Source organism: Janthinobacterium sp. 64, assembly GCF_002813325.1.
Classification (GTDB): Bacteria; Pseudomonadota; Gammaproteobacteria; order Burkholderiales; family Burkholderiaceae_D; genus Janthinobacterium.
On the sequence record NZ_PHUG01000001.1, the window covers coordinates 512,318 to 973,690 of the forward strand.

At 63.3% G+C, this 461,373-nt stretch carries 395 protein-coding genes, 4 tRNA genes and 3 pseudogenes (1 of these 402 running past the window's edge); 233 read left to right on the top strand and 169 right to left on the bottom strand.

Features of this window, described 5'->3' with window-relative positions; translation table 11 throughout:
* Positions 1-564: the 3' portion of a VIT1/CCC1 transporter family protein gene (locus CLU91_RS02235; RefSeq protein WP_071077573.1), read on the top strand. 135 nt of this gene lie to the left of the window's left edge; only the last 564 of its 699 coding nucleotides appear in the window; the start codon falls outside the window, past its left edge; its stop codon occupies positions 562-564.
* A 5-nt stretch (positions 565-569) separates the two neighbouring features.
* On the opposite strand, the gene CLU91_RS02240 is transcribed toward CLU91_RS02235, so the two are convergent.
* From CLU91_RS02240 to CLU91_RS02270, 7 genes are all read right to left on the bottom strand, one after another.
* The gene (locus CLU91_RS02240; RefSeq protein ID WP_100872800.1) at positions 570-1,415 is read right to left on the bottom strand and encodes a universal stress protein; all 846 of its coding nucleotides are present in this window, start codon (positions 1,413-1,415) and stop codon (positions 570-572) included.
* Positions 1,416-1,446: 31 nt separating this feature from the next.
* Positions 1,447-3,252 carry a PHA/PHB synthase family protein gene (locus CLU91_RS02245; protein ID WP_100872801.1) on the bottom strand — a complete coding sequence of 602 codons (1,806 nt, stop codon included), beginning with the start codon at positions 3,250-3,252 and terminating at the stop codon, positions 1,447-1,449.
* A gap of 62 nt (positions 3,253-3,314) precedes the next feature.
* On the bottom strand, positions 3,315-6,857 hold the full coding sequence (locus CLU91_RS02250; protein ID WP_100872802.1) for a PAS domain S-box protein: 3,543 nt from the start codon (positions 6,855-6,857) through the stop codon (positions 3,315-3,317).
* Entirely contained in the window at positions 6,854-7,999 is a 1,146-nt protein-coding gene (locus tag CLU91_RS02255; RefSeq protein WP_100872803.1) for an FIST signal transduction protein, read from the bottom strand. Before CLU91_RS02255 ends, CLU91_RS02250 begins: the two co-directional genes overlap by 4 nt.
* 14 nt (positions 8,000-8,013) lie before the next feature.
* A complete protein-coding gene (locus CLU91_RS02260; protein ID WP_100872804.1) occupies positions 8,014-9,072 on the bottom strand; it encodes an HD domain-containing phosphohydrolase in 1,059 nt (352 codons plus the stop codon).
* A gap of 51 nt (positions 9,073-9,123) precedes the next feature.
* Positions 9,124-9,639 carry a chemotaxis protein CheW gene (locus CLU91_RS02265; protein WP_100872805.1) on the bottom strand — a complete coding sequence of 172 codons (516 nt, stop codon included), beginning with the start codon at positions 9,637-9,639 and terminating at the stop codon, positions 9,124-9,126.
* A gap of 60 nt (positions 9,640-9,699) precedes the next feature.
* Complete coding sequence (locus tag CLU91_RS02270; protein ID WP_100872806.1) at positions 9,700-10,602, bottom strand: sensor domain-containing diguanylate cyclase; 903 nt, start codon at positions 10,600-10,602, stop codon at positions 9,700-9,702.
* A gap of 353 nt (positions 10,603-10,955) precedes the next feature.
* Between CLU91_RS02270 and CLU91_RS02275 the strand changes: the two genes are divergently transcribed.
* Positions 10,956-11,198, top strand: a complete 243-nt coding sequence (locus tag CLU91_RS02275; RefSeq protein WP_100872807.1) for a hypothetical protein — start codon at positions 10,956-10,958, stop codon at positions 11,196-11,198.
* Positions 11,199-11,203: 5 nt separating this feature from the next.
* Here CLU91_RS02275 and CLU91_RS02280 read toward each other — a convergent pair whose 3' ends face one another.
* The 8 genes from CLU91_RS02280 to CLU91_RS02315 all read right to left on the bottom strand — a co-directional run bounded on the left by CLU91_RS02280 (position 11,204) and on the right by CLU91_RS02315 (position 21,304).
* The gene (locus CLU91_RS02280; RefSeq protein ID WP_100872808.1) at positions 11,204-12,490 is read right to left on the bottom strand and encodes a DUF445 domain-containing protein; all 1,287 of its coding nucleotides are present in this window, start codon (positions 12,488-12,490) and stop codon (positions 11,204-11,206) included.
* Positions 12,491-12,550: 60 nt separating this feature from the next.
* Positions 12,551-13,948, bottom strand: a complete 1,398-nt coding sequence (locus CLU91_RS02285; RefSeq protein ID WP_100872809.1) for an amino acid permease — start codon at positions 13,946-13,948, stop codon at positions 12,551-12,553.
* A 211-nt stretch (positions 13,949-14,159) separates the two neighbouring features.
* Positions 14,160-15,947 (bottom strand): MFS transporter, encoded by a 1,788-nt coding sequence (locus tag CLU91_RS02290; protein ID WP_100872810.1) that lies wholly within the window; start codon positions 15,945-15,947, stop codon positions 14,160-14,162.
* Positions 15,948-15,983: 36 nt separating this feature from the next.
* On the bottom strand, positions 15,984-17,078 hold the full coding sequence (locus CLU91_RS02295; protein WP_100872811.1) for an N-acetylglucosamine-6-phosphate deacetylase: 1,095 nt from the start codon (positions 17,076-17,078) through the stop codon (positions 15,984-15,986).
* 3 nt (positions 17,079-17,081) lie between these two features.
* On the bottom strand, positions 17,082-17,849 hold the full coding sequence (locus CLU91_RS02300; RefSeq protein ID WP_096235221.1) for a DeoR family transcriptional regulator: 768 nt from the start codon (positions 17,847-17,849) through the stop codon (positions 17,082-17,084).
* 35 nt (positions 17,850-17,884) lie between these two features.
* Complete coding sequence (locus CLU91_RS02305; RefSeq protein ID WP_198521425.1) at positions 17,885-19,228, bottom strand: D-tagatose-bisphosphate aldolase, class II, non-catalytic subunit; 1,344 nt, start codon at positions 19,226-19,228, stop codon at positions 17,885-17,887.
* On the bottom strand, positions 19,228-20,181 hold the full coding sequence (locus tag CLU91_RS02310) for an ROK family protein (protein WP_100876540.1): 954 nt from the start codon (positions 20,179-20,181) through the stop codon (positions 19,228-19,230). The genes CLU91_RS02305 and CLU91_RS02310 overlap by 1 nt, the downstream gene beginning before the upstream one ends.
* On the bottom strand, positions 20,168-21,304 hold the full coding sequence (locus tag CLU91_RS02315; protein ID WP_100872812.1) for an SIS domain-containing protein: 1,137 nt from the start codon (positions 21,302-21,304) through the stop codon (positions 20,168-20,170). Before CLU91_RS02315 ends, CLU91_RS02310 begins: the two co-directional genes overlap by 14 nt.
* Positions 21,305-21,651: 347 nt before the next feature.
* On the opposite strand from CLU91_RS02315, the gene CLU91_RS02320 reads away from it, so the two are divergent.
* The 5 genes from CLU91_RS02320 (at position 21,652) to CLU91_RS02340 (ending at position 34,391) form a co-directional block, all read left to right on the top strand.
* On the top strand, positions 21,652-25,002 hold the full coding sequence (locus tag CLU91_RS02320; RefSeq protein ID WP_100872813.1) for a TIM-barrel domain-containing protein: 3,351 nt from the start codon (positions 21,652-21,654) through the stop codon (positions 25,000-25,002).
* Positions 25,003-25,097: 95 nt separating this feature from the next.
* Positions 25,098-28,043, top strand: coding sequence for a TonB-dependent receptor plug domain-containing protein (locus CLU91_RS02325; RefSeq protein ID WP_100872814.1), 2,946 nt, complete (start codon positions 25,098-25,100; stop codon positions 28,041-28,043).
* 504 nt (positions 28,044-28,547) lie between these two features.
* Positions 28,548-31,595, top strand: a complete 3,048-nt coding sequence (locus CLU91_RS02330; protein ID WP_100872815.1) for a TonB-dependent receptor — start codon at positions 28,548-28,550, stop codon at positions 31,593-31,595.
* Positions 31,596-31,661: 66 nt separating this feature from the next.
* Positions 31,662-33,053 (top strand): Gfo/Idh/MocA family protein, encoded by a 1,392-nt coding sequence (locus tag CLU91_RS02335; protein ID WP_198521218.1) that lies wholly within the window; start codon positions 31,662-31,664, stop codon positions 33,051-33,053.
* Between the two features lie 63 nt (positions 33,054-33,116).
* Positions 33,117-34,391 carry a DUF3472 domain-containing protein gene (locus CLU91_RS02340; protein ID WP_232730593.1) on the top strand — a complete coding sequence of 425 codons (1,275 nt, stop codon included), beginning with the start codon at positions 33,117-33,119 and terminating at the stop codon, positions 34,389-34,391.
* Between the two features lie 10 nt (positions 34,392-34,401).
* On the opposite strand, the gene CLU91_RS02345 is transcribed toward CLU91_RS02340, so the two are convergent.
* Complete coding sequence (locus CLU91_RS02345; protein WP_100872816.1) at positions 34,402-34,914, bottom strand: hypothetical protein; 513 nt, start codon at positions 34,912-34,914, stop codon at positions 34,402-34,404.
* Positions 34,915-35,342: 428 nt separating this feature from the next.
* On the opposite strand from CLU91_RS02345, the gene CLU91_RS02355 reads away from it, so the two are divergent.
* On the top strand, positions 35,343-35,984 hold the full coding sequence (locus tag CLU91_RS02355; protein WP_157814548.1) for a hypothetical protein: 642 nt from the start codon (positions 35,343-35,345) through the stop codon (positions 35,982-35,984).
* Positions 35,985-36,050: 66 nt separating this feature from the next.
* On the opposite strand, the gene CLU91_RS02360 is transcribed toward CLU91_RS02355, so the two are convergent.
* Entirely contained in the window at positions 36,051-36,428 is a 378-nt protein-coding gene (locus CLU91_RS02360; RefSeq protein ID WP_100872819.1) for a SirB2 family protein, read from the bottom strand.
* An 84-nt stretch (positions 36,429-36,512) separates the two neighbouring features.
* Complete coding sequence (locus tag CLU91_RS02365; RefSeq protein WP_100872820.1) at positions 36,513-36,959, bottom strand: GNAT family N-acetyltransferase; 447 nt, start codon at positions 36,957-36,959, stop codon at positions 36,513-36,515.
* Between the two features lie 282 nt (positions 36,960-37,241).
* On the opposite strand from CLU91_RS02365, the gene CLU91_RS02370 reads away from it, so the two are divergent.
* The 3 genes from CLU91_RS02370 to CLU91_RS02380 all read left to right on the top strand — a co-directional run bounded on the left by CLU91_RS02370 (position 37,242) and on the right by CLU91_RS02380 (position 40,637).
* Positions 37,242-38,486 carry an MFS transporter gene (locus CLU91_RS02370; RefSeq protein WP_100872821.1) on the top strand — a complete coding sequence of 415 codons (1,245 nt, stop codon included), beginning with the start codon at positions 37,242-37,244 and terminating at the stop codon, positions 38,484-38,486.
* An 8-nt stretch (positions 38,487-38,494) separates the two neighbouring features.
* Positions 38,495-39,880 (top strand): NarK family nitrate/nitrite MFS transporter, encoded by a 1,386-nt coding sequence (locus tag CLU91_RS02375; protein ID WP_100876543.1) that lies wholly within the window; start codon positions 38,495-38,497, stop codon positions 39,878-39,880.
* 61 nt (positions 39,881-39,941) lie between these two features.
* Complete coding sequence (locus CLU91_RS02380) at positions 39,942-40,637, top strand: carbonic anhydrase (protein WP_100872822.1); 696 nt, start codon at positions 39,942-39,944, stop codon at positions 40,635-40,637.
* Here the strand turns inward: CLU91_RS02380 and CLU91_RS02385 are convergent.
* Positions 40,623-40,994: a ribonucleotide reductase subunit alpha gene (locus CLU91_RS02385; protein ID WP_100872823.1), complete on the bottom strand. Its 372-nt coding sequence runs from the start codon at positions 40,992-40,994 to the stop codon at positions 40,623-40,625. The genes CLU91_RS02380 and CLU91_RS02385 overlap by 15 nt on opposite strands.
* Before the next feature lie 243 nt (positions 40,995-41,237).
* On the opposite strand from CLU91_RS02385, the gene CLU91_RS02390 reads away from it, so the two are divergent.
* The 9 genes from CLU91_RS02390 to CLU91_RS02430 all read left to right on the top strand — a co-directional run bounded on the left by CLU91_RS02390 (position 41,238) and on the right by CLU91_RS02430 (position 53,724).
* Positions 41,238-44,936, top strand: a complete 3,699-nt coding sequence (locus CLU91_RS02390) for a nitrate reductase subunit alpha (protein ID WP_100872824.1) — start codon at positions 41,238-41,240, stop codon at positions 44,934-44,936.
* 1 nt (position 44,937) lies between these two features.
* The gene (gene narH, locus CLU91_RS02395; RefSeq protein WP_034781611.1) at positions 44,938-46,488 is read left to right on the top strand and encodes a nitrate reductase subunit beta; all 1,551 of its coding nucleotides are present in this window, start codon (positions 44,938-44,940) and stop codon (positions 46,486-46,488) included.
* A gap of 21 nt (positions 46,489-46,509) precedes the next feature.
* Positions 46,510-47,166, top strand: coding sequence for a nitrate reductase molybdenum cofactor assembly chaperone (gene narJ / locus CLU91_RS02400; protein ID WP_035818394.1), 657 nt, complete (start codon positions 46,510-46,512; stop codon positions 47,164-47,166).
* Between the two features lie 34 nt (positions 47,167-47,200).
* Entirely contained in the window at positions 47,201-47,887 is a 687-nt protein-coding gene (gene narI / locus CLU91_RS02405) for a respiratory nitrate reductase subunit gamma (protein ID WP_100872825.1), read from the top strand.
* Between the two features lie 15 nt (positions 47,888-47,902).
* Positions 47,903-48,664, top strand: coding sequence for a peptidylprolyl isomerase (locus CLU91_RS02410; protein ID WP_100872826.1), 762 nt, complete (start codon positions 47,903-47,905; stop codon positions 48,662-48,664).
* Positions 48,665-48,766: 102 nt separating this feature from the next.
* Positions 48,767-49,753: a GTP 3',8-cyclase MoaA gene (moaA, locus tag CLU91_RS02415; protein WP_100872827.1), complete on the top strand. Its 987-nt coding sequence runs from the start codon at positions 48,767-48,769 to the stop codon at positions 49,751-49,753.
* Positions 49,754-49,797: 44 nt separating this feature from the next.
* Positions 49,798-51,684, top strand: a complete 1,887-nt coding sequence (locus tag CLU91_RS02420) for a type IV pili methyl-accepting chemotaxis transducer N-terminal domain-containing protein (protein WP_332870880.1) — start codon at positions 49,798-49,800, stop codon at positions 51,682-51,684.
* Positions 51,685-51,707: 23 nt separating this feature from the next.
* Complete coding sequence (locus CLU91_RS02425; RefSeq protein ID WP_100872829.1) at positions 51,708-52,370, top strand: response regulator; 663 nt, start codon at positions 51,708-51,710, stop codon at positions 52,368-52,370.
* A 130-nt stretch (positions 52,371-52,500) separates the two neighbouring features.
* Positions 52,501-53,724 (top strand): NnrS family protein, encoded by a 1,224-nt coding sequence (locus tag CLU91_RS02430; RefSeq protein WP_100872830.1) that lies wholly within the window; start codon positions 52,501-52,503, stop codon positions 53,722-53,724.
* A gap of 4 nt (positions 53,725-53,728) precedes the next feature.
* Here CLU91_RS02430 and CLU91_RS28665 read toward each other — a convergent pair whose 3' ends face one another.
* The 9 genes from CLU91_RS28665 to CLU91_RS02470 all read right to left on the bottom strand — a co-directional run bounded on the left by CLU91_RS28665 (position 53,729) and on the right by CLU91_RS02470 (position 65,899).
* The gene (locus tag CLU91_RS28665) at positions 53,729-53,854 is read right to left on the bottom strand and encodes a hypothetical protein (RefSeq protein WP_269800621.1); all 126 of its coding nucleotides are present in this window, start codon (positions 53,852-53,854) and stop codon (positions 53,729-53,731) included.
* Between the two features lie 26 nt (positions 53,855-53,880).
* Positions 53,881-57,294: a response regulator gene (locus CLU91_RS02435; protein ID WP_100872831.1), complete on the bottom strand. Its 3,414-nt coding sequence runs from the start codon at positions 57,292-57,294 to the stop codon at positions 53,881-53,883.
* 48 nt (positions 57,295-57,342) lie between these two features.
* Positions 57,343-59,052 carry a sensor histidine kinase gene (locus tag CLU91_RS02440; protein ID WP_232730594.1) on the bottom strand — a complete coding sequence of 570 codons (1,710 nt, stop codon included), beginning with the start codon at positions 59,050-59,052 and terminating at the stop codon, positions 57,343-57,345.
* Between the two features lie 159 nt (positions 59,053-59,211).
* Positions 59,212-61,455, bottom strand: a complete 2,244-nt coding sequence (locus tag CLU91_RS02445) for a hybrid sensor histidine kinase/response regulator (RefSeq protein WP_100872833.1) — start codon at positions 61,453-61,455, stop codon at positions 59,212-59,214.
* Positions 61,452-61,814 (bottom strand): Hpt domain-containing protein, encoded by a 363-nt coding sequence (locus CLU91_RS02450; RefSeq protein WP_157814549.1) that lies wholly within the window; start codon positions 61,812-61,814, stop codon positions 61,452-61,454. Before CLU91_RS02450 ends, CLU91_RS02445 begins: the two co-directional genes overlap by 4 nt.
* Positions 61,815-61,848: 34 nt before the next feature.
* Positions 61,849-62,475 carry a response regulator gene (locus CLU91_RS02455; RefSeq protein ID WP_100872835.1) on the bottom strand — a complete coding sequence of 209 codons (627 nt, stop codon included), beginning with the start codon at positions 62,473-62,475 and terminating at the stop codon, positions 61,849-61,851.
* 74 nt (positions 62,476-62,549) lie between these two features.
* A complete protein-coding gene (locus CLU91_RS02460) occupies positions 62,550-63,464 on the bottom strand; it encodes an HDOD domain-containing protein (protein ID WP_100872836.1) in 915 nt (304 codons plus the stop codon).
* Positions 63,461-64,108 carry a hypothetical protein gene (locus CLU91_RS02465; RefSeq protein ID WP_157814550.1) on the bottom strand — a complete coding sequence of 216 codons (648 nt, stop codon included), beginning with the start codon at positions 64,106-64,108 and terminating at the stop codon, positions 63,461-63,463. Before CLU91_RS02465 ends, CLU91_RS02460 begins: the two co-directional genes overlap by 4 nt.
* 93 nt (positions 64,109-64,201) lie before the next feature.
* Positions 64,202-65,899 carry a methyl-accepting chemotaxis protein gene (locus CLU91_RS02470; RefSeq protein WP_100872838.1) on the bottom strand — a complete coding sequence of 566 codons (1,698 nt, stop codon included), beginning with the start codon at positions 65,897-65,899 and terminating at the stop codon, positions 64,202-64,204.
* Positions 65,900-66,063: 164 nt separating this feature from the next.
* On the opposite strand from CLU91_RS02470, the gene CLU91_RS02475 reads away from it, so the two are divergent.
* On the top strand, positions 66,064-66,408 hold the full coding sequence (locus CLU91_RS02475) for a hypothetical protein (RefSeq protein ID WP_100872839.1): 345 nt from the start codon (positions 66,064-66,066) through the stop codon (positions 66,406-66,408).
* Between the two features lie 874 nt (positions 66,409-67,282).
* Here CLU91_RS02475 and CLU91_RS02480 read toward each other — a convergent pair.
* On the bottom strand, positions 67,283-70,756 hold the full coding sequence (locus tag CLU91_RS02480; protein ID WP_232730595.1) for a DUF748 domain-containing protein: 3,474 nt from the start codon (positions 70,754-70,756) through the stop codon (positions 67,283-67,285).
* 236 nt (positions 70,757-70,992) lie between these two features.
* Between CLU91_RS02480 and CLU91_RS02485 the strand changes: the two genes are divergently transcribed.
* The 3 genes from CLU91_RS02485 to CLU91_RS02495 all read left to right on the top strand — a co-directional run bounded on the left by CLU91_RS02485 (position 70,993) and on the right by CLU91_RS02495 (position 75,760).
* On the top strand, positions 70,993-73,137 hold the full coding sequence (locus tag CLU91_RS02485) for a TonB-dependent siderophore receptor (RefSeq protein ID WP_100872840.1): 2,145 nt from the start codon (positions 70,993-70,995) through the stop codon (positions 73,135-73,137).
* A gap of 51 nt (positions 73,138-73,188) precedes the next feature.
* On the top strand, positions 73,189-73,584 hold the full coding sequence (locus CLU91_RS02490; RefSeq protein WP_100872841.1) for a DUF2946 domain-containing protein: 396 nt from the start codon (positions 73,189-73,191) through the stop codon (positions 73,582-73,584).
* Between the two features lie 97 nt (positions 73,585-73,681).
* Entirely contained in the window at positions 73,682-75,760 is a 2,079-nt protein-coding gene (locus tag CLU91_RS02495; protein WP_100872842.1) for a TonB-dependent receptor, read from the top strand.
* A 393-nt stretch (positions 75,761-76,153) separates the two neighbouring features.
* Here the strand turns inward: CLU91_RS02495 and CLU91_RS02500 are convergent, their stop codons facing one another.
* Positions 76,154-76,501: a hypothetical protein gene (locus CLU91_RS02500; RefSeq protein ID WP_100872843.1), complete on the bottom strand. Its 348-nt coding sequence runs from the start codon at positions 76,499-76,501 to the stop codon at positions 76,154-76,156.
* Between the two features lie 305 nt (positions 76,502-76,806).
* Here CLU91_RS02500 and CLU91_RS28795 point away from each other — a divergent pair, with 305 nt between their 5' ends.
* The 4 genes from CLU91_RS28795 to CLU91_RS02515 all read left to right on the top strand — a co-directional run bounded on the left by CLU91_RS28795 (position 76,807) and on the right by CLU91_RS02515 (position 80,209).
* Positions 76,807-76,929, top strand: coding sequence for a DUF6891 domain-containing protein (locus CLU91_RS28795; protein ID WP_442906398.1), 123 nt, complete (start codon positions 76,807-76,809; stop codon positions 76,927-76,929).
* A 169-nt stretch (positions 76,930-77,098) separates the two neighbouring features.
* Positions 77,099-78,430: a D-serine ammonia-lyase gene (locus CLU91_RS02505; RefSeq protein WP_100872844.1), complete on the top strand. Its 1,332-nt coding sequence runs from the start codon at positions 77,099-77,101 to the stop codon at positions 78,428-78,430.
* Positions 78,430-79,353 (top strand): DNA-binding transcriptional regulator DsdC, encoded by a 924-nt coding sequence (gene dsdC, locus CLU91_RS02510; RefSeq protein ID WP_100872845.1) that lies wholly within the window; start codon positions 78,430-78,432, stop codon positions 79,351-79,353. The genes CLU91_RS02505 and dsdC overlap by 1 nt, the downstream gene beginning before the upstream one ends.
* A gap of 43 nt (positions 79,354-79,396) precedes the next feature.
* Complete coding sequence (locus tag CLU91_RS02515; protein WP_092716372.1) at positions 79,397-80,209, top strand: ferritin-like domain-containing protein; 813 nt, start codon at positions 79,397-79,399, stop codon at positions 80,207-80,209.
* Positions 80,210-80,215: 6 nt separating this feature from the next.
* Here the strand turns inward: CLU91_RS02515 and CLU91_RS02520 are convergent, their stop codons facing one another.
* Entirely contained in the window at positions 80,216-83,596 is a 3,381-nt protein-coding gene (locus tag CLU91_RS02520; protein ID WP_100872846.1) for a hypothetical protein, read from the bottom strand.
* A gap of 228 nt (positions 83,597-83,824) precedes the next feature.
* Here CLU91_RS02520 and CLU91_RS02525 point away from each other — a divergent pair, with 228 nt between their 5' ends.
* The gene (locus tag CLU91_RS02525; RefSeq protein ID WP_157814551.1) at positions 83,825-84,091 is read left to right on the top strand and encodes a hypothetical protein; all 267 of its coding nucleotides are present in this window, start codon (positions 83,825-83,827) and stop codon (positions 84,089-84,091) included.
* Here CLU91_RS02525 and CLU91_RS02530 read toward each other — a convergent pair.
* Positions 84,045-85,142: a DNA topoisomerase IB gene (locus CLU91_RS02530; RefSeq protein WP_100872848.1), complete on the bottom strand. Its 1,098-nt coding sequence runs from the start codon at positions 85,140-85,142 to the stop codon at positions 84,045-84,047. The genes CLU91_RS02525 and CLU91_RS02530 overlap by 47 nt on opposite strands.
* Positions 85,143-85,234: 92 nt before the next feature.
* On the opposite strand from CLU91_RS02530, the gene CLU91_RS02535 reads away from it, so the two are divergent.
* Positions 85,235-85,618, top strand: a complete 384-nt coding sequence (locus CLU91_RS02535; RefSeq protein WP_099664192.1) for a YkvA family protein — start codon at positions 85,235-85,237, stop codon at positions 85,616-85,618.
* On the opposite strand, the gene CLU91_RS02540 is transcribed toward CLU91_RS02535, so the two are convergent.
* The 4 genes from CLU91_RS02540 to CLU91_RS02555 form a co-directional block, all read right to left on the bottom strand.
* Positions 85,615-85,794, bottom strand: a complete 180-nt coding sequence (locus CLU91_RS02540; protein WP_100872849.1) for a hypothetical protein — start codon at positions 85,792-85,794, stop codon at positions 85,615-85,617. The genes CLU91_RS02535 and CLU91_RS02540 overlap by 4 nt on opposite strands.
* A 91-nt stretch (positions 85,795-85,885) precedes the next feature.
* Entirely contained in the window at positions 85,886-87,067 is a 1,182-nt protein-coding gene (locus tag CLU91_RS02545; RefSeq protein WP_100872850.1) for a serine hydrolase domain-containing protein, read from the bottom strand.
* A 122-nt stretch (positions 87,068-87,189) separates the two neighbouring features.
* Entirely contained in the window at positions 87,190-88,485 is a 1,296-nt protein-coding gene (locus CLU91_RS02550) for a cation:proton antiporter (RefSeq protein ID WP_100872851.1), read from the bottom strand.
* Positions 88,486-88,534: 49 nt separating this feature from the next.
* Positions 88,535-89,650 carry a mechanosensitive ion channel family protein gene (locus CLU91_RS02555; protein ID WP_100872852.1) on the bottom strand — a complete coding sequence of 372 codons (1,116 nt, stop codon included), beginning with the start codon at positions 89,648-89,650 and terminating at the stop codon, positions 88,535-88,537.
* 260 nt (positions 89,651-89,910) lie between these two features.
* Here CLU91_RS02555 and CLU91_RS02560 point away from each other — a divergent pair, with 260 nt between their 5' ends.
* The 3 genes from CLU91_RS02560 to CLU91_RS02570 are packed head-to-tail and all read left to right on the top strand — an operon-like array spanning position 89,911 to position 94,752.
* Positions 89,911-92,175, top strand: a complete 2,265-nt coding sequence (locus CLU91_RS02560; protein ID WP_100872853.1) for an alpha,alpha-trehalose-phosphate synthase (UDP-forming) — start codon at positions 89,911-89,913, stop codon at positions 92,173-92,175.
* Positions 92,175-92,948 (top strand): trehalose-phosphatase, encoded by a 774-nt coding sequence (otsB, locus tag CLU91_RS02565; RefSeq protein WP_100872854.1) that lies wholly within the window; start codon positions 92,175-92,177, stop codon positions 92,946-92,948. Before CLU91_RS02560 ends, otsB begins: the two co-directional genes overlap by 1 nt.
* Positions 92,935-94,752 (top strand): glycoside hydrolase family 15 protein, encoded by a 1,818-nt coding sequence (locus CLU91_RS02570; RefSeq protein ID WP_100872855.1) that lies wholly within the window; start codon positions 92,935-92,937, stop codon positions 94,750-94,752. The genes otsB and CLU91_RS02570 overlap by 14 nt, the downstream gene beginning before the upstream one ends.
* A 215-nt stretch (positions 94,753-94,967) precedes the next feature.
* Here CLU91_RS02570 and CLU91_RS02575 read toward each other — a convergent pair.
* Positions 94,968-95,159 (bottom strand): annotated as a pseudogene (locus CLU91_RS02575) (PepSY domain-containing protein); the annotation flags it as partial.
* Between the two features lie 184 nt (positions 95,160-95,343).
* Here CLU91_RS02575 and CLU91_RS02580 point away from each other — a divergent pair.
* From CLU91_RS02580 to CLU91_RS02595, 4 genes are all read left to right on the top strand, one after another.
* Positions 95,344-95,610, top strand: coding sequence for a hypothetical protein (locus CLU91_RS02580; protein ID WP_100872856.1), 267 nt, complete (start codon positions 95,344-95,346; stop codon positions 95,608-95,610).
* Positions 95,611-95,682: 72 nt separating this feature from the next.
* Positions 95,683-96,198, top strand: coding sequence for a hypothetical protein (locus CLU91_RS02585; RefSeq protein WP_100872857.1), 516 nt, complete (start codon positions 95,683-95,685; stop codon positions 96,196-96,198).
* A gap of 7 nt (positions 96,199-96,205) precedes the next feature.
* Positions 96,206-96,430 (top strand): hypothetical protein, encoded by a 225-nt coding sequence (locus CLU91_RS02590; protein WP_100872858.1) that lies wholly within the window; start codon positions 96,206-96,208, stop codon positions 96,428-96,430.
* A 202-nt stretch (positions 96,431-96,632) separates the two neighbouring features.
* Positions 96,633-96,881 carry a hypothetical protein gene (locus CLU91_RS02595; RefSeq protein ID WP_157814553.1) on the top strand — a complete coding sequence of 83 codons (249 nt, stop codon included), beginning with the start codon at positions 96,633-96,635 and terminating at the stop codon, positions 96,879-96,881.
* A 68-nt stretch (positions 96,882-96,949) separates the two neighbouring features.
* Here the strand turns inward: CLU91_RS02595 and CLU91_RS02600 are convergent, their stop codons facing one another.
* Both CLU91_RS02600 and CLU91_RS27705 read right to left on the bottom strand, forming a co-directional pair.
* Positions 96,950-98,167, bottom strand: a complete 1,218-nt coding sequence (locus CLU91_RS02600; protein WP_100872860.1) for an MFS transporter — start codon at positions 98,165-98,167, stop codon at positions 96,950-96,952.
* A gap of 240 nt (positions 98,168-98,407) precedes the next feature.
* Positions 98,408-98,692 (bottom strand): hypothetical protein, encoded by a 285-nt coding sequence (locus CLU91_RS27705; RefSeq protein WP_157814554.1) that lies wholly within the window; start codon positions 98,690-98,692, stop codon positions 98,408-98,410.
* On the opposite strand from CLU91_RS27705, the gene CLU91_RS02605 reads away from it, so the two are divergent.
* On the top strand, positions 98,691-99,149 hold the full coding sequence (locus CLU91_RS02605) for a DUF421 domain-containing protein (protein WP_100872861.1): 459 nt from the start codon (positions 98,691-98,693) through the stop codon (positions 99,147-99,149). The genes CLU91_RS27705 and CLU91_RS02605 overlap by 2 nt on opposite strands.
* Positions 99,150-99,158: 9 nt before the next feature.
* Here CLU91_RS02605 and CLU91_RS02610 read toward each other — a convergent pair whose 3' ends face one another.
* Positions 99,159-99,632, bottom strand: coding sequence for a DUF6328 family protein (locus tag CLU91_RS02610; RefSeq protein ID WP_100872862.1), 474 nt, complete (start codon positions 99,630-99,632; stop codon positions 99,159-99,161).
* A 174-nt stretch (positions 99,633-99,806) separates the two neighbouring features.
* Positions 99,807-100,019, bottom strand: a complete 213-nt coding sequence (locus tag CLU91_RS02615; RefSeq protein WP_034751103.1) for a hypothetical protein — start codon at positions 100,017-100,019, stop codon at positions 99,807-99,809.
* 260 nt (positions 100,020-100,279) lie between these two features.
* Here CLU91_RS02615 and CLU91_RS02620 point away from each other — a divergent pair, with 260 nt between their 5' ends.
* On the top strand, positions 100,280-100,699 hold the full coding sequence (locus CLU91_RS02620; RefSeq protein ID WP_232730596.1) for a YidB family protein: 420 nt from the start codon (positions 100,280-100,282) through the stop codon (positions 100,697-100,699).
* A gap of 53 nt (positions 100,700-100,752) precedes the next feature.
* Here CLU91_RS02620 and CLU91_RS02625 read toward each other — a convergent pair whose 3' ends face one another.
* Both CLU91_RS02625 and CLU91_RS02630 read right to left on the bottom strand, forming a co-directional pair.
* The gene (locus CLU91_RS02625; protein ID WP_100872863.1) at positions 100,753-101,850 is read right to left on the bottom strand and encodes a LacI family DNA-binding transcriptional regulator; all 1,098 of its coding nucleotides are present in this window, start codon (positions 101,848-101,850) and stop codon (positions 100,753-100,755) included.
* A 183-nt stretch (positions 101,851-102,033) separates the two neighbouring features.
* The gene (locus CLU91_RS02630; protein ID WP_157814555.1) at positions 102,034-104,121 is read right to left on the bottom strand and encodes an Ig-like domain-containing protein; all 2,088 of its coding nucleotides are present in this window, start codon (positions 104,119-104,121) and stop codon (positions 102,034-102,036) included.
* 177 nt (positions 104,122-104,298) lie between these two features.
* On the opposite strand from CLU91_RS02630, the gene CLU91_RS02640 reads away from it, so the two are divergent.
* The 5 genes from CLU91_RS02640 (at position 104,299) to CLU91_RS02660 (ending at position 108,809) form a co-directional block, all read left to right on the top strand.
* On the top strand, positions 104,299-105,549 hold the full coding sequence (locus CLU91_RS02640; protein ID WP_100872866.1) for an Hsp70 family protein: 1,251 nt from the start codon (positions 104,299-104,301) through the stop codon (positions 105,547-105,549).
* 52 nt (positions 105,550-105,601) lie between these two features.
* Positions 105,602-106,231 (top strand): 3'-5' exonuclease, encoded by a 630-nt coding sequence (locus tag CLU91_RS02645; protein WP_198521222.1) that lies wholly within the window; start codon positions 105,602-105,604, stop codon positions 106,229-106,231.
* Positions 106,232-106,407: 176 nt separating this feature from the next.
* Entirely contained in the window at positions 106,408-107,805 is a 1,398-nt protein-coding gene (locus CLU91_RS28670; RefSeq protein ID WP_100876547.1) for a tetratricopeptide repeat protein, read from the top strand.
* A gap of 102 nt (positions 107,806-107,907) precedes the next feature.
* A complete protein-coding gene (locus CLU91_RS02655) occupies positions 107,908-108,384 on the top strand; it encodes a DUF4262 domain-containing protein (protein ID WP_100872867.1) in 477 nt (158 codons plus the stop codon).
* Positions 108,381-108,809 (top strand): DUF6386 family protein, encoded by a 429-nt coding sequence (locus CLU91_RS02660; protein WP_100872868.1) that lies wholly within the window; start codon positions 108,381-108,383, stop codon positions 108,807-108,809. Before CLU91_RS02655 ends, CLU91_RS02660 begins: the two co-directional genes overlap by 4 nt.
* A 25-nt stretch (positions 108,810-108,834) precedes the next feature.
* On the opposite strand, the gene CLU91_RS02665 is transcribed toward CLU91_RS02660, so the two are convergent.
* On the bottom strand, positions 108,835-110,622 hold the full coding sequence (locus tag CLU91_RS02665) for a GGDEF domain-containing protein (RefSeq protein ID WP_100876548.1): 1,788 nt from the start codon (positions 110,620-110,622) through the stop codon (positions 108,835-108,837).
* 415 nt (positions 110,623-111,037) lie between these two features.
* Between CLU91_RS02665 and CLU91_RS02670 the strand changes: the two genes are divergently transcribed.
* From CLU91_RS02670 to CLU91_RS02690, 4 genes are all read left to right on the top strand, one after another.
* Positions 111,038-113,221, top strand: coding sequence for a prolyl oligopeptidase family serine peptidase (locus CLU91_RS02670; protein ID WP_198521223.1), 2,184 nt, complete (start codon positions 111,038-111,040; stop codon positions 113,219-113,221).
* 379 nt (positions 113,222-113,600) lie between these two features.
* Positions 113,601-114,776: an ABC-three component system protein gene (locus tag CLU91_RS27710; protein WP_157814556.1), complete on the top strand. Its 1,176-nt coding sequence runs from the start codon at positions 113,601-113,603 to the stop codon at positions 114,774-114,776.
* Positions 114,773-115,279: a three component ABC system middle component gene (locus CLU91_RS02685; RefSeq protein ID WP_157814557.1), complete on the top strand. Its 507-nt coding sequence runs from the start codon at positions 114,773-114,775 to the stop codon at positions 115,277-115,279. The genes CLU91_RS27710 and CLU91_RS02685 overlap by 4 nt, the downstream gene beginning before the upstream one ends.
* Entirely contained in the window at positions 115,280-117,244 is a 1,965-nt protein-coding gene (locus CLU91_RS02690) for a DUF3732 domain-containing protein (RefSeq protein WP_100872873.1), read from the top strand.
* A gap of 210 nt (positions 117,245-117,454) precedes the next feature.
* Here the strand turns inward: CLU91_RS02690 and CLU91_RS02695 are convergent, their stop codons facing one another.
* The 6 genes from CLU91_RS02695 to CLU91_RS02720 all read right to left on the bottom strand — a co-directional run bounded on the left by CLU91_RS02695 (position 117,455) and on the right by CLU91_RS02720 (position 123,229).
* The gene (locus tag CLU91_RS02695) at positions 117,455-118,342 is read right to left on the bottom strand and encodes an STM4011 family radical SAM protein (protein ID WP_100872874.1); all 888 of its coding nucleotides are present in this window, start codon (positions 118,340-118,342) and stop codon (positions 117,455-117,457) included.
* Positions 118,336-119,715 carry an STM4012 family radical SAM protein gene (locus CLU91_RS02700; protein ID WP_198521224.1) on the bottom strand — a complete coding sequence of 460 codons (1,380 nt, stop codon included), beginning with the start codon at positions 119,713-119,715 and terminating at the stop codon, positions 118,336-118,338. The genes CLU91_RS02695 and CLU91_RS02700 overlap by 7 nt, the downstream gene beginning before the upstream one ends.
* Complete coding sequence (locus tag CLU91_RS02705) at positions 119,712-120,560, bottom strand: STM4013/SEN3800 family hydrolase (protein WP_100872875.1); 849 nt, start codon at positions 120,558-120,560, stop codon at positions 119,712-119,714. The genes CLU91_RS02700 and CLU91_RS02705 overlap by 4 nt, the downstream gene beginning before the upstream one ends.
* Positions 120,553-121,629 carry an STM4014 family protein gene (locus tag CLU91_RS02710; protein ID WP_100872876.1) on the bottom strand — a complete coding sequence of 359 codons (1,077 nt, stop codon included), beginning with the start codon at positions 121,627-121,629 and terminating at the stop codon, positions 120,553-120,555. The genes CLU91_RS02705 and CLU91_RS02710 overlap by 8 nt, the downstream gene beginning before the upstream one ends.
* A gap of 6 nt (positions 121,630-121,635) precedes the next feature.
* A complete protein-coding gene (locus CLU91_RS02715; protein WP_100872877.1) occupies positions 121,636-122,562 on the bottom strand; it encodes an STM4015 family protein in 927 nt (308 codons plus the stop codon).
* A gap of 91 nt (positions 122,563-122,653) precedes the next feature.
* Positions 122,654-123,229, bottom strand: a complete 576-nt coding sequence (locus CLU91_RS02720) for a helix-turn-helix domain-containing protein (protein WP_034751403.1) — start codon at positions 123,227-123,229, stop codon at positions 122,654-122,656.
* A 200-nt stretch (positions 123,230-123,429) separates the two neighbouring features.
* Between CLU91_RS02720 and kbl the strand changes: the two genes are divergently transcribed.
* The 3 genes from kbl to CLU91_RS02735 are packed head-to-tail and all read left to right on the top strand — an operon-like array spanning position 123,430 to position 127,100.
* A complete protein-coding gene (gene kbl / locus CLU91_RS02725) occupies positions 123,430-124,653 on the top strand; it encodes a glycine C-acetyltransferase (RefSeq protein ID WP_100872878.1) in 1,224 nt (407 codons plus the stop codon).
* A gap of 20 nt (positions 124,654-124,673) precedes the next feature.
* Entirely contained in the window at positions 124,674-125,639 is a 966-nt protein-coding gene (locus CLU91_RS02730; protein ID WP_100872879.1) for an NAD-dependent epimerase/dehydratase family protein, read from the top strand.
* Between the two features lie 48 nt (positions 125,640-125,687).
* A complete protein-coding gene (locus tag CLU91_RS02735) occupies positions 125,688-127,100 on the top strand; it encodes an L-serine ammonia-lyase (RefSeq protein ID WP_100872880.1) in 1,413 nt (470 codons plus the stop codon).
* 136 nt (positions 127,101-127,236) lie between these two features.
* Here the strand turns inward: CLU91_RS02735 and CLU91_RS02740 are convergent, their stop codons facing one another.
* The 3 genes from CLU91_RS02740 to CLU91_RS02750 all read right to left on the bottom strand — a co-directional run bounded on the left by CLU91_RS02740 (position 127,237) and on the right by CLU91_RS02750 (position 130,005).
* Complete coding sequence (locus CLU91_RS02740; RefSeq protein ID WP_198521225.1) at positions 127,237-127,977, bottom strand: AAA family ATPase; 741 nt, start codon at positions 127,975-127,977, stop codon at positions 127,237-127,239.
* A 95-nt stretch (positions 127,978-128,072) separates the two neighbouring features.
* Positions 128,073-129,539, bottom strand: coding sequence for a hypothetical protein (locus CLU91_RS02745; RefSeq protein WP_100872882.1), 1,467 nt, complete (start codon positions 129,537-129,539; stop codon positions 128,073-128,075).
* A 52-nt stretch (positions 129,540-129,591) separates the two neighbouring features.
* The gene (locus CLU91_RS02750) at positions 129,592-130,005 is read right to left on the bottom strand and encodes a hypothetical protein (protein WP_071077491.1); all 414 of its coding nucleotides are present in this window, start codon (positions 130,003-130,005) and stop codon (positions 129,592-129,594) included.
* A 219-nt stretch (positions 130,006-130,224) separates the two neighbouring features.
* Between CLU91_RS02750 and thrC the strand changes: the two genes are divergently transcribed.
* The 3 genes from thrC to moaD are packed head-to-tail and all read left to right on the top strand — an operon-like array spanning position 130,225 to position 133,197.
* Positions 130,225-131,706: a threonine synthase gene (gene thrC, locus CLU91_RS02755; RefSeq protein WP_100872883.1), complete on the top strand. Its 1,482-nt coding sequence runs from the start codon at positions 130,225-130,227 to the stop codon at positions 131,704-131,706.
* On the top strand, positions 131,706-132,932 hold the full coding sequence (locus CLU91_RS02760) for a molybdopterin molybdotransferase MoeA (protein WP_100872884.1): 1,227 nt from the start codon (positions 131,706-131,708) through the stop codon (positions 132,930-132,932). The genes thrC and CLU91_RS02760 overlap by 1 nt, the downstream gene beginning before the upstream one ends.
* 10 nt (positions 132,933-132,942) lie before the next feature.
* A complete protein-coding gene (gene moaD, locus CLU91_RS02765; RefSeq protein WP_100872885.1) occupies positions 132,943-133,197 on the top strand; it encodes a molybdopterin converting factor subunit 1 in 255 nt (84 codons plus the stop codon).
* Positions 133,198-133,243: 46 nt separating this feature from the next.
* On the opposite strand, the gene CLU91_RS02770 is transcribed toward moaD, so the two are convergent.
* The gene (locus CLU91_RS02770; RefSeq protein WP_100872886.1) at positions 133,244-133,486 is read right to left on the bottom strand and encodes a hypothetical protein; all 243 of its coding nucleotides are present in this window, start codon (positions 133,484-133,486) and stop codon (positions 133,244-133,246) included.
* A gap of 155 nt (positions 133,487-133,641) precedes the next feature.
* Between CLU91_RS02770 and CLU91_RS02775 the strand changes: the two genes are divergently transcribed.
* On the top strand, positions 133,642-134,892 hold the full coding sequence (locus CLU91_RS02775; protein WP_100872887.1) for a TIGR03862 family flavoprotein: 1,251 nt from the start codon (positions 133,642-133,644) through the stop codon (positions 134,890-134,892).
* Here CLU91_RS02775 and CLU91_RS02780 read toward each other — a convergent pair.
* The 6 genes from CLU91_RS02780 to hpnC all read right to left on the bottom strand — a co-directional run bounded on the left by CLU91_RS02780 (position 134,879) and on the right by hpnC (position 139,941).
* Entirely contained in the window at positions 134,879-135,685 is an 807-nt protein-coding gene (locus CLU91_RS02780) for a head GIN domain-containing protein (protein WP_100872888.1), read from the bottom strand. The genes CLU91_RS02775 and CLU91_RS02780 overlap by 14 nt on opposite strands.
* Before the next feature lie 10 nt (positions 135,686-135,695).
* Positions 135,696-136,490: a DUF1700 domain-containing protein gene (locus CLU91_RS02785; RefSeq protein WP_100872889.1), complete on the bottom strand. Its 795-nt coding sequence runs from the start codon at positions 136,488-136,490 to the stop codon at positions 135,696-135,698.
* A gap of 31 nt (positions 136,491-136,521) precedes the next feature.
* Positions 136,522-136,677: a hypothetical protein gene (locus CLU91_RS02790; RefSeq protein ID WP_157814558.1), complete on the bottom strand. Its 156-nt coding sequence runs from the start codon at positions 136,675-136,677 to the stop codon at positions 136,522-136,524.
* Positions 136,678-136,801: 124 nt separating this feature from the next.
* Positions 136,802-138,172 carry a hydroxysqualene dehydroxylase HpnE gene (gene hpnE, locus CLU91_RS02795; RefSeq protein WP_332870881.1) on the bottom strand — a complete coding sequence of 457 codons (1,371 nt, stop codon included), beginning with the start codon at positions 138,170-138,172 and terminating at the stop codon, positions 136,802-136,804.
* Positions 138,173-138,179: 7 nt separating this feature from the next.
* Complete coding sequence (gene hpnD, locus CLU91_RS02800) at positions 138,180-139,013, bottom strand: presqualene diphosphate synthase HpnD (protein ID WP_099376923.1); 834 nt, start codon at positions 139,011-139,013, stop codon at positions 138,180-138,182.
* A gap of 46 nt (positions 139,014-139,059) precedes the next feature.
* Positions 139,060-139,941, bottom strand: coding sequence for a squalene synthase HpnC (gene hpnC / locus CLU91_RS02805; RefSeq protein ID WP_100872892.1), 882 nt, complete (start codon positions 139,939-139,941; stop codon positions 139,060-139,062).
* 289 nt (positions 139,942-140,230) lie between these two features.
* Between hpnC and CLU91_RS02810 the strand changes: the two genes are divergently transcribed.
* The 3 genes from CLU91_RS02810 to CLU91_RS02820 all read left to right on the top strand — a co-directional run bounded on the left by CLU91_RS02810 (position 140,231) and on the right by CLU91_RS02820 (position 144,749).
* Positions 140,231-141,394 carry an efflux RND transporter periplasmic adaptor subunit gene (locus CLU91_RS02810; protein ID WP_100872893.1) on the top strand — a complete coding sequence of 388 codons (1,164 nt, stop codon included), beginning with the start codon at positions 140,231-140,233 and terminating at the stop codon, positions 141,392-141,394.
* Positions 141,391-144,489 (top strand): efflux RND transporter permease subunit, encoded by a 3,099-nt coding sequence (locus CLU91_RS02815; RefSeq protein WP_100872894.1) that lies wholly within the window; start codon positions 141,391-141,393, stop codon positions 144,487-144,489. The genes CLU91_RS02810 and CLU91_RS02815 overlap by 4 nt, the downstream gene beginning before the upstream one ends.
* A gap of 177 nt (positions 144,490-144,666) precedes the next feature.
* Positions 144,667-144,749: transfer RNA gene (locus CLU91_RS02820), tRNA-Leu, on the top strand.
* A 58-nt stretch (positions 144,750-144,807) separates the two neighbouring features.
* Here the strand turns inward: CLU91_RS02820 and CLU91_RS02825 are convergent.
* The gene (locus tag CLU91_RS02825) at positions 144,808-146,352 is read right to left on the bottom strand and encodes a hypothetical protein (RefSeq protein WP_100872895.1); all 1,545 of its coding nucleotides are present in this window, start codon (positions 146,350-146,352) and stop codon (positions 144,808-144,810) included.
* Complete coding sequence (locus CLU91_RS02830) at positions 146,330-146,512, bottom strand: hypothetical protein (protein ID WP_100872896.1); 183 nt, start codon at positions 146,510-146,512, stop codon at positions 146,330-146,332. Before CLU91_RS02830 ends, CLU91_RS02825 begins: the two co-directional genes overlap by 23 nt.
* A gap of 600 nt (positions 146,513-147,112) precedes the next feature.
* On the opposite strand from CLU91_RS02830, the gene tig reads away from it, so the two are divergent.
* From tig to CLU91_RS28370, 10 genes and pseudogenes are all read left to right on the top strand, one after another.
* A complete protein-coding gene (gene tig / locus CLU91_RS02835) occupies positions 147,113-148,453 on the top strand; it encodes a trigger factor (protein WP_100876550.1) in 1,341 nt (446 codons plus the stop codon).
* 84 nt (positions 148,454-148,537) lie between these two features.
* On the top strand, positions 148,538-149,155 hold the full coding sequence (gene clpP, locus CLU91_RS02840; RefSeq protein ID WP_374106865.1) for an ATP-dependent Clp endopeptidase proteolytic subunit ClpP: 618 nt from the start codon (positions 148,538-148,540) through the stop codon (positions 149,153-149,155).
* Positions 149,156-149,355: 200 nt separating this feature from the next.
* Entirely contained in the window at positions 149,356-150,624 is a 1,269-nt protein-coding gene (clpX, locus tag CLU91_RS02845; protein WP_034751010.1) for an ATP-dependent Clp protease ATP-binding subunit ClpX, read from the top strand.
* Between the two features lie 275 nt (positions 150,625-150,899).
* Entirely contained in the window at positions 150,900-153,311 is a 2,412-nt protein-coding gene (lon, locus tag CLU91_RS02850; RefSeq protein ID WP_100872897.1) for an endopeptidase La, read from the top strand.
* A gap of 204 nt (positions 153,312-153,515) precedes the next feature.
* The gene (locus tag CLU91_RS02855; protein WP_010398442.1) at positions 153,516-153,788 is read left to right on the top strand and encodes an HU family DNA-binding protein; all 273 of its coding nucleotides are present in this window, start codon (positions 153,516-153,518) and stop codon (positions 153,786-153,788) included.
* A gap of 125 nt (positions 153,789-153,913) precedes the next feature.
* Positions 153,914-153,990 (top strand) — tRNA-Asp (locus CLU91_RS02860).
* 17 nt (positions 153,991-154,007) lie between these two features.
* Positions 154,008-154,084 (top strand) — tRNA-Asp (locus CLU91_RS02865).
* Positions 154,085-154,495: 411 nt separating this feature from the next.
* Positions 154,496-156,421: a SurA N-terminal domain-containing protein gene (locus tag CLU91_RS02870; RefSeq protein ID WP_198521226.1), complete on the top strand. Its 1,926-nt coding sequence runs from the start codon at positions 154,496-154,498 to the stop codon at positions 156,419-156,421.
* A gap of 129 nt (positions 156,422-156,550) precedes the next feature.
* A complete protein-coding gene (locus CLU91_RS02875; protein WP_100872899.1) occupies positions 156,551-157,519 on the top strand; it encodes an IS1595 family transposase in 969 nt (322 codons plus the stop codon).
* Positions 157,520-157,667: 148 nt separating this feature from the next.
* Positions 157,668-157,775 (top strand): annotated as a pseudogene (locus CLU91_RS28370) (IS1595 family transposase); the annotation flags it as partial.
* A 5-nt stretch (positions 157,776-157,780) separates the two neighbouring features.
* Here CLU91_RS28370 and CLU91_RS02880 read toward each other — a convergent pair.
* A complete protein-coding gene (locus CLU91_RS02880; RefSeq protein ID WP_100872900.1) occupies positions 157,781-160,225 on the bottom strand; it encodes an FtsX-like permease family protein in 2,445 nt (814 codons plus the stop codon).
* A gap of 12 nt (positions 160,226-160,237) precedes the next feature.
* Positions 160,238-160,918, bottom strand: coding sequence for an ABC transporter ATP-binding protein (locus tag CLU91_RS02885; RefSeq protein WP_100872901.1), 681 nt, complete (start codon positions 160,916-160,918; stop codon positions 160,238-160,240).
* Between the two features lie 299 nt (positions 160,919-161,217).
* Between CLU91_RS02885 and CLU91_RS02890 the strand changes: the two genes are divergently transcribed.
* Complete coding sequence (locus CLU91_RS02890; protein ID WP_232730598.1) at positions 161,218-162,618, top strand: sigma-54-dependent transcriptional regulator; 1,401 nt, start codon at positions 161,218-161,220, stop codon at positions 162,616-162,618.
* On the top strand, positions 162,608-163,849 hold the full coding sequence (locus CLU91_RS02895) for a sensor histidine kinase (RefSeq protein ID WP_100872903.1): 1,242 nt from the start codon (positions 162,608-162,610) through the stop codon (positions 163,847-163,849). The genes CLU91_RS02890 and CLU91_RS02895 overlap by 11 nt, the downstream gene beginning before the upstream one ends.
* Positions 163,850-163,852: 3 nt before the next feature.
* Here CLU91_RS02895 and CLU91_RS02900 read toward each other — a convergent pair whose 3' ends face one another.
* On the bottom strand, positions 163,853-164,542 hold the full coding sequence (locus CLU91_RS02900; protein WP_100872904.1) for an arylesterase: 690 nt from the start codon (positions 164,540-164,542) through the stop codon (positions 163,853-163,855).
* Here CLU91_RS02900 and CLU91_RS02905 point away from each other — a divergent pair.
* Positions 164,541-165,302, top strand: coding sequence for an ABC transporter ATP-binding protein (locus CLU91_RS02905; RefSeq protein WP_442906402.1), 762 nt, complete (start codon positions 164,541-164,543; stop codon positions 165,300-165,302). The two genes, CLU91_RS02900 and CLU91_RS02905, sit on opposite strands and share 2 nt — an antisense overlap.
* 42 nt (positions 165,303-165,344) lie before the next feature.
* On the opposite strand, the gene CLU91_RS02910 is transcribed toward CLU91_RS02905, so the two are convergent.
* On the bottom strand, positions 165,345-166,886 hold the full coding sequence (locus tag CLU91_RS02910) for an NAD(P)H-hydrate dehydratase (protein WP_100872905.1): 1,542 nt from the start codon (positions 166,884-166,886) through the stop codon (positions 165,345-165,347).
* A 130-nt stretch (positions 166,887-167,016) separates the two neighbouring features.
* Between CLU91_RS02910 and CLU91_RS02915 the strand changes: the two genes are divergently transcribed.
* Entirely contained in the window at positions 167,017-170,601 is a 3,585-nt protein-coding gene (locus tag CLU91_RS02915) for a hydantoinase B/oxoprolinase family protein (RefSeq protein WP_100872906.1), read from the top strand.
* Here the strand turns inward: CLU91_RS02915 and CLU91_RS02920 are convergent.
* Entirely contained in the window at positions 170,583-171,509 is a 927-nt protein-coding gene (locus CLU91_RS02920; protein ID WP_100872907.1) for an AraC family transcriptional regulator, read from the bottom strand. The genes CLU91_RS02915 and CLU91_RS02920 overlap by 19 nt on opposite strands.
* 178 nt (positions 171,510-171,687) lie before the next feature.
* On the opposite strand from CLU91_RS02920, the gene CLU91_RS02925 reads away from it, so the two are divergent.
* The 3 genes from CLU91_RS02925 (at position 171,688) to CLU91_RS02935 (ending at position 176,114) form a co-directional block, all read left to right on the top strand.
* On the top strand, positions 171,688-172,734 hold the full coding sequence (locus CLU91_RS02925; RefSeq protein ID WP_100872908.1) for an NAD(P)-dependent alcohol dehydrogenase: 1,047 nt from the start codon (positions 171,688-171,690) through the stop codon (positions 172,732-172,734).
* A 381-nt stretch (positions 172,735-173,115) separates the two neighbouring features.
* Positions 173,116-175,461 (top strand): membrane-bound PQQ-dependent dehydrogenase, glucose/quinate/shikimate family, encoded by a 2,346-nt coding sequence (locus CLU91_RS02930; RefSeq protein ID WP_232730599.1) that lies wholly within the window; start codon positions 173,116-173,118, stop codon positions 175,459-175,461.
* Positions 175,462-175,472: 11 nt separating this feature from the next.
* Entirely contained in the window at positions 175,473-176,114 is a 642-nt protein-coding gene (locus tag CLU91_RS02935; protein WP_100872910.1) for a TetR/AcrR family transcriptional regulator, read from the top strand.
* 162 nt (positions 176,115-176,276) lie between these two features.
* Here the strand turns inward: CLU91_RS02935 and CLU91_RS02940 are convergent, their stop codons facing one another.
* Together CLU91_RS02940 and CLU91_RS02945 are read right to left on the bottom strand one after the other, a co-directional pair.
* Positions 176,277-176,834, bottom strand: coding sequence for a hypothetical protein (locus CLU91_RS02940; protein ID WP_100872911.1), 558 nt, complete (start codon positions 176,832-176,834; stop codon positions 176,277-176,279).
* A 113-nt stretch (positions 176,835-176,947) separates the two neighbouring features.
* A complete protein-coding gene (locus CLU91_RS02945; RefSeq protein WP_157814560.1) occupies positions 176,948-177,205 on the bottom strand; it encodes a hypothetical protein in 258 nt (85 codons plus the stop codon).
* Positions 177,206-177,689: 484 nt separating this feature from the next.
* Here CLU91_RS02945 and CLU91_RS02950 point away from each other — a divergent pair, with 484 nt between their 5' ends.
* Together CLU91_RS02950 and CLU91_RS02955 are read left to right on the top strand one after the other, a co-directional pair.
* The gene (locus CLU91_RS02950; RefSeq protein ID WP_100872913.1) at positions 177,690-178,199 is read left to right on the top strand and encodes a MarR family winged helix-turn-helix transcriptional regulator; all 510 of its coding nucleotides are present in this window, start codon (positions 177,690-177,692) and stop codon (positions 178,197-178,199) included.
* A 108-nt stretch (positions 178,200-178,307) separates the two neighbouring features.
* Positions 178,308-179,357, top strand: coding sequence for a S41 family peptidase (locus CLU91_RS02955; RefSeq protein WP_198521227.1), 1,050 nt, complete (start codon positions 178,308-178,310; stop codon positions 179,355-179,357).
* Positions 179,358-179,550: 193 nt separating this feature from the next.
* Here the strand turns inward: CLU91_RS02955 and CLU91_RS28375 are convergent, their stop codons facing one another.
* Positions 179,551-180,396, bottom strand: a complete 846-nt coding sequence (locus tag CLU91_RS28375; RefSeq protein WP_232730600.1) for a hypothetical protein — start codon at positions 180,394-180,396, stop codon at positions 179,551-179,553.
* Positions 180,291-181,175 (bottom strand): response regulator, encoded by an 885-nt coding sequence (locus tag CLU91_RS28380; RefSeq protein WP_232730601.1) that lies wholly within the window; start codon positions 181,173-181,175, stop codon positions 180,291-180,293. The genes CLU91_RS28375 and CLU91_RS28380 overlap by 106 nt, the downstream gene beginning before the upstream one ends.
* Positions 181,176-181,499: 324 nt before the next feature.
* Here CLU91_RS28380 and CLU91_RS02965 point away from each other — a divergent pair, with 324 nt between their 5' ends.
* Both CLU91_RS02965 and purL read left to right on the top strand, forming a co-directional pair.
* The gene (locus tag CLU91_RS02965; protein WP_100872915.1) at positions 181,500-182,567 is read left to right on the top strand and encodes a GGDEF domain-containing protein; all 1,068 of its coding nucleotides are present in this window, start codon (positions 181,500-181,502) and stop codon (positions 182,565-182,567) included.
* A 196-nt stretch (positions 182,568-182,763) separates the two neighbouring features.
* Positions 182,764-186,801: a phosphoribosylformylglycinamidine synthase gene (purL, locus tag CLU91_RS02970; RefSeq protein WP_100872916.1), complete on the top strand. Its 4,038-nt coding sequence runs from the start codon at positions 182,764-182,766 to the stop codon at positions 186,799-186,801.
* A gap of 166 nt (positions 186,802-186,967) precedes the next feature.
* Here purL and CLU91_RS27715 read toward each other — a convergent pair whose 3' ends face one another.
* The 3 genes from CLU91_RS27715 to CLU91_RS02980 form a co-directional block, all read right to left on the bottom strand.
* Entirely contained in the window at positions 186,968-189,229 is a 2,262-nt protein-coding gene (locus CLU91_RS27715; RefSeq protein WP_157814561.1) for a UvrD-helicase domain-containing protein, read from the bottom strand.
* Complete coding sequence (locus tag CLU91_RS27720; protein ID WP_157814562.1) at positions 189,226-190,080, bottom strand: hypothetical protein; 855 nt, start codon at positions 190,078-190,080, stop codon at positions 189,226-189,228. Before CLU91_RS27720 ends, CLU91_RS27715 begins: the two co-directional genes overlap by 4 nt.
* 95 nt (positions 190,081-190,175) lie before the next feature.
* The gene (locus CLU91_RS02980) at positions 190,176-190,982 is read right to left on the bottom strand and encodes a lipid II flippase Amj family protein (protein WP_100872918.1); all 807 of its coding nucleotides are present in this window, start codon (positions 190,980-190,982) and stop codon (positions 190,176-190,178) included.
* Between the two features lie 320 nt (positions 190,983-191,302).
* Between CLU91_RS02980 and CLU91_RS02985 the strand changes: the two genes are divergently transcribed.
* On the top strand, positions 191,303-191,758 hold the full coding sequence (locus tag CLU91_RS02985) for a tellurite resistance TerB family protein (protein ID WP_100872919.1): 456 nt from the start codon (positions 191,303-191,305) through the stop codon (positions 191,756-191,758).
* Positions 191,759-191,793: 35 nt separating this feature from the next.
* On the opposite strand, the gene CLU91_RS02990 is transcribed toward CLU91_RS02985, so the two are convergent.
* The 5 genes from CLU91_RS02990 to CLU91_RS03005 form a co-directional block, all read right to left on the bottom strand.
* Positions 191,794-192,315: a hypothetical protein gene (locus CLU91_RS02990; RefSeq protein ID WP_100872920.1), complete on the bottom strand. Its 522-nt coding sequence runs from the start codon at positions 192,313-192,315 to the stop codon at positions 191,794-191,796.
* A gap of 93 nt (positions 192,316-192,408) precedes the next feature.
* Positions 192,409-192,846, bottom strand: a complete 438-nt coding sequence (locus tag CLU91_RS02995; protein WP_100872921.1) for a hypothetical protein — start codon at positions 192,844-192,846, stop codon at positions 192,409-192,411.
* A complete protein-coding gene (locus CLU91_RS27725; RefSeq protein ID WP_157814563.1) occupies positions 192,843-193,070 on the bottom strand; it encodes a helix-turn-helix transcriptional regulator in 228 nt (75 codons plus the stop codon). The genes CLU91_RS02995 and CLU91_RS27725 overlap by 4 nt, the downstream gene beginning before the upstream one ends.
* Positions 193,054-193,779: a hypothetical protein gene (locus tag CLU91_RS27730; RefSeq protein WP_157814564.1), complete on the bottom strand. Its 726-nt coding sequence runs from the start codon at positions 193,777-193,779 to the stop codon at positions 193,054-193,056. Before CLU91_RS27730 ends, CLU91_RS27725 begins: the two co-directional genes overlap by 17 nt.
* Before the next feature lie 26 nt (positions 193,780-193,805).
* A complete protein-coding gene (locus CLU91_RS03005; RefSeq protein ID WP_100872923.1) occupies positions 193,806-194,249 on the bottom strand; it encodes a hypothetical protein in 444 nt (147 codons plus the stop codon).
* A gap of 29 nt (positions 194,250-194,278) precedes the next feature.
* Here CLU91_RS03005 and CLU91_RS03010 point away from each other — a divergent pair, with 29 nt between their 5' ends.
* From CLU91_RS03010 to CLU91_RS03035, 6 genes are read left to right on the top strand one after another with little or no spacing between them, the layout of a single operon-like run.
* On the top strand, positions 194,279-194,485 hold the full coding sequence (locus CLU91_RS03010; RefSeq protein ID WP_100872924.1) for a hypothetical protein: 207 nt from the start codon (positions 194,279-194,281) through the stop codon (positions 194,483-194,485).
* Positions 194,486-194,524: 39 nt separating this feature from the next.
* Positions 194,525-195,208 (top strand): vWA domain-containing protein, encoded by a 684-nt coding sequence (locus tag CLU91_RS03015; protein WP_100872925.1) that lies wholly within the window; start codon positions 194,525-194,527, stop codon positions 195,206-195,208.
* A gap of 14 nt (positions 195,209-195,222) precedes the next feature.
* Complete coding sequence (locus CLU91_RS03020) at positions 195,223-195,981, top strand: PP2C family serine/threonine-protein phosphatase (RefSeq protein ID WP_100872926.1); 759 nt, start codon at positions 195,223-195,225, stop codon at positions 195,979-195,981.
* Positions 195,978-198,341, top strand: a complete 2,364-nt coding sequence (locus tag CLU91_RS03025) for a hypothetical protein (RefSeq protein WP_100872927.1) — start codon at positions 195,978-195,980, stop codon at positions 198,339-198,341. The genes CLU91_RS03020 and CLU91_RS03025 overlap by 4 nt, the downstream gene beginning before the upstream one ends.
* A 9-nt stretch (positions 198,342-198,350) precedes the next feature.
* On the top strand, positions 198,351-199,697 hold the full coding sequence (locus CLU91_RS03030) for a toxin-antitoxin system YwqK family antitoxin (RefSeq protein WP_100872928.1): 1,347 nt from the start codon (positions 198,351-198,353) through the stop codon (positions 199,695-199,697).
* Positions 199,682-201,043: a toxin-antitoxin system YwqK family antitoxin gene (locus tag CLU91_RS03035; RefSeq protein WP_100872929.1), complete on the top strand. Its 1,362-nt coding sequence runs from the start codon at positions 199,682-199,684 to the stop codon at positions 201,041-201,043. The genes CLU91_RS03030 and CLU91_RS03035 overlap by 16 nt, the downstream gene beginning before the upstream one ends.
* 121 nt (positions 201,044-201,164) lie before the next feature.
* Here CLU91_RS03035 and nadB read toward each other — a convergent pair whose 3' ends face one another.
* Positions 201,165-202,778 (bottom strand): L-aspartate oxidase, encoded by a 1,614-nt coding sequence (gene nadB, locus CLU91_RS03040; RefSeq protein WP_100872930.1) that lies wholly within the window; start codon positions 202,776-202,778, stop codon positions 201,165-201,167.
* 203 nt (positions 202,779-202,981) lie between these two features.
* On the opposite strand from nadB, the gene CLU91_RS03045 reads away from it, so the two are divergent.
* The 6 genes from CLU91_RS03045 (at position 202,982) to CLU91_RS03070 (ending at position 210,101) form a co-directional block, all read left to right on the top strand.
* Entirely contained in the window at positions 202,982-204,370 is a 1,389-nt protein-coding gene (locus CLU91_RS03045; protein ID WP_100872931.1) for a TIGR03013 family XrtA/PEP-CTERM system glycosyltransferase, read from the top strand.
* Positions 204,367-206,469 carry an XrtA/PEP-CTERM system histidine kinase PrsK gene (gene prsK / locus CLU91_RS03050; RefSeq protein WP_100872932.1) on the top strand — a complete coding sequence of 701 codons (2,103 nt, stop codon included), beginning with the start codon at positions 204,367-204,369 and terminating at the stop codon, positions 206,467-206,469. Before CLU91_RS03045 ends, prsK begins: the two co-directional genes overlap by 4 nt.
* A gap of 15 nt (positions 206,470-206,484) precedes the next feature.
* The gene (prsR, locus tag CLU91_RS03055; protein WP_100872933.1) at positions 206,485-207,855 is read left to right on the top strand and encodes a PEP-CTERM-box response regulator transcription factor; all 1,371 of its coding nucleotides are present in this window, start codon (positions 206,485-206,487) and stop codon (positions 207,853-207,855) included.
* A 90-nt stretch (positions 207,856-207,945) separates the two neighbouring features.
* Positions 207,946-208,389: a hemerythrin domain-containing protein gene (locus CLU91_RS03060; RefSeq protein ID WP_100872934.1), complete on the top strand. Its 444-nt coding sequence runs from the start codon at positions 207,946-207,948 to the stop codon at positions 208,387-208,389.
* Positions 208,390-208,424: 35 nt separating this feature from the next.
* Positions 208,425-209,336, top strand: a complete 912-nt coding sequence (locus CLU91_RS03065; protein WP_100872935.1) for a hypothetical protein — start codon at positions 208,425-208,427, stop codon at positions 209,334-209,336.
* Between the two features lie 207 nt (positions 209,337-209,543).
* Positions 209,544-210,101 carry a DUF1439 domain-containing protein gene (locus tag CLU91_RS03070; RefSeq protein ID WP_100872936.1) on the top strand — a complete coding sequence of 186 codons (558 nt, stop codon included), beginning with the start codon at positions 209,544-209,546 and terminating at the stop codon, positions 210,099-210,101.
* Positions 210,102-210,136: 35 nt separating this feature from the next.
* Here CLU91_RS03070 and CLU91_RS03075 read toward each other — a convergent pair whose 3' ends face one another.
* Together CLU91_RS03075 and CLU91_RS03080 are read right to left on the bottom strand one after the other, a co-directional pair.
* The gene (locus tag CLU91_RS03075; RefSeq protein WP_232730602.1) at positions 210,137-210,625 is read right to left on the bottom strand and encodes a hypothetical protein; all 489 of its coding nucleotides are present in this window, start codon (positions 210,623-210,625) and stop codon (positions 210,137-210,139) included.
* An 8-nt stretch (positions 210,626-210,633) separates the two neighbouring features.
* Complete coding sequence (locus CLU91_RS03080) at positions 210,634-210,864, bottom strand: DUF7661 family protein (RefSeq protein ID WP_100872938.1); 231 nt, start codon at positions 210,862-210,864, stop codon at positions 210,634-210,636.
* A 158-nt stretch (positions 210,865-211,022) separates the two neighbouring features.
* Here CLU91_RS03080 and CLU91_RS03085 point away from each other — a divergent pair, with 158 nt between their 5' ends.
* Complete coding sequence (locus CLU91_RS03085; protein WP_157814566.1) at positions 211,023-211,745, top strand: hypothetical protein; 723 nt, start codon at positions 211,023-211,025, stop codon at positions 211,743-211,745.
* Positions 211,746-211,864: 119 nt separating this feature from the next.
* Positions 211,865-213,910, top strand: coding sequence for a M13 family metallopeptidase (locus CLU91_RS03090; protein ID WP_100872940.1), 2,046 nt, complete (start codon positions 211,865-211,867; stop codon positions 213,908-213,910).
* A 34-nt stretch (positions 213,911-213,944) separates the two neighbouring features.
* On the opposite strand, the gene fdx is transcribed toward CLU91_RS03090, so the two are convergent.
* Together fdx and lpxO are read right to left on the bottom strand one after the other, a co-directional pair.
* Positions 213,945-214,277, bottom strand: coding sequence for an ISC system 2Fe-2S type ferredoxin (gene fdx / locus CLU91_RS03095; RefSeq protein ID WP_100872941.1), 333 nt, complete (start codon positions 214,275-214,277; stop codon positions 213,945-213,947).
* 180 nt (positions 214,278-214,457) lie between these two features.
* Positions 214,458-215,357, bottom strand: a complete 900-nt coding sequence (gene lpxO / locus CLU91_RS03100; protein ID WP_046685160.1) for a lipid A hydroxylase LpxO — start codon at positions 215,355-215,357, stop codon at positions 214,458-214,460.
* A 144-nt stretch (positions 215,358-215,501) separates the two neighbouring features.
* Between lpxO and CLU91_RS03105 the strand changes: the two genes are divergently transcribed.
* The 3 genes from CLU91_RS03105 to CLU91_RS03115 all read left to right on the top strand — a co-directional run bounded on the left by CLU91_RS03105 (position 215,502) and on the right by CLU91_RS03115 (position 218,392).
* Positions 215,502-215,927 (top strand): hotdog fold thioesterase, encoded by a 426-nt coding sequence (locus CLU91_RS03105; RefSeq protein ID WP_100872942.1) that lies wholly within the window; start codon positions 215,502-215,504, stop codon positions 215,925-215,927.
* A 253-nt stretch (positions 215,928-216,180) separates the two neighbouring features.
* Positions 216,181-217,761 carry a methyl-accepting chemotaxis protein gene (locus CLU91_RS03110; RefSeq protein ID WP_100872943.1) on the top strand — a complete coding sequence of 527 codons (1,581 nt, stop codon included), beginning with the start codon at positions 216,181-216,183 and terminating at the stop codon, positions 217,759-217,761.
* 94 nt (positions 217,762-217,855) lie between these two features.
* The gene (locus CLU91_RS03115; RefSeq protein ID WP_100872944.1) at positions 217,856-218,392 is read left to right on the top strand and encodes a CPBP family intramembrane metalloprotease; all 537 of its coding nucleotides are present in this window, start codon (positions 217,856-217,858) and stop codon (positions 218,390-218,392) included.
* Here the strand turns inward: CLU91_RS03115 and CLU91_RS03120 are convergent.
* Positions 218,374-219,873, bottom strand: a complete 1,500-nt coding sequence (locus tag CLU91_RS03120) for an MFS transporter (RefSeq protein WP_100872945.1) — start codon at positions 219,871-219,873, stop codon at positions 218,374-218,376. The two genes, CLU91_RS03115 and CLU91_RS03120, sit on opposite strands and share 19 nt — an antisense overlap.
* 109 nt (positions 219,874-219,982) lie before the next feature.
* Between CLU91_RS03120 and CLU91_RS03125 the strand changes: the two genes are divergently transcribed.
* Entirely contained in the window at positions 219,983-220,876 is an 894-nt protein-coding gene (locus CLU91_RS03125) for a LysR family transcriptional regulator (RefSeq protein WP_100876552.1), read from the top strand.
* 31 nt (positions 220,877-220,907) lie between these two features.
* Here the strand turns inward: CLU91_RS03125 and CLU91_RS03130 are convergent, their stop codons facing one another.
* Complete coding sequence (locus CLU91_RS03130; RefSeq protein WP_198521228.1) at positions 220,908-222,017, bottom strand: serine hydrolase domain-containing protein; 1,110 nt, start codon at positions 222,015-222,017, stop codon at positions 220,908-220,910.
* 209 nt (positions 222,018-222,226) lie between these two features.
* Here CLU91_RS03130 and CLU91_RS03135 point away from each other — a divergent pair, with 209 nt between their 5' ends.
* Positions 222,227-222,724 (top strand): VOC family protein, encoded by a 498-nt coding sequence (locus CLU91_RS03135; RefSeq protein WP_100872946.1) that lies wholly within the window; start codon positions 222,227-222,229, stop codon positions 222,722-222,724.
* Here CLU91_RS03135 and CLU91_RS03140 read toward each other — a convergent pair.
* From CLU91_RS03140 to CLU91_RS03150, 3 genes are all read right to left on the bottom strand, one after another.
* Positions 222,721-225,189, bottom strand: coding sequence for a TonB-dependent siderophore receptor (locus CLU91_RS03140; protein WP_100872947.1), 2,469 nt, complete (start codon positions 225,187-225,189; stop codon positions 222,721-222,723). The genes CLU91_RS03135 and CLU91_RS03140 overlap by 4 nt on opposite strands.
* A gap of 66 nt (positions 225,190-225,255) precedes the next feature.
* Complete coding sequence (locus tag CLU91_RS03145) at positions 225,256-226,224, bottom strand: FecR domain-containing protein (protein WP_198521229.1); 969 nt, start codon at positions 226,222-226,224, stop codon at positions 225,256-225,258.
* 8 nt (positions 226,225-226,232) lie between these two features.
* The gene (locus CLU91_RS03150; RefSeq protein WP_100872949.1) at positions 226,233-226,739 is read right to left on the bottom strand and encodes a sigma-70 family RNA polymerase sigma factor; all 507 of its coding nucleotides are present in this window, start codon (positions 226,737-226,739) and stop codon (positions 226,233-226,235) included.
* 175 nt (positions 226,740-226,914) lie between these two features.
* Between CLU91_RS03150 and purT the strand changes: the two genes are divergently transcribed.
* From purT to CLU91_RS03165, 3 genes are read left to right on the top strand one after another with little or no spacing between them, the layout of a single operon-like run.
* Positions 226,915-228,150, top strand: a complete 1,236-nt coding sequence (gene purT, locus CLU91_RS03155) for a formate-dependent phosphoribosylglycinamide formyltransferase (RefSeq protein ID WP_100872950.1) — start codon at positions 226,915-226,917, stop codon at positions 228,148-228,150.
* Positions 228,150-228,587: a DUF6678 family protein gene (locus CLU91_RS03160; protein ID WP_100872951.1), complete on the top strand. Its 438-nt coding sequence runs from the start codon at positions 228,150-228,152 to the stop codon at positions 228,585-228,587. The genes purT and CLU91_RS03160 overlap by 1 nt, the downstream gene beginning before the upstream one ends.
* Positions 228,588-228,596: 9 nt before the next feature.
* On the top strand, positions 228,597-229,334 hold the full coding sequence (locus CLU91_RS03165; RefSeq protein WP_100872952.1) for a hypothetical protein: 738 nt from the start codon (positions 228,597-228,599) through the stop codon (positions 229,332-229,334).
* On the opposite strand, the gene CLU91_RS03170 is transcribed toward CLU91_RS03165, so the two are convergent.
* Genes CLU91_RS03170 through CLU91_RS03195 form a run of 6 tightly spaced genes read right to left on the bottom strand, consistent with a single transcriptional unit; the run spans position 229,321 to position 233,998 of the window.
* Entirely contained in the window at positions 229,321-230,022 is a 702-nt protein-coding gene (locus tag CLU91_RS03170; protein WP_198521230.1) for an ABC transporter permease, read from the bottom strand. The two genes, CLU91_RS03165 and CLU91_RS03170, sit on opposite strands and share 14 nt — an antisense overlap.
* The gene (locus tag CLU91_RS03175) at positions 230,019-231,290 is read right to left on the bottom strand and encodes a glycosyltransferase (protein WP_232730603.1); all 1,272 of its coding nucleotides are present in this window, start codon (positions 231,288-231,290) and stop codon (positions 230,019-230,021) included. Before CLU91_RS03175 ends, CLU91_RS03170 begins: the two co-directional genes overlap by 4 nt.
* Positions 231,284-232,168, bottom strand: a complete 885-nt coding sequence (locus tag CLU91_RS03180; protein ID WP_100872953.1) for a hydrolase 1, exosortase A system-associated — start codon at positions 232,166-232,168, stop codon at positions 231,284-231,286. The genes CLU91_RS03175 and CLU91_RS03180 overlap by 7 nt, the downstream gene beginning before the upstream one ends.
* Positions 232,165-233,022, bottom strand: a complete 858-nt coding sequence (locus CLU91_RS03185; RefSeq protein ID WP_100872954.1) for a hydrolase 2, exosortase A system-associated — start codon at positions 233,020-233,022, stop codon at positions 232,165-232,167. The genes CLU91_RS03180 and CLU91_RS03185 overlap by 4 nt, the downstream gene beginning before the upstream one ends.
* Positions 233,019-233,264 carry an acyl carrier protein gene (locus tag CLU91_RS03190; RefSeq protein WP_100872955.1) on the bottom strand — a complete coding sequence of 82 codons (246 nt, stop codon included), beginning with the start codon at positions 233,262-233,264 and terminating at the stop codon, positions 233,019-233,021. The genes CLU91_RS03185 and CLU91_RS03190 overlap by 4 nt, the downstream gene beginning before the upstream one ends.
* Entirely contained in the window at positions 233,243-233,998 is a 756-nt protein-coding gene (locus CLU91_RS03195) for a GNAT family N-acetyltransferase (protein WP_198521231.1), read from the bottom strand. Before CLU91_RS03195 ends, CLU91_RS03190 begins: the two co-directional genes overlap by 22 nt.
* 186 nt (positions 233,999-234,184) lie before the next feature.
* Here CLU91_RS03195 and CLU91_RS03200 point away from each other — a divergent pair, with 186 nt between their 5' ends.
* The 3 genes from CLU91_RS03200 to CLU91_RS03210 are packed head-to-tail and all read left to right on the top strand — an operon-like array spanning position 234,185 to position 238,958.
* The gene (locus CLU91_RS03200; RefSeq protein ID WP_100872957.1) at positions 234,185-235,777 is read left to right on the top strand and encodes an acyl-CoA ligase (AMP-forming), exosortase A system-associated; all 1,593 of its coding nucleotides are present in this window, start codon (positions 234,185-234,187) and stop codon (positions 235,775-235,777) included.
* Positions 235,774-237,033 carry a pyridoxal-dependent decarboxylase, exosortase A system-associated gene (locus CLU91_RS03205; protein WP_100872958.1) on the top strand — a complete coding sequence of 420 codons (1,260 nt, stop codon included), beginning with the start codon at positions 235,774-235,776 and terminating at the stop codon, positions 237,031-237,033. Before CLU91_RS03200 ends, CLU91_RS03205 begins: the two co-directional genes overlap by 4 nt.
* Positions 237,030-238,958 carry an asparagine synthetase B family protein gene (locus CLU91_RS03210; protein ID WP_100872959.1) on the top strand — a complete coding sequence of 643 codons (1,929 nt, stop codon included), beginning with the start codon at positions 237,030-237,032 and terminating at the stop codon, positions 238,956-238,958. Before CLU91_RS03205 ends, CLU91_RS03210 begins: the two co-directional genes overlap by 4 nt.
* On the opposite strand, the gene CLU91_RS03215 is transcribed toward CLU91_RS03210, so the two are convergent.
* Together CLU91_RS03215 and CLU91_RS03220 are read right to left on the bottom strand one after the other, a co-directional pair.
* Positions 238,867-239,802, bottom strand: a complete 936-nt coding sequence (locus CLU91_RS03215) for a polysaccharide deacetylase family protein (protein ID WP_100872960.1) — start codon at positions 239,800-239,802, stop codon at positions 238,867-238,869. The two genes, CLU91_RS03210 and CLU91_RS03215, sit on opposite strands and share 92 nt — an antisense overlap.
* A complete protein-coding gene (locus CLU91_RS03220; protein ID WP_100872961.1) occupies positions 239,799-241,091 on the bottom strand; it encodes a putative O-glycosylation ligase, exosortase A system-associated in 1,293 nt (430 codons plus the stop codon). The genes CLU91_RS03215 and CLU91_RS03220 overlap by 4 nt, the downstream gene beginning before the upstream one ends.
* A 137-nt stretch (positions 241,092-241,228) precedes the next feature.
* Here CLU91_RS03220 and CLU91_RS03225 point away from each other — a divergent pair, with 137 nt between their 5' ends.
* From CLU91_RS03225 to CLU91_RS03255, 7 genes are all read left to right on the top strand, one after another.
* A complete protein-coding gene (locus CLU91_RS03225; protein WP_232730604.1) occupies positions 241,229-243,313 on the top strand; it encodes a glycosyltransferase in 2,085 nt (694 codons plus the stop codon).
* A gap of 15 nt (positions 243,314-243,328) precedes the next feature.
* A complete protein-coding gene (locus CLU91_RS03230) occupies positions 243,329-244,810 on the top strand; it encodes a lipopolysaccharide biosynthesis protein (RefSeq protein WP_100872963.1) in 1,482 nt (493 codons plus the stop codon).
* 2 nt (positions 244,811-244,812) lie between these two features.
* A complete protein-coding gene (locus CLU91_RS03235; RefSeq protein WP_232730605.1) occupies positions 244,813-245,886 on the top strand; it encodes a glycosyltransferase family 4 protein in 1,074 nt (357 codons plus the stop codon).
* A complete protein-coding gene (locus CLU91_RS03240) occupies positions 245,876-247,447 on the top strand; it encodes an MBOAT family O-acyltransferase (protein WP_100872965.1) in 1,572 nt (523 codons plus the stop codon). The genes CLU91_RS03235 and CLU91_RS03240 overlap by 11 nt, the downstream gene beginning before the upstream one ends.
* 2 nt (positions 247,448-247,449) lie before the next feature.
* Positions 247,450-248,640, top strand: a complete 1,191-nt coding sequence (locus CLU91_RS03245) for a hypothetical protein (protein WP_100872966.1) — start codon at positions 247,450-247,452, stop codon at positions 248,638-248,640.
* Between the two features lie 46 nt (positions 248,641-248,686).
* Positions 248,687-249,880 (top strand): hypothetical protein, encoded by a 1,194-nt coding sequence (locus tag CLU91_RS03250; RefSeq protein ID WP_100876555.1) that lies wholly within the window; start codon positions 248,687-248,689, stop codon positions 249,878-249,880.
* 87 nt (positions 249,881-249,967) lie between these two features.
* Positions 249,968-250,972, top strand: coding sequence for a 2-hydroxyacid dehydrogenase (locus tag CLU91_RS03255; protein WP_100872967.1), 1,005 nt, complete (start codon positions 249,968-249,970; stop codon positions 250,970-250,972).
* Here CLU91_RS03255 and CLU91_RS03260 read toward each other — a convergent pair.
* Positions 250,961-251,323 (bottom strand): TfoX/Sxy family protein, encoded by a 363-nt coding sequence (locus CLU91_RS03260; RefSeq protein ID WP_099763856.1) that lies wholly within the window; start codon positions 251,321-251,323, stop codon positions 250,961-250,963. The genes CLU91_RS03255 and CLU91_RS03260 overlap by 12 nt on opposite strands.
* Before the next feature lie 83 nt (positions 251,324-251,406).
* Between CLU91_RS03260 and CLU91_RS03265 the strand changes: the two genes are divergently transcribed.
* From CLU91_RS03265 to CLU91_RS03280, 4 genes are read left to right on the top strand one after another with little or no spacing between them, the layout of a single operon-like run.
* Positions 251,407-251,655 (top strand): hypothetical protein, encoded by a 249-nt coding sequence (locus CLU91_RS03265; RefSeq protein ID WP_232730606.1) that lies wholly within the window; start codon positions 251,407-251,409, stop codon positions 251,653-251,655.
* Complete coding sequence (locus tag CLU91_RS03270) at positions 251,652-252,110, top strand: MepB family protein (protein ID WP_100872969.1); 459 nt, start codon at positions 251,652-251,654, stop codon at positions 252,108-252,110. Before CLU91_RS03265 ends, CLU91_RS03270 begins: the two co-directional genes overlap by 4 nt.
* 17 nt (positions 252,111-252,127) lie before the next feature.
* A complete protein-coding gene (locus CLU91_RS03275; protein WP_157814567.1) occupies positions 252,128-252,928 on the top strand; it encodes a L,D-transpeptidase in 801 nt (266 codons plus the stop codon).
* Between the two features lie 57 nt (positions 252,929-252,985).
* Positions 252,986-255,550 carry a cation-translocating P-type ATPase gene (locus CLU91_RS03280; protein ID WP_198521232.1) on the top strand — a complete coding sequence of 855 codons (2,565 nt, stop codon included), beginning with the start codon at positions 252,986-252,988 and terminating at the stop codon, positions 255,548-255,550.
* A gap of 2 nt (positions 255,551-255,552) precedes the next feature.
* Here the strand turns inward: CLU91_RS03280 and CLU91_RS03285 are convergent, their stop codons facing one another.
* From CLU91_RS03285 to CLU91_RS03300, 4 genes are read right to left on the bottom strand one after another with little or no spacing between them, the layout of a single operon-like run.
* The gene (locus CLU91_RS03285; protein WP_198521233.1) at positions 255,553-256,509 is read right to left on the bottom strand and encodes an FAD:protein FMN transferase; all 957 of its coding nucleotides are present in this window, start codon (positions 256,507-256,509) and stop codon (positions 255,553-255,555) included.
* On the bottom strand, positions 256,493-258,712 hold the full coding sequence (locus CLU91_RS03290) for a PepSY domain-containing protein (RefSeq protein WP_100872971.1): 2,220 nt from the start codon (positions 258,710-258,712) through the stop codon (positions 256,493-256,495). Before CLU91_RS03290 ends, CLU91_RS03285 begins: the two co-directional genes overlap by 17 nt.
* A 10-nt stretch (positions 258,713-258,722) precedes the next feature.
* On the bottom strand, positions 258,723-259,193 hold the full coding sequence (locus CLU91_RS03295) for a DUF2271 domain-containing protein (RefSeq protein WP_071077411.1): 471 nt from the start codon (positions 259,191-259,193) through the stop codon (positions 258,723-258,725).
* Positions 259,190-259,531, bottom strand: coding sequence for a PepSY domain-containing protein (locus CLU91_RS03300; RefSeq protein WP_232730607.1), 342 nt, complete (start codon positions 259,529-259,531; stop codon positions 259,190-259,192). The genes CLU91_RS03295 and CLU91_RS03300 overlap by 4 nt, the downstream gene beginning before the upstream one ends.
* 341 nt (positions 259,532-259,872) lie before the next feature.
* On the opposite strand from CLU91_RS03300, the gene arsA reads away from it, so the two are divergent.
* Positions 259,873-261,669 carry an arsenical pump-driving ATPase gene (arsA, locus tag CLU91_RS03305; RefSeq protein WP_157814568.1) on the top strand — a complete coding sequence of 599 codons (1,797 nt, stop codon included), beginning with the start codon at positions 259,873-259,875 and terminating at the stop codon, positions 261,667-261,669.
* Here arsA and CLU91_RS03310 read toward each other — a convergent pair.
* On the bottom strand, positions 261,662-262,459 hold the full coding sequence (locus CLU91_RS03310; protein WP_100872972.1) for a sulfite exporter TauE/SafE family protein: 798 nt from the start codon (positions 262,457-262,459) through the stop codon (positions 261,662-261,664). The two genes, arsA and CLU91_RS03310, sit on opposite strands and share 8 nt — an antisense overlap.
* 79 nt (positions 262,460-262,538) lie before the next feature.
* Positions 262,539-263,420 carry an MBL fold metallo-hydrolase gene (locus CLU91_RS03315; protein ID WP_100872973.1) on the bottom strand — a complete coding sequence of 294 codons (882 nt, stop codon included), beginning with the start codon at positions 263,418-263,420 and terminating at the stop codon, positions 262,539-262,541.
* Positions 263,421-263,659: 239 nt separating this feature from the next.
* Here CLU91_RS03315 and CLU91_RS03320 point away from each other — a divergent pair, with 239 nt between their 5' ends.
* The 5 genes from CLU91_RS03320 to CLU91_RS03340 all read left to right on the top strand — a co-directional run bounded on the left by CLU91_RS03320 (position 263,660) and on the right by CLU91_RS03340 (position 266,705).
* Positions 263,660-264,991, top strand: coding sequence for a sigma-54 interaction domain-containing protein (locus tag CLU91_RS03320; protein ID WP_100872974.1), 1,332 nt, complete (start codon positions 263,660-263,662; stop codon positions 264,989-264,991).
* Between the two features lie 229 nt (positions 264,992-265,220).
* Positions 265,221-265,412 carry a YgaP family membrane protein gene (locus CLU91_RS03325; protein ID WP_071077404.1) on the top strand — a complete coding sequence of 64 codons (192 nt, stop codon included), beginning with the start codon at positions 265,221-265,223 and terminating at the stop codon, positions 265,410-265,412.
* 28 nt (positions 265,413-265,440) lie between these two features.
* Positions 265,441-265,791, top strand: a complete 351-nt coding sequence (locus CLU91_RS03330; protein WP_198521431.1) for a carboxymuconolactone decarboxylase family protein — start codon at positions 265,441-265,443, stop codon at positions 265,789-265,791.
* A gap of 52 nt (positions 265,792-265,843) precedes the next feature.
* The gene (locus tag CLU91_RS03335) at positions 265,844-266,275 is read left to right on the top strand and encodes a YeeE/YedE family protein (RefSeq protein WP_198521234.1); all 432 of its coding nucleotides are present in this window, start codon (positions 265,844-265,846) and stop codon (positions 266,273-266,275) included.
* Positions 266,276-266,285: 10 nt separating this feature from the next.
* Positions 266,286-266,705 carry a YeeE/YedE family protein gene (locus CLU91_RS03340; RefSeq protein WP_100872977.1) on the top strand — a complete coding sequence of 140 codons (420 nt, stop codon included), beginning with the start codon at positions 266,286-266,288 and terminating at the stop codon, positions 266,703-266,705.
* Between the two features lie 79 nt (positions 266,706-266,784).
* On the opposite strand, the gene CLU91_RS03345 is transcribed toward CLU91_RS03340, so the two are convergent.
* From CLU91_RS03345 to CLU91_RS03355, 3 genes are all read right to left on the bottom strand, one after another.
* Complete coding sequence (locus CLU91_RS03345) at positions 266,785-267,777, bottom strand: ATP-binding protein (RefSeq protein ID WP_100872978.1); 993 nt, start codon at positions 267,775-267,777, stop codon at positions 266,785-266,787.
* A complete protein-coding gene (locus CLU91_RS03350) occupies positions 267,774-268,505 on the bottom strand; it encodes a response regulator (protein WP_100872979.1) in 732 nt (243 codons plus the stop codon). The genes CLU91_RS03345 and CLU91_RS03350 overlap by 4 nt, the downstream gene beginning before the upstream one ends.
* Positions 268,506-268,571: 66 nt before the next feature.
* Positions 268,572-269,150 carry a hypothetical protein gene (locus tag CLU91_RS03355; protein WP_100872980.1) on the bottom strand — a complete coding sequence of 193 codons (579 nt, stop codon included), beginning with the start codon at positions 269,148-269,150 and terminating at the stop codon, positions 268,572-268,574.
* A 387-nt stretch (positions 269,151-269,537) separates the two neighbouring features.
* Between CLU91_RS03355 and CLU91_RS03360 the strand changes: the two genes are divergently transcribed.
* Positions 269,538-269,975 carry a hypothetical protein gene (locus CLU91_RS03360; RefSeq protein ID WP_442906592.1) on the top strand — a complete coding sequence of 146 codons (438 nt, stop codon included), beginning with the start codon at positions 269,538-269,540 and terminating at the stop codon, positions 269,973-269,975.
* A 438-nt stretch (positions 269,976-270,413) separates the two neighbouring features.
* Positions 270,414-272,900: an SIR2 family protein gene (locus CLU91_RS03365; RefSeq protein WP_100872982.1), complete on the top strand. Its 2,487-nt coding sequence runs from the start codon at positions 270,414-270,416 to the stop codon at positions 272,898-272,900.
* Positions 272,901-273,193: 293 nt separating this feature from the next.
* Here the strand turns inward: CLU91_RS03365 and CLU91_RS27735 are convergent, their stop codons facing one another.
* Positions 273,194-273,409 carry a hypothetical protein gene (locus CLU91_RS27735; protein WP_157814569.1) on the bottom strand — a complete coding sequence of 72 codons (216 nt, stop codon included), beginning with the start codon at positions 273,407-273,409 and terminating at the stop codon, positions 273,194-273,196.
* A gap of 41 nt (positions 273,410-273,450) precedes the next feature.
* Here CLU91_RS27735 and CLU91_RS03370 point away from each other — a divergent pair, with 41 nt between their 5' ends.
* The 6 genes from CLU91_RS03370 (at position 273,451) to CLU91_RS03400 (ending at position 281,840) form a co-directional block, all read left to right on the top strand.
* On the top strand, positions 273,451-275,109 hold the full coding sequence (locus CLU91_RS03370; protein ID WP_100872983.1) for an ATP-dependent nuclease: 1,659 nt from the start codon (positions 273,451-273,453) through the stop codon (positions 275,107-275,109).
* On the top strand, positions 275,087-276,286 hold the full coding sequence (locus CLU91_RS03375) for a UvrD-helicase domain-containing protein (protein ID WP_232730608.1): 1,200 nt from the start codon (positions 275,087-275,089) through the stop codon (positions 276,284-276,286). Before CLU91_RS03370 ends, CLU91_RS03375 begins: the two co-directional genes overlap by 23 nt.
* A 295-nt stretch (positions 276,287-276,581) precedes the next feature.
* On the top strand, positions 276,582-277,049 hold the full coding sequence (locus tag CLU91_RS03380) for a helix-turn-helix domain-containing protein (protein ID WP_100872985.1): 468 nt from the start codon (positions 276,582-276,584) through the stop codon (positions 277,047-277,049).
* A gap of 8 nt (positions 277,050-277,057) precedes the next feature.
* The gene (locus tag CLU91_RS03385; protein WP_157814570.1) at positions 277,058-277,582 is read left to right on the top strand and encodes an IS630 family transposase; all 525 of its coding nucleotides are present in this window, start codon (positions 277,058-277,060) and stop codon (positions 277,580-277,582) included.
* A 1,075-nt stretch (positions 277,583-278,657) separates the two neighbouring features.
* On the top strand, positions 278,658-280,217 hold the full coding sequence (locus CLU91_RS03395; protein WP_100872987.1) for a PA domain-containing protein: 1,560 nt from the start codon (positions 278,658-278,660) through the stop codon (positions 280,215-280,217).
* A 261-nt stretch (positions 280,218-280,478) separates the two neighbouring features.
* Entirely contained in the window at positions 280,479-281,840 is a 1,362-nt protein-coding gene (locus CLU91_RS03400) for a chitinase (RefSeq protein WP_232730609.1), read from the top strand.
* A 36-nt stretch (positions 281,841-281,876) separates the two neighbouring features.
* On the opposite strand, the gene CLU91_RS03405 is transcribed toward CLU91_RS03400, so the two are convergent.
* On the bottom strand, positions 281,877-282,461 hold the full coding sequence (locus CLU91_RS03405) for a TetR/AcrR family transcriptional regulator (protein ID WP_100872988.1): 585 nt from the start codon (positions 282,459-282,461) through the stop codon (positions 281,877-281,879).
* Between the two features lie 88 nt (positions 282,462-282,549).
* Between CLU91_RS03405 and CLU91_RS03410 the strand changes: the two genes are divergently transcribed.
* Both CLU91_RS03410 and CLU91_RS03415 read left to right on the top strand, forming a co-directional pair.
* Complete coding sequence (locus tag CLU91_RS03410; protein ID WP_100872989.1) at positions 282,550-282,948, top strand: nuclear transport factor 2 family protein; 399 nt, start codon at positions 282,550-282,552, stop codon at positions 282,946-282,948.
* Between the two features lie 165 nt (positions 282,949-283,113).
* Positions 283,114-283,542 carry a DUF2061 domain-containing protein gene (locus CLU91_RS03415; protein WP_100872990.1) on the top strand — a complete coding sequence of 143 codons (429 nt, stop codon included), beginning with the start codon at positions 283,114-283,116 and terminating at the stop codon, positions 283,540-283,542.
* A gap of 92 nt (positions 283,543-283,634) precedes the next feature.
* On the opposite strand, the gene CLU91_RS03420 is transcribed toward CLU91_RS03415, so the two are convergent.
* Positions 283,635-285,095 carry an amidase gene (locus CLU91_RS03420; RefSeq protein WP_100872991.1) on the bottom strand — a complete coding sequence of 487 codons (1,461 nt, stop codon included), beginning with the start codon at positions 285,093-285,095 and terminating at the stop codon, positions 283,635-283,637.
* A 101-nt stretch (positions 285,096-285,196) separates the two neighbouring features.
* Between CLU91_RS03420 and CLU91_RS03425 the strand changes: the two genes are divergently transcribed.
* The 3 genes from CLU91_RS03425 (at position 285,197) to CLU91_RS03435 (ending at position 289,643) form a co-directional block, all read left to right on the top strand.
* Positions 285,197-286,120 carry a LysR family transcriptional regulator gene (locus CLU91_RS03425; protein ID WP_100872992.1) on the top strand — a complete coding sequence of 308 codons (924 nt, stop codon included), beginning with the start codon at positions 285,197-285,199 and terminating at the stop codon, positions 286,118-286,120.
* A gap of 156 nt (positions 286,121-286,276) precedes the next feature.
* Positions 286,277-288,298 carry a c-type cytochrome gene (locus CLU91_RS03430; protein WP_100876560.1) on the top strand — a complete coding sequence of 674 codons (2,022 nt, stop codon included), beginning with the start codon at positions 286,277-286,279 and terminating at the stop codon, positions 288,296-288,298.
* 64 nt (positions 288,299-288,362) lie between these two features.
* The gene (locus CLU91_RS03435) at positions 288,363-289,643 is read left to right on the top strand and encodes an NRAMP family divalent metal transporter (protein WP_100872993.1); all 1,281 of its coding nucleotides are present in this window, start codon (positions 288,363-288,365) and stop codon (positions 289,641-289,643) included.
* A gap of 3 nt (positions 289,644-289,646) precedes the next feature.
* On the opposite strand, the gene CLU91_RS03440 is transcribed toward CLU91_RS03435, so the two are convergent.
* Positions 289,647-290,441, bottom strand: coding sequence for an SDR family NAD(P)-dependent oxidoreductase (locus tag CLU91_RS03440; protein ID WP_100872994.1), 795 nt, complete (start codon positions 290,439-290,441; stop codon positions 289,647-289,649).
* A gap of 70 nt (positions 290,442-290,511) precedes the next feature.
* Here CLU91_RS03440 and CLU91_RS03445 point away from each other — a divergent pair, with 70 nt between their 5' ends.
* The 6 genes from CLU91_RS03445 to CLU91_RS03470 all read left to right on the top strand — a co-directional run bounded on the left by CLU91_RS03445 (position 290,512) and on the right by CLU91_RS03470 (position 295,132).
* On the top strand, positions 290,512-290,904 hold the full coding sequence (locus tag CLU91_RS03445; RefSeq protein WP_100872995.1) for a MerR family transcriptional regulator: 393 nt from the start codon (positions 290,512-290,514) through the stop codon (positions 290,902-290,904).
* A gap of 3 nt (positions 290,905-290,907) precedes the next feature.
* On the top strand, positions 290,908-291,558 hold the full coding sequence (locus CLU91_RS03450) for an SMI1/KNR4 family protein (protein WP_100872996.1): 651 nt from the start codon (positions 290,908-290,910) through the stop codon (positions 291,556-291,558).
* Positions 291,559-291,658: 100 nt separating this feature from the next.
* Complete coding sequence (locus tag CLU91_RS03455; RefSeq protein ID WP_100872997.1) at positions 291,659-292,210, top strand: DUF4142 domain-containing protein; 552 nt, start codon at positions 291,659-291,661, stop codon at positions 292,208-292,210.
* 103 nt (positions 292,211-292,313) lie between these two features.
* Entirely contained in the window at positions 292,314-292,700 is a 387-nt protein-coding gene (locus CLU91_RS03460) for a hypothetical protein (protein ID WP_100872998.1), read from the top strand.
* A gap of 353 nt (positions 292,701-293,053) precedes the next feature.
* Positions 293,054-293,521, top strand: coding sequence for a cache domain-containing protein (locus tag CLU91_RS03465; RefSeq protein WP_232730610.1), 468 nt, complete (start codon positions 293,054-293,056; stop codon positions 293,519-293,521).
* A gap of 60 nt (positions 293,522-293,581) precedes the next feature.
* Entirely contained in the window at positions 293,582-295,132 is a 1,551-nt protein-coding gene (locus tag CLU91_RS03470) for a methyl-accepting chemotaxis protein (RefSeq protein ID WP_232730611.1), read from the top strand.
* Here CLU91_RS03470 and CLU91_RS03475 read toward each other — a convergent pair.
* A complete protein-coding gene (locus CLU91_RS03475; protein WP_100873000.1) occupies positions 295,129-296,169 on the bottom strand; it encodes a hypothetical protein in 1,041 nt (346 codons plus the stop codon). The two genes, CLU91_RS03470 and CLU91_RS03475, sit on opposite strands and share 4 nt — an antisense overlap.
* Positions 296,170-296,212: 43 nt before the next feature.
* Entirely contained in the window at positions 296,213-296,644 is a 432-nt protein-coding gene (gene cadR, locus CLU91_RS03480; protein WP_034787498.1) for a Cd(II)/Pb(II)-responsive transcriptional regulator, read from the bottom strand.
* 99 nt (positions 296,645-296,743) lie between these two features.
* Between cadR and CLU91_RS03485 the strand changes: the two genes are divergently transcribed.
* Complete coding sequence (locus CLU91_RS03485; RefSeq protein ID WP_100873001.1) at positions 296,744-299,029, top strand: heavy metal translocating P-type ATPase; 2,286 nt, start codon at positions 296,744-296,746, stop codon at positions 299,027-299,029.
* A 199-nt stretch (positions 299,030-299,228) separates the two neighbouring features.
* Here CLU91_RS03485 and CLU91_RS03490 read toward each other — a convergent pair whose 3' ends face one another.
* Positions 299,229-300,212, bottom strand: coding sequence for a formylglycine-generating enzyme family protein (locus CLU91_RS03490; RefSeq protein ID WP_157814571.1), 984 nt, complete (start codon positions 300,210-300,212; stop codon positions 299,229-299,231).
* Between the two features lie 210 nt (positions 300,213-300,422).
* On the opposite strand from CLU91_RS03490, the gene CLU91_RS03495 reads away from it, so the two are divergent.
* Both CLU91_RS03495 and CLU91_RS03500 read left to right on the top strand, forming a co-directional pair.
* The gene (locus CLU91_RS03495; RefSeq protein WP_157814572.1) at positions 300,423-301,511 is read left to right on the top strand and encodes a sensor histidine kinase; all 1,089 of its coding nucleotides are present in this window, start codon (positions 300,423-300,425) and stop codon (positions 301,509-301,511) included.
* A complete protein-coding gene (locus CLU91_RS03500) occupies positions 301,508-302,260 on the top strand; it encodes a LytR/AlgR family response regulator transcription factor (RefSeq protein WP_100873003.1) in 753 nt (250 codons plus the stop codon). The genes CLU91_RS03495 and CLU91_RS03500 overlap by 4 nt, the downstream gene beginning before the upstream one ends.
* Before the next feature lie 24 nt (positions 302,261-302,284).
* Here CLU91_RS03500 and CLU91_RS03505 read toward each other — a convergent pair whose 3' ends face one another.
* Together CLU91_RS03505 and CLU91_RS03510 are read right to left on the bottom strand one after the other, a co-directional pair.
* Complete coding sequence (locus CLU91_RS03505) at positions 302,285-303,763, bottom strand: MFS transporter (RefSeq protein ID WP_269800647.1); 1,479 nt, start codon at positions 303,761-303,763, stop codon at positions 302,285-302,287.
* Positions 303,764-303,891: 128 nt separating this feature from the next.
* Positions 303,892-304,476: a GNAT family N-acetyltransferase gene (locus tag CLU91_RS03510; RefSeq protein ID WP_157814573.1), complete on the bottom strand. Its 585-nt coding sequence runs from the start codon at positions 304,474-304,476 to the stop codon at positions 303,892-303,894.
* A gap of 97 nt (positions 304,477-304,573) precedes the next feature.
* Between CLU91_RS03510 and CLU91_RS03515 the strand changes: the two genes are divergently transcribed.
* The 3 genes from CLU91_RS03515 (at position 304,574) to CLU91_RS03525 (ending at position 306,242) form a co-directional block, all read left to right on the top strand.
* Positions 304,574-305,455 carry a LysR family transcriptional regulator gene (locus tag CLU91_RS03515; protein WP_198521235.1) on the top strand — a complete coding sequence of 294 codons (882 nt, stop codon included), beginning with the start codon at positions 304,574-304,576 and terminating at the stop codon, positions 305,453-305,455.
* A gap of 73 nt (positions 305,456-305,528) precedes the next feature.
* Positions 305,529-305,774, top strand: a complete 246-nt coding sequence (locus tag CLU91_RS03520) for a DUF6434 domain-containing protein (protein WP_100873007.1) — start codon at positions 305,529-305,531, stop codon at positions 305,772-305,774.
* A 9-nt stretch (positions 305,775-305,783) separates the two neighbouring features.
* Entirely contained in the window at positions 305,784-306,242 is a 459-nt protein-coding gene (locus CLU91_RS03525; protein WP_100873008.1) for a hypothetical protein, read from the top strand.
* A gap of 17 nt (positions 306,243-306,259) precedes the next feature.
* Here the strand turns inward: CLU91_RS03525 and CLU91_RS03530 are convergent, their stop codons facing one another.
* Positions 306,260-307,819 carry an FAD-dependent oxidoreductase gene (locus CLU91_RS03530; protein WP_100873009.1) on the bottom strand — a complete coding sequence of 520 codons (1,560 nt, stop codon included), beginning with the start codon at positions 307,817-307,819 and terminating at the stop codon, positions 306,260-306,262.
* Positions 307,820-307,910: 91 nt separating this feature from the next.
* Between CLU91_RS03530 and CLU91_RS03535 the strand changes: the two genes are divergently transcribed.
* From CLU91_RS03535 to CLU91_RS03560, 6 genes are all read left to right on the top strand, one after another.
* A complete protein-coding gene (locus tag CLU91_RS03535; protein ID WP_100873010.1) occupies positions 307,911-309,089 on the top strand; it encodes a citrate synthase family protein in 1,179 nt (392 codons plus the stop codon).
* Positions 309,090-309,128: 39 nt separating this feature from the next.
* A complete protein-coding gene (locus tag CLU91_RS03540; RefSeq protein WP_100873011.1) occupies positions 309,129-309,653 on the top strand; it encodes a MarR family winged helix-turn-helix transcriptional regulator in 525 nt (174 codons plus the stop codon).
* 72 nt (positions 309,654-309,725) lie between these two features.
* Positions 309,726-310,178 (top strand): PaaI family thioesterase, encoded by a 453-nt coding sequence (locus CLU91_RS03545; RefSeq protein ID WP_100873012.1) that lies wholly within the window; start codon positions 309,726-309,728, stop codon positions 310,176-310,178.
* Between the two features lie 82 nt (positions 310,179-310,260).
* Complete coding sequence (locus CLU91_RS03550) at positions 310,261-311,247, top strand: hypothetical protein (RefSeq protein WP_100873013.1); 987 nt, start codon at positions 310,261-310,263, stop codon at positions 311,245-311,247.
* A gap of 260 nt (positions 311,248-311,507) precedes the next feature.
* Positions 311,508-312,092 (top strand): LysE family translocator, encoded by a 585-nt coding sequence (locus CLU91_RS03555; RefSeq protein WP_100873014.1) that lies wholly within the window; start codon positions 311,508-311,510, stop codon positions 312,090-312,092.
* Between the two features lie 9 nt (positions 312,093-312,101).
* Positions 312,102-313,571, top strand: coding sequence for an aminotransferase-like domain-containing protein (locus tag CLU91_RS03560; RefSeq protein ID WP_100873015.1), 1,470 nt, complete (start codon positions 312,102-312,104; stop codon positions 313,569-313,571).
* A 712-nt stretch (positions 313,572-314,283) separates the two neighbouring features.
* Here CLU91_RS03560 and CLU91_RS03570 read toward each other — a convergent pair.
* Positions 314,284-315,312 carry a tyrosine-type recombinase/integrase gene (locus tag CLU91_RS03570; RefSeq protein WP_100873017.1) on the bottom strand — a complete coding sequence of 343 codons (1,029 nt, stop codon included), beginning with the start codon at positions 315,310-315,312 and terminating at the stop codon, positions 314,284-314,286.
* Positions 315,313-315,532: 220 nt separating this feature from the next.
* Between CLU91_RS03570 and CLU91_RS03575 the strand changes: the two genes are divergently transcribed.
* Positions 315,533-316,552, top strand: coding sequence for a DNA-binding protein (locus CLU91_RS03575; RefSeq protein ID WP_157814574.1), 1,020 nt, complete (start codon positions 315,533-315,535; stop codon positions 316,550-316,552).
* A 39-nt stretch (positions 316,553-316,591) separates the two neighbouring features.
* Here CLU91_RS03575 and CLU91_RS03580 read toward each other — a convergent pair whose 3' ends face one another.
* From CLU91_RS03580 to CLU91_RS03590, 3 genes are read right to left on the bottom strand one after another with little or no spacing between them, the layout of a single operon-like run.
* The gene (locus CLU91_RS03580; RefSeq protein ID WP_100876563.1) at positions 316,592-317,020 is read right to left on the bottom strand and encodes a GNAT family N-acetyltransferase; all 429 of its coding nucleotides are present in this window, start codon (positions 317,018-317,020) and stop codon (positions 316,592-316,594) included.
* Positions 317,021-317,041: 21 nt separating this feature from the next.
* Complete coding sequence (locus CLU91_RS03585; RefSeq protein WP_100873019.1) at positions 317,042-317,593, bottom strand: hypothetical protein; 552 nt, start codon at positions 317,591-317,593, stop codon at positions 317,042-317,044.
* A complete protein-coding gene (locus tag CLU91_RS03590) occupies positions 317,590-318,246 on the bottom strand; it encodes a hypothetical protein (RefSeq protein ID WP_100873020.1) in 657 nt (218 codons plus the stop codon). Before CLU91_RS03590 ends, CLU91_RS03585 begins: the two co-directional genes overlap by 4 nt.
* A gap of 188 nt (positions 318,247-318,434) precedes the next feature.
* Here CLU91_RS03590 and CLU91_RS03595 point away from each other — a divergent pair, with 188 nt between their 5' ends.
* The 3 genes from CLU91_RS03595 to CLU91_RS03605 all read left to right on the top strand — a co-directional run bounded on the left by CLU91_RS03595 (position 318,435) and on the right by CLU91_RS03605 (position 322,318).
* The gene (locus tag CLU91_RS03595) at positions 318,435-319,388 is read left to right on the top strand and encodes a VirK/YbjX family protein (protein ID WP_157814575.1); all 954 of its coding nucleotides are present in this window, start codon (positions 318,435-318,437) and stop codon (positions 319,386-319,388) included.
* Between the two features lie 36 nt (positions 319,389-319,424).
* On the top strand, positions 319,425-320,822 hold the full coding sequence (locus CLU91_RS03600) for a serine hydrolase (RefSeq protein ID WP_100873022.1): 1,398 nt from the start codon (positions 319,425-319,427) through the stop codon (positions 320,820-320,822).
* Between the two features lie 143 nt (positions 320,823-320,965).
* Entirely contained in the window at positions 320,966-322,318 is a 1,353-nt protein-coding gene (locus CLU91_RS03605; RefSeq protein ID WP_100873023.1) for a serine hydrolase, read from the top strand.
* 3 nt (positions 322,319-322,321) lie between these two features.
* Here the strand turns inward: CLU91_RS03605 and CLU91_RS03610 are convergent, their stop codons facing one another.
* The 3 genes from CLU91_RS03610 to CLU91_RS03620 all read right to left on the bottom strand — a co-directional run bounded on the left by CLU91_RS03610 (position 322,322) and on the right by CLU91_RS03620 (position 325,814).
* Complete coding sequence (locus tag CLU91_RS03610) at positions 322,322-322,675, bottom strand: hypothetical protein (protein ID WP_100873024.1); 354 nt, start codon at positions 322,673-322,675, stop codon at positions 322,322-322,324.
* Positions 322,672-324,225, bottom strand: a complete 1,554-nt coding sequence (locus tag CLU91_RS03615) for an EAL domain-containing protein (RefSeq protein WP_100873025.1) — start codon at positions 324,223-324,225, stop codon at positions 322,672-322,674. The genes CLU91_RS03610 and CLU91_RS03615 overlap by 4 nt, the downstream gene beginning before the upstream one ends.
* Before the next feature lie 92 nt (positions 324,226-324,317).
* Complete coding sequence (locus tag CLU91_RS03620; protein WP_100873026.1) at positions 324,318-325,814, bottom strand: MFS transporter; 1,497 nt, start codon at positions 325,812-325,814, stop codon at positions 324,318-324,320.
* Between the two features lie 63 nt (positions 325,815-325,877).
* Between CLU91_RS03620 and CLU91_RS03625 the strand changes: the two genes are divergently transcribed.
* The gene (locus CLU91_RS03625) at positions 325,878-326,774 is read left to right on the top strand and encodes a LysR family transcriptional regulator (RefSeq protein ID WP_232730612.1); all 897 of its coding nucleotides are present in this window, start codon (positions 325,878-325,880) and stop codon (positions 326,772-326,774) included.
* Between the two features lie 2 nt (positions 326,775-326,776).
* Here the strand turns inward: CLU91_RS03625 and CLU91_RS03630 are convergent, their stop codons facing one another.
* Positions 326,777-327,346: a helix-turn-helix domain-containing protein gene (locus CLU91_RS03630; RefSeq protein WP_100873028.1), complete on the bottom strand. Its 570-nt coding sequence runs from the start codon at positions 327,344-327,346 to the stop codon at positions 326,777-326,779.
* Between the two features lie 91 nt (positions 327,347-327,437).
* Between CLU91_RS03630 and CLU91_RS03635 the strand changes: the two genes are divergently transcribed.
* Positions 327,438-327,968, top strand: coding sequence for a GNAT family N-acetyltransferase (locus CLU91_RS03635; RefSeq protein ID WP_100873029.1), 531 nt, complete (start codon positions 327,438-327,440; stop codon positions 327,966-327,968).
* Between the two features lie 13 nt (positions 327,969-327,981).
* Here CLU91_RS03635 and CLU91_RS03640 read toward each other — a convergent pair whose 3' ends face one another.
* The 3 genes from CLU91_RS03640 to CLU91_RS03650 all read right to left on the bottom strand — a co-directional run bounded on the left by CLU91_RS03640 (position 327,982) and on the right by CLU91_RS03650 (position 330,958).
* A complete protein-coding gene (locus CLU91_RS03640) occupies positions 327,982-329,166 on the bottom strand; it encodes a low temperature requirement protein A (protein WP_442906593.1) in 1,185 nt (394 codons plus the stop codon).
* Positions 329,167-329,218: 52 nt separating this feature from the next.
* Positions 329,219-330,172 carry a 2-hydroxyacid dehydrogenase gene (locus tag CLU91_RS03645; protein ID WP_100873031.1) on the bottom strand — a complete coding sequence of 318 codons (954 nt, stop codon included), beginning with the start codon at positions 330,170-330,172 and terminating at the stop codon, positions 329,219-329,221.
* A gap of 114 nt (positions 330,173-330,286) precedes the next feature.
* The gene (locus CLU91_RS03650; protein WP_100873032.1) at positions 330,287-330,958 is read right to left on the bottom strand and encodes a hypothetical protein; all 672 of its coding nucleotides are present in this window, start codon (positions 330,956-330,958) and stop codon (positions 330,287-330,289) included.
* A 110-nt stretch (positions 330,959-331,068) separates the two neighbouring features.
* Between CLU91_RS03650 and CLU91_RS27740 the strand changes: the two genes are divergently transcribed.
* The 9 genes from CLU91_RS27740 to CLU91_RS03690 all read left to right on the top strand — a co-directional run bounded on the left by CLU91_RS27740 (position 331,069) and on the right by CLU91_RS03690 (position 339,755).
* A complete protein-coding gene (locus CLU91_RS27740) occupies positions 331,069-331,248 on the top strand; it encodes a hypothetical protein (protein ID WP_157814576.1) in 180 nt (59 codons plus the stop codon).
* An 11-nt stretch (positions 331,249-331,259) separates the two neighbouring features.
* A complete protein-coding gene (locus CLU91_RS03655) occupies positions 331,260-332,210 on the top strand; it encodes a hypothetical protein (RefSeq protein WP_100873033.1) in 951 nt (316 codons plus the stop codon).
* Between the two features lie 70 nt (positions 332,211-332,280).
* On the top strand, positions 332,281-333,408 hold the full coding sequence (locus CLU91_RS03660; protein ID WP_100873034.1) for a sensor histidine kinase: 1,128 nt from the start codon (positions 332,281-332,283) through the stop codon (positions 333,406-333,408).
* A gap of 184 nt (positions 333,409-333,592) precedes the next feature.
* A complete protein-coding gene (locus CLU91_RS03665; protein WP_100873035.1) occupies positions 333,593-335,062 on the top strand; it encodes a circularly permuted type 2 ATP-grasp protein in 1,470 nt (489 codons plus the stop codon).
* Positions 335,056-336,000 (top strand): alpha-E domain-containing protein, encoded by a 945-nt coding sequence (locus tag CLU91_RS03670; RefSeq protein ID WP_100873036.1) that lies wholly within the window; start codon positions 335,056-335,058, stop codon positions 335,998-336,000. The genes CLU91_RS03665 and CLU91_RS03670 overlap by 7 nt, the downstream gene beginning before the upstream one ends.
* Entirely contained in the window at positions 336,000-336,809 is an 810-nt protein-coding gene (locus tag CLU91_RS03675) for a transglutaminase family protein (protein ID WP_100873037.1), read from the top strand. Before CLU91_RS03670 ends, CLU91_RS03675 begins: the two co-directional genes overlap by 1 nt.
* 90 nt (positions 336,810-336,899) lie before the next feature.
* Positions 336,900-337,778: a peptidase gene (locus tag CLU91_RS03680; protein ID WP_100873038.1), complete on the top strand. Its 879-nt coding sequence runs from the start codon at positions 336,900-336,902 to the stop codon at positions 337,776-337,778.
* A 107-nt stretch (positions 337,779-337,885) separates the two neighbouring features.
* Complete coding sequence (locus CLU91_RS03685) at positions 337,886-339,226, top strand: alpha/beta hydrolase (protein ID WP_100873039.1); 1,341 nt, start codon at positions 337,886-337,888, stop codon at positions 339,224-339,226.
* A 103-nt stretch (positions 339,227-339,329) separates the two neighbouring features.
* Positions 339,330-339,755, top strand: coding sequence for a Fur family transcriptional regulator (locus CLU91_RS03690; protein WP_070218730.1), 426 nt, complete (start codon positions 339,330-339,332; stop codon positions 339,753-339,755).
* A gap of 6 nt (positions 339,756-339,761) precedes the next feature.
* Here the strand turns inward: CLU91_RS03690 and CLU91_RS03695 are convergent, their stop codons facing one another.
* From CLU91_RS03695 to zigA, 3 genes are all read right to left on the bottom strand, one after another.
* A complete protein-coding gene (locus CLU91_RS03695) occupies positions 339,762-340,280 on the bottom strand; it encodes a GNAT family N-acetyltransferase (protein ID WP_100873040.1) in 519 nt (172 codons plus the stop codon).
* A 68-nt stretch (positions 340,281-340,348) separates the two neighbouring features.
* The gene (locus tag CLU91_RS03700) at positions 340,349-341,347 is read right to left on the bottom strand and encodes a CobW family GTP-binding protein (RefSeq protein WP_100873041.1); all 999 of its coding nucleotides are present in this window, start codon (positions 341,345-341,347) and stop codon (positions 340,349-340,351) included.
* Positions 341,348-341,366: 19 nt separating this feature from the next.
* The gene (gene zigA, locus CLU91_RS03705) at positions 341,367-342,593 is read right to left on the bottom strand and encodes a zinc metallochaperone GTPase ZigA (protein ID WP_100873042.1); all 1,227 of its coding nucleotides are present in this window, start codon (positions 342,591-342,593) and stop codon (positions 341,367-341,369) included.
* 329 nt (positions 342,594-342,922) lie between these two features.
* Here zigA and CLU91_RS03710 point away from each other — a divergent pair, with 329 nt between their 5' ends.
* The 4 genes from CLU91_RS03710 (at position 342,923) to CLU91_RS03725 (ending at position 348,296) form a co-directional block, all read left to right on the top strand.
* The gene (locus CLU91_RS03710) at positions 342,923-343,609 is read left to right on the top strand and encodes a hypothetical protein (protein WP_100873043.1); all 687 of its coding nucleotides are present in this window, start codon (positions 342,923-342,925) and stop codon (positions 343,607-343,609) included.
* A 98-nt stretch (positions 343,610-343,707) separates the two neighbouring features.
* Positions 343,708-345,810 (top strand): bifunctional 2',3'-cyclic-nucleotide 2'-phosphodiesterase/3'-nucleotidase, encoded by a 2,103-nt coding sequence (locus CLU91_RS03715; protein WP_100873044.1) that lies wholly within the window; start codon positions 343,708-343,710, stop codon positions 345,808-345,810.
* Positions 345,811-345,866: 56 nt separating this feature from the next.
* Positions 345,867-346,559, top strand: a complete 693-nt coding sequence (locus CLU91_RS03720; protein ID WP_100873045.1) for a tetratricopeptide repeat protein — start codon at positions 345,867-345,869, stop codon at positions 346,557-346,559.
* 300 nt (positions 346,560-346,859) lie between these two features.
* Entirely contained in the window at positions 346,860-348,296 is a 1,437-nt protein-coding gene (locus tag CLU91_RS03725) for a catalase (RefSeq protein ID WP_100873046.1), read from the top strand.
* Between the two features lie 72 nt (positions 348,297-348,368).
* Here CLU91_RS03725 and CLU91_RS03730 read toward each other — a convergent pair whose 3' ends face one another.
* Entirely contained in the window at positions 348,369-348,704 is a 336-nt protein-coding gene (locus CLU91_RS03730; protein WP_157814577.1) for a hypothetical protein, read from the bottom strand.
* A 170-nt stretch (positions 348,705-348,874) separates the two neighbouring features.
* A complete protein-coding gene (locus CLU91_RS03735; protein ID WP_232730613.1) occupies positions 348,875-350,056 on the bottom strand; it encodes a S1 family peptidase in 1,182 nt (393 codons plus the stop codon).
* Positions 350,057-350,322: 266 nt separating this feature from the next.
* Here CLU91_RS03735 and CLU91_RS03740 point away from each other — a divergent pair, with 266 nt between their 5' ends.
* From CLU91_RS03740 to CLU91_RS03750, 3 genes are read left to right on the top strand one after another with little or no spacing between them, the layout of a single operon-like run.
* Entirely contained in the window at positions 350,323-352,287 is a 1,965-nt protein-coding gene (locus CLU91_RS03740) for a serine protein kinase (protein WP_100873049.1), read from the top strand.
* A gap of 2 nt (positions 352,288-352,289) precedes the next feature.
* Positions 352,290-353,480 (top strand): DUF444 family protein, encoded by a 1,191-nt coding sequence (locus CLU91_RS03745; RefSeq protein ID WP_100873050.1) that lies wholly within the window; start codon positions 352,290-352,292, stop codon positions 353,478-353,480.
* Entirely contained in the window at positions 353,477-355,024 is a 1,548-nt protein-coding gene (locus CLU91_RS03750) for a SpoVR family protein (protein ID WP_232730614.1), read from the top strand. The genes CLU91_RS03745 and CLU91_RS03750 overlap by 4 nt, the downstream gene beginning before the upstream one ends.
* A gap of 60 nt (positions 355,025-355,084) precedes the next feature.
* Here CLU91_RS03750 and CLU91_RS03755 read toward each other — a convergent pair whose 3' ends face one another.
* Both CLU91_RS03755 and CLU91_RS03760 read right to left on the bottom strand, forming a co-directional pair.
* Positions 355,085-356,290 carry an SDR family oxidoreductase gene (locus tag CLU91_RS03755; protein WP_100873051.1) on the bottom strand — a complete coding sequence of 402 codons (1,206 nt, stop codon included), beginning with the start codon at positions 356,288-356,290 and terminating at the stop codon, positions 355,085-355,087.
* Entirely contained in the window at positions 356,290-357,582 is a 1,293-nt protein-coding gene (locus CLU91_RS03760; RefSeq protein ID WP_442906404.1) for a nucleotide sugar dehydrogenase, read from the bottom strand. The genes CLU91_RS03755 and CLU91_RS03760 overlap by 1 nt, the downstream gene beginning before the upstream one ends.
* A 243-nt stretch (positions 357,583-357,825) precedes the next feature.
* Between CLU91_RS03760 and prsT the strand changes: the two genes are divergently transcribed.
* Genes prsT through CLU91_RS03775 form a run of 3 tightly spaced genes read left to right on the top strand, consistent with a single transcriptional unit; the run spans position 357,826 to position 363,887 of the window.
* Positions 357,826-360,609 carry an XrtA/PEP-CTERM system TPR-repeat protein PrsT gene (gene prsT / locus CLU91_RS03765; protein WP_100873053.1) on the top strand — a complete coding sequence of 928 codons (2,784 nt, stop codon included), beginning with the start codon at positions 357,826-357,828 and terminating at the stop codon, positions 360,607-360,609.
* Positions 360,610-360,612: 3 nt separating this feature from the next.
* Positions 360,613-363,108 carry a hypothetical protein gene (locus CLU91_RS03770; RefSeq protein WP_100873054.1) on the top strand — a complete coding sequence of 832 codons (2,496 nt, stop codon included), beginning with the start codon at positions 360,613-360,615 and terminating at the stop codon, positions 363,106-363,108.
* Positions 363,105-363,887, top strand: a complete 783-nt coding sequence (locus tag CLU91_RS03775; protein WP_100873055.1) for a S1 family peptidase — start codon at positions 363,105-363,107, stop codon at positions 363,885-363,887. The genes CLU91_RS03770 and CLU91_RS03775 overlap by 4 nt, the downstream gene beginning before the upstream one ends.
* 1 nt (position 363,888) lies before the next feature.
* Here CLU91_RS03775 and CLU91_RS03780 read toward each other — a convergent pair whose 3' ends face one another.
* Together CLU91_RS03780 and CLU91_RS03785 are read right to left on the bottom strand one after the other, a co-directional pair.
* Positions 363,889-364,635, bottom strand: coding sequence for an N-acyl amino acid synthase FeeM domain-containing protein (locus CLU91_RS03780; RefSeq protein WP_100873056.1), 747 nt, complete (start codon positions 364,633-364,635; stop codon positions 363,889-363,891).
* Between the two features lie 199 nt (positions 364,636-364,834).
* Positions 364,835-365,458 carry an XrtA/PEP-CTERM system exopolysaccharide export protein gene (locus tag CLU91_RS03785; protein WP_100873057.1) on the bottom strand — a complete coding sequence of 208 codons (624 nt, stop codon included), beginning with the start codon at positions 365,456-365,458 and terminating at the stop codon, positions 364,835-364,837.
* 252 nt (positions 365,459-365,710) lie between these two features.
* On the opposite strand from CLU91_RS03785, the gene CLU91_RS03790 reads away from it, so the two are divergent.
* The 15 genes from CLU91_RS03790 to CLU91_RS03860 all read left to right on the top strand — a co-directional run bounded on the left by CLU91_RS03790 (position 365,711) and on the right by CLU91_RS03860 (position 386,591).
* Entirely contained in the window at positions 365,711-367,240 is a 1,530-nt protein-coding gene (locus CLU91_RS03790; protein ID WP_100873058.1) for an XrtA system polysaccharide chain length determinant, read from the top strand.
* A 16-nt stretch (positions 367,241-367,256) separates the two neighbouring features.
* Positions 367,257-368,090: an XrtA-associated tyrosine autokinase gene (locus tag CLU91_RS03795; RefSeq protein WP_100873059.1), complete on the top strand. Its 834-nt coding sequence runs from the start codon at positions 367,257-367,259 to the stop codon at positions 368,088-368,090.
* The gene (locus tag CLU91_RS03800; protein WP_100873060.1) at positions 368,074-369,618 is read left to right on the top strand and encodes a TIGR03016 family PEP-CTERM system-associated outer membrane protein; all 1,545 of its coding nucleotides are present in this window, start codon (positions 368,074-368,076) and stop codon (positions 369,616-369,618) included. Before CLU91_RS03795 ends, CLU91_RS03800 begins: the two co-directional genes overlap by 17 nt.
* Positions 369,619-369,628: 10 nt before the next feature.
* Positions 369,629-370,789 carry a non-hydrolyzing UDP-N-acetylglucosamine 2-epimerase gene (gene wecB / locus CLU91_RS03805; RefSeq protein ID WP_100873061.1) on the top strand — a complete coding sequence of 387 codons (1,161 nt, stop codon included), beginning with the start codon at positions 369,629-369,631 and terminating at the stop codon, positions 370,787-370,789.
* The gene (locus CLU91_RS03810; RefSeq protein ID WP_100873062.1) at positions 370,786-371,637 is read left to right on the top strand and encodes an XrtA system polysaccharide deacetylase; all 852 of its coding nucleotides are present in this window, start codon (positions 370,786-370,788) and stop codon (positions 371,635-371,637) included. The genes wecB and CLU91_RS03810 overlap by 4 nt, the downstream gene beginning before the upstream one ends.
* A complete protein-coding gene (locus tag CLU91_RS03815) occupies positions 371,637-372,716 on the top strand; it encodes a FemAB family XrtA/PEP-CTERM system-associated protein (RefSeq protein WP_100876565.1) in 1,080 nt (359 codons plus the stop codon). Before CLU91_RS03810 ends, CLU91_RS03815 begins: the two co-directional genes overlap by 1 nt.
* A gap of 15 nt (positions 372,717-372,731) precedes the next feature.
* Complete coding sequence (locus CLU91_RS03820; protein WP_100873063.1) at positions 372,732-374,027, top strand: TIGR03087 family PEP-CTERM/XrtA system glycosyltransferase; 1,296 nt, start codon at positions 372,732-372,734, stop codon at positions 374,025-374,027.
* Positions 374,024-375,592 (top strand): exosortase A, encoded by a 1,569-nt coding sequence (xrtA, locus tag CLU91_RS03825; RefSeq protein ID WP_100873064.1) that lies wholly within the window; start codon positions 374,024-374,026, stop codon positions 375,590-375,592. Before CLU91_RS03820 ends, xrtA begins: the two co-directional genes overlap by 4 nt.
* The gene (locus CLU91_RS03830; protein WP_100873065.1) at positions 375,582-376,784 is read left to right on the top strand and encodes a TIGR03088 family PEP-CTERM/XrtA system glycosyltransferase; all 1,203 of its coding nucleotides are present in this window, start codon (positions 375,582-375,584) and stop codon (positions 376,782-376,784) included. The genes xrtA and CLU91_RS03830 overlap by 11 nt, the downstream gene beginning before the upstream one ends.
* Positions 376,785-376,794: 10 nt before the next feature.
* Positions 376,795-378,747 (top strand): XrtA/PEP-CTERM system amidotransferase, encoded by a 1,953-nt coding sequence (locus CLU91_RS03835; RefSeq protein WP_100873066.1) that lies wholly within the window; start codon positions 376,795-376,797, stop codon positions 378,745-378,747.
* 4 nt (positions 378,748-378,751) lie between these two features.
* Entirely contained in the window at positions 378,752-379,981 is a 1,230-nt protein-coding gene (locus CLU91_RS03840; protein WP_100873067.1) for a TIGR04063 family PEP-CTERM/XrtA system glycosyltransferase, read from the top strand.
* On the top strand, positions 379,978-382,413 hold the full coding sequence (locus CLU91_RS03845; RefSeq protein WP_100873068.1) for a glycosyltransferase: 2,436 nt from the start codon (positions 379,978-379,980) through the stop codon (positions 382,411-382,413). The genes CLU91_RS03840 and CLU91_RS03845 overlap by 4 nt, the downstream gene beginning before the upstream one ends.
* Positions 382,414-382,641: 228 nt before the next feature.
* Positions 382,642-383,676, top strand: a complete 1,035-nt coding sequence (locus tag CLU91_RS03850; protein WP_198521432.1) for a zinc-dependent alcohol dehydrogenase — start codon at positions 382,642-382,644, stop codon at positions 383,674-383,676.
* A 96-nt stretch (positions 383,677-383,772) separates the two neighbouring features.
* On the top strand, positions 383,773-384,477 hold the full coding sequence (locus CLU91_RS03855) for a hypothetical protein (RefSeq protein ID WP_100873070.1): 705 nt from the start codon (positions 383,773-383,775) through the stop codon (positions 384,475-384,477).
* 158 nt (positions 384,478-384,635) lie between these two features.
* Positions 384,636-386,591 carry a cytochrome c/FTR1 family iron permease gene (locus tag CLU91_RS03860; RefSeq protein ID WP_100873071.1) on the top strand — a complete coding sequence of 652 codons (1,956 nt, stop codon included), beginning with the start codon at positions 384,636-384,638 and terminating at the stop codon, positions 386,589-386,591.
* A 39-nt stretch (positions 386,592-386,630) separates the two neighbouring features.
* On the opposite strand, the gene CLU91_RS03865 is transcribed toward CLU91_RS03860, so the two are convergent.
* Positions 386,631-388,010 (bottom strand): amidohydrolase family protein, encoded by a 1,380-nt coding sequence (locus CLU91_RS03865; RefSeq protein WP_100873072.1) that lies wholly within the window; start codon positions 388,008-388,010, stop codon positions 386,631-386,633.
* 148 nt (positions 388,011-388,158) lie between these two features.
* On the opposite strand from CLU91_RS03865, the gene CLU91_RS03870 reads away from it, so the two are divergent.
* The 7 genes from CLU91_RS03870 (at position 388,159) to CLU91_RS03900 (ending at position 399,150) form a co-directional block, all read left to right on the top strand.
* Complete coding sequence (locus CLU91_RS03870; RefSeq protein WP_100873073.1) at positions 388,159-389,043, top strand: LysR family transcriptional regulator; 885 nt, start codon at positions 388,159-388,161, stop codon at positions 389,041-389,043.
* A 43-nt stretch (positions 389,044-389,086) separates the two neighbouring features.
* Positions 389,087-389,692 (top strand): TetR/AcrR family transcriptional regulator, encoded by a 606-nt coding sequence (locus tag CLU91_RS03875; RefSeq protein WP_100873074.1) that lies wholly within the window; start codon positions 389,087-389,089, stop codon positions 389,690-389,692.
* A 96-nt stretch (positions 389,693-389,788) separates the two neighbouring features.
* A complete protein-coding gene (locus tag CLU91_RS03880; RefSeq protein ID WP_100873075.1) occupies positions 389,789-390,598 on the top strand; it encodes an oxidoreductase in 810 nt (269 codons plus the stop codon).
* A 37-nt stretch (positions 390,599-390,635) separates the two neighbouring features.
* Positions 390,636-391,643 (top strand): NADP-dependent oxidoreductase, encoded by a 1,008-nt coding sequence (locus tag CLU91_RS03885; RefSeq protein WP_100873076.1) that lies wholly within the window; start codon positions 390,636-390,638, stop codon positions 391,641-391,643.
* A gap of 109 nt (positions 391,644-391,752) precedes the next feature.
* The gene (locus CLU91_RS03890; RefSeq protein WP_100873077.1) at positions 391,753-392,922 is read left to right on the top strand and encodes an ABC transporter substrate-binding protein; all 1,170 of its coding nucleotides are present in this window, start codon (positions 391,753-391,755) and stop codon (positions 392,920-392,922) included.
* Between the two features lie 25 nt (positions 392,923-392,947).
* Positions 392,948-396,613, top strand: a complete 3,666-nt coding sequence (locus CLU91_RS03895; protein ID WP_157814578.1) for a response regulator — start codon at positions 392,948-392,950, stop codon at positions 396,611-396,613.
* Positions 396,610-399,150 carry an EAL domain-containing protein gene (locus CLU91_RS03900; protein ID WP_100873079.1) on the top strand — a complete coding sequence of 847 codons (2,541 nt, stop codon included), beginning with the start codon at positions 396,610-396,612 and terminating at the stop codon, positions 399,148-399,150. Before CLU91_RS03895 ends, CLU91_RS03900 begins: the two co-directional genes overlap by 4 nt.
* A gap of 13 nt (positions 399,151-399,163) precedes the next feature.
* On the opposite strand, the gene CLU91_RS03905 is transcribed toward CLU91_RS03900, so the two are convergent.
* The gene (locus CLU91_RS03905; protein ID WP_100873080.1) at positions 399,164-400,669 is read right to left on the bottom strand and encodes an anion permease; all 1,506 of its coding nucleotides are present in this window, start codon (positions 400,667-400,669) and stop codon (positions 399,164-399,166) included.
* A 259-nt stretch (positions 400,670-400,928) separates the two neighbouring features.
* Between CLU91_RS03905 and CLU91_RS03910 the strand changes: the two genes are divergently transcribed.
* Positions 400,929-402,074, top strand: a complete 1,146-nt coding sequence (locus tag CLU91_RS03910) for an acyltransferase family protein (protein ID WP_100873081.1) — start codon at positions 400,929-400,931, stop codon at positions 402,072-402,074.
* 233 nt (positions 402,075-402,307) lie between these two features.
* Positions 402,308-403,081, top strand: a complete 774-nt coding sequence (locus tag CLU91_RS03915) for a ferredoxin--NADP reductase (RefSeq protein ID WP_100873082.1) — start codon at positions 402,308-402,310, stop codon at positions 403,079-403,081.
* Between the two features lie 64 nt (positions 403,082-403,145).
* Here CLU91_RS03915 and CLU91_RS03920 read toward each other — a convergent pair whose 3' ends face one another.
* Positions 403,146-404,795 (bottom strand): phosphoethanolamine transferase, encoded by a 1,650-nt coding sequence (locus tag CLU91_RS03920; RefSeq protein ID WP_100873083.1) that lies wholly within the window; start codon positions 404,793-404,795, stop codon positions 403,146-403,148.
* A 199-nt stretch (positions 404,796-404,994) separates the two neighbouring features.
* Between CLU91_RS03920 and CLU91_RS03925 the strand changes: the two genes are divergently transcribed.
* On the top strand, positions 404,995-405,579 hold the full coding sequence (locus tag CLU91_RS03925; protein ID WP_100873084.1) for a type 1 glutamine amidotransferase family protein: 585 nt from the start codon (positions 404,995-404,997) through the stop codon (positions 405,577-405,579).
* Here CLU91_RS03925 and CLU91_RS03930 read toward each other — a convergent pair.
* The 3 genes from CLU91_RS03930 to CLU91_RS03940 form a co-directional block, all read right to left on the bottom strand.
* Positions 405,576-407,021 (bottom strand): serine hydrolase domain-containing protein, encoded by a 1,446-nt coding sequence (locus CLU91_RS03930; protein WP_100873085.1) that lies wholly within the window; start codon positions 407,019-407,021, stop codon positions 405,576-405,578. The genes CLU91_RS03925 and CLU91_RS03930 overlap by 4 nt on opposite strands.
* Positions 407,022-407,106: 85 nt before the next feature.
* Positions 407,107-407,436 (bottom strand): immunity protein Imm33 domain-containing protein, encoded by a 330-nt coding sequence (locus CLU91_RS03935; RefSeq protein ID WP_100873086.1) that lies wholly within the window; start codon positions 407,434-407,436, stop codon positions 407,107-407,109.
* A gap of 7 nt (positions 407,437-407,443) precedes the next feature.
* Positions 407,444-407,824 carry a hypothetical protein gene (locus CLU91_RS03940; protein ID WP_100873087.1) on the bottom strand — a complete coding sequence of 127 codons (381 nt, stop codon included), beginning with the start codon at positions 407,822-407,824 and terminating at the stop codon, positions 407,444-407,446.
* 116 nt (positions 407,825-407,940) lie between these two features.
* Here CLU91_RS03940 and CLU91_RS03945 point away from each other — a divergent pair, with 116 nt between their 5' ends.
* The 4 genes and pseudogenes from CLU91_RS03945 to CLU91_RS03960 all read left to right on the top strand — a co-directional run bounded on the left by CLU91_RS03945 (position 407,941) and on the right by CLU91_RS03960 (position 409,969).
* Entirely contained in the window at positions 407,941-408,342 is a 402-nt protein-coding gene (locus CLU91_RS03945) for a GFA family protein (RefSeq protein WP_100873088.1), read from the top strand.
* 172 nt (positions 408,343-408,514) lie between these two features.
* The gene (locus tag CLU91_RS03950; protein ID WP_035818984.1) at positions 408,515-408,829 is read left to right on the top strand and encodes a hypothetical protein; all 315 of its coding nucleotides are present in this window, start codon (positions 408,515-408,517) and stop codon (positions 408,827-408,829) included.
* Positions 408,830-408,901: 72 nt separating this feature from the next.
* Positions 408,902-409,666: pseudogene (locus CLU91_RS03955) on the top strand (OBAP family protein).
* Positions 409,667-409,720: 54 nt separating this feature from the next.
* Positions 409,721-409,969, top strand: coding sequence for a DUF3297 family protein (locus tag CLU91_RS03960; protein WP_010398340.1), 249 nt, complete (start codon positions 409,721-409,723; stop codon positions 409,967-409,969).
* Between the two features lie 76 nt (positions 409,970-410,045).
* Here the strand turns inward: CLU91_RS03960 and CLU91_RS03965 are convergent, their stop codons facing one another.
* From CLU91_RS03965 to CLU91_RS03980, 4 genes are all read right to left on the bottom strand, one after another.
* The gene (locus CLU91_RS03965; protein ID WP_100873089.1) at positions 410,046-410,693 is read right to left on the bottom strand and encodes a hypothetical protein; all 648 of its coding nucleotides are present in this window, start codon (positions 410,691-410,693) and stop codon (positions 410,046-410,048) included.
* Positions 410,690-411,544: a hypothetical protein gene (locus CLU91_RS03970; RefSeq protein ID WP_198521236.1), complete on the bottom strand. Its 855-nt coding sequence runs from the start codon at positions 411,542-411,544 to the stop codon at positions 410,690-410,692. Before CLU91_RS03970 ends, CLU91_RS03965 begins: the two co-directional genes overlap by 4 nt.
* A gap of 81 nt (positions 411,545-411,625) precedes the next feature.
* Complete coding sequence (locus tag CLU91_RS03975; RefSeq protein WP_198521237.1) at positions 411,626-412,444, bottom strand: glutaminyl-peptide cyclotransferase; 819 nt, start codon at positions 412,442-412,444, stop codon at positions 411,626-411,628.
* Between the two features lie 25 nt (positions 412,445-412,469).
* Positions 412,470-413,378, bottom strand: coding sequence for a LysR family transcriptional regulator (locus CLU91_RS03980; RefSeq protein ID WP_100873090.1), 909 nt, complete (start codon positions 413,376-413,378; stop codon positions 412,470-412,472).
* A gap of 103 nt (positions 413,379-413,481) precedes the next feature.
* Between CLU91_RS03980 and CLU91_RS03985 the strand changes: the two genes are divergently transcribed.
* The 13 genes from CLU91_RS03985 (at position 413,482) to CLU91_RS04040 (ending at position 423,706) form a co-directional block, all read left to right on the top strand.
* Positions 413,482-413,940: a CidA/LrgA family protein gene (locus tag CLU91_RS03985; RefSeq protein ID WP_100873091.1), complete on the top strand. Its 459-nt coding sequence runs from the start codon at positions 413,482-413,484 to the stop codon at positions 413,938-413,940.
* Positions 413,937-414,626 (top strand): LrgB family protein, encoded by a 690-nt coding sequence (locus tag CLU91_RS03990; RefSeq protein WP_100873092.1) that lies wholly within the window; start codon positions 413,937-413,939, stop codon positions 414,624-414,626. Before CLU91_RS03985 ends, CLU91_RS03990 begins: the two co-directional genes overlap by 4 nt.
* Positions 414,627-414,692: 66 nt before the next feature.
* Positions 414,693-415,784 carry a tRNA 2-selenouridine(34) synthase MnmH gene (mnmH, locus tag CLU91_RS03995; RefSeq protein ID WP_100873093.1) on the top strand — a complete coding sequence of 364 codons (1,092 nt, stop codon included), beginning with the start codon at positions 414,693-414,695 and terminating at the stop codon, positions 415,782-415,784.
* 46 nt (positions 415,785-415,830) lie between these two features.
* Positions 415,831-416,886, top strand: a complete 1,056-nt coding sequence (gene selD / locus CLU91_RS04000; protein WP_100876568.1) for a selenide, water dikinase SelD — start codon at positions 415,831-415,833, stop codon at positions 416,884-416,886.
* A gap of 26 nt (positions 416,887-416,912) precedes the next feature.
* A complete protein-coding gene (locus CLU91_RS04005; protein ID WP_100876569.1) occupies positions 416,913-417,782 on the top strand; it encodes a putative selenate ABC transporter substrate-binding protein in 870 nt (289 codons plus the stop codon).
* Between the two features lie 76 nt (positions 417,783-417,858).
* A complete protein-coding gene (locus CLU91_RS04010) occupies positions 417,859-418,671 on the top strand; it encodes a phosphonate ABC transporter ATP-binding protein (protein ID WP_100873094.1) in 813 nt (270 codons plus the stop codon).
* The gene (locus tag CLU91_RS04015) at positions 418,665-419,495 is read left to right on the top strand and encodes a PhnE/PtxC family ABC transporter permease (protein ID WP_100873095.1); all 831 of its coding nucleotides are present in this window, start codon (positions 418,665-418,667) and stop codon (positions 419,493-419,495) included. Before CLU91_RS04010 ends, CLU91_RS04015 begins: the two co-directional genes overlap by 7 nt.
* Positions 419,492-420,283, top strand: a complete 792-nt coding sequence (gene phnE / locus CLU91_RS04020; protein ID WP_100873096.1) for a phosphonate ABC transporter, permease protein PhnE — start codon at positions 419,492-419,494, stop codon at positions 420,281-420,283. The genes CLU91_RS04015 and phnE overlap by 4 nt, the downstream gene beginning before the upstream one ends.
* 137 nt (positions 420,284-420,420) lie before the next feature.
* Complete coding sequence (locus CLU91_RS04025) at positions 420,421-420,849, top strand: hypothetical protein (RefSeq protein ID WP_100873097.1); 429 nt, start codon at positions 420,421-420,423, stop codon at positions 420,847-420,849.
* A 71-nt stretch (positions 420,850-420,920) separates the two neighbouring features.
* Entirely contained in the window at positions 420,921-421,415 is a 495-nt protein-coding gene (locus tag CLU91_RS04030; RefSeq protein ID WP_100873098.1) for a GNAT family N-acetyltransferase, read from the top strand.
* A gap of 27 nt (positions 421,416-421,442) precedes the next feature.
* Positions 421,443-422,030: a hypothetical protein gene (locus CLU91_RS27745; RefSeq protein WP_157814579.1), complete on the top strand. Its 588-nt coding sequence runs from the start codon at positions 421,443-421,445 to the stop codon at positions 422,028-422,030.
* Positions 422,031-422,170: 140 nt separating this feature from the next.
* Positions 422,171-422,905: a hypothetical protein gene (locus CLU91_RS04035; RefSeq protein WP_157814580.1), complete on the top strand. Its 735-nt coding sequence runs from the start codon at positions 422,171-422,173 to the stop codon at positions 422,903-422,905.
* Positions 422,906-423,220: 315 nt separating this feature from the next.
* On the top strand, positions 423,221-423,706 hold the full coding sequence (locus tag CLU91_RS04040; protein ID WP_100873100.1) for a hypothetical protein: 486 nt from the start codon (positions 423,221-423,223) through the stop codon (positions 423,704-423,706).
* Positions 423,707-423,839: 133 nt separating this feature from the next.
* On the opposite strand, the gene CLU91_RS04050 is transcribed toward CLU91_RS04040, so the two are convergent.
* From CLU91_RS04050 to cyoA, 7 genes are all read right to left on the bottom strand, one after another.
* Positions 423,840-424,376 (bottom strand): response regulator transcription factor, encoded by a 537-nt coding sequence (locus CLU91_RS04050; RefSeq protein WP_099377157.1) that lies wholly within the window; start codon positions 424,374-424,376, stop codon positions 423,840-423,842.
* Positions 424,366-425,715: an ATP-binding protein gene (locus CLU91_RS04055; protein WP_100873101.1), complete on the bottom strand. Its 1,350-nt coding sequence runs from the start codon at positions 425,713-425,715 to the stop codon at positions 424,366-424,368. Before CLU91_RS04055 ends, CLU91_RS04050 begins: the two co-directional genes overlap by 11 nt.
* Entirely contained in the window at positions 425,699-426,535 is an 837-nt protein-coding gene (locus CLU91_RS04060) for an SURF1 family protein (protein ID WP_100873102.1), read from the bottom strand. The genes CLU91_RS04055 and CLU91_RS04060 overlap by 17 nt, the downstream gene beginning before the upstream one ends.
* Entirely contained in the window at positions 426,532-426,918 is a 387-nt protein-coding gene (cyoD, locus tag CLU91_RS04065) for a cytochrome o ubiquinol oxidase subunit IV (RefSeq protein ID WP_099763722.1), read from the bottom strand. Before cyoD ends, CLU91_RS04060 begins: the two co-directional genes overlap by 4 nt.
* Entirely contained in the window at positions 426,915-427,553 is a 639-nt protein-coding gene (gene cyoC, locus CLU91_RS04070) for a cytochrome o ubiquinol oxidase subunit III (protein WP_034788486.1), read from the bottom strand. The genes cyoD and cyoC overlap by 4 nt, the downstream gene beginning before the upstream one ends.
* The gene (cyoB, locus tag CLU91_RS04075; protein ID WP_100873103.1) at positions 427,546-429,549 is read right to left on the bottom strand and encodes a cytochrome o ubiquinol oxidase subunit I; all 2,004 of its coding nucleotides are present in this window, start codon (positions 429,547-429,549) and stop codon (positions 427,546-427,548) included. Before cyoB ends, cyoC begins: the two co-directional genes overlap by 8 nt.
* Positions 429,550-429,633: 84 nt before the next feature.
* Complete coding sequence (cyoA, locus tag CLU91_RS04080; protein WP_232730616.1) at positions 429,634-430,617, bottom strand: ubiquinol oxidase subunit II; 984 nt, start codon at positions 430,615-430,617, stop codon at positions 429,634-429,636.
* 217 nt (positions 430,618-430,834) lie between these two features.
* Here cyoA and CLU91_RS04085 point away from each other — a divergent pair, with 217 nt between their 5' ends.
* Both CLU91_RS04085 and CLU91_RS04090 read left to right on the top strand, forming a co-directional pair.
* A complete protein-coding gene (locus tag CLU91_RS04085; RefSeq protein WP_100876570.1) occupies positions 430,835-432,181 on the top strand; it encodes an MFS transporter in 1,347 nt (448 codons plus the stop codon).
* A gap of 192 nt (positions 432,182-432,373) precedes the next feature.
* Positions 432,374-432,973, top strand: coding sequence for an energy transducer TonB (locus CLU91_RS04090; RefSeq protein ID WP_157814581.1), 600 nt, complete (start codon positions 432,374-432,376; stop codon positions 432,971-432,973).
* Between the two features lie 94 nt (positions 432,974-433,067).
* Here CLU91_RS04090 and CLU91_RS04095 read toward each other — a convergent pair whose 3' ends face one another.
* A complete protein-coding gene (locus CLU91_RS04095; RefSeq protein ID WP_100873106.1) occupies positions 433,068-433,520 on the bottom strand; it encodes an Hsp20/alpha crystallin family protein in 453 nt (150 codons plus the stop codon).
* A 285-nt stretch (positions 433,521-433,805) separates the two neighbouring features.
* On the opposite strand from CLU91_RS04095, the gene CLU91_RS04100 reads away from it, so the two are divergent.
* Genes CLU91_RS04100 through CLU91_RS04115 form a run of 4 tightly spaced genes read left to right on the top strand, consistent with a single transcriptional unit; the run spans position 433,806 to position 442,240 of the window.
* Positions 433,806-437,282, top strand: coding sequence for a response regulator (locus CLU91_RS04100; RefSeq protein ID WP_100876571.1), 3,477 nt, complete (start codon positions 433,806-433,808; stop codon positions 437,280-437,282).
* Positions 437,282-438,160, top strand: coding sequence for a CheR family methyltransferase (locus tag CLU91_RS04105; RefSeq protein ID WP_100873107.1), 879 nt, complete (start codon positions 437,282-437,284; stop codon positions 438,158-438,160). The genes CLU91_RS04100 and CLU91_RS04105 overlap by 1 nt, the downstream gene beginning before the upstream one ends.
* Positions 438,157-439,347, top strand: coding sequence for a hybrid sensor histidine kinase/response regulator (locus tag CLU91_RS04110; RefSeq protein ID WP_100873108.1), 1,191 nt, complete (start codon positions 438,157-438,159; stop codon positions 439,345-439,347). Before CLU91_RS04105 ends, CLU91_RS04110 begins: the two co-directional genes overlap by 4 nt.
* Before the next feature lie 7 nt (positions 439,348-439,354).
* A complete protein-coding gene (locus tag CLU91_RS04115; protein WP_198521239.1) occupies positions 439,355-442,240 on the top strand; it encodes a hybrid sensor histidine kinase/response regulator in 2,886 nt (961 codons plus the stop codon).
* Here the strand turns inward: CLU91_RS04115 and CLU91_RS04120 are convergent.
* Positions 442,237-445,437 carry a PAS domain-containing protein gene (locus CLU91_RS04120; RefSeq protein WP_232730617.1) on the bottom strand — a complete coding sequence of 1,067 codons (3,201 nt, stop codon included), beginning with the start codon at positions 445,435-445,437 and terminating at the stop codon, positions 442,237-442,239. The genes CLU91_RS04115 and CLU91_RS04120 overlap by 4 nt on opposite strands.
* A gap of 140 nt (positions 445,438-445,577) precedes the next feature.
* Here CLU91_RS04120 and CLU91_RS04125 point away from each other — a divergent pair, with 140 nt between their 5' ends.
* The 5 genes from CLU91_RS04125 (at position 445,578) to CLU91_RS28185 (ending at position 449,127) form a co-directional block, all read left to right on the top strand.
* Positions 445,578-446,483 (top strand): alpha/beta hydrolase, encoded by a 906-nt coding sequence (locus CLU91_RS04125; RefSeq protein WP_100873111.1) that lies wholly within the window; start codon positions 445,578-445,580, stop codon positions 446,481-446,483.
* On the top strand, positions 446,480-446,989 hold the full coding sequence (locus CLU91_RS04130; RefSeq protein ID WP_100873112.1) for a hypothetical protein: 510 nt from the start codon (positions 446,480-446,482) through the stop codon (positions 446,987-446,989). The genes CLU91_RS04125 and CLU91_RS04130 overlap by 4 nt, the downstream gene beginning before the upstream one ends.
* A 207-nt stretch (positions 446,990-447,196) precedes the next feature.
* Positions 447,197-447,367 carry a hypothetical protein gene (locus tag CLU91_RS04135; RefSeq protein ID WP_157814582.1) on the top strand — a complete coding sequence of 57 codons (171 nt, stop codon included), beginning with the start codon at positions 447,197-447,199 and terminating at the stop codon, positions 447,365-447,367.
* Between the two features lie 150 nt (positions 447,368-447,517).
* Positions 447,518-448,759, top strand: coding sequence for a hypothetical protein (locus CLU91_RS04140; protein ID WP_100873114.1), 1,242 nt, complete (start codon positions 447,518-447,520; stop codon positions 448,757-448,759).
* 194 nt (positions 448,760-448,953) lie between these two features.
* A complete protein-coding gene (locus CLU91_RS28185; protein ID WP_198521240.1) occupies positions 448,954-449,127 on the top strand; it encodes a hypothetical protein in 174 nt (57 codons plus the stop codon).
* A gap of 279 nt (positions 449,128-449,406) precedes the next feature.
* On the opposite strand, the gene CLU91_RS04145 is transcribed toward CLU91_RS28185, so the two are convergent.
* The 3 genes from CLU91_RS04145 to fusA form a co-directional block, all read right to left on the bottom strand.
* Positions 449,407-449,778 carry an SRPBCC family protein gene (locus CLU91_RS04145; RefSeq protein ID WP_157814583.1) on the bottom strand — a complete coding sequence of 124 codons (372 nt, stop codon included), beginning with the start codon at positions 449,776-449,778 and terminating at the stop codon, positions 449,407-449,409.
* A tRNA-OTHER gene (locus CLU91_RS27750) sits at positions 449,741-449,824 on the bottom strand. Before CLU91_RS27750 ends, CLU91_RS04145 begins: the two co-directional genes overlap by 38 nt.
* A gap of 205 nt (positions 449,825-450,029) precedes the next feature.
* A complete protein-coding gene (gene fusA / locus CLU91_RS04150) occupies positions 450,030-452,138 on the bottom strand; it encodes an elongation factor G (RefSeq protein WP_100876572.1) in 2,109 nt (702 codons plus the stop codon).
* 274 nt (positions 452,139-452,412) lie between these two features.
* On the opposite strand from fusA, the gene CLU91_RS04155 reads away from it, so the two are divergent.
* On the top strand, positions 452,413-453,531 hold the full coding sequence (locus CLU91_RS04155) for a phospholipase A (protein WP_232730618.1): 1,119 nt from the start codon (positions 452,413-452,415) through the stop codon (positions 453,529-453,531).
* A 63-nt stretch (positions 453,532-453,594) separates the two neighbouring features.
* Here the strand turns inward: CLU91_RS04155 and CLU91_RS04160 are convergent, their stop codons facing one another.
* The 7 genes from CLU91_RS04160 to CLU91_RS04190 form a co-directional block, all read right to left on the bottom strand.
* Positions 453,595-453,792, bottom strand: coding sequence for a hypothetical protein (locus CLU91_RS04160; protein ID WP_100873117.1), 198 nt, complete (start codon positions 453,790-453,792; stop codon positions 453,595-453,597).
* A 163-nt stretch (positions 453,793-453,955) separates the two neighbouring features.
* Positions 453,956-454,204 (bottom strand): hypothetical protein, encoded by a 249-nt coding sequence (locus CLU91_RS04165; RefSeq protein ID WP_100873118.1) that lies wholly within the window; start codon positions 454,202-454,204, stop codon positions 453,956-453,958.
* 100 nt (positions 454,205-454,304) lie between these two features.
* On the bottom strand, positions 454,305-455,228 hold the full coding sequence (locus CLU91_RS04170) for a methyltransferase domain-containing protein (RefSeq protein WP_100873119.1): 924 nt from the start codon (positions 455,226-455,228) through the stop codon (positions 454,305-454,307).
* 253 nt (positions 455,229-455,481) lie between these two features.
* On the bottom strand, positions 455,482-456,132 hold the full coding sequence (locus CLU91_RS04175; protein ID WP_100873120.1) for an ankyrin repeat domain-containing protein: 651 nt from the start codon (positions 456,130-456,132) through the stop codon (positions 455,482-455,484).
* Positions 456,133-456,148: 16 nt separating this feature from the next.
* Positions 456,149-456,928 carry a TatD family hydrolase gene (locus tag CLU91_RS04180; RefSeq protein ID WP_092708379.1) on the bottom strand — a complete coding sequence of 260 codons (780 nt, stop codon included), beginning with the start codon at positions 456,926-456,928 and terminating at the stop codon, positions 456,149-456,151.
* A gap of 65 nt (positions 456,929-456,993) precedes the next feature.
* Positions 456,994-457,626: a carbonic anhydrase gene (locus tag CLU91_RS04185; RefSeq protein ID WP_100873121.1), complete on the bottom strand. Its 633-nt coding sequence runs from the start codon at positions 457,624-457,626 to the stop codon at positions 456,994-456,996.
* A 56-nt stretch (positions 457,627-457,682) separates the two neighbouring features.
* A complete protein-coding gene (locus tag CLU91_RS04190; protein ID WP_100873122.1) occupies positions 457,683-458,069 on the bottom strand; it encodes a VOC family protein in 387 nt (128 codons plus the stop codon).
* A gap of 152 nt (positions 458,070-458,221) precedes the next feature.
* On the opposite strand from CLU91_RS04190, the gene CLU91_RS04195 reads away from it, so the two are divergent.
* Complete coding sequence (locus CLU91_RS04195; protein ID WP_157814584.1) at positions 458,222-458,581, top strand: hypothetical protein; 360 nt, start codon at positions 458,222-458,224, stop codon at positions 458,579-458,581.
* A 60-nt stretch (positions 458,582-458,641) separates the two neighbouring features.
* Here CLU91_RS04195 and CLU91_RS04200 read toward each other — a convergent pair whose 3' ends face one another.
* The 3 genes from CLU91_RS04200 to mltG are packed head-to-tail and all read right to left on the bottom strand — an operon-like array spanning position 458,642 to position 461,338.
* On the bottom strand, positions 458,642-459,670 hold the full coding sequence (locus CLU91_RS04200; protein WP_100873124.1) for a DNA polymerase III subunit delta': 1,029 nt from the start codon (positions 459,668-459,670) through the stop codon (positions 458,642-458,644).
* A gap of 15 nt (positions 459,671-459,685) precedes the next feature.
* Positions 459,686-460,327: a dTMP kinase gene (gene tmk, locus CLU91_RS04205; RefSeq protein WP_100873125.1), complete on the bottom strand. Its 642-nt coding sequence runs from the start codon at positions 460,325-460,327 to the stop codon at positions 459,686-459,688.
* Between the two features lie 24 nt (positions 460,328-460,351).
* Positions 460,352-461,338, bottom strand: a complete 987-nt coding sequence (gene mltG / locus CLU91_RS04210) for an endolytic transglycosylase MltG (protein WP_100873126.1) — start codon at positions 461,336-461,338, stop codon at positions 460,352-460,354.
* Between the last annotated feature and the right edge of the window lie 35 nt (positions 461,339-461,373).

Sequence of the window (461,373 nt, forward strand, 5' to 3'; positions counted from 1 at the left end):
GACAGCATCCTGGTGGCCGGCGTGGCCGGCCTGGTGGCGGGCGCCATGTCGATGGCCACGGGCGAATATGTCTCGGTGCAGTCGCAGGCCGATACGGAACAGGCGGCGCTCGAGCGCGAGGGCGGCGAGCTGCTCGACGATCCCAAGGGGGAGCTGCACGAGCTGACGCACATTTATGTGGCGCGTGGCCTGGAACCGGCCCTGGCCGCGCAGGTGGCCAGGGCGCTGACGGCGCACGATGCGATCGGCGCGCATGCGCGCGATGAACTGGGCATCACGGAGAGCATGCGCGCGCGCCCGCTGCAGGCGGCGCTGGCTTCGGCGCTCAGCTTTGCCGTCGGCGCGGCGTTGCCGCTGCTGGTGGTGCTGCTGGCGCCGCTGTCGATGCTGGCACCGGCCATCGTCGTGGCGTCGCTGCTATCGCTGGCCTTGCTCGGCGGCCTGGCCGCCAGGGCCGGCGGCGCGCGCGTGGGCCGGGGCGTGCTGCGCGTGGTGTTCTGGAGCGCGCTGTCGATGGCGGCGGCATCGGGCATTGGTGCGCTGTTCGGCGCCCCGGCAGCCTGACGCCGTCAGTGTGACACCAGCACCGGCAAGGTCATGTCCTGCAGCACCGTGCGCGTGACGCCGCCCAGCAGCGCTTCGCGCAGGCGCATGTGGCCGTAACAGCCCATCACGATCAGGTCGCACTGGCGCTGCGTCGCCATGGCCAGCAGGGCCGCGCCCACGTCCTGGCCGTGCGGCGTGTCGTGCTGCAGCACTTCGACGTTGACGCCGTGGCGCGCCAGGTACAGGGCCAGGTCGGCCCCCGGCTGCTCGCCGTGCGCGGCCGGCTGGGCGTGCGAATTGACGACGGCCAGGGTCACCTGCCGCGCGCGTTGCAGCAGCGGCAGCGCATCGGTGATGGCGCGCAGCGCTTCGGCGCTGCCGTTCCAGGCCAGCAGCGGATGCTGCGCGCTATCCGATAGCGTGGCCGCTGGCGCGTGCGGCACCATCAGCATGGGCCGGCCGCAATGGAGCATCAGGTATTCGGGCGTGCCGGCGATGACGCGCGATGGCGTGTCCTGCGCGTCCGTCTGGCCGAGGATCAGCAAGTCGCAATAGCGCGCCTGCAGCAGCAGCGCGCCTTGCGCGTCGTCGTCGACGAAGCGCGTTTCGTAGGTGCCCAGGCCTTCTTCGCGGGCGATGCGCTCGAATTCATGCAAGGCTTCGCTGGCCTGGCTGCGCAGCGCCTGCATCTGCGCCGGCGCAAACTGCAGCGCGTTGACGCCGCCGCCATATGCATAGCGCGAGATGCCGCTCATGGCCGAACCGATCAGGTGCGCGCCTTCGGCAACGGCCAGGCGCACGGCCAGGCGGATGCGCCGGGCGCAGTGGCGGGAATTGTCGACGTGGACCAGCAGGGTGGTGTAGGGCATGGCGTTTTCCTCGGTTGTCGGAAGTCGGTTGTCAAGTCTGCAGCACGTAGTTGCCCGGCGCGTCGCCCAAGTCGGGGCCCATGGCCGGCGGCGCCACCTGCGTGCCCGAGCGCTCTGCCAGCCAGGCTTGCCAGGCGGGCCACCATGAGCCGTCGTGGTGCGGCACGTCGCGCTGCCAGCTGTCGGCGTCGATGTAGGGCGCGTCGTGGCGGTGCGTGGCCAGCTGGTAGCTGCGGCGCGGCTGGCCCGGCGGCGAGACCACGCCCGCATTGTGGCCGCCCGAGGTGAGCAGGAAGGTGACGTCGGTGTCGGTCAGCAGCTGCAGTTTATACACGGAGCGCCATGGCGCCACATGGTCCGTCAGGGTGCCGACGGCAAAGATGGGGGCGGCTATGTCGGGCAGGGCGATATGCCGGCCTGCCGTGCGGTAGCGGCCTTCGGCCAGGTCGTTGTGCAGGAACAGACGGCGCAGGTATTCCGCATGCATGCGGCAGGGCATGCGCGTGGCGTCCGCATTCCAGGCCATCAGGTCGCTGTCCTGCTCGTCGAGGCCGAGCAGATAGTGGTTCAATCGGCGCGACCAGATCAGGTCGTTCGAACGCAGCAGCTGGAAGGCGCCCGCCATCTGCTTCGTGTCGAGATAACCCTGCTTCCACATGGCCGCTTCCAGGAAACTCACCTGGCTGTCGTCGATGAACAGCGACAGTTCGCCCGGTTCCTTGAAGTCCACCTGCGACGCCAGCATGGTGAGGCTGGCCAGGCGCGCATCGCCGTCGCGCGCCATGCTGGCGGCGGCAATCGCCAGCAGGGTGCCGCCCAGGCAGTAGCCGGCCGCGTGCACCTGCGGCGCCCCCGTGATGCGGGTAACGGCGTCGAGCGCGTCCATCACGCCCAGCTGGCGGTAGTCTTCCAGCGACAGCTCGCGGTCTTCTTCCAGCGGGTTTTTCCAGGAAATCATGAACACCGTGTGGCCCTGGCCCACCAGGTAGCGCACCAGCGAATTGTGCGGCGACAGGTCGAGAATATAGAACTTCATGATCCACGCGGGCACGAACAGCAGGGGCGTGGCATGCACCTTGGCGGTCGTGGGGGTGTACTGTATCAATTCGATCAGGTCGTTGCGGTAGACCACCTTGCCGGGCGTGACGGCCACGTTCTCGCCCACTTTATAGCGGCGCGTGTCGGGCGCATACGGCCCCATGGCGGCGCGGCGCCAGTCGTCGGCCAGGTGCTGTGCGCCGTTCGCCAGGTTGGCGCCGCCGCTTGCCAGGGTTGCCTGCTGCACCACGGGATTGGTCAGCATGAAGTTCGACGGCGCCAGCATGTCGAGCCACTGGCGCACGGTGAACGTGACGACGTCCTCGTGGTGCGGCGCGACGCCGCGCACGCCCGTGGTGGCGCGGTGCCACCACTGCTGCTGCAGCAAGAAGCCCTGGTAGACGAGGTTGTACGGCCAGCGCTGCCACGCTGGGTCCTCGAAGCGCCGGTCCTGCGGCAGCGGCGCGATGCATGGCGGCTCGGCGGCGCCGCCAGCCATGGCCGATTGCATGGCGTACTGTTGCCAGCGGCCGATCTTCTTCCACGCTTCCTGCAGCAGGGCCAGCTGCTTCGATGGCGCCAGCGCCAGGTGGCTGAGCCAGTCGGCATAGGCGTTGCCCAGCGCGGCCGGCGAAATGCCGCCCGTGAACTTGCCCAGCCAGGCGTTCAGCAGCAGGTCCAGGGTGGCGCCGTCCGGCGCGCTCTCCGGATAGTCGGGCGCCGGCACGCCTTGCCAGGCGCTGCCCAGGCGCTCATGTTCAAGGTTTTGTTGCGCATTGCCCGGCTGCGTCTTGCTCATTCAGCACTCCTGTCATTTTTTTACAGGATAGCAAGAGCTTGTTCAAAAAATTATGATCTACATCAAGTTTGCCCGGATGCGTGCAGCGTCCGGCTTGCCGCCTGGATGGCCGCGCCCGTTTCCTGCATGAACAGCCGCAACTGTTCCTCCAGCGCGGCGCAGTGCGCCAGCAACCCCGCTTGCTGGGCCTGTGCCGCTTCGCGCTCGATGGCTGCGGCGATGGCGACGGCGGGGCTGGCATGGAAGTTGGCCAGCAAGCCGGCCAGGGTATGCGCCTGCCGGCTCGCGCCGGGCCGGTCGCCCGCCTGCAGGGCTGCGCGCAAGGCGGCCAGCTGCTCCGGCAAGCCGGCCAGGAACGAGGCGCCGATGATGGCGACGACATCCGCATCGGCGTTGGCCAGCGCGGCGCCGTAGTCGAAGCGCGGCGCGCCGTTCGCTGCCGGCAGTGCCGCGTCAGGCGGCGTGGCGGGTGCCTGCTTGCTTATTCGCCCCACATGCTGTCCGATCAGGCTCTGGAAGGCGGCGGTGCGGAAAGGCTTGGACAGGTAATCGTCCATGCCGCCGGCGATGCAGCGTTCGCGGTCGCCTTCGAAGGCGCTGGCCGTCATGGCGATGATGACGCTCTTCGGCATGCCTTGCGCTTCGCGCTGGCGTATCTGCGCGGTGGCCTCGAAACCGCCCATTTCCGGCATCTGCAGGTCCATCAGGATCAGGTCGAAATGGCCGGCCGCATGGCAGTCGAGCGCTTCGCGGCCATGCGCCGCATGCGTGACCCGGTGGCCCGCATTCGACAGCAGCACGGTGGCCAGTTCGCGGTTCATGGCGTTGTCCTCGACGAGCAGGATGTCCAGGCTGGGCGAGCCTTCGCGCACGCAATGGCGCGTCACCACGGGTGTTGCGCAGGGCATGCCGCGGCAAGTACCCAGCACGCTCATGGTGATGGCCAGCAATTCCTCGGGGCTGGCCGGCTTGAGCAGGTAGCCGTCGATGCCCAGTTCGCGGCAGCGCGCCGCGTCGCCCAGGCTGCCGCTGGACGAGAGCATGACGATGGGCACCTGGCTCCAGTGGGGCAGGGCGGCCAGTGCCGAGGCGGTGTCGAAGCCATTCATGCCGGGCATGGCAAAGTCCATGATGATGCAGTCGGCCGGCAGGGCGCTGCGGCAGTGCTCCAGTGCCGCCTCGCCCGATTCGCAGGCGGTGACCGTGGCGCCGCTGTGCTCGAAGATCTTGCGCAGGATGGTCAGGCTGCTGGCATTGTCGTCGACCAGCAGAATGCTGCGTCCCGCCAGCGAGGCGCCCGGCGGCGGCAGGCAAGGCTGATGCTCGCCGATGGGCAGGGCCAGGTCGACGCTGAAGCTGCTGCCCTTGCCCAGTTCGCTCGACAGGCCGATGCTGCCGCCCATCATGCCCACCAGGCGGCGCGTGATCGACAGGCCCAGTCCCGTGCCGCCGAAGCGCCGCGTGGTCGAACCGTCTTCTTGCTGGAAGGCGTCGAAGACGGCCTCCTGCATGTCGGCGGCGATGCCGATGCCGGTGTCGCGCACGCCCAGCTGCAGCTGGGCCATGCCATCGCCGCTGGCGCGCAGCCGGGCACCGACGGTGACCTCGCCGCGCGGCGTGAACTTGATGGCGTTGCCCGCCAGGTTGGTGAGTATCTGGCGCAGCCGGCCAGGGTCGCCGAGCAGGGTGTGCGGCAGCGCGGGATCGATGTCGAGCACCAGTTCCAGGCCGCTGGCCCGGGCCCGCATGGCCAGTGCGCGCATGGTTTCCTGCAGCAGCTGGCGCGGCTTGAAAGGGATGCTTTCCAGGGTCAGCATGCCCGCCTCGATCTTCGAGAAATCGAGGATGTCGTTGATGATGCACAGCAGGGCGTCGGCCGAAGCCTTGACGATTTCCAGGTATTTGCGCTGGTGGACGTCGAGTTCGGAATCGAGCACCAGGTCCGTCATGCCCAGGATGCCGTTCATCGGCGTGCGGATCTCGTGGCTCATGTTGGCCAGGAATTCGCTCTTCGAGCGGCTGGCCGATTCGGCCACTTCCTTGGCCAACAGCAGCGCCCGTTCAGCCGCCTTTTGGCTGGAAATGTCGACGATGGTGCCGACCAGGCCGTGCAGGCTGCCGTCGGACTTCAGCAGGGCCGCCTTGCTGAACAGCACATCGACCTGGCGCGTCCCGATGGTCAGCCGCTCCTCATACGTCTGGTTGCCGCGGTCCTGCAGCAGGTCCAGGTCGTGCTGCCGCGCTTGCTGCGCCTGCTGCCGCGGCAGGATGTCGGCCACCGTCATGCCCGGGATGCGCGCCTGGTCGAGATGGAAGAAGGCGCAGAAGGCGCGGTTGGCGCGCAGGTAGCGGCCTTGTACATCCTTCAGGTACAAAGGGATAGGGATGGTCTCGATCAGCGCGTCGACAAAGTTGAGGTTGTGCCGCAGCTCGCGCGCCGCCAGGCGCCGCTCCGTGATGTCGGTCAGGCTGCCGGTGATGCCGGCCAGCCGGTCCTGTCCATCGCGCTCGGCGCGCGCACACACGTCGACCCAGCGCACGTCGCCGTCGCGGGTGAGGTAGCGCGCTTCATGGCGCATGCTGTCCACCTGGCCACTCAGCAGCTGGGACAGGCCGGCGGCGGCGCGCTCCCGGTCGCGCGCATCGATGAATTGCAACACATTCTTGCCCAGGCTGTCGGCGGCGTCGAAGCCGGTGATGGTGTGCCAGGCGGGGTTCAGGAAGGTCCAGGCGCCGTGCAGGTCGGTGCGGAAGACCACTTCATGGAGGCTGTTGACGACGTTGCGGTATTCGCGCTCGCTTTTCGCGATGGTCTCGGCCATGCGTTTGCTGTCGCTGATTTCCGTGCGGATGGCGATGTACTGATACGGTTCGCCGGCGGCGTCGAGGAAGGGCACGATGGTGGCGTCGACCCAGTATTGCCCGCCATCCTTGGCGTGGTTGCAGATTTCGCCATGCCAGACCTGGCCCGTGGTGATGGTTTGCCACATCTGCGCAAAGAAGGCGTCAGGATGCGTATGCGAATTGATCAGGCGGTGCGTCTTGCCGATCAGTTCTTCGCGCGCGAACCCGCTGATGGCGCAGAACTTGTCGTTGACGTAAATGATGACGCCGGCCGTGTCGGTGATGCTGATGATGGCATGCTGGTCCATCGCGAAGCGCTGGTTCTGCAGTTCGATGCGGCGCAGCTCCTGCTGCGATACCAGTTTGGCCAGCAGCACCGAGAGGCCCTCGATATCGCCTTCCTGCGGCAGGTGCAGGCCGGAATCGTCGTTGTCGAGCAGGCGCACGGCCGCCACGCGCAGCGATTGCAGGACGCGGTTGCGGCTGGCCAGTTCCGTGCGCAGCAGGTCATTGGTCATGCTCAGTTCCGTCGAACTCAGCTCCAGGCTGCGTGAGCGCAAGTCCAGGTCCCGTTCGGCCTGTTCGTAGCTGCCGTCGATGCGCAGCAGCAGGGCCGGCAGGCCGGCCAGGAAAGCGGCCAGTTCGGGCGGCGTGCCCGCTTGCGCCGCCAATGCCTGGGCCTGTTCCAGCATGGCGATGCAGGCGCTTTCCGAGTCGATGTCGCAGACGCGGCTCAATTGGCGTGCCAGGGTGCGGTTCATGTTTCGCTCAGCACAGTCACGGTCATCGTCTGGTTATGCAGCTGGCATGCGCCATGCGGCTGCGCGATGCCGATTTCGCCGTTCGAGTAAAAACCGGCGATACAGGTGGCGCCGCTGCCCAGCACGTCGGCCACCGCTTCGACCTCTTCCTCGACCCGGTCGCCCATCACCAGCTTGCGCCCCACGCAGCTGACCAGCAGGGCCAGCTGGTCGCCCAGCGTATCGGCGTGGCGCAGGACGCCGCGCGCGGCCATTTCGGCCCCGTCGATCAGCCGGTTGGTACTGGAATGCATCAATTTCAGGTAGCCGTCGGCGAGGATGTCGCCGGCCAGTGTCAGCGAACCCTGTTCTTCATCGACGGCGAGGATGGTGCGAAACACATTGCTTTTTTCATGCGCCGCCGTGAGCATTTCAAACGGGAACAGCAAGCCCGAGCCGGGCAGGTCGCGCGCATAGTCGCCCAGATACAGTTTGTAGATGTCCAGCGCGCGCGCGCCATCGAGGCCATACAGCACGTTGTCGCCGCAGCGCGTCACCTTGCGCGCGGGGCCGAACGCTTCCCAGCCCGCATGGCTGCCGTAGCCGAGGCGGATATGCTCGCCGTACAGGCCGACGGCGACGATGGTATTGTCGGCCGCGCCGCGCGGACCCAGGGTCCAGGTCTGGCGGAAGGCGCCGCCGTCGGCGGCCAGCCCGCCCGAGATGGTGACGCCCGGCGGCAGGTTCGCCTGCAGGCCGGCGATCAGGGCGCTGCCGTTGATGGCCACGCCCGTGCCCAGCATGAAGACCGCCGTCAGGCCGTCCTGCGGCAGCGCCTGCGCCAGGCGCTCGCCCGCCTCGTGCGAGTCCGCCATGTCGCAGATGATGGCGTCGGCAATCGCCACCGCCGTGTGCGCGAAGCCGATGGCGGTGATGACGCAGCTGTCGTCGTAGACGCGCTTGCCGGCGATCTCGCCAGCCGTGGAACAGCCGGCGATCACGGCGCCGGGCATCTGGCGGCGCAGCGCCGCCGTCAGTTCGGGGGTGGAAAAATAGGCGCAGGCGCCAAACACCAGCACCAGCTGCGGCTGCATGGCGGCCAGGGGCGCCAGTGCTGCATCGATGTCGGCACGGTTTTTCAGGATCAGTTGTTGCACGCGCATGGCAGGGTCCTCGCTTACAGTGGGTGGGCGTGATGCTGGACGGGGTCGGGCAGGCTGTTGCGGATGTCGAGCACCTCGTCCCAGGCGCCCAGGAAGGCGTCGATGCAGCACGGGCAGAAATGGCTGCCTTGGTTCTGTTGCAGGAACAGGCGCGCCTGCTCCACGGGCCAGGCCGGCTTGTACGGGCGTTCTGACGTGAGCGCGTCGAAGACATCGGCCACGGCGACGATGCGCGCCGACAGCGGTATCTGTTCGCCCGCCAGGCCGCGCGGATAGCCGCTGCCGTCGTATTTTTCGTGGTGGCCGCAGGCGATTTCCTCGGCCAGCTGGATCAGCGGCGAATCACTGCCGGCCAGGATCTTGCCGCCGATTTCCGCATGCTGGCGCATGATGGCCATTTCCTCCGGGTCCAGCCGGCCCGGCTTGAGCAGGATATGGTCGGGCGTGGCCAGCTTGCCCACGTCGTGCATGGGGGCCGCCTTGAGCAGCAGGTCCTGCCATTGCGCATCCATGCCCAGGTTCCTGGCGATCAGCGCCGAATAGCGCGCCATGCGCATGATGTGAGCACCCGTTTCGGGGTCGCGGAATTCGGCCGCCCGCGCCAGGCGCGTGACCAGTTCCATCTCGCGCGCCGTGACGTTGGCGATGGCCTGGCGCACTTCATGTTCGAGCAGCTTGGCGCGGTCGGCCAGCATGGTTTGCGCCATGCGCAGGGACAGCAGATTGCGCACGCGCAGGCTGAACTCTATGGTGTCGACGGGCTTGGTGAGAAACTCCGTGACCCCGAGCGAAAAGGCCTGCTTGCGCACGGCGCGGTCGTTTTCGGTGGTGACCATGATGATGGGAATGTCGGCCATGCCCCGCATCTTGCGGAAAATGCTGAGAAATTCATTGCCCGACAGGCTGGGCATCCGGTAGTCGAGCAGGACCAGGTCCGGCACATGCGACTCGCACCAGGTCAAGGCATCGATGGGGTCGTTCATGCAGACGGACTCGATGTTGCTGGCCTTGCGCGCCAGCGTCGATAGCAGGCTCAGGTTGGTGTCGTTGTCATCGACGATCAGGATGCTCATGGTGTCTCCGGCGGATGGCGGTCAGGTAGCGGACGCGATGGCGACGCTGCCTCAGGCAGCCAGTTTGCCCGTGCCGGGCATGCCCAGGCCCGACAGCAGGCTGTCCATGTCGAGCACGATCAGCAGCCGTTCATCGAGGCTGCCGATGGCCGTGACGTGGCCGGCCATCGCCGAACCATGCAGCTGCGGCGGGGGCTTGAGCTGTGCCGGCGTCAGCGGCACCACATCGGCCACGCGGTCGACCACGATGCCGGTGGCGCCATGTGCGAAGATGAGGATGATCACCACGGTCGAGGCGTCGTACGCGGGCTCGGCCTGGCCCAGTGCGATGCGCAGGTCGATCAGCGGCACGATGCTGCCGCGCAGGTGGATGAAGCCCATGAGGAAGGCGGGCGCATTGGCGATGCGGGTCACGGCCCCGATGCCGCGGATTTCCTGCACCAGGCCGATGTCGATTGCGTATTCCTCATTGCCAAGGCCAAAGACCAGCAATTCCCGCGCGCCCGCTGGCGCCGCTTGGCCCGTTACTGCGGCATGTACTGCGGCATGCGTCGTGGTGGTTTCCATGTGTGTGCTCCTGTCAGGTGTTGCGTGATGCGTGAAACTGCGAAAGTCCCCGGGTGCCGCTCAAGCCTGCTCGGTGCGGTTGCGGCCATTGTTCTTGGCCTGGTACAGCGCCGCGTCGGCCTGCATGAAGCCGGCTTTCCAGTCGCCGTTGTTGGGCAGCGGCGCCAGGCCGATGCTGATCGTCGCCGTGATGGGCGTGTGCTCGAAGTCGACGCAGGTTGCGGCCACGGCAAGGCGGATGCGTTCGGCCACGCGGTGCGCCGTGCTCATGTCCGTATGCGGGAACAGCATGCCGAATTCCTCGCCGCCCACGCGGGCGATGACGTCCGATGCCCGCGCCTGGGACTGCAGCACGGCCGCGATGGCTTGCAGCACGGCGTCGCCGGCCGCGTGGCCATGCCGGTCGTTGACCTTCTTGAAGAAATCGATGTCGGCGATGCCGATGGTCATCGGATTGCCTGCGCGCCGGTCCCGCGCGGCCGCACGCACGGCGTCAATCTCGAAGGCGCGGCGGTTCGGCAGGAGGGTCAGGGGATCGGTCAGGGCGATGCGCTGCAACTGCTGCCAGCGGGCCGCATTCTGCTGTTCGATGGCGCGTTCATGGCGCTGGTCGATGAAAAAGGCGCCCATGAAGTTTTCATCGTCCAGTTTGCCCAAGTCCATGGCCTTGAGCACGATGGGCAGCATCGAGCCGTCGCGGTGGCGTATGGCGAAATGGCGCTTGTGGCCCAGTACCTTGGACTTCTTGTAGCCGGCCAGATAGGCGCCGATCTGCGCGCCATGCTGTTCGCGCACGGCGTCGGGCAGCAGCGCCTCGATCTGCTGGCCCGGCAGGCTGCCCGCTGCATAGCCGCTCAGCGCATACATGGCGTCGTTCGCATAGCGGATGCGCGAGCCCGCATCGATGATGACGGCGGCGTCGTCGGCGGCGTCGAGCAGACGCAAGGCCAGGATTTTGTTCATGTGCGTGTCCCCTGCAAAGAAGGCGGAGTGGCCGGGCGGTCGAGGCTGCGATAGCCGTTGCACCGCTTTGACTTCTCCATGGAAATCATCATACACCGAATAAAATTGATTTCAACAAATATCTTGATTTAAATGATTTTGTTTGAATTTTTCGCACATGCGGCCGCATGGCCGGCCTGGATCAGGCTGGCCATGAGCCGTTTTCACTCTATGACTGGAAAGTTTTTTGCTTCGTGTCGCGTGGTTTTTGATGTAAAAACGATTTTTTCGTGAATTTATTTATTGTATTTGGTAAATTTATGTAGCAAAATAAAGCCAGACCAGCGCAGTCACTGCGGATAGAGGAGATGGACATGCATACGAAAATGTCGGCAAGGAGCAGCGCAGAGGCGGACATGGGCCATCCGCACAGGCCGGGCGGCCGTCCTGCGTCCGTGCGGCGCCTGAAGGCGATAGCCTACCTGGCCCTGCTGTTGGCCGTGGTGCCGGCCGCGGCCTGCATCGCCACGGGGCGCGCCGGCGTGCCGGTGCTGTTTACCACCATGTGCGGCGTGGTGTCGTGCGCGGCGTTGCCGGGCACGGTCCCTGGCTGGTAGTCGGCCTACCAGGCCTGGCTGACTGAATAAATCAGCAAGCCGGCCAGGCCGCCCACGATGGTGCCGTTGATGCGGATGAATTGCAGGTCGCGCCCGATGGCCAGTTCGATGCGCTCGCTCATTTCATCCTTGCTCCACAGGTCCAGGCGGGCGGCGATGAAGGCGCCCACTTCGCCCCGGTAGCGGCGCACCAGCGAACCGCTGCCGGCGACGATGGCGTCGTTCAGCCATGCCCGCGCAGCCTTGTCTTCCTCCAGCACCTTGCCCGTGTTGCGCGCCACGTTGGCGATGGCTTGCGCCAGCACGGGCTGGTCCGCGTGCAGGTCGGCCAGCAGACGCGTGCTGATGTTGGTCCAGACGTCGCCCAGCATGGCTTGCACGGTATCGCTGGCGATCAGCTGCAGCTGGTAGCGGCGCACCGTCTCTTGCCATTGCGGATCGGCCTTCAGGTGCAGGGCGCTGTCGGCGATCCAGCCGGCGATGCGCTGGCGCAGCGGGTGCTCGGGATCGATGCGCACGGCGAGGGCGAATTTTTGCAGCGAGGCGATCATGCGCGGTTCATACGCTTTCACGGCCTTTTTCACCAGCGCGTTCTCGATCTGGAAGGCGCCCAGCACGAAGTCGCCGATGGCTGCGTGATGCGCTTCGTCGTCGAGATAGGCGGCGCCGCGGTCGAGCAGGAAGTCCAGCAGTTGCTGCGGCTTGCCATCGGCGATCAGCGCATCGATGCAGTCGGCCGCCACGTCCGATACATTCAATTGTCCCAGGTAGTTGCTGGCCTGCTCGCGCAGCAGCTGCCCCAGCTGCTCGTGGTTGGCCATCGCCAGCAGCTGTCTGGCGACACCGGCGCTGGCCATGCCCAGTTGCCGCGCGTGGCCCTCGTCCGCCAGCCAGGCTCCCAGGCGCGCGGCGGGGTCGGCTTGCGCGATGCGTTCGGCGATGCCTTGCTCGGTAATGAAATGGTTTTCCACGAAGGCGCCCAGGCTGCGGCCGATGTCGGCCTTGCTGTTCGGGATGATGGCCGTATGCCACAGGGGAATGCCCAGCGGGTGGCGGAACAGGGCGACGACGGCGAACCAGTCGGCAATCGCCCCGATCATCGCCGCTTCGGCGAATGCCTCCACATAACCCCAGGCGGGGTGGCCGCCGCGCTGCGAGCGGGCCACGGCAAACACCAGCGCGGCCAGCAGCAGCAAGCCGACGGCCAACTGCTGCATGCTGCGCAGGCGAGCGCGCTTGAGCTGGTCCGTGCTCTGGTCCAGCTGTGCGATGAGGTCAGGGGAAGGTTGCATCGATGGCGGCCTGCGTTGTTTGCGAGACCGCCATCTTACTGCGATGGCGCAGTGGGAGGATTACTGTTGCGGGTGCAGCAGCGAACGGCGGCGCGCGTAGCCGAAGTAGATGACCAGGCCGATCACCAGCCAGATGCTAAAGGCCAGCCAGGTGACCCAGCTGAGGAAGGTCATCAGGCCCACGCACAGGATCACGGCCAGCGCCGGCACGTAGGGCACGCCGGGGCAGCGGAAGGCGCGCGGCAGATCCGGGCGCTTCTTGCGCAGCACCACCACGGCAATCGACACCATGGTGAAGGCGGCCAAGGTGCCGATGTTGATCAGCTCGGCGAGGATGTTGAGCGGTATCGTCGCGGCGATCAGGCCGAAGACGATGCCCACCAGCCAGGTGGCGAAGAACGGCGTGTGGAAGCGCGGGTGCACGGTCGACAGGCGCTTGGGCAGCAAGCCGTCGCGCGACATGGCGAAGATGATGCGCGTCTGGCCGAAAGCCATGACCAAAATGACGGTGGTCATGCCGAGGATGGCGCCCAGGTCGACGAAGCCGGCGATCCAGTTTTCGCCCGCATATTGCAGGGCCAGCGAGACGGGATGGTCGACGCCGAGGAATTTTTGGTACGGTACGATGCCCGTCATGATGGCCGAGACCACCACGTACAGCACGGCGCACACGGCCAGGGATCCGATGATGCCAATAGGCAAGTCGCGCGACGGCTTCTTGACTTCCTCGGCGGCCGAGGTGACGGCGTCAAAGCCGATGAAGGCGAAGAAGACGAGGGCGGCGGCGCTCAGCATGCCGTGGTAGCCGAAGGGCATGTAGGGCTGCCAGTTCGCGGGCTGCACATGGCGCGCGCCGAAGATGATGAACAGCAGTACCACGCCCACCTTGATGGCGACCATGATGTTGTTCAGGCGCGCCGATTCGCGCACGCCCCAGCCCAGCATGGCGGTGAGCAGCAGCATGATGACGAGGGCCGGCAGGTTGATGAAAGTCGTCACGCCGGGCAGCGCGCCCGGCGCCGCCGTCAGGGCCACGGGCAAGGCGATGCCAAAGCCCGACAGCAGCGACTGGAAGTAGCCGGACCAGCCGACGGAGACGGCGGCCGCGGCCAGGCCGTACTCGAGCAGCAAGTCCCAGCCTATCATCCAGGCGGCCAGCTCGCCCAGGGTGGCATAGCTGTAGGTGTAGATGGAGCCGGCCACCGGCACGGTGGAGGCGAATTCCGCATAGCACAGGGCGGCGAAGCAGCAGGCGATGGCCGCCACGACGAACGACAGCGACAGCGCGGGGCCGGCCGTCAGCGCACCCGTGCCGGTGAGCACAAAAATGCCCGTGCCGACGATGGCGCCGATGCCCATGAGGACAAGGTCGAACGGTCCCAGCACCTTGGCCAGACCTCCCGGTTTCTTGCTGTGGGCGATCATGTCATCCAAATTCTTGGTTCTAAATAAGCTCACTGTGTCTCCTGGTGGTTTTTGTCATGGCGCCATTGCCGCCTCGTGAGTAGCACGACGCAGCCAGATTCTAGCCCACGCGCCCGTGATTCCAGAAGGAAAACCGTACGGTGGCGTGCGCGCCAGCCCTGACAACTTGTCCAACAGGCAAAAAAACAGCCCCGGATGGTGGGCCGGGGCTGGAAAGGAGACTGCTACAGTTGGTTACTCTGGCTTACTTGGCAAAGTGCGCTTCGATCTCTTCGAGCGTCTTGCCCTTGGTCTCGGGCAGCAGAAACGCGGCCGCCAGGAAATACAGCACGGTGCAGCCGGCGCCAAAGAAGAACAGGGTCGAATAGCCGTGCAAACCCACGGTCGGCAGGAAAATGGCGGCGATCACCGTCGAGACGAACTGGTTCACCAGCAGGGCAATGCTCATGCCGTTCGAGCGTATGCGCGTCGGCATCAGCTCGGACAGGGCCAGCCACACGCACACGCCCGGTCCCACGGCAAAGCTGGAAACGAACACGCAGATGGCGATGGCCACCAGCCAGCCGTGTGTGGACGAGGGCACGGGGCCCAGGCTGGCCTTCTCGATGCGCAGCGGCGCCTCGCGTCCGGCGGCCGGGTCGGCGAACGGGTTCAGGTGCAGCTTGCGGAAGAACACGCCGATCACGCTGTCAGGCTGCACGGCGTCGTCGCGCGCGATCGTCACCTGGCGCAGCACGGGATCGTCGCTGCGCAGGCTTTTCACGTTCGTGAAGGGGCCGTAGGCGTAGGCGATGGTCAGCTGCTGCGGCGTGCCGTCGGCCGCCGCGCCCAGGGCCGTCAAGGCGGCCGCATCGAGGTGCAGGCGCAGGCCGTCCGCTTGCACTTGCGCGGCGATGGCGGGGCGCACGTCGGCCAGGTGGGCTTCGGCGCCGCGGAACAGCAAGCCGGCCGCCAGTAGCGAGACGACGATGCCGCCCGTGCCCAGCATCAGCAGGAACTTGCGGCCCTTGCGGTCCACCAGCAGCACGGCCACCACGGTCATCACGGCGTTCAGCACTTTCAGCAGCACGTCGGCCATGTTGGCCGAGGCGCCCGACAGGCCCGCCTGGTTCAGGATATTGACGACATAGGCGAGGATGGAATTGATGCCCGTCGCCTGTGTGCAGGCGAGGATCAGGCACGCGAGCAGGAAGGGCAGCACGTAGCGGCGGCTCAGCAGCGGATCCTTCGCCTTGCCGCTGGCCTTGGCAGCGTTTTCGGGCGTATCCTGCATCTCGCGCAGCTCGATGTCGGCGGCGGCGGGCAAACGCGTGCGCAGCAGCGACTGGCGCGCCTGCTCGATGCGGCCCCGTTGCGCCAGCCAGCGCGGCGATTCTGCCAGCAGCAGGGCACCGACGGTAAACACCAGGCCCGGCGTCAGACAGACCCAGAAGATGCTGCGCCAGGCATGGTCCTTGGCCGTGAAGATGGCGGCGATGCGGTCCGCTTCCGGCAACGCTTGCGCCGCCTGCGTGGCCGTTTCCACCGTCTGCGCCTGCAGCAGACCGATCAGGGCGGCGGCCACCAAGCCGATGGTCAGCAGCAGCTGGAACAGGGCGGCGCCCCGTCCGCGCTGTTGCGCGGGCAGACATTCGGCCAAGTACAGGGGCACGACGACGCCGATCAAGCCGCCGCTGATGCCTTGCAGCAGGCGGCCCAGCAGCAGCGGCGTGTAGCCGTCGGCCAGGGCGATCAGCGGGATGCTGGCGCTGAACAGGGCGCCGGCCAGGAACATCACCCAGCGCCGGCCGACGAGATCGGCCAGGGCGCCGGCGAACAGCGACGACAGGACCGAACCCAATAGCACGGCGGCGACGATAAAGCTCAGCTGCTGGGCCGTCAGTTTCCAGGCCACCGAGGCCGTTGATTCCAGGTAGGGCAGGGCGCCGGCGATGATGCCGATGTCTATGCCGTACAGCAATCCCCCCATGCCGGCAATAAATAGCAGGTAGCGCATGGCCCACACGGGGGCCTTGTGTGACGTGTCGTGCATGGTAACTCCGGGACGGGGTTGAGGTTGGGGGATGGTCTAGCGGGTGGAAAGATCGATGGCCGCGCCTTCGACGAAGACGGATACTGGCTGTAATTGGGGATCGAGGACGACGATATCGGCCCAGGCGCCCGGCGCCAATCGGCCCCGTTCGGACTCGCCCAGGTAGTCGGCCGGGTACAGCGACAAGCGGTTCGAGGCGTCGGCCAGGTCCAGGCCCAGGTCGACGAAATTGCGCAGGGCCTGGTCCATGGTCAGCACGCTGCCGGCAAGCGAGCCCGTGGCCAGGCGCACGCAGCCCAGGCATTTGTAGACGCGCTGCGTGCCCAGGCCGTATTCGCCATCGGGCATGCCGGTGGCCGAGGTGGCGTCCGTCACGCCGTACAGGCGCGGAATGGCGCGCAGGGCTGCGCGCAGGGCGCCCTTGGCCACGTGCTGCAGGTCGGGGATGATTTCCGCGTATTCGGCGTGCGCCAGCGCCGCGCCCACCATGCCCGGATCGTAATGCGTCATGCCCGTCATGCCGTTGTACAGGTGGGTAAAGCCGGAAACGCCAGCCTTCAGGGCCGCCACCCCTTCGTCATACGTGCCGGCGCTGTGGCCGATCTGCACGCGGATGCCGATGTCCGCCAGTTGCGGGATCAGTTCCAGGTGGCCGGGGATTTCCGGCGCCATGGTGAGTACCTTGATGGGCGCGATGGCGTGAAAGCGCTGCACCAGCGCCAGGCTGGCCTGCACCACGTCGGGCGGCTGCGCGCCCAGGCGGTGCACATTCAAAAAAGGGCCTTCCAGGTGCACGCCCAGCATGCGCGCGCCGTTGGCGGGGCGCTCGGCGATGACGCCGGCCAGGCCTTGCAGGGCGTGCACGATCGACGGCTCTTTCGCCGTCAGGGTGGTGCCCAGCAGGGCTGTGGTGCCATGGCGCGCGTGCACCTGCGCCACGGTGGCGCCCGCGTTGCCGCCTTCCATGATGTCGACGCCAGCCGCGCCATGCACGTGCAGGTCGATGAAGCCGGGCAGGATGGTCAGCGCGCTGTCGGCGGCAGGGTCTTCTTGTATCTGGACGATGCGCTGGTCAAAGGTGATGGTGCCCGTGATCCAGCCAGATGGGGTAAGGATTCTGCCGCTCAGCATGTGTTATTCCGCTATAAAAAGTTCGATGCCCAGCTTTTGCAGCCCTTCGCGGTACTCCTGGCTGATGCTGGCATCGGTGATGACGGTATCGACGCGGTCCAGCTGCACGATGCGGTGCAGGCTGACGCGGCCGAACTTGGAGGCGTCCGTGAGGACGATGATTTTCTTGGCCCGTTCCACCATCTTGTGGTTCAGGCTTGCTTCCGCTTCGTGGTGGGTGGTCACGCCAAACTGCAGGTCGAAGCCGTCCACGCCCAGAAACAGCTTGTCGAAGCTGTACGCCTGCAAACAGGTTTCCGCCTGGCTGCCCTGGATCGACAGCGACTGCTTGCGCAGCAGGCCGCCCGTGAGGATCAAGTCCACGCCGGGCGCGTCGGCCAGTTCCCACGCGATGTTCAGGCCATTCGTGGCCACCGTCACGCCCGTCGCATCGCGCAAATGGCGCGCCAGCGAGATGGTGGTGGTGCCCGAGTCGATGATGATGTTGTCGCCCGGTTCCACCAGCCGCGCAGCATACGCGCCGATGCGCTCCTTCTGCTCGTGGTTGATGGCATCCTTCTGGCGTATCGTGTGTTCAAGCGGGGGAGTGCGCGTCAGGGTTGCGCCGCCGTGGCTGCGCGTGGCCATGCCTTGCGCTTCCAGCGCATTCAAGTCGCTGCGGATGGTGACCGCGGACACGCCGAGCTTTTCCACCAGATCGGTCACTTGCACCGAGCCCTGCTGGGTAAGCATGTGGAGGATGGATTCACGGCGTTGGCTGGTATTTCGCATGGTGGCGGGCTCGGTAAAAAGTGAAAATACCGAGCTTAACAGATTGCCGCTTCGGCAATGGTGGGGACTGCCGCATTGCGGTTGCAGGCACGCGCATATTGCGCCAGCAAGCTGCCGATCTTGTGCTCGATCAGGGCCGGCGCCTGCGCTGGCAGGCTGCCCTGCACCACGGCCAGGTACTGCTCCGGCAAATGCTGGCTCAGCAGCGGCAGCGGAATGGCGACCGTGTCCAGGTTGGCCAGCAGCTTGGCGACGGCGGCCGCCACTTCCGGCTCGCCCCAGTAATAGCGGCAACGGTCGCTCAAGCCGTAGCGGCGCATCAATCGCTGCTCGTCCGGCGTGCCCAGGTAATGCTTGATCCAGTGCTTCGGCTTGGCCACCATCACGTCGTCGAGCACCTGCATCAGTTGCGAGGTGGCGTGCGCCGGCAGCAGTTCCTGCTCGATCTGGCACAGGGCAAACAGCGCTTCGCGCAGGGCGAAGGTGGCGGCAGGACCCACTTTCAGGATGGCGAAATGGTCGCGCACCATGGCGTGCAGGGCGGACTCGCGCTGGTAGTCGGTGGAATGGGCTTCGAACACGAGGCCAGGCTGCTCGGCGACAAAGGCCGACAGCTCGGTGGCGGCATCGGCGTCGTAATGCTGGATGCTGCTCTGGTCGAAATCGACGCCAGGCTGCACCACCATGGCGATGACCCGGCGCCAGGCGCCATGCAGCTCGTTTTCCAGAAACGCGCGGCGGTGCACGTCGAGGGTGCGGCGCGCGGCCTGCGGACTGGTGACGGCGCCCGCCTGCGCCAGCGACGCTTCGCCGCCGGGAATCGGCACTTCCGTGCCGATCACGTAGACGGGCGGCGCGAAGCCGGCGGCAGCCGCCGCTTCCTCGGCCACGATGCACAGGCGCGCCGAACGGGCCGCCACGGTTTCATCGTCGAGCTGCAAGGGATCGTCGGCGCAGCGCATGCTGCAATCGAGGTGGATTTTATGGAAGCCGGCCGCCGCATACGCGGCGATCAGGGTTTCGGCGTGGGCCATCGCGGTGGCCGCATCGAGGTGCTGCCAGGCGTTCGGGCCCAGATGGTCGCCGCCCAGCACGAGGCGCTCGGTCGGGAAACCCTGTTCGCGGGCCAGTGCCAGCATGGTGTCGCGGAAAACGGCCGGCGTCATGCCCGTGTAGCCGCCGAACTGGTCGACCTGGTTCGACGTCGCCTCGACCAGCAGCACGGTGTCGTATTCGCTGGCCACGCGCATGGCGGCGCGCAGCACGCTCGGATGGCTGCAGCAGACGGCGTACAGTCCCACGCGCTCGCCGCGGCGGTGCGCCTTGATCACTTGCTGGATCGGGGACAGGGTAAAAGTCGGGTTTTCCACTTGCTTCATCATGTTGACGCCTTGGTATGTTGTCGTATCAAAAGGGCCGCGCCGCGCGCGCCGCCGGCGTCGCCAAAGCGGGGCGGCAGTATCGGCGGCACGTGCACGCCGGGGAATAGATGGCGTTTCACGGCGGCCGGCAGCTTGTCGTACAGGTGCGGCAGCTTGGACAAGCCGCCGCCAAGCACGATCACGTGCGGGTCGTAGGCCAGCACCAGACCGGCCAGCGCGTGGCCCAGCACGTCGAGGTGCACGGCCACCGTGCGCTGGGCCACGGCGTCACCGATGTTGGCGCGCGCCACGATCGCCAGCGGCTCGGCGCCGTCGCCGCCAAAGTGCGCGTGGAGTTTGCGCATGGCGGGGCCGGAGACATAGCGCTCCAGGCAGCCCGCCTTGCCGCACGGGCAGGCGTAACCGGCCAGGCCATGCTGCGCCAGCAGGGTGGCGGGCAGGCTCCAGTGGCCCCATTCGCCGGCCACGCCGTTAAAGCCGCGCAGCAGCTGGCCGCCCACGCAATAGCCGCCGCCGGCGCCCGTGCCGAGGATGGCGCCGAACATGCTGGCGGCATTGTCGGCCGCGCCGCCTTGCGCTTCCGACAGGGCGAAGCACTGGCAATCGTTGCCGATGGCGACAGGGCGCTGCAAGGCTTGCTGCAACGTTTGCGCCACCAGGCGGCCGTTCAGGGCGGGCACGTTGGAACTGAGCTGTCGGCCGCTGGCGCTGTCGATCACGCCGGGCAAGCCGATGCCGACGGGCGCCGTCGTGCCCAGCGCCGCGTCGCCGCGCGCCACCAGGTCGACGATGGCTTGCACGAAGGCGTTGAAATCGTCGCCGGGCGTGGCCACCCGTTCGCGGAACACTTCCGCCAGCGCGCCATCGCGGTCGGCAAACGCGACCAGCTCGATCTTGCTGCCGCCGATGTCGATGCCGTGGTAGCCGGCGGTGGGATTAGAATTGGTCATGGCCATAGATGGTGACGCCCTGCACGACACGGTTGACGATGCCGCCGGCGAATGGATTGTCGGGGCGCAGTTGCAGCAGTGCGGACTGGTGTAGCGCATATTGCTGCGCCATCAGCAGCCACAGCGGGGCCAGCCAGGCGTCGAGCCATGCCGGCGCATCGGCAGAGAGGTCACCGCCGATACCGACGGTCAGACACGTCTGCGCCACGCTGTCGCGCTGCAGTTCTTTCAATAGGTCGTCCTCGTACTGGCGCGCCAGCGGCTTGCTGCTGCGCAGCAGGATCACCAAGGACTCCGTGGTGACGGCCGATTTCGGGCCGTGGCGGAAACCCAGCGCGGTATTGGCCATCGCCATCACCCGGCCGCCCGTCAATTCCAGGATTTTCAGGGCTGCTTCCTTGGCCAGCGCTTCCAGCGGGCCGCTGCCCAGGTACACGACGCGCTGCACGGGTGTCGAACCCAGGTCCGCCACGGGCGCCGACCAGTCGCGCAAGGCTTGTTCACCCAGCTGCGCCAGGGTGTCCAGGCGAGACAGATCCGTGTCCTTGCCCAGTACCGACAGGGCCGCCAGCAGCATGCTGCTGAAACTGCTGGTCATGGCGAAGCCGCGGTCGCAGCTGCCTTCCGGCATCAGCAGGTTGTAGGTGTTGGCATCGTTCGCGCCCTGGCGCGCCAGCTTGCCGTCCGCATTGCAGGTGATGTTCAAAAAGCGCGCGCCGGGCACGACCTGGCGCAGCAGTTCCACGGCCGCCAGGCTTTCCGGGCTGTCGCCGCTGCGGGCAAACGAGACCAGCAGGGTGGGCGCGTCCGCTTCCAGGTACAGCTCATGGTGCGTCAGCAAGGTCGTGGTGGCGATGGCGCGGATTTGCGCGGGCCAGGCCGCATTCAAGGTGTCGGCGACGATTTCGCCCACATAGGCCGAGCTGCCGGCGCCCGTCAGGATGACGCGTTGTTGCGGATTGGACAGCGCGTCGCCCAGGAAGGCGGCCAGCGCTGCTTGTTCATTGCGCAAGATGCCGGCCAGCGCGCGCCAGATGGCTGGCTGGTGGGCGATTTCCTCGGCCGTGTGCAGGCCGCCGATGTCGCGCCAGGTTTGAATGTCACGCTGAAGAAGGGTAGTCATGAGAGCTCAGTAAAGTGTTTGTTGGAGAAAGCATAAATACTAAATTTCGAAAAGTCAAATACGAAAGTAAAACGAAAGTAAATAGTTGGATGGCTTGCGAAATAATGTCGTTTTATCCCCATCCAATCGTGTTGCAGTGCCGCATGAAACCGTGTGCTGCTGCGGCCTGTCGCTGAAATGCGACGATAACGAAAGTATGTTTTGTGACTTTTTGGTGAAACGTAAGAAAAATGCGCCAATTCTGGGCATTTTATTAATAAATTGTCGCTTTATCTTTCTTTTGATTGACGATATTTATTTTTCTTCTTAAAGTATTTCCATCACTTCGATTTTCTGAAAGCCGCCAGATGAAACCTCTCCCGCTTCCCCGCCGCGCCCTTGCCGCCTGTGTCCTGGCCGCCCTTGCCACCCTGGCCGCGCCGGGCGCGCAGGCCGCGCCTGTCGGCAATCTGCAGTCGCTGTCCGCCGTGCACGCGGCCGACGTGGACAAGAGCGAGGCACTGGGCTGGGATCTGCGCAGCGATACGGGCATGCAGCTGCGTATCAGCCTGCCGCAGGCGGACGTGCTGCGCATCCAGGCGGGCGGCAAGGGCGGCTTGACGGGGCCAGGCGACAAAGCCGCGCCCATCGTCGTGGGCCAGCCGGCCGCACAGGTGGCGTACCAGATCCATGAACAGCCCGACCATATCCTGATCACTACCGAAGCCCTGAGCCTGCGCATCGACCGCAAACCACTGCGCTTTACCTTGTACCGCAAGGGCGATGCGGCGCCGCTGTGGCGCGAGGTGCAGCCGCTGTCGCTCGACGACAAGCAGGGCGTGCAGGTGCTATCGAGCCTGCCGGGCGAGCGTTATTTTGGTGGCGGCCAGCAGAATGGCCGCTTCGAATTCAAGGGCAAGCAGGTGCCCGTGTCGTATTCGGGCGGCTGGGAAGAGGGCGACCGCCCGAATCCCGCGCCATTCCTCATGAGTTCACGGGGATGGGGCATGCTGCGCAATACCTGGTCCGACGGGAACTACGATTTGCGCGATGCGCAGCAGATCTCGCTGCAGCATGCGGAAGGGCGCTTCGATGCGTATTTCTTCGTCGGCAAGGACTTGCGCGACGTCGTCGCCCGCTACACGGACTTGACGGGCCGCGCGCGCATGCTGCCCCGCTGGGCGCTGGAATACGGCGACGCCGATTGCTACAACGATGGCGACAACGTGAAAAAGCCCGGTTCCGTGCCTAAGGGATGGAGCGATGGTCCTACGGGCAAGACGCCGGACGTGGTGGAGACCGTGGCGCGCCAGTACCGCGAACACGACATGCCGGGCGGCTGGATATTGCCCAACGACGGCTACGGCTGCGGCTACGCGAATTTGCCGGAAACGGTGAAGGGCCTGGCCGGCTATGGCTTTCGCACGGGCCTGTGGACGGAAAACGGCGTCGACAAGATCGCCTGGGAAGTGGGCCAGGCGGGCAGCCGCGTGCAAAAGCTCGACGTGGCATGGACGGGCAAGGGCTACCAGTTCGCCATGGACGCGAACAAGTCGGCCTACGACGGCATCCTGAATAACTCGGACAGCCGGCCGTTTTTGTGGACGGTGATGGGCTGGGCCGGCATCCAGCGCTACGCCGTGGCGTGGACGGGCGACCAGAGCGCCAGCTGGGATTACATCCGCTGGCACATCCCGACCCTGATCGGCTCGGGCCTGTCCGGCCAGGCGTATGCATCGGGCGACGTGGATGCCATCTTCGGCGGCAGTCCGGAAACCTATCTGCGCGACTTGCAGTGGAAAAGCTTTACGCCAGTCCTGATGGGCATGTCCGGCTGGGCCGCGGCCGAGCGCAAGCATCCGTGGTGGTTCGACGAGCCGTACCGCGACATCAACCGCCGCTATCTGAAGCTCAAGATGCGCCTCACCCCCTATATGTATACGCTGGTGCGCGAAGCGGAACAATCTGGCGCGCCGCTGGTGCGCGGCCTGATGTGGGATTACCCGCAAGACCCGGCCGCCTATACGGAAGCGTATAAATATCAATTTCTGCTGGGCCGCGACGTGCTGGTGGCGCCCGTTTATCGCAGCCAGGCCGTCAGCGGCGGCTGGCGCAAGGGCATCCACCTGCCGCAAGGCACGTGGTACGACTACTGGGATGGCCGCCAGGCCACGGCCGACGCGAAGGGACGCGACCTGGACAGGCAGGTGACCTTGGACAAGTTGCCGGTTTTTGTCCGCGCCGGCGCCATCCTGCCCATGTATCCGGAAATGCTGTACGACGGCCAGAAGCCGAAGGACCAGCTGACCCTCGATATCTACCCGCACGGCGATTCCCACTACACCTTGTATGAAGACGATGGCAACACGCGCCAGTACCAGGGCGGCGCCTTCAGCCAGCAAGTCATCCGCATGCGCCAGACGGGCGGCGACGTGCAGGTCGATATCGGCGCCGTCGATGGCCAGTACCAGGGCCAGGAAGCGCGCCGTGGCTATGCGCTGCGCATGCTGGCGGGCCAGGCTCCGGCCACCGTGCGGGCTGGCGAACGGCTGATCACGGCATCGGCCGAGCGCGCCGCCTACGACAGCGCAAGCGAGGGCTGGTTCTTCGATGCAGCCGACCGCCAGGGCACCCTGCACGTGAAAGTGGCGGCGCAGGATATCCGCCAGGCCTTGACTTTGCAGGTCGCCGGCGCGCTGGCCGTGGCACGCACGGATGCCGACTTCCCGGCCGCCCCCGCGCCGGGCCGCGCCTTGCCGGCCGACGCCATGCAGGTGGTGGCGCGTCCTGCCGAAGAAAACGGCTATCCGCTGGAAAACGCCTTTGATGGCAAGCCGGAGACGTGGTTCCGCACCGTGCGCAGCCCGTCCGTGAAAAGCGGCCCGCACGAATGGGTGATCGGCTTTACGGAGCGCCGGCTGATCGACGGCATCGAACTGGCGCCGCGCAACGATCAGCACTGGAAACACGGCCAGGTGCGCGATTACGAAATCTACATCGGCGACAACAACGGCGAGTGGGGCGCGGCGCTGGCGCGCGGCACCCTCAAACTGCAGGAAGGCACGCAGACGATCAACTTCCCCGCCACGGCCGGGCGCTTGCTGCGCTTCCGCGTCATGAGCACGCAAAATCCGCAAGGCGATGGCGCCGCGTCCCTGGATCCGATGGTGACGGCGGCGCAAGGTGCGCCGGTGGCGCGTGCGTACGACGCGGCGCTGGCCACCGACGTGGCGCCCGTCACCCTGTCCGCCTTCCGCGTGCTCGAACATCGCGTGGCCGAAGGCGAGGAGGTGCAGCGCTATCTGTCGGACCTGGCGCTGCCGAAGCATATCGGACGCGACCGGCCGGCCGGCAAGGCGGCCGAGATGCGCATGAACGGGCTGTGGTTCCGCAAGGGCCTCGGCGTGGGACCGGCCAGCCGCATCGACTTGCAGCTGGCCGGCAACTGGAATCTGCTGCGCGCCGACCTGGGCGTGGACGATAGCTGCCGCAGCGCGGGCGGCTTGCAATTCCAGGTCTGGAGCGGTGAGCGGCTGCTGTATGACAGCGGCCTGGTCACGGCTCCCGGGGTGGTCAAACCCGAAATCGACGTGCGCGGCCTGAGCCAGCTCAGTTTGCGCACCCTGGGCGCGCGCGGCGCCCACCCGGCCCAGGTGTGCGGCAACTGGGCCAACGCCGTGCTGACCGGCACGGAAGGCGCGACAGTCAAGCAGCGCTAAGCAATCAATCATTTCACTAAAAAGAGCCCCTCTTCGGACCGGGGAGGGATTCTTGCAGCCTTGCGAAAACAAATCACTTATAAAAGGAGTTGGGAATGCACTTGAAAAAACTGATGGCCGCCATGGTGGCGGTAGGGTTGGCCTCGACGGCGCTGGCAGCGGAGGAGGAGAAACTGCAGCGTGTCGAAGTGACGGGATCGAGCCTGAAGCGCATCAACGCGGAGACGGCGTCGCCGGTGCAGGTGATCAACGCCAAGCAGATCGAAAACATGGGCGCGCTCACCTTGCTGCAAGTGCTCGACAACCTGCCTGCCGCCCGCCCGGCGCAGCAGGATTTCCGCTCGATGTTCACCGGTTCCGATGGCGGCTCGCAAGCGAACTTGCGCGGCCTGGGCGCGCAGGGCACGCTGGTGCTCTTGAATGGCCGTCGCCTGTCATTCTACGGTGCGCCGGCCGGCTTCCAGACCATGTTCGTCAATATCGACGCCATTCCCGCCGCCGCCATCGAGCGCATGGAGATTTTGACGGATGGCGCGTCGGCCGTGTATGGCTCCGATGCCGTGGCCGGCGTCATCAACGTGATCACCAAAAAATCGTATCAAGGCCTGGAAGCGCGCGCCAACGGCGAGTTTTCGCCCAGCGTGAAAGCCTATGGCGAACGCCAGGCCAGCGTGCTGTATGGCCTGGGCGACCTGGCCAGCGACGGCTACAACATCTATGGTTCCGTCAACGTCTACCAGCGCGACCGCATCGCGCTGGCCGACACCTGGCAAAAGCGTCCTGCGTATTTTTATGCGAACAATCCGAATTTCATCCCGAACATGCGCGTGGGCGTGGGCAGCGAACCGGGCACGGTGAATCCCGGGACCTTCTTTGTCTTCGACAAGGCGAAGAACAATGCGCGCACCCAGCGCGCCGCGCCCGGCTGCAACACCAGCATCACCGAGGCGTCGGGTAGTCGCTGCGTGTGGAATGCGCTGCCCAACCAGCTCGACACGGGACCTACCTCGGAGCGCGCCACGGCTTACCTGAGCGGCCGGCTGAAACTCGGTGGCGACATGGAAGCGTTCGCGGAAGGCGCTTTCACCCACATCAAGATGCGCGGCGAGAATGGCCCGTCCAGCTTCAACAGCGGCAGCACGAACAACTGGTTCGCGCGCAATACGGGCAATACGCTGAACACCTTCGCCACGCCGTTCCTCAGTCCCAACAACGTCTACCTGAAGGGCAAACTCGATGCCGACATGGTAGCCAGGATGGGCGGCGCGGCCGGCTTGAACTACCTGCTGCAGGATGCACAAGGCCACTTCGGCCAGAAGAATGTCGATGAAAACTACCGCGCGCTCGTCGGCCTGCGCGGCAGCATCGGCGGCGGCTGGGATTTTGAAACGGCGCTCAGCGTGGCGGGCAGCCATTCGACCCTGTTCCAGACGGCGAACATCAACATCTTGGGCTTCGAGCAGGCGTTCGGGCCGTTCACGAAAGACCCCGTCAGCGGCCGCACGTATATCTCGGACAATCCCGCCTACAAGTTCGGCGAAATCAGCGAGGCCAACGCGGCGCTGGTGCGCACCGCCTATCCGACGTTTGCCATCGAATCCTGGACCAAACTGATGACCTGGGACGCGAAAGTCGAAGGTACCCTGTTCAAGCTGGGCGAGCGCGAAGTGCGCGCCGCCGTGGGCACCAACATCATGCGCGAGAGTTTTCTCACGCCCGGCAACACCGATGCCGCCAATGGCCTGATCACGCAGCAGGGCGGTTCCTGGTTCGATGGCAAGCGCACCATCGCCGCCGTGTTTGGCGAAGTGGTGGTGCCACTCAGCGACACACTGGAAGTCAATGCGGCCGCGCGCCTGGACAAATACCCGCATTTCTCCGCCAACCTGGCGCCCAAGCTGGGCGTGATCTGGCGCGCGCGGCCCGACCTGATGCTGCGCGGGACGTATTCGGAAGGCTTCCGCGCGCCCAACCTGGCCGAATCGGGCACGGGCGGCGTCTTTGCACAGGTGGGCGGCATCCGCGACACGGTGCGCTGCGATGAAACGAATGCCATGGCGCGCGCCTTGCTGAAGTCAAAAGTGGCGACGGATGCGGACCTGGGCAAGAGCCTGCTCAATTCGAACTGCTCCACGACGGTGGGCGGCCTGACGCCGCCGAACCAGAATCTGCGTCCGGAAAAGGCGAAGATATCGACCGTGGGCCTGGTGCTGCAGCCGGCCAAGGACGTGAGCATTTCCATCGATTACTGGTTCATCAACCGCCGCGACGAAATCGTGCGCCAGGACTTCAACGAGCTGTTTACGGAACTGGTGGACAAGCACGGTCCGACCCTGGCCGGCACATCGAGCGCCATCCGCAACGACCTGACCGATACGGACCGGGCCAACGTGGCGGCGGTGGCAGCCATGTGCGCCAATCCCGCCAACGCTGGCGTGTGCGCGGGCGGCGCGCCTGGCTACTCGGTGGGCAACCTGGGCGGCTTGATCAACTCGTATTCGAACCGCGGCCGCACCCTGATGGACGGCGTGGACATCGACGCGCGCACGCGCTTTGCGCTCGGCGACTGGGGCAAGCTGAGTACCGGCATCGCCGCCACCATCCGCAAGCGCGACACTCACGACAGCGAAGACGGCAGCGACATCAAGGGCAATACCGTCGGCTACTACGATTCGCCGCGCTACCGCGCCACGGTCAACGCCGACTGGAGCTACCGCAACTTCGTCAGCAGCGTGTTCGTCAACTACTCGGGCAAGACGCGCTGGGCGTATGGCCCCTGGGACAAGGACAACACGCCGGAAAACTGCACCGCCGCCTCGGTATCGCTGCCGGCCGGCCAGTGCAAGGGCGCGCCGTCGTACACGACGGTCAACCTGGCCTTCAGCTGGAAGCCGGTGAAGAACCTGGACGTGGGCCTGAACGTGAAAAACGCGTTCAACAAGCGGCCATACTACGATCCGAACGGCTGGGAAGGCTACAACCATAGCCAGGACCTGTTCGGCCGCCAGTTTGCGCTCTCGGCCAGCTACAAGTTCTTTTAAGCCGTGACCTTGCCCCGGCCCGCCAGCCAGCATGGTGGCGGGCCGCGGTATTACCCGGAAAAAGAAAAGACAATATTCCGAAATGTACAATTCGAAAGATAAACGCAAGTGAAAGCAGCGCATCATGGCTGCTTTCGCGTTTTTCTCTGGGGATTTTTGGGCCATTTCGCCGTTCCTGCTCACCTCCTTGCCTGCGCGTGTATCTGTCATACCACGGTAACGAAAGTTATCTTCCGCTACGCTGATTTAAACGAAAGATAAATCGCATTTATTTACCCGTTTCAGCGATAAATTCGCGTTATAACTTTCTTTTTGTTGACGATACTTATTTTTCTTTTTAAAGTAATCGCAGGAAAACGAAAATCAGCCGATACGGACTGATTTCCCGAAAGGTGCGGCAGTCTGGCGCTACCTTCCGATGACCACCATAAAAATGGCGTCCCCCCGGCTCCGCCCTGGAGCGGGGAGGGCGCGCATAACCCTCGATATAGACGGAGACACAGCATGCATACCACCCGACTCAAATTGCGCGACATCAGCCGCGCCGCCGCGATCGTGATCGCCCTGGCGGCAGGCGTGCCAGGCCAGGCCTGGGCACAGTCGAATGCCACCAGTACCATTTTCGGCGAAGTGAGCGCACCGGCCGGCGCCACCGTGGTGCTGGAAAACCTGGCGACGGGCGTGCGGCGTACCCTGACGCCCGATACGTCGGGCCGCTATGTGGCCAATTCCATGCCGCCAGGGCGCTATGCGGTGCGCGTGCTGCGTGCCGGCTCGGTGGAAGCGTCGCAGGAAGTCGAAGCCCTGATCGGCGCCGGTGCGGAAGCGAACTTCGGTCCGGCCAGCGCGGCCGGTGCCGTGGGCCAGGAGCAAACCGTCGTGGTGAAAGCGTCGCGCAACACGATCGACGTGTCGAACACGAACAATGGCGTGATCTTCATGGCCAAGGAATTGAAAGCGCTGCCGGTCGGGAACGACGTCGCTTCCATCGTGCAGCTGACGCCGGGCGTGGCCCGTGGCACCAACAGCGTGTATGGCAATGCGCCATCGATCGGCGGCTCGGGCCAGTCGGAAAACGCCTTCTACGTCAACGGTTTCCCCATCACGAACATCCTCACCCAGGTGGGCGCGTCGGAACTGCCGTTTGGCGCGATCTCGAACCTGCAGGTGCTGTCGGGCGGCTACGGCTCGGAGTTTGGCCGTTCCACGGGCGGCGTGATCAACATCACGACCAAGAGCGGCGGCAACAAGGTCGAATTCGGCGGCAAGGTTTCCATCATCCCCCGTTCGCTGAAGGGGACTACGGAAAACCGGTACTACCCGAACACGGGCGCCAATCCGGGCACGGATGGCACCTTGAAGTACTGGAACCGCGATAACGGCAGCACCAGCAAGGTCGTCGGCTTGTATGGCAGCGGGCCGCTGATCGAGAACAAGCTGTTCGCCTTCGTGGCGCTGGAACAGACGCGCACGGACGGCGGCGCCGTCGCCGGTGCGCGCGACGACATGGTGAACAAGGTGTTGCCGAACGGCTGGCGCGAAAGCAAGAGCAAGGTTGACCGCATGATGGCCAAGTTGGACTACAACCTGACGGACGACCATCACTTCGAATACACCAAGTTGTATGACCGCACGACTACGGATAGCCAGAGCTATGGCTTCGACTATGCCACCTTGAAACGCAACAACGTGCCTGGAGGCGGCAGCGAGACCACTATCAACTGCTGCGGCTCGTCGGCCGCGCCGGGCGCGAATGTCGATATCTTCAAGTATACGGGCTACCTGACGGACAAGCTGACGGTGACGGCCATGATGGGGCAGTCGCGCACTTCGCACCGCCGTACCCCGGAAGGCTACAATCCGCTGCTGGCGCAAACGTCGTCGAATGAATCGACCCAGGTGCCTGGCCTGACGTACACCAATCCGCAAACGGTGACCGGTACTCTGGTCGACCCGTCGTCGGCAGACCGCCAGAAGGCCAAGCGCCTGGACCTGGAATACAAGCTGGGCAAGCATTCGCTGCGCGGCGGCATCGACCGCATCGACGTGGAATCGCAAGTGGGCCTGAGCCTGGCCGGCGGCTACCGCTGGAGGTACGAGAAGGTCAAGGATCCGACGCTCTTGATCAACGGCGCCTTTGAGACGCCGGCCCAGGGCAACGGCTATGGCAAGGATGGCTATTACGTCAGCAAGGAATTGAACGCCAACCTGGCGCGTCCGACCAGCGTGCAATCGGCGCAGTACATCCAGGATCACTATCAGGTCACGGAGTGGGTACTGCTGGACCTGGGCCTGCGCCGCGAGCAGTTCACCAACTACAGCACCGATGGCGTGGCCTTCATTTCTCAGCGCAACATGATCGCCCCGCGCGTGGGCGCTACCTGGGATTACCTGGGCGACGGCACCCTGAAATTCTTCGCCAACGGCGGCCGCTACCACCTGCCGGTGCCATCGAATTTGTCGAGCAACATGGCCAGCCCCTTCCTGGCCACCAGCGAGATGTTCACCTACACGGGCGTCGATCCCGTGACGGGCGCGCCGACGGGCCTGCATGCGATCAGCAAGCCGTATTCGGCCAACAACGCGTATGGCCAGAGCCGCGATGCGCGCGAAGTGACGGCCGTTGGCCTGAAACCGCTGTCGCAGGATGAATTCTCGCTGGGCTTCGAACGCGCCCTGAGCAAGAAGCTGGTGGTGGGCGCCAGCGTCCTGTACCGCAAGCTGAACGACACCAACGACGATACCTGCGACGCGCGTCCGCTGCAAGCCTGGGCCACGCGCAACGGCGTCGATACGGCTAACTGGAGCGGCTTCCAGTGTGCCATCATCAACCCGGGCCGCGACAACAGCCTGATGGTGGACTTTGACGATGGCAAGGGCCTGCGCCGCGTGGATATATCGGCGGCAGAGTGGGGCAACCCGCTGCCATCGCGCACCTACCGCGCCTTGAACATGTTCGTCGAGCACCCGTACACGAACGGCTGGTACGGCAAGCTGACCTACACCTTGTCCGGCCTGAAGGGCAATATGGAAGGCCAGACGGACAGCATCGGCGGCGGCGACGTGGGCTTGACGGTCAGCGACGACCACAAGGAGCTGATGTACAACGCGTATGGCTATCTGCCGGGCGACCACCGCCACGCTTTCAAGGCCTACGGCTTCATGCAGCTCATCCCGGACGTGATGGTGGGCGCCAACCTGTCGCTGATCTCGGGCGCGCCGCGCAACTGCATCGGCGCGCTGCCCGATAACCTGAAGTTCGAGGGCAATTACGGCGATTCCTACTTCTATTGCAACGGCAAGCCGGCGCCGCGCGGCAGCCAGGGCCGCCTGCCGTGGCAAGCCCAGCTGGACATGAATGTGGCCTATACTCCCAGCGCCGTCAAAGGCCTGAGCCTGAAAGTGGACGTGTTCAACGTCTTCAACAGCCAGACCGTCACCCGCTATACCGAAACGCGCGAAGACCATGGCGCCATCTCCCGCAATTACCTGCAGGTCGATGGCCGCACGGCGCCGCGTTCCGTGCGCTTCACGGCTGAATACACCTATTAAACTGCAACCGGCCTGCCGTGCGGCGGGCCGGTGACGATTCTTACCAACGGAAGCGAGAAGAGACCAATGACGACACAAATCAATCGACGCAATTTCCTGTCCGCCAGCGCCGCGCTGGCCGGTGGCGCCATGGCCGGCAGCGCCTTGCTGCCCGGCGACGCCAGCGCCGCACCGGCCGCCGGCCGCGACAAGGTTCGCCTGGGCCTGATCGGCACGGGCATGCGCGGCCAGGTGCTGCTGGCCGAACTGGTGCGCCGCGACGACGTGGAAGTGGTCGCCCTGTGCGATATCGAACCGATCATGCTGAAACACGCGCTGGGCCAGGTGGCCAAGGCCGGCAAGCCGCGTCCGCGCACGTATGGCGAAGACCGCGACGAGAAATCCTACAAGCGCATGCTGGACGCGGGCGGCCTCGATGGCGTGATCATCGCCACGCCGTGGGAATTCCACGCGCCGATGGCGATCGCTGCGATGCAGGCGAAGATCGCAGTCGGTTGCGAAGTGGTGGCCGGCATCACGCTGCAAGACCACTGGGATGTGCTCAATACCCAGCTGAAGACGGGCACGCCCTACATGTTGCTGGAAAATGTATGCTACCGCCGCGACGTGATGGCTGCGCTGCAGATGGTGCGCGCGGGCCTGTTCGGCGAACTGCTGCACCTGCAGGGCGGCTACCAGCACGACCTGCGCGCCGTCAAATTCAACAGCGGCAATCCGGCCAAGCCGTATGGCGGCGGCGTGGAATTCGGCGAGAAGGGCTGGTCGGAAGCCCATTGGCGCACGCAGCACTCGGTCGAGCGCAATGGCGAACTGTATCCAAGCCACGGCATCGGCCCCTGCGCCATGTACACCAACATCAACCGCGGCAACCGTTTTACGCGCATCAACGCCTTCGCCACCAAGGCGCGCGGCTTGCACGACTACATCGTCAAGCAGCCGGGCGGCGCGCAGCATGCGAACGCCAAGGTGAAATTCAAACTGGGCGACGTGGTCACCACCACGCTGGCGTGCGAGAACGGCGAAACCATCATCCTGCAGCACGATACGAGCCTGCCGCGCCCTTATTCGCTGGGCTTCCGCGTGCAAGGCACGGATGGCCTGTGGATGGACTTGAACAATTCGATTCACATCGAAGGCGTCAGCAAGCCGCATCAGTGGGACGACTTCAAGGTCTACCAGGACAAGTATGAGCATCCGGTCTGGCGCAAGTACGCGGCGCAAGCGGAAGGCGCGGGCCACGGCGGCATGGACTTCTTCGTCATCCACGCCTTTGTCGAAGCCCTGAAGGCCAACGCGCCGATGCCGATCGATATCTACGACGCCGTGACGTGGAGCGCCATCACGCCGCTGTCCGAGCAATCGATCGCGGCCAACTTCCAGACCCTGGACTTCCCCGACTTCACGGGCGGGCAGTGGAAATCGCGCAAGCCGATCTTCGCCCTCGACGGCAAGTACTAAGGCTTGACGACCCGCTACCGCGCCTGCCGCCGTAGCGGGTTTTTTCCATCCCAGGAGACGTTGATGAAACACACAAATTCATTGCTCTGCGCAGTCCTTGCCGCCATGCCTTTACTGGTCACCTGCGTGGCCGCCTGCGTGGCCGCGCCCGTGGCGCGCGCGACGCCCGCCACTGTGGAACTGGCCGGCAACGCCTTCATCACCAGCGGGCAGGAGGGCGCCGTCATCGGCGAGCATGGCCTGTCCGGCTGGAGCAATCCGGCTGCCGTCGCCAGCACGTATTTCCGCGTGGCCGAAGCGGGTCCCGTCCAGGTGGCGCTCGACGCCAGCCTGGCCGATGGCGGCAACAGCACCATCCGCGTGACGATCAACGGCGCGCTGTTCGACGTCAGGCTGGCCGGCAAGGCCCGCAAAACCTACGCCGTGGGCACGGTGAACGTGCCGGCGGCCGGTTATGTGAAGGTGGACTTGCAGGGAATCTCGCGCGCCAAGGCCACGTTTGGCGACGTCACGGCGCTGAAGGTGACGGCAGGTGCCACGCTGAACTATGCCAACGATCCCGCCAATTACTACTGGTCGCGACGGGGGCCGTCCGTGCACATGGGCTATACGGTGCCGGCCAATACCGAGTATTTTTATAACGAGATGACGATACCCGTCGGCCAGGACGCCATCGGTTCCTACTTCATGGCCAACGGCTTCGGCCAGGGCTACATGGGCATCCAGGTGAAGTCACCCGCCGAGCGCTGGATATTGTTTTCCGTGTGGGACGCCGACAATGGCGCCAAGACCACTCTGGTCAGCAAGGGCGCCGGCGTCATCGACAATGCGTTTGGCGGCGAGGGCACGGGCGGGCAGACCTATCTGTCGTATGACTGGGCGGCCGGCACCACGTACCGCTTCATCACGCGCGCGCGGCCCGACGGCAAGGGCGGCAGCGATTATTCGGCCTGGTTCTTCGCGCCGGAGACGGGCAAGTGGCGCTACATCGCCACCTGGAAGCGGCCGGCGATTTCCACGTATCTGACGCGCGTGCATTCCTTCCTCGAGAACTTCATCGATACGCGGGGCTATACGCAGCGCCGCGTCCAGTTCGGCAACCAGTGGGCCAGGAACGTTTCCGGTACATGGTCCGAAGTGACTGCGGGAAGGTTCACCGGCGACGCCACGGCCACCAATGCGCAGCGCATGGATTACGCGGGCGGCCTGGAAAACGGCAAGTTCTTCCTGCATAACGGCGGCTTTTTTGCCGGGTACGTGAAAACCGGCCAGAACTTCACGCGCCCGGCCACGGGCCAGGCGCCCGCCGTCGACGTGGCGGCCTTGCCGATGCAATAGGCGCGGGGTCTCAGAACGGCCGCTTGCCCACCATCGCCTCGATGCCGCGATAGTAGGTGAGCGGCTGGCGTATCGTCACGCCCATCAACGCCGCCGCCTGGATGATGTCGTTTGTATCGCGCCGGTACACGACCAGCGCATCCATTTCATCGGTGCCGTTATCGTCGATCTGGATCAGCTCATAGCCGCCTTCGTCCACGGCGCGCTGCGCCAGTTCCGTGTCCAGCCACTCGAAATAGGGCAGCGCGCTACCGCCGCTGTCCTCGAGCATTTCGTAGGGGAAGTCGGGGAATTCCTCGAACATGTCCTGTATCTGTTCGTGCAGTTCATCGAGCTTGTCGCTCGACGCCATATAGCCGGCCAGCTGCAGGAGGATCGCCACCGTGTAGGCCTGCGCATCGCTGTCGATCCACTCGTCGCGCGGAGCGGACGGCGCATCGCTGATGGCGGTGACGGCTTCGTCGAGTTCCTCGCCTTCCAGTTCACCACAGGTCAGCTTGGTCAGCAGTTCAGATAGCAGCATGTTTGCCTTTCAGAAGTGGATGCGGGGCCAGGATGGCCAGCTCGTGCATGATGTTGTTAATACTATCATCGCCGTGCAGCTTGCCGCGCTCTGCAGAAATCGTACTGTGTTCTTCACCTGTTTCGAGCCCATCCCGGTAGATGAATACCTCGCCGGGTGGCGCCCCTCAGAAGGGGGGGGGGGGGCGGCGTTGCTCGCCACGCGTCCTCCTCACGCCTTGTCCGCGCTCCTGATGAACTGCCAGCAGAAGACGCTCCCTACTGGGATAGGCTCTTGTCAACTAGACATTTTCCTGCCAAGCGGATACACTAAAAAATTCCCGTGTGGAAATATTTGTTGATGCCCAGGCAGGCACAGGTGCGCTTGTCGCCCTTGGCCCTTTGCCCGTTACTTGTTACCCATTTTCTTCATTTCATCCAGGATCATCCATGTTTGTCCGAACCACCATGCTGCGCGCGCTGGCGTGCGCCGTCTTGCTGCCTGCGCTGTTGTCCGGCTGTATCACCGGCCACAATAGCGCGCCTGCGTTTACCTATACGACCCCCGACCCGGCCAAGGGCGTAGTCGTCGGCACCGTGTTCGAGCGCGCCGTCTTCGAGGCGCATGGCGCCAGCTTCGCCATTGTCAGCAGCGACCTTGCTGGCAACAGGGACAACGATCTGTGGTTATCCAGCCATGCTCCCGCCGGCCAGGTTTCCTTGCGGAATGTCGCGCCCAAAGTGCCTACGGGCAAGGGCAGTACGTTTGCGCTGCAGCTGACGCCGGGACGCTACCGCATCCTCATCTGGCTGCTTGACTATGGAAGCAGGTCCAAGTACTCCGAATCGTCGCCGAAGCCGATCGAGTTTGACGTCGTCGCTGGCAAGGTCATCTACCTGGGACGTCTGGATGCCAACCGTTTCCTGGAAGTGGCTTCGATACACGACAATTTCGAGGAAGATATCGTCTACCTGAAGAAAAATCCCTTGCTGGCCAATGCCAGCATCGAGAACAAGGCGCTTGAGGTGCGTGAATGGTGGCTAAAGGACGCCACTGGCAAGAAACTTCTGGAAAGAAACAGCGCCAAATAAGCACGTGCAGGGTGCGCTCGGCACTTTGTACTGCCGGTGCGACCCTGCGCTACATTTTTTGCTGCATCAGAGCGGCCAGGCCTGTTTGGTGACGGCGACGGCGATGATGTAGGCGAAGACCAGCACGGCGAGCGCGAAGGCGGCGCCGCGCACGGCCGGCGTCTTGCCCCGTTTCAGGGCGATGGTGCCCAGCACGATGTAGGCCAGCAGCGCGCACAGCTTGGCGGCCAGCCAGGGCTGGCTACCGGGCGACTGGCCGCTCCACACGGCCAGGGTGATGGCGCTGGCCAGCAGGGCCGTGTCGACCAGGTGCGGCAGGATTTTTACCCAGCGCTGCTGCAGCAGCGGCGAGGCGCGCAGCATCCAGGCGCCGCGCAACAGGAACAGACAGCCGCTGGCAGCGGCGCAAGCCATGTGGAAATGCTTGAGGCTCAGGTAATCCATGCGGTGACTTTACAGGCGTTGACAATGGCGCCAGCATAGCCGCCTTTGGCGCGACGCGCCATACGCCGTCGGGATGATGTGTTCCTAACGCAGGAATTTGACGTACACGAGTTCCGGATCGCCCTCGTCGAGATGCTCGATCCGGCCGCTGCGCACGAAACCCGCGCTGGCGAACAGCTGTTGCGCGGCGCCGTTGGACTGGTTCGTCGACGTGAACAGTTTCTCTGTCCGGCATGCGGCTGCGGCGGCGGCCAGCAGGCGCAATCCCACGCCGCAGCGCTGATGCGCGGCCGAGACCATGACCAGCGAGACAAAGCCGTGACCGAAGAAGTCGTCGTGCATGAGCACATAGCCGGCCACCTGGCCAGCGCGGATGGCCAGCTGGCAGTGCCCCTTGCCGACGGCGGCGCGCACGGCCTCGCCCCGGCTGGCGTGCGCCTGCGCATACGCATCGCAGGCCAGCATGGCTGCCACATCATCAGCCTGGGCCAAGCGGGTAACGATGGGGTCTGTTGCGTGAATGTTCTGCATGCCGCTCCTTTTCTCCAGGCGCCGAGTGTGCCAAAAATGCGGCCGTTTGTAAAACACCCGCCATCCAGGCTAGGTCAATACCTCTTCATCTAGTCACTTTTGCCGATACGGCTATCCAGATTGCCTTTCCAGAATCACCCTGTGGCCGATAGTGCCTTTCCCCTCTGCCACGTAAGCTGGTCGGGACGGCTGGCCAGACGGCCAGTGCATTCATGGAGAAACATCGTGGCTACCCTAGATGGCACTAAGAACAACAGTAGTAACAAGGCAGTCGAACCCGGCATGCGGCGCAAGCAGGCGTCCGTGCTGATCAGCAGTACCTTCGCCTTCACCATCTGCTTTGCAGTCTGGATGATGTTTGCCGTGCTCGGCATCCCCATCAAGACCAGCCTGGGCTTGACTGAAACGCAATTCGGCCTGCTGGCCGCCATGCCCGTGCTGACGGGCTCTCTCGTGCGCGTGCCGCTGGGCATCTGGACGGACAAATACGGCGGACGCCGCGTCTTCTTTTGGCTGATGCTGGCCAGCGTGGTGCCGATCTACCTGATTTCCTACGCCACCGCCTACTGGCACTTCCTCGTGCTGGGCATGTTCGTGGGCCTGGCGGGCGGCTCGTTCTCCGTCGGCACGCCGTATGTGGCGCGCTGGTATGAAAAGGAGCGCCGCGGCCTGGCGATGGGCATCTTCGGCGCCGGCAACTCCGGTTCCGCGCTGACCAAGTTCGTCGCGCCGGGCATCGTCGCCGCCTTCGGCTGGCAGATGCTGCCCAAGGTGTATGCGGTGGCCATGCTGGCCACGGCCATCATCTTCTGGCTGTTTTCGTACACGGACAAATCGCACCTGGCGCCATCGGGCGAAAGTTTTTCGGCGCAGATGAAGGTGCTGAAGGACCCGCGCGTGTGGCGCTACTGCCAGTACTACTCGGTGGTGTTTGGCGGCTATGTGGCGCTGGCGCTGTGGATGACGAAGTATTACGTGGCCGAATACGGTTTTGATTTGAAGCACGCGGCGCTGCTGGCTGCCTGCTTCTCGCTGCCGGGCGGCGTGCTGCGCGCGTTTGGCGGCTGGATCTCCGACAAATACGGCGCGGCGAAAGTCACCTGGGCCGTGATGTGGGTGTGCTGGGTGTGCTTCTTCCTGCTGTCGTATCCGCAAACCCAGATGGTCGTGGAAACCGTCACGGGGCCGCTGGCCTTCCACATCGGCCTGTCGCCGCTGTGGTTCACCGTGCTGCTGTTCATCGTCGGCATCGCCATGGCCGTAGGCAAGGCGTCCGTCTTCAAGTTCATCGGCGATGATTTTTCCGACAATATCGGCGCCGTCTCGGGCGTGGTGGGCCTGGCCGGCGGCCTCGGCGGCTTCATCCTGCCCGTGATGTTCGGCGCCCTGGTGGATTTCACGGGCGTGCGTTCGAGCTCCTTCATGCTCTTGTACGGCACCGTCTGCGTCTCCCTCGTCTGGATGTATTTCTCGTTCAAGCCGCTGCGTGCGGCACCAACCACTCAACCTGCAGGAGTTACGCTGTGAGCAAATCAATCAGCCGCTATATGATCAATACCTGGGAGCCGGAAAGCCCCAGCTTCTGGCAAAACACGGGCAAGTCCACGGCCGCGCGCAATCTGTGGATTTCGATTCCCGCGCTGCTGCTGGCGTTCGCCGTGTGGATGGTGTGGAGCGTGGTGGTGGTCAACCTGCCCAACATCGGTTTCACCTACAGTAACAACCAGCTGTTCTGGCTGACGGCCTTGCCGGGCCTGTCCGGCGCCACCTTGCGCATCTTTTATTCGTTCATGGTGCCGATTTTCGGCGGGCGCCGCTGGACGGCCATTTCCACGGGCTCGCTGCTGATTCCCGCCATCGGCATCGGCCTGGCCGTGCAGGACGTGAACACGGGCTATCCGACCATGCTGATCCTGGCCCTGCTGTGCGGCTTCGGTGGCGGCAATTTCGCCTCGTCGATGGCCAACATCAGCTTTTTCTACCCGAAGGCAAGCAAGGGTTTCGCGCTGGGCATGAATGCGGGCCTGGGCAACCTGGGCGTGTCGGTGGTGCAGTTCGTCGTGCCGCTGGTGATCACGTTTGCCGTCTTCGGTGCCTGGGGCGGCGATTCGCTTACCTGGGTGAAAAATGGCGTGAGCAAGGACATGTGGCTGCAAAACGCGGGCTTCATCTGGGTGCCGTTCATCGCGCTGTCGACGTTGCTGGCCTGGTTCGGCATGAATGACCTGGCCTCGGCGAAAGCTTCTTTTTCCGAGCAGGCCGTGATCTTCAAGCGCAAGCACAACTGGCTCATGTGCTGGCTGTACACGGGCACCTTCGGCTCCTTCATCGGTTATTCGGCCGCGTTTCCGCTGCTGATCAAGATCCAGTTCCCCGACGTCAATCCGCTCGATTACGCCTTCCTGGGCCCCCTGGTCGGTGCGCTGTCGCGCGTGGCCGGCGGCGTGATTTCCGATAAACTGGGCGGCGCCCGCGTCACCCTGTGGTCTTTCCTGCTGATGATTGCCGCCGTGCTGGGCGTGCTGTACTTCATGCCGCAAGGCGGCGTTGGCGGTAGCTTCAGCGGCTTCTTCTGGATGTTCATGCTGCTGTTCGCCGGCACGGGCATCGGCAATGCATCGACCTTCCGCATGATCCCCGTGATCTTTTTGACGGAGCACCAGCGCGCTGCCGCCGGCAAGGGCAAGGCGGTGCAGGAGCAAGCCATCGTTGACGCCAACAAGGAAGGCGCGGCCGTCCTGGGATTCACGTCGGCCGTGGCCGCGTATGGCGCCTTCTTCATCCCGAAAAGCTATGGCACCTCGATTGCGCTGACGGGCAGCCCCGACGCGGCCCTGTGGTGTTTCATCGGCTTTTATGTCAGCTGCATCGCGATCACCTGGTGGTGCTATGCGCGCAAGAACGCGGCGATGCCTTGCTAGTTAGCGTCAGAACGCCGGGCAAGTCCTGCTTGCCCGGCGTTGAACACAGTAAGAGGTAGTCATGGAAGAACTGGAAAAATTCGTCAACGGCTTCAGCCTGTTTCAGCAGCAGTATTTCAGCGAGCCGCAGACCTTGTACGACAGCCTGCGCGACGGGCAACGGCCCACGACCTTGCTGATCGGCTGCTGCGATTCGAGGGTCGACCCCATGCTGCTGACGGGCAGCGACCCGGGTGACATGTTCGTCGTGCGCAATATCGCCAACCTGGTGCCGCCGTGTACCCCGGACGCGCCGCCTGGCGTCAGCTCGGCCATCGAGTTTGCCGTCTGCAAGCTCGAAGTGGCCAGGGTCATCGTGCTGGGCCATGCGCGCTGCGGCGGCATCCGCGCGCTGCTGGAACCGCAGCCGCGCGCGGAAGGGCAGGAAACGGACTTCGTGGGACAGTGGATGCGCATCGCCGAACCGGTGGCGCAGCGCGTGCGGCGCGAGCTGGCGCACCGCTCATCGGAAGAACAGCACCATGCGTGCGAGCTGGCCAGCATATTGCAGTCGCTCGACAACCTGCTCACCTACCCATGGCTGAAGCGCCGGGTGGAGCAGGGGGTGTTGAAATTGCATGGATGGTATTTCGATATCGACAGCGGCGCGCTGATGGCGTATTCGGCGCGCCAGCAGCAGTTTTTGCCGCTGGTCTGCCCAATTGAAAGGGCGCGCCATTTGCATGAGCGCCCTTGGCCGGACTCAGCTAAAACGTAACAAATCCCCGCTGCGGTCAAACGCCAGCAGGCCGTCGATGCGGCCTTGCTCGATGGCCGTCACCATGGCGCGCAGGGGCGCTTCGCATTCCTGCGCGGCGGGCGGCTGGCCGCCCTGGCCCGCCAGTCCCCCCACGAAGACCACGTCCCAGTGCGTCTGCATCTGTTTCGACTCCTCCATCAATGTCTCGAAGCTGCCCAGTTCATCGGGCAGCTTGTCGGCGCACATCACGGGCGTGAGGGACTTGCCCTGGCCGCCAGGCTGTGCCTGTGCCTGGGTAAAGGTGAACAGCAGGCGTTGCGGCTGTTCCTGGTCGCGGGCGCTGCGCAGCAGGCTGGCGTAATCGGTAATCGACATGGTGCTCTTTCTCTGTATTGAACGGTGACGACAGGTATACCGCAGCACGGTCGCGGCGCCCATAGGCAATAGTGACTATCCGGGTGACTACGCGCCTATGCATTCCTGGTGCCGGAAACCGACTTCTTGCCAATACCGCCGGGCACGGCGCATCGCTAGACTGTTTGTATCGACGCTTGAGCCATCCTGCTTGCAGCGTTTTTATGACCTGGCGCCGCTCCTGCGGCGCAATGTGGAGGTAGCATGAGTCACTTTCTGGACCGTCTTAAATTTTTTAGCAAGCCTGCCGAGCCGTTCTCGAACGGCCATGGCACCGTGGTCGACGAAGACCGCACCTGGGAAAACGCCTATCGCCAGCGCTGGCAGCACGACAAGATCGTGCGCTCCACGCATGGCGTGAACTGCACCGGCTCTTGCAGCTGGAAGGTGTACGTCAAGAATGGCCTGATCACATGGGAAACCCAGCAAACCGATTATCCGCGCACGCGGCCCGACCTGCCCAACCACGAACCGCGCGGCTGCCCGCGCGGCGCCAGCTATTCCTGGTACGTGTATTCGGCCCAGCGCGTGAAGTATCCGATGGTGCGCGGCCGCCTGATGGAAATGTGGCGCGAAGCGCGCAAGACCATGGACCCCGTCACCGCCTGGGACTGGATCAGCCAGGACCCCGTGCGCTCGCAGCAATACAAATCCATCCGTGGCCTGGGCGGCTTCGTGCGCGCCACGTGGGAAGAATCGAATGAAATCATCGCCGCAGCGAATGCGCTGACGATCAAGAAATACGGCCCGGACCGCATCGTCGGCTTCTCGCCGATTCCAGCCATGTCCATGGTCAGCTATGCCTCCGGCACGCGCTATCTGTCGCTGATCGGCGGCGTGGCCCTGAGCTTTTATGACTGGTACTGCGATTTGCCGCCGGCCAGCCCGCAAGTGTGGGGCGAACAGACGGACGTGCCGGAATCGGCCGACTGGTACAACTCGACCTATCTGATGGTGTGGGGCTCGAACGTGCCGATGACGCGCACGCCGGATGCCCACTTCTACACGGAAGTACGCTACAAGGGCACGAAAACCGTCGCCATCTCTCCCGATTACGGCGAAATGGTGAAGTTCGGCGACATCTGGCTGGCGCCCAAGCAGGGCACGGACGCCGCGCTGGCGCTGGCCATGGGCCACGTCATCCTCAAGGAATTCCACTCGGAAGGGCAGAGCGCCTACTTCCGCGACTATGCGCGCCAGTACACGGACTTCCCCATGCTGGTGCTGCTCAAGGAGCATAACGGTACCCTCGTGCCCGACTACTTCCTGCGCGCTTCGCACCTGGACAACAACCTCGACGAAACCAATAACCCGGAATGGAAAACCCTGGTCATCGACGAAACCACGGGCGCCATTACCGCGCCGGCCGGCTCCATCGGCTTCCGCTGGGGCGAGTCGGGCAAGTGGAATCTGGAACAGAAGGCCGGCGGCAGCGGCGAACCCATCGTGCCGATGCTGTCCATGATCAACGACAGCGACGCCGTCACGGAAGTGGGCTTCGCCTACTTCGGCGGCAAGGACGCGTCCGACATGCTGCTGCGCAAGGTACCGGTGAAAACCATCCGCCTGGCCGACGGTACGACGGCCCTGGTCACCACCGTGTTCGACCTGACCCTGGCCAACTACGGCATCGACCGTGGCCTGGGCGGTGAAAACGTGGCGGAAAGCTATGACGACGACGTGCCCTACACGCCCGCATGGCAAGAGAAGCATACGGGCGTGAAACGCGCCGACGTCATCACCGTGGCGCGCCAGTTCGCGGAAAACGCGGACCAGACGCGCGGCAAGAGCATGGTCATCGTGGGCGCCGGCCTGAATCACTGGTACCACATGGACATGACCTACCGCGGCATCATCAACATGCTGATGATGTGCGGCTGTATCGGCCAGTCCGGCGGCGGCTGGGCCCATTACGTGGGTCAGGAAAAACTGCGTCCGCAAACGGGCTGGACGCCTTTGGCCTTCGCCCAGGACTGGGTGCGGCCGATGCGCCAGATGAACGGCACTTCGTTCTTCTATGCGCACACCAGCCAATGGCGCCACGAAAAGCTGGAAACGGGCGACATCGCCTCGCCATCGGCGGCCGGTGGCACGGGCGACCTGACGCTGCTCGACTACAACGCCAAGGCCGAGCGCATGGGCTGGCTGCCATCGGCGCCGCAGCTGCAAACCAATCCGCTGGAAGTGGCCAAGGCCGCTGCCGCCGCAGGCCAGAAGCCGGCCGCATATGCGCTCGACCAGATCAAGGCGGGCCAGCTGCAGTTTTCGTGCGACGACCCGGATAACCCTGCCAACTTCCCGCGCAATATGTTTGTCTGGCGCTCGAATATCCTCGGCAGCTCGGGCAAGGGCCACGAGTACTTCCTGAAATACCTGCTCGGCACGCAGAACGGCTTGCTCAGCGACGAAGACGACTGCATCACGCCGAAACAGGTGAAAGTGCGCCCGGCCGCCGAAGGCAAGCTCGATCTGCTGGTGGTGCTGGACTTCCGCATGTCGACCACCTGCCTGTATGGCGACGTGGTGCTGCCGACGGCCACTTGGTATGAAAAAGATGACTTGAATACGTCGGACATGCATCCGTTCATCCACCCGCTGTCCGAAGCCGTGCAGCCGCTGTGGCAATCGAAGTCGGACTGGGAAATCTACAAAGGGCTGGCCGAGAAATTCTCGGAAATCGGCGGCGAGCTGCTGGGCACCCAGCAAGACATCATCCTCACGCCGCTGATGCACGACACGCCGGGCGAACTGGGCCAGCCTTTCGATCCCAAGGATTGGCGCGCCGGCGAATGCGACGCCATTCCCGGCAAGACCATGCCGAACATGACGGTGGTCGAGCGCAATTACCGCGACGTCTACAAGAAGTTCACTTCGATCGGGCCGCTGCTGGAAACCATCGGCAACGGCGGCAAGGGCATTTCCTGGAAAACGGGCCATGAAGTCGAGATCCTGCGCGGCATCAACCGCACGGTACTCGAAGAAGGCGTGTCGAAGGGCCAGCCGCGCCTCGATACGGCCATCGACGCGGCGGAGATGATCCTGACGCTGGCGCCGGAAACGAATGGCCACGTGGCCGTCAAGGCCTGGGCCGCGCTGTCGTCCATCACGGGACGCGAGCACACGCATCTGGCCAAGCCGCGCGAGCATGACAGCATCCGCTTCCGCGACGTGCAGGCGCAGCCGCGCAAGATCATTTCCTCGCCCACATGGTCGGGACTGGAAAGCGAAGAAGTCAGCTACACGGCTGGCTATACGAATGTGCATGAAATGATCCCTTGGCGCACCCTGACTGGCCGCCAGCAGTTTTACCAGGATCACCTGTGGATGCGCGATTTTGGCGAGGGACTGTGCGTCTACAAGCCGGCCATCAACACGAAGACGACGGAAGCGCTGCTGGGCACCAAACCGAACGGCAACAAGGAACTGGCGCTGAACTTTTTGACGCCGCACCAGAAGTGGGGCATCCACTCCACGTATTCGGACAATCTGCGCATGCTGACCCTGTCGCGCGGCGGACCGCACGTGTGGCTGTCGGAGACGGACGCGCAGACGGCCGGCATCGTCGACAACGACTGGATCGAAGTCTTCAACGTCAATGGCAGCCTGACGGCGCGTGCCATCGTCAGCCAGCGCATCCCGGCCGGCATGACGATGATGTACCACGCCCAGGAAAAGATCATCAACGTGCCTGGCGCGGAGATGACGGGCAAGCGGGGCGGCATCCATAACTCGGTGACGCGCGCCGTGCCCAAGCCGACGCACATGATCGGCGGCTACGCCCAGCTGGCGTACGGCTTCAATTACTACGGCACGGTGGGCTCCAACCGCGATGAATTCGTATTGGTGCGCAAGATGAACAAGGTCGACTGGCTCGAAGGCCCGTTGCAGGAAGAAGGAGCATAGTATGAAAATCAGAGCGCAAATCGGCATGGTGCTGAACCTGGACAAGTGCATCGGCTGCCACACCTGTTCCGTCACCTGCAAGAACGTGTGGACCAGCCGCGACGGCGTCGAGTACGCATGGTTCAACAACGTGGAAACCAAGCCCGGCATCGGCTATCCGAAGCAGTGGGAAAACCAGGACAAGTGGAACGGCGGCTGGCGCCGCACGGATGCGGGCAAGATCGAGCCGCGCCAGGGCAGCCGCTTGAAGATTCTGGCGAATATCTTCGCCAACCCGAACCTGCCCGCCATCGACGAGTACTACGAGCCGTTCACCTACGACTACGAGCACCTGCAAAGCGCGCCGCTGTCGCAGACGCCGCCGACGGCCCGTCCGATCTCCGTGCTGACGGGGAAAAAGATGGAAAAAATCGAGTGGGGTCCGAACTGGGAAGATGACCTGGGCGGCGAGTTTGCCCAGCGCAGCAAGGATAAACTGTTCGACAACATGCAGAAGGAGATGTACGGCACGTTCGAGAACACCTTCATGATGTACTTGCCGCGCCTGTGCGAGCATTGCCTCAATCCGACGTGCGTGGCGTCGTGCCCATCCGGCTCCGTGTACAAGCGCGAAGACGACGGCATCGTGCTGATCGACCAGGACAAGTGCCGCGGCTGGCGCATGTGCATCTCCGGTTGCCCGTACAAGAAGATTTACTACAATTGGTCGTCCGGCAAGGCCGAGAAGTGCACATTCTGCTTCCCCCGCATCGAAGCGGGCCAGCCTACCGTGTGCTCGGAAACGTGCGTGGGCCGCATCCGCTACCTGGGCGTGCTGCTGTACGACGCCGACAAGATCGAGGCTGCCGCCTCCGTGCCGCAAGAGCAGGACCTGTACCAGGCGCAGCTCGACCTGTTCCTCGATCCGCACGACCCGGCCATCATCGCCGAGGCGCGCCGCCAGGGCATTCCTGATCTTTGGCTGGAAGCTGCCGTCAAGTCGCCCGTCTACAAGATGGCCGTCGAGTGGAAAGTGGCGTTCCCGCTGCATCCCGAATACCGCACCTTGCCGATGGTGTGGTACGTGCCACCGCTGTCGCCGATCCAGGCGGCCGCCGAATCGGGCAAGCTGGGCGTGAATGGCATGCTGCCGGACACCCAAAGCCTGCGCATTCCCGTGCAATACCTGGCCAATTTGCTGACGGCCGGCGACCAGCCGCCCATCGTCACGGCCCTGGACCGCATGCTGGCCATGCGTGCCTACATGCGCAGCAAGACCGTCGAGAAGGTGGAAAACCTCACGGTCCTGAAACAGGTGGGCCTGACCAAGGCGCAGGTGGAGGACATGTACCACATCATGGCGATTGCCAACTACGAAGACCGCTTCGTCATCCCCAGCAGCCACAAGGAAATGGCCGAGGACAGCTTCAACGAGAAGGGTTCGTGCGGCTTCAGCTTCGGCAATGGCTGCTCGGACGGCACCAGCGAACCGACCTTGTTCGGCAAGAAAAAACACGGTTCGGCCATCTTCATGCAGATGCCGAAGTCGCGCAAAACGGCGCCAGGCGCTTAAGGAGCTGATATGGAACACGCTATGCATCACTACCAAATCCTTTCGCGCCTGCTGCTGTATCCGGAGCCCGAGCTGATCGCGCACCTGCCGCAGCTCGACGCCGCGCTGGCGGCCGTGCCGGAGCAGCACGCGCTGCTGCGGCCCTTGCTGGCGCACCTGGAAAGCAGCAGCCTGATCGACCTGCAGCAGCAGTACGTGGCCACGTTCGACCGCAATCCGTCGCACTCGCTGCATCTGTTCGAGCATATCCACGGCGAATCGCGCGACCGGGGCCAGGCCATGGTCGACCTGATGGAGGAATACAAGCGCCACGGCCTGCAAATGGTGGGCGACGACTTGCCCGACTTCGTGCCGCTGTTCCTGGAATTCCTGGCACAGCTCGACGAGGCAGTCTCGGCGCCGCTGCTGGGCGACGCCGTCCACGTGCTGGCGCACATCGGCCGCAAGCTGACGGCCAACGGCAGCCCGTACGCGCCCGTCTTCACGGTGCTTGAACGCCTGAGCCCCGTGGCGGCGGAAATGCTGGCCGAACCGCCGGTGCGCGACATGGATGAAGCGCTGGAAACCTTTGGTCCCGGTGCGGACGGCGTCGAGCCGTTGCTGCGCCAAGGTCCGGGCCAAGTTCCGGGCGGCGTCCATCCCGTGCATTTTCACCCGCAGCCGCGGCGCGCTGCTTAATTGGCCGCTTGCGCCCGCATGAGGAGAGTACATCATGAGTAATTACTTGCATCAATTTGTATATGGCATTTATCCATACATCGCGCTGGCCATCTTCTTTCTGGGTAGCCTGATCCGTTTCGACCGCGAGCAATATACGTGGAAGTCCGATTCCAGCCAGCTGCTGCACCGTGGCAGCCTGCGCCTGGGCAATATTCTGTTCCACATCGGCATCATCGGCCTGCTGTTCGGCCATGCGGCCGGCTTGCTCACCCCCGTCTGGGTGTGGGATACGCTGGGCGTGTCGCACAGCCTGAAGCAGGGCGTGGCCATGGCGGCCGGCGGCGTGATGGGCGGTTTGTGCCTGGTCGGCCTGCTGATCCTGCTGGTGCGCCGCTTTTCCAATGACCGGCTGCGCGCCGTCACCACGGCCGGCGACAAGCTGGTGATGCTGTGGATCTTGCTGACCTTGCTGCTGGGTCTGTCGTCGATCTTCGTCTCGGCCTCGCACATGGATGGCCACATGATGGTCTTGCTGATGAACTGGGCGCAGCACATCGTGACCTTGCGCGGTGACGCGGCCAGCTTCATCGTCGATGCGCCGCTGGTGTTCAAGCTGCACCTGTTCATGGGCATGTCGCTGTTCGTCATCTTCCCGTTCACCCGCCTGGTGCACGTGTGGAGCGGCTTTGGCGCCATCGGTTACCTGGGCCGCGCTTACCAGTTGGTTCGTCGCCGCTAAGAAAGGAGTCACATCATGGGAATCTCCGTCAATGGCATCGATATCGACGATGCCGACATCGCGCAGGAACTGCCGCATCACGATGGTGCCGGCAACCCTTTGAAACAGGCCGTGCATGAACTGGTGCTGCGCCGGCTGCTGCAAGACGAAGCCGACCGCCTGGGCGTGCAGGGCGGCAGTATTGATGACCGCATCGAAGCGCTGTTCGCGCAGGAAGTGCGCGTGCCGCCCGCCGACGATGCGGCTTGCCGCACCTTTTATGCGCAGCGCCCGCAGCTGTTTCGCAGCGGGGCGCTGGTCGAGGCCCGCCACATCCTGTTCCAGGTGACGCCCGAGGCGCCTCTGGAGCTGCTGCGCACGACGGCGCAAGCCGTGCTCGACGCCTTGAAACTGGCGCCCGAGCGCTTCGGCGAACTGGCGGCGCAGTATTCGAACTGCCCGTCGGGCGCCCTGGGCGGCAATCTGGGCCAGCTGTCGCCGGGCCAGAGCGTGCCGGAGTTCGATGCGCTGCTGTTCCGCCTGGAAGAGGGCGCGCTGGCCGGCCACTTGCTGGAAACGCGCTTCGGCTACCACATCGTGCAAGTGCTGCGGCGTGTCGAAGGCCAGGCCATCGCCTACGAGGCCGTGCAGGCGCAGATCGCCGACCGCCTGTCGCGCGCCGCGTGGCAGCGCGCCGTACACCAGTATCTGCACTTGCTGGTGGGGCGCGCCGAGATCGCGGGCATCGAACTGGAAGGTGCAAGCGTCGAAGGCACGGCCAGTCCGCTGGTTCAGTAAGTAGAAATGCGTAGGCCGAAAGGCGTAGGCCGCTAGGCCTTCTGGGGCACAGCCAGATCGTGTCCCAGCCTTTACAATCACGGAAGAATCAGGAGTAGCGTCATGGGTAGCGTCAAGTTGCAGGACCGTTTTGGCCGTTCGATCGATTATGTGCGGCTGTCCGTCACCGACCGCTGCGATTTGCGCTGCAGTTACTGCATGCCCAAGGGTTTTCGCGGCTTCGAGGAGCCGAAGGACTGGCTGACGTTCGACGAGATCGAGCGCCTGATGGGCATCTTCGTCCGCCTCGGCACGCGCCGCGTGCGCCTGACGGGCGGCGAGCCGCTGTTGCGGCGCAACCTGCCGCAATTGGCACAAAGGCTGTCCGCGCTGCCCGGTTTGGACGATCTGTCACTGTCGACCAACGCCACGCAACTGGGCAAGCACGCCGTGGCCTTGCGCGCGGCGGGCGTGGACCGCATCAACGTCAGCCTCGACTCGCTCGACCGTGCCTGCATGCAGCAGATCACGGGGCGCGACAGCCTGCAGCCGATTCTCGATGGCCTGATGGCGGGCAAGGCGGCCGGTTTCGACCCGATCAAGATCAATATGGTGGCCATGCGCGGCGTCAATGACGGCCAGATCGAGGCCATGGCGGCGTTTTGCATCGAGCAGCAGTTCATCCTGCGCCTGATCGAAGCCATGCCCATGGGCAGTACGGGCCGCAATGCCAGCTACATGCCGCTCGGGCCCGTGCGCGAGCGCCTGGCGGCCCGTTTTGGCCTGGTGCCGCAGGCGCAGGAACTCGGTGGCGGGCCGGCGCGCTACATGGCGACAGCCGATGGCCGTTCGAGCATCGGTTTCATTACGCCCATGTCGCAGCATTTTTGCGCCACCTGCAACCGCGTGCGCCTGTCTGTCGATGGTACCCTGTATCTATGCCTGGGCCAGGAAGAAAAATTCGCCCTTGGCCCCATGCTGCGCGGCGGGGCCACGGATGCGGAGATCGAAGCGGCGATCCGCGCCGCCATCGAACTCAAGCCGCAGCAGCATGATTTCAATACGCAGCCCGATAAAATCATCAGGTTCATGGCGCAGACGGGCGGCTGAGGCAGTTTGCATTTACATTCAAGGGCGGTATGAAATTCAAGGCGATGTTTTCCTCCTGGCAGAAGCTGTCGACCAAGATCGTCGGCGCGCTGCTGCTCATGCTGGTACTGGCCCTGAGCGCCATCGGCTGCACCCTGTTTTTGTCGTGGCAGCTCGAAGGCAGTTCTGCCGCCATCAATGAAACGGGCCGGCTGCGCATGCAGACCTACCGCCTGACCCTGCTGCTGGCCAGCGACGCGCGCGAGCAGGCGCGCCAGCAAGTGCTGCTGATCGACGAGACCCTGGCCAAGATCGGCCATGGCGACCCGCAGCGACCCCTGTTCCTGCCGCCCAGCACGGCCATCAAATCTGAATTCGAACGCATCGGCACTGCCTGGCGCGGCGCCTTGCGCCCGTCGGCCCTGGCCGCCGATTCCACGGCGCAGGCGCGCCAGTTCGAGCGCGACGCCGATACCTTCGTGGGCCAGGTCGATCAACTGGTGCGCCTGATCGAGCACGATAGCGAGCAGCGCACCTTCTGGCTGCGTGCCTCGCAACTGATCCTCGTCGGCATGGCCGTCATCGGCACGGTCAGCATGATTTACCTGATGTTCATGCTCATCATCGAACCGGTCACGCGGCTGCGCCTGGGCATGCAGCGCATGAAGGAGCGCGATTTCAGCGTGCGCCTTGCCGTGGAGAGCAATGACGAATTCGGCCAGCTGGCCAGCGGCTTCAACCAGATGGCCGACCGCCTGCAGGCGCTGTACGGCAACCTGGAAGAGGGCGTGCGCAGCAAGACGGCCACGCTCGAGTACCGCAACCGCGAACTGGCGCTGCTGTACGAAAGCGCCGCTTTCCTGCAGCGCCCGCAGCCCCTGGAAGACATCTGCGGCGGCTTCATGCAGCGCATCGTCGACTATTTCGAGGCCGACGGCTCCACCGTGCGCGTGCTCGACGCCGAGCGGGGCAACCTGCACATGGTCGTGCATACGGGCTTGTCGGAAGAACTGGTGGCGTCGGAACACTGCCTGAAGGTGGGCGACTGCCTGTGCGGCACGGCCGTCGAGATGAAGGTGGCGAAGGTGCACGACATGCGCCGCATCGACCGCGCGCATGAACTGAAATGCCACCGCGAAGGCTTTGCCACCGTCTCCGTCTTCCATATCCATGCGCACGAACAGCACCTGGGCTTTTTCAACCTGCATTTCCGCCATGCGCGCGTGTTTTCCGCGCGCGAGCTGGCCTTGCTGGAAACGCTGGGCCAGCTGCTGGGCATCGCGCTGGAAAACCTGCGTCTGGCCGCGCGCGAGCGCGAGATGGCCATTTCCGAAGAGCGCAACCTGGTGGCCCAGGGCCTGCACGACAGCATCGCGCAAAGCCTCAATTTCCTCAACCTGCAAGTGCAGATGCTCGACGACTCCGTGCGCAACGCCCGTTTCGACGAGGTGGCGGGCATCGTGCCGGCCCTGCATGCGGGCGTGAAGGAAAGCTATGAAGACGTGCGCGAACTGCTGGCCAATTTCCGCAGCCGATTGATGGAGGACGACCTGATCGGTTCCCTGCGCGCGGCGGTGGACAAATTCCGCCGCCAGACGGGCATCGAGGCCGATCTGCTGGCTGACGTCGACGGCGCGCCATTCCCCCGCGAGCAGCAATTGCAGTTATTATTCATCGTGCAGGAAGCGCTGTCGAACATCCGCAAGCACGCCCAGGCCAGCCACGTCGAAGTGCGCCTCGCCGATCACCAGGATTTTACCCTGACGATCAGCGATAATGGCGTCGGCTTCGATGCTGCCGCCGTGCTGGAAAAGGGCGACAGCCATGTCGGCATCCATATCATGCGCGAGCGCGCGCAGCGCATCGAGGCGACGTTCGACGTGCACGCCTGTCCCGGTGGCGGCACGACCGTCGAACTGCATTTGTCGCGCGAACAGCGCCGCGCCGCCTGAGTAACTACCTGAAAGTATAAAAAATGGAGACACCCGATACACCGATCACCGTCATGCTGGTGGACGACCACGCGCTGTTCCGCAGCGGCATACGCTCGCTGCTGCAGCGGCACACGGATTTTTCCGTGGTGGGCGAGGCGGCCGATGGCGTGGAAGGCATCAAGCGCGCCATCCAGCTGCAGCCCGACGTGGTGCTGCTGGATCTGAACATGGCCGGCATGTCGGGCGTGGAAGCGCTGCAGCTGATGCAGCACGACTGCCCCGACACGGCCATCGTCATGCTCACCGTATCGGAAGACGCGGAGGACCTGGCGACGGCCCTGCGCGCGGGCGCCTGCGGCTATCTGATCAAGAATATCGATGCCGATTACCTGGTGCGCGCCATTCGCCGCGCGGCGGCCGGCGAAGTCGTCATCGCCGAAGCCATGACGGGCAAGCTGGTGGCGCAGCTGCAGGCGGGTACGCGGCGCGAGGAACCCGTGTCGGAACTCGACAAGCTCACCCCGCGCGAAAAGGAAATCATCGATTGCCTGTCGCGCGGCGAGAGCAACAAGGGCATCGCGCGCACCCTCGACCTGGCCGAGAGCACGGTCAAGATCCACGTGCAGAACGTGCTGAAAAAGCTCAACCTCACCAGCCGCGTGCAGGCGGCCGTGTATGCGGTCGAGCACCGCCAGGGCAAGTAGCCGAGTAGTCGTGGTCTGACCCGCCGGGTCAGACCCCATGGCGAATATCTCCCTCTAGTCCTTTTTGCCGATGGATCTCCTTGCACTTTTAAAGTAGTATATTGAATATATCTTTAAAAGCGAGCCCATTATGGCCATTACCCCGATCAGCGAACCTTCCCCACCTTCCACGACGGCAGGCGCCGCGCCCTGGCATGCGCGCCATGCCGTCTGGCAGCTGGGTTTCCGCCCGTTTTATCTGCTGGCGGCCGTGTTTGCGACCCTCGGCATCCCCCTGTGGCTGGCCAGCTATGCGGGCTGGCTGACGGGCGGCTTGCAGGTGGGGCTGGGCTGGCATATGCATGAAATGGTGTTCGGCTTCGCGCTGGCCGTCGTCGTGGGGTTTTTGTATACGGCGGGGCGCAACTGGACGGGCTTGCCCACGCCGCACGGCGTGCAGCTGATGGCGCTGGCGGCATTGTGGCTGGCGGGGCGCGTGGCCATGCTGTGCGGCCCCGGCCTGCTGCCGGCGCTGGTCGACTGGATCTTCCTGCCGCTGGCCGCCTGGCCCCTGTACCAGGTGCTGCGCCGCTCGGGCAATACGCGCAACCTGTTCCTCGTCGGTCTGCTGGCCTTGCTGGCGCTGGCCAATGGCCTGTTCCACGCGGCCGTGCTGGGCTGGCTGACGTTCTCCCTATTCGTGCCTGTGCAGGCGGCCATCTTCATCATCGTGCTGATCGAATCGGTGATCGGCGCGCGCGTGATCCCCATGTTTACGCGCAATGGCGCACCCGATATCAATCCCAATCGCTCGCCCGTGGCCAGTCCGAAGCGGGCGCTGGTCGCCGTGGCCTGCATGGCGGCGGCGGCCATCGCGTGGCTGGCCGGCGCGCCGGCCTGGCTGACGGCGCCGCTGGCCTTTTGTGCTGCCGGCGTGTCGCTGGCCAATCTGCTGGCCTGGCAGCCGCAGCGCACGGTGCGCGTGCCCTTGCTGTGGATTTTGCACCTGTCGTATGCGTGGATAGGCGTCGGTTTTGCCCTGCTGGCGGCCGCCAGCCTGGGCCTGCTGCCGGCCAGCGCCGCATTTCACGCGCTGACGGTGGGCTCGATGGCGGGCCTGATCATCGGCATGATGACGCGCACCACGCTGGGCCATACGGGCCGTCCGCTCAAGGGCGGCCGGGCGGAAGCGGCGATGTACTGGCTGATCCAGTTGGGCGCGCTGGCGCGCCTGCTGGCCGCCGCCGGTCCCGCTACGCTGGCCATGCCGCTGCTGCTGGCCGCGGGCGCGTGCTGGTCGCTGGCCTTTGGCTTGTATGCATGCGTGTATGCGCCTTATCTGTGGCGCGCCAGGGTCGATGGCCGCGAAGGCTAAGCGGTCAGAAAGGGCGCCAGGCCAGCAGTTTTTTGAGTTCCGGCGCCCAGTAGGACAGCGATTCGCCCACGACGAAGAGCAGCATGCCCAGCATCAAGGCCCTCAGCAGCAAATCCCTGCACCAGATCATGGCATCCCCCCGAGTTTTCATATTGATCATTTTGTCATTGGCATGGCCGGCTGGCCGGGCGGCGTCTGTGCTGTGAAGGCGGCGGCGGCCTCGATGGCGCGCGCCAGCGCCTGTTCCAGCGTGTCGAGCGCGGCCGACGCATCGTCGCCGGCATGCAGCAGCTGTTCTGCTTGCTGCGCGGCTTGCAGGGTGGCGGGCAGGGCCAGGCTGCCAGCCTCGCCCGCCAGCTTGTGCGCCAGCGCGGCGGCATCGTCGCGCGCATCGGCTGCCAGCAGCGCGCGCATGGCGCCCACCGTATTGCGATGGCTGCTGCCAAAACGCGACAGATGCTGGCGGTAGGGCGCTTCATCGAGCCACTGCGCCATGCCTTGCGCCAGGTCGATCACGGCTGCGGCGCCGCACGGCGGCACGGGCATCGCCGCTTCGGTCACTGCCGGCGGCAGGGCTGGCAGAGCTTGCGCATGGCGCCGATGCGCGCGCGCGATCAGGGCGATGGTCTGCGGCACGTCGAACGGTTTGCTGATGAAATGGTTCACGCCCGCTTCCAGTGCCGCCGTGCGCTGCGTCTGGAACGCCCCGGCCGTCAGCGCCACCACGGGCAAGTCCTGAAACTGCGGCAGCTGGCGCAACGCGCGCGTCGCCTGCAAGCCATCCATGACGGGCATCTGCACATCCATCAGCACGATGTCGACGTCGGCGGGGTGGGCCAGCAGCCAGTCCAGCGCCTGCCTGCCATCGCAGGCGAACGATGGCACGGCCCCCTGGTCGCACAGGATATGCCTGACCACGTCGCGGTTGATGTCGCTGTCATCGACCACCAGCACGCGCACGCCGGCGAGCACGCGTTCTTCCAGTACACCCAGGCTGGCGTCCAGGCCGGCGGCCCGGGCGCGCTGCTGGCGCGCTGCCATCGTCGCGTTGTACAGGCTGGAAGCGGTCACCGGTTCGTTGAGGATGGCGTCGGCCGGATCGGCCGGGTCGGTATGGCGCCGCGCCGGCCGCGTGGCCGGCATGCCGCCCGCTGCCAGGATGACGACGGGGCAGTCTTGTGGCGGCAGGTATTCGCGCAGCGCGCGCGCCGTCGCTTCGCCGTCCAGCTCCGGCATGCGCGCGGCCAGCAGGACGACGCCGGGCCGCGCATCGTCGGCGCAGGCCAGCGCATAGTCGAGGGCCGCGCGCCCGTCGGACACGGCATGCACGCGCCAGCCCAGCCCCTGCGCCACGGCGGCAACGGCCTCGCGCGTGCCGGTATTGGCATCGGCCAGCAAGGCATGCAAGGCTTGCATGTCCGGCGAGGACAGGGCGCCGGCGGGCAGCAGTTGCAGCGGCACCGTGAAGCTGAATTCGCTGCCCTGGCCCAGGCGGCTTTGCAGGCGCAGCGAGCCGCCCATCAGTCTGGCCAGCTGGCGGCAGATGGTCAGGCCCAGGCCCGTGCCGCCGAAGCGGCGCGTGGTGGACGTGTCGGCCTGGGCGAAGGCGGAAAAGATCGTTTCCTGGACCTCGGGCGCGATGCCGATGCCCGTGTCGCGCACGCTGAAACGCAGTAGCGCGGCATCGCCGTCGCGGCTTTCCAATGTGGTCAGCAGCTCGACCGTGCCCTGCGCCGTGAATTTGATGGCATTGCTGGTCAGGTTGACCAGCACCTGTTCCAGCCGCAGCGCGTCGCCCAGCACCAGGTCCACGCCATCGGGCAGCGCCCCGATCCGCACCTCAATCGGCTTGTCATGCGCGGCCACGCCCATGCTGGCGGCGAGCTTCTCGGTCACCTCGGCCAGGCGGAACGGCGCCTGTTCGATGCTCATGTGGCCCGCTTCGATTTTCGACACGTCGAGCACGTCGTTGATGATGCCCAGCAAGGACTGGCCGGCGGCGCGGATCTTGTGCGTCATTTCGAGTCCTTCCCTGTCCAGGCTGCCCCGTTCCAGCAGCCATGCCATGCCGAGGATGGCGTTCAGCGGCGAGCGGATTTCATGGCTCATGTTGGCGAGGAATTCCGCCTTGCTGCGGTTGGCCGCCTGGGCCGCATCGCGCGCCAGCAGCATGGCCTCTTCGGCCTGCTTTTGCGCGGAAATATCCTGCGCAAAGATCAAGGTGGCCGGTCCATCCTTGAGCATCACGCGCGTGGTGGTCTTGAAGATGGGCACGGGCAGGCCCCGCTTGTCCAGGCCGATCGCTTCGAACACCTGTTCGCTGGGCGAGTCCGCCTCGATCAGCGCTTCGTTGGTGGCCAGTGCCGCCAGCGATGGCGCGGAAATCATGGAGGACCAGGGCAGGCCGTTCAGATCGTCTTCGAACGAGTAGCCATGCAGCCTGCGGTAGCGGGGATTCGAGTAGATGAAGCGGCCGTGGCGCAGGATGGCGATGGCCACGGGCGCATCTTCGATCAAGGTGCGAAAGCGCGTTTCGCTGTCGGACACGGCTTGCATGGCCTGGCGCTCCGTTTCCTGTTCCGCATGCCAGGCGGCCTGCTGGCGGCGCCGCCGCTGGCTCCAGAACAGCAGGCTGGCCCCGGCCAGCGCCAGCGTGGCAAAGCACAGGATGTAGGCCAGCGCCTGGCGCCGCAACGGGGCGGCGATGGCCGCTTCTTCGCGGCTCAGGCCGATGATGATGGCGCGGTCCATGTGCAGCGCGGGCGGCGCGATGGTCGCCATGGCCATGATGCGCGGTGCGGCGGCGCCGGCGATCCCGACGCCGCTCAGCACGCCGGCCTGATAGCCGCTGTCGCGAAAGCGCCGCAGGAAGCTGCCGGGCAGGTCCACATTGCCGCCATTCGCAGCCCTGGCGGGATAGTTCAGGAATTGCCGGCCGTCGCCATGCAGCACCACGGCCCAGACGTCGGGGGCATACATGGCGGTGCGGAACTTGGCCGTGAAGTATTCGGGATCGAGGGTAGCCAGTACCACGCCGGCAAAGCGGCCCTGCTGGTCCTGCACCATGCGCGACGCCGTGATGACCAGGTCGCCCTTGAAGGAATGGAAGGGCGCCGAGATGTACAGCGTGCGCGCATCAGGGGCGTCGCGCGCCGTCTGGAAGTAGCCGCGGCGCGAAAAATCCTGGTTGGCCAGTTCCGGGATATTGGTGGCGATCGGCTTGCCCTTCGCATCGACGACCAGCATGGTGCGCACGCCCGGCATAGCGTCGACCAGCGCGGCCAGGCGCCGGGGCAGGGCTTGGCCGGCGTCTGCCGTGGCGCCGGCGCCAAGATAGTCGCGGATCACGCCGTCGAGCACCAGGTTGGTCGCCGCCAGGTCGACTTCGATATTTTTTGCCAGCAGTGCCGTCAGCACGCTGAGCCGTTCACGCTCGGCCGCGTCGTGCCGCGCGGCTTCGGCCTGGTGCGCGTAGGCAAGGGCGGCAGCCGCGAGGAGCAAGCCGAGGAGTAGAAACAGCCATTCGATCCATTGTCTGCGTACCGCCGCCGCATCTGTGTGATAGGTCATGGGGCGATGCTATACCCGATAGGGATGGATAACAACTTTAGTGTACGACTATGCATGTGAAAGTGTGGTCAATTTGCCGTCCGCCGCCGTCGCGCGGGCCGTGCCGTCCAGCGGCAGCCGCAGGCGGAAGGCGGCGCCCTGGCCCGGCGCGGAGGCCACGCCGATGCTGCCGCCCATCAAGGTGACGAGCTGGCGCGCGATGGCCAGGCCCATGCCGGCGCCGCCATGGGCGCGGCTCGGCGAGTCGTCCGCCTGCGAGAATTTGTCGAAGATGTCGGCTTGCTGCGCTTGCGCGATGCCGATGCCCGTATCGCGCACCTCGATCTGCAAGTCCGCGCCACTCGCCATGACGTGGACATCGACGCGCCCTGTGTACGTGTAGCGGATGGCATTGTCGAGCAGGATATCGAGCACGCGCACCAGACGCACGCGGTCGCAATCGATGCTGAGCGGGGTTGCGGGCGCGACGTGCGAGGCCAGCAGCAGGCCCTTGTGCGCCGCGCGCTGCCGGTGCGGCGCCAGCGCCAGTTGCAGCAACTGGTCCAATGGCGCGGCGGCAGACTCCAGCCGCACCTGGTCGTTTTCAAGCGCGCTCAGTTCCATCGCCGCTTCCACCATGGCCAGCAACTGGCGGCCGCTGTCCTGTATCGTTTGCGCGTAGGCTGCCTGTTCCGGTTCGCGCAGCTGCTCGAGCAGCAGTTCGGAGAAACCGAGGATGCCATTGAGGGGCGTGCGCAATTCATGCGACATGTTCGACAGGAAGCGCGACTTGGCCTCGCTGGCGGCGATGGCCCTGGCGCGGCTGTGGACCAGGCGGCCGATCAGCAGCACCAGCGCCGCCCACGACAGCACGATCAGCACGCTGGTGACGGCGGCCATCAGCAAGGCCTGGTTGCGGCGCGAGACGTAGTCGGCCAATACCGTGTTGCGGTCCAGTCCGACCAGCATGTAGAGTGGATAGTTGGCCAGTTTTTCGAAGGCGTAAATGCGCAGGGTGCCGTCGACGGGACTGCGCTCGGTGAAGCTGCCCCGCGTGTTTCCTTGCATCAAGGAAAAAACCTTGCTGTCACCGACATCCTGGCCGATGGTATTGACGGCGCCGACCCGGCGCGCGCGCACCACGCCGTCACTGCCGACGAGCGTGATGGAGCTGTTGTTGCCCAGGTCGACTTCGTCGTACAGGCGCGTAAAGTAATACGGGTCCATCGAGACCACCACCACGCCCTTGAAGCGGCCATCGGCATGGTTGATGCGGCGCGTCATCTGGATCGACCATTTTTTCGATACGCGCCCCAGCACCGGCTTGCTGACATACAGTTCGCCGCTGTCGCGCTGCATGTGTACCCGGATGTGTTCGCGGTCGGCCAGGTTGGTCGGTTTGAAGGGATGGCTCGACAGTACCGTGTCGCCCCGTTCGTCGACGATGGTAAACAGGTTGTACAGGGGCCCGGGATTGAGGCCTTGCTGCAGGTCCGCCACGATGTCGAGGCGCGGGCCCAGCGCCTGGTAGCGGCCGCGCAGGTAGGTGACCGCCTGGTCCGCCGCCTCGATCGTGCGGATCGCGTGTTCGTCGAAGACGCGCGCCATGCTGCGCGCATCGCGCCCGGCATCGGTGATGGCGGCGTCGTGCGCGCGCTGCAATTGCAGCATGGTGATGCTCCACAGCCCCGTCAGCAGGACTGCCATGAAGAGCGACAGCAGGGTGCGCGTATCGCAGCGCTCCCAGGCCATGGCCTTCCAGTATCTGTACTGCCGCATGCTGCCTCCGCAAGGTCTGCCAGGTCCGCCAGGTTTCCGTCGGCGCGGAAGTCCGGCGTCACTGGCGCGTTGATTTGTCAATTATAGCGAATATAATTGATTTTATCGAATAAAATGATTTTTATGCGGAAGTGTTGTATTCAGCGCCGGCCCGGGTCGCTAGCGCGTCAGCCAGTGCTCCACCATTGCGCGCAGCTGGGCGGCCGTAAAGGGCTTGGACAGATAGTCGTCCATGCCGGCGGCCATGCAGCGTTGCCGGTCGTCCTCGGTCACGCCGGCCGTCAGGGCGATGACGGGCAGGCGCGGCGCACCGCTGGCCGCTTCGCGGGCACGCAGGGCCTGGCAAGCCTGGTAGCCATCCATGACGGGCATCATGCAGTCCATCAGGACCAGGTCGTACGCTTGCCCGGCCAGTGCCTGCAGGCCCAGTGCGCCGTTCTCCGCCGTGTCGATGTGGTAGCCGCTGGCGGCCAGCTGCAGGCACACGAGCTGGCGATTCAGCGCCGTATCCTCGACCAGCAGGATGCGTGCGCCCGGCCCTGATGCGGGCGCGGGCAGGGGGGCGGTCGCCGGTGCCGCAGCGGGCGCCGGTTCCTGTTCCTGCTGCGGCTCCTGCTGCGGCTGCGGCGTGGCGGCGCCTGGTGCCTGGGCCACCTGGCAGGGAATGCGCACGGTGAAGCGCGAGCCGGCGCCGGGCTCGCTGCTGCAGAAAATCTCGCCGCCCAGCAGCGCCACCAGGTGTTTGCAGATGCTCAGTCCCAGTCCCGTGCCGCCATACGCGCCGCTGATGCTGTCGTCGGCCTGGCAAAACGGCTCGAAGATGCGGCTCAGTTGCTGCTGGCTTATGCCGATGCCCTGGTCGTGGACACTGGCGACGAGGCAGGCGCTGGCGCCGTCCGGCCTGGCCGCTTCCAGGTGCAGGCGCACGGTCACCTTGCCGGAAGGCGTAAACTTGATGGCATTGCTGAGCAGGTTGCCGAGGATTTGCGCGATGCGCGTGCGGTCCGAGCACACCTGCTGCGGCACGCTGTCGCCGATGTCGCTGGCAAGGTGCAGCTTCTTGCGGTCGGCTTGCGGACGGTGCAGGGCCAGCACGTCATCGAGCAGCAGGCGCGGGTCGAAGTCGCGCAGTTCGATGTTCATCTGGCCTGCCTCGACCTTGGACAGGTCGAGGATGTCGTTCAGGATGCGCATCAGGTGCTGCACGCCATCGCCGATACGCTGCGCATATTGCTGCTGTGGCGCCTCGAGTCCGGTTTCCTGCAGCAGTTCGGCCATGCCGGCGATACCGGCCATGGGCGTGCGGATCTCGTGGCTCATGATGGCCAGGAAGCGCGACTTGGCGGCATTCGCCGTTTCCGCGCGCGCTTGCAGCGCCAGCGCCATGGCCGCGTCGCGCTCCTGGCGCCGCAGCAGGGCCATGATCAGCGCGATGGCCAGGGCCAGCACCAGCAGGCTGACCACGGCCGCGCCGCCCATGGTACGCAACATGCGCCGCCAGGCCGCCAGGTAGACGTCGTCCGTAATGGTCACGTTGATGGCCAGCGGATAGTCGCGCACCAGCCGTACGCCGGCCAGGCGGTCGACCCTGCGCCCCTGTTCGGCCGCGCGCGGCGAGTCCACCTGCAGCACGCCATGCGTCTTGCCCTGTTCCAGCAGGCGGTAGGTGCTGCCCGTCAGGTTGCGCTGGCCCATCATGGCGGGCACGGCCGGCCAGCGGGCCAGCAGCGTGTAGTCGCTGCGGTACAGCGAAAAAGCCGTGTGTTCGCCGATGCTGGCGTTCTGGAAGAATTTGCTGAAGAAGTCGCATGACAGGCCCACCAGCACCACGCCCAGGAAGCGGCCGTCCGGGCCGTTGATGCGCCGGCTGATATAGAAGGTCCAGGCGCCATTGCCCTTGTTTTGCACGGGCGCGCTGACATGCATGCCACCGTCCGGGTGGCGCCGGTGATAGTCGAAGTAATCGCGCTCGCCGAGGCGGATGGGCGGCGCGGGATAGGCGCGGCTGAAGGCCAGCACGCTGGCATCGCTGCCGACGATGGACACGACGTCCACTTGCGGCACGCCGCCGATCTTGTGCCGCAGCATCTGGTGCATGGCCGCGGTGCCGGCGGCGGCGGCCAGCGCGTGCGCGTCCGCGGGGGCGGCCGCCTCGATGTCGTTGCTGACGCTGTCGAGCACCAGGCGGGCCGCCGTCATGCTTTGCGCCGTGTTTTCCGCCAGCAGCAGCGACAGATTGGACAGGTCCTGTTGCCAGTCATCGACGGCTTCGCGGTACAGCAGCACGCCGGAAACGACGATGCGCAGCGCCAGCAGGCACACCAGCACCAGGCCCACCACGGCGGCCGTGGTGCGCGGGCGATAGCGGTGCGCCAGGCGCAAGATGGCCTGGCGCAGGTTCATGCCTGCGCGCCCGTGTACTCGCGCATGCTGCGGCAGACCTCCTGCTCCACTGCGGCGACCAGCACCGTCGTTTCCGCCAGCCAGTCCGGTGCCGCCACGCCCTGGTGGCGCACCAGCTGCTCGAGCTGCGCCAGGCGCGCCGTCAGGGCACTGGCGCCCAGCAGGGCCACGGTGCCGCGCAAGGTATGGCAGCTATGCACGATGGCTGGCGCCGCGCCGCTGCGCACGGCCTGTTCGATGCGCGCAAACATGGCCGGCGCCGTATCGAGGTAGGTCTGCGACAGGGCGCGGAACATCTCCAGGTCGTGGCCGGTGGCCTGGAACAGCACGGCTGGATCGATGTGGCGGTAGGCTTGCATGGCGGCTCCGTGGCGAAGGAAAAACGGTGGAGGGCTAGGCGGCCAGGCTGTTGCGCCGCGCATGGCCGGCGCAGCAGGCGCGCAGATAGCCACGCAGCTCGTCGTAATTGACGGGCTTGGCAAAGAACACCACGCCGGGCGGCACGCCACCGCGTTCTTCCAGCTCCTCCGGCGTCAGGCTCGACAGCATGGCGATGTGCATGTCCGCCAGCAGCGGGTCGGCCAGGATGGTACGGATCACTTCGTAGCCGTCGATGCCTTCCATGATGATGTCGGCGAGCAAGATGTCGGGCTGGTCGCGGGCGATTTCCATCAGCGCCTGGTAGCCATTCTCGCAAAAGCGCAAGCTTGCCTGCAAGCCCCATGAACCGATCTGCTTTTCATACAGCGCGCGTTCGATCGGATTGTCTTCGATCACCAGGATGGACGGCGGGCGGCCCGATGCTGCGGGGCGGCTGGCGCGCGCCGCGCGCTGATCCTGCCCTTGCTGGCCGGGATTGCCCTTGTAGGCCTCGACGGCCGCGAGGGGAATGCGCCGGTGGCCGCCCTTGGTCTTCCAGGCTTCGATAACGCCCGCCTCGACCAGTTGCTGCACCGATGTGACCGAGATGCCGAGGATTTCGGCCGCCTTTTGGGTAGTGCATACGTCTGCAGTGTGCATGATGGACTTTATGCTCGGGGATGAAGTTGAATGGAATGATACGCAATCACGCTCAAAAAATCAATTTCAACAAATTAGATGAATTCACTAAAAACCTGCCGCGCGGCGGGCCGCATTCCGCTGCGCGTGCGGCTCAGGGCAATGTGGGCGTGCGGTTCCACGATGGCGCGCCATTCGCTCCACTCCGCGTGACTGTGGCGCAGCAGGGTTTCCATGCGGTCCCCATCCAGGCCAAGTACCCGCGCGGCGGCCGTGGCCGGCCCGCGCGGCCCCACGCCATTGCGCAGTATCAGGTCGGCGAAACTGCTGGCCAGTTGCAGCAGCCAGGCCAGCTCCGTCATGCGTCCGGCCTGCCCGAAACCGGGCGGCGCGGCATGGCAGCGCACGGCGTCGCACAGGATGTCCGGCATGCCCCAGCCCTGCATGAGGCTGGCTGACAGCGCCAGTTGATGGTGGCCGAAGCGCCGCGATTCCTCGCACAGCAGCAGCGCCCTGGCAGCGCTGCCGTGCTGGCCCAGCAGTTGTCCATACGCTTGCGGATGCAGCACGGCCAAGGCCAGTTGGCCGATATTGGCCAGCAAGCCGCAAGTGTACAGCTCTTTGGCCGGCGCCAGCTGCAGCGCATCGCCCGCCACGCGGGCGGCGCAGGCCATGGCTTGCGAGTGTGACCAGAATCGCTGCGCGTCGAAGTGCGCACACGTGGCCGCTGGCAGGGCGACGATGGCGAACGCCTGGCGCAGGGCGGGCAGGCCGATGGCGGCCAGCATCGCTGCGTCGACTGCCGCATGCAGGCGCTCGCCCGGCGGCACGGCCCCATTCGCCAGGCCGATGAGCGTGCCGGTCAGGGCCGGATCGCAGCCCAGTTGTTCGGCCAGCTCATCGAACGGCACCCGTTGCTGGAACAAGGTCGCCAGCCAGTGGCGCCGCCAGGCGGGCGAGGGCAGAACAGCGCCGCCGAGCAGGCTCGCCAGATCGAGCTGCGCCTTCATGGCCGGCTCCCGATACCGCTGCAGTCATCCTCCCGCGCGGCGCCCGTTTGCAGGGCCGTGACCGCTTGCGACAGGGCATCGAGCGCCATCAGCAGGTCCGCATGCAGGCGGCGCAGCGCGCCGATATCGTTGGAAAAGCCCGCATGCACGGCCTGGCGCGCCAGTGCCTGCAAGGGAAGCAGACCCATGGCGTAGCTGCTGTCGACAATTTCCTGTGCCAGCACCCTTGCCGGGGCCGGGCGTTCGCAGCGCAGCGCATGGGCGATGCCGGCCAGCCGGTCGCGCGTCTCGGCCACGAAGAGGGCCAGAATCTCGCCCTGCAAGCGCCGGTCGTAGCCGAACATGGCGTCCAGGCGGGCCAGCTCGAACGGCGGCATGTCCGGCGCCTCGGGCCGTGGCGGCGGTGCCGTGTCTGCCGTGTCTGCTGTTTTGGCCGTCTGGGTGGCCTTGCGCATTTGCAGCTGCTGATGCAGATCGGCAGCTGTCGCGCTGGCGGCCGGCGCGCGGCCGGACTGGTGCCAGCGCAGGCGGCGCCAGAGCAGGGCGGCCAGCAGCAGCAACAGGCCCGCCAGCGCCAGCGCCGGCCGCATCAGCGAGACGTCGTCGCAACGAAGGTAAGGATGGACCGCGAGGAAGGAGTTCATGGCTATGCCTGCATGCAGTAAGAGTGGGTGAAAACGGTTGTCATGGCGATGCTCCGGGATGATCGATGCAGGTGAGCCTGCATGACGACGGGTTCAGAATTGTTCCCAGTCGCCGCCGGCATCGGCACTGGCCGTGCCGCGGGCAGGAGCGGGGGCGCGCCGTGCGACCAGCTTGAGCGGCGCCGCCTTGCGTGCTGCCGGCCGCTGGGCTGCTGCGACGGTGCGCGCCGGGGTGCCGTGTTGCGCCGCGCTGCCCTGACCGTGCGCCAGCTTGAAGGCGCCGACCACGCTGGCCAGCTTGCTCGCCTGCTCCTGCATCGATTGCGATGCCGCCGCTGCTTCTTCGACCAGCGCCGCATTCTGCTGCGTGACTTCATCCATTTGCGTGATGGCGCGGTTGATTTCGTCGATGCCCGTGCTTTGCTCGGCGCTGGCGGCCGAGATTTCGCTGACGATGTCGGTTACGCTGCGTACCGTGTCGACCACTTCCGTCATCGCCGCGCCGGCTTGCTGGACCAGCTTGCCGCCTTGTCCCACCTGCTCCACGGAGTCGCTGATGAGTGTCTTGATTTCTTTGGCCGCCGCCGCCGAGCGGTGCGCCAGGTTGCGCACTTCGGTGGCCACGACGGCGAAACCGCGTCCCTGTTCGCCGGCGCGTGCCGCTTCCACGGCCGCATTCAGGGCCAGGATGTTGGTCTGGAAGGCGATGCCGTCGATGACGCTGATGATGTCGGCGATCTTGTTGGACGCGCTGTCGATCGCTTCCATGGTGCGTATCACGTCGCCCATCACCTCGCCGCCGCGCACCGCCTTGTCCGAGGCGCTGACGGCCATTTGCTGGGCCTGGCGGGCATTGTCCGAGTTCTGCCGCACGGTGGCCGTCAGTTCTTCCATCGCCGAGGCGGTTTCTTCCAGCGAGCCGGCCTGCTGTTCCGTGCGTGCCGACAGGTCCAGGTTGCCCGCCGCGATCTCGCCCGAGGCCGTGTTGATGGTCTCCGTGCCCGAGCGCACTTCGGAGACGATGCGCACCAGGCTCTCGCTCATCTCGGCCATGGCTGTCATCAGTTGTCCCACTTCATCCTTGGAGGTGGCGTTGATTTGTACGCTGAGGTCGCCGCCTGCGATGGTGTGGGCCATGTCGATGGCGTTCTTCAGCGAAGCGGCGATGCGCCGCGCCAGCAGCAGACCCATGCCGGCCACCAGTACCATTACGGCCAGGGCCAGGCCGCTGGAAATCCAGCGCGCGCTGGCAGCGGTGGCGGCGCCTTCGGCCGCGCCCATGTTGCCCAGTTTTTCGTTGTAGCCGTGGTGGGCGGCAAAGGCGTCGACCAGTTCCTTGATGATGGGCTGGTTCTGCATCAGCAAGTCGCGCGCCGCATCGAGTTCGCCCGTCTTCGACAGGGCCAGTACCTTGTCGCGTACGCCATCGTAGCGCAGCAGGACCGCACGGTCGGCGGCCAGCAGCGCGCGGTCCTGTTCATCAGTGATAGCTTCTTTTTCATACTGGTCGAACGCCTTGCCGACTGCCGCGCGCGCTTCCTTGATGTTCGCTTCGAGCTTGTCGCGCACGGCGGCGTCTTTGCTCCCCACGTGCTGCCAGACCGCCGTGCGCATCTGTGTGAAGGGCACGAAAGCGTGGTTCAAGATCAGCAGGCTGGGAACGGTGTTGACGGTGGAATAGCTGGCCGCCTTGTAGACGCGGTCCATTTCATAGATGCTGAAGCCCGCCAGGGCGACCAGCCCCAGGACGACGGAGAGTATCAATGCATACAGGCGTTTGGCGATGGTCATGATGGGTGCCGCTCCAGGTAAAGGTTGAAAATCGGGAAATTCAGTTGCCGGACTTCACGTTTTTCATTTTACGGTAAGAATTTGATTTATTCGAGAAATTTGTTATTTATTTGATTTATTTTGTGTTTTATTGAAGTCGCAAGAAGAAGGGCGGGCTGGCAGGGATGGACTGTGATGAAAAGCAACACCGCGCGGGGAGCGGGTTCTCGCGTGTGCAGGGCATGGGCATGAAGACGCGGGACTTTTTGATGCCGACCTCGCCGCCGGCCGTGGCGCAGAACGTGGTGGTGATGGCCGGCGGCTACGGTTCGCTGGGCACGAAGATGGGCCTTTCAAGCGCAAAAGATGGCAGCAGGCACCATCAACATGTCGTCACCTGCATGAATGCGGTGGGCGCAAAGTTAAGAGCCGAAGATCTAAACATTCATGGCGAAGATATTGGCCATTGTGGCCGTGATTTTAAATCGATAAGGCATGGATACTATTTGTTTTTTTCTGAATTGGCTTGACAGTGCGTGCAATTGTGATAAATTTAACTGCCTGGCAACTTATATGCAAGGCAGACCGTCACTCTTGATGTGAATGGTGTTATTAGTATTTTTGGATGAGGTACCCAGGTAATTTCTACCGAAAGATTGCTGGCGCTATTTCTGTAACAACATGCCTGGCAATATCTGGCTGTCTCTTACGTCAGAGATCGTAATAAATATGGTCATTTATAAAATTTCAGGAGAAATAATGAACGAGTTAAATGCTGAGGAATTGGATCTGGTTTCAGGCGGATGTCAAAATAGTGCATTGACCAGTTGCGGAGGGGGCGATTGGCTACCCTATGATGGGCAGCAACCACTCCAGTCTGGTGGAGGACGTGCTGTCCTCATGCAAGACGACGGTTCCAATGGTGATGTGCCGCGGCCAACTTTCATTCCCTGATTTTACCCGTTACCCAAGTTAAGATATATCAGCAATTTTTCTGATTCATTGTCTGGTACGGCTTCAACTTGGGTTTCGTGGTTTTGAGAGATTTTCACGACCGCGATAGGATCGACCGAAAGTTAAGTCGGCTATTGCCGTCAGCAGCTTACCGAGCTTTCTGCCGATCCTTACACCAAGCAGAAGAGTAGGAATCAAGGAACTGGCACTCGCAGAATTCGTCGAGGTTGTGGCGGCGGAGAGCGTTAGGTCAGGCCTTGGCAAGAACAGGCCGAACAGGATCTGATCGGCCTGCGCAGCGCACTTGAAATGGCTTGCCCGCAGATGGAAATGCGCTGCCGAGGCGTCACCGGAGAGCAGCCGTAATTCACGCCAGCGCGGCGCAGTTTCGTTCGCGTCCCTCTTGTGTAACTTTGCATAGGGCGCCGCGTGCCGGTGCCAGCCCTTTCCTTATTGCGCCGCCAATCCCAGCTTCAGTCCCACCAGCTTGCCCGGTGCGGCCTCCGTCTTTTCCGGCGCGCCCGCGCTGACCCTGGCCGCCGGCGTGCCGTCCTGCTGCAGGGCGGCCAGAATCGCCGCGCTGCGCTGTGCGCCCAGTTTATTCAAGGCGTCGGCAGGCAGGGGTTGCTTGGCTTCCAGCTGCTCGCGCAAGCCCGTGTAGAACGCGCCCGTGTCGGCCACTTGCGGCTCGCCTTCGATCAGCTTGCCCAGACGTTGGAAGACGGGGATTTTTGCCGGAGCCGATGCGGCAGCTGATGCGGCCGCTGCCACAGGCACCGCCGACTCCGCCGCCTTTTTCTGCTTGTCCAGCTCGGCCTTGCCGAAGCGCTCGCCGTACAGCTCGCGCAGGGCGCCACGTATCTTGCGTTCGCCCAGATTCAACGGTCCCGGCTCTTCGCCCGCTTCCAGCTTGATGCCGGCCTTGGCGGCGACGGCGCGGCGCACGGCCTGGGCGCGCAGGGCGGCCGCATCCGTGTCGCTGTACTGGCCCGGCACGGCCAGCTTCAGCTGTTCGCGCTTGGCCAGGATGTGCGCCACCTGCTTGAGTTTTTCCCGCTCGGGCGGCAGCAGCACGGCGCTGCCCGCGTCGAAGTCGATAGCTTCGAGCTTGTCGGCGCTGATTCCCAGCAAATTGCCCAGCGCGCGGAACGGCGCCGTGACGATTTTCGTCAGCACGTTGCCGACGGCTTTCCAGATCAGCGCGCCATAGCTGAATTGCGGGTCGTTCATGTCGCCCGACACGGGCAAGCCCAGGTCGATGCGCCCGTCGCTATCCTTGAGGATGGCCAGCGCCAGTTCCAGCGGCAGTTTCAAGGCGTCCGGACTGTCGATGCGCTCGCCCAGGGTCAGCTTGTCGAGCACGATCTGGTTGGTGCCGTCGAGCTGGCGGTTGCGCACCTTGTATTGCAAGTCCAGCGAAATCTTGCCTTCAGCCACCTTGTAGCCGGCAAACTTCATCGTGTACGGCGAGGCGGACACCATGTCCACGTTCTTGAAGACGACGTTCAAGTCCGTGTTGTCGGTCGGGGCGAACGGATTGAGCTGGCCGCGCACGCGGGCCAGGCCGAACTCGTCGATTCGGCCGTCGAGTTCGATCTGGCTGCGCGCATCGCGCTTGGTCGACAGGCCCGTGACGACGCCGTTGAGCTCATAGATTTTGGCGGCGAACTGGGGCCGCAAGCTGAGGTCGGCAAAGTCCAGCTTGGCGTTTTGCAGGCGCACGCGGCGCACGCGCACGGGGAAGGCGGCCTCGGTCGCCGGCGTGGCGGTGGCAGCGGGAGCCGCCGCAGCTGCTGTCGCAGGCTCGGGCGTTTTCACCAGCAGGCGCTGGGCGTTCAGGCTGCGGTCGTTTTCGATGATCAGCTGGGCGTTCGGTTCGACCACGCGCAGTTCGGGGATGTCGACAAAATCGGGGCCCACGCTGGCCGTCAGCTTGTCGGTGCGCACGCTTTTCCACGAGGCGAAGCGCTTGCCATCCGTTTCGTTGAGCACGAGGCCGGCGATATCGACGCCGCCCTCATAGCGTACTTTCGGCGCTTTCGGCGCGCCGCCGCCCGTCGTCAGGCGGCCGCTGCCGGAGAGGGTGCCACCCGCCAGCTTCAGTTTTACATGCTGCGCCAGCAAGGGTTGCACGGGAGCCAGGGCCAGCTGTTTCAAATTCAGCTGTGCATCGACGGCGCCCGTGCCCGGCACGAACTTGCCGTTGGCAGTAAGCAAACCGCCTTCGCGCAGGCCCACGCCCAGCTCGAACGGCAGCGCCTGCTTCATATCGTTGCTGACGTTGTGCAGGGACAGGCGGGCATCTTGCAGGTTGCCCTTGATGCCCGTGCCCGCGTCATCGAAACGGGCGCCGAACTTGCTCAGTTCTACCTTGTCTACCTTGGTGGACCAGGGCGCGGACGGCACATCCTTGGCAGAGTCGGTTTTGCCGGAGGCAAACACGGGCAGCTTTTGCGCAATGGCGAATTCTCCCTGGCGGTTGCGCGCCAGGTCGATCTGCGCGCCGCTGGCCGTCACGGCGCCCAGGTGCACGGTATGCGCGGCCAGGTCGATCTTGCCTTCCGTAAAACCCAATTGGGCCAGCTTGAATGGCGTTTGTGCGCCGCGTTGCATGGTGAGGTCGGCCAGCGCGAAAGTGGCGCCGTCGATCACGGTGGCCATGCCCGCTGGCTGCTGCTGCAAACCCAGTTGCAAGTTCAGTTGCAACTGTTTCGCGCTCAATTGCAGGGCCGGCGAGACGGTTTCATCGATGGCGGACACGTCCACATTGGCCAGCGCCAGCTGTTTCAAATCCACTTTCCACTTGCCAGGCTTGCCAGGCTTGGCGGGTGCGGCGGGTGCTGTGGCGGCTGGTGCGGGATTATCCGGCAGCATCAGGTTCGCCACGTCGATCTCGCCCTTGCTGTCGCGGCGCACGGTTACCTTGGCGCCGTACAGATTGACTTTATCCACGGTGACGCTTTGGCGCGCCAGGTCCACGTTCACGCCGGCAATGCCCAGGGTGCTCAGCGAGGTAAACGGCGCACTGTTGCCGCTTTGCACCAGCGTCAGGTCGCGCAAGGCCAGGCCCGCGCCTTTGACGGTCGCTTCCAGTTTGCCGTTGGCATACGAAAAGGCGTAGGGCAGGCGCGCCGACAGCTTGCCGCTGGTCACTAGCGCGCGCGTATAGGCTTTCAAATACGCGGCCAGGCCGGGCAGGGAAGCGTCGTTCAGTATCAGTTCGCCTTCGCCCCGGATGGGGCTGAGCGAGGCCGTGCCGCGCCAGTGCAGCTTGCCGCCGCGCGCCGCGTCGGCACTGAGGCTGTAGCTGCCGTTGGCGTCGGGCAGGGTGGAAATATTGTCGAGCGTAAAGTTGATCGGCGTAAAGTTGTCCGCATAGCCGGCCTTCTCGTCGTGCCAGTCCACTTTGCCTTGTTCCAGCGCAAAGTGGGCGATGACGAGGCGCGGCATGCCGCCTTCGCTTTTTTCCGGATGCTTGCGTTGCCAGGTGGCCAGCACTTCAGCCAGGTTGAACTTGCCGTCCGGCGTGATCGTCAGTTGCGCTTGCGGCGCCGTGATGCGGATTTCCGCCAGGCTCCAGGCGCGGCGCACGATGGATTTCCATTCCAGCTGCACGGCCAGGGCGCCGATGGACAGCAGCGGTGCGCCGCCCTTGCCATCTGCGCCGGGCGCTTCCTTGAACGCGATCTGATCCGCTTCCAGGCGCAAGGTGAACGGATTGAAGCGCACGTCGGCGATGCTGGCCTGGCGCGCGAGTTCTTTCTCGGCAAATTTGGGCAGCTGGTTTTTGATGACGTAGGGCACCAGCCAGAAGCCGGCCGCGCTGTAGGCGGCCAGGGCGCAGCCTGTGCCCAGGGCCCAGCGCTGCCAGCGTTTCCAGCGAAATGTTTTCGTCTGCACGCTTTTGTTGTCGATTGTGTTCACGAACTGACCTTTTGATCTTGTTGGGCGGGCGTCTTGCGCGCCGTGACTGTCAGTATGCCTCTTTGCGGCCTCGTCTGCAAAATCCAAACGTGTTCAAGTGATAACAGGCGCCTGAGGGAGGTAGTTTCTTCTATAAAACTCACACAAACTCACCTTTTCTTGATAATGATTCTCATTACGAGTATCATGGCCGCTAACCGTAAGTTTCCACCTGTATATATTGAAAGCCCGATGTCATGCCTGTCGTCACTCCTCGTACCCGCTTGCTTCCCGTCGCCGCCGCCTTGTCGCTGGCCTTCGCTTCCCACGCCGTGCTGGCGGCCAATGCGGCCAGCGGCCAGGACGATCTGACGGTTGGCGATGAGAAAGTCATGCAAGCCGTGCAAGTGACGGGCGCCCGCGCGCAAGGGCTGGTGCCGCTCACCACGGAGGCGGGCAGTTTCCGTGGCGCCAGCATCATGGACGTGCCATCGACCGTCAACGTGATCACGCGCGAATTGCTGGAGCAGCAAGCCGTGTCCGGCCTGTACGACGCCGTGCGCAATACGGCCGGCGTGACGCGTCAGCAAAACGGGGGAGAGACGTGGGATCAACTGGTGATACGCGGCATCGCCGTGGAAAACCGCACGAATTACCGCCTCAACGGTTCCCTGCCCATCATGAACTTCTCGCAAGTGCCCATGGAAAACAAGGAAAGGGTGGAAGTGCTGAAGGGCGCCTCGGCCCTGTACTACGGTTTTACCTCGCCGGCCGGCGTCGTCAATTTCGTCACCAAGCGGGCTGGCAGCCAGCCCGTCACGAGCATGGGTCTGAGCCTCGACGACCGTGGCAGTGTCGTGGCGAACGTCGACGTGGGCCGCCGCTTTGGCGCGCAGCAGGAATTCGGCGTGCGCGTGAATGCCGCTGGCGGCACCCTGGGTTCCTACCTGGACCATGTCGGCAATGGCAACCGCCGCTTCCTTTCCACGGCGCTCGACTGGAGAGTAACCAACAAATTGCTGCTCAAGGCCGACCTGGAATACGCGCACCGCAGAGTGACGGAGCAGGCGGGCGTGGCCTTGCCCACGGCCGTGAAAGGCGTGATCCGCTTGCCGCACGCCGTCGATCCGCGCCAGCTGATCGGCCCCGACTGGTCGAATTTCGAAGCACAAACGAAAAACGCGCAATTGCGCGCCGACTATGCCATCGCCGATGGCTGGGCCCTGACGGTGGAGGCGGGCCACTCGGAAACGGCGCGCGACCGCCGCCTGGCGATCTTCCGCCTGAACAACGCGGCCGCGCTGGCCACGGGCGCGGGCCGCATCACGGGCAATATCCAGCACAGCGTGATGGCGTCGGACTTGCTGCGCGCGGAACTGGCCGGCAATTTTCATACGGGCTTCATTGCCCACGAGCTGACTCTGGGCGCCTCGCGCACGGACAAGTCGCAAGATGCTATTTACCAGAGCAATTACACAATCGCCTCGCAAAACCTGTACAACCCGCTCCCCGTGACGAATGTCGTGTTCGGTCCCAAGCCGACGTCGCCGACGACGGCTGCGCTCGACACGCGCGACACGGGCTTGTACGCGCTCGACCGCATGGTTTTCAGCCAGCAATGGCAAAGCGTCATCGGCGTGCGCCGCAGCAGCTATCAAAGCGACCAGGGCGCCAGCCACTACGACGTCAGCAAGACGACGCCGATGGCCTCGTTGATCTACAAGGCCACGCCCGAGCTGTCGTTCTATGCGTCCACGGCGCGCGGGCTGGAGGAGGGCGAAACGGGCCCGACGGGCACCGTCAACCAGGGCGTCAAGATGGCGCCGGGGGTGAGTCAACAAAAGGAACTGGGCGCGCGCTGGCTGACGCCTGGCGGCACCTTGCTCTCCGCCGCCTTGTTCGACATCACGCGCCCCGGCTATTACACGAATGCCGGCAATGTGTTCACGTCGGACGGCGAACAGCGCTACCGTGGCCTGGAACTGTCGACCCAGGGCAAGCTGACGCGCCAGCTGTCGTGGCAGACCTCGGCCCAGTTCCTCGACCCACGCTTTGCGCACATCAACGCCGACTACAACGGCAAGGCGCCGGAAAACGCGTCGAAACGCACGGCCAGCGCCTTTCTCGCCTACGCGTTCGACGCCGTGCCGGGCCTGTCCGTCAACGGCGGTGCGTATTACTACAGCGCCCGTCCCGTCAACGACCTGAACCAGGCCTTCCTCGGCGGGGTGAGCCTGTTCAGCGCGGGCGCCCGCTACGCGAGCCGCGTGCTGGACAAGGCCGTCGTGTGGCAGCTGAACGTGGAAAACGCGGCCGACAAGCGCTACTGGGCCGGTGCCGGCACACGCCTGGCCTCCGGTGCGCCGCGCGCCATCAAGCTGTCGATGAAGGTGGATCTGTAAGGCTTGACTTGCGCGCTGTCCACGGGTGATCGGCGCTGATACAATGTTGCCATGTTCATCAGCAAAAGCAAGGCCGGCATCGTCCTGTGGATCGCCTGTATCGCCATCTTCCTGGCCACGCTCGCCCCTACGGTGTCGCGCGCGCTGACGGTCGCCAGCGGCCTGGCCGTGCCCAGCCTGGAAATCTGTTCTGTGGCGGGGGGCATGAACATGTTGCCCGCAACATTCTCCACGGATACGGCCGATACCTCCAAGGGCAGCATGCGCGTGGGCGATTGCCCCTGCTGCAGCATGCACGCCGGCACCTTGTCGATGCCGCCCACGACACTCGTGCTCGCTTCCGGAGAAATCCTCACGGGCTTGCTGCCCACGCTGTTCTACCAATCCGCCACGCCCCTGTTTGCCTGGACGCCCGTCCAGCCCCGTGGCCCGCCCGCCGCTTTCTGATCTGTCCCTTTCCTGAACTACCTTGTGCCGCGCTGCAATGTGCTGTGCTGCGCTTGCGCCTGTTCGTTTTACCTCTACAGAATCTGAAAGCAGCACCATGAAACATTTACCGTTATTGATTTCCCTCGCCATCGCCATGCCCGCCGTGGCGCAAACGCGCACTGAACAGGTCCTGCCTGAAATGAAAGTCATCGTCACGGCCATCGGCGACGGCTACCGTCCCGCCGCCGACACGGCCTTAATGCTGTCGAGCACGCCCGGCTACAGCGTGGCGGCCGGTGGCGGCGTGTCCGGCTTGCCCGTCGTGAATGGCTTTGCTGATGACCGCATCAAGATCCGCATCGATGGCATGGAATTGACGTCCGCCTGCGCCAACCACATGAATGCGCCGCTGTCCTACATCGATCCGCAGCAGGTGCAGCGCATTCGCCTGATCGCGGGCGTGACACCCGTCAGCGCGGGCGGCGACAGCATCGGCGGCACCATCGAAGTGCAATCGAACGCGCCCGTGTTCGCCCAGCCCGGTGCGGGCCTGCTCACGCAAGGCAGCTTTGCCGTGTCGGGCCGCAGCGTCAACAACAGCGTGGCGACCAGCGTGAACGCCTCGGCTGCCAGCGACAGCTTGAGCGTCGGCTACAGCGGCGCCTATACGCGCGGCCACAGCTATGAAGATGGTCACGACAACAAAGTACTGGCCAGCATGTTTGAAAGCATCAACCAGGCCATCGTGCTGGCGGCCAAGCGCGATGGCCAGCAGCTGACCCTGCGCGCCGGCGTGCAGCACATCCCCTACCAGGGTTTTCCCAACCAGTACATGGACATGACGGACAACCATGGCCAGTTCGCCAATCTCGCTTACAAAGGCGAATTCGCTTGGGGCGTGCTCGACGCGCGCGCCTACTGGCAGCAGACGGACCACGAAATGGGCTTTTTCTCGCCCGAGCGCAAGGGTTCGATGCCGATGATCACGCACGGCCGCAATACGGGCTATGCGTTGATGACCAGCCTGCCGACGGCTGCGGGCGAGTTGCGCCTGGGCCAGGAGTGGCACGGTTTCCGCCTCGACGATTACTGGCCAGCCGTGCCTGGTTCCATGATGATGGGGCCGCGCACCTATCTGAACATCAACGACGGCAAGCGCGACCGCACCGTACTGTTTGGCGAACTGGAAACGCGCCATGATGCGCGCTGGACGAGCGTGCTGGGCTTGCGCGGCGAATCGGTGCGCATGGATGCGGGCGACGTGCAATCGTACGGCACCAACATGATGAACATGCCGGACCTGATGGCCGCCAGGGCCTTCAATGCGCGCAGCCGCAGCCAGCGCGACACGAATATCGATGCCTCGGCGCAAGCCACGTTCACGCCAGACGCGGCCAGCAGCTATGAATTCGCGCTGGCGCGCAAGGTGCGCTCGCCGAATCTGTACGAGCGTTATTCCTGGGGCCGCGGCTCGATGGCCATGACCATGACCAACTGGTTTGGCGATGGCAACGGCTATGTGGGCAATATCGACCTGAAACCCGAGACGGCTTATACGGCCGCGTTCACGGCAGACTGGCATGGCGGCGGCGAGGAGGGCTGGTTCCTGCGCGTCAATCCCTACTACAGCAAGGTCGACAATTACATCGACGTCGACGTGCTGGCGTCTTTCCACCCGTACATGAAAATGGGCGCCAACGGCAACTTGCTGCGCTTTGCCAATCACGACGCCAAGTTGTACGGTGCCAACGTAGCGTGGCAGTTGCCGCTGGCCAGCAGCGCGCGCTGGGGCAGCTTCATGGCGACGGGCAATGCCGCTTACACGCGGGGCAAGCGCAGCGATGGCGGTGACCTGTACCGCATGATGCCGTTCAACGCCTTGCTCGCCGTCGAGCACAAGCTGGGCGCCTGGAGCAGCCGCATCGAAACGAAGATCGTGGCCCGCAAGGACAAGATCGATGCGCGCCGCTTCGAACCGGAAACGGGCGGCTACGCGCTCGTCAACCTGCGCAGCAGCGTGGCATTGAACAAGATGGCCAGCCTGAGCGCCGGTGTCAGCAACCTGTTCAACCGCGCGTATGCGGACCCGCTCGGTGGCGTGTATCTGTCGGGCCTGAAGGCAAACGGCGGCGCGCTGCAAGCCTTGCCGGCCGAGGGCAGGTCGATTGATCTGGGGCTGCAGCTGAAGTTCTAAGCCCGGCAGTCAGAATTGGCGCCTTCCTGCTGCCGCTGCGGGAAGCGGAAGGCGTCCGCCGGTCTCGCCGGTAATTTGTTATGCTTTCTGGCGCCTGCTTCAGGCGTTTGGCGCACATGGGTGCGATAGCGGAGGCCGAAGGTTTTATCTGCTGAAATGACGTTGACTTAATCAAAAGGCGCACATGATCGCATTTAAAGATTTTCGTTCCTCCACGCTGGGCAGTCCGCTCTCTGACGGCATGGACCGGTCGCTGCTCGGGTATGGCATGAAGCCGGTTTTTCCCCCCTTGAAAGCATAAGTGGATTTACTGCTGGTTCATCATGAACAAATTAAACCAGGGTTCGCCATTTCGACATAACATCACCATGCCAATGGGAATTTACCTATAAATCATCGCAGCGAACCATCTCTGAATGCATCCTCCTCATAAGCCAGTTCCATAGAGAATTTACTGGTGTCAACATTTACCGTAAATTCGCAACGTGTCCATGCAGGCTGATTATTGGAAACCATAAATCTCTGATGTGCTTTAAATAAGTAATGGAGTTTCATCGTATCGGAATCACTGATGGAAAAATCGCTCTCATTGATGCCGTTGTTCGAATAAAATTCAAACTGACTGACATCGCCCTCGGGAGAGAGTGCGGCAATCATCAAAATTATTTTTGTATCCTCTGGAGCAATGCTATACAAACATTGTCCAATCTCCTTGGATATCTCAATATCCTTCGATTCCATGTTTACCCTTTTACATTATTTTAAAAAACGCCAGAATGCTTTATTGCCAACACTATACTCTACCACAAACGAAGTAGGTATCGGTCAGCCCGCAATAGACTATTGTGATATTGGGTGCGCCAAACTCGCTGCGAAAGCGAATGGATCAGTACTTCCCTGAGAGCAGCTATCTTGATGGATAAGGTGGAATAAACACTGGCTTGATAATGGGAGAGGGCAGGCGTGAACGACGATGAATTGTATCTCGCAGAGCAGATCAAAAGCTGGGTATGGTCCGGTTTCTATGATAGCCGCGCGGTAAATGAATGCCTGGACGATGTATTGTGCAGCGCCATGGTTTTGTGACCGAATGGAATGGCAGCGTCCAGACGCGGATCAACGTCCCCCACATCCTCTGGCAGCGCAGACTTGCTCGCCAGCGCGCCTGATGCCTGGCTGTTCGTACCCGCGCGAGTGCGGACAGCTATCCCTGGGTAGGTCACTGAGCCATCAGGGCTTCGATAGATGACGGTTGATCACCCATTGCCTGATCAAGCATCGTTTGCCAGCGGCGTCAGGATGCGGTCTAATCATGGCTTGTTCCTACACGAGCTTGCCATGCTGCCCACTTCCGCCATCGCCGCGCTGCGCGAAAAATTTCCCCTGATTACAGAACTGATGGCCTTGCAGCCCTTGAGCTGGTTCAATCCCGCCATCGCCCCCGCTGCCGAGGCCTTGAATGACGTGGGCTTGACGGCGGCTGACGTGGCCAACGCCAGCGCACGCCTGGCGCGCTTTGCGCCCTATCTGGCCAGGGCCTTTCCGGAGACGCAGGCCAGCGGCGGCATCATCGAGTCGCCCGTCGTGCCGCTGCCCGCCATGCAGGCGGCGCTGGATTTGGCATCAAGCATGACGAGCGGTCAGCTATGGCTCAAGCAGGACAGCCATTTGCCCATTTCCGGCTCCATCAAGGCGCGTGGCGGCATTTATGAAGTGCTGAAACATGCGGAAACGCTGGCGCTGGACGCCGGTTTGCTGAACGAGGGCGACGATTACAGCCTGCTGGCCAGCGACGCCGTGCGCGCCTTCTTTGGCCAGTATGCGATCGCCGTCGGCTCCACGGGCAATCTGGGCTTGTCGATCGGCATCATGAGCGCGCGCCTGGGCTTTCGCGCCACCGTGCACATGTCGGCCGACGCGCGGCAATGGAAGAAGGATAAATTGCGCAGCCATGGCGTCACCGTCGTCGAATACGCGACCGACTACAGCGTGGCCGTGGAAGCGGGACGCAAACAGGCGGAAAACGATCCGACCTGCCACTTCGTCGACGATGAAAACTCGCACGATCTGTTCCTCGGCTATGCGGTGGCTGGCCAGCGGCTGAAAGCACAATTTGCGGCGGCTGGCGTCGCGGTCGATGCGCAGCACCCGCTGTTCGTCTACCTGCCGTGCGGCGTGGGCGGCGGCCCCGGCGGCGTGGCCTTCGGCTTGAAGCTGGCCTTTGGCGATGCCGTCCACTGCGTCTTCGTCGAGCCGACCCACTCGCCGTGCATGCTGCTGGGCGTGCACACGGGCTTGCACGATGGCATCAGCGTGCAGGAAATCGGCATCGACAACCTGACGGCTGCCGATGGCCTGGCCGTGGGACGCCCGTCCGGCTTCGTCGGACGCGCCATGCAGCGGTTGATCGACGGCTACGCCACCGTCACGGATGAAGAACTGTACCGCTTGCTGGCGACGCTGGAGCAAACGGAGCAGCTGCGCCTGGAACCGTCCGCCGTGGCCGGTTTCGCGGGCATCAAGCCCGTGCTGGCCGCACCGCAATATCAACTGAATCTGGCCCAGGCCACGCATCTGGTGTGGGGCACGGGCGGCAGCATGGTGCCGCAGGTGGAAATGGACGCCTACGTGGCGCGTGGCCGCGCGCTGCTGGCGGCCGGAGCCGCCTGATGCCGGCCGGCGCGGCGCTCACGACAACGCTGACGGCCAGCCAGTTCGCCAACCTGCACACCTTTCTCGTGGCGGCGCGCCATGCCAGCTTTGCGCTGGCGGCGCAGGAACTGGCGCTCACGCCCAGCGCCGTCAGTCATCGCATCGCGCGGCTGGAAAGCAGCCTGGGTTTGCGGCTGTTCCAGCGCCTGACGCGGCAAGTCAAGCTGACGGCCGACGGCGAACGCATCTTCGCCGCCCTGCAAATTGGCTGGGATGGCTTGCAGGTGGCGCTGGCCGGCGGCGACACGCTCACGGGCAGCCTCACCGTGCATGCGCGCCCGTCCATCGCCCAATGCTGGCTGGTGCCGCGCCTGGCAGGGTTCGCAGCGCAATATCCGGACGTGTCGATTGACTTGCGCGTGGGCAATGAAAGCGTGGACTTTCGCGCCGGTCAGGTCGACCTGGCCCTGCACTATGGCGACGGCAGCTTTCCCGGCCTGGCCTCGCGCAAGCTGATGGGCGAATGGCTGGCGCCCGTGTGCAGTCCCGACTATGCGCGCGAGCACGGCTTGCTGGATGCGCCACACAACTTGCCTGGCGCGACGGTGCTGCACGACACCCTGGCCTGGCCCGCCTGCGCGCCCGATGCCGAGTGGCGGCTGTGGCTGGACGGGCAGGCGCCCGAGGTGACCTTGCCCACGCGCAGCCTGCGCTTTGACCGCGCCGACCTGTGCGCGCAAGCGGCCATCCACCACGCGGGCGTGGCCATGGGCCGGCGCCAGCTGGTGCAGCCGTGGGTCGACAGCGGCCAACTGGTTTTGCCGTTCGGCGATTTTTCCTTGGCCAGCCCGCAGGCGTATTACCTCGTGCACAGCGGGCGCGCCGCGCTGCCGGCAAGAGTGCAGGCCTTGTTCGACTGGCTGCTGGGGCAGGCAATTTGATACACTGCGCGCCTTACCAAGCAACGCGCCAGAAAGCAGTCCCATGCATCCACCTCCACTGACCTCCACGCCGCCACGAGAGCTGCGCGCATATGCGCTGGCCTGCCTGCTCGAACCGGACCCGGCAACCAAGGTGGCGATGGTGGCGGCCATGGCCGAAGCGCAGCTTGCGCTCGATGCGCAGGCGCCGCTGGCGCCCACCGGCCCCGTGCCAGGCCGCCCCGAGCGTCCGGAACTGGTGCCGCCGCGCCTCGTGGGGCGGCGTTCGATGATCACGCCGGAAGGGCGCGCCATGCTGGTCCACGCGCTCGCGCACATCGAGTTCAATGCGATGAATCTGGCGCTGGACGCCCTGTGGCGCTTCCCGGACTTGCCCTTTGATTACTACACGGACTGGCTGCGCGTGGCGAAGGAAGAGGCCACGCACTTTGCCATGCTGCAGGCGCATTTGCAGGTGCTGGGCCACACGTATGGCGACTTCCCCGGCCACGACAGCCTGTGGGAAATGGTCGACAAGACGCGCGGCGACGTGCTGGCGCGCATGGCGCTGGTGCCGCGCACCCTGGAAGCGCGGGGCCTCGACGCGATTCCGCCGCTGCGCGCCAAGCTGGCGCAGGCGGGCGACATGGCCGCCGCCGCCATCCTCGACATCATCCTGCGCGATGAAGTGGGGCACGTCGAGATCGGCAACCGCTGGTATGGCTACCTGTGCGATCAAAGGGGCCTGGAATTGCGCGCCACGTATGCCGAGCTTGCGCTGCGCTACGAAGCGCCCACCCTGCGCGGCCCGTTCAACCTGGAAGCGCGGCGCCGGGCGGGCTTTTCGGAGCTGGAACTGTCCGATCTTCCCGCCTGACCCTGCTCAAGGATGGGCCGTCAGGCTGATGTGCCAGTGGCTCAGGTGTCCCTTCTCGATGTGCACTTTGATCGGCTTGTTCCACTCGCCGGCGCCGGGGATCTTGTCGGCCGGCGCGGCGGAAAAACGCCCGTCGACGAGGGCCAGCTTGACGAAGCTGGGGCCGATGTAGATGACGCGCGTGCTGGCCGGCGCCGCTTCCTGGGCCAGCATGGCGCGGTTCGCCGCGATCCACGCCAGCAGGGTGGCCAGTTTCGGCTTTTGCGCGGGGTTGGCCGCCACTTCCGCCTTCGCGGCATTGATCAGCTGCTGAATGGCGGCGCCATCGTTCTGGCCGCCCAGCGCGTCCGTGTAGCCGCCCGCGCCGTCCGCGTAGCGCAAATCGATCTGCTGGCCGTCGCTGTGGCCGCTGTGGCCGAGGATGGAACGGCCCGTTGCCGTCTGCGTCACGTGCTGGCCGCTGATGTCGTCGAAGCGGTAGGGCTTGCCCGCCAGCCAGGCGATGGCCAGGCGTGTGGCCCACGAATCGCCGCCCGCATCGCGCGTGCCGTAGCGCCGCGCCGCCAGCGCCGCCTCGTCGTTGGCCAGGTACAGGGGGGTGTAGGCCGTGTCGCCCTTGAACTCCACTTGCCCCCCTTCGGCAGGGTCGGAGCTGGCATCGACATTGTCGATGCTGCCTTTCAGTCGCAGCGTGACGACGGCCTTCTTGTCGAGCTTGGCGCCGGCAAAGGCGGGCAGCACCAGGCTGGGGAATTTCACTGTGCCGGCAGTCTTGGTATTCGTCTGGGACAATAAATTCTCCGTGCTGAAGGCGGGATCGCCGCCGCCCGACGAGATGCCGATGTTGACTTCCGTAATCGTCGCCGCCGCTGGCGTGTAGTGCAATTCCAGCGGCAAGGTGTGCGTGGCCGTGGCCGCGCCTTGCGAGACGGATACATACGGCCCCGCCAGATTGCCCGTCAGCTTGATCGGCTGCAGCACGGGATGGGCGGCCTGGTTCGGCGAGCTGAACTTCGCCTGCGTCACCTTCAAACCCTTGCACGCGAGGCTCAGTTCCACCGTCGTCACGGTGGCCAGGGCGCTGTCGCCGATATTCGTGGCGCTGACGTTGCCGCCCAGGCTCAACGCCCCCTCCTTGGTTTGCTTGCTGACGTCGACGCATTCCGTCCTGACGATGCTGCCCTGCGTGTAGTGCGTCTGGTTGACGGCGCCCGTGGCGGCCAGGTTGACCCCTGGCAGCCCCGTCACGGCGTACGACCAGGTATCGTTGTACTGGCTTTGCGCCGTCGTGTAGACGGGGTACTCGGCCGTGCTGACGGTGATTTTCACGCCCACGTTTTTCGTGCCTTTTGGCACCGTGAAGCTGACGGGCGTGGTGATGGTCTGGTTTTGCGCGGCCGCCGTGGCCGTGAAGGTCTTGCTGTCCACGTCATCCTGCGGCGTGACGTCGCCGGCGGCACGGGATCTGGCGGGCACCTCGCGCACGGGTGGCCCGGCGCCATCCTGCGTGACGCTGCCGGCGGTATAGGTCTGCGCCGTGGCGCGCAGGGCCAGGCCGGCCCCGTACGGGTAGACGATGCCGACATTGACATTGCTGCTGTTCTCAAACACGACGGCGCTGACGCTGACCACGTTCGGGTGGACGAGGTCGTTCAAGGTCAGCTGGTAGGTATCGGGCAGCACGCCATCGAAGTGGAAAGCGCCCGTGGCGTCGACCACGGCCACCTGGCGCTGGTGGTGGTTGTAGCCAGCCAATAACATCTTCTTGCCGGCCAACCCCGTGGCATTGCCGCCTGCCGGCGTGCGCAACTGTCCTTGCAGCACGATGCCGGACTTGATGACGATCAAGGCATAGCTGGCCGTGAATTCGCCATCCTGCGAGACGACATTGAGGTTCAGGTCATAGCTGCCGTTGGGCAAGGATGCCAGCAGTTGCTGCATGGCCGTGGCGCTGATGCTGAAGGTGCCGCTGGCCGCATCGAACGTCCAGTAGGGCTTGAGGCTGATGGTCAGGCCATTAGGGACCGACAGCAGGCCGTCGCTGTCGTCCTGCAGCGCCATCGGGGCCGCGCCCATCAGGCGGAACGCCAGGGCGCCCGGCTGCAGGCGGTTGTTCGGCCCCAGTCCCGTGATGGCCAGCACGGGCGCGGTGGCGGGCAGGTTGCCATCGTCGTCCGCTTCCACATAGGTCTCCACGGCCGTGGGCAGTGCCGTCTGGATCAGCAGGTCCAGGGTGGTGGTCTTGCCGCCCTTGCCGAGGGAAAATTGCGCATGCTGGTCCACGCCCGTGTCGCCGGGCGTGGAAAAGCGCAGGCTGCCGTCCTGCAGCAGCACGTCCGTGACGGCGCCGCTGACCTTGACGCTGTCGGCGCCGTCCGTCAAACCCAGCTCGGCCAGCGACAGCGTCACCACTTGCGCGGGCCGCACGGGGTCGAGGACGATGCCGGCGCCGGTGCTGAAGGTCCACGTCAGACCGGCGCTCTGGAAGGGGATGTTGCGCTCGATGCGTACGGTGATGGTGTCGGTGGGCGTGACGGTGGCGCCCGCGCCGATGTTGCCGGCCAGCACCTCGCCATCGATGATGGTGCTGCCCGCCGGGGCGCTGGCCAGCACGGCTTGCACATTACTGGCCGTCTCGCCGCCATTGTTGCGGATGTGCACGCGATAGGTGTAGTCCCAGGCCGTGCGGCTGACGCGCTGCTCGGCCACTTTTTCCAGCAAGGTCACTTCCAGGTCTCCGGCGGCCTGGGCGGTGGTGCTGGTCGCGGCGGCGGCCAGCATGACCTTTGGCGCGGGTGCTTGCGTGGGATCGTTCGGCCCGCCGCAGGCGCACAGGCCCATTGCCAGCCCTGTGGCCAGCGCGGCGCACGCCAGTTGCCGGCGCCGCAGGCAGGCCATGGCCAGTATGCCCGCCAGCAACAGCCATGGGGTGGAGGGCAGGGCGACGGCGGCCGGCTGCGTGATGCCCGCCTCGAGCTCGATGAAGGAGACAGGGTCGAGGATGGAAAACGGCTGGGCGCCGGGGCTGCCCGCGCCCAGGTAATCGAAGGTGACGGAAAAGCCCGTGGCCGTGCCGCCGGGCGCGATGCCGCCGGCCAGCACCAGCGCGTCGAGGTAGCCGTCGCCTGGAATGGCTGGGTCTGGCTGCACCAGCAGCACGTCCCAGCCTGGCAGCGTGGAGATGCTGTGCAGGTTGGCGTACTGGCCCACGCTGAAGAACAAGGTAAATTCGGCGATGGGTACGGCCAGCGTGGTATTGCTGACCGTATAGTCGTAGCGCCACTGCGTGCCGCCCAGCGATGTTGCCGTGTAGCCAATGCTGGTGGCGTGCGCGGCAGACATCGCGCACAGCAGCAGCGCCAGCAGCGCCTGTTTGATGAAGCTCATGATCGTTCCCCTGTTGACTGGCGCCAAGCGTGCCCAGGCATGAGGCCAAGCAGGAAGCGTTCCCGTAAAAATTATGCTGTAAAAACAAGGGCTTGACTGATGCGGGCGGGAGCCGGTGTCAAATCTTCCGACACGGGACCTTATTGCTGAGCTTGTCAGCGCTGTCCTACCCGTCTTGTCGAAACTGTCTGATTGTATGCCTTGCGGAAACACGCGATGATCGTGTCCATGCTGCAACAATCAACCAGTCCGATGGAGTATGCGATGTCCAAGCCAGCCAAGCCCAGTCATTTGAACAAGCCGTTCCTGCTGATCTGCCTGTTCACCGTCTCAACCCTGGCGGCAACCTGGATGACTGCGGGCGAGGCGCAGAACAGCGATGCCGTACCGGCCCCCGTTGCCCGCGATGTGGGCCATGGCGCCTTGCCCATCTGCGGCAGCGATGCTCTTACACTGTCGGCACAGTGCCAGCGCCAGCCCGCGCGCCAGGCTTGACGCCAGCCTTCAGCCGCTGCTGCAGCAAGGCCAGCACGGCCGCTTCCTCCGGCGCCAGCGCCGGCAGCTCTTCCCGTAACCGTTCCCGCGCCCGCGCGCGCATGCCTTCCCATAAACTGCCATCCAGATACGATTCCAGCACGGCCGGGTGCACATAGCACTTGCGGCAGATCGTCGGCGTGTTGCCCAGCTTCTTAGCCACGGACTCGATCGCCTGCACGATGTTTTTCTTCGCTTGCGCATCGGAATCGACCTGTTCGAACGCCTGCAGGGCCAGCGCGGCCAGCAGGGTGCCGGACCAGGTGCGGAAATCCTTGGCCGTGTAGTCTTCGCCCGTTACCTCGCGCAGATAATCGTTGACGTCGCCCGAATCGACGCCATGGCGCGCGCCATCCTCATCGACATATTGAAACAGTTCCTGCCCCGGCAGTTCGCGCATGCGCTGCAGCACTGTGGCCAGGCGCCGGTCGCTGAGGCGGATAGCGTGGCGCACGCCGCTCTTGCCCTTGAAGTGGAAGGCCACGGCGCTGCCGTCGACCTGCACGTGGCGCGTGCGCAGGGTGGTCAGGCCGAACGATTTGTTGGCGCGCGCGTATTCTTCATTGCCGATGCGCATCATCGTCAATTCCAGCAGATGCACGATGGTGGCCAGCACTTTTTCACGGGGCAAACCGGGCAACTGCATGCCGCGCGCGACGGCGGCGCGGATGGCGGGCAGGGCGCGGCCAAAGCTGAGCATGCGCTCGTATTTCACTTCGTCGCGCACCTGGCGCCAGCGGGCATGGTAGCGGTACTGTTTTCGGCCGCGCGCATCGCGTCCCGTCGCCTGCAGGTGGCCGTTGGCGTGCGGGCAGATCCACACGTCCGTCCAGGCCGGTGGAATGGCCAGTGCCTTGATGCGCGCCAGGGTGGTGGCATCGCGCACGATATGGCCGTCCCCGTCGCGGTAGCGGAATTTGCCGGGCTTGCCCAAGCGGGCGATGCCGCGTTGATGGTCGCCCGTGTAGCGCAGGCCGGCCGCGCGTGCCGTGGTGGTGGCGGATATTTCCATGGCGAGAGCTTACCTTGCACGCCGCGCACCCGGCGCGCCGTTATGCTAAGGTGCGCATTCGTAACGCCGTGCGCGGCAGACAGGAGCAGCAGATGTTTGGCAGAAAAAAGAATCTGGAAGAAGACCACGCCCCCCAAGCCGACAAGCAGTATGAAAAGAAATACACGGATGACAGCTTCTGGGACAAGGTCGTCAAGTTCGCCAAGACGGCGGGACGCGAAGTCATCGAAAAAGCCCTGTGGCTGTACTACGCGGCGCAGCAGCCGAATACGCCGCTGTGGGCCAAGACGGCCATCTATGGCGCGCTCGGCTATTTCATTTCGCCCATCGATGCGATTCCCGACATCACGCCCGTGGTCGGCTATGCGGATGACCTGGCCGTGCTGGCGGCGGCCGTCGCCACGGTCGCCACCTACATCACGGCCGACGTCAAGGAACGGGCCGCCGAGAAATTGCGCGGCTGGTTCGGCGCCTAGCCAGCAGGAGCGGGCTGGCCCGGCTGGCCCGCTTGTCCCTTGACGGCGTTGCGGTATCTGGCCCTGGCCTCGGCCCGCTTGACCGCCTCGCTGGCGATGTTCTGCGCCTTGATGCGGGCTTTTTCACTCTTGCTGCGCTGTTGCGCCACGTCCTTGTTGCCGATGCGGTTCGTCATGCTGGTCTCCTCGTTGAGTGTCAAGTCTGACCAGCACAGCATACTTTCTTGCTTGTACGCTACCGTGCGCCCGCTCACACAAGGCGCATGCCTACCTCGCTTGCGCGCCGCTGCCCCCATGCGCGAGCAGGCGCAGCACGACTTCTTTCTGAAATGAACGAAATTCCTTGTCGGCGCTGACGTTGGCAAAAGCCAGCACGGCCGTCCTGCTGGCGCGGTCGACGCAGACGACGGACGCGGCGCCCGGGTCGCCGCCGCTGTGCGTGGCCAGCGGCTTGCCGTCGACATCGCGCAGCAGCCACACCAGCGCTTGCCGCACGGACGAATCGGCAGGCACGACGGGGGCCGTCTGCGGGGCAAAAAACAATTGCAGGGTGGCATCTTGCAGGTAGCGGTGGCCATCGACCCGGCCGCCATTGCTGAAAATGGCCAGGAAACGCGCAAAGTCATGCGCCGAGCTGCGCAGCAAGCCGGCCGGCCAGTCCGGATAGCCGACGGGCGGCAGCACTTGCAGGCCCGGTTCCTTGTGCGCGTACGGCTGGGCGACGACGGCGCGCCGCGGCAAGCCGGCCAAATTCCAGGCCGTGCTGTCCATGCCCAGCGGTTCGAACAGGTGCTCTTGCGCAAAGGCGTCGAGCCCATCGGGGTTCAGCCGGCCCACCAGATAGCCGAGCAGGGCAATACCGACATTGCTGTAGCGCCATTCCGTGCCGGGCCGTGCCGCAAACGACACATCCGCGTCATACCAGGCGCCGCCGCGCGACAGATAGCCCTTGACGAAGTCGCGCAGCGGCAATCGCGGGTCGCCCTGCACGGCAAACGCCGTCGTCTTGTCGTACACGGCATCGGAAATGCCCGAGGTGTGATTGAGCAAATGGCGAAAGGTGATGGGCACGTCGGGAAACTTCGGATGCATGAGCGGGAAATCTAGATAGGCCGCCACCTTGTCGTCGAGCTGGAAGGCGCCCTGTTCCAGCAGCATCATGACGGCCGTGGCCGTGACGAGCTTGCTGACGGAGGCGACATGGAACACCGTGTTGGCATCGGCCTTTTTGCCGCCCTGGATATCGGCCCAGCCATAGCCGCGCGCGAAGATGGTCTGTTCGCCCCGCACCACGGCCACGCTCATGCCCGGCGTTTCCGTGCGGGCCAGGCCATCGCGCATGAAGCCGTCAAATTCCGTTTCCCACGCCAGCCTGGCCGGATCGGTGGCGCAGCCCGTTTGCAGCAGGGCCAGTGAGACGCCCAGTCCCAGCACGCTTCTTCGTTTCATCGCTTCTTTCTTTTGCCATTTTTAATGATCTTAACAATATTTTCGCCCGTCATAGGGGCAATTGACAAAACATTGCTTTACAGCAATGGCAAAGGGGGCTGGCCGGTGCCTATTTGCACCCGTTATTTGCGCCAGTAGCGTTCCAGCAAAGGCTTGACCGTCAGGCCGTGCGCGACGATGGAGACGATGACGACAACCAGGGTGATGTCGGCCAGTTCGCGCGCCAGGGGGCGCGGCAAGCCGTGCGCGATGGCATAGCTGAGGTAGTACAGCGAGCCGATGCCGCGCACGCCGAACCATGCGGCCAGGCCCCGCAGGCGCACGCTGGTGCCCGAAGCCAGCAAGCCGAGCATCACGCTGGCCGGGCGCGCCACCAGCAGCAGGAACAGCGCCACGCTCCACGCCTGCCAGCTCCAGGCGGCGGCCGTGACGGCGCCACCGAGCAGCAGCACCAGGGTCAGTTCGGACAGGCGTTCCAGGTGTTCCTTGAAGACGAGCGATTCGCCGCTGACGGTCAGCGGCTTCTCGCTGTCGTGCGGCTTGGCGGCGGACACGGCATGGGTGTCCTCGGCCTGCAGCAAGCCTTGCCGGTCTTTCGGTGCGCCGGCCAGCCGCAGTTCCGTCTGGCGCAGGGCCACGCCGGCAAAGAACACGGCCAGAAAGCCCCACGCGTGCAGCCATGCGGCCACGCCATACACGAGCGCGATCAAGCCCAGCGCCGCCAGGTCGTCCAGCATGGCGTGTTTCGGTTCCTTGGCCCGCACCTGCCAGCCCAGCCAGGCCAGCAGCGCCCCGCCGGCCGCGCCCAGGGCGATGGCGCCCGCGCTGGCCCAGACCAGATCGCGCCACAGCCAGGTGGCGCCGTGCGGCCCCAGTTCATGCAGGCCCAGCAAGCCCAGGCCCAGCATGACGAAAGGAAAGCCGCTGCCATCGTTCATGCCCGCCTCGCTGGTCAGGATGAAGCGCAACTGCTCGCTGTCGCCCGCATGGCGCAGCTGCACGTCGGTGGCCAGCACGGGGTCGGTGGGCGCGAGGATGGCGCCCAGCAGCACGCCCGCGCCCAGGGGCAAGCCCAGCACCAGGCACGCAAAGGCCGCCACCAGGGCAACGGAAATGGCCATCGACAGCCACGCCAGGCGCAGTGGCGGCAGCCAGCGCGCCAGGCTGAACGGCACGGGCATCTTGACGCCGGCGGAAAACAGCGAGATGAGGACGGCGATTTCCGTCAGGGTTTCCAGCAGGGGCGCCTGCCGCACCAGGTCGAAGGCAAACAGGCCGAGGAACATGGGCCCTAGCAGCAGGCCCACGCCCAGGTAAGCCATGGCCGAAGTCAATGGCAGGCGCGCGATGCCGTCGGCGCCCAGGCCGCGCGCCAGCATCAGGCAGCCGATCAGGATGAACCAGGCGGTGGTGCTCATGCGCCTTATTCTAGCGGCGCACGGGCCAGGGCAGCGCGCCGCAGGTTTTTCAGGCTTTGTGCAGCGACACGCTGTCGTTCTGCGCCTGCATCGTGTGCAGTTCGATGGGGTCGTGGGTGGAGCGCAAGCGGGGCAGGCCGTGCGGGTAGTGGGTGGTGATGAAGGCCAGCATCTGCTCGCGCACGAGGCAGCGCAGTTCGAAGGCCAGGCCCGAATCTGCCGCGCTGATCAGAAAGCGCACGCGCACGGCCCGCTCGTTCGAATCCGTCGCCTGCACCGTGCAGACGCGGCCATCCCATTGCGTGGCGGACTCGCAGATGCGCGCCAGTTCCGCCCGCAGCGGTTCGAGCGGGATGCTGAAATCGAGCCACAGGAACACCGTGCCCAGCAGTGTGGACGAGCTGTGGGTCCAGTTTTCGAACGGATTTTCAATGAACCATTGCAGCGGCACGATCAGGCGCCGCTCGTCCCACACGCGCACGACCACATACGTGCCCTTGATTTCCTCGACCTTGCCCCATTCGCCATTGACGATCAGCACGTCATCGATGCGGATCGGTTGCGAAAACGCAATTTGCAGCCCAGCAATGAAATTGCCGAGCACGGGACGGGCAGCGATACCGGCCACCAGGCCCGCCACACCGGCCGAGGCCAGCAGGCTGGCGCCGATCTGCCGCGCGCCGGGCAGGGTCAGCAGCACGAAGGCCAGGCCCAGGATGACCACGATGGCGTGCGCGCTGCGCGTGAGCACGCGGGCCTGGGTGATCAGGCGGCGCGCGCGCAGGTTGTCGGCCACATCGACGGGATTGACTTCGGAAATCGTGATGGAGAGGGCCTGGATGCATTGCATGGCCAGCCAGGTCAGCGCGATGATCAGCGCCACGCTGGCCATGTGCGACATGGCGACCAGGCCAGGCGTGTCGTCGGGCGCGCCGGCCAGCACCATGCGCAGGCCGAAGACGATCACGCACAGTTGGCTGGCGCGGAAGGCCACGCGCGTGGCGTTGGTGGTGAACGGGCGGCCATTGGCCAGTCTTTTTAGCAAGCCGATGCCGGCCCGGTGCACGCCGATGGCGACCACGGTGACGAGCAGGGCGGAAACGAGCACGGTCAGCGCCGAGCGCAGCGGGCCTCCCATCAGCGAGTGGAACGTGCTGAGATCCATAGGCGAAAACTCCTTGTGTATTGGTGAAATGGATGTCGGAAGCGGGTATTTTACGGGCAGATGGCGTAACGGGGGCGTGCGTTGCCGTACGGATAAGACTTGCGTCAAGGTGGATACTGGACGAAATTGCTGCGCTGCGCCATGCCACGTTGACGTTTCAATACGCAAAGCAAGCGGGCGTCGCCGCAATGGAAACATAGTCATACTTGCCATGCTTTTTGTTTTTGCAAAGGAAAACGATGATAGTACGATCACTCCGAATGTCCTTGCGCTTCATCCTGCCGCTGGCCCTGGTGCTGGGACTGTTTGCTTATATCGTGGTACCCCTGCTCGACAACATCACCCTGCGCTGGTATGTGCGCGATCTCGACAGCCGGGCGGAATTGCTCGCTGGAACCCTCCGGCCCTCGCTCACCGAATACCTGCCCGCGCAAGACGCCACCCGCGTCAAAGAACTATTCCAGGGCGCCACGCGCGACGAACGCCTGATCGCCATCGGCTTTTGCGACAACGCGGGCCACTTGCTGTACCAGTCCGCGCAATACCCCGCTTCCATCGGTTGCTGGAGCACGCCTGCCACGGGCGGCTTGTACAAATCCCTGGCGCAATTACCGCAAGGCCAGGTCCACATCAGCGAAACGCCCGTGATGCAGGACGCATCGCAGCTGGGCCGTCTGGTGCTGGTGCAGGACATGAGCTTTGTCGAGCGCCGCAATACCGATACCAAACGTTTTATCTTTGCCTTCCTGGCCGTGCTGGCCGTGCTGATTTCCCTGATGACCGTGTTCGTTGCGCACCTGAGCTGGCGCGGCTGGCTGGCGGCCGTCAAGGATATTTTACGGGGCGAGTTGCTGCCGAAAAGTAATGGCGCAGTGGCCGCCGCCGCACCCGCCGCCGTACCCGCGCCGCCGCCGGAAATGCAGCCGCTGATCGGCGACTTGCGTGAATTGCTGCAGGAATACCACCTGGAACGCCAGGGCGATAACGGCTGGTCGTCCGACTGGACGCCGGACAAGCTGCGCGCCTTGCTGGAAGCGGACTTGCAGGGCGACCAGGTGCTCGTCGTGTCGAACCGCGAACCGTACATCCACACCAAAACGGAAGAGGGGATAGCGGTGCAGCGCCCGGCCAGCGGCCTGGTGACGGCCGTGGAAGCTGTGATGCGCGCGTGCTCCGGCACGTGGATCGCACATGGCGCCGGTTCCGCCGACCGCGAGACGGTCGATAAGCTCGATCACGTGCCCGTGCCGCCCGACAACCCCAGCTATACCTTGCGCCGCGTCTGGCTGACGGATGAGGAAGAGCAGGGTTACTATTATGGCTTCGCCAATGAAGGCATGTGGCCGCTGTGCCATATCGCCCACGTGCGCCCCGTGTTCCGCTCGTCCGACTGGGAGCAGTATGTGAAAGTCAACCGGCGCTTTGCCGACGCCGTGATCGCCGAAGCGAAGGCGGACAACCCCGTCGTGCTGGTGCAGGATTACCACTTTGCCTTGCTGCCGCGCATGGTGCGCGAAGCCTTGCCGAAGGCGACGATTATTACTTTCTGGCATATACCCTGGCCGAACTCGGAATCGTTCGGCATTTGCCCATGGCGGGAAGAAATCCTCGACGGCTTGCTGGGCAGCACGATTCTTGGCTTCCACACGCCATTTCACCGCAAGAATTTCCTTGAAACGGTGGACCGCTACCTGGAAACGCGCATCGAGCCAGAGGCTTCCACGATTTCCTACGGCGGCGAGATGACGCAGGTCGAGGATTATCCGATTTCCATCGCGTGGCCGGACGACAATCCGGACCAGCCCGACGTGGCCACCTGCCGTGCGCAAATCCGCAGCGAACTGGGCGTATCTGCCGACCACTTGCTGGGCATCGGCGTGGACCGCCTCGATTATACGAAAGGCATCGTCGAGCGCTTCCAGGCCGTCGAGCGCATGCTGGAACAGCAGCCCGGCATGGTGGGCAACTTTACTTTCGTGCAAATCGCCGCCCCCAGCCGCGCTTCGCTTGACGAATATCAAAGTTTCGACGCCCGGGTGCGCAAGATGGTCGAGCGCATCAACCGCCGCTTCGGCAGCGGCAACTATGTGCCCATCTTGCTGAAAGCCGAGCACCATGGCCAGGACGACTTGCAGCGCTATTTCCGCGCTTCCGAGGTGTGCATGGTGACGAGCTTGCATGACGGCATGAATCTGGTGGCCAAGGAATTCATCGCCGCGCGCGACGACGAGCTGGGCGTGCTGGTGCTGAGCCAGTTCACGGGCGCCGCGCGCGAGCTGCATGAAGCGCTGATCATCAACCCCTACCACATCGAGCAGGGCGCCGATGCGTTGTACCGTGCCCTCGTGATGCCGCCCGTGGAGCAGCGCGAGCGCATGAAGAGCATGCGGGCGAGAGTCAAACATTTCAATGTCTACCGCTGGGCGGGGCGCATGCTGCTCGATGCCGCCCGTCTGCGCCAGCGCGACAAGGTCATGACGAAGATCGATGCCCACAGCCGCATCAAGCGGCGCAAGGGGCTCTGATGACGCAGACTCTTGACGATAGCGCGGCCTTGCTGCAACTGCTCAGTGCGCCCGGCACAGCCGTCTTCCTCGACTTCGACGGCACCCTGGTCGACCTGGCGCCCACGCCTGACGGCGTGCGCCTGGAAGCGGGCGTGGTCGACGCGCTGATGCTGCTGGCGCGCTGGCATGGCGGCGCGCTGGCCCTCATTTCCGGGCGTCCCATCGCCCAGATCGATGCCATGCTGGCGCCCTTGACCCTGCCCGTGGCCGGCGTGCACGGCGTGGAGCGGCGTGGCGCCGATGGCCAGTTTCACGTGGCGGCCACGCCCGATGTATCTCCCATGCTGGCGCGCGCGCAGGCGCTGGCGGCAATATATCCCGGCTTGCTGGTGGAACACAAGCGCGGCGCCGTGGCCCTGCATTACCGGCTGGCGCCGGAACTGGAACAGCTGTGCTTGCAGGAAATGACGGCAGCCGTGCAAGCGTGCCCGGGGGTATTGCTGTTGCATGGCAAAATGGTTCTGGAAGCCAAGCCGGCCGCCACGGACAAGGGTGGCGCCATCGCCGCCTTCATGGCCGAGGCTCCATTCAAGGGCCGCCGGCCCGTGTTCGCGGGCGATGACACCACCGACGAGGCAGGCTTTGCCTTTGTACAACAAGCAGGCGGGCAGGGCGTGAAAGTGGGCAAGGGCCCCAGCGCCGCCACCCTGCGCCTGGCCAGCCCGGGCGCCTTGCGCACGGCGCTGCTGGCCGCGTCCCTATCCCCAGAAGGAGCAGATGATGACAACTGATGACATTCCCGGCGGCGCGCCCGCGCAAGCGTCCCTCAACTGCGGCGTGGTGGGCAATTGCGCCTTCAGCGCCCTGATCGACCAGGCAGGGCAAGTCGTCTGGTCGTGCCTGCCCCGTTTCGATGGCGACCCCGTCTTCAACGGCTTGCTGGACGCGACGGAAAACGGCAGCGTCTGGGCCATCGACATCGAGAATTTCGCCCGCAGCGAGCAATTTTACGAGCCGAACACGGCCGTGCTGCGCACGCGCCTGTACGATACGCAGGGGCGCGGCGTGGAAATCACGGATTTCGCGCCCCGATTCCTCAGCCGCGACCGCATGTTCCGCCCGCTGATGCTGATCCGCCGCGTGCGCCCGCTCGACCACGCCGTGCGCATCCGCGTGCGCCTGCGCCCCCGCTACGACTGGGGCAGGCTGGCGCCGCAAATCACGCAGGGCAGCCACCACATCCGCTATGTGGGGCCGGAACAGACCTTGCGCCTGAACACGGATGTTTCGCTGAACTATGTATTGAGCGAAACGTATTTCGTGCTGGGAGGCACGGCCAACTTCCTGCTGGGCCCCGACGAAACCCTGGCCGGCGGCATCGACGAGACGGCGCGCATCTTCGAAAAGGAAACCATCAACTATTGGCGTACCTACACGCGCCGCCTGGCCGTGCCGCTGGAATGGCAGGACGTGGTCATCCGCGCGGCCATCACCTTGAAACTGTCTTTATATGAAGACACGGGCGCCATCATCGCCGCCATGACGACGAGCATTCCGGAAGCGCCCGGCAGCAGCCGCAACTGGGATTACCGCTATTGCTGGCTGCGCGACGCCTTCTTCGTCGTGCGCGCATTGAACAGCCTGTCGGAAGTGGGCACGATGGAAGAGTATTTGCGCTGGCTGACGAACATCGTCGCCCGCTCGAAAGGCGGCCACATCCAGCCCCTGTACGGCATCGGCCTGGAAGAGCAGTTGCCCGAATCGACGCTAGCCCACTTGCCTGGCTACCGCGGCAACGGTCCCGTGCGCGTGGGCAACCAGGCGCAGGAACACTTCCAGCACGATGTCTACGGCAATATCGTGCTGGGCGCGGCGCAGGCTTTCCTCGACCACCGTTTGTTCCACCGGGCGGGAAAAGCCGAGTTCGCCGCGCTGGAAGCCGTGGGCGACCAGGCCTTCAAACTGCACGCGGAACCGGACGCGGGCATGTGGGAGCTGCGCACGCGCGCCAGGGTCCATACCTCGTCCATGCTGATGAGCTGGGCCGCCTGCGACCGCCTGGCGAAAGTGGCGCATAAGCTGGGCTTGCCTGACCGCGCCGACCACTGGAACAGCCGCGCCGTGCTGATCCGCGAGCGCCTGCTGCGCGAAGCGTGGAGCGAGGAGCGCCAGGCCTTCGCGGAAAGCCTGGGCGGGCGCGACCTCGACGCGTCCGTCCTGCTGATGGCGGAAGTCAACTTCATCGACCCCATGGACCCCCGTTTCATCGCGACAGTCGACGCGCTGGAAGCGTCGCTGTGCGACGGCCCCTACATGCGCCGCTACGAAGCGCCCGACGACTTTGGCAAGCCCGAGACCGCCTTCAACATCTGCACCTTCTGGCGCATCGACGCCCTGGCGCGCATCGGCAGGAAAGACGAAGCGCGCAAAATCTTCGAGACCATGCTGCTGGCGCGCAACCACCTGGGCTTGCTGTCGGAAGACACGCATCCCGTGACGGGCGAAATGTGGGGGAACTTTCCGCAGACGTATTCGATGGTGGGACTCATCAACTGCGCGGTCAGGTTGTCGGCGCCTTGGGATAGCGCTGTTTAAGTGCGGGCCTGGATCGCAGGCCTGAGAAAATGTCCAGGGCTGCGTTGCTTGGGCTTGCCGTACATTCGTACTGTCTGCGCCCGCGCGCCTTGCCCTGGGCATTTTTCAGGCCCGCTGGGCCCGAGGTGCCCGGGCTGGAGACTCGGGCCTTGGTTTGTTTTGCCATGGGAAATTTTGGAAAAACAGAGAAATCAGAGGCTTATGTCTGGACATTGCAGGGAAATGGCCGTCGAATCGCGCGTGTCCGTGATCCGCGCCGTGACGGGCTCGTTGTAGACGGTGTTGTAGTCGAGCACGAACGGTTCATGGTCCCACGACGTGACGGCGCCCGTGAGGCCTGCCACGATGAGGAAAAGGGCGATGGTGAGACCGGCCCAGCGGTGTATGACAGTCCAGAAAGCGCGCATGCGGTACAAACCTTCAACATGAAACCGGCTTGTTGCCGCCAGCAGGCGCCATGGCGGCGCACAGGGAACGCCAGGCATGGGCCTGGTATTCAGGCGTTTGTCCAGCGCCATTGGCGTTGGCCCGGGGCAAACCGCGCATGCTAAGATGTTGCTGGCAATAAGTTAATTTGCATTCCTGCTCGCCATGCGCCAGCTCGAAGTGCTGCGCCTGGAGCAACTGGACGACCCGCAGCTACGCTGGGCACGGGACGTGCTGGGCCGGCAAGTGGGCCACATGACGCACCTGGTCGACGATTTGACGGAAGTGTCGCGCATCACGCGGGGGCGCCTGGAGTTGCGCCGCGATTATGTCGTGGGCGATACGCGATTTACCAGGTGGATGGCAAGTATGATCTGGCGGCGAAGGCGGCAGATGCGGCAGATGCAGGGCAAGCGGGAAACAAATGCTTGAAACCCGGGTGTGCGATGAAGCTCAGGCCCGCTCGGGGACGACGCGGCCGTCAGCGGCATTGGATGGAAAGACATGGAACAATTGACAGAACTTGAAAACGCCGTTTTCCAGTTGCGCATGGGATTTGGGCATGCCGACCGCTGCGTGGACTGGGCCGTGGAGCGTTTGCGCCTGGACCAGGAAGGTGACGACCTCGAGGTCGTGCTGCTGGCCAGCGCCCGGGGGCGTGATGAGGCGCTGGCGCTGGCCGAGGTGATCATCGCGCGCTACCGGGGCGCGCAGCGGCTTGACGAGCAGTTCTTGGCCGGCAAATACATCGTCGAACTGCGCGCCGCCTATCTCGCAGGGCGGGAAAGCGCGTCGTCGCTCGATGCCATCCTGACCCGCTTGTACCCGGCGCTAGCTTATCCCGACTGGCTGGTCATGCTTAGCCGTAATTGCGAATATGCGACGGATGTGCCGAATTTCGGGCAGCCGTTCGAGGATGAATTTCACTATATCGCCAGCCTGTGGGCGCAGGCGGAGAGCCTGGCCGCGTTTGAGCGTGCATACCGCCGACAGACCTCCAATGAACATGACATCAGGTAAAGTGCGAATGATCGACAACAAAGTGCTGCATGCGCTGGGACTCAGCGCAACCATGCTGCGTCATCTCGATGGCGATAGCGTTGTGGCGCCATTCGACTACCTTTGCCAGGAGGCGCGCGCGTGGCGTGCCTCGGCCATTGCCGGGCGCGGCATCGTGGCCTTGTGGGAATGCGGCATGGTGCTCGATTACTTCAATCGCGCCAACGGCCGCTTCGAGCGCTGCAGCCTGTAAAATATTGACGAGGTGTGGTGTAGCTACGCCTCGCTGCAAGGCTTGCTGGCCGAGCTGTTTCTTAGTGTTTACGAGGATGAGGTGGAGCGCCTGCTGGCGGAGGCGGATGATCCCGGGATCGATTATCGCCGTTGGCGTGCAGCTTTTGGGGCGAGCTGTGTGGAGTGCCCCGGGGAGTAAGCATCGCACCTCGGCGCTCGGTATGGTATTGGCCCACCGCGTCCTGCTTGGTTTCGATATGGGGGCTCGCGTGGTAGCACATTGCGAAGTTTATATGCTGGACTCGCTGGTCGTGGCAGTCAATGGTGCATGTCAGGTTGAATTGTTGGACGAGCTGCGCCGCCACCCTCTGATTCCACTGTTGAAACAACGAATTGCCAGTCTCGATGTCCATGTGTTGGCACACGCAGACCTGGCAATCTTTGAACACTATATGGGCGCCATCTCGTAACGTTGCGTCTACATGGGCCGCATTTCCCGAGAGTGGCCGCCTGAGCAGGCCGCCACTCGCTTACACCATCAAGCCGGCTGTGCGCCGCCCACATTGCGGCTGCGGTTTTCCACCAGCACGGAAATACCGAGCACGACGATGCCGCCGCAGGCCAGCATGGCGCCGACCCAGCCCGTCGAGCGCAAGCCCATGCCCATGGCGATGGCGATGCCGCCGGCCCAGGCGCCCAGCGCGTTGGCGATGTTGAAGGCGGAATGGTTGAGGGCGGCGGCCACGGTTTGCGCGTCGCCGGCCACGTCCATCAGCCGCGTCTGTACGGCGGGAGCGACGGCGATGCCGGCGCCGATGGCAAACAGGTTGATCGCCGTCAGCCAGACATTGCTGCTGGTATAAGTAAACGCGGCCAGGGCGGCCACGTTCCACAGCAGCACGCCGAAGATGGTCCACAGGCGCGAGCGGTCGGCCAGCCAGCCGCCGATCAGATTGCCCAAGGTCATGCCGACACCGATGATGGCCAGCAAGATGGAAATGACCAGGGGCGACACTTTCGTGATTTCCAGCAAGGTGGGCGTGATGAAGGTGTAGACGGCGAACATGCCGCCGAAGCCGATCGCCACCATCAGCAGGGTCAGCCACACTTGCAGGCGGCGGAACACGCCCAGCTCGCGGCGCGGGCTCGAATCGCCGGCGGCCACCATGGGCACGAAGATGCGCACCATCAGCATGGTCAGCAAGCCCAGCGCGGCGACCAGCAAAAAGGCCGAGCGCCAGCCCAGGGTCTGGCCGATATACGTGGCCAGCGGCACGCCGAAGATATTGGCGACCGTTAAACCCATCAGGACGCGGGCGACGGCCTGGCCCCGTTTGTCCGGTTCGGCCAGGGCTGCCGCCACCAGCGCCGCCACGCCAAAGTAGGCGCCATGCGGGATGCCGGCCACGAAGCGGGCCACCACCAGCAAGCCATAATTCGGGGCGATGGCGCTGAGCAAGTTACCACCAGCGAACATCAGCATCAGGCAGATCAGCATCAGGCGGCGCGGCATGCGCGCCAGGAAAATCGTGATCAGGGGCGCGCCGATGACCACGCCCAGCGCATAGGCGCTGATCATGTGGCTCATCTGCGGCAAGGTCGTGCCCAGGTCGTCGGCGACCACGGGCAGGATGCTCATGGAGGCGAATTCGCCCGTGCCGATGGCCAGGCCGCCGATGGCCAGGGCCAGGTCGGCATAGCCGGCGCCAAAAGGCGCAGTGACGCGCGGAATCAATGGGTCTACGGAGGCGTGCATATTCTTGTTAGTTGGGTAAAGAATGACAGGGTGGAGAGGCGTGCTGTGGTCCGGCCGGAAATGGCAATGCGCCACCAGAGTCGGCGGCTGGCCGGTATTTTCGGGCTATAACAACTGCCCAAGGACAACATTGTAAAAGATTCGGGCAAGCTCTGCTGGGCGACGGCTAAAATTTGCTGCACTGCACACACCGATGATGGCTCTTGTTGTTAACGATAACACGGAATGCGCGCGATTCCGTCACGGGCTCAGCGAAGAAAAGCTGGCTGTGGCGGAAATGGTATGGCTTGCGTACTGCTGTGCTAATGATTGCTGCAGGGCTTGCAGTGCCGCCATATAGGCGCGGTGGAACAGGTCCGCCGGCGAGCACTCGACTTGCAGGGCGGGCGGGGGCCTGGCACTGTGTAAATTTGCGTCCGCTGGTCGGATTTTTCGGACAACCTTGCTGGAGCAGGCCAGCGGTGTGGTCATGCCGGAGTAAAAAGACGTATAAATAAGGCAATGATCTTTCGGGAGGATTGCCATGTTCGATCTGAATGTGCCGGTGTGGGAATTGGTGGTGCGCGCCGTCATCGTCTACCTTGCCTTGCTGCTGATGGTGCGCATGACGGGCAAGCGGACGGTGGGGCAATTTACGCCGTTTGACTTGCTGGTCGTCATGCTGCTGAGCGAAGCGGTATCGAACTCGCTGTCGGGCGGCGACGATTCGATTCCTGGCGGCCTGGTGCTGGCCTTGACCCTGATCTGTCTCAACATGCTGATCGCATGGCTGAGTTCACGCAGCCGCAAGTTCGCCGATCTGGTCGATGGCAAGCCCGTGCTGCTGGGCCGCGACGGCCACATTTTCGACGATGTCGTCAAGAAATGCAGGGTGGCAGGCGGTGATGTGGAACAGGCGCTGCGCGAGGCGGACTGTTCGTTGCAGGACATGAAATGCGCATTCCTGGAAGCCGATGGCAAGATCACCATCCTGCAAAAATAAGCGGCCCGATCACATTTTCCTGCTGCGCTTCAGGTGCAGGGGCAGCCACCACCACATGCAAATGATGAGTGTGCCCATCAGTACGCAGGCGATGATGCCGGCGATGTGGCCGAACACTTCCGACATCACCAGATTGGTACCCAAAATAAACGCCAACGCCAGCGAAAAGGCGCCGCACATCATGATGCGGTCGGCCACGCGCTTGAAACGTTCGCGGTCTTGCAGGGGGCGCATCACGCGGTGCTGGATGGCTGGCGCGCTGAGCAGCACCAGGCTGGTCATGGACAGGAAAAACGTCAGCAGGAAGACGACTTTTTCCGCCTGCACGATCTTCGCGAAGCCGCCGTTGAAGGGCAGGATGATGAGGAAGGCCGTCAGCATCTGCGCACCCGGCAGCAGGATGCGCAATTCGCTGAGCAGGTCGGACAAATCGCCTTCGTCGCCTGGCTGGCCATCTTCATCCTGGTGTTGCGCGTGTGGCATGGGGCCGTCCTCGTGGTGGTGATGGGACCAGTCTACGCACAAGCGACCAGGCCGACTGTGGGCGGGCGCACCTTCAGAAGCATTGCGTGATGCCAGCCGCCAAGCGGCCTGAATGAAAAAGCCCGCCGACGCGGGCGGGCTTTGCTGGCGGGAATGCCTGAGGCGTGGCGCCGTCTATTCTTCCGTATCGGCCAGGGTGACGATGGCGCGCGCCCACTTCGAGTATTTCAGGTTTGCCAGGTCGCGCACGGTCTTGATATTGAACGCTTGCTTGAGCAGCTCCGCATCCTTCTCGCTCACGCCTTGCAGCGCATCGACGGGGGCATCAGCGATTTCCTTGAACGTCTTTTTTTCGTAAGCCTTGTCTACCGCTTTATTGATGTTCATGTGTTGATACTCCTCAGTAAGTAGGAAAATTAATTCTACACGTTTTTGCGAAGCGTCAATTTACGCTTGCAAGTTGTGCCGAACTAAATATGATGGAGGTGGGCGCCTCGACAGTGAGGCCGTCTGTGCGTTCGCCTTGAAATTGCAATTATAGCATTTTTATTATTCATAGTATAATGATTTCCATGGCGGAGAATGGTCTGCGTCATGCCGGACGCCGCGGTCACGCGGCACGAATCGACAGCGTTCAGGAGAATACGATGAGTTTGCTAGATCAACTTGCAGGACAGGCGATGAGCGCTTTGGGCAACAAGGGCGCGGATGGGGAAGCGCCATCGGGGCTGATGGCCAGCGTGATGGAGCTGGTCAACCAGCATGGCGGCTTGCCGGGCCTGCTGCAGAAATTCCAGGAAAGCGGCCTGGGCGACCAGGTGGCCAGCTGGATCGGCACGGGCGCCAATGCGCCCGTCTCCGGCGAACAGATCACGGATGCGCTGGGCGCCGACACGATCACCCAGATCGCTGAAAAAGCCGGCGTCGCCCCGGACGCGGCCTCGGGTGGCCTGGCAGCCTTGCTGCCCCAGCTGATCGACAAGCTGACGCCGGACGGCCAAGTGCCAGAAGGCAGTGACCTCGTCAGCCAGGGCTTGAATATGCTCAAGGGCAAGATCTTCGGTTGATTCCTTGGTCTTGGAAGTAAAAAACCTCGCAGCGATGCGAGGTTTTTTTGTTTTCAGGCGGCGGCCATCATGCCGAAGTGGGGAGGCGTTCCAGTCAGCCGCGCCGTACTCCCCTCGACCAGATACGAGCAGTAGCGGCGCCGTTCGGCGTTGCCGCCGCGCCGTTCCATTAGCTCTCCCAGCATGGCGACGGCGTCGGTGGCCATCTTTTGCACGGGCTGGCGCAGGGTGGTGATGTCATAGCTGAGCCAGCCCGACGCTTCCAGCGCGTCGAAGCCGGCCACCGACATTTGCAGCGGCACCTGGATGCCCATCTGGTGGCGCGCCGTGTCCAGGCAGCCGATGGCCATGATGTCGTTGCCGCAAATGACGGCGTCCGGCACGCGGCCCAGGCGGTCGATGACCTTGCGCAGGCCCCGTCCGCCGCTGGCGTAATCATAGTTGCCGCTGACGACGATGGGAGCGGGCAAGCCCAGCGTAAACAACCTGTCCAGCACGCCGGCCTTGCGTTCCTGCGCCACGGCCGAGTCGCCGGGGCCGTCGATAACGGCGAACTGGCGGTGACCCGCCTCGGCCAGGCGCGACACGAGCAGGCGCGCCGCTTCGGCCTGGTCGCACAGCACGGCATGCACGGCGTGCTCGCGCGGGCTGCGGTTGAACAGCACCAGCGGCACGTCGCGGCGGCCAAACTCAAGCATCTGCTCGTCCGACAGGCCGGCGGCCACGACGGCGCCATCGACCTGGTATTGCCACACATCGCTCAAGACCTTGCCGATATCGGCTTCGCGCTCCAGCGTAAACAATAATAAACGCTTGCCCTGGCGGGCGATCTGCTGGCTCAGGTCGGACAGCACTTGCGGATAGTACAGATTGGCCAGGTTGGAAATGATGACGGCCACCAGGTTCGAGCGCCGCGTGATCAGGCTGCGCGCGGCCGCGTTGGGGATGTAGTCGAGACTGATGGCTGCCTGCATGACCTTGGCCTGCGTGGCTTGTGAGATGCTGGCGCCCGGTTTGAAGCAGCGCGACACGGCCGATTGCGACACGCCGGCCAGCAGGGCCACGTCATACGAGGTCACGCGCCGTCCGGCGCCGGGTACGAGGCGGGCGGTGGTGCCGGGTGTCCAGGCTACAGTATTCTTTTTTCGCATATTGGTCTGGCAAGCAATCTGTCTCAACGTATTCCTGCAGGCCCGGCCGCTTGTGGCGGCTTGGGCGGGAAAAATGAGCATAGCGAAAATATTTCCATGTGGCAAGACTGTTTTCTTATCCATGTTGCAAATAATTTGATTTAATGGCAAGTGGTATGCTTGCCCCTCAATCATGCTTGCCCCTCAGTCGGGGCTGTCGCAGGGGCCGCTGCCATAAGGACTGATGCGTCCTGGCGGGTCCACGCGGCGCGCGCTGAAGTCGCTGGCCAGCGTGGGCAAGGGCAGTTCCGTCGTGGCGCTCGCTTCCGTGCCGCTGACCGTGCCGCGCACCGTCAGGGCGACGTGCACCCAGGAACCATGGTTGCGCGGATAACTGAGGGTGACGGTGGTCATGCCCAGCGCGTCGCTCAGGCCGCTGGCGCTGACGGTCAGGGGGATGCCCGGATCGAGCACGCCATTGCCGTTGCGGTCGTAGGCGGCGTCAAAAATGCCGTTGCGCAAGACATCTTCATTGGCGCAGCTATAGTGGGGCAGGGCCAGGCGCCAGACGCCCGTGTCGGGGAACTCGGGCTTGTCTGCCTGCCACACATAATATCCCTTGGCATAGCGGCTGGGCCAGGCGGCAGCCGTGATGGCGACGCCGGACACGGCGTTGCCTGCGCTGTCGGATACGAACACGGTAAAGTCCTTTTGCAGCACGCTGGTCGAGTATTCGCGCAGCAGGCTGCCCGTGCCCAGCTTGATCGACAGCGCTTGCCGCGCCACCGTCAGGCGCACGAGGGCCGTGGCCGCCGCTTGCGGTGCGCCCTCGATGCGGGCCTGGATCAGCACGCCGTCGCGCCCGCTGTCTGCCGGTCCCGCCACATACACGGCGCGCGCCAGGCCGTCGCTGCCCGTCAGCACCCGGCCCGCCTGCCGCAGGTAACCACCGCTGGGGTCGTTCAAGATGCTGAACAGCACGGGCGCGTTCTTGACCAGGTTGTTCGCCGCGCCATCACGCACCACGGCGCTGATTGTGCTGATACTGGCGCTGTCGGCCGATGCGGTCGCAGTGGCCGTATTGGCGCGCAGCACGGCCGGTTCCGCCTGCACGGTCAGCTTGCTGGCAGGGCTCAATGGCGCGACGAATTCCAGCCGCGTCTGCGCCGAGGGCCCGCCCGCCACGGCCGCCGTGATGCTGGCCACGCCCGCGTTGGCCGACTGCACATAGCTGCGCGGCAAGTTGCCATTGCTGAAAATCAAGCTGGCAGGCAAGGCCTGACTGCAAACGCTGTCCGCAAACAGGCTGCCGCGCGAGGTCGACAGGCTGGCGCTGCCCGTTTGCGCCACGCCCGCCTTGTCGTAGCGCACGTCGATGGGCTGGCACGCCAGTGTGGCGATCTCCGGCAGCACGTCCGCGCCGCTGGCGTCCTGGCCCACGGCCGGACTCAGGCGCAATTCGCTGCCGGCCACGGCATACGCTTGCGTGGCGGCGGCGCCCAGCGCGCTGACGGACACGGCATCCTTGCCCAGGCTGCCTGCCGTCAGGCGCAGCAGCAGCTGGCCTTGCGCATTGCTGAGCGCCGCGCCGCCATCCTTGACGCGCAGGCCGTTGCCGGCGCCCGTGCTGTAGGCGATGGCGGCGCCGGCCACGGGCCGCTTTGCCGAGTCGCGCACGGTGACGGTGAGGTCGGCGCCCTGGCCCAGCATCAAGGCGGCCGGCCCCAGCAACTCTACGCTGCTGCCCGTGACGGCTACCGTACCCTTGCCGCTGCGCGCGCCCACATTGGCGGTCACGGTGATGCTGCGGTTGCTGTTGGCGCCTCCCGTGCCCAGCAGGGCGCGCGCCTGGCCATTCTTGTCCGTCACGGCGTCGACGCTGCCGAGGATGCCGGAATCGGCGGCAAAGGAAATCTTCGCGTTGGGCAAGGCGAGATTGGCGCCATCCTTGACGAGAGCCGTGACGGCCACTTCGCCGCCGGCCAGGCCCGCCGAGGCCAGTTCCGTGCTGGAAAACACCAGGTTGACGGCGCTGGCCAGGCTGGCAGGCTCGGGCGGCGTGACGGGCGGAATCACGGGAGGGGTGACTGGAGGTGTCACGGGCGGGGTGACAGGCGGCACGACGGGTGGCGGCGGGCTGCCGCCGCAGCCTGCCGTGCTGTGCAGCGAGCAGCCGGCGCCAGCCTGTGTATCGGTGCCGCCTCCGCCGCCGCAGCCGGCCAAGGAAACGAGGAAGGCCGCCAGCAAAGTAGCGGGCAGGTGGCGTGGGTGGCGCAGAGGGGCGAGGGGCACGATGGGTCTCCAGGAGCTTGCCGAGTTGCTCGGCGTCAATCCCAAGAGTATCTTTTGCGCGCGGCCAGTACTTGATGCAAAGCAAGCTTATGCTGTTGACTGAGCTGAACGGGTTTTGCTGGTGCAACGGCCTGCCTTCTGATAACATAACGCCCCTTTATTCAGGGAAGGGTCGACATGGCCAATGCTTGCGGCGTCGATTTCGGCACGTCAAATTCCACGGTAGGCTGGGCACGTCCCGGGCAGAGCACCATGCTCGGCCTGGAAGATGGCAAGACGACCTTACCGTCCGTGGTCTTCTTCAATGCGGAAGACGAGGAAGTCAGTTTTGGCCGCGCGGCGCTGGCCGGCTATCTGGCCGGTTACGAGGGCCGTTTGATGCGCTCGCTGAAAAGTTTGCTGGGCACGAGTCTTATCGATGGCCAGACGGAAGTCGGCGGCCGCGCCTTGCCCTTTCGCATGTTGCTGGCGCAATTCATTGGTGAAGTGAAACGCCGCGCCGAGCAATCCGCCGGCCGCGAATTTTCGTCCGCCGTGTTTGGCCGTCCCGTCTTCTTTATCGACGACAACACGCAGGCCGACCAGCTGGCGCAAGATACCCTGGCCGACGTAGCCCGCTCCGTGGGCTTCAAGGATGTCGCCTTCCAGTTCGAGCCGATTGCCGCCGCCTTCGACTACGAGTCGCAGATCGACAAGGAAGAACTGGTGCTGATTGCCGACATCGGCGGCGGTACTTCCGACTTTTCGCTGGTCCGTTTGTCGCCGGAGCGGGCAAAAAAGACCGAGCGCCGTGACGACATCCTCGCCACGGGCGGCGTGCACATCGGCGGCACGGACTTCGATAAGTACCTGAGCCTGTCTTCCGTCATGCCTTTGCTCGGCTATGGCAGCCGGCTGCACAACAATAGCGAAGTGCCGTCCAGCTATTATTTCAACCTGGCGACCTGGCACACGATCAACCTGGCCTACACCAAGAAGATATGGGTGCAGCTGGCCGACGTGTGCCGTGATGCGCGTGAGCAAGACAAGATGGGGCGCTTGCAAAAGCTGATCGACGAGCGCGCCGGCCACTGGCTGGCCATGAAAGTCGAAGAGGGCAAGATCGCGCTGTCCGACGCGGCCGAAGTGCAGCTGGAACTGGACCGTTTGTCGCCTGCGCAAAGCCTGTTGCTCAAACGCACGCAGTTCGACGACGCCATCGGCCATTTGTGCGGTTCCGTGGAAGACACCGTGTTGCGCTTGCTGCGCGATGCTGGCGTGGCGCCGGAAGCCGTCGACACCGTCTTCTTCACGGGCGGATCGAGCGGCGTGCGCTTGCTGCGTGAAAAGATCGCTGCCCTGGTGCCGGCCGCGCGCAAGGTCGAGGGTGACCTGTTCGGTAGCATTGGCGCAGGTCTCGCGCTGGACGCCGTACGTAAATTTGGTTGATAATCGTCACCCATTGAGTATCGCCCATTGCTGTAGCCACGAAAGAGCGCCCATGAATGTGTTTGACAAACCGATCGTCATGATCGACTTCGAGACGACCGGATTGTCGCCCGACATGGGCGACCGCATCACGGAAGTGGCGGCGCTGCGCATCGAGGGCGGGCGGATCACGGAGCGCTATGTGACCTTGATCAACTGCCATGCGCGCATTCCCTCGTTCATCACGGGCTTGACGGGTATCACGCAGGCCATGGTGGACAAGGCGCCGCCCGTGGCCGAAGTGGTGCCGCAGTTGCTCGATTTTATTGGCAGCGATGCCTTGTCGGCGCACAATGCCAGCTTCGATGAAAAATTCCTGCGCGCGGAAAGCGCCAGGCTGAACCTGACACCGGCGCACCAGTCGCTCGTGTGTTCCTTGAAACTGTCGCGCCGCGTGTTTCCCGGCATGGCCAGCTACAAGCTGGGCTTGCTGTCGAGCCAGCTGGGCATCGCCTTCAAGAGCGCCGCCCACAGGGCCGAGTCCGACGCGGAAGTGGCGGCGCAAGTGCTGATCCATATCGGCCGCCATTTGCGCAGCAGCTATGGCATCGCCGATGTCGATGCCGACCTGCTGGTGTCGCTGAACAAGCTGGCGGCCGCGAAAGTGCCGCAATTCCTGCAAAAACACCCATCACGCCGCTGATCTGCGCATCGCCTCTAAGCGGGCTCATCAAAACGATATAATTTTGTTATTTCGTTTGAGCCTGCTCAAGTCCCTCCCCCGCATCGAATTTAAAATTTAAGCAACACACGATTTCGCCGCCCTGGGCCGCCGTTTTGCGCGTGCTGCCGGCAAGCGCAATGTGGATGGGGGCGCACATGGACAAGCACCATACTGCCAGAGATAACCACCAGGCGTATATCTGGTTCCGCACGGCTGCCGAGCAGGGCAATGCCTATGCCCAGTTCAACCTGGGCTTGATGTACAAAAAGGGCGAAGGCGTGGCGCAGGACGATGCGCGCGCTTTTGTCTGGCTGCGCCTGGCCGCACTGCAAGGGCTGGCTTTTGCGCAGAATCACCTGGGCGCCCTGTATTACCACGGCCGCGGCGTGGCGCAGAGCGACGAGGACGCCGTGCTGTGGTTTCGCCGCGCGGCCGCCCAGGGCGATGCCTCCGCCCAGCAAAACCTGGGGCAGATGTACCGCAAGGGACGCGGTGTGTTGCAGAGCGACGAGCTGGCCCTGGCGTGGTTTTACCGCGCTTCCGAGCAGGGCGTGGCCAGCGCGCAATCGTTGCTGGGCGAAGCTTATGCGCAGGGGCTGGGCGCGAAAAAGAACGATGCGCTGGCCCTGGCCTGGTTCCGCAAGGCAGCCTTGCAGGGCGATGCGCAGGCGCAGCTGAACCTGGGACTCGTCTACAAGCGGGGCCAGGGCGTGGCGCAGAGCGATGCGCAGGCGCTGGCCTGGTTCCGCCAGGCCGCCGCCCAGGGCTTGGCCGTGGCGCAGCGGCAACTTGGCGTGGCGTATGCGGAAGGCCTGGGCGTGGCGCCCGACCAGCTGCGCGCCTACGCCTGGCTGCAGCGGGCGGCCGAGCAGGACGATGCCGACGCCCAGTTCAACCTGGGCCTGATGCTGGCGCGAGGCCAGGGCGTAGACCGGGACGAGGCGCGCGCCGTGGCCTGGTACCGGCGCGCCGCCCTGCAGGGCCACTGCATGGCGCAATACAATCTGGGCGGCATGTATGCGGGCGGGCGCGGCATCGCCCGCGACTTGCGCCAGGCGCTGGACTGGTACGCCAGGGCGGCGGCCCAGGGCGCGTCGAATGCGCAGTTCAACCTGGGCGTGATGTATGCCAATGGCCAGGGGGTGGAACGCGACGATGTCTGCGCCGTGCGCTGGTACCGTACGGCTGCCGAGCAGGGTGATGCCAGCGCGCAAAACAATCTGGGCGTCATGTACGCGAACGGCCATGGCGTGCCGCAAGACCACGGCCTGGCCGTGCAATGGTATGCACGCGCGGCCGGCCAGGGCCATGCGCTGGCGCAATACAACCTGGGCGGCATGTATAACAGCGGGCGCGGCGTGGAGAAGGATGTGCTGTGCGGCTATATGTGGCTGGCGCTGGCGGCCGAGGGCGGCGATAGCGGGGCGGCCAGGGCCAGGGAAGCGGCGGCCGCCAGGCTGGAACCGGCACAATTGTATGAGGCGCAGCAGCGCATGCGGCAATGGCACCAGGGGCGCTTTCCGCCGCAGCCGCCGCTGCCACCACCAGACTGAAGCGCCGGCACTGTGCGCGCACGGACGCGCGCTGCATGCGATAATTGCCGAAAAGCATGTCGCTAAGGCGGCGCGGGTTTTAGACACAGTGAAAGGTGGAGCATGGTAAGGCAGGCAGGCGAGGATGCATCCGAGCAAAAAGTCATCGACGACATCGCCACGCATGGCTGGCATGGCGTGCATATCAGTGCGGATGAAGAAGGCCCCGGCTATGCCTTCACGATAGGCGCTTGCCACAGCTTTGGCCAGCCTGAATTTCTCATCATGGGTTTGCCCCGTTCCATGGCCCACCGGATACTCGACGTGGCGCTGGACGCCGCACGCAGCGGCGCCATCACGGATTTCACGGCCACCACAGACGCCTTGCTGGAAGGCCATCAGTGCGCCTTCGTGCGCGTGCCCGTCGAGCAATACCGCGACTATGTCGGCTATGCGCGCTGGTATTACCAGGGCGATGATTTTATCTTGTACCAGATCGTCTGGCCGTCGCGCGATGGCCATTTCCCATGGCAGGCGCAAGCGAGCGCGCAATACGTGGAGAGCCAGCCCCTGCTGGGACCGGCGCCGCTGGCGGCATGACGAGTATTGTCACCGGCACGGCCACCGTGTGCGTGTTCGACCCGGCGCTGGTGCGTCACAAACTCGACGATGACTGCGACTGGTGGAGCATTCCCGGCGCGGAGCTGGCGGCCGTGAATGCGGGGCAAGTGGCGTTTTTCAACGTGGGTGGCGATGGCGCGTATGAATTCGCCTTGCACGCCGAACTTGCCGAGCCGCAGGTAGTTGTGCATCTGGCCGTCGTCTCGGGCCGCATCTTTATCGGCGCCGGCGAAGACGTCACGGGCGGCGGCCTGGAACCGGACACGGCCTGTGGCGGCCTGTTCGTGGACGTGCCCGCGGGCAACTACCGCGTGCAGGCGCGTCGCGATGGCCCGCACATCAGCCTGGCATTCGTGCCCGATGCCATCGGCAGCAATGCGTTTGGCGACCTCGTGCGTATTTGATTGCGCGTAGGCGTATTGCCCCAGGCTAGGCATCCATGCGCACCACGCCCGTGCCTTGCCGCCGGTCCAGGAACAGGCTGTTGCCGTGGATTTTCTTCGCCTGCTTCTTCGCTTCGGCCGCCTGCGTGGCAATCTGATGGTGCGTGTAGTACTGGTGCGCCTCGACCTTGATGACGCCCAGCGACAGGCTGATCAATGAGTAAAACACTTTCTTGCCTTGCCGGTCTTCGCTGATGTAGCCGCCCCGTTCGCAGTCGCCCGTGCTGTAATAGGCGAGGATGGCGGCGGCAAAGCGCTCCAGTATGGCCTGGCAGCGCGTTTCCCAGTCTTCGCTCTGGAACAAAATCATGAAATCGTCGCCGCCGATGTGGCCGATGAAGTCGCGGTTCGGATCGCAATGGCTGCTGAGGATTTCTCCCGTCAGCTGGATCACGTCGTCACCCTTGCGATAGCCGTACACGTCGTTGAAGGGCTTGAAGTGGTCGAGGTCGCAATAGCAGACCCAGAAGCGACTGCCGCTGTGCAATAGACGGTCGATATGCTCGTTGATGGGCACGTTGCCAGGCAGTTGCGTCAGCGGGTTGGCATAGCGGGCCGCATTGATCTGCATCTGCGTGATTTCGCGCATCAGGTCGTGTCCCGTGCCCATGCCCAGGTAACGGCCGTGCTCGGTGATGATGAAACCGTTGAACAGATGGTGGGCGTCGGACTGCACCATGGTGTAGCTGAGTTCCTGCAAGCTCGTTTCGTGGTCGGCGATCAGGGGCGTGCCATCCATGAACAGGCTGCACGATTTCTTGCCATACAGTTCGCGCTGGTAGGGGCGGGCGAAGTGGTCGATCATCTCGAAGCGGCTGATCAGGCCCAGCGGCACGCCGTCATCGACGACGGGGATGATCATCAGCTTCGGTTCCTTCAGGAAGATGTCGTACACCTCGTTGTTATTGAGTTGCGGCGAAACGGCCGCCACCTTGTTCAGCAGCTTGCGGATGCTGGCGCCATTCTTTTCCAGGCTGCTGCGCTGCGGATACACGGCCACGCCGTTGCGTCCCAGCGCCTGCACCACTTCGGCCGGCAGCGCGCGCGCCGGCACCGCATTGGGCCGGCCCAGGTGATAGCCTTGTCCAAACGCTACGCCCAGGTCGCGCAAGACCAGCAATTCCGTCTGCGCCTCGATGCCTTCGGCGATGACCAGGGTGCCCGACTTTTCCGCGATTTCCTGGATCGAGCGCACGAACTGCAGTTTCACAGGGTCATGATTGATGCCCTGGATGAAATGCATGTCGATTTTCACGTATTCCGGGCGCAGTTCCGACCACAGGCGCAGGCTGGAAAAGCCTTCGCCCAGGTCGTCGATGGCGATCTGGAAACCCATGTTGCGATAGTGCAGCACCGCTTCGCGCATCAGCTCGTAATCGTAGGTGGGCTGGTTTTCCGTCAGTTCGATGATGACACGGTCCGGATTGATGCCGATGTGCTCGATATATTCGAGGGTTTCGCCATGGCGGGCATTGCGCAGCAGCAGGCATTCAGGGCTGACGTTGAGGAACAGTTTGCCGGGCAACTGCAGTTCGGCAAAGCGTTCGAGCACCACTTGCCGGCACAGGTGTTCCACTTCCAGGGTCAGGTCATGCGCGCGCGCCACCTTGAACAGATTCATCGGCGCGTGCAGGGGGCTGTCGGACGGTCCCCGTATCAAGCCTTCGTAGCCGATGATGTCGCCGCTGTGCATGTGGATGATGGGCTGGAACAGGGCGCTGAGCTTGCGGCCTGCCAGGATCTCGTGCAAGGCATCCGTTCCTTCGATGGACATGGGGGCAAACGGCGGCTTCAGGTAAGCCACATTCGATGGCATCGCGCCGGGCGGCACGGTGGGGGTGGAAGGGAGGGCGAGTGTGTGCATAGGCGGACGTGGCGGCACGGCCTCTGGACGGGCCATGAACATGTTGCCTATAGTAAAGAAGATTTATGACGGCTTGATGAAACGTATTAGCTTTTGATAATGTTTCTTGCCTGTCCGTCAGTTTGCCGATTCTCGCCAAAAACGCGATTTATCACGGCGATTCATGCAAATTGCCCAAACAAAAGACGGCAAATTCACCAGATAACTGTGCTTTAAAAGTGGCAATCCGCGCTATGATTTCTCTTGGCGAAAGTCAACATGGGCAGCCGCAGCGTGAGTGTGAACGGCCTGCTTTCTTCGACATCCAACAATGAGACAACAATCCATGCAATTACGTAGTGCAACCCTCATATTCAGCTTGCTGGCCGCTTTCGGTGGCAATGCCCTGGCACAATCTTGCCCGGCCGGCGATGGCGCCCCCGTGACGTATCCGGTCAGCAAAAAAGTCGACCAGCAAGACAGCTATTTCGGCACCACCATCGCCGACCCCTACCGCTGGCTGGAAGACGCCAACAGCGCCGAGACGGGCGACTGGGTGGCGGCGCAAAACAAGCTGACGCAGTCGTATCTGGGCACCATCCCCGAGCGCGCCGCGATCAAGCAGCGCCTGACCAAGCTGTGGAACTATGAGCGTTTCTCTACGCCAACGAAGCAGGGCGGCCGTTATTTCTACAGCCGCAACGACGGCTTGCAGAACCAGGCCGTGCTGTACACGGTGAAAAAACTGACGGACGAGCCGCGCCTGCTGCTCGATCCGAACACCCTGTCGACCGACGGCACGGTGGCGCTGGCCGGCACATCGATCAGCCCGAACGGCAAGTACCTGGCGTATGCCACGTCTGCCTCCGGTTCCGACTGGAACGAGTGGAAAGTGCGTGATATCGAATCGGGCAAGGATTTGAACGACCACATCAAGTGGGCCAAGTTCTCCGGCGCCTCGTGGACCAAGGACAACAGCGGCTTCTTCTACAGCCGCTATGACGCGCCGAATGAAGCCACCAAGCTGGCCGATATCAATTACTTCCAGAAATTGTATTTCCACAAGATCGGCACGCCGCAAAGCGACGACGTACTGGTCTTCGACCGTCCCGACCAGAAGGAATGGGCGTTTGGCGGCAGCACCGTCAGCGACGACGGCAATTATTTGATCATCACGGCCACACAGGGCACGGAACGCAAGAACCGCGTCTTCTACAAAGACTTGCGCCAGAAAAACGCCAAGGTCGTCGGCTTGCTGGAAGAATTCGATGCTTCGTATTCCTTCATCGACAATGACGGTCCCGTGTTCTTCTTCAAGACGGACAACAAAGCGCCGAAATCGCGCGTGATCGCCATCGATACGCGCAAACCTGCGCCTGCCGACTGGAAGGAAATCGTGCCGCAAGCGGTGGAAACCCTGGTTGCCGTCAACCTGATCAACAACCAGCTGGTACTCGACTACTTGAAAGATGCGCAAACGCAAATCAAGATCGTCGACCTGAAAGGCAAGCTGGTGCGTGAAGTGGCGCTGCCTGGCATCGGTTCGGCCGGCGGCTTTGCGGGCAAGCGTGGCGATACGGAAACGTTCTACTCGTTTACCAGTTTCACGACGCCAGCGACCATTTATCGCTACGACATGAAATCGGGCAAGAGCAGCGTGTACCGCCAGCCGAAGGTCGATTTCGACCCGAATGCCTTTGAAACGCGCCAGCAATTCTTCACCAGCCGCGACGGTACCAAGGTGCCGATGTTCATCGTCTCGAAAAAAGGCATGAAGCTCGACGGTAGCAACCCCACCTATCTGTATGGCTATGGCGGCTTCAATGTGTCGCTGACGCCGAGCTTCTCCGTGGCTAACTTGGCTTGGGTGGAAATGGGCGGCGTCTACGTGATGGCCAACCTGCGCGGCGGCGGTGAATACGGCGAAGCCTGGCACCAGGCTGGTACCAAACTGAACAAGCAAAACGTTTTCGACGACTTTATTGGTGCGGCGCAATGGCTGGTGGACAATAAAGTCACCTCACCATCGAAACTGGCGATCGGCGGCGGCAGCAATGGCGGCCTGCTGGTCGGTGCCGCCATGACGCAGCGCCCGGACCTGTTCGCGGCAGCCATTCCGCAAGTGGGCGTGCTCGACATGTTGCGTTTCCACAAGTTCACCGTGGGCTGGGGCTGGGTGCCTGACTATGGTTCGTCGGATGACGCCGAGCAGTTCAAGGCGCTGGTGAAATACTCGCCGCTGCACAACCTGAAGGCGGGCGGTTGCTATCCGGCCACCATGATCACCACGGCCGACCATGACGACCGCGTCGTGCCCGCCCACAGCTTCAAGTTCGCCGCCGCCGCCCAGGCAGCGCAAGGCGGCCCGGCACCCGTGCTGATCCGCATCGACAGCAAGGCGGGCCATGGCGCCGGCAAGCCGACGACCAAGCAGATCGAGGAAGTGGCCGACCGCTGGGGCTTCCTCAGCCGTTCGTTGAAGATGACGCCGGTAGCAACGCCGGAACCAGCGAAAGTGGCAGCACAGTAATTATGTAGTTGCGGCAAGGTAAAAGCGCGGGAGCAGTTAGCCCGCGCTTTTTTACGTCCAACATATTCACACACAGATTCGTTAATTTTTTAGTTTTTTTTGACTTCTTTTGTATCGCAAGGCAACTGGATTACTATCGAACCTCTATTCTTGCTAGTCAGCAAGTATAAAAATCGCTTATACTTTTTTTGGTAAATTGCATGTCTTTCTGGAAATATGCGTGAAATATTGACTATTTGATAATATAAATTACTGTTTTTTGTAAAAGTGTCTTATTTTCTCGTAGCCATGATGGCTGATTTGGTTGGGATAATATTGAGATTGTGATTTTTTGAAGTTGATATGCTGTTGTAAGGCAAGCATTATAGGAATCGGAAGGATGGCGACTACTAAACGCACAAGCTCTAAGCACAACGCACCGGGACAGTACCTTGGATATACACTTCAACCAGTTCGACTGTTTTATCATCTCCTTTCAGCACCCAAAGGTGCGCAGGTTTCACTTGAATATGTCGATGATGTCGCAGTACATTACGCCGATGGCACCTTGTTACTTGAACAGACAAAAAGTGCGATTTCACATAATCCCCTGTCGAATTGGGCTGTTGATCTGTGGAAAACAATTGGAAACTGGATTGATGATATTAATTCTGGGCGAAGAGATGTAAAGAAAACAAATTTTCAATTATATGTCACACCAGCTTATTCTGGTAAGGTTAGTTCAAGGATCGCTATCGCCTCTTCTTCCGAAGAAATTAGTGCCTTACTAGCACTCATCGAAGATGAGATTTCAGTAGATCCCCCAGCAGATGCTTGTCTACTACATGTTAATAAATTCCTGCGGTTGGAACCAAGCATTAGACTGGAGTTTGTCGGGCGAATTAAAATCATATCTACCGATGACGACCCCATTGATGCGCTGCATTCATTGCTTAGCCCCACGATGGACGAGAAATCCCTTGGTTTTCTATGCGAGGCCGGAATCGGAATGGCCAAAGAGCGTGCGGACAATCTTATACGGAGAAAGAAAAGTGCGTTACTAGATTGCGTTGATTTTCGTAAGGATTTTCACGCCCTTGTTCGGAAGAGCACCATGTCGACTTACCTAAGTTCTTACAATCTTGAACCTGGTCAACAGGAGGTTGAGTCAGTTCTTATGAGTCGCCCTGATTTTGTTGCCCAGTTAGATCTCATTAATGTCAAAGATTCCCAGAAATTGAAAGCTGTCAGTGATTTTTTGCATACATCTGCAGATAAAGTTACTTGGGCTGAACAGGGAATTGTTTATCAAGGTAGCTTCGATGAACTAGAGAGCGATCTTCTACGGCAGCATGGAGCCATCGAGATGGAAGTCAGTGATGAGTATTCAGACAAAGATGAGGCCGTCCGAGGGCGTATCGCTTATGGTCGCTGCACCCGAATTACAGTACCATTAGAGGGGAAGCAGGTTCCAGGACATTTTACTCATGGAAGCTTCAACACCTTGGCTGATGAGAGACGGATCGGTTGGCACCCAAGATACTCTGAACTATTAGAGAAAGAAAGTGACGAATGACTATCGCTTCGAATCAATATCCCAATGAAATCGCGCTTGTTCAAAATCCGACTATGGGCGCCTATGCGCTCTGGCGATTTAGTTTGGCATTTCAATCACGAAATGATTCCGAGCCTTCCATTGCTCTTGCATTTATGGTACTTCCTTTAATACTACACGCGGCAACGCGCAGTATGATTCGTAGCACTCAGATAGGTTCAGGTTTGGCTTTGTTTGCTGGCAAGTTGGGCGAGCATCGAGAAGATTTGTTGGCGATTCATGATAGAACTCTTGAATTCAAAGAGCTGACGTTGGAATCAATTGTACTAGGTGAACAAGCTGGCTTGTTTACGCTTAACATTGATGCAGCATCTATCAAAGCCGTTCAGATCACTGGAGATGGACCGGTCCCGCCGCTGCCGAAAAGTTTGAAATGGTTGATTCCTGCGTGTGAAAAAATTGGAGTGTGGTTTGCGGAAATTTCGAGTGAGCAAGTGGCAAAAACTCTTTGTGTGGAATTCTAAATGTATTTTCAAATAAAAAAAGTTATACTTTGGCCAAAAAATAAACGCGAACCGAGAATTCTTCCATTTGAAATTGGTAAGGTTAATGTAATTAGTGGTCGTTCGAAGACTGGTAAGTCTGCTGTTATACCTATCATTGACTACTGTCTTGGTGCTGAAAAATGTGCCATTCCAGTCGGTGTAATACGCGAGAATTGCGTGTGGTTTGGTATCGTGATCGATACCGTCGAGGGAGAAAAGTTGTTGGCAAGGAGAGAGCCAGGTCAGCAGCAAAGTACATCCGATATGTTTCTATTGGAAGGCGGAAGTGTAGAAATTCCAGCGGAGATTATAGATAGAAACTCTAATCTTGAGTACGTAAAATCAATTTTAAATCGGCTAGCGGGTCTTTCAAATCTTGATTTCGAGCCTGGTACAACTGATAGCTTTAAGAGTAGACCTAGTTTTCGAGATCTTATGGCATTCACATTTCAACCACAGAACATTGTGGCAAACCCGGATGTGATGTTCTTTAAAGCAGATACAACCGAGCATAGGGAAAAATTGAAAACAATTTTCCCTTACATTTTAGGAACCATTACGCCAGAGTTGCTACAAGCACGGCACGAGTTAGAGCAATTGCATCGTGCGTTGAAACGGAAGGATGGTGAGCTGCGAGCTAGGCAGGCAGCAGGATCTCGCTGGCAACGTGAAGGGCAGATATGGCTTCGTCAAGCTATAGAGAATGGACTTTTGGCTACAGACATTGTACTTCCGTCAGAGTGGTCCGGTACCATAGAAGCGCTCAAACTGGTCCTGCAAGCCGAACCGTCAGCCGGCGAAGAGACCATTGGTTCGATAGATGCTGCTCTGGTTCGTCTGAAAGACCTTCGTTTGGTCGAGACGGATCTTACCTTGAAACTAAATGCTAGTCGACAGCAACTGAAAGAACTGAAAAGGTTGGAGGACAGCACTGACGCATATGCAGGGGCACTACAGGTTCAGCGTGATCGGTTATCGTTGTCCAAGTGGATTAGGGGGCTTGCGAACGACGGTCGAGATGTGGTGTTCGAGCCAAGCGAAGAGGGGCGTAACCGATTAGATAGGTTGTGCATTGCATTGGACTCCGTAGAGGTCCGATTACGATCATACCCACGTGCCGTTGAAAACCTTGGGAGGGAAACCTTAAGACTTAGAGAGGCTACTCAGGAAATTTTAAGTAGTCTAGTCAATGTTCGGAAAGAGATCACTTCAATTGAAGATCATTCTAAAGTTGGAAAACAGATCGCATTAAGGCGCGAAAGGAATGCACGATTCCTTGGTGGATTAGAGGAGGCTATTCGTCTTTATGAAATTGCAGAGCCTTCATCGGATTTAAGTGGGGAGATAGCAAAACTTCAAGAGCGCATTCAAGAGTTGACGCCAATAGTCGCAGAGCACGAGGTGCGGCGCAAGGTCCAGGCTGCCCTCACAGAAGTCGAAGGCTACGCAGCTAAGCTTGTTCCACAGTTAGATGGGGAATGGCCTGAAGCTCCAATTAAACTCATTATAAAAGAACTTACTGTTAAAGTTGCACGGGGATCAAGAGACGATTACCTTTGGGAAATTGGCAGCGGTGCAAATTGGCTCGCATACCACGTTGCAATGACCTTGGCACTCCAAGGTTTTTTCCTGAACCGACCTGGTCATCCAGTGCCAGGTATGCTTATTTTTGATCAGCCGAGTCAAGTTTATTTCCCGACTCGTCGAGCACGAAGTAGCTTTGACACGGATGAACATGATCCTAAATTTAGAGATGTAGATTTAGAGGCGGTTCGCAAAGTTTTTAGTTTATTTTCTAAGGTCATTAGTAAAAAAGGAAATGCATTTCAAATAATTGTACTTGACCATGCTGATGGGGAAGTTTGGGGGGGGTTGCCGAACGTAGAATTGGTTGAAGAGTGGCGTGGAAATGCTTTGGTTCCACCTGAGTGGATTATCGAATAAATCTGAACGTATTCGTTTTCAATGCGTGACCGGGGGTGAGATTGATTGTAAATTAACCTTACCTCCTCCTCTGCCTGTAAATATCAGAATCACCAATCATTATCGGCTTGTTCTTTTGCAGCAGGAAAAATTGCAGATGGCACTGGCCAGTAAATTAAAATAAAAATTCCGGGCTAAGGGTTCGTTGAGATTAGTGATGTGTCGGCGCTACTAACACCTTGTTAGTAAGTCAATCGGCGCAATTCTCGCCAGCACGCCGTTTTCAAACGTGGCCTGAAACGGCAAATCCTTGCGCTGCGCATAGCCGATATAGCAATCGCACTTGAAGCGCGGGCAGCTGCGTTCTTGCAGCATATCAGCCAGGTCGTCCTCATACAGATTCCCCAGCCGCTCGGGCACGAAGTGGCAGCGCGCCAGTTCGCCGTCGCCATCGACGGACAGCGACGCTTCGCCCGCCAGGCACGGTTTATTGCGCGAGGGCGATGGGCGGCGGTTCTGTGCGAACCACGGGTCGACGGTATCAAACCAGGCCACATCCTGTTCACTGTAGTAGCCGGGGCCGCGCCGGTCGTACGCGTTCAGCCACAGGTAGACGTGGGCCGGCAAGGCCGCGCGCAGGGCGCGGATGGCGTCCAGGTGTTCGTTCATGGCGACGACGCCGACGGAGTAGCGCACGCCCATCGTGTCCAAGCGCGCGCAGCGTGCGAGAAAGCGGGGCAAGGTCGTCTGGTCAGGGTGGTAGGTGCACCACAGGCCGATCTTCTCCAGCCCGTCCATGTTCTCCAGCCAGCCCAGGGGGCCGGACAGGTTCGTTTGCAGCGCCACCTGGCGCACATGTGGCAGCGCCGCCAGCGTCTGCATGGCCGTGCGGTAGTGGCGCCGCACCAGCGCTTCGCCCCACGGCGTAAACAGCACGCTGATGGCCCGGTCTTGCGCGGCCACCCAATCCGTAAAACGCGCCAGTTCGCGCGCATCGCGGGCCAGCGCGGCGCGGCTGTCGCGCTTCTTGGCGAAGGGGCAGTAGCCGCAGGCGTAGTTGCAACTGGCCAGGGTGCCCCGGTACAGCAGGGACAGCACGCCTGGCTGCGCGGTCAGCACGCCTGGCCCTCTTGCGCCATCAGCGCGCGCACCGTATCGGAGGCCAGCCACGGGCCGATGGTGTCGGCGTAGCTGTAGCCGCGCTCGTTCAGGCGCAGCAGCGGGCCATCCTCTTGCACCAGGGCCAAAGAGTGCAATTCGGCCAGCTGGGGCAGATCAAGCTCGCAGCGGCTGCCGAAGCGCGCCGCGTAGGCGTCGCGGTCCAGGCCCGGTTCCGTCAGCAGCGACTGGATCACGTAGCGCCGGCGCTGTTCTGCGTCATCGAGCATATAGCCGTGTTCGGCCTGTGCGAAGCGCGCTTCGTCCAGCGCCAGGTAGTTGTCGATGATGTTGATGGTATCAAGCCGCGCCACGGCGTACTCGCTCGAATAGTGCAGGCTGGTCGTGTACGAGCGGGCGCCCGCGCCCAGGCCCACCATGCCGTCATTCTGGCAGCAGTACGAGGGCCCGTTTTGTTCCGGCGCATGGGGTGCGCGAAACATGCGCATCGAGACCTGCTCATAGCCTTGCGCGCGCAAATGGTCGCGCGCGGCCGCGTACAGGGCCAGGCGGCTGTCGCCGTCCTGCGCCAGCATGATGGGGTTGAGCGATTGCGCACCCTGGCGCCGCGCCACCTTGCCCAGGCCTGTTTGTTCTCGCACGTACAGCGGATACAGATAGATTTCCTCGGGCGCAAACGCCAGCGCGCTGTCGATGGAAGCGAGCAGGCTGGCCACGGTTTGCCCGGCGATGCCATAGATCAGGTCCAGGTTCAGCGTCGGGAAGCCGGCCGCGCGTATCAGGCCGATGGCGTGATGGACGGTGGCGTTTTGCTGAGGGCGCGCCAAGGCGCGCATTTCGCCGGCGGCAAAGCTCTGGATACCGAGGCTGACCCGGTCGATGCCATGCGCGCGGCAGACGGCAAGCCGCTCCGCCGTGATGGTTTCGGGCGACGCTTCGATGCCGGCCGGCGTGTGCTGCAGGTCGATGCCGAGGATGTCGCGCGCGCCGCACAGCAAGGTGTCGAGCTGCGCCGGCGACAGATAGGTCGGCGTGCCGCCACCGAGCGCGAAGCGGGCGAAGCGCCGTTCACCGAGCGCGCCATCGAGTGCGCGCATCTGCACCAGCACTTGCTGCACATAGCGCTCGACCATGTCGGCGCTGGGGCGCGCCATGGCGAACAGGTTGCAAAAGCCGCAGCGCATCTCGCAAAACGGGATGTGGATGTAGGCGAACAGGGCGGAGCGGTCTTGCCGCGCCCACAGGGGCGCCAGCGGCGCCGCCTGCGGCAAGGCGCGGTAGGCCGCCTTGTGCGGATACGAATAGGAATACGCCTGGTAAGGCGTGTGGCGCATGCGCTGCGCCAGGGTGCCAGGCTGTTCGGCAGGGTTCACGGTGGGGATTCCTCGGGATGTGTATCGGTATCGGGGGCGATGAAGAAGTGCGCGTACGGCACGTTCCACACGCTGTCATGGGCCACTCTATGGCCCCGGTAGCCGTCTTCGCCATACGCGCTGCCGTGATCCGAGCAGATGATGGCAAACGTGGGCGCGCGCGCGGCGCAGGCGGCAAACAGGGGAGCCAGCGCGCCATCGACATAGCGCAGGGCGGCAGCGTGGCTTTCCAGGCAGTCGGCGCGGCAGCCGGGCAGGTAGGCGCGGTTCGGCGTGTGCAGGGCGGCCACGTTGATGAACAAGAAGGTGCGCTGCATGCCGTCCGCCAGGCGGGCCATGGCCAGCGCCACCTGTTTTTGCGTCGAGTGGCGGCTGGCCACGCCCATGCCGGCGCTCCAGTGGCTTTCCTGGAACAGTGACGGCAGCACCGTGCCCAAGGCGGTTTGCTTGTTGAAGAAGCCCACGCCGCCGATGCAGATGGTGCGGTAGCCGCGCGCGGCCAGCGCGGCGGGAAGGTCCGCTTCCTCGAACGCAAACGTGTGCGGCGAGGTGGTTTCGCTGCCCGCAAAAGCGCTGGCGAACAGGCGCGGATGGCGGCCCGGCGAGGCCGGCGTGGGCAGAAAGCCGGCAAAGAAGGCCTGGTGCGCCGCATACGTGAACGTGGCGGGCGAGTGGCGCTTGTCCCAGCCGCCCGGCGGCAGAAAACGTCCCAGCACGGGCAATTCACCCGCCGCATACAAGGCTTGCGCCACGTCGTAGCGCAGGGTGTCGAGCGTGAGGAAGACGATGTCGTGGCTGCCGACGATGGCGCGCATGTCGGGGATGGCAGGTGTGTCTTTAAACATGGGGCAGTTGCGCTGTGTAAGTGTCCGTACCTTGCCACAGCAGGCCTGGCAGCAGGTCGCCGAAGGCATTCGCTTCCAGCACATGGGCCTGGCCGTGGCGCACGACGAGGTCGTAGCCCGTCACGTGGCTGTGGGGGAAGGCGCGCGCGGCCTGGGCGCTGGCCGCTTCCAGCGCGGCCAGGTCGGCTGCGTTCAAGAGGCCGGCCGCATCGCCGCGCCGGTTGTCGAGGTGCAGATTCGTCATCATCTGGTCGCCGATGCGCGCCACGCGGTGCGCCGGCTGGCCGGCCAGGGTCACGACGCGCAAGTCGTAGTGGCCGTCGCCGCAGCGCGGCTTGTTCAGCCACGCTTCCGCATACAGTTCCTGCGCGGCCAGCGCGTCGACGAGGGCGGCGATGTCGTGTTCGGATTCGTAGCGCGCCATGCGCTTGACGTTGAACAGACGCGCCGCGCCGTCCGCATGCTGCAAGGCGGCCGAGGTGGTGGCTTGCTGGCGCCCGGCCTTGTTCCTGCGGTAGGCGACGACGCCCGACGCGGACGAGCCGTAGCGCGGTTTCAGATAGACGCGGTCAAGCTGGTGTTCGTGCAGCAGCGATTGCAGGTGCTCATAGCCGTGCACAGGGCCGAGCAGGGCGGGAATGGCGACGCCGTGCGCAGCCAGGTGGCGCTGGCACGCCAGCTTGTCCGTCATGAGACAGATTTCGGCTGGCGCATTGAAGACGCGTGTCTGCGGCAGGCAGGCCAGCTGGGCCGCCAGGGAAGCCATGGCGGATGCAAATCCTGCGAACCAGGCATCCATGGCCAGCAGTTCGCCATGTTCCGGTGCATGCACGGGCGCGCGATCAAGCTGTCGACAACCGTCATGCAGCAGCCGCAGGTGCGCCGCCGGGTCGTCGCCAGGCGGCTCGATCTTGAACCGGCAGGGCCGGCGCAAGGCATCCTCGAGCAGCGCCGGCTGCGCCAGCCAGTCGCGCCATTCCAGCACTTGCGCGGGCGGCAGGCGCAGTTGCGCGCGCGCCGCCTGCATCAGGCGCACGCGCTTGCTGCCGCTGGTGGCCAGCAAAAGCATCAGGTTTTATTCGCCGACGGCGACATAGCGGTAGCTTTCGCCGTCGTCTTCATCGGCTTCCTGCGGGTCGTCCAGCACCACTTCGAAGGGCAGCGCCTTCAGCTTGGCCTGGTTTTCTTCCGAGATGTAATGGTGCGACAGGTCCAGGCGCTTCAACTTGCCCAGCTGCGTGTGATTGAGCACGGCCACGGCGCCCAGGTCGCCGATGGTGCCCAGCGACAGGTCCAGCGTGTCGAGCTGCGCCACCAGCGGTTCCTCGGCCAGCCAGACGGCCAGGTCGTCGGCGATTTCCGCGTCGCGCAAGCCCAGGTAGCGCAGGGTGGGCACGGTCAGCTGCACCAGCACCTTGCGGTAGAGGTCCACATCGCCCGAGAATCCGTATTCTTCCGTGCCCAGCCACAGTTCCAGGTGTTCCAGCTGCGGCATGCTCGATTGCGCCAGCGCTTCGGCGATCTTTTGATCGAGGCCGCCCGCTTCGATAGTGAAGCGGCGCAGGTGCTGGTGGGCGAACGGCTCGATGACGAGTTCATTGCCGCCACGGATGCGCAGCTCTTCCAGCTGTGGAAAAGCGTCCAGCAGCGGCTTGTAGCTGCCTTGCACGATCCACGAGATTTCGCATTCCTCGTACGTCATGTCGCCGATGAACAGGGCCCGCAAGTTGGGCAGCTGTGGCGCGTGGGCGATCAGCGCGGCGATCACTTCGTCGGCGCCCGATTCGTACGGGTCGCCCCACATGCCGATGATCAACGCTTCGAGCGCGTTCTTGTCGGCCTTTTCCAGGAAGCCGGCGATCAGGTCCGGCATCTTGTGCTTGTCGTCATACTCGAGCGAGAGGCGGTAGACGCTATCCTGCCCGGATTGCAGCGCAATAGCAGGATCGTACTGGACGACTTTTTTTTGGTGGAAGAGGGTGGTGCTTTCGGAAATCGTCATTGCTAAGGCTCCATGAAAGACAGTGAAAATCTTGTCTAATCCAAAATCTTAGCATGGGTGAAAGAGCTTATTGCACACCGCAGAAAAGCAACTATCTATGGATGACCACCAATAAGGCCTTGCCCTCGGTCTTGCCCAGATTGCGTATCGTATGCGGCTGGTCCGCCGGATAGCGCGCCGTGCCGCCATTCTTGACCTTTTTCTTCGCCGTGCCCACTTCCAGCTCCAGGTTGCCGTGGATCACCGTCAAATGCTCGGTGGTGCCGGGGTCGTGCGGCTGCGACGCCAGTTCGCCGCCCGGCGCCAGGGTCACTTCATACCATTCGTATTTGCCGGCCAGTTCCATCGGCCCCAGGATGCGCAGCACGTAGCCTGCATGGTCGCCGGGCAGGGTGGGGGTTTCGTGGGCATCCGTGATGCGGATGGTTTCCACGGCCTTTTCCGCGCTGGACAGCAATTCGCCGATCTGCACGCCCAGGGCGTTGGCCAGGCGCCACGTGATGGCGATGGTGGGATTGGCTTTTTCGCGCTCGATTTGCGACAGCATGGACTTCGAGACGCCCGCGATGCGCGACAAATCCTCGAGTGTCAGGCCGCGCGCCAGGCGCAGCCGTTGCAGGGTGGCACCCACTTCGGGGGGAGAATTGGTCGAAACGCTGGTTTTCATCGGCAGGTGGCTTGCAAAGTTCAATAGGCTTGGGTAATATCCACTATATTGAATTTTAGTTCGAAATAGTGGATTTTGAGGAAAAGCACGGAAACGTGTAGACTTCAAACAGCGCTTCACGGTACAGCATATGGCGCGCGCCGGTCAAGCGGCGGCCCATACAGCCAACAGGCATACAACAGGGACACACAAGGATCATCATGAGCGAGCAAGCGAAGAACACCTTTTTCAGCGGTCTGCAACAGAATCTCGATCAACTGCGCCAGCAGGGCTTGTACAAGCCCGAGCGCGTGATCGCCTCGCGCCAGGGCGCCGAAGTGGTGTGCGACGATGGCCGTACCCTGATCAATATGTGTGCGAACAACTACCTGGGCCTGTCCGGCGACCTGCAGACGCAGGAAGCATCGATTGCCGCCACGCAAAAATACGGCTACGGCCTGTCGTCCGTGCGTTTCATCTGCGGCACGCAAACCGTGCACAAGGAACTGGAACAGGCGATCTCCGCTTTTCTGGGTACCGAAGACACGATCTTGTACGCGGCGGCATTCGACGCCAACGGCGGCGTGTTCGAACCCCTGTTCGATGAAAACGACGCCATCATCTCGGACGCGCTGAACCACGCTTCCATCATCGACGGCATCCGTTTGTGCAAGGCTGGGCGCTACCGCTACCTGCATAACGACATGGCCGACCTGGAAGTGCAGCTGAAAGCGGCGATTGCCGCCGGCAAGCGCCATAAAGTCATCGTCACGGACGGCGTGTTCTCGATGGATGGCACGATTGCGCAACTCGACAAGATCTGCGACCTGGCCGACAAGTACGGCGCGCTGGTGATGATCGACGAATGCCACGCTTCCGGTTTCATGGGCGCGACGGGCCGCGGCACGCACGAGCACCACAATGTAATGGGCCGCATCGACATCATCACGGGCACACTGGGCAAGGCCCTGGGCGGCGCCATGGGCGGTTTCACCTCCGCGCGCAAGGAAGTCATCGACACGCTGCGCCAGAAATCGCGCCCGTATCTGTTCTCCAACACCCTGGCGCCATCGATCGCCGGCGCCTCGCTGTCGGTACTGGAACGGCTGGCCAAGTCGACGGAACTGCGCGACCGCCTGCATGAAAACACGGCTTTCTTCCGCAGCGAGATCGAACGCATCGGCTTTACCATCAAGCCGGGCACCCATCCGGTGGTGCCCGTGATGCTGTTCGACGCGCCCGTGGCGCAGAAGTTCGCCGCCCGCCTGTATGAACTGGGTGTGCTGGTGACGGGCTTCTTCTACCCGGTCGTGCCGATGGGCCAGGCCAGGGTCCGCGTGCAGCTGTCGGCCGCCCACACCCGCGAACAGCTGGTGCAAGTGCTGGCCGCCTTCGAGCAGGCGGGCAAGGAACTCGGTCTGCTGACCACCGCCACTACTAATTAATACGAATTCGGGAAAATAGCATGGAACGCATCTTAGTCATCGGCGCAAACGGCCAAATCGGTAGTGAACTGGTGGGCGCGCTGGCGCAGCAGCACGGCGCGGACAACGTCATCGCCAGCGACATCGGCACGAATAATCTGTACCAGGCCAAGCGCTATGCGCAATTGAATGTGCTGGACAAGGACGGCCTGGCGAAGCTCATCGCCGACGAAGGCATCACCCAGGTGTACCAGCTGGCGGCCATGCTGTCGGCCACGGGCGAAGCGGCGCCGTTGAAGGCGTGGAGCCTGAACATGGATGGCTTGCTCAATATCCTGGAACTGGCGCGCGAGCGGGGCGAAGCGGGCAAACCGCTGCGCATCTTCTGGCCATCGTCGATCGCCGCCTTCGGCCCGAACACGCCGCAAGTAAACACCCCGCAAATGACGGTGATGGACCCGACGTCGATGTACGGCATCAGCAAGCTGGCTGGCGAACGCCTGTGCGAATACTACTTCAACAAGTATGGCGTGGACGTGCGCAGCATCCGCTACCCGGGCATCATCAGCTACAAATCGCCTCCGGGCGGCGGCACCACCGATTACGCCATCGCCATCTTCCATGCGGCCTTGCGCGGCGAGCGCTATGACTGCTTCCTCGACGCGACGACCACCTTGCCGATGATTTACATGCCCGACGCGATCCGCGCCACCATCGAACTGATGGACGCTCCCGTGTCGCAGATCAAGATCCGTTCGTCCTACAATGTGGCCGGCGTGTCGTTCAACCCCGAGCAGCTGGCGAAAGCCATCGTGCACATGGTGCCGGACTTCAAGATCAGCTACAAGCCGGACAGCCGCCAGGCCATCGCCGACAGCTGGCCGCAAAGCCTGGACGACAGCAAGGCCAGCGCGGACTGGGGCTGGAAGGCGCAGATCGGCATCGAGCAGATGGTCACCGACATGCTGGCCAATGTCGACGTGGGCCATGCCGCCAAGGCAGCCTGAGTCCCACGCAAGCATTCATAAAAACATACTAATATAAAGAGACACCATATGGACATGAGCGTATTTGACCTGTTTAAAATAGGCATCGGGCCGTCGAGTTCCCATACGGTGGGGCCGATGGTGGCGGCGCGGCGTTTTCTGGTCGAATACGGTCCGCTGGACCAGGTGGTGGGCGTCGAGGCGGCCCTGTATGGCTCGCTGGCGCTGACGGGCGTGGGCCATGCCACGGACAAGGCCGTCATTCTGGGTTTGATGGGCGAAACGCCGCAGGACGTGGCGCCCGATGAAGTCGACAGCAAGCTGGCCGCCATCGAGGCGGCCGGTGAAATTGCGCTGCTGGGCACGCACGTGGTGCCGTTTACGGCGGCCACGGGCTTGATCTGGCACAAGAGTGAATCGCTGCCCGAACACCCGAACGGCATGCGTTTTACCTTGACACTGGCCGACGGCAGCCGTGCCGACAAGGTGTATTACTCGATCGGCGGCGGGTTTATCCGCGAAGCCGAGGAAGTTCAAACCGCGGCCCAGGCCGAAGCGGCCGTGGAGCCGGCCGCCAGCGCGCGTGTCGTCTTCCCCTTCGACACCATGGAGCAGTTGCTGGCGCATGGCGTGGAAAGCGGCCTGTCGATCCCGGAAATGCTGCGCGCGAACGAGTGCGTCAAGCGCAGCGAGACGGAACTCAATGAAGGCCTGGACCGCATCTGGCACGTCATGCGCGACTGCATCGCGCACGGCCTGGAAACGACGGGCAACCTGCCGGGCGGCTTGAACGTCAAACGCCGCGCCGCCAAATTATGGCGCTTGGCGCAAGAGGCGAAGGCGTCGGACAACCGCGCCAACGACTTGCCGCACGACGCCGTACACCTGGTCAGCCTGTACGCGATGGCCGTCAACGAGGAAAACGCGGCCGGCGGCCGTGTGGTGACGGCGCCGACCAACGGCGCCGCCGGCATCATCCCGGCCGTGCTGCGCTACTACGCGCAGGATTGCCGCCCCAGCGATCCGGTAGGCGGCGTGCGCCGTTTCATGCTGACGGCAGCGGCCATCGGCATGCTGTGCAAGCGCAATGCCTCGATCTCGGGCGCCGAAGTGGGTTGCCAGGGCGAAGTGGGCGTGGCCTGCGCCATGGCGGCCGCCGGCCTGGTGGCAGCCCTGGGCGGCACGAATGAACAGATCGAGAACGCGGCCGAAATTGGCATCGAGCACCACCTGGGCATGACCTGCGACCCCATCGGCGGCCTGGTGCAGATTCCGTGCATCGAGCGCAATGGCATGGGTGCCGTGAAAGCGATTACGGCCGCCTCGCTGGCGCTGAAGGGTGACGGCACGCACTTCGTCAGCCTCGACGAAGTCATCGAAACCATGCGCCAGACGGGCGCGGACATGCAGGACAAGTACAAGGAAACGTCCTTGGGTGGCCTCGCGGTCCACGTCATCACGGTGAACCACGCTGCTTGCTGATGCGCCGGTGGTGTTGTCGGATTACGCGCTCACGCGCTAATCCGACCTACGGTAAGTGGCAATGTCGCAGGTGGGCGTAGGTCGGCTTAGCGCAAAGCGCGTAAGCCGACACCACCACGGTAGCAAGACACCATCCTCACTCCTCCTCAAACAACTGCTCCAGCCTTCGTGGATAGTTATTCAAAAAATCGCGCGTCACGGCATAGTGTTCCGTGTCTTCATACGCCACTTCATGGATGCCGCCGCCCGTAAACATGAGGATTTTTGCGTTCGGGTAGGCCAATAAAATCGGCGAATGCGTGGCGATGATCAGCTGCGAGTCGTCCTGCACCAGCTGGTGGATCACCGACAATGCCGCCATCTGGCGGCTCGGTGACAGGGCCGCCTCGGGCTCGTCCAGCAGATACAGGCCCTTGCCCCGCAGCTTGTTGATCAGGGTCGCCATGAACGCTTCGCCGTGCGACTGCGCGTGCAGCGACTTGCCGCCGTAGCTGCCCAGGTATTCAGGCATGTCGTCCATATAGGTGGCGACATTGAAAAAGCTCTCGGCGCGCAAAAAATAACTGTCCTCGGGTTTCTTGTAGCTTTTGCTCAGGCGCAGATGCGCATGCAAGCCCGATTCCTCGTCCGACGGCAGGGCAATGCGCACATTGCGCGTGCCGCCATCCTTGCCAAAGCCCAGCCCCACGGCCAGCGCTTCGAGCATGGTCGACTTGCCGCTGCCATTCTCGCCCACGAAAAACGTCACATCGGGGTGGAAGTCCATGTGCACGAAGTCGCGGATGGCGGGGATGGTGAACGGATAGTGATCGAGGTCGACGACGGTGTCGTGGCGCAGCGCGGCGCTTTGCAGATACGGTTTTTTACTCAGCGACATGGCCGGTTCCATGAATGACCCGGAAGCGGGCCGACAACCACCAGTGTGGCGCAAATCCGGCACACGCGCCAGCACGGGCGCCTGATTTTTTGATATTACAGGTCGTTCAGGCAGTTGCCGAAGTAGTTGTTATAAAATGCCGTGGGCGCGCCACCGTTGTCGAGCAATCCAAAATGCTTGCCTACATTGAGGCCTACACGATACAAAGTATTGGCCGAGTTTTCTGTTCCGGCATAGCCTCGCTCCACCAGTAATGTTTCGCGGGCATTGTCCGTCAAGTGGGCAACTCTGCCTGCAAGCAGTGCGTCAAAAAGACAAATATGTTCGCGCTCATCACTTTCCTTGTATGCATCTTTGCTACCGACAGCCATGTATAGGCCGGCTTCGCCGCCAGCGCTGATGCACTCGAGGTCTGCAACTGTGCGTTCATGGAGGTCGAATTCGCCCTTCGCCAATGGGAAACAATAGCTGTTTGCACTACTTTCTTTCAGCGTCTTCGTTTTATAGTTTTTCGTGAGCCACTTGGAAAATGCGGCAGAGCTTGGCTGACCGCCTTGGCGACGATAAGCAGTATAGTAAGTGAGTACGGTTGAAAAGGGATGGCCGCTAGGCACCGCCCCCGTCGTTCCCGATTTGGCTGCCGCAGTCATGGTGGCCGCAACCGTGTCTGTTTGGCCAAAACACCGCAAGTCATACCCCAGCATGAACAAACACGCTTCGAAGGCGTGGCAGCGGGCGGCCATGTCGGCGCTGTCCGCCTTGAACCAGTCGCACTGTTCCAGCACGGCGCGCAGGATCCAGCCCAGCTTGACCTGCCATTGCGCCCAGTCCTGGCACGACACGGCCTTGCCAAAGAATTGCGGTGCGCCGGCAAAGCCGCTGTCGATTCCCTTGGGATTGCGGATCTGCTTGCCGCGCGCGGCGCCCGAGGGGAAGGCCAGCCAGTGTTTTTTTGCCAGCTTCCCGCCTGCCTGGCTGCGGTACTGCGCATACAGCATGGCCATGGCCGCGCCCACGCGGCTGTCGTAGATGGGCGAGCCGCTGTCGTCAAACAGGGCGTGGATCTTGGTCAGGCCCGCGTCGAAGCGTTCCACGCTATCCGTATCGAGCGCGTCCAGCGAGGCGTCCGAGTCGAGCGACATCAATGGCGCCAGGCGCGTGAAGTAGGCGACCAGGCGGCCTTGTGCGTGCAGGCGCTTGAGGAAGACGATGGCGCCGCGCACGCCGCCCCATGCGAGGATGGCCAGGCAGGCGGCCAGCGTCTGGTCTTCATCCTGCCGCGCGATGGCGTCTTTCAGCCAGCCGCGCAGCTGGCCCAGCGAGGCGCGCGTCTCGTGCCAGTTGCCCGAGACGACAGCCTTGCCTTGCGCATCGGTCCAGCGCGTGCTCCACATATAGTGGCCCAGCACCGCTTCCAGGCCCGTCGCCTGCACGTCCAGGCCGCCCGGCACGAAGCGGCTGCGCGCCATCTTCAGGTGAAAGGGCCGGGCTGGCAGTTCGGCCGCCAGCCAGTCGATAAAGCCCCGTACATCGTCCTGCTTGAGAAAGTCGTCTCGTTTCATGTGGCATTCCTGTCAATTGCTGAGTCGAAAAAGTGGAGGAAACGGAGGCGGCCTACAGGTCTTGCGCCCAGCGGTCCCAGAAGCCGGGTTCGTCATGGGCCGCGTTCTGCATGGCGAGATCGAGGGTGAGCAGGTAGAAGCGCACGCCCGCGTGGCGCATGCTGCCGTCCGCATGCTCGAGGTAATCGCGCAGCTGGCAATACGCGGGCAGCGTTTCGTCATACGGCAGCTCGAAGCAGATCTGGCCGCGCCACGACGAAAAGCCCGACAGTTCGGCGTAGGGACCGCAAGGCTGCCAGGCGATCGCCTGCGCGTCAAACCAGTCGAGCATGCTGCTGCGCACGGCATCGTCGTCATGGCGGTAGAGGCGCGACTCTTCGTAGCTTTTTGGGTGGAACTCCAGATACAACACGGCACGCTGGCGCTGGCGTGCGATGGCGTCGATATGGTCGATGAGCTGTGGCATGGTCGTCGTGGGCGGGCTGGCGTGCCCGGCTAGTCTGTAAAGCGGCCATGATACAGTTGCCGTGCGACAAGGTGTGTCGTTTGACAACAGACGCTCCCTGCGCCGGGCGGGAGGCGCCCGGGCAAACGCGACGGATTCGCCTTGGACGGCGGCTGGCACTATAATATCCGCTGCCATTCATGATCAACCGCACTCAGCTCAACTGGACTCTTCAAATTTATGCATTACGTGTCTACCCGCGCTGATAAAGCGCCATCGAATCTGCAGCAATTCTCCGACATCCTCCTGGGCGGCCTGGCCCCCGATGGCGGACTGTATCTCCCAGAACACTACCCGCAAGTCACTGGTGCCGAGCTCAACGCCTGGCGCACATTGTCGTATGCCGACCTGGCATTCGAAATCCTGAAGAAGTTCGCCACCGATATCCCGGCCGCGGACCTGAAGGCATTGACGGCGAAAACCTATACCAAGGCAGTCTACAAGAATGCCCGCGCCGGCGAAAACGCGGCCGACATCACGCCGCTGCGCGTGCTCGAAGAAAACGTCGTCAAGGGCGGATCGACCACCCTGATGCTGCAAGCGTTGTCGAACGGCCCGACCCTGGCCTTCAAGGACATGGCCATGCAACTGCTGGGCAACCTGTTCGAATACACGCTGGCCAAGACGGGCGCCGAACTCAATATCTTCGGCGCCACCTCGGGCGACACGGGCAGCGCGGCCGAATACGCGATGCGCGGCAAGAAGGGTATCCGCGTCTTCATGCTGTCGCCGCACAAGAAAATGAGCGCCTTCCAGACGGCGCAGATGTTCAGCCTGCAAGACCCGAACATTGTTAACATCGCCGTCGAAGGCGTGTTCGACGACTGCCAGGATATGGTGAAAGCCGTGTCGAACGACTTGCCGTTCAAGGCGAAGCAGAAGATCGGCACCGTCAACTCCATCAACTGGGCGCGCGTCGTGGCGCAAGTCGTGTATTACTTCCGCGGCTATCTGGCGGCCACCACCAGCAATGAGCAAAAAGTGTCGTTCACGGTGCCGTCTGGCAACTTTGGCAATATCTGCGCCGGCCATATCGCCCGCATGATGGGCTTGCCCATCTCGAAACTGGTGGCGGCGACGAATGAAAACGACGTGCTCGACGAATTTTTCCGCACGGGCGTCTACCGCGTGCGCAAGTCGGCCGAAACGTATCACACGAGCAGCCCGTCGATGGATATCTCGAAAGCGTCGAACTTTGAGCGCTTCGTCTACGACCTGGTGGGCCGCGACAGCGAGCGCGTACGTGCCTTGTTTACGAAAGTGGAAACGCATGGCGGCTTCGACTTGTCGGGTAAACCCGGCAGCGATGGCGACGAATTCAAGCTGGTGGCCAAATACGGCTTCAAGTCGGGCAAGTCCACGCACCAGGACCGCCTCGATACCATCCGCGACGTGGCCGACGACTATGGCATCACCATCGACACGCATACGGCCGACGGCATCAAGGTGGCGCGCGAGCACCTGGAACCGAACGTGCCGATGATCGTGCTGGAAACGGCGCTGGCGGCCAAGTTCAACGAAACCATCCTCGAAGCGCTGGGCGTGGACGCCGAGCGCCCGGCCGGCTTCGACAACATCGAAGACTTGCCGCAAAAGTTTGTCGTGATGGATGCCGACGTGGAAAAAATGAAGGCGTATATCGCCGCCAACACGGGACTGTGATGACAGACGCCAGCACTGTACGCAAACCGATGCTGTCGGTGGCCGAGGCGCAAGCCTTCATGCTGGGCGCGGCGCGACCGGTGGCCGAAGTGGAGCTGGTCGATACCATGCGCGCCAACGGCCGCGTGCTGGCCACGGCGCAAACGTCGACCCTGAACGTGCCCGAGCGCGACAACACGCAGATGGACGGCTATGCCGTGCGCGCCAGCGATTGCGCCAGCGGCGCGGCCAGCCTGCCCGTGTCGCAGCGCATCGCGGCCGGCCACGTGGGCCAACCCTTGCAACCGGGGACGGCGGCGCGCATCTTCACGGGCGCTTTGATCCCGGACGGCGCCGATTGCGTGGTGATGCAGGAGCAGTGCGCCTTGGCGGACGGCGTGGTGACGATCAACCACGTGCCGCATGCGGGCGAATGGGTGCGCCGCCAGGGCGAGGATATCCGCGCCGGCGGCGTCATCCTCGGTGCGGGCCGGCGTTTGCGCAGCCAGGAAATGGGCCTGGCCGCCTCGGTCGGTCTGGCGCAAGTGCCCGTGCTGCGCAAGCTGCGCGTGGCCGTGTTTTTCACGGGCGACGAATTGGCCATGCCCGGTGAACCTTTGGCGCCGGGCGCCGTCTACAACTCGAACCGGTTTACCCTGCGGGGACTGCTGGAAAATTTGGGTTGTGACATCACGGACCTGGGCATCGTGCCCGACAGCCTGGACGCCACGCGCGCCGTGCTGCGCCAGGCGGCCCAGGGCAATGATCTGATCATCACCTCGGGCGGCGTGTCCGTGGGCGAGGAAGACCATATCAAGCCGGCCGTGGAAGCGGAAGGGCGGCTGAACATGTGGCAGATCGCCGTCAAGCCGGGTAAACCCTTGGCGTTTGGCGAAGTGCAGGATGCGTTCTTTGTCGGCTTGCCCGGCAATCCCGTCTCCAGCTTTGTCACGTTTTTGCTGTTCGTGCGCCCGTTCATCCTGCGCCTGCAAGGCGTGGCGGGCAATCTCGCGCCGCGCAGCTACCAGCTGCCGGCCGCGTTTGAACGCACGAAGGCGGACAAGCGCAACGAGTTCTTGCGCGCCAAGGTCAATGACGACGGCGAGCTGGAACTGTTTGCCAACCAGAGTTCGGGCGTGCTGACCTCCACCGTGTGGGGCGACGGTTTGATCGATTGCCCGCCGGGGCTGTCGATTGCGCGCGGCGACATGCTGCGTTTTATCCCGTTTAACGAATTGCTGTACTAAGGAAGCATCGATGAAGATCAATCTGCGATTTTTCGCCAGCGTGCGCGAGCTGGTGGGCACGGGCCAGGAAGTGCTGGAAGTGGCGGCGCCGCTGACGGTGGGCGAGGTGAGAACCCTGCTGATCGCCCGTGGCGGCAACTGGGAATATGCGCTGGCGCAGGGCCGCGCGCTGCGCATGGCGCATAACCAGGTGATGTGCGATGCCGATACCGTGATCGGCGAAGGCGATGAAGTGGCGTTCTTCCCGCCCGTGACGGGCGGCTGATCGCGCTTCCCAGTGAGACGGCCACTTCATCGAAGTGGCCGTTTTTTCATGACGATTTGGCTTTTGGTTTGCTGGCCATGGTATCGCTGCACGTGGCGCAGGCGATGGCTTTCTTGTAGCGCCAGTATTTCGAGCCGATGAAGATGGCCGACGCCACCAGCGACCAGGCCAGCGCGCTGAGGATGTCGGCGTTGCTGGTGGTGCCCTTGCTATATTCGACCACCGTCAGGATGATGAATAAGATCGAACTGGCCAGCAAATAACGGGAAATCCAGAATCCTGCACCCATGTGTTTCTCCTCTTGTCGTCGCGTTGTCTGGTGAAGTCAAAGTACTGATCGCTGCAGCATGTCCGCGCAGTATGCATCATTTTTCGGCATTCTTGCCATCCCCGGACCTTATCTCGACTAAAATGCCGGGGTTTTCACCGTCTTTCCAGCTTGCCATGACCCATTCCAGTTCCCCTCCGTTTCACATCGCCGTCATCGGCGGCGGCCCCGCCGGCCTGATGGCCGCCCAGGCGGCTGCCGACCAGGGGGCGCAGGTGGAATTGTTCGACGCCATGCCGTCTGTTGGCCGCAAATTCCTGCTGGCAGGGCGCGGCGGCATGAATATCACACACGCGGAAGGCTACCAGGCCTTCGTCTCGCGCTACGCCAGGCAGGCGCACCGGGTGAAACCGGCGCTGGACCAGTTCGGCCCGCAAAAGCTGCGCGACTGGGTGCACGGCCTGGGCGTGGAGACATTCGTCGGTTCCTCGAACCGCGTCTTTCCGACCGATATGAAGGCCGCGCCCCTGCTACGCGCCTGGCTGCACCGCTTGCGCGAAGCGGGCGTGCAATTTCACATGCGCCACCGCTGGACGGGCTGGCACGACGGCCAGCTGGTATTCGCCACGCCGGACGGCGAACGCCTGCGCTCCTTCGACGCCGTGATCCTGGCGCTCGGTGGCGGCAGCTGGGCGCGCCTGGGTTCGGACGGCGCCTGGGTGCCGCTGCTGCAAGGGCAGGGCGTGGCCGTGGCAGCACTGGCACCGGCCAATTGCGGCTTCGACGTGGACTGGAGCGAGCATTTCAGCAGCCGCCATGCGGGCGAACCGCTGACGACCGTGGCCATCACTGCGCATGACATCGACGGCTTGATCATCAAGCGCCAGGGGCAGTGCGTCATCACGGCGGGCGGCGTGGAAGGCAGCCTGATTTATGCGCTGTCGGCCGCGCTGCGCGAGCAGATCGCGCGCGACGGCAGCACCACCATCTGGCTCGACCTGGCGCCCGACCACAGTCATGCACGCGTGTTCGAGGAAGTCACGCGGCCGCGCGGCGCCCGTTCCATGTCCAGCCATTTGCAAAGCCGGCTGGGAATAAAAGGCGTGAAATCGGGTTTGCTGCGCGAATGCCTGAGCGCGGCCGACTTTGCCGACGAAGCCAGGCTGGCTGCCGCCATCAAGCTGCTGCCCGTTACCTTGCAGCGCCCGCGCCCCATCGATGAAGCCATCAGCAGCGCCGGCGGCGTGGAATTCGACGGCGTCGACGGCAGCATGCTGCGCGCCATGCCTGGCGTCTTCGTGGCGGGGGAAATGCTGGACTGGGAAGCGCCGACGGGTGGCTACCTGCTGACGGCCTGCCTGGCGCAAGGCAAGGCGGCCGGCGAGCAAGCGGTCAGCTGGCTGGAAGGGAAGGTCAATGCCAGGTGATATCGCCTGAGCCGCTCTTCTGAGTCTCGCGCTGGCGCGGGTTGCCGTGGACGTGGATGTCGCCGCTGCCGCGCAAGGTCAGGTTGGCGGCGTCGCGCACGAAGACGGTGCTCGTGCCCGAGCCTTGCAGGCTGACGCTGGCCTTGTCGGCGGCCAGGTGCTCGGCATCGATATCGCCTGAACCGCTCAGGTCGGCGCGCAGGAATTTCGTGTTGCCGCTGGCGGCGATGCGCCCGGAACCCACCATTTCCAGCACCACGCTGTCGCTGTTGCCGCCATTGATGTCGAGGTCGCCACTGCCGTTGACTGTCGCTTGCACCTGCTTGTAGCGTCCCGTGAAACTGACGTCGCCCGATCCCGTCAGTTCCAGAATAAAACTGTCGCCGGAAAACCCCGTGATCTTGCTGTCGCCATTGCCGTGCACTTCCACGCGCACGAGGGCCGGCAGCACCAGTTCCACCTGCAGCGGCTGGCGATGGTGGAACAGCATGCCTTTCGGGCCGATATGCAGGGTGGTGCCATCGGCCGTCGTGTCGACGTTCGACAGCAAGCGCTGCTCGCCGCTCACCTTCAGCGAGGGCGTGGCGCCGCGGCGCAGCACCAGGTCGATGGGGCCGGCCAGGTCGATGCTGTTGATGTTGGCGGCAATGGGGCGCGTTTCGCTGCGCACGGCGCGGCCGGCGGCGCTGCTGGGATTGCTGATCCCCTTGGCGCGCAGCGCCGCATACGACATGGCGATCAGGACCATGGCCAGCAAGAGCATGGACAGGCCAACTTTGAGCAAGCGTTTCATGGCAGCCTTTCTAGTGACCTTTGAGCAGGGAGACATTCATGGCGATGTAGCGCTTGATGCCGATCAAGGTATAGCGCGTGACCACCAGACTGAGCAGGAAGATGGCGATACCGCCGAGCAGCATGCCCACGCCGAAGACGGTTTGCGTGGTGCGCGCATCGCGGTCCATGTCGGTGGAGATGCGGATGCCGCCGCCGGCCAGCGCTTCGGCCCGCTCCATCATGCGCGACGAAACGCCCGGCGCCTTGGCCTCGGACTCGGCCGGTTCACGCTGCAAGGGGCCGGGCACGTGGTCGATTTCGATGCCCGTGTCGCCGATGGTGATGCGCGTTTCGCGCCGCTCGCCGCCTTCGCCGCCGTCATCGTCATGGATGAAGACGTGGCGCAAGGGGCCATCGAGCACCAGTTCGTTGGCGCCGGACAAGCCGCTGGCCGTGATGGCGATGCCGGCCAGGTAAAAACTCAGGCCGACGGCATACAGGGTGGCCAGCAGGGCCGCGTAGACGGCGGCAGGCACGACCATGAACAGGTTGAAGATGGCCAGGCCCACCAGCGAGACGAGCAGGCGCAGCAGGTTGACGGGGGTTTTCTTCTGTTCGAAAGCCTGGCGGTGGGTGCTGCTGCGCAAGGTGAGGGCGATTTTCTTGGGGTCGCCCAGGTCGTCGGCGATCTCGTGCTCGCTGCGGCCGGCCGCAGCGCCTTCAATGAAAGTCTGTTCGTAATAATCGAGGGTCTTGGCCACCAGGTCCGGTGGCAAGCCTGCCAGCGCGCGCCGCAGCGCATCGAGATAATCTTGCTTGTTCATTATATTCTTCCTGTGCGTCCGCTTTGCCGCTTCAGCCCATGGCCGGCAGCAACATGCTTGCCTGGCTCAGCAGCAACGGCGCTTGTGGCGTTTGCTGTCCGTGAATGACGATCACGGTGGCCAGCGCCACACACGCCAGCAGCGCCAGGGCTTTCAAGCTGTTTTTCAAGTGCAAGCTGGTGTGCATGGTATTTTCCGTGGCATGGCCGTTGTCGATGATCAGACTGTACCCAAGCGCGGCCTGGCGCACCAGCGCGGTGCGACAGAATGCAATTTCGCGGGGGCGAGCGACACCAGGGCAGGATGCACCGTCAAGTCTGTTTTGCCGTCTTGCCCGTGGTGACAACCCTGGCCGCCGCCACGCCGCTGCGCACGGCTGCCTCGATGGTGGCCGGATAGTCTTGCGTCCGGTCCTCATTGGCCGTGTAATCGCCGGCCAGCAGCAAGCCTGGCACGCCGCTGGCGTTGCCGGGACGCGCTAAGTCGGGCGTGCAGGCAAAGGTGGCGCGCTTTTCCGTGATCAGCTGGGTCCACGCGGGCTGCGCCAGTTCCGGACGCTGCAACATTTGCGCCAGTTGCGCCGCAATCGCTTGCGCCAGCGGCGCGTGGCCTTGCTCGGCGGCAGGACCGGAGGCGCTGATGACGACGGCCAGCAAGCCCGCCTGGGTGGCGTCGAGCTGGCCCCGGTCGAAGACGAACTGGCCCCAGTGATGTTGTTCTGGCGCATCGACGAGCGCGTAAAACGGCAAGTCCAGGCGCACGCTGGCGTCGTACTGCAGGTAGCAGGTGCTGATGGCTTCCGGCGTGAACGCCTGCATGCGATTGATGACGTCGGCCAGGCGCGGGTCGTGCAAGCCTTGCAGCAGGCTGGCGGCCTGCACGGACGAGGTGGCGACGATCACGCCGTCATAGTGCTCGCCATGATCGACGCCTTCATCAAGCTGCCAGCGGCCATCGGGCAGCGCGTGCAAGGCGGCCACCTTGGCGCCCATGCGCACTGCGCCGCCATGCTGTTCCACATAGCGGGCAGCCGCCTCGGGCAACAGGGCACTCAGGTTCGCCTTCGGGATCAGCATGTCGGAGGCGCGGCGGCGGCTCGCCCCCAGGCTGTCGCGCAGCACGTTGAGGAAGACGCGTGCCGAGGCCCGTTCGGGCGGGGTATTCAGTGCGGCCAGGCACAGCGGGTGCCACATCAGCCGGTTCAGCTTGTCCGTCTGGTCGAAACGCTGCAGCAACTCGGTCACCGAGCAGTCGTTGTACAGCTGCCAGCCCATCGTCCGCATGGCCGTGGAAAAGCGCATCAGGGCCAGCTTGTCGGCGCGTAACAATCCTTTGGCGCGCAGCAGGGCCCACGCCAGGTGCAGCGGCGCGGGCAGGCGTGGCGCGATGAAATCCATGCCTTTGGCACCGGCCGGATAGCGCATCTGCAGGGGCAGGGTGAGGATCAGCTCTGCCGGGTCTTGCCCCGTCAGCTTGATCAGGCGCAAGGTTTCCGTGTACGCGCCCAGCAAGATGTGCTGGCCGTTGTCGAGTACGGTATTTTCCCGTTCGACGCGGCGCGCGCGGCCGCCCAGGGTGCGCGCCGCCTCGAATACGCTCACCGAATGGCCGGCGCGCGCCAGTTCCATGGCAGCGGCGCAGCCGGCCCAGCCGGCGCCGATGACGGCGTAGCGTTGCTTCACCTTACTCTCAGCCACGAACCCAGGTCTTCCAGGCCAGCCACAGTTTGCGGATCGGCGTGAGCGAGATGCGCTGTTTCAGCACGTGGTAGCCGTCGCGCTCGACTTCATTGAGCACGGTGCGGTAGATGGCGGCCATGATCAGGCCCGGGCGCTGGGCGCGGCGGTCCTCGGCTGGCAGCAGGGCAAACGCTTCGTCGTAGGCCTTTTGCGCGCGCGCCACCTGGAAACGCATGAGGTTTTCAAAGTTCTCGCTGTGGCGCGCGTTCAGCAGGTCGGCTGCCGTCACGTTGAATTGCTGCAATTCGCTGATCGGCAAATAGATGCGCCCCTTGCGCGCATCTTCGCCCACGTCGCGGATGATGTTGGTCAGCTGGAAGGCATGGCCCAGTTTTTCCGCGTACAGCAGCGTTTCCGGGCGGGTCGCGCCAAAGATGCTGGCAGACAAGATGCCCACCACGCTGGCCACATGCCAGCAATAGCGGCTCATGGCCTGGTAATCGAGGTAGCGGGTCTGGTTCAAGTCCATTTCCATGCCGTCGATGATGGCCTGCAAATGCTTTTCTTCCAGTTGATACACGGCCAGGTGCGGCTCCAGCGCGCGCATCACGGGATGCGTGGGGATGCCCTCGTACATGGCCTTGACTTCCTTGCGCCACCAGACCAGCTTGGTGCGTGCCACGGCTTCGTCCGTGCAGTCGTCGACCGTGTCATCGACTTCGCGGCAGAAGGCGTACAGGGCCGTGATGGCCTTGCGGCGCTCGGCCGGCAGGAACAGGAAGCTGTAGTAGAAGCTGGAGCCGCTCTGGGCGGCCTTTTGTTGGCAGTATTCGTCGGGAGACATAGTCAAAAGAGCAAGGGTTGCAGATCGAAGCCGCTATTCTATCGTCTTACAGTGTGGGCGACGGGGGAAAAGCCGTTTTTACTTGTGTCTCTTGATGCAGGCTTTTGCGCGACATGCGCAGCGCGCGCCAGAAAATGATCAGCCAGTCGCGCTTTTCCAGTTTCGGGCGGCGCCGGAACACGTCGTAATTGACGGCTTCGATGGCTTCGAGGATGCGCAAGCCCCCTTGCACCACCAGACGCAGCTCCCAGCCGATACGCCCGCGCAAACGCAGGGCCAGCGGTGCGCCGGACAGCATCAGGGCGCGCGTGCGGGCCACTTCGAAGCGCATCAGGGCGCTCCACTTGCCGTGCGCCTCGGGCCGCTCGAAGGCGGCGGCGGACACGGCAAAGCGGGTCAAGTCTTCCATCGGCAGGTAGATGCGTTCTTTTTGCTGGTCGATGGCGACGTCTTGCAGGAAATTAATTAGTTGCAAAGCTGAACATATGGCATCGGAATCGCGTACATTCTGTTCATCGGCCGCGCCGTACAGGTGCAGCATCAGCAGCCCCACGGGGTTGGCGGAACGGGCGCAGTAATCGAGCACGTCGTCGTAGCTGGCGTAGCGCGTCGTCTGCACATCCTGCTTGAAAGCCGACAACAGATCGTAAAACGGCTTCAGCGGCAACTGGTGTTTGGCGATGACGGCCGCCAGGCGTTCGAACATGGCGGCGTTCTCGCCCCCATGGCCTTCGTCGCGCTCGATGCGGCCCAGCGCCGCTTCGTAGGCGTGCAGCGCGGCCAGGCGTTCGGCCGGCGTGGCGTCGCCTTCATCGGCCAGGTCGTCGGCGCTGCGGGCGAAGGCATAGATGGCTTCGACGGCGGGCACCAGGCGGCGCGGCAGCAAAAATGATGCAACAGGAAAGTTTTCGTAATGGTCTACAGGCATTGAACACGCTTCTCTAGTCTTGCGTTTGTCCGGCACCCCTCAAACGCTGGAATGTGGCGGACGTTGTACGGCTCAAGATTAATGACGCAAAAGTCACTAAAAACTTTTACGCACGATTATAATTAATAACCAGAAAGTCATTAGGGAAAGTCACTCCCTGTCATGATCAAGCTGATATTGTCACAAATTTAAGGATATCGCGTGCGAAAAAATTTGGCTTATCCCCATCGGCAAGCAAAAAGTTTCTCCGCATAAAAATATTACAGCCCGCATAGTAAAGGAAAATACCTTGTTTGCCCTGAAAACCCTGCGCCGCGAGACCGGCGCACCCGCATTGCCCGCCCTGCGGCTGATTGCCACCGCCGCCCTGGCGCTGACCCTGGCTGCCTGTTCCAAGCCAGCCGTCAAAGTGGAAGACGTGCGCCCCGTGCGCGCGATCGTGTTGTCTAGCAGTAACGTCGACGTGAGTGCCGAGCTGGCGGGCGAAGTCGTGCCCCGCGTGGTGTCACAGCTGGGTTTCCGCGTGGGCGGCAAGATCGTCGCGCGCAAGGTCGACGTGGGCGCCAGCGTGAAAAAGGGGCAAGTGCTGATGCAGCTCGATCCCGTCGACTTGCAGCTGTCGCAGGCGCAAGCCAAGGCCTCGCTGGTCAGCGCGGAAACGAGCCGCGACCTGGCGCGCGCGGAATTGAAGCGCTACCAGGATTTGCGTGAGAAGAACTTTGTCAGCCAGGCCGTGCTCGATGGCAAGGTTGCCACCTACAAGGCGGCGCAGGCAAACGTGGAAGCGGCGCAAGCCCTGTACCGTGGCCAGGCCAACCAGTCCGGCTATGCCAGCTTGCTGGCCGACGTCGATGGCGTCGTCACGCGCATCGAGGCCGAAGTGGGGCAGGTGGTGGCGCCCGGCGCGCCCGTGGTGCAGGTGGCCAAAAGTGGCGAGAAGGAAGTCGTGATCGGCATTCCCGAAGACAAGGTGGAGACCTTGCGCAAGGTCAAGGATGTCACCGTGCGCCTGTGGGCCGATCCGAAGCAAGGCTTGCCGGGCAAGATACGCGAAGTGTCGCCCGTGGCCGACCCCGCCACGCGCACCTACCTGGCCAAGGTCAGCATCCCGGACGCGCCGCAAGCGCGCCTGGGCATGACGGCCGTGGTGCAGTTCGCCTCGCAGACCACCACGCCGCAGATCAAGGTGCCGCTGACGGCCCTGTTCAATGAAAAGTCGCAAAGCTCCGTGTGGGTAGTGGAAAACGGCGCCGTGAAGCTCGTGCCGGTGACGGTGGGCGGCGTGGCGGGCAATGAATTGCTGCTGACCTCGGGCGTGAAAGCGGGCCAGACGGTGGTCACGGCCGGCGTCAACCTGCTCAAGCCGGGCCAGAAAGTCACCATCCTCGGCGCTGAACTGGCCAGCAAGCCCGATGTGGCCGCTGCCGCCGTCAGCGTGGGGGCCGCCAAATGAAGGGCGGCTTCAATCTGTCGCGCTGGGCCCTCGAACACATCCCGCTGACGCGCTATCTGATGGCCGTGCTGCTGATTGGCGGCATGCTCAGCTATGCCAGCCTGGGCCAGGATGAAGATCCCCCGTTTACCTTCCGCGCCATGGTCTTGCAAGCGTACTGGCCCGGCGCCACGGCCTTGCAGATGGCCGAGCAGGTGACGGACAAGCTGGAAAAGAAGCTGCAGGAAACGCCGTACATCAATGAAATCACCAGCTATTCGAAGCCGGGTGAAACCTTGATCTTGCTGGAATTGCGCGAATCGGCGCCACCGAAGGAAACGGCGGCCGCCTGGTATCAGGTGCGCAAGAAGATCGGCGACATCAAGGGCACCTTGCCGGCCGGCGTCGTGGGGCCGTTCTTCAACGACGAGTTCGGCGACACGTACGGCTCCATCTTCGCCCTGTCCGGCGACGGTTTTACCTACGCGGAAATGAAGGATTACGCGGACAAGGTGCGCCAGGAACTGCTGGCCGTGGGGCAGGTATCGAAGGTGGAACTGTTCGGCGTGCAGGATGAAAAGATCAATATCATCTTTTCGCACAAGAAATTTGCCCAGCTGGGCATTCCTTTCGATGCCATCGTGCAGCAATTGTCCGAGCAAAACAGCATCAACGCCACGGGCGTGCTGGTGACGCCGACCGATAACCTGCAAGTGCGCGTGACGGGCGCCATGGTATCCGTCAAGGACCTGGAAAACCTGGAACTGCGCGCCAACGGCACCACCTTCCGCCTCGGTGACTTTGCCACGGTGAAACGCGAATTCGTCGATCCGCCGAAGGACAAGATGCGTTTCAACGGCAAGGAAGTAATCGGCCTGGGCGTATCGATGGAAAAGGGCGGCAACATCATCGACATGGGCAAGGCCTTGCAGGCCACCGTCACGCGCATGAAGAGCGAGTTGCCAGTCGGCATAGAGCTGCAGCGCGTATCGAACCAGCCGGAAGCCGTGTCCGCTTCCGTGGGCGAATTCGTGCATACCCTGATCGAAGCCATCCTGATCGTGCTGGCCGTCAGCTTCATCGCGCTGGGCTTGCATACAAAACCGTTGCGCATCGACGTGCGCCCGGGCCTGGTGGTGGCGCTGACCATCCCGCTGGTGCTGGCCGTGACCTTCCTGTTCATGCGCCTGCTCGATATCGACTTGCACAAGATATCGCTGGGCGCCCTGATCATCGCGCTGGGCTTGCTGGTTGATGACGCCATCATCGCCGTCGAGATGATGGTGCGCAAGATGGAAGAGGGCATGTCGCGCTTCGACGCGGCCACGTTCGCCTACACCTCGACGGCCATGCCCATGCTGACGGGCACCCTGATCACGGTGGCGGGTTTCTTGCCCATCGGCCTGGCCAAGTCGGCCGCCGGCGAATACACGTTCTCGCTGTTCTCCGTCAATGCACTGGCCCTGATCATTTCGTGGGTGGTCGCCGTGGTGTTTACGCCCTACATCGGCTACGTCTTGCTGAAAGTGAAACCGCACGCGCATAACGACCATGAATTGTTCGATACGCCGAACTTCCGCCGCTTCCGCCGCGCCGTCACCTGGTGCGTGGAATGGCGCAAGACGACGATCGCCGCCACCCTGGCCATCTTTGCGCTGGGCATCTATGGTTTCAACTTTATCGAAAAGCAATTCTTCCCCGATTCCAGCCGTCCTGAACTGATGGTGGAACTGTGGTCGCCCGAAGGCACGACCTTTGCCGCGAATGAAAAGCAGGTCAAGAAATTCGAAGCCTTTGTGGGCAAGCTCGACGGCGTGGACAGCGTCACCAGCTATGTGGGCACGGGCAGTCCCCGTTTCTACCTGCCGCTCGATCAGATCTTCCCGCAGACCAATGTGTCGCAAGTGGTGATTCTGCCGAAGAGCCTGGCCGACCGCGAACGCTTGCGCCAGAAGATCATCGATGTCTTCAAGAAGGATTTCCCGGAAGTGCGGGGCCGGGTCAAACTGTTGCCGAACGGGCCACCGGTGCCGTATCCCGTGCAATTCCGCGTCACGGGGCCGGAAGTGGCGGGTGTGCGCGCCATCGCCGACCAGGTCAAGGACGTCATGCGCGCCAATCCGAACACCCTGGGCGTAAACGACAACTGGAATGAATCGGTGAAGGTGCTGCGCCTGGACCTGGACCAGGACAAGATGCGCGCGCTGGGCGTCACCTCAAAAACGGTGATGCAGGCGGCCAATACGATACTGTCGGGCACGGTCATCGGCCAGTTCAGGGAGGACAACAAGCTGATCGATATCCAGGTGCGCCAGCCACTGGAGGAGCGGGCGACGATTTCCGTGCTGAATGACACGAATATCCCGACGGCAACGGGCAAGTCCGTGCCCATCTCGCAGCTGGCCCGCGTGCATTTCGTGTGGGAGCCGGGCGTGGTCTGGCGCGACAAGCGCGAATGGGCCATTACGGTGCAGTCGGATGTGATCGACGGCATACAGGGCGCGACAGTCTCGACGCAACTGGCGCCGCAGCTCGACGCTTTACGGGCCAGGATGCCGGACGGCTACCGCATCACCGTGAAAGGCGTGGCGGCCGACAGCGGCGAGGCGGAAGCGTCGATTGCGACCAATCTGCCGCTGGCCATCTTCATCATCTTCACCTTGCTGATGTTGCAGCTGCACAGTTTCTCGCGTTCCCTGCTGGTCTTCCTGACGGGGCCGCTGGGCGTGGCGGGCGCCGCGTTTGCCTTGCTGGCGCTGGGCCGGCCACTGGGTTTCGTGGCCAACCTGGGCATCATCGCGCTGTTCGGCATGATCATCCGCAATTCGGTGATCCTCGTCGACCAGATCGAGCAAGACATCAACGATGGCTCGGCGCCATGGGATGCCATCATCGACTCGGCCGTGCGCCGCTGCCGCCCCATCGTGCTGACGGCCGCCGCCGCCGCGCTGGCCATGATCCCGCTGTCGCGCTCCGTGTTCTGGGGGCCGATGGCGGTGGCCATCATGGGCGGCCTGATCCTGGCGACGGCCTTGACTTTATTGTTCCTGCCAGCCCTGTATGCGGCCTGGTTCCGGGTCAAGAGGCCGGTGGAGGCAGCCAAGGTCGAAGGTTAAATAGTCACCCCAGGCCACTGGCATAAAAAAGGCGGCATTCCTCTGGGAAATCCAGTAGAATGCCGCCTTTGCTTTACCGAGCGCTTGCTCCCGGCTTGCTCAATGAGTCCACGGTAGCCAGATCGCTCCCGAGTTGTTAAAATCAAGGGAGCAAGCTAGCACAAAGTAGTACCAAATGCGGATGTGGTGGAATTGGTAGACACGCTGGTCTTAGAAGCCAGTGCTTCGGCTTGGGAGTTCGAGTCTCCCCATCCGCACCAATCCGGGTTGTTCCAGCCCGGAAGTGCAGCGCCATCAAGATATGTTCCGAGGTAGTCATCAACCGAGTGCGCCGAGCGCGGCCAGTTGCCGGCTCGATAGTTGCACCATCTGCGCAAGCTGCGCCAGCGCCTGCGGATAGACGCTTCTTTCCATCAATTTATCATCTTCAGTCAGCGGCCAGAGTGCCTGCAACACGCGCTGCCGCGCCTGCGGCCAGCTTTGCTCTTGCGCATGCGTTGCTGGCGGCAATTCCCTGTCCAGCAGGTGCAGCGCCTCGCGCGTCATCGTCAATTCTTGCTGCGCCTGCCGGCCCAGCGTGTCGCTACGGGGCGGCGGCTGTTGCGCAAGATACGTGTCGAGCTTGCGGCTCTGGCGCTCGTACAGGTCGAGCAGCAAGTGCAGGGTGGCGCCGCTGGGACGCCGTTGCGTGTCGAGCGTGTCGAGCACATCGAGCAGCCAATGCGTCATGTGCCGTCCCGCCTGTCGCAGCTCCGGCCAGGTCGTGCTGTGCAATTGCTCGCCCAGGTAGCGGGCGCGGTCGATGGCGCGGCGGCTGCCGCTCATGTGCTGGCCGATGGGGCCGTACTGTGGCGCCAGCGCCGCTTCCTGCCGCTCGGCCAGCAGGCACAGCAAGGCCAGGTGGACATACACATGAAAGGCGGCCAGGGTGCGGTGGGCATCCCAATAGTGATTGCCGTCATCATCGGGCGCATTCCACAGCGAACAGACCTTGGCGCCATCCTCGCGCGCATAATCGGGCGCCAGCAGGCGATGGCCGTGGCGGAAGTCGTACAGCTTCTGGTGCAGGGACTCGTGCAGCAAGTGCTCGGCCAGCCACCAGGGGTTGCCGATCAGTTCCTGGTTCAGGAAGACGCTGCCATTGACGCGAAATTGCGAGCTGGAGGCCTTGCCGCGCCACGTGCCCAGCTTGGGAAACAGCGCAATCAATTGCACGTGAGAAAGCGCGCTGGCCGTCAGGCGGGGCAGCAGTGTTTCCAGCAGCCGCAGGCCCCGGCGCAGCAGAGCCCGTTCCTGCGGCGTGGGCGTGGCCAGCGGCGCGCCGTAGTTATCTTCCATCACGGCAAGGAAGGCGCGCGCGTACGGTGTGCCTTCCTGCCAGGCATGCCATATATAAGTGTCTTCGTTCTGTGGGCTGGCTTCGTCGTGCAGGCGCGCCATGGGCGGCAAATGGGCCACCAGCGGGCCGCCGGGCAAACCCGCCCGCAGGTGCTCGCCCGCCGCCAGGAACAGCGCTGCGCATTGCGGCAAAGGCAAGCCGTAGTCGTCGCCCAGATGCAGTTGGCGCATGGCGTGTTGCACGGCGCAGCGCAGCACCGTGTCGCCCAGCAACTGGCGCTGGCGCTCCGGTGGCGCCGCATCGAGCAGCGTGGCCAGGCTTTCCGCCTCGGGCAGGGCACCACCGAGCTTGTGCAGGCGCCGCCGGTAGGCGACGGCCAGCTGGTCGCGGATATAGTTGCTGTCGCCAAAGGCGCGGTGGCTGGCCAGCGCCGTTTCCACGGCGGCCAGCACGACTGCATCCGGTGCTGCGGCACGCATGGCAAGCGCAGCCACTGCCGGCTCAGGCGGCGGTGGGGTGATCATGGTCGTGATGGCCGTCTCCCTTCATGCGCAATTCCATTTCATCGACTTCCGTCTGGATTTTTTGCAGGTCGTCGTCCGTTACCCCGTCGAGCAGGCGGCTGAGGACCATTTGCAGCTTGGCTTTGGCGTTGCTGGAAGTGCCGGGTGCGCTATCGCTCATGATATTTTCTCCATTAAATTCACTTGGAGAGAGGAACGGCGGCTTAGGTTTGCCTGAAAAATGGCCAAATTGAGGTAAATCAAAGGTTTTTTGACCGAAATCTTCGTCAAGAGCGCATTTCTTTGTTTCGGACGGAGCGACAGTTCGCATATACTAATGAACGAAGCAGGCTGGAAAGCCTGTCTCTGGCGAAATAAGAAAAGCCGGGGCAAGAGTAAAGACAGGGCAACCCAGGCTGTGGCGATTCGTTCGCCGCCGCTGGCATCCTCTGTGGCCGGGCCGCAAAGCCAGCCACTTTCCCGAAGTCCTTTGTTATAATGCCACGCTTTACCGAATGATGGCCGGCCTTGCATTTACCTGGAAGCAAGGCTGGACGCTCGGAGCCCTGTCGCAGTACTGGAAGCGGCGGATTGTTTGGTGCCTGGTGCGGGTTTTTCCCTCAGCCGGGTAGACCAGGTCCATCGTCCTGTTTTCAGTACTTTTACAGATGAATATGCGAGCGAGTGAAGCTGGACCCATGTCTTGCCGCCAGTGATGGCGCAAGGGGTCGGGTCTTCTTTTCTCGCACCAACAGTGTTTATTTTTTGGACGATTTTTTACATGGCAACTGCAGTCGAAACCTTGGGCAAACTCGAACGTCGTATCACGATCTCCTTCCCGCTGACGGACGTCCGCACGGAAGTTGAGAAGCGCCTGAAAGTGCAAGCCCGTACGGCTAAGGCACCGGGCTTCCGTCCGGGCAAAGTGCCGTTGAAAATGGTCGCAGCACAATACGGCTACCAAATTGAATCCGAAGTGCTGAACGACAAAGTCGGCCGCGCGTTCAACGACGCCGCCAACGAAAACAATCTGCGCGTGGCCGGTTTCCCGAACATCGTGCCGAAAGAAGAAGCAGCCGAAGGCCAACTGGCTTTCGACGCAACGTTCGAAGTGTATCCGGAAGTCGCCATCGGCGACCTGACGGCCGTTGAAATCGAAACCGTGCAAGCCGAGGTATCGGAAGCCGAAATCGACAAGACCATCGATATCCTGCGCAAGCAGCGCGTGCACTTCCACACCAAGGGCGAAGCTGGCGAACACGGCGACGGCGGTGAAGCTATCGCTGCCAATGGCGACCGCGTGACCGTCGACTTCGTCGGCTCGATCGACGGCGTTGAATTCCCAGGCGGCAAAGCTGAAGGCTACGCTTTCGTGCTGGGCGAAGGCCGCATGCTGCCAGAATTCGAAGCAGCTACCCTGGGTCTGAAAGTGGGCGAAGCCAAGACTTTCCCGTTGTCGTTCCCAGAGGACTACCACGGTAAAGACGTGGCCGGCAAAACCGCATCGTTCACCATCACCTTGCAAAAGCTGGAATGGGCGCACCTGCCGGAAGTCGATGCTGAATTCGCCAAGTCCCTGGGCGTTGCCGATGGCGACCTGGCCAAAATGCGCGAAGACATCAAAGTCAACCTGCAGCGTGAAGTCGCTGGCCGCGTGAAAGCGCGCAACAAGGAAGCCGTCATGGACGCGCTGATCAAAGTTGCTGAGCTGGAAGTGCCAAAAACGCTGATCGCTCAGGATTCCGAGCGCCTGGCCGAAATGACCCGTCAAGACATGGCGCAGCGCGGCATGAACGTCAAGGACGTGCCGTTCCCAGCAGAACTGTTCGCGGAAAAAGCCGAGCGTCGCGTACGCCTGGGCCTGATCCTGTCGCAACTGGTGGGCGACAACAAGCTGCAAGCAACGCCTGAGCAAGTCAAGGCGCAAATCGAAGATTTCGCCCAAAGCTACGAAGATCCACGCGAAGTGCTGAAGTACTACTACAGCGACCGTCGTCGTCTGGGTGAGATCGAAGCCCTTGTATTGGAAGAAAACGTCGTCACCTACGTGTTGGGCCTGTCGAAAGTCACGACGAAAGCAGTTGCTTTCGACGAACTGATGGGAAGCAACGCACAAGCGTAAACCAGTTGGTATCCGGATGCCGCTGCCGCCGCGAGGTAGTGGTGGCACCCTCTAACTGCTTCACAAGGAAATGAAATGACAGGTATGAACCGTAATCCGGCGCTGGACACAGAGATGCTCGGCCTGGTGCCGATGGTGGTGGAACAAAGCGGTCGCGGCGAGCGCTCGTATGATATTTACTCGCGCCTGCTGAAAGAACGCTTGATTTTCATGGTCGGCCCGGTCAATGACCAGATGGCCAACCTGGTTGTCGCCCAGCTGCTGTTCCTGGAAAGCGAAAATCCGGAAAAGGAAATCTCGCTCTACATCAACTCGCCAGGTGGTTCGGTCTCGGCCGGCATGGCCATCTACGACACCATGCAGTTCATCAAGCCGGACGTCTCGACCCTGTGCACGGGCATGGCTGCTTCGATGGGCGCTTTCCTGCTGGCCGCTGGTGCCAAGGGCAAGCGTTTCTCGCTGCCGAACTCGCGCATCATGATTCACCAGCCGTCCGGTGGTTCGCAAGGCATGGCGTCCGACATCGAAATCCAGGCGAAGGAAATCCTTTACCTGCGCACCCGCTTGAACGGCATCATGGCCGAGCGCACGGGCCAGTCGATCGAACAGATCGCCAAGGATACCGACCGCGACCGTTTCATGTCCGCCGACGAGGCCGTTGAGTATGGTTTGATCGACAAAGTGTTGACCAGCCGCGCTTGATGAGCCCCTACCGGTATTGCTAAGCTTGTAAGTAAACGCCCGGGCGCTCAAACGTTCGGGCGTTTCGCTTTTATTTCGGGTAGCATGGAGCTTGTGCACGTTGTTGACTTGCGCCATGGGTGGCTGCCTTTGCGGGCAACTGCCGCACTCCGGCTTGCGATTTTGCAATATTGTTAATGCAGTTCCAACCAAAATGCCTTATGTCAGACAAAAAATCCTCTAGCGGCGAAAAATTACTGTATTGCTCGTTCTGCGGCAAAAGCCAGCACGAGGTGAAGAAACTCATCGCCGGCCCGTCCGTGTTCATTTGCGACGAGTGCATCGACCTGTGCAACGACATCATCCGTGATGAAACGTCGAGCATCGAGACGGTGACTGGTACCAAATCGGACCTGCCGACGCCGCAAGAAATTGCCGCTTTGCTCGATCAGTACGTGATCGGCCAGCAGACTGCCAAGCGCATCCTGTCGGTGGCGGTGTACAACCATTACAAGCGCCTCAAGCACCTGGGCAAGAAAGACGACATCGAACTGGCCAAGAGCAACATCTTGCTGGTCGGTCCTACCGGTTCGGGCAAGACCCTGCTGGCACAGACCCTGGCGCGCATGCTCAACGTGCCGTTCGTGATCGCCGACGCCACCACCCTGACCGAAGCCGGTTACGTGGGTGAAGACGTGGAAAACATCATCCAGAAGCTGCTGCAAAGCTGCAACTATGACGTCGAGAAAGCCCAACGCGGCATCGTCTACATCGATGAGATCGACAAGATTTCGCGCAAGTCCGACAATCCGTCCATCACGCGCGACGTGTCGGGCGAGGGCGTGCAGCAAGCGTTGTTGAAACTCATCGAAGGCACGATGGCTTCCGTGCCGCCACAAGGCGGCCGCAAGCATCCGAATCAGGATTTCGTGCAGATCGACACGACCAACATCATGTTCATCTGCGGCGGCGCCTTTGACGGCCTGTCGAAAGTGATCGCCAACCGTTCCGAAAAGAGCGGCATCGGCTTCTCGGCCACGGTGCGCAGCAAGTCGCAAAGCTCGGCCAGCGAACTGATGCTGCAAGCGGAACCGGAAGACCTGGTCAAGTTCGGCCTGATCCCGGAACTGGTCGGTCGTCTGCCCGTCATCGCCACCCTGGCGGAATTGACGGAAGAGGCGCTGATCCAGATCCTCGTCGAGCCAAAGAATGCGCTGATCAAGCAGTATTCGAAGTTGCTCGACATGGAAGGCGCGGAACTGGAGATTCGTCCGGCCGCCCTGCATGCGATCGCCAAGAAAGCGCTGGCGCGCAAGACCGGCGCCCGTGGCCTGCGTTCCATCCTGGAACATGCTTTGCTGGACGTCATGTACGAACTGCCGAGCGAACAAAATGTGGTGAAGGTCGTCATCGACGAAAATACCATCACCAGTGGCGCCAAACCTTTGTTGATTTATCAAGAGACTGCCAAAGCCTCCGGAGAAAATTGATTACTGCTGAGACATTTGCATAAAAAGGATTTTGATTCCTTAATGCATGGCAGTACAATTTAAATCAATGGGTGCAGGCTTCAGTCGGAAAGCCACTCGCGGCGCTTAGCTGCGCGTGGCTTTTTTACTGTGAAAACTGCATTTATTACCGTCATGCGGGTGTGTTTTGCGAAATAGACAGAAAATGTTTGTTTCACAGAATTATTTATTCTCGCCGGTCTTGTGTTTTGGCAGCGAGCGCCAACATCGTAAACACGCTTTCTATAAGGTACGCCATGACAACTTCCAAATTAACTGAGCAAACTCAACTGCCGTTATTGCCGTTGCGGGATGTCGTCGTTTTCCCGCATATGGTGATACCGCTGTTCGTTGGCCGTCCAAAGTCGATCAAGGCGCTGGAAGCTGCGATGGAGCAGGGCAAGAGCATCATGCTTGCCGCTCAAAAAGCAGCCGCGAAGGACGAGCCGTCTCCTTCGGATATCTATGAAATTGGCTGCGTAGCCAATATTCTGCAAATGCTGAAGCTGCCCGATGGCACCGTCAAGGTGCTGGTCGAAGGCGCGCAGCGTGCCCGTATCAACCACATCAGCGATGCGCCGACGCACTTCATCGCCGACCTGACGCCGCTCGAGTCCGAGCCGGGCGACGAGTCGGAAGTCGAAGCCATGCGCCGCGCGATCGTGCAGCAGTTCGACCAGTACGTCAAACTGAACAAAAAGATTCCTCCGGAAATCCTCGCTTCGCTGTCGGGCATCGACGATGCCGGCCGCCTGGCCGACACAGTGGCCGCGCATCTGCCGCTGAAGCTGGAGCAAAAACAAGTCATCCTGGAAATTTTCAGCGTGGCCAAGCGTCTCGAACACCTGCTGGGCCAGCTCGAAGGCGAGCTCGACATCTTGCAGGTGGAAAAGCGCATCCGTGGTCGCGTGAAGCGCCAGATGGAAAAATCGCAACGCGAGTACTATCTGAACGAGCAAGTCAAGGCGATCCAGAAAGAGCTGGGCGAGGGCGAAGATGGTGCCGACCTCGACGAGCTGGAGAAAAAAGTCGCTTCGGCCAAGATGCCGAAGGAAGCGCTCGACAAGGCCACCAACGAGCTGAAAAAGCTGAAACTGATGTCGCCGATGTCGGCCGAAGCCACCGTCGTGCGCAACTACATCGACACCTTGGTCAATTTGCCTTGGAAAAAGAAATCCAAGGTCAATAACGATCTGTCGAATGCGGAAAAAGTGCTCGAAGGCGACCACTACGGCCTCGACAAGGTCAAGGAACGCATCCTGGAATACCTCGCGGTGCAACAGCGCGTCGACAAGCTCAAAGCGCCTATCCTGTGCTTCGTCGGTCCTCCGGGCGTCGGCAAGACCTCGCTGGGTCAGTCCATCGCCCGCGCGACGAACCGCAAGTTCGTGCGCATGGCCTTGGGCGGCGTGCGCGACGAAGCCGAGATCCGCGGCCACCGCCGCACCTACATCGGCTCGATGCCGGGCAAGATCCTGCAATCGCTGTCGAAAGTCGGCGTGCGCAATCCCCTGTTCCTGCTCGATGAAGTCGACAAGATGGGCGCCGATTTCCGTGGCGATCCGTCGTCGGCCCTGCTGGAAGTGCTGGATCCGGAACAGAACCACACGTTCTCCGACCATTACATCGAAGTCGATTTCGACTTGTCGGACGTGATGTTCGTGGCCACGTCGAACTCGTACAATATTCCGCCAGCCTTGCTTGACCGCATGGAAGTGATCCGTCTGTCCGGTTACACGGAAGATGAAAAGACCAGCATCGCGCAGCGTTATCTGCTGCCGAAGCAGATCAAGAACAATGGCTTGAAGGAAGAAGAAATCTCGGTGGCCGAGTCGGCCTTGCGCGACATCATCCGCTACTACACGCGGGAAGCCGGTGTGCGTTCGCTCGAGCGTGAAGTGTCGAAGATCTGCCGCAAGGTGGTGAAGATGCTGCTGCTGAAAAAGTCTGACAAGAAAGTCATCGTCAACTCGAAGAACCTGGATAAATTCCTCGGCGTGCGCCGCTACGATTTCGGCGTCGCAGAGAAAGAAAATCAGGTGGGCCAGGTGGTCGGTCTGGCATGGACGGAAGTGGGCGGCGATCTGCTGACTATCGAAGCCGTGTCGATGCCGGGCAAGGGTGGCATCATCCGCACGGGTACCCTGGGCGACGTCATGAAAGAGTCGATCGAGGCCGCCCGCACGGTGGTGCGCAGCCGGGCACAGCGCCTGGGCATCAAGGCGGACGTGTTCGAGAAGAGCGACATCCACATCCACGTGCCGGAAGGCGCGACACCGAAGGACGGTCCTTCGGCTGGCGCGGCCATGACGGTGGCGATGGTGTCGGTCTTCACGGGCATCCCCGTGCGTGCCGACGTGGCGATGACGGGCGAGATCACCTTGCGCGGCGAAGTGTTGCCGATCGGCGGCCTGAAAGAAAAGCTGCTGGCGGCCCATCGGGGCGGCATCAAGACGGTCCTGATTCCAGAGCAGAATGTGAAAGACCTGGCCGACATTCCGGACAACGTCAAGAACAAGCTGGAGATCGTGCCCGTGCGCTGGATCGATAAAGTGCTGGAAATCGCCCTCGAGCGCATGCCGGAACCCCTGGCGGAAGTCGCTGCTGTGGAGGCTGTCACGGCTGCCGCGGCCAAGCCTGACGCGGCTGGTGAGGTGGTAAAACACTAACGTTTTACCCCTGTTTTCCCCAAACAAGCGCTTTTAGAGCGCTTGTTTTATATTGAAACGTGAATTGCGCCCCCAAAGCGCTTGACACATATACAGTGTGGCTTGTTTAATACGCCTGCACATTTTTTTCGCCGGACAGCTGTGGTGCCAAAAGTGCCGCAACGATACGGTAATCGTTTTATACCTTTGTAATTGGGGATGCTAGTGAACAAGACTGAATTGATCGACCACATTGCTGAAAAAGCTGACATTTCCAAAGCCGCCGCTGCGCGCGCACTCGACGCTGTTATCGGCGGCGTGACGGAAACTTTGAAAAACAACGACAGCGTGACGCTGGTTGGTTTTGGCACTTTCTCGGTCAGCGAACGCGCTGAGCGTACCGGCCGCAATCCGCGTACCAAAGAAGCGATCACGATCGAAGCAGCAAAAGTTCCAAAATTTAAAGCTGGTAAAGCTTTGAAGGATGCTGTAAACTAACGGACTTCGGTGAGGTGACAATCACCGGAAACATTTGGCGGCGCTTTCGGGTGCCGCGATTTCAGGGTTGAAGTTCTGCGAATTGCAGCCCTGGATACAAATGCAAGCAGTACTGTGTATTTTTCGGAGTGGTAGTTCAGTTGGTTAGAATGCCGGCCTGTCACGTCGGAGGTCGCGGGTTCGAGTCCCGTCCGCTCCGCCAAAAAAATACGCTCTTAAGGAGTGGTAGTTCAGTTGGTTAGAATACCGGCCTGTCACGTCGGGGGTCGCGGGTTCGAGTCCCGTCCGCTCCGCCAGAATATAGAAGCCCGCGCTGCTGAATAAGTAGCGCGGGTTTTTCTTTTTCAGCGCCAGATTATCTCGGCGCGCCTGCTTTTTAAAATCCCGTCCTGCCGTTTTGAATAAAAACACCGGCGTTTAAATCCCCTTTAAGTTGCGTCCGGTTAAATGCCCGAGTCCGGCGCCTTGCCGTCCACGTGGCGCCAGGGCAGGGCGTGCGCCCTGATTTACTCTTGCTATAGCGCTATGGGCATTGTAGAATCAGGAGATAATGGCTTGGGCGTCAGAATCCTGCTTTAGTTCCAGCGCCAAGTTGTTGAATCTAAAGGGGAAGTGGACATCTGTCCCGTCCATTCCGCCGAAGAAATCAAGGCGAACGCATGTTCGCCTTTTTTTATAGTGATCCACTCATCCCGAATTGGCTGACCATGTTTGAATTTATTCGTACCCATCGACGCTTGATGCAGTTTCTCTTGATGCTGGTCATCGTCCCGTCTTTTGCACTGGTCGGTATCAGCGGCTACCAAAGCTTCGGCGATGGCGCGAACACCATCGCCAAGGTCGGCGACCAGGTCGTTACGCAGCAGCAATATGAAGAAGCGCAACGCCAGCAGATCGACCGCTACCGCCAGATGATGGGCGAGCAGTTCGACCAGAAAATGTTTGACACGCCGGAAGCGCGCCAGAGCATCCTCGACAACCTGATCGCCGAGCGCGCCGTAGCTGCCGAAGTGGGCCGCAGCCACCTGGTCATCAGCGATGCCGTACTGCAAAAGGAAGTGCTGGAAATCCCTGGCTTGACCTTGCCGGACGGTAAATTCGACCTGGAACGCTACAAGGCCATGCTGGCCGCGCAAGGCATGTCACCACAGCAATACGATGCGCGCCGCCGCAGCGACCTGGCCCTGCAGCAACTGGCCGGCGCCGTGCAAGGCACCGCCTTCGCGCCGAATACCGTTGCCAAGCGTCTGTCCGACATCACCTCGGAAGAGCGTGAAGTGCAGGAACTGCTGCTGCCGATCGCCCAGTACGTGTCGGAAGTCAAAGTGACGGACGCCATGATCAAGGCTTTCTATGACAAGAACAGCAAGTTCTTCGAAATCCCGGAACAAGCAAAGATCGAATACGTCGTGCTGGACGACAGCGCCGCCGGCGAGCAAGTCGACGTCACCGAAGCCGACGTCACCGCCTACTACGCGAAGAACCAGAAAGCCTACACGACGCCAGAAGCGCGCCAGGCCAGCCACATTCTCGTCGCCGTCAAGAAAGATGCATCGGCCGCCGACAAGGCAGCGGCCAAGGCCAAGGCTGAAGCGATCCTGGCTGACGTGCGCAAAACGCCTGCCAGCTTTGCCGCCGTGGCGAAAGCCAAGTCGGAAGACCCGGCTTCCGCAGAGCAGGGCGGCGACCTGGGCGTGATTGGCAAGGATGGTTTGCCAGCACCACTGCTGAGCGCGGTAAGCAAGCTCAAGCAAGGCGAAATCAGCGATGTCGTCGCTTCCGATTTCGGTTATCACATCCTGACCGTGACCTCGCTCAAGCCACAGCACGTCAAAGCACTGGACGAAGTACGCGGCGAAATCACGGCCGACTTGCGCAAGCAATTTGCTGCCAAGAAATACTCGGAAATGGCGGAAGCGTTCACCAACACGGTCTACGAGCAATCGGACAGCCTGAAACCGGTGGCCGACAAGCTGAAACTGAAAGTGGAAAGCGTCGCCAACCTGTCGCGCACGCCGTCGCCGGCACTGGGCAAGGCGCCGTTCAACAACGCCAAGTTCCTGACCGCCATCTTCTCGAACGACTCGCTGAAAGACAAGCGCAACACGGAAGCCGTCACCGTTGCACCGAACGTGCTGATCGCCGGCCGCGTGGTGGAATTCAAGCCAGCCAGCAAGCGTCCGCTGGCTGAAGTCGAAGCGATGATCCGTCAGCGCGTGACGATGGAAGAAGCGGAAAAGCTGGCCAAGAAAGCGGGCGAAACCAAGCTGGCCGCCTTGAAGGCTTCGGGTGACGCAACCGGTTTCGGCGCCGCGCAATGGGTCTCGCGCAGCAAGCTCGACGGCATCAACCGCGCCGCCATCGCGCAAGTCATGAAAGCGGACACGAGCAAGCTGCCAGCCTACGTGGGCGTCGACCTGCCAGCCCTGGGCTACGGCATCTACCGCATCGGCAAGGTGCAGCAGCCGGCACAAGTGGACGCGGCACGCCGCCAGCAAGAGAAAGACCAGATCAGCGGCATCCTGGCGCAACAGGAAATGTTCGACTACGTCGAATACCTGAAAGCCAAGGCCAAGGTGAAGATCGTCAAGCCGGTGACCGCGCCGGTTGCCGCAGCGCCGGAAGCACCGTAATCAGTTTTAGCCCATAAAAATAGCCGCTCTTGAGCGGCTTTTTTTTGGCTCTGTCATCGAAAGCGGTGGGAACGCGCCGCAGTTGCTGAGGTCTAACTGGATCAGGTATTTCCTTTCAAGGAGCCGATCATGGACGCCGCCCAGTGGCAGACCTTCGCCAGCCAATTCCCGCAACTGTCGCACCGCCAGCGTCTTGCCAGCAGCGAATTATTACGCACCAGCGCGCCACAGGCTGCGGCCGTCGTCCTGATCGAGCAAACAGCGCTGGCGCAACTGCATTGTCCCAGCTGTCGATCGACACATTTTCACCGTCACGGCCAGACGCACGGTCTGCAGCGCTATCGCTGCGTGCCTTGCCGCAAAACCTTCAACGCCTTGAGCGGCACGCCGCTGGCGCATCTGCACCACAAGGAACGCTGGCTGGCCTATGCCGATTGCCTGCTCAACTCGTTTTCGGTACGCAAGGCGGCCAGCAAGGTGCATATCCATCGCAACACCAGCTTTCGCTGGCGCCACCGTTTCCTCGCGCTGGCCAAGACCGACCGGCCACGCTGCCTGCATGGCATTACCGAAGCCGACGAGATGTATGTGCTCGAGTCGCAGAAAGGTTCAAAACACATGACGCGGCCGGCGCGCAAGCGCGGAGGCCGCGCCAGCCAGCGTGGCATTTCCAACGAGCAGGTGTGCGTGCTGGTGGCGCGCGACCGCACCGGCCAAACCGTCGACTTCGTTGCCGGCATGGGCCAGCTGAGCAAGGCCAAACTGCACGCCTGCCTGCCAGCGGTGATCGACCATGACATCTTGTTGGTGAGCGATGGCCATCCGGCCTATCCCGTGTTTGCCAGGGAGATCGGCATCGGGCATGCGGCGGTTAACTTGCGGGCCGGCGTTCGCGTGCGCGGCACGGTGCATGTGCAGAACGTCAATGCGTATCACAGCAGGTTGCGCGGCTGGCTGCAGGCGTTTCATGGCGTGGCCACGCGCTACCTGCCGAACTACCTGGGCTGGCGCTGGATACTCGACGCACGGAGAATATTGTCCCCCGAAAGCTTGCTCAGAGCCACTTTGGGGACATTCCCACATTTGACGGTGACATAGCCATTTTTTTGGCGCTGTCCCCGGCAAGCAGGGAAATTCCAGGAATCTGTATCTGCCCCTGCTGTCTGGCTCTGCAGGCCGGCGGGAGCCGTCCACGCAGCCAGCCCTGTGGAAAGCCTTCGTCGCCCAGTTGCCGCACTGATCCGCGCCGCTGGGTGCCACTGTGGCCCTGATCGACAAGGTGGCCCGGCAGCGCCTGCATTGTCCGGATTGCAATAGCAGTCATGCTCACCGGCATGGCCACGCGCACGGCTTGCCGCATCAACCGCGCAGCGCCTGCGCCGGGGGCAGGCGCATGGCCAGCCAGGCGTGGCGCGCCGCCGCCGCGCAGGTCACGGCCATGGTAGCGGCCAAGGCCAGCAGCATGGTCCACCAGCCCACCGGCGCCCGTTCGACAAAGCCGGCCAGGTAGCGCTCGATGGCCAGCGCTGACAGCGGCAGCGCGACGGCGGCCGACAGCAGCACCAGCGTGCCCGTTTCGCGCAGCACCAGCAGGCCGATGGCGACGCGGTGCGCGCCATGCAGCTTGCGCAGCACGATTTCCCTGGCGCGGCGCTGTACCGTATGGGCCGACAGCACATACGTGCCAAAGGCGGCGATGGCCAGCGCGATGCCCGTCGACAGGGTCAGCAGGCGCGCCATGCGCGCATCGTCCGCGTAGTTGTGGGCCAGGATGGCAGCGGCGGGCCGCAGCTTGATGATGGCTTCGGGAAAGTAGCGGGGCCAGGCCGCGCGCGCGGCCGCCTCCACGGCCGCCAGCGACCCCGTCGCGCGCACGCTGAGGACGCTTCCTGCCGTCCACAGCTCGTACGCTATCGCGCGCGGCGGTTCGCGCAGCGACTGGAAGCGCAGCTCCGGCGCGATGCCGATCACGCGCTTTTCGGTCACCTTGTTGTCAAAGCCCTTGAACAGCAGGATCTGGCCCAGCGCGTCGGCTGGCTCGGCGAAGCCCAGCTCGCGCGCCGCGATGGCATTGAGCACCAGCGGCACGCCATCGTCCTCCCTGTCCTGGCGCGGATCGAACAGGCGGCCAGCCGTGGCAGCGATGCGGTACTGCGCAAAGAAATTGGCGCTCACCGACTTCATGTCCATCGGCGCGCTGGCGCCGCCCGGACGCTTCAGGTCGCGGAACCAGGCGGCGTTCCTGCGGCCCACCGCATCTTCCGAGATGGCGATGCCCGCGACAGCCGGCTCGGCCTGCAATGCGGCGATGAAACCTTGCGCCTGCACGTTGCCGCGCACCAGCACGGGCAAGTCGACGATGAGCAGCGGACCCGGCTCGAAGCCGGGCGCCGCGCGCATGGCATAGCTGGCCTGCCAGGCGATGGCCACGCTGATGCTGGCCAGTCCCATGGCGCTGGCCACCTGCAGCAGCGTCAGCGCGCGCCGCAGCCGCAGGCCGCGCGCCGATTCGCCGCCGCCCCTGCCGCTCATGACGTGGCCCGGGCGCACGCCGATGGCGATCCAGGCCGGGTAGATGACGGTCAACAGACCCAGCAGCAGTCCCAGCGCGACGGCCGTGGCGATGCTGGCCGGCGCCAGCAGCGTTTCCAGCCTGCGGTCGACCAGTTCGGCAAACAGCGGCTGCAGCAGCCACGCCAGCAGCAGGCCCGCGGCCGCGGCCGCCAGCGATACCAGCAGGGATTCGGCCAGCAGTTGCAGCACGATCTGGCGCACGCCGGCGCCCAGCACCTTGCGCATCGCCACTTCCGTCTGGCGCCGCTGCATGCGCACGGTGGCCAGGTTGACGTAGTTGACGGCGGCCAGGGCGAGGATCAGCGCGGCCATGGCCGCCAGCGCGGCGATGGCGGCCGGGTGGGCCCGTTCACCGGCCCCCGCGATCTGGTTGTGCGCCACGTCGGCGTCGAAATACGCGCTGCCCAGCGGCGCGAGTACGATTTCCATCGCCTTGCGTCCTGCCAGGCGCTGCCGCGCTTCCAACGGCAGCGCCTGCACGGCGGGGCTGGCGTCGATGGCTTGCTGCAAGGCCCGCGCCACCGCGTCCGGCGCGCTGCCAGGGTGCAGCCGCAGCAGCAGCTTGCCCCACCAGCCGCGCTGTCCCGTGCGCATTTCGTCGCGCACGTCCGCATCGGCCAGCAGGGAATCGGTGCCGACCAGCGCTTCGAACGCGATGGTCGTGTTGGCGGGCGGCGTGGGCACGATGGCGCCCACGCGCAGCAGCTTGCCGTCGGCCAGCAGGGTGCGGCCCACGGCGTGGCTGCTGCCGAACAGGCGCCGCGCCGCGTCCTGCGTCAGCGCGATGGCGCCCGGCTGGCCCAGGGTGTGCGGCAGGTTGCCCTGCAGCGCGTGCAGGCCCAGCAGTTCCTCGAAGCCCGGCATGACCGTCAGGCTGGCCAGCTGGCTCAATTGCGCGCCGATGCGCACCGTGAGTCCCTGGCTTTCCGGGCGCGACGGCAGGTAGGCGGTGGCCGCGGCGACGCCGGGCGCGCTGGCGCCGGCCTGGCGCAGCAGTAGCGGCGCCTGGTCGAACCAGGGCGCCTTGGGGTCGACGTTGTAGCGCTGCTTGACCACGTACAGCTGTTCCACGTGCGCGATATGCTGGTTCGACTGCCAGGCATGGCGTACCAGTGCCAGCAGGAGCAGGGCGGCGGCGAAGCCGATGGCCAGGCCGCCCGTCACCACCAGTGCGTACGCGGGATCGTGGCGCAGGCTGCGCCAGGCCAGGCGTAAATGTGCGAATGTCATGCTGGGCGCTCCTCAGGCGGCATGCAGCGCATCGACGAGGATGCGCCCGTCGAGCAGGCGCAAGGTGCGCGAGGCCTGGGCTGCATGCGCGGCCGAGTGCGTGACCATGATGACGGTCGTGCCTTCGGCATTGATCTGGCGCAACAGCCGCATCACTTCATCGCCGTGGGCCGTGTCCAGGTTGCCTGTCGGTTCGTCGGCCAGCAGCATGGCGGGGCGCGCCACGAGCGCCCGGGCGATCGCCACGCGCTGCTGTTGTCCGCCCGACAATTGCGACGGCCGGTGCCGGGCGCGGTGGGCGATGCCCAGCTTGTCGAGCATGGCCGCCACGCGCGCGCGCCGCTCCGGCGCGGGGACGGGCAGGTATTCCAGGGCCAGTGCGACATTCTCGGCCACCGTCAATTCTTCGATCAGGTTGAAGTTCTGGAAGATGAAGCCGACCCTGCCGCGCCGCAAGCCATTCAGCTTCGTTTCGCTCCAGCCGGCCACATTGCGTCCTTCGAACCAGTATTCGCCGCTGTCCGGCGTGTCGAGCAATCCCAGCATCGCCAGCAAGGTCGACTTGCCGCAGCCGGACGGCCCGGTGATGGCCACATATTCGCCGGGATCGATTTCCAGGCTGATGCAGTCGAGCGCGGTTGTGCGCACGTCGCCGCCCTGATAGATTTTGCTGACATTCGAAAGCTTGAGCATGCCGTCCTTGTGCTGGGGAAGGGAAGTGGATCGGGTGGGCGCGAACGCGGTGCTTGTCATGATTGTGTCATCTCCTGGGGGCATTTTGTAAGGTGCGCGGCAAAATGCTTCCGCGGGTAGTGCCATCACCGCAACTTCCATGCCACCGAAGGCGAGCGCGTAGCGGCGCGGCGCGGGCCGGTGCCGTCACGCGCGCCGTCCGCAAATGGACGCTCCAGGTGTCCGCTTCCGGACACCTGGCGCGGCAAAGCGGAATTTGTCTGGAGGCGGCCCGCGCTGGCTGCTAGAATCGGCCCACCTTGACCTTTCCTTTTCCAATGGCCGATCCTGCCGCGCACGTGCTGATACTCGATGACGACGCCGATGTCGCCTATGCGGCGCGATTGCTGCTGCGCCGGCACGCCGACCGGGTGAGCGTGCTGTCGCATCCGCGCGAGCTCGCGCGCCAGCTGGAAGGCGAGGCCGGCGTGCCGGACGTGCTGCTGCTCGACTTCAATTTCACGCGCGGCCGCACGGACGGCGCCGAAGGCCTGCAGGTGCTGGCGCAGCTGCAGGCGCTGCCGCTGCCGCCGGCGGTGATCGCCATGACGGCATATGCCGACGTGGCGCTGGCCGTCGAGGCGATGAAGCGGGGCGCCTGCGATTTCATCACCAAGCCGTGGGACAACGCGCGCCTGGCCGCGGCCGTCGACGGCGCGCTGGCGCGGCGCCGTCCGGCACCCGCCGCGACGCCCGTGCAGCCCGCGGGCGATACCATGGACGGCGCCTGCGCTGCCCTGATGGGCGATTCGCCGGCAATGCGCGAACTGCGCGCGTTTATCGCCAGTGTGGGACCGACGCAAGCCAATGTGATGGTGCTCGGTGAAAATGGTGTGGGCAAGGAACTGGTGGCGCGCGCCATCCATGCGGCGTCGCGGCGCGCCGGACGCCAGTTCCTGGCGGTGGACATGGGCAGCCTGCCCGAAGCGATGCTGGAAAGCGAGTTGTTCGGCCACCGCAGGGGCGCGTTCACGGATGCGCGCGGCGACCGCGAGGGGCGTTTCCAGGCCGCTTCCGGCGGCACCATGCTGCTCGACGAAATCGGCAACCTGGCGCTGGGCGCGCAAGCGAAGCTGCTGACGGCGCTGGAGCGGCGCGAAGTCACGCCGCTGGGCGCGGACCGGCCGCAAGCCATCGACGTGCGCATCGTCAGCGCCACCAACCTCGACGAACGGCTGCTGTATGACGCGCAGGTCTTTCGCCCCGATCTGTTGTTCCGCCTCAATACCATCGTCATCCGCGTGCCGCCGCTGCGCGCGCGCCGCGCCGACATCGCGCTGCTGCTGGCGCATTACCTGGACCATTATGCTTGCCAGTACCAGCGGCCGCGCATGGCGCTGGCGCCCGGCGCGGCCGAAGCGCTGCACGCGCATGACTGGCCCGGCAACGTGCGCGCGCTGCGGCATGCGTGCGAGCGCGCCGTGATCCTGGCGCAGGCCGATGCCTACCGGCTGGAAGATTTCGGCCTGTTTGCGCCAGCTGCCGCTGTGCCGGCGGCCGTGCCGCCGCCGACCGCCGGCGCGCTGACGCTCGATGCGCTCGAGCGCGACGCCGTCGGCGCCGCCCTGGCGCAAGTGCAGGGCAATATCAGCCATGCCGCGCGCGTGCTGGGCGTGAGCCGCGCCGCGCTGTACCGCAAGCTGGAAAAGCATGGACTCTAGGCGCCGCGCGCGGCGCGCGCTGGCCGCCGGCGCTGGCATGCTGGCCCTGGCTGCCGGCGGCGCGGGCGCCATCGCTGCCGGCCCGGGCCAGGGCATGCCGCTGGCGCGCGGCGCGGCCTGCATCGCGCTGGCCGCCTGGGCCATTGCGCTGCTGCGCCAGGCCTGGGCCGTGCTGGCCGCGCCGCCACCCATCGAATGCCCGCCCGGCGCGCCGCACGACGCTGCGCGCCAGGCGCGGCACTTGCTGGCCCTGGAAACCCAGCTGGAATTCGCCCCCGTCGCCCTGTTTCGCGTGCACGGCGCGCAGGCGGGGGCGTGCGTAGCCGTGAATGCGCGCGCGCGCCGCCTGCTTGCGCCGGGACGCGCCATCGATGCGGACGACCTGGGCGCCACGCTGGCGGCGCTGGCGGAAGGCCAGCGCAAGGTGATCGATTTCCACACGGAGCGGGGCGCCGAACGGGCGCTGGCCACGGCCAGCGCCATGCAGGTCGAAGGCCAGCCGCAGCGCCTGGTGGCGCTGATGCCGATGGAAACGGAACTGGAAGCGGAAGCCATGCAGGCCTGGCAAAAGCTCGTGCATGTGCTCACGCACGAAATCATGAATTCGCTCACGCCCGTGGCATCGCTGTCGCAGACGGCGCGGGCATTGCTGGCCGGGGCGGACGGCACGCTGTCCGCCGCCACGCTGGACGACCTGGACCTGGCCCTGGAAACCATCAGCCGGCGCGCCGACAGCCTGACGCATTTCGTCAGCGGCTACCGGCGCCTGGCCAGCGTGCCCGAGGCGCGGCCCCAGGCCTTCAGCCTGGCCGCGCTGTTCGCCCGCCTGTCGGCGCTGGTGGGGCCGGCGTGGCTGGCGCGCGGCGGGCAGGCCAGTTTCGCCGCCGAGCCGCCGAACCTGGAATTGCTGGCCGATGCGGGCCAGCTGGAGCAGGCGCTGGTCAACCTGCTCTGCAACGCGGCGGAAGCGTGTGCGGAGCAGGCCGCGCCGCAGGTGCAGGTCAGCGCGCGGCTGTCGCGCGGCGGGCGGCTGCGCATCGAAGTGAGCGACAACGGCCCGGGCGTGCCGGAACATCTGGCGGCGGACATTTTCACGCCCTTCTTTTCCACCAAGGGCACGGGCAGCGGCATCGGCCTGGCGATGGTGCGCCAGCTCGTGCACCGCAATGGCGGCGCCGTGCGCCACGTCAAATCGGTGGCAGGCGGCGCCCGCTTCGTCATGATTTTCTAGCTGCTATCTGGCCTTCAGCAGCGGCGCCAGCTGCGGCCAGATATTTTTCAAAATCGTCGGATGCGCCTTTGCATTCGGGTGCATGCGGTCGGCCTGGAACAGCTGCGGCTGGTCGGCGATGCCTTCGAACATGAAGGGCACCAGCGGCGCCTTCCATTCCTTCGCCAGCTTGCCGTACACACCATAAAACTGCTCGCCATAGGCGCGGCCATAGTTGGGCGGCATGCGCATGCCCACCAGCACCACTTGCGCGCCCGATTTTTTGGCCGCCTCACCCATGGCGCGCAGGTTCGCTTCGGCGGCCGCCACGGGCAAGCCGCGCAAGCCGTCGTTGGCGCCCAGTTCGATCAGCACGACGTCGGGCTGGTGTTTGCTCAGCAGGGCGGGCAGGCGCGCGCGGCCGCCGCTGGTGGTCTCGCCGCTGATGCTGGCGTTGACGATGCGCGTGTCGTTCTTTTGCGCTTGCAGCCGCTGTTCCAGCAGCGCCACCCAGCCCGTACCGCGCGCCAGCCCATACTCGGCGGACAGGCTGTCACCGAGCACCAGCAGCGTTTTTGGTGCAGAATAGGCGTTCGTCATGCCTGATACCAGCAGCAGGGCTGCCGCAGGAAGCAAGGACAGGGTGCGCCGCCGCAGGCGGTTGCCGCCCTCGATACTTATTTGTTCACGAAATTTTTTAAGATAGATCAGCATGCCCGAATTCCCTAAAGCGACTTCCACCAGTTTTCTCCCGTCAGACGCGGCGGCCCAGCGGCCCGCCGCACCTATCAGCCAAACCGGCCAAAATGCCCGGCCGGCCATCGAAGTGGTCCAGCTGGCCAAGCGCGTACCCGATGCCGATGGTGAGCTGACCATCCTGCATCAAGTCGATTTTACCGTGCAAACGGCGGAGACGCTGGCCATCGTCGGCGCCTCCGGTTCCGGCAAGTCCACCTTGCTGGGCTTGCTGGCGGGACTGGACACGCCCAGCGCGGGCAAGGTGATGCTCGACGGCACCGATATCTTCGCCCTCGACGAAGACGGCCGCGCCGGTTTCCGCAAGGAAAAGCTCGGTTTCGTCTTCCAGTCGTTCCAGCTGCTGGTCCACCTGACGGCGCTGGAAAACGTCATGCTGCCGCTGGAATTACGGGGCGACCCGGACGCGAAGGAAAAGGCGCAAGCGATGCTGGGCAGGGTCAACCTGGGCAGCCGTTTGAAGCATTACCCGAAATACCTGTCCGGCGGCGAGCAGCAGCGCGTGGCCCTGGCGCGCGCGTTCGTGACGGAACCGCCGCTGCTGTTCGCCGATGAGCCGACTGGCAGCCTGGACGCGGCCACCGGCGAAGCCGTGATCCAGCTGATGTTCGAGCTCAACCGTGAACGGGGCTCGACCCTGGTGCTCGTCACGCATGACAGTTCCATTGCGGCCCGCTGTGGCCGCACCATCACGATTGCGGCGGGCAGGCTGGTTTAATGGGGTCAGACCCGCCGGGTCTGACCCCAGGCAGCTGCGTCATCAAGCCTCGGACAAGGCATTGATCAACTTGCGTATCGCCGGGATCAATTCCCCGGCCGTCAGCCCGATGGGGCCGCTGCCTGCCGCCACCAGCGCGTCGGCCGCCGCCCCGTGCAGCCACACGGCGCCGATGGCCGCTTCCCATTCTGGCCAGCCTTGCGCCAGCAGGCTGCCGCACAGGCCGGACAAAACGTCGCCCGTGCCGGCCGTCGCCAGCGCGGGGCCGCCCGTGTTGTTGACCACCACGCTGCCATCCTGCGCGGCGATCACCGTGCCCGACCCTTTCAATACGACGATGACGCCCAGCTGCGCCGCCAGCTGGCGCGCCGCGCCCAGGCGGTCGGCTTGCACCTCGGCCACCGTCATGTCGAGCAGGCGTGCCGCTTCCAGCGGATGCGGCGTCAGTATCGTTGCGCCCGCACCCGTGCGCACGGCCAGCGCCGATTGCAGTTCCGGCTCGGCCGCCATCAGGTTCAGTGCATCGGCGTCCAGCAGCAGCGGGCTGTCGCTCTCGAACGTGCGCTGCAGCAGTTCCACCGTATCGCCGTCGTCGCCCAGGCCTGGCCCCGCCACCAGGGCGGCAAAGTGCAGGCCCGAGAAATCCACGTCCTGCGCGCGGCGGCACATCAGTTCCGGCTGGCCGCTGTCAAATGCGGGCGGCGTGTCGGGAAAGGCGATATACACTCGTCCCGCGCCCGCGTGCAGGGCCGTGCGCGCCGCCAGGATGGGCGCACCGGCCATGCCATGCGCGCCACCGATGATGGCCACGCTGCCGTAGCTGCCCTTGTGCGTGTTTTGCTGGCGAGGTTGCAACTGGCGGGCGAACAGGTGCAGGCCGCCCAGCTGTGCCTTGGCGGGCGGCAGCAGGGAGGGATCGATGGCCAGCGCCGCCACTTCCACTTCGCCTGCATGGTCGCGGCCATGCGCCGTGTGCAGGCCCGGCTTGTCGCCGATGAAGGTGAGTGTCTGCGTGGCGCGGATGGCGACGCCATCGATGGCGCCCGTGTCCGGGTGCAGGCCGCTGGGCACGTCGAGTGCCAGCACGGGGCATGCCAGGTTGTTGACCAGCTGCGCCATGTCGCGGCATTCGCCGTCCAGCGGGCGCGAGGCGCCAATGCCGAACAGGCCATCGATGACGAGGTGCCACGGCGCCGCGCCCACCGCCGCCGACGCCATCGAGGTTGCCGCGTCCATGAAGAGCGCGGCGCTGTTGCGGGCGCGGCTCAGGGCCTGTTCGCGCTCGGGCGAGGTGGCTTGCGCCTCGGGCGCCAGCCATATCAGTACTTCGAGGCCGCTGCCGGCCAGGTGCGCGGCCGCTTCCAGCGCATCGCCGCCGTTGTCGCCGGGGCCGGCCAGCACCAGGACGCGCCGGTGGCCAGCGTCGTCGCCATCTTCCTGGGCGTGCAGCAGCTTCAGGGCGGCACTGGCGGCGGCCTGGCCCGCGCGCTGCATCAGCAGCCCTTGCGGCAGGTCGCGCATGGCCGCTTGTTCGATGGCGCGCAGTTCGGCGATGGAATACAGGGGGAGGGCGGTGGGGGTCATGGGGCGTTCCAATTATTGATATGCCTTCAACATACGGCCGATCCACGCGGAAGGCAAGGCGCGCACGCCTGAAACGCACCCCTGTTTGGCGGCTACAATAGCCATCTCACTTAAGACTGGGGGCGGGACGATGGACTGGCAATTCTGGATCGACCGGGGCGGCACCTTTACGGACATCGTTGCGCGCCGTCCTGACGGCAGCCTGGCCACGCATAAACTGCTGTCGGAGAACCCGGGCCAGTACCGCGACGCGGCGCTGGCCGGCATGCGCCGGCTGATGGACCTGGCGCTTGACGCGCCGCTGCCCGTGGAGCGGGTGGGCGCCATCAAGATGGGCACGACGGTCGCCACCAATGCGCTGCTCGAACGCAAGGGCGAACCGACCGTGCTGGCCATCACGCGCGGTTTTCGCGACGCCTTGCGCATCGCCTATCAGAACCGCCCGCAGCTGTTCGCGCGCCAGATCATCTTGCCGGAACTGCTGTACGGCGACGTGATCGAAATCGATGAGCGCATGGGCGCCCACGGCGAGGTGGTGGAGGAACTCGACGAGGATGCCGCACGCGCCGCGCTGGCATGCGCGCATGCGCGCGGCGCGCGCGCCATCGCGGTCGTGCTCATGCACGGCTACCGTTATCACGCGCACGAGGCGCGGGTGGCGCAGCTGGCGCGCGAGGCCGGTTTTACGCAGGTCTCCGTGTCGCACGAGGTCAGCCCCATGATGAAACTGGTGGCGCGCGGCGACACGACCGTGGTCGACGCCTATCTGTCGCCGATCCTGCGCCGCTACGTCGACCAGCTGGCGATGGAGCTGCCCGGCGTGCACCTGCAATTCATGCAGTCGAATGGCGGTTTGACGGATGCGCGCGCCTTCCAGGGCAAGGACAGCATTCTGTCCGGCCCCGCCGGCGGCATCGTCGGCATGGTGCGCGCCAGCGCGCTGGCCGGTTTCGATAAAGTCATCGGCTTCGACATGGGCGGCACCTCCACCGACGTGTCGCATTACGCGGGCGAATTCGAACGCGTGTTCGAAACGCAGATCGCCGGCGTGCGCATGCGCGCGCCCATGATGAGCATCCACACGGTGGCCGCGGGCGGCGGCTCCATCCTGCATTTCGACGGCGCCCGCTACAAGGTGGGGCCGGACAGCGCCGGCGCCAATCCCGGCCCCGCCAGCTACCGGCGCGGCGGTCCGCTGGCCGTCACCGACTGCAACGTCATGCTGGGCAAGCTGCAGCCGGCGCACTTTCCCCGCGCCTTCGGCCCCGACGCGAATGAAGCGCTGGACGCGGCCACCGTGCGCGCCCAGTTCGAAGCGCTGGCCCGTACGGTAGATAGCACGCCGGAAGAGGTGGCGCAAGGTTACATCGCCATCGCCGTAGGAAACATGGCCAACGCCATCAAGCAGATTTCCGTGCAGCGCGGCCACGACGTCACCGACTATACGCTCACCAGCTTTGGCGGCGCGGGCGGCCAGCACGCCTGCCTGGTGGCCGACGCGCTGGGCATGCGCACGGTGTTCATCCACGGCCTGGCGGGCGTGATGTCGGCCTACGGCATGGGCCTGGCCGACCAGAGCGCCATGCGCGAGCGCGCCATCGAGGCGGTGCTGGGCGCGGATCTGGCCGGTGATTTCGCGCAACTGGGCGAACTGGCGCGCGGCGACTTGCTGCGCCAGGGCGTGGAGCTTGACCGCATCGCGCTGGCGTCGCGCGTGCACCTGCGCTATGAGGGCACGGATTCGGCCCTCGTCGTGCTGTTCGATACGGTGGCGAGCATGCAGGCGCAGTTCGAAGCGGCCTACAAAAAACGCTTTTCCTTTCTGATGCCGGCGCGCGCCTTGATCGTCGAGGCGATCTCCGTGGAAGCCATCGGCGCGTCCGATGCGCCGCAAGTGGCTGCGCCGGTCCATGCGCCGCGCGCAGGCGTGCTGGCGCCCGTGCAGACGGTGGCCATGTACTGCGCCGGCGCGTGGCGCGACAGCGGCCTGTATGCGGCAGACAGCCTGCGTCCCGGCGACGCAATCGATGGTCCTGCCATCGTCAGCGACGCCAACGCTACCACCGTGATCGAACCGGGTTGGCGCGCGGACGTCACGGCGCACGGCCATCTGGTCTTGCGCAGGGTCGCTGCCTTGCCTGAACGGCACGCCAAGGGTTTGACAACAGCGACCAATGCCGACCCCGTGATGCTGGAAATTTTCAATAATCTGTTCATGTCGATCGCCGAGCAAATGGGTCTGCGCCTGCAAAACACGGCCCATTCCGTCAACATCAAGGAACGGCTCGATTTCAGCTGCGCCGTCTTCGATGCGCAAGGCCATTTGATCGCCAATGCGCCGCACATGCCCGTGCACCTGGGCTCCATGGGCGAGAGCATCCGCACCGTCATGACGCGCAATGCGGGCGTCATGCGGCCGGGCGACGTCTTCATGCTCAATGATCCTTATCACGGCGGCACGCATCTGCCCGACGTCACGGTCATTTCCCCCGTCTTCGATGAGGCGGGCGGCACCATCCTGTTCTACGTCGGCTCGCGCGGCCACCATGCCGATATTGGCGGTACCACGCCGGGCTCCATGCCGCCCGACTCCACGCGCATCGAGGAAGAGGGCGTGTTGATCGATAATTTCAAGCTGGTCGACGGCGCCACGGGTTTGTTGCGGGAGGCGGAAACCCTGGCCTTGCTGGCGGGCGCCAGTTGGCCGGCCCGCAATCCGCAGCAGAATGTGGCCGACCTGCGCGCCCAGGTGGCGGCCAACCAGAAGGGGGCCGAAGAACTGCACAAGATGGTCGCGCATTTCAGCTTGGCTGTCGTGCAAGCCTACATGGGCCACGTGCAGGACAATGCCGAGGAAGCCGTGCGCCGGGTCATCACGACCCTGAAAGATGGCAGCTATGCGCTGGACCTGGACAACGGCGCGCAGATCAAGGTGGCGATCAGGGTCGATGTGGCGCAGCGCAGCGCCGTCATCGACTTCACGGGCACGTCCAGCCAGTTGCCGAACAACTTCAACGCGCCGTCCGCCGTCTGCATGGCGGCCGTGCTGTACGTGTTCCGCACCCTGGTCGACGACGAGATTCCCCTGAACGCGGGCTGCCTGAAGCCGTTGACCGTGATCATCCCGCCCGGTTCCATGCTCAACCCGCAGTATCCTGCGTCCGTCGTCTCGGGCAACGTGGAAACCTCGACCTGCATCACCAACGCCCTGTATGGCGCGCTGGGCGCCATGGCCGCGTCGCAGGGGACGATGAACAATTTCACGTTCGGCAGCGAAAAGTACCAGTATTACGAGACGATATCGGGCGGTTCGGGCGCCGGCCCAGGCTTCGACGGCACGGACGTGGTGCAGACGAACATGACCAATTCGCGCCTGACGGACCCGGAAATCCTCGAGTGGCGCTTTCCCGTGCGGCTCGACAGCTACAGCATCCGTGCCGGTTCGGGCGGGGCGGGGCGCTGGTACGGCGGCAATGGCGGCGTGCGCCGGGTGCGCTTTTTGGAACCGATGACGGCGGCGATCCTGTCGAACAACCGCATCCATCCGCCTTTCGGCATGGCCGGCGGCGCGCCGGGCGCGCTGGGACGCAATTATGTGGAGCGGGCTGACGGCACGGTGGAGCACCTGGCGCATATCGGCAAGACCGCCATGGGGCCAGGCGACGTATTCGTGATCGAGACGCCGGGCGGCGGCGGTTACGGCAAGACGGAATAGGCGGTGGTACCGCTCAGCTGCGCGCGCACCTGGCCCACGTCGCGCATGGGCGCGCGGCCGAACTGGCGGCTGTATTCGCGGCTGAACTGCGATTCGCTGGCGTAGCCGACGCGGTAGCCGGCCGTGCCCGCGTCGATCTGCTCGACCAGCATCAAGCGCCGCGCTTCCTGCAATCGCAGCAGCTTCTGGTACTGCATCGGCGTCATGGCCGTAATCGCCTTGAAATGGTGGTGCAGCGACGACATGCTCATGTTCGCCATGCCGGCCAGTTGCTCGATGCGCAGCGGTTGCGCGTAATTGACCTTGATCCAGTCGATGGCTTGCGCCACCTGGTGCGACTGGCTGCTGGCCAGCGCCATGTGGCGCAGGCGCGCGCCGACGGGGCCATTGAGCAGGCGGTACGTCAGTTCGCGGCGGATCAGGGGCGCCAGCGCGGCGATTTCCCCCGGTTTGTCGAGCAGGCGCACGAGGCGCAGCATGGCGTCGAGCAGTTCCGCCGAGACGTCGCTGACGGAGATGCCGCGCGTGGCGGGCAGGAGTTTCTGTTGCGCCGCGCTTTCACTGTCGAGCAGCGCGGCCACGTCGGCGATGTCGATGCCCAGCACCACGCACAGGTGCGGCTTGTCTTCACTCGCTTGCGCCACGCGCACCTGCACCGGCAAGTCGACGGAGGTCAGCAGATACTGCATGCGGCCGTAGTGGAAGGTGTCCGTGCCCAGGGTGACGTCCTTCGCCCCCTGCGCGATGATGGCCACGCTGGGCCGCGCCGCATGGAACAGCGATTCCGTGACCGAGGACTGGCGGTGAAAAGTGAGGTTGCCGATGGCCGTCGCATAGTCGCCGTTGCGCGGCGCGTGGCGGCTGATCAGGACGGCGATTTCATCTTGCGGGGAGATCTGTGTGGACATGGCGTTCAGTATGGGGAAGACGGGGAAGGGCAGGGCCTGATCTTACGCAGATTTGGAGGATCGTGCAAAGGTCTTGCAGGATCGCGGTAACGGCGGGCGGGCTTCTCAGGCACACTTGTGCAATCGCCTGCAAGGCACGCGTCCCCTTCGTCACACACATCTAGATACAGGAGTTTTCATGACCGCCATCGCCAAAGGCTACGCCGCACTGGGCCCGACTTCCGCACTGCAACCGTTCACGTTCGAGCGCCGCGCCCCGCGCGAAGACGACGTGGCCATCTCGATCAAATACTGTGGCGTGTGCCATTCCGACATCCACCAGGCGCGCGATGAATGGGGCGGCGCTGCCTTCCCGATGGTGCCCGGCCATGAAATCGCCGGCGTCGTCACGGCCGTCGGCGCCAACGTCAGCAAGTTCAAGGTGGGCGACCACGTGGGCGTGGGCTGCTTCGTCGACTCGTGCACCACCTGCAAGACGCGCAACGTGGAACTGGAACAGTACATGCCAGGCCTGATCCAGACCTACAACGGTGTCGAAGCCGATGGCAAGACGGCCACGCAGGGCGGCTACTCGGACAGCATCGTCGTCAAGGAAGGCTATGTGCTGTCGATTCCAGACAACCTGCCGCTGGATGCCGCCGCGCCGCTGCTGTGCGCCGGCATCACCCTGTATTCGCCGCTGAACCACTGGAAGGCCGGCCCTGGCAAGCAAGTCGCCATCCTGGGCATGGGTGGCCTGGGCCACATGGGTGTGAAAATCGCCCACGCCATGGGCGCCGAAGTGACGGTGCTGAGCCAGACCCTGTCGAAGCGCGAAGACGGCCTGCGCCTGGGCGCCGACCACTACTACGCCACCAATGACGCGGAAACGTTCACCAAACTGGCCGGTACGTTTGATCTGATCATCTGCACCGTGGGCGCCTCCATCGACTGGAACCAGTACATCAACCTGCTGAAAGTCGATGGCAACATGGTCATCGTCGGCATCCCCGACGGCGCCGTGCCGCCCGTGAACGCCTTCGGCCTGGTCGGCGCCCGCCGCAGCCTGTCCGGCTCCATGATCGGCTCGATCAAGGAAACCCAGGAAATGCTGGATTTCTGCGGCAAGCACAATATCGTGTCGGACATCGAGATCATCCGCATCCAGGATATCAATGAGGCGTTTGAGCGCGTCGTCAAAAGCGATGTACGGTATCGCTTCGTGATCGACATGGCATCGCTGTAACGCTCGAGAAAAAGCCCAGGGCGTTGTTGCCTCGTCTCGCCGTACTATTCGTACTGTCTTCGACGAGGCGCCTAGCGCTGGGCATTTTTCGAGCGTTCCAACGGCGTTTGTTTAAACGTCAAAACCTGCAGCACCTCCTCCCATCCCCGCCAAAAATCAAGCTCCCACGTCAATTTTTCTTTCCTTGCGTCAAAAATCGGCATAAAATGAAACCGTACAGTACAGTTTCACTACGTAGATTTAAAAAATCAGCCATCCCCGGCGTGTTTGCCTGGGCAGGGGAGGCGTCATGGATAAAAAATGGACACTTCAACAAAGAATGGAGCGGCGGCGATCCCGGCGGTCTCCAGGGGCAAGCGCATTGCGCTGGCGGTTTTTGGCATGTTTCTTGGACTTTCCGGCCTGGCCCTGGTGGCCGGCGGCATCGAACTCATTACCCTCGGCGGTTCCTGGTACTACCTGCTGGCCGGTCTGGGCCTGCTCCTCGCCGGCGTGCTGTATCTGCGTCGCAAGCCCTTCGCCAGCGGCATCGTCGCTGCGCTGGTCATCGCCACCTTGCTGTGGGCCGTGTGGGAAATCGGCTTTGCCTTCTGGCCCATGGTGCCGCGCCTGGCGCCGTTCCTCGTCATCGGCCTGCTGGCCGCCTTGCTGCATCCGTGGCTGACGGGGCGTAGGCACACGGGCCAGTCGCGCGGTTTCGCGGCGCTGTTTGCCGTCGTGCTGGCAGCCGGTTTCGCCTCCATGTTCAAGCCGCACGGCGTGACGGAAGCGACTGTGCGGCCGCAGCAGGATACTGTTACGGCCATCAATGACGGCAGCGCCAACTGGGCGCATTACGGCTATGGGCCGAAGGGCACGCGCTTCGCGCCGTACACGCAGATCGACAGGCAGAATGTCGACCAACTGCAGGTGGCGTGGACCTACCGCTCGGGCGAGGTAGCCGAAGGCGCGTCCGAATCACAAAACACGCCGCTGCAGATCGGCGACACCATCTACACGTGCACGCCGACGAGCAAAGTCATCGCGCTCGACGCCGATACGGGCAAAGAGCGCTGGAGCTTCGATCCGAAGCCGGCCAACATCAAGACGTGGAACCGCTGCCGCGGCGTGGCTTACTACGAGCCGGCGAAAGTGACGAATCCGTTCCGTTTTGACGGCATGGCCCCGGCCAGCGCGCCGGTGGCGGGTGCGTGCGCCAAGCGCATCGTGCAAGTGACCATGGATGCGCGCCTGATTCAGATCGACGCGCAGACGGGCAAGCAGTGCGAGGGCTTCGGCGACAAGGGTTCCGTCGACCTCACCGTCGGCCTGGGCAAAGTGAAAATGAACGTGCCGTACTACGCTTACACGTCCGCGCCTACGGTGGCGCGCAACCTGATCATCCTCGGCGGCTGGGTCTTCGACGGCCGCTCGACCGACGAACCGTCGGGCGTCGTGCGCGCCTACAGCGCCGACACGGGGGAACTGGTGTGGGCCTGGGATCTGGGCAATCCGGCCATTACCAAGCTGCCGCCGGAAGGGCAGACCTACACGCGCAGCACGCCGAACATGTGGTCGGCGCCCGCTTTTGACGATGCGCTGGGCCTGGTGTACCTGCCGACGGGGAATGAGCAACCCGACTTCTGGGGCGGCAAGCGTCCGCCGCTGACGGAAAAATACGCGTCGGCCATCGTCGCCCTCGACATGGCCACGGGCCGCGAGCGCTGGACGTATCAGACCGTCCACCACGATATCTGGGATTACGACGTGGCCGCGCAGCCGGCCCTGTACGACGTCCCGGACGGCAAGGGCGGCACAATCCCCGCGCTGGTGCAGCTGACCAAGCGTGGCCAGATCTTCATGCTGGACCGCCGCACGGGCAAACCGATCGCCGATGTGGTGGAAAAAGCCGTGCCGCAGCAGCACGCGGCCGGCGACTGGGTGGCAAAGACGCAGCCATATTCCACCGGCATGCCGGCCCTCGGCGCGGAAACGCTGACGGAGCGCGACATGTGGGGCGCCACCTTCTTCGACCAGCTGGCGTGCCGCATCAGCTTCCGCAAGCTCAATTACCAGGGCGAGTTCACGGCGCCCAGCACCAAAGAGACCTTGATCTATCCGGGCTACTACGGCGGCTTCAACTGGGGCGGCGCGGCCGTCGATGAGAGCAATGGCTATATGTTCGTCAACGACATCCGCATGCCGCAAGTGGTCAGGCTGGTGCCGCGTGAAACGGTGGACGTGGCCAAGCTGACGTCGGGCCACGGCGTGGGCAGCACTTATCCGATGGATGGCACTCCGTTCGTCATCGACCACAAGGCCTTCAATTCGCCGCTGGGCATACCGTGCCAAAGCCCGCCCTGGGGCGTGTTTGCCGCCATCGACCTCAAGACGAAGAAAAAAGTGTGGGAGCGTCCGGCCGGCACGGTGCAGGATGCGGTGGTCAATGGCGTCAAGGCGAGGCTGCCCATCCCGCTGGGCATGCCGACCCTGGGCGGCGGCATGAGCACGGCGTCCGGCCTGGTGTTTTATGCGGGCACGCAGGATTATTATCTGCGCGCCATGGATATCGCCACGGGCCATGAAGTGTGGAAGGCGCGCATGCCCGTCGGCTCGCAAGGCACGCCGATGACGTATGTGTCGCCAGCCTCGGGCCGCCAGTACGTCGTGGTGGTGGCGGGCGGCGCCCGCCAGAGTCCGGACCGGGGGGATTACGTGATAGCATACGCGCTTCCCAAGACACAGTAAGAGTTTGCTTCATGCCCCAGTTGCGCACCGTTCCAGCTTCCCCGAGTACCCGAAGCGAGGAGCGGCGGCGCAAGCTGCTGGTGGCGGCATCCGGACTCTTTCTTGACTCCGGCTACGACGGCGTCAGCATGGACGCCATCGTGGCCGAGGCAGGCGGCTCGAAAGCCACCGCCTACCGCTATTTCGGCAGCAAGCAGGAGCTGCTGGTGGCCGTAGTCGAATACCTGTGCGCCGATTTCATCATCGCGCTACGCCAGCTCGATACCTCGCAAGCGGGCCTGGAGCAGGGCTTGCAGCTGATCCTCGATGAACTGGTGGCCGTCGTCACCAGTCCCCGCCACGTGGCTTTCTACCGCCTCGTCGTCACGGGCGCCGCCGCCGTGCCAGCCGTGGGCCTCACCTGGTACGAACACGGCCCGCAAGTGTGGCATGCCTTGATCTTGCGCCTGCTGGAGCAGCAGCGCACCCAGGGCCGTATCGCGCCCGACACCTCGTTTTCCAACCTGCCGCAGATCCTGTTCGACGCTGTTTTTTCGCACCTGACCACGCGCACCGTCATGCTGGGGCAGGGCGGCAGCGCGGCCACGTTCCGGCCGTTGATTGCGGAGTTGATTGAACTGGTCGTGGCGAGGGTGGAGCGCAGGGCGGATTAGGTCCGGCAGGGCCGTAATCCGACTGTGCTGAAAGGTAAGCAGCTGAAGCCATCGGGCAACATTGCTTTAGCCGTGGCGTTAGTCCTGCCAGGAAAACCTGCGCCATCTTATCCCTGGCCGTCGTGTACGTCTGCTTTGGCCCCAAAGCGGAAGTTGCCGCGCTCACTTTCCGTTGTCGACGCGGAGTTCGTTGATCGCCTTAACTGATAACTTCAAAGTATCGTTCTGAACATTGGATTGGCCGAAGGTATGAAAACAGTATCCTTCTTTGCCGAGTACGAGGAGGTACATTTCTCCTTGGGTCGGAATTCCATGGTAGCTGCCCGACCACTTGGCCCTTGCCATCGAATTCACTCCGACCTTCACCTGCTCAATAGACGAAACCTGCCAGCCTTGTACGTTCGTGCTAAACGTGTGCAGGAAGCCTTTTAGGAAATGCGTCGCAGCTTCATACCTAACCTTCTCAGTTATATCGGGACGCGCTTCTGGAGTAACGACTCTCGTTAGCTGGAGGATAGTCGGCGGTATACCTTTCTGCGAAAAGTAGACGTGCAGTTCAGACGAGGGATTGGGGGAGGTACGATCTGGCCCATTAAGCCCCATCGGCACATCAATGACGACCTGCCCGATACGAGCGGGCGCCGACTGCTGATCACTCGCGGCGGTCGAACAAGTGTGGACGGCGAAGGTAATGAGCAACACTATTAAACGAAGGATCATATTCAAACATTAAGAGTTTTAAGCGGCGTGGGAGAGGTGCTGGGAACCGCTCAGCCAAGATTCGTCCACGCTACTTTGAGCGTCTGCCTGTGGCTGGCAGCAGGCGGTGTAGGTCAGGCTTCCAGAGGCTTGCCGTCGATGAGTACGCGAAATCGCTCACCTGAAAACCCCGCCCGGTGGCTACCGTAAATGGCCTTTCCGATAGACTCATACCATTTGGAATCGGTGGCCTCGACAGAAACGGTCATGTCCGGGTTTTCGGCACCGATTTTCTCAAGAGCTTCCGCGACCTCACTTGTTGAGCGTAGTTTGACACCATTCAAGTCTACGCCGTCATTGTCGGAAATTCGCAATATAACTAGATTTTCCAAATCGATGCTCCAAAAATAAAAGAGGTGATGCTTCAGTTCTTACGTTGGCGAACGGCGGCAGATGGCCGGCTGCTACCATTGGCAATTCAGCTCGGCGGGTCACTCCGCAAGATGCAACACTCTACCCTAAACGCAGGCAAGCCAGGCACCTTCCAGGCTCAGCAAAGGGGACTTCGTCACCGTACTGCGCAAGCTGCTGCATGACGAAGCAAAGGCTGGCAAGTTCAGTGTGGACGTACGCGCTGCGAAGCTGCACACCGAGGTTGGCGTTTATCCGGCGCGCGGCCCTCGATGCCGACCTGTTGCACGGTGATGTATGAAGAGATGCCGCCGGGTGACGAGATACTGCTGACGCCACCCGGCGGCAAGGGACCTACGCTGCTGGTGCGGTATACACTCCCGCGCTGAAAATCTCGAATCAGAAGTTTTCAAATATGGAACAATTTTATATAAGCTCTTATGTAAATGGTGCTACCATGGCTACATGAAACCTGGACTCGGCACACAATTACGACATCTCATCGAACTGCTGGACGGCGCGGTCGAGCAGGCCTACGTGGAAGCGGGGCTCGATTACCGGCCCCGCTACACGCCGGTGATGCGGGTGCTCGCCGAGCAGCCGAGCGCGACCATTGGGGAGCTGGCGGCGGTGGCCGGCCTCACGCAGCCCGCCGCGACGCAGACAGTGGCCTTGATGGTGAAGAAGGGCCTGCTGACGGTGACCACCGGCGGCGAAGATGGCAGGCAGCGCGTGGTGCGCCTCAGCGCCGCTGGCGCAGCGATGCTGCCGCGCCTGCGGGTATGCTGGCAGGCAACCAAATCCGCGGCCGACAGCCTCGATGCTGAACTGGCGTTTCCCTTGTCCGACTGCCTCGCACAGGCGATCGCCGTGCTCGAGACGCGCTCCTTCGGCGCGCGCATCCGCGACGGCAGGCTGCGCCTGGATGCCGGCTCTGACGCAGGCATGGCAAGCCCTGACGCTCAATCCGAATGATGCCACCACGTACACTTTTTCACACAACAATCCATCGCTTCGTAGTCCAACTTGGAGGAATGTATGTCAGGTAGAAAGAAGTTTGTCGCGGCAGCCGTGTTGAGCAGCATGTTGTCGTTTTCCGCCTTCGCGGCAGACGATACGCCGTTGAACGCGTCCGCCCGCGCTGCGATCGTGCAGACACTGGTAACGAAAATGAACGCGAACTACATCGAGCCAGCGGTGGCTGAACGGGTCGGCAGTGCGATCGCCAGGAAAAATACCGAAGGAGGTTATGCGAGCGCCGCCAGCGTGAAGGCGTTCAGCGAGGCGCTGGCGAAGGACTTGCGCGAATTGAGCGGCGATTTGCATTTCGGCGCCGCGTTTTATGAAGGTCTTCGCGAGCGCAGCGCCACCCCCGAACTGCCCAGCCGCGCCAAGATGGAAGAATGGCGCGACCAGACCGCGCGGCGAGGCTATGACATCGAGAAGATAGAACGCCTTCCCGGTAACATCGGCTATATCGAGCTGCGCGGCTTCGGCGGCCCGGAATTCGTCGGCGCGGCGTACACGGCGGCGATGTCGCTCATGGCGGGGACGGATGCGCTGATCCTCGACCTGCGCCGTAACGGCGGCGGCAGCCCGGCCAGCGTGGCTTACCTGATGAGTCATTTCTTTCCGCTCGGCGACGAGCGCCACCTGATCGATATGTACGACCGCCCGACAGGTACGACGCGGCAGTTCTGGACCGTGAAGACGGTCACGCAGCGCTACGACAAGCCCTTGTACGTGCTGACCTCGGCCCGCACGTTTTCCGGCGGCGAGGATTTCTCCTATGGCATCCAGGCGCAGAAACGGGGCACGGTGGTCGGAGAAACCACCGGCGGTGGTTCCAATCCCGTGAGCTGGTTCAACGTGGGACAAGACATCATAGTCGCGATCCCGACCGCGCGCACGACCAATGCCGTCACCAAAACCAACTGGGAGCACGTCGGCGTGAAACCGGACATCGCCGTGCCCGCGGCGCAGGCGCTGCAGACGGCGCACGTCGCCATCCTGCGCAAGCTGGTGTCATCGGCCAAGGAGGGCAACGAGCGCAAGGAACTGCAGCGTGTGCTGGCGATGGCGGAGAAGGGGGAGTCCGAGAAGCCGGTCTACACGCTCAGGGGCGAGCGTTAATATCGCGGCGTTGATTGTGCTGGTGTTGGCACGTGTGGCGCGTCATCCGACACTGCGGAGCCGACAATGGTGTCGGATTACGCTACGCTAATCCGACCTACGCCGTCAAGAATGGGCTGTGCGTTTTTGACGCCAACGCACGTCACGACGCTTCTGCAAACCGTAGCAGCAGGTTTGCAGTGCGTCCTTCACATCAGGTCGCAATACCATACTTGTGCTGCGTGGCTTCGTATTGCTGCTTGAGCGATTCCAGCTGCGGATGCCTGGGGTCGATCTTGCGGATCACCTGCATCTGGTGCTGCGCCTGTTCGGCCAGCGGGGCTTCCCAGCCCAGCATGTTGAGCTGGCGCAAGATGGCGTCGACGGAGGCGAACAGCACGGGCAGGTTGCCTGGCGTCTTGCGCAAGGCCTGGCGCAGCACGAAGACGGCCCCCTTGAGCTCGCCGCTTTCCGACTTGCTGGCCGCATCCTGCATCAATTCCTGCACCTGGTGCGTAATCTGCTGGCCCATGCCTTGCGCCAGGTCATGCCGGCCCGCTTTTTCAAAGACGTCGACGGCCGCTTCCATTGTCACGTCGCTGTCCGCTTCGTTGACGAGTTTCATCATGACGTCGGATGCGGCCTGTTCCAGGTTGTTTTTCAGGCAGCTTTGCACCAGGCCTACCTTCAGCTGCGTCGACAGGCCGCGCGCCGTGTCCAGGGCGGCGGCGGCCAGTTGCAGTTCGGCGGCGGCGGCGATGTCGTTGCCGGATAATTCATGCAGCATCGCGGCCGAGATGGCGCGGCAGGCTTCCACGTTGGCGCTGCCCCGCAGGGAGCGCTCCATGTCGCGCAGCACGCCGCTCGCCTGCGGCGCATCGCCTTTCTTGACCAGCGTTTTCACCAGGTTGACGTGGTCCTCCGGGTCGCGGAATTCCGAGTACTTGGCCTTGGTCACCACCTGCTTGTAGGCCCGTTCGGCCGCGCCGATGTCGCCCGTATCGTAGGCGATGCCGCCCAGGTGGCGCAGGCGGCCCACCATGTGCGGCGAGATGGCCACCGCGTCTTCGAGGATTTTTTTGCCTGCAGCTGCTGGCCCATGGCTTCATGGTTTTGCGCCAGCAAGTCGTAGGCGGCCATGAAGCGGGGATAGGTTTCCACCAGTTCCAGCAGCGCCTCCTGCGCATCTTCATGGCGCTGCTGTTCGAACAGGGTGCGCGCCAGTCCCAGGTGGGCCCAGGCCATGGGCCGCGTGGCCAGCATGTCGGCGTACAGCTGTTCCGCTTCCTTCCATTCATCGAGGGCGATGTGCAGTTCGGCGCGCAGGCGGGTGAAATCGGCCGCCAGGCGCGGGTGCTGCAGTTCCGCCGCGCGGCAGCTTTTCACGGCTTCGCGCAAGTCGCCCTTGTCGATCAGCTGATACGTGGGCAGGAAAATGGCGCGCCGGTCGATGGCGCGCGCGATGCGTCCGCTCAGCACGTCGACGGTAAACGGTTTTAATATGTAGTCGGACGGTGTCAGTTCGGCCGCGCTGATCACCTTGCTGTGGATGGCTTCCGAGGTCAGCATGATGAAGATCGTCCACAGGCTGATCAGCTTGTGGTGGCGCAAGTCTTCCAGCAATTGCTGGCCATCCTGGCCGTCCGTGCCACTGCCAAGATCGTATTCGCACAGGATGATGTCGAACGGTTTCTTCATCAGCAAGCGGATGGCCGTACCGGCATTGACGGCATATTCCACCTTGGTGATGGCCGCCTGGTTCAGCATATTGTGCAGATTGCCCCGCATGCTGGGGTTCGGGTCGACGATCAGGACAGATAAGTCGCTAGTTTCTGGCATGGTTCAGCTCTCGTTCATCTGTTCGGTCATTTGCGGGAACTCTTCTTATAGGTATCTGCCTGGCAGCATTACTTTTTATCAGCATACTGCAAAGCCGGGCGACACTGCCAGCAAAATGCATGCAATCGGGCGCAGGGCAGGGCGCCGGAGGCATCCTGTGGCGCGCGGCGTTGTATTTCATGGCGGCACCGCATATTCCAGCATTTAGTTGACTAGCATGATAGTATCCTAATTACAACTAGTGTTGGATGCCGCGCAAGCTTGCGGCCAGGCATGCGCAAGGCTGTACCGGGCGCTCTTCTTCTTTCTGGTGTCGATACCCGTATGCGTGTTCCTGACCTTTCTTCCCTGCGGCGCATCGCCGTTCCCCTTGCCTTTGGCGGCAACAGCGAACAGCAGCATACCTATTTTGCGGAATTGCACCGCGTGGGCCTCGTCACGCAAGTGATGGGCATCATCGCCTACAGCCTGACCTGGCTGATGATGCCCGATCCCTATCATCCGAACCTGCTGCACGCCGTGCTGGCGCTGCTGGGCATGCTGGCCAGCCTGGTGGCGCGCTACCGCTGCACCACCTTGCCCGTGCTGACCATTTCCGGCGCCTGCGCCGTGCTGGCCCTGACTTTCGGTCTGCGCACCATGGCCGACGCCGTGCAGCACGCCAGCTTCTGGGTCTTGCCCGTAGGGGTCTTCCTGACCCTGGCCATCGCCTCCATCTTCAATGGCGGTCTCAGCTACCTGGCCGTGGTGGCAGGCATCTGGTGGAACGTGGGTCACGGCCTGTACCCCGTCAATGCGGGCTTGCCCGACCAATCCTGGGTGCCGTTGATGATCGCCGTCAGCGTGCTGTTCGGCCTGGCGCTCAACGTCAGCTTCAGCTTATTGCGCTTGCGAAACTATCACTCCAAGGTGGAATTGACGCGGCTGGCCTTTCAGGACAGCCTGACGGGCTTGAACAACCGCCGCATGTTCACGCAGCGCGCCCAGCAGATGCATGGCGCAAGCCATGGCGGCATGCTGCATTTCCTCATGATCGATATCGACAATTTCAAGATCATCAATGACCAGCAGGGTCACGATGCAGGCGACGCCGTGCTCGTGCGCACGGCTGCCATCATCGCCGACAAGGCGCAGGGCCATCTGTGCGGGCGCCTGGGCGGCGAGGAGTTCGGCATCGTGTATGCGGGCAGCCGCGACGATGCGGGCGCCTTTGCCGGCGCCCTGGTCGAAGCCGTCAGCCAGGCTTTCCATGCGGCGCAGTTCGTGTCGATTAGCGTGGGCGTGGCCGAACTGGACCGGGGCAAGGAGCTGGGCCACAGCTACCGGCTGGCCGACGAGGCGCTGTACCTGGCCAAGCGGCAAGGCAAGAACCGCTATGTGATCGCCGGATGATTGCTCGCACGGGTTGGTTGTTGCAAGTTGGCAAAAACTGCCGTTTTCAGGGCGGAAATGGCCGGAAAGCCATAAGTTCAGGTCATAAGGCAGGGGTAAAACGGGTATAATGCGCGCAAAGGAAATTTGCCGTACGAAAGATATTGTCATACCTACCTTTAACCCGCAGCCACGCTGCATCAACCACCTTCCAATCATGTTGATACTGCCGGGTTCCAATGCCCTGTCCCATTTCCGTAGCCACCGTCTGTTAAGCCAACTGCAAGCCGTCTCGCCTGCGATTGTTGCCGTACAAGCACGCTATGTCCATTTCATCGATGCCAGCGCGCCCCTCACGGCCGACGACAGCACGCGCCTTGGCGCCTTGCTGACGTACGGCGAGCCGGCCCAGGCTGACAATACGGAAGGCGCTGCCGAAGCATTCTTCGTCATTCCCCGTTTCGGCACGATTTCTCCGTGGGCTTCGAAAGCCACCGACATCGCGCACAACTGCGGCATGGCGCACATCAAACGCGTCGAACGCGGCGTCGCTTTCCGCATCAACCTGAAATCGGGCATCCTGGGCAGCGCGATTCTAGCAGGCAAACTGACGGACGAGCAGGTACAGGCCGTGGCCGACTTGCTGCACGACCGCATGACGGAATCCGTGCTGCGCAGCGCGGACGACGCGAAGGATCTGTTCCGCACCCTGGAAGCGCGTCCGCTCGAATCGATCGACTTGCTGGGGCAGGGCAAGGCCGCGCTGGAAACGGCGAACGTCGAGCTGGGCCTGGCGATGTCGGAAGACGAAATCGACTACCTGGACGCCGCCTTCACCAAGGCCGGCCGCAACCCGACGGACGTGGAACTGATGATGTTCGCGCAGGCGAACAGCGAACATTGCCGTCACAAGATCTTCAACGCCGACTGGACCATCGACGGCGTGGCGCAACCCAAGTCGCTGTTCGGCATGATCAAGAACACGCACGAACTGCAGCCGAAGGGCACCGTCGTCGCCTACAGCGACAATTCGTCCATCATGGAAGGCGCGACGGTCTCCCGTTTCTACCCGCGCGGTGCCAACCACGAATATGCGGCATCGACCGAGCTGACGCACACCCTGATGAAGGTGGAAACGCATAACCACCCGACGGCCATCTCCCCATTCCCAGGCGCCTCCACGGGCGCGGGCGGCGAGATCCGCGACGAAGGCGCGACGGGCCGCGGCGCCAAGCCAAAAGCCGGTTTGACCGGTTTCACCGTGTCGAACCTGTCCCTGCCGGATGCCGTGCGCAGCTGGGAAACGGCCGCTTCCGTGACGGCGCCACTGGCTGGCCGCACGGATGCGGACCAATATGGCAAACCGGAACGCATCGCTTCGCCGCTGCAAATCATGATCGAAGGCCCGCTGGGCGGCGCCGCGTTCTCGAACGAATTCGGCCGTCCCGTCTTGGGCGGCTACTTCCGCACGTATGAACAGAACGTCGGCGTCGACAAAGACGCCGTGTTCGGCTACCACAAGCCGATCATGATCGCTGGCGGCATCGGCAATATCTCGGCGCAGCACACGCACAAGAACGACATCCCCGTCGGCAGCCTGCTGGTGCAGCTCGGTGGCCCGGGCATGCGCATCGGCATGGGCGGCAGCGCCGCCTCGTCGATGACCACCGGCAGCAACACGGCCGACCTGGACTTCGATTCCGTCCAGCGCGGTAACCCTGAAATGGAACGCCGCGCCCAGGAAGTCATCAACGCCTGCTGGCAAATGGGCGCGGACAACCCGATCATCTCGATCCACGACGTGGGTGCGGGCGGCTTGTCGAACGCGTTCCCGGAAATCACCAACGACGCCAAGCGCGGTGCGATTTTCGACCTGCGCAAAGTGCCGCTGGAAGAATCGGGCATGGCGCCGAAGGAAATCTGGAGCAATGAATCGCAGGAACGCTACGTTCTGGCCATCGCGCCGGAAAGCCTGCCACTGTTCAAAGCCATGTGCGAACGCGAACGCTGTCTGTTCGCCGCCGTGGGCGTGGCCACCGAAGAGCGTCAACTGAAACTGATCGACCCGGAACTCGGCAACGAGCCGGTCGACATGCCGATGGATGTCTTGCTGGGCAAGCCGCCGAAGATGCAACGCGACGTGATCCACGTGGCCAACGATTTCCCGGCCATCGATCTGACGGGCATGGACTTGAAGGACGTGGCGCAAAAAGTGCTGCTGCTGCCGACCGTGGCCGACAAATCGTTCCTGATCACCATCGGCGACCGCAGCGTGGGCGGCATGACCGTGCGCGACCAGATGGTGGGACCATGGCAAGTGCCGGTGGCCGATTGCGCCGTCACCACCATGAGCTTCGAGGGTTATCTGGGCGAAGCGATGGCCATGGGCGAACGCACGCCGCTGGCCGTCATCGACGCCGCAGCTTCCGGCCGCATGGCCGTGGGCGAAGCCGTCACCAACATCGCCGCCGCAGCGATTGCCGACATCTCCGACATCAAATTGTCCGCCAACTGGATGGCCGCCTGCGGCCAGCCTGGCCAGGACGCAGCCTTGTACGACACGGTCAAAGCCGTCGGCATGGACCTGTGCCCGGCGCTGGGCATCAGCATCCCCGTCGGCAAGGATTCGCTGTCGATGCGCACGACGTGGAAAGACGACAGCACGGGCGCGGCGAAATCCGTCACGTCGCCGGTGTCGCTGATCGTCTCCTCGTTCGCACCAGTCACCGACGTGCGCAAGTCGCTCACGCCGCAGCTGAAAATGGACAAGGGCGACACGTCCTTGATCCTGATTGACCTGGGCCGCGGCAAAAACCGTTTGGGCGCTTCCGCCCTGGCGCAAGTCATGGGGCAGTTAGGCAATGAAACGCCGGACGTCGACAGCGCGGAAGACCTGAAAGGCTTCTTCGCCGCCATTCAAAAGCTCAATAGCGACGACAAGCTGCTGGCCTACCATGACCGTTCGGACGGCGGCCTGTATGCCACCCTGACGGAAATGGCCTTTGCCGGCCACACGGGCATGTCCGTCAACCTCGACATGCTGACCATGGAAGGCGAGCATTCCAGCGACTGGGGCGACGCCAAGAACTGGACGGGCCAGGTAGCGGAACGCCGCAACGAACTGACCCTGCGCGCTTTGTTCAGCGAAGAGCTGGGCGCCGTCATCCAGGTGCGCGCGGAAGAAAAATCGCTCGTCATGGACGTGCTGCGCACGTTTAATTTGGGCGCCTGCAGCCATATCATCGGCAAATTGAATGACCGCGACGTGATCGAATTCACGCGCGACGCCAAGCTGATTTACACCCAGCCGCGCGCGGACCTGCACCGCCTGTGGAGCGAAACGAGCTGGCGCATCGCCCGCCTGCGCGACAATCCAGCCTGCGCGGACGCCGAATACGACCGCCTGCTGGACGCGCAAGATCCGGGCATGTCGCCGATCGTCACGTTTGATCAGAACGAGAACATCGCCGCGCCATTCATCGCCACCGGCGTGCGTCCGCGTGTCGCCATCCTGCGCGAGCAGGGCGTCAACTCGCACATCGAGACGGCGTACGTCATGCACCAGGCAGGTTTTACGGCTGTCGACGTGCACATGAGCGACCTGATTGCGGGCCGCGTCAAGCTGGACGACTTCCAGGGCGTTATCGCCGTGGGCGGCTTCTCGTACGGCGACGTGCTGGGCGCGGGCGAAGGCTGGGCGAAAACGATACTGTTCAACGCCAGCCTGGCAGAACAGTTCGCGCGCTTCTTCAACCGCAAGGACAGTTTTGGTTTGGGTATCTGCAACGGCTGCCAGATGATGAGCAATTTGAAATCCATCATCCCTGGCGCCCACGCCTGGCCGAAGTTCACGCGCAACAAGTCGGAGAAATTCGAAGGCCGCTTTGCCATGGTCGAAGTGATGGATTCCCCATCGATCTTCTTCAACGGCATGGCCGGCACCCAAGCCGGCATCGCCATCGCCCACGGCGAAGGCTACGCCGACTTCTCGCAAACGGGCGACATCACCCAGGTCAGCAAAGCCATGCGTTTTGTGGACAACAAGGGTGCTGCCACCGAAGCGTACCCGTACAACCCGAACGGCTCGCCGGAAGGCATCACCTCCGTCACCACGCCAGACGGCCGCTTCACCGTGCTGATGCCGCACGCGGAGCGCGTGTTCCGCAGCGTGCAGCAGTCCTACCACCCTGAAGCGTGGGGCGAAGATTCGCCTTGGATGCGCATGTTCAGGAATGCACGGAAGTTTGTGGGGTAATTCAGCTATTTTCGGCGCGGCGCCTTGGTTCAGGGCGCTGCTGCTGGGGTAGGAATGAGAAAGCCGCTGTCGGGAGGCAGCGGCTTTTTTAATTATTGAAAATTCTGTTTTTAGTTTTGATAGAAGTGCGAATAAATCTGTAGAAGAAAAAACGTTTGAACGTAATTTAGTATGTGCTTGGAGTTTTTCGTTTCTTTTCTTTAGATTTTAAATTTTCACTCTTCACAATATTATTTGAGGTTATTGATAAATTCAATATCCCATTTGGCCCGCCTCGCTCTAGAGAACTTGCAATTGAAAGATGGCGAATTGCTCTGCTTGCTCCCAAATACATCCGTGACACATATCTGCGTCTTGCACCTTGACTTATGTGTTCGACAGAAAGTTCCACTTCATCACAATTTATGAGGAATACTGTATCAAATTGTAATCCAGCTACATACTCAGGCATGCTGAAAACACATCTGTTTTTTGCATAGCGTAAATCTTTCATATCTTCACGTGAGGTTATTGCTATAAATTTGTCTTGTATTCTTCCTGCGTCACGATAAATGCTAAAAAGCTTTTCATTTAGACATAACACGGCAACATCGTTTCCTTTTGCGGGGAGACTTTTTGCGGCATAAATGGCTTGTTCAAATATGGAATCCACCAGCTCAGTGTTATTTTTGAAAATTTGTAATGTTGGAATTTCCCCGCTAGGTTGAGCAGATTGTCCTATATATGTATTAAATTCACCTTCTAGGTCAATTGCTGGAAATGACCCGTCTAAATCACGAAGTAAAGCAGTAATTTGAGGTGATGATCGGTACACTGTTTTTAGGTCAACGGGGATTGATTCTCCTACGCCTGGGTTTCTAAATCTTGAAATTCCGTTGCCAAAGTTTGTGTCACGGGTACTTTGTTTTAGATCGTATGCCATGTATAGTGGCCAGCGACCTGAAACGCCTGCTCGAGATTTGAATAAATTTTGCAAAACCATTGTTTCGACGCGAGTAAAATAGTGATATTCATCTACAAATACCCGATCAAATCCATCTCGTTCTTTTAGTTGATTCCATTCATGTGTTGAAAGATATCTTCCGAAATCAGCTACCATCTGATCCATGCTAAGATATTTTTCTTTATGAAGCTCAAGGCAATATGCACTATGTATTTCTAAGAGAATTTTTCTGTGATTCATAGTAGGTAATGACATTTGCCATGCCTCTCGATCTTCTTTTATATATCGTTCAGCATCAGTGGTGCCTTTTCTAATATTCTCTGCATCAATTGAACAAGCAAACTCATTCATTATTTCTTCAATAAGTGCATCTCGGGCGTCTAAGTCCTCCATTCTATCTGAAAAATCAGGGCATTCATTTAGTAGTCCGAATTTAATTCTTGCATCTGAGTTGGTTTGATTAATTGAATCGTTAATCATTACTCGTTGATAATCCCGTCCTTCGATTCCATCTAATGAGAGCGGGCTTAGTCCCTTTTTCTCATACCCTAACTGTAATTGAGCCAGTTCATAAAGTGTGCCGATCCATAGCCTAGGTTTTCCATCTTCTGTAAATAGATTTGCCCACCTTTCAGATGGATCTAATGCATATAACATGCCTCGGACTACTTCATGTGCAAGGGCTGAGCTATGCGTTAAAAATGCGAATCGATAATCTAAATTTTTATCCGCAGCGTCATAAAGATCTCGCAAACACTTTACGACCATTGCTTGTGTTTTTCCAGTGCCTGCGGCACCTCGTAACCTGAGAGGCCCATCGGTCGACTTATTTACAAAATTTAGTTGTTCTGAGTTAAGTCGTTTTTCGTACCATTCTAACAAGGTCCCACTTCCTGCTAGACGTAGACCCAAAGGTTCACTTAGTACAATCCCGTAATTTCCTCCATTTATTATTGGCTGAATATCGGTGATTAATGCATCAACGATCTGCTCCATTGCAAAAGTGTAACACTCAATGTCGATAGGAACATTGTCCAGATCTAATGCTTTTGATGTTACCGCAAATGCATAAATATTTGCTGTTCCGGCCGGTGATCTATCAAAACATATTCGTTCAACATTTCCACGTAAATATGACTCAGCATAGACTGATAATCTTGAACCTGCATGAAATTTTTGCCATGGAACGGGTACTGAAATGCCACGATCAAACTGTGTTAGGGCAACCCGAATTATTCGTTCAAAAACATTTCGACTTCTAGCGCTAGAGGAAAAGACACCATTCTCACCAATATATATTACGAGATAACCGCTGTTTTCGTCTGCTGCTTCCGATAGGATGTAGATATTATCTCCTATTACAACTCGACGCAATTTCCCAGATGTTTCAGGCAATTTAAACTCGCGAAACCATTCATCTTCCACTAGGGCTGAATCAAGTAGAGGAAGAGAATATTGATCAATTACTAATATTTTTGGTTTCATCTTATTTCCTTTGGGAAAATCTTTTCAATTAAAATATCTGCAGCCTCACCAGAGACCTTTTCGAATGGAGCGGGCATGCCAATTCGAGAAAAAAGGAATGAGAATTTCTGAACAACTGCGTACCTTAAGTTGTCATTAAATCTACCTATTCTATGAAATGAATTTTTTTGGCCTACTATTTTTTCTTCTAGTTCTGAATTAAATATTAAATTTGATTTGGTCGTTGATATTGATCTTAAAAGAATAATGAAGCAAAAATCATCCTCGCCTGGAATTTCAGGTACCACAAAAAAATCTGGAAACCCGTCGCTAGAATTTAAATATTCACGAATTCTACTTTCTTGTGTTTTTTTATCTATTCCTACAATTTCCCAGCATTGGCATAGAGTGTGAAGTCTATTTTTCTTAGGCGGTCTGATCGATAGTTCGATTCCCTTCAGCGTGCTTTCTAATTTTTCTTCAATTTTTTTATCTTTTGGGTATATTAAATTGAGAATTTCCGAAGCAGATTTTTCTAGAAGCCACTCGCATAGATTTGAATGAGATAGTTCGGAAAGTTTTTGATGATTTTTTCTTATAATGGAATTTATTTTATCTAGGCAATATGTTGAGTATTTGGCACTAAATTTTCGCAATTGTTCTTCGCACCAAATATTTTCCAGATATTCCATTGCCGGTATTATTTCCAGCCATGAATAGTTGGTTCCTGACTTCTTTTGTGCTATGTCGCAATCCGCCGTTAGTACGAATCCCCATTGTGCTCTTTTATTTTTCCTATTTGGATTTTGCTTTATTATATCGCCCTGGCGTAGCTCTTGATTTGTTTCTACAGAGGTAAAAGATTCACTCATTTTTATTCGCATATCCTTTTGATGTTTGTTATTTTTCAGGGGCGTATGTTGTTGCTTTTATTCTATTGCTAATTAATTGAGAATTAATGTAAAAATTATATATTTTGCGCCACCCCCACAATCACCACCGCCGACGGCACCAGCAAAAACTGCGCAATCAGCGTCCCCGCCAATCTGCTCCCCACCAGCCACACCACCGCGCGCCGGAATTGCGATTCTTCGATCTTGCCCTCGATGACGTCATCCGTCATGCCCGACATGTGCGGGTCGATGAAGACGGCCATCATGATTGTGGCGCCGCCGTTGATGATTGATGACAGCGTGCTGGAGGTCACGCGCACGCTGGGGTCCAGCACGCCCGCGTACAGGGCCGCGAAGACGCCTACCGTCCACAGGGCCGTGGCGATGACGTTCATGGCTGTCATGGAAATCGATACGCCGGATTGTTGGCGCAGGCCCGTGACGTTGGCGGGCTTGGGCAGGCTGGCGGAGGTCTTGAGGTAGGGCAGGCCGCCCTTGAAGACGGCGTGCAGCAGCAGTTTTGGTACCGACCTGTGCACCTGGAAATGCTCGACGGCGCGGCAGAAAGCGCGCTGGAAGGTGGGGATAAGGATTGCGCCCAGTATCGTCGCCAGGCTGGCGGAGAACAGCAGCCAGCGGAAGTCGACCAATAAGGTGCTGGCGGCAACATGGTGGTCTATGCGCGTTTCCACGCGCTTGGCCAGGAATGGTCCAAGGAATGAGTTCGAAGTGCGCGACAGCAGCATCAGAATGCTGAACAGGGCCAGCGACACGGCGATGCGCCGCGTGCGGATGCCGGCGATGCGCACGGAGTAGGCGAGGGTGCCGATGATGTGGATGATGAACGTCAGTGCGCAAATCAACAGCAATTGCTTGTCCATCACAACCTTGCAGTAAAGAAAATGTCATTCCATGCTGCCATGGAGTTACTTATTTTTCAACTGCAAATAAGATAATTTTCTTATTAATTGGGTTTGGTGGTGTTTTGGGCGTTTGTATGCAGTTGGCGGTTTTTCACCCCAAAGGCAGAAACTGGGGTCAGACCCTTAGGGTCTGACCCCGGCCCTTGCTCTGGGTTTGGCTATGCTTTCATCGGAGGCAAGATTCGTTCCCGCCGCTTGCATTCCACCCCCGCGCCCTCATCTGGGTGGCAATGGTAGCCTGTAGCGCTGCCTCATTTGAACCAACCAGGAGAACCGCCATGAGTTTCGATTCCTTTCTGTCCAAACTGAAGACCAAAGCCAGTGAACTGAAAACCGAAGCGCTGAAGTACAAGAACAAGGATTTCCTGAATGCCGCGATGGCGGGTTCGGCCTTGATTTCCATGGCCGACGGCAGCGTCAGTGCGGAAGAGAAGCAGAAGATGGTCAAATTCATTGAAAGCAATGATGCGCTGTCGGTGTTTACCACCACGGACGTGATCAAGGCGTTCCAGGACTATGTCGGCCAGCTGGAGTTCGACAAGGATATCGGCGAAGCCAAGGCGTATCAGGCGCTGGGCAAGATGAAGTCGAATGTGGAGGCGTCGCGCTTGCTGGTGCGCATGATTATCGCCGTCGCTTCGTCAGACGGCAATTTCGACGCCAACGAGCAGCGCGTGGCCAGCAAGATCGCGCGCGAGCTGGGCTTGACTCCGGCGGAGTTCGAGCTGCAGTAACTGCCAGGCCAGCCGGCTCTGGCTTGCTGGCTAGCTTAGCTCTTGTCCCACCACGGCGGCGTGCCCGAAGACCAGGGGCACGCCATTTCCAATTCGTTGATCCTGTAGCGGATCTCTATCACCTGGCCATGGTGAAACGGACCGCGTCGCCAGTCGCCGGAGTCAAAGACGTAGCCTTTGCCCTTGATGCAGTGGTGGTTCGGATTGTTGCCGATGGGGCCGGTAGAGTGCAGGGTGACGCGCACTTCGCCGTTGGCGTCCAGCGGGGCGTCGCCGCCCATGAACAGTGGATCCGAGCCGACGTCGCAGACAGTGGTGCTACCTATCTTGCTGCAGTGCTTGATATACGTTTGCTGGCGCGCATTGGCCAGGTAATCGTCATGCCGCATCGGCTTGCCGTCATCATAGGTAAAGCGCAGGATGACTTGCGTGGGTTCGCTGGCCGGATGGCGGGTGGTGCTGGTGCAGGCGGCGCTGACCAGGGCCAGCAAGGGCCAGGCCAGCAGGCGCAGGGTGCGTCGCAGCAGGCGGGCTGGAATCTTTTCAGTCTGGGACATGGTGCTCCATGGAGAGTGGCTGCGGCGGCGTCGCGCCGAAGGCGGCGATCATAGCATGCAACTATTTTTCCCCGCAGCACGCCTGCGGCAACGCTAGCGCGCCGCGATCGGCAGCGCCGCCACCCGTTCCAGCTGCATGCTGCCGTCGGCAAGGCGCTGCGGCGGCACCATCATCACCAGTTCCCCTGTCACCGTGCCGTCGCTGCGGCGGTCGATGCGCACCTTGAGCTTGCGGTCGAGGGCGACAAATACGTTGGGCGCGGCGGCGACGATGCGGTGTTCCTCGCCGTCGCCCACCTTGGCATACTGCAAGCCGCCGTACTGGCGCAGGCGCAAGCTCTGGCCATTGGCCAAGGTGTACTCGCCCGCATATGGCTGGAAGTCTTCGCGGCTGAGGTAGCGGGGCTGGGCGGGCGGCGTGATGCGCAGCGACAGGGCCGGCACTTCGACCGTGCGCTGCGGCGGCAGCACCTGGGCCGTGGCCAGGGCGCTGGCGGCGATGACGATGATGGTAATCACGGTATTTTTCATGGTGAATACTCCTTTCTGATGGTTGGGCTGGCGCTCTGGTGGATCTTGGCGATCAGCTCGCCCTGGCGCGCCGTGCCCGTCTTGTCGTAGATGTGGTGCAGATGCGTCCTGACGGTGTTGATGGAGACGCCCGTATCGGCGGCGATGCGGTCGATGGCGGTGCCTTGCGCCAGCGCCTGGGCCACCAGCGCTTCGGCCTGCGTCAGGTCAAACAGCTGCTGCAATGCAGGGGCGGCGATGGCTGCCGCCAGCCGGGCAATGCAGGCTGCGTTCCAGGCCGGGACCGAACAGGGCCAGTGCGCTGGCGTTCGCGTAGAGCACGTCGAGCCGGCCATCGACCAGCAGCACGGCCGTGCCGAGCGCATCGAGCGCCGCGCGCGTGGTGCGTGCCTGCATGCCGCTCTGGGCCAGGCGGGAACGGATGTGCAGGGCGCGCTGCAGGTGGGGCAGCAGCGCTTGCAGTTGCGCCTGCACCAGTGGGCTGTCCGCAAACGGCCCCTGCGTGCGCTGGCGGTGCACACCCAGCTGGGCAGATTCCCCGGGCGCCATGGGCAAGATCGCGCAGATGACGTGGTAAAGGTCATGCGGGCGGCAAAAGTCGGCATAGAATTCCGTGCGCTCGAAATCGCGCGGACGAATGTGCTCTGCGCAGTCGTGAACCTGGCCCACGCCCAGGCGGTATGCCACTTTCGCCCAGATATCGTGCTGCCAGTAATACGCTTCATACGCGCTGCTGGCCTCCTTGCCGAAGTGGCCCGCCGGATTGAGCAGCTGCGCGCCGCTGTCGCTTTGCAGGATCAGGATGGTCTCACTGCCGCCGCCGAAGGCATCGGCCAGGTCGCGGCACAGCTGTGGCCACAGTGCATCGTCGAGCGCGGCGTCATACAGGCGGGCGATCAATCCCTGCTGCTGCGCTGTCATCGGCATGTCCATGGCGTCCGCCAGCTCATGCCATGCCGTCAGCGGCCGGGAAAGCCCAGCGTGGCCAGATGCTCGCCCTGCGCGCTGCCATCGGCCAACTGGCGTGCCGGCACCACCATCACCAGCTCGCCACCCACGCTGCCATCGTCGTGATGGTCGATGCGCACTTTCAGCTGACGGTCCAGCGCCACGAAGGCGTTGCGGCTGGTGGCGACGATGCGGTGTTCGGGCTGGTTGCCGATGCGCGCATACATGATGCTGCCGGAGCGGCGCAGCTGCAGGGTGTCGCCATTTGACAGGTCGTAGGCGCCTGCGAAGTTCAGGAAGTCTTCGCGCAGCATGTAATGGGGCTGGTCCGGAACGTCGATGCGCAGCGAGTGACCGGGCACTTCCACGGTCTTGTCTTGCGGCAGGGTTTGCGCACTCGCCGCCAGGCAGGTGGCTGACAGGCCCAGCAATGTGCTCAGGATGATGGTTTTCATGATGTCGTCCCTCGATGGTTGAGTGCCCCTTGCGCGTGGCCCGGTCGGGCGGGCGTGAGGCTGAAGCCAGTCTAGGCAAGGGCGCTGCGCGGCGCATCATTCATCCGAATGAGATGGGGATTGATATTTTGCGGGGTGCGGTTATCTGGCGTCAGGCAAAGCCGACCAAGGCGCCGCGCCGTCAAAAATCTTTCATCAACGCAATCTCGCGCGGCAAGTTGTGGCGCGTGATGTAAGATTCGCACTATGTCCGATTTCACATTTTCCGATTGCCCATGAGTTCAATAATGATCCCCGACGTCGCCCTGGTCGACAATACCGAACAACGCACGCCGCTGGTGCTCGTGCTGGACTGTTCCGGCAGCATGGATGGCGAACCCGTCTCGCTGCTCAACGATGGCCTGGCCTTGCTGGAGCAGGAACTCAAGTCCGACGTGATCGCCGCCAAGCGCGTGCGCATCCTGGTGATTCAATATGGCGCCCACGATGAAGCGGTGGTGGCCAGCAACTGGTGCGACGCCATGGATTTCACCGCGCCCCGCCTTGAGGCGAACGGCACCACGCCGACCGGCGCGGCCGTGGAACTGGCCCTGGCGGAAATCGAGCAGGAAAAACAGCGTTTCCGCGCCGCTGGCGTGGCGTACACGCGGCCCTGGCTGTTCTTGATGTCGGACGGCGAGCCGACGGACCGCTGGCAGCACGGCGCCGAACAGGCGCGCGCGGCCGAGCAGGCGAATAAAGTGGCGATCTTCCCCATCGCCGTGGGCGACCACGCGAATATCGATACCCTGGGGCAGTTTTCCAGCCGTGGCGAACGGGGCGTGAAGCAGCTGAAAGGCTTGCAGTTCCGCGAACTGTTCCTGTGGCTGAGCGCCAGCATGCAGGTGGTGTCGCAATCGCGTCCCGGCGCGCAGGCGCAGCTGGCCTCGACGGACGGCTGGTCCGTCGTCAATACGTGAAAGCCCGCTGATCCATGACTGCGGTACAGAATACCTGGCGCGTGTTCGGCGCGTCCGTCACGGGCAAGGCGCACCTGGATAAAGCCATCCCTTGCCAGGATGCGCACGCGCACGCCGTCGTGGGCGACGTGCTGGTGGCCATCGTCTGCGATGGCGCCGGTTCGGCCAGGCTCAGCGAACAGGGCGCGCAGTTTGTTGCCGCGCACACCGTGCAGGCGCTGGCTGGCCGTCTGGAGCAGGGCGCCAGCGTGCAGGATTTGCACGACGGCGCGCTGGCGGGCACCCTGGCGCAGATCCGCGCTGCGCTCGACGACATCGCCCGCGCCGCCAACGCCACCCTCGACGACTACGCGGCCACGGTCGTCGGCGTGGTCATGGGGCAAGATGCCGGCTTCTTTTTCCACCTGGGCGATGGCCTGGGCGTGGCGCAACTGGGCGATGGGGGCGAACTGATCTCGCTGCCCGCCAATGGCGAATACGCCAACGAAACCTATTTTCTGTCGGGAGAGCGCTGGCGCGAACAGCTGCGCCTGCTGCCGATATCCCAATCCGTGCGCGGCGTCGTGCTGATGTCGGACGGCTGCATGCCCTTTGCCATGAGCAAGAACAATGCGGCGCTGTACGCACCGTTCATGGATGCCGTGCAAGGCTATCTGCGCACGGTCGACAGCGTGGAGCTGGGCAACGAAGCATTGGCATCCACCTTGGCCGACCCGCGCACGCACCAGATCACGGGCGACGACAAGACCCTGCTGCTGGCCTTGCGCGCATGAGCCGCAAGCAAGGAGTTGCGCCCGGTCTGAGTCCGGGCGGCAAGATATGGCTCGACAAAGTCCGTAGCCTGGTGCTGGGAAAACTCGTCAAGAGTGGCGGCGCGGGCAGCGTGTATTTGCTGCCGGACGCGCCCGCGCAGGTGGCCAAGCTGTACCATCCGCACCTGGACCGGGCCGCCAACCGGCGCAAGCTCGAAGCGATGCTGGAGTTGTCGCCCGAGCTGCCGGACCAGCTGGAAAACGGCAAGCGCTACGTGCAGATTGCGTGGCCGCAGGCGGCCGTGTTCGACGGCCAGGGCGGCTTCGCCGGTTTCGTCATGCCCTTGCTGGACATGGCGCAGACGGCCGAGCTGGAACAGATCATGCAGGAGAGGCAGGCGCGCGCGGCCGGCTTGCCCACGGGACTCGGTCCCAAGCTGACCCTGGCTGCCAACCTGGCCGCTGTCCTCGATGCCTTGCACCAGCAGCAGCATTACGTGGTCGATTTAAAGCCCGTGAATCTGCGCTTTTACCGCGATTCGCTGTACATCGCCATGCTCGATTGCGACGGTTTCAGCATCCAGGGCCATGCCGAGCGTTTTCCTGCGGAGCAATTCACGGCCGACTACCTGGCGCCGGAATTCCAGCGCAAGGGCATGCCGGCGGGCACGGAAATGGCGCAAGACCGCTTTGCGCTGGCCGTCGTCATCTTCCAGTTGCTCAACTTTGGCATTCACCCGTACAGCGGGCGGCCCGGCAATGCGCAAGTGGCGACCGATATTCCCGGGCGTATCCGCGACGGCTGCTATGCGTATGGGATCAAACGCCACAAGCAGCTGGCGCCGAACGCCACCAGCGGCCATGCGCTGATGCCGCCAGAACTGCGCGCCATGTTCGACCGCGCTTTTTCGCAATCCCCCAAACCGCAGCGGCCGTCGGCAGCCGACTGGGCACAATTGCTGCGCGGCTATGCGCAGCGCAGCGGCGGCAAGTTGGTCGTGTGCGCCGCGAATCCCGAACATCAGCATTTTGCCGGCTTCGGCTGCGCCGCCTGTGCGCGCGACAAGGTCATCGTCGCGGCCGGGCAGGCGTCCGTGCAGGCGCAGCAGATGCAGTTGCAACAGCAATCGTTGCCACAGCAGCGCAGCCCGCGCGGCGCGCACGGCGCGCATCATACGGCGCCGGGGCAGACGCCCGTACGGCTGCCTGCAGGCGGTGGGCAGGCCAATGCGGTCGGCATTTCCGGCAAGGGCTGGGCCGTGGTGGTGCTGCTGATCGTGCTGTTCCTGATCGGCTTTACGGCCTGGATCTCGTCGTCCGATGAAGTCAAGGACAAGGCCGCCCTGCAGGCGCAGGCCGAGCAGGCGGCAGGCCTGGAAGTATTTGGCTGGCGCCCGCGCAAGGCGGCCGGTTTCCAGCCGTCCGATGCGCGCAAGGCCGTGCGCAGCCTGTCGCAAGCGATCAGCAAGGGCGACGATGACGCCGTCACGCGCGGCTTGCAACTGTTGTACCGTTCCGGCCAGGAAAAGCCGTCCGGCTACGGCATCGATCGCACGCAGGCGCAGCTGCGCGCCTCGTTGCTCGAGGGCCTGGGCTGGGTGCCCGGCTATGAGCCGGGGCTGGTCGCGACCTATCTCGACCTGCTACAAGCGAACCCGCGCGACCATCTGGTGGCGGCGGCCATGGGCCGCATGCATCTGAGCCTGAACGAACCGCAGGCGGCGCGCCAGTACTTCGAGCAAGCCGTGTGGGCACGCCCGACCGATGGCACGGCCTGGCTGGGCATCGCGGCCGCGGCGCAGCTGCGCGGCGGCGACGAGGGCGATGCCGTCAATCTGGTGGCGCTGGCGCAGCTGACGGCTTACCGCTACGCCGTGGAGCATGCCTTGCCAACCGAGCCGGGCCAGCCGGCCGACAATGGCGTGGCGCGCATGACGCAGCGCATGGACCTGAACGCCAAGGTGCTGCGCCTGGCGCAGCCGGGCGCTTACCAGAAACGCTGGGACAAGGTGCTGGCCGAGGGCGCGCTGCTGGCAGCCAAACTCAAGGCCATGCCGCCCTTGCGGGACCAGGTCGGCAGTGTACAGCGCGAGACGATGACGACGGTTGCCTATGGCGTGCTGGACGAAAAGCACGCAAGGGGTGAAAACCGCTTGACCCTGACCATTGCGGCCGACGGCACCCTGAGCTATGCGGCGGCCGAGTTGCCGATGGAGCCGATGCTCAACAAGGTGCTGCTCGACAGCGTCAAGCGCTGGACCTATTTGCCGGCCGTGCAGCACGGTCAATTGCAGGATGCCAAGGTGGTGGTGCTCGTGCGCTACCGCGATGGCCGGGTCAGCTTCGAGCCGGGCGGTGTGGCCGTCACGGCGGATAATTAAAGGAATAGCATGAAAATCAAGACGATATGCGCCGTGCTGGGCGCATCCTTGCTGGCCTCAGGCATGGCGCAGGCGGACATCGTGCAGCGCCTGGTGGTAACAGCCATGGCGGCCGAGCCAGATAGCGAAGGCGGCGATGTGTTCAGTATTGCGGGCAAGACGGCTTGCGGCGGCAAGCAGATACGCATGGATGCGCGCTCGGTGAACCTGGACGAGGCGCCGTACGAGGCGCTGAAAGCGGGGCTGGCCAAGCAGATCCGCAGCAAGACGCCCATGCTCGTCACCCTGAAAAAATGCCCGGACGATGTGAGCGTGCCCATCGTGCGCAAGATCGCCGACTGCACGCCCGGCACTTGTGCCGATGGCCAGGCGCGGCTGTACCTGCACGAGCGTTTCTACCCCATCGAGCAGGAAAAGGCGCCGAATGTGCTGATCTTGCCCTTGCCAAAAGGCAAGCAGCCTGGCACGTGGAAGGTGGAGATTTACAGCGTGGCGGGCCACAAGCTGCGCCTGTCGGGCCAGGTCAACCGCGCCGATTATGCATCCGGCGAGTTGGTGGGCGGCTATGTCTCGTATTACCCGGATGGCAAGATCGAGAAACAGGTGGCGCAGGATGGGCAGGGCCGTCAGCATGGCATCGGCAGCAAGTATTTTCCCGATGGCACGCTGGAGCTGCGTGGTGACTGGCGCCATGGCTTGCCAGAAGGCGAGCATCAGCGCTATCACGCGACCGGCAAGTTGAGTGAAACGAGCATCTACCGCGATGGCAAGCAGCTCGACGGGCCAGTGCAGACGTTTGATGAAAATGGCAAGCTGAGTAGCAGCTACACTTTGCGCGGCGGCAAGATGGAAGGCGAGATGCTCACATACTTCCCTGATGGAAAAATCTCCAGCCGCGCGGAAATGCAGAACGGTAAGTTCAATGGCGTGAGCACGAATTACTACCCGGATGGCGCCGTGCAAGCCAGGATGACGCAGGTTAACGACTTGCCCACGGGCGAGGCAATGGAATTCTATGCGGACGGCAAGGTGAAAAGCCGCCAGCAATATGGAGACAAGGGCGGGCTGCTCAGTATCCAGCGCTACAGCCCTCAGGGCGTGCTGGTGCTGGAACGGAAATGGGATGCACGACTGCGCGAACAGGGCACGTCGCGCTCGTGGTACGAGAACGGCAAGCCGGAACAAGCCATCGACTACGTGAACGACCGGCGCGACGGCTGGAGCCGCAGCTGGCACGAGGATGGCAGTTTGAAGGGCGAATGCCAGTACCTGGCCGGCAAGGCCCAGGGCGGCTGCGGCGAAGCGCCGCCAGCGCCGGAACTGCAGCGCAAGGAGCAGGCATGGCGCGCCTTGTGAAGCATGTGCTGCTGGCAACGCTGCTGTGGCCGGTACTGGCCCACGCCGAGATCGAACAGCGGCAAGTGGTCAGCGCGATCAAGGCGACGCCCGACGGCGATGTGCTGACCCTGGCCAGCGACAGCGGCTGCGGCGGCAGGGAGGTGCTGATGGATGCCGTGTCCGTGGGCCTGGACGCGCAGCAATACGCCGCCATGAAGCAGCAATTGGCCAAGCTGATACGTGACAAAACGCCCTTGTTGATGCGTATCAGATCTTGTCCCGCGCCAGGTGGCGCCGGACCGCTTGGCATGCCCGATGTCGGCAAGCTGGGCGGTTGCGAGCCGCAAGCCTGTACCGATGGCAAGGCGCGCCTGTACCTGAATCACAATCTGACGCGCGGCGAAGTCAAGGAACATGCGCGCTATGCGCTGGTCGTCCCGCTGCCGCCAGGCAAGACGCGCGCCACCTGGCAAGTCGAGATCTATCACGTGCGCGAAGGCGAGCCGAAGCGGCTGATTGGCGAGGTCAACGATCCCGATTACCTGCGCGGCAAGCTGGTGGGCAACTACAGCATGTACTACCCGCATGGCCAGTTGGAAATGCAGGTGGAGCAAGATGGCCGCGGCGTGCAGGAAGGTGTGCAGACCCTGTATCGTCCTGAGGGCCAGATTTCCATGCGCAACACGTGGCGCAATGGCGTGCAGGAAGGCGAACAGCGGACCTATCACGATACGGGCAAGCTGAACGAGGCCAGCCAGTACGTGAACGGCGCCCGCGCCGATGGCCTGGTGGAAACCTTCGATGAGGATGGCAAGTTGCGCACGCGCATGAATCAGATCAAGGGCCAGACGGAGGGCGAGCTGCTGCTATTTTATCCCGATGGCACGGTGGAAAGCCGCAGCCGGTACGAGAACGGCATCCAGTCAGGACCGAGCACCGGCTACTTCCCGGATGGCAAGGTGCAGCGTACAACGCAATACGTGGACGACAAGCCGGCCGGCGACAGCGTCGAGTATTACCCGGATGGCACAGTGGCCAGCAAGCGCACGCACAGCGGCCACTTCGTCTTGCGCAGCGAACAGCGCTTCAGCCGGGCCGGCATATTGATGGTGCAGAAACAGTGGAACGCGGGCGGCCGCGAGGAGGGCGCGCTGCGTTCCTGGCATGCGAATGGCAAGCCGCGTCAATTGATCGAGTATGTCGATGGCGAGCGCCAGGGCTGGACGCGGCACTGGCGGGAAGATGGTAGCCTGGAAAGCGAATGCCGCTATGTGGCGGACGAGCCGCATGGGGAGTGCACGGGGGCGTCCGCGAAGATGTCGTACACGGAAGATGGAATTGAGTTTGAGATGCCGGAGCAGTGAAGCATGTCAATTAACCCAAGACAAGGACTGGGGTCAGACCCGTCGGGTCTGACCCCGGCTCTTTGCCTGAGGGTTCGGTGATGCTATCGGCTTACAAATAGTCTAGGACTGCGGCGTAACATTACCGGTGCGGCGGCGTCAGCACACTGGCGATTGCCTTCGGCAAGGTTTCCGGATAATCGCGGCTGAAGTGCAGACCGCGGCTTTCGCGGCGCGACAGGGCGCTGTTGACGATCATCGAGGCCACGTCGACGAGGTTGCGCAGTTCCAGTAAATCGTGCGTGATGCGGAAGTTGCGGTAGTACTCGTCGATTTCTTCCTTCAACAGGGCGATGCGGTGCTGGGCCCGCTCCAGGCGCTTGGTCGTGCGCACGATGCCCACATAATTCCACATGAAGCGGCGCAGCTCGTCCCAGTTGTGGGCAATGACCACTTCCTCGTCCGCATCGGTGACGCGGCTTTCATCCCAGTCGGGCAGGTACGGCGTGCCCAGCTTTTCCTTGCTTTCGATATCCTGCGCGCAGGCGCGGCCGATGACGATGCATTCCAGCAAAGAGTTCGATGCCAGGCGGTTTGCGCCATGCAGGCCCGTGCAGGCCGTCTCGCCGACCGCATACAGGCCCGGCAAGTCGGCGCGGCCCGCCAGGTCCGTCACCACGCCGCCGCAGGTGTAGTGGGCGGCGGGCACGATGGGGATAGGCTGCTTGGTGATGTCGATGCCCAGTTCCAGGCAGCGCGCGTAGATGGTGGGGAAGTGTTCGATGAGGAATGCGGCCGGCTTGTGGCTGATGTCCAGGTGCACGTAGTCGAGACCGCGTTTCTTGATTTCGAAGTCGATGGCGCGCGCCACCACGTCGCGCGGCGCCAGTTCTGCCCGCTCATCGTGGGCCAGCATGAAGCGCGTACCCGCTGCCGCGCCCGCTTCAGGCGGCAGTTTCAGCAAGCCCCCTTCGCCACGGATGGCTTCGGTGATCAAAAACGATTTGGCATAGGGGTGGTACAGGCAAGTCGGGTGGAACTGGATGAATTCCATGTTCGACACGCGGCAGCCCGCGCGCCAGGCCATGGCGATGCCGTCGCCGCTGGCCGTGTCGGGGTTGGTGGTATATAAATACACCTTGCCGGCGCCGCCCGTGGCCAGCACGGTGTGCTCGGCGGCGAAGGTCAGCACTTTACCCGTTTGCTCATCCTGCACGTACAGGCCGTGGCAATGCGGTTGCGCGTTGCGCTGGGTCGGCTTCATGCCCAGCTTGTCGGAGGTGATCAGGTCGATCGCGCAATGGTGTTCGAACAGGCTGATGTTCGGGTGGGCGCGTACCTTTTCTTCCAGCGTCACTTGCACGGCATGGCCTGTGGCGTCGGCTGCGTGGATGATGCGGCGCTGGCTGTGTCCGCCTTCGCGGGTCAAATGAAACCCCAGCTCGGCCGTGGCGTCGCGCGTAAACGGCACGCCTTGCTCGATCAGCCATTCGATGGCTTCGCGGCCGTGCTCGACGATGTAGCGCGTGGCGCTCTCGTCGCACAGGCCGCCGCCCGCGATCAGGGTGTCTTCGATGTGTTGCTGGTGGCTGTCGCCCGAGTCCAGCACGGCCGCGATCCCGCCCTGCGCCCAGTTGCTGGCGCCATCGAGCAGCGCGCGTTTGGAAATGATCGCGACGGTGCGCGTCTCAGCTAAATGCAGTGCAACCGATAAACCCGCCAGGCCACTGCCGACAATCGCTACATCAAATTTCATGACATTCATCTCTTTTAGGGGAAGCATACTATATGCCATTTCCCCTCATTCGGTAATGTGTTGAGATAAATTATGCAAGCGAAAGATAGCTGGGGCCGTAGCTTGTGGCGCATCAATGTCTTCGCGGAACAGTTCGCCATCATGGCAAGACAGCCGCAAGCCGCCCCGTGCGCGGCGTGATGCTTTTTGCCGCAGGAGGAACCATGATCCGCATCTTCAGCCATTATGTCTCGAAAACAGCATTTATCTTGCTGTTGCTGGAAATCCTGATCCTGCTGCTGTCGGCCACCCTGACATCGATGCTGTGGCTGGCGGACGGCAGCCGCGTGCTGCGCGTGGGCGAGATCTACCTGTCGTCCACGATCTTTGCGCTGGTCATCGTTTTCAGCATGAGCGCGCTGGGCATGTACCAGCACCGCTCGCGCGAAGACATCCGCAATACGCTGTTGCGCATCCTGCCGTCGTTCGCGCTGGGTTTTGCCGTACTCAGTGTGTTGATCCGTTTTATCCCTTCCTTGCATTTCGGGCGTGGCAGCGTGCTGATCTTCGGCCTGGGCGCCATCGGCGTGCTGCTGGCGCGCCTGGTGGTGTTCAAGTCGTCACAATCGACGCTGATGGAAGGCCGGCTGATCCTGGTGGGCGGCGGGGCGCTGGCGCGCGAATGCATGGACTTGGCAGCGAGCAAGAGCGGTTTCCACCAGTTTACCGTCGTCGGCTGCATCGATGTGGCGGGAGAGCAATGCTGTGTGCCGGCCTCGGCCTTGCTGCCGGCCGAACCGTCGCTGCTGGCCATGGCCCAGCGCCATGCCGCGCATGAAATCGTCGTTTCCGTCAGCGACCGGCGCAATGGCGCGTTTCCTGCCAAGCAACTACTGGAATGCGCGCTGGGTGGGGTCAAGGTGATCGACGCGGCCACGTTTTTCGAGCGCGAAGCGTGCCAGATCCGCATCGATTCATTGCAACCGAGCTATCTGATCTACGGCGGCGGCTTCGACCAGAGCTTTTTCCGCGCTAGCTCGAAGCGGATGTTCGACCTGGCGGCAAGCAGCATCATCTGCCTGGCGGCGCTGCCCGTGATGCTGGCCACGGCCCTGTGTATTCGGCTGGAAGATGGCGGCCCCGTGTTTTACCAGCAAGAGCGGGTGGGGCGCGACGGCTTGCCCTTCAACGTGCTGAAATTTCGCAGCATGCGCTGCGATGCGGAGCGCGATGGCAAACCCATCTGGGCGCTGGCCAACGATGCGCGCATCACGCGCGTGGGCAATCTGATCCGCAAGCTGCGCATCGACGAGTTGCCGCAGATGCTCAATGTGTTTCGCGGCGAGATGAGTTTTGTCGGACCACGGCCCGAACGTGCCTATTTTGTCGAGCAATTGAAGGAACAGGTGCCGTACTACAACATCCGTCACAGCATCAAGCCTGGCATCACGGGCCTGGCCCAGGTGCGCTATCAATATGGCGCTTCCGTCGACGATGCCGTCAAGAAGCTGCAATACGATTTGTATTATGTGAAAAACAATAGCCTGTTCCTCGACTTGCTGATCTTGCTCGACACGGTGCAGGTGGTGCTGTTTGGCAAAGGCAGCCGATGATGCGGGAGCAGTCGGACTGGCTGGCGGCAGCCGATGCGGCGGCGCTCAGCCATGGCCTGGCGTCGCTGGCCTTCTTCGTGCTGGCGCTGCTACTCATCAGCAACTGGCGCGCGCGGCAAAATGTGCGCGCCTTGCTCGTGGCGTGCCTGGCGACGGGTGGCTGGGCCACGGGCACGGTGGTGCTGGTGCTGCTGGGGCAACGCACCGCGCTGGCCGGCGATGCGCTCGAATTGCTGCGCACCCTGGCCTGGCTGCTGTTTTTGCTGCTGCTGATCGAACCGTCGCGGCCCCGCCTGCGCCTGGTACTGGTGGGCATCGTCCTCACGGCGCTGGCGCCCGCGTTGTCCGCGCTGGCCTCGTCGTGGCTGGCGCTGCCTTTGCCTGCGCGCATCATCGCCAGCGTCAGCCGTTTGCTGCTGGCCGTGCTGGGCATGCTGCTGGTGGAACAGTGGTACCGCAACACGCCTCCCTTGAAACGCTGGGGCATCAAGTTTGCCTGCCTGGGCGTGGGCGGCTTGTTTGCCTACGATTTTTATCTGTACAGCGATGCATTGCTGTTTCGCGCGATCAACGACGATATCTGGTCCGCGCGCGGCATCGTCGACGCCCTGTGCGCGCCGCTGCTGGCCGTGTCGGCCGCGCGCAATCCCGGCTGGGCGCTGGGCCTGTCCGTTTCGCGCCAGATGCTGTACCGCTCGGCCGCCTTGCTGGGCTCGGCGATCTATCTGCTGGCCATGGCGGCCAGCGCCTATTACTTGCGCTATTTCGGCGGCACCTGGGGTTCCTTGATGCAGATGGCATACCTGGGCGGGGCGGCCCTGCTGCTGGCGGGCGTGCTGTTTTCCGGCAGCTTGCGCGCCAAGCTCAAGGTCTATATCAATAAACATTTTTACAATGCCATCTTCGATTACCGCGAAGAATGGCTGAGATTTACGCGCGCGCTGTCCGAAGACGGGCCAGCCTTGGGCGAACGCACGATACAGGCCATGGCGCAGCTGGTGGAAAGCCGCGCCGGCGCGCTGTGGATCTTGCGCGAACAGGGGCAGTTCGCTCCCGCCGCCAGCTGGAACTGGCCGCCTGGCACGTGGAGCGAACCGGCGTCCGGCCCCCTGTGCCAGTTCCTGGAGGCAAGACTATGGGTGATCGACGTGCCCGATTGTGTGCAAAATCCGGGCCAGTATGGCGGTTTGCGCTTGCCGCCGGCACTGCTGGCGCTGCCCGATGTATGGCTGCTGGTGCCCTTGATGCTGCATGGCCAGCTGTTCGCCTTTGTGGCACTGGCGCGGCCCCGCACGCACATCAGCTTGAACTGGGAAATCCGCGACGTGCTGAAAATTGCCGGCAGCCAGGCCGCCAGCTACCTGGCCCACCGCGAATCGCTCGACACCTTGACGGTGGCGCGCCAGTTCGATTCGTTCAACCGCATGTCCACGTTTATCGTGCACGACCTCAAAAACCTCGTGTTCCAGCTGTCCTTGCTATTAAGCAATGCGGAAAAGCACCGCGCCAATCCCGCATTTCAGGAAGACATGCTGGGCACGCTCGACCATTCCGTGCAGAAAATGAAGACCTTGCTGCAGAAGCTCGCGCGCGGCGAGGCGCCGGAAGCACCGGCGCCGCTGCTGCTCGACGGCTTGCTGCGCCAGGCCGTGGCAGCCAAGGCCAGCCTGGCGCCGGCACCCCGGCTGGAAATCGTCGATGGCGAGCTGACGGTGCTGGCCAACCGCGCGCGCCTGGAACGGGTGCTGGGCCATTTGATCCAGAACGCCATCGAGGCGACGGCCAGCGATGGCACGGTGGACGTGCGGCTGCGGCGCGTACAGCATACGGCCGTGGTGGAACTCGACGATACGGGGCAGGGCATGAGCGAGCAATTCATCCGCGAGCGCCTGTTCAAGCCGTTCGACACGACCAAGACGGCGGGCATGGGCATCGGCGTGTTTGAAAGCCGCGAATACCTGCGCGAAGTGGGCGGCAGCCTGGAAGTGCGCAGCGAGCCGCAAGTAGGCACGACGTTTCGCATGATCTTGCCGCTGTATGCGGCCATGGGGTCTGACCCGCCGGGTCATACCCCAGATTTCCGCTGTTCTACCCGTTGACTGGAGTGCATACGCATGGCGAAACAAAAACTGCTGGTCATCGAAGACGATCCCGGCCTGCAAAAGCAGCTGCACTGGAGTTTTGACGGCTATGACGTCTTGCTGGCGGGCGAGCGCGAAACGGCGCTGGCGCTGGTGCGGCGCCACCAGCCGGCCGTGGTGACGATGGACCTGGGCTTGCCGCCCGACCCGGACGGCGCCACGGAAGGGCTGGCCACCCTGCAGCAGATCCTTGCGCTGGCGCCGGACACGAAAGTCATCATCCTCTCGGGCAACCAGGAACGCGCGCATGCCTTGAAAGCGATTGCCCTGGGCGCCTATGATTTCCACCAGAAACCGTTTGACGCCGACATGCTGGGCCTGGTGATCGCCCGCGCGTTCTACTTGCACGCGATGCAACAGGAAAACCGGCGCATGCTGCAGACGCAGGCCGACTCGCCGCTGGCGGGCATCGTCAGCCGCGACCCCGGCATGCTGAAACTGTGCCGCAGTGTGGAAAAAGTGGCGCCCTCGTCGGCCAGCGTCATGCTGCTGGGCGACTCGGGCAGCGGCAAGGAATTGATTGCGCGGGGCTTGCATGCGCTGTCGAGCCGCCACGCGCAGCGCTTCATCGCCATCAATTGCGCGGCGATTCCCGAAAACCTGCTGGAAAGCGAGCTCTTCGGCTACGAGCGGGGGGCATTTACGGGCGCGGCGCGGCAAACCCTGGGCAAGATCGAGCTGGCCCACGGCGGCACCTTCTTTCTCGACGAGGTCGGCGACATGCCGATGGCCTTGCAGGCGAAATTGTTGCGCTTTTTGCAGGAAAGAGTCATCGAAAGGGTGGGCGGGCGCGCCGAGATCGCCGTCGATGTGCGCATCGTCTGCGCCACGCACCAGGATCTGAAGGTGCTGGCGGAACAGGGGCGTTTCCGCGAAGACCTGTTTTACCGGCTCAGCGAAATCGTCTTGCGCATTCCGCCGCTGCGCGAGCGGGCCGGCGATGCGGCCTTGCTGGCCCACCATTTCAAGAACAAGTTCTGCGCCAGCGAAGGACGCAGCAACCTGCATTTCAGCGCCGGTGCGCTGCAGCTGATCGAAAGCTATGGCTGGCCCGGCAATGTGCGCGAGGTGGAAAACTGCATCAAGCGCGCCGTCATCATGAGCGACGGGCCGCAGATCGCCGCCGACGACCTGGGCTTGCCGGCCAGCGCCCAGGCGGCGCCCGCGGACGAGGCCATCAATCTGCGCCAGGCCCGCGAAGCGGCCGAATACAAGGTGATGGTGCGCGCGCTGGCGCGGGCCGACGGCAATATCGCCAAGGCAGCCGAACTGCTGGGCGTGAGCCGGCCCACCCTGTACGACTTGATGGGCCATCACGGCATCAAGTCGCAGGTGAATAGCTGAGTGTATTAAAAATCAAGATTGTGTAAGGCGTCGCACATACGCTGGCGCCGCCGTGGCGCATCCTTGTCTCATCCACAACAAGGAGGCGCCATGAACGCAATCACATTATTGATGCAGGACCACAAGGCCGTCAAAGCCCTGTTTGCCCAGTATGAAGGCTTGAGCGACCGCTCATTTGCCACGAAGAAAAAGCTGGCCGACCAGATCTGCCAGGAACTCACCGTGCATACGCAGATCGAAGAAGAAATCTTCTACCCGGCCGTGCGTCGTCCCATCCACGACGGCGACCTGATGGATGAAGCCCTCGTCGAGCACGCGAGCGCCAAGGAGCTCATCGCGCAGATCGCCGCCATGGACCCGGCCGACGACCTGTACGACGCCAAGGTCAAGGTGCTGTCCGAGCAGATCGAGCATCACGTCAAGGAAGAAGAGGGCGACATGTTTCCCAAGGTGCGTGATACGGCCGTCGATCTCGACGCGCTGGGCCAGGAAATGGCCGCGCGCAAGGAGCAGCTGACGGGCGTGCCCGCTTGAGCGGCTTACAAAATCAACAAGCAAGGGAGAATTCCATGCAAGCTACACAACTGTCCGCGTCGGACCTGAACAATCCGGGCGTGTCCTGGGGCGCCGTGCTGGCGGGCGCTGCCGCTGCGGCCGCCTTGTCCTTCATCCTGCTGATCCTCGGCGTGGGCCTGGGCCTGTCGTCCGTGTCGCCCTGGTCGTTCAATGCGACGGCCATCGGCGTGTCGACCATCGCCTGGCTGGCCTTCATGCAACTGGCCGCGTCCGGCATCGGCGGCTACATGGCGGGCCGGCTGCGCGTGAAATGGAGCGCCATCCACACGGATGAAGTGCATTTCCGCGATACGGCGCACGGCTTGCTGGCCTGGGCCGTGGCCACCCTGATCACCGTGGCCGTGCTGGCCGGCGGCACGCGCGCCGTGCTCAGCGGCGCCATCGATGCGGGCAGCGGCGTGGCGGCGGCAGTGTCCCCGGCTGCGGCGGCCGGTGCCGGGGCAGCAGGCGCCAAGGCGGGCGAGGGCAGCGCCGCCAATCCGCTCGATTATTTCTCGGACATGCTGCTGCGCGCCGCACCCGCGGCTGCCACGGGCGAGGCGGGCGGTACTGTCGCCGAGCAGCGCGTGGAAACCGGCAAGATCTTCGCCATGGGTCTGTCCACGGGCAGCCTGGCCGCCGATGACCGCGCCTACCTGGGCCAGCTCGTCGCCGGCCGCACGGGCTTGACGCAGGCTGAAGCGGAAGCGCGCGTCGACGCCGTCTACGCCCGCGCCGCCAAGGCCGCCGCCGATGCCAAGGCGAAAGCACAGCAGGCGGCCGAGGCTGCCCGCAAGGCCGGCGCGCATACGGCGTTGTGGATGTTCGTCGCCTTGCTGCTCGGCGCTTTCGTCGCCAGCCTGGCGGCCACGTTCGGCGGCCGCCAGCGCGACCATGAGCGCGTGCTGCGCCACGTGACCATTTAAATCATCCATTTCAATTCAGGAGTCTGCCATGCGTTCCATCCTCTTGCTGCTGCTGGGCATTCCATTGCCCATCGTCATACTGATCGCCCTGTTCGTGCGCTGACAAGGCCAATACAAAAGCCGGCGCCCGCTGCAAGGTGGGCGCCGGCTTTTGCGTGAAAGCGGGCGCATGTGTAAGATGGCGCCATCTTTCCACCGAGACTAACCATGACCTTTCCCTTGCTGAAAACCGCCGCCATCGCCGCTTTTGCCTGCACCATGCTGGCCGCGTGTTCCACCCTGATCGGCCCGCGCGACGTGAATGTGTCGCTGAGCAAGATGCAGCAAGGCCTGGAACGCCGCTTTCCCATCGACAAGCGCGTGCTGTCCGTGCTGGACGTCAAGCTGACCCGCCCGCAGTTGTCGCTGCAGCCCGAGCGCGAACGGGTCGCCTTGAGCGTGGACGCCAGCGTCTTGCCGCCGTTCATACGCCAGAGCTGGCGCGGCAGCCTCGCCATGTCGGGCCGCCTCGTGCTCGACGCCCGGCGCAATGCCGTCTACCTGAGCGAGGCGAGCGTCGACAAGGTCAGCATCGACGGCATGGATGAAGCCCAGCAGCGCCAGTTCGCCAAGGTGGCTAGCCTGGTGGCCGACCAGCTCATGCATGAAACGCCGATCTACACCTTCAAGCCCGACGAATTGCGCTATGCGGGCGTGCAATTCGTGCCGACGCAGATCAGGACCACGGGCAATGGATTGACGGTGACGTTCGAGCCGGTGAAGTAGGGGCGCATTGCATCAGAATGCTTTATGGGCAAAATTTACGGGCAAAAGTAATGACGGCTATCGGCAGGCGGATCTATTCGCTCAAGACCCACCCGGGCGAGCAGCTTTTCGATGACTGCAGCGTCGCGCACATTCTGCTCTGACACTGCATAGCCATCATGCAAAGAAATTTTCACCACCCCGGCGTGGCACCAGATAAAGACCTCGATACCCGTGATGTTGCACTGACCTGGCTGTTGCCACGAGGTATCATCAATCAGCGATGGAAACTGCAAGAACACATCGCCCTGGTATGCGACGCCCGGCACGGGCTGCGGTGGCAGTGCGTCAAATTTCACCAGGCCGACGCCCAGGTCCGCCAAAAATGTGTCAAGTTGCGCCGGTTCCTTATAGACAAAGGAGACATCCAATGAGTCGCCGTCATTGGCATGTCCTCCAAGTGCCCTGAAAAAACGGAAGAATTTCAGCCGTCGTGCCCATCTGCGTAGCTTTTTTTCGCTATGGTCCCTGAACAGGTATTGCATCCATCTATTCACGGCGATCCCGCATCAAGCTGTGTCGTTGTGTTATTGCGCGGCGTCGCCTCTTCATGGAACAGGTCCGCCAGGTACTCGCACAGCGCATCTGCTTCAATATCGTCCGGAATAATGAAATCGGCGGGGCGGCGCTTGCCTTCCGCACCGAGATAGAATGCGCGCCATGCCCCTGGATCCCCGCGGACGGCAATCAGCGTGCCGAAAACATTGAATCTGCATTCCTGCATCAATCTGCTCCATTCCCTTGCTCAGGCTTGAGCATTTATTGTGCTATAGTAATATTTACTTATATAGTAACATTTACTGATCCAGGGGGCGGGCAATGGTGAATATCAGCACGGCGGGAATCCAACCCGGGGCACTGTCTGCCGCGGCAGGCAGCAAGGTGTCATCTGACAAGGCAGCATCGGACAAGGCCCAGACAACCCAGGCGCCGGCCGGCGCTGGCGCCGTGGCGGGAGAGGTCGTGATTTCGACCCTGGCCGGGCGTTTGTCGGTAGCTTCGACGGCCACCAGCGCCACCATCCGGGGCTACGATCATGCGGCACTGGGCGCGTGGGTGAATGACAATACCACTGATATCCTGTATCCGCTGGACGCCGAACACAAGGCAGCGGCCGCCAAACAGCTGCCGCAACCGAATGACGCGGCAGCGGCAAAGTCGGCCGCCGCCGCGACGGCGTTTGTCGACAGGAAGGGTCCCAATCCGTTTGCGGGCTTGTCGCGCGAGCAATTGTCCACCATTTCGAACGATGACAGCGGCACATTCACCATCAACGAGCGGCGCGCCGCCTTTACGCAGGCGTATCAGGAAGAAGAGGCCTGGCGCGCCCAAGTCGTGGCGCAAGCCATGCAGGAATACAATACCACTGGCAAGATGACCAATTTCTTCAAGTCGGTGCTGGGGCATTTCAATACATTGCCGCAGCTGGAACAATCGCAATATCCTGCCAATTATGCGAGCGACCTGGAAGACAAGATCAAGCTCGATTTTAATTATTTCAATCACGCGGCCGGCGATGGCGGGCCAACGCCGGGTTCGCTTGCAGACCTGCTGAAAAAGCAGGATAAAAAAGGCCAGGATCTGTTTGATCTGCTGATACGCTGATCTCTGGAATTGTTCAACTGTCATTGTTGCGCGGCAGGCTGGCGGACTATAATCCCGCCTTCCATGCCTGGACACAGCATGTTCCCCAACATGAAGTTAAAACAATTAAAGGAATCTTCGTGAAACGTTCACTCATCAGCGCAGCCTGCTGCGCCTTGCTCGCCTTGTCGTCGCCGTCGCTGTACGCCCAAGCCACCAATGCCGCCGCGCCCGTCTCCGGCATCGACCTGAAAACCCTGGACCCGGCCGTCAGCCCCCGGGATGATTTCTACGGCTACGTCAACGGCGTCTGGACCCGCAATACGGACATCCCGGCCGACAAATCCGTCTGGGGCACGTATATCGAATTGCGCGAAATCGCGCAAAGCCAGTTGCGCGGCCTGATCGATGCGACCGTCAAGAACCCCGGCAAGCGGGGCAGCGAGGCGCACAAGATCGCCGACCTGTACACGAGCTTCATGAATGACAAGGCGCGCGATGCAGCCGGCTTCAAGCCCCTGCGCGCCGAGCTGGCCCGCGTGGCCAGCGTGACAGACAAGAAAGACTTGCCGGCGCTGTTCGCCTACCTGCAGGGCAATGGCGTCGCTACGCCGTTTTCCGCCTATGTGGCGCCCGATGCGCAAGACCCCGAGCAGTACACGGTCAACATCAGCCAGTCCGGCCTGGGCTTGCCCGACCGCGATTACTACTTGAAGGAGGACGACGCCAAGCTGCAAGCCGTGCGCGCCAAATACCTCAAGCATATCGAAACCATGCTGGCCATGAGCGGCGACAAGGCCGCTGCCGAGCACGCGGCGCAGATCCTCGACATCGAAACGCGTTTGGCGGCAGTGCAGTGGACGCGCGTGCAGATGCGCGACCCCGTCAAATCGTACAACCGCGTCGACTTCGACAAATTTACGGCACTGGCGCCGGCCTTCGACTGGAACGCCTACTTTACGGCCGCCGGCCTGGCGCCGAAAGCTTCTTCGGCCGTGGTGCGCCAGCCCAGCTTCATGACGGGTTTTTCCGAGACCGTGGCCGCCGTGCCCCTGGCATCGTGGAAGAGCTATCTGAACTGGCGCATCATCGAAAGCTATGCTTCCTACCTGGACAGCGCCACCGTCAAGGAGCGCTTTGCCTTCGACGGCACGGTGCTGCGCGGTGTGCCGCAAAGCGAACCGCAGTGGCAGCTGGCGCTGCGCTTCACGGATGGCGCCATCAGCGACGCCGTCGGCAAGCGCTACGTGCAAATGTATCTGCCGCCGGAAACGAAGCCACGCGTGATGGCCATGTTCGACAATTTCGTCGCCTCGTTCAAGGATGGCATCGAGCAGCTCGACTGGATGGGCCCGGAAACCAAGAAGGAAGCCCAGCTCAAGCTGGCAGCCTTGAAGCCGAAGATCGCCTACCCGGACACCTGGCGCGACTACAGCAGCATGCAGACGCGGCCGAACGACCTGATCGCCAACGTGCGCGCCGCGCGCGCATGGAGCCGCCAGCAAAACCTGGGCAAGCTGGGCAAACCGGTCGACCGCGACGAATGGTCGATGACGCCGCAAACCGTCAACGCCAGCTACAGCCCGGCCCTCAATGCCATCACGATCCCGGCCGCCATTCTGCAGCCGCCGTTCTTCAACGTGAAAGCGGAAGATGCCGTCAATTATGGCTTGCTGGGTATCACCTTCGGCCATGAAATCAGCCATGCCTTCGACGATTCGGGCAGCCAGTACGATGCCAAGGGCCGTTTGCGCAATTGGTGGACGGCAGAGGACCGCACGGCCTTCAAGGCGCTGGCCGCCGGCCTCGTCAAGCAATACGGCGCCTACAGCCCCGTGCCTGGCTACCACATCAATGGCGAGCTGACCCTGGGCGAAAACATCGGCGACAATTCCGGCCTGTCGATCACCTACAAGGCGTACCAGCGTTCGCTCGGTGGCAAGCCGTCACCCGTCATCGATGGCTTGACGGGCGAACAGCGCCTGTACATCGGCTTTGCGCAGAAGTGGCGCGCCAAACTGCGTCCCGAAGCGGCGATTGCGCAGATCAAGAGCGACCCGCATTCGCCGGGCGAATTCCGCGCCAAGGGAACCGTGAAAAACCAGCCCGGCTTTTACGAAGCGTTCGGCATCAAGCCGGGCGACCCGATGTATCTGCCGCCCGAGCAGCGCGTGATCATGTGGTAAGCATGGTCAGGTAAGCAAGCCGCCGCGCCGGGGACTATTCCTTGGCGTGGTTGATGGTGTATCTGGGCAGCTCGACCGTCAGGTCTTCCTGCGCCAGGCGCGCCTGGCATGACAGGCGCGAGTGGGGCTGCAAGCCCCAGGCCTGGTCCAGCATGTCTTCTTCATTGTCGCCCAGTTCATTGAGCGAGTCGAAACCCTGCACCACGATCACGTGGCAGGTGGAGCAGGCGCCCACCTGGCCGCAGGCATGTTCTATCTCTATTTTATTGCGCTGCAATGCATCGCAAATGCTCATGTTCTCTGGCGCGTCGAACACGGCGCCGTCGGGGGCCAGCTCGGGATGGGGCAGGACGGTGATTTTTGGCATGCGGGATTCTCCTTGAGTTCCTTGAATACCGTCACCTTGGACCTTCCCGCCTTGGCAAGGTCAAGCGTTCATCGGCCACGTGATGCATCGTGGCACTCGTTAGCATTTGTTTGCGATCCCGTTCCAGCAGCGCAGAAAAAAACCGCCCGAAGGCGGTTCTCTTGTGCGGTAATGTAGCGCTTAAATGAAATAGATCAGCGCGATGATGCCCACCACCAGGGCCACGCGGGTGACCTGGTAGGCCGTCTTGTTCCACGCCTTGAAGCGGCGGCGGTACTGGCCCATGGTCCAGGAAATCTGGAACAGCTTGCTCACGCCGCCCACCTGGTCGCCCAGTTCGTTGGGCGAGGCGGCGGCCGTCATCAGGGTGCGGCCCAGCCAGCGGTTCAATCCTTGCGCCCAGCGGTAGCGCATCGGGCGCTCGATGTCGCAGAACAGGATGATGCGGTCGCTGTCGGCATCGTTGCGCGCCCAGTGGATATACGTTTCATCGAACATCACGGCCTGGCCGTCGCGCCAGCTGTGGCGTTCGCCATCGACGTCGATGAAGCAGCGGTCGTCGTTCGGCGTCTGCAAGCCCAGGTGGTAGCGCAGGGAACCGGCGAACGGGTCGCGGTGCGGGTTGAGCTTGCCGCCTTGCGGCAGTTCCGCAAACATGGCCGCCTTGATCGAGGGAATCGATTGCAGCAGCGCATAGGTTTGCGGACACATTTGCTGTGCCGACGGGTGATTCGCGTCATACCATTTCAGGTAGAAACGCTTCCAGCCATATTTGAAGAAGGAGTTGAAACCCACGTCATTGTTCTTTTCAGCGGCCTTGATCTTTTTCATTTCCTGCATGCGCAGCGCTTCATCGCGGATGATTTGCCAGTTCTGCTGCAGCGGCGCCAGTTCCGGAAATTGCTCTACGGAAAGATATGGCGTGGCCGGCACCTTGGAAAAGGTGTGCATGAACAGGTTCAGCGGCGCCATGAACGAGGAGTGATCGAAGATCTGGCGGCGAAACGGCAGGCGTACCTTGCCCCGAAAATGAATATGTAAAACAGAAAACACAAAAATGCCCAGCAAGGCCCACTTCATACACAACCTCGTTTTTTAAGAATGGGGCAATTATAACCAGTTAATGCCTTCGCCACCCCGTGCCACGGTGAAGGAAAGATGAAGCGGCGCGCAGGGCGCGGCTGCCCTACAATGGTTTTTTCTCTACACATATCCGAGGTAATCATGGAAATCTGGCACACACCGCTCGACCTGGCCACGCTCAACGCCGCCAGCGAGGGCACGGCCATGCGCCACCTGGGCATCGTCTTCACGGCCTTCGGCCCCGACTGGATCGAGGCGACCATGCCCGTCGACCACCGCACCATGCAGCCGTTCAAGCTGCTGCATGGCGGCGCTTCCGTCTTGCTGGCCGAAACCCTGGGCAGCATGGCCGCGAATGCCTGCCTCGATTCCAGCCGGCACGTGAGCGTGGGGCAGGAAATCAACGCCAACCACGTGCGCGGCGTGCGAGGCGGCCACGTGACGGGGCGCGCCACGCCGATCCACCGGGGCCGCAGCAGCCAGGTCTGGGAAATCCGCATCGTCGACGAGGCCGGCAAGCTGTGCTGCATCTCGCGCATCACCATGGCCGTCATCGACGCTCCTTGACTTGCATCAAAGCATTAAAAGTGAGCGCGTGGAATCATCCATAACGCTGTTCGCTTATAATGCGGTGTGCTGTTGTATGGCGTGCGGTGTCTCCCGCACGCCTGCATTGCCCGACATTAGAAGCTGACTGCCCAAAAAACGCCAGTTAGAAACCCATCCTGCGTCATGCGGGAAAGGCAACACGACGGCGAGCAGATCGCCCGGTTCTAGCGGAACCGGCAAAAATCAACTTTATTACAGGGTAATAACAACAATGATGTCATTCAATCGCTTGACGATAGGCGCGCGCCTGAGCGCAGGCTTCGGGCTGCTGGTCTTGCTCATGCTGGTGCTGGCCGCCTTCGCGCTGCTGCGCATCGGCGCCATCTCCGGCGCCATGGATGCGCAAGAAAAAGTCCAACTGGAAAAACTCGAACCGCTGTACGTGGCGCGCGAAGCGCTCGACCAGACGGGCCTGGCCGCCCGCAACGCGTATATCTTCCATGACCAGGCCGCGGCCGAAAAGGAGCTGGCCATCCTCGACAGCCAGAAGGCGCTGTACCTGGAAGCGCTGGCCCGCCTGGCGCCAAAGTTTACCGGCGATGCCCAGTTCGAGAAAGTCAGCACGGGCCTGAAAACCATGGCGCAGGAACTGCAGCGTCCGCGCCAGTTCCGCGCCACGGGGCAGATGGAGCAGTACGGCACCTTCCTCGTCGAGGAGTGCAGCCCCTTGCGGCGCCAGATCGTCGCCGACATCGACACGGTGCTGAAAAACGTGCAGCGCGAATCGGAGCAGGCCAGCGTGGACGCGCGCGCCATCTATGGCCAGTCGCTGCGCTGGATCGGCGTGCTGGCCGCGCTCAGCGTACTCATTTGCATTGCAGTGGCCACCGTCATCACGCGGGGCTTGCTGCGCCAGCTGGGCGGCGAACCCGCGTACGCGGCCTCGATCGCCGGGCGCATCGCGCTGGGCGAACTGGCCATCGACGTGCACACGCGCGATGGCGACGACAGCAGCCTGCTGTTTGCCATCAAGACCATGCGCGACAACCTGGCCGCCATCGTCGGCAAGGTGCGCCACGGTACGGAAAGCATCGCCACGGCCTCGACCGAGATCGCTTCGGGCAACCGCGATTTGTCGCAGCGCACGGAGCAGCAGGCCGGTTCGCTCGAAGAGGTCGCCTCATCGATGGAAGAACTGATTTCCACCGTGCGCCAGAATGCGGACAACGCGCAGCAGGCGAACCATTTGGCGCGCGAAGCGTCGAAGGTGTCGGAGCAGGGCGGCAAGGCCGTGGCCGAAGTGGTGCACACCATGGGCCTGATCAATGCTTCATCGAACAAGATCGTCGACATCATCGGCGTGATCGACAGCATCGCCTTCCAGACGAATATTTTGGCCTTGAACGCGGCTGTGGAAGCGGCGCGCGCCGGTGAGCAGGGGCGCGGCTTTGCCGTGGTCGCCACCGAGGTGCGCAGCCTGGCACAGCGTTCCGCCGCCGCCGCGCGCGAAATCAAGACCCTGATCGACGATTCCGTCAGCAAGGTGGGCACGGGCACGGTGCTCGTCGAGCAGGCGGGCGCCACCATGCATGAGGTGGTGGCCGGCATCGGCAGGGTGACGGGCATCATGGCCGAGATCAGCCACGCCACGCAGGAGCAGGGCGCCGGCATCGAGCAAGTCAACCGCGCCATCGTCGACATGGACAGGGTCACCCAGCAAAACGCGGCCCTGGTGGAACAGGCGGCCGCCGCCGCGCACGAACTGCAGCAGCAGGCGGCGCAGCTGGAACAGGAAGTGGGCATCTTCAAACTGGCCCAGCCGGCCAACGCTCCCCTGCGCCTGGCGGCCTGACGCCGCCCGCACTGCCGCGCGGCGCACCACGTGCCGCGCGCCAACCGCCATATAACGCGCTACAATGAGAGCTGGATCACCGCCAGGACTTCTCATGCAAGTGCGCAGCAGCCACGATCTATCCAGCCCGGACGATGACCAAGCGGCGCCGCCCGTGCTGCAGCTGGCCCTTGCCGGCCTCGGCTGGGGTCTGCTCACCTGCATGCTGTGCTTTGCCATCTTGTTCCTCACCAAATGGCTGTTGCCGCCCGCCTACTGGGGTGCGCACACGGGCCTGGCCAAGTTCAAGCACGAAATGTCGCTGCCCCTGCTGGTGTTCTGGGTGGTCATCTATTCTCCCATCCTGGAAACCTTCCTCGGCCAGCTGCTGCCGCTGGAAATCCTCAAGCGCCTGGGCGCCAGCCGCCAGCTGAGCATTTTTATTGGCGCCCTCCTGTGGGCCATCGTGCATTTCATCAGCGGCGGCTTGCTGCACGCCATCGTCGCGCTGGGCTCGGGCGCCATGTTCAGCTTTGTCTATCTGCGCTACCGCGGCCCCAGCGTGGCCGTTGCCTATGCGACAACGGCGTTTGCGCGCGCCTGCAACAATATTGCCATCCTCGTTGCTGTTTTTTACGGCCTCGACGCCTGAGTCGCACCATTTCGAAGCAAATACGGCACCAGCGCCGCCAGCGCCACGGCCAGCAGCGCCAGGCCGAGCAGTAACTGGCGGAAGGCGGCGTCATAGCTGGCGCGCAGCAGCGCTTCCTGGCCGCCCAGCAGCTGCGTCGCTTGCGCGATATCGCCGAGTGCGGCGCGGCTGGCAGCGGCCAGCACGGGCAAGTCGCCGGGCAGCTGCTGCGCCAGGCCCGTGCCGATCAGGCCGGCCAGCACGGCGCCTGCCAGGGCCAGCGCCACGCCATCTGCGCTGACGCGCACGGTATTGAAGATGCCCGTCGCCATGCCGGCCCGCTCCGTCTCCACCACGCTCAGGGCCATGCCATCCATCAAGCCCCACGGCAAGCCGATGCCCACGCCGATCAACAGCAGGGGCCCGGCCAATGTACCAGCGTCACCGCCACCCAGCACCTGCGCCAGCCAGGCCAGACCCGCCGCCGCCAGCAGCAGTCCCGCCGCGCACAGGGCACCGGTCTGAAACCAGCGCGACAGCAGCGCCGCCAGCATGGGCACGAGCAGCAGCGGCGCGGCCAGGGCGATCATCAAACGGCCCGCCGCCAGTGCCGACATGGCATCGATGCCGATGAAGCGCCCCGGCAGCATGACGATGAGCACGATGAACAGGAAGGCGGGCGAGGCGGCCAGCACTTGCACGGCGACAAAGCGGCGCTGGCGGAACAGCGATAAATCGAGCATGGGCCGCGCCGTCCGGCGCTCGATGGCGCCAAAGGCGAGGAACAGCAGCACGGATGCGGCGACGGACAGCAGCACGGCGCCGTTGCGCCAGCCGTGTTCGGGCACCAGCAGCATGCCCAGGGTCAGCAGGCCCAGCGCGGTGCTGAAGCTGATCGCGCCGGGCCAGTCCAGCCGGCCCTGGCCGCGCGCCGGATCGGCCGGCACGCTGGCCCATACCAGCAGCATGCCGATGCCGCCCAGCACGGCCGTGGCGTAAAAGATGGCGGGCCAGCGGGCCAGCGCCAGCATGGCGCCGGCCGCCAGCGGACCGAAAGCCAGGCCCAGGCCAAACGTCGTGCCCAGCACGCTCATCACGCGGCCGCGCGCCGCGCCGTGGAACAAGGGCGCCAGCGACGACATCGCGGCGGCGAACGCGGCCGCGCCGCCCAGGCCCTGCACGAAGCGCAGCGCGGCGATCCATGCCACCGAGGGCGCGATGGCGATGGCCAGGGTCGCTGCGCAAAACAGCGCCAGCCCGGCCAGCCAGACGCGGCGCCGTCCCAGTACGTCCGTCAGGCTGCCGGCCACCATCATGGCGCTGCCATAGCTGAGGATATACGCATTGATGACCCAGTTCAGTGCGGCGGCGCTGCCGTGCAATTCGGCGCCGAGCGCGGGCAGGGCCACGGCCGGGCCCGTGAAGCACAGGGGTATCAGCAAGCCCGTCAGGCAAGCGGCCAGCACTTGCAGGGGGAGTGAAAGACGTGAGGAATAGGACATGGGTGTCGGATATGAAAGAAGGAGCAGCGAGTATGGCGCGCCCGGCATTGAAGAAAAATGGGCTAAACTGATCAACATATCGGACATAAATGTCTTCAATGGAGCGCAAATGGATAGCTTGGGCGGCATCGCCATGTTCGTGCAGGTGGCCGACAGCGGCAGTTTTTCGGCCACGGGCCGGCTGCTGGGCCTATCATCGTCGGCCGTGGGCAAGAGCGTGGCGCGCATGGAAGCGCGGCTCGGCGCGCGCCTGTTCCAGCGCAGCACGCGGCATTTGGCGCTGACGGCGGAAGGGGAAAAATTCCTGCAGCGCTGCAAGCGCATCCTGGCCGAGGTGGAAGCGGCCGAGCGCGAGCTGGGCGAAGCGTCCGGCGCACCCAGCGGCCGCCTGCGCATCAGTCTGCCACGCTACAGCGGCCTGTTCGAGCCGGCCATCGGCGCCTTCATGCAAGCCTATCCCGACATCGAACTCGATCTCGATTTCTCCGACGCCATGGTCAACATCGTCAGCGACGGCTTTGACGCGGCCGTGCGCACGGGCGAGCTGGCCGACTCAAGCTTGATGCGGCGCAAACTGTGCACCTTCCGCCGCCTGCTGGTGGCGTCGCCCGCCTATCTGGCGCGCCACGGCCGGCCCGATGACGGCGCCGCGCTGCTGCGGCACGCGCGCCTGGACTACCGCTTTCCCGCCACGGGCCGCCTGGAACAGTGGCCGCTGATGGACGAGACTACCCAGCCGGTGCCCGGCATGGTCTGCAACAGCGTGGAAATGCGCGTTTTCCTGGCCGTGCAGGGGCAGGGCATCGCCTACCTGCCCGCATTCGCCGTGCAGCGCGAGCTGGCGGCCGGGCAACTGGTGTCGCTGCTGGACGCGCACACGCAGGCGCGCACGGCCTTCTGGCTGCTGTGGCCGGCCAGCCGCCACCTGCCGCCGCGCTTGCGCGTGTTCATCGATTTCCTGGTGCAGCAATTACAGGATCAAACTTTTGGCACTGTGCCATGACGGCTCTGGCGCCGCGCGTATCGTTGACGGCTTACTTCGTGCTTTCCAGGGATGCCACCGTGTCGAAAATAGACGCCAGCGCGCTTTCCATGGCGCCGGCGGTCGCGTCGCCGCTCTGGTTGGTGATGATGAAGACCCCCAGCTGATATTGCGGCACTACCCAGGCGTAGCTTTGCGCACGCGGCACGCCGCCGTGGTGTACATAATGCGTGCCCAACTGGCGATTGCTGCCGATGTTCCAGAAGTAGCCAATGCTGAAGTCGTCCTGAAAGCGCACCAGCGGCTGGTGCGATTCGATGACCGCGGGATGGGCGCTCAATTGCAGGCGCAGGTATTTCGCCATGTCCGGCATGGTCGACTTCAGGTTGCCGGCCGCTCCCCAGGGCAGTTGCGGCATCGGTGTTGTCATGACGGGATTGTCGCTATGGTAGCCGGGCGCCAGCCGGCCGCTATCCTGGGCTGCGATTCTGAGCCTGGTAGCGTGCATGCCCGCTTCGCGTGCGAAGAATTGCGTGAGCAGGACTTCATAGGGCATGCCGTAGATTTTTTCGAGCGTGTGTGCAATGAGTTCGGTGCCGGCGCTTGAATAGGCGTAGTCCTTGCCTAGCGGACCCGTGATGCTGACCGTGTGCAAGTCCTGCCAGAATTGCTGTTGTCCGTAGTTGGCATAGGCCGCATTGAGCTTTGCCGGCGTGGCGTGTGCTGTGAAATCCTTCAATATGGTGTTCACCTGCAATGGCAGCATGCCCGGCATGGTGCTGGTGTGCGTGATCAAATGGCGCAAGCGCACTGGCTGCCCTTGCGACTGCAGGTTCGGGTAGGCGTCCGGCAGGTATTTTTGGATGGGATCGTCGAGCGCGGCCTTCCCGTCAAGCACAGCATTTGCCAGTAGCAGGCCGGCAAAAGTTTTGCTGACTGAGCCGATTTCATACAGCGTTGTATCGTTCGGCGGATTGGCTTTGCCCGTCTCCAGTTCGCCTTGATGCAGCATGAATTCCTTGCCGCGATACACGACGGCAATCGAGGTCGCGTGCAGCAATGGTGACTGCAGCAGGGTGGTCGCGGTCTGGCGCATGGCCGCGGGAATGTCATGCGCAGGTGCCGCGGCTGCCGGCTTGCAAGCTGCCAGCGCGAGTGTCATTACAGTGATGCTTGCGGCGAGTTTGGTCATTATGCGCACCATCCAGGGGGGAAGGGCATTTTCGCACAATAACAGTGCCTGTCCCGATTGCGCGTCATAAGGCGTCCTGGACGGTCATAGGCTCAAAACCCGCGCTATCCGCGCGCCACGCCGGCGCAATAGTGACTATATTAGAGGCGCAAATCCACACACCGGACTAGGGAGACATCATGCACAGCGTACACAAGATTACCCCGTGTTTATGGTTCAACGGCAACGCCGAGGCGGCGGCCCGGTTTTATACGGAAATTTTTCCCAATTCGAAGATCGGCCAGATCCTGCGCTATGGCGAGGAAGGCAGGGAAATCCACGGCCAGGAGCCGGGCAGCGTGCTGACGGTGGCCTTCGAACTCGATGGCCAGACGTTCACGGGCTTGAACGGCGGCCCCCTGTTCCAGTTTTCCGAAGCGATCTCGTTCCAGGTCAACTGCGAAACCCAGGACGAGGTCGATCACTACTGGAAGCTGCTGTCCGAAGGCGGGCCGCCGGAAGCGCAGCAATGCAGCTGGCTCAAGGACAAGTTCGGCGTGTCCTGGCAGATCGTGCCCACCATCATGGTCAAGCTGCTGGGCGATCCCGACCCCATCAAGGCCCAGCGCGTGATGAAGGCCATGATGGGCATGAAAAAAATCGACATCGCCGAGATCAAGCGGGCGTACGCGGGCTAGAAACTGGCTCGCAAGGTCAGCTGCGCGTTGCGCGGATCGCCATAGTGGCCGCTGCCGTACAGGCCGTAGCCGCTGTAATAGCGCTTGTCGAAGACATTGTTGATGTTCAGCACGGCGCTGAGCCGCTTGCTGAACTCGTAGCGCGCCATCAGTCCGGCCACGCCAAAGCTGCCTTCGTCGGCGCGCGCCGGCACGTCGTCTGCCAGGACCGTGTGGTAATACGTCCGGCCTTGCCAGTTGATATTGCCACCCACGCTCAGGCGGCGCCAGTCGCCGCCCAGGCGGTAACTGGTCGCGAGCTTGAAGCTGCGTTCGGGGCGCGTCGTATCGATGCGCTGGCCATCCTTGTCGCGCGGGCGGCTGAACGTCGCTCCCGCCTGCACTTGCCAGCCGGGCAACAGCTGGCCGGCCACTTCCAGCTCCACGCCGCGCGTGGTGGTGCCGTCGATGGGCCGGTAGACTTCCCGTTCGTTGGCGTCCGTGCCCACGTAATCGGCCAGATTGTCTTGCTGGATATGAAACAGGGCCACGCTGGCGTTCAGCTTGCGCTCGAAAAACTCGCCCTTGATGCCGCTTTCCCAGGATTTTCCCGTAGTGGGCGGCAGTGCCCTGGCATTGGCGTCGCTGACCGATTGCGGCTCGAAGATGCTGGCATAGCTGAGATACGCGGAATACGTGCCGTTCAAGTCGTAGACGGCGCCCGCATACGGCACCAGCCGGTGCTTTTCCTTCGCGTCGTCGCGGCCCGTGCCGCCCCAGCCGTAGATCAGCTCGCCCGTGCGTTCATAGCTGTTCAGGCGGCTGCCGACGATCAGCGACCAGCCATCGGCCGGTTTGAAACGGGCCGCGCCATACGCTGCATATTCCTTGAAGCTGTATTGTTGCGTCAGGCTGACGGCCATGCTGGCCGGCAGGGGAACGTGGTTGTTCCAGTGACGGTAATCGATTTCCACATTGCCGCCGCCATAGGCCAGGTAGTCGGACTTGCGGTGACTGGCGTTGATGCCCAGCACCAGTTCATGCTGGCGGCCCAGCCACTGGAATGGTCCCGTGGCGTAGGCATCGAGCGAATTGCTGTCGATGCCATAGGTTTTTGCGCCGCGCTGCACCGTGGCCAGGCCCGTGGCCGGGTCCGGATAGGGACCCCAGCTGATGATGTTCGCTTGCAACTGGTCCGTATCGCCTTTCCAGTGGCTCGCTTCCGCCTTCACTTGCCAGCCATTGTCGAACAGGTGCTCGGCGGCGGCGAAGAGGCGCGTGCTGGTGCTGCCCGCGTTCGTCCAGCGCGCGGCGGGGTTGAAGGCGCGCTCGAAGCGCGTGCGGCTGCCATCCGTGTAGAACAGGGGATTCTGGCCGAAGGACGAACCCTTGGAATCGATTTTCTGGTAATCGATCCCGGCCAGCACGCGCGTGCGCGGCGTCAGATCGGCCTCGATGACGCCGTAGACCACGCTCTTGTCCTGCTGGTAATAGTCGATGTAGGAGCCGTGATCCTGGTGCGCGGCCACCAGGCGCGCGCGCACGGAGCCGTCCGCATTCAGGGGACCGGAGACATCGGCTTCCGCCCGGTAGCGGTCCCAGCTGCCGAGGCCCGCCTGCGCATACGCCTGGAACTGGCGCGTGGGTTTCTTGCGCACCAGGTTGACGGCGCCGGCCGGGCTGCCGGCGCCGCTCATCAGGCCATTCGCGCCGCGCACCACTTCCACCCGGTCGTAGATGGCCATGTCGCGGATGCCCAGGCCGTTCGAATTGGTGCTGAAATCGAAGGTGGGCACGCCGTCGTACTGGAAGCTGTTCAGGCTGAAGCCGCGCGCATAGTAGTTATAGCGCTCCGTATCGTCGTGCGAGACGGTCACGCCCGGCGTCTGCTGCAGCACGTCGGCCAGGCTGAGGACGCCCTGGTCATCCATCTGCTGGCGCGTGATGACGGTCAGCGATTGCGGCGTTTCGCGTGGCGACAGGGTAAAGCGCGTGGCCGTGCCGGCCAATGCCGCCGCATACGCGCCGCTGCCTTCCGTTTCCAGCGCGGGTACGCCGCCGGCCGTGACGGTGATTTCGGCCAGTTGCTGCGCGCCATCAGTGGCCGCGTTCGCCGGCCTGGGCAGCGGGCGCAGGACGAAATCGTTGGGCGCCAGCTGCTGCGCCGCCAGGCCGCTGCCGGCCAGCAGCGCCTCGAGGCCGGCCGCGGCACTGTAGCTGCCAGTCAGGCCAGCCGTGCGCAGGCCGCGCACCTCGCTCGCCTGGTAGGTGAGCGTCAGGCCGGCCTTGCGCGCCAGCTGTTCCAGCGCCGCATCGAGCGGGCCGGCGGCGATCTGCAGGGCGTGCATGGCGCTGGCGTTGCTGGCCTGGAGTGGATTTTGCTGGGCCAGGACGGGCGCCGCGCCGAGCAGCAGCAGGGCGCCGGCGACGGCGCCAGCGAGACGGGAACGGACGGGATGGGAGCAGGAGAGATAAGCTTGGGTCATATATCGGTATCATTTGAGTGGTATCAAGCTGTATGCCGTGCGGCCAGTCCGATCCCCTCATCTTTTTTACGCTTTTTTCAGCGTGACCCAAAAACGCGTGCGGTACACGGCCACGATAGGCTGCGTGTGCAGCAGTACGCGCAGGGCCCGCTCGGGATCGTCCAGCTGGAAGACGCCGGAAACGGGCAAGTGGGCGATATCGGCGTCGCACAGCAGCAAGCCATGCCGGTGGCGCGCCAGTTCGGCCACCAGCTGGCCCAGTGGCATGTCGCGCGCAGCAATCACGCCATCGAGCCAGGCGGCCGGATCGTCATGGGCCGGCTCGCGCCAGACGCGCACGCCATCGGTCAGGACGCTGTCGCCGGCCTGCACCAGCACGGGCCGCGCCGCGCCGGCTGCGGCCTGCAGCTGCACCGCGTGTTCCTGCACGGCCAGGCGCGTCAGCGTGGCATCGGCGCCATCGGTGCCATCGTCACCAGCGAGGCGGCGCACCGTGAAGCGCGTGCCCAGCGCCAGCATGCGCGCTTCGCCCGTGTCGACGAGGAACGGCCGGCGCTGCGGGTCGGCGTGCGTGGTGATGGCAATTTCGCCATGCAGCAAGCTCAGCAGCCTTTGCGTGCCGTCAAAGCGCAGCCTGACGGCCGTGCCCGCATTCAGGTGCAGCAAGCTGCCGTCCGGCAGGCGCACGGCCAGGCGCTGCCCCGTGCCCGTGCGGTAGTCGGCGCGCGTGTCGATGGCGAACCAGGCGGCCGTGCCGGCAAAACCGATGCCGGCCAGCACTTTCAGGGCCTGGCGGCGCTGGCGGCGGCGCGCCAGGCTGGCGTCGAGGGTGGCGCGGCTCGCTTCCGCCGCCAGACCGGACAATTGAGCGCCGATGCTGGTGATACGCTGCCACGCCTGTTCGTGGCCGGGGTCGGCCTCACGCCAGCGCTGCAGCGACAGCAGCGCGTCCGGCGAGGCGCCATGCATCTGCAGGCGCACGGCCCAGGCGATGGCTTGTTCCACGGGGTCTTCCGGCAAGGTGGCGGCCGTCATGGGAAATGTCATTGAAAATAGACGCGGTAGCAGGCGCGCCAGGCGCTGGCCAGGTCGCGCTCGACGGTGGCCAGCGATACCCCGAGCCTGGCGGCGATGGCGGGACCCGTCAAGCCGTCCAGCTGGGCCAGCAAAAAGGCCTGCCTGGCGCGCGGCTTGAGGGCGTCGAGCGCCGTATCGAGGCGCACCAGGGTGTCGATCACCAGCAGCCGTGTTTCGGGCGACGGCGCCGTCTGTTCGGGCAAGGCGGCCAGTGCCTGCAGGTAGGCGTATTCCACGTCGCGGCGCCGGTAATGGTCGATCACCAGGCCTTGCGCGATGCGCGTCAGGTAGGCGCGCGGCTCGCGCAGGGCGGGCTGCGGCCGTTCGCGCCGCTGCAGCAGGCGCAGGAACGTCTCGTGCGCCACATCGGCCGCATCGGCGCCGCAGCCCAGTTTATGCCGCAGCCAGCCCTGCAGCCAGCCGTGGTGGGCGCGGTACAGGGTGGCAAGGTCGGGCGGTGCGGCAGGGTTCATGGCGGCAAGGACGATGATGGATGATGGTTAACTGAGAATCATTCTCAATTATTGCATCGACTGCCTGCGCTGGCAAGTGCCGCCGCCAGCGGCCGCACCGTTGCCGCGCCCTGTCCAAGTTGGCCGGCATTTGTTATAGTCCCAGCCATCTTTCCATCCGCCTATAGATCCTGCCATGACCACTAGCACCATCACCAGCAGCACCATCGCGCCCCGCACCTTCGGCACACCGCTGTCGTCCACTGCCATCAAAGTCATGCTGCTGGGTTCGGGCGAACTGGGCAAGGAAGTGATCATGGCGTTGCAGCGCCTGGGCGTGGAAGTGATCGCCGTCGACCGCTATCCGAATGCGCCGGGCCACCCGGTGGCACACCGCTCGCACGTGATCGACATGAGCGACGGCGTGGCCCTGGCCGCCCTGATAGCCCTGGAAAAGCCGGATCTGATCGTGCCGGAAATCGAAGCCATCGCCACGGAGACCCTGGCGGCGCTGGAAGCGGCCGGGCAAATCACGTGCATCCCGAACGCGCGCGCGGCCGTGCTGACGATGAACCGCGAAGGCATCCGCACGCTGGCTGCCGAAACCCTGGGCGTGGCCACGTCGCCGTACCGCTTCGCCAGCAGCCTGCAGGAGCTGCAGCTGGCCTGCCAGGAAATCGGCTTCCCGTGCGTGGTCAAACCCGTGATGTCGTCGTCGGGCAAGGGCCAGTCCAGGCTCGATGGCGCCGCTGACGTCGACGCGGCATGGGCGTATGCGGCCAGCGGCGGCCGGGTCGACACGGGCCGCGTGATCGTCGAAGGCTTCATCGACTTCGATTACGAAATCACCTTGCTGACGGTGCGTGCCGTCGGCGCGTCGGGCCAGATCGAGACGCAGTTTTGCGAGCCGATCGGCCACTTGCAGGTGCACGGCGACTACGTGGAATCGTGGCAGCCAGCCCGCATGGCGCCCCTGGCCCTGGAGCGCTCGCGCGAGATCGCGCGCAAGGTGACGGACAACCTGGGCGGCCTGGGCCTGTTTGGCGTGGAGCTGTTCGTCAAGGGCGACATGGTGTGGTTCTCGGAAGTGAGTCCGCGTCCGCACGACACGGGCATGGTCACCATGGCCAGCCAGGTGCAGAGCGAATTCGAGCTGCACGCGAAAGCCATCCTGGGCTTGCCCGTCAACGTGGCGCTGCGTTCGCCCGGCGCCTCGGCCGTCATCTACGGCCAGCTGGAAGCGAAAGGCATCGCCTTCGAAGGCGTGGCCGACGCCTTGAGCGTGCCGGGCGCCGACTTGCGCCTGTTCGGCAAGCCCGAATCGTTCGCCCGCCGCCGCATGGGCGTGGCGCTGGCCACGGCCGACGATATCGACACGGCCCGCGCGCGCGCCGTGCTGGCCGCGTCCAAGGTCAAGCCGGTGGCTCGCTGATGGCAGAGGCCAGCCTGCCGCTGGCCGACGCCGGCGGCGGCGACATCAAGCGCAAGCTGCGCGGCCACATCGCGCGGCGCAACCTGGCGGGGGCCGCCAACGACTGCAAGTGGAACGAGCTGCTGGCCTTCATGCGCGGGCGCACCGACTGGGCGCCGTCGTACCGCTACGGCTCCGTGTCCGGCTACGTCTCGCGCTGGGACACGGAATGGGATTACCACCCGCCGTTCCCCTTCCTGGGCGTGGAATGGTTCGACATCAGCCTGTATTCCGAAGAACACGTGGCCATGCTGCTGCCAAAGAAAATCATCGACCACGGCGTGTGGATCGTGCCGGAACTGGAACGCATTGGCTTTGATTTCGAAGTGCAGGGCCGGGTGGCGCGCATCTGGGGTTATCTGCCCCGTTCCTATCACGATTTTCCACCCACCGACTAGAGTAATCGCATGCCTGAAAACGCTATCCCCCAAGTACCGCAACCGGACGACGTCGTCGTCGGCAAGGAAGCGGGCGCGCAGATGCTGGCCACGGCCTGCGCCGCGCGCGACGCCTTTTATGCCACCCTGGGCGCCATGGACGCCGACGTGCTGGCGCCGCTGCTCAATCCCGCCTTCATGGGAGGTCCGCGCTGGCCCTCGCTGCGCCAGGCCTGGCGGGTGATCCGCCGTGCCGATTCGATCGTCATCGCCAGCGACGGCTTGAGCGATCCGTTCGAAGATGACGACGACGTGTTCGTGCCGCGCGGCCACCTGCTGGAAGTGTGCATCGAGGCGCCGCTGGCCGCCTTCGACGGCGCCCCCGTGCAGGCATCGTGGCTCTTCGACGTGATCTATCAAGTCAGCCAGAACGTGGCCGACCACGGCTCCATCGACTTGCTGCTGCAGCGCCACGGCAGCGTGTCGATGGCGCTCGACTTGCAGGATGCGCCAGCAGGCCTTGAAGACGAAAACGAACAGGTGGGCGTGCTGCTGGCCCAGGGCGCGGCCACGATTCCCCCATCGTTCGCCACGCCGTATGGCGAGGTGATGCTGTTGACGCTTACCGTGCTGCAGCCGGCCGAACTGGCATACATCGGCGAGGCCGAAGACAAGGCGCAGTCGCGGCGCGACCTGGCCGCCGCGCTGGCCGCGTCGCCGACGGGGCAGTGGAGCGTGGCCGCGCGGCCGGCCGTCATTCCCCGCTAGGCGGTTCTGTCGGCGGCACGGCCGGTTTTTCCGGTTCGGCGGCCGACGCGTCAACAGCGACGGCGGGCGCGGGCGGCGGTTCTTTCCACTTGCCCGCCGCCTTCAGCTTGTTCTTCAGCCCCGGCAGGGGAAAGCCCAGCGCATAGGCTTTTTGCGCGTGCGCGCTGGCCTTCTCGTATTCCTTCTTTTTCACATACATCAGGCCCAGGTTGTACTGGATGGTGGCCTGCTCGGGCGCCAGGCGGCTGGCAGAGTCCAGCTGCTCCAGCGCCATGGCGTCCTGGCCCGTGGCCAGCAGGTAGCTGCCATATACCATGCGCACCGTCACGTCGTGCGGCGCGAAGGCGATCGCCCGTTCGAAGTAGCAGCTGACCGTGTAGCGGGCGCCGACCGGTTGCGCGCTTTTCTGGCGCAAGCCCAGTTTCGCCATCGACGCCAGCGCCCGGTGGTGGTTCGGGAAGTGTTCCAGGGTGTAGCTGATGTCGCCGCCCAGGCTGCCCGTCATGCCTTGCGTGAGCGTTTCCACGGCGCGCGAAAAATGGAATTGTTCGACCACGGACAGGCCCTTGCGGTCTTCCGCGCTCGTGTAGTCGCCGCCCGTGCTGCCCTTGACGTAGGGCGGGCAGGCGGCGGCGCTGGCGCTGGCGCAGCAGGCGGCCAGGGCGCAGGCAAGTATCAGGTGTTTCATGCTGTTCTCCTGTGGCTGACCTGGTCCAGCAAGTCGGCCAGGGCGTTGCTGCGGGCTTGCCGCGATTGCAGGGCGATGGCGGCGGGGCTGGCCAGCGGGGCGCGGCCCTGGCGCGCCAGTTCCAGGAAGCGCAGCAGCGCGCGCGCGCAGTCGGCGCTGGACGCCAGCTGGCCGATGGTGTCGATGCCGCAGTGGCGCAGCTTGGCCGCGCTGTCGCCCGCCAGGTCGGTCAGCGCCAGGATGGGCCGGCGGCAGCGCAGGTATTCATACAGCTTGGCGGGAATCTGCGCATTGCAATTGGCCGCCTGCAGCAGCAGCAGGCCATCGGCCGCCAGCATTTCCTGCAGCGCCGCGCCGTGCGGCTGCAACGGTTCCAGGCGCACCAGGTCGAGGATGCCGTATTTCGCCAGCAGGCAGGCCAGCCATGCGTCGTGGCCCGTGGCGCGCAGCACCAGCTGGAAATTGTGGGCGTGCAGCACGCCGTCGCGGCGCAGCCGTGCCAGCGCCTCGAACAGCGCTTGCGGATCGCGCTCGGACGGGTAGATCACGCCGCTGTGCAGCAGCAGGAAGCGGCTGCGGTGGCCCGTGCGCGCAGGGCTGCCGTCATGGCCGTCTTCGTCGTAGCCGTTCTCGATCAGGTGGAAGCGCTCGCGCCCCAGCTGTGCCAGGCGATGCCGGTGCGCATCGATGGCGCCCGGCGTGGTGCAGACGATGGCCGCGCTGCGCGCCGCGATGCGCTGTTCTATCCACGCATGCATGCGGTGCAAACGCGCCTCGGACGGATACGGCGCCAGCGGGTCGCTGTCATCGAGCATGGGGTCGCGCTGGTCGGCGATCCATGGCAGGCCGCTGAGTTTTTGCAGGGTCAGCGCGATCAGGTGCGCCGTGGCGATCGGGTACGTCGACCAGATGGCGTCGGGCCGGTATTGCCGGATCATGCGCAGGCCGGCCGGCACGGCGCTCAGCCACCAGGAACTCCAGCGGTCGGGCAGGGCCAGGCAGCGCGGATAGCGCCCGCCGATGGAGAAATGGCGCGCCGCGTCCAGCGCCAGGGTGCGCCGCACGGTGGCGCGCTCGCCGATCTGCTCCAGCTGGGACATGCCTTTCTGCGCATACGCGGCAGGGCTGGGACTGAGCACCAGCGGCTGCCAGCCGCAGTCGGGCAAATGGCGCGCGAATCCCAGCGTGCGCAGGATGCCGCTGCCGCCAGCGAACGGTGGAAAATGGTAGGCGACCATCAGCACGCGTTTTGTCGAGGGTTTTACCATGACTGCAGCCACCGCGCGCACAGCTGTTCCACTTCGCCGCGCCAGGCGGCGCTGGCGAAGGTGTGGTTGGCGCCATCGACCTGCGCCTGTGTCCATTGCGCGCGGGCCGCGACGGCGCGCCAGGCCGCGTCGCCCCGGAGCAGGGCTTGCCACTCGCGCGCGCCCAGGTCGTCGCCGCTGAGGATCAGCAGCACCTTGCCCTGGAATTGCGTCAAGGCCCGCAGCAGGGCCGGCGCGGGCGCATCGTCCAGCGGCTCGGCTTCCTGCGTGGCTGCCGCCACCTGCCGCAGCGAGGCCAGGCTGGCGCCCGGCTGCAGTGCGCCGCTGGCCAGCTTGCGCCAGAACGCGCCTTGCAGCAGGCGTGGCAAATAGTAATGGCGCAAGGTGGCGCGCGCCAGGCCGGCGCTGCTGCGCACCCACGGATTGAGCAGGATCAGGGCATTGATGCGCGCATCGCGCGGCGCATGGCAGGCGGCGGCCGTGGCGCCGTCGCACAAGCCCCACAGCGCCACTTCGCGCAAGGTCGGCACGGCGTCGAAGAATTGCGCCAGCGCGCCGGCGATGTCGGGACCGGCGGCGCGGTAGTCGCGCGCGCTGCCCTCGCTGTCGCCCATGCCGCGCAAGTCGAAACGCAGCACGGGCCAGCCTTGCGCGGCCAGGGCGCGGGCCAGCAGGACGAACTGGCGATGGCTGCCGACCCGGTACTGCGGGCCGCCCGTGACGATCAATATGCCGCGCGGTCCCGGTGCGGCGGGCAAGCTGAGGATGCCGACCATGCGCGCCTGCGCTTCACCGTCTTCGGCCGCGCTGCGAAAGCGCAGGGGCAGCTCGCGCACGCTGTGCCCTGCGAGGTGCTGCTGACTGCTGTCGCGCTTCATGGCGCCGTCCTTTCCTCGTCGAGCCAGTCGCGGCACACGGTGCGCGTGGCGGCCAGCAGCTGCGGACACGCCAGCAGCTCGCCACTGTGCCAGAACGGGCCGTCGCCGAAGCTGGCCACGTGCACGGCGGCGCCCTGTTCGCGCCATGTTCTCGCCAGCGGCGGCAACGCTGCGCCGGCTTGCTCCGGTGCCTGGTAATCGAGCCAATAGACAGGTACCGCGGGCAGCAGCGCCGCTGCGCTGACGCCGTCGATGGCCAGCGCCAGCTCGGGCGCCAGCAGGTAGCCGGCCACTTCCACAGGCTCGCTTTTCGCCAGCGCGGCGCGCGCGTGTCCCGGTGCTTCCTGCGTGCCGCCGGCCAGCATGCTTGTCGCCAGGCGCAGGCGCAGGAAACGGTCGATGCTGCGACGGCCATCGGTTTCCGGCTGCCATAGCAGCAAACGCGCCAGCGGCAGCGGCGCGCGGCTGGCGAAATCGAGGGCCAGCAAAGCACCCAGGCGCAAGCCCCACATGGTCAAGGGGCCGTCGACCCGCTGCGCCAGCCAGGCGCAAGCCAGGTGCAGGTCGTTGTGCCAGATGTCCCAGCGCGCTTCGTTAAAATCGCCGCTGCTGTCGCCGCAGCCGTACAGGTCGATCTGCAGCACGCTGTAACCCAAGGCGGCAAAGGCGCGCGCCTGCGCGGCGGCCACGTGGCGGCTTTTATTGAGTTCTTCGGCGAATGGATGGACGTAGATGATGCCGCCGCGCACGCTGCGGCCCGGCGGCGGCAGGTGCAGCAGGCAGTAGCGCTGGCCGCCGCTGGCGGGCAGAAAGAAGGGCAGCAGCGGCAGCGCGTCGAAGGCGGCGCTGTTCATGGCCGCAGCTGTGCAAACACGAAGTCGTGCAGGGTGCCGACGGTGGCGAAGTGGCGCGCGTGGATGTCGTCGTCGGCGACAGTGATGCCGAAATGGTCTTCCAGCGCGGCGATAACGCCGATCACGGCCATCGAATCGAGTTCCGGCACGCTGCCCAGAAGCGGCGTGTGCGCTTCCAGCGCGCGCCCGTTCAAGCCCAGCGTGGTGTCGAGGATGCGTTTTACTGCTTCAAGATGCGGCATGTCAGCTCCAGGGAAGGGTAGTGCGGCAGGCGGCTGGTATCGAAGGCCAGGCAGGGAATGTCGTCCGGGTGGCGCGACAGGTGGACATACGGCGGCAGGCTGGCGGCCATCCATTGCCAGCGCCCGCAGCGGATAAAGGTGGCCGTACCCAGCGCGTGCGTGCCCAGGCGCGCATGGGCGCCCAGCGAGGCGCGGTTGAAACGCGAAATGCGGCTGCACGACCAGCGCACGCCCTGCGCGTACAGCACGGCGTTGGCTTCTTCCCACAGCCGGGCGAAGACCAGGCCACCGCGCTGCCCGGGATGCACCCACACGTCCAGGTCCCACGACGACTGCTGCGAGGCCAGCGCATAGCGGGCGCGCACCTCGTCTTCCTGGCAGCCGTGGCGCTGCAGCCAGATCCAGCCGGCCATGCCGGACTTGTCACGCGCCACCAGGCATTGCGCGCCCTGGCGGTAGCGTTCGCCCAGTACGCCGGGGCGGCGCTCGGGGCCGGGCGGCAAATCCGCTTCCGTCAGGCAAGGGTTGACGGTGATGGCCTGGCCGCGCCCGCGGCACAGCGAACCGGGCGCCACGGCCTGCGCGACGAACTGGTAGCGATACAGCGCGCAGCGCCCGCCCGGCACGCTTTCCAGCAAGCGCGCCACGGCCAGCCAGGCGCTGTCGCGCCAGCCCAGCTGATTGAGGCTGGCGCTCAGCCGTTGCAGCAGGGGAAATTGTCGAAACAGGGCCATGGCGGTAAGGGATGAGGCGGCTATGCAGCCAACGCTGTCCATTAGAGCGCAGCGGCCAACGGCGGTCTTGCGCCGGCTCAAGCTGTGTTGCTGAAACTGTTAATTGATCAAAATCAAGACCGCTGTGGCCGTTTGTCTGAATCATAGGGGAATGCATGGCAATCATGGCAACCCGGGGGCGACACGATGGCGACACTGATACATGATCTGATCTTCGAGACGGCGCAGCGCGCGGCCCACGCGCCGGCCCTCTCGTGGCAGGGCGAGGAAACAAGCTATGGCGCGCTGGCGCAAGCCGTGCGCGAAGCGGCTGGCACCCTGCTGACCCTGGGTTTGCAGCGTGGCGCGCGCGTGGCCGTGTATCTGGAAAAACGCCCTGAAAACGTCAGTGCCATGTTTGGCGCGGCGGCGGCAGGCGGCGTGTTCGTGCCCGTCAATCCACTGCTCAAACCGGACCAGGTGGCGTATATCCTGGCCGATTGCAACGTGACCATCCTCGTCACCTCGCGCGAACGCCTGGCGCAGCTGGGCCCCGCGTTGGCCGCCTGCCCGGATTTGCAGACGGTGCTGCTGACGGGCGAAGGCGATGCGGAATCGATGCTGGGCAAGGTCCGCGTGCTGCCGTGGCGTGGCCTGTCCGCCGCGCCCGCACTCCTGTGGCATGCGGTGATCGACACGGACATGGCCGCCATTTTATATACATCAGGCAGCACGGGGCGGCCGAAAGGCGTGGTGCTGTCGCACCGCAACATGCTGGCCGGCGCGCTCAGCGTGTCATCCTACCTGCGCAACACGCCGGAAGACCGGATTTTGTGCGTGCTACCGCTCAGCTTTGATTACGGCCTGAGCCAGCTGACGACGGCGTTTGCCAGCGGCGCCTGCGCCGTGCTGATGAATTATCTGCTGCTGCGCGATATCGTCGAAGCCGTGGAGCAGGAAGCCATCACGGGACTGGCCGCCGTGCCGCCCCTGTGGGTGCAGCTGTCGCAGCTGAGCTGGCCCCTGTCCACGCCCTTGCGCTACATCACCAATTCGGGCGGCGTGATGCAGAGAACCACGCTCGACCGGCTGCGCCAGTCGCTGCCGCGCACGCAGGTCTACCTGATGTATGGCTTGACGGAAGCGTTCCGTTCCACCTATCTGGCGCCGGAACAGCTGGAGCGGCGCCCCGATTCCATCGGGCAAGCGATCCCGAATGCGGAAGTGCTGGTGCTGCGTCCGGACGGCAGCGTGTGCGATGCCGATGAGCCTGGCGAACTGGTGCACCGTGGCGCGCTGGTGGCGCTCGGCTACTGGAACGATGCGGCGCGCACGGCCGAGCGCTTCAAGGCGCTGCCGCCGCAGGCGAGCGGCCTGGTGCTGCCGGAACTGGCCGTCTGGTCGGGCGACACCGTGCGCCGCGATGCGGATGGCTATCTGTATTTTGTGGGACGCAGCGATGACATGATCAAGACGTCCGGCTACCGGGTCAGCCCGGCCGAAATCGAGGAAGTCGCGTATGCGAGCGGACTGGTGGGCGAGGCGGCCGCGCTGGGCTTGCCCCACGCCGTGCTGGGCCAGGCCATCGCCTTGCTCGTCACGCCCGCACCCGGTGTGCAATTGCAGCGCGACAGCATACTGGCCGCCTGCCGCGCGCGCCTGCCCAGCTATATGGTGCCGCTGTGGGTGGAGATCCGCGACGGCGTGCTGCCGCGCAATCCGAACGGCAAGATCGACCGTCCCTTGCTGGCCCGGGAACTGGCGCGCGCGTATGCAGTCCAAACAGGAGATGCGGCATGAAGGATCTGATCCGCTCGAATAGCACGGAATTGCCAACGCACTCGGCCCTGGGCCAGCAATTCGCTGTGGAAAACGACATGCTGCAGGTCGGCGGCGTGCCCTTGCGCCAGCTGGCTCAAAGGGTGGGCAGCACGCCGTTCTACGCCTATGAACGCGCGCACATCACGCACCGCGTGGCCGAACTGCGCGCCGCCTTGCCGGCCGGCGTGCACCTGCATTACGCCATGAAGGCCAACCCCATGCCGGCCGTGGTGCAGTGGCTGGCGGGCCTGGTCGATGGCATTGACGTGGCCTCGGGCGGCGAACTGGCGACGGCGCTAGATACGCCCATGGCGCCGGAATGCATCAGTTTTGCGGGGCCGGGCAAGCGCGATGGGGAACTGGCGCGTGCCGTGGCGGCGGGCGTCTTGATCAACGTGGAATCGGGCGCCCAGCTGGAAAAGGTGGCGCTGGCCGGTGAACGGCTGGGCCTGGCGGCCAGGGTGGCCGTGCGCGTGAATCCCGATTTCGCCCTGCGCCGCACGGGCATGCGCATGGGCGGCGGGGCGCAGCCGTTCGGCGTCGATGCGTCCCTGGTGCCGGCGCTGCTGGGCCGCATCGGCCAGCTGGGCCTCGATTTTCACGGTTTTCACTTGTATGCGGGCTCGCAAAGCCTGTCGGCGGCGGCCCTGGCTGAAGCGCAAGCCCTCTGCGTGCAACTGGCTCTGCAACTGGCCGACAGCGCGCCATCGCCCATGCGCACCCTGAACATCGGCGGCGGCTTCGGAGTGCCGTACTTCCCCGGCGACCAGGCCCTGGACCTGGTGCCCGTGGCTGCAGGCTTGCAGCGGCAACTCGATCTGCTGGCGCAGGCGGCGCCGGGCGTGCGGCTGAACCTGGAACTGGGCCGTTATCTGGTGGCCGAGGCCGGTATCTATGTGTGCAAGGTGATTGAGCGCAAGCAATCGCATGGGCAAGTGTTTCTCGTCACGGATGGCGGCTTGCACCATCATCTGGCCGCTTCCGGCAATTTCGGCCAGCTGATCCGCAAGAATTACCCGGTCGCCATCGGCAACCGCCTGGACGGCGGGGCGCGCGAAGTGGCGTCCGTCGTCGGGCCGCTGTGCACGCCGCTCGATTTGCTGGCCGACCAGATGGAGATGGCGCGCGCCGAGGAGGGCGACCTGGTGGTCGTGTTCCAGTCGGGCGCGTATGGCTTGACGGCCAGCCCGACGGCCTTTCTCGGCCATCCTTTGCCGGCCGAGGTGCTCGTATGAGCGGCCTGTGCGGTTGGCTGGCGGCGCACAGTGTTGCGCCTGCCGATGGCGCGGCGCTGGCCGCGCTGGCGGACATGGCCGCACCGCTGTCGCGCTTCGATAGCGCGCCCGGCGCCGCCAGCGTGAGCGAAGTGGGCAGCGTGGCCGTAGCCGCCATCGACGGCAGCCGCCATGTATATCAGCAAGATGGCTTGCAAGTGGCCATTTGGGGCCGCCCCGAGCTTGACGGCTCGGCCGACGACGTGGCGTCCCGCCTCGCGTCCCTGTGGCTGAGCCGGGGCGTGGCCGCCTGCGCCAGCCTGTCCGGGCCTTTCTGTTTGGCCATCCTCGACGCGTTTTCCGGCTCGGCCCTGCTGGCCGTGGACCGCGCCGGCATCCACCCGCTCAGCTATGCAAGCAATGCGCAAGGCCTGTTTTTTGCCTCCTCGCATGACGCCTTGCTGGCCCATCCGTCCGTGCGGGGCGCGCTCGATCCGCAAGCGCTGTATCACTATCTGTATTTCCACATGGTGCCCGGCCCGGCCACGGCCTATTTGGGCCAGCAGCGCTTGCTGCCCGGCGAATACCTGCATGTGCGCGGCGGCAAGCAATGCAAGGGCAGCTACTGGCAGCTGGCCTTCCAGGAGCCAGGCGCGGCGCGCGCGCGGGCCAGCTTTGCCAGCAACAAGCAGGAATTCCTGCGCCTGCTGCGCCAGGCCGTGGAAAGCAGCCTGGGCAACGATAGCGCCAGCACGGGCGCGTTTCTCAGCGGCGGCACCGACAGTTCCACCCTGGCCGCCATCATGGGGCAGGTGACGGGCCGCCCCGCGCGCACGTATTCCATCGGTTTTGACTCTCCCGGCTATGACGAAATGGCGTATGCGCGCCTGGCCGCCAGCCATGCGGGCAGCATCCACCACGAGCGCTACGTGACGCCGTCCGACGTGCTGGCCGCGATCCCCGCCATGGCGGCCATCTTCGACCAGCCTTTCGGCAATGCCTCGGCCATTCCCGCCTATTATTGCGCGCAGATGGCGCGCAAGGATGGAGTCACCCGCTTGCTCGGTGGCGACGGCGGCGACGAATTGTTTGGCGGCAATGAGCGCTATGCGCACCAGGCCTTGCTGTCGCAATATGAACGCTTGCCCGCCATGCTGCGCCAGGCCATCATCGAGCCGCTGCTGTTCCGCCAGCAAAGGGGCAAACCGTGGCGGCTGGGCGACAAGGCGCGCCGCTACATCGAACAGGCGAGCCTGCCGCTGCCGGCCCGCCTCGACAGTTACAATCTGCTGCTGCGCCATGGCCACCGCACGGTGCTGGAAGCGGGCTTTATCGACACCATCGACCCCGGCATGGCGCCCGGCTGCGTGAATGGCGCGTATTGGGCGCGCCAAGGCCAGGGCTTGAGCCAGATCAATGAGTTGCTGGCGCTGGACATGCGCTTTACCTTGGCCGACAACGACCTGTTCAAGGTGCGCAAGGCGTGCGAGCTTGCGGGCGTGGAAGCGGCCTTTCCCTTCCTGCACGATGCGATGGTAGCGTTTGCGGCGCGCCTGGCGCCGCGCGACAAGCTCGACGGCAGGCAGCTGCGGCCCTTCTTCAAGCGGGCGCTGGCGGAAATCCTGCCGCCAGCCATCGTGCGCAAGAAAAAGCACGGTTTCGGCTTGCCTTTCGGCCAGTGGCTGCACAGCCATGCGCCGCTGCGCGAGTTTGCGTTCGATAACCTGACCCAGCTGCGCGGGCGCGGCATCGTGCGGCCCGCCTTCATCGACGATCTGCAAGGGCGCTTGCTGGCGGAACACCCGGCCTATCACGGCACCATGGTGTGGCTGCTGCTGATGCTGGAACAGTGGCTCAGCCAGCACCCGGCGGCGCTGGGTGCGCTTGCCGGCGGTTTTGCCGCAAGCGCCACAGAAATGCCAGTCGTCCTCGATCCCACGGCGTAAAGCGGGGCAGCTGCAGCAAGTCCAGCCCCGCGCCGGGGCGCGCCACGCCCCAGTCCGTCGCCACGGCCGCCTTGAACCCGAGGCTGCGCACCATCGCCACGTGCGGTGCGCCATAATCGCGCCCGGCCTTGCCGTTAGGATAGGCAAACACGGTGACGGGCGCCTGTATCAGATTTTCCAGCTGATGCTTGCCGTTGGCGATGTCCAGCCGCGCCTCGCGCTCCGGCAAGGTGGACAATATCGGGTGGCTCATCGTGTGCGCCCCCAGCTCCATGCCGGCCGCCTGTAATTGACGCAGCTGCGCCGTGCTCAGCATGGCTGGCGCTCCGGCCGCCGCGCCGGCCTGGCGGCGGATCTGCATGGCCAGCTGCTGGCGGCGGTCGAACGGCAGGTACTTGAGCTGGCCCAGCAAGGTGGCGATGGCCGCTTGCCGCTGTGCCAGATCGGCGACGGGCAGGCAGTCTAGCCCGAGTGCGCGCAAGTCGAGCACGGGAGCTGGCGCCTGGCGCACGGCCTCGATCACCGTGTCATTCCACATCTGTCCACCGTCCAGGTAGCCCGTGGCGATAAAAAACGTGGCGTGCAAGCCATGGCGCTGCAGCAAGGGCAGGGCCACTTGCGCATTGTCGGCATAGCCGTCGTCGAAGGTGATGCAGGCGGCGCGCGCGGGCAGGCGGCCATCTTGCAGCCGCTGTATGGCCTCGCCGAGCGGCAGCGGCGTATAGAAACGTTTGATAAGGCGCAACTGGCGCTGGAACAGGGCCGCATCGACTTCGCCGGGAAACAGCGGGTCGGGCCGCGCCAGCACGCGGTGGTAGATCAGAATCGACAAGGTGGCGCTCATGGCTGCTCCGCGACGACGGCTTGGGCCTTGGCCCGGGCCTGGCGCGATGTCGGGGCCGGTGCCTGCCGCTCGACGATGATGCGCGTGCCGATCAGGGCGGCCATCAGGTAATACGGCATGTCAAAATACAGCAGGCTGAGGAAGGCACCGCCCACGGCAAAGCCGATCAGGCTGGCCTGGCTCATGGTTGCCAGGCCGTGCGCCCAGCGCAGTTCCGGCTGGCCCCGCGTGCGGCGGATGATGGCGGCGGCCGTGCGCCAGGTGGCGACGCCCAGCGCCAGGTAAATCAGCAAGCCGACGAAGCCGTGTTCACCCAGCACCTGGAAGTAGATGCTGTGCGCCGCGTGGACATCCATGGGGTTGGGCGCGTAGCGGGCAAAGATGGCGGCGTCGGACACGTCGAAGCCGCCGCCAAGAAAACGGTCGCGCGCCAGGTTCCAGGCCATGCGCCAGGCATTCAGGCGGCCCATGGCGGAAACATCGTCCTGGTAGGTATTGATGGTGTCCATGCGTTCGGCCCAGCGCTCGGGCATGAAGGCCAGCAGCAGCGGCGTGACGGCGCCGAGCAGCGCGCCCAGCACCAGCTTGCGGTCGCTTTTCAGCCACATGAACAGGCCCATGGCGGCGATGGCCAGCAGGCCGCCGCGCGAATACGAGCCCAGCGCGGCCAGCGCCGACAGCACTATCGCCGCCGACAAGCCATGGCGCTGCCAGCGCTTGTCCGTGTTTTGCTGCAGGTAATACATGAGGGGAATGGTGATGATCAGGGCCAGGGCCAGCGCATTGTTATCCCCGATAAACGTCTCTTCCGGCCCCCAGACCCGTTCCGTGCCGCCGCTGCGGATGGTGAAGATGCCGCCTTTCACGCCGTAATAGCCGATCGAGCCCACCAGCACCCAGACCAGGCGCACGATGTCGCGCCGCGTGCGTATCGCCATCATGATCACAAAGCTCATCAGCATGATCTTCATGACCTTGTTCCACTGTACCCACGACGCCGCCGGCAGCAGGGCGAACGGCGCCGTGACATTCATCCACAAGACGAACAGCAACAGCAGCACGCTGACGGGCGTGAGCGGCAGGCTTTTCGGCTCGCGCGTCATCATCAGGCTGAGCATGGTGGCGATGGCGATGATGAAGGCGAACGGCAAGTGGGTGGCAAAGCCCCAGGCTTGCGTGTGCGGATTCATCACGCTGACCCAGACCCACATCAGGCCGCCGATGGCCGGTGACTTCAGGATGAAGGGCAGCGAACCGAGGATGATGATGGTAATCAGTATGTCGCGCATGAAGGGGGACGCTCCTGGTTGTGTCCGGCTTGGCAAGGTCTTGATGCCTGTCAACGGGCTGGCGGGCAGGCTCAGTACACTGGATCAATACTGCTTGATGCATAGTTTTGTCATGGTAAGACCAAGGAGGCATGTCCTTGTTGACCGTTCTCATGGCGACCTACAATGGCGCCGGCACTTTGCCCCAGGTATTGCGCGCCTACATGGCGCTGCGTCCGCCCGTGGGCGGCTGGCGCCTGGTCATTGCCGACAATGGCAGCACGGACGCCACGGCCCAGGTGATCGACGCCTTTCGCGGCCGCTTGCCTTTGAGCTATCTCTACGTGGCGCGGCGCGGCCGCAGTCCCGCCCTGAATGGGGCCGTCGAGCACGCCTTGCGCTCAAGCGGCGATGGCAGCGAGCTGTTCGTGTTCGGCGACGACGACGCCATGCCCGCCTCCGACTGGCTGTGCCGGCTGCAGGCCAGCGCGCGCGCCCATCCCGGCTACGCCCTGTTCGGCGGCGCCATCGTGCCTGCCTGGCGGGAAAAGCCGGCCGACTGGCTGCTGCGCCTGACGCCGGTCGGCTTGACGTGGGGCATTACCAGTCCCGATTTGCGCGACGCGCCCATCTATCCGGGCCTGGTGTGGGGCGCCAACATGGCGATACGCCGCCGCATCTTCGAGGCGGGCGCCCGCTATGACGAAAGCATCGGCCCGCAGGGCGCCAACTACGCCATGGGCAGCGAAACCCGCCTGAACCTGGAAATGCATGCGGCCGGCAATCCTTCCTGGTTCTGTCCGCAAGCGAAGGTGGCGCACATCATCCGCCCACAGCAAGTGCAGCGCGCCTGGATATTGCGCCGCGCCATGCTGTTCGGCCGGGGCCAATGCCGTCTGGCGACCTTTGCACCGAGTGTGGAGTGGCTGGGCGTGCCGCGCTGGATGCTGGGCCGATACGTGCGCGAGTCGCTCGGCGCCGTGCGCGCCTGGCTGCGGCGCGACCGTGCCGAGCTGTTCCTGCGCCAGTGGGAACGGGCCTGGCTGCGCGGCTTCTTTCATGAAGCGTGGCGCGGACGGCGAAAACGCCTGCCGCGCATCGTCATCAGCAGTTACTCGGGCGAGCTGGGCGGCATGGAGCTGCGCATGGCGCAAGAGGCGACGATGCTGAGCGCGAGCGGCTATGACAGCGTGCTGGCGCTGCGGCGCTTTCCCGGTTTTACTGCCTGGGCGCAAGACTTGCGCGCAAGGCAGATGCAAGTGCGCGTGTACGAGCCGCCTTTGTTTCTCGAACACTGGGCGTGGCGCCGCTGGAATTGGCTGCGCGCCAGGGTCACGGGCGCCTGGCGGCTGCGGCGGCTGCGGCCGGACCTCGTTCACGTGGCGTTTTGCTGGACGGCCTATGGCGCCTCCATCCTGTGGCTGGCGCGCCAATGCCGCTTGCCGGCCGTGATCAGCGTGCACAACGCGTTTCCCCTGGAAACCTTCAGCGACTGGCAGCGGCCCCGGCTGGAAGAGGCGTTTCGCAGCGTCAAAGGCGTGTATGCCGTGTCGGACTCGGCCATGCGGCATTTCCTCGACCTCTATCGCGGCATGCTGGCGCCGCAGACGCGCCTGGCCGTCATTCCCAACGGCGTCGATACGGACACGTTCATCGTTTCGCCCGAACGCAGGGTGCTGGCGCGCAAGCTGCTGGCGCTGCCGCCAGACGCGCTCGTGCTCGGCTGCGTGGCGCGACTGTCCGCGCAAAAGCGCCCGCAAGCGCTGCTGGCCCTGTTCGCCAGGCTGGCCACGAAGTTTCCCAACTTATATCTGGTACTCGTGGGCACAGGGCCGCTGGACGCCATGCTGCGGCTGCAGGCGCAGCAATCGGGTTTGCAGGAGCGGGTCGTGTTTGCCGGTTTCCGCCAGCGCGTCGAGCTGCTGATGCCCGCCTTTGACCTGCACGTGTTGCTGAGTAAAAACGAGGGTTTCGGCATCGCCACGATCGAGGCCATGGCGTGCGGCGTGCCGGCCGTGGGGACGGATGTGCCGGGCACCCGCGATATCCTGCACGATAGTGAAGGCGGGCTGCTGCTGCCGCTCGACGACGAGCACGCCGCCTGCGCGGCCGTGGCCCAGTTGCTGCTCGATGCTCCACTGCGCGCCCGCATGGGACGGCTGGCGCGCGAAGAAACCGTGCAGCGCTATTCGATGCCGCGCCTGGAACGCCAGTTGCGGCAGTTCTATGCCGGCCTGGTGTAGGCGCGGGCGGCCCGCATGAGCGCCACCCGCCATTCGTTTCTGTTTTCGTTTGCCGAGAAATACACGGTGCTGCTGCTGGGCATCATCGCCACCATGGTGCTGTCGCGTTTGCTGACGCCGGCCGAGGTGGGCGTGTATTCGCTGGGCGCCGTGCTGGTGGCGCTGGCGCAAGTGGTGCGCGATTTCGGCGTGGGGCAATACCTGATCCAGGAAAAGCAGCTCGATACCGTGAAATTGCGGGCCGCGCTGGCCACCAGCCTGCTTGTCGCCTGGCTGCTGGCCGGGTTGGTGCTGCTGGCCAGTGCGCCGCTCGCGCATTTCTATGGCGAACCGCGGCTGACCCTGGTGCTGCGTTTGCTGTCGATTAACTTCCTGCTGATCCCGTTCAGCGCCTTGACCTTGCCGATGCTGCGCCGGCAACTGCGCTTTCGCGCCATTTATGCCATCAACGGTGCCAATAGCGTGGTCAACCTGCTGGTGGCCGTGCTGCTGGCGCTGCAGGGCTACAGTTATATGAGCATGGTATGGGCGGCGCTGGCCGGTTCCTGCGCCTCGCTGCTGGTGAGCCTGCTGGTGCGGCCCCGCGAACTGCCGTGGCTGCCGGGACGGCGCGGCATCGGCGATATCGCCCGTTTTGGCGCGTACGCGACGGGTGGCGGCCTGGTTGACGAGGCGGGCGTGGCGGCGCCGGACCTGATCATCGGCAAGCTGATCGGCATTGAAAGCCTGGCCCTGTTCGGCAAGGCGCAAAGTGTACTCAATATCTTCAACCAGGCCATCACCAGCGCGATTTCTCCCGTGGTGTTTCCCCTGTTTGCGGCGCGCGCTCGCGAAGGTGGAGGACAAGGGGAAAAGGGCGGGGCGGAGCTCGTGTATTTGCGCACGATCAGCTACATGACGGCGCTGGCCTGGCCGTTTTTTCTCTTCCTCGCCTGCATGGCTTTGCCCCTGGTCAAGGTGTTGTATGGCACGCAATGGCTAGGATGTGTGCCCTTGATCCGCATCATGTGCCTGTCCTCGGCCGTGTATAGCATGTTCAGCATGGCCCGCTACCTGTTCGTGGCGACGGGGCAGCTGCATGCGCAGGTGCGGCTCGATGCTTGGGCGGGCGCAAGCAAAGTGGCGCTGCTGCTGGCTGCGGCGCCGTTCGGCCTGGTGGCCGTGGCCTGGGCCGTGGTGCTCAGCAATGTGCTGCGCAGCTGGCTGGTGTATGGCTGCCTGCGGCGCTTGAGCGCACTCGACTGGCGCACCTTGGCGCGGGCCGTGCGCAAAAGCCTGCTGCTGTGCGGTTTCAGCACCGTGGCGCCCGTCGCTGCGCTGCTGTGGCTACCTGTTGATACGCCGGCGCTGCTGGCGCTGACGGGCACGGCACTGGTCACCTTGCTGTGCTGGCTGGCCGGTCTGTTCCTGTTGAAACATGAACTGGCCGGCGAATTCTTGTTGTTACAACGCAAGCTGGCCGGCCGCTGGCTGGCAGTCAAATGCACGAAAGGATGACCATGCGTGTCGGTATCTTGTCCTACCCGATGCTGTTCCAGCGCGACGGCGGCTTGCAGATCCAGGTACGCGAAACCATTGCCGCGCTGAACCGGCTGCCCCAGCAAGCTGCGCGGCCCCTGGAAGTGCAGCTGGTCGACGCCAACCACCAGCGGCTGGCCGATTTCGACGTGCTGCACGTGTTTTCGGCGAGCAATGGCACCTACCGCATCATGGAAATGGCTAGCGATCAAGGCGTGCCCGTGGTGCTGTCGCCGCTGCTGTCGCCGGGCTGGGGCCGTGCCAGCGCCTGGCGCGCGCGGCTGGCCGACCGGCTGGCAGGGCGCCTGACGGAGTGGATGGTGCAAACGAGCTATGCGCAAACGCGGCGCGCCTTGCAGCTGGCCGACGTGGTGATCGCCCTGGGCGAGGCCGAGCGCGATGCCATCGTGCAAGGTTTCGGCATGGGGGCGGACGCCATTCGCGTCTTGCCGAACGGGATCAATCCGCATTTCTTCACGGCCAATGGCGACTTGTTCTTGCGTGAAACGGGCATTGCCGGGCCGTTCGTGCTGATGACGGGCAGCATTTCACCGTATAAAAACCAGCTGGGCCTGGCGCTGGCGCTGGCGGGGGCCGGCTTGCCCCTGGTGCTGATCGGCGCCGCGCCGCGCGAACAGCAGCCATATCTGCAGCAGTTGCTGGACTTGCCGCACGTCAGCTGGCTCGGCGCGCTCGAGCACACCGACCCGCTGCTGGCCAGCGCCTACCATGCGGCGGCCGTGGCGGCCCTGCCCAGCCAGGGCGAAGTGTTTCCGTTATCCGTGCTGGAAGCGCTGGCGGCCGGCACGCCCGTCGTCATGACGGCGCAAAGCGCGCTGGACTTGCCCGATTCCGCGTTCGCGCTGCGCAAGGTGGCCTGGGACGATGGCCCCGCGCAGCGCCAGGCCATCCTCGACTTGCTGGCGCTGCCGCCCGAGCGCGCCCGCGTGCAAGCGCTGGTGGAACGTTTTACGTGGGAGCGGGTGGCGGCGCAAATTGCCGATTGTTACTACCTGCTGCAGTCCTTGCCTGCCAGGAGGCAGCATGCTGTTTAATTCCTTCGCCTTCCTGTTCGGCTATCTGCCCATCGTGCTGGCCGGCTATTTTCTGCTGGACCGATTGACGTCCTCCGCCAGCTGGCGCCTGGCGCCAGCCTTGTGGCTGGCGCTCGCCTCGCTGTTCTTCTATGCCTGGTGGGACGTGCGCTACCTGCCGCTGCTGCTGGCGTCGATCTGCGTCAATTACGGCGCCGGCCGCCTGATCGGTGCGCGCGCGGGCGCGGCCCGCAAGCGCGCGCTGGTGGTAGCCCTGGCCTTGAACCTGGGCTTGCTTGCCTACTATAAATATGCGAATTTCTTCATCGACAGCGTCAACGCCGTCGCCGTGGCCGCCGGAGCTGGCGCTGGCAGCCTGCCGTGGACCGGCCTCGACATCATCCTGCCGATCGGCATCTCGTTTTTCACCTTCACGCAGATCGCCTTCCTCGTCGATTGCTACCGGGGCGAGGTGCGCGAATACCGCTTCATCCATTACGTGCTGTTCGTCAGTTACTTTCCGCACCTGATCGCCGGCCCCGTGCTGCATCACCGCGACATGATGCCGCAGTTCGCCGACCCGGCCAACGCCCACCCGCGCGCCGCCAATTTCGCCATCGGCCTGTCGATCTTTACCATCGGGCTGGCCAAAAAAGTGCTGATCGCCGACAACCTGTCGCCGCTGGCCATGCCCGTCTTCGCGGCCGGGGCCACGCCCACCCTGATCGAGGCGTGGATCGGCGTGCTGGCCTACACCTTCCAGCTGTATTTCGACTTTTCCGGCTATTCGGACATGGCCATCGGCCTGTCGCGCCTGTTCGGCGTGAAATTGCCGCTGAACTTCAATTCGCCGTACAAGGCGGCCAATATCGCGGAGTTCTGGCGCCGCTGGCACATGACCTTGTCGCGTTTCCTGCGCGATTACTTATATATTCCGCTGGGCGGCAGCCGCCATGGCGAAGCCATGCGCTACCGCAACCTGATGCTGACCATGCTGCTGGGCGGCTTGTGGCATGGCGCCGGCTGGACCTTCGTCATCTGGGGCGGCTTGCACGGCCTGTACCTGGTACTGCAGCAGGCGTGGCAGCGGGTGTTTGGCGCGGCGCCGGGGTACTGCTGGCTGCGCTGGTGGCCCGCTTGGTGGGCCACCTTGCTGACTTTTCTTGCCGTGATGCTGGCCTGGGTCTTCTTCCGCGCACCCGACGTGGCCACGGCCTGGGACATTACCGGCGCGCTGGTGGGCGCGAATGGCGTGAGCTTGCCGCGCGGCCTGGCCAGCCATGCGGCCAGCCTGGCGCAGTGGGGCTTGCATCCGGCCTTCGACGGCATCCGCTGGATCGAACTGGCTGGTCCCGGCTTGCCCGTGCTGCTGGGCGCCATGTTGCTGGCGTTCAAGGCGCCCAACACGCAAGAAATATTCTTTCTCTACGAGCCTGCCATTGAAAGAATATTTCAACCTTCAGGGCGCTGGGCCTTCAGCTGGCGCCCCACGCGCCGCTGGAGCGTGGGCTTTGCCGCGCTGTTCGTCGCCTGCATCTTCGGCATGAACCGGGTCACCGAATTTCTCTATTTCCAGTTCTGAGCATGGACACTGCCGGCCGCCGCTATCTTGTCTGCTTCCTCGCCTGCGTCGGCCTGGCGCTCGGCGCCGTCTCGCTGTTGAACTATCAGGTCGATCCCTACCTGCTGCACCAGTGGGACAGTCCCTTGCTGCAGCGTCCGCGCCAGCTGAACGAAAAGCTCGGCGCCTGGGCCAAGACCTATGCCGTGGCGCGCTACCGGCCGGCCATCATCTACATCGGCAATTCGCGCACGGAAATGGGCTTGCCGACGAGGGTGCGTGCCTTGTTCGACGGCAAGAAGATCTTCAACAGCGCCGTCTCCGGCGCCTCGATCGGCGACGCCATCCGCCTGGCCGAGCATGCGGCCAGGGTCAGTCGCGTCGAGACCATGGTGTGGGGCATCGACGCGCCCACTTTTTCCCTGGACATGGGCGCGGCGCGCGTGGAAGACAGCCTGACGGGCGCCCGGCACGGCTTTTTCATCCAGCGCGCCCTGGTCAACCTGAAGCGCGGCCTCACCCTGGACATGACGCAGGACAGCGTGCGCATCCTGACAGGCCATGCAGGCGATACTTGCCGCTCCAACCTGGCCGTGTACGGGCAGCGCGACGAGACGTGCACCCTCAAGGGCATCAAGCACTGGCTCGGTACCAAGGACGCCATTCCCGTGCGGTTGCAGGAATTCGGCGCTGGCCTGGGGCCGACACCGGCCTCGACACCGGCGCTCGACGCCAGCATCGGCAAGCTGTGCCGGAGCGCCACGCGCCTGCGCCTGTACATCAACCCCACGCACGCGCTGACCTTGTACGCGCTGCACTGGCGCGGCAAGTGGGATGCCATGCAGGCCTGGCAGCGGGGACTGGTGCAGGTCATCGAACGCCACCGCGCGCAGGGCTGCGACGTGCGGCTGCATGATTTTTCCGGCTTTAACAGCATCACGAGCGAAGCGACCCCGCTCGTCAGCGGCAAGCCCGACATGCATTATTACTGGGAGGTGTCGCATTACCGGGACAATGTGGGCCGCTTGATCCTGGCGCGCCTGTTTGGTGGCGACACGCCGGCGCCGGCCGATTTTGGCGTGGAGCTGACGCCGGCCAACATCGACGCCCACCAGGCGGCCACGCGCGCCGCGCGCGAGCGCTATCGCGTGGAACATGCGCGTGAAGCGGCCTATGCGCAGCGGGTGCTGGACGGGCCGTTGATCCGGCGATGATGCAAAGCCACACAAATACGCCATTTTTCACCTTCCAATGCTGACCATGGATACCACCGCCCGCCGCTACCTCGCCATCTTCCTTGCCTGCGTACTGGCCGCGCTGGCCCTCGTTTCGGCCGTGAATTACCACGTCGATCCGTACTTGCTGCACCAGTGGGACAGCCCGCTGCTGCAGCGATTGCGCCCGACGACCGAAAAACTCAGCGTGTGGAGCAAGACGTATGCCGTGGCGCGCTACCGGCCCGCCGTCGTGTATATCGGCAACTCGCGCACGGAAATGGGCTTGCCGGCGAACAGTGCGCGCACTCTATTTGAAGGCAAGAGCGTCTTCAACAGCGCCGTCTCGGGCGCCTCCATCGGCGAAGCCGTGCGCCTGGCCGAGCACGCGGCCAGGGTCAGCCATGTCGACACCATGGTGTGGGGCATCGACGCCCCCTCGTTCTCGCTGGAACTGGGCTCGGCCGGCGTGGAACCGGGCTTGACGGCCGGCGGCCCCGCGTTCTTCGCGCGGCGCGCCTTGCTCAATATCAAGCGCGGCCTGACTGTCGACATGACGCGCGACACCTGGCGCATCCTCAACGGCAGCTATGACGGCGTCTGCCTGTCCAGCCTGGCCTTGCACGGCCAGCGCGACGAGTCCTGCCTCACCAGCCGCAACCGTACCTGGACCGGCACGGCGCGCGCCTTCACGCCGCGTCTGCAGGAATTTGGTGACGGCCTGGGGCCGACCGAACCTGCGCTGCGCGCCTTCGACGCGAGTGTCGGCAAACTGTGCCGGGGCGGCACGCGCTTGCGCCTGTACATCAATCCCACGCATGCGCTCACGCTCGACGCCCTATACTGGCGCGGCAAGTGGGACGCCATGGAAGCATGGCAGCGCGACCTGGTGCAGATGGCCGGGCGCTACCGGCGCCAGGGCTGCGACGTGCGCCTGGTGGATTTTTCAGGCTTCAACAGCATCACCAGCGAAGCTATCCCGCAAGTGACGGGCGCGCCCGACATGCGTTATTACTGGGAAGCATCGCACTACCGCGACAATGTGGGCCGCTTCATCCTGGCGCGCCTGTTCGGCGGCCCGGTGGCGGTGCCGGCGGACTTCGGCGTCGAGCTGACGGAAACGGGCATTGCGGCTCACCAGGCGGCCACGCGCGCCGCGCGCGAGCGCTACCACGTGCAGCACGCCGATGAAACGGCGTATCTGCGCCACGTGCTGACCTTGCCCCGCGAACCCAAATAGGGGGCGGCAAGCGCCAGGCGTACGCCGTGGGGCAGGGCGCTTGCGCTATGATGCTGTTTTGCCATTCAGCAAGTTCCAGAACTCACCATGAAAATCGCCTTCTTTGCCAGCCAGCCCTACGACCGCCGTTTCTTCGATGAAGCCTTGCCATCCCAACCCGAGCCGGACAGCATCGAACTGGTTTACCACAGCGCCTTGCTGAGCCAGGAAACCGCGATCCTGGCGCAAGGCGCCGAGGCTGTCTGCGTGTTCGTCAACGACGTGCTCGACGCGCCCGTGCTGGAAGCCCTGCACGGCTATGGCGTGCGCGCCATCTTGCTGCGCTGCGCCGGCTACAACAACCTCGACCTGGAAGCGGCCAAGCGCCTGGGCTTTTTTGTCGCCCGCGTGCCTGCCTACTCGCCGGAAGCCGTGGCCGAATACACGCTGGCCCTGGTGCAAACGCTGAACCGCCACACGCACCGCGCATATGCCCGCGTGCGCGAAGGCAATTTTTCGCTCGATGGCTTGCTGGGCTCCACCTTGCACGGCAAGACGGTGGGCATCGTCGGCACGGGCAAGATCGGCCTGGCCACGGCGCGCATTTTTAAAGGTTTCGGCTGCACGGTGCTGGGCCATGACCCGTATCCTGCGCCCGCGTTCGCGCAACTGGGCACGATGGTGGAACTGCCGCAACTGCTGGCCGAGTCCGATATCGTCTCGCTGCATTGCCCCCTGATGGACAGCACGCGCCACATGATCAGCGAAGCCACCTTGCCGCTGATGAAGACGGGCGCCATGCTGGTGAACACTTCGCGTGGCGGCCTGATCGACACGGGCGCCGTCATCGAAGCGCTCAAATCGCGCCAGCTGGGTTCCCTGGCCATCGATGTGTACGAGCAGGAAAGCAATCTGTTCTTCCAGGACCGCTCGTCCGACATCATCGACGACGACATCTTCCAGCGCCTGATGACCTTCCCGAACGTGCTCGTGACGGGCCACCAGGGCTTCTTCACCATCGAAGCACTGCGCGAGATCGCCGCCATCACCTATCACAACCTGCAATGCTTCCTGCTGGGCAAAGCGTGTGAAAACAGCGTATTAGCTGGCTGACGCCGGTTTTCTGGGCTTGGGCGGCGGCTTGGGTTTCGGCAGCGGCAAGGCGTCCGCCGTGCGCCGCGCCAGCTGACTGAGCCACTCACGCTCGTCCCACAGGCCGCCATCGATGAGGAAATACGGCTTGGCTTGCGGATAGGGCGGCGCCTCCTGCGGCGTGCTCATCGTACTGATCCAGGCGCGGCCCGCGTCCGTCGGCTTGATGAACAGCTGGTCGTCGGCGACGATGGCGAACATCTTGCCGTCGCAATACAGGCCATATTCGCCAAACATTTTTTTCGCATTGATGCTGCCCGCGCCCGCCAGTTGATCGAGTAAAAAATCCACCGTGCCTTGCTGTGATGCCATGTTGTCCTCCGTTTGAAACAGCAGTGTAGCGCACTGGTCAGGAGTCGCCGGCAAGGCTACACTACATCTATTGATTTTTTTGCATGACGTATTTTCTTATGACACCCGAGCCTATTATTCACCGCGGCATCAGCATCGCCACCCTGGCCGCCGGCCAGTCCATCGAAACCCATTGTGCGCCGGGCCAGACCGCCATCCGCGAGCAGGCCGATGGCTGGTGGCTGTACTTTGTCGACGAAGACGGCAAGGTCGACAGCTATGACAGCCCGTTCGCCAGCCACGCCGAGGCGCTGTGGGCGGCCAAGGCCGCAGCCGAGTTCAGCGCGCAATGAAGGCCGGTCCATGGGCCTTCCTGGGCTTGCCGCAAGCGCCCGTGCCGGAAGAAGAAAGCGCGGACTACGGCGCCTGCCGCGCCGAACTGCACGGCAAGCGGCTGGTCTTGCGCGTGGCCAAAACCACGCCGACGAAAACCGGCCAGTTCGTCACCGTCTGGAAGCGTCCCCATCCCGATGCCGAGATCGCCCCGCTCGATGAAGCGGACCCCGTCGATATCGTCATCATCGCAGTGGACGACGGCGCGCGGCACGGCTTTTTCATTTTTCCGCGCAGCGTGCTGCTCGAACGCGGCGTGATGTCGCGCGCGGGCAGCGGCGGCAAGCGCGCGCTGCGCGTGTATCCGCCGTGGTGCCTGCCAGAATCTACCCAGGCCCTGCGCACGCAACGCTGGCAGGTGGAGTGGTTTGTGGCGGCGGGGGATCAGCAAGGGCTGGATAGATTGTTTTATTGAGGAAACAAATGATTTGTATGAAAATTGATAAGTCTGTGTTGATGTTGTGTCTGGGCGTAGCGCTCTGGCCGCTGGCGGTGGTCGCGGCGCCGCCCGATCCGGGCGCCGACGCGTGGCGCGCGCAATTCGCGCGCGAAGTCGATCATCGGCTGGAGGTGCCAGCGGCCGACCAGGCGCGCTATGTGGCGCTGTTGAAACAAGCGCTGGCCGATGCCAATGTCACCGATACGTCAGCACAGACTTTGCTGCTGGTGGATCGCAGCCCGCAAGTACAGGCCGCCTTTGTGATCTTGCATACAGAGCAAGATGCATGGTCGTTCATCGGTGCCACGGCCGTCTCGACGGGCAAGGTGGGAAGCTATAATCATTTCTTGACGCCGTTGGGAGTGTTTCCACATACCTTGGAAAATCCCGACTTTCGCTCCGAAGGCACGCTCAACGACAATCACATTCGTGGCTATGGACGGCGCGGCATGCGCGTCTTCGATTTCGGTTGGCAACAGGCACAGCGCGGCTGGGGTACGGGCGCCATCAGCCAGATGCGCTTGCAAATGCACGCTACCGATCCGGATGTGCTGGAAGCTCGCTTGGGCAATGTTGCTTCTGAGGGCTGCATCCGCATTCCAGCCACATTGAATGTTTTTCTCGATTCACACGGTTTGCTCGATGCAGTCTATGAACAAGCCGTCAAGGACGGCCGCCATTTGTGGGTGCTCAAAGCGGATCGCGATATCATTGAATGGCCGGGGCAGTATATGGTCATCGTCGATTCGCTGACGGAAGTGCGGCCTGCATGGTCGCCCGCGCCCAAACCTTAATGCCGCAATCACGACCAGGACCTACTTAGCCACTACACGCTGCCTCTCAGGAAAAGGATGAATGCCATGTCGGAGCCGCAGGGTAGTGAAGGGCTGACAGCCGCGCAGGCTGCGCAGCGCTTGCTGGAAAACGGGCCGAATGCCTTGCCCGCCTCGCGTCCCTTGAGTGCCGGGCGCCTGCTGCTCGATGTCGTCTCCGAACCGATGTTTTTGCTGCTGGTCTCCTGCGGCGTCATCTACCTGCTGCTGGGCGACCGCAATGAAGCGCTGATGCTGCTGGGCTTTGTTTGCATCGTCATGGGCATCACTTTTTTTCAGCGCAGGCGCACGGAACGCTCGCTGAACGCCCTAAGCGACCTGTCCTGTCCGCGCGCCCTGGTGATACGCGACGGGAAACAGCAGCGCATCGCTGGCAGGGAGCTGGTGCTGGGCGACCTGGTGCTGCTGGCCGAGGGCGACCGCGTGCCCGCCGATATGGAACTGCTCAGTGCATCGAATTTGACGGCCGACGAGTCCATGCTCACGGGTGAGTCCGTGCCGGTCATCAAGCATGGCTGCGGCGAGACTGGCGGCAGTCCGGACAGCCTGGTGTATTCCGGCACCCTGATCACGCAAGGCACGGCCAGCGGCCTGGTGGTCGCCACCGGCCCGCACAGCGCGCTCGGCCGCATCGGCGCCTCGCTGGCCACCATGGGGAGCGAGCTGACGCCGATTCAATCGGAAACGCGGCGCGTCGTCAGGCATGTCGCCATCGGCGGCTTGTGTCTCGCCGCCGGCCTGGCATTGGCTTACTGGTGGCTGCGCGGCGACGCCTTGCAAGGACTGCTGGCAGGTCTCACGCTGGCCATGGCGATCCTGCCTGAAGAATTGCCGGTGATACTGACGCTTTTCCTTGGTTTGGGCGCCTGGCGTCTGGGGCGCGAAAGCATCCTGGCGCGCAGCATACCCGCAATCGAATTGCTCGGTGCGACGACGGTGCTGTGCGTGGACAAGACGGGTACGCTGACGGCCAACCGCATGGACGTGGCCCGGCTGTGCTCGGAGACCTCCGCCCATGATTGTCAGGGCACTCCTGCCGCTGCCTTGCAGGAAGAGCTGCACGGCTTGCTCGAATATGCCGTCCTGGCAAGCCATCGTCGGGCGTTTGATCCGATGGAGTCGGCCATCGGCCAGACCGGCGCCCGCTTGCTGGCCAATACGGAGCACCTGCATGCCGACTGGCAGCTGATCGACGATTATCCGCTGTCGCGGCAGATGCTGGCCATGTCGCGGGTGTGGCAATCGCCGGACCGTTCCGAGTTCCTGGTGGCGGCGAAGGGTGCGCCCGAGGCCATCATCGATCTGTGCCATCTGGCGCCCGAGCGTGCCTCCGCCATCGTGGCCCAGGTGCAGGCCATGGCGAACGACGGTTTGCGCGTGATCGGCGTCGCCCGCGCCACGTTTGCCGCACCGCCCCTGCCTGACAACCAGCACGTCTTTGATTTTGAGTTCCTGGGCCTGCTTGGCTTGCATGACCCGGTACGCCCGGAAGTGCCCGATGCGGTGGCGCAATGTCACGCGGCGGGCATCCGCGTGGTGATGATCACGGGCGACCATCCCGCCACGGCACTGGCGATTGCGCGGCAGGCCGGTATCGCCGGCGTGGCCAGCGGTGTGATGTCCGGCATGGACCTGGCCGCGCTGGACGACACAGCACTGCAGGCGCGCCTGGCCGATACCGACGTCTTTTGCCGCATCGCGCCGGAACAGAAGTTGCGCCTGGTGCAAGCTTTCCGTAGCCGTGGCGATATCGTCGCCATGACCGGCGACGGCGTCAACGACGCGCCCGCATTGAAGGCGGCCAACATCGGCGTGGCCATGGGCGCCCGTGGCACCGACGTCGCGCGCGAGGCGGCAGCGCTGGTCTTGCTCAAGGATGATTTTTCTTCGTTATTGTTGGCGGTGCAGCATGGCCGCCGCCTGTTTGCCAATCTGCGCAAGGCCATCGTCTTCATCGTCGCGGTGCATGTACCCATCGTTGGCCTGTCCATCCTGCCCGTGCTGCTGGGCTGGCCCATGCTCCTGATGCCCGTGCACATACTGTTTTTGCAAATGGTGATCGACCCCGCCTGCTCGATCGTGTTCGAGGCCGAGCCGATCGAAGCCGATGCCATGACGAGCAAACCCAGGAGGCCGGACATGCATCTGTTCGACCGTGAAATACTGCTGCGCGGCTTGCTGCAGGGGGCAGGGCTGTTGGCCATGCTGGTCGGCTTCCACGTGCTGGTGCGCTGGGCCGGCCATTCCGACGAAGTGGCGCGCACGACGACCTTCCTCAGCCTGGTGCTGTCGAACCTGGGACTGATCTATGTCAACCGCCAATGGACCCAGCCGTCATGGCGGAGGGGGATCAAGTCGAACCGGGCGTTCGCCTGGATCAGCCTGGCGGCCTCGCTGTTGCTGCTGCTGGTGCTGGGCGTGGCGCCTGTCCGCGAATTGTTTGCCTTCGCGCTGCCGGACATGGCGCTGCTGCTGCAGTGCGCATTCGTCGCCGTGCTCGGCATCGTCTGGTTCGAGTGCGTCAAGTGGGGGCTATCGACATGGCGATGGCCGCGCGGCCGCGCAGTGATGCGCGGCCATTGAGCTCAGACCGTCTTGCCGTCGATGAGCAGAATTTCTTCGAGCAAGCTGCCGTGACGCAGGACGAACAGTACATCCATGCCGCGTTTCCTGGCCAGCGCGACACCGTCCACCTCGCCCAGGACCATGAACGCCGTGGCCCAGGCGTCGGCCAGCATACAGCTGGGGGACAGCACGCTCACGGCGGCGAGACGGTTCGCTACCGGTTGGTGCAAGGCCGGATGCATGGTGTGCGCATGGCGCGTGCCGTCGATCTCGACCCAGCGGCGATAGTCGCCCGAGGTGGCGATGGCCACGTCGTGCAATTCCATCACCCCACCGACTTCACGCATGCCATGGGTCGGCTTTTCTATCGCCACGCTCCAGGCCTGGCCATCGGGTCTGGTCGAGCGCGCCCGCATTTCACCGTCGATGCCGACCAGGTAGCTGGCGATGGACCAGCCATCGAGGCAATGCGCCAGCTGGTCGACGCCAAAACCCTTGGCGATGCCCGACAGGTCGAGCGTCAGCGGCGCGCGCTTGCGCACCTGCAGAGCATCCAGATCCACGTCCAATGCCTCGGTGGCGGGGCAGTAGGTTTTGCCATGCCGGGCCGCGACCTGCGGCGATGGCGCGCATTGCGACGGACCGAATCCCCAGTCCTCCACCAGCTGGCCAACCGCCATGTCGAAGGCGCCGCCCGATTCGCCGCTGACCTGCAGCCCCGCAGCGAGCACCTGCGCCAGCTCCCGCGGCACAGCAAGCCAGGTGTTTTCCGGCGCCGCGTTCAGGCGGCACAGGTCCGAGGCGACATTCCAGGTCGACATCTGCCGGTCGACCCTGTCGACGGCGGCAAACAGGCTGGCGCCGATGGCGGCCAGGTCCGCTTGTCCGCCCGCATAGAATACGGCCGTATAGCGGCTGCCCATGGTTTCGCCATTCAGGCTGTAGCGCCGCAGCGCGGGTTCAGAAGACGTCTTCACGATACCTTCCTTTTTCCCTCAGCGCCGCTACATCGAGCTTGAGCGGTGCGAGTATCTGGTCCATGGCCTGTCTGACGCTGGCGGCCATGGCGCGGCTGCCGCAGACGAGCACCTGGCCATCGTCGGCGATCAGGCGGCGCATATTGTCGGCATCCTCCATCAGCCGGGTCTGCACGTGGACGCCATTCGTGACTCTTGAGAAGGCTGTGTGCAGCTGCGTCAGCCGGCGGTCGGCCAGATAGTTGCGCAGTTCGGGCTCATACAGGAAATCGGAGTCGGGATGGCGCCCGCCCCAGTACAGGTACATCGGATATTGGCCCGTATTGTTGCGGATGAAACCGGCCAGTGGCCCGATCCCGGTACCGGCACCGATCAGGATGACGGGCGCCTTGCCCAGGGCCGGACGAAATTGCGGATTGGGCTGGATAAAGGCTTCGATGCGGTCCCCCGGCAGCAAGTTGTGCAGGTAGCTTGAACACACGCCCCCGGGCTGCTTGCGCACGCAAATTTCCAGCACGCCGTCACCCGATCCGCTCGCCAGCGAATAAAAGCGCGGCATGGAACTGCCGGGCGCCATGACACCAGCGAGGTCGCCGGCCTCGAAGCGGGGCAGTCGGTGGGAGGTGAGCCGGCTTTTCAGCCAACCGGCGCTGGCCGGCGGCGGGGCGGCGACAAAGCGCAGCACCACGGTGGGATCGTGCTCCTCCTCGCCGTAGGCGATGCGCTCGCGTAACTGCAGCGCATGCGTGTGCGGATGTGGCGGCGCATAGTCGAGTACGAGCTCGTGGCCCAGCAGCGCGCCGACCTGGCTCCCCCAGCGCGCGAATTCCTGCGGCGACTGGCGGTCGATCAGGGCCAGTTCCAGCGACCGGCGCCATCCGCGCGCCGCCATCGCCGCATCGACCTCCTGTGCGAACTGGCAGAACGTGGGGAACTGGCGGTCGCCGAAACCGAGTACAGCGTAACTTGCCGCCTGGTTGGGGGCAACGCTGGCCAAATTGGCCAGAAAGTGCGTGGCGCAGGCGGGTGCATCGCCATCGCCATACGTCGCCGTCAGGATGAACAACTGGCGCGCGGCGTTGTGGCGCGACGAGAACTGGTTCATCGGCGCCGTGTGCACGCGTTGTCCAGCCTGTCGCAAGGCATCGTGCAGCGCGCGGGCAAAGCCCCAGGTACTGTTGTTTTCGCTCCCCACCAGGATCACGCTGTCGGCCGAAGCCGGGGCCGAGTTGTTGGCGATGCGCGGTTTGGCGCGCTGCCGCTGCCACCATACGGCGATGCCCGTCACCGCCAGCCAGGGCGCGCCGAGCGCACTCAGGCCGAGTGCCAGGCCCAGCCACCACAGGCCTTCGCCCGTATGCAACTGGTAGATCAGTTCAAAGGCTTCCCGGACATTGCTGTGCGCACGGAAGGCCAGCAGCGCGCCGCTGGACTGGTCGACATAGGCGTCGCCTTGCCGGGTGCGCAAGGTATAGACGGCGCTGCTGTCACCGGCAAGCGGAAAGGACAGCTCGCGCAGATCGACCAGTCTGGTGGCCAGCAAGGCTGGCAAGCGGGCAGCAGGCAGCGGGGTTCCGCCGGAGGTGGTGGCGGGGATATCGGGTTCGTCCTGGCTGCCATCGGAAATGAAGCTGAAGGTCGCCGCCGACATGTAGCTGCCGGTCACTGCGGACAACAGCAGGCCGGCGACAGCAAAGCGGGCCACCGCGGCGTGCCAGCGCTGGCTGCGGTTGCCATGCAGTGGACGTGCCAGCTGGCGCCAGCCGCCCACCCGCTTGAGCAGCAGGAAAATCCCGGAGCTTGAGACCAGCAGCATCAGCAGGGCGGTGATGCCGACCGCGGCGCTGCCTGGCGTGTCGAGGAATAATGACCTGTGCAACTCCTTGAACCAGCGCGCGTATGCCGGCGGCGCATAGGGCGCGATCGCCATGCCGCTGGACGGGTCGACCCGGTCGACGCCCGAGACGTCGCCGGCGCTGTAGTAGACGATGATGGTTCCGGAGGCCGTGCGCTGGATCTGCTCGGCTCCCGGATAGTGGCGCGCCACCCGGCCCGCGAGTTCGGCAACGCTGACGCCCGCCGGCACGCTGGTTGCCAGCCGCTCGAGCGCGGGGTTGATCGACAACACGGCGCCCGTCAAACCGATGAGCATGACCAGCAGTGCGCTGATCAGGCCAGCGAGCGAATGTATCTGTCGTAACATGCGTCGGTGGCTACATGTCGTAAATGAAGGACTTGACGTAGCCGCGTCCACCGACGGGTTTGCCTGCGCCCTGTTTGCTCAGTGGCGTGCGCACGTCGGCCGGATTGTCGCGCCCGTCCTCTGCCGCGCTGTCAACCCGGATCTCGTAGCCTGCATCAATCAGGGTATCGGCCAGTTCGACCGTCACCTTGAGGGTTTTGCCGCTGCCGACGCTCGCTCCGCTGATCCCGTCAAATTCGCGCGCGTTCAGGCCGCTACCGCGGGCCCAGTCGCTCAGGTGCTTGTAATACTTGGTCTTCTTTCCAGCTACCCATAACGTTTTCTTGTACTTGCCGGCGGCATCCGTGACATATACCGCCAGGTACGCGCCGTTGCCGGCGTAGTTCTTCAGTTGCGCGGTGAGTGTGACCGGGCGTGCCTGGACGAGACCGGGCAGCGCCAATGCACCTGCAAGGCAGGCGCAGGCTGTGATGTTTTTCATTTCTTTTCCCCTTGGGATGTCGGACCTGCAGGCCGCCTGACGGGAGCCTGTGGTACAGGGCCGAGGTAGTCGGAGGCGTCGCCGTTGTTGCCGAAGTCCACCGCCAGGCTGCGCATGCGCAGCGACGCCGGGGAGTATTTGGCCTTGACTTTGTTGCCGTTGCGATCAATGGCTCTGAGTTCGTAGCAGCCATCATCGATCTTGATGCGCTGGACAGTCCAGCCGCGCTGTTCGGCCTCCCGCTGCAATTGCTCGCGAGGTTTCCAGTCGGCAATCGGATCCGTGCAGTGGACATCCGCATGGACCGCATTGCTGAAAACCAGGGCAGACAGCGCCATGCATGTACGCGCTAAGAACATCGCTTGCTCTCCTTGATAACCACCTGAGCATGGCAGTTCATGCTGACATCATACTTACCCGAACGGCATCGCGCGATGACAAATCCGGGTATTTGCGGGTCAACCATCGTGAGATCAATTATTTGCAGAAACATGCGGCAGAATGCGCCGCTTCGCTTGTTTCCTGGCCATATCGGGCCTATCGTCTGGTAACAGGAACGACAGGAGAGCTTGCAAATGACAATCATTCAGGTATTTGAGCCCGCCATGCCCGACGCCCGTGCCACAGCCCCAGCTGGCGGCTCCTGCTGCGGCGGAAAAACATGCTAAGGAGTTCTTTCATGCCAGCCGCCTTCCACTTTCTCGAGCATCCTCCCGCCTTCATGTTTTTTACGGGCAAAGGAGGCGTCGGAAAGACCTCGCTGGCCTGCGCCCACGCCGTGCTGTTGGCCGACCAGGGCCGGCGCGTCCTGTTGGTCAGCACGGATCCGGCTTCCAACGTCGGCCAGGTGTTTGACATGGCGATCGGCAACCGGATCACTCCCATCCTGGCCGTTCCCGGCCTGAGCGCGCTGGAAATCGATCCGCAGGCCGCCGCCCAGCTGTATCGCGACAAGATCGTCGGGCCGGTGCGGGGCGTGTTGCCGGAAGCGGTGGTCAAATCCATCGAAGAGCAGCTTTCCGGCGCGTGCACCACCGAAATCGCGGCCTTCGACGAATTTACCGCGCTGCTCACCGACGCGCACATCCTCAAGGACTATGACCACATCGTGTTCGATACGGCGCCGACCGGCCATACCATACGGATGCTGCAATTGCCGGGCGCCTGGGATGCCTTCCTGGAGGAGGGCAAGGGCGATGCATCCTGCCTGGGGCCGCTGGCGGGACTGGAAAAGCAGCGCGACCGCTACCATGCGGCCGTCGCGGCGCTGGCCGATCCTGCGCGCAGCCGTTTGATCCTGGTGGCGCGGGCACAAGGCGCCACCCTGCGTGAAGCGGCCCGCACGCATGATGAGCTCGCCGCCATTGGCCTGACGCAACAATACCTCGTCATCAATGGCGTGTTGCCAGCGTCAGAGGGGGCAAGCGATCCGCTGGCCGCGTCCGTCGTGCAGCGCGAGCAGCGTGCCCTGGCCGCCTTGCCTGAGGCTCTGCTGTCACTGCCCCAAGATCAGATCCCGCTGATGCCGTTCAACCTGGTCGGCCTCGACGCCTTGCGCCGCCTGCTGCTGGCCGAGGGCGGCAGCGCGCCTGCCGCCGTCGCGGCGCTGCCGGAGATCGCCACGCCGGCCCTTGCCAGCCTGGTCGACGAGATCGCCAAGAACGGTCACGGTCTGATCATGCTGATGGGCAAGGGCGGCGTCGGCAAGACCACCATTGCCGCCGCCGTGGCGGTGGCGCTGGCCAGGCGCGGCCATGCGGTGCATCTGACGACGTCGGATCCTGCGGCGCACCTGTCCGAAACGCTCAGCGGCTCACTGGAGCATCTGAGCGTGAGCCGCATCGATCCGCGCGCGGAAACCGAGCGCTACCGCCAGGAAGTGATGGAGACAAAAGGCAAGAAACTCGATGCGGCCGGGCGCGCATTGCTGGCGGAGGACTTGCGCTCGCCCTGTACCGAAGAAATTGCCGTCTTTCAGGCGTTCTCGCGCGCGATACGCGAGGCTGGCAGACAATTTGTCGTGATGGATACCGCCCCCACGGGCCACACGCTATTGTTGCTGGACGCAACGGGCGCCTATCACCGGGAAGTCATGCGCCAGATGGCCGATACGCAGCTGCACTTCACTACGCCCATGATGCAGTTGCAGGACCAGGCCCAGACCAAGGTATTGATCGTCACGCTGGCCGAGACGACGCCGGTGCTGGAAGCCGCCGGCCTGCAGGCCGACCTGCGCAGGGCGGGGATCGAACCGTGGGCCTGGGTCATCAACAACAGTCTGTGCGCGGCCAGCCCGCGCTCGCCGCTGCTGCGCCAGCGCGCCCTGAACGAACAGGCGCACATCGCGACAGTGGCCCGGCAGCTCGCGCATCGCTACGCGGTAGTGCCCTTGCTGGCGGAGGATCCTGTGGGTATCGCCCATCTGGAGCAATTGAGCATGCCGGCTGTAGCGGTTGAACGCAAGGCCATCAGATAGCCTTGATAAACAGCGCCAGCGCGGCCAGGGCGGAAACCATCGCAAACGCTTTCTGCAGATGCTGCGCCGGCAGCCTGGAGGCAACCAGACGGCCACCGGCCATGCCGGCCAGGGAACCGATAGCGAAAGGCAGCGCAATGGCCCACTGCAAGTGACCGGCGGCGGTACTGGCGATGACGCCCGACAGCGATACCAGCGCAATGACCGCAAGCGAGGTCGCGACGATCGATTGCGTGGTCAAATCCGTGTAGCGTTGCAATGCGGGAACCATCACGAAACCGCCGCCCACACCCAGCAAACCGGACAGGATTCCCGCGACCACGCCCGCCAGGGCCAGCGCCCTGGCGCAAGGGGCCGTCCAGTGCAATTTGCCGCGCGTGGCGTCGAGCTGGCAGGGCGGCGCGCGTTTGCCGGACGCCGCAGTATCGGCAGCGCCGGAAGTGGCGCGCTGGTAGACGCGCAGCGCCACATAGAGCAGTACGAGGGAAAACAGGATCGCCAGCGGCCGATTCGGACTGCGCTGCGCCAGCCACAAGCCAAGAGGGGAGCAGATGATGCCCGCGCCAGCGATGAGCATCGCCGCCTTGTAGCGCACCGTCCCGGACTTCAGGCCCATCACCGCACCCAGGGCCGCCGCCAGGCCGACCGCCAGCAAGCCGATCGGCCCCGCCTGCGCCATGCTCAGGCCCGCGCCAAAGACCAGCAAGGGCACGGCAAGGATGCCTCCGCCCGCACCGGTGAGTGCCAGGATGATGCCGACTGTAAAGCCGAGCAGCAGGATGATGGTCATGCCAGGTTCCTGAAACACCGGCCGGGCGCCAGTGGATGAATGTGCATGCTTGTCTCCGTCCAGTCTGTGCTGTATGTTGTCAGACCGCGTTGAGCGGTATTTTCAGATAGCGTACGCCGTTCGCCTCAGGCTCGGGAAAGTGCCCGGCGCGCATATTGACTTGCACCGATGGCAGGATCAGGGTCGGCATTTCCAGCGACGCATCGCGTTTGGTACGCATGGCAACAAATTCTTCTTCGCTGATGCCGTTGCGCACATGGATATTGCTGGTGCGCTCCTCGCCGACGGTGCTGACATAGCGCACTTCGCGGCCGCCCGGCTGGTAGTCGTGGCACATGTAGAGCAGGGTATGCTCCGGCAAGCTCAGTACTTTGTTGATGGAGTGGAACAGGGTGCGTGCATCGCCGCCGGGAAAGTCGCAGCGTGCCGTGCCATAGTCGGGCATGAACAGCGTGTCGCCGACAAAGGCGGCGCTGCGGGCAGCGTCGTTGACGACGTAGCTCATGCAGGCGGGGGTGTGGCCGGGCGTGTGCAGGGCGCGGCATTGCAGCGCGCCGATGGAAAACAGCTCGCCATCGGCAAACAGATGGTCGAACTGGCTGCCGTCGCGCGCCATGTCGTCGCCGGCGTTGAACAGCTTGCCGAATACCTGCTGCACCGTGGCGATATGCTGGCCAATGCCGATCTTGCCACCCAGTTTTTCCTTCAGGTAGGGCGCGGCGGTCAAATGATCGGCATGCACATGGGTTTCCAGTATCCATTCAACCCTGGCGTCCAGGGCCGCGACGCGCGCCAGCAGGCGGTCGGCCGAGGCGGTGCTGCTGCGGCCCGACTTCGGATCATAGTCGAGCACGCTGTCGATCAAGGCGCAGCGGCGCGTGGCCGGATCGAGCACCAGATAGCTGACGGTGCTGGTGGCGGGGTCGAAGAAACCTTCTATTTGCGGTGATGTGTTGGTCATGATGCGTATATCTCCTGGGTGTGCAAGCCTGCCGTGCATGAGGTCTAACTGGTAATGCAAGACCTGTGCCAGTACGAGCTTGGGCCAGCTATCCCTCCCCAATGCCTGATTCCAGGCGTTTTTCTGCCGTCCACGCCGCAATGTAACGATGCGCTGCCTTTCTTTGGCACTGCCGCTGGCAGTGCCACTTGACGCATTGGCAGTCCTGCGACAGTATGGCTGCACAACAAGGAGCCAGCATGCCAACGCCAACGCCACCGGTCACCCGCATCGAGCCATTCCCCAGCGCGCCCATGGTGCAATCGCTGATCTCGTTTCTCGAACACGAGGTCCAGCCGATGATCGTGCTCGATCCCGATTACACGATTCTGGCCGCGAATGTCGCCTACCAGCGGCAATTTGGCAGCATCGGTGAGCCCGTGACCGGCCACAAGTGCTACCGCATCTCGCATCATTACGATGCCCCTTGCGACCAGGCCGGTGAACATTGCCCCATGAAGAAGGCGCAGGAACTGCGCGGACCCGACCGCGTGCTGCACATCCACCATACGCCGCGGGGCCCCGAGCATGTCGCCGTCGAACTGCGCCCGATCTTCGATGCCGGCGGCACCATTACCGCCTATGTCGAGCGGCTGGAAGTGGTGCGCAGCGCTTCGGCCAAGCCCAGCGAGGAGGGACTGGTGGGCCGCTCCGCCCCATTTACCCGGGTGCTGGAGGCATTGCAGCGAGTAGCGCCATCGATGCTGCCGGTGCTGCTGCTGGGCGAGTCAGGTACGGGCAAGGAACTGTTTGCGCGTGCCGTACACGAAAACAGCGCACGGGCCACAGGACCGTTCGTCGTGGTCGATTGCTCCGGACTGACCGAAACGCTGTTTGAAAGTGAATTGTTCGGACACGAAAAGGGCGCTTTCACGGGCGCGACCTCGCGCAAGCCGGGATTGGTCGATACGGCACAGGGCGGCACCTTGTTTCTCGACGAAATAGGCGACGTGCCCCTTTCCATGCAAGTCAAGCTGCTGCGCCTGATCGAGTCGGGCACTTACCGGCGCGTGGGCAGCGTCGAGACCCAGCATGCCAATTTCCGCCTGGTCGCCGCGACCCACAAATCGCTGGAGCACATGATGGCGCGGGGCGAGTTCCGACAGGACTTGTATTACCGCATCAGTGCCTTTCCCATCGCCTTGCCGCCGCTGCGCGCACGGCCCGACGACATCGCGTTGCTGGTGCAGTCATTCCTGCGCCGCGCGGGCGCGGGCAAGCGCACGCTGACGATAGACGCCGAAGCCATGGCGCAGCTGCAGCAACGCCCATGGCCGGGCAATATCCGCGAACTGCGCAACGTGCTGGACAGGGCCAGCCTGTTCGCCGATGATGGCGTGATCCGCGTCGAGCAACTGCTGGCGGCGCCGGTGGAGCAGGGGGCCGCGCCAGCCAAGCCTGTGCGCGGCGACAGCGTCCCGCTGGCCGAGCTGCACGGCAGCTTCGGCGGCACGCGCAAGGAACTCGCGGCGCACCTGGGCCTCAGCGAGCGCACCCTGTACCGCCGCCTGAAAGCGCTGGGTCTCGCCTAGGCCTCGCAGCACTGCCATGCTGCCAGTGTGGCAGTGCCACCCGTCGACTGGCAGCGCGCTGCTGCCTGCCACATCGCCCTAAGTCCCTGTTTTCTATCCTATCCTCACATGGTGTAACGCTGGCATGAAATATGCTTCGACAGAAGCATGACACGTACCTGAAACCTGGGCGTGTGTCTCGTGTTGTCATCGCAACGCTTAAGCAGATTAACCATTGAGGAGCAAGACCATGAACGCGAACGTCGGCAATATTGATCGTGCCATTCGGATACTGCTGGGGCTGGGCCTGATCGTGGCCACCCTGGCCGGTGCCATCGGCGCCTGGGGCTGGCTGGGCGTGATTCCCCTGGCGACAGGCATTTTCCGCTTCTGTCCCGCGTATCTGCCGTTTGGCATTCGTACCTGTGCGGTGAAAAAATGAGGCAGGCAACGGAGGCGACAACATGAGCATGCAAGCTGGCAGCTACCGCGCCTTGACGCAGTCGGTGTCGCAGCAACTGGCGACCCTGCGCGCGGATCTTCCCGACGTGATGAAAGGCTTTGGCGATCTGGCGCGCGCGGCAACGCGCGATGGTGCGCTGGACAAGAAAACCAAGGAGTTCATCGCGCTGGCCCTGGGCATCGCGGCCCATTGCGATGCCTGCATCGGCTTTCATGTGCAGGCCCTGGTCAAGCTGGGCGCCACCCGGGCCGAATTTGAAGAAACGCTGGGCATGGCCATCTACATGGGCGGCGGGCCGTCGGCGATGTATTGCGCCAATGCGCTGGCGGCATTCGAGGAATTCTCGGCCCCGGCCTGAGGCGCGTCGAGTTGGCACAGGATGAATAGCACATCAGAATTGGAGAAGTCGCGTGCAGATAGACTGGAATAATTTTACGCCATGGGCCTCATTGGCAGGAGGGATGCTGATCGGCTTGTCGGCTGCGGTGTTCGTCCTGTTTAACGGCCGTATCGCCGGCATCAGCGGCATCTTGGGAGGCTTGCTGGAATGGCCGAAAGGCGATGTGGCCTGGCGCGTCGCCTTCCTTGCCGGCCTGATTGGCGCGCCATTGCTGTACGGCGCAGTGCTGACGTTGCCGGAAGTACGGATAGACGCCGATTTCCCCACCTTGATCATTGCCGGCCTCCTGGTTGGCGTGGGGACGCGCTATGGTTCAGGCTGCACCAGCGGACATGGCGTCTGCGGTTTGTCGCGCATGTCGCCACGTTCGCTGGTGGCGACATGCGCCTTCATGCTTGCCGGCTTCGCCACTGTTTTTGTCGTCCGACACCTCATCGTATAAGGCACTGGTCATGAAAAATATACTGGCGGGGCTGGTGGGTCTGGTCTTCGGCATCGGACTGATCGTATCGGGCATGACGGATCCATCGAGAGTGCTTGGTTTCCTCGACGTGGCGGGGCAGTGGAATCCGTCGCTGGGCCTTGTCATGTGCGGCGCGATAGGCGTCGGCATCGTGGCATTCCGTTTTGCATCGCGCAGGGAGCGCAGCTTGTTGGGCGATGCGATGCGCTTGCCGACATCGAGGCAAATCGACCGGCGCCTGGTCTTCGGCGGCCTGGCATTTGGTGCCGGCTGGGGACTGGCTGGTTATTGCCCCGGCCCGGCCGTGGCGTCGCTGGCGTCAGGAGGGGCCAAGCCACTCGTTTTCTTCATCGCCATGCTCGCGGGCATGGGGGTCTTCGCGGTTGCAGAGCGTCTGAATTCACGATAGACAAGACTCAATTCTCGGTACTTGGCCGGACGCCGTATCCTGGTGACAAAGAACAGCACCTGGATCAGGCTGGCGCCGCTCAACATTTGTTCGGTCGCAACAGCACTGTGGCGACCAGGCCGCCTTCGGGGGCGTTGTATAAGGTGAGCGTGCCGCCTTGTCTCTCAATGGCTTCGCACGCGATCGATAATCCGAGGCCCACGCCACCACTGGCTTTGTTACGCGACGACTCCAGGCGGTAGAACGGCTGCATGACGGCGCTCAGTTCGGCGGCCGGAATGCCTGGGCCCTGGTCGTGGATCGTGATAGACAGTCCGGATGGGTGCATGGCGCACTCAACCTTCGTCACTCCGCCGTAACGCAGCGCATTTTCCATCAAATTGGCAAGGGCGCGCCGCAACGCGATCGGCTGCGCCAGAATGGGCGCGACTACGCCTGCGCATTCGATGGCGTGTCCCTGTTCCTGATAATCTTCAGTCATTGAACTCACCAGGGCTTGCACATCGAGCATGGCCGGGACCTCGACGGCCGCTTCGCCGCGCAGATACTCCAGTGTGGCGTCGAGCATGGCGGCCATCTCGGTGGCATCGGCGTGCAGTTGGGCGCGCACATCGGGCTCGGCCAACTGTTCGACGCGCAGCCGTATTCGCGTCAGCGGGGTGCGCAGGTCGTGCGAAACGGCGGCGAGAAAGTGGCCGCGGGCAGCCAGTTGCTGGCGCAGATCGGCTTGCATGCGGTTGAAAGCGCGCGCCGCCAACTGCGCCTCGACAGGGCCGCTTTCCGGCAGGGCCGAGCGGTTCACGTCGTTGCCGAGCTCAACTGCGGCGACGGCCAACTGCTGGATCGGACGCGCGATGCTGCGCGCGCCCAGCCAGGCGGCCGTGGCCAGTGCCAACAACTCCGTGACGACTCCAATGACCACGCCGCCCACCGGCGGCTGCGGGTGGCAGCGAGCCGCGTCGTGATAGAGCATGAAAAACAGGCCAAAGGCGATGGCGTGGCTAGCCAAGATGGCGCCCACTGCCAAGGCGAACAGGCGAGAGAACAGCGTGTCTACGAACTTGAACCTCATGCTTCGAATGCCACGTCGAGCAGATAACCCTCGCCGCGGATGGTGCGCAACAGCGGCTTGGCCGTGCTGTCGGTGTCGAGTTTCTGGCGCAGCCGGGACACCAGCAAGTCGATGGTTCGGTCGTACGCCTCCATGCTGCGCCCGCGTGCCGCACTCAACAGATAGCTACGGCTGAGGACACTTTGCGGCTTCTCGATGAACGCTGACAACAGCCGGAATTCACCGTAGGACAGGGGGATCAGCAACTGCGCGGGCGAGGTCAGTTCGCGAGTGGCGCGGTTCAGCCGCCAGCCACCGAAGCAGATGTCGTTGGCCGGCGGCGGCCTGCGCTCTAGCGTCGGCGCTCCCACGCCGCGGCCACGAATGCGCCGCAAGATGGTGTGCAGTCGCGCCACCAGCTCGCGCGGGTCGAACGGTTTAATCACGTAATCGTCGGCGCCAGCCTCCAGTCCGGCCACCTTGTCGCCGCGTTCGCCCCGCGCCGTGAGCATCAGTATGGGAATATCAGACAGGAAGCGGATGCTGTGACACAGAGACAGTCCGTCTTCACCCGGCAACATCAAATCCAGGATGATGATGTCGAAGCGCTGCCGGGCAAGAGACGAGCGCATCGCGGTGCCGTCATGGACCGCTTGGGCGCGGATGCCGAAATCACCGAGATAGGCGACTAGCAGGGTACAGATATCGGGATCATCGTCGACGATGAGCACTTCGGCAGTTGTTGGCATGGTCTACTTGAAACAGGAACGAAACGGTAAGCGGGAGCAGTTTAACTGATACCCGCCATTGTAGTATCAGGCCTGTGTCGCAATGGCGGACCGTGGTGGTTCGGCGAAGGATGCCGCGCCATTCACGTAGGCATCGACCGCGACCTTGACTTTTGCGTTGGCAGCGGCTTCGGGATGCTTGTTGAGATAGGCGTCGGTTTCCTTGTAGTCCGCGCGCTCCTGCTCGGTGACCTCGCCGTTTTCGTTCTTGTCTTCGGCTTCATAAGTCTCGCTGGAACTCGCCGTGGCGGTGAGGCTGGTGTCATCGCTGACGGCCGACGCGCCGGCCGCGCCGGCCTGTTCGGTGCCGCCAGCTTCGGCCGTGTCGGCGCTGCCGGTCTCAGTCTTGGCGGCGCGTCCATCGACGGCCGACGTGTCTACGCGCGAGGCGTCGTACTGGCTCTGCAGCGTGTTCGACAACGCTGCCGCGCCGTTCGGCGCCTTGCTGGCCGTCGCGCCAGCGACTTCCGCCTTGGCACCCGGCGGCGGCTCGCTGACCGGCGCGGCGATCTTTTGCTCTGCCGCACTCGCCGCGCTGGTGACGTCTTTTTTGCTTTGCGTAGGGATAAATCCCGTACCGCCGCTGACTGCTGATATTCCTGCCATACGATCTCTCCTGTTGGTGCGGCAGAACTTTGTTGTTCATGCCATGGATAGGTCAACGGCAGGAATCCGCGAAACTATTGAACAGCTTTGTAGCATGTTTGTATCATTTGAAATAAAGGGAGTTATTCACTCGCTCTGTCGAGTGGTCGGTCGGCAGAGGTATCAAGAATAGCTGGAACGATACTTACACGGCCAGACGCCACGTATTTCCAGATTGCGTCTTTGCTGCAAGCAAATCGACGCTGATCGCATGGTCACATTGCCCTACAAAGAAAACATGCCGGACCGCGAACTGGCATTAAAACACTGGAAGGCGTTTTGTTAAATACTTGTAAGCATAAACAATTTCATTATGTAGCGGTCATTGAGGAACAAGCCCGTGGTGCCTTGCATTTCCATGTGGCCGTCGCAGGGCGGCAAATGTACGCACTGCTGCGCTCGATCTGGCAAGGCATCCTGGGGCGTGGCCCGAACGGTGAACAAATGGGACAGGTCCACATCCGCGACCCGCACCGTTTCGGCTTCGGCGTGGCCGGGGCGCACGAGATCGCCAGCTACATAGCGAAATACTACGGCAAGGAAATGCAGTGCAGGGCGCTCGACCAGAAACGCTACTTCCGCCCCAGGGGCATCGTGGTGCCGGACGTCGATGTATGGCGGGTGCCGTTTTGTACAAACATGCTGCGCGCTGCACAGGTCGCATTCCAGGCACTTTCCGGCCACTGTATGGATGGCCTACAGACCTGGTGCAACAACAATCTCGGCGTTGTGTACCTGGCGACCGCTCCGGGACTGCCACAGGTGGTGGACGATTGTCCGTTCTGACATTCACTCCACCTTGATTGACGGGGAGGAGGGACGTGATATGGCAAATTTTGACGCTAATTCACTGCGGATACTTGAGCAAATTGAGGATGAGTTCCGCAATCAGTACTGGATCATTCGGAACTCCAGGCGGACCAACTGGCGGACGGTCAATTGCACAAGGATGCTGTGCGATCTTATGTACATGCTTGGGGTGCCGAAATGGGTTGTTCAACAAGCGAGATATTGTCTTCGCCTGCGGGTATGCTCTAAGTGCTACAACGATGAATTTAGGTGTCATGCGCTCTGCGGACAAGCAAGGCGAGGTGATTTTGATGAGTGAATCATACCATTGTGCGTCAATATGAAAAAATCAACTTAAATAATTATTTCGTCCATGGTATTGTTAGATGGATACAGAGTTATACTTCTATAATGATTACAACTAGAAGGTGACTTATGGACTATGATCGCGCGATTATTTCTGCTGCAAATGGTAAAGCCATATTATTTGTAGGTGCTGGATTTTCTGTTGGGGCTACTGCTTTAAACGGCAGTGGATTTCCAACGGGTTCGCATTTAGCTAGATTATTGTGCGAGGAGGCTAGTGCCCCCGTTAGTGACGATCTGAAGACGGCTTCAAGTCGTTACCTTAGAAAAAAAAGGCCTGACGAGCTAATTAAATTTCTTAGAGAGAATTATTCCTCTAAAGTAATTCTGGAGAAGCAAGAGATTGTCGCAAGCATTCCGTGGAAGGCAATTTATACTACAAATTATGATGACATCTTAGAGTTGGGTGCAAAAGCAAAGGGGAAAAAACTGTCGGCAGTTACGTTGGCAGACCATCCCCGAAGTCATCGAGATTCCAATTCATACGTTGTCCATATAAATGGCTATATTGACCGCCTTAATGAAAATACTTTATTAAATGAGTTTAAGTTAACTAATACTAGCTATCTCACCAACCAATTTCGCGAATCGGAATGGTGTGATTTATTTCTCCATCATTTAAGATCATCGCATGCTATATTTTTTGTCGGATACTCACTCTACGATATAGACATACAAGAGATATTTCACGCTGATAAGTCTTTGTATGAAAAAACTTTTTTCATACAACGGGAGAATATGACAGAAGAAGATATTTATTTTTCAGAACTCGCGGACTTCGGCACAATTTTACCTATAGGTATTGATAAATTTTCCAAAGATCTAAGCCAAATTGATCCATTGGCATTGAGTACTGATAAGTCCTTAATGCTCACGGGTTTAGAAGAGATGACATTACCTGAGGCTATTGCGACAAGCACTGCTGCAGATATTTATAATCTTTTGCTACGTGGGGATGTTAATTCTGATTTTATTTCAGAACAAATAATTTCCGGAGCGCAAAACTCCTACATATTCAACCGTGAAGGTGTGGATACCATAGACAATAAAATAGATAACTATATGGTTATAGGTGATATTGGAAATGGAAAAACCACAATGCTGCGATGCATATGTGCAAATTTAATTAAGATTGGAAAAAGATGTTTTTGGCTAAAAGATGAATCGTACGACAGTCATGATGAAATTGACGCCATATTGAAATTGGATGAGCCTAGTGTGATTGTATTTGATAATTACACCAAAAAATTAAATTTAATTGAATATGCCAACCTAAAACGCCGAAGTGATACCATTCTTGTTTTTTCAGCACGAACACTGCTCCATAAAAATTCGCAAGAAGATTTATATTACAAAAAAATTCGTATTGATGTGACAAAAACTTTCGAGATAAACTGCAACAAATTGACAGATTCGGAACTCACAAATTTAGTTGAATATTTTTTGAAATATGGTGTGTGGGGTGATATGACAGGAGGAAATAGTCATAAAAAAATTCGATATATTCGTAAGGTTTGCAATTCGGAATTGCATGGTGTTTTGCTTGATCTGCTAGCTTCTCCGGAGATGCAATCCCGATTTTCCAACTTGTTTAGGGAATTTAAAGGTTCGAAGCAAATAACAAAAGCCTTGGTCGCGACATTCACGTTGAATTTATTAAATATTACCCATCCGAATGCGCATATGATCGCAGCCATAACTGGTGATGGCACAATATTTACACCTTCGTTTAAGTCAAATGAAATATTAAAGCATTTCTTTAATAGTGAGCAAGATATCATAACGCCGAAATCAGCGGCACTTGCAGAGTTTTGTATGAAAAACTTTCCTGACCCTGTCTTGCTTGTTGAGTGTTTAATAGATATTTGTAAATCTACGCGAAAAAAAGCCGCAACTGAGAGAAAATTTGATATGTCCAAATTTTATTGGGATCTTTATCGCGACATGGCCAGTTTTTCTAGCGTTAAACGTATGCTGCCAGAAGTAGGAAAGCGAGAATTGCTTATTCAATTTTATGAAGGACTGCGAACCATTGATTTGGAGCGGGAAAATCCATTATTCTGGCTTCAATATGCTATGGCTCGAATGAATCAACCAATGAATGGCGACTTGGAGCAAGCGGCTATCTACCTTAGAACTGCGATGTCGATAGCTAAGTCAAAAAAAGGTTTTACTACTACAGATATTGAGACGCAACAGGCAAGGTTATATATTGAGTATGCGTTGCACTCGGCAGAAACGGCAACTGAGGCATATGATTTTTTTGTTCAAGCGGATGCGCGACTTGCGAAAATCACCAAAGACGAAATATATAAAACAGAGCCTTATCGCCCCATACATAATTACACTCAGTTATTTATTAAGTTTGGCAGTGATTTTAGTATTACGCAGTGCAGAGGAATTTACGATTCCTGTTCTTTTATTATGCATAATATTAAGGTTCTACCAATTCGAATTGCAGAAGAGCAGGTAATTGTTACTGCTAGGCGTGTATTGCAAGACATAATGAACAAATTGAGTTTGAGACTGGCGGGAGAGGAAGAAAAGTCTAAATAGAAAATTCTTCGATATTTTTTACTTAGCGGGGTACGGTAGAGTAAGTTACTTTACCCCGCATCTACAAGAAACGCGCTTACCTAAATGTCCGAACTAAAGAAATACCAAGTTTGCCCATGACGGACTCCAATACTCAATGCTTCCGTATCTCGCTTTAGGTAAAAACACCTTTACCTAAAACACCGTTCGCAATGTGTAAATTACCTAAATATTCAGACGAGTTGAAGGGGACGACGTGCTTACGTAAATGTCCGGACGAAAAGGCGAAACGAAACATTTTTACTTCTACGGTCTCAATCAACCGCAAAATCCTGAAATGTCCCGCGGCAGGACATCACCGCGTACATCGTCGGCTTCTGCAATACCGAACGATTGAATTCAGTATTGGGCAATCTGCCGCCCACCGTCTTCGAACGGAAAATGGCAGCAAAAAATCTATTGTTGTGTCCGAAATTACTTGACCACCACCGTAGACAGAACGTCCCTTCAGAGGTATCGTTTTTTTTCATGGCAATGTGCCATCATGAAGTAATGTTTAGAAGGGTTTAAAGTGCACGTTAAATCGATTAAGCTGATCAACTTCAAAAAATTTCGTGATGAGCTTCTTGAGTTCAATGACGACGTCAATATTTTCGTAGGCGATAACAATGCCGGCAAAAGTACGATTTTAGAAGCATTAGAAATTGTGCTAAATTACAACCATCGTGGACGGCCCTTCAATGGCGAATTTTCGCCCGATCTTTTCAATCAGGATGCGGTCAACCTTTTCCTCGCCTCTGACAAGACGTCGAAGTACCTACCCGTTTTGACCATAGAGGCCTATATTGAAGGTGTACCTGAGTACCGTGGCACGAATAATAGCCTCAAGGCAGATGCCCAAGGAGTCGTAGTACAAGCCTGTTTCGACGTGTTGTTAGAGGACGTTTATGAGAAATACCTGCTGACCAACCCTAGTATCACTAGTATTCCAATCGAGTTTTATAAGTTGGAATGGCTCGATTTTGGCTGGAACCCGATTAGGCCGATAGCAAAGAAGTTCAAAGCTCTGTACATCGATCCGACACGAATCCACCCCACCATAGGGAAGAATCAGTATATCTCTAGCATTCTCAACACGGCACTCGCGAAAGAAGAACTGGTAAAACTAACCCTCAATTATCGTGAAAACCTACAGGTATTTAACAACTCCGGAGAGGTCCTGACGGTTAATGCCAACCTTGATACGGCTCACCTCATCACGGATCGAAGGCTCACCATTGCAGCAAGTACCTTACCAGCGGGTGCTATCCAGACGGGCCTGCAACTAAAGTTGGATGATGTGCCATTTCATTTCATCGGCAAGGGAGAGCAAAGCAATGTACAAATCAAGCTTGCTATACAGAACAAATCCCACGATATCGATTTGGTGATGATGGAAGAACCCGAAAACCATTTATCCCACACTAATTTAAACAAGCTCGTGCACTACGTTGAGAACCAGAGGGCAGACAAGCAACTTTTTCTGACTACCCATAGCTCTTATGTGCTGAACAAGCTCAGCATCGACAAGATTTGCTTAGTACAGTCAGGGTACAAAAGGTTGCATACGCTTGACGCTCAAGTTGTGAAGACACTTAAGCGTCTTCCTGGCTACGATACCCTACGAGTAGCATTATCGAGCAAGGTGATCTTGGTTGAGGGACCGTCGGATGAACTGGTGCTCAAGAAGATCTACCAGCGAAAACATAATCGACTACCTGAGCAGGATGGGATAGATATTATTGTAGTGCGCGGAGTAGGCTTCAAGACGTTCATTGAGGTTGGCAAACAGATTGGTACTAGAATCCATGTGCTAAGGGATAATGACGGTGACTATCACGGTAACGTTGTGCAAGGACGTCTGGAATACGCTGAATTTCCCAATGTCAAACTGTTTTCACCAATTAACGACAACGAATTTTCGCTTGAGCCAGCGATGATTTATGCCAATGCGATCGATATCGAAACACTTGATGCGTTTGCAAAAGAGGTGCTATCGGCTCCGACCTACAAACTCTATGATGCGAATCTCACTTTACAAGACAGAAGGGAGAATTTGATTCAGTGGTTCAAGAGCGTAAAAGGCAACGGCAAAGGTGCTCGCAAGGTCGATTCAGCCATCAGGCTTTTTGATGGTCAGTTAGATTTCAAATACCCAGAATTCTTAGATGAGGTACTTAATTTTGCCTAATGAACTTTGGATCGCAGGCGCCGGATCGGGTAAAACGCATAAAATCATCACTGACGCGATTGGGGTCATCAATGGTGGGGGGAGGGTATTGGTAGTCACTTATACCACCAACAACCAAGCAGAACTGCGTGCACGCTTTGCCGAACTGTACGGTGGCAGCAGCGAACACTTTATTGTCAAAGGGCTTTTCACGTTTTATCTCGAAGATATGGTGCGCCCCTATCAGCGCGTAGTATTTCCTGATCGAATATCGACCATCTCATTCACTGAATCCAATCCTCACTTGATGCCGGATACAACTTTTCATATTAAAGGAAGAGGTGAAAAGAGGGCTGACGGAACGATCAATCCACTGCACTACCTTACACCTTGCAAAACCAAGGCCTACTCTGGATTGTTAGCAAAGCTTGCGACTCATATTGCGAAGCTATCCAAAGATGCAGCAGCCAAACGGCTGAATGAAGTTTATCAGAGGATTTTTTTTGATGAAGTGCAGGATTTGGTCGGTTGGGATTACGATGTGATCAAATCTATCAACAAGGTGATGATCAACTCGATCTGTTGTGTCGGGGACTTTCGGCAGACGATTTACACTACAACATTTGGGCATAAGGCTCCGCAGACGCTTCAGGAGAAGGTTGATTACCTTGTCGGCAAGCTGAAGTTTGAGAAAAAATCGATGCCTAAAAATCGTAGATGCGTCCAGGAGATCTGTGACCTATCCGATACGATACATGCTGGACTGTATGATAAGACGATATCCGGAGTTGAGAAAATTCCTGAAGATATCGCCCATCACTCTGGTGCGTTTATAGTAAAGCAGTCCCAAGTGACTGAGTATGTGACTGCCTTTCAGCCCCAAGTGCTCCGCTGGTCGGCGACAACTGGCCGTAAATACCTGCCAAGTAACCTCCTATGTTATACGTTCGGGTCTTGCAAAGGTCTCGGCTTTGACCGGGTCCTGGTAATTCCACCGGATAAGCACCTGAAATTTCTTGGTGGCGATCTTACAGTTTTCGAAAAGGATAAAACGGAAGAGTCGCGGAACAAATTTTACGTCGCGGTCACCAGAGCTCGCTACAGCCTAGCGTTTGTAGTTGCGGACAATTTAGCAAATGTTTTGCCTTACCCAGTGTGGGATGGCGTTGGCGTGCCCGAAGCGGCGATCAAAACTTGAGACAGGTTGCCTGACGACGAGGTGACGAAGTCATCGTCACCTCGGATGACATGCTGAATCTGCAGCAACCGCCAGCCCTTACGAAGATAACGATTATAGCCAGTGATTACTGCGTACACTACCTAGTTGCCGGGCCAATTGGGCAACGCATGCCCAAATGTGCGCTGGTGGGACAGCTCCCAGATGCGCAGTTTCCTCGACCGCCATCACGACTATCTGCAGGGGCGTTTCGTCTAAGTAATTCGTCAATTTTTGCTGTCAAAGCCTAATAGGTAACGACGCAGGAGTTGATGTGATGAAACTACTGATACTACAACAGGCTGAACAGCAAACATTGCGCGACATGGGTGTTTTTCATCCGCACCCACGTGTACGGATACGTGCCCAAGCGATAGTTCGATTAAGCCAGGGACTGACTTTGCAGCAAACTGCCAATGAATTCCATGTTCATCTGAACAGCATTGAAGCATGGCGGCAACGCTGGAACAAGCAAGGCCTGATGGGTCTTTATGAAGGCCATCATACCGGGCGCAAACGCAAGTGGACGGCCGAACAGCAAGAAGCACTACGAGCATTGGCGCAAACCGATGGGGGCAGCGCCAACAGTCTGCTACGGACCTTCGCGCAACGGGAAGGCTTACCCGCCATCAGCCAGGAAACGGCAAGGCGATATTTGCACGAGATGCAGTTCAGCTACAAGCGCTACCGCTATAGTTTAAAAAAAAGCATCCAGCGGAAGCGTTCGGCAAGGCCGCACGCATAATCGGCGAGTTGGATCAACAGGCACGTGCCGGGCAGTGCGAACTGCTGTTTTATGACGAGTCCGGTTTCAGCCCGAATCCGCCGATTCAGTCGGGCTGGTCGCGGATTGGACAGACGCGTGGCGTGGAACCGCTGTCGCATGGCGAGCGCGTTAATGTTCTCGGTGCGCTAAGTCATGACCACAAGCTGCACTGGCGAACGCAACGTAGGCCGACAGTATGCGACGACGTGATCGCTTTCTTCGACGAACTTGCGGCACAAAAACATACCGTGCCGCGCATTGTCGTATTGGACAACGCATCATTTCACAAGGGGCCGCAGATCGAGAAATGCCGACGAAAATGGATGGCACAGGGGCTATTTCTATATTACTTGCCCCCTTACAGCCCGGAACTGAATCGCATCGAGATCCTGTGGAAACAGGCCAAGTACTTCTGGCGCCGTTTCGCCGGGCTGAAAGGAAGCGAGTTGCTGACCGAAGTGGAATCGTTGATGAAAGGTTTCGGAACTGCATTCACAATAAATTTCGTCTGACTACTTAGAAAGTGTAGTAATTGCGATTGAAGGTTAGTCGGCACTTGACCGGTAGCCAAGGCCTGCCGCAGTTGCTCGCTGCTCATTTCGCCCTTGTAGCTGACACTCGCGTTTTTTGAGGCCATCCACAAACCTCGCTTTTTCGCCCTGGCCTTTGGCTTGACGCCCAAACTATTGACAGCATTGAGCTTAAACTGAGTTGATCTTTTGCGGCCTGAAACCCCAAAGTACTCAGAATGCTGTCGAGGGAGTACTCACAATGCTGTCGGCGTACTAAGACCTCAGAATGATGTCGGCGTACTGATTCTGCACTACTTAATCAATTTTACATAATATAAATTATGCGAAGTTATGGATGAATTCGTCAAATCCCCCTTTTTGCAACTTGTACAATCGCAAATGCGATTCTGGCCTTTTGCGCGCCGCCTGGCGCCCTGACTTTTTCGTCATGAGTTTGTGCAGTCCCTTTGCGCTTCGATACGCTGGCCAGCTCCAGGCTGGAGCGCAGGATTCCTGGTGTTTGCTGCCGCTCGCTGCGCTGCGTGCCTGTCTCCCGGTGCAATGCTGGCGGTTCTGCGTGCCTGCTGGCCTGTCACTCCGCAGCGCTGGTGTGCGCCGTGCCTGGCCGCAGGTCTGGCGCGTCCGTTCGGCTGCTCGTGTGGCCGCGCAACTTCGGCAGCGATCTTCCACGGCTACCGTGCACCGGCGTATTTGGCTGGCGTCGTGGGCCAAACTGTCCATGCGGACCACTGCGATGGATTTGACCAGGCATTGGCGGCCAGGCATGGCTCAACGGACGCGGCGCGTTGATGGCACAGCGGCTGCGCCACCAATCGCTTTCCGAACGGCTTGCGTCATGTTTACGCCCGGGCCGCAAGGCAGCGCACCGCGTTGCGGCTTGCCGCCGCCATCGTCCACGTTGCGCACGATTGCATTGCAAATCCATAACAATGTGTGTGCCGGGACGTGCTCGTGTAAGATTGCCCGCCTTATCTCTTTTGCCGGGCATGCCTTGACTTCCTCGACATTTTTTTCGGTGAAATACAAATATGAAATCAAGGGTTTACAGGCGATTATGAAGGCAAAGTCTCAAGATATTTCGCGCTATCTGCTGCGCGCGGGCGCCACGCTGGCCATCGCGGCAGCTCTGTCCGCCTGTGCCAGCAAGCCCGGTCCATGGCCTGCGCGCGCCCTGCCTGCAAACGCTGCCGTGACGGTCGACGCCACGCAATTCCTGTCCAGGAAGCAACTGGTAGACTGGCAATACGATCTGGACGAGCGCCTGTTGCGCGCCACGGGATCGCCCCGGCATGAAGCGTATATCGACGTGTTGCATGAGCGCCTGGCGCGCGCCGGTGTCAAACAGCTGCGCTTTGAACCGGTCAGCTTGCGGCAATGGTCGGTGGAGGCGGAACACTGGGGCCTGGAAGTGCTCGATGGCGAGCGACCCGGCGTGCTGCCTTCGGCTGGCTATATTCCGTACTCGGGCGTCACGCCAGCGTCCGGCATTACGGGACGCATCGCCTACCTGGCGCCCAATACCAAGCCCGATGCCAGCCTGGCGGGCAAGCTGGTGCTCGTCGAGATGCCTGAAGTGGCGTGGACGGGCCAGGTTTTCCACCAGAGGGCCGTGCACGTCCACGACCCGGAGCACGCCATGGGGCCGGACACGCCGTATGCGCGCCCGTTCCAGATGCTGGGGCCGTTCATTTCGCTGCTGGACAGCCTGCAGGCGGCCGGTGCGGCGGGCGTGATCGTCATTCTGGATACGCCTTCCTTGGCGGCGGACGGCCTGTATGCACCCTGCGACGGCGTGGTGCGCCAGTTGCCCGGCGTGTTTGTCGACCGCGGCCGTGGCCAGCGCCTGCGCGACCGGGTGCTGGCGGGCACGCCGCCTGTCTTGCGGCTGACCATGGCGGCCACCGTGCGGCAGGTGCAGACGCGCAACCTGGTCGGCATCATCCCCGGCAAGTCGGATGAATTGATGGTGCTGGCTAGCTACACGGATGGCACGAACGGGCTGGAAAACAATGGACCGAACGCCATCGTCGACATGGCTCAGTACCTGACGCGCCTGCCGCAGGACAGCTTGCCGCGCAGCGTCATGCTGCTGCTGACGGGCGGTCATCTCGCGGGCGGCGCGGGCATCGCGCAATTTATGGATCGCCACAAGGACGATGGCTTGACGCAGCGCATGGCCGCGATGCTCGGCATCGGGCAACTGGGCGCGCTGGAAGTGCTGCCCGACAGCAACGGCTACTTGCATCTCACGGGCAGGTCCGAGCCGGCCACCCTGTTTTCACCGCGCACGCCTGCCTTGATGGAGGCATCCTACGCCATGCTCAGGCAGGCCGGTGTGGCACCCGCGTTCGTGCTGCCGCCTGCCAATGCCGGCGGCGATGGCAGTGCGCAGATGGCCGCCTGGCCCGATGCGGGCCGGACGTTGCGGGCTGCGCAACGCCCACCCACGATAAATTATGTCAAGGCGCCGACCTATCAGTTCAGCTACGGCATCGGCACGGTGACCCAGGCGGACTACCGGCTGATGCAGCGCGAAACCGTGGCCTTGACGCAGATGCTGCTGGATCTGTCGCGCGTGCCGTATGCCGATTTGCGCAAGGAAACAGCGCCGTAGCCGTCGCGAGAGTACTCCGCCCTTCCCCGCCCTGCTCCCGGCGCTCTTCCGTACACCATACCAGCACCCTGGCAAACAGACACTGGTATGGCCCGCATCGCCCATCCTCTGGGGCAAGGCTGCAACTGGTATTGTGATCTTGCGCAAAGAATAAAACCAGTTGACTACCACTTGCAATGCCTGCACTCTGAAAAATCGGACGGTGTCCAGCCGCCCGGCCATACTAAAAACACACAAGGAGATGCGATGCACCGGACAGTCATGAATAGCCTCATCATTACCCTCTTCGGCGGTAGCCTGGCCGCTTGCGGCGGCGGCAGCGACGGAGCCAGCGCCAGCACAAGCCAGCTGCTGGCCGGTGCGACCACAGCGGTGGCCTGCTACACGCCGTGGAGCAGTGGCACCGCCTACAACGGCGGCGGCCAGGCCAGCTACAACAACGTCAATTACACGGCCAATTGGTGGACGCAAGGCAATAATCCAGCGACCAGCAGCGGCGGTGCCGGCAGCGGCCAGCCCTGGACGGTGGTGGGAGACTGCGGCACGCCGACACCGACTCCTACCCCAACGCCGACACCCACGCCTACCCCAACTCCTACGCCGACTCCCACCCCGACACCTACCCCGACACCTACCCCGACTCCGACTCCGACGCCTACTCCGACACCAACGCCCACCGGCCTGGCCAGGCACGCGCTGATCGGCTACTGGCACAACTTCACCAATCCCAGCGGCGCCACGTATCCGATCAGCCAGGTCAGCGACGACTGGGATGTGATCGTCGTCTCGTTCGGCGACAACGCGGGCGGCGGCAATGTCAGCCTGACCATCGATCCGGGCGCGGGCACGGAAGCGCAGTTCATCGCCGACGTGGCCGCCAAGCGGGCGAAGGGCAAGAAAGTCATCCTGTCGCTGGGCGGACAAAACGGTTCTGTTTCCGTCGGCAATACGGCCGAAGCGACGAATTTTACGAACAGCCTGTACGCCATCATCACCAAATATGGCTTCGACGGCATCGACCTGGACCTGGAAAATGGCGTGGCGCAAGGCGCGGCCATCCAGACCTATCTGCCGATCGCCGTGAAAAACCTGAAAACCAAGGTCGGCAGCAGCTTTTATCTGTCGATGGCGCCGGAATGGGTGTATGTGGAGGGGGGATATACGAGCTACGGCAGCATCTGGGGCGCCTACATTCCCATCATCAATGCCTTGCGTTCCGAGCTGACGGTGCTGCACCCGCAGTACTACAATAATGGCGACATCTACACACCGTACGCCACGGGCGCCATCAAGGCCGGTTCGGCCGACCAGCTGGTGGCCACGGCGCGCATGCTGATCGAAGGTTTTAACTATGGCGGCAACACCTTCGCGGGCCTGCGTCCGGACCAGGTGGGCTTTGGCGTGCCGTCGGGGCGCAGCTCGGCCGGCTCGGGTTTCACGACGAATGCCGACGTCAGCAACGCCCTGAATTGCCTGACGCGCCTACTCAATTGCGGCACCATCAAGCCGCTGCAGGCGTATCCGGACTTCCGCGGCGTGATGACGTGGTCGATCAACTGGGACCGCCACGACAACTATAATTTCTCCGTGCCGACCAAGAATGTGCTGAAGACCCTGCCGTAAGCGCCTTGACCCGACTGCGCATGGGAGCCGCGATGCTCACATGCGCAGCAGCGCCGCGCCCAGCACGCGCATCTGCAGCGCTATGCCCTGGCGCAACGCCTCCCCTCCCCCTTGCGTGTGCTTGATGCCATCCATGCTGGCCACCAGCAAGGCGGCCACTTGCGCGGCAGTCGCGCCCACTCGCCGCAGCGCGATATCGCCCGCCGCTTCGGCCTGTTCCAGCGCGCCGGCCAGCGAGGCCGCCAAGCTTGCCCGCGCGCTCAGGGTGATGTCGGCGGCCAGGGTCATGTTGGCATCGAACAATTCCTGCCCATGCGCGCTGGCCGAAATGTCCGCCATCAAGCCTTGCTGGAATGCCAGCAGCGCCGTTTCGATGCGCGTGAACACGGGGCCGGGTTCGGCCAGCGCCGCTGCCACTTGCGCCATGACGGTGGCATGCGCCCGTTCGGAGCCGGCGCGAAACACGTCTTCCTTGTTCTTGAAGTGCAGGTACAGCGCGGCGCGCGACATATCGGCCGCCTGCGCGATGTCGAGCATGGATGTCTTGCGGTAGCCGTAACGGCAAAACACGGCCAGCGCCGCATCGAGTATCCGCTGGGTTTTCAGGGTGTGGAGTGACATGCTGGCATATTGACACTATGGATATATAGTGTCAATATGACTTTTAGACAAATTGCGTCAAAGTGTCTACTTTACGGAGGATGGCAGCATGGAAGAACTGGACCCTGGCCGCCAGGCGGCCTTGCAGGAACAATTGCGCGATATCGAACGCAGCCGCCTGCGCGCGCTGGTCGATGGCGACCTGGTGGTGGCGCGCAGCTTGCACGCCGATGATTTTCAGTTGGTCACGCCCATCGGCAGCATGCTGTCCCGCGAGGAATATCTGGGCGCAATCGCGGCAGGCCACATGCGCTATCTGAGCTGGGAACCGGGCGAGATCGAGGTGCGCCTGCATGGCGACGCAGCTGTCCTGCGCTATCAGGCCCAGCTTGAAATCAATTTCGGCGGCCAGGCCGTGCCCCGGTCGCGCTACTGGCATATCGATAGCTATGAGCGGCGTGATGGACGCTGGCAAGCCGTCTGGTCGCAGGCGACGGCGATACGCTGACGGCGATGGCTGCAGATGGATGCGCCGGCAGTAGGGGCAATTGATCTTTCTCAATCCATAGCTTCAATCTATGGATTCAGTTGAAATATTTTACTTCCTTTTGTAAATGAGAATCGTTACTATCTAAATCAAGGATAAGCGAATTCAACAAAAAAGGAGTCTCCCTTGTTCACCGCCATCAAAACATTCAGCCAGGTCTGCACGCATATGTCGATCGCCTTCGGCCTCGCCTACTTGCTGACGGGGTCGCTCGCGCTCGGTGGCCTGGCCGCCATCATCGAACCGGTCATCAATGTGGGCTTGCTGCCATGGCATGAAAAAGCCTGGCACGCGATCCGCCGCCGCCATGCCGCCAGCCGCCTGGGCTTTGCCGCCTTGGCCGGCGAAAAGCTGAGCCAGACGGCCCTGCACATGGGCGTGGCGTTTGGCGTCATGTACTGGGCCACGGGTTCCATGGCTTTCGGCGGCTTGCTGGCCGTGGTCGAGCCGATCTGCAATGTGATTGTGCTGCCCTTCCACGACCGGCTGTGGGAAAAAGTCCGCTTTCGCCTGGAAAGCCGCGGTGCGGCGCCGCTGGCGACGTTGCCTACCTGATATTTTTCACCAAAGAACAAGGACTGGGGTCGGACCCGGCGGGTCCGACCCCGGCTTCTTGTCGCTGGCCACAGCCGATATGGCGGCCGGTTTCAGCCACCTGCAAGGCATGTTTGTTCCTTGCCGGCCCACACCGACGGGCGCCTTTGCCCCCACGGCGCCGCCCGCTCCAGTTGGCCAGCCAGGCGCAGCAAGATCCCATCGTTCGCATAGCCCGCCATGAACTGCATGCCGATCGGCAACCCTTCATTGGACATGGCCAGCGGCACGGACATGGCCGGCAAGCCCGCCACGTTGGCCAGCGGCGTGTAGGGCGAATGCTCGAACAGGCGCGCCGTCCAGCCCAGGCCATCGAGCTGTTCTTCCTTTTCTCCATAGCGCCCCAGCGGCCACGGCACATCCGGCATGGTCGGCGTCAGCAAGACGTCGTACTGTTCAAACAGGGCGCCGGCGTGGCGCGTGACGGTATTGCGCACGTCGAGGGCGGCGACGAAATCGACGGCCGACACCGTCTGTCCGTACCGGTAGCAGGCCAGGGTGGCCGCTTCCAGGGTCGCCAGCGACACGGCGCGCCCGCTTTCCTGCGCCAGGAAATTGATCCACGGCACCAGGTTGGCGCACCAGATGCCGGCATTGGCGTGCACGAACGCGTCCCACGACACGCCCAGCGCAGGCGCTGCTTCTTCCACGTGGTGGCCCAGGCTTTCCAGCAGGCGCACGGTGTCTTGCAGCGCGGTATCGACGGCGGGTACGGGATGGGCGCCATTGGTGGCGGCGCGCTGCACGCCGATGCGCAGCTTGCCCGGCGCCACGCTCACCTGCGACAGCCAGCTGTGGCTGGGTGGACTCGTCAGATATGGCTCGCCTGCCATCACGCCCTGCACGCAGTCGAGCAAGGCGGCGCTGTCGCGCACCGTGCGGCTCACGCCCAGCTGCACGCCCAGGCCGCTGAAAATCTCGTCCATGGCGGGGCCATTCGAGACCCTGCCACGGCTCGGTTTCAAGCCGAACAGGCCCGTCGAGGCGGCCGGCACGCGGATGGAACCGGCCGCGTCCGTCGCATGCGCCAGGGGCACGATGCCGGCCGCCACGGCCGCCGCCGCGCCGCCGCTGGAGCCGCCCGCGCTCAAGCTGACGTTCCACGGGTTGCGCGTGGCGCCATATAAAACGGCTTCCGTGGTGGTGGCGAATGCCATTTCCGGCGTGCTGGTGCGGCCAAAGGTGACTAGTCCCGCCTGGCGGAATTGCGTCATCAGATGAGAATCATGCGTAGCGACATGGCCGGCGCCCAGGCGGCTGCCCGCTTCGCTGCGCTGGCCCGCCATGGTGACGGCCACGTCCTTGATCAGAAACGGTACGCCGGCGAACGGCGCCGTATGGTCCAGGGTGGGAAAATCGGCCGGCCACAGCTCGACCACGGCATTGATCTGCGGGTTGACGGCGGCGCAGGCGCGCACGGCCGCGTCGTGCAATTCGGCCGCCGAGACGGCGCCAGTGCGCAGCAGCTGGGCCAGTCCCAGACCATCAAAGCTTATATATTCATGTAGTTGCATCAGTTAGCTCCTGTAAAAGGTGAAGAGTGGAAATCACAGGAACAACTGTAGGGCTTGCGCTATCATAGTGGAAATGAATAGTTGATATACAAGGTATAGCCATGAGTAATTTGCACAAGCTGGACTTGAACCTGCTGCTGACCCTGAACGCGCTGTTGATCGAGCGCAACGTCACGCGGGCGGCGGCGCGGCTGCACCTGAGCCAGCCTTCCGTCAGCGTGCAACTGGGCAAGCTGCGCACGGCCTTCGATGATCCGCTGCTCTTGCCCGGTCCGCGCGGCATGCTGCCCACGGCGCGCGCGCTGGCCCTGTTCGCACCGCTGCAAGCCGTGCTGGCCCAGCTGGAGCAAGTCTTGCAGCCGGAATCGGCCTTCGATCCGGCCACGGCCGAGGTGCGCTGGAATCTGGCGGCGGCCGACGCCACCGAATATGCGATTTTGCTGCCCCTGCTGCCTGCCTTGCGTGCGCAAGCGCCGTTGTCGCGCATGGCCGTGTTCGAAGCCGTGCCGGCGCGCATGGCGCACGACCTGGAAAGCGGCCAGGTCGACCTGGGCTTTCTGGCGCAGGAAGAAGCACCGCCCGGCTTACGCCACCGTACCCTGTTTAGCGAGCACTACGTGCTGGCGGGCCGGCGCGACCACCCGCTGCTGCAAACGGTTCCCGACCTCGACCGGTTCTGTGCGCTGGAATTCATCGTCGTCTCGCCGAACGGCGGCGGCTTCCGCAGCAACGTCGACACGGCACTGGAACAGCTGGGGCGCACGCGCAATGTGGTCCTGTCCGTGCCGCATTTCCTGATCGTCCCGCCCCTGCTGGCGGCCTCCGACATGGTGGCCCTGCTGCCGTCGCGCCTGCTGAAGAATGCGCTGGGTGGCCTGCGCACATGGGAGCCGCCCGTCAGCCTGCCCGATTACGAGATGGCGATGGTCTGGCACGAGCGCATGCACCTGGACGCGGCGCACCGCTGGCTGCGCGAGCGCATCCTGGCCAGCTTGCAGGCTGGCCTACACGATTTTCCAGTGTAAAACACTAGGGAAGATTACCTAGTTGCTCGAAAGAAATTCCCAATTTCCGCCGTGGCGACGAATGCGTAAGCTTGGCCCCAATAATAAAGGGTCACCATGAACGCCATTTCCATCCTGCACCGCAGCTTGCGCCGCCATCGCGCTTCTTCTTTCCCCATGTTCAGCTGGCTTGCCGCAATGCTGCTGGCCTTCTGCGCCAGCGCCGTGGCTGCGCCTGCGCCCACGGCCTCGCCCGAACTGATCAAGCGCGGCGAATATGTCGCCCGCCTCGGCGACTGCGTGGCTTGCCACACCAGCCCGAACGGCGCCGCCATGGCCGGCGGCCTGGAGCTGAAAACGCCGTTCGGCACCCTCTACAGCACGAATATCACGCCGGACGCGAAGACCGGGCTGGGCACGTACAGCTTCGCCCAATTCGACCGCGCCATGCGCAAGGGCGTGGCGGCCGATGGCCACAAGCTGTATCCGGCCATGCCCTACCCGTCCTACGCGAAGATCACGCCCGACGACATGCAGGCGCTGTACGCCTATTTGCAGCGGGGCGTGGCGCCCGTGGCGCAGCAAAACCGCGAAACGGACATGAAATGGCCGTTCAGCATGCGCTGGGGCTTGTCCTTGTGGAATGCCGTCTTCCTCGACGATGCGCCATTCAAGCCCGACAGTGCCAAGTCGGCCATGTGGAACCGCGGCAGCTACATCGCCCAGGGTCTCGGTCATTGCGGCTCCTGCCACACGCCGCGCGGCGTGGCTTTCCAGGAAAAAACCATGGGCCAGGAGGGCGGCAGCGGCAAGCTCTATCTGTCCGGCTTCACGTTTGACGGCTGGCATGCGGTGAACTTGCGCAATCTGTGGACACCGGGCGACATCGTGCAATTGCTGAAAACCGGCCGCAACAGCTTCGGCACGGCGGCCGGCAGCATGACGGAAGTCATCACCCACAGCACGCAATACTTCACGGATGCCGACCTCGATGCGCTGGCGTATTACCTGCACGGCTTGCCGGCCAGGGATGGGGCAGCAGCGCCAGCAAGGAAAACGGCGCCCGTCGTGGCGGCCAGCAACGATGCGCTGTACAACACGCGCGGCGGCCTCGGCTACCTGCAGTTTTGCGCCACCTGCCACCGCCGCGATGGCCGTGGCGTGGACAACATCTTCCCGCCGCTGGCGCAGAACGACTCGGTGCAGTCGAAAGACGCCACCTCCGTCATCCATATCGCGCTGACGGGCTGGCAATCGGCCGTCACGCAGCACTCGCCCCGCTCGTTCGGCATGCCCGCGTATGACCGCCTGTCGGACACGGAACTGGCGGAAATCCTCACCTTTGTGCGCGGCAAGTGGGGCAACCAGGGCGCGCCCGTCACGCCTGCGCAGATCGCCAGAGTGCGCAAGGAGCTCAAGCTCAAGACGCCGGACGCGGGCGGCTTCGTCACGCCCCGCTTCGCCGCCCTGACGGCCGATCCGAATGCCAATCAATTGATCCACGGCATGCAACTGATGACGGAAACGCGCGCCCGCCTGCCGCACAACGTGGGCAACGACCTCAATTGCAGCAGTTGCCACCTGAATGGCGGCACCGTGGCCAACGGTTCGCCCTTCCTCGGCATTTCCGCCTTCTTCCCGGCGGAAGCGCCGCGCGCCGGCAAGGTGATTAACTTGGGCGAGCGCATCAACGGCTGCTTCCGCCGCTCCATGCACGGCAAGCCCCTGCCCGTGGACGGCCCCGACCTGCAGGCGATGGTCGCCTATATCGACTGGATGAAGGGCGCCACGCAGGCGAACGACAAGGTGGCGGGACGCGGCGTGGCCAAGATAGACCGTGCGCTGCTGCCCGATCCCGTGCATGGCAAAAAAGTGTATGCCGAGCAATGCGCCGTCTGCCATGGCGCGAATGGCGAGGGCATCCGGGGCGCCAATGGCGTGCTGGCCTTCCCGCCGCTGTGGGGAGAGCGCTCGTTCAATATCGGCGCCGGCATGGCCCGCACCTATACGGCGGCCGGCTTCGTCAAGGCCAACATGGTGATGGGCCATGGCCAGAAATTCCCCCTGGGGCAAGGCAACCTGTCCGACCAGGACGCCGTCGACGTGGCCGAGTATTTCACGCACATGCCGCGTCCGGACTTCCCCGACAAGGTCAAGGATTGGCCGAAAGGCGGCAAGCCCAAGGATGCGCGCTACTGACAAGAGGCTGCAAGGCGCCGCCCGCCTGTGCTACGCTGCGCGCTCCACCACACAGGAGTGATGCATGCAGACCGACAGCGGCCACGAGGCCCCATCCGACACCTGGCTGGGCAAGCTGGGGCCCGGCCTGATCACGGGCGCGGCCGATGACGACCCCAGCGGCATCGCCACGTATTCGCAGGCGGGCGCGCAGTTCGGTTTCGGCATGCTGTGGACCGTCTGCCTGACGTTCCCCCTGATGCTCGGCATCCAGGTCATCAGCGCCAAGATCGGCCGGGTCAGCGGCCATGGGCTGGCGACGAATATCCGCCGCCACTACCCCCGCTCCCTGCTGTATGCCATCGTCGGCTTGCTGCTGCTGGCCAATGTCATCAATATCGCCGCCGACGTGGCCGCCATGGGCGATGCCCTGACCCTGATCATCGGCGGTCCCACCCATTTGTACGCCGTGGGCTTCGGCTTGCTCTCGCTGCTGCTGCAAGTGTTTATTCCCTATCAACAGTACGTGCGCATCCTGAAATGGCTGACCCTGGGCTTGCTGGCCTATGTGGCCACCGTGCTGACGGTGCACATTCCGTGGGGCGAAGTGGCGCTGCGCACGGTGTGGCCGCAATTCACCTGGTCGGCCGGTGCCGTGACCATGATCGTGGCCGTGTTCGGCACGACGATCAGCCCCTATCTGTTTTTCTGGCAGGCATCGCAGGAAGTGGAAGACTTGCAAGCCGATGCCGGCGCGCAAGCCTTGCGCCGCACGCCCGAGCAGGCGCCACGCCAATTCCAGCGCATCAAGATGGACACGGCCATCGGCATGGGCTTTTCCAACCTGGTGGCCTTCTTCATCATGCTGACGACGGCCGTGACCCTGGGCGCGCAAGGCATCACGCATATCGACACGTCCGCCCAGGCTGCCTCCGCCCTGCGTCCCATCGCGGGCGAGTTCGCGTTTGCCCTGTTCAGCCTGGGCATCATCGGCACGGGCTTGCTGGCCATTCCCGTGCTGGCCGGCTCGGCCGCCTACGCCATGGCGGGCGCCTTCCACTGGAAAAACAGCCTGGAACTGGCGCCCCGGGCCGCCAAGAAGTTCTACGGCATCATCGTCACGGCCACCGTGATCGGCGCGGCCCTGTGCTTTTCGCCGCTCGACCCCATCAAGGCCCTGTACTGGAGCGCCGTCATCAATGGCGTCATTTCCGTGCCCATCATGGCCCTGATGATGCTGATGGCGTCGCGTCCCGCCATCATGGGCAGCTTGACCATTTCGCGCCGCCTGCGGGCGCTGGGCTGGCTGGCTACCCTCGTCATGGCGACGGCTGTGCTGGCCATGTTCGCCAGCATGGCCTTCTGAACCCTACGCCGCCTTCGGCTTGAGCATGCCCTCCACGATGCCCAGCACGGTCTGACGCGGCAACAAGCGCGGCAGCCAGGCCAGCAGCCGGTTAGGCCGGCCCGCCACGTGGCTGCTACGGCCCCGGTCCAGCGCCAGCAGCGCTTCATCGACGACGTCCTGCGGCGCCATGCGCTTGCCCACGGCCGCTTCGGGCGCGGCGACCACATCGAAAAAGGCCGTTTCCGTGGCGCCCGGGCACAGGGCCAGCACGCGCACGCCGCGGCTGCGGTTTTCCGCCCACAGCGCTTCCGAAAACGACAGCACGAAAGCCTTGCTGGCGCCGTAGACCGCCATGTAGGGATCGGGCTGCAGGGCCGCCGTGGACGCCACGTTGATGATGGCGCCCCGTCCTTGCGCCAGCATGTGCGGCAAGGCGCAGTGCGTCAGTTCCATCAGGGCCGTGCAATTGACGGTCACCTCGGCCGCCTGGCGCGCCAGAGCGATGCTCTCGAACCTGCCATGCGTGGCGAACCCTGCGTTATTGATCAGTACGTCGGGCGGCATGCCCAGCGCGCAGGCCTCTGCATGGGCATTCTGGGCGGCGCCGGGCAGGCTCAAGTCGGCGACCAGCGCGTGCGCGCGGATGCCGTGCCGCTGGGAAAGTTCCCTGGCCAGGCTGTCGAGCACGGCGCCCGAGCGCGCCAGCAGCAGCAAATGCGCGCCGCGCGCGGCCAGGGTTTCCGCAAAGACGCGGCCGATGCCGGACGAGGCGCCCGTGATCAGCACGGTTTGGTTGGTATAGTTGAAGGCGGTCATGGCAGCGGTGTGTAGTTGAAAGTGTTTCTACTGTAAACTGTGGACTTTAGTCCACGGTCAACAGAAAATCATGCGCATCGGAGAAATCACCCGCCTGACGGGCGTCAGCAAGGACACGGTGCGCTTCTACGAGCGCCAGGGGCTGCTGGACGAAGCGCCGCAGCCGGGCATGACGAACAACTATAAAGAGTACTCGGCGCAAGCCTTGCGCCGGATCGAGCTGATCGGCCATGCCAAGGCGCTGGGTTTTACCTTGAAGGAAATCGCCGAAGTCATTGCCGTCTGGCAGGAAAACGCGCTCGATGCGGCCACCAAACGGGTCATGCTGGAAACGAAAATCGCTCAGATCGACGACAAGGCCCGCTCGATGGCCGTGCTGCGGGCCGGTCTCGTCGATGCGCTGGCGAAGGTGGAGACGGGCTGCGAAGATGGCGTCGCGGTCGCAAGAAACTTACAAGGATAATCAATGAGTTACTACACGCAATACCGCCACCTGGCGCTCGAGGGCGCCAAGCCTGCCCCCACGGCGCAGCAGATCGCCGCCATCGAAACCCTGCTGGAAGCACCGTTGCCGCCCACCTTTCTGGCTTTCCTGCAAGTGGCAAACGGCGCCTGGTTCGACTACACCACGGATGTGCCGGACGGTAACGGCGGCGTGGAAAAAATGGGTTTCAATACCTTCTTCAGCGCCGACGAGGGCGATTTCTGCGATGAAACCTTGGTGGGCGAGATCCGCGCCGCGCGCCAGCATACGGACATGCCGGCGCGCATCCTGCCGTTCGCCCGCGATGGCGGCAATTCCATGGTCTATCTGGACCTGACGGAAGACGGCGGCGGCCGCGTGCTGGCCTATGTACAGGAGTTGCCGGAGTGGACGGGCAAGCGCGCCCACGGTTTCATCGAACTGGCGCACTCTTTCGATGCCTGGCTGGACAGCCTGTATATCGACCGCGACACGGTGCTCGACGAACTCGAACACAGCGTCTCGGAGCCCTCCCACCTGGATGCGATGGAAGAATGGCTCGATATCGGCATGCCCGCCTGGCGCCGCGATGCGGGCATCGCCGCCTTGTTTGCGCTGAAACAAGTCGAATTGTGCGCTAACGAACAGGACTAGTCCTACCGGGAGAATCGAAAACGTCCTATGGGTGTGCGCGGGCTGCTGGCATAACATTGTCATCAGCTTGTAGAAAAAACCACACTTGAAAGGATTTCCCATGCGTATCTCCACCACCAGTTCCCGCACGCCCTCCCTGAAAAGCGTGGCCATCGGCGCCGCCGTGGCGCTGCTGAGCGGCATCGCCATCAACAGCATCGCCGCCGCCGCGCCGGGCGCGTACGACAAGCAATTCCTCAGCAAGGCAGCGGACGCGGGCAGTACGGAAATTGCCGCCAGCAAAGTGGCGCAAAGCAAGAGCAGCAATGCGCAAGTAAAGACATTTGCCGATGCCATGGTTGCGGACCACACCAAAGTGGCCGATGAGCTGAAACAGTTGGCCAGCAGCAAGCAGATCGAGGTCAGCGACCAGCCCGGCAAAAAGCACCAGGCGCAGATCGACAAGCTGAGCCGCCTGGAAGGCCAGTCCTTCGACAAGGAATATGCGGCCAGCATCGGCGTGGCAGCGCACCAAGAGGCCGTGAAGCTGTTCTCGGACGCCAGCCAGAAGGCCAGCGATCCCGATATCAAGGCTTTTGCCGCCAAAACCTTGCCCGCATTGCAGCATCACCTGGAAATGGCGAATACCCTGCACGCGGCATTGGCGAAATAGACAACCATACGCGGGGAAATGCTTGCTGTACATGCTGTACGGCAAGTATTCCCGCTCTTGACATACAATGCGGCAACTTCGTTTTCGGCCATGCCATGACCTCATGCAGCTACTCAAGAAAACCGGCCTGATCGCCGCCGCCTTCCTGCTCATCATTGTGCTCGCAGGCTGGCTGTTCATCAAGGTGGCGGCCGCCCGCAACGCCACCGTGTACGCGCAGCAATGGAACGAGCAGCGCACGTGCGTGATCAAGACCTATGTGCCCCACTATGGCAACGGCGTGCCGCAGAACATCGTGCGCGCCCTCAGCACTTCCGCCTTCTTCCGCGTCTACCATAAGGATGGCACCTTGCTGGAAAGCACAGAATGGGTGCTGGACATGCATGAAGACGGCATCCTCGACCATGCCCGCTGGGGCCAGAACCAGACTCGCGCCATCTATCCGACGGATATGGGCTACGAGGGCTGGACCTTGCCCGCATGCGCGTGACCCGGGAGCCGTGATGCAGAAACCTGCACCATCAGGTGCAGCGCGGCGCAGCACCTGGGGCGATATGTGCGCCGATCTGGCGCGCGCGGCGGTGGAAGGCCCGGCCAGCTGGTAGCGCGGCACCCGCGCGACACTATCGAGACGATAGCCCGTACTCTCGTCCCCCCTATGAAAACCAGGTTGCGGCATCGTGCACGCGACGTTGCAAAAAGACCCTATTCAAAAAAAATCTGTTGCACCAGCGCATGTCCGCTGGCATCGCGCTACTATGAACCGTCGGCACTTCGATAGGCGCCGCCTTACTGCACCGGTCCCCCACCGGATTTCCCTGCCGCACTGTGAAGGAGATTCTCATGCCCAAGTTCACCCCTGCCATTTGCCTGTCGCTCATGCTTGCCGCCGCCACCTTGCCATCCATCGCCAGCGCGGCCGAAGGCGGCGCCACGCGCGCCGATGCCGAAGCCATGGTCAAGAAAGGCGTGGCCTACATCAAGAGCGCCGGTGACGCCAAGGCGTATGGCGAGATCACGGCCAAATCGCCGCAATTCATCCTGCACGACCTGTACCTGGTCGTCTATAAACTCGACGGCACGGTCGCCGCGCATGGCGCCAACCAGAAAATGGTGGGCAAGAATTTGATCGAACTGAAGGATATCGACGGCAAGGCCTTCGTCAAGGAACGAGTCGACCTGGCCAAGAGCAAGGGTACGTTCTGGCAGGAATACAAATTCACGAACCCGGAAACCAAGAAGATCGAGCCGAAGGCCATGTACTGCGAAAAACTGGCCGAGACCGTCGTCTGCGGCGGCATCTACCTGTAACCCGCCGCCGCGCCACCAGCGCCGTGATGGTTTTTCGCTCTCTTGACGATATGGGTTCCGATGAAAATCGCACAGAAGATGTTGATCGTCCCGCTGGCCGCGCTGGCTTGCCTGCTGGCCATGGGAGCCTTGTCCTACTTCGCCATGCAGCAAAACGAAAGCCGCATGCGCGAACTGAAAGACGTCACCCTGGCGGCCGAGCGGCTTGCCAACCAGCAGGCCATAGCATTGGGCCAGGTGCATGCCGACGTGTATGCGAAGATCGCCATCGCCGCCAGCCTGACGGACGAGCAATTCAAGCAATTCGGCGCGCAAACGGATGGCCAGCTGAACGCCATCGCGCAAGGCTTGAAGGAACTGCAGAAATTCTCGGGCGCCACCACGGAGGCGGGCCAGGCGCTGCCCGGCGTCGAACGCTACCGGGCCAGCGTGGCGCAGGCGCTCGACCTGGCCTCGATGGACCCGAATACGGGCGTGGCAGCAATGCAAAATGCCGCCACGCACTACCAGCAAGTGCGCGGGCAGCTGCGCCAGGTGCTGCTCAATCTTGACCAGCGCACGGTTGTTGCCTTGCAGGAAACAAAAAATGCGGGCCAGCGCGCCGGCTGGCTGTCGCTGGGCACCATGGCCATCGGCTTTGCCTTGCTGGCCCTGATCGCCACCTGGGTGGCCCGTTCCGTCGTGCGTCCCATCGATGAGGCTTGCCGCGCCGCCGAAAGCCTGGCTGCGGGCGACCTGACCATGCGCATCGATGCCCGGGGCGACGACGAGGTGGGCAAGCTGTCGCGGGCGCTGGCCACCGTGGTGAAAAACTGGAATACTTTATTGGGCGAAATACGCCAGGCGGGCTCCACCATCACGGTGGAAGCGAGTGAAATCGCGCTCGGCAATGCGGACTTGTCGGCCCGCACGGAGTCGCAAGCTCATTCTTTGCAGGAAACGGCCACGTCCATGCATGCCTTGACCGATACCGTGCGCGAAAACGCCAGCCATGCGCACCAGGCCAACCAGATGGTGCTGTCGACCTCGAACGTGGCGCTGGAAGGCGGCCGCGTGGTGGGCCAGGTGGTCGAAACGATGGGCTCGATCAAGGCCAGTTCCGGGCGCATCGTCGATATCATCGCCGTCATCGACGGCATCGCGTTCCAGACCAATATCCTCGCCTTGAACGCGGCCGTGGAAGCGGCGCGCGCGGGCGAACAGGGGCGCGGTTTTGCCGTCGTCGCCACCGAAGTGCGGGGCCTGGCGCAGCGCTCGGCCACGGCGGCGCGCGAAATCAAGCAGCTGATCGAGGATTCCGTGGCCAGGATAGAAACGGGCAGCGAGCTGGCCGACAGCGCCGGGCGCACCATGGGCGATATTGTCGCCTCCGTCCACCAGGTGACGGAAATCATGAACGACATCACGGCGGCCAGCCAGCGCCAGAGCAAGGGCATCGAGGAAGTCAACAATGCCATCACGGAAATGGATGAATTGACGCAGCGCAATGCCGCCCTGGTCGAGCAATCGGCGGCCGCCGCGCAAAGCATGCAAGACCAGGCGCATGATTTATTGCGCGTGGTTGACGCCTTCCGCCTCGGTGATGGCGGCCCGCCGCTGCTGCCGCGTTAGCGCAAGTCGGGCCTGGCGGCCTTGGCGCAGGCGACCATCTTGTCGCCTGCTTGCGCCAGAGCCGGATCGGCGTCCGTCTGCAGGCGCGTGCCTACGCTGTACTGGTCGGCATAACTGCCGCGCATGGCGGCATAGGCATACACCTGGTCTTGTCCGCCCTTGCCCGCGCCGTAATCGACGGCCGCATAGCCGATGTTTAACAGGCTGTACAACGCGCCGATCTGCTGCTTGTGCAGCCATTCCATCAATTGCACGATGCGGTATTGTTCAAGGTAGCTCAGCTCGCTGACATTGCGACCGGCCAGCGCGTAATACAATTCGGTGCGGGCCATCCAGTTGCCCTTGGCGGCCGCCGCCACCAGCGCATCCCAGGCGGGGCCGCCGCGCTCAAGCTGCGATTGGCGCGCCGTGGCGGACCAGGCATCGACGGCGGCCTGCTGCGGCAAGGAGCCATAGGACGCAGGCGCGCGGCAGACGAACTGGCGTACATCGGCCCCGCCCGCCTTGATATCCTTGCTGATCTGGCCCTGGATCCTGTCGACCAATCCCAGCAAGCGCATGCCATAGTCATCCATCGACCAAGCGGCGGGCAGGCGCCCCAGCCAGGCCAGTTCGTCCTGGTTGGCCCTGGCCGCCACGGCATACGCCTCGGCCTTGACTTGCAGTTGCGCTTGCGTCTTCTTCAGCAGCAACTTGGCCGCATCCTGCTCGATATCGTAGCGGCTGGCACTCTGCATCAATTGCGCGCATTTCTGCAGGGCGGCTGGCTCGCCTTGCCAGCATTTGGCCGGCACGGCCATATTCCAGCGCATGCTGACTGTTTCCAGAACGTAATTTTCTTCGCCTTCGGCCGGCTTCACGAAGGCCCGCCCTTCCTCGTTCGTCAAGCCTTTGATCAGTTGCCGGCCGCCGGCCGTGCTCCAGGTATAGGGATCGTCCGTGCGCGGCACGCCAGGCACGCTGTACAGGGTCAGGTAGAAGGCGGATTGGGCTTGCTCGGCGGCATGAGCCAGCGGAGATAGCAGGGAAAGTGTCAATAAAGTACTTTTAGAAAACAATGCTGGCATGAAGGTAGATAGATTAGTGAAGTTCGGTATGACAGGCGCAGTCGTGGCCGCTGGCAGCTTCGGACAGGTTTTGCAAAATCGCGCAGTCTTGCGACGGCTGCGGCTGGTCGCACTGGTGGCGCAGGGTCACCAGTTGCTGCTGCAGGGTTTGCAAATTCGCCATTTGCTCGGCGATGCGCAGGATATGGTGGTCGAGCAACTCATTGACGCTCTGGCAGCCTTCGGCCGGGTTGTTCTTAAATTCCAGCAAGGCGCGGATATCGGTCAAGCCGATCTGCAGCGAGCGGCAATGGCGGATGAATTGCAGCCGTTCCTGGTGTTCTTCGCGGTACTCGCGGTAGCCGGCGCTGTTGCGCCCCGGTTCCTGCAGCAAACCCGCCTTTTCATAGTAACGCACGGTTTCCACGTCACAATCTGTCCGTTTGGCCAGTTCTCCGATACGCATGGCATCCCCTTTTCATTCTTTCGTGCACATTCCGCTTGACCCTGTAGCGGCTACAGGGTTTCTAATGGAAGCATACACGAAACCGGAAGGACGAATGCGATGCCGCACGATAGCCACGATCATACCCACGAGCACAAGCATGACCACAAACACGACCATGAGCACGCGCCCAAGGCCGCCAGTTGCTGTTCCAGCCAGCATGCGTGCTCGTCCACGCCTGCCGCCCCATCCAGCCCAGCCTTGCCCAGCGCAGCCATCGCCGGCGCGAGCACGGCCAAATACCGTATCGCCAACATGGATTGCCCCACGGAAGAACGGCTGATCCGCAACAAGCTGGGCAATATGGCTGGCGTCGTGGGCCTCGATTTCAACCTGATGAACCGCGTGCTCGACGTGCACCACACGCTGCCGACACTGGCCACGGTGGAAGCGGCCCTGCACGGCATCGGCATGGAAGCGATCCCCATGGCAGCGGACGCCGCCGTTGCGCGCGACCCGAACGAAGGCAGCCTGAGCACTCTGCAAAAAGGCTTGCTGGTCGTCTCCGGCTTGGCCGCCGCGGCCGCCGAAGCGCTGGCGTGGACGACGCATGAAGACAGTTCGCCCCTCGTCGTCGCCCTGGCCCTGCTGTCGATTGCCACGGGCGGCTGGCCAACCCTGAAAAAGGGCTGGATTGCCCTGAAAACGTTCACGCTGAACATCAATTTCCTGATGAGCCTGGCGGTTTTCGGCGCAGTCGCCATCGGCCAGTGGCCGGAAGCGGCCATGGTCATCTTCCTGTTCGCCATCGCCGAGCTGATCGAAGGCTTGTCGCTGAACCGGGCGCGCAACGCCGTGCACAGCCTGATGCAGCTGGCGCCCGACACGGCGACAGTGGCCGACGCCAGCGGCGCCTGGCAGCCAGTACCCGTCGCCACGGTGGCCATCGGCACCCTGATGCGCGTGAAACCGGGCGAGCGCATCGCCCTCGACGGCATCGTGCAAAGCGGCGAATCGTCCGTCAACCAGGCGCCGATCACCGGTGAAAGCATGCCGGTGGACAAGGCCGTGGGCGACGTCGTGTATGCGGGCACCATCAATGAACGGGGCTTGCTCGACGTCACAGTCACAGCCAACAGCGGCAACAGCACCCTGGCGAAAATCGTCAAGGTGATCGAGGAAACCCAGGGCAAGCAGGCGCCCACGCAGCGCTTTGTCGACAATTTTGCCCGCTACTACACGCCCGCCGTGGTCGTGTTTGCCATTCTGGTCGCGGTGCTGCCGCCTTTGCTGCTGGGCCAGCCCTTCATGGCCTGGGTCTACAAGGCGCTGGTGATGCTGGTCATCGCCTGCCCCTGTGCGCTGGTCATTTCCACGCCCGTGACCGTCGTCAGCGGCCTGACGGCGGCCGCGCGCCGTGGCATTTTAGTGAAAGGCGGGCAATTCCTGGAAACCGGTTATCGGATCAAGGCCATCGCCGTCGACAAGACGGGCACCTTGACCATGGGCAAACCAGCCGTGACGGACGTGGTGGCCTTGGACGGCAGCGAGCGTGACGCCATCTTGCTGCTGGCCGCCAGCCTCGACGCCAATTCCGCCCACCCGCTGGCCGCCGCCATCGTCAAGGCGGGGCCGCCCGCCGGCAGCCACTTGCCCGTGACCCAGTTTGCTGCCCTGCATGGGCGCGGCGTGCAAGGCACTATCGATGGCCAGACGTATTACCTGGGCAATGCCCGCCTGATGACGGAATTGAAGCTCTTGACGCCGGCACTGCAGGCGATTCTGGCGCGCTTGGAACAGCAAGCGTACACGGCCATGGTGCTGGCCAGCCCGGCCGGCGCGCTGGGCGTGATCGCCGTGGCCGACGTGCTGCGTCCGACGGCGGCGTCCGCCATTGCCAGATTGAATGCGCTGGGCGTCACCACCGTGATGCTGACGGGAGACAACTTGCTGACGGCGCAGCGCATCGGTGCCGAAGTCGGTGTCAGCCTGCTCAAAGCGGAGTTGCTGCCGGAAAACAAGCTCGATGAAATCAAGGCCTTGCAGCAGCAATTCGGCGTGGTGGCCATGCTCGGTGACGGCGTCAACGACGCCCCGGCCCTGGCGCAGGCCGACATCGGCTTTGCCATGGGCGCGGCCGGCAGCGACACGGCCATCGAAACGGCGGACGTGGCCCTGATGGATGATGAACTGGGCAAGTTGCCTGAATTCATCAGCCTGAGCCAGCGCACGCGCAGCATCCTCGTGCAAAACATCAGCTTTGCCATCGGCATCAAGGCCGTGTTCTTCGGCCTGGCCCTGGCCGGCATGGCGACCCTGTGGATGGCCGTGTTCGCCGACGTGGGCGCCAGCCTGCTGGTGGTGGCCAACGGCTTGCGCTTGTTGCGCAACAGCAAGCAGGTATAGTCTCGTCCAGAAATATTTCCATCTGGACAATTGCTGTAAAAAAACGCTACTTTGGCAGCTGTTCTCCACCGCCGCCAAAGTAGCCGATGACCTTCCTGCCCCGCCTGCTTTGAACTGGCCAGCCGGCGCTTTATCGCCGGGTATCCGCACAGGATTGCACGCCGTCATTCCCCCGGACGTTGCTGCGCTGAGCAAGCCATCAGTCTCGCGCTTGCCGCGCCGCTGCCAGCGCCGCGACAAAAGTGGCGTCGCCCTCGACGCACTGGCTGGCCGTGCAGCTACCCAGGTCCTCGGCAATGCGAAAACCTTCGCCCAGGCTGCTGGCATTGTCGCGCCCGCCATGCCCGCGCGCTGCGCTGCGCAGTACCTGGCGCGAGGACGAATAGCTGCCGCCCCGCGTGATGAAATAGTCGCCTTCCACCTCGCAACCGCTGCGCCAGGCCGACGCATCGGCGGGCGCGCCCCGGTAATCGGGATGCTGGCAATCGGCCACCCATTCCGCCACGTTGCCCATCATGTCGTGCAAGCCGTAGCCGTTGGGCGCATACATGCCCACGACGGCCGTGTACTCGGCGCCGTCGTCGCAATCGGTGACCAGCATGTCGAGGCCGTGATCGCGCTGCGCAGCCGCCTTGAAACGCCGGTCCTTCATGTTGGCGTACTTGCATAATTGTTCAGGCGCGTCTCCGGACGAGTATGTCGTGCGGGTGCCGGCGCGCGCCGCGTATTCCCATTCCGCCTCGCTGGGCAGGCGGAATGGGCGCCCCGTTTCCCGCGCCAGCCATTGCGCATAGGCCGCCGCATCGTTCCAGCTCACGCACATGACGGGATGATAGTCCGTTGGCGCATGCGCGGGGGCGTCCCAGCCCGACGCCTTGAGCGCGATGCCGTCAGTGCGGTCGAATTCCCAGCATTCGCCAGCCGCCCGATAGCCTGTGGCGGCAACGAATTGCCGGAACTGCGCCACCGTCGTCTCGTATTTTGCCAGTCGGAATGCGGCCACGCGCACTTCGCGGGGCGGCCCTTCGGCCGGATTGTGGCTGCCGTCGCCGATGCGCGGCTCCGTGCTGCCCATGATAAACACGCCGGCGGGAATACTGGCCATGGGCGGGAGGATGGGTGCGGCGGCGGCCTGGGCGCTGCAAAAGATGGCGCAGGCAACGATAAGTATGCTGTGCTTCATGTGGCTCCTGTAATCGGTGGGTGGGAACACAGATTGACAGCCCGGCCAGCGGATGGCCGCACGCATGCGACGAATCGACAATGGGGCCGATGAATGGCAAGCCATGTTCTGGTCAATCAGGCAAGGGGCCGCTACACTATGCCCATGATCAGAAAAACGACTTTGCTACAGGGCTGGCGTTCACTATGGGAACTGCGCCCCCGGCACGATGTGTCCACCCTGACCCGCCTGCTGGTCGTTTCCCTGATCGGTGTCGCCCTGGCATTGGTCCTGATGACCATCGTCGCCATCTTCGGCCGGGTCGACCGGCCGCTCTGGTGGTGGGCATCGTTGCTGCCGAACATCGGCATCTGCCTGTGCATCGTGCATACCCTGTTTGGCGTGCTGCGCCTGGCCGGGCGCTGCCTGCCGGCGCCGCTCGTCGAGCGCATGTCGAACGTGCGCGACCTGCGCGCCGGCATGGTGCTGGGCGCGCTGTCCCTGGCGGCCATCATCCTGGGCATGAGCATCGGCTTTACCATCGTGCCAATACTGGTCGGTTTCAAGCTGTGGGGCATGTTCGTCTCGCTGCCCGCCGCGCTGACCAAGTTTGCCGTGTTCATCCTGTTTGTGATGGCGGCTAACTGGGCCTGGTGGCGTTCGCGCCTGCGCCAGCAGCAGCTGCAAAGCGAGGTGACGGATGCGCGCCTGCGCTTGCTGCAGGGACAGATCGAGCCGCACCTGTTGTTCAATACCCTGGCCAACATCCAGAGCCTGATGGACTACGATCCGCCGCGCGCGAAACGCATGCTGGAAACGTTTTCCGGCTACCTGCGCGCCAGCCTGTCGCAGCTGCGCCAGGGCGACAGCACGCTGGATGCGGAACTCGACATGGCAAGCCAGTATCTGTGCTTGATGCAGATCCGCATGGAGGAGCGCCTGCGGTTCCGCATCGACGCCAGCGCGCAAGCGCGCCTGGCCAGCATGCCCACGCTGATGCTGCAGCCGCTGGTCGAAAACGCGATCCAGCACGGACTGGCGCCCAGGCTGGACGGCGGCAGCGTCGTCGTGCATGCCGAGGTACGCGCGGGCCGCCTGGAAATCCGCGTGCTTGACGATGGCGCGGGCTTGACGGCCCCAGGCAAGCCACCGCGTCCGGGCAGCGGCATGGCGCTGGCCAATCTGCGCTCGCGCCTGCAGGCTCAGTTCGGCGCCGCCGCCAGCCTGAGCCTGCGTGAACGCGACAGCGGGCCTGGCGTCGAAGCCGTGCTGGAGCTGCCGTACCTGGGCGCCGGCTCCACAGTGCCGGCGGTCGCATGATGCGCGCCCTGATCGCGGACGATGAACCGCACCTGGCGCTCTACCTGCGTGACCAGCTGCTGGCCCTGTGGCCGGACTTGCAGATCATTCATATGGCGCGCAACGGCGTCGAGGCCGCCGCCTGCATCGCCGAGCTGGAACCCGATATCGCGTTTCTCGACATCCAGATGCCGGGACTGACCGGGCTGGAGGTAGCGCAAGGTATCGAAGGCCCAAGCCGCGTGGTATTCGTCACCGCCTACGACGAATTTGCGCTGCAAGCCTTTGAGCACGCGGCGCTCGATTACGTCTTGAAACCCGTCACCACCGAACGGCTGGCTCGCACCGTGGCGCGCCTGCGTGCGGCGTCGGCCTTGCCCCCCGCCGGTGTGGCCATGGCGCAGGCGCTGCGGCAACTGACGGCCGCGCCCGGCCAGGCCCGCCCCCGGCTGCGCTACATACTCGCGTCCCGTGGCGAGCGCACGCACCACCTCGACGTGGCCAAGGTGCGCTTTTTCCATGCCGACGACAAGTACACGGTCGTTGCCAGCGTGGATGGCGAATTCCTGATCCGCACGCCCATCACGGAACTGGCGGCCCAGCTTGATCCGGAACAATTCTGGCAAGTGCACCGCTCCACCCTGATCAACCTGGCCTGGCTGGACGGCACGCGCCGCGACGACGCCAGCCGTCTGTTCCTGCGCATGCGCGGCCACGCGGGCGAGCTGCCCGTGAGCCGCGCCTTCGTGCACCTGTTCCGGGCCATGTAGCTCCGGCCACCAAGTCGCGCTGCATCAAGCCACGCGGCGCGCCCGCAGGTGCAAGTGGCGGATGGTGGCTGCGGCCGCCATCAGGATGGCGGAAGCCGTGGCCAGCACGACAATAAACGCCTTGTCGAAGGCCGAGCGGGCCAGTTCCGACACTTGCAAGCCCAGTTCGGCCGGCAATTGCTCGGCGGCCAGCAGCGCCGCATCGAGCGTGTCATGGGCATTCGGCAACAGGCCCACGCTTTCCGGGATCACCAGGGTGGCGCTGTAGACGGCCGACAGAATCGTGCCCAGCACCGTCACGCCGATCACGGCGCCCAGCTCGTACGATACTTCCTCGATCGAGGCGGCCATGCCGGCCTGTTGCGGCGCCACGTTGAGCATCACGGCGCTCGATGCGGCCGTCATGACGGCGCCCAGGCCCAGGCCCAGGATTACCAGGCTGGCCACTTGCGCCGAAACGGCGGCGTCATGCAGCGCCAGATACGCTGCCATGCCGATGCCGGACAGCAGCAGCGAACCCCACAATACCTTGGCCTTGTCGGCGCGCGGCAGCATGAAACCGGTCAGCGGGCCCGCAAACACGGACGCCAGCGGCAGTGGCAACAGCAGCAGACCCGCTTCCAGCGGAGACAATTCACGCACCAGCTGCATGTGCTGGCTCAGCGCCAGTTCCATGCCGATCAGGGCGGCCGAGGCCACCATGGCGGCGGCCACGGCGCTGGAAAACGGCAGTTCGCGGAACAGGGCGAAGTCGATCAGCGGCTTGGCTTGCCGCTTCTGGCGGCGCACGAATTTCAGCATGAAGAAGGCGCCTACGGCGAACGAGGCGGCGGCCAGCGCATACGACGGTTGCGACTTGCCCAGCTCCTTGATCGCATACACGCCACCAAGCAGACCCATCATGATTTGCAGGGAACCGATCAAATCCCACGGCTTGTCGCGGTTACCGGCCCGTTTCGGCAGGACGACGGCGGCCAGCACCAGGGTCAGCAGCACGATGGGCACGTTGATCAGGAAGACGGAACCCCACCAGTAGTGTTCCATCAGGAAACCACCGAGCACGGGGCCAAACGCGGCGCCGCCCGAGGCAATTGCCGCCCATACGCCAATGGCGAACGAGCGCTCGCGGTTATCCGTAAAGGTCAGGCGGATGATGGACAAGGTGGCCGGCATCATCAAGGCGGCGCCGATGGCCAGCAGGATGCGGGCAAAGATCAGCCATTCCGGCGCGGGCGAAAACGCTGCGCACAACGAGGCGATGCCGAACACGGTCAGGCCGGCGAGGAAAACGGGTTTGTGGCTCAAACGGTCACCGAGGGTGCCGAGGCCGGGCAGCAGACCGGAGACGACCAGCGCGTAGACGTTGATGATCCACAGTTTTTGCGAAGAGGATGCCTGCAAGTCGCGCGTCAGCGCGGGCAAGGCGGTGTAGAGCACGGTCATGTCGACCACGATGAGGAACAAGGCGCTGGAGACGATGGCCAGCGTCAGCCATTTTTTCATTGGATGCATAAACAACTCATTGATTTTAGTGTAACTTTTAACAACTATCGGTGTGAATAAAGCGGGTGCTGCGCAAATATTTACGTTCCAGGCTGCCACGGGCCTGGGCTTGTCGGGGGCGGCGGGCGTCAGCCACGGTCGCCATCCTTGTCATCCACTGCAGCGGAGACGGCAACTGTGTCGAGTTCGCGCAGCATGACGACGGACACTTGCTTGAAACCGCGTCCCTGGAAGAATTGTTGCGCCGTCAGGTTGTGCGCGCCGCATTCGAGGAACAGACGGGCGATGCCGTGGCCGCGTAGCTCGCTTGCTACCCACTCCACCAATTGGCTGCCGATGCCGCTGCCGCGCACGGAGGGCAGCAAGACCAGGTCATCGAGCGCGGCGAACGATTTGGAGGCGCGCTGGCGCGTGTCGATGGAAACCAAGGCCATGCCGACGATGGCCTCGCCCGATGTGGCGACAGCCAGCAGGGTCGAATCGCCATGTGCCCAGTCATGCGACAGGGCGGCGCGGATTTCGCCGCGTATCACTTCAGGCAAGTCCGCGCGCCAGTTGCCCGGTGCGTCGGCGCGTTCGCCTTGCAGCTCCGAATGGGAGATGTAGTCGGCGCTGACGTTATCAAGATATAACTGGCACAAGGCATCTTCGGCGCTGGCGTCGTGACACCAGTCAAAGCTGATGGCGGGTGAATTGGCTTGGGCGTTTTTCATGGCGGATCTCATGTTGTTGAAAATGTAAAGGCATTTTATGTCGCCCCTGAATGGCATTCAAGTTAAAATCCATCTGTAAAACAGATAGGTGGATGCCATGCAATGGACTTTGGAACAAATGCGCTACTTTGAAGCGGCCGTCGCGGCCGGTTCTTTCTCGGGCGCGGCGCGCCGGCTGGGCCGCGCCCAATCGGTGGTCAGCACCTCGATTGGTTTACTGGAAGCGGAATTCGGCGTGGAACTGTTCGACCGTTCGCGCCGCAGCGCCGTACTGACGGAAGCGGGCAAGGTGATGCACCTGGAAGCGTGCGAACTGCTGCGCCAGGCCGAGCGCTTGCAGCTGCGCGCCCAACTGCTGAGCGAGGCGCCCGAAGCGCAGCTGACCCTGACCCTGGACGAAGCCCTGCCCTACCTGGCCATCGGCACCCTGGTCAAGGAACTGGCGGCGCGCTACCCGGCGCTGGAACTGGTGATGCTCAACGCCACGGCCTCGGAAGTGGCGCAATACGTGGAGCAGCAGCAAGCGGACGTTGCTTTTCACTTCGACCGCGGCCCCATCTCGCCCATACTGGAACAGCAGCACATCGGCAGCGTGGCGCAAGGCGTGTTCGTGGCGAAAGGCCATGCCATGGCGCACGGCCAGGAAGTGAGCCGCAACGAGCTGACCCGCTACCGCCAGCTGATCATGGATTCCGAGCTCAACCGTGAACACGCTTTCAGCCCCGCCGTCTGGTTTTCCGACAGTTTTTACAGTATTGCCGAAATGGTCGCGGACGGGCTGGGCTGGGCGATTTTGCCGCTGAACATCGCCAATTACGACAATTACAAGGGTTACCTGCAGGAAGTGCCCTGCCCGGCGCTGGCCTTGTCGCGCTTGCCCGTGCGGCGCTTGTCGATCCATGGGAAAAAGCTCAGTGAGACGAGTTTGTGGCTGACGACGAGGCTGGCGGAGCTGTTGCTGGATGGGCCGAGGGGGTGAGACGGCTGGACAGTCGCCGAGCTGGCGCCCATGATCTAGAATGGTACGTTCTGGACATTCAAAGGAATACAGCATGCATTTCGATTGGCATGGCGGCGTCATTACCCGGAAGACCAGCGTCGACGCCCACTATAAAAACACGCAAAACGTCAGGCGCTTCCTGGTGGATCAGTGCGGCCCCGGATTCAAGCTCGACCGTGATCTCATGGCCTGGATACGCGACGGCGCCGCCAAAACCATGGGCGATGTGGCGGATGAATGGCAGCGTCGACATGTTCAAGCCGCCGATGCTTCAATAAAAAATACTGATAAGTACTGAAATCCTTACATGATTCAATCAGCTGTCCTCAACAACTGGCTCACCATGGCAAAAGACGATGCCGTGGAGATCGATCCCGACAACATCAATCACGAAGCGATGAGCAATATGTGGAGCTTCTCGCCCACGGACGAGGAAACGCCGCAGATCCATGCGGCCGAGATCGTTGCATTCATCGGCCAGGTGATCGCGGCACGCAGCAGCGCGCTCGCTGGCGAGGAGATGCTGTTCTACTGCTGGCATGATGCGCAATGCCGCCAGTTGCGGTTCAGTCTGGTGTCGCGCTCGCACGGGCGGTTGCCGTTTCGCTGCGAACTGCGCGAAACGCAGGATGTATCGTTAATCGCCGAGCGCGTGGTAAACGGGGACTGGCGCAACGAGCACTATATGCAGGCCCCGTCGGAGCAAGGCGATGAGGAGGAAGCCGCGCCGTTCGTCCTGCCCGTGTTCGTGGTCGCCGTGCCGTAGGAATCAGCACGCCCCAATCACGCCGGGAAACGCGCGGGCCGGCAAGCCTCCAGGGCCGATGCTGGCTCGCCAGTGATGATTTCTTCGCTGGCCAGCTGGCCCACGATGGCCGCCAGCACGACGCCCGGATGCATGGCGCACACGTACGCGCCTCCGACCTGCGGCAAGTAGCCGATGACGGGCACGCCGTCCAAGGGCATGGGACGCAGGCCGATGCAGGCGAACTCGGGCACGATAGCTTCGGCGCCCGCAAGTTCTTCCCGGATGGCGCTGGCCGTGCGTTGCGCGATGGCGGCGGGCTGCTTGTCCGGGGCGTCGTCCACGTAATCTTCCGCTGCCAGCATGGTGCCGTCTTCTGCTTGCCGCACTTCCATTGCATGGCTGGAAATAATGCCGCGCACCAGGCCGGGCGGCGCCTGGTAGCGCAGGAAGATGGCGGGCGAGGCGTGAATCGGCAGGCTGGCGCCCAGTTGCGAGGCCAGCTGGGCAGTGCCGGTGCCCGCTGCCAGCACGACCATGTCAGCTTCGATGACGCCAGCGGCCGTTGCCACGCCCGTCACCCGCGCGTCCCGCACCGCAAAGCCCAGCACGGGCGTGTGCGTGCGGACGGTTGCACCGAGTGCCTGGGCCGCTGCCAGCAAGGCGTGGGTCGCGGTAACGGCGTCGAGGGCGCCCTGCTCCGGCGCAAAGATCGCCTGTTGCGGCGGCTGCCGCAGCTGCGGTTCAAGCCGGGCGATGCGCGCGTGGTCTATCAAGATGGAGTCGGGCGACACGCGCCCATCCTGCGTGCCATACGACAAGGCGCCGTGCCAGCGCAGCGCCAGTCCGGGCACCTGCGTTTCCAGCTGGCGCCAGGCAGCGATGGCGCCGCCGCGCAGGGCCGCAATGGGGTCAATCCCCGCGCAGGACGTGTTAATCCACGCAAACGAGGTAGCCGTCACGCCGGACGCGATGCCGCCCGCCTCGACCACCGTCACTTGTGCGCCCTTGCTGGCCAGGTGGTAGGCGAGAGACGCGCCGACGATGCCTGCACCGATGACGACGATGCGTTTGGGGGCAGCCCGCAACGCCAGCGCATACGCATGGCCATCGACAACGTTACCTGCCACCATGGCAATATCGGGCACGGCCATTCCCTGCACGAAACCGCAGCGTTCCAGCACGCGGATCGAAGCCGCATTGCCGTCGATGGCATACGCACACAGGCTGGCCAGCCGCCACTCGTCTTGCGCCAGGGCGATCAGGTGGTGCAGCGCGGCCGTGGCCAGGCCCTTGCCCGCCTGCTGCTCGCCGATGCGGTAGCCGACTTCGGCCACGCCTTGCTGCCTGTCAATGTCCTTCAGGTTGGCGCGGCCGATCAATTGTCCGTGTTCGTCGACGATGACGCAGGGGTGCATGCGGCCCTGTGCGTGCTGGTCCAGGAATTGCGCAATGTGGGCCTGGATGCCGTCAACGCTGTAAAAATCGTCGGGGCGCCGGTCGATATGGCGCTCGAACCAGGCCCGGTTGGCTTGCTCGAAGGCCAGCAGCGGCGCGGCGTCGTCGGCACGCAGGGTGCGGATGGTGTATGTGCTCATGGAGACTCCTGGAAAGGCATGAGTCTAGTGATGTGTGCCCCGGCCCGTCAATCTTGATTCCGCGAATCAATATACAGATACAATCGCCGCCATGAAAAACGATCTGTCCGCTCCTGACGCGGCGCGCCTGCTGGGCGTCAGCCTGCCCACCCTGTATTCCTATGTCAGCCGGGGCTTGCTCGCTTCCGTCAGCAACGGGCAATCGCGCCACAAGCGCTATCCGCAGGAAGACGTGCTGCGCCTGGCGGCCCGCAAGAGCGACGCCAAGCGCGGCGGCCAGACGGCCACGGCCGCCATGCACTGGGGCTTGCCCGTGCTGGAGACGCAGATTTCCCACATTCTCGATGGACGATTGCTGTACCGCGGATGCGAGGCGACGACGCTGGCGCAGCACGCGACCCTGGAAGCGGCCGCCGGGCTGCTGTGGGACGATGGCGCGAGCGACTATTTCCAGCAAAACGCGCCGGCCCTGCCGCCAGGACTGGCCAGCGCGGCCGATGCGACGCCGCTGGCGCGCGCCATGCTGGCCATGGCCATGCTGGCGCCAGCGGACATGCCGCACGCGCTGGAGTCCGGTCCCGCCTTGATGCGCCTGCTGGCCGCCGCCCTGCTGCAGACGGCGCCGTCCGCCCTGCCGCTGCACCAGCAGCTGGCCCAGGCGTGGCAAGCCGATGCGGAGCAAACTGAATTGCTGCGCGCCGCCCTCGTGTTGCTGGCCGACCATGAATTGAATGCGTCGACCTTTGCCGTACGCTGCGTCGCCTCGACGGGTGCCAGCTTGCCCGCCGCGCTAGGCGCCGGGTTGGCGGCCTTGTCCGGCGACAAACACGGCGGTGGCAGCGCGGCGGCGCGCCGCATGTTGACGCAGGCGCTGGCCGCGCCGGATGCCAGGGAGGCCATCAGCGCTTTTTACAAGACCATCGCGCCGGCATTTGCCGGCTTTGGCCATCCGCTGTATCCAGATGGCGACCCGCGCGCCGCGTATCTGCTGGGCATTCTGTCGACAATGGCGCGGGACAAGCCGCAACTGGCAGCCATCCTGGCCGTTTGCGCGGCGGCGGGTCAGTTGCTCGATGCCAGGCCGAATGCCGACCTGGCGCTGGCCGCCATGGAGCTGGCGTTCGATTGGCCCGAGGGCGCAGCACTGAGCGTGTTTGCGCTGGCGCGGTCGGCCGGCTGGATCGCGCATGCCAACGAGCAAGCGGCCAGCGCGGCGCTGATCCGTCCCCGCGCGCGCTACATCGGCCGCCACCAGCGCGACTGGAAATAGTCTCTTGATTTATTACGCATACGTAGTAGTATACTTCGCATGCGTACCAATACCTCCCCTACTCCAGACGTTCCCGATGCCGTAGCCTGCCCGCTGGGCGAGCGTTCGCCGCGCCTGTTCAATCTGCTCAACCTGGCGCGCCAGAACCTGTTTCGCTCTGCCGATGCCGTGTTTACCAGCGAACTGGGGTTTTCCGGCACGCAAGTCGTCGCCCTGTTTGCCCTGAAGGGCGAGGAAGGCTGTCAGCTCAAGGATCTGGGGAGATTGTTGCAACTGAAAAACTCGGCCGTGACGGGCCTGGTGGCGCGCATGGAAGAAAACGGCCTGATCGTGCGCGGCCAGTCGGCGCTCGATGCGCGCGCCGGCACCCTGCACATGTCGCCCAGGGGCGGCGAAGTGCTGGCCGCCGCCCTGCCCCTGCTCGACAGCCTGAATGCACAACTGAAGCAAGGTTTCAGCGAGGAAGAACTGGCCGCCGTCGCCCGCTTCCTGCTGCACGCCTCGCGCCTGCGTTTTGCGCAAGATCAAGCCAACCCACAGACAAAAGCTGGGGTCAGACCCTGAGGGTCTGACCCCGGTCATTGCCGTTGGGTTAAGCATTTTCATACCCTCTTTCTAACCCACAGGAGTTACCCCATGCACCCCAACGACATGACCGGCTTGCAACTGATGCAAGCTTTCGCGCAAGGCCTGTTTCCCCGGCCCGGCATTTCCAAAACCATGCCCATGGATGCGCACACGGTCGAGTATGGCCGCGTGATCTTCACGGCCACGGCGAATGAAACGCACACCAATCCCATGGGCGGCGTGCACGGCGGTTTCGCCGCCACCGTGCTCGACACGGTCACGGGTTGCGCCACGCACACGGTCTTGCCGGCCGGCGAAAGCTATGGCACGACGGACCTGAACATCAAGATGTGCCGCCCCCTGCCCTTCAACGTGACGGTCTACGCCGAAGGCAAGGTCATCAATGCGGGCCGCAACCTGGTCATTTCCGAAGGCACCATCCGCGACGAGGCCGGTAAAGTGTACGCGCACGCGACAGCCACCTGCATGATCATCCGCCCCCGGGAGCAAGCGGCCGCCTGATACGGCCAGGCATGAGTTTGTGCAGTTTTTAGCTGTATCGACATTCAGAAAAATTGGAATTTCGCATGAAAGGCACCATCCTATGGATTTCCATGTAAGCGCTAAATCCTACAATTGCTACGGCGGACACACAACCTTGTCGCCGATCGGGGATTTTCTTCTGGCGGGAGGTGGCAATTTTGGAGACGCGATCACGGAAATTGCAGTCACGCTTCACTTTAGGGACTCTGGTCCGGCAAAGAAAACCTTGGAGTCTCTATTGGAGACACACAACAATTTCCGCTCAACGCTACCTAAGATCACTTATCGAAGAGCAAAGGGCAAGGTCGAGATCGATATCGCCAGCGAATTGATGGAAGGTCGGGACTGGACGCGTTCTTCAACATTGTCTTTGCCACTTTTTAAAGCAGGTGTTGATGAAGTCATCAATGCACTAGGGCTATTGAGAGCGCGATTGAAGCGCACTGATGATTTTAGCCTGGAGAAATTTCTGGACCATTGTGAAGCTGCCAAGAAACGCATCCCGAATTCGGAGGACGCTCTGCAACACCTTGCATCCGGGCTGGAGGCAGCAGCACAAGCCAAGCGTGATGGAATGTCACCTTGGGAGAAGTTGGGAATTGATTGGGAGGACTTTCATCCCAAAGCACGCGAAATTCTGGATGATCCATTTTTTTGGAACTGCGCGGATGATTTCTCGCCGAACGGCAATGATACTGGAGCCGATCTTCTGCAGAGCTATCGCGATTGGCACAAGACGCACAAGGACGTCATGCCAATTCGATTCCTTGAGAAACTGGCAAAGCAGTGGGGATACTCCGACATCAACGCCATGGACGATGATGTTCGCTGCGAAGCGTTGATTGCTCTCGCATTTGCGGACATAAAGTTAAGAGCGGCATGCAACCAACAGGCGCGACAACTGGCATTGGACTGTATCGGGCAGCAAAGAGCTCAGGCGCTGGCCGCTGGGAACTGGCCTCATCGGGAAGAAAGGCTCAATGCTTTGAATCAGATCGAAGCAAAGTTGAAGCAAATGGATAACGCCATGGTGCATTTGACGCGCTGAAGCGCACCGATCACTTCTATCGGGCCGCCGATGCGCTTAACGAGAGGCCCGCTGGACAAACGCATCAGTTCCCGGTGCTGACGGAGACGGTGTCCACGTCTGCCTGGTTTGCTCAGGATGTCTGAAATGGAGCTGCCTGTATCGCCGCTGTAGCAGTCGTCCGACTGATACAGCATGTGCTGCTACGCGGCGCCTTGTGTCTTGTCCCTGCCGTGCCGGGCTTCTAGACTGGGGCCTTCTCGACGCTGCGATTGCCTGCCATGACCGAACTCCTGCCCCTGATGAGCTATTGCTTTGTGATGTCCGCCACGCCCGGGCCGAACAACGTCATGCTGGCCACCACCGGCGCCAATTTCGGCTATCGTGGTGCGCTGCCGGTGATCCTTGGCATCCAGGCCGGCATTTTTGTGCAGACCATGCTCATGTGCGTGGGGCTGGGCAGCGTGTTCGTCGCGTACCCACTGGCACAGCAGGTACTGCGCATCGCGGGCGCGCTGTACCTGATGTTTTTGGCCTGGAAGCTGGCCGGCGCCTCGGTGGCGGGAAGCAGCGCACCGAAGGCCGTGTCGTTTGCGCAGGCGGCGCTGTTTCAGGCGCTGAACCCGAAGAGCTGGCTCAAGGCGATCACCATGGCGTCCGTCTTCATGCCTGCGCACAGCAACATGCTCGCCAGCGCGCTGCTGGTGTCCGTGACCGGCACCGTGGTGGGCATGCCGTGCAACGCCATGTGGGCGCTGTTCGGAGTCTCGATCCGCACCGTGCTGAAAGCGCCCCGCAACCAGCGCATCTTCAATCTGGTGATGGGTGGCATCCTGCTGGTCCTCGCCGTGATGTTTTTACGTTAAACTTCCGCCATGTTCGCCATCGACCGCTCCTCCCCCATCGCCCTGTTCAAGCAGATCGAGGCCGCATTGCGCCAGCAGATCGCGCAGCGCGTCCTGCCTGGCGGGACCAGGCTGCCGTCGATCCGCCAGCTCGCCACGCAGCTCGCGGTCAGCACCAACACCGTGGTGGTGGCATATGACAGGCTGGTGGCCGCCGGCGTCATCGATACGCACGGTACGACAGGCTTCTTCGTCTGCGCGCCAATGGACGCCAGCCGCACCATTCCCGACGAGGTGGCGCTGGAGGCGGGCCAGGAGCAGGAGCCGGTCTGGCTGAGCCAGCAAGTGAACGACCAGCGGCCGGGCGTGCTGCTGGCCAGCAGCGGCGCCCTGCCGCCCACCTGGCTGCAGGACGCGCTGCCGGCGGCGGCCGTGCAACGTGGTCTGGCGCGCAGCGCGGCCGGCATGGCCTCGCGCTGTCCGCCGCAAGGGCTGGCCGAACTGCGCGAGCAGATCGCGCTGCTGTTGCGCGGCATCGGCATCGCTGCGGACGCCAGCCACATCCTCACCACGTTCGGCGGCACCCATGCCATCGATCTGATTTGCCGCACCTTCCTGCAGCCCGGCGATACGGTGCTGGTGGAAGACCCCGGATACTTCCTGATGTTCGGCCGGCTGCGCCAGGACGGCGTGCGACTGGTGCCCATCCAGCGCCGCCCCGATGGCCTCGACCTGGACCAGCTGGAAGCGGCCTGCCGCGTGCACCGTCCGCGCCTGCTGTTCATGCAGACGGCGTTGCACAATCCCACCGGGTGGAGCAGCAGCGCCGCCAACCTGCACAAGGTGCTGATCATGGCGCAGCAGTATGGCTTCCTGATCGCCGAAGACGACGTGCACGGCCACTTCCAGCCGGGCCACAGCACGCGGCTGGCGTCGCTGTCCGGACTCGACGGCGTGATTTACTACTCCAGCCTGTGCAAGGCGCTGAGCCCGGCCCTGCGCATGGGCTACCTGGCCGCGGCGCCCGCCCTGCTCAAGCCGCTGATGCGCACCAAGATCCACTCCATCATGACCTTGCCTGCGCTGAACGAATACGTCTTGCTGGAAGTGCTCAAGGCCGGCAACCTGCGCAAGCACCTGGAGCGGCTGCAACGCAAGATCATGGTGGCGCGCAACGCCAGTACGCGGCAATTGAGCGCGGCCGGCGTACTGTTCGAGCAGCCCGGCGACGCCGGCATTTTCTTGTGGGGCAGCATGCCCGAAGGGCTGGACGTGGACTTGCTGGTGCAGGACGCCTACCGCAACAAGATCCTGCTGATGCGCGGCGCCGCGTTCTCGGCCAACGACACGCCCGACCAGCACATCCGCTTCAACGTCGCCTTCAGCCAGCATCCGCGCGTGAGCGCCTACCTTGAAGAACGCCTGCACGCGCTGGCTGGCGCGCGCTCCAGCCTGGCACGCGCCAGCGCCGCCGCCGGCATCGCGCGCAAGGATGCGTAAAAGGATCGCTATCCTCGGCTTCCTGGCCGGCATCGCCTTCGATATGCTGCCTCATGCGTTTGAGGTCGTTGCAAAGACCAACGTTTGTCGCGAATCATGCTCCAGCTTGCTGAAAGTCGTATCCGTCATCATCTATGCGGCCATGCCGATAATATGGGGCGGGCTCTTGGGCATAGTGATAGCAAAACCTCACGCAACACGCATATTGCTCACCAGTGCGCTATGTTCCCTGCTTGCCATGGCAGTATTGACCTGCTTGCTCTACAAGCAGCAACACCCATGATTTTCAATCTTCTCACAACATGGGAGGTCGAGTGAAACGTATTGGCTTGTCGGTCGGGTTTCTCATTGTTGGATTGCTGACAACCTGGGCTGCAATGTTCGCCGGCAGTCACATACCGTTCAGCTTTCGTATCCAGCTGCCACACAACGACTCCAGTGCTTGCTACGAAATAGGGCCGTGTTCGGTACCCTGGTGGGTCACTGCCGCGCTTGTCGCCTATCTTCTTGGGCCATCCTTCATTTTTATGGTGACGGGATGGCTAAGCGCACGTCCCGGCGTTAGCACATCTACAAAACTGAGCAGACTCTTGATGCTGTCAGTCCCTACCGCTCTACTGTATTTGCTAGGGTATGTCATCAGTTGAATGGTCAACGCAAGCCACTGTTCAAATCGTTGTTGGCGATCCGCCGCAAGTTGCTGTCGGGCGCCTCAGCCAGCCGGCTTCTTCTTCGCCTTCAATAAACTGCCGGCCGCATTTTCTTCAAAACGCCCCGCCTCTTCTATATAGCCATGCACGGTGCCGTCGTGGCGCCAGCCACCCTGGCGCTTGATGGCCTGGAAATCGGCGCCGGCCCGGTGCGCACTGGTGGCCATGCCGCGGCGCAGGCTGTGGCTCGATAGTTCCGGCACGTAATCAAGCGCCGCCAGCCGGGCGCAGCTTGCCAGGATGGTGTTGATGCTGCTGGCGTGCAATCCCTTCGCTCCCACATGGCCCCACTGATTCACTGTGCGCAAGAGCGGCCCGCTGGCAATGTCCGCCACGCCCAGCCACGCGCGCAAGGCCGTGGCCGGGCAGCAGACGCCGTCGCCGAACGGGATCGCCTTGACGATGCCCTCCCCCAGTTGGTCCGTTTTCGAGCGGGGCAAGGTGATCACCATGCCTTGCGGCTCCCAGCTCACGTCTTCCAGTGTCAATCCCGCCAGTTCGCTGCGGCGGAAACCGCCAAAAAATCCCAGTTGCAGCAAGGCGCTGTCGCGCAGGGCCTTGACGCTGCCCAGCGCGGCCAGCCTGGCGACGATCAGCTCCAGGTCTTCCAATGGCAGGGCCTTGGCCTTCTTCTTTGGCTTGCCGTGCAAGCGGGCGATGCCGGCCAGCGTCTTGCGCACGGTGGGCGTGGACGCCGGGTCGGCAAAGCCCTGGTAGACATGCCATTGCGACAGCGCCGTCAGGCGCAGGGCCAGGGTGCGCGCGTTCAGGCTGTCCGCGTAGGCCATCAGGTAACGGATGACGGTCGACTCATCGGCAGGCAGCGCCCCGCCCCAGGCCTGGAAGTGGCGGATGGCGGAACGGTAGGTGCGGCGCGTGTTGTCCGATGTGGCGGCGGCGAGAAATGCCTGGTGGCGCGCGGCCAGTTCGGCATCGATCAGGGCGCCGCGTAACGGCACAGGAGCCAAGGCGGCGCTTTTCGGCACTTTTGGCACGCCAACACGGCGTTTCGGGAGGGGCAATTCAAGCATGGCGGTGGCGAAATCGCGGTTTTGTACTGGGAGACACACAGAATACCATGCCAAACACCCCCATAACACGCGATAAGCGATCTTATCGCGACTTATATTTTAAAGAATCATTGAAATTTATATCGTAATATTATGCGATATTACGTATCATGTAATACGTTACTAAATTTCGCTCATAGGTGGTTTCATGGCCCGCACTGGTATTCTGTACTCTGATGTTATGAAAGCAGCCCACATCGTTGCGGCCGATGGACGCAATCCCACGGTCGACAGCGTGCGCGAAGCGCTGGGCAGCACGGGCAGCAAGAGCACCATCGCTCCTCTGTTAAAACGCTGGAAGGAAGAATTCCAGGGCGCGGGTGCCGTGAAAACGGAGTCCGGCTTGCCGGCCGAGCTGATGGAAGCGATGCGTGGCGTCTATGAAAAACAGCAGCGCGACGTGGCGCAGCAGCTGGAAACGGGCATGCAGCAGAATCGCGCCGAACGCGATGCGGCGCTGGACAAGCTGAAAAAGACGGAAAACGAACGACTGAAACTGACGGAGGCGCGCGCCGCCCTCACCCAGGAATTGCGCGCCACCCAGCATGCGCTGGCGCAACTGAAGGAAGAACATCATTTTCGCGCCGTCACCCTGGCCACCTTGCACAGCGACAACGCGGGCCTGACGCAGCGCCTGGCCGACCGGGGCGAGGACATCGCCGCGCTGAACCGCCAGCTGGCGCAGGTGCGCTCGCAGTTCGACCATTACCAGGAAGCGGCAGCCACGCAGCGCAGCGAGGAACGCGCGCAGGCGCAGCAACGGATCAGCCGGCTGGAACAGGACAACGCCCAGCTGCAGCAGCGCTTGCAAGGCCAGCAAGCGACTTTGGTGCAGCAAGACATGCGCCTGGCGCAGCTGCAGGCGGAGCAAACACGCTTATCCAGCGAAGCGGCCGCCGACCGCGACGCGCTGGCCACCGTGCGCCCCGAGCGCGACCAGTTCGAATTTCAGTATCTGCAGGCGGCCGCGTCGGCCGACGCCTTGCTGGCCAAGCTCGATACGGCCCTGCTGGCGCTGAACGACGCCAAGGTGGCGCTGGCCGCGCAAGACCGCCAGCTCGACATGCTGGCGGGACATGGGCAACTAACGCAGCAGAAAATGGACGCTTTGGCGCAGGAGCGCGACGGCTTGCTGCGCGATAATGCCGGCATGGCGGCGCGCATGGCGCTGCTTTCGGATGGCAAGGAGACGCGCGCGTAGCGCAATGGCTGCCTTGCACGCCTCGCTGAATCTGGCGCTTTACTGCCGGTAGCGCACCCGTAGCCACGCGCCGATGGCGTCCACGCCGCTGTCTGCCGCATCTTCGACCCAGCCCGCGCGCGCATAAAAGCGCCGCGCGCCCGTATTGCTCAGCTGCGTTTTCAAGCTCAGACGGGTACCGAAGCGCGCCACGACGGCCGCCAGCAGTTGCCCGCCGATGCCCGAGCCGCTGTGTGCCGGGTGCACATACAGATGGTGCAGGAAATAGTCGGGGGCATCGCCCGTGTACACGGCGGCAAAGCCGGTGACGATGCCGCCGCGTTCGGCAACAAGGATGGCTTCACCCTGCGTCGCGGCCGTAAAAGTAGCGCTGCCGGCGACAGGGCCGAAGGCGTCGCGCCCGGCCAGGGCCAGGATGGCGGTGCAGGGCTGCGTGTCCGCGCTGGCGAAAGGACGAATCAGGCACATGGCTGGCGCGTTATCCATTGCTTACAGGCGGCGGTTCAGCACGCTGTCGATATCATGGGTTTTCAGTTCCAGCTGTACTGCGCCGTCTTGCAGCCAGCAGGCGTCGGCTCCCTGTCGCAGCGCATCCATGTCAAGCGCGCCCAGGCTGGGCGCGATGGCACCGGCAAGCAAGGCCGCAGCGTCATCCCATTCCCTATAAAACAGTTTCAGATACCAGCCATCGTCGTGGGCAAAGGCGAGGAAGCGGCTCCCCAAGGCGGGCAGCGGGGTCAGCGCGCCATGGTGGCCGAGCAGCGCGGCCACCTCCGCATCGCCGGCGGCCGGCGGCGCGCCCCGATAATCGGCCCAGGCATGGCTGCCCCAGGCATGGATATCCTCGTGCGCCAGGGCAGGCAGCTGTTGCCGCATCAAGGTCTGCCAGGCGGCAGGCTTTTTGAGCGTCCCGGCACTGCCCTTGCGCAGCACGATGCCGTCCGCCTTGCCGAGGGCAGCAATACAATCCTTGAATTCGATGCCGGAAGCGACCAGCATGCGCTCGGCCGGGTCATGCCAGATATACAGATAATGTCTCAAGTAGTGGTACGTTTTGGTGTCGGCGACGTGTTCAGGGACACGGCGGGGGGCGCTGGGTTGGCCATGCAGGTGACCAGCGCGGCAAGGAACTGGTCGCGCAAGGCCTGGTACTGGGCATCAGTCGCGAATTCCCGTTTGTCTGCCGGCTGATTGAGCAGGTAGGCGGTGGCGACCGTCCCGCTGGCGGCATGCAGCAAGGTGTATAGACTGATTACGCCGGACGATTGCGTGATATAGGGGTTGTTCAACGCTAGCACTTCCACGCCCTGGCGCGTGTCCGTCTCCAGCGGCACCAGCTGGGGCGGCTTGCTGTTGGCCGACATCTGCTGCATCTGCGCCACGATGGTCTCGCGGTCGGCGGCAAACCGGCCGTCGGCGCTGCGTTCGATTTTCAGATTCACAAAGGGCAAGCTGCCCTTGTGGAACAACATCAGCCGATAGCCGTCGGCCACCGATACCCGGCCTTCTCCCGTCGCCAGCTTGACGCTGCGCGTCGTCACCTGCGCAGGCAAGCGGTCTTGCTGCCGGAACTGGAACTCGCTGCGGTTGATGCATTGCGCCAAGGGCCCCAAAGGATCGGCCGTACGGTCTTGCGCCTGGACGCCCAGTGCGGCGAGCAGTGCGGGGATGGCAAGCAAATGGCGGTGCTTCATGGGAGATACCAATCATCGAGTCAAGGTGCGGCGAGCATAACCGTCAGTATTACCAGAAGGCAAATGTTTAGTTGCCATCCTCTAAATGCCATGGGGATGGCGTCTTAAGATGAAATTCACCTTGCCTGCGTAGCATTCAGCTTGGCAAGGCTCTCATTGTGCAGCGCCTGCCCTTTTCCGGCAGAACCATGAATGACATCGCTTTAAGCTTGCGCCACGGCGCCGCCGTGCCAACACCTCCCGCCAGCGGCCACCGCCTGAAAGCGGCGCTGGGCGCCCTGTTCTTTCCCCGCCAGCGCACGCGCTGGCAAGCCTTCCTGTGCAGCATGCCCGGCCTGAATTCGCTGGCGCAGCTGCATCCCTGCCTGCGCTTCAAGATTTACCGGCCGTACGCCTCGCGCCAGCTCGGTTGCGCGGATCGCCTGGCCTTGCTGGAAGGGCATTACCGCTTCCTGTGGCAAGCGGGCGCGCGTGCGCTGGTCGAGCGGGCCGCGCGCGAACCCGTGGTGCTGGCCGCGTTCGACGGCAAGGATGGGGTGCTGTACCGTTTGCAGCTGACGGCCATCCACGACAGCTACCGCGAAGGCGAACTGTGCCTGCGCCTGACGCGCGACGGCCAGCCCCTGTATCTGGCCAGTTTTTTGTTCCTGCCGCGCGCCGATGGCGTCTCCTTGCAGCTGGGCGCGCTACAAGGCTTGCGCTCGGAGGCGGGCAAGCTGGCCGTCAAGGAAGCCACGCGGGCGCTGCACGGCTGCCGTCCGAAAAACCTGATGGTGGCGGCCCTGCGCGATTTCGGCGATTTTTTTGCCTGCACTAACCTGTTTCTGGTCTGCAATGACAACCGCATCGCCCTGAATGCGAGCAGGCGTCGCCATATCGCCGCCGACTACGACCATGTGTGGCAGGAATTGCACGCCCTGCGCATGCGCGACGGTAACTATCACTTGCCCTGCGCGGCTTACCGCGTGCCGGATCTGGCCGGCGTGCCATCGAAGAAACGCGCCGATGCGCGCCGGCGCGGCGCATTGCTGCTCAGCATGTCCGCCGACATGCGCGCGCAGCTGGCGCGTTTGCTGGATACGCCGGTGACAACACTGGCTGAGGTATCTTGCCAAACCAGTCAGTATTCAAGGATGCTATGATGCTTTCTTTTCGGCAACTATCACCTGACATCATTGATGATCCCCACACGCCTGCGCGCCCTGTTTGTGTCTGTTTTATCCCTGTCCGCCTGCGGCGCCATGGCCGCGCCCACGCTCGACGCGTCCATACGCGAACGGGCGGAAACCCTGGTACGCAACGGCCAGCATGCCAGCCTGCTCATCGCCGTAATCGACAGCAAGGATAGCGCCGTGTATGGCTTCGGCCGTGCACGCGACAACGATAGCTACCAGCCTGATGCCGATACCATCTATGAACTCGGTTTCGTGAGCAAGACATTCACGGCCTTGCTGCTGGCCGACGCTGTCGTGACGGGCAGGGTAAGGCTGGAGCAGCCGGTGTCCGAGTTACTGCCCGGCTATACGATTCCCGAATTCGGCGCACAGAAAATCACCCTGCGCTCGCTGGCAACGCACTTTTCCGGCCTGCCTGTCATGCCGGATAACCTGCACTCGGCCAATCCCCTGGATCCGTTTACCGACTATGACGAAGCGCAGCTGCGCACCTTCCTGGCTGGCTACGCGCTGACACGCAAGCCCGGCAAGGAGTTTGAATTCTCGATGCTTGGCTATGGCCTGCTGGGAACGGCGCTGGGAACGCAGGCAAAGATGTCGTATGAAGACCTGCTGCGGGCACGCATCACGGGACCACTGGATATGCCTTCGACGACCACGATACCTTCGCCGGAAATGCGCGAGCGCATGGCGCATGGCCACCTGGGCAATGGCGTGCCCGTGCCGATCTGGGACTTCCGGGCCCTCGAGGGCGCTGGCGCCGTCTTGTCAAGCGGGCGCGACATGATACGCTACCTGCAATCCTACATGCAGCCCGCTGGCGAGGCGCAAAAACTGGCCTTGCGGCCACAGCAGGTATTGGGTGGCGAAGGCCATGACCTGCGCGCCAGGACACTCGGCCTGGCGTGGACATTCGAGCGCGTCAACGGCAAAAACTACGCGTGGCACAACGGCATGTCGGGTGGCTACAGCAGTTTTGTCGGCTTTAGTCTCGATGGCAAGCGTGGCGTAGTGGTAATGAGCGGCACATCGCGCGAAGTCCAGTCGCTGGGCCAGGCCGTTCTGTGGCAAGGCCAGCTTCCGCCATTGCCGTTACCAGCGGCAATACCCCGGGAAATAGCCATCGCCCCGGCCGAACTGGCGCAATATGCGGGCCAGTATGCGCTCGCGCCCACGTTTGTCCTCAGCGTGCGCCAGGGCCCCGATGGCTTGCTTGCAGGTCTCTTGGAATCGGGCACAACGGAACCGGGTGAAGCGCTCATGTTCGCCAGCGCGCAGGACACGTTCTTCTCCAGGATGACCGGCGAGTACTTGGTGTTCCAGCGTGACGCCGAGGGCACCATTATCGGTCTGGTCTTGCACCAGCATGGCATAGCAAAGTTCGCCAGACGGCAGTTCTAGCCTTGTTGTTACTTATTCGATAAGCATGGCGTAAAACTCAGGATCTCTTCATGTAGATGGCCTATGCTCGGCATTCATCCCAGCCACTTTATCCGGCGGCTGGCGTGAACTTGCCTTTTCCATTGATCACTTGACAGGTTCCCATGACGTTACGCCTTGCCCTCCTCCCCCTTTGCCTCGCCGGCAGCGCCGCCTTGGCTGCCCCCATCCTCGACGACGCCGTGCGCCAGCGCGCGGAGGAACTCACGCGCACCGGCATGCACGCGAGCATCGTCATCGCCGTCATCGACGGCAAGCACAGCGCCGTCTACGGCTTTGGCAGCGTGCAGGCAGGCAAGAACATCAAACCGGGCGCCGATACCGTCTACCAGATCGGTTCCGTCACCAAGACCATGACGGGTTTGCTGCTGGCCGACGCCGTCGCCGAGAACAAGGTCAGACTCGACGAGCCGGTAGCCACTTTATTGCCGGGCTATACGCTGCCCGCCTTCGACGGCAAGACGATCAGCCTGCTCGACCTGGCCACGCATTATTCCTCGCTGCCGCGCCTGCCCGACAACTTCGCGCCGAAAGACCCGGCCAACCCGTATGCCGACTACTCGGAAGCGAAGCAGCGGCAGTTTCTCGCCGCCTACCATTTGCCCCATGCGCCGGGCACGGCATTTGACTATTCGAATATCGGCTATGCCGTGCTGGGCACGGCCCTGGCCGCACAAGCGGGTAGCAGCTATGAAGCGCTGCTGCAAAAGCGCATCGCCGTGCCGCTGGGCATGCGTTCTACTTCGAACAAGCCCACGCACGGCATGCTGGCGCGCCTGGCGCCCGGCCATTTGCTGTCGGGCGAGCCGACGCCGGCCTGGGAGCTGAACGTCGTGGCGCCGGCCGGCGGCGTGTATTCAAGCGCGCGCGACATGGTCGCCTACCTGCAGGCGTTCATGTTCAAGCCACTGCGCCCGTATGCGCTGGCCATCCAGCCGCAGCGGCCGCTGGCGGCCGACGGCGACACGAAAATCGGCCTGTCCTGGCTGCTGGAGCAGAAACAGGGCCACAGCTACGCCTGGCACAGCGGCCAGACGGGCGGCTACGCCAGCTATGCGGCGTTTACGACGGACGGCAAGCGGGGCGTGATGGTGCTGACGAATACGGCGCGCGATGTCGACGCCCTGGGCCTGTCCACCCTGCTGCCCGGCACACCGTTGCCGCCGTTGAAAAAGCCGCAGGCCGCCATCGCGCTGCCGCGCGCCGCGCTGGCCGAGTACGTGGGCCAGTATCCATTGGACAAGGATTTCACGTTGACGGTGACCTTGGGCAAGAATGGCCTGGAAGCGGCCGGCACAGGCATGGGATCGGCGCCCTTGTTTGCCAGCGCGAAAGACCAATTCTTCTTCCGCGCCATCGATGCGGACCTGGCGTTTACGCGCGATGCGGGGGGCAAGATCGCCAGCGCCGTGCTGACGCAAGGCGGGCAGGACGTCATCCTGCCGCGCAAGCCGTAACAATCAAGCGGCCGGGTCTTGCATGAATTGCTCGACCCGCGCGACAAATGCCGCCTTGCTGCGCGTGCGAAACTCACCGAGGAAGGCGTCGCTGCCCGGGACGATCTTGCCGTGGCGGTCATATGCCACCTTGCCCATCTCCAGCACGAATTCGCCATCGGGATCGTCCTCCGGTTCAAAATGCGAGTTGAAGCAGTAACCGCTGTCGTGGCAACTGCCCCACAGCAGCAATGCGCTGCTGAACCATTCCATCGTATCGGGGCCAGGTTCGACCTCGAACAGGGTGTTGACGGTGATGTGCCAGCCGCCCGGTACGCGCAGCGGCTGCAGGGCATAGGGAAAGCGCGGCTGTTTCATGTGGGCGAAGGCGCGCAGCGCGCCCGGTAAAAGGTGAGGAACTCTGCGGCTGGCAGCGCTTTGGCAAACAGCCAGCCCTGGCCGAACTCCACTTTACGTTCGCGCAAATAGTCGGCTTGCTGCTGCGTTTCGATGCCTTCGGCCACGATCAGCATGTTCAGGGTGCGGGCCATGGCGATGATGTGCGGCGTGACGCTGCTGGTGGCCGCGTCCGTGCCGATGGTGTCAACGAACGATTTGTCGATTTTGAGGGCGTCGAGCGGCAGGTTTTGCAGGCTCGACAGGCTGGAATAGCCGGTGCCGAAGTCGTCGATGGCCACGGCGTGGCCGCGTGCCCTGGCCTTGTCGATGGTGGCGCGCGCCGCTTCCACGTTGATGAAGCCGCGCTCGGTTGCTTCCAGCCAGATCTGCTGCGCCTCGATGCCCGTGCCATCGAGCGCGCGTTCCAGCACGTCGAGCACCCGGCCCGTTTCGATGTCGCTGGCGCACAGGTTGATGGCGATGTGCAGATCGCGGTCGGCCAGCAGCGCGGCGCGCATGTCGGCGATGACGCAGGCGATCACCTGGTCGGTGATGGGCAAGATGAGGTCGCTTTCCTCGGCCACGGGGATGAACAGGCCGGGCCGTATCATGCTGCCGTCGGGACGGCGCCAGCGTATCAGCGCCTCGGCTCCCACGCACACGCCCGTGTCGAGCGCGATGATGGGCTGATAGTGGACGAAGAACTCGCGCCGCTCGACCGCCGTTTCCAGTTCGCCGCGCAGCGACAGGCGGCGGCGCGACAGCCACACGACGATGCCGACGATGAAGGCGGCCATCAACAGGCCCAGCGGCAAGAGCAGCAATTGCTCGCGCCGCAGCCTGTCGCTGAGTTTGCTGCGCGGCTCGATCATGACGGCCGTCAAGCCATCGCGGTACAGCGTCGCATGGATGTGGCCGTCCGCCGCTGGCTGGCCGGCCAGCAGGGCCTGCACCACGTCCGGGTCGGGATGATGGAGGGTGTCGAGCACGCCCTGCTTGCCGATGGCCACGGCCATCTGGATATCGCTGTCGACGATGACGTCGGAAAAACGCACGGGATCGATCAGCACCTGATAGGCGCGGTAGGACAGCCCCACCATGCGTTTGCCGCCGCTGACGATGGGGCGCAGGTTGAAATCGAGGCCCATGCCATTGTCCAGCGTGAAGTCGGCGGGCGTGATGGCGATGCGCTCGTCCTCGATGCCGTTCGACGTGCATTTGAGCAAGCCGTTCTCCACATAGCCGATATCGTCGATGCTGCGCGTGGTGATGGTGATGCGGCGCAATTGCTGGACGTGCGCTTCCGAACACGGCGCCAGGTCCAGCGCATCGGCGCTGCGCAAGGCCATGCTGGCCGAGGCGATCGACCGGTGGGCGCGCTCGAGCGCGTAGCCTGCCAGCAGGCGCAGGCGTTCCTGCTCGCCCTGCTCGGCGCGCACGGACGACAGGTAAAAGGCCAGGCTCAGGGGAGCGGCCACGCCGATGACTGCCACCAGCACACTGGTAATGATGATCCGTTTTCTGCGCATGTGATTACCTGCGGTAGTTATATGATTGCCATGTATTGCTCGATGGCATCATATTACAAGCAGAGGCGGCGCACGCGGAACATACTGAACAGTTACACTTTTTCCTGCGGCCGCGCCAGCACGAAGACCAGCGCCGCCACCACGGCCGCCAGTCCGCCCGCCAGGTACAGCACGCTGGCAAAGCCGTCGATGAAGGCGTAGCGCGCTGTTTCCTGGGCCACGGCTTGCAGGGCGGGCGGCAGCTGGCCAAAGGCCTCGGCTGCGTTGCCGGCGACGATGCGTCCTATCATTTCAGGCGAGGCCTTCAGGCCGTGCAGCCACGCCAGCTTGTCGAACGAGGCCGCCGTGCGCATGGCCAGCACGGCGCCCAAGGCCCCCACGGCCAGCACGATGCCGACAAAGCGCGTGGTGGTGCTGATGCCCGAGCCCATGCCCGTGCGCTCGCGCGGGATGCAGGCGAGGATGGCCTTCTGGGTCGTGCCGTTGAGCAATCCGGCTCCCGCCCCCGTGACGATCATGCCCGCCGCCACCCAGCCATACTGCAAACTGGAAGCGGCCAGGGCCGTGGCGACGTTGCCCACGGCGACGATCAATAACCCCGTCACTAAAATGCCGCGGTCATCCAGATGGCGCATGGCGCGTGGCGCCAGGCGCGACAGCACGACCATGGCGACGGCAAACGGCAGCATGGCGCAGCCGGCCAGCACGGCGGAAAAGCCGAAGGCGTTCTGCAAATACAGCGGCAAAAACGTCATCATCACTTGCGCGGCGATCGCATAGCCGAACATGCCCAGCACGGCGCCGACGAAGACGCGCCGGCCAAACAGGGACAAATCGACCATCGGTGCGCGCTGGCGCCGCTCCACCAGCACGAACACCGCCAGCAGCGCCGCGCCGGCCGCAAAGCGCAGCACGGTAGCGCGGCTGGACCAGAGCGCCACGCTGGCGTCGATCAAGCCCCAGATGATGCAGAACAGGCCGGCGGAGAATAATGCCGCGCCGAATGGATCAAAACTGGCGTTGGAGGCATCCTTCGACTCGTCCACGTGCTTGCTTACCAGCCACATCAACATGGCGACGACGGGCAGGTTCAGGTAGAAAATCCAGCGCCAGTTGATGGCGCTCGTGATCAGGCCGCCCAGCAAGGGCGCCACCGTCATGGCCACGCCCATGGCCGCGCCCCACACGGACCAGGCGCGCGCCCGCTCCTTTTCCGCATGAAACGTGTGGCCGATGACGGCCAGCGCGGACGTCAGCAGCAAGGCCGCTCCGAGTCCCTTGATGGCGCGCGCCACGTTGAGCACGAACGGCGTCCACGCCAGGCCGCACAGCAAGGAGGCCAGCGCGAACACGGCCAGGCCATACAGCATGACCTTGCGCCGTCCCAGGCGGTCGGCGATGCTGCCGGCGGGTAGCAAAAACGAGGCGAAGGCCAGCATGTAGGCGCTGACCACCCATTCCACGTCGACGAAGCTGGCGTTGAGCGAGCGGGCGATCGAGGGCAGCGAGACGGCCACGACGTTGGTGTCGAGCATGATCAGCGCGCACACGCCCGAGCAGGTATAGAGAGTCCAGTTGGTATTTTTCATGCCTGTATTTTAAGCAGGCTTGTATTACTTCCTGTTATAAGATGATCGCCTTATAATTTACCCATGGTGAATACAGATAAAGAGATGGAATTGCGGCATTTCCGCTGCGTGCTGGCCGTGGCGCACAGCCTGCATTTCGCGCGGGCGGCCGCCGAACTGGGCATCTCTCCGCCCGCGCTAACCAAGCAGGTGCAGGAAACGGAACAGTTGCTGGGCACGCGGCTGTTCCAGCGCAGCAAACGCGCCGTGTCCCTGACTGCCGCCGGCGAACTGTTCGTTATCGAGGCTGCACGCGCGCTGAACCAGCTGGCGCAGGCGCAGGAGGTGGCGCGCCGGGCCGGACGGGGCGAACTGGGACGGCTGGAAATCGGCTACGTGGCCTCGGCCGCGTATTCCGGCGTGCTGCAAGGCCAGTTTGCCCGCTTTCGCGCCAGCCACCCCGGCATTCACATCGGCGCGCGCGAAACCGCGATGGATGCCCTGCCCGGCTTGCTGGACCAGGGCCGTGTCGACCTGGCCTTCGTGCGCCCGCCCCTGCACTTGCCGGACGGTATCGATATGGTGGTCTTGCTGCGCGACCGCTTCGTGCTGGCCGTGCAGGCGGACAGCCCGCTGGTCTTGCTTGATGTGGCGGCGCCGGCCGCGCTGGCGCAGCAGGCCTTCATCGTGCCGGAACAGGAATTGGGGACATTGGAAGTGAGCCGGCGCGGCGGCTTTGCGGCGCAGGTGGTGTCGCGCCCGGGCAGCCTGGTGGCCGTGCTGACGGAGGTGTCGCTGGGCGTCGGTTGCGCCATCGTGCCCCATTCCGTGATGGCCAGCGTGCAATTGCCCGGCGTGGTGTTCCGCGAGCTGCAAGGGCCGCAGATCAGCTCGGAAATCGCCGCGGCCTTCCGCCGCCACGAACAGGCGCCCGCCGCGCGCGCCTTCATTGCCCAGCTGCGCGCGGACGCGCTGGTTTAACTTCAGCTGTTCTTCAAGACTGCCACGGCGTAGGTGCAGGCGGTGGCCGTTTCATTCTTGAACACGCAGTCGGCCAGTGGCCCCAGTTCCAGGCAGTCGCCCTCGTCCAGCACGTGGCGGGTCTCCCCTTCGATAAACACGAGGCTGCCGCTGAGCGACCAGATGAGTTGTCGCCGCGACACATAGGCGGCGGCCGGCATGGCCACCACGGCGCCGGGCGGCAAGGTAATATGCACGAGGTCGAGCGGCATGTCGGACGCGGGCGACACATGGCGCCGCACATAGCCGCTCTGCGGGTCGATCCACACGGGCTGATCAAGCTGGCGCAGCAAGCGCCCCGCGCGCATCTCGGCGCGGGCGATCAGCTCGGACATGCTCAGGTCAAAGGCGCCCGACAGCCGCGCCAGCAAGGTGGCCGTGGGACTGCAATCGCCGCGCTCCACCTTGTGCACCATCGCGCGCGACACGCCCGAGCGGGCCGCCAAGTCCGTCAGCGACCAGCCCAGGTTTTCCCGTTCAAGGCGCACCCTGGCGCCGATGCGCTGATTCAATTCGTCTGGTTTAGTGGACATATATTAGCTTCCGTTCGGATTTTATTGGACAAGGCGTGAGCGGCAATCTATGATTTGTCCATTATAGTAGACGCCTTGCGAGGAGATCAACATGCAGATACGCGATGCCCATGCGGGCGACATCGAAGCCATACTGGCGATTTACAACGATGCCGTCAGCCATACCCTGGCCATCTGGAATGAGCGGACGGTCGATGCGGCCAACCGCGCCGCCTGGCTGGCCGACCGCGAAAAAGCCGGCTATCCGGTGCTGGTCGCCATCGATGCGCAAGGAACTGTCGCTGGCTACGCCTCGTTCGGCGACTGGCGCCCGTTCGAGGGTTTCCGCCATACGGTCGAGCATTCCGTGTACGTGCGCGCCGATCGCCGCGGCACTGGCATCGGCAAGGCCTTGATGGGAGAATTGATCGCGCGGGCGCGCGGCCTGGGCAAGCACGTGATGGTGGCGGGCATCGAGGCGGGCAATGCCGGCTCGATCGCCCTGCACAAGCAGCTGGGCTTTGCGGAAGTGGGCTTGATGCGGCAAGTCGGCACCAAGTTCGGCGCCTGGCTGGACCTGGCGTTTTTGCAACTGCAGCTCGACACGCGCAGCGATCCGGACGGCATCGCGCCGCCCGGTTGAGGTCAAACAGAAATCAAGGATCGATCTCCGGTGGCGGCCGGCGCAGCGCCATATGTTCCCACACGGCCACCAATACCAGCACGCAGCTGGTGATGCAGGCCAGGATCAAAGGTGAATACAGGCGGCCGTAGGCCATCGGGATCAGCGCCAGAATGATCAAAATGCCCAGCAGATGCGACAGCGGCGGCGCGGCGCGCTCGCTGCTGACCCATTTGAACAGCGCATTGCCCAGCAAATACAGGATCGGCCCGCCCAGCAAGGCGCTGATGCCGGCAAAACTCGCTTCATCCGGATGCACGAGGGCCAGTTCATCGGCCACGGCGCAAACGATCACGCCGCCCACGATCAGCACGTGGATATACGTGTACGCCTTGCGGGCGATGCGGCCCGGATCTTTCGAATGGGCGATGCGGTGGTGGCCCGCCTCGGCGCCCGTGTCGAAATAGATCCACCACATGGCGATGCTGCCGACCAGGGCCGACAAGAAGCCCAGCCAGTTGGCGGCCGTCCATTCCAGTCCGGCAAACGTGGCGCCCGTCACCAGCAACGATTCGCCGAGGGCGATGATGACGAACAGGCCGCAGCGTTCGGCCATGTGGCCGCCATCGACATCCCAGTCGGCCGTCGTCGAACGGCCCAGGCCAGGCAGGCCGAACTGCATCCACGGGCCGGCCAGGTCGATCAGCAGGGCCGCGCCCCACCAGAAGATGCGCTGCTCGGGCGACGCGAGGCCGCCGGCGATCCAGAAAAACCCGGACAACACGGCCCACAGGGCGATGCGCTGGAAATTGCGGCGGCGCGACAGCGCTTCATGGCGCACGGCCCACCAGGCGAACAGGGGCCGCCCCACCTGCATGGCGACATAGGCGCCAGCAAAGGCCAGGCCGCGCGTGCCGAACGCTTCGGGGATAGAGGCCGACATGATCAGCCCGCCCAGCATCAGCGCAAACAGGCTGATGCGTACGGGAATGCGTTCGGGATCAAGCCAGTTGGTGATCCACGACGTAAAGATCCACACCCACCAGACGGCCATCAGCAGCAAGCCCGTCTGCAGCCAGCCCATGGCGCTCAAATGCGCCAGCAAGCCATGCGACAGTTGCGTGACCGCAAACACAAACACGAGATCGAAGAACAGCTCGATCATGCCCACCTTGCCGCTGTCCTGCCCGCCGCGCGTGCGCAACAGCGATTTTCTCAATTCCATAGCTACTCTTTCATTCATGCTGGATTAAAACGGTTCTTCGTCGACTTTATAGCTTTACGGGTGTCAACAAGGGCAAGCCGGCGAAGTGCGCCGCGAGGTTATCGACCACCAGCTGGCCCATCGCATGGCGCGTTTCCACGGTCAGGCTGCCGACGTGCGGTGTCAGCACGACGTTTGGCAAGGCGCGCAAGGCGGCGGGTACGCGCGGCTCGTCGGCGAATACGTCGAGAGCGGCCGCGCCCAGGTGGCCATCCTGCAAGGCGGCGATCAGGGCCACTTCATCGATGAGGGCGCCACGGGCGATGTTGATCAGGGTGCCTTGCGGACCGAGCGCGTCGAGCACGCTGCGGTCGACGATCTTGCGCGTGGCTGGCGTGCCCGGCGCGCAAACAAAGAGGTAATCGCTTTCCTGCGCCAGGGCGAGCAAGGATTCGGCGCGCGGCACGGACGTGCCCGTGATGGCGCGCGGCTGGAAGTAGCGCACGTGGACGCCGAAGACGGCCAGGCGCAGCGCGATGGCCTGGCCGATCTGGCCGAAGCCGAAGATGCCGGCCGTCTTGCCGCGCAGGCTGGACGCTGGGGCGATGGCTACGCGGCGCTCCCAGCCGCCGTCGCGCACGAAACGGTCGAGCGACACGATATGCCGCGCGCTGGCCAGCAGCAAGGCCAGCGCCACGTCGGCCACGTCGTCCGTCAGCACGTTCGGCGTGGTGGTGACGGCGATGCCCCGCTCGCGCGCCACGTCGAGCGCCACGCCGTCGAGACCGACGCCGTTGACGGCGATGATTTCCAGCGCCGGCAGCAAGCCCATGTCGCTGGCGCTCAAGCCCAGCGCGCCCGTGGTGACGACGGCGCGGATGCCGGGTGCCCGTTCGGCCAGCCAGGCGTGGCGCTCGTCCGCCGGCACTTGCCAGGCGTAGTGGCAGGCGTATTGCCGCTCCAGCTGCGCGTTGACGGCAGCCGAGGGACTGGGGGCGAGAATGAGGAGTTCGGGTGGCATGGGCGTCCGGGTCGGTGTCGGCAAGATTTGCAGACGCAACTTAGCATATTTGAGACCTTGCGGGGGATGGCATCGCCTGTTAGCGCCCCTAAAACCCTGTCCGCCGCGCGGTCTTTAGCCCGGGCAAGGCACGCGTTTTACCTTGCCGCCCGTCTTGAACGGGTCGGCGCCCGCGCCCGGATTGGCATCCAGGCCATAGCAGGTGGCGCGGCCGGCGCTGACGACGCGCGTGGCGGGGCGGCCATCGGCCGTCAGGTATTCCTCCACGCGGATGATGGGGCCGCCACGCCAGGCGGAGGCGACCAGCTTCTGGAAGCTGCTTTCGCTCTTCAGGTCGGCTGCGGCCAGCCACGGTTTGTCTTGTTTCAGTTCGCCACGCAAGGCCTTGTCGGCAGCGCCTGCGGCCAGCCGGGCGCGCGTGTGCAAGTCGGCCGTGGGCGGCGCCGTGGCGGCTGCGGCGGGGAAATCCTCGGCGGGGGCCGTGATGGCTTCTGCAGCCACGGCCGGTGGCGCAACGATGACGGGCGGCACGCTGGCCTGCGCGCGCGGCAAGGGCGCCGGCATGGGCAGCGGCAAGGCCATCGGCGGCGCCTGCGGCGTTGGCCGGGGCGGCAGCAGTGTCATGAAAGCCACTTCCGTGTATTGCTTGAGCTGCCGCGCCGGCAGCAAGAGGAAGTACAGGCCCAGCACGTGCATGGCCAGGATCAGCGCGACGGCCGCGCCTTTCAGGCTCAAGCCATCCCGCATGCGCATGGAAGCGGACGGTAGATAGTGGTGCAATGGCATGCGGTTTCCTGTGGGCGCCGGGCGCGATGGCCCATTCTAGCGAAACTTGACCTTAGGCATTAATAAATCCGCAAGGTATCGTCTGGCGCGCCCTTTCCCGCCAGATTCCAGTGCCTGCTCCGGCAGTTGTTGTACGAAGGACGACTTTTTTCAACATTCTGGCCGGCCTGCTGCCGCGCCAGTTTGTCGCCTCCGAGTTGCTTGAGCGCGTGGAAGTGTTCCGTGGCGCGAATACCTACATCAATGGCGCGCCGCGCACCGTCGTCGTCTCCGCCTCGGTCGACTTCTAAACGCTCATTCCATGCCCGGCAAGGGCGCCGCGCCGCGTGCGCCCCTGTGCAATCGCTTGTGCCTGGGCGACAATGCGCGCATGACACTGCGCCCCGCCCTCCTCTCCCTGTTGCTCTTCGCCACCGCCGGCACCGCCCTTGCCCAAAAGCAAGCCGCCTGTCCCTACGCCGCCTGGAAGAGCGGCTTCAAGGGCGATGCCCGGGCGCAAGCCACGTGTTTGCTGCGTCCCGTGAAACTGTATGCGCGCCTGGGCGACAGCGCGCCGCTGCCAGACTTCCTTGCCGCCCGCATCGGCCAGCGCACGGGCATCGCCCCGGCCCGGCTGCGCGCCTGGCTGGCGCAGCAATCGGTCAGCGAGGCGGACGTGGGCGGCGCCGTCGACGCGCCATTGTCGCGCGCCGTGGGCCGGCTGGCCGCACCGATGGCCCGCTATTTCGTCATCCACGACACCAGCTACCCGAATTTCCTGCTGGAATCCATTCCTGCCCACATCAACGACGCCAGCTGGGATTTCAACAACTTTACCTTGCGCAATCCGGCGCTGGGCGGCGGCCCGAAGGGACACGTGTACGTCAACCGCCTCGGCGAGTCATTGTCGGTGCGCGACTTTGGCACGCCCGGCTACGCCAGCAAGCTGGAGAAGGACAAGCCCTCGCTGACGGGCCTGTTCCTGCACGTGGAACTGGTGCAGCCGCGCCACTCCGTGCCCGGCGGCGGCAGGGGCAACGATGGCCTGGCGCCCGATCCCGGCTTTACGCCCGCGCAATACGAGCGCCTGGCCCTGCTGTACATCGCCGCCAGCGTACGCAAGGGCACGTGGCTGATCCCCGCCTTCCACGCCGTGATCGACACAGGTTTTGCGAATGGTCATGACGATCCGCAGAACTTTTCGCTAGAGCTGTGGGATGCGGCCCTGGCCCATTTGAGCGCCGTCATGACAGGCGCCGACGCGCCGAATTGAACGCCACCCGCGCGCTGATTTGGAGGATACTTTAGCTCCCGCCGAAGCTTCGTGCGGATGGAGAGCTGCGATGACCTATGCCTCTGACCAGAAAATGCACACGCTGGACGTGCCCGCCCGCACGCGGCGGCTCTTCAGCATGCGCGACGCCGTGCTGACGCAGTGGGAACACGAAGTGCGCGCCAAGGTGCGCGGCGCCGACGCCTTGCTCACGCCCATCCTGATCAATACCTTGCCCGCCTTCTTCGACAATCTGGCCGAAGCGCTGACGCCAGGCTATCCGCGCGACAATGCCACCAGCAATACCAACGCTCCTGCCGTGCATGGCAACGAACGGGCGCGCATGACCAGCTATGGCCCGGAGCAAGTGATCCAGGAATACCAGATCTTCCGCGACTGTTTCGCCGACGCAGCCCTCGAGGCGGGCGTGCCGCTGCGGCGCCGCGACTGGAAGGTGATCAATGCCTCGATCGATACGGGCATCCGCGAAGCCATCCTGGAATTTACGGCCATGCACGACAGCTTTCAGCGGCGCATCGCGGCCGGCCTGTCGCACGACATGCGCAATCCCCTCTCCGTCATGCTCAACAGTGCCCAACTGCTGCAGCGGCGCGCGCAGCAGGTCGACGTGCCGGCCCTGGCGTCGAAAATTCTCGAACACGGCAAGCGCCTCGACGAGATGATCCAGGAATTGCTCGATACGCTCAGCTACCACCGGGGGCAAAAGCTGCCGCTGGTGCTGCAGCGCTTCGACATCCTGCCGCTGGCGCGCAAGGTGGGCGACAGCGTCAATACGGGCCACCCGGGCAAGTGCCTGGTCACGGGCGCGTCCGTCACCGGCTGGTGGTGCGAAAATTCGCTGCGCCGGGCCTTGGAAAACCTCGTGGGCAATGCCCTCAAGTACGGCGACGAAGGCCCCATCCATATTCACGTCAACACCCTGCGAGAACGCATGATACTCACCGTGCACAACACGGGCAGCAGCATCGCGCCCGAGCAGACGGAGCGCATCTTCGAATACCTGCGCCGCGAACACCAGGGCAGCGCGCCCGGCTGGGGCATCGGCCTGCCCTTCGTGCAAAACGTGGCGGAAAGCCATGGCGGCAGCGCGCTGGTCGACAGTGCGCCGGAGACGGGCACCACGTTTACCATCGACCTGCCCGTCGATTGCCGCCCCTTCGTTACGCCAGACGCCTGATTTCACGCGCCCGCGCCCCATAGCCCTGCAGCATCGACGCCGAATCGATGCAATAGCGCACCAAAGCGGTGCGGCGCATGGATTTCCGCCACAAAAATGGTCATATATACACGTTCGTTCGGCTGCCGTGTTGGCACGCTTCCTGCTGAGCTATACATAGACACGGCTCAAGGGAAATCACAACATGGCAAATTTTTTCAATGAAATGACTGCGGATGACGTGGGATCGGACAGCACCGTACGCGAACACTATCGTGAATTTGGCAACTGGCTGGCGCAGCAGTCTCCCGAGACCATCGCCCGCAAGCGGGCCGAAGCCGACCTGACGTTTCGCCGCGTCGGCATCACCTTCGCCGTGTATGGCGACGATGCCGGCACGGAACGCCTGATTCCATTCGACACCATCCCGCGCATCATCCCCGCCGCCGAATGGGCGCAGATGCAGACGGGCCTGGTGCAGCGCGTGCAAGCCTTGAATATGTTCATCCATGATATTTATCATGAGCAAAACATCATCAAGGCGGGCATCATTCCCGCCGAGCAAATCTACAAGAATGCCCAGTACCGCCCGGAAATGCAGGGCATTGCCGTCGCGTCCGACATTTACGCCCACATCGCGGGCGTCGACATCGTGCGCGCGGGCCAGGGCGAATTTTATGTACTGGAAGACAATCTGCGCGTGCCGTCCGGCGTGTCCTACATGCTGGAAGACCGCAAGATGATGATGCGGCTGTTCCCGGAACTGTTCGCGCGCAACCGCATCGCCCCCGTCGACCATTACCCGGACATGCTGCTCGACAACCTGCGCTCCGTCGCCCCGATGGGCGTCGATGACCCCACGGTCGTCGTCATGACACCGGGCATGTACAACTCCGCCTATTTCGAGCATGCGTTTTTGGCCCAGCAAATGGGCGTGGAACTGGTCGAAGGCAAGGATCTGTTCGTCAACGATAACTCGGTCTACATGCGCACCACGCGCGGCCCCAAGAGAGTCGACGTGATCTATCGCCGCGTGGACGACGATTTCCTCGACCCGCTGGCCTTCCGCTCCGATTCCTCGCTGGGCGTGCCTGGCCTGCTGTCCGTGTATCGCGCCGGACGTGTCACCCTGGCGAACGCCATCGGCACGGGCGTGGCCGACGACAAGTCGATCTATCCTTTTGTTCCCGACATGATCAAGTTTTACCTGTCGCAGGAACCCATACTCAACAACGTGCCCACCTACCAGTGCCGCAAGAGCGCCGATCTGTCCTACGTGCTGGCCAATTTGCCGAAACTCGTCGTCAAGGAAGTGCATGGCGCGGGCGGCTACGGCATGCTGGTGGGGCCGGCGTCGAGCGCCGCGCAGATCGAGGATTTCCGCCAGCGCCTGCTGGCCAATCCGGGCGGCTACATCGCCCAGCCAACCCTTGCCCTGTCCGCCTGCCCCACGTATGTGGATGCGGGCATCGCGCCGCGCCACATCGACTTGCGCCCGTTCGTGCTGTCCGGCAAGACGATTTCCATGGTGCCCGGCGGCCTGACCCGCGTGGCGCTCGGCGAAGGCTCGCTGGTGGTCAACTCCTCGCAAGGGGGCGGCACCAAGGATACCTGGGTACTGGAAGCCACATTATCAGAAGAAAAAGCAGCTTTTGCAGGAGAGAAAACATGCTGAGCCGCACCGCCGATCATTTGTTCTGGATGGCCCGCTACACGGAGCGGGCGGAAAACACGGCGCGCATGCTCGACGTCAACATGCAAACGTCCATGCTGCCGCAGTCCGAACAGGACGCGGAGCAAGGCTGGCGCGCCACCCTGGGCATTTCCGAGCTGCAAAGCGCCTACGACCACAAATATGGGCGCTTCCACACGCGCGACGTGCTCGACTTCATGGTGCGCGACCCGAACAACCCGTCGTCCATCCTGGCCTGCCTGACGGGCGCGCGCGAAAACGCCCGCGCCGTGCGGGGGACTTTGACGACGGAAGTGTGGGAAATCCAGAACGCCACCTGGCTCGACATGCAGAAACGCTTGAACAGCAATCTGCTGGAGACGGACCCCAGCGCCTTCTTCGAATGGGTCAAATACCGCTCGCACCTGTCTCGCGGGGTCACGTTGGGCACCATGCTCAAGGACGAGGCGATCCACTTCATTCGCCTGGGCACCTTTCTGGAGCGGGCCGACAACACGGCGCGCATCCTCGACGTGAAGTTCCACGGCGCGCGCGACACGTCGAAAGACATCACCCAGCGCGACTTTTACTACTGGGCGGCCCTGCTGCGCTCGGTGTCCGGCTTCGAGATCTACCGCAAGGTCTACCGCGACGTGATCACCCCGGCGCGGGTGGCGGAGTTGCTGATGCTGCGCGGCGACATGCCCAGGTCCTTGCTTGCCTGCATGGATGACGTGGTGGAAAATTTAAAACACATCCGCAACGATGTGTCGGCCGATACGGAACGGTTTGCGGGCAAACTGCACGCGGAACTGAAATTCGGCCATATCGACGACATCATGAAGGCGGGTTTGCACCATACCTTGACGGAGTTTCTGGAAAACATTTACGACCTGGGCAACCGGGTCAGCCGCGACTTCCTCGTTCCCTTGGCGGCCTGATGCAGCTCACCATCCGCCACGCTACCCATTACGCCTACAGTGCACCGCTGGCCTACACCATCCAGCAACTGCACCTGACGCCGCGTATCGAGCCGCAGCAGCGGGCTCTGTCCTGGCACATCAGCACGCCGGGCCGGTGCCACGCCTACACGGATGCCTACGGCAATCTGTCGCACATGCTGACGATTAACGGCAGCCATCAATCGCTGAGCCTGGTGGCGCATGGCGTGGTGGAAACCATCTACCCGCACAAGGGACGGCTGAACCTGGTCGACACGCTCTCGCCGCTGTTGTTTACCATGCCGACGGCCCTGACGCAGGCCGATTCCGCCATCCTCGACCTGGCGGCCGCCAGCCTGCCGGACCGCACAGTCACGGCAGGCACGGGCCATCTGCTGCGCCTGGCCGAGCACATCGTCGGCAAGGTCGCGTATGCAAGCGGCGCCACCATGGTCACCACCACGGCCGGCGACGCGCTGGCCCTGGGGCGCGGCGTGTGCCAGGACCATGCGCACCTGTTTTTGGCTTGCTGCCACGCCTGGGGCATCCCGGCCCGCTATGTCTCCGGCTATATCGATCCGGGCACGACGGGCCACGCGGCCAGCCATGCCTGGGTCGACGCCTGGGCCGAAGACCCGGATTTCGCGGGCTGGGTCAGCATCGATGTGACCCACGCGCGGCTGATGACGGATGCGTATTGCCGCCTGGCCATCGGACGCGACTACGATTCTGCCGCGCCCGTGCGCGGCGTGCGCCAGGGTGGCGGCACGGAAACGTTGAGCGTCGACGTGCAGATCGTGCCTGTATGACTGGCAGAAATGAGGCTGGGCGGGCCTTGCCGGCAGGTGGCACGGCCCGGCTGGTGTAAAATGCTTCCCCTTTTGATGTGATTTACGACGATGACTTATTGCATAGGCATGCGCCTCAACGAAGGCCTGGTCTTCCTGTCCGACTCCCGCACCAACGCCGGCGTGGACCAGGTGGGCACCTTCCGCAAGATGAGCGTGTTTGAAAACCCGGGCGAGCGCATGCTGGTCCTGATGACGGCTGGCAACTTGTCGATCTCGCAGGCGATCCGCCAGATCGTCTCCGAACACGTCGATGCGGATGGACGCAGCATCTGGAACGTGGCCAGCATGTACGATGCGGCGCGTATCGTGGGCGACGCCGTGCGCACCGTGCACTTGCGCGAAGCGAAGGCCCTGGCCGACTGCGGCATCGATTTCAATGTCAGCATCATCTTGGGTGGGCAGATCGGCGCCGAGCGTTGCCGATTGTTCCAGGTGTATTCGGCCGGCAATTTCATCGAATCGCACGATGAAAACACGTATTTCCAGATCGGCGAAGCCAAATATGGCAAGCCCATCATCGACCGGGTCGTCAATCCGTTCACGCGCCTGGACGAGGCGGCCAAGTGTGCCCTCATTTCCATGGATTCGACCCTGCGCTCGAACATTTCCGTCGGCTTGCCGCTCGACCTGCTCGTCTACGAGACGGGCAGCCTGGCCGTCACGCGCTTCGTCACCATCGATGAAAAGAACCAGTATTTCCGCATGATCCGCGACACCTGGGGCGAACAATTGAAACATGTGTTCGAAGGCATCGTCGATCCCGTATGGAATGCGGCGCCCGAGACGACGACGAACGTGCTGTCGTCCGCCAACATGCACAGCAAGCCCGTGCGCGTGGCCATCCCCGAGCACGTGAGCCGCGGCGGCCTGACCGTGGCGCCCCTGCAATCACTGGCGCAGCAGTTCAGCGACGACAAGCAGCATTGATCTGCCGCGCACCGGCTGCGCGCGGCGCTGGACAAGTCGCTTTTCGCGTGCTTTTATGGCAATATGGGTGACATTTAATTCAGATTGACCTGAAAGGCTGGTGGCGCATGGACTTGATCACTTCCGCTGTGGTGGCAGCCATCGAACATGGCGCGCCCGGCCACGCTTCCGAAGCCGTCGCCAGCCACTATGAGCGCCTCAAGCAAGCCATCGCCAGGTTCGACAGCGCCGCCGCCATCCTGGCCGCCATTGCCGCGCTGGAAGCCGAGCCTGAAAATACTCAGCTACGACTGGCCCTGTCGGCAGCCCTGTCCAGCGCGAAAGTGCCCGATGACATGGAAACCCTGTTTGCCGCGCAAGGCTTGCTCGATGCGCTGCAGCGCCCGCCTTCACCGCTGCCCGACGTGGCATCGGCGCCCGCGCCAGCCGACAAAAGCGCCGTCGTGTCGAATTATGCGGTGGTCAAAGTGTATTTCGCCACGGACCGCCAGCGCGATGTGGGCAAGCCGCCGGCGCAGCGTTTCAGCGGCGAACGCAACATCCTGAGCGGCAACGGTCCGCTCAGCTATGGCAGCTGCGATATCAGCATTCCCCGCGACCACCGCATGGGCCAGCTGGAATCGCCGTCGCTGTGGCGCCTGGAATTTCGCGACGACCCGGCCAAGCACGTGGTGCTGCTGTCGGCCGAGGTGCAAGACCGCGATAACTTCTTTGCCGCGCTCAAAACGCAGATCCGCGCCTCGGCCGATAAAAGCGCCTTTATCTTCGTGCACGGCTACAACGTGAGTTTCGAGGATGCGGCGCGGCGCACGGGACAGATGGCTTACGACCTCGGTTTCGATGGCGCGCCCGTGTTCTACAGCTGGCCGTCGCGCGGCGCGGTGGCCGGCTACACCATCGATGAAAACAATATCGAATGGAGCACGCCCCACATGACGGCCTTCCTGGCCGATTTTCTCGCCAGCACGGAGGCGGCGCACGTGTATCTGGTGGGACACAGCATGGGTAGCCGCGGGCTGGCGCGGGCCGTGGCCGACTTGCTGGGGGCGCAGCCGCAGCTGGCGCAAAAGATCACGGAGCTCATCCTGTCCGCGCCCGATATCGACGCTGCCATCTTCAAGCACGATATCGCGCCCAAACTGGCCGGTGCGCGCAACCCCGTCACTTTGTATGCCTCGTCGCAAGACCTGGCCCTGGCCGCCTCGAAAGCCGTGCACGGCTACGCGCGCGCGGGCGACAGCGGCGCCGGCATGCTGATCGTGGCGGGCGTGGAAACCATCGACGCCACCGGGGTCGACACGAGCTTCATGAAACACTCGTATTTTGCGGAAAAGCGCTCGGCCCTGTCCGACATGTTTTATCTGATACGCAACCAGGCGCGCGCCGACCAGCGCTTTCTCGACCCCGTCGATACGGCGGCCGGCCGCTATTGGACGTTCAAACCGTGACGCCGTTTCATCCGCAGCGGCACGCATGCTAAGATACGGCCCATAGGGAGGCAACGGGCACGGCGATGACGCCGCCAGCCGATCCCCCGCAAGCAGGCTTATCATGTTGACATCATCTTCTACACCGCACGCCGAATCGCTGATCCGCAACACCAACGCCCGCGTCACCAAGACGCGCGTGAAGGTGCTCGACTTTTTAATGGCGCAAAGCCGTTCGCTGACCCACCATGAAATCCAGCAAGCGCTGTCGCAGGACAGCGATATCGATTCCGTCACCCTGTACCGGGTGCTGGAATGGCTGACGGAAAATGAACTGGTGCACCGCATCGCGGGCGCCGACCAGGTATGGCGCTTCAGCGCGGGCGCCGGCCACCAGGCGCACGAACATGCCCACTTCCAGTGCACCAAGTGCGCCAACGTCACCTGCTTCAATGAAGTCAAGCTGCCCCCGCCCGTGCTGTTGCCGGAAGGTTTCAGCGGCGGCGAAGTCGATTACCTGATCAAGGGCCTGTGCCCGCGCTGCAAATAGCGGGCGTCACTTGAGCAGCAGGGCCAGGTGATGCTCGTCATAAAAGAGTTCGCCCACGCGCATCGAGCGCGGCTCCGTGCCATACGCGAGAAATCCCAGCGATTCATACAGCCGCAGGGCGGCATTGTTTTCCGCATTCACGCTCAAATGCACTTGCATGATGGCCGGGTCCGTCTCGGCCTGTTCGATGCAGGCGTTGACGAGGCGCCGCGCCACACCTTTCCCCCGCTGCGGCACATCGACGAACACACCCCATAGCATGGCTTTGTGCCACAGCTGGCGCATGGATTCGCGCCGCAAGCCGGCAAAGCCGACCAGGCGTGCGCCATCGAAGGCGCCAAAGCCGCGCTGCAAGGCGCCACCGGCGATGCGCTGCGCATGTTCTTCCGGCGTGCGCGCCAGTTCATCCTCGCGCGATGAGGAAAACGCGCTGGGCGAGTCAAGGATGGCGCGCAGGCGCAGCGCGCAAAAGGCGGCGGTGTCGGCTGGCGTCAGCAGGCGGATGACGATATCGGGTGCGGGCATGGTGGAATCCGGCAGTTTTTTCCATTATACCCACGCGCGCGCCAGGGCGGGCACGCCCGCTTCCACGCTCATGCCGCCGCCGTGGCCGGACTGTCCACTATACAGCGGTCCAGGCCCCGGATCAGCATATCCTGCGGCAAGTCGCGGCCAATAAAAATGATCTTGCTGGCGCGCGTTTCATCATCGCGCCACGGCGCACCCAGTTCCGAGCCCATCAGCATGTGCACGCCCTGGAAGACGGCGCGGCATGGCAGATCGGCCACGTACAAAATGCCCTTGTAGCGCATCAGCTGGGTGCCGAACAGCTGCACCACGGCATCGAGGAAATTTTCCACCTGCAACATATCGAGCGCCTGCGACTGGTGGTAGACGAACGATTGCACGCCGTCGCCATGGCGGTGGCCCAGTTCCCCCAGGAAATCCGGCTCCAGTTCGACGATGGCGTTCAAGTTGAAACCGCGGATGTTCAGGATGTCGCGCAGCGGCACATTGCCAAAGCGCACCTTTTGTATGCCGGCGCGGCCATTGATGGCGACCAGGCGCTGGCGCAGCGCGGCCAGTTCGTCCTTGCTGACCAGGTCCGTCTTCGACAGCAGGATGCGGTCGGCAAAGCCCACCTGCTCCTGCGCTTCCCTGTGCGCCGTCAATTGCTGCTGCGCGTGGCGCGCATCGACCACGGTCAATATCGCGTCGAGCATGTAGAACTCGCTGATGGACGGTTCCGCAAAGAAGGTTTGCGCCACGGGGCCCGGCGCGGCCAGTCCCGTCGTTTCGATGATCACATGGTCGAAATCGATGGTGCCCGCGGCGCGTTTCGCGTGCAGCTCGCCCAGGATGCGGATCAGGTCGCCGCGCACGCTGCAGCAGATGCAGCCATTGTTCATTTCCACGATCTGCTCGTCGCTGTCCTGCACCAGCAAGCCATGGTCGATGCTTTCGGCGGCGAATTCATTTTCGATCACGGCGATGCGCACGCCGTGATCGCCCTGCAATATGCGCTTGAGCAAGGTGGTTTTCCCGCTGCCGAGAAAACCCGTGATGATGGTGACGGGGATCAGTTCTGTCATGGTGTATTCCTGTTCAGGGTTAGTCTTCCAGTTCTTCCATGCGTTGCCACTGCGGGAACGGGTCGGGCAGCTTGCGCCAGGCGGCCATGCCCTGGCGCGTTTCCGTATAGTTGAGTTGGCATTTCTTCAAGTCCGCCTCGATGGCGGCCTGGTCCATGTCCTGGCCGATGAAGACGAGTTCCTGATAGCGGTCGCCATATGGCTCGCTCCAGCCCGCCGTCACTTCCGCCAGCGACTCGGCATCCGTGGGCCAGCGCTCCTTCGGCACGGACGCCCACCACAGGCCCACGGGCTCGATATTCATCAGCTTGCCCGCGCCGGACAGGCTGGCCACCCATTCGGGGCGGCTGGCCAGCCAGAAATATCCCTTGCTGCGCACCACGCCGGGTATCGGCTGCGAAATATAGTCATGCAGGCGCTGCGCGTGGAATGGTTCCCTGGCCCGGTAGACGAAGCTGCTGATGCCATACGTTTCCGTCTCCGGCGTGTGGATACCCGCCAGCTCCTGGGCCCAGCCCGGCATGGCGGCCGCCTGCTCCAGGTCGAACAAGTGCGTGCCCAGGATGGCGTCGAGCGGCACGACGGACTGGTTGGTTTCGATGATGCGCGCGCCGGGATTGAGGGCTTTTACAATGGCCAGCACGCGCAGGCGCTCGCCGGCCGCCACCATGTCGACCTTGTTGAGCACGATGACATTGGCAAATTCGATCTGTTCCGTGAGCAAATTGGCCAACTGGCGGTCGTCGCCCTCGCCCGCCGTTTCGCCCCGCTGCTCCAGACTGTCCTCGCTGTGGAAGTCCATCAGCAGATTGGCGCAGTCGACGACGGTGACCATGCAGTCGATGCGCGCCACGTCGTTCAGGCTGTCGCCGTGCTCGTCCTCGAAGTCGAAGGTGGCGGCCACGGGCATCGGCTCGCCCACGCCCGTCGATTCAATCAACAGGTAATCGAAGCGGTCTTCGGCTGCCAGGCGCCGCACTTCCAGCAATAAATCGTCGCGCAAGGTGCAGCAGATGCAGCCGTTCGACATTTCCACGAGTCTTTCTTCTGTGCGCGACAGGGCCGCACCGGCCGCTGCGGCGCTGTCTTGCACCAGGGCAGCGTCGATATTGACTTCGCTCATGTCGTTGACGATCACGGCCACGCGCTTGCCCTCGCGGTTGCGCAGTATGTGGTTGAGCAAGGTGGTCTTGCCGGCGCCCAGAAAGCCGGACAAGACGGTGACGGGGAGTTTGCGCTGTGACATGGGGATTCCTTCGGTGTGGAGTCAGGTATAGGGGGCAATGGCGCTTGCGCCATCCAATGCAAGTCGATTGCGTTTGAAATTATAATGCAACTCTCTTGCATTTGTGCGGCAATCGTAGACGGCTGCCCCGGCCCGCGTGCTGCTGCTCACGATCAGGGGGGACGCCGCGGAAGGCAGACTGTTGCCGTCAGGCCCATCGACATCGATCAGAATGGCGAACCATTAGCGCGGTATTTTTTAATAATGGCTGGGGTACAATCCCGGCGTAGTGAATAATCCTGCAAGCGGTTTCCTGGCCCTGCCAAAACGATGACAACATGAGAAACAAGATGAAATTAAACCTGATTGCGATGGCCCTGGTCTGTGGTGGATTATCAGCGTGTGGCGGCGGCGATAATGTCAGCGCGAACGATGGCGATGTCATTGCCAATATCAAGTCCAGCAATATTGAATTTTCAAGCGCAAATCGTCCTGCGGGCACTTGGCGCTGGCCCGGCACGCCGCAACAGCACGTCAGCGTGTATGTCACACCGCCGGCAGCTGGCAATGCCACCGAGCTCGATTACTCGGGCAAGACGCAAACCGCCATCACGCAGATTAATACGAAGTTGCGCGGTCTTTTAGTGCTCGACGCGGTCAATTCCATCCCGGCAAGCGGTAACTATATTCACGTCAGTTATGGCACCTCGTATGTGCCACCGAATTCCACGGATTACGCCAGTTACTGTGCCAATGTGGCGACAGGAAAAAATATGGGCAACCCGATTCAACCAAGCAGCCAGAATGGCATCGGCTCGAATCCCGTTTATCTGAATCTGGGGAATGGACATTGCAACGTCACCCAGGATATCGTGACACATGAGTTTGGCCATGCGCTTGGGCTGGCCAACCATTTCAATGGATTTGGCAATGGCCCTGCGATTTCCGCTGCCTATTGGGATGTGCTGGCGACGCTGTACGCGAATCCGCAATCGACCGCTGCGGCCAATCTGTCGGTTCGCCGGGTAACGGATTAATTGCCGCCCACCTGCAGCCATGCGCCCTGCACGGCTGTCATCGCCGCGTCATATGGCGGCGTTACAGTCGCGTCCTTTGAATCTTTCCGAGGGCGGTAATGAAAACAAATTGGGTCATGCTGGCGGCGCTGGCAAGTGTAGGACTGGTCGGTTGCAATGGCGGTTCAAATACGCCGGCGGCGCCGGCCATTCCCGAGGGCACGACGGTCACGGTGGCATTGCTGGAAACCACCGATATCCACTCGAACGTTCTCAGTTATAACTACTACGCGCTGGCCGAAGACACGAGTCTGGGCCTGGAGCGCACGTCGACCCTGATCCAGGCGGCGCGCGCGGAAAACCCGAACAATGTGCTGCTCGACGATGGCGACGTCATCCAGGGCACTCTGCTCGCCGATTTGCAGGCCGTGGCCGCACCCGTGCCCTGCTCCGGCACCTTGGCCGTGCACAAGGCCATGAACGCGCTGAAATACGATGCGGGCGGCATGGGCAACCACGAATTCAACTATGGCTTGCCTTACCTGAGCCAGATCACCAACACGGATTTCGGCATACCCGGCGTGGCCAAGCCGACCGGTACCTGCGGCGCGCCCGCCTTCCCTTCCGTGCTGAGCAATGTCGTCGGCGTGTCCAGCGGCAAGCCCATCTTCCAGCCCTACACCCTGCTGCCCCGCGATTTCGCCGCCACGGCGCCCGATGGCAGCAAGCTGACCGTCAAAATCAATGTGGGCGTGCTGAGCTTTGTGCCGCCGCAAATCCTCGAATGGGATCAAAAAGTACTCGCTGGCAAGGTCAGCGTGACGGGCGTGCAGGAAGCGGCGAAACAGTATGTGCCGGAATTGCGCAGCAAGGGTGCCGACCTCGTCGTGGCCCTGTCGCATGGCGGCCTGGACACGAGCGCCTACAGCCCGAAGATGGAAAACGGCAGCTATCACTTGACCAGCACGGGCATCGATGCCCTGATGATCGGCCATTCGCACTTGATCTTCCCGAAAGGCAAGGAAGAAGGCGCGGCCGCGCTGGACGCTTCGTTTGCCGCCTTCCCCGCCAGCGCGAAGATCGACGCCGTCAACGGCTTCGTGAACGGCGTGCCGACCGTCATGGCGCAAAGCTGGGGCCGCCGCCTGGGCATCATCAAGCTGACGATGGTGTATCAGGCCGGAAAATGGGTGGTGCAGCCAGCCAAGACGACGGTGGAATCGCGCGGCTTCAAGTACGCGGATGGCAAGACCCTCGTGAAAGCCGACCCGGCCATCGCGCCGCTGGTGGCCATCGAGCACGCAGCCACCATCGCCTACGCCAGGCAGCCGCTGGGCATCAGCACGGATTTCGAGATGTCGGCGTACTTTGCGCTGGTGGGCGACGTCAGCGCCATCCAGCTGGTCAACCAGGCACAGCTCGACTATGTAAAAAACTTCATCGCCACCAGCACGGATGCGACCTTGTCCAGCTACAAGAATATCCCCGTCATCTCGTGCAGCGCGCCATTCAAGGCGGGCCGCAACGGGCCATCGGACTTCACGGACGTGGCCGCAGGTGCGACGCCAGCTGCGCCGATCGGCTTGCAGGTGCGCAATCCGGGTGATTTGTATTTGTATAGCAACAACAACTTGCAAGCCGTGAAAATCAAGGGCGCGGACTTGAAGGCGTGGCTGGAAACGTCGGCCAAGCAATTTGGCCAGATCGATCCGGCCAGTACTGCTGAGCAAGACCTGGTGCCGTCGTATGGCACGATTTACAACTACGACGTGTTCTATGCGGAAAACAATGCGCTCACGTACCAGATCGACGTGACGAAAAAACCGGGCAGCCGCATCGTCAACCTCACGTACAAGGGCGCACCCGTGGCCGATGGCGATGATTTCATCGTCGCCACCAACGACTACCGCGCCGGTGGCGGCGGCGCCGTGCCGGGCATCGATGGCAGCAAGACCATCATCAAGTCGCCCGATGCGAACCAGGCCGTGGTCAGCAATTACCTGGCGTCGCTGAGCACCAAGGGCGGCAAGGTGACCCTGGCAAGCAATGGCAGCGCGCGCAGCTGGAGCTTCGTCAAGACGGCCACGGCCGGTCCCGTGATTCTGCGCTCGGCACCGGGCCACCTGGCATTGGCGCAAGGCAGCGGCATCGCCAACGTGGCATCCGAAGGCGGCCTCGACGCCAGCGGTTTTGCCAAGTACCGCATCGACCTGAGCAAATAAGGTCCATGGGCCGGAACTGCTGCAGTTCCGGCCCCTCATTCTGCAAGGTGATCCCGATGAAACATGCACTCTCCCTCCCCGCCGTCGTCCTGGCCACTGTCCTGGCAGCCTGCCAGTCGTCGCCACCGCCCACGTCGGCGGAAATCGAAGCCGTGGCCATGCATGCGCGCCAGGCGGGCGACCAGCAGGCCGAGCGCAAGGTCCGCAGCTGGGCCGGCAAGGACATGCCCGTCGCCGAGCGCGAACTGGCACTGATTTACCAGGCCCGTCCGGAACGCCGGGCCGAAGCGCTGAGTCTGTTCGAACAGGCGGCCCGCGCCGGCGATACGGAAGCCGCATTCGAGCTGGGCCAGATGCTGCGCGCGGCCACGCCCGGCCAGGCCTGGCTGTGGTACCGGCAAGCGGCGCAGCAGGGCCATGCCAAGGCGGCATTGATGCTCGGCCTGCTGGCAGCGAATGGCGAAGGCGTGCCGCAAGATCCCGTGATAGCGGCCCGCTGGCTGGACAAGTCGAGCGAACTGGGCAATCCACATGCCATGTTTTTGCTCTACAACGCCTACCGCGAAGGCCGCGGCGTGCCGCGCGACCTGGCCAAGGCCCATGCCCTGCTGGAAGAAGCGGCCCACCACGAATATCCGCCCGCCATCCAGGAGCTGGCCATGACGGTGCAGGCGGACGACGCGCTGCGCGCGGGCCACCTGATGAAGGAAGCGACGGAGCACCGGCACAATAACTGGAACAAGTTTTAAGCCAATCAAGGCCAAACCATATTGCACGATGGTCACATCTCGCCAGCGCGCCAGAAAATCACGCTGTGCTTTGCGCTGGATCAATCGTGTTGGACTAGACATTGCCGAGGGGCTATGATGGCCTAGCTGCGTTCCCGGACGCGGCGGGGCTGTCGCCAGCCTCGCAATCGCACGCTGAATTTGCTTTTTAGAAATTTGTTACTCTGGACCAGCCAAGGTGAGCGTCGCATACGCTCAGCCCAGCCAGTGTTTGGGCAGGCCCTGGCTCGTCCGTCGACCTCCCTATCAAGAAAGAGTCCAATGAAAAAGCTGACCACCGCCTTTGGCGCGCCTGTCGTCGACAACCAGAACATCCAGACGGCCGGCCCACGCGGCCCTGCCCTGCTGCAAGATGTGTGGTTCCTGGAAAAGCTGGCCCACTTCGACCGCGAAGTCATCCCCGAGCGCCGCATGCATGCCAAGGGTTCCGGCGCGCATGGCACGTTTACCGTCACGCACGACATCACGCGCTACACGCGGGCGAAAATCTTTGGCGCCGTCGGCAAGCAAACCCCCATGTTTGCGCGCTTTTCCACGGTGGCCGGCGAACGGGGCGCGGCGGACGCGGAACGCGATATCCGTGGCTTCGCCCTGAAGTTCTACACGGAAGAAGGCAACTGGGATCTGGTCGGCAACAACACGCCCGTGTTCTTCATGCGCGACCCGCTGAAATTCCCCGATCTGAATCACGCCATCAAGCGCGACCCGCGCACGGGCCTGCGCAGCGCCAACAGCAACTGGGACTTCTGGACCTCGCTGCCCGAAGCGCTGCACCAGGTGACGGTGGTGATGAGCGACCGGGGCTTGCCGCGCAGCTTCCGCCACATGCACGGCTTCGGCAGCCATACCTTCAGCTTCCTGAATGCGCAAAACGAGCGTTTCTGGGTCAAGTTCACCTTTAAAACCCAGCAAGGGATTGAAAACCTGACGGACGCCGAAGCCGAGGCGCTGGTGGGCAAGGACCGCGAAAGCTCGCACCGCGACCTGTACGAGAGCATCGAAAACAAGGATTTCCCCCGCTGGACGCTGTACGTGCAGATCATGCCGGAAAAAGAGGCAGGCACGTATCACCTGAACCCCTTCGACCTGTCGAAAGTGTGGCCGCACGGCGACTATCCGCTGATCGAAGTGGGCGTGCTGGAACTGAACCGCAATGCCGACAACCACTTTGCCGAAGTGGAGCAAGCGGCCTTCAACCCGGCCAACGTGGTGCCCGGTATCAGTTTTTCGCCGGACAAGATGCTGCAAGGCCGCTTGTTTTCGTATGGCGACGCGCAGCGCTACCGCCTCGGTGTCAACCACAGCCATATCCCCGTCAACGCGCCGAAGTGCCCGTTCCACAGCTATCACCGCGACGGCCAGATGCGCGTCGACGGCAACATGGGCGGCACCCTGGGCTATGAACCGAACAGCGAGCAGGAATGGGCCGAGCAGCCCGACTTCCGCGAACCACCGCTGAGCATTGAGGGCGCGGCCGACCACTGGAACCACCGGGTCGACGAGGATTACTATTCGCAGCCGCGGGCCCTGTTCCGCCTGATGACTGCGGCGCAGCAGCAAGCCTTGTTCGACAATACGGCGCGCGCCATCTCGGGAGCCTCCGAGCAAGTCAAGCAACGCCACATCGGCAACTGCACCCTGTGCGACCCCGCGTATGGCGCGGGCGTGGCCGAAGCGATAGCCCGCCTGAGCAAATAGGGTCGGCGCACGCAGGGCAAGGAAGGCACGCAAGCGGGCTTTTCTTGCCTTCCTCTTCTACGCCACCACGCCCTACCAGCGCTGGATGTCGATCTGGCCCGTGATGCTCGTTTCCACCGGATAGCCATCGACCTGCGATGGCACGCGCCGTTTGACGGAGGCATCGCGCAAATACACGACGAGGGCTTCGCCGCCGATGGCGGTTTGCCCCAGGCTGACGCCTTCGACGCCATCGATCGCCATCAGGGCCCGCTCGTTGCGCCGCTTTGCCGCTTCCAGCCGGCCCGGCGGCGGCGCCACATGCGAGAGGCCCGCCACCGCGTGGCCACTCGCCTCGTCCGGCAGGTACGGCATGGCCGCATCCTCGAAGACGGCGTAAGGTGCTGTTACAAATTTACTGTTTGACATGACACATCCTCCTGATGTTGCTCATGGCACGCGTGGAACAAGGCGGCGCGGCAGCGCCTCTTGCCCGCCAAGCCATGCATGGCAGCCACACCTGACCCTATCATCATCGTGCAAAAGGTGGCGCAGTGCAAGGAAGCATCACGGCGCCTCGCCGTTTTCTGTGACCATGCTCAAGTGTACAAATTGATGTCGAGCGCCACCACCACCCGGCGCATCTGGTTGGCAAACGTGATATTGCCGCCGCCGGCGAACAGCAGGCCAACCGGGTTACGCTGCTGGTTCCAGGTCCAGATGGATGAGCCGGAGTCTCCGCCCGCGCTGAATGCCCCGCTGACGCCCGTGATGGCGATCTGGTCCTGGAACAGCGCGATCCTGCCGCCGCCGTAATTGACGTTGATGGTGGCGCCCAGGCCCGTGATGCGGCCCTGCGTCAATTGCGTCGTGCGCCCGGACTTGCCGACCAGCATGCCCAACGCCGGCGCCACCAGCGCATTGCTGATGCGGAAGTACGCCGGCACGCCGCCGCTCAGGTAGACCAGTTCGTGACGTACGCGGTCTGGCCAGGCCCAGCCGGTGGCGCAATCGACGAAGTTGACGCCGCCGCCGAAATTGATGGGCACGAAGCGCTCGAGCACGGCCACCTGGTCTTGCGGGCAGCGCCCGCCATCGATGGGGCCCGGCTGCACGATGCAGTCGTTGAACACGCCGCCGTTGGAATTGGCCAGCACGTGATTATTGCTAAGAATCATCAAGCGGCTGTTGCGCGGCGCGCTGCGCCCCACGGCCAGGCAGCCGATGGTGCCGGCCGTGATGCGGAAATGCCCGACCGACACGCCGCCCGGCGCCGGGCGCAAGCGGAAACGGTGGGGCTGCGCATCGATCACGCCCGTGACGACGATATTCACGGGCACCCGGTCGCTGGCCACGGCGCGCACGCCCATGGCCCCCACGATGGCGGCCTTGGCGCGATCGACGGACGTCGGTTCGGCCACGTACAGGGTCAGGGCTGGCAAGCCCGGTTCGCCGGACGAGCTGTCGCTGGCGCCCTCGCCCAGACCGATGGACACGCCCTGGATATTGCCGCCGTCGCTGAAGGCATCGGCGGCGCGCACGCCGGCCGCCTGCGCCAGGCCCTGGCGCATGCCGTCTTCGATGCTGCGCTTGATTTCCAGCAATTCCATGCTGACGCCGCTCAAGGCGTCGGGCATGTCCGCGACGGATGCGCTCTCGATCGTATTGTCGTCTTCGCCGGGGGCGGAGAATTGGCCGATGGCCTCTTCATCGTCCGCGCTTTGCCCCCGGCCACTGCTGCCTGGCGGGGTGCTGAAACCGTTCTCGTTGCCGATCATCATGTTCTCCTCGTGGGTCGTTCCGAAACACCAGTGTGGGCTGGCCGCGCCGGCCGGTATTGATCTGGATTGAACTGCGCAGGCACGCGGCGGCCCTGCGCCAAAAGGGCCAAGCGAGGGCAAAAATAGTTCCCTCGTCAAGGTTGAGCGAGATCAGGCGTGCGGACAGAGGCACCGCCATATACTTGACTGACAGGCTGGAACCGGGCCTGCTCCACGGCAGCAACGCCGGCAACGGTATGGATGGGGAAACAATGACGAGCCCTGGCATGACACGCCACGACGACGCGCCCGCGGGCGAGCAAGCAGGTCAGCATGCCGGTTTTATGCACGGCATGGCGGCCTGGGCGGAAAAACACCGCATCAGCCCATGGCGCGGCAGTTTTGCCGACTTTATCGAGCAAATCCTGCCCGGCCGCGCGGCCCTGCTGACGCGCAGCGCGCACCAGTACCTGTGGGACATGATGCGCTGGAACGGCCAGACCGATGACAGCGGGCGCTTTCGCTGCCGCCTGTTCGACGACGAGCTGTTCGGCATCGACGAGGCGATCGACCGCGTGGCCGCCTATTTCAAGGCGGCGGCCGCCGGCTCTGAAGTGGGCCGGCGCATGCTGCTGTTGCTGGGACCGCCATCGGGCGGCAAGTCGACCCTGGTGATCCTGCTCAAGCGGGGGCTGGAAGAATACAGCCACAGCACCGAAGGCGCGCTGTACGGCATCGCCGGCTGTCCCGTGCACGAGTCGCCGCTGCACCTGGTGCCGCACAGCATGCGCGCCGACTTTCGCGCCAGCTATGACGCCGAGCTGCATGGCGAACTGTGCCCCCATTGCCGCGCCCGGCTGGAAGAACAGTACGCGGGCGACTTCCTGCGCATGCCCGTCGAACGCATCCACCTGTCCGAGGCGGGCCGCTGCGGCATCGGCACGTATGCGCCGCACGACCCCACCACGGCCGACCTGGCCGACCTGGTTGGCTCCGTCGACCTGTCGAAAGTGGCGCAGTACGGCGACGAAGGCGATCCGCGCGCCTGGTCCTGGTCCGGCGCCGTGTATGCGGCCAGCCGCGGCATGCTGGAAATGATCGAAATCCTCAAGGTCAAGCGCGAATTCCTCTATTTACTGCTCACCCTGACGCAGGAAAAAAATGTCAAGGTGTCGCGCTTTCCCTTGATTTACCTCGACGAGACCATCCTCGCGCACACGAATCTGGCCGAATTTCGCAAATTCCTGCAAGAAAGCGAAAACGAGGCGCTGCTCGACCGCATGGTCATCGTGCAAGTGCCGTACACGCTCAATTACCGCGAGGAAGCGCGCATTTACCGCAAGCTGATCCAGGCGGCCGCGCCCGCTTTCCGCGACGTGCACCTCGATCCGCACGTGTTGCATGCGGCGGCCGTGTTCGCCATCCTCAGCCGCCTGCCCGAAGGCGAGGCCAAGGAAGCCGAGCTGGTCAAGAAGCTGCGCGTGTATGCGGACGAAGACGTCGACGACTTGCAGCATGCCGATATCCGCCGCCTGCGCGAGCGCGACAAGTCGCCCGACGAAGGCTTGTCGGGCGTGTCGCCCCGTTTCGTCATCAATGCGCTGTCGCACGCCATCATTTCCGCCCAGCGCAACAGCCTCTCCACCATGGATGTGCTGCTGGCCCTGAAGGATGGCATCGAAAGCGATGCGCGCATCGAACCGCGGCGCAAGCGCCAGTGGGTCGATTACCTGGTGCTCACGCGCAAGGATTTCTATAACCGCTGGGTCAAGGCCGACGTGCACAAGGCCCTGTTCGTGTCATTCGAGCAAGAAGCGCAGGACTTGCTGAACAAATATCTCGATGAAGTCGAAGCCATGCTCGACAACCGCCAGATCCGCGACCCCATCACCAGCGAAGAGCGGCGTCCCGACGAGCGCTTCCTGCGCGCCGTGGAAGAAAAAATCCATATCAGCGACGCGGGCAAGCAATCGTTCCGCCAGGAAGTGGTGCGCAAGGCCATGAGCGCCTTCAAGCGGGGCGAGGCCTTTGGACTGGGCAGCCATGCGCAATTGCACGATGCCATCCAGCAATATCTGTTCGAGCAGCGGCGCGATGTGCTGCGCCTGGTCGGTTCGGCCAAGCGCCCCGACGATGACGTGCGGGCCAGGATCTCCGCCGTCGAGCAGCGACTGGTGGACGAATATGGCTACGACGCCCATAGCGCGCGCGAAGCGCTCAACTACGTGACCACCTTGCTGGCGCAGGAATAAGCATGGCCGCCACGACCTCGCCTGCTTCCGCCGCGCCGGCCCTGGCGCGACCCTGGTACGGCTTGTTCTCGCGCGGCGCGCGCGACTGGCTGCGCCACAACCAGAAGGTGCGCGACGCCGTGCAGGCGCACTTGCCCGAGCTGATCGCCACGCCTGACCTGATCGGTGGACCGCAGCAGCGCACGGTGCAAGTGCCCATGCGCCTGCTCGACCATGCGCGGTTCCGCCTGGCGCCCGCGCGCAACAGCGTGGGCGCGGGCCAGGGCGATGGCCAGCCCGGCGATATCGTGCGCGCGGCCCATCCCGCTGCCACGGGCGGGAGCGGAACGCCAGGCGAAGGCGGCGATGGCGAGGGGGAGGTGCGCCTGCTACTGGAGTTTCCCATCGACGACATCCTCGACTGGCTGTGGGACGCTTTCGAGCTGCCGCACCTCAAACCCCGCCACCTGGGCGCGATCGACGACCTGCGGCTGGTGCACAGCGGCCTGGACCGCCATGGCGCCCGCTCACGCCTGGACCGGCGCCGCACCGTCAAGGAAGCGATCAAGCGGCGCGCCCTGCAAGCGCAGCCCGTCCCCTTCACCAATGATGACTTGCGTTACCGCCAGGTGCTGGCACAGCCCCGTCCCAGCACGAATGCCGTCGTGTTTTTCGTGCTGGACGTGTCGGCCAGCATGGCGCAAGCCGAGCGCAAATTGGCCAAATCCTTCTTTTTCTTTGCCTTGCAGGGCTTGCGGCGCAGGTATGCGCGCGTGGAAACGCGCTTCATCGCCCATACGACGCGCGCCTGGGAATTTTCCGAAGCCGAATTCTTCCAGGTCAACGGCATGGGCGGCACCATGGCATCGACCGCCTTTCAGCTGAGCCGCGAACTGCTGCAGCAACACTACGCGCCGGGGCGCTACAACGCCTATCTGTTCTATGCCTCCGATGGCGAGAATTTCAGCGAAGACCGGGCGGCCGCCAGCCTGGGCCTGGGCGAACTGACCGCCTTGCTCAACTATATGGGCTACGTGGAAACCTTGCCCGGCATGCCGCGCAGCCTGGAAACGGAAATGCACAGCCTGTGCGCCGAGCAGGAACGGCGGGGCTTGCCCTTGCACAGCAGCATCCTCAGCAAGCCTGACGATGTGTGGGCGGCCATCCGCACGTTCTTCCAGCACGAAGCGGCCGACACGGAGACAGCATCATGACGCGGCCTGACGCCCTGAACCACGGCGGTGCGCCAGACCAGGCCAACAAGGCCGACAGCGTCGACACCATGAGCCTGGACGGCTACGCGGCCCACATCGAAGCACTGGCGCGGGAACTGGGCCTGGAATTTGCGCCCGTCGAGTTCGAGCTGGTACCGGACAATTTCATGAACGAGATCGCCATCTATGGCTTGCCCGTGCGCATGCGCCACTGGTCGTTCGGCGTGCGCTACATCCACCAGCTCGTGCATCAGAAGATGGGCAATTCGCACATTTTCGAAGTCATGTTTCCCGGCGACCCTTGCCATGCCTACATGGCGGAACACAATTCCGTGGCCGAAAACACCCTCGTCATGGCGCATGTGCTCGGTCACGCCGACTTTGCCAGCCGCAATGCCCTGTTCCTGCGCTTCGGCGCCATGGCGGGCCAGCACATCCTGCAACAAAGCGCGGCGCGGGCGCAGCGTCTGGAAATAGCGCTGCAGCGCCACGGGCAAGAGCAGGTGGAAGCCGTGCTCGACGCGGCATTGGCGCTGGAACAGCACGTGGACATCCATGCCGAGCTGCACCGCCCGCCCTATGCTGCGGCATCGGGGCCGGCCGGCGTCGCGGGCACGCTAGACCAAGCCGCCGCTGACGACCCGTTTGACCGGCGCTACCGGCGCTTGCCCGGTGAGGCAGCCACCCTGGCGGCGCGCGAGGCGGCACGGGCACGCGTGACGCAGCGCCCGCTCCTGCCACCACAAGCCGAGTACGATTTATTATGGTTCATCGCACAGTATGGGGCGGAGCTGGCCGACTGGGAACGCGACATTTTTTTGGCCGTGCGGGAAGAGTCGTTCTACTTCTATCCCGTGTACGCCTGCCAGATCATGAACGAAGGCTGGGCCTCGTACTGGCATGCGCGGCTGCTGCGCGAAGCCGACTTCCTGCCTCCCGCATTGTATCTGTCCGCCATCAAGTCGCATTCGGACGTGGTGCGCCCTTTTGCGGGCGAGCACCAGCAGGCGCTGGCCGTCAATCCCTATCACCTGGGCTTTTGCATGTGGGAGCACATCATCGAGCGCGAAGGACTGGCGCGGGCGCGCCAGATTTGCCGCGACGACGATGATTACAGTTTCATCCGCAACTATCTGGACGGGGAACTGGCTGACCGCCTGGGCCTGTTCGTGCATGAAAGCCGCCGCGACGGCGAAACGCGCCTGGCCAGCCGCGACTTGCGGGCCATCCGCGAAGCCATCCTGGCGCCCAAATACAACTATGGCGCGCCGTGCATCGCCGTCACCCTGCTCAACGACGACGGCAGCCTGGTGCTGCGCCACGATCACCAGCGCGATGGGCGCGGCCTCGACCTGGAGCGGGCGGAACAGGTACTGACATACATTGCCCGCATCTGGCGCCGCCCCGTCACCCTGCATACGGCTGATTTTCGGGGCACGCCGCGCGTTCTGCGCAGCAAGAGCGAGGGCATACCGGAACCACCCGCGCCGGCAGCGTCATCAACAACGTCAGCAACGCCGACAGCGCCGCCCGTGCAATATTGAACGCTCACGCACGGCCAGCGTGTCCGGCCAGCGTGTCCCTCGGCATGGCCGGCCCGTCCCTCAAGCCAGGCCCGCCTGCGCCACATACCAGTCGATGGTGTGCCGCAAGCCTTGCGCCAGGTCGTGCGTGGGCACATAGCCGAGCAGGCGCGTCGCCTTGGTGATGTCCGCCTGCGAATGGCGCACATCGCCGGCGCGAAATTCGCCATATTCGGGTGCCAGCGGCACGTGCTGCGGGACGGCGGCCAGCAACATCTGCTGCATGCTGGCGTGCAATTGGGTCAGACTGGTGCGGCCGTTGACGGCCACGTTGTAGACCTGGTTGACGGCTGCCGGGTCGGTGCGCGTGGCGGCCAGGAGATTGGCTTGCACGGCATTGTGCACGAAGCAGAAATCGCGGCTGGTGGCGCCGTCGCCATGGATGTGCACGGCCTGGCCGTCCAGCATGGCGGCGATCCAGCGGGGAATGACGGCCGCGTAGGCGCCCAGCGGGTCTTGCCTGGGGCCGAAGACATTGAAATAGCGCAGCCCCACCGTCTGCATGGCGTAGCAGCGCGCGTACACCTGCGCGTACAGTTCATTGACATATTTACTCAAGGCATACGGCGACAGGGGCGCGCCGATGTGCTGTTCCACTTTCGGCAAGGCCGGATGGTCGCCATAGGTGGCGCTGGACGCGGCATACACGAAGCGCTGCACGCCCGCGTCGCGCGCGGCGGCCAGCATGTTCAGGAAACCGCTGACATTGACGGCATGGCACAGCAGCGGGTCTTCCAGCGAACGCGAGACGGAACCGAGCGCCGCCTGGTGCAGCACAACATCGACGGTGACGGACCCGCCCGGATCGGCACGGCCGTGCTCGCCCAAGCTGCTGCCGCCATCTGCCTCGCCGTCGCCGTCGCCATTGCTGGCGGCCGGCGCTGGTGCGCCGCACGCGCGCGCGCACGTTTGCGGGTCGCGGATATCGCCTTCGATGAAGGTGAAGCGCCGCCATGCCGCTTCGCCCACGCTGGCGCGCACTTGCTCCAGGTTATGCCGGTGGCCCGTCATAAAGTTGTCCAGGCCGCGCACTTCCTGGCCCAGTTGCAACAAGGTTTCCAGCAGGTGCGAGCCGATGAAGCCAGCCACGCCCGTCACAAGCCAGCGGCGCGGTTCGCTGGCAAGCTGCGCGCACGCTTGCGCGTAGGTGCCGGCAGCCGGGCCCGCCACGCCACCGGCTGACCCCTGCGCCGTGTCTGCTGCGGCATCGAAAGCGCCGGCCGCCATCACAGCCGCCACACGTGCAGGCCGCCGTCCTCCAGCGGACGGGGGTCGAAATGCGACTTGATGTCGATAAAGCAGCCGTTTTCCAGCACCTTGGCCTGGAAGTCGGCCAGCGGACGGGCCAGCAAGGCCTGGTGCGAGACGGCGCTGATGATGGCCTCGGCCCGCGGCAGCTGTTCCCAGCTTTCCAGGGTCAAGCCATATTCTTCCAGCGCTTCGCGGCCATCGGCGACGGGGTCGTGCACATGCACCTGCACGCCGTACGATTGCAGTTCGTGGATCATGTCGACCACTTTCGAGTTGCGCAGGTCGGGGCAATTTTCCTTGAAGGTCAGGCCCAGCACATTCACATGCGAACCCTTCAGTTTGAAACCGGCGCGCACCATTTCCTTGATGGTCTTTTCCGCCACGAATTTGGCCATGCCGTCGTTGATGCGGCGTCCGGCCAGGATCACATGCGGATGGTAGCCGAGCATTTCCGCCTTGTGCGTCAAATAATACGGGTCGACGCCGATGCAGTGGCCGCCCACCAGGCCGGGACGGAACGGCAGGAAATTCCATTTCGTGCCCGCCGCCTGCAGCACTTCCAGCGTATCGATGCCGATGCGGTCGAAGATGATGGCCAGTTCGTTCATCAGTGCGATGTTCAGGTCGCGCTGCGTGTTTTCGATGACCTTGGCCGCTTCGGCCACGCGGATGCTCGACGCCCGGTGCACGCCGGCCGCGACCACGCCTTCGTACAGGGCGGCCACCTTGTCCAGGGTGGCGTCGTCGTCGCCCGAGACCACCTTGCGGATGCTGTGCAGGGTGTGGTCCTTGTCGCCGGGGTTGATGCGCTCGGGCGAAAAGCCCACATGAAAATCTTCCTTCCAGCGCAGGCCCGAATGCCGCTCGAGGATGGGGATGCAGATTTCCTCGGTGGCGCCCGGATACACGGTGGACTCGTAGATGACGGTGGCGCCGCGCCGCATATGGCGGCCGACGGCCGCGCTGGCGCCGGCCAGGGCAGAGAAATCGGGGTTGTGCGCGCTGTCGACGGGCGTGGGCACGGCCACGACGATGAAATCGGCCAGTTGCAGCTCGGCCGGATCGCAGCCCACGCTCAGCCACTGCGCCGCGCGCAGCTGTTCCGTGCTCACCTCGCCCGTGGGGTCGACATGGTTGCGGTAGCTTTCTACCTTGCGTGCCGACAAGTCAACGCCGATGGTGCGCTGGCGCATGCCGAACGCCACGGCCAGCTGCAAGCCGACATAACCGAGCCCCACCACCGCCACCACGCCGGCTTTGTGATTCACGTTGCCATCCACCTTGCTGTCCATATGCATGTGCTCCCAATGGTTGCGGCCTGAGCATCGCCGTCCGGGAAATTCTACGGTCGCCGGCCCGGCCTTTCTTGAGCAGGAACAAGAAACACGGAGCGGCGGCAGGCAGGCGCGCGGAGAATCGGCGGCTTGTTGATCGCAATCAAGGAGAGCGGCGCCCATCTTTTTAAGCTAGGCCATGCCCATCTTTCACGCACGCCGCTACCGGAGACGTCCATGGCCCGTACCCTGCCCCGCCCTTTTCCCGGCTTGCCGGCCGCCGCGCTGTGCTGCACCCTGCTGCTACCCTTGCTGACGGGGTGCCACGGCACGCAGAGCAGCGCATCGCTGCTGGCCGACGCACAGCAGTACCGCCAGAAGGGCGAGGCGCGCGCCGCCATCATCCAATTGAAAAACCTGCTGCAAAAGGAACCGGACAATGCAGCGGCGCGCTTGCTGCTGGGCAGCATTTATATCGACACGGGCGAAGCGCTGTCGGCCGAGAAAGAATTGCGCAGGGCAAAGTCGCTGGGGATGGCGGCGCAGCAAGTGATGCCATTGCTGGGCAAGGCCTGGCTGATGCAGGGCCAGTTCGACAAGGTACTGGCCGAGATCGCCGATGATGCGGCGCAGCCCGCCAGCGTGCTGGCCCTGCGCGGCGATGCCTTGCTGGCCCTGGGCCGCAAGGACGAGGCGCGCGCCGTGTTTGCGCACCTGCTGGAAGCCCATCCCGACCAGGTCGAGGCCTTGCTGGGCCTGGCGCGGCTGGCGGCGCTGGAGCAGCAGGTGGCGGCGGCCGAGCTGCTGCTGGCCCAGGCGTTGAAAAGCGCGCCCGCCAACCTCGACGCCTTGCGGCTGCAGGGCGACCTGCAGCGCCTGCAAGGCAAGAACGGCGCGGCGCGCCTCGCCTACATGCAGATCCTCAAGCTCAAGCCGGACAATACCCAGGCGCATATCGACCTGGCCAACCTCGATCTCCTGGAAAACCGCTACCTGGAAGCGGCGGCCCAGCTGGCCACGGCGCGCAAGACGGCGCCCAACAGCCTGGGCTTGCTGCAGACCCAGGCGATGCTCGATTTCCGCCAGGGCAAGAACAAGGCGGCCCTGCAATCGTTGCAACTGGTGCTCAAGGCGGCGCCCGAGCACATGCCGTCCATTCTGCTGGCCGGCGCCGTGCAGCTGAAGCTGGGTTCGCCGCAACTGGCGGAAAGCTATCTGCAGCGCTTCCTGGCCGTCTATCCCAAACATCTGTACGCGCTCAAGATGATGGCGTCGATCGAACTGATGCGCGGCAAGACGGATGCCGCCCTCGATCTGCTGCTACCCGTGCTATCCACCTTTCCCGATGACGTGGAACTGCTGTCGCTGGCGGGCGAGGCGCATTTGCGCGCGCGCCGCTACGACAAGGCCGCGGCGTATTTCGAAAAGGCCAATACCCTGGCGCCGGACACGGCCAGGCTGCATGCGGCGCTGGGCATCAGCCACCTGGGCTTGGGCGAGAACAGCCGTGCCATCGACGAACTGGAACGCGCCAGCATGCTCGACAAGAGCACGCCGCAGGTGGGCACCATGCTGGTGCTGACCTTGCTGCGCAACCAACAGAACGACAAGGCCCTGGCCACCGTCAAGATGCTGGAACAGCAGCAGAAAGGCACGAATCCCCTGCTGCTGAACCTGAAAGGCGGCGTCTACATGGCCTTGCGCGACGTGCCCGCCGCGCGCGCCAGTTTCGAGCAGGCACTGGCGATGGACCCTGTCTATCTGCCCGCGCTGAACAACCTGGCGCAACTCGACCTGGCCGGGAAAAAGCCGGAACTAGCGAAACAGCGCTTCGAGCGGGCGCTGGCGAAAGCGCCGAAAAATGCCGACCTGTGCGCGGCGCTGGCCAAGCTGGCCGCCTCGCAAGGCAAGACGGACGAGGCGCGGCGCTGGCTGGAGCGGGCCCACCGCGACAATCCCGACGCCGTCGCGCCGGCCCTGCTGCTGAGTAACTTTTACCTGAAGACGGGCGCGCCCGACAAGGCGCTGGAACTGGCACGCACCCTGCAGTCGGGCCACCCGGGCGACGCCGATGCGCTGGCCCTGCGGGCACAGGTCGAATATGGCGCCGGCCAGACGCAGGCGGCGCTCGACAGCTACAGCAAGCTGGCCAGCATGCAGCCGGCGTCGGCACCGCTGCAGATGCGCATCGCCAGCCTGCACCTGGCGCTGAACGACCGCCAGAATGCGCTGCAAGCGGCCAAGCGGGCGCAATTGCTCGATCCCACGCTGCTCGAAGCACGCGTGGTCGAAGTGGCGCTGCTGCTGGGCCTGAACCGCCAGCACGACGCGCTGGCCGTGGCGCGCCAGGTGCAGGAACAGCAGCCGAAGCTGGCGGCCGGCTACAAGCTCGAAGGCGACGTGCTGATGGCGCAGAAACTGCCGCAGGAAGCCGTCAAGCTGTACCAGCACGCCATCCAGCTCAGCAATATTGGCCCCATGCAGGTGCAGCTGTACCGCGCCATGCAGGCCGCGGGCCAGCTGCGCGAAGCCGATGCGCGCATGGCGGCCTGGCTGAAGGACAAGCCCGACGACCTGGGCGTGCGCACCTACCTGGCCGGCGCCAAGCTGGCGGCCAAGCAATACGGCGCAGCCATCGAACAGCTGCAGTACATCGTTGCCAAGGACACGGCCAATGTGGCGGCGCTGAACGACCTGGCCTGGGCTTACCAGCAAGAAAAAGATCCGCGCGCGCAGGCGACGGCCGAGCAGGCGCTCAAGCTGGTGCCGGACAACCCCATCGTACTCGACACCCTGGGCTGGATCGTGCTGGAACAGGGCGACGTCAAGCGCGCGACCACCGTGCTGCGCAAGGCGGCCGGTCTGGCGCCGAAGTTGCCCGAAATCCAGTACCACCTGGCCGCGGCGCTGGCGAAATCGGGCGACAAGCCGGGGGCGCGCAAGCAACTGGAACAGCTGCTTGCCGCCAACAAGGAATTCCCGCAGCGGGCCGAGGCGCAGGCCTTGCTGACCCAGCTCTAGGCCATGCTGGCGCACACGGCCCTGCCCGGTCTGGCGGCGCGGCTGCTGGCTCTGCTGGCTGGCGCGGCCTGCATGCTGGCCCTGCGCCATTATCCGCTGGGCCACGGCTGGCCCGGCCTGCTGTTTGCCGCCCTGCTGCCCGCCTATTTCCTGCTGCTGTGCTGGCGTCCCGCCTGCTGGCTGTTCTGCGTGCCCGCCCTGCTGCCCGTGCTCGACCTGGCGCCGTGGACGGGCTGGTTCTTCCTCGAAGAAATCGACGTGCTGCTGTTGCTGACGGTAGCCTGCGGCTATTGGCGCCTGGGCGGAATGCCCCAGGGTGCAGCGGCGCGGCTGTCGCCGGCCGCCCGCGCCTGCCTGCTGCTGTGCAGTCTGGCCTGGCTGGCAGCGCTGCTGCGCGGCGTGCTGCCACTGCCGCCCCCCGATGTTTATGCCTGGGATAACTACCTGAGCCCCTACAACAGCTTGCGAGTGGGCAAGGCCTGGGCCTGGAGCATGCTGCTGCTGCCACTGCTGCTGCGCGACGGGGAGCCGTCCGCCCTGCGCCGCTATGCGCTGCCAGGCATGCTGGCCGGGCTGGCCATGGTCTCGCTGTTCGCGCTGTGGGAACGGGCCGTGTTTCCCGGTTTGACGAACCTCTCCAGCGACTACCGCATCACGGCGCCATTTTCCGCCATGCACACGGGCGGCGCCGCGCTGGACGGTTACCTGGCCCTGAGCCTGCCATTTGCGGCACTGTGGCTGGCGCGCGCGCGCAGCCGCTGGCAAGCGGCGCTGGCCTTGCTGCTGCTGGCACTGGCCCTGCACGCGGCATGCACCACCTTTTCACGGGGCCTGTACGCGGCCCTCACGGCGGCCGTGCTGCTGGCCATGTGGCAGACCTTGCGGACAGCCCCCGGCGCGGCGCGGCGCCCGACGGGCCGGCGACCCATGCGCAAACCCTTGCTGATGCTGCTGCTGGCCGGCCTGGGCACCGTCCTGCTCGTGACCATGTTCAGCGCGGCCGGCTACCGGGGCTTGCTGGCCGCCGTCGTCCTGCTGGCGGCCAGCTTCGTGCTGGCGGCGCGGCCCTTGCCGTGGCGCCTGGCACCGGCCAGCCTGCTGTGTGCGCTGTGCCTGCAGGGGTTGCTGGCCAGCTGGTGGCCGGCAGGGGCCGGCCCGGAGGCTGCCGGCTGGCTGAAAGGCCCGTATTTCCTGTTCCTGCTGGCCGCCGTGCTGCTGGCGGGCGCGCTGCTGCCCGGCACCCTGTGGCCGGGCGGTACTGCCGGCAAAGGCCTTGCCAGGCCGGTCCTGGCGATGATGGCGTGGACCATGCTGGCGTGCAATCTCGTCTGGATAGGCTGGCACTGGGCCGGTGCTCCCGCCCTGGCGCCGGCCGCGCTGGTCGTGTTGCTGGCCATGCTGATGCTGTGCAATGGACGCTTGCGCGCGCCGCTGTGGCGGCTGGACCGGGCCAGCCTGAGCATCGCGGGCGCGGCAGGCATCCTGCTGTTGCTGGCCATCCCCGTCTCGGCCAGCTATTACGCCACCGAACGTTTCGCCACCACGGCTTTCGACCTGCAAGGCCGCCTGCGTCATTGGCGGCAAGTGCTGGCCATGCAGCCGTCCGGCTGGGGCGATCAGCTGTTCGGCATGGGCATGGGCAGCTTTCCTGCCACGTACTACTGGCACAATCCGGGGCGCGAAGTGCCAGCCAGCATCGCCTATGCAGAGGATGACGGCGCGCCTGGCAACTCCGGCAACACGTTTGTGCGCCTGGCCAGTCCCGGCTACAGCGCAGGCTATGGCGAACTGCTGCGGCTGCTGCAACGCCTGCCGCTACAGCCGGCCACGCACTACACGCTGGCGCTGGACGTGCGCCGAAGCGGCCCCATGCCCGTGCTGCAGGTGCGCCTGTGCCAGCGGCAATTGCTGTACGCACAAGGTTGCGTGCCTATCCCCCTGCGCCTGCAGGCGCCGCCGCCTGGCAGTCCCGTGCCGGCCTGGCAGCACTATGAAGTGCCGTTCGACAGCGGGTCGCTGGGCGCGGGCGCCTGGCTGCTGCGCCCGCCCGTGCAGCTGGAACTGGCGGCCAGCGGCACGGCCACCTCGTCCGTGATCGACGTGGACAATCTGAGCCTGCGCGCACCGGGCGGCGAGGAATTGATCGCCAACGGGCGCTTTACGCAGGCCAACAATTACTGGTTTTTCAGCAGCGACCACCATCACTTGCCGTGGCATATCAAGAGCCTGGCGCTGCATGTGCTGGTGGAAACGGGCTGGTGCGGTGCACTGTCCCTGCTGGCCCTGCTTTCTCTGGCCGGCCAGCGCCTGCTGCGCCAAGCCACGCGGGGCAAGCCGTGCGCGCTGGCCTGCGCCGCCGCCCTGCTGGGTTTTCTCGTCGTCGGCCTGTTCGACAGCCTGCTCGACGTGCCGCGTATCGCCCTGCTGTGCTATCTGATGCTGCTGTGCGCATTGCTGCAGCCCCCGCAACCTCCTTCCCCTGAAAGTGCGCCGCCATGAAAGCCCTGCCATGGACATACTTCTCTGCCCTGCTGTCCGGCCTGGTCCTGGCTGTGGCCAGCGCGCCCTGCCGTGCCGACCAGGCCCTGGCGCAAGTCATTGCGCGCGTGAAGCCTTCCATCGTCGGCGTGGGCAGCCTGCAAGCGACGCGCACGCCGCCCTTGAATTTCCTCGGCACGGGTTTCGTGGCGGGCGACGGCTTGAGCGTGCTGACCTGCGCCCATGTGATTCAAAAACTGCTCGATGCCAATCCGGACGAAGTGATCGGCATACTCACGGGCCAGGGCGAGGCGGCGCAATTTCGCCCCGCCAAAATCCAGTCGCTGGACACGGAGCACGACCTGGCCCTGCTGCGCCTGGCTGGCGCGCCCCTGCCGGCCCTGGCGCTGGGCGACGCGGCCACGGTGCGCGAAGGCCAGGCCATGGCCTTTACGGGGTTTCCGCTCGGTACCTTGCTGGGTCTGCACCACGTGACGCACCGCGCCACCGTATCGTCGCTGACGCCGGTGGTCAGGCCCAGCGCCACCGCGCAGCGCCTCGACACCCGGCGCCTGGCGCAACTGCAAAAAGCGCCGTACACGGTGTTCCAGCTGGACGCGACGGCGTATCCAGGCAGCAGCGGCAGCCCCCTGTTCGATCCCGAGACCGGTCTCGTCTACGGCATCGTCAACATGGTGTATGTAAAAGGACTGAAAGAGGCGGCCATCACCGCGCCCAGCGGCATCACCTACGCGATCCCGGGCAGCCACATGCAGGCGATCTTGCTGAAAAACAAATGAGTCAGTTGCGCCCCTGCCTGAGCCGGTCGGTAATGCCAGGCTCATCCCATGTCGGAAAAAAAAAGGGGTAAAACGACCGTTCACCCCCATGCTGTTCCATCATGCCGCCGTACTTGCGGATCTGGGCCCCCATGTAGTCGAGGTCCAGGCGCAGCAATACCGCCGGCGCGCCCACGCGCGTGCACTCTCGCTCGCCGCCGAAATCCTTGAAACCCAGCATGCGCTTGTAAAACACCACATGGCGGGGATTGACTTCGATCACGTAATCCGTAAAGCCGTGAATATTGTGGGCATAGATATAAGAAATATGAATCAGCGCGGCGAACACGCGCTTACTCACGCCCTTGTCGATGGCCAGGCGCGACGGTTCGCACAGGCGCCGGCCCTGCTCGCGCAGCACGTCGAGCTTGTCGCGGAAGTTTTCATCGGCGGGCAAGCCTGTCTCGTCATTGTCCAGGCACAGGGTCATGGTGCCGACGGTGGAGCCTGCCGTTTCCGCAAACAGGGTGATTTTATTTAACGCATGTGCGATGCCGGGATCGACGGCATAACCGCGCCAGCCGTACATCTTGCGGATCAGCAAACTGGCCGCCTCGCGCCGGCCACGCGAATTGGCCATGCGGATATGAAAGCGCTGCAAGTCGAGCTCGTGCTCCATCGCCGGGTCGATCTGGCCCTCGCCCACGACCAGGTCACTGAAAGTGCCAGGCGTGTCGAAGGAAATAATAGGTTCATCTTCAAAGCTCATCTTGTCCTCACGTTCATCGGCAGCCGTCGAGACGGACTGAAGCCAATGCCTTGTGACAAGATAAAAAGCAGAGAAGTTCCCGCCACTATCTAAAAAAACAGAAGATAGTGCCTATAGATGGCAAAATTGCACGCTGAAATTTGCAAAAAAGTACAAAATGGCAAATATAAATGCTGTTTTAGCATTGTTGAGATCGTTTCTAAAAAAAGCTCTCCGGTATCAACAGCACATCGCCCGGCCGCATCATGACGTTCGCGGAAATATCGCCACTCTTGAGCAGATCGTCCAGGCGCACGCCCAGCTGCTGCTGGCTGCCGTCGCGCATGCGGATGATGCTGGCCTTGTTGCCGGCGGCAAAGTCCGTGATGCCGCCCACGGCGATGAGCACGTCCATCAGCGACATGCCCAGGCGGTACGGCAGCGCCTGCGGCTTGGCCGCTTCGCCGATGACCCGGATCTGCTCGCCATACGGGCCCGAGAAATTGGTGACGATGACCGTCACCACCGGTTGCTGGATAAACTTGCCCAAGGCTTGCTCGATATCGCGCGCCAGCTGGGTCGAGGTCTTGCCGCTGGCGGCCAAATCCTCCACCAGCGGCGTGGTGATCTTGCCATCGGGCCGCACGGCCACCGTCAGCGACACTTCCGGATTGCGCCAGACGATGATGTTGACGGAGTCACCCGGGCCGATCAGGTAGTCGTGCATGGGGGCGCTGTCGTCGGCGGGCGCCAGCGGATAGCGTGTGCGGCAGCCCCCCAGCAAGCTGGCGGTGCACGCCAGGAGCAGCGTGTGGCATACAAAAGCACGGCGAAACGGATTCATGCAGGACCTCTTCGAGTCGATGGCGCGTCCATGGCAGGCCCCGCAGAACCAGCCTGGGCCGCGAACTTCCTATGATTATTAAAACCCGGCAAGTGAACCTTGAGGCGTATCAAGAAGCAATCATCTTGGGAAATTTTGCTTCACAGGCGCCCTATACTTTGCATACTCAACAGGCAATTATTTCTTGCAAGATGCCGTTGTCCGCGCCGCCCAGCCATCGACCGTGCAGCACCGTCACCTGAAGGAAGCGACATGGAGCAATTGATACAGCAACTGCTTTCCAGCCTGAAAGGCATCTGGAAGTACCGCTGGCATGCGGTGCTGGTGGCGTGGCTGGTGGCGATCGTCGGCTTCATCAGGGTCATTACGCTACCCGACGACTTCCAGACGTCGGCGCGCGTGTTTGTCGATACGCAAACCATCCTCAAGCCGCTGTTGGCCGGCATGACCAGCGTGCCGAACACGGAACAGCAAGTGGCCATCATGAGCCGCACCCTGCTCAGCCGCCCCAACGTGGAGCGCGTCATGCGCATGGTCGACCTCGACCTCGATTCGAAGACCGTGCGCGAACACGAAGCCCGGCTCGATGAGCTGATGAGCCGCATCAAGATCAGCGGCACCAACGCCTACGATATCTACACCATCAGCTACAGCGGGCGCGACCCCAAGCTCGTGCGCGACGTGGTGCAAAGCCTGCTGACCATCTTTGTCGAAGGCAGTTTCCAGGGAAAAAAGGGCGATTCGCAGAAAGCGGTGCAGTTCATCGACGAGCAGATCAAGAATTACGAGGACAAGCTGAGCGCGGCGGAGAACCTGGTGAAGGAATTCAAGATCCGCAACAACCTGCTGTTGCCGCGCCAGGGCATCGACTATGGCAGCCAGCTGCTGATGTCATCCGATAGCCTGAACAATGCCAAGCTGGAACTGGTCGAGGCCGAGCAGGCGCGCAAGGCCATCCTGAGCCAGATCGAAGGCGACGAACCCGTGCTCGACCTGGAGCCGAACGCGGCGGCCATCACGAACCCGGAACTCGATGAGCGCATCGCCTCGCTCAACAAGAATCTGGACAGCCTGCGCATGCAATTTACGGAGTTGCATCCCGACATCATCGCCTCGAAGCGCCTCATTGCCCAGCTGGAAGAGCGCAAGATCGAGGAAAGCAAGCTGAAAACGGCGTCCGGCGACCCGGGCAAGAACTACAGCCCCATGCTGCAGCAGCTGAAGGTGGCGCTGACGGACGCGGACGCCAAGGTGGCCGCCATCCGCGCCCGCGTGCAGGAATACAACGCGCGCAATGAGCGCCTGCTGGCGCAAAGCAATGCCGTGCCCGAGGTGGAATCGCAGCTGGCGCAACTGAACCGCGACTACATCATCAACAAGGAAAACTATGAAAAGCTGATCGGCCGGCGCGAAGCGGCCAAGCTGTCGGGCGAACTCAGTTCCACCACCGAGATGATGGCCTTCAAGATCATCGACCCGCCCACGGTGCAATTTGCGCCCGTCGGCCCGAACCGTCCGCTGCTGTTTTCCGCGGCGCTGGGCGCGGCCCTGGTGGCCGGCATCGCCACGGCGCTCCTGATCAGCCAGGTGCGCCCCACTTTCCTCAGCCCCTCCGAACTACGCGATGCCACGGGCCTGAATGTGCTGGGTACGGTATCGATGAACTGGACGCCGCTGCAGCAGGTGCGCCGCCACCGCGCCCGCTATGCCTTTGCCGGCTGCCTGGGCAGCCTGTTCCTGCTGTACGGCGGGGTCATGACGGCCGCGCTGCTGAAATTCTAGAGCCCAAGGAGCGACGATGAGCAGCAAGGACAGCGGCAAGCAGGAACCCACCATCCTCGGCGTGGCCGAGGCTGGCGTTCCCTATACGGTGAACGGTACGCAGGGCGCGGACGCGGCCCGCTCGCGCCAATACCGCCCCCTGAACCTGGACCGGCTGGCCGAGCAAGGCATGCTCACGCACGATGGTGGGCGCAGCGCGGTGGCCGAGGATTTTCGCATCATCAAGCGCCCGCTGCTGCGCCAGGCGCGCGCCAGCGGCGCCGACGCCATCCGCCACGGCAACCTGATCGTCGTCACCAGCGCCATGCCCGGCGAAGGCAAGACGTATTGCGCCGTCAACCTGGCCATGAGCATCGCCATGGAAATGGATATCACGGTGCTGCTGGTCGATGCCGACGTGGCGCGCCCGTCCGTGCTGAAAGTGCTGGGCCTGCCGCCGGAACCGGGACTGATGGACGTGCTGCTCGACCCGCAGCTGGCCATGGCCGACGTGATCCTGAAAACCAACGTGGCCAATCTGAGCATCCTGCCCGCCGGGCGCAGCAACAAGCACGCGACGGAATTGCTGGCCAGCCGCGCCATGAGCCGGTTGCTGGCCGAGATCGCCAGCCGCTATGGCGACCGCGTCGTCGTCTTCGATTCGCCGCCCCTCTTGATCACCAGCGAAGCGCACGCGCTGGTGGGGCAGATGGGACAGGTGGTGATGGTGGTCGAGGCGGAAACGACGACCCAGCACGCCGTCAAGGAAGCGCTGCGCCAGATCGAAGCGTGCGAACACATTCATTTGATCTACAACAAGACCAAATCGTTCCCCGGCAACGACTACTACGGCTATGGCCATTACGACTAGCCGCCGGGTGAAGCTACCGCTGGCGCTGCCGCCGTTGCTGCCTTTGCTATCTTTGCTGCTGCCTCTGCCGGCCAGCGCTGTCGACTGGCTGGTGAAACCGTCGCTGCGCCTGCGCGAAAGCTATACGGACAATGCGCTGCGCGCGCCGCCGGGCAAGGCGCAATCGGACTTCATCACGGAAATCGCGCCCGCCATCGCCCTCATCGGCACGGGTCCGCGCCTGCGCGTGAACCTCGATTACAGCTGGCACAAATACTTCTCGGGGCAGCGCGGCAACAGCGACAACCACGACTTGCACGCCGCAGCCGACGCCGAGCTGGTGCAGGACTGGTTCTTCATCGATGCCAACGCCAGCGTGAGCCGGCGCAACATCTCGCCGTTCGGCCCCCAATTGATAGCCGAGCTGCCCGACACGGACAATACCAGCACGGTACGCACCACTGGCATCAGCCCCTACCTGCGCCACCGCTTCCGCGGCCTGGCCACAACCGAACTGCGCTACACGCGCATTACGGTAGCCAGCGGCGGCGAATTGCTGTCCGTACACAGCGACGAGATGGAATTGCTGCTCAGCGGCGAACCGCGCGGCCAGGGCTGGACCTGGAACGCCAGCCACGATGTGCGCCGCACGCAGGACAGCAAGCTGGCGCCCGTGCGCATGCAGCGCAGCAGCGTGGGCCTGCGCTATCCGTTCAGCAGAAAATGGGCGGCCACGGCCAGCGCCGGCATGGAAAAGGAAGGCTATATATCGAGCAACGGCAAGGCGCCGGAAGGCCGTTTCTGGTCGCTGGGCGGCGTGTGGACGCCGTCGCCGCGCACCAGCCTGGCCTTCAGCACGGGCAAGCGCTTTTTTGGCCATACCTACAGCCTCGATGCCAACTTCCTGCAGCGCCACACCAACTGGCAACTGAGCTACAGCGAAGACATCACCACCATGCCCACGCAGTTTGCGCGCCTGGGCGACCGCGACGCAGGCCAGCTGCTCGATCAATTATGGAGCGGCCTCTTTCCCAACGCGCGCGACAGGCGCTTGCGCATCAATGCCTTCCTGCGCTACGCCAACAGCCTGGGGCCGGAACGGGGCGCCATCAATTACTTCAGCCACCGCTATTTCCTGCAAAAGCAGCTGAAGCTGACGATGGCGCGCGCCACGGCCAAAAGCACGCTGGTCGCCGGCGTCACGGCCGTCGACCGCACGGCGCAAACGGCCAGCGGCATCGACAGCGCCTTGCTGCCCGGCATGGAGTTCGGCAGCGAAGACCGCACGCGCCAGATCGGCGCCAACGTGGGCTGGAACTGGCAAGCCAGTTCGCGCACCAGCGTGAGCGTCAATGCCGGCTACGCCGGCGTGCGCTCGCTGAGCGTGCCCCGGCGCGACAACAACATTACCGTGACGGCCGGCTACAGCCGCATCCTGCAGCCGGACATGACGGCCAGCATCGATGTGCGGCACATGCGGCACGCCAGCAACCGGGGCGGCAACTACCGCGAAAACGGCGTCAGCGCCACGCTCACCATGCAATTCTAAGGAGCCCGCAATGTCTGACCCTTCGCTTGCGTCCGCCGCGCCCGCGCACCTGCTGTGCGTGGTGGCCGCGCGCCCCAACCTGATGAAAATGGCGCCCATCCTGGCCGCCCTGGCGCGCCGTGCGCCCGCCGTGCGCGTCACCCTGCTGCATACGGGACAGCATTACGACACGGCCATGAATGGCCAGCTGTTTGCGGACCTGGACATGCGCCCGCCCGACATCTGCCTCGACGTGGGCTCCGGCAACCATGCGCAGCAGACGGCCGAGATCATGCGCCGCTTCGACGCCGTGCTCGACGCGCACCCGCCGCTGGCGCCCGATGCCGTGCTGGTCGTGGGCGACGTCAATTCCACCCTGGCGTGCGCGCTGGTGGCGGCCAAGCGGAACATTCCCGTGATCCACGTCGAGGCGGGCCTGCGCAGCAGCGACCGGCACATGCCCGAGGAAATCAACCGCGTGCTGACGGATCAATTGTCCGATCTGCTGCTGACCAGCGAGGAAGGCGCGCGTGCCAACCTGCTGCGCGAAGGCATCGCCCCCGAACGCATCCATTTCACGGGCAACGTCATGATCGACAGCCTGCGCCAGCAACTGCCGCGCGCAGTAACGCCCGCCACCACCCTGCGCGCGCACGGCCATGCCTGCCCGCCCGCGTATGGCCTGCTGACCTTGCACCGGCCATCGAACGTGGATGATGCGGCGCAGCTGCAAACGCTGCTGCAGGCGCTGGGCCAATTGTCGCAGCAACTGCCGCTGCTGTTTCCCATCCACCCGCGCACCCTGGCCGGCCTGCGTCTGGCGGGCCTGGAACCGCTGCTGGCGCGGCATGGCATCGTCCGCCTGCCGCCGCTGGGCTACCTGGAAATGCTGGGCCTGATGCAGGGCGCGCGCCTGGTGCTGACCGATTCCGGCGGCATCCAGGAAGAAAGCACGGCCCTGGGCGTACCTTGCCTGACCTTGCGCGACAATACGGAGCGGCCCGTCACCGTCAGCGATGGCACGAACACGCTGGCCGGCACGCAGCCGGCAACCATTCTCGCGCTGGCGCGGGGCGTCCTCGACACAGGAGGCAAGCGGGGCCGCATTCCGCCCCTTTGGGATGGCCACGCCGCCGAGCGCATCGCCGCCGTCATCGCGCCCTGGCTGGCGGCGCACCGGGGGCCGCCATGACGCCGCCGGTGATACTGCGCAACGCGCTGACCATCGACGTGGAAGACTATTTCCAGGTGTCGGCCTTCGCGCCGCACATCGCGCGCGCCGACTGGCCCCGCCTGGAATGCCGGGTCGAGGCCAACGTCGAGCGCATCCTGCTGCTGCTGGAAACGCGCCGCATCCACGCCACCTTTTTTACCCTGGGCTGGATTGCCGAGCGCTATCCGGCCATGCTGCGCCGCGTGGCCGGCGCGGGGCATGAGGTGGCCAGCCACGGCTATGCGCACCTGCGCGCCTGCGACCAGCTGGCCGCGCAGTTCGCCGACGATGTGCGCCGCAGCAAGACCATCCTCGAGCAATTGACGGGGCTGCCCGTGCTCGGCTACCGGGCGCCCAGCTTTTCCATCGGCGCGGCCAATCTGTGGGCCTTCGACGTGCTGCAGGAGGCGGGCTACCGCTACAGTTCCAGCATCTATCCGATCCGCCACGACCATTACGGCATGCCCGATGCTCCCCGCTTCGCCTGGCGCCCACGCGGGCCGCACGGCATGCTGGAATTGCCCGTCAGCACAGTGCGCTTGCGGGGGCGCAACCTGCCGGCCGGCGGCGGCGGTTATTTCAGATTGATGCCGTATGCACTGTCGCGCTGGCTTTTGCGACGCATCAATTCGCGCGACGGGCAAGCTGGCATATTCTATTTTCATCCTTGGGAACTCGATCCCGGCCAGCCGCGCCCGCCGGGCCTGAGCGCGAAAACGCGCTTTCGCCACTACCTGAACCTGGGGCGCATGGAAGCGCGGCTGGCGCGCCTGACGGCCGACTTCACCTGGGACCGCATGGACCGTATTTTTTTGGAAAGCACATGATGCACGAGGCCAGCCTTCCTGCCGACCGGTCGCCGTCCAGCGCCGCCATTGCCGTACGGTCCCTGCAGGCACACGAGCATGCGCGCTGGGATGCCTTTGTCGAGGCCTGTCCCGACGCCACCTTCTTTCACCGCGCCGGCTGGCACACCATCCTGCAGCAAGGGTTTAAACACGACTGCCATTTCCTGTACGCGGAACAGGACGGGCGCATCGCCGCTGTCTTGCCGCTGGCGCATGTGCGCAGCCGATTGTTCGGCTCGGCCCTCGTCTCGCTGCCGTTTTGCGTGTACGGCGGCATCGCCGGCGGCAGCACGGCCGCGCGACTGGCCCTGGACGAAGCGGCGCTGGCGCTGGCGCGGCGCCTCGGCGTGGGGCACCTGGAATACCGCTGGCGCGAGGTGCCAGAAAGTGCAGACCCTCCCTGGCTGTACAAACCGCTGTACGCGACCTTCCGCCGTCCCCTGCTCCCGGATGCCGAACAGAACTTGCTGGCCATTCCCCGCAAGCAGCGCGCCGTCGTGCGCAAGGCCATGGCCGGCGGCCTGCACAGCGCCATCGACTATGATCTCCAGCGTTTTTACCCGATCTATGCCGCCAGCGTGCACCGGCTGGGCACGCCCGTCTTTGCGCGCCGCCATTTTGCCCTGCTGCGCGCGGTGTTTGGCAGCGCTTGCGAGATACTCACCGTCTACCACGGCCAGCAGGCGCAGGCCAGCGTGATGCTGTTCTATTTCCGCGATGAAGTGCTGCCGTATTACGGCGGCGGCACGCCGCTGGCGCGCAGCACGGGCGCCAATGACTTCATGTACTGGGAAGCGATGCGCCGCGCCTGCGCGCGCGGTTACCGCCTGTTCGATTTCGGCCGCAGCAAGCTCGGTACGGGGGCATACGACTTCAAGAAGAACTGGGGCTTTGCGCCGCAGCCGCTGCCGTATGCCTACCAGCTCGTGCGCGCCACGGCCTTGCCGGAAGTCAATCCTCTGAATCCCAGATACGCGCTGTTCATCCGCGCCTGGCGCCGCCTGCCGCTGCCGCTGGCCAACCTGCTGGGGCCGCATATCGTGCGGCAACTGAGCTAAGCGACGGGACCCACCATGCGCGAACTACTATTCCTCGCCCACCGCCTGCCGTATCCGCCCAACAAGGGCGACAAGATACGCTCGTGGCACATGCTGCAGTACCTGAGCCGGCATTTCCGCGTGCACCTGGGCTGTTTCATCGACGATGACGACGACTGGCAGCACGCGAAAACCGTGGCTGCCCTGTGTGCCAGCACGCGCTTCATTGAATTGCGGCGCGGCACGGCCCGCTGGCGCGCCTTGCAGGCGCTGCTGTCGCGGCAAGCCATGAGCGTGCAGTACTACCGCGATGCGCGCCTGCTGCAATGGGTCGACGGCTTGCTGTCGTGCGGCAAGGTGCGCCACGCGCTGGCCTTTTCCGGGCCCATGGCGCAATACATCGACGGCAGCGCGGGCCGCGCCCTGCACCGCGTGATCGATTTCGTCGACGTCGATTCCGACAAATGGCGCCAGTACGGCGACAGCAAGCCGTGGCCACTGTCGCTGCTGTACCGGCGCGAAGCGCAGCTGCTGCTGCAGTACGAGCGCCATATCGCCCAGCAGTTCACGGCCGCCAGCTTCGTCTCGCCCGCCGAAGCGGCCCTGTTCCGCCAGTGCGCCCCGATGGCGCGGCGCAAGACGGGATTTTTCAACAACGGCGTCGACACGGACTATTTCGCGCCGATGCCGGCGCAGAGCGCCTTCTATCCGCCCGGCGTGCAGGTGCTGGTGTTTACCGGCGCCATGGATTACTGGCCCAACATCGACGCCGTGCAATGGTTCGTGCGCCACGTCTGGCCCGCGCTGCGGCGCCAGTTTCCCCAGCTGCAGTTCTATATCGTCGGCAGCGCCCCCGTGCCCGCCGTGACGGCGCTGGCCAAGATACCTGGCGTGGTGGTGACGGGCAAGGTGCCCGACATCCGGCCCTACCTGGCCGGCGCGGCGCTGGCCGTGGCGCCCCTGCGCATCGCCCGCGGCGTACAAAACAAGGTGCTCGAAGCGATGGCGATGAGCAAGATCGTGCTGGCCACGCCGCAGGCGCTCGAAGGCATCGCCGCCCAGCCGGGCCTGGAACTGCTGCTGGCGCGCGATGACGCCGAATTCATCCACCATGCGGCGCGCGTGCTGCGCAACGCCCGGGGCGGCGGGGCCGAAGGCAGCGGTGCGGCCATCGGCGCGGCGGCGCGCCAGCTGGTTTTACAGGATTACAACTGGGAACGCAATCTGCGCGGCCTGGGCGCCATGCTGGGCCTGCCTGCCGGGACCGAAGCCGAGGCCGCTGCCAGCGGTCTCGCCGCGCCTTTGCTGCCCGTGCGGGAACCATCCACATGAGTGTTCAGCTCGACCAGGTGGCCCGCTTGCCGGATGCGGCCGTCTTGCCGCATGCGCAGGGCCAGCAGCAAGCCATGCTGCTCCTGCTGCTGGCCCTGGCCGCCATCGTGCTGCTGTACCACGCCACCTTCTGGTCGATGCTGGAACTGTGGTCGCGCTCGCAAACCTTTGCGCACGGTTTCCTGATCGTGCCCATCAGCTGCTGGCTGGCCTGGCGCCAGCGCGCCCGCCTGGCCGCGCTGGCGCCTCAGCCGTCGCGGCCAGGCTTGCTGCTGCTCGGTGCGCTGGGCCTGGCCTGGCTGCTGGCCGACGCCGCCAATGTGCCCGTGGTGGAACAATATGCGGCCACGGCCATGCTGCCGGCCTGCGTGCTGGCCATCCTCGGCTGGCCGGCCGTGCGCCTGCTGGGCTTTCCCCTCGCGTATCTGTTCCTGGCCGTGCCGTTTGGCGAAGTCTTCCTCGATCCCCTGATCGACTTCACGGCTGCCTTCACGGTCACCGCGCTGCAATGGACGGGCGTACCTGTGTTTCGCGATGGCAACAATTTTTCGCTGCCTACCGGTAACTGGTCGGTGGTGGAAGCGTGCAGCGGCTTGCGCTACCTGATCGCCGCGCTGGCCCTGGGCGCCCTGTACGCCCATGTGCATTGCCACAGCACGGGGCGGCGCCTGGCCGTCATGGCCGCCGCCCTGCTGGTGCCCATCCTCGCCAATGGCGTGCGCGCCTACCTGATCGTGATGCTGGGTCACCTGAGCAACATGCGCCTGGCCGTGGGCGTCGACCATCTGATCTATGGCTGGCTGTTCTTCGGCCTGGTGATGCTGCTGCTGTTCTGGCTGGCCGCGCGCTGGCGCGAAGTGCCGCTGGCGCGCGCCGTGCCATCGGCCGCCCGGCCCGGCGCCAGCCTGCAGGCCGTCGTGCGCGCCAGCCTCGCTTGCCTGCTGCTGGCGGCGCTGTGGCCGGCGCTGGCCCTGGGCAGCCAGCGCGACGATGGCGCAGCGGCGCCCGCTTCCCCCGCTGTGCTGGCCTTGCCCGATCCGCCCGCCTGGCAGCGCCTGCACGATGCGGCACCGGCCTGGCAAGCGCCGTATGCGGGCTCGCCCGCGCGGTTTGCCGCCACGTATGCACCCCAGACGGGCAGCGGCGCGCCCGTGGGACTGCAGCTGCACTGGTATGCGCGCCAGGCGCGCGATGCCGAACTGCTGACGCATCAATCGTTGCCTTACGGCCCGCGCTGGATGGCGCTGGCCCAGCGCGTGCAAGACATCCCCCTGGCCGGCGGCGCCCTGGCCGTGCGCGAAAGCGTGCTGGGGCATGGTGGCGAACGCCTGCTGGTGTGGCGCATCTACCGCCAGGGCGGCATCGTCACGGCCCGGCCCGTGCTGGTCAAGCTGCTGCTGGCGCAAGCCAAGCTGCTGGGCAGGCGCCAGGATGGCGCCGACATCCTCGTCTTTGCCGCCTACGATGAGCTGGCGCCGCCGCCGCGCGCGCGCCTGCAAGCATTCCTGCAGGCGGCGCTGCCCGTCATCGAACAACGCCTGCAGGAGCTGCCGCATGGCCCTTGACACCGATGCTGACCGCATACGCGAGGCCAACAGCGTCCCGCTGATCGTGCACGTGATCCACCAGCTCGACGTGGGCGGGCTGGAAAACGGCCTGGTGAACCTGATCAACCATCTGCCGCCGGAGCGCTACCGGCACGCCATCGTCTGCCTGAAGAACGCCACCGCGTTTCGCCAGCGCCTGACCACGCCCGGTGTCGATGTCATCAGCCTGGACAAGCGCGAGGGCAAGGACTGGCGCCACTACCTGCGCCTGTACCGCGTACTGAAACAGCTGCGCCCGGCACTGGTGCACACGCGCAACCTGGGCTGCCTCGAAGCGCAACTGCTGGCCTGCCTGGCCGGCGTGCGCCTGCGCGTGCATGGCGAACACGGGCGCGACATGAGCGACTTGCACGGCACCCGCCGCAAATACCGGCTGCTGCGCAAATGCATGCTGCCGCTGGTGCAGCACTTCATCGCCGTCAGCGCCGACCTGGGGCAATGGCTGGTGGACAGCATCGGCGCGGCGCCCGCCCAGGTATCGCACATCGGCAATGGCGTCGACAGCGTGCAGTTTCACCCGCGCCTGGGGCCGCCGGCCGCCGTCGGGCCGCCCGGCTTCCTGTGCAACGGCGCCTTCGTCATCGGCAGCGTGGGCCGCATGGCCGCCGTCAAGGACCATGCCTCGCTGGTGCAGGCGTTTTTGCTGTTGCTGGCGCAGCCGGGTGCCCGCGCGCGCCTGCGCCTGATCATCGTCGGCGACGGGCCGTGCCGCCAGGCTTGCCTGGAGCTGCTGCAGCAAGCGGGCGTGGCCCATCTGGCCTGGCTGCCCGGCGCGCGCGACGACGTGGCGCAGCTGCTGCGCGCGATGGACCTGTTCGTGCTGCCGTCCTTGGCCGAAGGCAGCTCGAACACCATCCTCGAAGCGATGGCGACGGGGCTGCCCATCGTCGCCACGCAGGTGGGCGGCAATGCGGAACTGGTGCAGTCGGGCTGGAGCGGCACCCTGGTGCCGCCCGGTTCTGCCGAAATGCTGGCCGACGCCATGCTCGACTACTACAGCATGCCCGAACTGGGCCCGCGCCACGGCGCGCGCGGGCGGCGCCAGGTGCTGGCCGAGCACAGCCTGCCCGCCATGGCCGGCGCCTACCTGGCCGTGTACGACCGCCTGACGGGCGCGCGCCAGCCCTCTCCCCTGTCCACTTATCCCTGAAAGGCCTCCCATGTGCGGCATCAGCGGCATCTTTGATTTGCAGGGCCAGCGCGACATCGACGTGCTGCTGCTGGCGCGCATGAACCACAGCCTGCACCACCGGGGGCCGGACGAAGGGGGCTTGCACCGCGAGCCGGGCCTCGGCCTGGCGCACCGGCGATTGTCCGTGATCGACCTGGCCAGCGGCCAGCAGCCGCTGTTCAACGCCGACCGCAGCATCGCCATCGTCTTCAATGGCGAAATCTACAATTACCGCAGCCTGATGGCCGAACTGCGCCAGTTCGGCCATCGCTTCCGCACCAGCAGCGACACGGAAGTCATCGTCCACGCCTGGGAACAGTGGGGAGAACAATGCGTGCAGCGCCTGCGCGGCATGTTCGCCTTCGCCCTGTGGGACCGCCGGCGCCACCTGCTGTTCCTGGCCCGCGACCGCCTGGGCGTCAAACCCCTGTATTACGGCGAGGCGCAGGATGGCACCGTGCTGTTCGGCTCCGAACTCAAAGCCCTGCTTGCGCATCCGGCCATGCCGCGCGTGCTCGATCCGCTGGCCGTGGAAGAGTATTTCGCCTACGGCTACGTGCCCGAGCCGCGCAGCATCTTCCAGCACGCGCGCAAGCTGCCGCCCGGGCATACCCTGTCGATACGTGCGGGCCAGCCGCTGCCCGCGCCGCAAGCGTACTGGGACATCCCCTTTACGCCCAATCCCCCCGCCAGCGAAGCGCAGGCGGCCGACGAACTGCTGGCGCGCCTGCGCGAAGCGGTGCGCATCCGCATGGTGGCCGAAGTGCCGCTCGGCGCCTTTCTGTCCGGCGGCGTCGATTCGAGCGCCGTCGTGGCGCTGATGGCCGGGGCCAGTACCACGCCAGTCAATACCTGCTCCATCTCGTTCGGCGACCCGGCGTACAACGAAACGCGCTACGCCGACCTCGTGGCGCGCCGCTACGCCACGGCGCACCACGCGCGCCAGGTCGGGCAAGACGACTTCGAACTGATCGACCTGCTGGCCAATTTGTACGACGAGCCGTTCGCCGACAGTTCCGCCATGCCCACCTACCGCGTGTGCCAGCTGGCGCGCCAGCGGGTCACGGTGGCCCTGTCGGGCGACGGCGGCGATGAAAGCCTGGCCGGCTACCGGCGCTACCGCCTGCACACGCGCGAAGAAAAAGTACGCAAGGCGATGGACCCCTTGCTGCCGGCCGGCTTGCGCCAGTCGCTGTTCGGCACTCTGGGGCGGCTGTATCCGAAGGCCGACTGGGCGCCGCGCTTCCTGCGCGCCAAGACCACCTTCGAAGGCCTGGCGCGCGACACGACGGATGCGTATTTTCACGGCGTCAGCCTGCTGGGCGACGCCATGCGCGCACGTTTGTTCAGCCCCGAACTGCGGCGCAGCCTGCACGGCTACCGCGCCGTCGAAGTGCTGCGCCGCCACGCGCTGGCCAGCCCCGCGCAAGATCCGCTGTCGCAGGTGCAGTATCTGGACCTGAAAACCTATCTGCCTGGCGACATCCTCACGAAAGTCGACCGGGCCAGCATGGCGCATGCGCTGGAAGTGCGCTCGCCCCTGCTCGACCATGAGCTGGTGGCGTGGATGTCCGGCCTGCCGCCGCACTTCAAGCTGCGGCGCGGCGAAGGCAAGTATTTGCTGAAAAAAGCCCTGCGCCCGCTGCTGCCCGACACCCTGCTGTACCGCCAGAAGATGGGCTTTTCGGTGCCGCTGGCCGACTGGCTGCGCGGCCCGCTGCGCCAGCGCCTGCAACAGCGCCTGCTCGGCCCCACCCTGGCGCAATGCGGCCTGTTCGACATGGACTACGTGCGCCTGCTGCTCGACCAGCATGCCAGCGGGCGGCGCGACTACAGCGCGCCCCTGTGGGCGCTGCTGATGTTCGAGGCCTTTTTGCGGCAGGTGCTGCCCGTCGATGGCCGCCTGGCGCCGGCGCCCGCGCCAGCCATGGCCATGGAGTAGATCCATGCGCATCCTGCACATCCTCGACCACTCGCTGCCCCTGCACAGCGGCTACACGTTTCGCACGCTGGCCATCCTGCGCCAGCAGCGGATGCTGGGCTGGCACACGACGCAACTCACCAGTGCCAAGCAGGGGCCGTCCGACAGCGCGCAGCAGCTGGTCGACGGCTGGCATTTCTACCGCACGGCGCCGAATGCACGCTGGTGGGCGCGCCTGCCCGTGCTGCGGCAAGTGGCCGTCATCATCGGCCTGGCCGTACGCCTGCGCCAGCTGGCGCAACGTCTCAAGCCCGACATCCTGCATGCGCATTCGCCCGCCCTGAATGCCATCGCCGCCCTCAATGCGGGCCGCGCGCTGGGCATCCCCGTCGTCTATGAAGTGCGCGCCTTCTGGGAAGACGCGGCCGCCGACCATGGCAGCAGCCGGCCCGGCGGCTTGCGCTACCGGCTCACGCAGGCGCTGGAAACCTATGCGCTGCGCCGCGCCGACGCCGTCACCACCATCTGCGACGGTTTGCGCCGCGAGCTGTGCGCGCGCGGCGTGCCCGCGCATAAAATCACGGTGATCCCGAACGCCGTCGATGCGGGCGCCTTTTGCGTCACGGCGCCCGGCGACCTGTGGCTGGCGCATAAACTGGGCCTGCATGGTCACCTGGTTATCGGCTTCATCGGCTCGTTCTATGCCTACGAGGGACTGGCCCTGCTGCTGCGCGCCATGCCGCGCCTGCTGGCGGCGCAGCCGGCATTGCGGCTGCTGCTGGCCGGCGGCGGGCCGCAGGACGCGGCGCTGCGCGCGCTGGCGGCGCAACTGGGCCTGGAACACGCCGTGGTCTTCGCGGGCAGGGTGCCGCATGCGCAGGTGGCCGCGTATTATCAGCTGGTCGACATCTGCGTGTATCCGCGCCTGCCCATGCGCCTGACGGAGCTGGTGACGCCCTTGAAACCGCTGGAGGCGATGGCGCAGGGCCGCCTCGTGGTGGCGTCCGACGTGGGCGGCCACCGCGAACTGGTCGAACATGGCAAGACGGGCATGCTGTTTCGCGCCGGTGACGCCGAGGCGCTGGCACAGGCGGTATTGAACCTGCTGCTGGCGCCCGACAGCTGGCCGGCGCTGCGGCGCCAGGCGCGCGCGTTTGTCGAGACGGAGCGCAACTGGGGCGCCAGCGTGGGCCGCTATGCGCCCGTGTATGCGCGCGTGGCCGCGGCGCGCAGGCCGGCGGGAGGCGCGCCATGATCTTCACGGGCTTGCGCATCGCGCTGGTCGGCCCGCTGCCGCCGCCGGCCGGCGGCATGGCGAACCAGACGGCGCAACTGGCGCGCAAGCTGCGCGAGGACGGCGCGCAAGTGCAGCTGCTGGCCGTCAACGGCCCCGTGCTGCCGCCCTGGCTGGCGCGCATCCGCTACCTGCGCGCGGCGCTGCGGCTGCCCGTGCACTTGTGGCGCCTGTGGCGCACGGCCAATACGGTGGACCTGTTCCACATCATGGCCAATTCCGGCTGGTCCTGGCATCTGTACGCGGCGCCGGCATTGTGGATCGCCAGCCTGAAAGGCAAGCCGGCCCTGCTCAACTACCGGGGCGGCGAAGCGGCCGCTTTTTTTGCCCGGTCGCCGCGCCTGGTGGCATTGAGCCTGCGCCACGCCAGCGCCATCGTCGTGCCCTCGGCCTACCTGGCCGGCATTTTTGAACAATATGGCCATACGGCCCACATCGTGCCGAACGTGGTGGACTTGCAGCGTTTTACACGGGCTGCGCCGCGTGCGACTGGCGATGCTGGCCCGTGCATCCTCGTGGCGCGCCACCTGGAACCGCTGTACGACAATGCCAGCGCCGTGCGCGCCTTTGCCATCGTGCGCGAGGCTTTTCCTGCGGCGCGCCTGGTGCTGGCCGGCGGCGGACCGCAGCGCGCGGCGCTGGCGCGCCTGGCCAGGTCGCTCGGCGTGACCGACGCCGTGCGCTTCGCCGGCCCCGTCGACAATGCCGCCATGCCGGCCCTGTACCAGGCCAGCGACATCGTCCTCAATCCCAGCCTGGCCGACAACATGCCCAATTCCGTGCTCGAAGCGCTGGCCTGCGGCGTGCCCGTCGTCAGCACCAACGTGGGCGGCATCCCGGCCCTGCTGCAGGACGGCGTGACGGCGCTGCTGGTGCCGCCCGGCGATCCGGCCGCCATGGCGCAGGCCATCCTGGCCCTGCTGCGCGACCCGACCCGCGCGCAAACGCTGGCAGACGCGGGCCTGGCGCACGCCGCCACCTTCGGCTGGCCCGACGTCGCGCCCAGGCTGGCCGCCCACTACCTCCGCATCCGCGCCGCGCCGCGCCCCGGCGCCTACACGCGCTGCGTGGCCCGCTGGCTGTTTCCCCTGCATGAATGGCTCAAGGGCCACCACAGCGCGCGCCTGCTGCGCCGGATGGAACGCTCGCAGTGGTGGAGCGCGCAGCAGCTGCAGGAATGGCAGCTGGCGCGCCTGCGCGCACTGCTGCGCCACGCGGGCGATCACGTGCCCTACTACCGCGCGCTGTTTTCCCGCAGCGGTTTCGACCCCGAGCAAGTCAGGCAACTGGCCGATTTATCGCGCCTGCCGCTGCTGAGGAAGCGCGACATCGCTAGCGCGCGCGACAGCTTCAAGTCGGCCCGCGCCGTGGGCCTGCGCCCGTTCGCCACGGGCGGCTCCAGCGGCGAGCCGCTGCAGTTTTTCCTGGGGCGGCGCAGGGTCAGCCACGACATCGCCGCCAAGTGGCGCGCCACGCGCTGGTGGGGCGTCGATATCGGCGACCGCGAAGCCGTCTTGTGGGGTTCGCCCATCGAGCTGCAGGCGCAAGACCGCCTGCGCCGCCTGCGCGATGCGCTGCTGCGCACCACCCTGCTGCCCGCGTTTGCCATGTCGCCCGCGCGCCTCGATGGCTACGTGCAGCTACTGCGCCGCTGGCGCCCGCGCATGCTGTTCGGCTACCCGTCGGCCCTGTGCCGCATCGCCAGCCACGCCGGCGCGCGCGACTTGCCGCTCGACGGCCTGGGCGTGAAAGTGGCGTTCGTCACGGCCGAGCGCCTGTACGACGAGCAGCGCGCGCAGATCGCCGCCGCCTTCGGCTGCCCCGTGGCCAACGGCTACGGCGGGCGCGACGCGGGTTTCATCGCCCACGAATGCCCGAACGGCGGCATGCACATCACGGCCGAAGACATCATCGTGGAAATTGTCGATGGCCAGGGCCAGCCGCTGCCCTTTGGTGCCACGGGCGAGATCGTCGTCACCCATCTGGCCACGCAGGACTACCCCTTCATTCGCTACGCCACGGGCGACGTGGGCGCGCTGGGCACGCAGCCTTGCGCCTGCGGACGCGGTTTGCCCCTGCTGCACAAGATCGAAGGGCGCAGCACGGATTTCCTCACGGCCGTCGACGGCACCGTCATGCACGGCCTGGCCCTCGTCTACATCGTGCGCGAACTGCCGCAGGTGCGCAGTTTTAAGATCATCCAGGAAAGCCTGCTGCGCACGCGCGTGCTGCTCGTCTGCGTGGCGCGCCTCGATGACGCCACGCGCAGCGCCATCGTGACCGGTTTTCAGGCACGGCTGGGTGCGCAGGTGGACATCGCCATCGAAGAAGTCGACGAGATCGCGGCGGAAGCGTCGGGCAAGTACCGCTATGTGGTGAGCGAGGTGGCGTAGGCGCACGCCACGGATCGTGGATAGCAAGCCGGTCTGGCTGGAGATTCTCGCACGCACGTCGCTGCTCTGGAAGTTTTAGGCACCGTGCGCTCACACATTGATGTAGATCAATCAATTTTCGTATCGCATGCAGCAGAATATGATCATTCGCAAGTGTCGGTTGACCAGACTATGGCATAGCGCTGGCGCCCTGCACTACGCATGACCAACCTCATAAGGAATAACATGATCCCCACTACCATGCAAGCCGCCGTCGTCGAACAACTGGGCCAGCCCCTGGTGCTGCGCGAGGTACCCGTGCCGGTGCCCGGTCCCGGCCAGATCCTCGTCAAGACGGAAGCTTGCGGCGTGTGCCACACGGACTTGCATGCGGCGAGCGGCGACTGGCCCGTCAAGCCTGCACCGCCGTTCATTCCCGGCCACGAAGGCATCGGGCTGGTGGTGGCCATGGGCACGGGCGTGACCGAAGTACAGCTGGGCGACCGGGTCGGCGTGCCCTGGCTCTACTCGGCTTGCGGCCATTGCGAACATTGCCTGGCAGCCTGGGAAACCGTATGCGCCGAGGCGCAGTTCGGCGGCTACACCAAGAATGGCGGCTTTGCCGAATACATCCTGGCCGACCCGCGCTACGTCGCGCATATCCCGGCCGGTCTTTCCGCCGTGCAGGCTGCACCCATCATCTGCGCCGGCGTGACCAGCTACAAGGGCATCAAGGAAACGGGCGCGCGGCCGGGCCAGTGGCTGGCCGTGTCCGGCATCGGCGGCCTGGGCCACCTGGCCATCGAATATGCGGTGGCCATGGGCTTGCGCGTGGCGGCCGTCGACATCGATGAAGGCAAGCTGGAGCATGCGCGCGCCCTCGGTGCCGAAGTGACCATCAATGCGCGCCAGGGCGACCCCGTGGCGGCCCTGCGCGAAGCGACCGGGGGCGGCGCGCACGGCGTGCTGATCACGGCGCCGTCGATCGATGCTTTCCAACAAGGCGTGGCGATGACGCGCAAGCGCGGCACCTGCGTGCTGGTCGGCTTGCCGCCGGGCGACTTCCCGACGCCGCTGTTCGACGTCGTTGCCAATTGCGTCACGATACGCGGCTCTTTCGTGGGCACGCGCCAGGACATGGCCGAGGCGCTCGCCTTTGCCGCCACCGGCAAGGTCAAGGCCGGGATCGAATTGCAGCCGCTGTCGGCCATCAATGAGATCTTCCACCGCCTGGAGCATGGCAAGGTGGCCTCGCGCGTGGTACTCGATTTCAGCGGCAATTGAGTTACGCCTGAGCAGCGCGCCAACTGCGCCGGTGTGTCGTGCGACGGCAATGATATTTTTATTGCCATAATTGCATATTCTAAAAAGGACACACCGATGAAAATTTCTCTTGCTTGCTGGCTGGCCTGCGCCGCCCTCGTCTGCTCCGCTCCCGCCAGCGCGGCCGAACCGGCTGCGTCCGCCTTGCCCGGGCACTATTACCTGCAAGGCGTCATGGAAACGGGCTCCGAACTGCTGCTGAAAAAGGATGGCACGTTCGAATGGATGCTCAGTTATGGCAATACCGACGAGCAAGCCAGCGGCGAGTGGCGCGTTGCCGGCGACACGGTGACCCTGGTGGCGGGCAACGGCGGCAAGGAACCGCAGTTCCGCGCGTTCGAGGAAGCGGAAATGCGCATCCAGAAACCTGCCGAAGCGGGACTGTGGGTGGCCATCGTCGGTTTCCCCCAAGTGGGGCCGATGCCCGGCGTGGAAGTCAAATTCGAAGCGCACAGCGGCAAGACGGCCACGGCCGTCAGCGTGGCGAACGGCGACGCGATCGTGCGCATGCCGGCGTCGGAGCGCTGGGTGCGCGCCGGCTTGCGCCGCCAGGACTCGAAAGCCGACTATCAGTGGCTGGCCGTGCCGCCCGAGCGCGCACAGCAACGTCTCGCCGCCTTCGCCGTCACCGACGCCAGGTGGCTCAGGGGGCAGGCATTCCAGAAGCTGGCCTTGCGCGTCGTCAAGGGCGGCCTGCAAGTCGACGCTGCGGACAGCAGCCTGGCCAGGGGTTTGTACGCCAAACCGGCATCGAATCAGTAGCCTTCAATCTATCTCATTCCCTTCCACAAACACGCCGCCCTGGTCGATATGCCTGACCAGGGCGGCGCCGTTTGCGCCCACGCGCAGCCGTGCGCCGTTGACACCCCGCACGGTCTGTCCTATAGTCGCCGGGTTAACAAGAAATGAGAATGAGAATCATGTTCATTAAAATACGAAAATGGCTCGTTTGCTACCCGCTCGTGGCAGCAACCCTCAGCCTCAGCATGCTGCTGGCCGGTGGCGCGCACGCGCAAGCGACCGATCCTGGCGCCGGCGCCAAGCAATTGTGGCAATTGATTGATTATGTGGCCGTCGATTACAGCGGCGCCGTCGAGCACGGCAAGGTGGTCAGCGAAGCGGAATACGCCGAAATGCTCGACTTTACGGACAACGCGACGACACAGATCGCCGCCCTGCCCGCCCACGCCTCGCAAGCGGCCATCGCCGCCGCCATCGCCGACCTGCGCCAAGCCGTCGTGGCCAAGGCGGACGGCGTGGAAGTCAAGCGCCTGGCGCACCATGCGAACGGCTTGCTGATCGCCGCCTACCCGATACCCGTGGCGCCGAAAGTGCTGCCGAACCTGATGCGCGGCGCGGCCCTGTATGCGGCCCAGTGCGCTTCATGCCACGGCGTGGCCGGCGGCGGCGATGGTCCGCTGGCGGCCAGCCTGGAACCAAAACCGATCGCCTTTACGGATGGCGAGCGGGCGCAGTCGCGCAGCCTGATGGCGCTGTACCAGGTCATTTCGCAAGGCGTGGCGGGCACGTCGATGGCCAGTTTCGGCCAGCTGTCCGAGAACGAGCGCTGGGACTTGGCCTTCTTTGTGGGCGGCATGTCGCACGACGCGGCGGCGCGCACGCACGGCGAAAAGCTGTGGCAGGACGATCCACGGGCCAAGAAACTGTACGCGGACCTGGCCGCCGTGACGACCGTGACGCAGGAAGCGGCGGCCGCCAAGCTGGGCGCGGACGAGGCCAAAGCGCTGACGGCGTACTTGCGCAGCCATGCCGACAAGGCCGAGGCGCACAAGCCCACGGGCCTGGCCCTGTCGCGCCTGCGCCTGGCCGAAAGCCTGGCCGCCGTGCACGCGGGCGACCGCGCGGGCGCCACGCGCCTGGGCCTGTCGGCCTACCTGGACGGTTTCGAGCCGATCGAGCCGATGGTCGGCGCGCGCAACAAGTCCTTGCTGCTGGCCGTGGAAAACGCCATGCTGGCCTACCGTTCCGCCGTGGCCAAGGGCACGGTGGCCGACGCCGACGCGGCCGGTGAAAAGCTGCAGCAACTGTTTACCCATGTGGAAGCGGAACTGGGCGACGCCAAGGCCGAGCCGATGACGACCTTTATCGGCGCCCTGACGATCTTGCTGCGCGAAGGCGTGGAAGCGCTGCTGATCGTGATCGGCATCATCGCCTTCCTGCGCAAGGCCAAGCGCAAGGACGTGCTGGCCTACGTGCATGCGGGCTGGGCCAGCGCGCTGGTGGCGGGCGGCCTGACGTGGGTAGCGGCAACGTACCTGGTGACCATCAGCGGCGCCAGCCGGGAAGTGAGCGAAGGACTCGGCTCCGTGTTCGCCGCCCTCGTCCTGCTCAGCGTGGGCTTGTGGATGCACCAGAAGAGCAGCGCCGGACGCTGGCAGGAATACCTGCACGAGAAACTCACGGCGGCCATGACGCGGCGCTCCGCCTGGGGCCTGTTCGCCCTGGCCTTCATCGCCGTCTACCGCGAAGTGTTTGAAACCGTGCTGTTCTATTCCGCCCTGGCGGCGGACGGCAATGGCGGCGCCCTGCTGGGCGGCTTCCTGGTGGCCATCGTGCTGCTGGTCGTGATCGCCTGGGCCTTGCTGCGCACGAGCGCCCGCATGCCGATTGGCAAGTTCTTCTCGTGGACGTCCGCTTTCGTGGCCGTGCTGGCCGTGATCTTGATGGGCAAAGGCGTGGCCGCGCTGCAGGAAGCGGGCTGGGTAGGCGTCACTCCCGTCGACTTCATGCGCATCGACCTGCTGGGCATCCTGCCAACCCTGGAAACCCTGCTGGCGCAGGCAGCGATCGTGGCCATCATCGTCATCGGCTACGGCTGGAACCGCGTTTCCGCAGGCAAGCACAAGCCGGCCTGATCCTGCAGTCGCGGCACGGCAGCGTCCAGCGGGCGCTGCCTACGCCTGGTGAATCGGCGCGAACGACTCGGCAAACGGATCGGGCTGGTAACCGGCGGCACTGAACAGGTGGCCACAGGATTCGTCGATCACGGCGCGCAGTTGTGCCTGATCGACGCCCAGCACGACGCCACCCCGTTTGCGCACGCGCCCGCCAATGATGACGGTATCGATATTGCTGCGCTCAGCCGCATGCACGACGGTACCGATGGCGTTATTGACTGGGTAAAGGTTGATGTCGCCGGTGCGTATCAGCACCAGATCGGCCTGCTTTCCTGGCCTCAAACTCCCGATGCGCTGTTCCAGCCCCGCCACTGCGGCGCCGTCGATCGTGGCGGCTTCCAGCAAGCGGAAGGCATCGGTGGGCGCGGCCGCATGGCGATGCCCCTGGCAATTTCCCATTACCCGCTGCAGGTAGAACGCCACGCGCATTTCCATGAACATGTCGCCGCTATACGAAGTCTCGTTGTCGACACTGAGGCCGGGGCGTATGCCGTGCCGGTGCGCCGCTTGCCAGGCGTTCATGCCATCTTCGATGCCGTAGTGGGCATCCGAACGCGGGCATACGTTGACGCGCACGCCCGCCTCGCGCAAGATGCCCCAGCCCGATTCCGGCAGACAAGTGCAGTGATTGAAGATATTGTCGCTGCCGAGCAGCCCCTGCCGGTGCAAGCTTTCCAGTTCGGCCGCCATGCCGCCGCCAAAAAACTCGGTCACGATGGGAATGCCCAGTGCCCGCGCGACGGCCCACTGCGCCGGGTCCAGCTGCGCCATCATGGCCAGCGTCACCAGGCTGTCGGGATTCGTAAAATACCTGGCCTGCAAGCGCGCCAGGTTGCCCGGCCAATGCGCCTTGTCCCAGTCACCCGAGACGGGCGCCCCCGAGGCGTGCACGGCGCGGATGCCCGCATCGCGCAGCGCTTCGACCGCCGCGTCGGAATGCGCCGCCGTGCGGCTGTTGTGGGAATTGTCGATCACGGTCGTGATGCCGGCATCGATGCAGCCCAGGGCCGTGAGCAAATTGCCCACGTAAATGTCGCGCGGCCGGTAGTATTTGGCAAACGAGAAATGCGTGGCGTTGCAATAGTCCTCGAGCGTTGCCGCATTCGGGTTGATGCGGCGCAGTTGGCCTTCCCAGGAGTGGCGGTGGGTATCGACCATGCCCGGAATGGCGATCATCTGCGCGGCATCGATTACTTCGGCGCCGTCGGCTTGCAGGTTCTGGCCGATGGCGGCGATGACGCCGTCGGCAATCAGGATATCGCCCCTGGGTACATTGCCGACCTTGCCATCCATGCTGATGATGGTGGCGTCTTTGATCAGCATCTTGTGCGGGGCCGGGGCCAGCGGAGCCAGCAATGGAGAGGCTTGTTCAAACATGCTTGATTCCTGCGGTGGTTAACGGATTGCACGCAGTCTAGGGCAGGCAAGCACGGGGAAAAAGTGGCGCCCCGCGTTTTCAGCATGCGGAAAATCCGAACAATGTTGGGTTATAGTGCCGTTTCCCCTACTGCAACGAAGACAAGACATGGACCGCGTACAAGCAATGCAGGTATTTCTCCGCGTGGTCGAGAGCAAGAGTTTCGTGCGCGCGGCAGAAACCCTGGGCTTGCCCGCGTCATCGGTCACGGGCATCATCAAGCGGCTGGAAAAGCACTTGCAGACGCGCCTGCTCAACCGTTCCACCAGAAACCTCAGCCTGACACCGGAAGGCGAGCGCTACTTTCACCGTTGCCGCGAGATCCTCGACCTGATCGCCGACACCGAAGCGGGCCTGCAAGGCTCCAGCGAGCGCCCGCAGGGACGCTTGCGCGTCGATATGCCTGGCGGCATCGCCCATGCCGTGATCCTGCCCCAGCTGGCGCAATTCCAGCGGCGCTACCCGGACATCTACCTGATGATCAGGGTCAATGACCGCCAGGTGGACTTGATACAGGAAGGCGTCGATTGCGTCATCCGCACCGGCAGCCTGGAAGACTCGACGCTGGTCGCGCGCCGCCTGGGCGAGCTGCGCTGGATCACCTGTGCGGCGCCGTCCTACCTGGCCGAACACGGCGTTCCCGCAAGCCTCGCTGATTTGCCGGGACACCGTGCCGTCCACTACTTTTCCAGCACGCCGCGGCGCGGCAGCGAGCTGCATTTCATCGACGCGGGCGTCAACGTCGCCGTGCCCCTCCCCGGCACGGTCGCCGTCAACGAGACGGGGCTGTACATCGAGCTGGGCCTGGCCGGCCACGGCTTGATGCAGCTGGCCGAGATCCTCATAAGCGGCCAGCTGCAGGCCGGGGAACTGGTCGAGGTGCTGGCCGACAAGCGGCCGGCGCCCGTGCCCGTATCGCTGCTCTACCCGCATCAGCGCTTTCTCTCGCCGGCGATGCGGGCGTTCACCGACTGGACGGCCGGGCTGTTCTGAGTTGCCCCGCGCATCACGCGTGCACGCTGCTGAAAATTGAGATATGATGACCGTCATGCAGAACTCATCCAAAAAAGCGTCGGCGCAAAGCCGCAAGGAAGCCACCCACGAACGCATCGTCGAGGTGGCCACGCGCGCCATCCGCCGCAGCGGTTATGCGGGCACGGGCGTGGCCGACATCATGAAGGAAGCGGGCCTGACGCACGGCGGCTTTTACGCCCACTTCGCTTCGCGCGACGCGCTGCTGGCCGAAGCGGGCGACCGCGCGGGCGCCGAAGCGGTGGCGCTGGCGGCCAGGGTGGCCGCCGCCGCCCCGCCTGGCCAGGCGCTGCAGGCCATGCTGGCCGCGTATCTGTCGCCCGAACACATCGCCGCCATCGAGGTAGGCTGTCCCGTCTCGGCGCTGGGTTCGGAAATGCCGCGCCAGGCGCCCGAGGTGCGGCGCGCCGCCACCATCCACATCAAGGAAATGATCGACCTGTTCGCGCGCCAGATGCCGAACTGGGGCCAGCCCGAAGCGCACGCGCAAGCCATGGCGACGGTGTGCGCCATGATCGGCACCACCATCCTGGCGCGCGCCGTGGACGAACCGGCCCTGTCGGACGCGCTGTGCGCGGCCACGCTGGCGCAGTTTAAAGCATCAGACTAGCCGCAGCGCCCGGGGCCTTGAACCGTCCCGGGTTTTTTTTGAAGCAACAATATGACGATCATCATATTTCATACTATCAACCACTGAAGGACTGCCATGAAGAACAACAAGATTGCCCTGGTCACCGGCGCCTCGTCCGGCATCGGCGCGGCCACGGCCCGGCGCCTGGCGCAAGCGGGCTACACGGTGTACGGCACCAGCCGCCGCGGCGCGCAGCTCCCAGGCCAGCAATACGCCATGCTGGCGCTCGACGTCACCAGCGAGGAGTCCGTCGCTGCCTTTGTAGCAGAGGTGATACAGCGCGAGGGCCGCATCGACCTGCTGGTGAATAACGCCGGTTTCGGCGTGGCCCCGGCCGGCGCCGAAGAAAGTTCCATCGCGCAGGCGCAAGCCATCTTCGACACGAATTTCTATGGCGTGCTGCGCATGACCCTGGCCGTGCTGCCGCACATGCGGGCCCAGGGTGGCGGACGCATCCTCAATATCGGTTCCGTCGTGGGCTTCTTGCCCATGCCTTACGGCGCGCTGTATTCCGCCACCAAGCACGCGATCGAGGGCTACACTGAATCGCTCGACCATGAAGTGCGCGGCTGGGGCATCCGCGCCAGCGTCATCGAGCCGGCCTATACGAAAACCACGTTCGAAGCCAACCTGCTGGCGCCCGATACGCCGCTGTCCGCCTACCGGCAAGTGAGCGCGGCCGTCACCAGGCGGCTGCAAGCGCTGATGGCCGGTGCCGATGACCCGGCCATCGTGGCCGACACGGTATTGGCGGCGGCGCAGGCAAGCCGGCCGAAATTGCGCTACACGGCCGGTCCGCTGGCGGCGCGCCTGCGCCTGATGCGCCGTTTCCTGCCCGCCGCGCTGCTGGACGCAGGCTTGCGCAAGGATCTGCGCCTGGCGTGAACGCGGGCATTTCATTCAACCTGACAAAGAGAACAGCATGCAAGCATTGCAATTGACAAAATACGGCAGCCCCGATCACGTGGCGTTTGCCGAACTGCCCCGCCCCACGCCCGGCCCCGGCGAACTGCTGGTGCGGGTGCACGCCGTGGGCCTGAACCCCATCGACAACCTGATTCCCAAGGGCGACTTCAAGCCTATCTTGAAAACGCGCTTGCCGGCCACCATGGGCAGCGACTTGGCCGGCGTGGTGGTGGAAGTCGGCAGCGGTGTCACGCGTTTTACAGTAGGCGACGCCGTGTATGCGAGCATTTTCGACACGCCATACGGCAGCCTGGCCGAATTTGCCGTCGTGCCGGAGCAGGCGGCCGCGCTGAAACCGGCCAACCTCGATTTCGTGCAGGCGGCGTCGATACCGATGGTGGGCTTGACGGCGTGGCAAGCCATGCAGGAACGCATGCAGCTGCAGCCGGGGCAGAAAGTGTTCATCCCGGCCGGTTCCGGCGGCATCGGCACGTTCGCCATCCAGTTGGCCAGGCACCTGGGCGCCCGCGTGGGCACCACCACCAGCACGGCGAACGTGGAACTGGTGCGCAGCCTGGGCGCCGACGAAGTCATCGACTACAAGCAACAGCCGTTCGAAGACGTGCTGCGCGACTACGACGCCGTGCTGGGCACGCTGCGCGGCGACGGCCTGGAAAAGGCCATGCGCATCGTCAAGACCGGCAGCCGCGTCGTCTCGCTGGTCGGTCCGCCGGACGCCGCCTTTGCCCGCGCGCGCGGCATGCACGTGGTGCTGAAACTGGTGTTCGCTTTGCTCAGCCGTAAGATCATCGGCCTGGCGCGGCGGCGCGGCGCCAGCTATGCCTTCCACTTCGTGCGTCCCGACGGCAGCCAGCTGGCGCAGATCGCCGCTTTGCTCGACGCGGGAAGCATCCGGCCCGTCATCGACCGGGTGTTTCCTTTTCTTGAGGCGAAACAGGCGCTGGCCTACCTGGCGCAGGGCCGCGCACGGGGCAAGGTGGTGGTGCGGATGCCCGTTCCCTGAGTCGCCTTTGGAACTGTGACTATGTGTGAGTTTTGCGTTGGCAATTTCCTCCATACTCATTGTCAACCCCGTACCTGTTGATACCGGTCAACCTCAATAAAGGTAGCTCATGCGCTTTTTTCCGCGCTTTTTTCCGGAATGCTGCTGGTTCGCTATCACCGTCGCGGCCGGCGTAGTGCATGCCGCCGAACCGGGCGTAAGCGATACGCAGATCCGGCTCGGCATGGTCAATGCCCAGACCGGGGCGGCCTCGGGGCTGGGAAAAGCCATGCTCGACGGCGCGACGGCCGTGTTCCAGGAAGCCAACCAGCGCGGCGGCATCCATGGCCGCAGCATCGAGCTGGTGGTCGCCGACGACGGCTACGATCCGGACCGCGCCATCAGCGAAACACTCAGGCTGGTCGAGGAAAAACAGGTATTTGCCCTGTTCGGCAACGTGGGCACGCCCACCACCAACGCCGTCATCCCGATCGTCCAGGAAATGCGGGTGCCGCTGGTGGGCGCGTTTACGGGCGCGATGACCTTGCGCCGCCCCGTGGTGCATGAAATCATCAACTTCCGCGCCAGTTATGACGATGAGTCCGATGCCCTGGTGCAGTATTTTGTCAGCCGCGGCGTCAAGCGCTTCGGTGTGCTGTACCAGGACGACGGTTTCGGCAATGCCGTGCTCGACGGCACCGTGGGCGCCCTGCAACGGCGCGGCATGGAACTCGTCGCCAAGGGTTCATTCCAGCGCGGCACCACGGCCGTCAAGGCGGGACTGGCGGCCCTGATCGGGCACGACTTGCAGGCGGTCATCATGGCCGGCCCCTACACCCCGGTGGCGGCATTCGTGCGCGAAGCACGCGAGGCCGGGCTGAAAGCGGCGCTGGCCACGGTGTCCTTTGTCGGCACGGACAGCCTGCTGCAACTGCTGGGCACGGACGGCAACAACATCCTGATCTCGCAGGTGGTGCCCCTGCCCGGGGAACGCACGCTGCCCATCGCCGCCGAATGCGCCGGCCTGCTGGCCAAACATGTGCCGGCGGCCAGGCTGTCGTTCGTCAGTTTCGAGGGCTGCATCTCGGCCACGCTGATGGTGGCGGCGCTGCGCCGCGCGGGCGCGGACCTCACGCGCGAGCGCCTGGTCCGGAGCTTCGAAACGTTCGACCGGCTCGATCTGGGCGGCTTGCGGGTGACGCTGCGGCCCGACAATCACCAGGCGTCGACGGCCGTTTTCCTGACCCGCATCGCCGACGGCAAGATCGTTGCGGCCGACCTGGCGCCTGGCGCGAAGTGATGCGCACCCTGCCCTGGAGCATGGCGTGAAAATCAAGACCAAGCTGATCGTCAGTAGCGCCGTCCTGCTGGCGGGCGTGGCAGCCATGGCGGCGACCGGCCTGCTGCTGGTGAAGGGCATCGAAACCCATGTGCACGGCTTGACCGACGAGACGGTACCGCTGTACACGGACGTGTTGCGCCTGCGCTATACCGTGCAGGATATGGCCTCGGACTTTTTCGAGCTGGGCAAGGCGGAAGACCTGGCGCAACTGGAGCAGGTATCGAACAAGATCGTCGCCAATATTCAGGCCGCCGAGAGCATCAGCCAGCAATTGCGGCGCCATGGCGAGTCGCAAACGCCCCGCTATCACGCAGCCTTCGAACAGGAATTCCAGCGCATGCGCGTCGCCGTGCGCAAGCGCCTGGAAAACGAAGCCTATTACAAGGCGCAGGCGACGCAGATGCGGCAAGTGCTGGCGCAGATCAAGGCCGCCGCCAAGGGGGCGCGCGGCAAGATCCGCCTGGTCGACAGCCAGGCCCAGGCCACGGCCGCCGAGGTGCAGCTGCAAAGCCAGCGCCTGAACGAGAACGCGCGCTACCTGACCGACTTGCGCAAGAGCATCCTCGACATGCAGATTGCGCTGGCCGAAACGGAGGCCGTGAAGAACCGTTTCCGCATCGCCCCCTTGCGCGAACGGCTGACGGCGGCCGTCGCGCATCTGGCGGGAAGCGGCGAGCGCGACATCAGCCCGGCCCAGCAGGCGCTGCGGGAAAAGCTGCTGGCCACGGCGCGCCAGATGCTCGATCCCGCTGCCGGCTTGCTGGCCTTGCGCGCCGGCTTGCTGGCCGAAGGCGGCGCCAGCACGGCGCAGCAGACGCAATATGCGGCGCTCAAGGGACAAGTCAGCGCCACCCTGGCCAGCGCCCACCTGCGCCTGGCCGAGGAACTCGATCCCATCGAATTGCAACTGGCCATCGGACGCGACCGCCTGGCGCAGGCCAACCGCTATATGCGCACCTCGGCCCGCATCGAAGATGCCAGCGGCGAAATCAACCTGGCCGTCGATGCCATCAGCATCGACGTGGGCGAAGTCATGCTCGCCACGGCCGCGCGCGACGTCATGCGCCTGGGCGACGATATCGCGCTGCACATCGGCGCCCTGCACCGCGACATGGGCGCCATGCAGACCCTGCTGCAAAGCATAGGCCAGCTGGGTTTGCTGGCCGAAACGCGCAGCGTCAACACTTACCTGGACGCGGTCGAGCGTGCGGGACTGCGGCTGGTGCAAGCCAAGGGCCAGGTGCTCGACAGCGAAAAGGCGCTGGACGAGGTCATCGACCACGTGCGCGCCTTCGAGCGCGAACAGGCCGCCTATTCCGCACAGCAAGTGGCGCGCATCACGGGCCGGCAGCAGGATGCGGTGGCCACCGTGCGCGATGGCGTGCGTCATGCCTTCGTGCTGATCCTCGGCATCGCGCTGGTGCTGCTGCTGGCCTGCGTGGCCATCACCGGCCTGATCAGCGCGTCCATCGCCAGGCCGCTGGCGCGCCTGTCCTGGGCCATCGCGCATATCCGCGACGGCAAGGCGCTGTCGGTGCGCGTGGCGCAGCACGGCAGCGATGAACTGGGGCAGCTGATCACGGGCTTCAACGGCATGCTCGAACACGTGGAACAGCGCGACCAGGCGCTCACGCAGGCCAAGGCCGAGGCCGACGCTGCGAACCGCGCCAAATCGGAATTTCTGGCCAAGATGAGCCACGAAATCCGCACGCCGATGAATGGCGTGCTGGGCATGACGGAATTGCTGCAGCGTACAGAACTGAGTCCCAAGCAGCAGCGTTTCGTGCACACGGTGCACCGCTCCGGCGAAAGTTTGCTGAGCATCATCGACGACATCCTCGACTTTTCCAAGATCGAGGCGGGCAAGCTGGTGCTCGAACACATCTGCTTCGACCTGCGCCAGGTGATCGACGATGTCGTGGCCCTGTTTGCCAACGGCATCCAGCGCAAGGCCATCGAATTTACCTGCCGCATCGCCTCCGACGTGCCGCAGCACGTGCGCGGCGACCCCGTGCGCCTGCGCCAGATCCTCACCAACCTGCTCAACAACGCCACCAAGTTCACCGAACGGGGTGAGATTTCCGTCGATGTCAGCTGCCCCGCCGCCGGCCAGCTGCGCCTGGAAGTGCGCGACACGGGCATCGGCATGGCGCCGGAAGCGGCGGCGGCCGTCTTCCAGCCCTTCCGCCAGGCCGACAGCACCACTTCGCGCAAATACGGCGGCACGGGACTGGGCCTGGCCATCATCAAGCAGCTGGCGGAGATGATGGGTGGCAACATCGTGCTGAAATCCGTGGCAGGCCAGGGGTCCAGCTTTGCCGTCACCGTCGCCGTGGGCACGGTGGCGCCAGAGGACGCGCCGCCGGTGCCGGCGCCGCGCGTGGCGCTCGATGCCTTGCACGTGCTGATCGTGGACGACCATGCCACCAACCGCAGCATCCTGCTGCAGCACGCCATCGAGTGGCAGATGGCCGCCTCCAGTGCCGCCGACGGCGCCGAGGCGCTGGGCCTGCTGCAAGGCGCGCTGCGCAGCGGGCGCCCATTCGACCTGGCCATCATCGACATGCGCATGCCCGTCATGGATGGCGCCGAGCTGGTGCGCGCGATCAAGGCCGACACGCGCATGAGCGCCCTGAAAATCATCATGCTCAGTTCGCTGGACGCCTCGGCCGAGCTGCGCCAGGTGACGGCGCTGGGCGTGGCATACTGCCTGACCAAGCCCGTGCGGGCGCTGGAACTGCGCCACTGCATCGAAGCCATCGGCGGCTTCGGCACCCTGGCGCCCACGCTGCCTGCCATGCCGGCCCTGCCCGCCGCGCCCGATACCGCAGGCGCGGACCCGGGCCAGGCGCCGCTGCGCATGCTGCTGGTGGAAGACAATGCGATCAACCAGGAAATCGCCCTGGCGATGCTGGAAGATAGCGGCTACGACGCCACGCCGGCCGACAACGGGCGGCGCGCGCTGGCCCTGTGGGAGCGCTCCCCGTTCGACGTGATCCTGATGGATTGCCAGATGCCCGAAATGGACGGCTTCGAAGCGACGCGGCGCTTGCGCCGCATGGAAAACGAGCAAGGCCGCAGCCGCACGCCCATCATTGCCCTGACGGCCAATGCCATCCTGGGCGACCGCGAACTGTGCCTGGACGCGGGCATGGACGACTACCTGGCCAAGCCGTACACGCGCGCCGCCCTGCTGGCCGTGCTGGCCCGCTGGCGCCCGGCGTCCGCCGCGCCGGCTGCAGCGCAGACGCCGGCAGTGACGGTGCAGGCCGTCCAGCAGGCGCCGGCCGAAACGGCTGCCATCCTCGACGCGGCTGCCCTGCAAAACCTGCGCGCCATGCGCCGCCCCGGCCGTCCCGACGTGCTGGGGCGCATCATCGAGCTGTTCTACAGCGACGCGCCGCGCCTGCTGGGCCAGCTGGAAGTGGCCGCCGAAGCCAGCGATGCCGCGGCGCTGCAGCTGGCCGCGCATACGCTCAAGTCCAGCTGCGCCAACGTGGGCGCGCTGGGCTTGTCGGCCACCTGCCGTGAAATCGAACAATACGCGCGCGGCAATGACGTCGCCAGCGCACTGCAGCATATCCGCGGCATCCAGCAAGAACTCGACCGTGTCCTCGCCGCCCTGGCCATTGAAAAGGAAGCCATATGAATACCGCACTGCCCCCGCAAGCACGGGTCCTGGTAGTCGATGACGACACCATGACGCGCTTCCTGGTGACGGAAGCACTGGAGCCGGAAGGCTTCCGCATCGAGGAAGCGGCCAGCGGCCTGGAAGCGCTGGCCGCCTTCCAGCGCGGCGTGCCCGACCTGATCCTGCTCGACGTCGCCATGCCCGGCATGAGCGGCTTCGAATGCTGCGCCCAGCTGCGCCGGTTGCCCGGCGGCGCGCACGTGCCCATCGTCGTGCTGACCGGCAACGATGACGATGATTCCATCAAGCAGGCGCTCGAAGCGGGCGCCAGCGATTTCATCTCCAAGCCGATGCAATGGCGCTTGCTGGCGCACCGTCTGCGCTACCTGCTGCGCGCCAGCAGCGCGCTGACCGAGCTCAATCGCATCCAGGCAAGCCTCAGCCACGCGCAGGCGCTGGCCCGGCTGGGCAACTGGGAATACCGGCTTGCCGATGGCGACGGCTATTGGTCGCCGGAACTGCTGCGCATCCTGGGCCTGGATGCCGGTTCCGGCCCCACCAGCTTCGAACGCCTGCTGCAATGCCTGCCGGAAGACCAGCGCCCCCTGCTGCTCGATGCCTTCATGGAACTGCATGCCAGCGGCACGAGCTACGGCCTGGAACACAAGGTGCTGCAACCGGGCGGCGGCGAGTGCGTCGTCTTCCACCAGGCCGAGGCCGTCCGCGAAGGCCGGCAGGTGCTGCTGATGCGCGGTACGATGCAGGACATCACGGAGCGCAAGCGGCAGGAATGGCGCATCGAATACCTGGCCAACCATGATGCGCTGACGGACTTGCCCAACCGCCAGCTGCTGAACGACCGCATCGGCCAGGCCATCGCCCATGCCCGCCGCACCCGTTTGCACCTGGCCACGCTGATGCTGGACCTCGACCGTTTCAAGTTCGTCAACGACAGCTACGGCCACCCGGTGGGCGACGCGCTGCTGCAGGAAGTGGCGCGGCGGCTGCAGCACGCGGTGCGCGAAGGCGACACCGTGGCCCGCCAGGGCGGCGACGAATTCGTCATCCTGCTGACGGACTTGCCCGACATCGACACGGCCGAACAGATCGTGCAAAAAGTGCTGGCGGTGTTCGCCGAGCCCTTTTTGCTGGGCGAACATACCCTGCACGTCAGCACCAGCATCGGCGCCAGCGTGTTTCCCTCCGACGGCGACAGCGCCGACACGCTGCTCAAGACGGCCGATGCGGCCCTGTACAGCGCCAAGGACAAGGGCCGCAACGCTTGCCAGTTCTACAACCACAAGATGGGCGTGCTGGTGGAAGAGCGGGCCGAGATCGAACACGCCTTGCACCAGGCGCTGGCGCAGGGCGAGCTGGAATTGCACTACCAGCCCAAGGTCAACCTTGTCACTGGACAAATCTATGGCATGGAAGCGCTGCTGCGCTGGCGCCGGCCCGGCATCGGCCTGGTGCCGCCGGACCGCTTCATTCCCCTGGCCGAGGAAACGGGCATGATCATTGCCATCGGCGAATGGGTGCTGCGCACGGCCTGCGCGCAGCTGGGCGTCTGGCATGCCTACGGCTTTGCGCACCTGACGATGGCCGTCAACGTCTCGGCGCGCCAGTTCCGCCAGGTCGACATGCCGCAACTGGTGCGCGCAGTGCTGGCCGACAGCAGCCTGCCGGCCCACTGCCTGGAACTGGAACTGACGGAGAGCGTGCTGATGCAAAACCGCGACCTGGTGGTGCGGGCGCTGGAACAGTTGAAGGAAATCGGCGTCACCCTGGCGCTGGACGACTTCGGCACCGGCTATTCCAGCTTGTCCTATCTCAAGCAATTCCCCATCGACGTGGTGAAAATCGATCAATCGTTCATCCGCGACGTGAGCGACAGCGTGGACGGCGCTTCGCTGACCCGCTCCATCATCGCCATGGCCAAGTCGCTGCACCTGACGACGGTGGCCGAGGGCGTGGAAACGGAGGAACAATTGGGGTTTCTCAATACCAATCACTGCGACGCCATGCAAGGCTATTACTTCAGCCGCCCCCTGCCCGGCGCCGAGATGGATCTGATGTTGCTTGCCGGCACCCATTTGCCGCCCGAGAGCTGCCATGCCGTGGCGCCGCAGCGCGTGCTGCTGCTGGTGGACGACGAGGAGCATATCCTGTCCGCCCTGCGCCGCTCGCTGCGCAAGGAGGGCTACCAGATACTCAGCACCACCAATCCGCAGGCAGCGCTGGAACTGGTGGCGGCCCATGCGGTGGGCGTGATCCTCACGGATGCGCGCATGCCGGGCATGTCCGGCAACGAGCTATTGCGCCGCATCAAGGGCGTCTACCCGGAGATCGTGCGCGTGATGCTGTCCGGCTATCCTGAGCTGCATTCGGTCACGGCGGCCATCAACGAAGGCTCGGTGTACAAGTTCATCACCAAGCCGTGGGACGAAACCCTGCTGAAAGAGCACTTGCTGGAAGCGTTCCTGCGTTTCGAATCTGGCGTGCAACGGCCGCCACGCAGTCCCCTTGGCATCGAGATCAGCAACCGTGCCGCCTAGCCGCCCTCGCCACTTACCAGTAGCCGAGCACCTTCCACCAGGTCGTGCCAACGACGGCAAAGATCAGCAGTTCCACCACGCACATGATGAAGCCGACTCTCCACCAGTTACCCATCGTCACGAAGCCGCTGCCGAAGATGATGGGCGAGGTGCCCGTGGCGTAGTGGGTCAGGGTCATCATGATGGCCGAGCCAGCCGTCATCATCAGCATGAACGGCACGTGGTATTGGGCGGGAATCAGGTGCAGGCCCACCGTCAGGAAGGCCAGCAGCATGGCGCTGATGTGGGCCGTCGTGCTGGCGAAGAAGTAATGTGAAAAGACAAACACCAGCACCAGCACGCCGGCGATCGGCAGCCAGTCCATGCCGCTGGCGACGATGGCCGCCTTCATGCCGGCCGAGAACCAGGCGATCACGCCCGTCTTGTTCAACTGCTCGGCCATCATGACGAGCGCGCCGAACCACACCAGGGTATCCCAGGCGCTCTTTTCGGACAGCACGTCGTCCCAGTCGATGGTGCCCGTAATGATCAGCACGAACAAGCCGACGAAGGCCACCACCGTCGCATCGAGCGAAAACGCCGGACCGAACAGCATGGCGGGCACATTGGCCCACAGCAGCAGCAACAGGGCGAAGGTGCCCAGCATGACTTTTTCCGACGGCGACAGCGGTCCCATGCTTTTCAGCTCCGCCTTGGCGTAGGTGACGGCATCGGGCGTGGCTTTCAGTTCCGGCGGCGACAGCCAGTAGATAATCAGCGGCATCACCAACAGGCAGACCAGGCCCGGCAGCAGCATGCACAGGGCCCAGGTGGTCCACGTCAGGTGGAAACTCTGGCCGCTGGCCTTGGCCACGAAATCGACCACCAGCGGATTCGGTGCCGTGGCCGTGAGGAACATGGCCGACGTGATCGGGTTGGCGTGGTAGTTGACGAGGGCCAGATACGTGCCCACTTTACCTTCCGTGCCCTTGGCCGGGTCCGAATCGAAGGCATTGGCGATCGATTTCATGACGGGGTGGACAATGCCGCCGCCACGCGCGGTGTTACTCGGCGTAAATGGCGCCAGCACCAGTTCGCAAATCGCCAGGCCATAGCCGATGCCCATGGTGCGCTTGCCCAGCAGGGAGATGAACAGCAGGCCGATGCGGCTGCCCAGCCCCGTCTTTTTCAGGCCGCGCGATATCAGAATCGCCACGACGATCAGCCAGATCAGGGGATTCGAAAAACTGCTGAGCGCATCCGTGATGGCGCCCTTGGACGAGGTCGACGTCACTTGCGACAATGACACGATGACGATAGCCATCATGGCCATCACGCCGATGGGCATGACTTTCAGGATAATCGCCAGAATCGTGGTGAGGAAGATCGCCACCAGGCCCCAGGCCTTGGGCGTCAAGCCATCGGGCGCCGGCAGCAATAGCATGCTCACCAGCAAGGCCGTGCAGATCAGGGCGGGAACGAGGCGGAATGGGACGGCTTCCTTGAAATGCAGGAACATGTCGCGCACTGTTTTATACATCTTTATTACCTTTCGCTGTGGGTCAGGCATCCTGGCGGCCGGAATCGTGCACGCAGATTCATGGGCCGGCAGGCACGAAAAACCGCGCCTGCAAGATGACAGATGCCCAACAATTCTGTTCGGCAATATCATACACGCAAGGCGTCCCCGGCCCCGCTTTCCTTTGGCGCGCCGTTCCAGGCAATTGCAAAAACGTTGACCTGCGCGCGACATCTCTCACATAATCGCCCCTCATGCTGCCAAACCGACAAGGACGCCATTGCAAGCCCGCAACCATCATATCGACGCCCTGCGCGGCGCGGCCATCCTGTGCGTGCTGGTGCTGCACTTCGCGCTGGCCTATGGCTTGAAGAACAGCCCGCTCTCGGCCTTGCCGGGCTGGCTGCTGAGCGCCGCCTACCAGGGTAATTACGGCGTGACCATGTTCTTCGTCATTTCCGGCTACCTGATCACCTCGACCTCGCTGCGCCGCTGGGGCGACCTGGCGCGCATCGACCTGGCGGCGTTTTATGCCTACCGCATCGCCCGCCTGCTGCCAGCGCTGCTGCTGGCCCTGTCCCTGATCGTGCTGCTGGGCGTGCTGGACGTGCCCTTCTTTGCCAATTCGGACAGCGGCAAGGATTTGCCAGCCAGCTATTTCGTCATCGCCATCGCCTCCGTGCTGACCTTCTGGCACAACGTGCTGATGCAAAGCGCCGGCTATTTCAATTACTGCCTGAACGTGTACTGGTCGCTGTCCGTCGAGGAAATGTTCTATCTGCTGCTGCCGCTGTCGTGCCGCCTGCTGCGCCGGCGCCAGGCGATCATGCTGCTGTGCGGCGCCGCCATCGTGGCAGGCCCCGTCTACCGCAGCCTGCACGCGGACAACGAAATCTATTTCATGTACGGCTATATCGCCTGTTTCGACGCCATCGCCATCGGTTGCCTGACGGCCCTGCTGACGCAACACTGGCAGCCGGGCGCGCGTGCCGGGCAACTGTTGCGCTGGGCGGCGGGCCTGGCCCTGGCGGCCGTGTACGTACGCGGCATCGGCGGCCATGAAGTCTTCGGTTTTACCCTGATCGCGCTGGCCAGCGCCGCCTTCATCGTGGGTGCCACGGCGGGCCAGACGGCCAGCCAGGGCCGCTACGGCCCGCTGCAATGGCTGGGACGCCATAGCTACGAACTCTACCTGTTCCATATCATCGTACTGGCCGGCATGCGCAACGTGGTCGACAAGGCGGGCCTGGGCTACGCGGAACGGCTGCCATGGCTGGCGCTGTTCCTGACTGCAACGGCGCTGGCGGCCGCCCTCGTGGCCCGCTGCGTGTCCGAACCGGCGAATGCGGCCCTGCGCCGGCGCTTCCTGGGCGCCGCCGCACCCGCGCCTGCACGTGCTGCCGGCAGCCCTGGAGCGGCGCCTTGAAAAAGTGAGCCAAGTCAAGAGAGCGCATGCCCACCGCCCGTTTCCGGGCAAATTCCCGCCCCGCCTTGCCATTCGCACTATAATGTCGGCACCGCGTGCGGCAGCAATGGCGGCGATAGACGGTAACAATTTCGTGTGGACGCCAGTACAATAGCGTCTGGGCCTACACAGGGTTTCACTTTTGCCAGCAGTTGCCAGCAACTAACCATTTTTTTGACCAGCCAACAAATACTATGAGTTCGATGAATGAAGAGCGCGTTTTAAGCGTGCACCACTGGACGGATACCCTGTTCTCCTTTACCACCACGCGCGATCCGTCGCTGCGTTTCTCGAATGGCCATTTCACCATGATCGGCCTGCGCGTCGATGGCAAGCCCTTGCTGCGTGCCTACAGTATCGCCAGCGCCAATTACGAAGAGCACCTGGAATTTTTCAGCATCAAGGTGCCGGGCGGTCCATTGACGTCGCGTTTGCAACACTTGCAAGTGGGCGATACCGTCATCGTCGGCCGCAAGCCGACGGGCACCCTGGTGTCCGACTACCTGCTGCCAGGCAAGCGCCTGTACATGCTGTCGACGGGCACGGGCCTGGCGCCATTCCTCAGCATCGTGCGCGATCCGGACATCTACGAGCGCTTCGACCAGCTGATCCTCGTGCACGGCGTGCGCCAGGTCGACGAACTGGCCTACCGCGAGCTGCTGGAAGAGCACCTGCCGAAACATGAATTCCTGGGCGAAATGGTCAGCGACAAGCTGCGCTACTACCCGACCGTCACGCGCGAAGATTTCCGCAACATGGGCCGCATCACGGCACTGATCGAGAACGGCAAGCTGGCCGAAGACCTGGGCTTGCCGGCGCTGAACCCGGCCGAAGACCGCGTCATGATCTGCGGCAGCTCGGACATGCTGCGCGACCTGAAGGAAATGCTGGAAGCGCGTGGCTTCAAGGAAGGCAATACCTCGACGCCTGGCGACTTCGTTGTCGAGCGCGCATTCGCCGAGAAGTAATCCATCGTGTTCTCCAGGGGCCCGGTCCCGCCGCACCTTGCGGCGGCGCCGGGCCCCTGGCGTTTCAGCGCACCAGCGCCGGCGTGCCGCGCTGGTATTGCAAGCCATTCATGAAGCGCTGCACGGGTTGAAAGGCGCTGCTGAGGATATCGTCATGCGCCGCGTAATAGCGCGTCTCGATCTTCAGCAAGCCCAGCACGGTCGCATCGAGCTTGTCCGTCTGGTATGGCCGGCTTTCCAGCGCGGCGCGCGCGGCACTCGATTGCGGCGCCTGCTGGTTGTTCCAGATTAACATGGGGATTTCATAACCGCTCTTGTCGGAGGCGGAATGGCCCGCGTGATTGCGGCTGTAGCCCACTTCCTGTCCATGGTCGGAGACGAACAGCAGCGAGGCGGCGCGCCCGGCCTTGGCTGTGTCGGCCATGCCGATCAGGGTGCCCAGCACGTAATCGCCATAGCGGATGGCGTTATCGTACTCATCGCGCTGGTTGCGTATCGAGCTCGACCTGCCCTGGCTGGCCATCTGCGCGCTGACGGCGTCCTGCACCTGGTTGAAATGCGCAAAGCGGCGGGGATAGCGCATGTCATAGCTGGGATGGGCGCCCAGCAAATGCACGACGATGAGCTTTTTCGGCGCCGTATCGGCCAGCGCGTGGGCGAACGGCTGGAACAGGTTGCCGTCGAAATTGTTTTCCCCGCGGCCAGTACCGTAGTTGATGAAATCGCTTTCATCGGCCTGGCCCGCCAGCAGGCCGATCCAGCCGTCGTTGCGCGTCTGGTTCGAGACCCAGAACGTCTTGTAGCCGGCCGCCTCGGCCAGCATCAGCAAATTCGGCTTGGCCATCCACGCATCGGGGTTGCCGATATCGGCCGGCGTGAGCATCGTCATCATCGATTCCACCGTGCTGGACGCAGGCGAAATCACATCATTGAACACCAGCAGTTTTGCACGCATGGCATCGAGCCGGGGCGTGGTGGCACGCGGGTAGCCGTACAGCGACATCGAGGCGCGATTGGTGCTCTCGCCGATCACCAGGATGACGGTGCGCGCATCCTCGCCCGCATAGCGCACGTTCCAGTCGCGCGGCGCGGCCATGGCCGCCGTCAGCGCCTGCTGCATGGATTTCATCGCTTCCAGCTGCGCGCTGTACTGCTGGTAGCGCAGCGGCCAGAACAGGGCCGGATTTTCGCGCCGCATGGTGGTATTGACGTGCAGCAGTACCAGAAAGACGGCCATGCCAACGGCAAAGCATTTTTGCGCCAGGCCCGGCGCGCGACTGGCGCGCGCCGCTTGCCGGCGCAGCAGCTGGCGGTCGGCTAGCAGCACGGCCGCCGTCACGAGCACAAACCAGCCCGCCGCTTGCGCCAGCGCGATGCTGTTGTGCAGAAAAAATTCCCCCGTTTCGGCTTGATCTGTCGCAAACATCGCTTGCAAAACGGCATTCGGATTCGGCCGCATGCCAAAATAGCCACGCAAGAAGCCCTTGATGGCGGCGTCAAAGTAAAACACGGGCACAACGATGCGCAGCAGCACGGTGACCGCGCCAGCGCTGGCAGCGCCACGCCACGCGTGCAGCACGCCGCCCATGCCCAGCAAGAAGGCCGCCAGCAAGACGCACAATTTCAGGCATTCGTTCGCGCTTAACTGATCGAAGAGGAAGAACAGCAGCAGGCCAGCTATGCTGAACAGGACACGGCAACACAGAATCAGCATGGAGGCGACAGGGGGTAAGCATTGAACAGGGGCAAGCCCGTGCGAACGGGCCAGCGATTGTAGCGCAGTCCCTTGCAACTTGTACCATTATTTCCTGCGTGCTACTGACAGAAATTGTCAGTATTTTTTATTATGATTTCGGCACCAGCAGGCTAGCCAGCCTGTAACATTGATATATCCACCTGCGACAGGACTTTTCATGACACGTGCCATCACCATACTGACCGAGAACTTTGCCGATTGGGAAACTGCCCTGATCAATTCCACGGCGCGCCTGTATTACGGCTTTTACACGCAGTTCGCCACGCCGGGCGGCCTGCCCGTCACCTCGTCCGGCGGCATGCTGGTCACGCCGCAACTGGCGCTGGAAGAGATTGTGCTCGGGGAACTCGATCTGCTGATGGTGTGTGGCGGCAGCCACTGGCAAAGCGGCAAGGCGCCCGACCTGGGCCCCTTGCTGCGCGCCGCCCGCGACCACAATATTGTGCTGGCCGGCATTTGCGACGGCACACGCGTGCTGGCGCAGGCAGGCGTGCTCGACACCGTGCGCCATACTTCCAACAGTGCGGACAACCTGTTGCAAACGGGCTATGCGGGCGCGGCCCTGTACCAGGACGTAGCATGGGCCGTGGCCGACCAGCGCGTCGTTACGGCACCGGGCACGGCGCCCGTCAGTTTTACGCGGGAAGTGCTGCGCAGCCTGGGCATTGACGACGACAACCTGACGTCCTATCTGGCCATGCACGGCGCCGAGCACGGCCAGGCAGCCCAGGCAGAACGCTAGTCGGAGGCCAGCGCGCGCAGGCGCGCCACGGCGTGCGTGTTGCCCGGGTCCAGTTCCAGCGAACGGCGGTAATGCGTGACGGCCTGCGCTTTCGCGCCGTCGGCCTCGTACGCTTCGGCCAGGCTGTCGTGGCCATTCGCCCCTTGCGGGTACAGTTGCACGCCCAGCTCGAAGACGGCCACCGCCTGTTTCGGCTGCTGCCGTCCCAGCAGGCGGTAGCCCCAGGCATTCAAGTCGTCTTCGGTGGGCGCAGACAGCCCATGCTGGCGCCGGATGGCCGCCAGTTTATTGTCCAGCCCGTTGAAACCGGTGCTGGCCGCCTTGTTGCGCAGCAAGTGCGCGGCATACGCGCCGCCGCGCTGCTGGCGCAGGGCGGGAAGATAAAAGCCGGCGACGGTATCGATCAGTTGTTCCGGCTGGCCGCCGGCCAGGTTGCTGAGGATGATGACGGTCAGGCCATCATCGGGATACACATAAAAGGCTGAGCGGGCGCCGCCGATGCCGGCCACGGCGCGGTGACCATCGCGGCCGATGCTGGGCCAGCCCAGCGCCCACGGCGCCGGCTTGCCGTCATTCAAGCTGGTCGGCTGCCACAGCCGTGCCACACTGGCGGGTGCCAGCAAGCGTCCCGACTGCAGCGCGATGAGCCAGTTCGCCAGTTCGCCCGCATTGCTGTTGATGCCAGCGCCAGCGCGCATGAACACGGGAAAGTCTTCGATCACGTTGCGATAACCGTTGCCGCCCCGGTCCAGCACGTAAGAACTGGCCTTGCCCACGACCACGTCCTTCGCGTCGCCAAAGCCGCTATGCCGCATGCCGGCCACGTCAAACTGCCCGCGCTGGACGAAAGTGGTAAAGGGCTGGCCGCCCTGCCGCTCGATCAACTGCGCCAGCAACACGTAATTGGTCTGGTTGTAGCGGAAGCGCTGGCCAGGCGCAGCTTCCACGGGCAGCGCCTGCACGGCTGTCCACGCCGCATCGGCAGCGTCCGGCTGCGGCCCCACCAGCTTGCCGCTGCGCTGGTCCAGCACGTCGGGCAAGCCCGAGGTGTGGTTGAGCAATTGCGTCACCGTCACGGTTTGCCAGGCGACAGGCAGCCCCGTCAGGTACTGCCCGATGGGCGCGGCCAGGTCGATCTTGCCCTGTTGCACCAGCTGCAGTACGGCCACGCCGGCAAACGCTTTCGTTGCCGAATTGATGGAAAACAGGCTGGCGTCCGTCACAGGCACCTGGTATTGCAGGCTGGCCAGACCGAAATTGCGCTTCAGCATGACCTTGCCACGCTGGATCACCGTCAGTTGCAGGCCTGGAATCTGGCGCTCCCGCATTTCACTGCGCACGAAGGCGGCAATGTCGTGTTCCGCTGGGGACGCCTGCACATGGCTGGCGGAGGCGGCGGCAAGCGCCAGGGCGAACAGGACAGACGGCAGGCGTGGCTTCACGATGCGGCTTTCGACAGTGGAAAACGGAACCGCAGCATCCCATACCTATTTATCAACGTCAACGACAATCTTGCCGGTCGGAAAGTTACTCTTCCAGCCACACGTCTTCATAGCCGTCGCGGTCGAGGATGAACCTGGCGCCGCTGGGCAAGGCCAGGTAATCGACCACTTGCGGCAGCATCTCGTGCAGGTGTTCCGCGTGCAGCGGCTGATAGAAGCCGCTGGCGTCGTCGTGTTCGCCGCAGTGGATGAACCAGCTGATGGTGCCGTTTTCCGGCAGCACGATGCGCGTGCCATAGATGGGCGACTGGTCCAGGCTGCCGATGGCCAGGGCCACCATGGGTTCGGGCGCCTGCGCCGGCAAGCCGAATTTGTCGCAGATGCGCTGCTGTGTTTCGCTGATCGCTTCAGTCATGCTGCCCTCAGGATCCTATGTATTGATAATGGAGGCGCAGCGCGCCATCGTCGCCGGACATTTCCAGGTGCAAAACCGCTTCGCCCGGCTTGCCATCGGCCAGCAACATGCATTCCAGACCCAGCGGCCCGCAATCGGTGGCATACACGTCGACGGCGGGACGGCCGCCCTTGCCCGGCACAAAGGCCTCGGCCAGCGGCGCCAGGGACAGCGCCTGGTTCGCCGCAAAATAGCTGTCGAGCATCTCGATGATCTCGTCGGCCACGCCCGGCGACAGCGCCCAGTCGCGTTGCAGCGCAAGCCGATCGCGCCGGTCGAGCGTGTGCACGAAGGCTGCCGCCTGTGCATAGGCCTGTTGCCGCAGGCTGTCGGTCATGCGCATGTCCATGCTGCGATTCCTCTCTCTTGAACAGGCGCCATTATAGTGCGCGGGCTGGCCGATGCCGCACGGTCGCTATGCAAGCAGTTGCATGACAGTACGGCAACCCTGTAAAGTGGGCTACGATGAAAAAAACCTACCATGGCAGTTGCCACTGCGGCAGCGTGCGCTTCGCGGCCGAAATCGACCTGGCGGCCCCTAGCCTGCGCTGCAATTGTTCCTATTGCCTGAAAATCCGCTGCTGGGCCAGCCTGGTGCCGCCCACGGCTTTCCGCCTGCTGGCCGGAGAAGCGGACTTGAGCGAATACCGCTTCGGCGCCGGCCGAGAGCGCCATTATTTTTGCCGCCATTGCGGCGTGCGTCCGTTCGGTCGCGGCGATTCTCCCCGCAGCGGGCCGTTTGTCGGCATCGGCGTGAACTGCCTCGACGATGCCGCCGTGGCCGAACTGGCCCAGGTGCCCGTCACCTTTGTCGACGGCTGGCATGACGCGTGGGAGACGCCGCCGCTGGAAACGCGGCATCTGTAAATAATGCGATGTTGAAATAGTTGTCTGCTACGCCGGAGTTTTCCTACGTGGCGACAAGTGGTGTCCCTATGGTTAAGCCCGACGCAGGCAGCGAGAATGGTTTCAACGGTGCAGCCTATGCTGGACCGGATGATCATGCAAACTGACCAAACCAACCATAGGGGACACGACCATGACTTCGAACAGCAATGACAAATCCGGCAGCCAGTCGGACAAACAGCAATCGGGCCAATCGGGCAGCCAGCAGTCGGACAAGCAGTCCGGCACCCGCCAATCGTCGGGCGGCACTCAGGGCGGCACGCACGAGCAGCACGTCGAGGCAGGCCGCCAAAGCCACAAGAATGACGGCGACAAGCAGTCGGGCTCGCAGCAATCGGGCCAACAGTCGGGCCAGCAATCGGGTTCCGGCACCGGCACGCGCGGCGGCACGCATGAGCAGCACGTGGAAGCGGGACGTCAAAGCCACAAGAATGACGACAAATCCTGATCCCGCAGGCATGGCTAGACGCGCCTTCTCAACATGAAAGCACTGACGGCCATGCTGTGCGCGGGGCTGGGCATGGGCCTGGCCGCCTGCGGCGCCAGGAATACGGCATCGAACGTGGAGGCACCCGGCACGCCGGCCGGGGTTTCCACGCGCGTGCTCGATGCGGGCGCCGACGCATTGCAAGCGCGGCCGCCCGTCGCGGCACTCAATGCCTATCTTGACGGTTTTCATTTTTACAATGGCAATCTGCGCGGCCAGATGGAAGCGCACCACTATTGCGCCATCGTCAATGAAGAGCTGATCCAGTGCGTCATTTACGACGGCAACGTCAAGGATGCCAAGCTGATGGGTGTCGAATACATCGTCAGCGCCAGGTTGTACCAGGGTTAGCCGGCGGCGGAAAAAGCGCTGTGGCACAGCCATGTGCATGAAGTCAAATCAGGCCAGCTGATCGCTCCCGGCATTCCCGCCGTGGCCGAAAAGGCCTTGATGCAAAAACTCGTCGCCACGTATGGCAAGACCTGGCATACCTGGCACACGGATCTGCACAAGACCTTGCCGCTGGGCGTGCCGCAACTGATGATGGGTTTTACAGCCGATGGCCAGGCCGACGCCGCCATGGTCGCCGCACGCGACGGCCGCTTCCGCATCGATTCCGCCGAAAAACGCCGCCAGCGGGCCGACATCGCCGCGCCCGCCATCATCGCCGGCGCCGATGCCTGGCAACATGGCACGACCATCCAGCTGGCCGACCCGAGCGGAACGCAGCACGGGGCTTCATCGCCGCCACCCTCCCCGCACACGGCCACGCCCGCCATTTCGCGCCCGGCCAGATAGACGGCGCGCGAAAGGCCGTTGTCTGGATCGGCATTCTGGGCGATAATTACGCACATGAACGATACCACCACCTTACCCCCATTGCCCGATCGCCTGTCGATCGACCCTAGCAGCCCTTACCACGTTGCAGCCGTGTTCGAGAACGACGTCGGCATCCGCTTCAACGACAAGGAGCGTCTTGACGTGGAAGAATATTGCATCAGCGAACGCTGGATCAAGGTCGCTTCCACCAAGTCGCTCGACCGCCGCGGCCGTCCGCTGCAGATCAAGCTGAAGGGCAAAGTCGAAGCGTTCTACCGCTAAGCAATACCTACAGTTGTCATCGAGGCCGATTTCCATCGGCCTTTTTTACGTCCGCAGGTATTGCCCGGCAGGCCGGTCAGGCTGCCGGCGGCGGCTGGAAGGCGCAAAAACCGGGCCACTGGTCGCGGCTGTCGCACACTTTCAGGCAACCTTTGTCCTCCTTGAAGGTGGCGACGACCTTGATGGGGAAGCCATAGAGTGGCGTGGTGGCCAGGAAGGCGGACGGGCAGCTTTGCTCGTTGCTGAAGCGGAAAGTGATTTCTTCGCGGCGGCCCTTGCGCTCAAAGCTCAGCATGAAGGTTTCATTGCTGTTCCACTGCGCCTTGCCCGGCACGCGGAAACGGTAGCGCGGGTTGCCCTGCTGCTGACCCTCAAGTTTCTGGCCGAAGACGCGGCTGCTGGCCGTGGCCGTCTCGACCTTGGCAACGGGATACACGACGCCAAAGATATAGGTGCCGGCAAACCCCTGGTCGAAGCCGAGTCCCTTCTGGTAAAACGGCACGACGATATGCGGCGCGCCCGCGTATTCCACGCTGTTGCGGGCCGTCACGCGCGACGTCAGCTTGTCATCGGGCGCTTTGCCGAAGACCACGTCCAGTTCCAGCAAAGCTTGTTGCTTGTCAATATCTTGCGCCAGATAATCCTGGGGGAACGTTTCGCCGTGCACGCAGCCGGCCAGCAAGGAGGCGGCGAAGCAGCCGGCGATCAGTTTGGGTAGTGTCATGGCTGTTTTCCTTCCGGCGGCGCGGAAATGAGGCCCAGCCCCGTCACTTGCAAGCCGTTCTTGCCTTGTTTCCATTGAAATTGCTGGCCGAACCAGGCCAGTTCCAGCTCGCGCCGGATGCGGATCGAATCCGTGCGGCCCTGGCGCGCCTTGATGGCGGCGCCCGCCTGCGCGGAAGCGGCGTCCGACAAGGGCTTCAGCCACCGTTGATAGGTGTCCGGCGGCAAGGCCAGCTCACCGGCCACGCCGTCGTCGCGCGTGGCAACGATGATGCCCACCTTCGTCAGCGTATTCGTCAGATAGGCGCCGCGCCGCCCGTCGGGCGAGACGGAGACGAGCATGGCATGGGGATAATCGCCCCTGACGTTGTCCGGCACGTCAAACCACAGCAGTTCGCCCGTGCCCGTATCGAGCGCGCGTCCGTCGCGGGGAAACAGCAGCACCTCGCTGTTGCCCGGCTGCGGCACGCCCCATTCGGGGTCGCGTTCCGTGCGCACCATGTTGTCGCGTTGCATGGGACTGATGGGGCGCATCAGCGGCTCGCCATTCTGCACGCCGATCAATATCGTGCCCTGGCCCGTATAACCCTTGGTAAAGGCCAGCAGCATGGGCTGGCCTTCGCGCGTGGCCTTGATCGGCCGCACTTCCACCACCTCGCGCGCGCCGCCGGGCCAGTAGCCGTGCCGGCGGAAAGTCAAGGTAACGAGCGGGTCGTGGCGGTCACGCGTGACGACAAAGTCGCCGTATTGCTTCATCACCGGCACGTAGGATGTTTGCGCCTGCGCGCAGGGCACGATGGCGGTGGCCAGCGTGGCGGCGGTCGCCAGGCGGCATAAAGAGAGGGACAGCATGGCATCCTATAAAGGTCGCACGGGGCGAAGAATCAGAATTCTAAACGATTACTCGCCAGCAACACTGCCCAATTGGAAACATCAGCGGCGCTGGATTTCAATTAGTTCGATCTCGAACAGCTTGGGCCACAGTTTTCCCGTGACAAACAGGCGCTTGCCGCGCGCATCCCAGGCAATGCCGTTGAGCACGGCGTCGGGATTGGCCGTGCCCCGCTGCTCGGGCGGCAGCAAGCCCGTCAGGTCGATCCAGCCCACCACCTTGCCGCTGGCCGGGTCGATGCGGGCGATCACGTCGGCGCCCCACACATTGGCAAACAATTCCCCGTCGACCATTTCCAGCTCGTTCAGGCGCTCGATGGGGCGGCCCTCGGCCTTGACCTCGAAGCGGCGCACTTCCATCAGGGTTTTCGGATTGAGCACGCGGATGGCGGAGCTGCCGTCGCTCATGTAGACAAATTTGCCATCGCTGGCCAGGCCCCAGCCTTCGCCCTGGTAGGTAAATTTGCGTTTCAGTTTGAACGTCTTCTGGTCAAAGACATAGCCGGTCTGCGAAATCCAGGTCAGTCCCAGGATTTCATCGCCCACATCCGTGATGCCCTCGCCGAACACTTTTTTGTCCAGCATGCTTTTCTGCAAGACCTTGCCCGTCGCCAGCTCCACCTTGCGCAAGGAGGACTGGCCGTTCTGGCCCGTGCTTTCATACAGGTGGCCATCCTTGAACAGCAAGCCCTGGGTGAACGCCTGGGGGTCGTGCGGATAGGTATTCTTGACGAAATAGCCATACACGGGAATGGCGGCCTGGGCATAGCCCATTTCGCTCATCAGGCCCACGGTGCACAACAATCCCAGCAGCAGCGAGCCTGCCGTACGTTTCAGTCTGGTTTTACCTGTGTTCTTCATATGCTTGGCGGTGGTTGGCGAGCGCCTATTGTAAACGGGCCGCGTCCGCCATGCGCGCCCTGACGAGGTCCAGCCAGGCACGTGCCGCAAACGACAGCCGCCCGCCGCGGCGCCAGGCCAGCATCAGATTCCACTCCACGGGCGGACCGTCGAGGGGGATGACGGCAAATTGCGTTTGATCCAGCGTGTCGCAATACATCTTCGGCAGCAGGCAAATGCCCACGCCCAGCCGCACCAGCGAGGCGATAAAATCCCACTGGCCGCTGCGGCCCGTGATGCGCGGAGCGAAACCGGCCCGCTGGCATGCGTCCAGCACGATGTCGTTCAAGGCAAACGCGGCGCCATAGAAGATGAAGGGGCTGCCGGCCAGCTCGGCCAGGGCCACGGAAGCGCGTCCCTGCCACGCAGAACCGGGCGCCGCCAGCAGGCACAGCGGTGAGCGCACGAGGGGCAAGGCTTCGAAATCCTGCCAAGTGGCCGCATTGCCCGGGTAGTCGAGCATGGTACCCAGTTCCACCGTGCCCGTGCGCAAGTCGCGCTCGATCGCCTGCGTGCCGCTTTCATACATTTTCAGTTCGATACCGGGATAGCGCTGGTGGTATTCGGCCAGCCACGGCGCCAAGGTCGAGTGGGTTTGCGGCGACACGCCAACGCGCAATTCTCCCCGCTCCAGCTGCTGCAAGTCGCGCAATTCCACTTTTAACTCTGCATGCAGGGCCAGCAGTTCATGCGCGCGCGACAGCACCACCTTGCCCGCGTCCGTCAGGGTAAAACGCTTGCCGGCGCGATCCAGCAAGGCCAGGTCCAGCGACTGTTCCAGCTGGGCGACCATCTTGCTGACGGTGGGCTGCGTCACGTGCAGCCTGGCGGCGGCACGCGTAAAACTGGCTTGTTCGACCACTTCGACGAAGTAGCGCAGGGAGCGGATATCCATGATGCATTCCAATTTCGAATGATAATCATGAGTTTAAGTCATTTTATCTTTTGATGCGGGGTCACTACAATGAAAACTTCCCCCAGCCGTTTGAAAGCCCGCCGTGAAAGCCTTGCACTGTTACACCGCCGCCCTGCCCTCCATCTCTGCCTGGCGCCAGCCCGCGCAGACCGCGTGGCAAGTGGGCATACTGATTGCCGCCTGGTGGCTGGCCGACGAGGCCGCTTCCGCCCTGCACTTGCCGTTTTCCGGCGGCGTGGTGGGCCTGTTCGTGCTGGTGGCCCTGCTGCTGTCGGGCTGGGTACGGCCAGCCGCCATCGAACTGGGCGCGAACTGGCTGCTGGCCAACATGCTGCTGTTCTTCATTCCGCTGGTCGTGTCCGTGGTGCAATTCACGCAGTTATTGAAGTCGCAAGGCTTGATGCTGTTCGTGAATATCGGCCTCGGCTTTGCCAGCGTGATGCTGGCCACGGCATTGACCGTCGAATGGGTATGCCGCTATGAGCGCAAGCTGCGCCTGCAACAACTGCTGCGCCAGCGCGCAGCCAGGACGGCAGCATGAGCACCCTGGTCCTGTCCCTGCTGTTTTTGCTGCTGACCCTGGTCTTGTTCTACGCCAACCAGGCCGTGCACCGCCGCCATCCGCATTTCTTGCTGACGCCCGCCATCTGTACCTCGGCGTTACTGATCGTCATCGTGCAAGCGACCTCGACGCCCTTCGCCACGTATTTCGGCGAGACGCGCTGGCTGCCGTGGCTGCTGGGGCCGGCCACCATCGCGTTTGCGCTACCCATCTTCCAGGAGCGCAAGCTGATCCGCAAGCACTGGCTGGCCTTGTCGCTGGGCAGCTGCGCCGGCATCGTCGCCTCCGTGGCCGCCACCCTGCTGCTGGACCGGGTCTTTGGCGTGCACGGCGACATGGCGCGCAGCCTGCTGGCCCGTTCCGTGTCGACGCCGTTCGCGCTGGAAGCGTCGCGCCACATGGGCGGCTCGGCCCAGCTGACGGGCATCTTCGTGGTGATGACGGGCTTGTTCGGCTTGATGCTCGGTAAACCGCTGTTAAAACTGCTGCCCTTGCGCATGCGCATCGCCCGTGGCGCCCCGTATGGCGCGGCTGCGCACGGTTTTGGCTTGTCCGTGGCGCGCCGCGTGGGCACGGAAGAAGGCGCCGTGGCCAGCCTGACGATGATTTTTTCCGGCGTCGTGACGGTGTTGCTGGCGCCTCTGCTGGGGCATCTGCTGGGCTAAACCGCCACGCCAGCGGCGTTTATCGGGGATAATACGTCTTTCCCCATTCCCAGCAGCCGCGCCACGATGAAATACCCCGCAGTCCTGCCCTTCAGCGACCTCCTGCCACGCTTGCATGAATTCGACGCCATCATCGACGTGCGCAGCCCGTCCGAGTTCGCGGAAGACCACTTGCCGGGCGCCATCAACCTGCCCGTGCTGGACGACGAGCAGCGCGTGCGCGTCGGCACCTTGTATAAACAGACGAGCGCCTTTGAAGCAAAGAAGCTGGGCGCGGCGCTGATCGCGAAAAACATTGCGCGGCACATCGAAGACGGTTTTATCGCTCATCCGCAGCATTGGAAGCCGCTCGTCTACTGCTGGCGCGGCGGCAACCGCAGCGGCGCCATGGCGCACATCCTGGCGCGCATCGGCTGGCCCGTCACGCAGCTCGACGGTGGCTACAAGGATTACCGGCGCCACGTGAATGCCGAGCTGGCCACCCTGCCCGAACGCTTCGACTTCATCAACGTGCTGTGCGGCCCCACGGGCAGCGGCAAGAGCCGCCTGTTGCAGGTGCTGGACAAACAAGGCGCGCAAGTGATCGACCTGGAAGACCTGGCGGCCCACCGTGGCTCCGTGCTGGGCGGCTTGCCGGACGCGGACCAGCCTTCGCAAAAGGCGTTTGAAAGCGCGCTGTGGCAACAGTTGCGCACTTTCGACCCGGCACTGCCCGTCTTCATCGAGTCGGAAAGCAAGAAAGTGGGCCGGCTGCGCGTGCCCGATGCGCTGATGGAAAAGATGCGCGCGGCCGCCTGCACCGACGTGCGCCTGGACATTGGGGAGCGCGTGCAATTGCTGATGCAGGATTACGAACATTTCGTCGGCGACCCGACGCGCCTGAACGTGCAGCTGGCCCTGTTGACGCAGCTGCATGGCAAGGAAAAAATTGCCCACTGGCAGCAACTGGCCACGGCGGGCCACATGGCCGAGCTGGTGGAAGAGCTGCTGGTCCAGCATTACGACCCCGTCTACCGGCAATCGATCGCCCGCAACTTCAGCCGCTACGCCCAGGCGACGCCGCTGGTCTTGCCCGATATTTCAGAACATGCCTTTGAGCAAGCCGCGCGCGCATTATGTGCTATCGTCGGCGAACCGCGTACCGCCAGCGCCGCGTAAGTGCCGGCGCAGCTTCCCATGACCTTTTTTGAGCAGGATGACGACCATGTCCGATAGCATTCCCACCCCCATCCGATTGACCGAATTTGCCCATGGCGGCGGCTGCGGCTGCAAGATTGCGCCCGGCGTGCTGGCCGACATCTTAAAGGGCAGCGGCGGCTTTCCCCTGCCGAAGGAATTGCTGGTCGGCATAGAAACCTCGGATGACGCGGCCGTCTACCAGCTCAACGACGAGCAGGCGCTGATCGCCACGACGGATTTCTTCATGCCCATCGTCGACGACCCGTTCGACTTTGGCCGCATCGCCGCCACCAACGCCATTTCCGACGTGTACGCCATGGGCGGCACGCCCATCATGGCCCTGGCCCTGGTCGGCATGCCGATCAACAAGCTGCCGGTGGAAACCATCGGCCTCATATTAAAAGGCGGCGAAACCATCTGCGCCCAGGCCGGCATCCCCATCGCGGGCGGCCACACCATCGATTCCGTCGAACCGATCTATGGCCTCGTCGTGCTGGGCCTGGTCCACCCTTCGCAAGTGAAACGCAACGCAGGCGCGCGCGCCGGCGACAAACTGGTATTGGGCAAACCGATCGGCGTGGGCATCCTGTCGGCCGCGCTGAAGAAAAATGCACTCGACGCGGATGGCTACGCTTCCCTGATCGATAACACCACCAAATTGAATACCCCGGGCAAGAAACTGGCCCTGCTCGACGGCGTGCATGCGCTGACGGACGTGACGGGCTTCGGCTTGCTGGGCCACACGCTGGAACTGGCGCGCGGCGCTAAGTTGCAGGCGCGTATCGCCATGAGCGAGGTGCCGCTGCTGCCGCAAGTGCAGCAACTGGCGCACAACGGCAACATCACGGGCGCCTCCGGCCGCAACTGGCAAGGCTATGGTGCGCAAGTGGCGCTGGCCGACAGCCTGAGCGCCATCGACAAGGCAATTTTGACGGACCCGCAAACGGCCGGCCCCCTGCTGGTGGCCTGCGCGCCGGAAGCCGTCGAGCAAGTGCTGGCGATTTTCCGCGCCGAAGGCTTTGCCGACGCCGTCGTCATCGGCGAGATGCAGGATGGCAGCACCGGGGTTTCCGTATATTAATGAACAATTTTTTCAAAGGCACTCCCATGATCACGTTCTCCAACAAATTCCCCGCCATCCTGGCCACCGTCGCCGCCACCCTGGCCATCCACAGCGGCCTGGCGCAGGCGCAGCAAGTGTTGCGCGTGTCCGCCATTCCCGACGAAGCGCCGACGGAATTGCAGCGCAAGTTCAAGCCGCTGGGCAGCTACCTGGAGAAAAAGCTGGGCATGAAGGTGGAATTTACGCCCGTCACCGATTACGCGGCCTCCGTGGAAGGCTTGATCAATCACAAGCTCGACATGGTCTGGTTCGGCGGTTTTACTTTCGTGCAAGCCAACGTGCGCAGCGGCGGCAAGATCGTCCCGCTGGTGCAGCGCGAGGAAGACACGAAGTTCCGCTCGGTTTTTGTGACCACCAGCAAGGACATCAATCAATTGTCCGATCTGAAAGGCAAGAATTTCACCTTCGGTTCGGAATCGTCAACCTCCGGCCATTTGATGCCGCGCTACTACTTGCTGGCCGCCAAGATCAACCCGGACACGGACATGAAGCGCATCGCGTTTTCCGGCGCGCATGACGCCACCGTGGCAGCCGTGGCCGGCGGCAAGGTCGATGCGGGCACCTTGAATATCTCCGTCTGGGAAAAACTGGTCGAAGCGAAAAAGGTCGACCCAAGCAAGGTGCGCGTGTTCTACACGACGCCTGGCTACTACGACTACAACTGGAGCGTGCGCGCCGACATGAATCCCGTCGTGCGCAAGAAGCTGACGGACGCCTTCCTGGCGCTCGATCCTTCCACGCCGGAAGGCAAGGAAATCCTCGAGCTGCAGCGCGCCACGAAGTTCATCCCGACCAAGGCCGAGAACTACAAGGATATCGAAGCGGCCGCGCGCGATGCGAAGCTGTTGAAGTAATTTTCGACAAGCAGCAGAAATCAGGGGTCAGACCCGGCGGGTCTGACCCCAGCCCTCATTTGCACCGACACATAGCATGACACTCCAACTTCACAAGGTCTGCGTCCACCACGCGGGCGCCGCCGGCAATGCGCTGGCCCTGCGCGAGCTGGACCTGGACGTGGCCCAGGGTGAACAGATCGCCCTGATCGGCCCTTCCGGCGCCGGCAAGACCAGCTTGCTGCACACCTTGGCGTGCGCGCTGCGCCCGGAATCGGGCAGCTTGCGCATCCTGGGCAGCTCTCCGTGGCAGATCGGCAGCGCCGCGCGCCACGCCTTGCGCGCGCGATTGTTCCTGGCGCCGCAAACGCCGCCGCTGCCGCCGCGCCAGCGCGTCGTCAACGCCGTGCTGGCGGGCCGCTTGCCGCAATGGAGCTTGTGGACGGCGCTGCGCTCGCTGGTCGCGCCCGTCGATCCGCGCGCCGCGTGGGAAGCTTTAGGCAAGTTCAACCTGCAAGACAAACTGTATGCGCGGGTCGACCGCCTGTCCGGCGGCGAACGCCAGCGCTGCGGCATGGCCCGCGCGCTGGTGTCGAATGCGCAAGTGTTCCTCGTCGACGAACCACTGTCCGCGCTCGACCCCACACTGGCTTTGCAGACGATCCATGTGCTGCAAGCCGAAGCGACGGCGCGCAACGCCACGCTGATCTGCAGCCTGCACCAGGTCGAGATCGCGCGCGCCTGCTTTACGCGCATCGTCGCCCTGCGCGACGGGCAAATCGTCTTCGACTTGCCTGGCTCCGAGGTCAGCGACGCCATGATCGCCGAGCTGTACCGCAACAAGGCCGATCCCGCGCCGCAGTTCGAGGCTGTGGCAACGAATCTGGATGCCGCGAGGCCCCTTTGCTGAAGAACACCGCCCTGCCCCGCGACCCCGCCTGGCGCGGCCGCCTGACCGGCGCCGCCATCGTGCTGCTGGTGCTGTGGCCGATGCTGGTGCAGGCCGAATTCAAACCGTGGATTTTATGGGATGCGCAAAGCCTGGCGGCCACCTGGCAGTTTATTGCCAGTTTCGTGCCGCCCGGCCACTCGCTGGAATTTTTGCAACTGGTGGCTGTGTCCGCCTGGGAAACCATCGCCATGGCCACGGCCGGCATGGCGCTGGCCATGCTGGGGGCCATACCGCTGACTTTATTGGTGACGGAGCGCTTGTCGATTTCGCGCATCGGTTCTGGCCAGGTATCGCCGCTGGCCGCCAGCGTGCGCCACGCCGTGCGCGCCGTGCTGGTGCTGCTGCGCAGCGTGCCGGAACTGGTCTGGGCATTATTACTAGTGCGCATCGTCGGACTGGGGCCGACGGCCGGCGTGATCGCCATTGCCCTCACGTATTGCGGCATGCTGGGCAAGGTGTATGCGGAAATCCTCGAATCGTCGGATGCGTCCGCCTGCAACGCGCTATTGCACAACGGCAGCGGCAGATTAAAGGCCTTGCTGTACGGCGCCTTGCCCGAATCGGCCGCCGAACTGGTGTCATACACGATCTACCGCTGGGAATGCGCGATCCGTGGCTCCGTCGTCATGGGTTTTGTCGGTGCGGGCGGCCTGGGCCAGCGCATGGATGAATCGATGAAGATGATGGCGGGCAATGAGCTGGCCACCATGCTGATGGTGTTCGTGCTACTGGTGGCGGGCGCCGATGCGGTCTCGGCCATGCTGCGCCGGAGGCTGGCATGAAAAACGATATGCCCATCGCGGCCCCCGTGCGCTGGTCCACCTGGGCCTTGCTGGCCGGCTTGCTGCTGCTGGTCGTCGCCAGCTTCGCCACCCTGCCCCTGAAATGGGGAGAATTTTTCAGCGCCGATGCCGTGCGTACGAGCGCCGACTTCCTGCACGGCTTCGCGCCGCCCGAACTGGCGCCCGCGTTTCTCACCAAGGTCGGCGTGGCCACCTTTGAAACCCTGGCCATGTCGGCCATCGGCACGGTGATCGCCGCTCTCCTGGGTGCGCTGCTGGCCCTGCCCGCCAGCGGCCGTTTCGGCCACCTGGCGCGCAACGCCACGCGCGCGCTGCTCAACGTGCTGCGCTCGATCCCCGAACTGGTGTGGGCCTCGATCTTGCTGATCGCCGCCGGCCTGGGCCCGTTCGCGGGCACCCTGGCGCTGGCGCTGCACACGGTGGGCGTGCTGGGCCGATTGTTTGCCGATGCGTTTGAAAATTGCCCGCCCCTGCCCGCCGCCACCTTGCGCATCAATGGCGCGCGCCCGGCCGTGACCTTCCTCTACGCCACCTTGCCGCAATGCGGGCCGCAGATGATGTCGTATACGCTGTACCGCTGGGAAAACAATATCCGCGCCGCCGCCATCCTCGGCGTCGTCGGTGCGGGCGGCCTGGGGCAGATGCTGAAATACCATCTGTCGCTGTTCCAGATGCAGAACGCCGCCACCGTCATCGTCGCCATGCTGCTGATGGTGGCCGCCGTCGATGGCCTCAGCTATGTGCTGCGCCGCGCCATGACCCGCTGATTTTTTCACTTTTGCACCGGTACAGATGGCCGGCCCTGGCCTGGATCACGCAACGATCGCCGCCGTGACACTGCCGTTGCAGAGCAGGTTGATGTAGCTTAGTATGACGTTTCCGATGCTAAAAACTAAAGCTTGCCATGCCCAAGATCGAAGTATCACTGCCACAGAATGGCACCCTGCTGCTGTCCCTGTATCGCCACGACGCTAGCCCCGCGCTTGACGTGGCCTTGCCCATGGCCGAGCTGTACAGCGAGGGTGCCGATGGCGCCGCCCGGCAACTGGGCAAGAAAATCCTGCAAACCCTGGCCATCTGGCATGGCGCGGCGTTTGCGGCGCCGCCCTTCCCCGCCGCGCCGCCAGACGATCAGCGCCCGCCCGGCAACTTCGAAGCGGCCCTGATCCTGTTCGACCTGTCGCTGCAACAGCAGACGGCACAGCATGTGGCCGCCATCGAAGCCCTGTTGCGACAGGCGCAGGCCGACGGGCTGATGGCGCAGCAGGAAGACTTTCTTCTTGAAACCTGGCCCGCATTGCGCGCACGCCTCGACGCCTTTCCTGATGCCTGACGTAGCTGACGGGATCCATCAAAAAAACAGCGTCACCGACCGCCGCGCCGCACAGTAAGGAGTTGCCTGGTTTGAACAACATCGTGATCCGCCCCACCACCGGCGCCGGCTGGCCCGCCCTGAAAGCCACGCGCCTGGCCGCCCTGCTTGACGCCCCGACGGCCTTTGGTGCCAGCCACGCCAGCGCCGCCGCTTTTTCCGATGCCGACTGGCAGCAGCGCGCCGTCAGCACGCCGCAGCGCACGTTTTTCCTCGCCTTCGATGACGAGCAAGCCATCGGCCTGTCCGCGCAAGTGGTGGCCGGCAATGGCGAGTGCCACCTGATCGCCATGTGGGTACGGTCCGACTATCGGGGCATGGCCGTGGCGCAAGGCCTGGTCGACGCCGTGAAACAATGCGCCGTGAACAATGGCCATCGTCGGCTGGTGCTCGACGTGGCGCCGGAAAATGCGCGCGCGGCCGCGTTTTATCAGAAACAGGGCTTTGTCTTTTTGCCGGAATGGGAAGCGCTGGAAAGCCATCCGCATATCCAGGTGCAGAAGATGGAGTGGCGAGAACCTGTCTAGACATTAACAATGGAAAGAAGAAACGCGATGCGACGATCTATTTCGACACTTCTGCTATTCATAACCGCCCTTGCCGGCAAGGCGAATGCTGGCAATATTCCAGAACTCGTTCTTGAATATGCGCATGCGTTTGCGCAAACACAGGCGGCGGACAAGCAAGCATCCACGCCGCCAACCGAATATGCGCAGTGGTTCTTTCAAGGATTGACTCATCCATACGGTGGAATTTTCACGCAATCAGACGTCATGCGTGATGCCTACACGAATGGTCAACGCTATTGGCGCGATCATCCATCCGAACACGCCAATATCATGGCAGCCTATGGCTACCGTGCCATTGAGCGTGATGGCGTCTGGTCGACAGGCTTTGAAAAGAGCATGTTCCAGCCAGCCCAGGTTGACCCTGGCGTTGACGCCGGCCCATGGTGGCTAAATTCCTTCGGCGGTGTTGCATGGCGGGACGTTGGCCTGGTGGCGCCCAATTCAGCCTATGAGCAGCCGCTTGTGCATATTGTCGCTTATCTCAGTCCCAAAGGTCATTATGGCCATCTGGGCGCCTATGAGCATGAGGCATTGGTCATTTCGGGCACCGCCATTAAAGCCGCAGATCATTGATGGCGAATCCGGAAAACAGCAATTTCAAGCACTCCATTCATCCCGATTGACATCCTGTCTCAAAAACCACCTGGCGCCTGGTTTTTTTTCTACACTCCGCCAAGGTGCGATTACTTGGGATTCAAATGAACAGGATGAATATGCGTGCAATCGCTGGTCTTCTGCTGTGTTTATGCGGCGCTGCGGTCCAGGCCCAGGCGGACACGGCGCCAGCCGTGGAGCCAGCCGGCCAGGAGGCGGAGGCCTCCGTCAATGTCAAAGGCATCCGCGACCCGGACTGGAAGCCCTACAGTGCCATGCTCAAGGGTGTCAAACGGTTTGAGGAACAACATGCGCTGGCGCCCGGCGCGCAGTTGCGCTTCATTCTGGAGCCGCGCCGTGCCGACGTCGACATGCACGCCATCGCGCTGAGGCTGGAGAGTGACGAGGCCGGCATGGCGATACCGCTGGGCGAGCGCAATATCTTTACCTTGCCCGTCGAGCCAGGTCCGCTGTATGAAAAGGCCGAGCTGACCGTGAACCGCAAGGCGGGCTCGGTCAGGTGGATTCCCTACATCCGCAGTGCGGCGAGCAGCGACACCATCCGCCGCCTGGGCGACCTGCGGCTGGCCTGCGAAGTGCATTGGGCCATCGACAAGGACACCTTGCCTTTCGCCATGCGCACGGCGATGGGCGCATTGGGCGGCCCCTGCAATTTCGTGTCGCAAAAAGGCACCTACAGCTTTACAGAACCGCGGCGCATCACGGCTGCGACGATCAGCCACAACGGCAAAAGCGCGCCCGTGCCCTTCAGCGGCGCGTCGTTCACGCCGCCGTTGCGGGAGCAGGACTGGAGCGACGACAGCGTGCTGGAACTGTCGTTCGAAAACGACTAGCTTGCTCGGCACATACCGATTTACTTCTCACGCGCAACCTGGATGTCGGGACCGCAAATAGCCCAATACGGCAGTGCCACCTTCGCCGTACGCGACGCCCCGCCTGCCGGAGGGACCTACCCGGTGGTGATCTACGCGCCCAGCTTCGCTGCCCCGCACACGAAAACCTGGACTTGTGCGAATACCTGGCCAGCCCAGCCGCAGCCTGGGCGCCCGCTATGTCACTGCAACTTGCTGTGCATAAGGCGCGCCCAGGCTCAGGTCTTGTACAAATGGCAGAACTGCCCCTGTTGCCAATAGGAAATGTGGCTTATCATGCAGGTTTTCATGCAAAGAAATAAAGTCATGCGTTTGATACCAAAGCACTTGATCGCCATCGCTTCACTGCTCACCTTGCCATTACACGGCGTGGCCGCCAAGGAGCCACTGCCATTTGAAGAGTTCCGGGCCGGGCTTATCGACACGGTCATGAACAGTTGCATGCGCTCCCAAACGGAACCGGCCATCAAGATATACATGGACAAAGCCAATACCCAGGGCGCCAATTTCAGCGATCATGCGCAAACGCTCGCGCACCTGGAAAAGATGCCGGAATGGACCCAGAGCATCGTGCCCAAGATGAAAAACCTCTGCGCCTGCGCTTTGGGGCCGAGCATCGAGGAAATGCGCGCGACCACGTCGCTGGACGAACTCGAAGCCGTGGTGCGTGCCACCAAGGCCGCAGGCAACAAGCGCGGCGCCGATAGCGCGTACATGAGCAACTGCCTGCAGGCACGGAAGACCTTGCGGGACGCGGGCTAAGCAGGGCTTTGTCTTTTTGCCGGAATGGGAAGCGCTGGAAAGCCATGCGCATATCCAGGTGCAGAAGATGGAGTGGCGGCTGCTTTATTGGCGGGGGCGTTATTCAGTGTCAGCACAAAAAGTTAAAGCGTTATCACTTCACCCGCTGCTTCTCCAGCTTCCTCGCCAGGGTGCGCCGGTGCATGCCCAGCCTTCTCGCCGTTTCCGAGATATTGAAATCCGTTTCGGCCAGCATTTCGTGGATGCGTTCCCATTCCAGGGTCTTGATGTTGGTGGCGCGGTTCGTCAGTTCGATGTCGGCGTTGCCGGCCACGTGGCCGAAGGCCGCTTCGATGTCGTCCGTGTTGGACGGTTTCGCCAGGTACTGGCAGGCGCCCAGCTTGATCGCTTCGACGGCCGTGCCGATGCTGGCGTAGCCGGTCAGCACGACGATCAGCATCTCCGGGTCGTGCTGGTGCAGCATCTGCACGCAGGCCAGGCCCGAGGTATTGCCATTGAGTTTCAAATCGACGACGGCGTAGTCGGGGCAATGCTGTTCCAGCAAGGCGCTCGCTTCGTCGAAATTGGTGGCCAGGATGACCTGGTAGCCGCGCCGCTCGAACGAGCGGCCCAGGGTGCGGGCAAACGCGGCGTCGTCTTCGATGATCAGTAACAGACGGTCATCCTGCATGGTGGTCGCTTTCTCTTTCCAGTTTGATGGCCGCCAGCGGCAAGGCCAGGTGCACCACCGCCCCGCCCTGCACCCGGTTGCGCGCCGTCACCGTACCGCCCAGGGTACGCGCAACATTCACCACCAGGAACAGGCCGAGGCCGCCACCGGGCTTACCCTTGCTGCTTTGATACGGTTTGCCCAGGTGCGTCAGCATCGACGGCTCGAAACCGGGCCCGGCATCCGTAATGACCAGGTGCAAGGCATCCGCTTCGCGCGTCGCTTCGAAGCGCAGCCAGTCGGGCGATGCTTCCAGCGCATTGTCGAGCACATTGCAAATGGTTTGTTTCAGGGTCGAATCGAAGACGACGGGCACGTCGTGCTCGATGCGGTTATCGTACTCGAAACTCTGGATCGGGCGGCTGCTGCGCCACTCATCGACCAGGTCGTTGAGGAAGGTATTGATCGTTGTTTTGACGGAAGATTCCCCGCGCGCCTCGCCCGCCGACAACAAAATGCCGCTGACGATGCTCTTGCAGCGCCGCAACTGCGCCTGCATTTCCGTGATTTCTTCCAGCAGTTCGCTGTTCTTGCTCAGTTCCGGCATGCGGCGCCAGTCGCCGAGGATGACGGACAGCGTTGCCAGCGGCGTGCCCAGCTCGTGCGCGGCGCCCGAGGCCAGTAAACCCATGCGGATGATGTGCTCTTCTTCCGCCGCGCGCTGGCGCAAGTCCGCCACCTTGGCGTCGCCGGCGCGCTGGTTGCGGTTGATGCGCGTGATAAACACCACCAGCAAGGCGGCGTTCAGGATGAAACAGATCAGCAAGCCTTGCACGTACAGGCTGGCAAAGCCCCGCTCGGGGTCGATCGGCAGGATCAAGGGGCCGGGCAGCAAGGCCAGGCCGGCCAGGCACAGGCTGGTGATGGCCACCATGATCCAGGTCGACCACACTTCCAGCAGCACGGCGCTGAGGATGACTTGCAACAAGTACAGGAAGGCAAACGGGTTGCTGATGCCGCCGCTCAGGTAGAGCTGGGCCGTCAGCACGGTGACGTCGACCAGCAGGGCGAGGAACAGGGCCGTGTTGGAGACGGGCTGGCGTTCGTGCCAGCGCAGCAGGCTGGCAAGATTAAAAGCGATGAGGCAGGACAGCACTTCGAGCATGTAGGGCACGGGCAAGGCGATGCCCAGTCCCACGCCCACGCCGAAGATCGTGCTGATCTGGCCGATCACGGCCAGCCAGCGCAGCTGGATCAGCAACTTCATGTTCTGGTGGCCGGCCGGATGTTCCATCTCGGCCGCCACCGCACCGCGCTCTAAGACTTCGCGGTTGGGCAGGATCTCAATCCTGCCCGGCATGGTCGCTCTCTTGCGTGCCGGCACGACGGCGCGCACGGCGGCGCTTGTCTTCGCGCACGATCCACCAGCTGATGCCAGCGACCATCAGGGCCAGCGCAAACCACGTCAAGGCGTACACCAGGTGGTTGTTGGGGAAGGAGATCACGGTCAGGCCGCCGACGGGTGCATCAACGGCCGTTTCCGATTTGGCCTTCGCATCGACAAAGTATGGCGCCACGTTGGTCAGCATGTGCGAGGCGCCAATGGCGGCCACGTCGCGCGAATACCAGTGCTGCGTGGCAGGACTGTTTTCGCGCAAGAAACCGCCGCCCGTCTCGCTGATGCGCAGCAAGCCGTCGACGTGGACGATGCCGGCAGGTGTGCTGGCGGCGATGCCTGCGCGTTTCGGCACAAAGCCGCGGTTGACCAGCACGGTGCTGCCATCGGCCAGGCGCAATGGCGTCACCAGCCAGTAACCGCTGCCCAGTGCCGTCGTTGCCTGCACCAGGGTATTGAAAATGGGGAGATAGGTACCGGAGAGTCGCACATGGCGGTATTCATCCGTTTGTGGCGTGATGCTGGCCCAGGCTGCGGGTCCAGGGGCGTCCGTTGCGGGCGCATGTACGCGTTGTTCGACGCGCTCGATCAGGTCAAGCTTCCAGAACAGGCGCTTGACTTGCCAGGTGCCCAAGGCACAGAAACCGGCAAAAACGATCCCCGCCAGCACGGCCAGTGCAATTTTTGAATAGTGCACAGCCATGCCGCGTGGGCCTGGCGCAGCATCTTGCGATGCGGCACCAGGGGCGCGCCCGGTGTTGCTTGGGCGCGGTTGACTCATCATGGAGCCGTTTTGGTATGCATGTACTCAGGCATCAGATCCGGCATCATGTTGTGGTTCATGTGGTACATGACCCACAGCGAACCGGCCATGGCGATGCCCACGATCATGATCGTGAAGATCAGCGCCATCATGTTCCAGCCGCCTTCGGACTTGGTGTTCATGTGCAGGAAGTACACCATGTGCACCACCACTTGAACCGCCGCGAACGCCAGCAGAACCAGGCCCATGGTGCCCGAATTGGTGATGACTTTCGCCATCACCAGCCAGAAAGGAATGGCCGTCAGGATCACCGACAGGATGAAGCCGATGGTGTAGCTTTTCAGGCTGCCATGATCGTGATTGTCATGGTGGTGGCTATCGCCGTGTGTGTGGTGGTCGCTCATGGCAGCACTCCCATCAGGTAGACAAAGGTGAAGACGCCGATCCAGATGACGTCCAGGAAGTGCCAGAACAGCGACAGGCACATCATGCGGCGGCCGTTTTCCGGGGTCAGACCATGCTTGTTCAACTGGAACATCAAGGTCACGAGCCAGATCACGCCAAACGTCACGTGCAAGCCGTGGGTGCCGACCAGGGCGAAGAACGACGACAGGAACGCGCTGCGCTGCGGACCGGCGCCTTCGTGGATCAGATGAATGAATTCATACATTTCCAGCGACAGGAAGGCCAGGCCGAACAGGCCCGTGATGCCCAGCCAGACCAGGGTGCTGCGCAATTGCTTGCGCTGCATGGCCAGCATGGCGAAGCCGTAGGTGATCGACGACAGCAGCAGCATGGCCGTGTTGACGGCCACCAGCGGCAGGTCGAACAGCGCGGCGCCCGTCGGGCCGTCCGCGTAGCTGCGGCCGACCACGGCGTAGGTGGCGAACAGACAGGCGAAGATCAGGCAATCGCTCATCAGGTAGAGCCAGAAACCGAGCAAGCTGCCGTTTTCCGGGTGGTGCTCGCGCACAAAGTAGCTGCGCGTGCTTGGTGCGGCGCCAGCGGCGCCGGTGTTATGGGCGATGGTATCAGACATGGCTGCTCAGCAATTTAGTATAAGCGTCTTCGGTACGGACCACTTCTTCCGCAGGAATGTAGTAATCGCGCTTGTAGTTAAAGGTATGGACGATGATGGTGACCATCATGATCACGAAGCCAACGCTGGCGACGAGCCACATTTGCCAGATCAGGCCAAAACCAACCAGTGCGGACAGTGCGGCGATCACGAAACCAGCCCAGGTGTTCTTCGGCATGTGGATCTTCGTGAAACCGGACGTCGGACGCTGGTAACCGTGTTTCTTCATGTCAGTCCATGCATCGAGTTCGTGCACCTGTGGCGTGAAGGCGAAATTATAGTCTGGCGGTGGCGACGACGTCGACCATTCCAGCGTACGGCCACCCCATGGGTCACCGGTCACGTCGCGCAGGGCGTGACGGTTGCGGTAGCTGACATAGAACTGGATCAGCATGGAAGCGATACCGAGCGCGATCGAGACGGCGCCAAACCAGGCGATGATGGTCCAGATTTGCAAGGATGGATCTTCAAAGTGGTTGACACGACGGGTCACGCCCATCAGGCCCAGCACGTACAGCGGCATGAAGGCCAGGTAGAAGCCGACGAACCAGAACCAGAACGAGCACTTGCCCCAGAACGCGTCGAGCTTGTAGCCGAAGGCTTTCGGGTACCAGTAGTTGATCGCAGCGAACACACCGAAGACCACGCCGCCGATAATCACGTTATGGAAGTGGGCAATCAGGAACAGGCTGTTGTGCAGCACGAAGTCCGCTGGTGGTACGGCCAGCAATACGCCGGTCATGCCGCCGATGGTGAAGGTGACCATGAAGCCGATCGTCCACAGCATAGGCAGTTCAAAGCGGATACGGCCGCGGTACATGGTAAACAGCCAGTTGAAGATCTTCGCGCCCGTCGGGATCGAGATGATCATCGTCGTGATGCCGAAGAAGGAGTTGACGCTGGCACCCGAACCCATGGTGAAGAAGTGATGCAGCCATACCAGGTACGACAGGATCATGATGACGCAGGTGGCGTACACCATCGAGGCGTAACCGAACAGACGCTTGCTGCTGAACGTGGCGACCACTTCCGAGAACACGCCGAACAGTGGCAGGATCAGGATGTAGACCTCTGGGTGGCCCCAGATCCAGATCAGGTTGACGTACATCATGGCGTTGCCGCCCAGTTCCGTCGTGAAGAAGTTAAAGCCTGCAACGCGGTCCAGCGACAGCATGGCCAGCACCGCCGTCAGTACCGGGAAAGCAGCGACGATCAGGATGTTGGTGCACAGTGCGGTCCAGGTGAAGACGGGCATTTTCATCCAGGTCATGCCTGGCGCGCGCATCTTGACGATGGTGGCGATCAGGTTGACGCCGGACAAGAGCGTCCCGACCCCGGCAATCTGCAAGGACCAGATGTAATAGTCTACCCCCACGTCCGGACTGCCGACGATGCCCGACAGCGGCGGATAGGCCAGCCAGCCCGTGCGGGCGAATTCGCCGACGAACAGCGAAGCCATGACCAGGGCGGCGCCCATGGTGGTCATCCAGAAGCTGAAGTTGTTAAGGAAAGGGAAAGCCACGTCGCGCGCGCCGATTTGCAGCGGCACCACGTAGTTCATCAGACCCGTCACGAAAGGCATCGCGACGAAGAAGATCATGATCACGCCGTGGGCGGTGAAGATCTGGTCGTAGTGATGCGGTGGCAGGAAGCCGGCATTGTCGCCAAAGGCGATCGCCTGCTGGGTACGCATCATCAGCGCGTCGGCAAAGCCGCGCAGCAGCATGACGAGGCCCAGGATCATGTACATGATACCGATTTTTTTATGGTCGATACTGGTGATCCAGTCGCGCCACAGGGTACCCCAGACGCGGAAATACGTCAGTGCCGCAACGAGTGCGATACCGCCCAGGGCAACCATCGCAAAGGTCGCCAGCAGGATAGGTTCGTGAAATGGAATTGCATCCCAAGTCAGACGGCCGAAGATAAGCTTCGTCAGATCAATATGGTCTAGCATTGTTACTCTCAGAGAAAAAAGGGAGGCGCCAGGCAAGCGGCGCCAGTATCTGCAGCGCAATGCGCTGCGGGATTCATGCAGTTGTTACTTGGCTTGAACGCCCTTTTCAACCACTGCAACGCTAGCAACTGCTGGCGTGACAAGCGCTACCGGGCTTTTTGCCATCGACAATTTGTATGGCTCGACCGGCGTCACGCACAGGGCGTCGGAAACGATGGTGCGGTTCAGGATTGCCTTGTACAGATCGTTAGGCACGGCGCTGTAGCGGCGCACCGGATCGCGTTCGCTCGGCTGGGCCAGCGACAGGTAGTCGTCGCGGTTCAGCGCGCCGCCACCGGCACGTGCCGATTCCACCCATTTGTCGAAGTCCGCATCATTGACGCCGTGGAACTTGAAGCGCATGCCCGAGAAACCGGCACCGCTATAGTTCGCGGAGAAGCCCTTGTAGACACCAGGCTTGTTGATGACGGCATTCAACTGCGTTTCCATGCCCGGCATGGCGTAGATCTGACCTGCCAGTGCGGGGATGAAGAACGAATTCATGACGGACGAGGCGGTGATCTTGAAGCGGATCGGACGATCGACGGGCGCGTACAGTTCATTCACGGAAGCGATGCCTTGCTCCGGGTAGATGAACAGCCATTTCCAGTCCAGCGCCACGACTTCGACGATCATCGGCTTGTGGCTGGCAGGAATGGGGCGGTTGGCGTCGATACGGCTCAATGGGCGGTATGGATCGAGGGTGTGGGTGCTGATCCAGGTCAGCAGGCCCAGCACGATGATGATCAGCAGGGGTGCGCCCCAGATGATCAGCTCGAGGCGAGTCGAGTGGTCCCAGTCCGGCTCGTATTTGGCCGCGGTATTGTTTTTTCTATAGCGCCATGCAAACAGCAGGGTCAGGGCGATTACCGGAACGATAATCAACAGCATCAGCAATGTCGAGATGACAATCAGATTGCCTTGCTGAACTGCGATGTCACCAGACGCATTCAGTACCACCGTATTGCAACCAGCCAACAATGCGAGAGGTAAGAGTAGCAGTCCGCGACGAACTTTTAATGAAAACATACAGGAAAGTCCAGTACAGGGGATGAAGATATGGTACTGTATTCTCACTGGAGCGCGTTGGCAATTGGACGTTTTGTCCTACCCCTTGCTCGGATTTTCACTCGGTAGTTGAGGAGTTTTCCTACAGCTATCTATTGAATAGTCCTACTCCGGGCGTGAGACACCCGGAGTATGTTACGCGTTGGCCGAACTCGAAACTATATTGGAGACGATCATCATGTCCAGCACGCGCACACACAGCGGGGATGTACCCGCCGACTTTTCCCCTCACTCCCTGCGCGACGCACGCGGGGCCGGCACGGTCGAATCGCATATCGACCCCGGTGAGATCGCCGTCGGCGTGATCATCGGCCGCGCTTCCGAATACTTTGACTTCTTTGTCTACGCCATCGCTTCGGTGCTGGTGTTTCCGCGCGTCTTCTTTCCGTTCGAGGAACGCCTGGAGGGCACATTATATGCGTTCCTGATCTTCTCGTTCGCCTTTATCGCCCGCCCGTTCGGCACCGTGATCTTCATGGAGATCCAGCGCCGCATGGGGCGCAGCGCCAAGCTGACGTTCGCCCTCTTCCTGCTGGGCGTGTCGACGGCCGGCATCGCCTTCCTGCCGACCTACGCCCACCTGGGCTTTGCCGCCATCGTCTGGCTGTCCGTGCTGCGCATCGGCCAGGGCGTGGCCCTGGGTGGTTCGTGGGATGGCTTGCCTTCGCTGCTGGCCCTGAACGCGCCGGAAAACAAGCGCGGCTGGTATGCCATGCTGGGCCAGCTGGGCGCGCCCGCCGGCTTCCTGATCGCCGCCGGCCTGTTCTGGTTCATGCTGACCACCCTGACGGACGAAGAATTCCTCGATTGGGGCTGGCGCTATCCTTTCTATGTCGCCTTCGCCATCAACGTGGTAGCCCTGTTTGCCCGCCTGCGCCTGGTGTCGACGAATGAATATGCGCGCCTGCTCGACGAACGCGAACTGCAACCCGTGAGCGTGTTTGAAATGAGCCGCGGCCAGGGCCGCAACGTGCTGATCGGCGCCCTCGCCGCGCTGGCCAGCTACGCCCTGTTCCACCTCGTCACCGTGTTCCCGCTGTCGTGGATTTCCGTCTACCAGACGCGCTCGGCTTCGGACTTCCTGCAAATCCAGATGCTGGGCGCCGTGCTGGCCGCCGTTGGCGTGGTGATTTCCGGCTTGCTGGCCGATAAAGTGGGACGCCGCACCACCCTGGGCGTGCTGGCCGTGCTGATCGCCATCTTCAGCGCCTTCGTGCCGACCCTGATGGGCGGTGGCAACTTTGGCCAGGACGTCTTCATCCTCGTGGGCTTCAGCCTGCTGGGCCTGTCCTACGGCCAGGCCGCCGGCGCCGTGACGGCGAACTTCCCTGCCCGCTTCCGCTACACGGGCGCGGCCCTGACGTCCGACCTGGCCTGGCTGGTCGGCGCCGGCTTCGCTCCGCTGGTGGCGCTGGGCCTGTCGGCCAACTTCGGCCTCGCCTATGTCAGCTTCTACCTGCTGTCGGGCGCCGTCGCCTCGCTGGCTGCCCTGAGCCTGAACCGGGCACTGGAAATACGCGACTGACAGATAGCGCCAGTGTCGATTAGCTGCTGCAGGCAAAGAGCGCCGGATTCGTCCGGCGCTCTTTTATTTTCATTTCAAATTAGAAATAATTCTTTTTGACAACTATCCATGTTAAGATGAATCACGATTAACTATACTGGATGATTTGTGCGCGTCCCTACTCTTGCCGGCATAGGCTTGTTGTCCCTTCTCATGTCCCAGTTGTGCCATGCGGGTGCGCCCTCGGACACGACGCCCATTAAGGTAGAAGGCTATCAAATTATATGGGCCTCGAAATATTATCCGTCTGAAGCCAAGGCCAGACATGCCCAGGGAAGCACCGAGGTGCAGCAAAGCTTCCTTAATGGCAAAGCCATCGGCGAGGCCAAATTAGTGCTGTCGTCCCGAGAGCCGGAACTCGACGCCAAGGCGCTGGAAATCATACACAGTCTGAGACTCAAGTCGACGGGAACGGACGAGGCGCCCGAAGCGCTGACCTATATTTTCCCCGTGGACTTCGTGCGCGACACCGTTCGTACCATCAGTAGCAAGCCATGCTCGGAAATCACGGAAGACATCGCCTACTTCAAGGCAAGCAATCCCGGCGCCGAGATCGGCAGCCGCCCCTTCGACAAGATGGTTCTGGGCATGCTGGCCATTCAAAGCATGGGGATAGGTAATAATGCAAAAAGAATGGCCAACCTCGCCAAGGCCTTCAAGCTGGCCAATCCTGCAACCGCAGTGGAGTGCGAGCAACATCCGGAAACGCTGTTTATTGAGGTATTACAAAAGCAACTGCGCAACTTCTCCTGATACCTGCCCACTACAGCAAGCAGGTGCCGCCAACCACCAAAGTGCCGGATTCGTCCGGCGTTTTTTCATGTCCCGGCCCTGGTGCCGCCCGCGGTCACTGTATCGCCAGTTGCCGCCCGCCCGTGCCTTCCTTCTTCGGCAAGTCCAGCAGCAGCACGCCGTTTTCATAGCGGGCTTGCGCGCCGGCCTCGTCCACATCTTGCGGCAGCACGAAGCTGCGGTACTGCTGGCCGTACTCGCGCTCGCTGCGCACGGTCTTGCCGCCGCCGTCGCGGGTCACTCTTTCATCCTTGAGTTCGGCGCTGATGGAGACGCGGTTGCCGTCGATGGAGACCTTGATATCGTCCTTGTTGACACCCGGAATGTCCGCCTGCACCTGATACGCTTGCTCGGTTTCGGAAATGTCGACACGCATGCGTGTCGAACCCCCATCGCGCAAGCGCAACGCTGGCGCGAAAAAGTCGTGCATGAATTCTTCCATGTCGCTGAACGGGTCGAAACGTGCCAGCGGGTTTTGCGGATCGCGACGGATCAGATGATTGGCCATGATGTCCTCCTCCTGCAGGGGATGGTTTGCACACGGCGGCCGTCCGCACGGACGCCGCCACCTCCTGCATCTTAGAATGCGAACCGCCAATCTCGTTGATCTGCCTCAATCGTGGCAAGCTTGATTTTTGCGTTACTTTCATCTGTGCGCTGGCGCGCTTTGCATGAGCTTGCGAGTCGGCAATTGAGCGCAAGACTGTTATGCTAGCGCACGCTATGCTTGACCACCAAAAAACTTGCATTTCAATTAAAATTGTTTTTTTCGCGACAGCCTACCACGGACATGATGAATACCAAGACCCCGATCGACTCCTTCAGCTTTCGCCGCATCCTCGCCCGCAACGTGACCTTGCCGCTGGTCATCGGGGTCGTCACCGCTCTCGTGTTCGTCGCCCTGATCGCCTACCTGCTGTCGGCCCTGCGCTCGGTCGAGCATTCGGAACGGGTGATCGGCAATGCGAACGAAGTCATGAAACTGTCGGTCGACCTGGAAACGGGCATGCGCGGCTATCTGCTGACGGGCGACGAGACTTTCCTGGCGCCGTATAAATCGGGCAAGGCCAAGATCGCCGTGGAAATGACGACCCTGCTGGACCTGGTGTCCGACAGCCCCATCCAGGTGGACCGCTTGCGCCGCATCCGCGCGCTGCAAGGCCAGTGGCTCGATTACGCCGAAACCGTGATCGCACAGCGCCGCAACAACCAGGAGTTCCTCGCGCGCGTGCGCCAGGGCGAAGGCAAGCTGGAATTCGATGAAATCCGCCGTGAATTCCTCGCCTTCCTGTCCATGGAACAACGGTTGCGCCAGGAACGGGCCGATACGGCCGAAAGCCGCACCATGCTGGCCGTGGTCGTGTTCCTGATCCTCAGTCTGGGATTGTCGGGCTTGCTCGCCTACCTGGGACGGCGCGAACTGCTGCGCCTGTCCGACATCTACAACGATGCGCTGGAGCAGCGCGGCAAGGATAACGAGGTGCTGCAGGAGCAAGCCTGGCTGCGCACAGGACAGACGGAGCTGGCGGCGCATACGAGCGGCCAGCTGGGCTTGCCGCAACTGGGACGGCACGTGCTCGATTTCCTCGCCCACCGGCTGGAAGTGGCCGTCGCCACCCTGTACGTCGTCGACGAGGATGGCAGCCTGCGCCGCACAGCCGTATACGGCTTCAATGAACAGGGCGTGAAGGAAAAACAGGTCTTCAAGCTGGGCGAAGGCCTGGTGGGCGAGACCGCGCGCGAAAAACGCCTCAAGCATGTGCAGCAAGTACCCGCCAATTATCTGACCGTGACATCGAGCCTGGGCCACGGCGCGCCGCTGGAACTGGTCCTGGCGCCCGTCAACAATGAAGGCGTCGTCAACGGCGTCATCGAACTGGGCTTTACGCATCCCGTCAGTGCCCGTACCAAGGAATGGCTGAACCTGATTGCGGCCAATATCGGCACGTCGCTGGAAGCGGCCCTGTACCGCCAGCGGCTGCAAAACGTGCTGGAAGAAACCCAGCAACTGAATGAAGAGCTGGAAGTGCAGCAGGAAGAATTGCGCACGGCCAATGAAGAGCTGGGCGAGCAGTCGCGCGTGCTGGAACAGTCGCAAGCCCACCTGGAAGAGCAAAAAGCGGCGCTGGAGCAGTCGAACGAACAGCTGGCCGTGCAGGCGCTGTCGCTGGACCAGAAGAACATGGCGATCGGCCAGGCGCACGCCCAGCTGGAAGCCCGCGCGGAAGAGCTGCAGCGCGCCAGCCGCTACAAATCCGAATTCCTGGCAAACATGTCGCACGAACTGCGCACGCCGTTGAACAGCTCGCTGATCCTGTCCAAGCTGCTGTCGGACAACAGCAGCGGCAACCTGACGCCGGAGCAAGTGACGTTTGCGCAAACCATTTATTCGGCCGGCAACGATTTACTTACCCTTATCAACGATATCCTCGACATTTCCAAGGTCGAGGCAGGCAAGCTGGAATTGACGCCGGAAGCCGTGCCCTTCGACGAGCTGCTCAGCAGCATGAAGATGCTGTTCGGCGCCCAGGCGCAGCAAAAGAAACTGGTGTTTGACGTCAAGGCGGCGCCGGACGCACCGCCGTCGCTCGTCAGCGACCGCCAGCGCCTGGAGCAAATCCTGAAAAACCTGCTGTCGAACGCCATCAAGTTTACCGATGCGGGCACCGTATCCTTGCACGTCAGCGCCGATGCGGCGGGCCAGGTGCGCTTCCAGGTGCAAGATACCGGCATCGGCATCGCCGACGACCAGCAGCAAAAGGTGTTCGACGCATTCCACCAGGCCGACGGCACCACCAGCCGCCGCTATGGCGGCACGGGCCTGGGCCTGTCGATTTCACGCGACCTGGCCGCCTTGCTGGGCGGCAGCATCGAGCTGGCCAGCACGCCAGGCCAGGGCAGCACGTTTACCCTGGTGCTGCCGGCCGTCATGCCGGAACGCGCCGTGGCAGCGGCAAGCGAGCCCGTCGCCGCGCCGCAGGCGCCCGCCGCGGCCACCACGCCCAAGGCGGCGCCTGCCGCCCAGCCCGTGCCGCTGCCCACCTTCGAGGATGACAGGCATAGCGCGCCGGCCGTCAAGACAGGCCAGCGTTCCGTGCTGGTGATCGAGGATGAGCCATCGTTTGCCGGCATCCTGTTCGACCTCGCGCATGAAATGCAGTACCGCTGCCTGGTGGCGCACGGCGCCGATGAAGGCTTGCGCCTGGCGCAAGAGTTCTTGCCCGACGCCATACTGCTCGACATGGGCTTGCCGGACCGCCCGGGCTTGCTGGTCTTGCAGCAATTGAAGGAAAACCCGCTGACGCGCCACATTCCCGTGCACATCGTCTCCGGCAATGACCAGATGCAGGAAGCCATGCAGCTGGGCGCCATCGGCTATGCCACCAAGCCGCGCACGCGCGATCAGCTCAAGGAAGTGTTCCGCAAGCTCGAATCGAAGTTTACGCAACAGATGAAGCGCATCCTGCTGGTCGAGGACGACGAACGCCAGCGCGAAAGCGTGGTGCACCTGATCAGCGACGACGACGTGGAGATCACGGCCGTGGCGCTGGGCGAGCAGGCTTTGGCCCTGCTGAAAACGCAGATTTTCGACTGCATGATCATCGACTTGAAGCTGCCCGACATCCAAGGCAACGAATTGCTCGAACGCATGGAACATGAAGAGCTGTGTTCGTTCCCGCCCGTCATCGTCTACACGGGGCGCAACCTGAGCCGCGAAGAAGAAGCGGACCTGATGAAATACTCGCGCTCCATCATCATCAAGGGCGCCCGCTCGCCCGAACGCCTGCTCGACGAAGTGACCCTGTTCCTGCACAAGGTGGAGTCGGAACTGTCGAGCGAGCGCCAGGGCATGCTGCAGCAGGTGCGCAGCCGCGAACGCGTGTTTGAAGGGCGCAAGATCTTGCTGGTGGACGACGACGTGCGCAATATCTTTGCGCTGACGAATGCGCTGGAACAGAAAGGCGTGGTGGTGGAAATCGGCCGCAACGGCTTCGAAGCCATCAGCAAACTCAACAGCGTGGACGATATCGACCTGGTCTTGATGGACGTCATGATGCCAGGCATGGATGGCCTGGAAGCGACGCGCTTGATCCGCGCCGATGGCCGCTACAACAAGCTGCCCATCATCGCCATCACGGCCAAGGCCATGAAAAATGACCAGGAAGAATGCCTGCAGGCAGGCGCGTCCGATTACCTGGCCAAGCCTATCGACCTGGACCGCTTGTATTCGCTGCTGCGCGTGTGGATGCCGAAGATGGAACGCATCTGATGTCCCTGCGCACCACGGACGCGCAACTGCAAGCGCTGATGGAAGCGATTTATCAGCGCTACAGCTATGATTTTCGCGACTATTCCCTGCCCTCGCAACGCCGGCGCCTGCACCAGGCGCTGGAGCGCTTGCATTGCGCAGACTTGTCCGCCCTGCAGCAACTGGTGCTCGACGACGCGACCGCCTTTGGCAAGCTGCTGCAGATTTTGACCGTGCCCGTCACGCAAATGTTCCGCGATCCGGCGTTTTTCCGCGCCTTGCGCGAACAGGTCGTGCCCGTGCTGAAAACCTACCCGTCGCCGACGATCTGGGTCGCCGGCTGCTGCACGGGCGAAGAGGCGCTGTCGCTGGCCATCGTGCTGCACGAGGAAGGCTTGCTCGAACGCAGCACGATTTACGCCACCGACATCAATCCGCAAGCGCTGGCCACGGCCGCGCGCGGCGTGTATCCGCTGCACCGCATGGCCGACTACGGCGACAACTACCTGGCCGCAGGCGGCCTGGGCCAGCTGGCCGAGTACTACACGGTTGAGCATGCCACCGCGCATTTCCAGCAGCGCCTGCTCGACCGTATCAACTTTGCCGACCACAGCCTGTCCACGGACAGCGTCTTTATTGAAACGCAATTGATTTGTTGCCGTAACGTGCTGATTTACTTCAATAAAACCTTGCAGGAACGGGCCCTGGGCCTGTTCCACGACTCGCTGTGCCACCGGGGCTTCCTGGGCCTGGGCAGCAAGGAAAGCACGCACTTCACCCGCTTTGCCGCCGACTTCGAGCCATTGCCGGGTCCCGAAAAGCTCTACCGCAAGCGTGCGCCATCGCACGCCGCTTCCCACTACGCTGGACGGCAAAGCCATGCCAGGAATGAAACATGATGAATGAAACAAGCACCAAACTGCTGATCGTCGACGACTTGCCGGAAAACCTGCGCGCGCTCAATGCGCTGATCCGCAAGAGCGACCGCAGCGTCTATCAAGCCTCCTCCGGCGAAGAAGCGCTGGCCTTGCTGCTGGAACACGATTTCGCGCTGGCCATCCTCGACGTGCAAATGCCGGAAATGGATGGCTTTGAGCTGGCGCAATTGATGCGCGGCACGGAAAAGACGCGCCACATCCCCATCGTCTTCGTCACGGCAGCTGGCAAGGAAATGAATTTCGCCTTCCAGGGCTATGAAAGCGGCGCCGTCGACTTCCTGCACAAGCCGCTCGACATCAATGCCGTGCAAAGCAAGGTCAACGTCTTCGTGGCCCTGCACCAGCAGCGCAGCGAGACGCGGCGCCAGGTGCAGGCGCTCGAGCACAGCCGCCAGCAGCAGGAAGCGCTGTTGAAAGAATTGCGTGCCACCCAAGCGGAGCTGCAGCGTTCGCTGCGCCTGCGCGACGAATTCATGTCCATGGTGGCGCACGAACTGCGCACGCCCCTGAACACCTTGTTCCTGGAAACGCAGATGCGCACCGTCAACCTCGAACGGGGCAACCTGGCCGCCTTCGAGCCGGACAAGCTGAACAAGATGGTGGCGCGCGACGGGCGGCAAATCCGCAGCATGGTGCGCCTGATCGACGACATGCTCGACGTGTCGCGCATCACCAGCGGCAAGCTGTCGATCCGCCGCGAAGCCGTCGACCTGGCCTGCCTTGTGCGCCGGGTGGCGGACGATCTGGCGCCGCATGCGGCCGCCACGGGCAGCGTGCTGGAAGTGATGGCCTTCGAGCCGATCCACGGTTACTGGGATGCCTTCCGCGTCGAGCAGATCGTCGTCAACCTGATCAGCAACGCCGTGCGCTACGGTCAGGGCCAGCCCGTGGAAATCAGCCTGGCGCACACGCAGAACAGCGCCGTCATCGAAGTGCGCGACCATGGCATCGGCATCAATGCGCGCGACCAGGAACGCATTTTCGACGCTTTCGAGCGCGTCATGCACCAGGACCGCACGGGTGGCCTGGGCCTGGGCCTGTTCATCACCAAGCAGCTGGTCGATGCGCATGGCGGCGCCATCACCCTGCAAAGCCAGCCCGGCAATGGCGCCCTGTTCAGCGTCACCCTGCCGCTGGCCGGCAGCTGAGGCCCGCATGAGCAGCACTCCCGCCCCCCGCAGCCAGGCCGGCGCCAGCGGCGTGGCTTTTTTGCTGCAACTGGAACGCCGGCTGCGGCTGCTGCAAGACACGGGCGACATCCTCTCGCTGTCGGCGCAGCTGCTGGGCCAGCGCCTGGGCGCCCAGCAAGTGGCCTGTTTCGATATCGACCAGACCCTGCAATGCCCCACCCTGCAGCATGCGTGGAGCGATGGCCTGGCGCCGGGCGCCGCCGGCGAGTATTTCCTCGGCGATTACGCGGCCGGCCTGGCCGATGCGCTTGCCGCCGGCCAGGCGCTGGCCGTCAGCGATGTGGCCAGCGACCCGCGCACGGCCATGCCCGCCGCGCTGGCCACGTTCGCGCGCCTGGGCATCCGCGCCTTCCTGAACATTCCCATCGCCAAGGAGGGCCAACTGGCGGCCCTGTTCGTCGTGCACAGCCGCGCTGCGCGCCTGTGGCATGCGGACGAGATCGAACTGGCCGTGCAAGTGTCGGAACGGGTCTGGTCGACCATTTTGCGGGCGCGGGCGGAAGCGCGTTTGCGCACCCTGACTGCCAGCATGGAAATGCAAGTGGCCGAGCGCACGCGCGAATTCGGCCGTACCTGGAACGTCAGCCCCGATCTGCTGGGCGTGCTTAACCTCGACGGCTATTTCGAACACTCGAACCCCGCCTGGCAAGCCACCCTGGGCTGGTCGGCCGAGGAAATCCGCACGACGAAATTTTTTGAACTGATCCACCCGGACGACTTGCCGCGCACCCATGCGGCCTGGGAGGCGGCCAACCAGGGCCAGCCAGCCTTGCGCTTCGAAAACCGCTACCGCCACAAGCTGGGCGGCTGGCACTGGCTGTCGTGGGTGGCCGTACCCGAGGGCGAGAAGGTGTATTGCAGCGCGCGCGACATCACCGTGGAAAAGAAGCTGGAAGCGGACCTGGCCGCGCGCAACAGCGAGCGCGAGCGGCTGTGGCGCAGCGCGCAAGACCTGATGGTGGCCATCGATGCGAAGGGCTGCTTTGCCGCCGTCAACCCGGCCTCGGCAGCCATCCTGGGCTGGCTGCCCGAGGAAATGCTGGGCCGCAGCCTGTTTGACTTCGTGCTGCCCGAGGATGCCGCCGCCACGCGCCTGGCGCTGGCGCACGTGACGCAGGAAGCCATGCCCAGCTTTGAAAACCGCTACCGGCACCGCGACGGCGGCCACCGCTGGCTGTCGTGGGTGGCGGCCCCCGAAGGCGACCTGGTGTTTGCCACCGGACGCCACGTCACCGTGGAAAAGGAAGCGCAAAACACCTTGCGCAGCATGCAGGAATCATTGCGCCACAGCGAGATGGCCCTACTGCAATCGCAAAAACTCGAAGCGCTGGGCAAGCTGACGGGCGGCGTGGCCCATGATTTCAATAACGTGCTGCAAATTATCTCGGGCAATCTGCAACTGCTGCAAATGACCCTGGACGACGACCCGCTGGCCGCCAGGCGCATCGCCAGCGCCTCGGCCGCCGTGGAACGGGGCGCCAAGCTGTCGGCCCAGCTGCTCGCTTTTGCTCGGCGCCAGCCATTGAAACCGCTGGTGACGGACCTGGCGCAACTGCTGCGTTCGACGGAAGAGCTGCTGCGGCGCGCCACGGGCGAAAGCATCGAGACGCGCTTGCTGCTGGCCGACGACTGCTGGCGCGCACTGGTCGACCCGCACCAGCTGGAAAACGTCATCCTCAACCTGGCCATCAACGCGCGCGACGCGATGGCCGGCCAGGGCCAGCTGACCATCGAACTGGGCAACAGCGTGCTGGGCAGCGACTACGTGGCGCGCCATGCGGATGTGGCGCCCGGCGACTACGTGCAGCTGGCCGTCTCGGATACGGGCTCGGGCATTCCAGCCGACTTGCTGGACAAGATTTTCGAACCGTTCTTCACGACGAAGAAGGAAGGCGAAGGCACGGGCCTGGGCCTGTCCATGGCGTACGGCTTCCTGCGCCAGAGCGGCGGCCACCTGACAGTGGACAGCGTACCCGGCCATGGCAGCACCTTCCGCATCTACCTGCCGCGCTCGCTCGAAGCGGAAACGGAATTGCCGCTGCAACTGGACGGCCCCGTGCTGGGCGGCAAGGAAACCATCCTCGTCGTGGAAGACGACGTGCAGGTGCAAACGACGGTGGTCGACATGCTGCGCGGCTTGGGTTACGTCGTGCTGCGCGCCAGCGATGGCGAAAGCGCGCTGGCCATCATCGGCAGCGGCGTGCCCATCGATTTGCTGTTTACGGATGTGGTGATGCCGGGCAAGGTCGCCAGCACGGAACTGGCGCGCCAGGCCCGGCTGCTGCTGCCCCAGCTGGCCGTGTTGTTTACCTCGGGCTACACGCAGGACGCCATCATGCAGGGCGGCCGCCTGGAGCCGGGCGTGGAGTTGCTCAGCAAACCCTACCGGCGCGAAGACCTGGCGCGGCGCATCCGCCACTTGCTGGCCAACGGCCGCCACGTGACGGCCCTGCAGCAGTACCGCGCGCAGCTGGCGCCGCAACCGGCCACACCCGCGCGGCCGGCGGGACGATCTATTCTGCTGGTGGAAGACAATGCGGATGCGCGCGCCATGACGGGCGAGCTGCTGGCCATGCTGGGACACACGGTGCAGGCCGTGGGCACGGCCGAGGCAGCCTTGCCCCTGCTGGGCACGCCGGGACTGGAACTGCTGCTGACCGATATCAGCCTGCCGCGGATGTCGGGCGCCGAGCTGGCCGAGCTGGCGGCGCGCGACCATCCACAGCTGGAAGTGGTGTTTTCCACGGGCCATGCACCGGCCAATTCCGGCGTGCAGGACCCGCAAGCGCGCTTCCTGGTGAAACCATTTACCGTCGAGCAATTGCAGCATGCCTTGCTGCCGCCAGTCTAATAAACGTCGAGCTGGCGTGCCTTCAGTGCGCCGGCCAGCTCTTCCAGCCCAAACGGCTTGCGCAGGAAGCGCGCGCTGGCGTCCTGCATCAGGCTGGCACCCCAGTCGTGCCCGGACGCAAACACCACCTCCAGTTGCGGCCAGTGGGCGCGCGCATGGCGCGCCAGTTCCAGGCCGGACATGGTGGGCAGGCTGATGTCCGTCACCAGCACTTCCAGGCCCGGCATGGACAGCAGGGGCAAGGCTGCCTCGGCGCTGGCCACGCCATGCACGGTATGCCCCAGCATATTGAGCATTTCCGTCGTCATTTCGCGTGCATCGTCATTGTCTTCCACCAGCAGGATGCGCCGCCCCGACGGGTCGGGCGCGCCCACCAGGCGGCGGTCGGCCAGCAAGTGGCGGATGCGCCGCGCCAGGTCTTCGCGCTGGTAGGGTTTGCTCAACAATTCGACGCCCGGGTCCAGCCGCCCGCCCTGCATGATGGCGTTGTGCGTGTAGCCCGAGGTAAACAGCACGGCCAGCTCCGGCAGCAACAGCCGGGCCTGCTGCGCCAGCTCCTTGCTGCTGACGGGACCGGGCATGACCACGTCCGTAAACAGCAGGTCGATGGCCACGCCCGTGCCCAGCAGGGCCAGCGCCGAGGCGCCGTCGTCCGCATGCAGCACGTCGTAGCCGAGGCCGCGCAGCATGTCGACCACCGTATGTTGCACAGGAGCATCGTCTTCCACCACGAGGATGGTCTCGCCGCCGCCCAGCACGGGGCCCGTCAGCCCCGCTGGCGGCTCGGCCAGCTTTTCCAGTGAACGGGGCAGGTAAATTTTAAACGTCGTGCCGGCGCCCGGCGCGCTGTGCACCTTGATGTGGCCCGCGCTCTGGCGGATGAAGCCGTAGGCCATGGACAAGCCCAGGCCCGTGCCCTCGCCTTCGCGCTTGGTGGTAAAGAATGGCTCGAAGATCTGGTCGATCACGTCGCGCTCCATGCCATGGCCCGTGTCGGTGATGGTCAGCAGCACGTATTGCCCCTCCAGCACATCGGCATGCAGACTGGCGTAGGCCGCATCGAGCGTGACATTGCTCAAGGTGAACGTCAGGCGCCCGCCCTTGTCCATCGCGTCGCGCGCATTGATGGCCATGTTCAGCAGCACGTTTTCCATCTGGTTCGGGTCGACCAGGGTATGCCACAAGCCTTCGCTGATGAAGGTTTCCTCGGTGACGGCCTCGCCCAGGGCGCGGCGGATCAGCTCGTGCATGCGGCGCAGCAGGCGTCCCAGGTCCGTCACCAGCGGTTTCAACGGTTGACGCCGCGCAAAGGCCAGCAGTTGCGAGGACAGCTTAGCGCCCCGCTCGACAGCCGAGGCGGCCGAATCGAGGCGCCTGGCCGCCTGCGGATTATCGGCCACCGTCAGTTTCAGCAACTGCAAATTGCCCGAGATAATCTGCAGCACGTTGTTGAAATCGTGGGCCACGCCGCCCGTCAGCTTGCCGATCGATTCGAGCTTTTGCGCCTGCAATAACGCTTGCTCGCTGCGCACCAGCGCCAGCCGCGCCTCTTTTTCATCGGTGACGTCGCGGCCGATGGCGTGGATCAGCTTTTGCGCCGGCACGGCCGTCCAGGAAATCCAGCGGTAGCCGCCATCGCGGCGCCGGTAGCGGTTTTCCATGCGCAAGGTGGGCGCGCCATGGGCCAGGCGCGACAAATCCTGCAAGGCCGCCATGCGGTCGTCTGGATGCACGAGGCTGATGAAATCCATGCCCAGCGATTCGATTTCCGGACGCTCGAGGATCTGGCTCCAGGCGGGATTGACGGCGATGATCATGCCGGCCAGGTCCGCCACCAGCATGATGTCGGTCGACAGCCGCCACATGCGGTCGCGGTCGGCCGTGCGGTTGGCCATTTCCACTTCCAGCGAGGAATTCAGATAGGCCATCTTTTCCAGCACGTTCTTATGTTCCTGCACGTCCGTATTCGTGCCCACCCAGCGCAGCACCGTGCCCGCCTCGTCGAACAGGGGCAAGGCGCGCGCCAGGAACCAGCGGTAGGCGCCGTCGCTGGCGCGGCGCATGCGGAACTCGTGTTCGTAGGCGCTGGCCGTGGCGACGGCCCGCTCCCAGCTTTTCTGCGTGGCTTGCACGTCGTCCGGATGCACGCAGTGGCGAAAGCCGCTGGTGACGAGCGCCTTCAGCGATTGCCCCGTGTAGTCGCACACCTGCTCATTGACCCAGTACGTGGCGCCGCTGCCATGCGCCAGCCAGGCCTGGTTGGGCATGGTCGAGGCGAGCGAACGGAATTGTGCCTCGCTGTCGAGCAGCGCATTGCGCGCCTGCCAGTGCTCGTCGATGTCTTCGCACGAGCCATACCATTTCACGGGCTGGCCCCGCTCGTCGAGCCGGCAATACGCGCGCGAGTGCACCCAGCGGTAGCAGCCGTCCTGGCGGCGCACGCGCATTTCCTGGTCCAGCGGCTGGCCGCTGCCCAGCGCTTCGCTCCAGGCCGCCAGGGAATGGGACACATCGTCGGGGTGGATGGCGTCCAGCCAGCTGATGCCCAGGCCATTGCCGCCCGTCCATTCGCGCCAGCGCTGCGCCACATAGTCGAGCTTGCCGTCAATGTCGGCCGTCCACAGCACTTGCGTGTTCAATTCGATGGCGTAATGAAAATGTTCGCGGCTGTCGTGCAGCGCCTGTTCCAGCTGGCCCCGCTCGATGACATGCGCAGCCACGCGCGCAGCCAGCGCCAGCAGTTCGATCTCGGGTTGCGTAGGATGGGATGACGCGGGGAAGAACAGGCCCAGCACGCCCAGGATATGCCCCTTGGCGCCGAACACGGGGGCGACCCAGCAGGCGCGATAGCCGTGCAGCATGGCTTCCTTGCGGCCCGCGCTCCAGTGCACGTCACGCGTGATGTCGCCGCAATACACGGGCGCGCCGGAAAAGGCCGCCGTGCCGAACGGCGACGGCTGTTCGCCACCGTGGCGCAGGGCAAGGCACAGGTCTTGCGGCAGGCTGGGCGCGGACAAGCCGCAAAAGCGGTCGGCCTCGTCGATGAGCACGAGGCAGGCATGCGCGCCGCCCTCGGCCAGGTCTTGCAGCGCCAGCAACAGGTGTTCCAGTGCATGGGCCAGGTCGGCGCCGGCCGCGATGCTGCCCAGCGCACTATGCTCGGCGTCCAGCAAGGAAAGAATGTTGTTTGCGTGCACCGTGTCGATAAGGGGAAAACTGATGCCCGGAATATACCATGGGGCACCCCTCTTGCAGGAGGAAAACAGCGTACCACTTGATCCCTGCGCCTATGCGCCCCTATGCTACAGTGTTGCTCTCTTCTCAAGCGAAACCCAGCATGCCTACGTCCCTGCCATCCTCCCTGATCGCCACCGCCCTGCTCGCCTGCGCCCATGGCGCCGTCGCCGCCCCCATGAGCCTGGACGACTACCTGGCCCTGAACGGCCCCGCCCCCACGGCGCAGATCGCGTATGGCGCCGCGCCGTCGCAATACGCGCAGCTGTTCCGGCCCGAAGGCAGCGGCCCGTTTCCCGTCGTCGTGCTGGTCCATGGCGGCTGCTGGACGGTGGCCTTTGGCGGCATCGGGCAGATGCGCAACGTGGCCGGTGCCCTGGTGGCGCAAGGCATCGCCGTGTGGAATGTCGAGTATCGCCGCGTCGACGAGGAAGGCGGCGGTTATCCGGGCACCTACGAAGACATGCACGCGGCGCTGGACAGCCTGCAGCAGCACGCGGAACAGTACCAGCTGGACGTGAAGCGCATCGTCGCCATGGGCCATTCGGCCGGCGGCCAGTTGGTGCAATGGATCGCCGGCAGGGACAAGCTGCCGAAGTCCAGCCCCCTGTACCGCGAACAGTATCTGCCGATCAAGAATATCCTCAGCCTGGGCGGCCTGGCCGACCTGCGCCACGAGCAAGCCTTGATCAAGAGCAGCTGCGAGCGCGACATCGCGCAACTGGCAGGCAGCGCCAGCACTGAGCGTCCCGACATCTACAGCGACACCAACGCGGCCGACCTGATGCCCAACGGCAGCCGCACCGTGCTGGCCACGGGAGAGCTCGACACCATCTCCCCGCCCAGAGTCGCGCACGACTATGCAGCCAAAGCCAAAGTGGCCGGCGACCATGCGGAAGTGCTGATCTTGCCCGGCGCCAGCCACTATGACGAGATTGCTGCCACGTCGAATGCATGGCGGATGATCTTGCCGGTGATCAAACAGATGCTGGCAATGGAGGCGAAATGAAGCGCGCCCTCGCCTGCACCCTGCTTGTCGCCTGCTCCGCCCTGGCGTACGCCGCCGATACCGTGTCACTCGAACGCGGCCTGCTGCATGCCATGCAGCTCAAAAAGGGCACGACCGAGCGCACGGGCACGTCCGGCCAGGCCATCCGCGCCTACCAGCACGCCGGTCTGGTCAGCAAGACGCCGCGCCAGCGCTTCGACTACACCGACTACTACCTGCTGGACAAGCCAGCGCCCTTCATGGGCCACGAACTGGTTCTGATCGAAGAAGAATACATCGACAAATACATAGGCTGCTGCGTCAGCCCCGGCGTCGGGATCACGCTGAAGGTCCATGGCAGCATCAAGAAGCTGCAACAGCTCGCCCGCGCCAGCCGCTGCACCCTGACCGATCATATTGATTTTGCACATTACCTGCGCGAAGTGGCGATCAAGAACAAGGTGCCCAAGGCGCACTATGCATCCCTGAGCTGCCGCGAGCGCGATGCCGAGCGCGATGAGTCATGACGCCAGAAGCGGCCAATCGCGTTAACGTGACAATGCGTGACAATGCGTGACTTTTCTCGCTCACTAATTCGTTATGCTCATTGCCGCAGTCGGCCAATACCCCCCCACACGAGGTCGTTGCCAAATTCTTGCGCTTGGAGTAGTACACCTGCGGCAGCAGTGTGTATTGAAATAGTGGCGATGCAGATCGCATCATTGAGGGTATATATGAAAAAAACATTTCCACAGTTCATCAGCGTTGGTTTGGGCGTTGCGACTGGAACATTGCTTTACACGCGCTTCCTTGGGGAAGCTCATGAGTTCGATTGGGGGCGTGCTGCCTTTGTCGGTATATTTTGCGCAACGATAGCTTTTATCTGGCCATCAAAAAAGAATTAAGTTCAAACCTCACTTCGCGCTATAGCGTATCAATACGCTTCAGGGCAGAACCAGCCAAGGACGGCAAGCGGCCAGGATCCGACGTTCCTGGCTAGCGACAGTTCACACTGTCGACTCTCTCACTGACCGCCCTGACCGGCCCACACTACCATGCTCTTCCGTCTCGCCTTCCTTGCCGCCACCCTGACGCTCGGCTTCGCCGGTTCGGCCGTCGCCGATACCGCCGTCCTTGAAAAACTCACCGCTGGCCGGCTCGCTATCACCGTTGACAAAGGCACGTTATCGGGACCCGGGGCGGCACTGCTGCTGCAAGCTTCGCGCCAGGCGCAGTACGTCCTCCTCGGAGAGAATCACGGTGTCGCCGAGATCGCCCAGTTTTCATCCGCCTACTTCAATGCCTTGCCCCCTGCAGGCTTCACGACCTTGGTCACTGAAAATGGTCCAGCCGTGACGAGCGCGCTCGAAGCGATGCTCAAGGGTCCCGACGCGGTTGCGGCCATCGCCAGATTCGACGCCACCTATCCGGACTCCATTGCTTTCTACACCATGCGCCAGGAAGCAGAAATGCTCGCCGGCTTTGCCCGGGCCGCAGGACCGCGCTTCGAGCACTGGGGCATCGATCAGGAATTCATCGGTGCGGCCAAATACCTGATCACCCTGATGCTGGCCCAGCCGGTTAATCCGGCCGCCCGCGCGAAGCTGGAAGCCTTGCGTCAAATGGAAGCTGTCGCGTCTCAAAAGGCGGCAGCCACCGGCAACCCCTTAGAGTACTTTATGCTGTCGGCCTCAACCGAGGAACTGACCTCGTTGCGCCCGCTACTTGCCGGCCCCAAAGAGCACACCGCGCTAGGCCTGCTCGATGCATTGCTGGCCACCCGCGCCATCTATCAGAAAAGCGCCTCGAAAGTGCCCGGTGATCGCGCCCTGTCGAACCGCTTGCGTTTGACGCTGTTAAAGCGGACCCTGGAAACCCGGCTCGGCATGCAAGAGCAAAAGCTGCTGGTCAAGGTCGGCGCCAATCACGCATACAAGGGTATTAATCCACTCAACAATCGTGACATTGGCAACTTTCTGGCTGAACGCGCCGAAGGCCAGGGCCACACCTCGCTGCACCTGATCGTGCTGGCGGCGAAGGGGACGCAACTGAGATTCGCGGGAGCGGGCAAACCATATCAGCCGGCACAAATCGAACTTGACAGCCCGGCCTTCAAACTGCTGGCCAGTGCAGGCGCCACCGACGGCAGTTGGTCTCTGTTTGATCTGCGCTCACTGCGGCCAGACTCGCGCAAACTGGCGGGGGGCGACATTGAAATGTTCAACCTGATCAACGGCTACGACTTCGCCCTGCTTATCCCCGAAGGCAGCGCTTCTGCGCAGCTCGTGACACCGTAGAAGGGGTGGAAGGTATTATTAAACTGATTCCCCGCTGCCAAACGGCCACGCGTGCACGGAAATGCGGCCCTTTCGCTTCAGGGCGGCGCCAGACTGGAGTGAGAATCAGTGCGTTTTACAGATGGGAAAACCGCTATGCTCTGGTGCAGCTACTGGCCAGTAGCGGCCTTTCGGTCCCTTCATAAAAGGATTCTATGAGCGATTCACCCGACAAAAAAGATGGCAAATTCATAGGCGTTGGAATTTGTTTTGGAGTATCGATTGGATGTGGAATTGGCGTCGCGATCGGCAACCTTGCTTTAGGCATTGGTCCGGGCATCGCAATTGGAGTTGTTATCGGCGCCTTAATGTCGAAGTCCCGGCGATAACTTATTTGCATTTGAGCATCGAAACAACTTCCTTGTTCAGCTCAGAGCTGAAGTGCCACTCTGGGGCGCAAGCAGACATCCCTCAACCGCCAACTGGCAACGATAGCAAGAACAGGCCCGCGCCTCAAACCAAGGCTCCCCGGGCCCAGCGGGCCTGAAAAATGGCCAGGGCAAGGCGCGCGGGCGAAGACAGTACGGTTAGTACGGCGAGCCCAAGCAACGCAGCCATGGACATTTTCTCAGGCCCGCGACTCCGGCCCGCCGTTCAAAACAATACGATCACTGAACACGCGCCAGGTACTGGGCCAGCTGGCCAAACGTCGCCTTGAACCCCTGCTTCATCGACTCATGCCCTTCCAGGAAAGTCCGATGCTGCTCATCCGTCGCCTTGTGCGGCGTCGACCGTAGCGTCATGGTCGTCTTGCCATTTTCCTCGGTCAGGGTCATGACATTGAACGATTCCAATGGCCAGGTGGCGCTGACGGGGTGCTGCACGGGGTTGCCTTGCTGGTCGGCAAACGACAAGATGGAAACGATACGTTCCGGCGCTTCGATGGCCTGGTAGGTAAACTTGCCCCACATTTCGTAGCCATTGTCGGCGCGCATGCCGTAGTGGAAGACGCCGCCGGGTTTGAGGTCCAGCGCCAGCACGCTCAATTCGAAGCCGACGGGGCCCCACCACTGGGCCAGGCGCTCCGGCTCGACCCACGAGCGGAACACGAGTTCGCGCGGCGCGTCGAAAGTTTGCGTGATGACAAAGTCGCTGCTGTCGCGGTGCTGTCCGTCCTGCTGCTGTTCTGCGGTGGCCATGCTCTCTCCTGTGTTGGTGAACTGGCAGTGAATGTAACAGGGGCGCCGAAAATGGGAAAGCCCTGTACGCCGCTTGACGGAGATAAGCGTCGCTACTTCGCCTTCCCCGCCGCCGCCACCTGGTCGAGGATATGCTTGGGCACGGCCGCATAGTGCTTGAATTCCATCGTGTAGGTGGCGCGGCCCTGGGTCAGCGAGCGCAAGGTGGTGGAGTAACCGAACATTTCCGCCAGCGGCACCAGGGCCTTGACGATGCGGCCCGCGCCGCCGGGGATGTCGTCGACGCCCTGCACCATGCCGCGCCGGGCCGTCAAGTCGCCCATGACGTTGCCCATGAACTCTTCCGGCGTTTCCGCCTCCACCTGCATCATCGGCTCCAGCAGCACAGGGTGGGCTTTGCGCATGCCCTCCTTGAAGGCGATGGAGCCGGCCATGCGAAACGCGTTTTCGTTCGAATCGACGTCGTGGTAGGAGCCGAAGGTGAGCGTCGCCTTGACGTCGACCACGGGATAGCCGGCCAGCACGCCCGCCTTGAGGGTTTCGGCGATGCCCTTGTCGACGGCGGGAATGAATTCGCGCGGCACCACGCCGCCCTTGATGGCGTCGACGAACTGGTAACCCGTGCCCGGCTCCAGCGGTTCGAGTTTCAGCACCACGTGGCCGTACTGGCCCCGTCCGCCCGATTGCTTGACGAACTTGCCCTCGATATCATCGACCGCGCGCGTGATGGTTTCCCGGTAGGCCACCTGCGGCTTGCCGACATTGGCTTCCACGCCGAATTCGCGCCGCATGCGGTCGACTAAAATTTCCAGGTGCAGTTCACCCATGCCCGACATGATGGTCTGGCCCGATTCCTCGTCCGTATGGACCCTGAACGACGGGTCTTCCTGCGCCAGCCGGTTCAGGGCGATGCCCATCTTTTCCTGATCCGGCTTGGTCTTCGGTTCGACCGCCTGGGAAATCACGGGTTCCGGGAAAATCATCTTTTCCAGCACGATGATGTGGTCGATGGCGCACAGGGTGTCGCCCGTGGTGACGGCTTTCAGGCCCACGGCGGCGGCGATGTCGCCCGCATACACTTCCTTGATTTCCTTGCGCTCGTTCGCATGCATCTGCAGGATGCGCCCCAGCCGCTCGCGCGCGCTCTTGGTGGGGTTGTAGACCATGTCGCCCGAGTTCACCACGCCCGAATACACGCGGAAGAAGGTCAGTTGCCCCACGAACGGGTCCGTCATGATCTTGAAGGCCAGCGCGGAGAAATGCTCGTCGTCGGCCGGATGACGCTCCACTTCGTTGTCATGCTCGTCATGGCCCATGATGGGCGGCACTTCCGTCGGCGACGGCAGGTATTCGATGACGGCATCGAGCATGGCCTGCACGCCCTTGTTTTTAAAGGCGCTGCCGCACAGCATGGGCACGATCTCGTTGCGGATGGTGCGCGCGCGCAAGGCCTGTTTCAGTTCCGCTTCCGTGAACGTGTCGCCATTCAGGTAGCGTTCCGTCATCTCGGTGGTGGCCTCGGCCGCGTGTTCGACCAGGTGCTCGTGCCATTCCTGCGCCTGTTCCCGCAGTTCGGCGGGAATCTCGCCATAGCTGAACTGCACGCCCTGGCTGGCGTCGTCCCACGTGATGGCGCGCATCTTCAGCAAGTCGATGACGCCCGTGAAATGCTCTTCGGCGCCGATGGGCAGCTGGATGGGCACGGCGACGCCTTTCAGACGGTCGCCGATCTGCTGGCGCACGCGCAGGAAATCGGCCCCCACCCGGTCCATCTTGTTGATGAAGGCGATGCGCGGCACGTGATATTTATTCGCTTGCCGCCACACGGTTTCCGACTGCGGCTGCACGCCGCCGACGGCATCGTAGACCATCACGGCGCCGTCGAGCACGCGCATCGAGCGTTCGACTTCAATCGTGAAATCCACGTGGCCGGGCGTGTCGATGATGTTGATGCGGTGTTCCGGGAAATTGCCGGCCATGCCTTTCCAGAATGCCGTGGTGGCGGCCGAGGTGATGGTGATGCCCCGTTCCTGCTCCTGCTCCATCCAGTCCATGGTGGCGGCGCCATTGTGCACTTCGCCGATCTTGTGATTCACCCCCGTATAAAACAGGATGCGCTCGGTGGTGGTGGTCTTGCCGGCGTCGATATGGGCGCTGATGCCGATGTTGCGGTAGCGCTCGATAGGTGTTTTGCGGGTCATCACAATCTCCATGGCTAGCTCCGGTGCCCGGCTTTCCAGTGTAGCAGACATCGATTTGGAGGGCTGCGCGTAACCATTTTTTACCATGCATACAACACTGACATTAGCGCGCACGCGCGTTGCACAGGACAAACAAGAGATTCCGCTATACTTTCAACTTTATTAATCCAACAAAGATTAATCAAAATCAACACGCACCGTAAATTATCGTGCAAGGCGACGCCGCCGGCATGCCTGCCCAGGTGCGCACCGAATGACATGCCCCACTCAGCCTATGACTATCCGACTAAGAAAAATAATCCTCTCCTCCCTGCTGGCGTCGCCTGCGCTGGCCATGGCCGGCGAACTGGAACAGCAAATGCAGCGTTGCGCCGTGCTCGGTGACGCCAGCGCCCGTCTGGGCTGCTTCGACACCCTGGCCAAGGCGGCGGAAAAAGCCACCATCGCGGCCGGCGGCGATCCCGCGGCAGCCGCAGCGACCCTGGCAGTGGCGGCCGATGCCGCTCCCCTCACGTTTGTCAGCCCGCCTGGCGTGGCCACGCCGGACGCCGTCAACGCCGCCATTCCCGCCATCGCCCAGGCTGGCGCGGCGCCGCCGGAAGCGCCTATTTCGCGCACGCAACAATCGTGGGAACTCAACGATGCCTCGAAGCGCGGCCTGTTCAACTTCCGCCCGCACCGCGACACCTATCTGCTGCTGGCCAACTACAGCGACGCCTCAAACGACGAGCCGTTCCAGGATTTCACGCCAGCCGGTATCAAGAGCCAGCACGTGGAATTGACCTTCCAGCTGAGCTTCAAGATGAAGCTGCTGGAAGACATCGCCGGCACGCCCATCGACATGTGGTTCGGCTACACGCAGCAAAGTTTCTGGCAGGCGTATAACCGCAAGGCATCGAGCCCGTTCCGCGAGACCAACTACCAGCCGGAATTGATGCTGGTCATGCCGATCAACAAGAATTTCGCGGGCGTGGAATTCAATTACCTGAACTTCGGCCTCGTGCACCAGTCCAACGGACAGACGTCAACCCTGTCGCGCAGCTGGAATCGCGTGTATGCGGAACTCGGCATGGAAAAAGACAACCTGGCCGTAACGGCCCGCGTCTGGCACCGCCTCGACAATAGCGCCGTCGACAATGACAATATCGACATCACCGATTACCTGGGCCATGGCGACTTGCGCGTGAGCTATCGCAACAAGGGTCACGAGTATGCCGTGACGGCGCGCCGCAATTTCAGCAAGAAACATGGTTCCATGCAGGCCAGCTGGGCTTTCCCATTGAAAGCCAACCTGAAAGGCTATCTGCAACTGTTTTCCGGCTATGGCCAGAGCTTGATCGACTACAACTATTCGCAGAAATCGATCGGCGCCGGTTTCATGGTCGACCTGTAAGCAGCATCGTCACACAAACAACAATGGCGCCGAGGGCGCCATTTTTTATGGGAAATATCTGCTTTATCGCCGCCCGCCGCCCAGCACGCGGGCCGGCAGCATGACGATGGCGCGCAGCAGTTCGAACACGCCTTCCACGCCGATGCCGATCAGGCGCAATGGCAGCAACAGCAACCAGGCCAGCGGATACAGCACGAGCGCCAGCAAGGCCAGGGGCCAGCACAGCATCAGCAAAAGCAGCCACAGCACAAATCCCAGCATCGCGTTCCCCTCGAATGAAATGTGCGGAGCAAGCCGTGCTTGCCCCGCTACCGTGACAGCACTATAGTCAAGCGTCGCCGGGGCGGCAACGGCCATGCGATGAACTGCACCATGCGGGGATGGACTGGATAAAAACGGGGATGAGCGGTAGTTGGCGAGCAGCTTACTGGCCGACGCAAATCACTTTCGTGATGTACTCATGCGCATTCGGCTTCTTGCTGCTGGCCCATTTGATGGCCTGGTTGGCCTCTTCGATGGTCAGGATGCTGGCCTTGTCCTTCGACTTGATGAAGGACACGCCTTCAAACACGCCTTCCTTGCTGCGCATTACCTTGGCAAACACGGGCGGCTTGGTCTCGCCATCGCTGATTTTGTTCTGTTGCACGAGGTAACGCTGATCGATCTGTTCCATGATAATAAAGCTGTCCAGTGGGTAAAACACGGAATATACCCTGAATGGACAAACGCCGCAGGACGAAATCGCTGCGGCGTTGCCTCTACATCAATGACACTTACGCGTAGACGGCGTTCTGCACGATAGGCTGCAGGTTGACGTCATAGATCACCTGGGCGCGGATCGACGCTTCCAGCGAGGGAATCGAGCCGCCCGCGCGGTACTGGAAACTCACTTGCAGCACGTCGCCCGCCTTCACGGCCACCGGCGCGGCCAGCGGCAGACACATGTAGTGGTTCAGCCAGTCGATGGTGGTCGAGCGCTCGGGCACGACGGCCAGGATGTTCTTGGTAACGAAACGCAAGGCGTTCAGGGTGCCGCTGCGCTCGACGACGAACTTGCCATCGAAACCGAAGATGCTGTCCGTCGGCTGGCTGAAGTCGATGATGCTGTAGACGGACGGAGGTGCCAGTTCCTGCACGCCCGGGTGGATGGCCGTGGTTTCCTGGAATTGCACGATGGGCGCATAAAAGCCCTCGAAGTCGTATTCCTGCTGCATCGGCTGCACGGCCATGATGACGGCTTCTGGCAGGAAGATGGGCAGCGGACCGCCAAAGCGGGCCAGATAACGGCGCTTGAACGATTCGATCACTTCCACCTGCTTTTCGCGCAGCATGCCCACATGGATCATTTCGCAAATGACCACATCGACGGGTTCGGGCGGCAGGTATTCAAAGGCGTCCGCGTGGACGACTTCGACTTTTTCCCCGTTGGGATTGAGCGCGAGCATCTTGCGCGCTTCCTTGACCATGTCCGGATTGAACTCCACGCACCATACCTTGTCGGCGCGCGCGGCCGCAAACCACGACAGCACGCCCGTGCCGCCGCCCAGTTCCAGCACTTTCATGCCGGGTTTTACCGCGTAATCGATCGCCGACTTGAACCCGTGCATGCGGTTCTGGTCCATCAACATATTGTGGTGGTAATGGACGGGGATAAATTGCCCCAGGTAACAACTCTCGATTTCTCGTTCATTCAGCATGTCTGTCCTCTTGGAGTCTGGCTCCGATGGCCGATCGGTTTTGTCATTCCAGAAAGCAGTGTTATCGCAGGGGCTGCGCGCGGGGCGGCGACAAACCAGCCGGCGCCTGACGTTGATGTGATTGCCCATGCGACAAATCTCCTGATTAATGCGACACGCTCATTATCGTTAATCGGCACGGAGAACAAAGGGCTGAGGTGAGAGGCAATTCCATGCCAGTTTTGGCGCTGGCATGGAAAATATTGCTAGAAGTTTACTTTCGTCCTGCGCGCGCCTTCTGTGCCGCTTCGATGATGGCCACCACGCCGGGCTTGTCGCCGGCCTGGGCGAACTGCACGGCCGTCCAGCCATGGTCGCTTTTCAGGCTGGCGTCCGCACCCCACGACAGCAGCAGCTTGACGGCCCCCTCCTGTCCTTCGCGGGCGGCAAACATCAGCGGCGTGACGTTGGCCGGCGCGCGCGCATCGACCATGGCGTCGCGCTCGAGAAAAATCTTCATGATGGGCAAGTCTCCGGCCGAGGCCGCATAGTGCAGCGCCGTCCAGCCGCTCTGGTTGACCTTCGCGCCCTTGGCCAGCAAGGCGTCGACCGCGTCCTGCTTGTGCTTGTAGGCCGCCATCATCAGCGCCGTGTTGCCATTGGCCGAGCGCGCTTCGAGGTCGATGCCGGGTGCGTCGAGCAGCAGCTTGAACACCTTGTCCGCATCGTCGCGCAGGGCCAGCACGAGGGGTATGTCGCCGCGCTGCGTATCAGGCTGGTTCGGATTCATGCCGTCGGCCAGCATGCTGCGCACGCCGCTGGCGTTGTTGACGGACACGGCGCGGAAAAAGCTGTCCGGATCCGGCGCCGCGTGACTGGCGGTGGCGCAGCACAGCAGCATCGCCAGCGCGAGTTTTTTCATCATGGTTAACCTTAAGAAGTTATGGCAACTGATTGAATAGCTTGAAGAAATTATCCGTCGTCTGCTGCGCTACCTGGGCCAGCGGTATGCCTTTCAGGGTCGACAGGTATTCCGCCACGTGGGCAACATAGCCCGGTTCGTTCATGCGGCCGCGGAACGGCACGGGCGCCAGATACGGCGAATCCGTCTCGATCAGGATGCGCTCGAGCGGCACTTCCAGCGCCACGGCCTGCAAGTCCTTGGCGCTCTTGAACGTGACGATGCCGGAAAACGAAATATAGAAACCCATGGCTATGGCGGCGCGCGCCACTTCCAGCGATTCCGTAAAGCAATGCATGACGCCGGCCACGCCGCCGTCCGATACGCCCGCGCCCTCTTCGCGCATGATGCGGATGGTGTCTTCGCTGGCCGCCCGTGTGTGAATAATCAAGGGCTTGCGCGTGATTCTTGACGCCTTGATGTGGGTACGGAAGCGTTCGCGCTGCCATTCGAGGTCGCCCGTCAGGCGGAAATAATCGAGGCCCGTCTCGCCGATGGCGATGATCTTCGGGTGGTCGGCGAGGCGCACCAGGTCTTCCACGGACGGTTCAGGCGTGTCCTCGTAGTCGGGATGCACGCCGACGGAAGCGAAGATGTGCGGATACTGCTCGGCCAGGGCCAGCACCTGCGGGAAGTCCGGCAAGTCGACGGACACGCACAGCGCGTGCGTCACCTTGTTCTCGGCCATCTTGGCGAGAATCTCGGGCATGCGAGCAGCCAGCTCGGGGAAATTGATATGGCAATGGGAATCGATATACATAAGGCAGGATTGTACCGGAGGGAGCAAAAACTGGCAGGGGAAAGGGCACCGAAGTGCCCTGGTGTTCACAGCTGCGATGCAGGATGTTCCTCGAGCGGCACGAAGTTGCCGGTCGACTCGTCGAGCGCGTCGAGGGAGCCGTTCTCGATGTCGTATACCCAGCCATGCAGGGTCAGGCGGTTCTGCGCCATGGCCAGCGCCACCGAGGGATGGGTACGCAGATTATTCAGCTGCGCCACCACGTTGGCGCGCACCATGCCATCGATGCGCGACTGTTCCGTCGGATGGGCAAGCGACTCGTTGATCATGCGCGCCGCGTCCGCATGGTGCAGCCAGCTGCGCACGGCCGGCATGTGGTCGAGGCAGGCGCAAGTGGCGATCGCCTTCATCGCGCCGCAATCGGAATGGCCGCAAATGACGATATCGCTCACGTTCAAGGCGGACACGGCAAATTCCACCGTGGCGCTCACGCCGCCCGGTTCCGGGCCATACGAGGGCACGATGTTGCCCGCGTTGCGGATTACGAACAGCTCGCCTGGCTCGCGCTGCGTCACCAGTTCCGGCACCATGCGGCTGTCCGAGCAGGAAATGAACAGGGCCTTCGGGGTTTGTCCCGTGGCCAGGGTCTTGAACAACTCGCGGCGCTCAGGAAAAACCTCTTTTTGGAAGCGTAGAAATCCAGCAATAATGTCGCGCATAGTAAATAGGGATCGTTATCTGAGCCGGTATTATCGCTGAACGAGGCAGGTTCCGCCTACTGCCCCTGTGGCGGCTGCCACAGCTCCACCTTGTTGCCTTCTGGATCGATGACCCAGCCGAACTGGCCGTATTCCGAATCGGGCGCCTTGTCCAGCACCGTGCAGCCTTCATCGCGCAAGGCTTGCAACAGCGCATCGAGGTCGTCGACCCGGTAATTGACCATGAAGGCAGCCTTGCCGGGCAGGAATTGCTCGCTGTCCCTGGCTGCCACCGACCAGATGGTGGTACCCGCCGTGGGCTGGCCGTCCGCATCCGTCCAGCTAAAGGCGGCGCCGCCCCACGGCTGCACGTCCAGGCCCAGATGGCGCTGGTACCAGGCGCGCAGCGCGGCCGGGTCTTGCGCTTGGAAAAAGATGCCGCCGATGCCAGTGACTCGTTTCATGCCCGCCTCCGTTGCTGTCGATTGACTGACTGTAACACCAGGGACCGGCCGTAGCAAACGGACCCGTTCGGTATGCAAGAACGTTATCAAGATGTATAGTGGCTTGCCGGTACGCAACCATGGGGTTGCGTGCGGATACACGGAGAGCGTTCATGCTGAAAGTTGTTGGTCCTTTGACACTGCTGGTCTGCCTGGTCTTGACAGCCCCTGCCCATGCGCAGGATAAACGCGACGCACCCAAGGTTATCCCCGAGGCGGGCTTGTGCGCGCCCGTGTGTGCGTCGGCACGCCAGGAATGCCGTGCGCAAGTGCAACAAGCAACGGAAGACGATACCAGCCCCATGCTGACGATGAAGCCCAGCAGCAATCCCTATGCTGCCGCGAGCAGGGAAACGGGAGTCCAGTCGCAGCAGTTGCAACCGACGCAAGCCCAGGCCTTCCGCGCCCGGCGCGCCGAACGCCAGCAAGCGTGCGAAGTGCAATATCGCAGTTGCACCCGCGCCTGCGGCTAAGTTCCAAGCGCGCCAAGCACCAGATAATCTGGATGAACTTGGCAATGCAAGTGCTTGATTCTATTGGCAGCTGGATGCGTAGTCGAGCAGCATGTCTTCCAGGAACAGCTTGGACGACAAGGGGTGCTCGGCGATCGCCCTACGTTCATTCGCCGCCTTGATGGCGGCCATCAAACGACTGACGTTGATGCGTCCTGCCAACGCTTCCAGCTCGCGCCGGTGGCGCGGATAGTAGCGGATGGTGCCGGACAATTTGACGGAAAACACGTCGTACAGCCAGCGCTGCAATGACGCCACCAGCGGCGCCAGCGGGGCCTTCTGCAATTTATCGGCCGCCTTCAGGGCCGCTTCCACGCCCGGATTGGCCAGCACTTGCAGCAACTGTTCCGTTTCCTCGCGGCCACCCGATTCGGACTGGGCCAGCGCGGCCAGCGGCGCGCCGCCCTGCTCGCGCAGCCAGCTGTCCGCATCGTTCAAGCCCTGGGCCTTGAGCCACGTCAAGGCCTGCTCGTGGCTGGGCATGGGCAAGGCGAATTTCCTGCAGCGCGACAAGATCGTCGGCAGCAATCGATCCAGGCTGTTCGATGCCAGCAGGAACACGGTGCCCGGCGGCGGTTCTTCCAGGGTTTTCAGCAAGGCGTTCGACGCCGGCGTATTCAATGCCTCGGCCGGGTACAGCACCACCACGCGCAAGCCTTGCCGGTGCGTGGAAATGTTCATGAAGTCGGCCAGGTTGCGGATCTGCTCGATCTTGATGTCTTTCGACGGCGTCTTGGTCTTGGCGCTTTTCTTCGCGCCCTCGCCCTCTTCGCCATCGTCCGCCACCTCGTCTTCCAGCGCTTCCGGACGCACGCGGCGGTAATCGGGATGGTTGCCCTGGCTAAACCAGCCGCACGAGGCGCACGCGCCGCAGGCATGGCCATCGGCGCGCACGTCTTCGCACAGCAAAGCTTGCGCAAAATGCTCGATGAAGTCGGCCTTGCCGATGCCCTGCGTGCCATGGAACAAGATGGCATGCGGCATGCGCGGGCGCAAGGCTTGCAATTGCTGCCAGGCATCCTGCTGCCACGGATAGAGAGAACTGGTCATTTTATTCTTTGTAAATCAAGGTGTTGCAGTGCTTTTCTCAAGTAGAATATCCAGCAATTGAGCGAGCTGCACTTGAATGTCGGCAATGCTTTGCGTGGCATCGATAATGCGGAAGCGTTGCGGGAACTGGGCCGCGCGGCGCAGATACTCGTTGCGCGTGGCGGCAAAGAAATCCGATCGCTCCTGCTCGAACTTGTCGAGCTCACGCGTGGCATCGAGGCGGGCACGGGCAACAGCCAGCGGCACGTCGAACAGGAAAGTGATGTCCGGCTGCAGGTGCGGGTGCACCCACGCTTCCAGCGCTTCCATCTTGCGCAAGTCCATGCCGCGCCCGCCGCCCTGGTAGGCGAAGCTGGCATCGGTGAAACGGTCGGAAATGACCCACTCGCCCCGCGCCAGGGCGGGGGCGATGACTTGGGCGATGTGTTCGCGGCGGCTGGCGAACATCAGCAAGGCTTCCGTTTCCAGGTGCATTTTTTCGTGCAGCAGCAGTTCGCGCAGCTTTTCGCCCAGGCTGGTGCCGCCCGGTTCGCGCGACGACACGAGGGTCACGCCCCTTTGCCGCAGGTAATCGGTCACAAAGCCGATATGCGTCGACTTGCCCGCGCCATCGATGCCTTCGAAGGTGATGAAACGGGGTTGATGGTGTTGTGTCATGAAACTCTTGATCTGATAATGTTATTAGCGCTGGTACTGGTTCACGGCGCGGTTATGGTCGGGCAAGTTGGACGAGAACTGGCTCGTGCCGTCGCCGCGCGCGACGAAATACAGCGCTTGCGTGCGGGCCGGCGCCAGCGCCGCCGTCAGCGATTGCGCGCCAGCGAGGGCAATCGGCGTGGGCGGCAAGCCGCCGCGCGTGTAGGTATTGTACGGGGTGTCCGCTTCCAGGTCGCGTTTGCGGATCTTGCCCTGGTAGTTATCGCCCATGCCATAGATTACGGTCGGGTCCGTCTGTAGCAGCATGCCTGTTTTCAGGCGGTTGACGAACACGCCGGCGATCATGGCCCGTTCGGACTTTTGCCCCGTTTCCTTTTCCACGATGGACGCCATGATCAGCGCCTCGTATGGGTTTTTATACGGCAAGGCCGGATCGCGCTTGAACCACGCTTCGGACAGGCGGCCGATCATGGCCGTGTGCGCCTGCTTGAAAATCTGCATTTCGCTGGCGCCCTTGGCGAACAGATACGTATCCGGGAAGAACAGGCCTTCCGGCAGCACATATTCCGGGCTGATTTTCGCCATCAGCGCCTTGTCGGACAGACCCACGGTATCGTGCTTGAGGCCCGGGTGATTCGCCATGGCCATGCGCATCTGCTTGAACGTCCAGCCTTCGATGATGGTCAGCGACTCTTGCGCGAATTCGCCGCGCGCCAGCTGCGTGATCAGACGCTGCGGCGTGGTGCCCGGTTTGAGCTCGTAGGAACCGGCCTTGATCTTCGACGTCTTGCCTTCGACGCGCGCCAGCAGGTTGAACAGGATGGGCACGATGGGCACGCCCGCGTCCGCGATCTGCTGGCCGGCCGCATGCGCGCCGCTGCCCGGCGTGATCGTAAACGGAATCGCGTCGCCTTCCGTGGTGATCGGCTGCTGCGCCCAGTACACAAAAGTACCACCGACGCCGATGGCGGCGATGACCGAACTGACTACAAGTTTTTTAAAGAAAGCCATTGTTCCGATTCTTGTGATGCGTGCGCTGATGGCCA

Excerpts from the sequence above, each read along its gene's own strand:
- CLU91_RS03445 (WP_100872995.1), top strand. The coding sequence starts at position 290,512 with ATGCGCATCGGAGAAATCACCCGCCTGACGGGCGTCAGCAAGGACACG.
- CLU91_RS03105 (WP_100872942.1), top strand. The coding sequence starts at position 215,502 with ATGGAAATCTGGCACACACCGCTCGACCTGGCCACGCTCAACGCCGCC.
- CLU91_RS02435 (WP_100872831.1), bottom strand. The coding sequence starts at position 57,294 with ATGACCTATCACACAGATGCGGCGGCGGTACGCAGACAATGGATCGAA.
- CLU91_RS02320 (WP_100872813.1), top strand. The coding sequence starts at position 21,652 with ATGAAACCTCTCCCGCTTCCCCGCCGCGCCCTTGCCGCCTGTGTCCTG.
- CLU91_RS03080 (WP_100872938.1), bottom strand. The coding sequence starts at position 210,864 with ATGCAGGAATGCAGATTCAATGTTTTCGGCACGCTGATTGCCGTCCGC.
- CLU91_RS03485 (WP_100873001.1), top strand. The coding sequence starts at position 296,744 with ATGCCGCACGATAGCCACGATCATACCCACGAGCACAAGCATGACCAC.
- CLU91_RS02505 (WP_100872844.1), top strand. The coding sequence starts at position 77,099 with ATGCTGCCCACTTCCGCCATCGCCGCGCTGCGCGAAAAATTTCCCCTG.
- CLU91_RS03555 (WP_100873014.1), top strand. The coding sequence starts at position 311,508 with ATGACCGAACTCCTGCCCCTGATGAGCTATTGCTTTGTGATGTCCGCC.
- CLU91_RS03635 (WP_100873029.1), top strand. The coding sequence starts at position 327,438 with ATGCAGATACGCGATGCCCATGCGGGCGACATCGAAGCCATACTGGCG.
- moaD (WP_100872885.1), top strand. The coding sequence starts at position 132,943 with ATGAAGATCAATCTGCGATTTTTCGCCAGCGTGCGCGAGCTGGTGGGC.
- CLU91_RS03350 (WP_100872979.1), bottom strand. The coding sequence starts at position 268,505 with ATGCCAACAACTGCCGAAGTGCTCATCGTCGACGATGATCCCGATATC.
- CLU91_RS04110 (WP_100873108.1), top strand. The coding sequence starts at position 438,157 with ATGATGAATGAAACAAGCACCAAACTGCTGATCGTCGACGACTTGCCG.
- CLU91_RS03965 (WP_100873089.1), bottom strand. The coding sequence starts at position 410,693 with ATGACACTACCCAAACTGATCGCCGGCTGCTTCGCCGCCTCCTTGCTG.
- CLU91_RS03935 (WP_100873086.1), bottom strand. The coding sequence starts at position 407,436 with ATGACTGAAGCGATCAGCGAAACACAGCAGCGCATCTGCGACAAATTC.
- CLU91_RS02585 (WP_100872857.1), top strand. The coding sequence starts at position 95,683 with ATGGAACAATTGACAGAACTTGAAAACGCCGTTTTCCAGTTGCGCATG.
- CLU91_RS03915 (WP_100873082.1), top strand. The coding sequence starts at position 402,308 with ATGAGTTCGATGAATGAAGAGCGCGTTTTAAGCGTGCACCACTGGACG.
- CLU91_RS02760 (WP_100872884.1), top strand. The coding sequence starts at position 131,706 with ATGACAGACGCCAGCACTGTACGCAAACCGATGCTGTCGGTGGCCGAG.
- CLU91_RS02295 (WP_100872811.1), bottom strand. The coding sequence starts at position 17,078 with ATGCTGAGCGGCAGAATCCTTACCCCATCTGGCTGGATCACGGGCACC.
- CLU91_RS02425 (WP_100872829.1), top strand. The coding sequence starts at position 51,708 with ATGGAGACACCCGATACACCGATCACCGTCATGCTGGTGGACGACCAC.
- CLU91_RS03060 (WP_100872934.1), top strand. The coding sequence starts at position 207,946 with ATGAACGCAATCACATTATTGATGCAGGACCACAAGGCCGTCAAAGCC.
- CLU91_RS04125 (WP_100873111.1), top strand. The coding sequence starts at position 445,578 with ATGCCTACGTCCCTGCCATCCTCCCTGATCGCCACCGCCCTGCTCGCC.
- CLU91_RS02330 (WP_100872815.1), top strand. The coding sequence starts at position 28,548 with ATGCATACCACCCGACTCAAATTGCGCGACATCAGCCGCGCCGCCGCG.
- CLU91_RS03065 (WP_100872935.1), top strand. The coding sequence starts at position 208,425 with ATGCAAGCTACACAACTGTCCGCGTCGGACCTGAACAATCCGGGCGTG.
- CLU91_RS03740 (WP_100873049.1), top strand. The coding sequence starts at position 350,323 with ATGACACGCCACGACGACGCGCCCGCGGGCGAGCAAGCAGGTCAGCAT.
- CLU91_RS03405 (WP_100872988.1), bottom strand. The coding sequence starts at position 282,461 with ATGTCACTCCACACCCTGAAAACCCAGCGGATACTCGATGCGGCGCTG.
- narI (WP_100872825.1), top strand. The coding sequence starts at position 47,201 with ATGAGTAATTACTTGCATCAATTTGTATATGGCATTTATCCATACATC.
- CLU91_RS03355 (WP_100872980.1), bottom strand. The coding sequence starts at position 269,150 with ATGGCAGGAATATCAGCAGTCAGCGGCGGTACGGGATTTATCCCTACG.
- CLU91_RS02985 (WP_100872919.1), top strand. The coding sequence starts at position 191,303 with ATGAGTTTCGATTCCTTTCTGTCCAAACTGAAGACCAAAGCCAGTGAA.
- zigA (WP_100873042.1), bottom strand. The coding sequence starts at position 342,593 with ATGTCACAGCGCAAACTCCCCGTCACCGTCTTGTCCGGCTTTCTGGGC.
- CLU91_RS02420 (WP_332870880.1), top strand. The coding sequence starts at position 49,798 with ATGTTTTCCTCCTGGCAGAAGCTGTCGACCAAGATCGTCGGCGCGCTG.
- CLU91_RS03270 (WP_100872969.1), top strand. The coding sequence starts at position 251,652 with ATGAAGGCCGGTCCATGGGCCTTCCTGGGCTTGCCGCAAGCGCCCGTG.
- CLU91_RS02735 (WP_100872880.1), top strand. The coding sequence starts at position 125,688 with ATGGACATGAGCGTATTTGACCTGTTTAAAATAGGCATCGGGCCGTCG.
- CLU91_RS02910 (WP_100872905.1), bottom strand. The coding sequence starts at position 166,886 with ATGACCCCCACCGCCCTCCCCCTGTATTCCATCGCCGAACTGCGCGCC.
- CLU91_RS04200 (WP_100873124.1), bottom strand. The coding sequence starts at position 459,670 with ATGACCAGTTCTCTCTATCCGTGGCAGCAGGATGCCTGGCAGCAATTG.
- CLU91_RS03145 (WP_198521229.1), bottom strand. The coding sequence starts at position 226,224 with ATGACGGCCGCCACCTTGCCGGAAGACCCCGTGGAACAAGCCATCGCC.
- CLU91_RS02325 (WP_100872814.1), top strand. The coding sequence starts at position 25,098 with ATGCACTTGAAAAAACTGATGGCCGCCATGGTGGCGGTAGGGTTGGCC.
- CLU91_RS03840 (WP_100873067.1), top strand. The coding sequence starts at position 378,752 with ATGCGCATCCTGCACATCCTCGACCACTCGCTGCCCCTGCACAGCGGC.
- CLU91_RS03620 (WP_100873026.1), bottom strand. The coding sequence starts at position 325,814 with ATGAAAAATACCAACTGGACTCTCTATACCTGCTCGGGCGTGTGCGCG.
- CLU91_RS04090 (WP_157814581.1), top strand. The coding sequence starts at position 432,374 with ATGTCCCAGTTGTGCCATGCGGGTGCGCCCTCGGACACGACGCCCATT.
- CLU91_RS03510 (WP_157814573.1), bottom strand. The coding sequence starts at position 304,476 with ATGAAAAACGCCCAAGCCAATTCACCCGCCATCAGCTTTGACTGGTGT.
- CLU91_RS03450 (WP_100872996.1), top strand. The coding sequence starts at position 290,908 with ATGAGTTACTACACGCAATACCGCCACCTGGCGCTCGAGGGCGCCAAG.
- dsdC (WP_100872845.1), top strand. The coding sequence starts at position 78,430 with ATGCCGGCCGGCGCGGCGCTCACGACAACGCTGACGGCCAGCCAGTTC.
- CLU91_RS02525 (WP_157814551.1), top strand. The coding sequence starts at position 83,825 with ATGCTGCAACAATCAACCAGTCCGATGGAGTATGCGATGTCCAAGCCA.
- nadB (WP_100872930.1), bottom strand. The coding sequence starts at position 202,778 with ATGAAATTTGATGTAGCGATTGTCGGCAGTGGCCTGGCGGGTTTATCG.
- CLU91_RS03260 (WP_099763856.1), bottom strand. The coding sequence starts at position 251,323 with ATGGCATCACAGCAAGGCACGGTGGATTTTTTACTCGATCAACTGGCG.
- CLU91_RS04190 (WP_100873122.1), bottom strand. The coding sequence starts at position 458,069 with ATGAAACGAGTCACTGGCATCGGCGGCATCTTTTTCCAAGCGCAAGAC.
- CLU91_RS03615 (WP_100873025.1), bottom strand. The coding sequence starts at position 324,225 with ATGCGCAGAAAACGGATCATCATTACCAGTGTGCTGGTGGCAGTCATC.
- CLU91_RS02280 (WP_100872808.1), bottom strand. The coding sequence starts at position 12,490 with ATGCAACCTTCCCCTGACCTCATCGCACAGCTGGACCAGAGCACGGAC.
- CLU91_RS04195 (WP_157814584.1), top strand. The coding sequence starts at position 458,222 with ATGCTGAAAGTTGTTGGTCCTTTGACACTGCTGGTCTGCCTGGTCTTG.
- CLU91_RS03880 (WP_100873075.1), top strand. The coding sequence starts at position 389,789 with ATGAAGAACAACAAGATTGCCCTGGTCACCGGCGCCTCGTCCGGCATC.
- CLU91_RS03715 (WP_100873044.1), top strand. The coding sequence starts at position 343,708 with ATGAAAACAAATTGGGTCATGCTGGCGGCGCTGGCAAGTGTAGGACTG.
- CLU91_RS03025 (WP_100872927.1), top strand. The coding sequence starts at position 195,978 with ATGAGCCGCAAGCAAGGAGTTGCGCCCGGTCTGAGTCCGGGCGGCAAG.
- CLU91_RS03810 (WP_100873062.1), top strand. The coding sequence starts at position 370,786 with ATGACGCCGCCGGTGATACTGCGCAACGCGCTGACCATCGACGTGGAA.
- hpnC (WP_100872892.1), bottom strand. The coding sequence starts at position 139,941 with ATGCCTGTAGACCATTACGAAAACTTTCCTGTTGCATCATTTTTGCTG.
- CLU91_RS03940 (WP_100873087.1), bottom strand. The coding sequence starts at position 407,824 with ATGGACATGCGCATGACCGACAGCCTGCGGCAACAGGCCTATGCACAG.
- CLU91_RS02980 (WP_100872918.1), bottom strand. The coding sequence starts at position 190,982 with ATGGACAAGCAATTGCTGTTGATTTGCGCACTGACGTTCATCATCCAC.
- CLU91_RS03505 (WP_269800647.1), bottom strand. The coding sequence starts at position 303,763 with ATGAAAAAATGGCTGACGCTGGCCATCGTCTCCAGCGCCTTGTTCCTC.
- CLU91_RS03175 (WP_232730603.1), bottom strand. The coding sequence starts at position 231,290 with ATGGTAAAACCCTCGACAAAACGCGTGCTGATGGTCGCCTACCATTTT.
- CLU91_RS03195 (WP_198521231.1), bottom strand. The coding sequence starts at position 233,998 with ATGGCCCTGTTTCGACAATTTCCCCTGCTGCAACGGCTGAGCGCCAGC.
- CLU91_RS03780 (WP_100873056.1), bottom strand. The coding sequence starts at position 364,635 with ATGAGCTTTGAAGATGAACCTATTATTTCCTTCGACACGCCTGGCACT.
- CLU91_RS03680 (WP_100873038.1), top strand. The coding sequence starts at position 336,900 with ATGACTTATTGCATAGGCATGCGCCTCAACGAAGGCCTGGTCTTCCTG.
- CLU91_RS04185 (WP_100873121.1), bottom strand. The coding sequence starts at position 457,626 with ATGCGCGACATTATTGCTGGATTTCTACGCTTCCAAAAAGAGGTTTTT.
- CLU91_RS02690 (WP_100872873.1), top strand. The coding sequence starts at position 115,280 with ATGTATTTTCAAATAAAAAAAGTTATACTTTGGCCAAAAAATAAACGC.
- CLU91_RS03020 (WP_100872926.1), top strand. The coding sequence starts at position 195,223 with ATGACTGCGGTACAGAATACCTGGCGCGTGTTCGGCGCGTCCGTCACG.
- purT (WP_100872950.1), top strand. The coding sequence starts at position 226,915 with ATGACCACTAGCACCATCACCAGCAGCACCATCGCGCCCCGCACCTTC.
- cyoD (WP_099763722.1), bottom strand. The coding sequence starts at position 426,918 with ATGAGCGACCACCACACACACGGCGATAGCCACCACCATGACAATCAC.
- CLU91_RS04130 (WP_100873112.1), top strand. The coding sequence starts at position 446,480 with ATGAAGCGCGCCCTCGCCTGCACCCTGCTTGTCGCCTGCTCCGCCCTG.
- CLU91_RS03130 (WP_198521228.1), bottom strand. The coding sequence starts at position 222,017 with ATGACACTCGCGCTGGCAGCTTGCAAGCCGGCAGCCGCGGCACCTGCG.
- CLU91_RS03770 (WP_100873054.1), top strand. The coding sequence starts at position 360,613 with ATGCTGGCGCACACGGCCCTGCCCGGTCTGGCGGCGCGGCTGCTGGCT.
- CLU91_RS02995 (WP_100872921.1), bottom strand. The coding sequence starts at position 192,846 with ATGAAAAATACCGTGATTACCATCATCGTCATCGCCGCCAGCGCCCTG.
- CLU91_RS02880 (WP_100872900.1), bottom strand. The coding sequence starts at position 160,225 with ATGACATTCGCACATTTACGCCTGGCCTGGCGCAGCCTGCGCCACGAT.
- CLU91_RS28185 (WP_198521240.1), top strand. The coding sequence starts at position 448,954 with ATGAGCGATTCACCCGACAAAAAAGATGGCAAATTCATAGGCGTTGGA.
- CLU91_RS03220 (WP_100872961.1), bottom strand. The coding sequence starts at position 241,091 with ATGCGCGACATACTGATTACCATCATCATCCTCGGTTCGCTGCCCTTC.
- CLU91_RS02445 (WP_100872833.1), bottom strand. The coding sequence starts at position 61,455 with ATGAACCTGCGCCAGGCCATCTTGCGCCTGGCGCACCGCTATCGCCCG.
- CLU91_RS03990 (WP_100873092.1), top strand. The coding sequence starts at position 413,937 with ATGAGCACCCTGGTCCTGTCCCTGCTGTTTTTGCTGCTGACCCTGGTC.
- CLU91_RS03950 (WP_035818984.1), top strand. The coding sequence starts at position 408,515 with ATGACTTCGAACAGCAATGACAAATCCGGCAGCCAGTCGGACAAACAG.
- CLU91_RS02770 (WP_100872886.1), bottom strand. The coding sequence starts at position 133,486 with ATGGGTGCAGGATTCTGGATTTCCCGTTATTTGCTGGCCAGTTCGATC.
- CLU91_RS02500 (WP_100872843.1), bottom strand. The coding sequence starts at position 76,501 with ATGGAATCGAAGGATATTGAGATATCCAAGGAGATTGGACAATGTTTG.
- CLU91_RS02535 (WP_099664192.1), top strand. The coding sequence starts at position 85,235 with ATGTTTGGCAGAAAAAAGAATCTGGAAGAAGACCACGCCCCCCAAGCC.
- CLU91_RS03885 (WP_100873076.1), top strand. The coding sequence starts at position 390,636 with ATGCAAGCATTGCAATTGACAAAATACGGCAGCCCCGATCACGTGGCG.
- CLU91_RS03795 (WP_100873059.1), top strand. The coding sequence starts at position 367,257 with ATGAGCAGCAAGGACAGCGGCAAGCAGGAACCCACCATCCTCGGCGTG.
- CLU91_RS02705 (WP_100872875.1), bottom strand. The coding sequence starts at position 120,560 with ATGTTTAAAGACACACCTGCCATCCCCGACATGCGCGCCATCGTCGGC.
- CLU91_RS02940 (WP_100872911.1), bottom strand. The coding sequence starts at position 176,834 with ATGATCCTTCGTTTAATAGTGTTGCTCATTACCTTCGCCGTCCACACT.
- CLU91_RS27745 (WP_157814579.1), top strand. The coding sequence starts at position 421,443 with ATGCGACGATCTATTTCGACACTTCTGCTATTCATAACCGCCCTTGCC.
- CLU91_RS03420 (WP_100872991.1), bottom strand. The coding sequence starts at position 285,095 with ATGCAACTACATGAATATATAAGCTTTGATGGTCTGGGACTGGCCCAG.
- CLU91_RS02750 (WP_071077491.1), bottom strand. The coding sequence starts at position 130,005 with ATGCCACAGCTCATCGACCATATCGACGCCATCGCACGCCAGCGCCAG.
- CLU91_RS02240 (WP_100872800.1), bottom strand. The coding sequence starts at position 1,415 with ATGCCCTACACCACCCTGCTGGTCCACGTCGACAATTCCCGCCACTGC.
- CLU91_RS03790 (WP_100873058.1), top strand. The coding sequence starts at position 365,711 with ATGGAGCAATTGATACAGCAACTGCTTTCCAGCCTGAAAGGCATCTGG.
- CLU91_RS02250 (WP_100872802.1), bottom strand. The coding sequence starts at position 6,857 with ATGAACCGCACCCTGGCACGCCAATTGAGCCGCGTCTGCGACATCGAC.
- CLU91_RS03815 (WP_100876565.1), top strand. The coding sequence starts at position 371,637 with ATGCACGAGGCCAGCCTTCCTGCCGACCGGTCGCCGTCCAGCGCCGCC.
- CLU91_RS03165 (WP_100872952.1), top strand. The coding sequence starts at position 228,597 with ATGCCTGAAAACGCTATCCCCCAAGTACCGCAACCGGACGACGTCGTC.
- CLU91_RS02380 (WP_100872822.1), top strand. The coding sequence starts at position 39,942 with ATGGAAGAACTGGAAAAATTCGTCAACGGCTTCAGCCTGTTTCAGCAG.
- CLU91_RS03295 (WP_071077411.1), bottom strand. The coding sequence starts at position 259,193 with ATGAAAAACATCACAGCCTGCGCCTGCCTTGCAGGTGCATTGGCGCTG.
- CLU91_RS03190 (WP_100872955.1), bottom strand. The coding sequence starts at position 233,264 with ATGCCGCATCTTGAAGCAGTAAAACGCATCCTCGACACCACGCTGGGC.
- CLU91_RS03710 (WP_100873043.1), top strand. The coding sequence starts at position 342,923 with ATGAAATTAAACCTGATTGCGATGGCCCTGGTCTGTGGTGGATTATCA.
- CLU91_RS02345 (WP_100872816.1), bottom strand. The coding sequence starts at position 34,914 with ATGCTGCTATCTGAACTGCTGACCAAGCTGACCTGTGGTGAACTGGAA.
- CLU91_RS02475 (WP_100872839.1), top strand. The coding sequence starts at position 66,064 with ATGGACTGTGATGAAAAGCAACACCGCGCGGGGAGCGGGTTCTCGCGT.
- CLU91_RS03440 (WP_100872994.1), bottom strand. The coding sequence starts at position 290,441 with ATGACCGCCTTCAACTATACCAACCAAACCGTGCTGATCACGGGCGCC.
- CLU91_RS03925 (WP_100873084.1), top strand. The coding sequence starts at position 404,995 with ATGACACGTGCCATCACCATACTGACCGAGAACTTTGCCGATTGGGAA.
- CLU91_RS04180 (WP_092708379.1), bottom strand. The coding sequence starts at position 456,928 with ATGTATATCGATTCCCATTGCCATATCAATTTCCCCGAGCTGGCTGCT.
- CLU91_RS04095 (WP_100873106.1), bottom strand. The coding sequence starts at position 433,520 with ATGGCCAATCATCTGATCCGTCGCGATCCGCAAAACCCGCTGGCACGT.
- CLU91_RS03075 (WP_232730602.1), bottom strand. The coding sequence starts at position 210,625 with ATGCAATACCTGTTCAGGGACCATAGCGAAAAAAAGCTACGCAGATGG.
- CLU91_RS03625 (WP_232730612.1), top strand. The coding sequence starts at position 325,878 with ATGGTGAATACAGATAAAGAGATGGAATTGCGGCATTTCCGCTGCGTG.
- CLU91_RS03725 (WP_100873046.1), top strand. The coding sequence starts at position 346,860 with ATGAAAAAGCTGACCACCGCCTTTGGCGCGCCTGTCGTCGACAACCAG.
- CLU91_RS03890 (WP_100873077.1), top strand. The coding sequence starts at position 391,753 with ATGCGCTTTTTTCCGCGCTTTTTTCCGGAATGCTGCTGGTTCGCTATC.
- CLU91_RS03900 (WP_100873079.1), top strand. The coding sequence starts at position 396,610 with ATGAATACCGCACTGCCCCCGCAAGCACGGGTCCTGGTAGTCGATGAC.
- CLU91_RS04060 (WP_100873102.1), bottom strand. The coding sequence starts at position 426,535 with ATGATGAGTCAACCGCGCCCAAGCAACACCGGGCGCGCCCCTGGTGCC.
- CLU91_RS03685 (WP_100873039.1), top strand. The coding sequence starts at position 337,886 with ATGGACTTGATCACTTCCGCTGTGGTGGCAGCCATCGAACATGGCGCG.
- CLU91_RS02410 (WP_100872826.1), top strand. The coding sequence starts at position 47,903 with ATGGGAATCTCCGTCAATGGCATCGATATCGACGATGCCGACATCGCG.
- CLU91_RS04160 (WP_100873117.1), bottom strand. The coding sequence starts at position 453,792 with ATGCTGGGATTTGTGCTGTGGCTGCTTTTGCTGATGCTGTGCTGGCCC.
- CLU91_RS02790 (WP_157814558.1), bottom strand. The coding sequence starts at position 136,677 with ATGCACACCAGCTTGCACTTGAAAAACAGCTTGAAAGCCCTGGCGCTG.
- phnE (WP_100873096.1), top strand. The coding sequence starts at position 419,492 with ATGAAAAACGATATGCCCATCGCGGCCCCCGTGCGCTGGTCCACCTGG.
- CLU91_RS02640 (WP_100872866.1), top strand. The coding sequence starts at position 104,299 with ATGGCCAATGCTTGCGGCGTCGATTTCGGCACGTCAAATTCCACGGTA.
- CLU91_RS02670 (WP_198521223.1), top strand. The coding sequence starts at position 111,038 with ATGCAATTACGTAGTGCAACCCTCATATTCAGCTTGCTGGCCGCTTTC.
- CLU91_RS03830 (WP_100873065.1), top strand. The coding sequence starts at position 375,582 with ATGGCCCTTGACACCGATGCTGACCGCATACGCGAGGCCAACAGCGTC.
- CLU91_RS03665 (WP_100873035.1), top strand. The coding sequence starts at position 333,593 with ATGGCAAATTTTTTCAATGAAATGACTGCGGATGACGTGGGATCGGAC.
- CLU91_RS02430 (WP_100872830.1), top strand. The coding sequence starts at position 52,501 with ATGGCCATTACCCCGATCAGCGAACCTTCCCCACCTTCCACGACGGCA.
- CLU91_RS02300 (WP_096235221.1), bottom strand. The coding sequence starts at position 17,849 with ATGCGAAATACCAGCCAACGCCGTGAATCCATCCTCCACATGCTTACC.
- CLU91_RS02545 (WP_100872850.1), bottom strand. The coding sequence starts at position 87,067 with ATGAAACGAAGAAGCGTGCTGGGACTGGGCGTCTCACTGGCCCTGCTG.
- CLU91_RS04170 (WP_100873119.1), bottom strand. The coding sequence starts at position 455,228 with ATGCTGAATGAACGAGAAATCGAGAGTTGTTACCTGGGGCAATTTATC.
- CLU91_RS02490 (WP_100872841.1), top strand. The coding sequence starts at position 73,189 with ATGTTCATCAGCAAAAGCAAGGCCGGCATCGTCCTGTGGATCGCCTGT.
- CLU91_RS03375 (WP_232730608.1), top strand. The coding sequence starts at position 275,087 with ATGAGGTACTTAATTTTGCCTAATGAACTTTGGATCGCAGGCGCCGGA.
- lpxO (WP_046685160.1), bottom strand. The coding sequence starts at position 215,357 with ATGAAGTGGGCCTTGCTGGGCATTTTTGTGTTTTCTGTTTTACATATT.
- clpX (WP_034751010.1), top strand. The coding sequence starts at position 149,356 with ATGTCAGACAAAAAATCCTCTAGCGGCGAAAAATTACTGTATTGCTCG.
- CLU91_RS02340 (WP_232730593.1), top strand. The coding sequence starts at position 33,117 with ATGAAACACACAAATTCATTGCTCTGCGCAGTCCTTGCCGCCATGCCT.
- CLU91_RS03140 (WP_100872947.1), bottom strand. The coding sequence starts at position 225,189 with ATGACCCAAGCTTATCTCTCCTGCTCCCATCCCGTCCGTTCCCGTCTC.
- CLU91_RS03035 (WP_100872929.1), top strand. The coding sequence starts at position 199,682 with ATGGCGCGCCTTGTGAAGCATGTGCTGCTGGCAACGCTGCTGTGGCCG.
- moaA (WP_100872827.1), top strand. The coding sequence starts at position 48,767 with ATGGGTAGCGTCAAGTTGCAGGACCGTTTTGGCCGTTCGATCGATTAT.
- CLU91_RS03115 (WP_100872944.1), top strand. The coding sequence starts at position 217,856 with ATGCAAGTGCGCAGCAGCCACGATCTATCCAGCCCGGACGATGACCAA.
- CLU91_RS03400 (WP_232730609.1), top strand. The coding sequence starts at position 280,479 with ATGAATAGCCTCATCATTACCCTCTTCGGCGGTAGCCTGGCCGCTTGC.
- wecB (WP_100873061.1), top strand. The coding sequence starts at position 369,629 with ATGTCTGACCCTTCGCTTGCGTCCGCCGCGCCCGCGCACCTGCTGTGC.
- CLU91_RS03435 (WP_100872993.1), top strand. The coding sequence starts at position 288,363 with ATGCAGACCGACAGCGGCCACGAGGCCCCATCCGACACCTGGCTGGGC.
- CLU91_RS02825 (WP_100872895.1), bottom strand. The coding sequence starts at position 146,352 with ATGATCACCCCACCGCCGCCTGAGCCGGCAGTGGCTGCGCTTGCCATG.
- CLU91_RS04135 (WP_157814582.1), top strand. The coding sequence starts at position 447,197 with ATGAAAAAAACATTTCCACAGTTCATCAGCGTTGGTTTGGGCGTTGCG.
- CLU91_RS03135 (WP_100872946.1), top strand. The coding sequence starts at position 222,227 with ATGCACAGCGTACACAAGATTACCCCGTGTTTATGGTTCAACGGCAAC.
- CLU91_RS03870 (WP_100873073.1), top strand. The coding sequence starts at position 388,159 with ATGGACCGCGTACAAGCAATGCAGGTATTTCTCCGCGTGGTCGAGAGC.
- CLU91_RS03070 (WP_100872936.1), top strand. The coding sequence starts at position 209,544 with ATGACCTTTCCCTTGCTGAAAACCGCCGCCATCGCCGCTTTTGCCTGC.
- CLU91_RS02745 (WP_100872882.1), bottom strand. The coding sequence starts at position 129,539 with ATGAAACGAGACGACTTTCTCAAGCAGGACGATGTACGGGGCTTTATC.
- CLU91_RS02605 (WP_100872861.1), top strand. The coding sequence starts at position 98,691 with ATGTTCGATCTGAATGTGCCGGTGTGGGAATTGGTGGTGCGCGCCGTC.
- CLU91_RS28795 (WP_442906398.1), top strand. The coding sequence starts at position 76,807 with ATGCCTGGACGATGTATTGTGCAGCGCCATGGTTTTGTGACCGAATGG.
- CLU91_RS02990 (WP_100872920.1), bottom strand. The coding sequence starts at position 192,315 with ATGTCCCAGACTGAAAAGATTCCAGCCCGCCTGCTGCGACGCACCCTG.
- CLU91_RS02895 (WP_100872903.1), top strand. The coding sequence starts at position 162,608 with ATGGACTCTAGGCGCCGCGCGCGGCGCGCGCTGGCCGCCGGCGCTGGC.
- CLU91_RS28670 (WP_100876547.1), top strand. The coding sequence starts at position 106,408 with ATGGACAAGCACCATACTGCCAGAGATAACCACCAGGCGTATATCTGG.
- kbl (WP_100872878.1), top strand. The coding sequence starts at position 123,430 with ATGAGCGAGCAAGCGAAGAACACCTTTTTCAGCGGTCTGCAACAGAAT.
- CLU91_RS03250 (WP_100876555.1), top strand. The coding sequence starts at position 248,687 with ATGGATACCACCGCCCGCCGCTACCTCGCCATCTTCCTTGCCTGCGTA.
- CLU91_RS02315 (WP_100872812.1), bottom strand. The coding sequence starts at position 21,304 with ATGACTACCCTTCTTCAGCGTGACATTCAAACCTGGCGCGACATCGGC.
- CLU91_RS02270 (WP_100872806.1), bottom strand. The coding sequence starts at position 10,602 with ATGAACAAAATCCTGGCCTTGCGTCTGCTCGACGCCGCCGACGACGCC.
- clpP (WP_374106865.1), top strand. The coding sequence starts at position 148,538 with ATGAACCGTAATCCGGCGCTGGACACAGAGATGCTCGGCCTGGTGCCG.
- CLU91_RS02335 (WP_198521218.1), top strand. The coding sequence starts at position 31,662 with ATGACGACACAAATCAATCGACGCAATTTCCTGTCCGCCAGCGCCGCG.
- CLU91_RS03745 (WP_100873050.1), top strand. The coding sequence starts at position 352,290 with ATGGCCGCCACGACCTCGCCTGCTTCCGCCGCGCCGGCCCTGGCGCGA.
- CLU91_RS03590 (WP_100873020.1), bottom strand. The coding sequence starts at position 318,246 with ATGAAGCACCGCCATTTGCTTGCCATCCCCGCACTGCTCGCCGCACTG.
- CLU91_RS02915 (WP_100872906.1), top strand. The coding sequence starts at position 167,017 with ATGGACTGGCAATTCTGGATCGACCGGGGCGGCACCTTTACGGACATC.
- CLU91_RS02730 (WP_100872879.1), top strand. The coding sequence starts at position 124,674 with ATGGAACGCATCTTAGTCATCGGCGCAAACGGCCAAATCGGTAGTGAA.
- CLU91_RS04025 (WP_100873097.1), top strand. The coding sequence starts at position 420,421 with ATGCCCAAGATCGAAGTATCACTGCCACAGAATGGCACCCTGCTGCTG.
- CLU91_RS02360 (WP_100872819.1), bottom strand. The coding sequence starts at position 36,428 with ATGGATTACCTGAGCCTCAAGCATTTCCACATGGCTTGCGCCGCTGCC.
- CLU91_RS04085 (WP_100876570.1), top strand. The coding sequence starts at position 430,835 with ATGTCCAGCACGCGCACACACAGCGGGGATGTACCCGCCGACTTTTCC.
- CLU91_RS03530 (WP_100873009.1), bottom strand. The coding sequence starts at position 307,819 with ATGAGCACATACACCATCCGCACCCTGCGTGCCGACGACGCCGCGCCG.
- CLU91_RS03015 (WP_100872925.1), top strand. The coding sequence starts at position 194,525 with ATGAGTTCAATAATGATCCCCGACGTCGCCCTGGTCGACAATACCGAA.
- CLU91_RS03200 (WP_100872957.1), top strand. The coding sequence starts at position 234,185 with ATGGCGACACTGATACATGATCTGATCTTCGAGACGGCGCAGCGCGCG.
- CLU91_RS27705 (WP_157814554.1), bottom strand. The coding sequence starts at position 98,692 with ATGGCAATCCTCCCGAAAGATCATTGCCTTATTTATACGTCTTTTTAC.
- cyoA (WP_232730616.1), bottom strand. The coding sequence starts at position 430,617 with ATGTTTTCATTAAAAGTTCGTCGCGGACTGCTACTCTTACCTCTCGCA.
- CLU91_RS02685 (WP_157814557.1), top strand. The coding sequence starts at position 114,773 with ATGACTATCGCTTCGAATCAATATCCCAATGAAATCGCGCTTGTTCAA.
- CLU91_RS03920 (WP_100873083.1), bottom strand. The coding sequence starts at position 404,795 with ATGCTGATTCTGTGTTGCCGTGTCCTGTTCAGCATAGCTGGCCTGCTG.
- lon (WP_100872897.1), top strand. The coding sequence starts at position 150,900 with ATGACAACTTCCAAATTAACTGAGCAAACTCAACTGCCGTTATTGCCG.
- CLU91_RS03330 (WP_198521431.1), top strand. The coding sequence starts at position 265,441 with ATGCAAGCTGGCAGCTACCGCGCCTTGACGCAGTCGGTGTCGCAGCAA.
- CLU91_RS03410 (WP_100872989.1), top strand. The coding sequence starts at position 282,550 with ATGGAAGAACTGGACCCTGGCCGCCAGGCGGCCTTGCAGGAACAATTG.
- CLU91_RS03540 (WP_100873011.1), top strand. The coding sequence starts at position 309,129 with ATGCGTACCAATACCTCCCCTACTCCAGACGTTCCCGATGCCGTAGCC.
- CLU91_RS02530 (WP_100872848.1), bottom strand. The coding sequence starts at position 85,142 with ATGGAAATATCCGCCACCACCACGGCACGCGCGGCCGGCCTGCGCTAC.
- CLU91_RS03650 (WP_100873032.1), bottom strand. The coding sequence starts at position 330,958 with ATGCCATTGCACCACTATCTACCGTCCGCTTCCATGCGCATGCGGGAT.
- prsK (WP_100872932.1), top strand. The coding sequence starts at position 204,367 with ATGATGCGGGAGCAGTCGGACTGGCTGGCGGCAGCCGATGCGGCGGCG.
- CLU91_RS03395 (WP_100872987.1), top strand. The coding sequence starts at position 278,658 with ATGAAGGCAAAGTCTCAAGATATTTCGCGCTATCTGCTGCGCGCGGGC.
- CLU91_RS03785 (WP_100873057.1), bottom strand. The coding sequence starts at position 365,458 with ATGAATCCGTTTCGCCGTGCTTTTGTATGCCACACGCTGCTCCTGGCG.
- purL (WP_100872916.1), top strand. The coding sequence starts at position 182,764 with ATGTTGATACTGCCGGGTTCCAATGCCCTGTCCCATTTCCGTAGCCAC.
- CLU91_RS03855 (WP_100873070.1), top strand. The coding sequence starts at position 383,773 with ATGAAAATTTCTCTTGCTTGCTGGCTGGCCTGCGCCGCCCTCGTCTGC.
- CLU91_RS03845 (WP_100873068.1), top strand. The coding sequence starts at position 379,978 with ATGATCTTCACGGGCTTGCGCATCGCGCTGGTCGGCCCGCTGCCGCCG.
- CLU91_RS03255 (WP_100872967.1), top strand. The coding sequence starts at position 249,968 with ATGAAAATCGCCTTCTTTGCCAGCCAGCCCTACGACCGCCGTTTCTTC.
- CLU91_RS02830 (WP_100872896.1), bottom strand. The coding sequence starts at position 146,512 with ATGAGCGATAGCGCACCCGGCACTTCCAGCAACGCCAAAGCCAAGCTG.
- CLU91_RS02645 (WP_198521222.1), top strand. The coding sequence starts at position 105,602 with ATGAATGTGTTTGACAAACCGATCGTCATGATCGACTTCGAGACGACC.
- CLU91_RS03160 (WP_100872951.1), top strand. The coding sequence starts at position 228,150 with ATGGCAGAGGCCAGCCTGCCGCTGGCCGACGCCGGCGGCGGCGACATC.
- CLU91_RS03820 (WP_100873063.1), top strand. The coding sequence starts at position 372,732 with ATGCGCGAACTACTATTCCTCGCCCACCGCCTGCCGTATCCGCCCAAC.
- CLU91_RS03235 (WP_232730605.1), top strand. The coding sequence starts at position 244,813 with ATGCGTGTCGGTATCTTGTCCTACCCGATGCTGTTCCAGCGCGACGGC.
- CLU91_RS02740 (WP_198521225.1), bottom strand. The coding sequence starts at position 127,977 with ATGTCGCTGAGTAAAAAACCGTATCTGCAAAGCGCCGCGCTGCGCCAC.
- CLU91_RS03945 (WP_100873088.1), top strand. The coding sequence starts at position 407,941 with ATGAAAAAAACCTACCATGGCAGTTGCCACTGCGGCAGCGTGCGCTTC.
- CLU91_RS03730 (WP_157814577.1), bottom strand. The coding sequence starts at position 348,704 with ATGTCAAACAGTAAATTTGTAACAGCACCTTACGCCGTCTTCGAGGAT.
- CLU91_RS03595 (WP_157814575.1), top strand. The coding sequence starts at position 318,435 with ATGAATGACATCGCTTTAAGCTTGCGCCACGGCGCCGCCGTGCCAACA.
- CLU91_RS02710 (WP_100872876.1), bottom strand. The coding sequence starts at position 121,629 with ATGCTTTTGCTGGCCACCAGCGGCAGCAAGCGCGTGCGCCTGATGCAG.
- CLU91_RS03030 (WP_100872928.1), top strand. The coding sequence starts at position 198,351 with ATGAAAATCAAGACGATATGCGCCGTGCTGGGCGCATCCTTGCTGGCC.
- CLU91_RS03905 (WP_100873080.1), bottom strand. The coding sequence starts at position 400,669 with ATGTATAAAACAGTGCGCGACATGTTCCTGCATTTCAAGGAAGCCGTC.
- cyoC (WP_034788486.1), bottom strand. The coding sequence starts at position 427,553 with ATGTCTGATACCATCGCCCATAACACCGGCGCCGCTGGCGCCGCACCA.
- prsT (WP_100873053.1), top strand. The coding sequence starts at position 357,826 with ATGGCCCGTACCCTGCCCCGCCCTTTTCCCGGCTTGCCGGCCGCCGCG.
- CLU91_RS03325 (WP_071077404.1), top strand. The coding sequence starts at position 265,221 with ATGAACGCGAACGTCGGCAATATTGATCGTGCCATTCGGATACTGCTG.
- CLU91_RS02540 (WP_100872849.1), bottom strand. The coding sequence starts at position 85,794 with ATGACGAACCGCATCGGCAACAAGGACGTGGCGCAACAGCGCAGCAAG.
- CLU91_RS03570 (WP_100873017.1), bottom strand. The coding sequence starts at position 315,312 with ATGCTTGAATTGCCCCTCCCGAAACGCCGTGTTGGCGTGCCAAAAGTG.
- tig (WP_100876550.1), top strand. The coding sequence starts at position 147,113 with ATGGCAACTGCAGTCGAAACCTTGGGCAAACTCGAACGTCGTATCACG.
- CLU91_RS02930 (WP_232730599.1), top strand. The coding sequence starts at position 173,116 with ATGTTTCTTGGACTTTCCGGCCTGGCCCTGGTGGCCGGCGGCATCGAA.
- CLU91_RS03240 (WP_100872965.1), top strand. The coding sequence starts at position 245,876 with ATGCTGTTTAATTCCTTCGCCTTCCTGTTCGGCTATCTGCCCATCGTG.
- fdx (WP_100872941.1), bottom strand. The coding sequence starts at position 214,277 with ATGCCAAAAATCACCGTCCTGCCCCATCCCGAGCTGGCCCCCGACGGC.
- otsB (WP_100872854.1), top strand. The coding sequence starts at position 92,175 with ATGACGCAGACTCTTGACGATAGCGCGGCCTTGCTGCAACTGCTCAGT.
- CLU91_RS03700 (WP_100873041.1), bottom strand. The coding sequence starts at position 341,347 with ATGACAGAACTGATCCCCGTCACCATCATCACGGGTTTTCTCGGCAGC.
- CLU91_RS04050 (WP_099377157.1), bottom strand. The coding sequence starts at position 424,376 with ATGCAGGATGACCGTCTGTTACTGATCATCGAAGACGACGCCGCGTTT.
- CLU91_RS02875 (WP_100872899.1), top strand. The coding sequence starts at position 156,551 with ATGGACGCCGCCCAGTGGCAGACCTTCGCCAGCCAATTCCCGCAACTG.
- CLU91_RS02450 (WP_157814549.1), bottom strand. The coding sequence starts at position 61,814 with ATGCAAGCCTACCGCCACATCGATCCAGCCGTGCTGTTCCAGGCCACC.
- CLU91_RS02390 (WP_100872824.1), top strand. The coding sequence starts at position 41,238 with ATGAGTCACTTTCTGGACCGTCTTAAATTTTTTAGCAAGCCTGCCGAG.
- CLU91_RS02620 (WP_232730596.1), top strand. The coding sequence starts at position 100,280 with ATGAGTTTGCTAGATCAACTTGCAGGACAGGCGATGAGCGCTTTGGGC.
- fusA (WP_100876572.1), bottom strand. The coding sequence starts at position 452,138 with ATGACCCGCAAAACACCTATCGAGCGCTACCGCAACATCGGCATCAGC.
- CLU91_RS02780 (WP_100872888.1), bottom strand. The coding sequence starts at position 135,685 with ATGAAACGCTTGCTCAAAGTTGGCCTGTCCATGCTCTTGCTGGCCATG.
- CLU91_RS02260 (WP_100872804.1), bottom strand. The coding sequence starts at position 9,072 with ATGAGCATCCTGATCGTCGATGACAACGACACCAACCTGAGCCTGCTA.
- CLU91_RS03425 (WP_100872992.1), top strand. The coding sequence starts at position 285,197 with ATGAGTAATTTGCACAAGCTGGACTTGAACCTGCTGCTGACCCTGAAC.
- CLU91_RS02955 (WP_198521227.1), top strand. The coding sequence starts at position 178,308 with ATGTTGTCGTTTTCCGCCTTCGCGGCAGACGATACGCCGTTGAACGCG.
- CLU91_RS04175 (WP_100873120.1), bottom strand. The coding sequence starts at position 456,132 with ATGATGAAAAAACTCGCGCTGGCGATGCTGCTGTGCTGCGCCACCGCC.
- CLU91_RS02925 (WP_100872908.1), top strand. The coding sequence starts at position 171,688 with ATGACCGCCATCGCCAAAGGCTACGCCGCACTGGGCCCGACTTCCGCA.
- CLU91_RS02515 (WP_092716372.1), top strand. The coding sequence starts at position 79,397 with ATGCATCCACCTCCACTGACCTCCACGCCGCCACGAGAGCTGCGCGCA.
- CLU91_RS03600 (WP_100873022.1), top strand. The coding sequence starts at position 319,425 with ATGATCCCCACACGCCTGCGCGCCCTGTTTGTGTCTGTTTTATCCCTG.
- CLU91_RS02485 (WP_100872840.1), top strand. The coding sequence starts at position 70,993 with ATGCCTGTCGTCACTCCTCGTACCCGCTTGCTTCCCGTCGCCGCCGCC.
- CLU91_RS02905 (WP_442906402.1), top strand. The coding sequence starts at position 164,541 with ATGCCCGAATTCCCTAAAGCGACTTCCACCAGTTTTCTCCCGTCAGAC.
- cadR (WP_034787498.1), bottom strand. The coding sequence starts at position 296,644 with ATGCGTATCGGAGAACTGGCCAAACGGACAGATTGTGACGTGGAAACC.
- CLU91_RS02370 (WP_100872821.1), top strand. The coding sequence starts at position 37,242 with ATGCGGCGCAAGCAGGCGTCCGTGCTGATCAGCAGTACCTTCGCCTTC.
- selD (WP_100876568.1), top strand. The coding sequence starts at position 415,831 with ATGTCCGATAGCATTCCCACCCCCATCCGATTGACCGAATTTGCCCAT.
- CLU91_RS04115 (WP_198521239.1), top strand. The coding sequence starts at position 439,355 with ATGAGCAGCACTCCCGCCCCCCGCAGCCAGGCCGGCGCCAGCGGCGTG.
- CLU91_RS03455 (WP_100872997.1), top strand. The coding sequence starts at position 291,659 with ATGCGTATCTCCACCACCAGTTCCCGCACGCCCTCCCTGAAAAGCGTG.
- CLU91_RS03580 (WP_100876563.1), bottom strand. The coding sequence starts at position 317,020 with ATGTGCCTGATTCGTCCTTTCGCCAGCGCGGACACGCAGCCCTGCACC.
- CLU91_RS03550 (WP_100873013.1), top strand. The coding sequence starts at position 310,261 with ATGGATTTCCATGTAAGCGCTAAATCCTACAATTGCTACGGCGGACAC.
- CLU91_RS02715 (WP_100872877.1), bottom strand. The coding sequence starts at position 122,562 with ATGACGATTTCCGAAAGCACCACCCTCTTCCACCAAAAAAAAGTCGTC.
- CLU91_RS03230 (WP_100872963.1), top strand. The coding sequence starts at position 243,329 with ATGAGCGCCACCCGCCATTCGTTTCTGTTTTCGTTTGCCGAGAAATAC.
- mltG (WP_100873126.1), bottom strand. The coding sequence starts at position 461,338 with ATGGCTTTCTTTAAAAAACTTGTAGTCAGTTCGGTCATCGCCGCCATC.
- CLU91_RS02385 (WP_100872823.1), bottom strand. The coding sequence starts at position 40,994 with ATGTCGATTACCGATTACGCCAGCCTGCTGCGCAGCGCCCGCGACCAG.
- CLU91_RS02900 (WP_100872904.1), bottom strand. The coding sequence starts at position 164,542 with ATGCTGATCTATCTTAAAAAATTTCGTGAACAAATAAGTATCGAGGGC.
- CLU91_RS03150 (WP_100872949.1), bottom strand. The coding sequence starts at position 226,739 with ATGAACCCTGCCGCACCGCCCGACCTTGCCACCCTGTACCGCGCCCAC.
- CLU91_RS04105 (WP_100873107.1), top strand. The coding sequence starts at position 437,282 with ATGTCCCTGCGCACCACGGACGCGCAACTGCAAGCGCTGATGGAAGCG.
- CLU91_RS02555 (WP_100872852.1), bottom strand. The coding sequence starts at position 89,650 with ATGGATCTCAGCACGTTCCACTCGCTGATGGGAGGCCCGCTGCGCTCG.
- CLU91_RS27710 (WP_157814556.1), top strand. The coding sequence starts at position 113,601 with ATGGCGACTACTAAACGCACAAGCTCTAAGCACAACGCACCGGGACAG.
- CLU91_RS02310 (WP_100876540.1), bottom strand. The coding sequence starts at position 20,181 with ATGACCAATTCTAATCCCACCGCCGGCTACCACGGCATCGACATCGGC.
- CLU91_RS03690 (WP_070218730.1), top strand. The coding sequence starts at position 339,330 with ATGTTGACATCATCTTCTACACCGCACGCCGAATCGCTGATCCGCAAC.
- CLU91_RS02655 (WP_100872867.1), top strand. The coding sequence starts at position 107,908 with ATGGTAAGGCAGGCAGGCGAGGATGCATCCGAGCAAAAAGTCATCGAC.
- CLU91_RS03535 (WP_100873010.1), top strand. The coding sequence starts at position 307,911 with ATGAAAAACGATCTGTCCGCTCCTGACGCGGCGCGCCTGCTGGGCGTC.
- CLU91_RS02815 (WP_100872894.1), top strand. The coding sequence starts at position 141,391 with ATGAAGGGCGGCTTCAATCTGTCGCGCTGGGCCCTCGAACACATCCCG.
- CLU91_RS03185 (WP_100872954.1), bottom strand. The coding sequence starts at position 233,022 with ATGAACAGCGCCGCCTTCGACGCGCTGCCGCTGCTGCCCTTCTTTCTG.
- CLU91_RS03170 (WP_198521230.1), bottom strand. The coding sequence starts at position 230,022 with ATGAAACACCTGATACTTGCCTGCGCCCTGGCCGCCTGCTGCGCCAGC.
- CLU91_RS03610 (WP_100873024.1), bottom strand. The coding sequence starts at position 322,675 with ATGAAACAGCCGCGCTTTCCCTATGCCCTGCAGCCGCTGCGCGTACCG.
- CLU91_RS02885 (WP_100872901.1), bottom strand. The coding sequence starts at position 160,918 with ATGCTCAAGCTTTCGAATGTCAGCAAAATCTATCAGGGCGGCGACGTG.
- CLU91_RS03525 (WP_100873008.1), top strand. The coding sequence starts at position 305,784 with ATGATTCAATCAGCTGTCCTCAACAACTGGCTCACCATGGCAAAAGAC.
- CLU91_RS02950 (WP_100872913.1), top strand. The coding sequence starts at position 177,690 with ATGAAACCTGGACTCGGCACACAATTACGACATCTCATCGAACTGCTG.
- CLU91_RS04100 (WP_100876571.1), top strand. The coding sequence starts at position 433,806 with ATGAATACCAAGACCCCGATCGACTCCTTCAGCTTTCGCCGCATCCTC.
- CLU91_RS03630 (WP_100873028.1), bottom strand. The coding sequence starts at position 327,346 with ATGTCCACTAAACCAGACGAATTGAATCAGCGCATCGGCGCCAGGGTG.
- CLU91_RS02785 (WP_100872889.1), bottom strand. The coding sequence starts at position 136,490 with ATGAACAAGCAAGATTATCTCGATGCGCTGCGGCGCGCGCTGGCAGGC.
- CLU91_RS03205 (WP_100872958.1), top strand. The coding sequence starts at position 235,774 with ATGAAGGATCTGATCCGCTCGAATAGCACGGAATTGCCAACGCACTCG.
- CLU91_RS02570 (WP_100872855.1), top strand. The coding sequence starts at position 92,935 with ATGATGACAACTGATGACATTCCCGGCGGCGCGCCCGCGCAAGCGTCC.
- CLU91_RS03300 (WP_232730607.1), bottom strand. The coding sequence starts at position 259,531 with ATGGCGCTGTCTGCCCTGGTTTTCAGCAATGCGGTCCATGCGGATGTC.
- xrtA (WP_100873064.1), top strand. The coding sequence starts at position 374,024 with ATGAGTGTTCAGCTCGACCAGGTGGCCCGCTTGCCGGATGCGGCCGTC.
- CLU91_RS04155 (WP_232730618.1), top strand. The coding sequence starts at position 452,413 with ATGACTATCCGACTAAGAAAAATAATCCTCTCCTCCCTGCTGGCGTCG.
- CLU91_RS04165 (WP_100873118.1), bottom strand. The coding sequence starts at position 454,204 with ATGGAACAGATCGATCAGCGTTACCTCGTGCAACAGAACAAAATCAGC.
- prsR (WP_100872933.1), top strand. The coding sequence starts at position 206,485 with ATGGCGAAACAAAAACTGCTGGTCATCGAAGACGATCCCGGCCTGCAA.
- CLU91_RS02590 (WP_100872858.1), top strand. The coding sequence starts at position 96,206 with ATGATCGACAACAAAGTGCTGCATGCGCTGGGACTCAGCGCAACCATG.
- CLU91_RS02290 (WP_100872810.1), bottom strand. The coding sequence starts at position 15,947 with ATGCACGACACGTCACACAAGGCCCCCGTGTGGGCCATGCGCTACCTG.
- CLU91_RS04140 (WP_100873114.1), top strand. The coding sequence starts at position 447,518 with ATGCTCTTCCGTCTCGCCTTCCTTGCCGCCACCCTGACGCTCGGCTTC.
- CLU91_RS03755 (WP_100873051.1), bottom strand. The coding sequence starts at position 356,290 with ATGGCGGCCGGCGCTTTCGATGCCGCAGCAGACACGGCGCAGGGGTCA.
- CLU91_RS03500 (WP_100873003.1), top strand. The coding sequence starts at position 301,508 with ATGATGCGCGCCCTGATCGCGGACGATGAACCGCACCTGGCGCTCTAC.
- cyoB (WP_100873103.1), bottom strand. The coding sequence starts at position 429,549 with ATGCTAGACCATATTGATCTGACGAAGCTTATCTTCGGCCGTCTGACT.
- CLU91_RS04055 (WP_100873101.1), bottom strand. The coding sequence starts at position 425,715 with ATGCCGGGCAGGATTGAGATCCTGCCCAACCGCGAAGTCTTAGAGCGC.
- CLU91_RS03310 (WP_100872972.1), bottom strand. The coding sequence starts at position 262,459 with ATGACCATCATCCTGCTGCTCGGCTTTACAGTCGGCATCATCCTGGCA.
- CLU91_RS02665 (WP_100876548.1), bottom strand. The coding sequence starts at position 110,622 with ATGTCCATCGAAGGAACGGATGCCTTGCACGAGATCCTGGCAGGCCGC.
- CLU91_RS02580 (WP_100872856.1), top strand. The coding sequence starts at position 95,344 with ATGCGCCAGCTCGAAGTGCTGCGCCTGGAGCAACTGGACGACCCGCAG.
- CLU91_RS02520 (WP_100872846.1), bottom strand. The coding sequence starts at position 83,596 with ATGAGCTTCATCAAACAGGCGCTGCTGGCGCTGCTGCTGTGCGCGATG.
- CLU91_RS03735 (WP_232730613.1), bottom strand. The coding sequence starts at position 350,056 with ATGATGATCGGCAACGAGAACGGTTTCAGCACCCCGCCAGGCAGCAGT.
- CLU91_RS03465 (WP_232730610.1), top strand. The coding sequence starts at position 293,054 with ATGCCCAAGTTCACCCCTGCCATTTGCCTGTCGCTCATGCTTGCCGCC.
- CLU91_RS02255 (WP_100872803.1), bottom strand. The coding sequence starts at position 7,999 with ATGCGCGTGCAACAACTGATCCTGAAAAACCGTGCCGACATCGATGCA.
- CLU91_RS02355 (WP_157814548.1), top strand. The coding sequence starts at position 35,343 with ATGTTTGTCCGAACCACCATGCTGCGCGCGCTGGCGTGCGCCGTCTTG.
- CLU91_RS02495 (WP_100872842.1), top strand. The coding sequence starts at position 73,682 with ATGAAACATTTACCGTTATTGATTTCCCTCGCCATCGCCATGCCCGCC.
- CLU91_RS02610 (WP_100872862.1), bottom strand. The coding sequence starts at position 99,632 with ATGCCACACGCGCAACACCAGGATGAAGATGGCCAGCCAGGCGACGAA.
- CLU91_RS02600 (WP_100872860.1), bottom strand. The coding sequence starts at position 98,167 with ATGCACGCCTCCGTAGACCCATTGATTCCGCGCGTCACTGCGCCTTTT.
- CLU91_RS03865 (WP_100873072.1), bottom strand. The coding sequence starts at position 388,010 with ATGTTTGAACAAGCCTCTCCATTGCTGGCTCCGCTGGCCCCGGCCCCG.
- CLU91_RS03645 (WP_100873031.1), bottom strand. The coding sequence starts at position 330,172 with ATGCCACCCGAACTCCTCATTCTCGCCCCCAGTCCCTCGGCTGCCGTC.
- CLU91_RS02625 (WP_100872863.1), bottom strand. The coding sequence starts at position 101,850 with ATGCGAAAAAAGAATACTGTAGCCTGGACACCCGGCACCACCGCCCGC.
- CLU91_RS03875 (WP_100873074.1), top strand. The coding sequence starts at position 389,087 with ATGATGACCGTCATGCAGAACTCATCCAAAAAAGCGTCGGCGCAAAGC.
- CLU91_RS03860 (WP_100873071.1), top strand. The coding sequence starts at position 384,636 with ATGTTCATTAAAATACGAAAATGGCTCGTTTGCTACCCGCTCGTGGCA.
- CLU91_RS02440 (WP_232730594.1), bottom strand. The coding sequence starts at position 59,052 with ATGCGGCAGTACAGATACTGGAAGGCCATGGCCTGGGAGCGCTGCGAT.
- CLU91_RS03345 (WP_100872978.1), bottom strand. The coding sequence starts at position 267,777 with ATGAGGTTCAAGTTCGTAGACACGCTGTTCTCTCGCCTGTTCGCCTTG.
- CLU91_RS03560 (WP_100873015.1), top strand. The coding sequence starts at position 312,102 with ATGTTCGCCATCGACCGCTCCTCCCCCATCGCCCTGTTCAAGCAGATC.
- CLU91_RS03655 (WP_100873033.1), top strand. The coding sequence starts at position 331,260 with ATGCCCGGCAAGGGCGCCGCGCCGCGTGCGCCCCTGTGCAATCGCTTG.
- CLU91_RS03575 (WP_157814574.1), top strand. The coding sequence starts at position 315,533 with ATGAAAGCAGCCCACATCGTTGCGGCCGATGGACGCAATCCCACGGTC.
- CLU91_RS02455 (WP_100872835.1), bottom strand. The coding sequence starts at position 62,475 with ATGCACACTGCAGACGTATGCACTACCCAAAAGGCGGCCGAAATCCTC.
- CLU91_RS02550 (WP_100872851.1), bottom strand. The coding sequence starts at position 88,485 with ATGAGCACCACCGCCTGGTTCATCCTGATCGGCTGCCTGATGCTGGCG.
- CLU91_RS02920 (WP_100872907.1), bottom strand. The coding sequence starts at position 171,509 with ATGTCCACACAGATCTCCCCGCAAGATGAAATCGCCGTCCTGATCAGC.
- CLU91_RS03275 (WP_157814567.1), top strand. The coding sequence starts at position 252,128 with ATGAAAATTGATAAGTCTGTGTTGATGTTGTGTCTGGGCGTAGCGCTC.
- CLU91_RS03470 (WP_232730611.1), top strand. The coding sequence starts at position 293,582 with ATGAAAATCGCACAGAAGATGTTGATCGTCCCGCTGGCCGCGCTGGCT.
- CLU91_RS03835 (WP_100873066.1), top strand. The coding sequence starts at position 376,795 with ATGTGCGGCATCAGCGGCATCTTTGATTTGCAGGGCCAGCGCGACATC.
- CLU91_RS02365 (WP_100872820.1), bottom strand. The coding sequence starts at position 36,959 with ATGCAGAACATTCACGCAACAGACCCCATCGTTACCCGCTTGGCCCAG.
- mnmH (WP_100873093.1), top strand. The coding sequence starts at position 414,693 with ATGAAATACCCCGCAGTCCTGCCCTTCAGCGACCTCCTGCCACGCTTG.
- CLU91_RS03280 (WP_198521232.1), top strand. The coding sequence starts at position 252,986 with ATGAATGCCATGTCGGAGCCGCAGGGTAGTGAAGGGCTGACAGCCGCG.
- CLU91_RS03215 (WP_100872960.1), bottom strand. The coding sequence starts at position 239,802 with ATGAGCGCCACCTTGTCGATTCTGATCTACCACCGCGTGCTGGCGCGG.
- CLU91_RS03315 (WP_100872973.1), bottom strand. The coding sequence starts at position 263,420 with ATGACCAACACATCACCGCAAATAGAAGGTTTCTTCGACCCCGCCACC.
- CLU91_RS27715 (WP_157814561.1), bottom strand. The coding sequence starts at position 189,229 with ATGAAACCAAAAATATTAGTAATTGATCAATATTCTCTTCCTCTACTT.
- CLU91_RS03460 (WP_100872998.1), top strand. The coding sequence starts at position 292,314 with ATGCAGCTACTCAAGAAAACCGGCCTGATCGCCGCCGCCTTCCTGCTC.
- CLU91_RS27730 (WP_157814564.1), bottom strand. The coding sequence starts at position 193,779 with ATGGACATGCCGATGACAGCGCAGCAGCAGGGATTGATCGCCCGCCTG.
- CLU91_RS04040 (WP_100873100.1), top strand. The coding sequence starts at position 423,221 with ATGCAGGTTTTCATGCAAAGAAATAAAGTCATGCGTTTGATACCAAAG.
- CLU91_RS02965 (WP_100872915.1), top strand. The coding sequence starts at position 181,500 with ATGCGTGTTCCTGACCTTTCTTCCCTGCGGCGCATCGCCGTTCCCCTT.
- CLU91_RS03980 (WP_100873090.1), bottom strand. The coding sequence starts at position 413,378 with ATGGATATCCGCTCCCTGCGCTACTTCGTCGAAGTGGTCGAACAAGCC.
- CLU91_RS03265 (WP_232730606.1), top strand. The coding sequence starts at position 251,407 with ATGACGTATTTTCTTATGACACCCGAGCCTATTATTCACCGCGGCATC.
- CLU91_RS02460 (WP_100872836.1), bottom strand. The coding sequence starts at position 63,464 with ATGAAGGCGCAGCTCGATCTGGCGAGCCTGCTCGGCGGCGCTGTTCTG.
- CLU91_RS04010 (WP_100873094.1), top strand. The coding sequence starts at position 417,859 with ATGACACTCCAACTTCACAAGGTCTGCGTCCACCACGCGGGCGCCGCC.
- CLU91_RS02305 (WP_198521425.1), bottom strand. The coding sequence starts at position 19,228 with ATGAAGCAAGTGGAAAACCCGACTTTTACCCTGTCCCCGATCCAGCAA.
- CLU91_RS03515 (WP_198521235.1), top strand. The coding sequence starts at position 304,574 with ATGCAATGGACTTTGGAACAAATGCGCTACTTTGAAGCGGCCGTCGCG.
- CLU91_RS27720 (WP_157814562.1), bottom strand. The coding sequence starts at position 190,080 with ATGAGTGAATCTTTTACCTCTGTAGAAACAAATCAAGAGCTACGCCAG.
- CLU91_RS03670 (WP_100873036.1), top strand. The coding sequence starts at position 335,056 with ATGCTGAGCCGCACCGCCGATCATTTGTTCTGGATGGCCCGCTACACG.
- CLU91_RS03340 (WP_100872977.1), top strand. The coding sequence starts at position 266,286 with ATGAAAAATATACTGGCGGGGCTGGTGGGTCTGGTCTTCGGCATCGGA.
- CLU91_RS03380 (WP_100872985.1), top strand. The coding sequence starts at position 276,582 with ATGAAACTACTGATACTACAACAGGCTGAACAGCAAACATTGCGCGAC.
- CLU91_RS03660 (WP_100873034.1), top strand. The coding sequence starts at position 332,281 with ATGACCTATGCCTCTGACCAGAAAATGCACACGCTGGACGTGCCCGCC.
- CLU91_RS03210 (WP_100872959.1), top strand. The coding sequence starts at position 237,030 with ATGAGCGGCCTGTGCGGTTGGCTGGCGGCGCACAGTGTTGCGCCTGCC.
- CLU91_RS02720 (WP_034751403.1), bottom strand. The coding sequence starts at position 123,229 with ATGAAAACCAGCGTTTCGACCAATTCTCCCCCCGAAGTGGGTGCCACC.
- CLU91_RS03605 (WP_100873023.1), top strand. The coding sequence starts at position 320,966 with ATGACGTTACGCCTTGCCCTCCTCCCCCTTTGCCTCGCCGGCAGCGCC.
- CLU91_RS03750 (WP_232730614.1), top strand. The coding sequence starts at position 353,477 with ATGACGCGGCCTGACGCCCTGAACCACGGCGGTGCGCCAGACCAGGCC.
- CLU91_RS04005 (WP_100876569.1), top strand. The coding sequence starts at position 416,913 with ATGATCACGTTCTCCAACAAATTCCCCGCCATCCTGGCCACCGTCGCC.
- CLU91_RS02935 (WP_100872910.1), top strand. The coding sequence starts at position 175,473 with ATGCCCCAGTTGCGCACCGTTCCAGCTTCCCCGAGTACCCGAAGCGAG.
- CLU91_RS02595 (WP_157814553.1), top strand. The coding sequence starts at position 96,633 with ATGGTATTGGCCCACCGCGTCCTGCTTGGTTTCGATATGGGGGCTCGC.
- arsA (WP_157814568.1), top strand. The coding sequence starts at position 259,873 with ATGCCAGCCGCCTTCCACTTTCTCGAGCATCCTCCCGCCTTCATGTTT.
- CLU91_RS03290 (WP_100872971.1), bottom strand. The coding sequence starts at position 258,712 with ATGTTACGACAGATACATTCGCTCGCTGGCCTGATCAGCGCACTGCTG.
- CLU91_RS28665 (WP_269800621.1), bottom strand. The coding sequence starts at position 53,854 with ATGATCTGGTGCAGGGATTTGCTGCTGAGGGCCTTGATGCTGGGCATG.
- tmk (WP_100873125.1), bottom strand. The coding sequence starts at position 460,327 with ATGACACAACACCATCAACCCCGTTTCATCACCTTCGAAGGCATCGAT.
- CLU91_RS03365 (WP_100872982.1), top strand. The coding sequence starts at position 270,414 with ATGGACTATGATCGCGCGATTATTTCTGCTGCAAATGGTAAAGCCATA.
- CLU91_RS03720 (WP_100873045.1), top strand. The coding sequence starts at position 345,867 with ATGAAACATGCACTCTCCCTCCCCGCCGTCGTCCTGGCCACTGTCCTG.
- CLU91_RS03520 (WP_100873007.1), top strand. The coding sequence starts at position 305,529 with ATGCATTTCGATTGGCATGGCGGCGTCATTACCCGGAAGACCAGCGTC.
- CLU91_RS03775 (WP_100873055.1), top strand. The coding sequence starts at position 363,105 with ATGAAAGCCCTGCCATGGACATACTTCTCTGCCCTGCTGTCCGGCCTG.
- CLU91_RS04035 (WP_157814580.1), top strand. The coding sequence starts at position 422,171 with ATGCGTGCAATCGCTGGTCTTCTGCTGTGTTTATGCGGCGCTGCGGTC.
- CLU91_RS03695 (WP_100873040.1), bottom strand. The coding sequence starts at position 340,280 with ATGCCCGCACCCGATATCGTCATCCGCCTGCTGACGCCAGCCGACACC.
- CLU91_RS03975 (WP_198521237.1), bottom strand. The coding sequence starts at position 412,444 with ATGAAGAACACAGGTAAAACCAGACTGAAACGTACGGCAGGCTCGCTG.
- narJ (WP_035818394.1), top strand. The coding sequence starts at position 46,510 with ATGCATCACTACCAAATCCTTTCGCGCCTGCTGCTGTATCCGGAGCCC.
- hpnD (WP_099376923.1), bottom strand. The coding sequence starts at position 139,013 with ATGTCTCCCGACGAATACTGCCAACAAAAGGCCGCCCAGAGCGGCTCC.
- CLU91_RS03125 (WP_100876552.1), top strand. The coding sequence starts at position 219,983 with ATGGATAGCTTGGGCGGCATCGCCATGTTCGTGCAGGTGGCCGACAGC.
- narH (WP_034781611.1), top strand. The coding sequence starts at position 44,938 with ATGAAAATCAGAGCGCAAATCGGCATGGTGCTGAACCTGGACAAGTGC.
- CLU91_RS02465 (WP_157814550.1), bottom strand. The coding sequence starts at position 64,108 with ATGAACTCCTTCCTCGCGGTCCATCCTTACCTTCGTTGCGACGACGTC.
- thrC (WP_100872883.1), top strand. The coding sequence starts at position 130,225 with ATGCATTACGTGTCTACCCGCGCTGATAAAGCGCCATCGAATCTGCAG.
- CLU91_RS02560 (WP_100872853.1), top strand. The coding sequence starts at position 89,911 with ATGTCCTTGCGCTTCATCCTGCCGCTGGCCCTGGTGCTGGGACTGTTT.
- CLU91_RS02245 (WP_100872801.1), bottom strand. The coding sequence starts at position 3,252 with ATGAGCAAGACGCAGCCGGGCAATGCGCAACAAAACCTTGAACATGAG.
- CLU91_RS02615 (WP_034751103.1), bottom strand. The coding sequence starts at position 100,019 with ATGAACATCAATAAAGCGGTAGACAAGGCTTACGAAAAAAAGACGTTC.
- CLU91_RS03960 (WP_010398340.1), top strand. The coding sequence starts at position 409,721 with ATGAACGATACCACCACCTTACCCCCATTGCCCGATCGCCTGTCGATC.
- CLU91_RS02265 (WP_100872805.1), bottom strand. The coding sequence starts at position 9,639 with ATGGAAACCACCACGACGCATGCCGCAGTACATGCCGCAGTAACGGGC.
- CLU91_RS03120 (WP_100872945.1), bottom strand. The coding sequence starts at position 219,873 with ATGTCCTATTCCTCACGTCTTTCACTCCCCCTGCAAGTGCTGGCCGCT.
- CLU91_RS03490 (WP_157814571.1), bottom strand. The coding sequence starts at position 300,212 with ATGAAGCACAGCATACTTATCGTTGCCTGCGCCATCTTTTGCAGCGCC.
- CLU91_RS03180 (WP_100872953.1), bottom strand. The coding sequence starts at position 232,168 with ATGAAGCGCGACAGCAGTCAGCAGCACCTCGCAGGGCACAGCGTGCGC.
- CLU91_RS02275 (WP_100872807.1), top strand. The coding sequence starts at position 10,956 with ATGCATACGAAAATGTCGGCAAGGAGCAGCGCAGAGGCGGACATGGGC.
- CLU91_RS03800 (WP_100873060.1), top strand. The coding sequence starts at position 368,074 with ATGGCCATTACGACTAGCCGCCGGGTGAAGCTACCGCTGGCGCTGCCG.
- CLU91_RS03005 (WP_100872923.1), bottom strand. The coding sequence starts at position 194,249 with ATGAAAACCATCATCCTGAGCACATTGCTGGGCCTGTCAGCCACCTGC.
- CLU91_RS03320 (WP_100872974.1), top strand. The coding sequence starts at position 263,660 with ATGCCAACGCCAACGCCACCGGTCACCCGCATCGAGCCATTCCCCAGC.
- CLU91_RS03110 (WP_100872943.1), top strand. The coding sequence starts at position 216,181 with ATGATGTCATTCAATCGCTTGACGATAGGCGCGCGCCTGAGCGCAGGC.
- CLU91_RS02870 (WP_198521226.1), top strand. The coding sequence starts at position 154,496 with ATGTTTGAATTTATTCGTACCCATCGACGCTTGATGCAGTTTCTCTTG.
- CLU91_RS03970 (WP_198521236.1), bottom strand. The coding sequence starts at position 411,544 with ATGCTGTCCCTCTCTTTATGCCGCCTGGCGACCGCCGCCACGCTGGCC.
- CLU91_RS02470 (WP_100872838.1), bottom strand. The coding sequence starts at position 65,899 with ATGACCATCGCCAAACGCCTGTATGCATTGATACTCTCCGTCGTCCTG.
- CLU91_RS28380 (WP_232730601.1), bottom strand. The coding sequence starts at position 181,175 with ATGCCAGAAACTAGCGACTTATCTGTCCTGATCGTCGACCCGAACCCC.
- CLU91_RS03430 (WP_100876560.1), top strand. The coding sequence starts at position 286,277 with ATGTTCAGCTGGCTTGCCGCAATGCTGCTGGCCTTCTGCGCCAGCGCC.
- CLU91_RS03675 (WP_100873037.1), top strand. The coding sequence starts at position 336,000 with ATGCAGCTCACCATCCGCCACGCTACCCATTACGCCTACAGTGCACCG.
- CLU91_RS02660 (WP_100872868.1), top strand. The coding sequence starts at position 108,381 with ATGACGAGTATTGTCACCGGCACGGCCACCGTGTGCGTGTTCGACCCG.
- CLU91_RS02775 (WP_100872887.1), top strand. The coding sequence starts at position 133,642 with ATGACCCATTCCAGTTCCCCTCCGTTTCACATCGCCGTCATCGGCGGC.
- CLU91_RS03545 (WP_100873012.1), top strand. The coding sequence starts at position 309,726 with ATGCACCCCAACGACATGACCGGCTTGCAACTGATGCAAGCTTTCGCG.
- CLU91_RS03045 (WP_100872931.1), top strand. The coding sequence starts at position 202,982 with ATGATCCGCATCTTCAGCCATTATGTCTCGAAAACAGCATTTATCTTG.
- CLU91_RS03245 (WP_100872966.1), top strand. The coding sequence starts at position 247,450 with ATGGACACTGCCGGCCGCCGCTATCTTGTCTGCTTCCTCGCCTGCGTC.
- CLU91_RS27735 (WP_157814569.1), bottom strand. The coding sequence starts at position 273,409 with ATGAAAAAAAACGATACCTCTGAAGGGACGTTCTGTCTACGGTGGTGG.